Genomic DNA, 455,649 nt, shown 5'->3' with positions numbered 1-455,649 from the left:
GCAAAGGGCGGGCCAGCTACCTCGGGGAGCGCAGCGTGGGCCATCAGGATCCCGGGGCGGCGAGCGTGGCGCTGCTGCTCGAAGCTGCAGCCGATGCGGCCTCCTGAGCCGGCCCGCCATCGAACACTCACGTTCAGCACGAGCAGCAGCGGAGGGCAGTACCAATGACCGAGGGCACATCCGCCAACCCGCCCGCAACAGACACCGAGTGCCGTGTCGGCCTGGTCGTGGTCTCCCACAGCCGCGCGCTCGCCCTAGCGGCCGTGGCGCTGGCCGGGGAGATGCTCCATGGCCGCCCGGTGAAGATCGAAGTGGCGGCCGGCCTTGATGGAACGACCTTCGGCACCGACGCGGTCAGCATCATGCAGGCGATCGAACGGGCGGACGGCCCAGGCGGCGTCGTGGTCCTGATGGACCTCGGCAGCGCGGTACTCAGTGCCGAGCTGGCGCTCGACCTCCTTCAGGACACCTCCATCCGCGATCGTGTGACGCTGTCGCCGGCCCCCTTGGTCGAAGGCCTCATCGTTGCCGCTGTCGCCGCAGCGGGAGGCGCCAGCAGGGCGGAGGTCGCGGCTGAGGCGCGAAACGCGGTGATGGGTAAGGCAGCGCACCTGTCGCCCCCAGAGCCCGGGATCACGCCGGAACCCGGCGACGAGGCTGGAGCAGCCGTCGTCGGAGTGTTTCCAGTGGCCAACCCCCACGGCCTGCACGCCCGACCGGCCGCCCGACTCGTCAGCGAGGTGCGCGCCCTCGATGCGTCCGTCCAGCTGCGCAACCTCACCACCGGCGCCGGGCCTGTTCCTGCCGCCAGCCTGAGCCGAGTCGCAACGCTCACGGCGCTGCAGGGGCACGACGTCGAGGTTCGTGCCACCGGGCCGCAGGCCCAGGAGGCCGTCGAGCACGTCCTCGCGCTCGCCAGGCGACGGTTCGACGAACCCCCCGAACAGGTCCCAGCACGACTCGCTCTGCCCCGACCCACCCCCCGTCGCAGCGGACCGCTGCCAGCCTCCCCAGGAATCGCCATCGGGCCGGTCCGCCGCCTTGCCGCAGCGCCCGTCGACCTGGACCAGCAACCCGCCGGGGAGCCGGCCGCGGAATGGCGGCGGGTCCTGGAGTCTGTGGCGGCCGTACGCCGCGAGATCGAGCACGTCCGGGTTCTCACCGAACGCGAAGTCGGGCCTGACCAGGCCAGCATCTTCGACGCGCACCTGTCCCTTCTCACCGACACCGAACTGCTCGGCGACGTCAAGGCCCGCATTCGTCCCGGCACTGGCGCGGTTGCCGCCTGGGCCGGCGCACTTGCCGACATCGAACGACAGTGGGCCGAGCTTCCCGACCCCTACCTCCGGGAGCGAGCAGCCGACGTCCACGCGGTGGGCGAACAGGTGCTGCAGGCTCTGACCGGCCAACCAGCACGCCAGATGACGGGACAGGGTGTTCTGGTTGCCAGCGACCTCACGCCCGCCGAGACCGCAGGCTTGGACCTCGCTCAGGTGACCGGAGTGGTCCTCGCCCAGGGGAGTGCCACCTCGCACGCGGCCATCCTGGCGCGGGCCCGCGACATCCCGGTCGTCGTCGCGGCCGGCCCCGAGGTACTGGGCATCCCCGAAGGCACGACGATCCTCCTGGACGGCGGGACCGGCGCGCTGCACCTCGATCCCGCGCCCGAGCTGATCGACGAGTACCAGCGCCGGGCCGCCGAGGCCGCGCAGCAACGTGTTCGGCAGGTTGCCCTTGCCGACCAGCCCGCGGTATCCCGTGACGGCACGCGCATCCTCGTCGCTGCCAACCTCGGATCCCTGAGCGACGCGCGGGCCGCGCTCTCGGCCGGGGCGGACGGCGCCGGCCTGGTGCGCACGGAGTTCCTCTTCCTCGACCGGACCGCCGCTCCCGACATCAACGAACAGCAGAACCAGTACGACTCCATCGCCGAGGCCATGGAGGGTCGGCGCATCACCCTGCGAACCCTCGACGTCGGCGGAGACAAGCCACTGCCATACCTGCCCATGCCACAGGAGGCCAACCCGTTCCTCGGCCAGCGCGGCATACGGCTGAGCCTGACGCACCGGGACCTGCTGCGCGATCAGATGGCCGCCATCTGCCACACGGCGCGGCACTCCCCGACCAGCATCATGCTCCCCATGGTCTCGACCCCCGACGAGATGATCGAGGCGAGACAGGTCCTCATCGAAGCTGCCGGACCATTGGGCCTGCCTTCCGGTCTGCACATCGGCACGATGATCGAGGTCCCCGCCGCTGCGCTCAAGATCGAGGCCATCCTGCCGTACGTCGACTTCGTCAGCATCGGCACCAACGACCTGACCCAGTACACGCTCGCGGCAGAGCGCGGGAACGGCGCCGTCGCCGCCCTCTCAGACGCCCTCGACCCGGGCGTGCTCCGCCTGATCGACCACGTCTGTCGAGCAGCGAAGGGTCGAATCGACGTTGCTGTCTGTGGCGAGGCGGCTTCCGACGAACTAGCCATTCCGGTCCTGGTCGGACTCGGCGTTCGAGAGCTCAGCGTCTCGCCTCCCGCGGTTCCCAGGGTCAAGGCGGCCATCCGTCAGCTCGACGTCGAGCAGTGCGCATCCCTGGCGCGGCAGGCACTGACGTTGCCGGGCGCCAACGAGGTCCGCAAGCTCGTCCTCGCCACCATGGCGGAGACGCAGGGCGACCCGGAAAGCGCAGATCCTGGCGCGATGTAGGGCTTCACTCATGAACCAGAACCGGGAAGGCCAAGGTTGAGCGGCATCCCGAAGCGACGGATGGTCAGGCGAGAGGGATCCAGCTCGGAGCGGGCACACCATTGCCGGTGAGGTTGTCGCACTTGACGAACTGGCTCCCCACCCGGGCGAGTGCGCAGGGGCGGTCGTCGGGAATGATCTGGACGACCTTCGGGGCCGGGTCCTGGCGGGCGCTGGCGGGGAGGGTTCCGGCGCCGAGGAGGCTGGTCATGACGATGGAGGTGGCGATCGTTGTGGCGATGGTGCGGCGAGTGGTGAACATGATCGGTTCCTTTGAGACTCGAGGGCGGTCGACCTGGGTGCCGGACCTCCCGTGGTCAGACCGTTCTGACACGAGGTGGTTCCAGCCCGGTGCTGGGGCGGTATCAGCGGGGTATCAGCACGATTGACCGCGGTCTCAGGCCGGAGGACTGTGAGGCGCATGGACATTGGCGTCCTCGGGCCACTCGTGGTGACCGGAGCGCTCGAAAACCTCCCTCGTGGCCTGCCGCCACGAGACAGGGTCGTGCTGGAAGCCCTGGCGGTGTGGCCGGGCGAGGAGCTGAGCCTGGAGGTGCTGGCCGACGCGCTGTGGGGTGACGCGCCACCGGAGTCATGGCCCAAGGTCGTGCAGGGGTGTGTGATGCGGCTGCGCAAGGCGTTGGGGGCCGAGGTCATCGAGACGACGCCACACGGATACCGTCTCGTCGTTCACGCTGACGGCCTCGATCACCGTCGCTTCGAGCGGCTGGTGGCACTCGCCGGGGAACACCTGGCCCGTGGTGAGCCGGAGCGGGTGGCCTTCCTCGCGGGTGAGGCGTTGGACCTCTGGCGCGGCCGACCACTGGCGGACCTCGAGGAGTGGGCACCTGGCCGCGCCTTCGCCGAGCGGCTGTCCGAGCTGCGCCTCGACGCAGAAGACCTGCAGACAGAGGCCGCCCTCCGGGTCGGGCGCCAGCGGGAGGTGCTCCAGAGCGCTCAGGCGCGGGTCGTCGATGCGCCGATGCGGGAACGCCGGTGGGCGCTCCTCGCGCTGGCGCAGTACCAGTCAGGGCGGCAGGGCGACGCACTGCAGACCCTGCGGCGTGCCCGGTCGATGCTCGGCACGGAGCTGGGGCTGGACCCGGGCCCCGAGCTGGTGCAGCTCGAGCAGGCCATCCTGCGGCAGGACCCCTCCCTGGTAGCGGCGACAGCCATGCCCGAGGCGAGCGTCACGTGTCCCTATCCCGGCCTCCTGCCCTACGAGCTGTGGGACAGCGAGGTGTTCTTCGGTCGGGACACCGACGTGACCTCCTGCCTGGCACGGCTGGACGCGGCGGGCGTCCTGGCTGTGGTGGGCCCGTCCGGATCCGGGAAGTCGTCCCTCGTGCGCGCCGGGGTGGGGGCTGCGCTCCAGCGCGACGGCCGACGGGTGGTGGTGGTCACCCCTGGCGCCCATCCGCTCGACGCCCTCAGCGCGCTGCGGTCCAAGCGGGCCGTCCTCGTGGTGGACCAGTGCGAGGAGGCGCTCGCCTCAGACGGCGACGCCACGGAGCAGTCGGCGTTCTTCGAAGCGCTGGTGCAGCACTGTGAGACGGGCGCCCTGGTCGTCGCCTTCAGAGCGGACCGGCTGGGCGGGCTATCTGAGCACCTCGAGCTGGCACGGCTCGTCGAGCGCGGCCTCTATGTGTTGGGAGGAATGGGAGTCGAGGACCTGCACAGCGCTGTCGAAGGCCCCGCCCGGCGGGCCGGCCTTCGGCTCGAACCCGGACTCGTGGACCTCGTGGTGCGGGAGGTCGAGGGCGAGCCGGGCGCGCTGCCCCTGCTGTCGCACGTGCTCCGCCAGACCTGGGAGCGCCGCGAGGGCAGCACGCTGACCGTGGCCGGCTACACGGCCTCTGGTGGGGTGCGCGAGGCGGTGGCGCAGTCCGCGGAGGCGGTCTACGAGCAGGTCGAGCCGGACCAGCGAGGCATGCTGCGAGATCTCATGCTCCGCCTGGTTTCCCCGAATCCTGACGGCGACCCGGTCAGGACGCGGATGGCCCGGCACCAGCTCGCCATCGACGAGCAGCACGAAGCGATCATCGAGCAGCTGGTGCGCGCCCGTCTGGTCAGCAGCGACGACGGTTCCCTCGAGATCGCGCATGAGGCGCTGGCGCGGGTGTGGCCACGGCTGCGCGCTTGGCTGGACGACGACGTCGAGGGCCAGCGGATTCTGCGTCACCTCGTCGTGACGGCGGAGACCTGGTCGTCGATGGGCAGACCCGATAGCGAGCTCTACCGAGGGGTCCGCCTCGACAGGGCGGTGGAGTGGCGCCGGGCCGCGGCACCCGACCTCACGGCGGCCGAACAGGAGTTCCTCGACTCATCGGAACGGACGGCCGAGCAAGAACGCAGGAACGCCGAAGAACAGATCCGGCTCGAGCGCCGCACGAACCGTCGCCTGCGGACGCTGCTTGCCGGTGTGGCCGCCCTCCTGGCGGTGGCCATCGTCGCCGGCTCCATAGCCGTGACATCAGCGCAACGCGCCGACACCCAGGCCCTGGCCGCCGATGCCAGACGCGTCGGCGCCCAGGCCTTGGCCTCCGGGGAGGCAGACACCTCGCTCATGCTCGCGATGGCCGGCGTCGCGGCGTACGACTCCGTTGACACGCGCAGCAACCTCCTGGCCGAGGTCGACAGGCTGCCCGGCCTGCTGAGATCCGTGCACGCCGACGTCGGGGCGATCTTCACCGTCTCGACCAGTGCCGTGCACGGGCGCGTCGCCGTGGGGGCCCTTGACGCGGGAGTGGTCGTCTTCGACGGGACGACCCTGCGCGAGCTTGGTCGCAACCGGGTGGGGGGTGCCCTGGCCGCCGAGTACAGCCCGGACGGCACGCTGCTCGCGGTCTCCGCGGGCGACCTGACCAGCCAGCAACAGGGTGAGGGTCGCACCAACCCACTACCGGTTCGCCTGCTCGACGTGCAGGGGCGGCTGGCGCCGCGCCAGCCACGCGGCATACCGGCGGGTTTCTTCGCCTACGACCGGGCCAGCTTCAGCCCCGACGGACGCTGGCTGGCAGTCGCGCTCCGCAAGGACGAGCGGTGGCTCGTGGCGGTGTGGGACGCGCGCGCCCCCGACACGCCGGCAGCCCTCCTGACCATGCCCACATGGGTCAGGTTCGTCGGTGTCAGCAAGGACGGCAGGACGCTCTACACCGAGGGCACCGACTTCCGGATGTGGGACCTGCCCGCCGGGACGCTGCGCCACGCCGTGACCTTTGAGGAGCTCGGCTTCGCCGGACTCCCCGAAGACTTCAGGCTCAGCCCGGACGGCCGAACCATCGCCATCCCCCTGGGCATTGACGTGGCGCTCCTCGACACCGCCACGCTGCGGGTGCGCCAACGCGCTGTCACCAAGGGTCGCCCGGGCAATGTGAGCTTCTCCGCCGACGGCACCCGGCTGGCCAGCAGCGACGACGGATATGTCGTCTGGGACCTGAGCGGCCCTGAGCCCGCCGAGATGTTCCGCACCGACCGGTGGGGCACGATGGCACCGGCCCTGAGCCCTGACGGGCGGACGCTGTACACGGCCGGGATCAACGGCCGCGTCCTGGCGTGGGACGTCGAAGGCAGCCGGCGATTCCTGCCCGTGAGGCCGGGCCCTCCGCGGGACGAGCCGGACGGCCCCGCACGCGTGTCGGACGACGGCCAGGCGATCGCCTACTGGGGTGGCCAAAAGCTCCAGGCGCGCGACGTGGCGACCGGAAAGGTCGGCCCGCTGATCCGCCCGGGAACGACCGGGGGGCGGTGGGCGGACCTCGCCTGGTCACCCGACCACCAGCGCCTGGTGGGGGTCTATGGCGATGACCTCGTGCAGGTGTGGGATCCATGGACCGGCCGCAGGATCGCCAGGGCGAGCGTCGCCCCCGATGCCGTCAGCACCGCAGGCTTCACCAGGGACGGCAGGCTCCTCCTCGTCGGCACCGCAGGCGGGATGATCCACGTGTTGGACGCATCCACCCTGAAGCTGATCCGGTCGGCCGTCCCCGTGGGAGTCGGCGCGATCGTCTCCCTCGACGCCAGCCCGGACGGGCACACCGTCCTGGTCAACGGGAGGGACGGCCCCCGTTTCGTGGACTTCCGCTCCGGACGGGTGGATCCCACTCCACCACCCGCGTCCGGGATCTACTCACCGGACGGCCAGCGGATCGGCGCGACCAAGGGCGACCAGATCGGGTTGCTCGACGCGGAGTCTCGTGACTGGATCGCGCGACCGAGCGCCGCCCAGCCGTATGGCGGTCCGTACAGCGCCTTCTCCAGCGACGGAAGTGCGTTCGCCACCAGTGACCTCAAGAAGGTGGCCGTCTGGAACGGCCGCACCGGCGAGTTCATCGGTGCAGTTGCTGTTGCCGAGGCGGCCATGGGGTTCCTGAACCCGTCAACCCTGGTCATCGCAGGCGCCGACGGCTCGGTCAGGACGTGGGACCTCCGTGCCGAAACGTGGACAGCGAAGACGTGCCAGATGGCAGGACGCGGTCTCACGAAGGACGAATGGAACATCTTCCTCCCCGACCGTGCCTACCGGGACCCATGCCGAGCCAGGCGATGATGAGATTGCCTGCCGTTTCGAACGGGAAGGTGACATGACCGTTGAGCCGTCGAGAGACGCCGCACGCCACGTCCGGCGTGCTGCTCTCCTCCTTGCCCTGGCGAGCCTTCCGTCTGTGGTGGCAACAGCCCTAGAGCGTGGCTGGGTCCCGGAGTCCGGTATGACCCGATGGATGTTTGACAGCGACTTCGTCCTGCTCGGGATCTGCCTCACGCTTGGGCTGGCCATTGCCGCCTGGCGCTCTTCGCTGGCCGCCATGAATGCTCGCCCGGCCGGGAGCGTCGCTTCCCCGATGTCGTCAGTCGTGTTTCTCCTCTCGGTCCTGGTCACCATCGCCACGGCGCTCGTGGCCATCGGGTTACTCCTCCTGAACTAGGACCGGGGCCGCGGCGCCGGTCACACTTGCTGGGCCAAACCGACGACATGACCCTGAGGGTCGGCGATCAGCGCGAATGACACGCCGGGAACGCTGACCGGCTCCTGGACGACACGTCCGCCGAGGCGAGTCGCGTCGGCGATGGCGCTGGCCATGTCCTCGACGCCGACGAAGAACGTGACCAGGTCGCCGTCGCCCTGCAGCGGGCTGATCGCGGTGTACAGGGCGTCGGGCACGCCTGTCTCGACGAAGGTGTAGCCGGGGAAGGCGCCTTCGGTGGGGTAGGTCCACCCGAACAGCTCCCCGAAGAATGCTCGTGTTGCGTCGGGGTCGCTCGAACGGATCTCGGCGTGCACGATCGAATGACTCATGATGACCTCCGGCTCTGCCGGGCCACCGGGCGTGGCCTCCAACCAGATGACGTTCGAGCCCGGCCCGAATCGACAGTGGTCAGCGACCAGTTGCCCGAGCGACTGCGACGATTCCCGCTGCAGGCAATCGGCTCAGCGGGTGCCGGGCGGCGGCGTGAGGTCGTAGCGGGCGATCACGTCGTCCAGCCACGGCGCGCCCCCCATCTCAAGGCCGTGTCTCCGCGCGAGAGCTGCGATGACCTCGGGGTCTGGTGGGCCGTCGGCCGCGGCCTCGCCGACTCCCCAGAAGAAGTGCTCGAAGCCAGCCGGGCTGATCACCTCGATCATGCGAGCCGGGACCTTGCCCGCGTTCCACATCGTGTGGGTCTCGCCCCGGGGCTTCGTGATGTAGCCGCCCGGACCCAGGACCACCTCCCGGTCCCCAGAACGGAAGCCGATCTCGCCTTCGGTCACGATGGAGTACTCGTCCTCCTTGGTGTGCAGATGCGGCGGAACGCAGGCGCCGACGGGGAACGGGTGCTCGACGATCGACACGAGCCCGTTGGTCTGCTCGCCGAACAGCTTGAAGACCACCCCGATCGTGCCGAGGAAGGTCTCCTGTCCCTCGCCTGGCTGAAGGATCGTCAGTTCCGGTGCCTCGATGCTCATGCGCGGGCTCCTCATCATTACCGCGTACAGTGGTGTACTACGAAATCGTCGCGCTCACGAGAGTTGGTGTCAAGACTTTGACTGAACACACTAGTTCGGCGAAACAACGTGCGTATCGCAAGGTGAAGCGCGCCGAAGACGAGCAGCGAACTCGGGCCCGCATCGTCGACGCCGCCGAAGCCCTTCATGCCGAGGTGGGGCCGGCTCGTACCACCATCTCCGCGATCGCCGAGCGGGCCGACGTCACCCGGGCCACCGTGTACCGGCACTTCCCCGACGACGAGTCCCTGTTCCTGGCCTGTTCGGGGCAGTGGCTCTCTCGCCAGACGCTCCCAGACCCCGACGCGTGGGAAGTCGGTGGCGACCCCTTTGCCGTGCTGCACTCCGGCCTCACCGACATCTACCGCTACTTCCGCGACGGCGAGTCGATGCTCACCTCGGTCCACCGGGACGCGGCCGTCGTGCCAGCCAGGATCAAAGCGGCCCGGCTTGCCCGGGAAAGCGAATGGCTGGCGCGGCTGACCCGTGGGCTGCCCATGCGGCGGCGCAAGAGCGTGCAGGCGGCGGTCGCGCACGCCCTGTCGTTCGGCACCTGGCGATCGCTCTGCGTGGATCTAGGGCTGTCGAACGCCGCAGCGATCGACCTGATGGTCGCGATGACGGCTGCAGCAGCCAGTCCAGCTGATCAGGTGCGTGGCCGAATGGCGCGAGCCTGACGAGTACTCGCGCGCCCGAGACGACCCTGACCGATTCTTCGCCCAGAGCCGACCTACCGCGTCCCGTGATCGGGTGGTCAGGTCGCTCGCGACAGGGCGGTGGCGATCACCGCGGCTGTCTGTTGCGGCGCCTCGTCGGGGATGAGGAACACCGAACCCGGGATCGTCACCAGGGTCACCTGGGCAGCCGCCTGGAGGGTGGCGCGCTCCGCCTCGGTGAGCCCCCCATCCCCTTTCTCGGCGTGGACGACCCACGCCGGTGTGTCCGATGCAGCCAGGCGGGTGGCGTAGTCGGTGTCCGCGGCGATGTAGTCCAGGTAGTCGCGGCATACACGGACCGAGTCCCGTGCGTTGTTCTGCCTGAGGTCCTCGACCAGCTCGCGACGGTGCTGCTCAGGCAGCTTGGCGGACCGGGCCATGAGGGGCAGGAGGCGAAGCATGCCAGCCAGCGGCCAGCGGCCGACCCGCTGTGATGCCCGCACCACTGCGCGGAAGAACCACGCCTCGTCCTCAGTCGTCAGGCTGATGCCGAGCAAGACGACCGGACCGCGGAAGTGACCCGACAGCAGCGCCTCCAGCGCGACCGTGGCGCCCTGCGAGAAACCCACGAGGACATCGCAACGGTGCAGCTCCGCCAGCTCGCCGACCCGACGGGCCATGCCGGGGACGGATGCATCCTCGCCCAGCGGCGCGCCAGCCATGCCCGGAAGGGTCGTGGCCACCAGGCGCACCCGCGACAGCGCCGGCTCAGCCATCACCAGGTCGAACGAGCGGGCCGCGTTCGCCCCGCCCGGCAGGAGCAGCACGGACTGGACCGCATCCTCGGGTCCCGAGGTCACGAGCTCCCAGGCTTCCCTCATCGCGCCTCCGCAACGATCGGCTCGCTCGCCAGACCGGTGTGCCGGCGGCGGTCCTTGTCCCTGTTGCTCAGGCGATCCCTGCGGTCGTCCTGTCCAGCGTATGCCGTGCGGCGGGCGGGCGCGTCGGGCAAAGTGGCTACGACCCGGGGACGAGCGCCGGGGCGTAGCGACACCGAGCCGCGGCGCGTCCTGGGGAGGGTCAGGGTGCGACGCGCCAGATGCTGGGGGCGGCCCCGTGGTCGCGCTTGAAGGCGCGGCTGAAGGCCTCCTCCGACTCGTACCCGACCCGCGGCGCGATCGCGGCGACCGGCATCGTCGTCGTGCGCAGGAGGTCCTCGGCCACGTGCATCCGCCAGCCGGTGAGGTAGCGGATCGGCGCCAGTCCGAGCGCTGCCCGGAATCGTTCGTCGAGGACGCTCGACGACGTGGTCGCCGCGCGGGCGAGGTCTGTCAGGGTCCACTTGCGGCCTGGGTCGCCGTGGATGGCGGCGAGCGCCGGTGCGACCACGGGGTCGCGTAGCGCGGCGAGCCAACCGGTGTCTGTGGCCGGCGCGTTGGCCAGGTGCAGCTTGAGCACCTCACGAAGCAGGAGCTGCGGTATGTCGGTCGGTGCCGCGATGCGGTCGTCGGCGACCTGGCTCGTCTGCTGGAGGACCAGGTCGCTGCTGGCCTTGACCCACGAGCGGATCGGTCCCTCCGGCGGGGTCACGACGAACACGGGCGGGAAGACGCCCAAGCTCGGGTCGAACAACCGGTCGTCACAGGCGAGGAAGCCGCACACGAGCTCGCTGCGTGCCCCTCCGAGGCCGTGGACTATGTGCGGCAAGGCATTCCACGGCGGCGGGTCGATGAGCTGCATGACCGGGACGATCTCAGCCGTCTCCTGGCCACCCATCCGGTGCTGGTCGTTGTAGGGCAGCACGATCACGTCGCCCTCGTGGGCCCAGACCATGTGGGACCCGGCCTCGATCCAGCAGCTGCCGGAGACGACGACGTGGAAGATCACGATCTGCGCGGCGTCGGGGGCCAACACGGCGGCCAGGTCCTGCGACGCCATCGACTCGTAGGCCCAGGCCTCGGTGTACTCGCTGTGCAGGAAGATCGCGCCGGACAGCTTGACCCGTGCCAAGGCAGTCGCCAGGGCGGTGGATCGATCAGCTGCCGCGGCATCCCGGTCATGGTGGGGCCCAGCGCTCCTCATGAGACTGAGTCTGTCAGCAGGAAGCACGTGGAGACAGGAGACAGCGATGGCGCTCAACCCGGGGTGCGGGGCTCTGATGGCCAGGGCCGATCGGTTCAACGCAACCGCATTCTCGCACTGGGTCAACGGGCCGAGTGGCCGGGCGTTCCGGATGGCAGCCGGCGCGGCCTGGCTCCTCTTCGCCTTGGTCGCCCGCGATCACTGGTGGGGGATCCTGGCGGGAGCGTGGGGTCTCTTCCCCCTCACCGCAGGACTTTTCGACATCTGCTGGATCAGTTTGTTCCTCGGCGGGCCGCTGCAGGGGAGGGCCATCCGCGCCGGGCAAGCGGCGATCCGCGAGGGTCAGACAGTAGGGACCTCCTAACCGGCGACGTGCTGGAAGCCGAGCGACACCAGGACATCGGTTGACGGTTTCGGTCCGGGCAGCGTGTGGGCGGTGACGTGGTCGACCTCGCCGGTGGAGACGGCCCACTCGACCAGCGCGCGAGCAGCGGCCACGCCGAACCCCCGGCCCCGGAACTCGGGCGCCACCTCGTAGCCGATCTCGACAGCGCGCTCGGCGGGTGGGGCGGCGAGCCCGGCCCACGCAGTGTGGGCAGGCAAGAACCCTTGACAAGAATATTTGTCAAGGGGCACCATCGACACCATGCACGACGTCGAAGTCATCGAGAGCGCGGATGCAGCCGCGGCCGCGCTGGACCCGGTCCGGGCCCGGCTGCTCGGCGAGCTGGCCACCCCGGCCTCCGCCGCCGGCCTCGCCGCGAAGGTCGGCATCACCCGCCAGAAGGTCAACTACCACCTCAAGGCCCTCGAAGGGCACGGCTTGGTGACGCTGTCCGAGGAGCGCCACCACGGGGGCATCACCGAGCGCGTGTTGCAGGCTTCCGCAGCCTCGTATGTCGTGTCGCCGGCTGCCGTGTCGGCGTCAGCGGCCGACCCCGACGCCAACGACGACCACCTCTCGGCGGCATACCTCGTCGCGTTGGCCGGTCGGCTGGTGCGTGAGGTCGGCGCGCTGTCCCGCCGCGCGGGCGCCACCGGCAAGCGCCTGCCCACCCTCACGATCGACACGCAGATCGATTTCCGGTCGGCCGCCGACCGCGCCGCGTTCGCCGACGACCTGACCGCCGCGGTGCTCGACCTGGCCGCCCGCTACCACCATGAAGACGGGCGTCCGCACCGGCTCGTCGTCGCCGCCCACCCACTTCCCGAGGAGAGCTGATGAGCACCACCCCGAACGTCCCGTACCGCCTGGAGTTCAGCGTCGAGGTGCCAGGCACCCCGGAGCAGGTCTGGCAGGCCATCGCCACGGCGAAGGGCATGAGCGCCTGGTTCCTGCCGACCGAGCTGGAGGAGCGCGAGGGAGGCGCCCTGCACTTCGAGATGGGTCCCGAGATGGGCTCGGACGGTCACGTCACCGAGTGGGACCCGCCGCGCCGCATCGTCTACGAAGAGGACTGGGCCGCCCTCATGGGGCAGGACCCCGATGCCCTGAGCCCGCTGACCTCGGAGTTCCTCGTCGAGGCGCAGTCGGGTGGCACCTGCGTCGTGCGGGTCACCAGCAGCGGCTTCGGGACCGGCGCCGACTGGGAGGCGGAGTTCTGGGACGACATGGGCACCAGCTGGATGCCGTTCTTCGACAACCTGCGCCTCTACCTCTCGCACTTCCCCGGACAGGAGGCCACCCAGCTCGAGGTCAGCGCCTCCCACCCCGGCGATGCAGAGTCGGTCTGGTCGACCCTGCGCGAGGCGCTCGGGCTGGGCGCCGAGGGGTCGGCCGTGGAGGTGCGGGGAACCACCGGCACGGTCGAGCGCGTCGGCCAGCGGCAGGCGCTGGTCCGGCTCACCGGACCCGTGCCGGGGATGCTCACCGCCTTCGCGCACGGTGCGGGCGAAGGGACCTCGACTGCGGGCGTGCGCGCCTACCTGTTCTCTGCGGACGCGGCCGACTACGTGCAGCGAGAGCAGCTCGGCTGGCAGGCCTTCCTGCAAGGACTGTCCGTCCCGGCCTGACAGCTCCAGGGGAGGGTCCGCCAGCCGGTGAACCGTCGACGGCGGTCAAGGCGAACAAGGAGGGATAGGCCTCCGCCTCGCTCTGACGAACGAGGCGGAGGCGCCGGAGTCCAGGTCTACGTCTGTCTCGGGTTTACGTCCGTCTCGGGTTTACGGCTCCCCGCCGCCGCCGGCCAGGAAGCCGGTGTGACCGTTGCAGGAGTCGCCGGGCTGGAAGCCGGACGCCTTCAGGTCCTGCACGGTGGCGCCGTTGGCACGCTCGACCTGCTGGACGTGACCCCAGTTCTGGGGCGGTGCTCCGCCGGGTCCGGGGAAGCCGGCGCCGTCGCCGTCCTCCAGTCCGGAGAAGGCACAGATGGAGTTGGCGTGGGCCGACCCGAGGCCCTCGCCGCCAGGTGGCTTGCCGTTGCCGGTGATCTCACCGGCACTTGCGGCGGACATGCCGAGAAGTACGAGCGCACCGGCTGCCGCCGGGACGATGACCAGACGAGTGAGGCGCATGGTGCTCCTTCATAGACGGACGACCACCCTGCCCAGCGCAGGGCGTCACTCGACGCTAGAACCGGCCAGCCGCAGACCGCCTCCACCGGCACGGTGACTCCGCCTAGAACATCTGCGGTGATCGATGATCCAAATCGGGGCAATCGGACGCGGTCGGCGCATATTCGCTTGCCTGCGGGCGATCGGCGTTGGACCCTCGGCGCATGACCACCCCTGCGTTCGACCCGCCCTACGACCAGCTGCTCGCCACCGCCGAACGGGTGGCAGCGGAGCGCCCGGAGGTCGACCTCGACATGGCGCGGGAGGTGTTCGAGGAGGCGGCGACCCTGCTGTACAACGGCCTTGCCCTCGAAGGCCTGGACGACCACGACGCCCACCTGGTCGTCGCGGGCCTGTGTGACGACCTCGTGTCCGGCGACCCCAGCGCAGCCGTGCGTCGGCGTCCGCAGGCGGTGCTGGCCGACCCCGGTGAGGTGCACGACCCGAGGAGCGTCGCCGCGGCATACGAGATCAGCGCACGGATCCTGCAGCTCTAGGCGACTCGCGCGCCACGCCCACCCAGGCGCTGGGGCGGGCTAGCGACGGGCGAGGGCGCCGGCGAAGGACGCGGCGGGCTCCAGCGACGGCAGCAGCGCGGCCTGGTAGGCGTGGTAGACGTCTGGCTTGCCGGACCAGACCGTCGCTGCGGGTCGGTTCGACGGGTCCAGCTCGTGCCGCCAGGAGCCGGCCTCGCGGTCGATGAAGTACCGCTCCGCCTGACCCCACCACGCGGCATACCAGTCGTCGTAGGACGGGTCATCCACGGCGCGCCCCAGGGCCCAGGCCGCGCCGATCCCCTCGGCGAGCACCCAGTGCAGGCGGTTGCGCACGACCGGCTGCGCGTCGAAGTCGGTGGTGTAGACGAACCCGTCCTCGCCGTCGGCGTGCCACCCGATGCCGACCGCGGTGTCGAACAGTGACACCGCGTCGTCGAGCAGCCACGGGGGAGCGGCGACCCCGAGGGCGGTGCGCAGGTGCAGCGCCAGGCGCGACCACTCGAGCAGGTGGCCGATGGTGACGCCGTAGGGCCGGAACTGGTCGGCCGGGTGGTCGCGGTTGTAGTCGGGCAGCGGCAGCCAGTCGGCGGTGAAGTGCTCGGGGAGCCGCCAGTCGTTGGCGCGCGCGAACCCGTGCACGACGTGCTCGACGATCCGGGCGGCCTGGTCTCGCGGCACGGGGTCACCGGTCACCTCGTGGACGGCCAGCAGCGCCTCGACCGTGTGCATGTTGGCGTTGGCGCCCCGGTAGTCCTCCGGGGTGCGCCACTCACGGTCCCAGCTCTCGACGGCCAGTCCGTCGGTCTCGCTCCAGAAGTGCGTCGCGAAGACGTCGCGGGCGTCGTCGAGCAGCGCCTGGCCGTCCGGGTGCCCCGCGGCCGTGGCGCTCGCCGCGGCCAGCAGCACGAAGGCGTGGGCGTAGCACTCCTTGGAGCCCGAGACCGGCTCGTGCGTCGCTGGGTCGACGGCGCTGAACCAGCCGCCGTGCTCGGTGTCGCGCAGCACCTCGCGCAGCGCGCGAACCCCATGGTCGAGCGCCGCCTGGGCCTCGGTGTTGCCCTGCAGCACCTCGAGCGCGGCGACATGGGTCATCCGGCAGGTGAGCCAGGCGTGCACCGGCCGGTCGAGGTCTGGCGTGCCGTGGTCGTCGAGCCACGCGAAGCCGCCCGCCGGGTGCACCGACCCGCGCGCGAAGCTCCACAGCCGCTGGCGCTCACCCGCCAGCCAGGTCTCGTCGGGCGTGAACGGCGAGGGCACGGACGACATGCGTGGATCGTATGCCGCGTGGCGGCGGCCCTGCCCGGTGCCGGGTCGGTGCGGCTGCACGCACTAGGGTTTGGGGCGTGCTGAGGACGACGGCGGCGGTGGTCGCAGGCAAGGCGGCGAGGGCTGCCTCGCGGCTGCGCGGGGGCGGCTCCGCGCTCCCCGGACTGGTCGCCGAGCGCGTGGATCCCGGGTTCCTCGCCCACGCCCTGGCCGATGTGCCGGGCGGGATCGTGGTCGTCACGGGCACGAACGGCAAGACCACGACCACGAAGATGCTGGTGGCGGTGCTGCGGGCGCACGGACGGACGGTCTTCACCAACCCGACCGGCTCCAACTTCACCCGCGGGGTGATCTCGTCGATGCTGGGCGAGCTGCCCCTGCGCGGTCGCCTCACGGCCGACCTGGCGGTGCTCGAGCTCGATGAGGCGCACGCGCTCAAGTTCGCCGCAGCGGTCCGGCCCACGCATGCCCTGCTGCTCAACGTCGCCCGCGACCAGCTCGACCGGTTCGCCGAGATCGACCACACCGCCCAGCTGCTCGCCTCGCTCGCCGAGCAGGCGACGACGGGCGTGGTGCTCAACCTCGACGACTCCTTCGTCTCCCGGATCCGCGACCGGGTCGGCGCTGGCGTGGAGGTCCGCTACTTCGGTGTCGACGCGTCGATCGCCGACCGGCTGCCTGAGCTCCAGGAGCAGGACGTGCGGTTTGACGACGACTTCGTCGCGCCGGTCGCAGGACCCCAGGACGGCCTGCTCAAGCCCAGCGACGAGCGCACCTTCGAGGTGCTGTTCGGTGGCGGCGACGGCGACGGCGACGGTGACGGCGACGCGGGCTCCGGCACGGTCGGCCCGTTGGAGCTCCAACAGCGCGGGCTGGCCGCGATGATCAACGCCACCGCGGCGACTGCCACGGCCCGGATGCTGCTCGGTGACGCGTTCGACCCGAAGGCAGCGACGAGCGCCCTACGGGCCGTGACGCCGCCGTTCGGGCGCGGCGAGGTGGTCATGGTCGACGGCCAGCCGCTGGAGCTCGTTCTCGTCAAGAACCCCGCCGGGTTCACGGTGGCCCTCGGCACCTACGGCACGACCCCCGTCGCCACGATGATCGCCATCAACGACAACTACGCGGACGGGCGAGACGTGTCGTGGCTCTACGACGTCAGCTTCGACTCCCTGCGCGAGCGCGGCGTCACGACGACGAGTGGGGTCCGGGGCTACGACATGGCGCTGCGGCTCCAGTACGACGACGTCCCGGTGGCGGGGGTGCAGCCCGACCTCGACCAGGCCCTCGACGCCTTCCTCGCCCAGCACCCCGACGAGCCCAAGCGGATCTTCTGCACCTACACCGCGATGATGGCGCTGCGACGCACGCTCGCCGCCCGCTACGACCTGCCCGACATCGGCGAGGAGGCGTCATGAGCCAGCCCGGCGGCATACCCGACGTCGCGATCCCCGGCGAGCCCGCAGGATCGGCGGTCGTCCCTGACGCCGACCGCGCCGGCAAGGGGGTCATCCACGTGGTGCACCTCTACCCGCGTGAGATGAGCATCTACGGGGACCTCGGCAACACCCGCACCCTCGCGGCCCGGATCCGCCGCCACGGCTACAGCCCCGTCGTCCACCAGCACCACCCCGGCGGTGAGTTCCCCGAGCAGGCCCACCTCGTCGTCGGTGGCGGCGGCCAGGACTCCGGCCAGGTGCGGGTCGAGGCCGACCTCGAGCAGATCGCCGACCGGCTGCGCGCCCTGGCTGACGGCGGCACGCCGATGCTGATGATCTGCGGGATGTACCAGCTGCTCGGCAACGCGTTCATCACCGTCGACGGCAAGCGGCTGCCGGGTCTTGGCATCCTCGATGTGACCACCCAGGGCAACGCCAAGCGGATGATCGGGCCGGTGGTGCTCTCGACCGACTTCGGCGACGTCGTGGGCTACGAGAACCACTCCGGCTCGACCACGCTCGGTGACGGGCAGGCGCCGTTCGGGCGGGTGCGGTCGGGATTCGGCAACAACGGCACCGACGGCACGGAGGGCGCCCGCACGGGCAACGTCTTCGGGTCCTACCTGCACGGCCCGATCCTGCCGGCCAACCCCCGCCTCGCCGACGCGCTGATCGGGCTCGCGGCAGAGCAGGCCACCGGTAGGCCGTTCGAGCCCGCCCCCCAGGACGACGCCATCGCCGACGAGGCCCGTTCGCGCCAGGTCCGCCGCCTCGTCAGGCGCTGAGCAGCAGCGCCGCGTAGCGACTCTCCAGCGCGCTGGAGGTGGGCCCCGCACGGACCCGCGAAGGCAGCACGGGTGGAGCCGACGAGTCGTAACAGTGACCGGTGGGTGTCGTCGTGCGCACCGTGTGCCCGGGTCCGGCCCGGACCGTTCGAGCCCGCCAGCCGGGCGCCTCCTTGGCGTAGTTGCAGGCCTCGCAGAGGCCCTGCCCGTTGGCCGTGGTCGTGGCACCGTCGGCGCGGCTGGCGATGACGTGGTCGATGTGCCTGATGGGCGCGTCGCACCAGGGCGTACGGCAGGTCTGGTCCCGCAGCAGGATGAAGCGCCGCATCGGGCCCGTGAACCGTCGACCTGGTGCGCTGACGGCGGTGCCCGGGAGGTCGGGCGCACTCGGCTGGCCCAGCTGGCCGACGAGGCCGGCGCCGGCACCACGGTCCGGAAAGGGCTCTGGGCGTGGCGAGATGCGCTCCAGGTCGGCCCCGTCGGCGGTGGCGAGGGCCCTGCGCATCGTCACGCGGGCACCGTCGCGCCTGGCGTGGGACACGAGGTCGCGTGCCGTCTGCGCCGGCAGCACGTGCCCGCCCAGCAGAGCCGGCTCGTTGCCGGCTGAGGCAGGCATCACCAGCTGGACCTCGATGGGGACCGCGGCCGCAGTCGCCTGGCCCGTGACGCGCTCGACGAGGGTGTCGGCCATCACTTGGCCACGACCGCGTGCGTCACCCTCGGCTCGGGCGGATCCGGCGGCCCGCTCCAACGCGGCGAGGACCGCGACGCCCTGGGCGACGGGCAGCAGTGCGGTGAGGTGGGTCATCGTGTCTGGAGCCGGGCGCAGGCTGACGCGACGCTCGCTGTGTGCCCGGCCGGCCCGCTCGGCCATCGCCGCCGCGTCGAGCTGACACGCGAGCGCCTTGGCCCTGGCCTCGACCTGACGGTCGCCGAGACGCGGCAGGTCGGCGGCAAGGGCCGCGTCGACGGTGGCGCGGTCCGCGGGACTCAGGCACGCGGTCTCGCGGCAGACGATGGTGGCCCGCCACTCACTGACCGATCCCGCCTCGAGGTGCCTCATGGTGTGCGGAAGCTCGCGGACCAAGGCCTCGGCAAGGCCGAGGTGCCGGGAGCCACGAGCCGGAGAGTCCTTGCGCGCCAACGCAACCTGCGCCCCGATGCCTCTGCCGCGCTCGCGAGCCGGCAGGCCCGAGACCGCCTGCGACTCGCGCTGGGCCGCGGCGAACGCCGCTGTCACCCGCGCCTGGGCGCCCGCCGCGGCAGCCTTGATCGACTCCAACAGGCCGATCTGGTCGATGCGCTCCGCGTCGTCCACGGCGGTGTCGAGGAAGGGCAGGCGCGCCAGGACCTCGCGCAGGTCGTGGGTGGTCAGGGCAGACGGCCCCGCTCGCCGGTCAGCCACCAACGCTGTCATTGCACGCCCCCCGACGTCTCTCGATCCCCTGCGAGCACCCTCTTCGGAGTGCTGTGCCAATCATCGCAGGAGGGTCTGACAGCCGAAGGCCTCAGGTGAAGGTGGGGCCGGCGTCGAGCCGGAGGTTCAGCAGGGCGTCGAGCGCGATCGACTCGCCGTCCCGTGCGCCGGCGCCGACCTGGAGCGGGGGAGGGCTCGGCTCGAGCGCCACGGTGCGCCAGCGCCCGAGTCGTTGCGGTGCGGTGACGAGCACGTAGTAGCCGCCGTCGGTCCCCACGCCGATCGAGAGGTCTCGCCGCAGGTACCAGCCCTGCACCCCGGTGCGGTAGCGCCCGCTCCCGGACCACGGCTTGGCGGTCAGCTCCTCGGTGGGAAAGCCCGCCTCGCGGGCGCTCGCCACGAACGCGTCGACCAGGACCTGGGCCTTGGCCGACTCACGTTCGCGCCGCTTGCGGTCCGCGTCGACGTGGTATGCCGCGCGCTCGGCACGCTCGGCCTTCTCCCGTTCGACGTCCTCCGGGTCAGCCATCGAGGGGCTCCTCTACCGGCGCCGCGGTCTGCTCGACCGGCGCCTTCTTGGGGCTCATCGACCACGCCAGCCAGCCGAGTGCGCCGAGGGGGATCTCCATGAAGTGCGTGAAGAGGGAGAACAACACGACGGTAGCGGCGGCCTCGGCGCTAGCGGCACCCCACCCGACCAGCGCCACGGTCGTCGCGGCCTCGGTGACGCCCAGTCCGCCGGGGGTCACCCCGACCGCGGTGAGCAGCCGGCCGATCGCGTAGGCCGCGAACAGCTGGCCGTAGGGCAGGTCGACTCCGGTGGTGTGCGCACAGAGCAGGAAGAGCAGGTAGTAGACCCCGAAGAAGCCGAGCAGTCCCAAGGTCATGCTGAGCCAGCCGGTGCGGACGACGTCGTTGATGCGGGCGCGCAGGTCGACGACGAGGCTGCGCACGCCCATGCTGCGTCGCTTCCACAGGCGCCCGATGACCTTGTCGATGCCCTGACCGATCGCCACGGCAGCCCGCTCCGACGCGAGGATGGAGACGAAGACGATGAGGATGACCGACCCGCTGATCGCCCCCGCGACAGCGAGGTCCTCCAGCTTGGTGGGGACGTCCTGGTCGTTGCCGGCGAGCAGCCCGAGGATGGCCAGCACTGGGAGAGCGATCCGGGCCAGGACGTTCCAGACGCCGGTGACGATCGCCGAGGTCGAGATGTCGCGCCGCGAGAAACCCCACGAGCGGCAGATCGTGTAGGTCGCGGCCAGCCCGGCGGCCCCACCACCGGGCAGGAGGTTGCCGACCGACGACCCCGCGACGTTGACGATCAGCGCCTGCCAGTGCCGCAGCCCCTTCATCGACCCGGTGAGGGTGAACGTGTAGCAGTAGAGCCCCACGACGACCCCGCCGAGCAGCAGCACCGCTGTGCCGGTGGGGACCTGGGTGAGGACGTCCCAGATCTTCGACCACGAGGTCTTGGCGAAGTGCGGCACACCCCAGCCCAGCAGGAAGGCCGCCAGGCCGAGCCCCAAGACCCCCTGCACGACGGTCCGCACTCGAGAGCGCGGCGGGCGGGTGCCGGGACCGTCCGCGGGGCCGTCGGTGGCCTCGATGGTGCTCACGACAACCCCTCGAAGACGTCGTGCGAGACCTGAAGGCCCGCCGGACGCGCGCGGTCCACGAACCACTCGCGCCCGAACACCAGGTCGTAGAGCGGCCTGGGGATCCTCAGGAACGCCGCGAGCGTGCGGTCGGCCCCGTCCTCCGCACTCGCCTGGGAGGCGTGCGCGCGCATGGAAGCCCGCTTCGCGGCGGCATACCGACGCACGTCGATGCGGTGGGTGATCTCGGACCGCGCGCTGAACGCCCGGCTGAACGCCTCGCGGTCGAACTCGGGCGGGAAGCGGTAGACCTTCGCGGCCAGGTCCACGGCGCGCGCGATGGTGTCGCGCGGGACCGTTGCCTCCAGCACGCGCGGCGTCCCCGCGAGGTATGCCGCCCGCGCACCGACCTCGTGCACGCGGACGTGGTCGCGGTGTCCGTAGCCGCCGTTGCGGTCGTAGCTGAGCAGGACGTCGGCGCCCTCTTCGCGCAGGACCTCGGCCAGCCGCTGGGCCGCCTCGTCGAGAGGGGCGCGCACGAAGCGGAGGCGGTCCGGGGGGTCGGGGAAGAGCTCGGGGCCCAGGCCGCTGTCGGCGTAGCCGAGGTAGACGACGCGGTCCACGCCCAGGGCCGAGGCCGAGCGCCGCAGCTCCTCGAGCCGGCGCGCGCCGAGCCCGCCGTCGGCCGCGAAGGCGTCGGAGGCGAGCCCGAGGGCGCCGTCGGTGGCCACCACCACGACCACGCGATGGCCCTCGGCGGCTGCACGCGCCAGCGTGCCCGAGGTCAGCAGGGCCTCGTCGTCGGGGTGGGCGTGGAAGGCCACGAGCGTGTGGGTCATCACCGGCCATCCTGTCGCATGGCAGGCTCTTGCCTGTGAAGGTGGCCCTGCTGACGGACTGTTACCTGCCCAGGCTGGGCGGGATCGAGGTCCAGACGCATGACCTCGCGGCCCAGTTGCAGGCGCGCGGCCACGAGGTCGAGGTCTTCACCGCCACGCTCGGGGAGCGTGGGGAGCGGCACGGTTTCGTCGAGGACGTCGACGGAGTCCCGGTCCACCGGATGGCCATCCAGCTCCCGTGGCAGCTGCCCGTCAACCCGTTCGCGCCACCTGAGGTGCGGCGACGGCTCACGGCCGGTGGGTTCGACGTGGCGCACGTGCACATGGGCGTCGTGAGTCCCTTCGCCACCGACCTGGCGGGCGTCGCCCTCGGGCTCGGGCTGCCCACGGCGATCACCTGGCACTGCCTCATGGAGCGCTCACAGCCCGTCTTCCGAGCGCTCGGCCACGCGCGTCGGTGGGGTGCCCGGGGCGCTGCGCTGTCGGCCGTGTCCGGGGTGGCGGCGACCTCGGTGCAGTCGGTCGTCGGGCGCGGCACCGAGGTGCGGGTCTTCCCCAACGGCATCGACACCTCGCTCTGGCGACCGCCGCCGCGAGCGGCACGGGAGCAGCGCGCCCCGGTCGAGGTCGTGGCCGCCATGCGCTTCGCCGCCCGCAAACGCCCCCTGGCGGTGCTGGAGGTCGCCGCGCGGGCGCGCGACCTCGCCGGTGGCGACCGGCCGATGCGGCTCACGGTGTTCGGGGAGGGCCCGGAGCGGAGCAGGCTCGAGCGGTTCGCCGAGCGGCACGACATGACCGACTGGGTGTCGCTGCCGGGACGCGTCGGGCGCGACGCGCTGCGGGAGCGCTACTGGGACAGCGACATCTACCTCACCCCTGCCCGGCTCGAGGCGTTCGGGATCGCCGCACTGGAGGCTCGCACGGCTGGACTGTCGGTCATCGCCCGGCTCGACACCGGGGTGGGGGACTTCGTCGTCGACGGCGTCAACGGCCTCCTCGGCGCGGACGACGAGGCGCTCGCGCAGGGGCTGGCTCGACTCGTCACCGACCCCCCGCTGCGGCTGGCCATCGCCGGGCACAACCGCGACGTCGGCCCCGCCCAGGACTGGCCCTCGGTCGCGGCGCTGGCGGAGGACGAGTACCGCAGAGCGGGCGCGTCGTGACTGAATCCGTTGGCCCCCAGAATTCCCTTGAACCACAAGGCGATCCGATCGTCGTGCGTGCTGACGCAGCCCCCGGGCGGCGGGTGGCCGAGTTCGTCCTCGCCCACGGCGCCGATCCCGTGCGCGAGCTGGCGCGGCTCGGGTGGTCGCGTCCGCACCTCGGCGACGCGCACCGCGCCGAGGACGGCTCCTTGGTCCTGCACTACACCGTGGCGCCGGCGTCCGCGGTCGTGACGACGCAGGCGCCCGTGCCCACCGACCCCGGTCTCGTGCTCGCACCCGGGGAGGAGGCGAGCCCCTACCAGCGCACCGCGGCATACGGCGTCGTCACGAGCGCACGCGGCGTGCTGCTCACCGAGCTGTCCGAGCTGACCTCCGCCCCCGGTCGGTGGACCCTTCCCGGTGGTGGGCTGGACCCGGGTGAGGAACCGGTGGCCGGCTTGCACCGCGAGGTCTGGGAGGAGAGTGGTCAGCTGGTCGAGTCGGTCCGCCTGCTCGAGGCGCACACCTCGCACTGGATCGGGCGGGCGCCCAGCGGTCGCCTCGAGGACTTCCACGCCGTCCGGATCGTGTATGCCGCGTGGTGCCCTGAGCCGTCCGAGCCGGTCGTCCACGACGTGGGCGGCTCCACCGCCGCCGTGCGTTGGGTGGCTCGCGACGAGCTGGAGCGGTACCACCTCAGCCGGTCCTTCGCCCCGCACATGCGACGCTGGCTCGGAGCCTGAGCGGCTCCGAGCCAGTGACGACGGGCGCGGGTCAGCTGGTCTTGCTGGTGCGGCGCGAGGTGAGCAGGCCGGCCAGGCCGAAGAGCACCAGCACGGCGCCGGTGAGGATGATGCCGAGGGGGCCGACGTTGCCCCAGTCGACGGTGAGCTGGCCCAGCTCCTGGGCCAGGATGATCCCGGCCACGGCCAGGCAGACCAGTCCCAGCACGATGGCCGGGGCGTGCGGTCCGCTCGGCCGTTCCGGGAGGACCGGAGTGGTGGCGGGCTCCTCGACCCCGATAGCGCGGGTGCCGGACGTCTCGGGCGTGGCCGTCGCGTCGAGCTGCTCGGTCCGGTCGAACTGCTCCGTGGTGTCGCTGTGCACGGTCTGCTCCAACTGTTTCGTGTCGTCGGCGGTCGTCTCGTCGGCGGTGTCTTCCGCCGTGGTGGCGAACGTCGTGTCGTCCTGCGGGTCGTTGCGCTCGTCGTCGTTGCGGGGTGCGTCGGGGTTGGTCATGGGACTCACTCCTTGCCGATCAGGATCTGGCCGAGGCCGACGTGGGCGTCGACGACGACGTCGGGCGTGCCGGTGCCGAAGGTCTCGACCGTGCTGATGTTGCGGCCGTCGCGGCCGTCGAGCTGGATCGGGTCGCCGTCACCATCGACCCCGAACGGGGCGACGGGGCCGAGGTCGGCCGTGCCGATCCGCGAGATGTCGCCGGCGCCGACCGAGCTGCGCACCTCGACCGTGAGGTTCTCCGGGATGTAGATCCTGAGCTCACCGATCCCGACGCGGGCCTCGATCTCCCGGGCCGTGCCCGGGTTGTCGGGGGCGTTGGCGAGGTCCAGCTCGGCCGACCCGATGCTGAGCCGGTAGCGCTCGGTGGTGTCGGTGGAGGACGGACGCCAGGTGCGCTCGCCGATCCCTCCGCCGAAGGTCACGTCGGGCACGACGGACGCGGTCCAGGTGACCAGGGCCAGCACGATCGCCAGGAAGCCGGTGAACCCGGCGCGCCGACCGAGCAGGCCGAGCACGAGGGTGCCGAGGCCGAGGACGCCGAGGGCCGCGGCCAGCGCCACCGTCTCGTCACTGCCCGGCCAGTTGGCCGCGTCGTGGATCGAGAGCGTCGCGCCATAGGCCGCCAGGGCCAGGCCGCCGACGAGCAGGGTGGCGACGAAGCCTCCCCTGCGGCGACGGGGGACCTTCGGGGGCCTGGGCCGAGGCGCGACCGGGGTGGGTGGCGGGCCGTAGACCCCGCCCGGGGGTGTGGCCACGGGAGCTGTGGCTCCGGGGGCGGGGGCGTACGTGGTGGTGGACACGGCGGCATACTCCTGCGTCGGGGAGTCGGTGGACTCGGGAACGGGGCTCGTCTGTCCGGGGTGGGCGGGCGAGGCGGCGGGTGCGGTGACACCGGGCTGCGCGGCATACGGAGCTGGTGCGGCGGCGTAGGGAGCGGGTGGGGCGTACGGCGACGCGTACGAGGCCGGCGGGGGACCGTAGGCGCTCTGGCCGGCCCGGGCCTTGCGACCGTCGCGGTTGCGCGTGACCAGCCACACCACGAGGCCGACGGGGACGACCACCCACCAGATCCAGCCGATCCCGGACGCGTCGCCCGTCAGGCCGTTGGCGCCGATGAGCGACAGCCCGATCACGACGAGCAGGATGATGCCGAGCACGTCACCGTCGCGCAGCGCCTTCTCGGCGATGATCTCCTCGCGGTTGTTGGGCAGGAACGCCCACGCGATGAGGTAGACGGTGATGCCGACGCCGCCGAGCACGACCAGGAGCACCAGGACCGCGCGGATCACGATCGGGTCGACACCCAGGCGGGTGGCGATGCCGGAGCACACGCCTGCGAGCCACTTGTCGTCGCCGTCGCGGCGCAGGTCCACGGAGCGGATCCAGCCGAAGAAGCGGTCGAGCCCGTTGACGTGGCCGTCGGCGTTGGTCTGGTTGGTCGGGCCTGCGGTCGGCCCAGGGTTCTGCGTCATGTCATCCATGGTGTCCGTGGCGGGAGGTCGCTGCCATGAGGGTCGACCCTGAACCGACCCTGAAGGGTGCCGAGTCCACCCTGAATACGTTCGGTATCCACGCGTTCGTGCGTCAGGATGAGGTCATGCCGACTCCCTACGAGCGGCCCGTCCCCCCAGCGGAGGCGAGGGCCGCAGAACGCCGCGCCGCGCGTCCGCAGCTGACCCGCCCCGCCGAGGGCAAGGTGATCGCGGGGGTCGCGATCGGGCTGGCCCACCACCTGGGCTGGCCGGTGCGGTGGATCCGGTTGGCGTTCGTGCTGATCTCGATCCCCACCGGTGCGGGCCTGGTCGCCTACGTCTTCCTCTGGGCGCTCACGCCGCAGTCGCGCGGCGGGGTGGTCGGTCGGGGTCGTCGCGCGGTCGACCCGGCCGATCCCGACGCCGTGGCCAAGGCCGGGGTCATGGCCGAGCCGGTCACCGGCGCCGGCGAGCGCGACGCGACCCGGGTGCTGCTGGTCGGTGGGCTGATGCTCGGCATCGGGCTCGTCGTCGTCGCCCAGAACGCCGGGCTGAACGCGCGCCTCGGCATCCTCGTGCCCCTCCTGGTCGTGGCTGCCGGCGCGGTCCTCGCGTGGTCTCAGCTCGACGACTCCCAACGTGGTCGCTGGCTCGGATCCGAAACAGGCACAAGGCGATTCAGCGTGGCGCGCCTTGCCTTCGGTGGCGTGCTGGCGCTCACGGGCCTGGTCATCATGGCCACCCGCGGTCGGTCGCTCGCCGCGATCTGGGACATCGGCGCTGCCGTGCTCGCCGTCCTCGCGGGCGTCGCCCTGATCGCCGCCCCGTGGGCGCTGCGCTTCTGGTCGGACCTGCGTCACGAGCAGGCCGAGCTGGCCAGGGCGACCGAGCGCGCCGACATCGCCGCCCACCTGCACGACTCGGTGCTGCAGACGCTGGCCCTGATCCAGCGCAAGGCCGGCGACGCGGGTGCCGTGACCCAGCTGGCCCGCGCCCAGGAGCGCGAGCTGCGCTCGTGGCTGTATGCCGGCCCCGCCGACTCCGACGCGACGCTCGCCACCGCGGTGGTCGAGGCGGCGCACGAGGTCGAGGACCTGCACGGCACCCCCATCGAGGTGGTGTCGACGGGTGACCGTCCGCTCGACGACGGTGGACAGGCCCTCGTGCGGGCCGTGCGGGAGTCCCTGCTCAACGCCGTCCGCCACGGCGCCCCGCCGGTGTCGCTCTACCTCGAGGTCGGCCCGTCGGGGGTCGAGGCCTTCGTGCGCGACCACGGTCCGGGCTTCGAGGTCGGCGAGATCCCGGAGGACCGGCTCGGCGTCCGCCAGTCGATCCTGGGCCGGATGGAGCGCCACGGCGGTGCTGCCAAGGTCCGTCGGCTCGAGCACGGCACCGAGGTCAGCCTCACCCTGCCCCCCGACCTGCGCCCGGCTCAACCCGTGCCTGACACCGACCAGCCGACGAACGTCCAGCCTGCAGTGGAGGAAACCCGTGAACACGCCTGAGAAGAAGCCCGTCGAGGTCGTCCTCGTCGATGACCACCGCATGTTCCGGTCGGGGGTCAGGGCCGAGCTCGGGCAGGCGGTGACGATCGTCGGCGAGGCACCCGACGTCGACGCGGCGATCGCCGTGATCCGGCAGGTCAAGCCGCCGGTCGTGCTGCTCGACGTCCACCTGCCCGGGGGCAACGGGAACGGTGGCATCGACGTCATCCACGGCTGCAAGGGCCTGGAGACCGCAGACGGCCAGCCCGTGCGGTTCCTGGCGCTGTCGGTCTCGGACGCCGCGGAGGACGTCATCGCCGTCATCCGCGCCGGTGCCCGGGGCTACGTCACCAAGACCATCAGCGCCACCGACCTGACGCGGGCCATCCAGCGGGTGGCCGACGGCGACGCGGTGTTCTCCCCGCGCCTGGCCGGGTTCGTCCTCGACGCGTTCGGCGCCGCCGCCGGTGAGGTCGCCCAGGTCGACGAGGAGCTCGACCGGCTCTCGGCCCGCGAGCGCGAGGTGATGCGGCTGATCGCCCGCGGCTACCAGTACAAGGAAGTCGCCAAGGAGCTGTTCATCTCGGTCAAGACCGTCGAGACCCACGTGTCGTCGGTGCTGCGCAAGCTCCAGCTGTCGTCCCGTCACGAGCTGACCGCCTGGGCGATGGGGCGACGCCTCCTCTGACGTGGGGCTACGGGGTGACGTCGTCGGTGCCGCCACCGGTGCCGGCGGCCCGGGCGCTGGGACCACCGCGTCCGGTCGTGCGGGGGTCGACGTAGCCACCTGCGGGCGGCACCATCTCGGCCCGCACGCCCAGCAGCCGGATCGGCCGGTCGTCGTCGAGGGCCGCGAGCAGGTCGAGCGCGGTCTGGGCGATGACCTCGGCGTCAAAGGTGGGCTCGGCCAGCTTGCGCACCCGGTTCGTGGTGAAGAACGGCGCGAACCGCACCTTGAGGAACACCCGCTGGCAGGCCCGCCCCTCGCGGCGGATGTCCTCGACCACCTGGGCTGCGAGCAGGCGCACTGCGTCAGCGACCTCGGCAGGCTCGACGAGGTTGGTCTGGTAGGTGGTCTCCCGACCGTGCGCCCGCGCGATCCACGGGGTGTCGTCGACCGTCGCCGAGCTCACGCCCCGCCCGAGCCGGCCGTAGTGCGGGCCCATCGACGGGCCGAACTCCGCCACCAGGGTCGCCTCGTCGGCCTCGGCCAGGTCGCGCACCGTCTCGTAACCGTGGGCGGCCAGCCGTTGCGAGATCTTCGACCCCACGCCCCACAGGGCGATCGTCGGCCGGGCGCCCATCACCTCGAACCAGTTGTCCCGGGTGAGGACGTAGACCCCACGGGGCTTGCCGAAGTCGGTGGCGATCTTGGCGCGCACCTTGGTGTCGCCCACCCCCACCGAGCAGTGCAGGTCGGTCGCCTCCAGCACGGCCGCCCGGATCGCCTGGGCGTAGGCGACCGGGTCGTCGGTCGTGACGCCCACGAACGCCTCGTCCCAGCCGAGCACCTCGACGACCGCACCCGGCATCCCGCGGAGCGTCTCCATCACGCGTGCGGACGCCTCCTCGTAGGCCGGCCCGTCGACCGGGAGGAAGACCGCCTCCGGGCAGCGCCGCACCGCCACCTTGAGCGGCATACCGGAACGGATCCCGAACTCCCGCGCCTCGTAGGACGCCGTCGACACCACGGCGCGCTCGGTCGGGTCGCCGCGGCCACCGACGACGAGGGGCACCCCGGCCAGCTCGGGGTGGCGCAGGATCTCGACAGCGGCGATGAACTGGTCCATGTCGACGTGCAGCACCCACGGCCGGGCCACGGGTTCGGCGCGCTCGGTCGGCTCCGTCGTCACATCACCATCCTGCCCTGAGCGGGTGACAGCGTGCCGGTGTCAGGGCACGAGCAGCAGCTTGCCGGTGGTCCGCCGGGCTTCGAGGTCGTCGTATGCCGCAGCGGCGTCAGCGAGCGGGTAGCGGCCGCCCACCTCGACGACGAGCCGTCCGGCCGCGATGTCGCCCAGCACTGAGGCGCCGCGCTCGAGCAGCTCCTCTCGGGTCGCGGTGTAGCTGCCGAGGGTGGGGCGGGTGAGGAACAGCGACCCGGCGGCGTTGAGCCGCTGGATGTCGAAGGGCGGCACCTGTCCACTGGCGGCCCCGAACAGCACCAGCATCCCGCGCGGCCGGAGCGACGACAGCGACGCGTCGAAGGTCGCCTTGCCGACACCGTCGTACGCGACATCGACGCCGGCCCCGCCGTTGGCCTCGCGCACCTGGCCGGCCAGGTCGTCGGCCTCGCGGTAGTTGATCACGGCGTCAGCGCCGAGCCCGCGGGCGATCTCGAGCTTGTCGGGCGAACCCGCCGTCGCGATCACCCGACCGCCCTTGGCCTTGACCATCTGGACGAGCAGCTGGCCGACCCCGCCCGCCGCCGCGTGGACCAGCGCCGTGGTGCCCGGCCCCACGGCATACGTGGAGTTGACGAGGTAGTGCGCGGTCATGCCCTGCAACATCGCCGCCGCCGCGACGTCGAGCTCGACGCCGTCGGGCACCGGCACCAGGCTGTCGGCCGCCCGGTTGGCCACGGAGGCGCCCGCGCCGAGGCCTGAGCCCCACGCGACCCGGTCGCCGACGGCGACGTCACTGACAGCGGACCCGACGGCCAGGACGGTGCCGGCGCCCTCGGAGCAGGACACGAACGGCGTCGAGAGGGGGTAGACACCCTGACGCTGGTAGACGTCGACGAAGTTGACGCCGACAGCCGCGACCTCGACCTGTACCTCGCCCGCTCCAGGGGGTGCGACCTCCACGTTGCGGACCTCGAGGACCGAGGAGTCGCCCGTGCGGGGGACGACGAGGGCGCGGGCAGAAGCGTCGGCAGGGGTCGCGTCAGAAGCCATGCTCCGACCCTACGTCCTGCCTCCCGGCCGAGGCCGGGAGGCAGGACGAGGCGGACGAGCAGCCGTCTAGGAGAGCGACTTCTGGTAGGCGACCATGGCCTTGAGCGGAGGCTTCACCGCGTAGGCCTGGGCCAGCTGCGCGGAGTCGACGAACCACAGGTGGGTCATCGCCCCGGACGTCCGCAGCGTCGTCCCGGCGGCGCAGGCGCCGTTGACCGGCTTGAGCTTCGCCAGACCGCCGCCGGTGCAGGCCTCGTGGGTGTGCCAGCGGACGTAGGGCTGGTAGCTCGTCGGCGGAGCCTTCTTCTCCGCCGTGAACATCACCCCGACGAGGGTGAACTTCCCGTCCGCGTTGCGACGGTAGATGAGGGTTTCCGGGGCGCTCGGGTCGAGGACCTTGCCGTCGGTGCGGTTGGCGGGGTTGGGCACGTGCACGGCGCCCTTGTCGCGGGCCTCCTTGCCGAGGGCGGCGAGCTTCTTCTGCTTGCGGTTCCAGGCAGCCTGCACGTCGAACCCGGCCTTGGTCGCGGCGGCTGGGTCCCGGTAGGCCGTCGTCGCCGCGATGGTCCTCGCCAGGAGGTCCTTGGCGGCCGCCGTCTGGGCCGGCGTGGCCGACGCGGTGTCGGGCAGGTTCGGCACGTCGGAGTGGTCGTGGGCGGCGCTCGCGGCGTCCGTGTCGCCGTGGTCGTGGCCCGGCGCTGCGATCGCCGCGCCGCTCGCGACCAGCGTGAGGGCGGCGACGGCGCCCGTGAGTGCGGCCGCCCTGCGCGGTGTCGACGGAGTCGTGAGGCGGGCCGGTGCCCAGGCGGTGGCGGCGACGGCAGCCAGCCCCGCGCTGAGCACCTCCAGTGCGACGCAGACGGTGTCCGCGACGCCCACTGGCTCGGCGACGCCGGCTCCGGGCCCGAACGGCAGGCCGCTGGTGCGCGACACCGCCCAGACCAGCACCAGCGCCACCGAGCCCCCGGCCCCCCCCAGGAGGACGCGTCGGGACGACGCGCGCGACCAGCACCACAGCGCCCACCCGAGCTGGGCAGCAGCCGAGACGAGGAAGAACAGGCCCGCGGCCCACCACTCCTGGAAGTGGTCGGCGCTGACCCCGACATGGATGAGCGCGGCGCCCACGGTGAGCAGCGCTGCGCAGCGGATGAGGAGGGTTCGTGTGTCCATGGGGCCGACCATGGCCTGCCGATGTGCGAGCGGCGTGACCGCAGTGTTCGGGGAGTGTTCGGGTTCGGCCACGACCGGGCACCGATTGCCCGGTATGCCGCGGGGCTGCTTGCCGTCGCACCCTCGCGTCGGCGACGGTTGCGCCATGACCACAGCCTCGTCGGGTGCGACCCCGGGGACCTCACGCGTGCTCCTCGTCGAGGACGAGCCCGCCCTCGCCGAGCTCGCCCGCCTCTACCTGGAGCGCGACGGGCACCGCGTGGACGTCGTGGGCGACTCCGACGCGGCGCTCGCCGCGCTGGAGCGCCGCGACCACGACCTGGTGCTGCTCGACATCGGCCTGCCCGGCAGTGTCGACGGGATCGAGGTCTGCCGCCGCATGCGGGCCGGCGACGACTGGACACCGGTCATCTTCGTGACCGCCCGGGACGACGAGGTCGACCGGATCATCGGCCTCGAGCTCGGCGCGGACGACTACGTCACCAAGCCCTACTCGCCGCGAGAGCTCGCCTCCCGCGTGCGCGCCCTGCTGCGCCGACAACAGCGCGCTGCGCAGTCGGCGGGCGAGCGCCCGCGGTCGCTCGCGGTCGGCCCGCTGGTCCTCGAGACCGACACCCGGCGTGGGCGTCTCAATGACCGCCCGTTGCCTTTGACGACGACGGAGTTCGACCTGCTCGCCCACCTCATGGCCAGGCCCGGCCGGGTCTACACACGGGGCGAGCTGCTGATGGCGGTGTGGGACTACCCGGCCGATGACCCGACCCGCACGGTCGACGTCCACATCGCCCAGCTGCGCGCCAAGCTCGGTGACGACAGCCCGATCCGCACCGTGCGCGGCGTCGGCTACAGCGTCGAGCGACCGTGACCGGCAGGGGCTCGCTGGAGCGGCGCACCACCGCCCTGATGGCGGTCGTCGTCACCATCGCCGTCGTCGTGGCCGGTCTGGTGACGGTCGGCCTGGTCCGTGGGGCAGCGCAGGACGAGGCGCGAAAAGCATTGCGCAGCAAGGCCGATCTCGTGAGTGCAGTCCTCGAGGCGAGTCGCCCCGTCGACATCGCACCCGCCCTGCGGGTCGTCCGCCAGCAGGACACCCCTGTCGCCTGGGAAGGCCCCGGCGGGCGGCTGGCTGGCGACGCGCTGGCCCGCGCGGCATACACCCAGCTGCCGCAGGCGCAGCGGACGCTCAGCGGGTCGCACACCCTGCGCATCGACAGCCGGCAGGTGCTCGTGGAGGTGCGGCCGTTGTCCACCGGCGCGACGGTGGTGTTCGCCCAACGGGCCAGCCTCGCCACGGGCCAGAGCCTCCAGCTGCTCAACCGCGTGCTGCTGGCGCTGGTGATCGGGCTGGTGCTCGCGGTCCTGGCGTCGGTCCTCTTCGCACGGCGGCTGGCCGCCCCGCTGCGCAGCACTGCGGCTGCGGCCCACCGCATGGCGTCCGGGGAACGGTCGGTGCGCGTGGTGCCTGAAGGGCCCGCCGAGGTCGCCGAGACCGGGGAGTCGCTGAACGCGCTCGCCGAAGCCCTCGAACACAGCGAACGCCGGCAGCGCGAGTTCCTCCTGTCGGTCTCGCACGAGCTGCGCACGCCGCTGGGGGCGGTCAAGGGGTTCGCCGAGGGACTGCAGGACGGCGTCATCACCGGTGCCGCCGTGCCCGCCGCAGGTCGCACGATCGTGGCCGAGTCGGCCCGGCTGGAGCGGCTCGTGGCCGACCTGCTCGACCTCGCGAGGCTGGGGGCGGACGACTTCCGGTTCGACGCGGTGCCACTCGACCTGCGCGACGTCGTCGACCAGGCCGCCGAGGTGTGGGACGAGCGCTGTCGTCGCGAGGGCGTCCGGTTCGTCCTCGAGCGCCCGACTGGTCCCGTGCCGGTCCGCACCGACCCGGTGCGGGTCCGCCAGGTGATCGACGGGCTGGCCGAGAACGCCCTGCGGGTGACCGAGACCGGGGCGCCGCTGGTGATCGCGCTGCGGACCGAGGGAGACCGCGCCGTGCTCGAGGTGCGCGACGGAGGTCCGGGGCTGACGGCTGACGACATGGCGGTCGCCTTCGAGCGGTCCGCGCTCTACCAGCGCTATCGCGGGGTGCGCCGCGTCGGCACCGGTCTCGGGCTCGCCCTCGTCAAGGCACTCGTCGACGGGCTCGGTGGCACGGTCGCGGTGCAGGAAGCGGCGGCCGAGGGCGGCACCTGCTTCCGGGTCGAGCTGCCGCTCGGGTGAGCCGGTGTCGGCGGGACGGGGTCTCTCGTCCTGACGGGTCAGGCCCCGGTGGTGATCCAGTAGCGCCGCTTGCCGCGCAGCTCCCCCTCGAACTCCCCGCCGTTCGCTTCGATGGTTCGTGCTGACGCCACGTTGTCGAGGTCGCAGGTCACCAGCAACCTCGGTATGCCGCGTGCGGCGGCCAGCGGGATGACCTGCCGCAGCGCGTCGCCGGCGAAACCCCGGCGACGGGCGCTGGGGCGAACGCCGTAGCCGATGTGCCCTCCCACGCTCGCGAGCATCGGGTGGTCGATGCTGTGGCGCAGCGAGATCGCACCGACGAACTCGTCCGGCTGGTGCGGGTCCGCCATCCACCAGTGCGTGGCAGGGGTCCAGCCCGGCGGACGCTGGCCGCTCTCCTCGGCGTCGCCGACCCGGTTGGCGACCAGGCGGGGGAACTCCGCGGAGTCCTCCAAGCCTTCGCGGGTGAAGACCACCCCCGGGAAGTCGCCTTCGGCCGGCCAGTTCACGATGCCGTCGTGCACCTCCTGGCCGGCGGCCCGGAACTCGTCGGCCGCGGCGAGGAAGGACCGGTGGAACCGCACGTGCGGAGTGGCCAGCAGCACCACGCTCAGTCCTGACCCAGCCGCGCGACAGCGGTGTCGAGCATCGCCTCGGTGAGCTTGCCGGTGAAGGTGTTCTGCTGGCTGACGTGGTAGCTGCCGACGAGCCGGACCGTGCGTCCCTCAGGAGTGGTCAGCACGGCCTCCGCTGCATGCCCGAACCGGGGCTTGGGCCGCGGGACGTCCCAGCCGAGCCGTCGCGCGCTGCCGAGGGCTGCGTCCCAGGCGATCGACCCGAGCGCCAGCATCGACCGCAACCGTGGTGCCGCGAGCTCGAGGTCGCGGTCGAGCCAGTGCGCGCAGGTGGCCTTCTCGACGGTCGTGGGTTTGTTGGCGGGTGGCGCGCAGCGGACCGCCGCGATGATCCGCATCCCTCGGAGCGTCAGTCCGTCGCCGCTGGCGATGGACTGCGGCTGGCTGGCGTACCCGGCACGGTGCAACGCGGCATACAGCCAGTCACCCGAGCGGTCGCCGGTGAACATGCGGCCGGTGCGGTTGGTGCCGTTGGCGGCCGGCGCGAGCCCGACAACGAGCACCTCCGCCTCGGGGTCGCCGAAGCCCGGGCCCGGCCTGCCCCAGTAGGGCTGGTCGGCAAAGGCAGCCCGGCGCCCTTGTGTCGCAACGGTTTCGCGCCACTCGACGAGGCGCGGACACGCGCGGCAGACGGTGATCCGTGCATCGAGCTCGGCGGTGTCGGGTGCCGTGCAGGCCAGCGCATCGACCTGAGCGGCGGTGCGGGCCATCGGGGTGGCCGCCGATGCCGGGTCGCCCGGCCAGCCGCTCCCCGGCGGCACGGGCGACTCGAACCGCTCACCGGTGACGGGGTGCGGGTCGACGTCCGACATCAGCGCGGCACGACGGTCTCAGGCGTTCTCGGTCTTGGGCGCGGCGGCGAGGGCGGCGTTGAGCGCGTCGGCCTGACCGCGGAGCATCAGGCCGAAGGTCAGGGCGAGCCCGTCTCCCTCGACCGGCCAGATGGTGAGGGTCGACATGACGCCGCGCTTGTAGTCCACGCGGTCGATGTCCTGGCGCGAGATCGCCGCGGTCACGGTGGACGTGGGTCGCATCGCCTTGTTCTTGCCGAGGCACAGGAAGCGGTCGGACGTCAGGACCGCGAAGCCCTCGGACCGGGCGGCGGCGCGGGCGTTGACCCGCTGGTTCAGCTCCCGGGCTGCTCCGGCGATCCGCCCCTGCTCGGCCGGGACCCCCGTGATGATGGCCTGGACGGCGAGCTGGATCTGCTCGCCCTCGCCCAGCGTGCTCCCGATGGCGTCCTCGACTCGTGCGACCTGCTTGTCACGCATGACACTCCCCTTTGACTGCTTCGATTGTGGCGGGTCAGCGGGGCTCGGCCCCGGTGATCCCGGCAGAGGGTATCGGGACAACACCCCGAAAAGGGGCGAAACGCCACGTCCGGACCTCGGTGGGGGCCAGCTCAGGTCGGCACCCAGTAGCGCCGCGTGCCGTTGCGGGAGTCCTCGTACACGCCGCCGTTGGACTCGATGGCCCGACGGGACCCTTCGTTGGACTCGAGGCAGGTCACCAGGACGCGGTCGAGCCCGAGGTCCTGCCGCGCCACGGGGAGGGCCAGCCGCAACGCCGCGGTGGCGTGGCCGCGCCGTCGCGCAGACGGGCGGATGCTGTAGCCGATGTGGCCGCCCTCGCGCAGCAGGAACGGGGTCAGCTCGTGGCGCAGGGCCAGCGAGCCGACGTAGCCGTCCTCGTCGTCGACGACCCAGAAGAAGTGGCACGCCGTCCACGCCGACCGCCGGGGTGTGTCCTCGTCGCGGGCTGCGACCCGCTGCGCCACGAACCTGGCGAACTCGGCGGGGTCGGCCAGGCCCGCGCGGGTGAACGCGTAGCCGGCGTATCCCGGCTCGGCCGGCTGGGCGAGGTCGCCATCACCGTCGCGCTGCTCCCCGGACCGGGCCCACTCGTCCGACGCGGCCAGGTAGCCGGCCTGGTAGCGGACGTGGGGGTCGACGAGCCGGGTCATTGCCCTGACGCTAGCCCGGGTGCCCACCGCCCTCCACGGGATATGGGGCTGTCGCCCGCGGCACGTAGGCTGGGACCAAATGAGCACGCTCTTCGACGACCTTGCGCCCTTCGACAAGCACCGTCCCTCTGATCCGAGTTCCGGCCCACGGCCGAGCGCTGCGGCGGCTCGCGCGACCGCCGTCGACGACCGTGGGGTGCCCACGTGGGCCCAGGCGGCAGCGGAGGGGCGCGGCCCCGATGACGGCGACTCGCACAGGGCCGACCCGGATACCCTGCTCGAGGGACTCAACCCGCAGCAGCGCGAGGCGGTCCTGCACGAAGGCGGCCCGCTCCTCATCGTCGCCGGAGCCGGCTCGGGCAAGACCCGCGTCCTCACCAACCGGATCGCCTACCTGCTGGCCGCCCGGGGGGTCCAGCCCGGCCAGGTGCTGGCCATCACCTTCACCAACAAGGCCGCGGCCGAGATGCGCGAGCGCGTCGCCGCCCTCGTGGGGCCGCGGGCCAAGGCGATGTGGGTCATGACGTTCCACTCGGCGTGCGTGCGCATCCTGCGCCGAGAGGCCGCCAAGGTCGGGCTCAAGTCGACCTTCTCGATCTACGACGCCGCCGACAGCCAGCGGCTCATGGCGATGGTCATGCGTGACCTCGACCTCGACCCGAAGCGCTACCCGCCCCGCTCGTTCAGCCACCAGGTCTCCAACCTCAAGAACGAGCTGGTCGACGAGGAGACCTTCGCCTCGCGGGTCGGGGAGGGCACCCACCAGGAGCGGATGCTCGCCGAGGCCTACACCGGCTACCAGCGCCGGCTGCGCCAGGCCAACGCCCTCGACTTCGACGACCTCATCATGACGACGGTCAACATCCTCCAGGCCTTCCCCGACGTCGCCGAGCACTACCGGCGACGGTTCCGCCACGTACTGGTCGACGAGTACCAGGACACCAACCACGCCCAGTACCAGCTCGTGCGCGAGCTGGTGGGTGGTGTCGCGGGCAGCCCCGGTATGCCGGTCGGCGACGGACCCGCGGTCGAGCCGGCCGAGCTCGTGGTGGTCGGCGACGCCGACCAGTCGATCTATGCCTTCCGTGGCGCGACGATCCGCAACATCGTGGAGTTCGAGGAGGACTACCCGACGGCGCGGACCATCCTGCTCGAGCAGAACTACCGCTCCACCCAGACCATCCTGCAGGCCGCGAACGCGGTCATCGCCAAGAACCCCGAGCGCCGCAAGAAGAACCTCTGGACCGACAGCGGCAACGGCGCGGCGATCATCGGCTACGTCGGCGACAACGAGCACGATGAGGCCGCCTTCGTCGCCAAGACGATCGACGAGCTCGGTGACTCCGCCGGGGTGAAGCCCAAGGACGTCGCGGTGTTCTACCGCACCAACGCCCAGTCGCGCGCGCTCGAAGAGGTCTTCGTGCGGGTCGGCCTGCCCTACAAGGTGGTCGGCGGCACGCGGTTCTACGAGCGCCGTGAGGTCAAGGACGCGCTCGCCTACCTGCGCGTCATCTCCAACCCCACCGACACGGTCAACCTGCGGCGCATCCTCAACACGCCCAAGCGCGGCATCGGCGACCGCGCCGAGGCCTGCGTGGCGGCCCTCGCCGAGCGGGAGCGCATCCCGTTCATCGCGGCCCTCGGTCGACCCGAGGACGCGCCCGGCATCGCCTCCCGTTCGGTCGCGGCGATCAAGGGCTTCACCGGGCTGCTCGAGCAGCTGGGCCAGATCCACGCCGACGACGAGCAGGGAGTCGGTGCACTGCTCGAGGCCGTGATCGACAAGTCGGGCTACCTCGCCGAGCTGCGGGCCAGCCACGACCCGCAGGACGAGACCCGCGTCGAGAACCTCGCCGAGCTCGTCGCCGTGGCCCAGGAGTTCGACGAGACCCGCGCCTCCACGGGCGAGGTGGCCTCGCTCGAGGACTTCCTCGAGCAGGTCTCACTCGTGGCCGACGCCGACGAGATCCCCGACTCCGAGGAGGCCGAGGACCTCGGAGTGGTCACCCTGATGACCCTCCACACCGCCAAGGGCCTGGAGTTCCCCGTCGTCTTCCTCACCGGCATGGAGGACGGCACGTTCCCGCACCTGCGCGCGCTGGGCGACCCCAAGGAGCTCGAGGAGGAGCGTCGGCTCGCCTACGTCGGGATCACCCGCGCCCGCGAGCGGCTCCACCTGTCGCGGGCCGCGGTCCGTTCGGCGTGGGGTGCCCCGCAGTACAACCCCGCCAGCCGCTTCCTCGACGAGATCCCGCCCGAGCTGGTCGAGTGGCAGCGGGCCGAGGCGGCCACCACCACGCGCCGCCCCGGACTGCCCGCGGTCGCGACCCTGGCGGCGCGTCCCGGGGTGCGTTCACCCGGCAACCGCCCGCTGATCGCGCTCCACCCGGGCGACAAGGTCACCCACGACAGCTACGGCATGGGCACCGTCGTGAAGACCGAGGGCGAGGGCGACAAGACGCAGGCCCACGTCGACTTCGGTGGCGACACCGGCGTCAAGCGGTTCCTGCTCCGCTACGCCCCGCTCGAGAAGCTCTGACGCGGCATACCGAAAGGCGCCCCGGAGGGCGCCTGGTGTGGAGCGGGTTGGTGTGGTGGTGCGGGTCGGCTACTGCAGGCCGTGGTTGTGCAGCCACGGGGCGGGGTCGATTGCCGCGCCGCCGTCGGGGTGGATCTCGAGGTGCAGGTGGGGCCCGGTCGAGTGGCCGGTGTTGCCGGAGAGCCCGACCAGGTCGCCGGGGGCCAGCTCCTGGCCGACCACGGCATCGATCTGGCTCATGTGGCCGTACACGGAGACCGTGCCGTCCCAGTACTCGATCTCGACCTTGTTGCCGTAGCCGCCCTCGACGCCGGCGAAGATCACCGTGCCGGTCGACATCGACCCGATGCGGGTGCCGACGGGGGTGGCGAAGTCGTTGCCCTCGTGCATACGGCCCCAGCGCCACCCGAAGCCGGAGGTGAAGGTCGCGCCCTTGATCGGGAGCAGCCACTTCTCGCGGGCCTTGCGGTCGGCCTCGGCCTTCTTGAGCGCTGCGGCCAGCGCACGCTTCTTCGCAACCGTCTTGCGCTCGGCGGTGCGGGCGATGCGGGCCGCCTCCAGGACGCGAGCCTGTGCGGCGGTGGCCTGCACCTCGCGCTGCTGGGACGCCTCGATCCGCTCGTACCGTGCGTTCGCCGCGTCGGTCGCCTTCGCCTTGGCCGTGGCCCCCGTGAGGTCGAAGTACGCCGGTGACGACTCTGCGACGGTTGCCCCCGTGGCCGTCACGACCAGTGCCGCCGCGGCAGCGCTCGGAAGGAGGTAGCCGCTCTTGGCGAAGCGGACACCTCTTCGAGGCGCACGGTGACGGCCCGGGGCGCGGTGACGGCCCGAGTAGGAAGCGTTGCTCACAGAATGAAAACCTTGCGTGCGGGGGGACACGGAAGCACAGAGGTTAGCGTGATCACTTCGTTATCCAAAATCGTTCCGGTGATTTTGCTGCGCGTTTCGCGCCGAAAGGCCCGAACGGCTGACCTCACGGCGTCCGTCGCCGCAGCTCGGTGACGCCCGGCGTCAGGGTGTGGCCCTCGGAGTCGAGGTGGGCCAGCGTGCTGGAGATGCCGTGCACGACGCTGCCGATGATGGGCAGCGACATGTGCCCCACGCCGTGCAGGTCGATGTTGCGGGCCTGGAGGTCAGGGTGGGTGAGCGCGGCGTTGCGTTGCGGGAACACCATCTGGTCGAGGTCGGACCAGTAGACGACGAACCGGGTGCGGCAGTCCGGCACCGGCTGGTCGAGCTCGCGCATCAGCCCGCTGCCGGGCCGCAGCTGACGGGTCAGCTGGTTGTGCCACCCGTATGCCGTGTAGGTGCCCTGGTGGGGCGTGCCCAGCGTCACCAGGGTGTGGACCCGCTCGTCACCACCGAGCCGGGTCACGTAGTAGCGCGCGATCAGCCCACCCATCGAGTGGCCCACGACGTGGATCCGCTCGTAGCCGGTCTCGGCGACGAGGGCCTCGACCTCCTCGGCGAGCTGGGCGGCGGCGACCCGGACGTCCGCCGTGAAGGGCGAGTAGTTCATGCTCGTGACGCGACCGAAGCCGCGTCGGCGCAGGCCCAGGCGCAGCAGCGTGAAGATCGACCGGTTGTCGACCATGCCGTGCACCAGCAGGATCGGCGTGCCCGCGGCCTCGACGTCGGAGATCAGGAGCCCGCGCTGGATGGGCGGCAGGTGCTCGACGCGGAAGCCGAGCTGGCTGTCGCTGCCGTGCCGGCCGATCAGGCCCCACGGGTAGAGCGCGAGGTGCGTGGTCACCCAGGCTGCCTCGACGGCTGCCCCGACGGCCCCGGTCGGGGTGGCCAGCGCCTTGGCGGCCCCGCCGACGATGTCGCCGGCCAGGACGGTCGCCGTCCGCACCCCGCGAGTGGCTCGGGCGAGGGGGCCCGGGCGTGCCTCGTCACCCGACGGGCGCCGCTTCGCTGCGGCAGGTCGGCGAGGGCGCGGGACGCTCTGCGACATCCCACTGAACCTAGTGGGTGAAACGACCACTTTCGAGCGTTGTGGCGCAACTGACACGCGTGTCCGGGTGGTGTGCGCCACCCGGAGAACCTGACTGACCTCCGGAGTGGCTAGTCTGCGGCCATGACTGACTCTCCTCTGCGCGTCGTCGTGGCCAAGCCCGGACTCGACGGCCATGATCGTGGCGCGAAGGTGGTGGCCCGGGCCCTGCGTGACGCAGGCATGGAGGTCGTCTACACCGGCCTGCACCAGACGCCCGAGCAGATCGTGGAGGCCGCGATCCAGGAGGACGCCGACCTCGTCGGGCTGTCGGTGCTGTCCGGCGCGCACATGACGCTCTTCGCCAAGGTGATGGAGCTGCTGAAGGAGCGGGACGCCACCGACATCGTGGTCTTCGGCGGCGGGATCATCCCCGAGGCCGACATCCCGGAGCTGGAGAAGATCGGGGTGGCCAAGGTCTTCACGCCCGGAGCCACGACCACCGACATCGTCGCCTGGGTGCGCGGCGCCGTCCGACCGGAGTAGCTCCGCCCCGCGGGGCGGACCCAGCGCGACGAGGAGAGGGACCGGGCWGCTGCCCGGTCCCTCTCCTCGTCCTGTCGTCGTGGCTACCGCAGGGCTCCGTACTTCCGGACGATCGCGCTGCGCGCCCACTTCTGTCCCAGTCCCCAGGTGTCTCCGGCGAGCACGAGGGCCAGGACCACGACGCTGACAGCGCCGATGACGTGGTCGTCGATGACCGGGTTGTTCTCCAGCGGCAGCGACGCCGCCCACATCAGCGCGTACATCAGGGCGCCCGCGGCTGCGGCGATCCGCATCCCGATGCCCAGGGTCAGGGCGGCTCCGATTCCGAGCAGGCCGGCCATGAACAGCCAGTCCGCCACGGGTGAGCCGGCCATGCCGTTGAAGAAGCCCTTGAACGGGTTGTCGGCGGGGACGCCGAACTTCAGGAAGCCGGTCGTGGGGCTGCCGCCGTTGATCCAGGCAGCTGGCCCGAAGCGGTCCGCAACACCGGTCTCATCGTTCATCCCGGTGTGGAAGCCCAGGGCGAACAACTTGTCGACGAAGGCCCACAGGAAGGTGAGGCCGAAGGCGACCCGCAGCACCGCAAGCGCCCGGCGGGCCATGGAGTGGGTCACCACGTCATGCTCTACGAGCACGTCGAGCTGGGGGTGGCGCTGGATCGTGGTCATGGCAGTTGCCTCCTTGAGTGGGCCGGTCGGCCCGGTTGTCTGCACCTCCATGCTCGATCCCTCGTGGTGGCCGTGACAGGGCCCTTGGTCCTGCCGTTATGCCGTCGGCGAACCCGCCTTCCTCCGGTGCCGAGACGCGCCTAGCGTGAGCCCATGAGCACCGCGCCGACCCTGCGACTGGTGTCCCACCCGAGCCCCGACCCGACTCCTGCCGACGCGCGCCATACCGAAGTCCTTCACCCAGAACCGCTGTGGCGTGAGGTCGTGGGGGCGCGACTGCGGCACCTGAGGCGCCGGCGTGGTCTGACCCTGGTCGAGGCCGCTGCCCTCGCCGGGATCTCACCGCAGTACCTCTCCGAGGTCGAGCGCGGCCGCAAGGACCCGTCGTCCGAGGTGCTCGCGGCGATCACCGGCGCCCTCGGCGAGCCGCTCGTCGAGGTCACCCACCTCGCCACGCTCGACCTGCGCCGCCAGCACAGTGGGCTGGCGGCGCCCCCTCCCGGCGAGATCCGGCTCTCGGCCTAGGCCTCGACCGGCGACCGGTAGGACACCAGCCGGTCGACCAGTCCGTACTCCACCGCCGCCTCGGGCGTGAAGATCCGGTCCCGGTCGGTGTCACGGCGCAGCGTCTCCAGCGGTTGCCCGGTGTGGTGGGAGAGCACCCGCTCCGCCTCCGCGCGCAACCTGATCACCTCGTCCGCCTCGAGGATGAGGTCGGGTATGGCGCCCTGGCTGCGGGCCGAGGGCTGGTGCAGCAACACGCGTGCGTGGGGCAGGATGCTGCGCTTTCCCGGGGCTCCGGCGGCGAGCAGGATCGCGGCGGTGGAGCAGGCCTGGCCGATGCAGGTCGTGGCGATCGGCGCCCGGACGAACTCCATCGCGTCGTAGACCGCGAAGGTCGCCGTGAGGGAACCACCGGGGGAGTTGATGTAGAGGTCGATGGGCTGTTCGGCGTCCTCGGACTCGAGGTGCAGGATCTGGGCGATCAGCGCGTTGGACACCCCGTCGTCGATCTCGGTGCCGAGGTAGACGATCCGCTCACTGAGCAGGTGGCTGTAGACGTCCATCACCCGGTCACCCCGGGGATGGGTGCGGATGACGTTCGGGATCGTGTAGGTGCTCACTGCGCGCTCCCGAGTCCGGTGCGGGCGACCCGTCTGGGTCGGATGCTGTCGAGCGAGTCGAGGATGCCGTCGACGAAGCCGTAGTCCAGCGCCTGCTCTGCGGAGTACCAGCGGTCGCGCGCGGAGTCCTCGCGGATCCGCTCGATCGGCTGGCCGGTGTACTCGGCGATCAGGCCGAGCACGGTCTCGACGGTGTGGCGCAGGTCGTCGGCCTGCAGCTCGATGTCGACGGCCGTGCCGCCGATGCCGGCCGACCCCTGGTGCATGAGGATGCGGGAGTGCCGCAGGGCGTAGCGCTTGCCGTGCGTCCCCGCCGTGAGGAGGAACTGGCCAGCGCTGCACGCGAGGCCCAGCGCGAGGGTCGACACGTCGTTGGGGATCAGCCGGATCGCGTCGTGGATCGCGAGCATGGCCGGCACGGAGCCACCGGGGGAGTTGATCCAGAGGCTGATGTCGGCCCGCGGGTCCTCGGCGGACAGCAGGAAGAGCTGCGAGCAGAGGCGCGTGCCGCCGTGGTCGTCGAGCTCGCCGTCGAGGACGATGATGCGCTGCTCGAGCAGCCGGGTGGTGAGGTGGTCGGACGGGGCGAGTGGGGAGCTGGTGGATTCGCGCATGGAGCCACCGTGGGACCGGCGGTCCCACGGTGGCCAGCGCTTGCTGCTGTGAGCAGAACCCCCACGGCACGGACCCCCTGCGCGCCTACGGCACGACCGGAATGCTGAGGGTTGCCGGCGCAGTGGGTGACGCGCGGACGGTGACGGGCTGCACGGCATACGCGTTCTTGTAGGCGGCGTCGGTGCTGGCGAGGACGAGCCGCAGGCGGTGCCCGGCCTCGACCCGGTGCACGATGGCCGGGAGCTCGATGTGCACCGGTTGGGTGACGTCGGCGACGCGCACCGGGCTGATCAGCTTGTGCACCAAGGTGATCGAGCCGTCAGGCGCCACGTCGTACAGCTTCGCGAAGACCTGGAGCTGACCACTGGGACCCGCAGACTGGGTCAGCGCAACAGTGGGCGACTCGAACCGGACGTCGAGCGTAGGGGCCCCCACGACGGTGAGCGGCTTGGTCAGCGCGGGTGTCGACCAGGCCCCGAACGTGCCGGGGCTGTCGAACGGGACGGTCAGGCCGTCGGGAAGGGCCACCTGCCCCTCGAGCCCGGACACCTCGGTGTAGGACGCGGGCGCTCCCAGTCCGGGGTTGGCCCAGGACGTCGACCCGGGCAGGACCGCCGACCGCGACGAGACGAGCTGGTCGGCTGCGGACAGGTACCAGCTGGCGCGGGTGCCGACGGGGTAGCTGCCGGCGCTGGCGTAGGCCGGGGCAGCGGTGCCGGTGTAGGGGACCCAGTCGCGGAAGTACGAGAAGCCGGGGCCGGTGCCGACCGACGACCCCTTGAGGTAGTGGTCGAACCAGTTCTTGATGCGCAGGCCGAGGTAGGTGTCCTCGATGTGCTCGCCGGTCAGGTCGAGCTCGCCGGGGGCCGCGCCGCTGTTGGCGCCGGTCCCTCCGGAGTGCCCCCACGACTGCCATGCCATCGTCACCGGGACGCCACGAGCCTTGAGCGACCGGTAGGTGGCGGTGGCCTCCTGGAGGTTGAACAACGTGTCGTTCTCGCCCTGGATGAGGAAGGTCGGCACCTTCACCCTGTCGATGTAGTGGCCCACGGACACGCGGTCGGTCAGCGCGGTGGTCGACGCCGTCGGGTAGCCGAGCGTGTCGAGCGTTGCCTTCGCGCGACAGGCCTCCAGCACGAAGTCGGGGCAACCGACGTTGCGGGCCGGGTCGATGGCTGCGCCCTGGAGGCCGTCGAGGATGCCGACGCCGAAGAACAGCCCGGCCCACCCGATCTTCTCCGTGCCGGGGTTGGAGCCCGCGTAGGTGACGCCACTCGTGAAGCTGGTGTTGTTGGGCGCAAGTGAGTAGCGCAGGTCGTTCCAGGTGATCAGGGGGACGAGCGTGTCGACTCGGGGATCCGTTGCGGCAGTGGCGAACTGGATCTGGCCACCGTACGAGCCGCCGATCATCCCCAGGCGCGGGTCGTGCGTCGCGGCGTTGTCGAGGACCGTGAAGTCGACCGCCACCGTCCCGGCTCCACCGGTCTGCCCGCCCACCGTCGAGGAGGTGTATGCCGCGGAGCCGGCTCCGCCGAGGAAGCTCACCAAGGAGGTCGCGGCCACACCGTCGACGCCCGGGTCGTCGAGCGAGATCTTGCACCCGCTGTCGGGGAAGCCGAGGCCGGTGTAGGACAGCACTGCATAGCCGCGCTTGGCGAACGCTGCGCCCAGCCCGGCCTGGTCGGCCTTGCTGCCGCCGAAGCCGTTGGTCGTGAGGATCGCCGGCACCCTGGCGGCGCGGCTCGCCGAGTGCGGCTTGTAGAGGTCGGCGTCGATGGTGCAGGTCTGCGGCTGGCCGAGGTCGTTCTTGCCGGCCGGCACCGTGAAGGTCAAGCCGGAGTAGGTGTCCACGCTGTCGAGCGGAGCGGCTGCCGTCAGCCTGGCCGGCGTTGCTGACGCGGCGGACGCCTCGGTGGCGACGAGTGGCAGGGCCAGGGCGGCGACCGCGAGGGCGGCGACGGGCCAGTGCTGGGACGAGGTGCGGCGCGACATCGAGCCTCCACGGTGGCGGGCGGGCCGGGGTGGCGCCGCTGCAGTGGGCTGACAACGACGGGGGAGGCCCTGCGGTTACGGTCGGCGACGGTGTCCGAATGGTGAGTTCTTGGGTCCAGCGGCTGGACGGACAGGAGAGCGCGGCGGCGCGGCGATGACGCGATCTTGGGCAACAGCAGAAGAAAGACCGGTGTGGAACGTGACATTTCGCAGGTTCCCACGCATTTGGTCAAGTCTTCGCAAGAAACATTGACCCGCGCTTCGAGCGACAGGTTAGGTCAGCACGGCGCGAAGCCCACGGCAACCCTGTGCCGCCCCTGGAGGGGGATCCCGCCGCCCCTCGTGCAGGAAACCAAACCTGCGCATGTCCGAGAAGAGGATTTCGTGATCCGACTGTCTACCGGCGCCGCACTGGGCGTCGCAGTCGCCGCGGCCGTGGCCACTCCACTGTCAGCTGCCTCAGCCTCCCCCCAGTCTGCGCCGACCCAGGCCTCGACCAGCGTCTCCGCCGCACAGGCGAATGCCGACAAGGACCATGCGGCGCTCGGCCTGTCCAAGGACGAAAAGCTGGTGGTGCGCAACGTCCTCACCGACGCCGACGGCACGCAGCACGTCCGCTACAACCGCACCTTCAAGGGCCTGCGCGTCGTGGGTGGCGACCTCGTCGTCGAGAAGTCCAAGGCGGGAGCGACCAAGGAGGTCCTCTACAACGCCAGTGGCAAGGTCGCTGTCACGTCGACCACTCCGTCGGTGACGAAGGCCAAGGCCCTGTCCGAGGGCAAGTCCGCCGGCAAGCAGACGCAGTCCCCGACCGGCGAGCTGGTCGTCTGGGCCGGTGGCGCGAAGCCCGTCCTGGCCTACGACGTGCTGGTGAAGAGCGTGCGGGCCGACCAGGTGCCCTCGCGGCTGCACACCCTCGTCGACGCCACGTCGGGTGCCACGCTGATCAGCTACGACGAGGTGCAGACCGGCACTGGCGACGGCATCTTCTACAACGCCACGCTCGAGACCAAGGCGCACACCGGCGGTGGCTACGAGCTCACTGACACCCATGGCAACAACACTCGCGACGCCCACAACCAGGGCGACCCCAACACCGGAGTCGGCCCGGCCGGTGACCTCTTCCTCGACTCGGACGACATCTGGGGCAACGGCGCCGTCTCGGACCGCGCTTCAGCCGCCGTGGACGCCCACTACGGGGCCACCACGACCTTCAACTACTACAAGAACATCCTGGGCCGCAACGGGATCTGGAACGACGGCCGCGGCGCCCCGTCCCGGGTCCACTTCGCCAACGCGATGGAGAACGCCTTCTGGGACGGCACGCAGATGTCCTACGGCGACGGGGCCGGCAACGCAGCCCCGCTGACCGAGATCGACGTGGCCGGCCACGAGATGTCCCACGGCGTCACCGAGAACACCGCCGGACTCGTCTACAGCGGCGACGCAGGCGGCCTCAACGAAGCGACGTCGGACATCTTCGGCACCGCCGTCGAGTTCTACGCCAACAACCCGAGCGACCCCGGCGACTACAACATCGGTGAGGAGATCGACATCAACGGCAACGGGACGCCGTTGCGCTACATGGACAAGCCCAGCAAGGACGGCGCGTCCAAGGACTGCTGGTCCTCGACCCTCGGTCAGCTCAACCCGCACTACTCCTCGGGACCGCTCAACCACTGGTTCTACCTCGCCTCCGAGGGCAGCGGCGCCAAGACCATCAACGGCGTCAGCTACAACAGCCCGGTCTGCGGCACCGCCGCAGCCGTGACGGGCGCGGGTCGCGCCAACATCGAGAAGGTCTGGTACCGCACGCTCTCGACCAAGCTCACCAGCAACAGCAACTACGCCGCCGCGCGCAACGGGGCGATCAACTCCGCCATCGAGCTCTACGGGGCGACCAGCCAGACCTGCAAGTCGGTCGAGGCGGCCTTCACCGCCATCGCCGTCCCGGCTGGCTCGGCCACCTGTGGCATCACCCCTCCGCCCACCGGCAACCTGCTGCTCAACCCGGGCTTCGAGTCCGGTGCGGTGAGCTGGACCGGCACCGCGGGTCCGATCACCAACAACACCGGCCGCCCGGCTCGTACCGGCAGCTGGAAGGCCTGGCTCGGTGGCAACGGCACGACCTCGACCGAGACGGTGCAGCAGAGCGTGGCGATCCCGTCGACCGTCACCGCCGCGACCCTGTCGTTCTGGCTCCGCACCGACACCGCTGAGTCCGGCAGCACGGCATACGACACGATGAAGGTGCAGGTGGTGGACGGCGCGACGACGACCACCCTGGCCACCTACTCCAACGTGGGCACCAACGCGACGTACACGCAGAAGTCGTTCAACGTCACGGCCTACAAGGGCAAGACGATCACGGTGAAGTTCCTCATGAACGAGGACTCCTCCCTGCAGACGTCGTTCGTCGTCGACGACACCGCCCTGGCGACGAGCTAGTCCCCGGCCGAACCGGGCCGGCGCTCCCCCTGAGCGCCGGCCCGGTTCCTTCGCTGCGGCCCCTCAACGGGTGGCGGTGGGTCCGGCACCTCCAGGCCTGCACCCGCCGCCACCACTGCAGGACAGCACCGCCCCCGCGCTGCCTCCCCCGGCGCAGGTCCGCACCATGCACGTCCCACGAAGGAGATCACGTGAAGAAGCTCTCAGCAGGTTTCGCATTCGGCATCGCGGTGGCCACCGCCGTCGCCGCCCCGCTCGCCGTGGCCCAAGCCGCTCCGGCTGCCGACGCACACCGGTCGCCGGCCGTGACGGCCGAGCAGTCGAAGGTGGCCGACGCCGCCCGCGCGCTCGGACTGGGGTCCGGCCAGCGGTTGCAGGTCAAGAGCGTGGTGACGGATGCCGATGGCACCAGGCACGTGCGCTACGAACGCACCTTCCAGGGCCTCAAGGTCATCGGTGGCGACCTGGTCGTCGAGCGCAGTCCTGCCGGGTCGACGAAGTCGGTCCGCTGGAACGCCACGAAGGTCATCGAGGTCTCTACGTCGCCGAAGCTCACGGTGGGGCAGGCGCGCACTGCGGCGAAGGCCGACAGCCGTGCAGCGTCGGGCCTGGTCGTCTACGCGGGTGAGACCGGCCCACGCCTGGCCTACGACGTCCTCACCGTGGGGACGAAGGCAGACCAGACCCCCAGCCGGCTGCACACCGTGGTCGACGCGTCGACCGGCTCCACGCTCGACTCGTGGGACGAGGTCGTCGAGGGCACCGGCGACTCGATGTACTCCGGCACCGTGACGATCGGGACGACGCTGTCCTCCGGCAGCTACCAGCTCAAGGACACGGTCGGGAACTTCACCACTGACCTCCTCGGCGCCACCTCGGGCAACGGCACCCTGTTCACGGATGCCGACGACCAGTGGGGCAGTGGCACCATCAGCTCGCGCCAGACCGCCGGGGTCGACGCGCAGTACGGCGCGGAGAAGACCTTCGACTACTACCAGAACGTGCAGGGGCGCAACGGTATCTGGGACACCGGGGTGGGTGCCCGCAGTCGCGTCCACTACGGCAACGCCTACAACAACGCCTTCTGGGACGGCACCCAGATGACCTACGGTGACGGCGCCAACAACGCCAAGCCGCTCACGGCCATCGACGTGGCGGGTCACGAGATGAGCCACGGCGTCACCGAGAACACCGCCGGTCTCGCGTACCGCGGAGACGCCGGTGGGCTCAACGAGGCGACCTCGGACATCTTCGGCACCGCGGTGGAGTTCTACGCCGGCTCGGCCGCCGACCCGGGTGACTACCTGATCGGCGAGAAGATCGACATCCGTGGCAACGGCACCCCGCTGCGCTACATGGACCAGCCGAGCAAGGACGGTGCCTCCAGGGACTGCTGGAGCAGCACCCTGAAGAACCTGGACCCGCACTACTCGTCGGGCCCGCTCAACCACTGGTTCTTCCTCGCCTCCGAGGGCAGTGGAGCCCGCACGGTCGGCGGTGTCACCTACATCAGCCCGACCTGCAACGGCACGACGATGAACGGTGCCGGACGGCAGAACATCGAAAAGGTCTGGTACCGCACGCTGTCCACCAAGCTCACCTCGCGCAGCGACTACAAGGCCGCTCGCGAAGGGGCCATCACCTCCGCCAAGGAGCTGTATGGCGCCGGGTCGCCGACGTGCATCGCGGTCAAGAGCGCGTTCGACGCGATCGCGGTGCCGGCGGGTTCGGCCACCTGCTGATCGCGTCCCTCAGGTGCAGAGCTTGCGGTTGGCGGCCGCTCCCGTCACGTCGGCCAGGACCTGGTTGACGACCGGCTCCGCCGTGGCGATGCGGGCGTCGGTGACGGAGAGCAGTCCGGTGCCGGCCCCGAACACCACGGCCATCGAGTCGGACTGGTTGCTGGGTGGCGCAGTCGGCTGGTCGGTGTCGTGGACCTGGAGCGCCGCCTCGTTGAGGAGGGCGAGGCTCGCCTGGTCGAGGTCGCAGCTGACCTGACCCTGCTTGGTCGCGGCCAGCACGTGCCCGTCGGCGTCGATCGAGATGGTGTCGCGGAAGCCGGCGATGCCACCTGTCCGCTGGATGGTGAGCGGGAAGCTGGCCTGCTTCGTCATGGTCGTCGAAGGAGCCTGCGGGATCGAAGGATCCGTTGTGCCGCAAGCCGACAGCGTTCCCACGACGAGAACGGCGAGCAGTGGCGACAGTGCGGTTCTGGACATACCGCCCATCCTGCCGTGCCTGCCGGTCACGTGCAGATCTGGCACCGTGGGAGGTGGTGGCCCCGTCCCTCGCGCTGACGTCCTCCCCTCCGTCCCACTCCCTCAGGCAGACTGCAGGGCATGTCGTTCACGCGTGCCCAGCTCGATGCCGCGACGTCCGTCGTGCGTCGCCACTTCCCGGCCACGCCACAGCTCGAGTGGCCCTTGCTCAGCGAGAACGTCGGCGCGCAGGTGTGGGTGAAGCACGAGAACCACACGCCCACCGGGGCGTTCAAGGTGCGGGGTGGCCTGGTCTACGCCGACCGGGCCAGCCGTGAACGACCCGAGGTCAAGGGCTTCGTGTCCGCCACCCGCGGCAACCACGGACAGTCCCTGGCGTATGCCGGCCGGGCGGCCGGGCTGCGCGTCGTCATCGTCGTGCCGGAGGGCAACAGCCCCGACAAGAACGCCGCGATGCAGGGCTTCGGCGCGGAGCTGGTGGTGCACGGTCGCGACTACCAGGAGGCCCGCGAGCACGCCATGGGTCTGGAGGCCGAGCTCGGGCTCGAGGCCGTGCCGCCGTACCACCCCGACCTGGTCGTCGGCGTCGGCACCTACGCCCTCGAGCTGTTCGACGCGGCCGGGCCACTCGACACGGTCTACGTGCCGGTCGGGATGGGTTCGGGGATCTGCGGGCTGATCGGGGTGCGCGACCTGCTCGGGTTGTCGACCGAGGTGGTGGGCGTCGTGTCCGACCGGGCGCCCGCCACCGCCCTGTCCTTCGAGGCGGGAGCCGTCGTCACGACGCCCACTGCTGACACGTTCGTCGACGGGGTGGCCTGTCGCGCGCCCGTGCCGGAGGCGGTGGCCGAGATCGTCCGCGGTGCCGCCCGCGTCGTCACGGTCGCGGAGGACGACACCGCCGAGGCGATGCGGGTGCTCCTGCGCACCACCCACCAGCTGCCCGAGCCGGCCGGCGCCATCGCGCTCGCCGGGCTGCTGTCCGAGCGCGAGCGCCACCGTGGCGGACGCGTCGGTGTGGTCATGAGTGGCGGCAACTGCGACGCCGACCTCCTCGCGTCGGTCCTGGCCGGGCACACTCCGCGCGTCTGATCCGGCGCGTCGGGCGTCGGCACGACGGTTGCCGAGTCGGCGACTCGTATCCTCGAGGCCGTGCCCCGCCACACCGCCACGCCTGTCCTCGCCGCCCTGGTCGTGCTCTCCCTCGGCCTCGCGGCCTGTTCGGGAGACAAGCCGTCGGCCGCGCCCACGACGACCGCGACCCCGTCGACCACGACCACCACGGCCGCGCCGACCCCGGCCGGACCCGAGCCCCTCGTCGGCGGCCCGGTGCTCGCCGTCAAGATCGACAACACCCCGGCTGCTCGCCCGCGGATCGGGCTCGACGTCGCCGACGTGGTCTACGTCGAACCGGTCGAGGGCGGTCTCACCCGGTTGCTGGCGGTGTTCAGCCGCACCCAGGCGCCCCAGGTGGGTCCGGTCCGCAGCGGTCGGGAGTCGGATGTCGACCTCGTGGCCAACTACGGGAAGGTCGCGCTGGCCTTCTCCGGCTCGTCCAGCTACACCAAGCGCATCCTCGACCGGGGAAAGCAGGTCAACCTCAGCTTCGACCAGAACGGTCGCGGCTACCACCGCGACCACTCCAGGCCGGCCCCCTACAACGTGATCGGCAACCCCAAGGAGCTGCTCGCCAGGGCGGGCGGCAGCGTCAAGCCCGCCGACATCGGGTTCCGCTACGGACCTGCCCCCACCGGCGGCAAGACGGCCACCTCGGTCGCCGCCCGGTGGCCGTCGTCGCGGGTCACGCTCACCTGGAACGCCACGCGCAAGCAGTACCTCGTCACCACCGATGGTCGTCCCGACGTCAGCCCGAGCGGTCGGCAGTACGGCGCGGGCACCGTCGTGGTCCAGTACGTCGCGACCCACAAGTCCGGGAACCGCGACGTGAACGGCCAGCCCACCCCGGTCGTGGACGTGGTCGGCAGCGGCAAGACGGTCGTCCTCCGCGACGGCAAGTCGTGGCAGGGCCGGTGGTCCCGCAAGGGGGTCACCGCCCCCACCAGCTTCACCGTCGGCGCGCAGCCCCTGACGTTCAACCCCAAGGGCCCGGTGTGGGTCCTCCTCGTCGCGCCCGGACAGAGCCTCACCGTCCGCTGACCCGCACCGCTGGTGGTGAGATTGGTCCCATTGGGCCCACGGGCCCGCACCCGAGGGGGCCGCACGCTCCTGACAGGGCTAGTCTCGGCGTCGAACCACACCCATCCGTAGACGAGGACGTCAGACGTGGATCTGTTCGAATACCAGGCCCGAGACATGTTCGAGAAGCACGGCGTGCCCGTGCTCGCCGGCGCCATCGCGACCACCCCGGAGCAGGCCCGCGCGGCCGCCGAGGAGATCGGTCCCAAGAGTGGCGGCGTGACCGTCGTGAAGGCCCAGGTCAAGACCGGTGGCCGAGGCAAGGCCGGCGGCGTGAAGGTCGCCAAGACCGCTGACGAGGCGCAGCAGCACGCCGAGGCGATCCTCGGCATGGACATCAAGGGCCACACCGTGGGCACCGTGATGATCGCCCAGGGCGCGCAGATCGCCGAGGAGTACTACTTCTCGGTGCTGCTCGACCGGGCGAACCGCACCTACCTCGCGATGTGCAGCAAGGAAGGCGGGATGGAGATCGAGCAGCTCGCCGTCGAGCGCCCCGAGGCCCTCGCCCGCATCGAGGTCGACCCCAACGTCGGCATCGACGAGGCCAAGGCGCAGGAGATCGTGTCCGCGGCCGGCTTCGACGACGAGACCGGCGCCAAGATCGTGCCGGTCCTGCAGTCCCTGTGGACCGTCTACCGCGACGAGGACGCCACGTTGGTGGAGGTCAACCCGCTGGTCAAGACCGAGGCCGGCGACATCGTCGCGCTGGACGGCAAGGTGACGCTCGACGAGAACGCCGGCTTCCGCCACCCCGACCACGAGGCGCTCGAGGACAAGGCCGCGGCCGACCCGCTCGAGGCCGCCGCCAAGGAGAAGGACCTCAACTACGTCAAGCTCGACGGCTCCGTCGGCATCATCGGCAACGGCGCGGGGCTGGTCATGTCCACGCTCGACGTCGTCGCCTACGCCGGTGAGGAGTTCCCGGGCCAGCCGAAGCCGGCCAACTTCCTCGACATCGGCGGCGGCGCCTCGGCTGAGGTCATGAGCAACGGCCTGCACATCATCCTCGGTGACGAGCAGGTGAAGTCGGTGTTCGTGAACGTGTTCGGCGGCATCACCGCCTGTGACGCGGTCGCCAACGGCATCGTCGGCGCGCTCAACAACCTCGGCGACGAGGCCACGAAGCCGCTCGTCGTCCGGCTGGACGGCAACAACGTGGAGGAGGGCCGGCGCATCCTCGCCGAGGCCAACCACCCGCTGGTGACCATCGAAGAGACCATGGACGGCGCGGCCCGCAAGGCCGCCGAGCTGGCTTCGGCCGCGACGAACTGACCGAAGGAACGGCATACCAATGGCTATTTTTCTCGACGAGAACTCCAAGGTCATCGTCCAGGGCATGACCGGCTCCGAGGGCATGAAGCACACGCAGCGCATGCTCGCGTCCGGCACCGCCATCGTCGGTGGCGTGAACCCCCGCAAGGCGGGCACGACGGTCGACTTCGACGGCGGCGTCTCCGTGCCGGTCTACGGCACGGTGGCCGAGGCCATCGAGGCGACCGGCGCCAACGTGTCGGTCATCTTCGTGCCGCCGGCGTTCGCGAAGTCCGCCGTGGTCGAGGCGATCGACGCCCAGATCGCGCTCGCGGTCGTCATCACCGAGGGCATCGCGGTCAAGGACTCCGCTGAGTTCTTCAACTACAGCAAGGGCAAGGCCACCCGCATCGTCGGGCCGAACTGCCCCGGCCTGATCAGCCCCGGGAAGTCGAACGCCGGCATCATCCCCGCCAACATCGCGGGCGCCGGTCGGATCGGCCTGGTCTCCAAGTCGGGCACCCTGACCTACCAGATGATGTACGAGCTGCGGGACTTCGGCTTCTCCTCCGCCGTCGGCATCGGTGGCGACCCCATCATCGGCACCACCCACATCGACTGCCTCGAGGCGTTCGAGAAGGACCCGGACACCGACGCGATCGTCATGATCGGTGAGATCGGTGGCGACGCCGAGGAGCGTGCCGCGGCCTACATCAAGGACCACGTGACCAAGCCGGTCGTCGGCTACGTCGCGGGCTTCACCGCTCCCGAGGGCAAGACCATGGGCCACGCCGGCGCCATCGTGTCCGGCTCCGCGGGCACGGCCGCCGCCAAGCAGGAGGCCCTCGAGGCCGCCGGCGTCAAGGTCGGCAAGACGCCGTCCGCGACCGCCGACCTGATGCGCGAGGTCATGCGGGGCCTGCAGAAGTAGCTTCTGCCGCAACGCAGTTCACGACGGCCGTCACCCTGGTGGGTGGCGGCCGTCGCGTCGTTCGCGGCCCAGAGTCGATCTCGTGGGCCGTGGGGAGCTGTCGGGGTCGACCGCGGAGGTCTACTTCTGGCGGGCCAGGGCAAGCAGCCGGTCGAGCTCGGCGAAGCCTTGGGCGGGGTCCTTCGTCGCGGTGATGACCACCGTGCTGACGGCTCCTGGAGTGCGCTGCGCCGTGACGCCGACCCACTCCGAGAGGGTGGGGGACCCGTCGTTGAAGACCGTGTCGAGGCGGAACGTCCCGTCCGTCGGCCCCGGTGACGACTTCACCGTGTAGTTGGCCCCGTCGCAGCCCTTGGCGTACAGCGTCTTGGCCTCCGACAGCCGGGCGCTGACGTAGGCCTTCAGGACCGCGGCGTCGGTGGCGTCGTCGAGCTGGACCCGCTGGCGGCCGAGGTAGCCGGCCGTAGCGGTGCCGGTGCGGACCGACACCACGCCGACCTGACCACCGATGCCGGACTGTTGCTCGTCGGTCTCGCAGCTGACCACCGCGGTCGACCCCTCGAGCGCGCCCGGACCGGCATTCGTCGTCACGCCACCGGTCAGGGCGTCCGAGGCCCACTGCGAGGCGGCGACGAAGAGGGTGGACGACGGCACCGGGTCGGGCCCGGTGACGGTCATCTTCTCGTTGATCGCCTTCGGCCCGCTCGACGTCGAAGGGGGCGTGGACGGGGTCGCGCTCGTGCCGTAACGGGCCAACCGCTCCTTCGCGACCTCGGCCAGGGCGGTCGCCTGGGCGACGGTGAACTGCGACGTCGTCGGGGCGGGGTCGGTGATCTGGAGGACCGCGACGTCGTGCGGCCCCTGGATGACCATCAGCCAGCCGGTGCCGGCGTCGCCCGCCGTGTAGGAGTAGAGCGCCCCGGCGTTCGTGTCATCGAGGGCTTTGACCCGGAAGCCGGGCCCGGCCTGGCAGTCGGAGATGTCGTTGGCGACGCCAGCGGCCGCGGTCTCGGGGTCGGTGCCCTTGCCCAGGGAGAACCGCACCTGTCCGCCGGACGGGCCACCGGCGTCGAGGGTGATGCCTTCCTGCTGCACCTTGGTGCCGGGCTCGGCATCGAGGCACTCCACCGCCTCGAACGGCTTGACCGGGGTGAGGCGCGCGTCGCCCTTGAGGTCGAGGGTCGTGGTCCACTCCTGCAGCAGGGGCAGTGCACCCGGCTGGTCGAGCGAGGACGTCGTGGTGGGCGAGGGCGCGGCGGTCGTGGTGCTGCTGCGGTCGGCCGGGATGGGCTTGAGCACGGGATCGCCCCCGAGCTGCGTGTAGCCCACGGTGCCGGCCACGACGACCGCCGCAGCAGCCGCCGCACCTACCGTGAGAAACCTGCGGCGACGACGCGCCATACCCCTTGCCTTGACGAAGCGGACGTCGGGCAGGGGAGTGGCCTCGACGTCGGCGCGCAGCGACGACAGGGCAGCGCGAAGGCGAGCGTCCTCCGCTGCGGTCCATTCGTCGTGCTCAGCCATGGGGGTTCTCCTGGTGCTGCAGGGCCTGCGCGAGCTGCGCCCGGCCCCGGTGCAGGCGCGCCTTGACGGTGCCTGCCGGGGTGTTGGTCTCGTGGGCGATCTGCTCGATGCTCAGGTCGCCGATGTAGTGCATGGTCACGGCCTCGCGGACCGGCTCGGGCAGGGTGCGCAACGCTGCGACCACCGCCACCCGGTCCTCCGTCGGTGGGCCCGTCGTGTCGTGGGCGCCGTGCCGTTCGTAGGCGCGGTCCTGGCTGGTCTTCCTGCGCCAGCCCGAGATCGCGACCCGTCGGGCCACCGTGCGGACCCAGGCGAGCGGGTCGTCATGGGTGCGCACGCTGGACCACTGCTGCCACGCCCGCGCGTAGGCCTCCTGGGTCGAGTCCTGCGCGACGGTGAGGTCACCGGTGAACGCGTACACCAGGTGGACGACGCGGCGGGAGGTGTCGCGGTAGAACGCGTCGAACTCCGCCTCAGCGGACTGCGCGTCCATCCTCACCTCCTGCGTCGGCGCTGTCGCGCCCGTCGGAACCACCATGGCCATCACACCGCAGCAGACGCGCTCGCGCGAGGTTGGGTTGCGGCGCGTTCGGACATTTCTCGGCTGCCCTCGGCGTTGCACGCCGGCTCAGGCTGGGGTGTCGGCGACGATGGGGCAGCGATGACTGTGATGGAAATGCTGAGGGCGGGCACCTCGTCGACCGGTGACGGGCCGGGCTCCGCCGTGCACCGGCGAGCACTGGTGGCCGGGGCCCTGGCCGCTGCCGGGTCGGCCACCGTGTTCGTGCTGCCGGCCCTGCTCGTGTGGGTCGCCGCCTCCGAGAGCACGGTCTCCTGGACCAGCTCCCTGGGCATCGGGGCCAGCCTGTGGCTGCTGGCCGGCGGCGCGCACCTCACCGTCGGCGCCACCCACATCACGGTCGTCCCGCTGCTGGCCTTCGCGCTGAGCGTGGCCATCGGAGCGTGGTCCGCCACGCGCGCCGCGCGCGAGGCCGCCGACGCGCGCACCATCCGCCTCGCCCGCGACACCCTCCACCGCCCCCTCGCCGCCGACCTCCTCGCCTGGGCCCTCGGGTATGCCGCGTGCGCGCTCCTGTGGGTCGCGGTCGCCTTCCTCGCCGGTCCCCACCCGGTGGTCTGGACCCTTGTGCTCCCTGTGCTGGTGGTGCCGGCGGCCTCGGCCACGCTGGCCCTGGCCCGGCTGCTCAAGGGCCGGCCCGAGCTCGCCGGCCCGGCCCTGCGCCGCCCGGCCTGGCTGCCGGAGTCGGTGCGGCGGGCGCTGCGACCCGGGCTCGAGGGTGCCACGGTCCTCGTCGGCGCCGGCATCGTGATCTGCCTGGTGCTGCTCGCGGTCCGGTTCGGCGACGTGCGTCACCTGCAGGGCGAGCTGGCGCCCGGAGTGGTCGGGGGAGTGGCGCTGACCCTCGCCCAGGTGTCCGTGCTGCCCAACCTCGCGCTGTGGGCGGTGTCGTTCGTCGCCGGCACCGGCTTCTCTGCGGTGGAGGGGGCCTCGGCCACCTGGACCGGCAGCCGCACCTCGCTGCTGCCGATGGTGCCGGCGTTCGGGGCGCTGCCGCAGCCGGGGGCGTTCCCCGGCCTCCTGCCGCTCATCGTGCTGCTGCCCGTGGCGGTCGGGGCCCTCGTGGGCTGGCGCTCGCTGCGCGCCGTGGCCCGGCTGTCGACCGTGCGCACCAAGCTCACGGTCGTCGGCACCGCCGTCGTGGTTGCAGCCGGGGCGATCGGCCTCCTGGACGTGCTCGGTGGAGGCTCGCTCGGGGTGGCCCGACTGAAGGACATCGGCGCTCCGGCCGGGGCGATGACGCTCGCCCTGCTCGTCGAGCTCGGGCTCGGCGCCGCGCTGGTGCTGGCCTGGGACCGCTGGAAGCTGCGTCGCTGATCCCTCGATTTCTCCACCCGGGTGTCGCTACCTCATGCAAAAGGCGAGTTAGCGCCGCACGAGACCGGCGCTAACTCGCCTTTTGCATGAGAAGGCGACGGGAGTCGGGGTTCTGGGGCACCTGGTGGACGCGGCTGCCGCCACGTGACGGCGGCTCGGTATCGTCTCCCGGGTGACTGCCCCTGAGCCGACCGGGATCGTCGTGCTCGTCTCCGGATCGGGCACCAACCTCCAGGCTCTCATCGACGCCACCGCAGACCCGGCCTACGGCGTGCGGATCCTCGCCGTCGGTGGCGACCGCGCCGGCATCGCAGGACTCCACCGCGCAGCGGCGGCCGGCATCACCGTGTTCGTCTGCCGGGTCGAGGACTTCGACACCCGGGCGGAGTGGGACGCCGCCCTGGCGGAGCGGATCGGCGACCACCGGCCCGCCTTCGTGGTCTCCGCGGGGTTCATGAAGCTCCTCGGGGCCGAGGTCCTCCGGCGATGGACCGTCCTCAACACCCACCCTGCCCTGCTGCCGTCCTTCCCCGGCGCCCATGCAGTCCGTGACGCCCTCGCGGCCGGCGCGCACCAGACCGGCTGCACCGTGCACGTCGTCGACGCGGGCATCGACACCGGGCCGGTCCTGGCCCAGGCCACCGTCGACGTCGAGGCCGACGACACCGAGGACACGCTCCACGAGCGCATCAAAGCTGTCGAGCACCCGCTGCTCGTCGAGATCGTGGGCCGCGCGGCCCGCGAAGGAATCACCGTTTCCGATGGGAAGGCCACCATTCCGTGACCGAGCAGTCTGCCTCCGCACCCACTCCCGAGACCGTGGACCAGGCCGGCCGTCGGCCGATCCGCAGGGCGCTGGTCTCGGTCTACGACAAGACGGGGCTCGAGGAGCTGGCGCGTGGCCTCCACGACGCCGGGGTCGCCCTGGTGTCGACGGGTGGGTCCGCCGCCCTCATCGACGGCCTGGGGCTGCCGGTCACCAAGGTCGAGGACCTCACCGGGTTCCCCGAGTGCCTGGAGGGCCGGGTCAAGACGCTGCACCCGCGGGTCCACGCCGGGATCCTCGCCGACACCCGCAAGGCCGACCACGTCGCCCAGCTGGCCGACCTCGGCGTCGAGCCGTTCGAGCTCGTCGTCGTGAACCTGTACCCGTTCCGCGAGACGGTGGCCTCCGGCGCCGGCCCCGACGAGGTCATCGAGCAGATCGACATCGGCGGACCGTCCATGGTGCGGGCGGCGGCCAAGAACCACCCGAGCGTTGCGGTCGTCACCGACACCGCGGCATACCCGGCAGTGCTCGCAGCCGTCGCCGACGGAGGGTTCACGCTCACCGAGCGCAAGCGGCTGGCAGCGCAGGCCTTCGTGCACACCGCTGACTACGACAACGCGGTCGCGAACTGGATGGGCAACGTCTACACCGACACCAGTGACGGCACCGGCTTCCCGGCCTGGACCGGTGCGACCTTCCAGCGCGCCAACGTGCTCCGCTACGGCGAGAACCCGCACCAGCCGGCCGCCCTCTACACGCACTGGCGTCCGGGCGTCGCCTCCGCGGAGCAGCTCCACGGCAAGGACATGTCCTACAACAACTACATCGACACCGACGCCGCGGTGCGTGCCGCGTACGACCACGGCGACCAGCCGACCGTGGCGATCATCAAGCACGCCAACCCCTGCGGCATCGCCGTGGGCGCCACCGTGGAGCAGGCGTATGCCGCGGCTCATGCGTGTGACCCCGTGTCCGCCTACGGCGGCATCATCGCCACCAACAGGCCGGTGACCAAGGCCATGGCGCTCGCTGCCAACGAGACCTTCAGTGAGGTCATCGCCGCCCCCTCGTTCGATGCCGACGCGCTGGAGGTGTTGCGGGAGAAGAAGAACCGTCGCCTGCTCCAGCTCCCCGCCGACCTGGCGGCACACCGCGACCCCATCGAGACGCGACCGATCAGCGGGGGCCTGCTCGTGCAGGTGCCCGACCGGATCGACGCCGTGGTCGAGGGCGAGACCCCGGGAGGGGACGACGCGTCCCGCTGGCGGCTGGTCGCCGGTGCGGCTGCGGACGGGTCGACGCTCGCCGACCTGCAGTTCGCGTGGCGGGCGGTGCGCGCGGTGAAGTCCAACGCCATCCTGCTCGCCAGTGGCGGCGGTTCGGTGGGCATCGGCATGGGACAGGTCAACCGGGTCGACTCCTGCCACCTGGCGGTCTCACGGGCCAACGCCGACGGCGCCGACCGGGCCAAGGGTGCGGTCGCGGCGTCCGACGCGTTCTTCCCGTTCGCCGACGGCCTGCAGGTGCTGCTCGACGCGGGAGTGCGAGCCGTGGTCGCGCCTGGTGGGTCCGTGCGGGACGAAGAGGTGGTGGCCGCGGCCGAGGCGGCCGGCATCACGATGTACTTCACCGGCACCCGCCACTTCGCCCACTGACTCGCTCGCCCCACCGAGTGGGGGATTCCGCGGGCGTCCGGCGTGTGGGACCGTTGGCCTCATCCGGACCCGGTCCGCCTGGCAGAGGGGAGTCAGCGATGTTCTGGATCGTCGTCGGAGCAGTGGTGTTCGTCGTGCTGGTGCTGGCCTGGGTGGTGGACCGCAAGTGGGACGGTATCGATCCCACGCCGCGGCATACGCAGGGCAGGGCACAGGCCGAGTCGGACCAGGCTTGGACCGCCTACCAGTCAGGCAGCGGCGACAGCTTCTAGGCCGACACCGCCTGACTCGGCGACTGCCACCACGTCGGGGCAGGCGCAGTCAGTCGGGAGTCGGGGCGCGGTAGCCGGTCGGCTCGCCGGACCCGAGGTCGACGATGGCCGCGACCGGGCCGCCGCCGTCGGGGCCCTGGTGGGCTGCCGAGACCGAGACGAACACGGCCGGGTCGCCGGTCACGGAGGCGGTGACGCCGCCAACCGCGGACTTGATCTGGCGGTGCCAGTGCACGTCCGAGTCGTCGAGCATGGCGTTGCGGCGCCCCCGGACCTCGCCGGTCTGGCTGACCTCACACTTGAGGAAGACGTTGACGAGCCGGCCCTGCAGGTCTGACGAGTGCGGGCGCTCGGGCAGGTCGAGCCCGGCGTCCTTGATGGCCGACCACACCCCGTCGGCGTCGAGGGCGTCCCGCATGACCGAGTGGCCGATGCGGTAGCGGCCGCCGATTCCCTTGGTGTTGCCGACCACCACGACCTGCGCCTGGTCGAGCTCGACACCGGAGGAGCAGGAGGCCACCGCCGAGAACAGCGACCGGTTGTTCATCACGTCGGCGTCGGTCGGCATCTCGATCTCGCCGAGGGCGACGGCGATCCCGAGACCGGTCGTCCCGTTGGACAGGTCCATCGACTCGTGGGTGTGGTGGGTCCAGACCGACTTGCCGCGCGACTCCGCGTCGCGGATGGTGTGGATGGTCAGCAGTGGGGTCTTGGTCTGCACGTAGTGCACGTCAGCCGGGTCGGTGATGCCCGCGCGCTCCATGGCGACCCGCACGGCGTCGGCGACCTTGCTGATCATCCCGGTGTAGCCGATCTCCTCGGGCAGGATCGGCTCGCTCATCGCGAACCCGACCGTCAGCCTCAGCTCGTCGGACTGCTCGGCCTGGTCGGCGGGCACCGTCGCGAAGATCGTGGCGTGCGGGCTGATGATCCCGTCGGTGCCACCGGACCACACGATCGGCACCTGCTTCACCTGGTCGGCCGGCGCCCCCTTGGCGACCAGGACCTCGCGGAAGGCGCGGTCGGCGATGATCCGCGTGTAGTCGTTGACGCCACCGTTGCCCTCGGTCTTGCCGATGATGGCGACCACCCGGCTGGCGTCCATCACGCCGTCGTCGATGAGCTTGGCCAGCTCGCTCGCGTCGGACACGCTGTGGATCGGGACCTTGCGGACCTCGATGGGCTCGGGCATGGCGGTCACCTCTCTGTTGGTCTGACAGCTGGTGGTGAGTCGTCGGTTGATGTGACGACCTCTTGTTCGGCGTCGAGTTCGGTTGGTACTGAAGGGTTTCCGATCACCGTGCCGACGTCGCCATGTAGGGCCTCAGCGATGCGGTCGAGTGCGGTGATCACGCTGCGGCGGCCGCCGTGGCGGACGAACCGCATGGCGGCCTCGACCTTCGGGCCCATCGAGCCCGACGCGAACTGGCCGTCCGCGGCATACGCCTCCATGTCGGCGAGCCGCACCCGTCCGACGGGTTGCGCGCCGGGGGTGCCGTAGTCAAGGACGGCGTTCTCGACATCGGTGGCGATGATGAGCACGTCGGCGCCGATGGCGCTGGCGAGCACTGCTGCGGTGAGGTCCTTGTCGATCACGGCCTCGACGCCGTGCACGGTGCCGTCGGCTTCGCGCACCACGGGTATGCCGCCGCCACCGGCCGCGACGACGACGTAGCCCGCGCCGAGCAGGGTGCGGAGCGTGTGGGTCTCGAGCACCTCGAGCGGCTCGGGGGAGGCGACCACGCGGCGCCAGCCCTGGTGGCCGCGGTCCTCCCAGGTCTCGCCGTGCTCGATCAGGGGGCGCGCGTAGTCGTGGGCGAGAAACCGCCCGATCGGCTTGGTGGGCTTGGCGAAGCCCGGGTCGTCTGCTGCCACGAGCGTGCGCGTGACGATGGCGGCGACCCGCTGGTCCACCCCCTGGGCCGCGAGGGCGGCCTCGAGCGTGTCGAGGATCGTGAACCCGATGGTTCCCTGCGTCTGGGCGCCGCACCAGTCGAGGGGGACCGGTGGGACGACGTGGGCCGCGAGCTCGTTCTTGACGAGCAGGTTGCCGACCTGGGGACCGTTGCCGTGGGTGAGGACCACCTCGTGCCCGGCCGCGATGACGGTGGCGACGTGCTCCATCGCCTGCGCGATGGCCTCCCGCTGGGCCTGCGGGGTGGCGCTGCCGTCGGGACCGGTCATGGCGTTGCCGCCGAGCGCGATCAGGACCCGCATGCCACCTCCGTTCGTCGTCCGTGCGGCGAGCCTAGGGATGCCCGGCGCCGCGTGACGTTGTCAGGACCTGCCCAATGGCGTGGGTCGACTTGGCACATCTGCGACAGCGGACTGGGGGCGTGGGTGCGGCATCGGCCGGTCAGGTCGAGGCCGTGGCCGGCACGGGGGTCTGGGCGACCCCCAGCGCGATGACGAGGTCGGCGACCCGGCGCGGGTCGTCGAGGGCGTCGCCGAACAGCTCACGCAGCTGGCCGACGCGGTAGCGGACGGTCTGCGGGTGGACGAACAGCGCCTCGGCGACGGGCTCGCGGCGGCCGCGGTGCAGCAGCCAGAGCCGCAGGGTCTCCTCGAGGCGCTCGCGGCTGGCCGGCGTGGAGTCGTCGAGCGGAGCGAGGGCCTGGGCGCGGAGGTCGGCGAGCGCGATGGGGTCGGCGCTCAGCACGATCTCGGCCAGGTGGGCGTCGGTGTCGTATGCCGTCCGCTCCCCGGTGCGCGTCGCCCGCCCTCGCAGGGCTCGCTGGTGGGACGTGGCCGCCTCGCGCCAGGGGCGGGTCGGTCCGAGCACCACGTCGTGGCCCTCGAGGGCCTGGACCAGGCGGCGCCGGGCCGTCGGGGTCAGCCGGGGGACGATGAGTGCCGCGACGTCGTCGCGGGCGTCGACACCGGGCACGTCCTCGGTGAGGACGAGCGATCGCCCGTCGACCAGCGACCGGATGTGGTGCAGCTCGGAGTCGGGCGCCAGGAGCACGGTCACCGACCTGGGCAGGTCCCAGCCGGCGCGTTCGGCCCGGCGCGTGACCAGCTCGTCGGAGGCGCCGCGGAGCATCTCGAGGGCGAGCCGCTCGACCTGGCGCTGCTGGACCCGCTCGGCGGTGGCGAGCTCGTCGGCATGGCCGGCCACGCTGGCTGCGGAGAGCTCGTCGATGTAGGCGAAGACCAGCTCGGCGAAGCGCGCCAGCAGCTCGGCGCTCATGCCGGCCCGGACGCTCTCCTCCGACAGGCCTCGCCACGAGACGCGGGCCCCGATCCGGTAGGCCGACAGCAGGGCGTCCATGCTGCGGCCGCTCCGGGCCTCGCCGCGACCGAGGTTGTAGGACGCCTCCCGGGCCGGGCCGAGCGGCGAGCTGGGGTCGTCGGCCCGGGCCGCGATCGACAGGAACGTGCCGAGGGCGACCTGCACGGCTGTCTCGATGTTGCCCACGAGGTAGTCGCGGGCGCTCGCGTAGCTCGGCACCTCCTCGATGATCGCCTCGACCGCGTGGCTCGCCACGGCTGGCAGGGCACCCTTGAGGCGGGCGAGCACCTCCGGTGACATGGTGAGACCGGCAGCGCGCTCGGTGGCGGAGGCGACCGGGGTGGCCGGGGTGCTCGGTGGGACGGAGGTGGCCGGGGTAGCCGGTGGGGCGGCAGTGACCGAGGTGGCTGCTGCGGCGGCGGTGGCCGCTGCGTCGGGCGAAGGGGACTTGAGGGGCGGTTCGGTGCTCATATTGTTCCTAGCGAACAAAACACTGACGAAAACTCACTCGGGCAGGTCAGGAAATTAGCCTACCTGTTCGCTCATAGTAGAACCATGACCGCAGTTCTCCCACTTCGCACGACGTCCGGGTCCACGAGACCCCTGCCGTCCCTGCGTACGGTCCTCCGTCGAGTCGCCGAAGCAGTCGCCACCCCCGTGCTGCCCGACGACTACCTCGACCTCATCGCGCCGATGCGGGCCGGCGCCGACCTGCGTGGCCGGGTCGTCTCGGTGACGCCCGAGACCCGCGACGCCGTCACCGTGCACATCCGGCCCGGCCGGTCCTGGGCCGGGCACGTGCCCGGCCAGTACATCCGCATCGGCGTCGACGTCGACGGTGTCCGCAACTGGCGCGCCTACTCGCTGACCTCCCCGGTCGCGTCACCCGACGGGCTGATCTCGATCACGGTCAAGGCGATCCCGGACGGCAAGGTCAGCAACCACGTCGTGCGGGCGCTGCAGCCCGGCACCCTGATCCACCTCGACCAGGCGACCGGTGAGTTCGTCCTCCCGACGCCTCATCCGGCGCGGGCCCTGTTCGTCACCGCCGGCTCGGGTGTCACGCCCGTGATGGGCATGCTGCGCAACCACCTCGACGAGCTGCAGGACGTCGTCGTCATCCACTCCGCGCCCACCGAGGCCGACGTCATCTTCGCCGCCGAGCTGCGCGAGTGGGCCGACGCCGGACGCATCCGCCTCGTCGAGCGGCACACCGACACCGAGGGCATGGTCGGCACCGACTCCCTCGACGAGCTCGTGCCCGACTGGCGCTTCCGCGAGACCTGGGCCTGTGGGCCCACCGGCATGCTCGACGCCTTCGAGGCGGCCTGGGCCGACGCCGAGATCACCGACCGACTCCACACCGAGCGCTTCCGCCCGGTCATCATCGCCGAAGGCGAGGGTGGCACCGTCACCTTCGGCGGCCAGCGCATCACCGTCGATGCCGACGGCTCGACCCCGATCCTCGACGCCGGCGAAGCCGCCGGTGTCCTGATGCCCTCCGGCTGCCGGATGGGCATCTGCTTCGGCTGTGTCGTGCCCCTGAAGGAAGGTGCCGTCCGCGACCTGCGCAACGGCGACCTGACCATTGCCGCCAAGGGCGACGGCATCCGCATCCAGACGTGTGTGTCGGCTGCTGCCGGCCACTGCGAGATCGACCTCTAAGGAGACCTCATGACTGCCACTGCAGAGACCTATGACCTCACCATCGACGGCTCGGCCGCCTCGACCCCCAAGGCTCCCGGCACCCCGTCCCCGCGCTCCACGAACAGCCGCCTGTCGACCGCCATCGCCGAGCGCCGCCACGTGCCCAAGCGCTCCGGCAAGGCCGACCCCACCGCGCACCTGACCGCCGAGGACGTCGAGGCGCTCGCCATGGAGCTCGACGCGCTGCGCCAGGAAGTCCTGGAGTCGCGCGGAGCCAGCGACGCGGCATACATCCGCAAGGTGATCGACGTGCAGCGCAAGATCGAGCTGGCCTCGCGCGCCGTGCTGCTCTTCTCGATCTTCCCGCCGGCCTGGATCGTCGGCACCGCCGGCCTGTCCGTCGCCAAGATCCTCGACAACATGGAGGTCGGCCACAACATCCTCCACGGCCAGTGGGACTGGATGCGCGACCCCAAGATCCACTCGACGACCTGGGAGTGGGACAGCGCCACCCCGGCAGCCCTGTGGAAGCACAGCCACAACGAGCTGCACCACACGTTCACCAACGTGATCGGCAAGGACAACGACCTCGGCTACGGCATCATGCGCGTCGACGAGGACCAGCGCTGGACGCCGGCCTACCTCGGCCAGCCGATCTACAACTTCCTCAACATGTGCTTCTTCCAGTACGGCATCGCTGCCTACGACCTCGAGATCGGCAAGCAGCTCGCCGGCCGGGGTGACAAGGAGGAGTTCAAGCGCAACGGGAAGATGGTGCTGCGCAAGGTCGGCCGCCAGGCGCGCAAGGACTACCTCATCCACCCGCTGCTCTCGGGCCCGTCGTTCTTCCACACCATCGCGGCCAACGCGACGGCGAACTTCGTCCGCAACGTCTGGACGCACTCGATCATCATGTGCGGACACTTCCCGACCGGGGTCGAGACGTTCGCCCGCGCGTCCATCGAGGGCGAGACCCGGGGCGAGTGGTACCTGCGCCAGATGCTCGGCTCGGCCAACATCTCGGGCAGCAAGGCCCTGCACATCATGTCGGGCAACCTGAGCCACCAGATCGAGCACCACCTCTTCCCCGACCTGCCGAGCAACCGCTACGGCGAGCTGGCGCCCAAGGTGCAGGAGATCTGCGAGCGCTACGGCCTGACCTACACGACCGGGCCGCTGCCCAAGCAGGTCGCGTCCGCGTGGAGCCAGGTCATCTCGCTGGCCCTCCCGAACCCCGAGCCCGGCCGCAACCGCCTCGGCATCGCCGCGGAGGCGATCGGCAAGCAGGTGCGCCGCAAGCTGCGCAACCGCAAGCCCCTGCGGGCGGTCTGACCTTCACCCGCACCGGGTGGTTCAGGACAGGACGCGGTGCAGCACGAGCTCGTCGCGCAGGGGTATGCCGTGCTGTCCGGTCGCCCAGCCGCGCCTGCTGGCGGCCCCCGACCTGAGCGTCGAGGAGTTCCTCGACGACCGCGAGGTCCCTGGTCGCCAACGGACGCAGCACGGGGCCGGTCACGACCAGCCCGCCCGCCCGCCTGCGCCGTCGTCGAGCCAGGCCCGGATGCTCGCGCCGTGCTGGTCGAGTGTCGGTGGCGCGTCGTGCTCGCTGCGCCCACCGGCATACGGGTTGTCGTCGAAGCGGATCGGTGGGCCGGGCAGCTCGATGTGGCCGAGCACGGGGTGGTCGACGTCGAGCACCAGGCCCTGCGAACGGGTCTGGTCCCAGTCGTAGACGCGGTCGATGGTGCGGACCTCGCCCGCCGGGATGCCCAGCGAGGCGAGGCGGGGGAGCAGCTCGGCGAGGGGGTGGGTGGCGAAGGCGGCGTTGAGGGCTGCCGTCACCTGATCGCGGTTGACGGTGCGCTCGCGGTTGGTGGCCATGCCAGGGGTGTCCGGGTCGAGGTCGAACGCCTCGGCGAGCTTGCGCCACAGCGACTCGCTGCCGCAGGCCACCTGGATGTCGCCGTCCTGGCAGTGGAACAGGCCGTACGGCGACAGGGACGGGTGGTGGTTGCCCTGCGCCCGACCGACGTGGCCGGCCACCGTGTAGGCGGTGCCCTGGAACGCGTGGGCGCCGACGAGGGCGGCCAGCAGGCTGGTCCGCACCACGCGGCCGACGCCGGTGGTGTGGCGCTCGTGGAGGGCGGTCACCACGCCGTACGCGCCGTACATGCCCGCCAGCAGGTCGCCGATCGGCACCCCGACGCGTTGCGGGGTGTCGGCGTCGGGACCGGTCACCGACATCAGCCCGGCCTCGCCCTGGGCGATCTGGTCGTAGCCGGCTCGGCCGCCCTGCGGCCCGTCGTGGCCGAACCCGCTGATGCTCAGCAGCACCAGTCTCGGGTTGAGCTCGTGCAGCCGCTCCGCCGAGAACCCCAGCCGGTCGAGGACGCCCGGGCGGAAGTTCTCGACGAGCACGTCGCCGCGTTGCACGAGCTTGGTGAGGACGTCGCGGCCGTCGTCCGACTTGAGGTCGAGGGTGATCGACTCCTTGTTCCGGTTGGCCGCGAGGAAGTAGGTGGAGATGGGCTCGTCGTCGGGTCCGACGAACGGCGGCCCCCAGCCACGGGTGTCGTCGCCAGTGCCCGGCGACTCGACCTTGATGACGCGAGCGCCCATGTCTCCCAACATCATTGCCGCGTGCGGCCCAGCCAGGGCTCGCGACAGGTCGATGACGACGATGTCTTCCAGTGGTGCGGTCACCGCCTCATCCTGTCAGGGCGCCGACGCCTCGTGGGAGAGGCCGTCCGCAGCACGGTGGCAGGCCTGCCCGGGTCAGCTGCCGCGGTCGGCGCCCTTGATCGCAGCCTGGAGGGGTCCTCGGATGTACGGCGCGAGCGTTCGCACCATCGTCTGGGTGAGGTGGTGGCGGTCGTAGTACGTGATCACCCCGCCGACCACCCCGTAGCACGTCGCCTCGTCACAGAGCTTGTCGGTCAGGTCCACGACCGAGACATGGGGGCTGTCCATGCTCTCCGCGGCTGCGGCCAGCGGGTCCTGGGGGACCCAGGACGCCCTGCTGCCGCTGCACTTCCTGAGGTCGGTCGGGTGGGTCGCCACGCAATCCGGCACGGGACCGACGCCTGGGGGCGCCCGCGGGGTGTCACGGATCACCAGCACCTGGACCCCGGCTGCGTCCCAACGCCGGAGCTCGTCCAGGTGTCCCTTCCGGGCCAGGGGGAAGCGCTGGGGGTAGTCGTCCTGAGCAGCCTCCGGCGCCCGCGTCTGGATGGCGGAGGTCACGACGACGTCGAAGGACCCGTCCGTCGTGGCCTTCATGACCTTCTCACCCCAGGCAAGGCAACCGGTCCCCCAGGACCAGGGGTCGTAGTGGAGGCGGGCCGTCGTGACGTTGCAGCCGTCGGCCACGAAGGAGGTGACTCTGAAGTGCTCGGTGCCCATCAGCTCCTGCAGGGCGGTGAACCACATCCCGGCGTGCGAGTTGCCGACCAGCGCGACCGAGATCTCGGCGTTGGGGTCACCGTAGGTGCACCTGCGCACGGTGTCGAAGGGTGGTTCCACGAAGCACGAGCGGTCATAGAGGGCGGACCGGTCCTGCTGTGCCTGAGCCGGAGCCGGGATCGGGTCCTTGCCCCGGTCAGGGCACCTCGTCGGCCCCAACGCCAGCGTGCCCGCCCCCAGGCACGGCCCCGCTGCCCGCAGCTCGGCGGCCGCCTGGGCGCGTTGGTCGGCGACCCGGCGGTCCATGACCTGTGTCACGGCGGTGCTGCCGATCAGCATCACCAGCATCCCGACCAGCGCGAACCGGAACGGCGCGCGGCCCACCCAGGTGATCCCAGGACGGCGGAAGCGGTCCTCGATGGTCACCTTGGTCAACCACGCCAACCCGATGCTCGCCGCGAGGACGGCGACCTTGTCCAGCCGGCCGAGGGACCCGGAGACGAAGGGTAGGAGCACGATCAGCGGCCAGTGCCAGAGGTAGATCGAGTACGAGATGTCACCGATGAACGGCAGCGGCTGCAGGCTGAGCAGCCGGTCGGCCGCGCCCCGCCGACCCCAGCACCCGGCCGCGAGCACGAGGACGGCACCCCCGACCGGGAGGGCGGCCTTCCATCCGGGGAACGGCGTGCTGTCGGAGAACGTCACGGAGGCGACGACGATGGCCAGCAGCCCGAGAAGCCCGAGCACGGGCCAGAGGGCGCGTCGAGCCTCCCACCGCACCGACGACGCAGCAGCGACCGCGAGCAGGCCTCCTGCGGCCAGCTCCCAGAGGCGCACGGGGGTGGAGAAGTAGGCGACGGACGGGTTGGTCGACGTCTCGTACACGGAGAACGCGAAGGACGAGGCGGCAGCCCCCGTCACGGCGAACGCGACCGTGCGGCCCACTGCCCAGCCCCTGGCCCGCGCCAGCCTGGTGACCAGCAGGAGCATGATCGGCCAGACGAGGTAGAACTGCTCCTCGACCGACAGCGACCAGTAGTGCTGCACGGGCGTGGGTTGGTTCTCGGCCTTCAGGTAGCTCGTCGAGTCGGCCGCGAGCCGCCAGTTCTCGACATAGAGCCCGGAGGCCAGGACGTGCTTGGCCGTCTCGAGCCATCGACCGTCGGGCGCGAGGACCACGGTGGCGACGAGCGTGCACCCCAGGACCACCAGCGCAGCGGGGAGCAGGCGTCGGATCCGTCGCCCCCAGAACTCGACGAGGTCGCGACCGGCCTCCAGTCGCGACTGGAGCAGGTGGCTCGTGATCAGGAACCCGGAGATGACGAAGAACACGTCGACGCCGACGTACCCGCCGGTGAGCCTGGAGGGGGAGAGGTGGTACGCCACCACCACGAGGACCGCGACCGCGCGCAGGCCCTGGATGTCCAGACGCTGCCCACCGGACCGTGCCGCGCGCCCCGTCGGGGGTGGCGTCGGCCGGCTCACGCGGGAGAGCTGGCTCCCGATGACCTCGGGTGCCGGCTGGCTTCGCAGCACGTGCGTCCTCCCTGCGCCTCGGGGCCGAGGGACTGTCCTGCCCGGCCGGTGTCCCTCCTGGCCTGCCGCCGGGGACAGGGCACGACGGCCCCGGGGCGACAGGTTACCTGCCCGGGCCACTTTGACCGCATTCCGCAGCGGGGCCGGTCCTGGCCGGCAGGCGCCCCAGTCACGAAGCCACCCTCGGGGAAGCCGACTACAGCCAGTCGACGTCGGCGGCGGCCTTGCCGTCGGCGAGCCGAGCGTAACCGGGGCCGCGGTCGAAGAACGGCGCCGACTCGGGCCGGGCGTCGCGCAGCTGCTGGCGCAGCGCGTCGCTCGCGTCCGTGTCGATGACGGGTTCGTCCTTGCTGCCCGACGCGACCACCCCGTATGCCGTGCGCGCACCCTCGAAGGACACCTTGCCCCAGCGCAGGTCGCGTTCGACGTCCTCATAGGGGCGCTCGAGCGGGTCGCCCCAGCCACCGCCTCCGGTGGTGCGGATCCGGATCACCTGACCGGCCTTGACCGGCTCGGCGTCGGCCAGGGCGTCGACCTCGCGCTCGTCGGGACCACCGACGTCGATCGTGACGCTGAACGAGCTGCCGGCCTTGCCACCCTTGACGCCCCAGCACGCGAGGATCGAGCGGTCGGCGATCGACATGAAGTGGGCGTCCTTGAGCATGCGGATCTGCTTCTCGTAGCCCAGCCCGCCGCGGTAGCGCCCCGCACCGCCGGAGTCGACGGCGAGCCCGAGGCGCTCGACGATGAACGGGAACCGGCTCTCGGTGAACTCGGTCGGCAGGTTGCGCGAGTCCGGCACGACATGGATGGTGTCCTCGCCGTCGGCGTAGTAGCGGCCGCCCGAACCGCCGCCCAGCACCTCGCGCATGAGGTAGTCGTTGCCGTCGCGGTCCTTGCCGTAGACCCCGGTGTAGCGGATGGTCTCCTGGTCGGCGGGCATCTTGCCGTCGACGGCCTTGGCGACCACGCCGGCCAGCACCCCGAGCAGCCTCAGGATGACGAAGGTCCGGGCGTTCGTCGGGGCCGGGAAGATCGGCGTGAGCAGGGTGCCCTTGTCGGGGAAGCGCATCTCGATCAGCGGCACGACGCCTTCGTTGACGTCGAGCTCGGCCATTCGCTCCGGGCTGTCCGCCAGGTTGCGCAGGATCGGGGCCAGCCACTTCTTGAGGAAGTTGCCCCCGACGTAGTCGCCGCAGTGGTTGATCGGGCCCTTGGCCTGCGGCGCGGTGCCGGTGAAGTCGATGACCAGCCGCGGGCCGCCGTCGCCGGGGCCGGGGCCGCCGGTGGGTTCCTTGGTCAGGGTGATCCGCTGGGTGTGCAGCCGTGGGTCGTCGACGCCGTCGTGCTCGGCGTAGTCCTCCCAGACGTAGGTGCCGTCGGGGATCTTCGACAGGATCTCGCGCCGGTAGGTCTCGGTCGTCTGGTCGAGGATCGTGTCGAAGGTCGCCTCGATGGTGTCGCGGCCATAGCGCTCGAACAGCTCGGACAGCCGTCGGGCGCCCATCAGGCAGGCCGAGCACTCGGCGTCGAGGTCGGCCGCCAGCGAGTCGGGCATCCGGCTGTTGCGGGTCATGATCCGCAGCGCCGCCTTATTGGGCACTCCCTTGTCCCACAGCTTGATCGGCGGGACCGCGAGGCCCTCCTCGAAGACACTGGAGGCGTTGCTCGGCATCGACCCGGGCACGGCTCCGCCGATGTCGTCGTGGTGGCCGAAGGCCTGGACGAAGGCCACCACCTCGCCACCGCTGAACACCGGCACCGTCACACACAGGTCGGGGAGGTGCCCGATCCCGCCCTCGGACTCGTAGACGTCGTTGTGGAAGAAGACATCGCCCTCGGCCATCTCGGACAGGGGGAAGTCGCGGGCGATCGGGTGGACGAGCGCGCTGTAGGACCGGCCGGTCAGCTTGCGCAGCTGCCGGTCGTGGATGCCCGCCCGGAAGTCGTGCGCGTCGCGGATCATCGGCGAGCGGCTGGTGCGGGCGATGGCCGTCTCGACCTCCATCTCCACGCTCGCCAGGGTGCCTTGGACGATCTCCACGAGGATCGGGTCGACCTCGGTGCCCAGCGGGGTCAGCCGGTTGCCGTGCTCGTACGCCGTGGGCAGGCCAGCGGTGTTCATCGGGCACCCTCCTTGGTGATGACCAGGTTGCCGATCGAGTCCACCGTGACGGTGAAGCCGGGGTGGACCGGCACGGTCGAGCCGAACTCCTCGACGATGGCGGGCCCGTCGAACGTGTCTCCCGCTCGCAGATCGGGACGCCAGAACACCGGTGTGTCCCGGTAACCCTCGTCCGCGTCGAAGCAGACCGCCCGCCGGCTGCGTTGGTTCGGAAGATCCGCCGGGTCCTGACCAGGCGGATCTTCCGAAGAAACGGCGCGGGTCTCGAGCTCACGCAGCTCCGGTCGGGTGATCGGACCGATCCCGGTGACGCGCAGGTTCACCCACTCGACCTGCTGGCTCGGGTCGGCCGAGAAGTCGTACCCGTAGAGGGCGCGGTGCGCCTCGTGGAACGACTCGGCGACGTGCGCGGCATACGCCTCGTCGACGGGGCCGTCGGGGGCGGTGACGCGCACCTCGAAGGCCTGTCCGAAGTAGCGCAGGTCGACGGTGCGCGTGTAGCGGTGGGCGTCGCGGGGGAAGCCTTCGCCGTCAAGGGCTTTCGCGGCCCGGTCGGTCAGGTGGTCGAAGGTCTTCTGGACGGCCGCGTGGTCGAGCGCCGTGTGCTTGGCGACCATGGTCTGGACGTAGTCGTTCTTGACGTCGACGGTGAGCAGCCCGAAGGCGCTGACGTTGCCGGGGTTCTGCGGGACGACGACCCCAGCCAGGTCGAGGATGTCGACGAGCCGGCAGGCGAGCAGCGAACCGGACCCACCGAACGTGGTGAGCATGAAGTCGCGGACGTCGAGGCCGCGCTTCACCGAGACCTGCCGCAGCGCGTTGGCCTGGTTCCAGGCCGAGATCTCGAGGATGCCGGTCGCGCAGCGGGTGGGGTCGATGCCCAGCCGCGCCGCCAGCGCGTCGATGCCGGTGCGGGCGGCCTCGACGTCGAGCGGGATCTCGCCGCCGAGCAGGTGGGGAGGGATCCGTCCGAGGACGACATGGGCGTCGGTGATGGTCGGCTCGGTGCCGCCCTTGGCGTAGCAGAGCGGACCCGGGTCGGCACCGGCCGAGTGGGGCCCGACCTTGAGGGTGCCCTCGGGGGAGACCCACGCGACCGAGCCGCCGCCCGCGCCGACCGTGACGACGTCGATCATCGGGATCTTGCTGGGGTAGGCGCCGACCGTGCCCTCGGTGGTCAGGGTCGGCTCGCCGTCGAGCACCACCGAGACGTCGGTCGAGGTGCCGCCGCCGTCGCAGGTGAGGACCTTGGGGAAGCCGGCCCGCTTCGCGATGAGCCCCGCCCCGAGCGCGCCGGCCGCCGGGCCTGACAACACCGTGGTGATCGGCTGGTTGACGACCTCGTCGGCGGACAGCACGCCGCCGTTGGACTTCATGATCGAGAAGGCGGCGTCGGGGGCGATCTGCGCCAGCCGCTGCTGGATGTTGGTGACGTAGCGGCTGACGTTCGGCTTCACGGCGGCGTCGACGAGGGTGGTCATCGAGCGCTCGTACTCGCGGTACTCGCGGAGCACCTCGCTGCTGATCGACACGATCGCCTCGGGGTGCTCGCGCCGCAGCACCTCACGCATGGCCAGCTCGTGGGAGTCATCGGCGTACGAGTGCAGGAAGCAGACGCCGAGCGTGGTGATGCCGTGGTCGCGGAACCAGTGCGCCGCGGCGACGGCCGACGCCTCGTCGAACGGCTGGATCTCGTTGCCCTGGAAGTCCATCCGTCCGCCGACGGTCCTGACCGCGTCGGCGGGCACGATGCGCGGGGGCTTGACCCAGAAGTAGGAGTTGCCGTAGCCGTCGGGGACCGCCTGGCGGGCGATCTCGAGCATGAACTCGTAGCCCTCGCTGGTGACGAACCCCAGCCGCTCGACCTTGCCCTCGAGGAGCTTGTTCGTGGCGACGGTGGTGCCGTGGGCGACAGCGGTGACGTCCCGGCCGGTGGCCCCCATCAGGTCGAGGACCTTGGTCACGCCGTTGATGAACCCGTCAGCGGGGTTGCTCGGCGTCGACGGTGTCTTCGTCGTGACGAGCTCCCCGGTGCCCTCCTCGAACGCGACGACGTCGGTGAACGTGCCTCCGGTGTCGATCCCGATCCTGATCCGTCGCTGCGCCATGCGTGAGATTCAACCGGTCGCGCGGCTGCCTCGCCTTGGCACAAGTTGCCAACAGCCCTCGTCAGGCCTGTGTCGTCAGTGGGCCCGCACCAGTCGGTAGGCGCGCAGGGCCGGGAGGAGCCCGGTGAGGAGGCCGACCAGCACGGTCACCGTCCCGGTGCGGAGGTAGACCCCCAGGGGTGGCTGGAACTGCGGCAGCTCGACCGCGTCGATGTGGTTGAGCAGGTCGGGGTCGAGGCGAGCCAGCGCCAGGCCCGCCGCCATCGAGAGGATGCCGACGACGACGGCGACGACGAGCCCTTCGAGCAGGGCGGCCGCGAAGAGGGTCGACCGCGTGGCTCCCAGCGTGCGCAGGGTCACCAGCTCCGGTGTGCGCACCTCCACCATCGCCGTGGCCACGACGGCGACCGCGATGGCGCCGAGGCCGAGCGCCACCCACGCGAACAAGGCTCCCTGCTCGCGTTGTTGGCGCAGGACTGGCGTGAGCACGTCGTGCGAGTCGACCCGATAGCCCGCGGCCAGGCTCAGCCCGGCGGTGCGAGCGATGGTCGCGGCGATGCTGGCGACATCGCCGCACTCGGGAGACGCGCAGCGCCAGTAGAGCGAGGCGCTCTCGGGTGCCGCACCGATCAGGTGCAGGAGGCTGCGACTGGCCAGCACGTCGTTGACCAGGGCCTTGTTCCGCTCAGCCGGCCCGCGGTGCGCCGGGATGTCGGGCACGGCGAGCGGGCTCTGCGCCCAGCCGTCGGCACCGACCCCGGACCCCGATGTCGAGGAGTCCCCGGCGCTCGACAAGTCCTCTGCTCCGGGATCGGGCGGTGGGGCGCCTGCGACCGTCACCGTGACCAGCGTCGTGGTGGCCACCCCCAATCGGTCGGCCGTCTGCCCGCTGATCACCAGTCGCGGCAGCGCGGTCGGCCCCTTCACCTCGGCGAAGCTCGTCGACCCCGCCGTCGTGGCGCTGATCTCGGCCCACGGTCCGTGGAAGGAGGTGAGCGAGGCGGCCGTCTCCGGGCCCCCGACCGGTGCCGCGGTGGAGGTCAGCCGGGCGCTCAGGTTGGCCTGCAGCACCACCACGGCCCCGGGGTGCGCGACGGTCTCGCTGTCGAGGGTCGCGTCCATCGTCTGCAGCTGGGCCAACGACGGCGGAGTCTCGAGGTCGGCCCGAAAGGTCTGCTCGTAGCCGAAGACCGCTGCACCATAGGTCGTCACCGCCTCCTCACTCGCCGCAGCCGCGAGCGACGTGAACAGCTGGGTGCCGATGGCGCCGAGCAGGATCACGCCCTTGACGAGGTTGCGACGCCAGTTGCCCCTGACCTCCTGCCTGGCCAACGTGATGGCGCGCCTCATGCGGTGGAGCCCACGACGAAGCCCTCGGTAGCGCCCACCTCGTCGTCCTCGAGCAGGGGCACCAGCTGTCCGGCGTGCAGGCGAAGCTGCCGATCGCAGGCCCTGGCGACCACTGGGTCATGGGTGACGACCACCAGGGCTGCCGCGCTGACGGCCACCGCATCGCGCAGGATCTCGAGCACCGCAGCGGCGGTGGTGTCGTCGAGGGCGCCGGTGGGCTCGTCGGCCAGGATCAGCGACGGACGCTTGACCAGGGCCCTCGCCAGGGCCACTCGTTGCTGCTCCCCGCCAGACAGGGTGCGCGGACTGGCCCGGAGGCGGTGCGACAGGCCCACCAGCTCGAGGGCGCGATGCGCCTCCCGACGCCGCGTCCCGGCCGGCAGGCCGGCGATGGCCGCTGCCGTCTCGACGTTCCCCGTCGCCGTGAGGTGGGGGAGCAGCCGGAACTCCTGGAAGACGAACCCGATGTGCCGCGCCCGCAAGGCCGAGCAGGCCCGGTCGGACAGTCCTGCAACATCGGAGCCCAGGAGTCGGTAGCTGCCCGCGTCGAACGGCTGGAACAAGCCGAGGGCTCGCAGCAGCGTGCTCTTGCCCACCCCCGACCGACCCATCACTGCGACGGTCGTCCACGGCGCCACCTGCAGGGACGCGTCGGACAAGAGCTCGGTCACGCCGCCACCGCGGGCGCGGAACGACTTGGACAGGCCTGCGGCGTCGATGACCAGCCCACCGTGGCTGTCGCCCGCGAGCGTCGTCATTGCACCGTCATGGCGTCGTCATGGCGTCGTGAGGAAGTCGGAGGCCAGGGGGAAGCGCAGCACTCGGGCCGCGGCCGGCAGGCCCGTCACCTCGACCCGACTCCCGTCGTGCTGGCCGAGCTCGACTCGCGTCACCTCGGTGCGACCGCCGTCGACCACGATCACCTGGCCCGCGCCCGTCGTGCCCTGGACCGCCGTCATCGGCAGGGTGGGGACGTCCGTGCGCCGACTCACGACGAAGGCCGTGGAGGTGCGCAGCCCTTCCACCACGGTGATGTCATCGGGCACGGCGAGGACGAGGACCACTGACCCGTCGGCGGCGTGGTAGGTGCGGCGTTCGAACCGCACGGTGAACCCGGCCGGCCCGCCCAGGATCCGGGTCTTGGCGGTCCGCGGTGGTCGCATCAGGTCGTACAGCGCGGCCGGGTCGGTGACCGTGGCCAGGATGACATAGCCGGGCGGCCGGATCCGGAGGACCTCGGCTCCGTCGGCGACCTCTGCGCCGGTCAAGGCCGTGATGGTGCCAGCGACCGAGGCCCGCACGACGTGCCACTCGACGAGACACGCGGGGGTCGGGGCTGCGGGGTCGATGCCCGTCGTGGCCCCGGACTGCGCGCCGGCGGTCGAGTCGCCGCTCACCTCGGGCGTGGTCGGTGAGGGCGTCGCGCAGGTGCGGATGGCACCCACCCGCGCTCCCTTGCTCACCACACTGCCCTTGCGTATGCCGCGTGCCTGCGTGAAGGTGCCCGTCCAGGACGAGCGCACCGTCCATTCCGGACGGCGCTCGACCACGCCCGGGACCTCACGGGCCCGGTAGAGGTCGGCCTTCTCGACGCCGACCGTCTCGGGCGGGCTCGTCGAGGCCCGCGCCACAGCCGTCTCCTCCACCGACGAGCGGTCTGACGCCGAGCACGCAGCGGACCCAGCGACCGCCAGGCACAGGGTGAGGCGTGCGACCACCAGCCGCAGTCGCGACGGTGGCATCGGTCCGCGTGATCCCGACGCTAGCTGGAGTCGTCGTCGCACTTGTTGGCCGTGACGAACTTCTGGGTCTTGTCAATGTTGCCCAGGACCAGCTCGTCGGCCATCGCCTGGGAGAACGCTTCCCCGCCTGGCATGAGCTTCTGCGACTGCAGGAGGCCCTTGCGGACCTCGGCCGTGTCCTTGGACGCCTTGACCGTGTCGATGGCGGTCAACGCCCACGCGCAGAGGTTGTCGAACCCGACGTCACCTTGGGCGACGGTGTCATCGAGGACGAGCTGGCCGGCATTGGGCGCGATCGCCTCCCACATCTCTTCCGGGGTGACGTCCCGGCCTGGCGGCCACACCACCTGGTCGTGGTACTTGCGCAGCAACGGAACGAACTGCTCACGCTTGTCGGCGGAGGCAGACTGCGGAGCCGTGGCGTCGGCGCTCTGCTTCTGCTCGATCGTCAGGGCGGGCTCATCCGTGCTGCTGCACGCGCCCAGGGACGCGAGTGCCAACAGTGCTGTCGCCGCACGCAGGGCCACGCCCGTGCCGCGCCCGGTCCTGCCGTGGTCACGCAAAGTTGTAGTTCCAGTGCTGCGTGGACGAGAAGGTCCCGGTGGTCGAGTAGCCGCGGTACTGGACGCGCACGCAACTGCCTTCGAGGAAGTTGGTGCCCAGCACGCGCCGCCCCTCCGCAACGGTGATGTCGTACTTGGTGGCGCCGGTGCCGCCGCTGATGCTGCAGCTGGCCCACCGCGCGTCAATGCCGATCCCGCCGACCACGTCCAGCCCGAAGTCGTCGTTGGTGTGGCCTTGGTAGTAGTACGTGCCACCGAGCTTCCACTCGATGATCGACCCGGTCGACGAGGTCGAGGTCTTGGTGTCGGCGCTTGCGCTCGCCGTCGTCGCGACGGCCAGGCCGATCGAGACCAGCGTGGCGATCGCGGCCCGACGGATTGATGTCCGCATTGTTCCCCCTCTGGGTTCAGGTCCCCATGTTCATGGTCAGTTCTATAGGGGTATGAACGACAGTGTCAAGGAAAGGTGCGCGTGTTTGGCCCTGGCTGGGTGCGCTCGGGCCGGTTTGCCTCCGGATGTCAGTCCTGACGGGGCAGGGCCGACCCGCGCACGGCCAGGTCCAGTGGGTCCGCGCCGTACAGCGGCACCTCACGCCAGCCGAGGTGCACGGTTCCGTCGGTCCGCGTCCGCAGGCGCAGGGTGTGTGGCGTCTCGATCAGGCGCACGTCCGCGCTGAAGCAGCCCTCCGCATCCCAGCCGCCAGCGGCCATCACCGGCAGCTCGACGCCGCCCACGGCGAAGGTCGAGAACACCCACTCGCCGTCGCCCACGGCCAGGCGCACCTGGGTGTCGTGGCAGTCCAGGACCACCTCGTATGCCGCGCCGCCGGGCGCGAGGCTCAGCGCGGCATACGCCTCGGGCAGGGTGCTGTCGTCGGCACGCACCCACCGCGCGGCCTCGGGTCCGGGGCCGGACGAGGTCGGGGTCGGCACGGCCAGCATGTCGAGYCGCTCCTCGAGGGCGGCGTCGGCGAGCTCGTCGCCGACCTCGTCCACGCCCCCGACCGCTGGCAGCAGGTGGTCCCAGACCAGGTCGAGGACGGCCTGCATGTCGATCGTCTCGCTGGTGATCGCGATGGCGATGTCCTGCTCGGGCAGCACGATGGCGTACTGCCCGTAGGCGCCGTCGCCGCGGTAGCCGTGCCGGGCCATCCAGAACGAGCAGCCATAGCCCTCGCGCCAGTCGGGGTTGGGGTCGGGCTCGCGGTTGGGCAGCCCCGTCGACGTCGTCGCGGTGTCGACCCACTCGGGCGACAGCAGCGCCGACCCGGCCCACCGGCCGCGGTCGAGGTGGAGCTGGGCGAGACCGAGGATCGCGTCGGTGCCGATGTGGATCCCGGAGAAGCCGAGCTCGCGGCCCGTGGCAGTGCGGTGCCACACCACGTCCGCCCCACCGGAGGGGTCCACCAGGGGGAGGACCCGCGCGCGCAGGAGGTCGAGCACCGACGAGCCGGTCGCCCCGCGGACCGCACCTGCGGCGAGGTAGGTCGCGATCTGGTTGTAGGCCCACGCGGTGCCGGGCTCGTGCTCCTGTGGCGTGGCCAGGATCGCGGCCAACACCGGGTCGGCGTGGTCGTCGTCGCCAGTGGCCTCGTGGGCCGCGCGGAGGACCTCGGGACCCCACCCCTCCGCGTCGTGACCGGTCGCCATCGTCAGGCAGTGACCGAGGGTGAGCCGTCGGTAGCGGTCCGGGACCTCCACCCCGTCCGGCAGGTCGCCAGGAGGCAGGAGGTCGAGGACCGGCTGGTCGAGGGACAGCCGACCCTCGTCGACCAGGAGCCCGACCGCCGTGGCGGTGAACGACTTGCTCAGCGAGTAGACGAGCTGGACGCGCTCAGGGGCGTAGGGGGCCCACCACCCGCGGGCGATCACGTGGCCGTGCCGGGCGACCAGCAGGCTGTGCGGGTCGTGGCCGCCCGACTCGAGGGCGTCGACGAGGGCGAGGATGCCGAGGGCATCGACACCCTGGGCGGAGGGCGTGCTGGTCGGCAGGGGCATCGGGCCAGTCTGGTCGGCGGAGGGCATTCGTGCCAGCAGCGCCACGGAGGTGCGCCAGGGGCGGGCGGGGACGTCGAACCGGGCCGCCCACGCCACCGATCGCCCGCGCGTCAGTGGGGAAAGGACGTCTCCGCCGGGCGCTCGAGCTCGTCGCGGTGGCCGCGGATCAGGTCGAGGTTGCGGTCGCGCAGGTGGTCGAACCCCTGCCCGATGTTGGAGCCGGGGGTGAGCGAGGACAGGGCAGTGGCCGGGTCGAGCACGGCCGAGACCCACCCCTCGTGGGAGGAGGCCTTCGCCGCGATGTGCGCGTTGGGCGTGACGATGTGGGAGTTGCCGAAGTAGAGCACCCCAGCAGGGTCGGTGCCCGTGGCGTTGGCCCCGACGATGAAGACGTGGTTGTCGTAGGCGCGCGCCCGCGAGGTCAGCTCCCAGATGTCGGCCGACCGCAGCAGCGCGCTCGGGCGGCAGATCACCTCGGCCCCCTGCACGGCCTGGATGCGGGAGAGCTCGGGGTAGTCACCGTCGAAGCAGATGATCATGCCGATCCGACCGAGGTCGGTGTCGCAGACCGTGACCGTGCTGCCGGGGGTCACCCAGCCGCCGCCGTCGACGTGCTCGGTGCAGAACGGGTGGGTCTTGCGGTAGACGCCGAGCACCTCGCCGTCGCGCCCGATCAGCACCGACGAGTTGTAGATGACGCCCCGCTCTGGGCCACGCTCGTAGGTGCCCAGCACGGCATACACACCAAGGTCTTTCGCGACCTGTTGCACCGGCTCGGTGACGGGTCCGGGGATCTCGGACACGAGGTCCCACAGCTCCTCGACCGGGCAGTCGGGGGTGAACCCCGTCGTGGCCGACTCGGGCAGCACGACCAGCTCGGCACCGGTCGCGTCGACGCAGCGCCGGGTGTAGTCGACGCACTTGTCGAGGTTCTTGCGCACCGACTCCGGCGACAAGGGTCCCGGCACCGGTGCGAGCTGGATGGCAGCCGCGGTGAATGCGCGCATCATCGTCCTCCGATCGCCCATCCCACGATAACCCCGGCCAAGGCGACCAAGCCCCCGGTGGCCACTCCCCAGGCGTACGGCTTGCCACCGAAGGCGGCCGTGGACGTGCCGACCCCCTGGATGGGCCGCGCGCCGCCGGGCACCTCCTCGACATGGACCCCGGGGCTGACCGCCTTGGTCTTCTTCTCCTTGCGCACGCCGGCGATGTCGTCGTCGACGGCCTCGAAGAACTGGCCGGCCATCTTACGGGTCACGCCCGAGAGCATCCGCTGGCCGACGCCGCCGATCATGCCCCCGACCGCCGCGTCCGCGTCGTAGGACAGGTCGGTGCCCCCGGCCGCGGACGGGGCCAGGTGGACGACGACGTCGGCGTCGACGGTGCCGGGTCCGCCCGCTCCCTGCGCCTTCATCGTGAACCGCTCGGGGTGCTGTGGGTCGAGCAGGGCGACCTTGCCGTCGTAGGTGCCCTTGATCGCGGCGACCCCGGCGGTCACGGTCATGGCGTACTCGTCGGGCCCGACCTCGGTGAGCGACTCACAGCCGGGCAGGCAGCGGGCGAGCACCTCGGGGTCGTGGAAGGCGTCCCACACCTGCTGCGGTGTCGCCTTGAGGGCGGCGGTGCCGGAGATCTTCATGGTGCCTCCTGGGCGGGCGGTGCAGGCGCGGGGTCGGACGACGTGGTCGGGGCAGGTGCAGGGGTATGCCGCGAGCTCGCCAGCGAGGGGATCTCGCCACGGGCGTGGCGCTGGCGCAGCTCCCACAGCTCGACCGGCGAGATCGGCATCGAGGTGATCGCGAACCCCTCGGCGTCGGAGATCGCCGACGCGATGACCGCGGTGACCGGGATGCACCCTGCCTCGCCGGCGCCCTTGATCCCCAACGGGTTCAGCGGCGACGGCGTCTCGAGGTGGTCGGTCTCGATGTGCGGGATCTCCGAGGCGTAGGGCATCAGGAAGTCCATGAAGCTGGCGTTGAGCAGCTGGCCCGAGTCGTCGTACGCCATCCGCTCGTAGAGCGCACCGCCCACGCCCTGGGCCACGCCTCCGTGCACCTGGCCCTCGACGATCATCGGGTTGATCATCGTGCCGCAGTCGTGGATGACGCAGTAGCGCAGGATCTTGACCTCCGCGGTGACCGGGTCGGTCTCGACGATCGCCGCGTGCATGCCGTTGGCGAAGGTCGCCTGGGTGGGGGAGTAGAAGTCCTTGCCCTCCAGCCCGGGCTCGTCGTCGTCGGCCACCGGCGGCTTGGAGTGGTCGGCGGTGCCGGCGAACTGCGTGGCCGCCTTGGCTGCCTCGTCGAACGCGTAGCGCAGCGGGTTGGACATCACCGACACGGTGCCGAGCGACATGTGGGTGTCGGGGGCGCCCTTCACCCGGATGTCACCGTCGACGATCTCGAGGTCCTCGGCCGACACCTCGAGCGCGTCGGCCGCGATCCGGAGGGCCTTGGCCCGCACGTTGCGGGCGGCGAGGGCGATCGCGTTGCCGCTCATGACCGCCGCGCGCGAGGCGAACGTGCCCACGGCGTAAGGCATGCGGCGGGTGTCGCCCGTCGTGACGAAGACGTCGTCGATCGGCACCCCGAGCTCCTGCGCCACGATCTGCGCGAACGACGTCTCGTGCCCCTGCCCCTGCGAGGTGAGACCGGTCGACACGTTGACCCGGCCGCTGGTCTCGATCTGGATGTGGCCGCCCTCGTAGGGTCCGACGCCGGTGCCCTCGACGTAGCACCCGATGCCGAGGCCGACCCTGCGGCCGTCCGCCTCGGCCTGCTCGCGGTAGGCCGCGAAGTCGTCCCAGCCGACCAGCGCCTTGAGCTTGGCGAGGCTGGCCGGGAAGTCACCGGAGTCATACTTCAGCGGGCGGCCGTCCTGGAAGAGCAGCCCGTGGTCGTAGGGCATCTCGCTCGGGAGGATGAAGTTCCGCGAGCGGACCTCGGCCCGGTCGAGGCCGAGCCGGTCGGCGATGGCGTCCATGGTGCGCTCCATGGCGAAGCACCCCTGCGGCCGTCCGGCACCGCGGTAGGGCGTCACGAGGACGGTGTTGGTGTAGAGCGACCAGAACTCGCAGCGGTAGGCGCCGGGCTTGTAGGGCCCGAGCAGCTGGGTCGACGTGATGATCGGGACGATGATGCCGTAGGGCGTGTAGGCGCCGTTGTCGTGCCAGAACTTCACGTCGAGCCCGAGCACCCGCCCGTCGTCGTCGAAGCCGACCCGGATCTGCTGGAGCTGGCCGCGCTCGTGGGCGCTGGAGATGAAGTGCTCGCGCCGGTCCTCGGTCCACTTCACCTCTCGGTCGAGAAGCCTTGCGGCCCAAGGGATCAGGACCTCCTCCGGCCAGGGGTGGTTGATCTTCACGCCGAAGCCACCACCCACGTCGGGCGCGATGCACTCGACCTTCGCCAGCGGCAGGTCGAGCTTGGCTGCGACGGCCGCGCGGACACCGGTCGAGGTCTGGGTCGAGGAGAAGATGCGCAGCTCGCCCTTGTCGGAGTCCCACCGCGCCAGCACCCCCTTGCCCTCCATCGGCATGCAGGCGCTGCGCTCGATGTCGAGGTCGAGCTCGAGGGTGTGCGGTGCTGCGGCAATGGCGGCGTCGACGTCACCGACCTCCTGGAGCATCCGGCAGGCGACGTTGCCCGGCACGTCGTCGTGGACCAGGGCCGCGCCGTCCCGGGCGTTCGCGATGCCCACGACCGGGGTGAGCAGCTCGTAGTCGACCCGGATCCGCTGGCAGATGTCCTCGGCGACGTAGCGGTCGCGCGCGACGACCATGACGATGGCCTCGCCCACGTAGTTGACCTCGTCGCGGGCGAGCGCGAACTGCGTGCGGCCGTGGGTGAGGGTCGGGTGGGGGATCAGCAGTGGCAGTGGCTCGCCCACCCGACCGGGAAGGTCCTCGTGGGTCCAGATGCCGACCAGCCCGTCGACGTCGAGCGCGTCGGTGACGTCGATGTCGACGATGCGCGCGTGGGCGTGCGGGCTGCGCACGAACGCCGCCGCGAGGGCGCTGTGGCCGAGGTCGTCGAGGTAGCGCCCGCCGCCGGTCACCAGACGTGGGTCCTCGCGACGGGTGATCGGTGCCCCGAACATCTGGCTGGTCACGGCGCCTCGCCCCCGTCGGCGTCCCTATGCCGGGTGGCCGGCGTCGCGGCATACCCGCCCCCGTCGGCGACGGTATGCCGCGTGGCCGGCGCCGCGGCATACCCGTCGCCTGCGCGCTCGGCGCGGAGCTCGGCGGCCCGGAGGACCGACTTCACGATGTTCTGGTAGCCGGTGCAGCGGCAGAGGTTGCCCGAGATCGCCTCGCGGGCCTCGTCGGCGGTGGGGTGCGGGTGGTCCTCGAGGTAGGCCGTGATGGTCGTGAGGAAGCCCGGGGTGCAGAACCCGCACTGGAGGCCGTGGCACTCGATGAAGGCCTGCTGGACCGGTCCCATCGAGTCGATCGCCCCGAGGCCCTCGACCGTGGTGACCTCGTGTGCCTGGGCCGTCACGGCGAACATCAGGCACGACCGCATCGGCTGTCCGTCGACGAGCACCGTGCAGGCGCCGCACACCCCGTGCTCGCAGCCCACGTGGGTGCCGGTCAGCCGCAGGTCGTGGCGCAGGAAGTCGGACAGCAGCCGACGCGCCGGGGCCTTGGCGTGCCGCGGCACGCCGTTGACCACGACGGTGAGGTCGAGGAGCTCCTCGGCTCCGCCATCGGTCAAGGAATCGGCGATGCGCTCGGTCATGCGACACCTCCCGGAGCAGACCCATGCAAAAGGCGAGTTAGCGCCGCGTCGTGCGGCGCTAACTCGCCTTTTGCATGGGATAGCGACGCGACGGAGCGGGCCGCAGCGGACGCCAGGCTGAGCCGGGCCAGCTCGGCCGCCAGCATGGCGCGGTAGGCCGCGGTCGCGTGGATGTCGCCGTCTGGCTCGATCGCGCCGTCGACGAGGTCGGCAGCCGCGGACCAGTCGACGGCGCCGGGCTCCTGGCCGGCGAAGACGGGGGTGACGTCGAGGGTCCGGGGCACGTCCGTGACGGACACGAACGAGAGCCGGGCGTCGGCGACGACTCCGTCCTCGACGCGCACGACCGCCGCGACCCCGGCCATGGCGTAGTCGCCGTGCCGACGGGCCCGCTCCATGAATGCCGTGCCCGTGCCGTCCGCGAAGCGGCGGAACCGCACACCCACCACCAGCTCGTCGGCGGCGAGGGAGGTCTCGAGCGCGCCCTGGAAGAAGTCGGCCACCGCGATCTCGCGGGAGCCGCGGGCAGACACTGCCTCGACGACGCCGTCGGTCAGGGCCAGCACGGCCGGCATCTCACCGGCGGCGTCGGCATGCGCGATCGAGCCGACGGTGGTGCCGCGGTTGCGGATGACGGGGTGGGCGACGTTGACGAGCGCCTGGCGCAGCAGCGGCAACGCGGCATACGCCTCGTCGTGGTGCTCGAGCTGCGCGTGGCGCACGAGCGCACCGATCCGCACCTCGGTGTCGGTGACGACCACGTCGGCGAGTCCGGTGACCTGGTTGATGTCGACGAGGTGGGCTGGCGAGGCCAGTCGCATGTTGAGGATCGGGATCAGGCTCTGCCCGCCCGCGAGCACCTTGCCGTCGTGGCCGACCTGCCCCAGCACCTCGACCGCCTCGGCGACGGAGCGTGGTGCGTGGTGCACGAAGAGGGCTGGCTTCACGGACTGATCCTGCCGTCTGGAGTCAATGGGGGCTAGGGCCGGGGCCGACCCGCCGGGGGAATGGTGCGGGCCCCCGACCTCGATCGGGGGCCCGCACCCTGGGTCGGATCGCCGATCAGCGGCGGTCGTCACCCTGGTAGAGGTCGTCGATCCCGTCGCTGTCGCCGTAGGTGTCCGTGCCTCCGACGGTGAGCACCGTCCCGCCGGGTCCGCCCGCGGCGGCACGCTCGCGCAGCTCGCGCGGGGCGAGGGCCTTGGCGAGGTGGTAGCCGCCGACGGCGACGATGGTGCCGAGGGCGATGCCGGTGAGCGAGAAGTTGTCGGTGATCTTCAGCTTCACGTCACCGACGCCCATGATGATCCCGGCCGCGATCGGCACGAGGTTGATCGGGTTGCCGAAGTCGACGCCGTTCTCCTTCCAGATCTTGGCGCCGAGCAGGCCGATCATGCCGTAGAGGACGACCGTGATCCCGCCGAGCACGCCGCCCGGCACCGACGCCACGAGCGCGCCGAACTTGGGCGAGAAGCCGAAGAGGATCGCCACGACCGCCGCCACGTAGTACGCGGCCGTCGAGTAGACGCGGGTCGCCGCCATGACGCCGATGTTCTCGGCGTAGGTGGTGGTGGGGGAGCCGCCGACCGCCGAGGCGAGGACGGTGCCCACGCCGTCGGCCGCGATGGCTCGACCCATCACCGGGTCGAGGTCGTGGCCGGTCATCTCGGCCACCGCCTTGACGTGGCCGGTGTTCTCGGCGATCAACGCGATCACGGCGGGGAGCACCAGCAGGATGGCCGCCATCGAGAAGCTCGGCGTGTGCCAGCCCACGACCTCCTTGCCGTCGGCCGCGATCGTGGTCTGGGACGGGAAGCCGAACAGCGCCGCGTCCTTGACGCCCGCGAAGTTCGTGCGGAAGTGGCTGGTCGCCTCGGTGGCGCCACCCAGCACGGACGTGATCTCACCGGCGGTCTTGTCGAGGACCCACGAGAGGGCCGTGCCGAAGATCAGCGCGAGGAAGATCGCGATGCGCGAGATGAAGCCCCTGAAGGCCACGGCGCAGACGATGGTGAAGACCATCACCGCGAACGCCACCCACTGGTCCTGGGGCCAGTAGATGTTGGCCACGACCGGGGCGAGGTTGAAGCCGATCAGCATGACGACCGCGCCGGTGACCACCGGCGGCAGCACCGTGTGCAGCACACCGGAGCCCAGCACGTGGATCAGCAGACCGACGAGCGCGAGCACCAGGCCGGCGACCAGGATCGCCCCGGTGACCTCCTTGGAGTCGCCACCCTGCGCGCGGATCGCGGTGACGCCGCCGACGAACGAGGCAGAGGTGCCCAGGTAGCTCGGCACCTTGCCCTGCACGATGAGCAGGAACGCGATCGTCGCGATGCCGCTCATCATGATCGCGAGCTGGGGGTTGAGCCCCATGATCAGCGGGAAGACGAACGTCGCCCCGAACATCGCGACGACGTGCTGCGCGCCCAGCCCGACGGTCTTGCCCCACCCGAGGCGCTCATCCGGGGCGACGACGTCGTCCGGTCCGGAGAGGTTGCCGTCTCCGTGCAGTTTCCAACCCAGGCCCAGTGACATGCGGACTCCTTCTCCACGGCGTGGCCACCCAGCCGGCGCGGCCCACGGTCCCTTCCGGGATAGGCGAAAACTAGCGGCCCCACCGCCCGCTGCATTGGGCAATTGTTGCTATCGGGGGCGGCGCGCCTTTCGGCAGAGTATGCGGAGTGGCGCGCTCGCATTCCGCGCCGGGCAGGAGTGCAATGGGCTGTGCCGCGTCCCTCCCGCCAGAGGGCGCGGCACCCTGATGCCCCCGCGGCATACCGGCGGTTGTGCGGTCAGATGCCGCGCATCTGGTGCACCTTGAGCGCGAGGGCGAGCTTGAGCCGCAGCTGCGGGTCGGTCGTGAAGGGGCCGAGCATCTTCTCCAGCTTCACGATGCGGTAGCGCAGCGTGTTGTAGTGGAAGAACAGCTGGCGCGCGGTCTCGGCGACGTTCATGTTGGTGTCGATGAGGATCGACAGGGTCCGGCGCAGGTCGGCGTTCTCGGCGGAGTCGTCGGTGGACAGCGGCCCGAGCGCCTCGTCCACGAACCGGCGCAGGTCAGCGCTGTCGGGGATCAGGGCGAGCAGCCGGAACACCCCGAGGCCGTCGAAGTGCGTGACGGCGGAGTCGCCGTGCAGCTGGCGTCCGACGCTGACCGCCGAGAGGGCCTCCTCGTAGGCCTGGGGCAGGTCGGCCACGGACTCGACGGGACGTGAGACGCCGGTCGAGAAGGTGCGCCGACCGCCGCCGCCGATGCCGCTGATCACGCGCACGATCTCGGTGACGGTGCGCATGATCGACTCCGTGTCGGCCCCTTGGGGCACCCCGCAGAGGGCGACCACCTCCTGGCTGAACCCCATCACCGGCGCGCGCGGGTCGCGGACGGCCAGGGCCTGGTTCCATGCGCGGGCGAAGCGTTCCTGCAGGACCCCCACCTCCTCGGGCGAGCGGGAGGAGTGCGCGTCGTCCTCGTCGGTCTCCGCCACCACGACCACGAGGCGGCGGTCGATGTCCCACCCGAGCGAGGCCGCGTGCGCGACCGCCTCGGCAGGCGCGCCGGCTCGACCGGCCAGGGCGTCGCGCAGGAACTCCGCGCGGTACTTGCTCTCCACCGCCGAGACGGCCTGCTCCTTGGTGATGGCCAGTGCCGCGACGGTGGCGGCGCGCTCGAGGAGGTGGACGTCGTCGGCGGTGAGCGACCGGTCTCCCACGAACGCCGCCAGCAGGCCGTGGTTGAGGTTGCCGGCCACGATCCGCACCATCGCGCGCCGCGCCTCGGTGCCGTGGCTCGGGCGGATGCCCACCGGCTCGTGCTCGGTGATCAGCCGGCCGGTGCGGTCGAAGCAGTCAAGCGCCAGCGCGGCACCGAGATCGGCATCGCTCCCGGCCTGCGCGATCACGCGGCCGTCGCTGCTGGTCACCATCGCGGCACCGCCGAGGAACCCGGCCAGCCGTTGGCACAGGTCCTCGAGACCGCCCCCGGCCAGCACGACACCGACGAGGATCTGGTGGGCCTCCTCGACGCGCTGGAGGATGCCCGACTGCTGGTCGAGGACCGCCCCGAGGACCTCGGTGACGATGCGTTCGGCCCGGACCGTGGGCGGGGCCAGCACGAGCGGGACCCCGACCGCGGTCGCGCGGGCCCGCCACCGACGGACCTGCTCCACGGAGCCCCCGGCGATGGCCAGGGCCGCCGCGCCGTCGAGGGCGCTCTGTTCGAGGGGGTCCTGGCCGGCCGCCTCCCAGGCCTCGACGGTCTCGGCGTCGCTGCAGACGAGGTGGTGCCGGGGGGTGGGGGTCGCGCCGAGCAGGGATGCCCGAAGGACGCCGCGGAGCAGCTGGTCGGCCCCGTGCACGAGCTCGGTGCCGGCCAGCGAGGGCAGGGTCAGGAGGCCCACGAGGCTGACGCCGCCCACGAGGTCGCGGCTGGGGGCAGGGGCACCGGCCGATGGCAACTCCGCGTCAACCAGGCCGCCATCCTTGGCAACATTCACCATGAGGTGACTGTAATGGCACTCGATAGCGTCGCTGCGTCACTCCGGCGAATCGCGACCGGACGAGCAAGGCAACGAGCACGCGGGAGGAGGTCGGCGATGACCGCGTCAGCGACCTGGCCGGCCGCGGTCTCCGAGCGGTCCGCCCAGCTGGTCCACGGAGCACCTCGCCGCGCCACCGTCCTGGCGGCCTTCCCGACGGCTCTCTACCTGCACGTGGGTGGGCACGCCGACGTCCTGCCCGTGGTGACGCGCGACGGGTTCCGGCTCCCCACGGCGCTCGCCGTCGCGACCGCCCTCGCGACCGTGGGATGGGGAGCCCAGCCGGGCGACGAGGTGGTGGTCGGTGACGGTGGCGTGCGGCTGCCCGGCGTCATGATCCACGCGGTGCGCACCTGGCGCCCCCAGCTGGTCTCCCGCGCCACCACGCCCGTGGTCGTCGGGCACCTCGCGACGCTGCCCCTGCCGTGGCGTGCGCCTGCTCGCGCCCTCACCGAGCTGCTCCTCGGCGGCGAGCACACGCCATACCCCTTGGCCGACCGGGTGGGCGCGCTCGTGGGGGCGGGGCCGGGACTCACCCCGAGCGGCGACGACGTGCTGTGCGGCGTGCTGCTGGGGCTGCGACTGCACCCGCGCGGCTCGGCCCCGCTCGTCGACGAGCTCTGGCGGGCGGTCGAACCCCGCCTCACCGCGACGACGAGCCTGTCGGCGTCGCTCCTGCGCGAGGCCGCCGGCGGGTATGCCGCCGAGCCGGTCACGCAGCTGCTGCAGCGCCTCGCGTCGGCTGGCTCCACCAGCTCGTCCGGCTCCAGTGCGCGGGCCACAGTCACCGACGCCGTGCGCAGGGTGCTCGCGATCGGCCACACCTCGGGCGCCGACCTCCTCGGCGGCCTGGCCGGCTGCCTCGACGCCCTCGCACCAGCCGCCCCCGCACCAGCCGCTCTCGCACCAGCCGCCCTCGCACCAGCCGCCCTCGCACCAGCCGCCCTCGCGGGGACCGCATCGACCGCGAACTCCCTGTCCGCCACCCCGAGGAGCCTGCCGTGACCGACCACCTCGAGCTGCGCAGTGGCGCCTACCACGACTCGGTGAGCCTCATGCAGGTCTCGCGGCAGGTGGCCGGCGCGAGCGGTGTCTCGGCCGCGCAGGTCGCGATGGCCACCGAGCTCAACCTCGAGGTGATCGCCGCCATGGGGTTCACGGTGCCGCAGGGCGTCCGGCCCAACGAGCTCGTGGTCGCCATCCGGGCCGACGACACCGAGGGGGTCGGCGCCGGGCTGGCCGCCCTGGACGCTGCCCTCGCCGGTCTGCGGTCGGCCGGGTCGGGCGCGGGTGGCTTCGGGGAGGCTCCACCGCCGCGCACCCTCGGTCGTGCGGTCCGCGCCGGTGACGCCACCCTCGCGCTCGTCTCGGTGCCCGGCCAGCACGCCACCGTGGAGGCCTTCGACGCCATCTCCCAAGGAGTCTCGGTGATGGTGTTCTCCGACAACGTCCCCGTCGAGGACGAGGTCCGGCTCAAGGACGCTGCCGCCGCGCGGGATGTCCTCGTCATGGGCCCCGACTGCGGCACGGCCGTGGTGGGCGGGGTCGCGCTCGGCTTCGCCAACGTCGTCGAGCGGGGCCCGGTCGGGATCGTGGCGGCCTCCGGCACGGGTGCGCAGCAGGTGATGGCGCTGCTCGACGCTGCAGGGGTGGGGGTCAGCCACTGCCTCGGCGTCGGTGGTCGCGACCTGTCGTCAGCCGTGGGTGGCCGGTCGACCCGCCAGGCGCTCGCCGCGCTCGCGGCTGACGAGGCGACCGAGTCGATCCTCGTGGTCTCCAAGCCGCCGGCCGCCGAGGTGCTCGCCGAGCTGGAGGGGTATGCCGCGGGGCTCGGCAAGCCGGTCCACTGGGCGACGCTGGGCGCCGGGCGACCCGACCTCACGGCCGCCGTCGAGACGTTCCTCGGCTCGCTCGGCCGCGAGGTCCCATCCTGGCCGTCGTGGGGGCCGCTCCAGGTCGCTTCTTCGGAAGATCCGCAGGGTCAGGACCCGGGCGATCTTCCGAACAACGGGAGGTGGCTGCGGGGCCTGTTCTGCGGCGGCACCCTGGCGGACGAGGCGATGCTGGTCGCCGGCGAGGTGCTCGGCGGCATCCGGTCCAACATCCCGTTGTCGCCCGACCTGGCCCTCGACGCCGAACTGCGGGCCGACACCCACCTGGTCATCGACTTCGGCGACGACGAGCTGACCCGCGGGCGGGCGCACCCCATGATCGACCCGACCTTGCGGCTGGAGCGGATCGCCGCCGAGGGAGCCGACCCGGGCTGCGGTGTGCTGCTGCTCGACCTGGTCCTCGGCCACGGCGCACACCCCGACCCCGCGCCCGAGCTGGCCGATGCGATCCGCGGCGCCCGGGCCGTGGCCATGGCCGCCGGGCGTGAGCTCCCGGTGGTCGTCTCGCTCACGGGCACGCGGGGCGACCCCCAGGGACTCGACCGGAGCGGCGCCCAGCTGTCGGCGGCCGGCGCGGCCGTCCACCTCTCCAACGCCGAGGCGACGAGGCAGGCGCTCGCCCTCCTCGGCGCCGACCAGGACGGAGCGACCCGATGAGCACCCCCCTGCGCGGGCTCCTGCAGACCGACCCGGTGGTCGCCACGGCGGGCGCCTCGATGTTCGCCGATGCGCTGCGTGACCAGGCCGTCGAGGTCACCGAGACCGACTGGCAGCCGCCGCTCGACGGCACCGCCCCCCACCTCGCCCGTGTCGCCGCAGACCCCCGCCGAGGCGAGGCGAACGAGCTCGCGTGGCACCGGATGACCGCGGCCGGCGCGGACTTCGTCGACGTGCGGCCGGCCAGCGAGGCGCTCGGGCTGGAGCGCGGGACCTTCCTGCACGCGGGCCCACCGATCGAGTGGGAGCGCGCCTCGGGCCCGCTGCGCGGAGCCCTCATCGGCGCGATGCTCTTCGAGGGCATGGCCGACACCGCCGAGGCCGCCGAGACTGCCCTCGCCCGTGGTGACGTCGAGCTCGAGCCGTGCCACCACCGCGACGCGGTCGGCCCGATGGCCGGCGTCGTCTCCCCGTCGATGTGGGTCTACGAGCTCCGTGACGAGGTGCACGACCACACGTCGTGGTGCTCGCTCAACGAGGGACTCGGCAAGGTGCTGCGTTACGGCGCCTACGGCCCCGAGGTCATCGACCGGCTGCACTGGATGAACTCGGTGCTCGGACCGTTGCTGCAGCAGGCGATTCGCGCTGCCGGCCCGATCGACGTCAAGTCGATCATCAGCCAGATGCTCCAGATGGGCGACGAGGGCCACAACCGCAACCGCGCCGGCTCCCTGATGCTGCTGCGCGAGCTGCTGCCCACCCTCATCACCGCAGACGGGTCGTCGAGCGACATCGCCGAGGCGGTGCGCTTCTCCGGCGCGAACGAGCACTTCTTCCTCAACCTCGGGATGCCGGCGTGCAAGCTCTCGACGCTGGCAGCGGAGGGCATCCCCGGGTCGACGGTCGTCACGACGATGGCCCGCAACGGCACCGACTTCGGGATCCGGACCGCGGGCACCGGTGACCAGTGGTTCACCGGGCCGGCCAACACCCCTGAAGGACTGTTCCTCGGCTCCTACGGACCCGACGACGCCAACCCTGACATCGGCGACTCGGCGATCACCGAGACGGCCGGCATCGGTGGCTTCGCGATGGCGGCGGCGCCGGCCATCGTGAAGTTCGTGGGCGGCGACGTCCCGCTGGCGCTGCGGGCCACGCGCACGATGTACGAGATCACGGTCGGCGAGCACACGGCATACCAGGTGCCCATCCTCGAGTTCCGCGGGACGCCGACCGGCATCGACGTCTCCGCGGTGGCGCGGACCGGCATCCTGCCGCAGATCAACACCGGCATGGCCGGACGGGTCGCCGGCACCGGTCAGGTGGGGGCTGGGCTCGTCACGCCGCCTGCCGAGTGCTTCACCCAGGCGATCGCCGCGCTCGCGGCGGCGGTGCCCGGGGACGGGTGACCGCACGCCCGTGCGGACCGGCCCCCGCGGCGTGGCAGGATGGGCGACCGTGACGGCACGCATCCTCGACGGCAAAGCGGTCCTGGCGACCATCAAGGACGAGCTCCGCGGGCGGGTGGACGTGTTGCGCGAGCACGGCGTGGTCCCAGGGCTCGGCACGGTGCTGGTGGGGGAGGACCCCGGAAGCCAGTGGTACGTCAACGCCAAGCACAAGGACTGCGCGGAGATCGGCATCACGAGCATCCGCCGTGACCTCCCGTCGACCGCGACCCAGACCGAGGTCGAGGACGTCATCGACGAGCTCAACGCCGACCCCGAGTGCACCGGGTTCCTCGTGCAGCAGCCGACCGGTCTCGACGAGTTCGCGCTGCTCTCGCGGGTCGACCCGACCAAGGACGTCGACGGCCTGCACCCCACGAACCTCGGCTGGCTGGTCCTCGGCAAGGCGGCACCGCTGCCGTGCACCCCGGCCGGCTGCATCGAGCTGCTCCGCCGCTTCGACGTGCCGATCGCCGGTGCCCGCGTGGCGCTGGTCGGTCGTGGCATCACCGTCGGCCGTCCGCTTGGGCTGATGCTCACCCGGCGCAGCGAGAACGCCACCGTGGTGCTGTGCCACACCGGGACCCGCGACCTCGCCGCCGAGGTGCGGCAGGCCGACATCGTCATCGCCGCAGCGGGCCAGCCCGGCCTCATCACGGCTGACATGGTCAAGCCAGGTGCGGCCGTGCTCGACGTCGGCGTGAGCCGGATCGTCGCCGAGGACGGCACGTCCAAGGTGGCCGGTGACGTCGCCGACGACGTCGCCGAGGTGGCCGGCTGGGTCAGCCCGAACCCGGGCGGCGTCGGCCCGATGACCCGCGCGATGCTGCTGTCCAACATCGTGGCGGCCGCCGAGCGTCAGCTCGCCGAGACCTCGGCCTGACCCGGTGACCGCGCCGCGCCTGGGCTGGTGGTGGTTCGCCGCCCCGGTGCTCGTGGCCGGAGTCGTCCTGTTCCTCTTCGACGAGGTGCGCCCGGCCGGCTACACGATCGCGGCGGGTCTGGGGCTGGCGGCCTTGCTACGCCTGGTGCTCCCGACCGCCCGCAGCGGTGGGCTCGCAGTCCGCTCGCGAGGCGTCGACGTGGCCACCATGGCGGTCCTCGGGGTGGCCCTCGCGTTCATCACCTCCGTCCTCGACCTGACGCCGCGCGGCTGACCCTGCACGCGCGAAAGCGGCCGCCCCCCGGTGGGGGACGGCCGCTTCGAGGTATGCCGTGCGGCTGGGTCAGCCGAGCAGCCCCAGACCGCGGACGGCGTCGCGCTCCTCCTCGAGCTCCTTGACGGAGGCGTCGATGCGGGCGCGGGAGAAGTCGTTGATCTCCAGGCCCTGGACGATCTGCCAGTCGCCGTTGCTCGTGGTGACGGGGAACGACGAGATGAGGCCCTCGGGCACGCCGTAGGAGCCGTCCGAGCGCACCGACATCGAGACCCAGTCGCCCTCGGCCGTGCCGAGCGCCCAGTCGCGGGCGTGGTCGACGGTGGCCGAGGCCGCGGAGGCCGCTGACGAGGCGCCGCGGGCGTCGATGATCGCCGCGCCGCGCTTGGCCACGGTCGGGATGTAGGTGTCTGCCAGCCACGCCTCGTCGTTGACCAGCTCGGCGGCGTTGCGGCCACCGACCTCGGCGTGGAACAGGTCGGGGTACTGGGTGGCGGAGTGGTTGCCCCAGATCGTCATGTGCGTGATCTCGGTGACCGCGGCGCCGGTCCTGGCCGCGAGCTGGCTGATCGCGCGGTTGTGGTCGAGGCGGGTCAGCGCGGAGAAGCGCTCCTGCGGGATGTCGGGGGCGTTGCTCATCGCGATGAGGGCGTTGGTGTTGGCCGGGTTGCCGGTCACCGTCACGCGGATGTCGTCGGCGGCCACGGAGTTCAGCGCCTTGCCCTGGGGGGCGAAGATGCCGCCGTTGGCCTCGAGCAGGTCACCACGCTCCATACCGGGGCCGCGCGGACGCGCGCCGACGAGGAGGGCGTGGTTGACGCCGTCGAACACCTTCTCGGCGTTGTCACCGATCTCGACCTTGGCCAGCGTCGGGAACGCGCAGTCGTCGAGCTCCATGACGACACCCTCGAGCGCCTTGAGGGCCGGGGTGATCTCGAGGAGCCGCAGCTCGACGGGGGTGTCCGGGCCGAAGAGCGAACCGCTCGCGATCCGGAAGAGGAGGCTGTAGCCGATCTGGCCGGCGGCGCCGGTGACGGCGACCTTGACGGGGGTAGTGCTCACGGTGGGCCCTTCGCGTCTTTGAGAGTGATGGCGGGACTGGTGCGACTGGTGGCCAGGGACCGCTGGTGACGATGCTGCGGTCCCTGTGGAACCGACGCTAGCAGGGCTGCAGCGACCGTATCCGAGGTGGTTAGGGTCGAGGCATGCCGACGCCCGACTTCGTCCTGGCCCTGCGTGAACGGCTGGGTCACGACCTGCTGTGGATGGCCGGGGTCACTGCCGTCGTGCGCGACGAACGCGGGCACGTGTTGCTCGGCCGGCGCGCCGACAACGGTCGCTGGGGTCTGGTCAGCGGCATCCTCGAGCCCGGTGAGCAGCCGGCCGACGGGCTCCTGCGTGAGATCGAGGAGGAGACCGGCGTCGTCGCCCGGATCGAGGCGCTCGCCGGGGTCTGGACGCAGCCCGAGCTGACCTACCCCAACGGCGACCGCGCGCAGTACCTCGACCTCTGCTTCCTCGCGCGACACGTCTCCGGGGAGGCGCGCGTCAACGACGACGAGTCGACCGAGGTCGGCTGGTTCCCCGTCGACGCCCTGCCTGAGGGGCTGGCCCCCAACTCCCGGCGCAAGCTCGCCACAGCACTCGCCTTCGACGGCAGGACGCGGTTTGAGGGTGACAGCGTGGGGGGCAGCGAGGGGGACGAGCGAGGGGACGGCCTTGGAGCTGGGTATGCCGCCGTGCCCGACGAGGGCGCTCCCGTGGCCGCGGCTGGGCCGCCGCTGGCAGTGCTGGATCCTGGTGACGTGGTGCTCCGCCGGGCCACGGCGGACGACGTGCGCGCGGTCGTCGGCCTGATCGCCGACGACCAGCTCGGGGCGACCCGCGACGACCCGCGTGACCTCGCGGCATACCTGCGGGCCTTTGCGGCGATCGACGCGGACCCGGCGCAGCTCCTCGTGGTGCTCGACGACGGCGGCAGGGTCGTGGGCACGATGCAGCTGAGCTTCCTCCCGGGGCTGTCCCGTGGCGGCGCGACTCGCGGCCAGGTGGAGGCGGTGCGGGTGGCGGCGAGCCACCGCGGCCGGCGCCTCGGCGAGCAGATGGTCCGCTGGGCCGTGGACGAGTCGGCCCGCAGGGGCTGCGCGCTCGTCCAGCTCACCACCGACAAGAGCCGCGCCGATGCCCACCGGTTCTACGAGCGGTTGGGTTTCACGGCGTCGCACGAGGGGTTCAAGATGTCCTTGGACGTGGCCCGCTGAGCTCAGGGCGCCGGCAGGTGGGGGTCAGGCGACCTCGCGCAGGCGCAGGACGGGCATGGTCCGGCTGGTCTTCGTCTCGTAGTCACCGAAACCAGGTCGGGCCGCGACGATCTCGGGCCACTTCGCGGCGCGCTCGGCGGGGCTCAGCTCGCTCGCCTCGACGGTGAAGGTCCGGGTGCCGACCTCGACCTCGAATCGCGGATGGGCTCGCAGGTTGTGGTACCAGTCGGGGTTGGTCGGGGCCCCGCCCTTGGAGGCCACGACGAGCATCGAGCCGTCGTCCTGCGGGAAGTAGACCACCGGGTTCACCCGGACCGTTCCGCTCCTGGCTCCGATGTGGTGCAGCAGGATCATCGGCGCGCCCTTGAAGTAACCGCCGACGCGACCCTCGTTGGCACGAAACTCCGCAATGACTCCGTCGTTCCAGTCGCTCATGCAGGTGGCAACCCCGCCGAAGTGCGTCCCATTCCGGGTGGTTCGTTCCGTCCCACGGACGGGTATGCCGCGCGGTCACCCAGGGTGACCACGCGGCATACCCGCGGGTCGTGTCAGCGCAGGGCGGCCAGGGCCTTGTTGAAGGTCGCGGACGGACGCATCACCGCGGCCGTCTTGTCCTCGTCGGGGCGGTAGTAGCCCCCGATGTCGGCGGGATGCCCCTGGACGGCCAGCAGCTCGTCGGTGATCGTCGCCTCCTGCGCGGCGAGGGTCTCGGCCACCGTGGCGAACGACGCGGCGAGCTCGGCATCCTCGGTCTGGGTCGCGAGCTCGTGGGCCCAGAACAGCGCGAGGTAGAAGTGGCTGCCGCGGTTGTCGATCTGGCCGACCTTGCGGGCCGGGCCCTTGTTCTCGTTGAGCAGCCGCTCGGTCGCGCGGTCGAGGGCCTCTCCGAGCAGCTCGGCACGGGCGTTGTCGGTGGTGGTGGCCATGTGGCGCAGGCTCTCCGCCAGGGCGAGGAACTCGCCGAGGCTGTCCCAGCGCAGGTAGTTCTCCTGCACCAGCTGCTGGACGTGCTTGGGGGCCGAGCCGCCGGCCCCGGTCTCGAACAGCCCGCCGCCGTTCATCAGCGGCACGACGGACAGCATCTTGGCGCTGGTGCCGAGCTCGAGGATCGGGAAGAGGTCGGTGTTGTAGTCGCGCAGCACGTTGCCGGTGACCGAGATGGTGTCCTCACCCTTGCGGATCCGCTCGACCGAGAACGTCGCGGCGTCGACCGGCGACATGACCTGGAGGTCGAGGCCCTCGGTGTCGTGCTCCGGGAGGTAGGCGTTGACCTTCTCGATGAGGTTGCGGTCGTGGGCGCGCGACTCGTCGAGCCAGAAGACCGCCGGGGTCCTGGAGGCCCGGGCGCGGGTGACGGCCAGCTTGACCCAGTCCCGGATCGGGGCGTCCTTGGTCTGGCAGGCGCGCCAGATGTCACCGGGCTGGACGTCGTGGGACATCAGGACGTCGCCGGCCGCGTTGACCACCTGGACGGTGCCCGCCTCGACGATCTCGAAGGTCTTGTCGTGGCTGCCGTACTCCTCGGCCTTCTGGGCCATCAGGCCGACGTTGGGGACCGAGCCCATCGTGGTCGGGTCGTAGGCGCCATGGGTGCGGCAGTCGTCGATGACGGCCTGGTAGATCCCGGCGTAGGAGCTGTCGGGGATGACGGCGAGGGTGTCGGCCTCCGCGCCGTCCGGGCCCCACATGTGGCCGGACGTGCGGATCATGGCCGGCATCGACGCGTCGACGATGACGTCGCTCGGGACGTGCAGGTTGGTGATCCCCTTGTCGGAGTTCACCATCGCGAGCCGCGGCCCGTCGGCGAGGCCCCGGTCGATGGCAGCCTTGATCTCCGCGCCCTTGTCGCCGAGGGCGGCGAGGCCGTCGATGATCGAGCCGAGGCCGTTGTTGGGGGACAGGCCCGCCGCGGCGAGTTCGGCGCCGTACTCGGCGAACACGTCGGGGAGGAAGGCCCGCACGACGTGGCCGAAGATGATCGGGTCCGAGACCTTCATCATCGTGGCCTTGAGGTGCACCGAGAAGAGCACGTCCTCGCTCTTGGCGCGGGCGATCTGCTCGGCCAGGAAGGCGTCGAGCGCAGCGGCCCGCATGACGGTCGCGTCGACGACCTCGCCCTCGAGGACGGTCAGGCCGTCCAGGAGGACGGTCGGGCCGGCGTCGGTCACGAGCTGGATGGTGAGGGTGTCGGCGGAGGGGATCACGACGGACTGCTCGTTGGACCGGAAGTCGTTCTCGCCCATGGTCGCCACGTTGGTCTTCGAGTCGGCGCTCCAGGCGCCCATCGAGTGGGGGTGCTTGCGCGCGTAGTTCTTGACGGCGGCGGGAGCGCGTCGGTCGGAGTTTCCCTCGCGCAGCACGGGGTTCACGGCGCTGCCCTTGACGCGGTCGTACCGGGCCCGCGCGTCGCGCTGCTCGTCGGTGCTCGCCTCGTCGGGGTAGTCGGGCAGGGCGTAGCCCTTGGCCTGCAGCTCCGCGATGGCCGCCTTGAGCTGGGGAAGGGAGGCTGAGACGTTGGGCAGCTTGATGATGTTGGCCTCGGGGGTGGTGGCCAGCTCGCCGAGCTCGGCGAGGGCGTCACCGATCCGCTGGTCCTCGGGCAGCACGTCGTCGAAGGCGGCGATGATCCGGCCCGACAGGGAGATGTCGCGGGTCTCGACGTCGACCCCTGCGGTGCCGGCGAAGGCCTCGATCACCGGGAGGAAGGAGTAGGTCGCCAGCATGGGCGCCTCGTCGGTCAGCGTGTAGATGATCTTGGCCATGGAGGCGACTCTCTCCTGAGGTGGGGTCCGGGGTGTCGGGCGGCGGGGACGGTGTTCAGGCTATCGGCCCGATGGGTCGCCGTCCCGGCGCTGGCACCACAGTATCTTGATATCAAGATACCTGTGCAACCGCCCACCGGCGCTACGGCCAGGGCGGCGCTAACTCGCCTTTTGTATGAGTAAGCGACGGCCAGGGCGGCGCTAACTCGCCTTTTGCATGAGTAAGCGACGGCCAGGGCGGCGCTAACTCGCCTTTTGCATGGGTCGGCGACGGAGAGGAGGGAGGGCTCAGGTGGTGGGCTTGAGGTCCTCGGGGTCGACGACACCGGTGATGTCCTCGTCGCGGCGGTCGACGCCGGTCACGAGGTGGTACGTCGCCCCGGCGATCACGGCACCGATGATCGGCGCGACCCAGAACGCCCACAGCTGGGCCGGTGCGCCGTTGCCGTTGAAGAACGCGACCGCCGTGGAGCGGGCCGGGTTCACCGACGTGTTGCTGATCGGGATCGAGATCAGGTGGACGAGGGTCAGGGCGAGGCCGATCGCAATGGGGGCGAAGCCGGTCGGGGCCCGGTCGTCGGTCGCGCCGAGGATGACGTAGAGGAAGAACGCGGTGAGGATCGCCTCGGCGCAGAGCACTGCGACCAGCGTGTAGCCGCCGGGGGAGTGGTCGCCGTAGCCGTTGGCGGCGAGGTTGCCGGTCGCGTCGAAGCCCGAGACTCCGCGGGCGATGCCCCAGAGCGCGAGGCCGGCGAGGAGGCCACCGAGGACCTGGGCGACGAGGTAGGCCGGGACGTCCTTCCAGGGGAAGCGCTTGGCCACGGCGATCCCGATGGTGACCGCGGGGTTGAAGTGCGCCCCGGAGACGTGCCCCACGGCATACGCCATCGTCAGCACGGTGAGGCCGAAGGCGAGGGCGACACCGAGGAAGCCGATGCCGAGGTGGACCGCCTGCCCGGTCACGACGTTGGGGGCCAGGTACTTCGCCGAGAAGATGGCGCTTCCGCACCCGCCGAAGACGAGCCAGAAGGTGCCGAGCGCCTCAGCGCCCAGTCGTGAGGTCAGTGCAGGTGTGCGCATGCGCAGCTCTCCTTGGGAAAGAAAGGGCCCACCCGGCCCATGCCGTGACCACTCTCCCGCACTCACGCGCTTTGCACACGTCCGACACCCTGAGCGCCCCGGCGCGCCGACCCTCCGCCGAAGGGACGAGGTCGGCCTCGTCGGATCCGTCCGAAGGCGGGCCGCAGACCGGACGCATGCCGCGAAACGGACACCGGGTTCTGGCGATCTGCCGAGGCGCCCGGCGGTGGTCACCTACCTTCAGGGCAAGGGTCACGGCTGGCCGGGTGCAGGGGCGGCCGCCGTGGTCCGAAAAGCCCGATCGGACAGACAGACGCACCGCCCCCACGGAACAACGACGTCGCGGTCTACTTCGGCAGCAGGGATGCCGAAGTCGGCGGCGGTCGCCGGACCCGATCACCCCCACCAGGACCCCGACGGCGTCGACGACGATGCCCTACAGACTCCTCGTCAGCGGTCACGAGACCTCTCGCCACCGGACCTTTCAACAAACGACGCCAGGTCCTTGGACTGTTGGAGCCGGCTGGGCTCGTGGACGTACATCATGTGGCCGGCCTCGTAGTAGGCGTGCTCGATGTTGCCGCGCAACGACTCCGCGACCTCCAGGTGCGCCACGACGTCCTGCGCCCCGTAGTAGGGCGTCGCCCCGTCGTGGTAGCCGTAGGCGATGTGGACCTTGAGGTGGGGGTTGGCGCGCATCGCCCGGGCGAGCTGGGCACTGACGTCGACCGGCTTGCCCTCGAACTCCTTGAACGACCAGTCGGTCGAGGCCAGCTCGGACAGCTGGGTGTAGGGCAGGTCGTTGCGGTAGTCGAGCTCGTCCCGCACGTAGTGGTTCCACGCGGCCGCATAGGGACCGCTGATCGCGTCCATCGACGGGTCGGCGTCCCACGTCTCGGCGTTGCCACGGGCCAGGGGCCCGGTGAAGCGCGAGTCGAGGCGACCGACGGCCAGGCCCTGGTCGCGCAGCAGCTCGGTGAAGAAGCGGACGTGCTCGATCCGCAGGTTGGCCCGGTCCACGTACTCCTCCGACAGGCCGGTCAGGGCCGCGAGGCGGGTCACGTGCTCGGCTCGCTCCGCGGCGGTCAGCCGGGACCCCCGCGACAGCGCCCACGGGTAGTCGCGCGCGGCATACTCCTCCGCCTCGGCGAGCACCGTCTTGAGTGACTTGCGTCCGTGCTTGCCGTGGTAGTGGGCGGTGGCGGCGTAGGTCGGCAGGTAGTCGACGTGGGCGCGGTCGTTGCGGAACTCGAAGTCGACGGTGGCCAGGTCGAGCACCGAGCTGATCAGCATGATGCCGTTGACGTAGAGCCCGTGGCGGGTCTGCAGGTGCTCGGCGAGCGCCGCCGCGCGGATCGTGCCGTAGGACTCACCGGCGATGAACTTCGGTGACAGCCAACGGTTGTGGCGTGTGGTCCAGAGGCGGATGAGCTCGCCCACGCTCTCGATGTCGGCCTTGAAACCGTGGTACTCCTTCGGCTTCCCACCCTCGACTGCGCGGGAGTAGCCGGTCGAGACGGGGTCGATGAAGACGAGGTCCGAGACGGCGAGCAGGGACTCGGTGTTGTCCACCAGGTCGTAGGGCGGGGGCGTGAGCCGGCCGACGTCGCCGGAATCGACCCGTCGTGGTCCGAGCAGTCCCAGGTGGAGCCAGACCGAGCTGGAGCCCGGACCGCCGTTGAACGCGAACGTCACGGGGCGACGGGAGCTCGCCGGCGCGTCGAGGACGTAGGAGGTGACGCTGAGCTCGGCCTTGGCCTTGTGCCCCTTGAAGACGCCGTGGTCGAACACCTCCGACCGCAGGACGATGCGCCCCGCCGTGGCGGTGTAGCGCAGGGTGCGCCGACCGACCTTGAGGGTATGCCGCGTGGTCACCAGGTCGTCCTTCGGCGGCACGGGCGGTGGCTCGGCGTTCGGCTTGGCCCCGGTCGCGCCGCCCGCCTGCAGCGGGGAGGACTCGGCTGGGGTCGTGGGCGCAGGGGAGGACTGCGGGGTCTCGTCGGCCATGGTCGGCACCCTAGTGCGGGTCGTCGGGCTCCGGCACCGACAATGTGGGGGTGCGCCTGATCTCCGCGAACGTCAACGGCATTCGTGCCGCCACCCGCCGTGGCGGGATGACCTGGCTGGCGGACCAGCGGCCGGACGTGCTGTGCCTGCAGGAGGTGCGGGCCACGGACGACCAGCTCCGCGAGTGCCTGGACGTGGGTGGCTTCGGCACCTGGCACGTCGCCCACACCGAGGCGGAGTCGAAGGGGCGCGCGGGCGTGGCCGTGGTCAGCCGCCAGCCGCAGTCCCGGGTGCAGGTGGCGGTCGGACCTGTCGAGTTCGACGGCGCCGGGCGCTGGGTCGAGGCCGACCTCGAGACCCGCGCCGGGACGGTCACCGTCGCCTCCACGTACGTCCACACGGGAGATGCCGGTACCCCCCGCCAGGAGCAGAAGCTGCGGTTCCTCGATGCCATCGGGTCCCGCCTCGACGCCTGGACCTCCGCCGGGTCGCTGGCGGTCGTCACCGGCGACCTCAACGTCGCCCACCGTGAGGACGACCTCAAGAACTGGAAGGGCAACCTGCGCAAGTCGGGGTTCCTCCCCGAGGAGCGCGACCGCTTCGACCGCTGGTTCGAGGCCGGGCTCTGGGTCGACGTGCACCGGGCTGCGCACGGCCCTGGCCCGGGCCCCTACACCTGGTGGTCCTGGCGGGGCCAGGCGTTCGACAACGACTCGGGCTGGCGGATCGACTACCAGCTGGCCAGCCGCCCGCTCGCGGCGCGGGCGGCCACGGCGTCGGTGGGCCGCGCGGCGGCATACGACCTGCGCTGGTCCGACCACGCGGCGGTCGTGGTCGACTACGACCTGGACTGACGGCAGGCTCTCCCGAAGAGGGTCTGGCGCCGGGTCGGGTCGCGGGGGTCAGTGGTCGCGAGTGGCCGAGCCGGAGGCAGCGACCACGAAGCAGTCCGGCGCCCCGAAGCCCCGGTCGGAGAAGGCCTGCTCCACGGCTGCGACGGTCGCCTCTGCCGCGTCGGCACGGATCAGCGCGATGGCCGACCCTCCGAACCCTCCGCCGGTCATCCGTGCCCCCAGCGCTCCTGCGCCGAGAGCAGTCTCGACGGCCGTGTCGAGCTCGGCCACCGAGATCTCGAAGTCGTCGCGCATCGAGGCGTGGGAGGCGACGAAGAGATGGCCCACCGTCTGGAAGTCGTTGTGGCGCAATGCCTCCACCGTCTCGCGCACTCGCTCGATCTCGGTGACGATGTGTCGCGCCCGTCGTCGGAGCAGGTCCGAGGAGAGCGTGGTGAGGCGGTCGGACAGGTCGTCGACGGAGACCTCGCGGAGGCTGGTCACGTCCAGCTCCCGGGCGGCCTGCTCGCACGAGTCGCGGCGTTCGGCGTACTGGCCGTCGACGAGCGCGTGCTCGGCCCGGGTGTCCATGACGAGCAGGGCCAGCCCGTGTGCGGCGAGGTCGAACGGCACCTGCTCGGTGCTGTGGTCGCGGCAGTCGAGGAGCAGCGCCTGGCCCGCCTCGGCGAGCAGGGCGGCGGACTGGTCCATGCCGCCGGTGGGGGCCTGGGCGACCGTGTTCTCGGCCTCCACACAGACGGCGGCGAGTGCCGAACGCCCCGACGGCGTCGCCAGCAACCGGAGGTCGTGGAGGTCGGAGACGCCGGCGGCCACGGCACACTCGAGGGCGGCCGAGCTGGACAGCCCGGCGCCCAGCGGCACGTGGCCGTCGACGGCCACGTCGAGCCCGCCCACGGCATACCCGGCACTGCGCAGGGACCACGGCACCCCGGCGACGTACGCGGCCCAGCCGGACGGGTGCCCGGCGCCGACGTCTCCCAGCTCCACCTCGACGACGCCGTCACCCTGTGCGGAGACGATCCGCACGAGGTCGTCGTCGCGACGGCGCACGGCCGCGAAGGTGCGCTGCGGGAGTGCGATCGGCAGGCAGAGCCCGCTGTTGTAGTCGGTGTGCTCCCCGATGAGGTTGACCCGGCCGGGCGCCGACCACACACCAGTGGGCTCAGCGCCGAAGGTGGAGCGGAAGAGCCGGGCGGCGCTGTCAGCGCTCACCGGGCCACGTCCCGCAGGCGCTCCGCGATCTGCTCCGGTGGCACGTCGTTGACCCAGCCGCCCACCCCGGACTCCGACCCGGCGAGGTACTTGAGCTTCTTCGGGGAGCGCAGGACCGACATCACCTGCAGGTGCAGTCGCGACACCTCGCGGCCTCGGCTGCTGGGGGCCTGGTGCCAGCCGGAGATGTAGGGCAACCGGATCGGGCTGCCGTCCTTGGCCACGTAGTAGCGGTCGAGACGCTGCAGCAGGTCGAGGTAGACGGTCGCCAGGTCGTCGCGTTCGGACGGCGTGAGGGAGGGCAGGTCGGGCACGTCGCGCCGCGGCGCCAGGTGCACCTCGACCGGCCAGCGGGCTGCGAAGGGCACGTAGGCCACCCAGTGCTCGCTCTCAGCGACGATGCGGACCTTGGCCTCGAGCTCGGCGGCGAGGATGTCCGCTCCGAGCAGCCGTCCGGTGCGCACGTGGTGCTCGGTCGCCTGCGCCAGGATGGCCGCGGAGCGTTGCGGCACATAGGGATACGCGTAGATCTGGCCGTGGGGGTGGTGCAGCGTGACACCGACCTGCTGACCGCGGTTCTCGAAGCAGAAGACCTGTTCCACCTCGGGGAGGTCGCCCAGCTCGGCCGTGCGGTCGGCCCAGGCGTCGATCACGGTGCGGGCCCGGCTGGGGGACAGGTCGGCGAAGGTCGAGTCGTGGTCGCTGGTGAAGCAGACCACCTCGCAGCGCCCCAGGGCGGGGGCGGTGCGGTCCAGGTCGTCGGTCGGCTCGTCGTCCGGGTGGTGGTCCGAGACCGGCGCGTAGGAGGGGAAGCGGTTCTCGAACACCACGACGTCGTAGACCGCCTCGGGCACCTCCGAGGGCACGCTCCCGGTGCCCGTCGGGCACAGGGGGCACTCGTCCTTGGGGGGCAGGAAGGTCCGGTTCAACCGGTGACCGGCGACGGCGACCCAGTCGCCCACGAGGGCGTCGTGCCGGACCTCGCCCGAGCGGGCGCGCTCCCCGAGGGGGCGCTGGTCCTCGGCGGTGCGCACCGGTGCGTCGAAGCTGTCGTCGAAGTAGATGATCTCCCGACCGTCCGCGAGCCGACGGCTGGTGCGGGTCAGGCTCATGGGGTTCCTCGTCGGCGTCGGTCGAACCGGGTACGGGGCTGCGTGGCGATCGTGACCTTGGCGCCGGCCTCGGTGAGGGCGGTGCGGGCGCGCGACCCGAGTCCTTCGTCGGAGACCACGAGGTCGACCGACGAGAGCGGGATGATCGTGCTGAGGCCGACGGTGCCCCACTTGGTGTGGTCGGCCAGGACGCAGACCTGTCGGGCGGTCTCGACCATGGCGCGGTTGGTCTCGGCCTCGACCAGGTTGGGGGTGGTGAGACCGGCCTGCGCGTCCATGCCGTGCACGCCGAGGAAGAGGCGGTCGACGTGGAGCATCCGCAGCGCCGTGACGGCCACCGGTCCCACGAGCGCGTCCGAGGGGGTCCGCACGCCACCGGTCAGGACGACCGTCTGCCCGGGTGCGCCGGACTCGTGCAGCAGCTGGGCGACGGGCACCGAGTTGGTGACGACGGTGAGGTCGGGGACCGCACACACGGCGCGGGCGAACTCGAAGGTGGTCGTGCCCGCGGAGATCCCGATCGCGGCACCGGGTTCGACGAGCTGGGCGGCCGCCTCGGCGATGGCGATCTTCTGCGCCTGCATGAGCCCTGACTTCGCCGTGAAGCCGGGCTCCTCGCTGCTGCGGGTGCCGACGGCGAGGGCTCCACCGTGCACCCGCTGCACCAGACCCTCGCCGGCCAGCTGCTCGATGTCGCGCCGCACGGTCATGTCGGAGACGCCGAGCTGCTCGACCAGCTCGGACACCCGAACCCCGCCAGTCTCCTCGACGAGCCCGAGGATGGTGGTGCGACGCTGGCTCGCGAGCATCTCGATCAGTCCTCCCTGACGACGGCGACGCCACCCGGCGGGAGGGTGACGGTCGGGCCCACGGGGCCATCAGCCACCACATCATGGCCGGTCGCCGGCACCTCTTGGTGCTGGTGGGTGTCGTTGACCAGGAACAGCCACGAACCCTCGGCGCCCCGGCGACGGGTGGCCTCGACGCCCGGTGGGACGTCGGCGACCGGGGAGACCCCGCCCGCCCGGGTGACCTGGGCGAGGACCGCCCCCAGCGACGAGTCGTCCGGGAGCGTGCTGAGGTACCACGCGGCGCCCTCCCCGGTGACGCGTCGGGTGAGGCTCGGTCGCCCGGTGAGGGGGCCGGCGGCATACCGGTCGAGCACCTCGCTGTCGACGGCGGTGACGTCCTCGCTCCAGAGTCGCCCGGCGCCGCCCTCGGCGAGCGCGACCGTCTCACCGGGCATGAGGGGGAAGAACTCCTCGACGCGGACGCCGAGCAGGTCGCGGAACGCGCCGGGGTAGCCGCCGAGCCGCACGTGGTCGTCCTCGGTGGCGATGCCGGAGAAGAAGGTGACGAGCACCTGGGCGCCGGCCTCGGCGGCATTGGCGATGGCCGCCGCGTACTCGTCGGTCACCAGGTAGAGGGTGGGGACCACCACGACCCGGTATGCCGTGAGGTCGGCACTCGGGTGCACCACGTCGGCGGTGATGCCCTGGTCGCGCAGCACGCGGTGGATGGCGTGCGCCGTCGTGGGGTAGCGCAGCTCACTGGACGGCATGGCCGGACCGTGGGCGGCCCACTGGGCCTGGTAGTCCCACAGGATCGCGACGTCGGCCTCGACCCGCGAGCCCTTGAGTGCCCCGAGCCGCCCGGCCAGCGCGCCGAGCTCGCAGACCTCGCGGAACCGCGCGCTGTCGCGCCCCGCATGGGGGACCAGTGCGGAGTGGAACTTCTCGCTGCCCGACCGGGACTGCCGCCACTGGAAGAAGCCGATCGTGTCGGCGCCCCTCGCCACGTGGGCGATACTGTCGCGCACGGTCTGGCCGGGGTCCTTCGCCGGGTTGACCGGCTGCCAGTTCACCGCGCTCGTCGAGTGCTCCATCAGCAGCCAGGGGGCACCGCCGGCGAGGCCGCGGGTCAGGTCGCCACTGAAGGCGAGCTCCGCCCGGGGGTGCTCGAGGGTGGCCACGACGTAGTGGTCGGTGCTCACGACGTCCTGGTCCGGCGCCCACTGGTGGTAGTCGAGGTGGTCGAAGTGTGCGAGCGTCATGAAGTTCGTCGTCACCGGCACGCCGGGGGAGAGGTCGCTGAGGACCGCCTTCTCGCTGCGGTGGAAGTCGAGCAGGGTGTCGGACTGGAAGCGCTTGTAGTCGAGCTCGTGGGTGGGGTTGGCAAAAGTCGTCGTGAGCCGCGGGGGCAGGACCTGCTCCCAGTCGGTGTAGCGCTGGCTCCAGAAGGCGGTGCCCCAGGCGTCGTTCAGGTGGTCGAGCTCGGTGTAGCGGCGCTCCAGCCAGACCCGGAACCCGGCGGCACAGGTGTCGCAGTAGCAGGGGATGTTGTGGCAGGCGTACTCGTTCGAGACGTGCCACAGGGCCAGCGCGGGGTGGTCGTGGTAGCGCTGCGCCAGCTGGGCGGTGAGGGCGAGCGCGTGGTCGCGGTAGATGCGCGAGCTCGGGCACCAGGCCTGCCGGCTGCCCGGCCACAGGGTCCGACCCTCGTGGTCGACGGGCAGGATCTCGGGGTGCGCCGCCGACAGCCACGGGGGAGGGGTGGCGGTCGCGGTCGCGAGGTCGACCGCGATGTCGTTCTCGTGGAGCAGACCCATGATGTCGTCGAGCCAGCCGAAGTCGTACTCGCCCTTGGCGGGCTCGAGCCACGACCACGAGAAGACGCCGAGCGTCACGAACGAGACTCCGGACTCCCGCATGAGCTCCATGTCCTCGGCCCACACCTCGCGGGGCCACTGCTCGGGGTTGTAGTCGCCGCCGAAGGCGATCCGATCTGTCGGCCACTGACGCATGGGCGACAGTGTTGCGCCGCTCAGGAAGTCATGTCAACAAAAATCAACATGTTGACGTCGAGATATTGGGAACCACTCCAAGAACGCGCGTCGGCAAGCGGATGCCGTTGCCGTTGAGCGGATCCAGTGAAGGATCACGATGGGAGACCGTTCCCGGGAAATGCTTGACAGCAGTCGGCCCGGCGGTCATCCTCGTTTCTTGTTGGTGGTTTTTGATCGAATCTGTCGATCTGATCGACCTCACCACGCCGGTGCAAATAGCGTTCAAAGGAGACCGCATGTCCCGCCCCGCCTCTGAGGCCGAGTACCTCGCCAGCCTCGTCCCTGCCTCCGTCCGCGGTGTGAGCCGCCGGACCCTGCTTCGCGGCGCCCTCGGCGCCGGCACCCTCCTAGCCGCCCCGACGTTGCTGGCCGCCTGTGGTGGCGGTGGCTCCGGTGGTGGCGCAGCCACGGGCACCGTGACGGTCGGCTCGAACCAGTCGGACGCCGTCCCGAAGGCTGCGATCCAGGCCGTCATGGACGCCTTCCAGAAGGCCAACGCCGGCCTGACGGCCAAGGTCAACACGATCGACCACAACTCCTTCCAGGAGAACATCAACAACTACCTCCAGGGCTCGCCCGACGACGTGTGGATGTGGTTCGCGGGCTACCGGATGCGGTTCTTCGCCTCCAAGGGCCTCGCGGGCGACGTCTCGGACATCTGGAAGGACCTGTCCAGCGCCGGGATGTCCGACGCGCTCAAGAAGGCCTCGACGGGCGACGACGGCAAGCAGTACTTCGTGCCGTCGACCTACTACCCGTGGGCGATGTTCTACCGCAAGAGCGTCTTCGAGCAGCACGGCTACACCGAGCCCAAGACGCTCGACGAGTTCAAGACCCTCGGCACCCAGATGAAGAAGGACGGCTTGGTCCCGATCGCCTTCGGCGACAAGGACGGCTGGCCCGCCATGGGCACCTTCGACCAGCTCAACCTGCGGGTCAACGGCTATGACTTCCACGTCAACCTGATGGCCGGCAAGGAAGCCTGGAACAGCGACAAGGTCAAGGCCGTCTTCGACACCTGGGCCGGACTGCTCGACTACCACCAGCCCGACTCGCTCGGACGCACCTGGCAGGAGGCCGCCCAGACGCTCCAGCAGAAGAAGGCCGGCACCTACCTGCTCGGGTCCTTCGTCGCCCAGCAGTTCGCGAAGGGGGCGGAGCAGGAGGACCTCACGTTCTTCAACTTCCCCGAGGTCGACTCCACCATCGGCGCGGACGCCATCGAGGCGCCCATCGACGGCTACATGATGGCCAAGCGGCCCAAGAACGAGGCGGGCGCCAAGAAGCTGCTCGGCTACGTGGGCTCCGCCGCGGCGCAGAACATCGTCGTCAAGGCCGACCCGAGCGTCATCGCGACGAACGACCAGGCCGACAAGGCGGCCTACACGTCGCTGCAGAAGAAGTCGGTGGAGTTCGTGTCGCAGGCCAAGTCGATCGCCCAGTTCATGGACCGCGACACCAGGCCGGACTTCGCCTCGACGGTGATGATCCCTGCCATCCAGTCCTTCCTCAAGAACCCGAAGGACATCGACGGACTCGTCAACAGCATCGAGAAGCAGAAGAAGAGCATCTTCGCGAGCTGACCACCCGCGACGACGCCTCGAGGAGTCACCGTGTCGACAACCACCACGCCCGATCGCAGCACGCCGAGGCCCGCCAAGCCGAAGCGCTCGAAGTACCGCGGCATCGACCACCTGTCCCCAGTGGACCGGGTCGTCGTCTCCGTGATGATCGGCGTCCCGACGCTGCTCGTGCTGTGGCTCGTCGTCGTCCCGGCGGTCGGGTCGGTCCTGCTCTCCTTCACCAACTGGGACGGGATCGGCCCGATCTCCTCGGCCAAGGTCGTGGGGCTCCAGAACTACAAGGACGTCCTGACGATCTACCCGCCGTTCATCCCGGCACTCCAGCACAACCTGATCTGGCTGGCCGTGATGTTCTTCATCGCCACCCCGATCGGCATGTTCCTCGCCATCCTGCTCGACCGGGAGGTGCGCGGTTCGCGGGTCTACCAGACCGCGATCTACCTCCCGGTCGTGCTGTCCCTGGCCCTCGTCGGGTTCATCTGGCAGCTCATCTACAGCCGCGACCAGGGCTTCATCAACCAGATCACCGGTGGCTCGATCGACTGGTACGGCGACACGCGCTACAACCTCTGGGCAGCCCTGCTCGCGTCGAGCTGGCGACACGTCGGCTACATCATGTTGCTCTACCTGGCCGGCCTGAAGGGCGTCGACCCGACGCTGCGCGAGGCGGCCAAGGTCGACGGGGCCAACGAGCGGACGACGTTCTTCAAGGTCGTCTTCCCCGTGATGTTCCCGATCAACATCATCGTGCTCGTCGTCACCGTCATCGAGTCGCTGCGAGCCTTCGACCTGGTCTGGGTCATCAACAAGGGCCGCAACGGCCTCGAGCTGATCTCGACCCTCGTGACGAGCAACATCGTGGGAGAGGCCAGCCGCATCGGCTTCGGGTCGGCGCTGGCCACCTTCATGCTCGTCATCTCCTCGATCTTCATCGTCCTCTACCTACGGATCGTCATGAGGGAGCAGCGATGACTGCCAGCAGCGAGGCGCCGCAGGTGGCGGCGCCCAGGAGCCGGAACCCGTTGAGCACCAAGCGTCCCCAGGGCGTCGGGTCCAAGAAGGGCAACCGCGGCATCCAGGTGTTCCTGGCCATCGTGGCGCTCGTCTGGATCTTCCCCGTCGCCTACGCCGTCCTCAACAGCTTCCGCGACTACGCCTACACGTCGCAGCACGGCTACCTGTCGTTCGGCGGGTTCACCCTGGCCAACTACAAGAACGCCTGGGAGCAGGCGAACTTCTCCCACACGATGCTCAACTCGGCCTACATCACGGTCCCGGCCGTGGTGTTGACGCTCTTCCTGTCGGCCTGCGTCGCCTTCGTGGTCGCGCGGTTCTCGTTCAAGTTCAACCTGGCCCTGCTCGGGTTGTTCACGGCGGCAAACCTCTTGCCGCCCCAGGCCCTGCTCATCCCGGTCTACCGGATGTTCCGCGCCATCGAGGTGCCGTTCTGGTTCAGCGACTCGGGCACGCTGCTCAACTCCTACTGGGGCCTGATCCTCGTCAACGTGGCCTTCCAGACCGGCTTCTGCACCTTCGTGCTGTCCAACTACATGAAGACGCTGCCGCGCGAGCTCTACGAGTCGGCCGTCGTCGACGGGGCCGGCGTGCTCCGCCAGTTCTTCCAGCTCACCCTCCCGCTGTGCCGTCCCCCGCTCGCCGCGCTGGCTACCCTCGAGGTGACCTGGATCTACAACGAGTTCTTCTGGGCGACGGTGCTGCTCCAGTCGGGCGACAAGTACCCCGTGACGAGCTCGATCAACAACCTGCGCGGCCAGTTCTTCACCGACAACAACCTCGTGGCGGCCGGCTCGGTGGTCATCGCGCTGCCCACCCTGATCGTCTTCTTCCTCCTGCAGAAGCAGTTCGTCGCAGGCCTGACCCTGGGAGCAACCAAGGGATGACGTCGCCGACCGCAACCCTCCGGTCCGCTGGTACCTGTCTCGTCCTCGACACCTCGGGGGGAGGGCTCCCGAGGGTGCTGCACTGGGGCGCCGACCTCCCTGACGCCGTGGTCGCCGAGCTGGCCGGCATCGTCGTCGGGCCGGTGCCCCAGAACGGCCTCGACGAGCCGTGGCCCCTCACCGTGTTGCCCACCACCGGCGACGGCTGGCTGGGCACCCCCGGGTATGCCGCGCACCGAGCCGGTGGCGCGGCCGCCCCCCGGTGGGACGTCACCGCCGAGCTGGACGGCGAGCGCGCGCTGGTCACCACCGCGAGCGACGGTGCCGTCCAGGTCGTGCTGCGGCACTCCCTCGACGAGCACGGCGTGCTCCGGGTGTCGAGCTCGGTGACGAACACCGGCGGCGACGCCGAGAGAGCACCCCTCGACGTCGGCGCGCTGCGGGCGCTGCTCCCGCTCCCGTCGCGGGCCACCGAGGTGCTCGACCTGACCGGCCGGTGGTGCCGCGAGCGGTCGCCGCAGCGCTCCGTCCTCCAGGACGGCACCCACCTGCGCGCCTCCCGTCGGGGGCGCACCGGCCACGACGCCACCCTGCTGCTGAACGTCGGCACCGCCGGCTTCGGCTTCCGCACCGGTGAGGTCTGGTCCGTCCACGTCGCGTGGAGCGGCAACCACGAGCACCTCACCGAACGCCTCCCCGAGGGCGCCGGCATCCACGCCGCCGTGCTCGGCGGTGGCGAGCTGCTCGAGCCGGGCGAGATCCGGCTCGCGCCGGGTGAGACCTACACGTCGCCCGACGTCGTGTTCGTCCACGCCACCGACGGCCTCGACGGGCTGTCGCGTCGGCTGCACCGCAGCCAGCGCACCGCCGCGGCCCACAGCAACGACCCGCGGCCCCTCGTGCTGAACACCTGGGAGGCGGTCTACTTCGACCACGACCTCGACCGGCTGAAGCAGCTCGCCGACACGGCGGCCGGGATCGGCGTCGAGCGGTTCGTCCTCGACGACGGGTGGTTCGGCAGCCGCCGCGACGACCGCAGCGGGCTGGGTGACTGGGTCGTGTCCGCCGACGCGTGGCCCCAGGGGCTCGGAGCCCTCGTCGAGCACGTCAAGGGACGCGGCATGGAGTTCGGGCTGTGGTTCGAGCCCGAGATGGTCAACCTCGACTCAGACCTGGTGCGGGCCCACCCCGACTGGGTCATCGGACCCAAGGCGGGACGCCCGCGTCCGTCCCGGCACCAGCACGTCCTCGACCTCGCCAACCCCGACGCGTCAGCCCACGTCGAGCAGCAGATCAGCGCATTGGTCGCCGAGCTCGGCATCGACTTCATCAAGTGGGACCACAACCGCGACCTGCACGAGGCGGTGCGCACCGGCCCCGACGGGGTCGACCGGCCGGCCGTGCACGCCCAGACGACCGCCTTCTACGCCCTCCTCGACCGGCTCCGGGCGGCCCACCCCGCCCTCGAGATCGAGTCGTGCTCCAGCGGGGGCGCCCGGGTCGACCTCGGCGTCCTGGCCCGCACCGACCGGATCTGGACCAGCGACTGCAACGACGCGCTCGAGCGCGCGCAGATCCAGCGCTGGACCTCGCTGCTGGTGCCGGCTGAGCTGATGGGCACGCACATCGGCCCGGCGACGGCTCACACCACCCACCGCACCCTCGACCTGTCCTTCCGGATGCTGCTGGCGCTCCAGGGCCACGCCGGCCTGGAGTGGGACATCACCGGGTGCACCCCCGACGAGCTGACCGCCCTGACCGCCTGGTCCGGGCTCTACCGCGAGCTGCGCCCCCTGGTGCACACGGGTGACCTCGTGCGCGCCGACCTCCCCGAGGAGCAGGGGCTGCTCGTGACCGGCACCGTCGCACCGGGGGGCGAGCAGGCGGCATACACGGTCCTGCGGACCCACACGGGTCCGTCGGTGGCGCCCGGCCTCCTCACCCTCCCCGGGCTCGACCCGGAGCGGACCTACACGGTCCGGGTCCGCCCGGAGGCGGGCCTGCCTGCGGTGACCCAGGCGCGCGGACCGGGCTGGTGGGACGAGGCCGTCGACGCCGGCATCCGGGTCAGCGGGGCCGCGCTTGGACAGGTCGGGCTCGCGCTGCCGGTGCTGGCCCCCGCCCAAGGTTTCCTTCTGCACCTGACCTGACAGAATGACGGGCATGCCTGAGACGTCCGCTCCCGCTGCGCTGCCCCGGACCCTGTCCGGGATGCAGCCGACCAGCGACTCCCTGCACCTCGGCAACTACCTCGGGGCACTGGTCAACTGGGTGAAGCTGCAGGACGAGTTCGACGCCTTCTACTTCGTGGCCGACCTGCACGCACTGACGGTGCCGACAGAGCCGGCGGTGCTGCGCCAGCGCACCCGCGCGACGGCGGCCCAGTTCATCGCGGGCGGGGTCGACCCCAAGACCTCCGCGGTGTTCTGCCAAAGCCACGTCACCGAGCACGCCGAGCTGGGCTGGGTGATGAACTGCCTGACCGGTGACGGCGAGGCGCGGCGGATGACCCAGTTCAAGGACAAGGTCGCCAAGGGCCAGAACGCCAACGTCGGGCTGCTCACCTACCCGATGCTCATGGCCGCCGACATCCTCATGTACGACGCCGCCTTCGTGCCGGTCGGCGAGGACCAGCGCCAGCACCTGGAGATCACCCGCGACCTGGCGGAGCGGTTCAACACCCGCTTCGGCGAGACGCTCGTGGTCCCGGACGCCTACATCGTCAAGGGCTCGGCCAAGATCATGGACCTCCAGGACCCCACGTCGAAGATGAGCAAGACGGGGTCCTCGCCCAAGGGCCTGATCGACCTGATGCAGGACCCGGCCACGATCGCCAAGAACATCCGCTCGGCCGTCACCGACACCGACGGCGAGGTGCGCTACGACCCCGAGCACAAGCCGGGCATCTCCAACCTGCTCGTCATCCACTCGGTGCTGTCCGGCACTCCCGTCGAGGAGGTCGCGGCGTCCTTCGCGGGTCGTGGCTATGGCGACCTCAAGAAGGAGGTGGCCGACGTCGTGGTCGAACGCCTCACGCCGTTCCAGGAGCGGATGACCGAGCTGCTCGACGACCCGGCCGAGCTCGACCGGATCCTCGCCGACGGCGCCGACCGCGCGCGCGAGGTCGCCCAGGCCACGATGGCTCGCGTGCGCGCGGCCGCGGGACTGCTGCCCAGTGCCCGCTGACATGACACTGCTCCCACAGAGCTTCTCCGAGAACGGCGTTGGGTAGGGTCGCCGTCGTGCCCACCATCGGTGTGTCCATCGCCATCCCGTCACCCCACGCGGAGATGCTCCAGGCCAAGCGTGCCTCCTTCGGCGACCCCTTGGCCGACTCGATCCCCACCCACGTCACCCTGCTGCCGCCGACCGAGGTCGAGGGCGATGAGCTGTCCGACGTGGTCGAGCACCTGGCAGACGTTGCCACCCAAGGCCATTCGTTCCCCATGGTGTTGCGGGGCACGGGCACGTTCCGGCCCATCTCCCCGGTGGTCTTCGTCCAGGTCTCCGGTGGGCTGGCCGACTGCGAGCTGCTCGAGAAGTCGGTGCGGCGCGGGCCGCTCAAGCGCAAGCTCGACTTCTACTACCACCCGCACGTCACGGTGGCCCACCACGTCTCCGACGACAACCTCGACCGCGCCTTCCGCGACCTGGCCGACTTCGAGTGCACCTTCGAGGTGACCGACTTCCACCTCTACGAGCACGGCGCCGACGGCGTGTGGCGCCCGGTCCGGTCGTTCGAGCTGGACGGGGCCTGAGGGTGCGGACCCTCAAGGCCTGGTGGGCGCGGTTCCGGGCGACCTCCGTCTGGCGGGCGTGGAAGCGCTACGGCGACCACCGCGGCAACCTCATCGCGGGTGGGGTCGGCTACTTCGCCTTCTTCTCGGTCTTCCCTGCGGTGCTGCTGGCCTTCACGGTGTTCGGGATCGTGCTCCGCAGCCAACCCCAGCTGCTCGCCGACACCAAGGACGCCATCAACAACCTGCTGCCCGGCTTCGTCAAGACGCCGACGCAGCCCAACGGGGTCATCGACGTGAGCGCACCGACCGGAGCGGCCCTGTCGGTGCAGGGCGTGGTCTCGGTCGTCGGCCTCGTGCTCGCCGGCACCGGCTGGCTGGGCGCGCTGCGCGACGGCATCCGCGCGATCTTCGGCGTGGAGGGCCAGCCGGGCAACGTCGTGGTCGCCAAGCTCCGTGACCTCGGGGTGCTGCTGCTGCTGGGCGTGGCGATCGTGCTCTCGGCGGCAGTCGGGGCCGTCGCCGGCTCCACGGCCTCGTGGGTGGCCGACCTCGTCGGGCTCGGCGGTCAGCAGTGGGTCCTCGCCATCGTCGCCTTCGTCGTCGGTGTCGCCCTCGACGGCGCGATCGTGGCGGTGATGCTGCGCATCCTGTCGGGCATCCCGCTGCGCTGGCAGGCCGTGCGCCACGGTGCGATCTTCGGTGGGGTCGGGCTGACCGTGCTGAAGACGTTCGGCGCGCTGCTCATCTCGAGCACCACCGCGAACCCGCTCTACCTCGGGTTCGCGCTCGTCGTCGGCCTGCTCGTCTGGCTCAACTTCATGTCGCGGGTCATCCTCATCTCCGCCGCCTGGGCCGCCAACGACCTCGAGACCGGCGCTGCAGCCCCCGGCCTGAGCGCTGGCCAGGTCGACAAGCTCGTCGAGGGCCCGGCCCCCGAGGCGCTCGGCACGATCCGCGAGCGCACCGATGCGGGCCTGCCCACGTTCGGGCAGCGCGCCGCGGACCGGACCAGCGTCGCCGCGGGAGCGGTGCTCGGCGCGGTCGGTGCGATCGCGCTCGGCACGATCGGCCGCGGCCTCCGGAGCCTCGTCCGCCGTCGGTGACGCTCCGCCCCGCACGACCCGTTGAGGCCGGGGCTCGGCGGTGGCTCAGCCGTGTGGCTCAGCGGTGCCGCGCGCCGCGACGGGCCCGGACGACCCGCCGTCGGGCTCGGACCACCAGGGTGAGGGCCAGGAGCGCCACAGCCGTGCCGGCCAGGCCCACGGTGCCTCGCCAGCTGCTCGGCCACCGCGGACCAGCCTCCGGGACAGCGGCAGCCCTGGCCGCCGCACCGGTCGCTGCCGGGGCGGTGGGCGCCAGTGTGGGGGAGCCGCTGGGCAGCGGGTTCGGTGGTGTGGTGACGGTGCCGGGCGCGACGAGCTCGCCGACCGCCCCGGCGCGGTCGCCGTACGCGAAGGCCCAGTCGTACATCGCCGCCTGCGGCCGCCACGACGAGTCCAGCCCGTACATCTCGCTGAGCAGGTAGGTCTTCCCGCCGCGCCGGACGGCCGAGATGAAGGTGCGGTTGGCCTTCTCGGTGTAGCCGTTCTTGATCCCGATGGTGCCCTCGTAGTTGTAGAGGAGCTTGTTGTGGTTCTGGATCTTGAACGTGGCGCGCTTCTTGGTCTTGGGGTCCACCCGACCGGGGAAGTCGACCTGCTTCGTCGTGACGTAGGTGCGGAAGTCCTTCAGCTCCAACGCCGCTCGCCCGATCAGGGCCAGGTCATAGGCGCTCGACGTCTGCCCGGGCACGTCCAGCCCCGACGGGTCCTTCGCGACCGTGTCGTGCGCCCCGAGGTATGCCGCGTGCTCGTTCATCGCGGTCAGCGTCGCCTCGCGTCCGCCGCCGGCCTCGGCCAGCGCGTAGGCCGCATCGTTGCCCGACGACATCAACAGCCCCTGGAAGAGCTGGCGTCCCGTGTAGGGGAGCCCGGGGACCATGCCGACCCGCGTGCCGTCCGCGTTCGCGTCCGCCTGGGTCGCGACGATCGTGCGGGTAGCCGGGACCTCCGGGATCAGGGTGAGGGCGGTGAGCGTCTTCAGGGTGCTCGCCGGCAACAGGCGGGCGTGGGCCGCCTTGGCCGCGACCACCTTCCCCGAGCCGAGGTCGGCCAGCACCCACGAGACGTCCTTGAGCTGCGGCGGGGTGGGCACTCCGGCGGGCAGGTCCGTGACGACCCCCATCGAGGCGAGCTGTGCCCCCCCGACCGACAACAGCGGCTCCACCGTCGCCCGCGGCACCGGCAGCGTCGTGGTCGTCACCGTCGGCGTCGGCTTCGGGGTGGTCGCCGCGTCGGCTCCACCCGGCGCGAGCGCGACCGCCGCGACGGAGAGGGCGACGAGCGCGCGTGACGACGCTGTCACGAGTGCCAAGGTCAGAAGCGACTGGTCAGGAGGGCGCGCTTCACTTCCTGGATCGCCTTCGTCACCTCGATGCCACGAGGGCACGCGTCGGTGCAGTTGAAGGTGGTGCGGCAGCGCCACACGCCTTCCTTGTCGTTGAGGATCTCCAGGCGCTGCGTGCCGCCGTCGTCGCGGCTGTCGAAGATGAACCGGTGGGCGTTGACGATGGCCGCCGGACCGAAGTACTGGCCGTCGTTCCAGAAGACCGGGCAGCTGGTCGTGCAGGCCGCGCACAGGATGCACTTGGTCGTGTCGTCGAACCGGTCGCGGTCGGCCTGGCTCTGGATCCGCTCCCGCGTGGGCTCGTTGCCCTCGGTGATGAGGAAGGGCATGACCTCGCGGTAGGCGTCGAAGAACGGCTCCATGTCGACGATGAGGTCCTTCTCGACGGGAAGGCCCTTGATCGGCTCGACGGTGATCGGCTTGTCGGGGTTGACGTCCTTGATCAGCGTCTTGCAGGCGAGCCGGTTCTTGCCGTTGATCCGCATGGCGTCCGACCCGCAGACGCCGTGGGCGCAGGACCGGCGGAACGACAGCGAGCCGTCCTGGTCCCACTTGATCTGGTGCAGCGCGTCGAGCACGCGGTCGGTGGCGTGCGCGGTGACCTCGTAGGTCTCCCAGTGCTGCTCGCTGTCGGTCTCGGGGTCGAACCGCGAGATCTTGAGCGTGACGGTGAAGGACGGGACCGCCCCGGCCTTGGGGGCGTCCTGGCCGCCGGTCGCGGCGGTCTTCTCAGCAGTCGCGGTCATCAGTACTTGCGCTCCATCGGCTGGTAGCGGGTGACGGTCACGGGCTTGTAGTCGAGGCGGACCTCGTCCGCGAACTTCGGGCCCTGCTCGACATCGGTGACGGGCGCACGGTAGGCCATCGTGTGACGCATGAAGTTCACGTCGTCGCGGGCCTCGTAGTCCTCACGGAAGTGGCCGCCGCGGGACTCCTTGCGCGCGAGTGCACCGAGCGTGATCACCTCGGCCAGCTCGATCAGGAAGCCGAGCTCGACGGCCTCGAGCAGGTCGGTGTTGTAGCGCTTGCCCTTGTCCTGGACGACGACGGCCGCGTAGCGCTCCTTGAGCTCGTCGATGACGCCGAGGGCCTCCTTCATCGAGGCCTCGGTGCGGAACACCTGGACGTTGCGGTCCATGGTCTCCTGCAGGGCGCGGCGCAGGTCGGCGACGCGCTCGCCGCTGTCGCGGGTGCGGATGGTCTCGACCATGCCCTCGACCAGCCCGGCCGGGTTGGCGGGCAGGTCCACGAACGGTGCGTTCGCGGCATACTCCGCGGCGGCGATGCCGGCCCGGCGCCCGAAGACGTTGATGTCCAGGAGGCTGTTGGTGCCGAGGCGGTTGGACCCGTGCACGGACACGCAGGCGACCTCGCCGGCGGCGAACAGGCCGGGGACGATGTCGGTGTTGTTGCGCAGCACCTCGGTCTCGACGTTGGTCGGCACGCCACCCATCGCGTAGTGCGCGGTCGGGTAGACCGGCACCGGCTCGGTGTAGGGCTCGACGCCGAGATAGGTCCGTGCGAACTCGGTGATGTCGGGGAGCTTGGCGTCGATGTGGGCCGGCTCGAGGTGGGTCAGGTCGAGCAGCACGTAGTCCTTGTTGGGACCGGCGCCGCGTCCCTCGCGGACCTCGTTGGCCATCGACCGCGCGACGATGTCGCGGGGTGCCAGGTCCTTGATGGTGGGGGCGTAGCGCTCCATGAAGCGCTCGCCGTCGGCGTTGCGCAGGATGCCGCCCTCACCGCGGGCCGCCTCGGAGAGCAGGATGCCGAGCCCGGCCAGACCGGTCGGGTGGAACTGGAAGAACTCCATGTCCTCCAACGGGATCCCGCGTCGGAAGGCCACCCCCATGCCGTCACCGGTGAGGGTGTGGGCGTTCGAGGTCGTCTTGAAGACCTTGCCCGTGCCACCGGTCGCGAAGACGACCGACTTGGCCTGGAACACGTGCAGCTCGCCGGTGGCCAGCTCGTAGGCCACGACGCCCGCGGTGTGCTCGACACCGTCGGGGCCGGTGTTCATCAGCAGGTCGAGGACGTAGAACTCGTTGTAGAACTCCACGCCCTGCTTCACGCAGTTCTGGTAGAGCGTCTGCAGGATCATGTGACCCGTGCGGTCGGCCGCGAAGCACGACCGGCGGACAGCGGCCTCACCGTGGTTGCGGGTGTGGCCACCGAAGCGGCGCTGGTCGATCTTGCCCTCGGGCGTGCGGTTGAACGGCAGGCCCATCTTCTCGAGGTCGATGACCGCGTCGATGGCCTCGCGGCACATGATCTCGGCAGCGTCCTGGTCGACGAGGTAGTCGCCACCCTTGACCGTGTCGAAGGTGTGCCACTCCCAGTTGTCCTCCTCGACGTTGGCGAGGGCGGCACACATGCCGCCCTGCGCCGCGCCGGTGTGGGAGCGGGTCGGGTAGAGCTTGGTCAGCACCGCCGTGCGGGTGCGGGTGCTCGACTCGAGCGCGGCGCGCATGCCTGCGCCGCCGGCCCCGACGATGACGACGTCGTACTTGTGCGTCTGCATCTAGTTGCTACTTCCTTGAATGGCGCCGGCTTGAGTCACGCCGGCTCGGCTCGCGCTGGTGGCCCGGGTCACCGTGCGCACACGGAGAGAGTGGAGGACGGGTCGAGGCACGGGTCGAAGGTGAAGATCACCAAGGTGCCGAGCACCATGACGAGCAGCGCGCTCGCCACCAGCAGGCCCTTGAGGATCCACCGCGTGCGGTCCTTCTCGGTGTAGTCGTTGATGATCGTGCGGACGCCGTTGAACCCGTGCAGCTCGGCGAGCCAGAGCATCAGCATGTCCCAGGTCTGCCAGAACGGGCTGCTCCACTTGCCGGCGACGAAGGCGAAGTCGATGCCGTGGATGCCCTCGCCCAGCATGAGGTTGACGAACAGGTGGCCGAAGACGAGGACGAGCAGCAGCACGCCGCTGGCCCGCATGAACACCCACGACCACAGCTCGAAGTTGCCCCGGCCCTTGGAGACCCGGCGGTAACGGGACTTCTTGGCGGAGACGGCGTCGGGGCCGGCGTGGTAGTTGGTCTCGGTGGTGGCGCTCATGAGTTCCCCCGGCCTCTCAGTGCGTGAACACGATGGTCAGGTGCCGGATCGCGAAGGGCGCGAAGAGCACGACGAAACCGATGACGACCGCCCAGAAGAGCTGTCGCTGGTACTTCGGGCCCTTGGACCAGAAGTCGACGGCGATGATGCGCAGGCCGTTGAGCGCGTGGAAGATCACCGCAGCGACGAGCCCGGCCTCACCGAGCCCGACGATGGGGTTCTTGTAGGCGTCCATCACCTCGTTGTAGGCGTCGGGGGAGACCCGCACCAGCGCCGTGTCGAGCACGTGCGCGAAGAGGAAGAGGAAGAGGAGTACGCCGCTGATGCGGTGGGCCACCCACGACCACATGCCTTCGCGGCCGCGGTAGAGGGTCCCGTTGGCTGCCTGCGCCACTGCGCGTCCCTTTCGAAGCAGATGTCACGGCAGTCGTCGTCCAGCGTCGAGGGCCGTAGTACGCCCGTCAGGTTATCGGCCCGGCAGCGTGGACCGTGAACGCCCCTGCTGTGAGAAACCAGACAGGTCGGGTTACCAGTCGGTATGCCGCGTGGCCGGCCCGCCGACGAGCGCCCGAGAACGCCGGGCGCCGTCGTAGTGCCCGAGCAGCTGCTCGGTGAGGGTGGCCCAGGACCGGCTGGCCACCCGCACCCGCCCGGCCGCACCCATCGCCTCGCGCTTGACCCGGTCGCCGGCGAGGTGGGCCACCGCGTCGCGCAACGCCGTCGGGTGGTCGGGGTCGAAGAGCAACCCGGTGCGGGAGTGGTCGACGAGGTCGAGCGGGCCACCGCGCGCGGGCGCCACGACGGGGAGGCCGGTCGCGGCGGCCTCCTGCAAGGTCTGGCCGAAGGTCTCGCGGGTGCCGGTGTGCACGAAGAGGTCGAACGCGGCGTACGCCCGGGCGAGGTCGTCGCCCTCGCGCCGACCGAGGAAGACGGCGTCGACCCCGGCGGCGGCGAGGGCGGCGCCGTCCTGGGCGCGGGTGGGCCCGTCGCCGACCAGCACCACGCGGAGCCCGGGCAGTCCCGCGAGGGTGGTGAGTCGCAGCAGCTCCTTCTCGGGGGCCAGTCGGCCGACGTAGCCGACGAGGACCTGACCGTCGGGGGCGAGCGAGCGCCGCAGCGCGGCCGTCCCGGCGTCGAGCCGCCAGCCCGGATGGAACTGGACGGCGTCGACCCCTCTCGCCCAGAGGGTGGTGCGGGGGATGTCGTGGGCGCGGAGCTCGGCCAGCGTCGCGGAGGACGGGGCCAGCGTGAGGTCGGCCAGCTCGTGCATGCGCCGGATCCACCGCCACGCAGCCCGCGCTGCCCCGCGACCCACCGCTCCGGGACCGTGCTGGCGGATGTAGCTCGGCATGTCGGTCTGGTAGACCGCGACCGTGGGGAACCCGAGCCGGTCCGCGGCCGACAGGGCACTGGCGCCGAGGACGAACGGTGAGGCCACGTGCACCACGTCCGGGGCGAAGCCGCGAAGCAACGTCTCCACCTCGCCACCCAGCGGGAGGCCGACCGGGAACTGACGCACCGGCACGGACGCGAGGCCGTGCACGGCATACCCGGCGTAGCTCGTGGGGGCGGGCCGCGGGGCGACGACGACCACCTCGTGGCCACCGTCGCGCAGGCACTCGACCACCCGGCAGACGCTGGTCGTCACGCCGTTGAGGTAGGGGAGGAAGGACTCCGTCACGATGGCGACTCGCACGACTCCAGCGTCCGCACCCACGATGAGGGGACGGCCACGGGCAGGGGTGTGTCAGGTGAGCGGCAGGTGACCGGCTGGTGGGTGGGCTAGCGTTCCGGCCATGTCATCGGCAGCGGCGCATGAGGCTGCACCCACGAACGAGCACTTCTGGGCGGTCATCCCGGCGGGTGGAGCGGGGACGAGGCTGTGGCCCCTGTCGCGGGCCACCTCACCGAAGTTCCTCCGTGACCTCACCGGCACCGGGCGCTCGCTGCTCCAGTCGACCTGGGACCGGTTGACCCCGTTGACGGGGTCACGGGTGCTGGTCGTGACCGGCGTCGCCCACCGGGCGGCCGTGGCGGACCAGCTGCCGGGGCTGCCCGCCGACCAGCTGCTCGCCGAGCCGGCGCCCCGCGACTCGATGGCCGCGATCGGCTGGGCCGCGGCGGTGCTCGAGGCGCGCGACCCGTCGGCCGTGCTCGGGTCGTTCGCGGCCGACCACGTCATCGCGGACGAGGACGCGTTCCGCGCCTGCGTGCGGGAGGCGGTGGCCGCCGCCGAGCAGGGGTACGTCGTGACGATCGGCCTCGAGCCGACCCACCCCGCGACCGGCTTCGGCTACATCGAGCTGGGCGAGCCGCTCGGGTCGGGCTCGGTGCTGGCGTCAGGATCGGTGCACGCGGTGACCCAGTTCGTGGAGAAGCCGGACCGCGCGCGGGCGGAGGAGTACCTCGCGACCGGTCGGTTCCGCTGGAACGCCGGGATGTTCGTCGTCCGCGCGACCGTGCTGCTCGACCTCCTGGCGCAGTGGCACCCCGAGCTCGCGGCCGGGTTGCGGGCGCTCGCCGCCGATCCGTCGCGGCTGTCCGACGTGTGGCCCGGCCTGGAGAAGATCGCGATCGACCACGCGGTCGCCGAGCCGGCGGCTGCCGAGGGCCGCGTCGCCGTGGTGCCGGGTGGGTTCGGCTGGGACGACGTGGGCGACTTCAGCTCGCTGGGCGCCCTGCTCCCCGACGCCGACGGTATGCCGGGCGTGCGGGTGCTCGGCGACGCCTCCGCCGTGCGGGTGGTCGACGCCACTGGAGTCGTCGTCCCAGCGAGTGGCCGGGTGGTGGCGGTCGTCGGCCTCGATGACGTGGTGGTGGTCGACACCCCGGACGCGCTCCTGGTGATGTCGCGCGAACGCGCCCAGGACGTGAAGGCAGTCGTCGACGCCCTCCGCGCCGAAGGCCGCACCGACCTCCTCTGACCCGGCCCCCGCCGCGCCCGCCCGCAGAAGTTGGCTGAGTGGGTGCCGGGGGAAGCTTCAGGTGGCGAGGTCGCGCCGTCGGAACGCGGTGGCGCCGACTGCTGTCACGAGGGCGGCCACCACCAGCAGCCCCCCGAGCCCGGCTGCGTTCGGCGCCCCGCCGGGCAGGCTGCCGAGGTGGTCGAACGGCGACAGCCCCAGGGCCCATCCCGGCAACGACAGCAGCGCGCCGAACTCGCCGAGCACCACGAACACCGCGAGCGCCGCCCAGGCCGCTGTCGAGAGCTGCGGGAGCACCCCGAACAGCAGCACCGTGAGGCCCACACAGACCAGGACTGCCGGTGCGGTGGCAAGCGCCGCAGGCAGCAGGTCGGCGACCCCGGTGCTGCTCACCGATCCGGCGGCGAGCCCCGCGGCCACCCCCACGACGGCGAGCAGCCACACCGACCCGGCGGCGGCGATCACCAGGTGGCTGGCGAGCCAGCGCCAGCGGCTGACCGGGGTGGCGAGGACGACCTCGGCGCGCGCGGCGTTCTCCTCCGACCGCAGTCGCAGCGCCGTCGCGATGCCGTAGGCCGCGGCCCCCACCGCGAGGAAGCGCAGCTCGGTGCCGAAGAAGGCGTCGAGCAGGGAGCCCTGCCCCCCGCTCATCTTGCGGAGCATGTCCTCGACGGCGGGGCTGTCGGCGATCTGGTCCACGGACGAGGCGATGTTGCCGATGACCAGGCCGAGCACGGCATACCCGATGGTCCACCCGAGCAGCGAGCCGCGCTGGAGGCGCCACGCGAGCCCGAACGGCGTGCCCAGCCCGGCTGCGGCTCGCGCCGGCCCCGGCCGGGCGGCCCACAACCCCGAGCCCAGGTCGCGTCGGTGCAGCAACGCGTCGGCGACGGCGAGCAGCAGGGCCGTGGCGACCACCGCCGGGGCCACGAGCCAGAGCCGGTTGTCGCCGTAGGGGCTGACCTTCTCGGCCCAGCCCAGGAACGACAGCCACGCGAGGTCCTGGCCGGCGCCGGTGGAGGTGTCGGCGGTGGCCCGGATGACGAAGGCCACCCCCAGCACGCCGATCGCGATGCCGCCGGCGCCACGCGTCGTCGAGGTGAGCTGGACGGCGAGCGCCGTGACGCCGGTCATGACCAGGCCCGCGACGACCTCGACCGCGCCGAGGGCGAACGACCCCACCGGGTCGACGCCGGTGGCGAGCAGGCTCACGGCGGACAGCAGTCCGGTGGCGAGGACGGTCAGGGTCGCGAGGGCGACGGCTGCGGCCAGGGGAGCGCGTCGACCGACGACCCCGGCCGCGAGGAGCTCGAGCCGGCCGTCCTCCTCCTCGCTGCGGGTGTGCCGTCGGACGAGGGCGAAGGCCAGGAACGCGGTGGCCAGGCTGCCCATCATCACGGTCTTGAGCACGCCGATCCCGGCCGCGGTCGCTGAGGGGAGCGGTCCGTAGAGCGCGGTCAGCGAGGGGTTGTCGACCATCGCCGCCGCGCCACCCGCGGCGGCGGCGTCGGTCGGGTAGAGGTCGAGGGTGGCGGCCATCGAGCCGTAGGCAGTGGCGACGAGGGCGAGCACGCTGGCCACGACGATCCACCGGTCGCGCCGCCAGGCCAGCCCCAGGAGGATGCCGGTGCCGGTGAGGCTGTCGCCGACGCCGACGCCGACGCTGTCCCTCGCCCGGAGGCTGTCGCTCATGCCGGCACCTCCTCCTTGACGCCGGGGCCGGACCCGGTCAGGGCGTCGCGGTACTGCGACAGGAACAGCTCCTCCAGGGTCGGCGGCTGGCAGGTCAGCGCCTCGATGCCATGGGCGCCCAGGCGCTGGAGCACGTCGCCGACCGCGCTGGTCTCGACGGACAGCACGATCCGGTCGCGGTCCTCGCGGGCGGAGTCGACCCCCGGCCAGCCGCTCGCCTCCGACTCCGCGACCGGCCGCGCGAGGGAGGCGGTGATGCTCGTGCGGGTGAGGTGCCGCAGGTCGGTGAGCGTGCCCGAGTCGACGATCCGCCCCGCGCGCACGATGCTCACCCGGTCGGCGGCGGTCTCCACCTCCGACAGGATGTGGCTCGAGAGGAGGACCGTGCGACCCTCGGCGCGCACCCGGGCGAGGTGCTCCTGGAACACCTTCTCCATCAACGGGTCGAGGCCTGACGTGGGCTCGTCGAGGACGAGCAGCGGCACGTCGGAGGCGAACGCCGCGACGAGTGCGACCTTCTGCCGGTTGCCCTTGGAGTAGGAGCGCCCCTTCTTCGTGGGGTCGAGCTCGAAGGCGTCGAGCAGCTCCGCGCGACGGCCCTCGTCGATGCCTCCGCGCAGCCGGCCGAGCAGGTCGATGACCTCGCCGCCGGTGAGGTTCGGCCAGAGCACGACGTCGCCGGGGACATAGGCGAGCTGGCGGTGCAGCTCGGTGGCGTCCTTCCAGGGGTCGCGGCCGAGCAGGGTCACCCGGCCGCCGTCGGAGCGCAGCAGGCCGAGCAGGACCCGGATGGTGGTGGACTTCCCCGCGCCGTTGGGTCCGAGGAAGCCGTGGACCTCGCCCTCGTGCACGGTCAGGTCGAGACCGTCGAGGGCGGTCGTGGTGCCGAACTTCTTGGTGAGGCCGACGGCCTCGATGACAGGAGCCATGGCTCCGACCATACACTGTTTTCAGAAAACTCTGAATGATCTAAACTCTGCTCATGACGCCCCCTCCTGCCGCCGCAGACCCCTCGCGCTTCGTCGAGCGCTTCGGGTCCGCCCTGACCGCGGCCGGGATGCAGCGACTGCCCTCGCGGGTCTTCGCCGCGCTGCTGGCCGACGACGACGGGCGGATGACTGCGGCCGAGATCGGGGAGGTGCTTGCGGTCAGCCCGGCGTCGGTGTCGGGTGCCGTGCGCTCGCTGCAGCAGATGCGGATGATCCACCGCGAGCGCGAACAGGGCAGCCGGCGCGACGTCTACGTGGTCGCCGACGACGCCTGGCACGACGTGATGATGAACTCCGCCAACATCTACGCCCCGCTCACCCAGTCGCTGCGCGAGGGCGTCGACCAGGTCGGGGGTCGGGGCACGACGGCCGGCGACCGGCTGGCCCTCAGCGTGGCGTTCCTGGAGTTCGTGACCGAGGAGATGCAGCAGCTCTCCGACCGCTGGGACAAGCGCCGGGCCGAGCTCGGCCACTGACCCGCCGCCCCCTTTATCGGGTTGAGGGATTTTGTTGCGCTTCACCAGAGAACGCTTCCGGGGTGAAGCGCAACCTTCCTGCTAAACCCGATAAAGGGGGGCGGGGTGACCGAGCCCACGGTGAGGTGGGACACGAGCGGTGACCACACGGCATACCGGCTCACTATCGTGGGCGGCATGGCCGCCGACGTCCCCGAAGACCGCTTGCAGACCCGCACCGAGTCCGACCTGCCGATCAAGGCCGTGTATGCCGCGGGCGACCTCGACGGCTTCGACGCCGACTCCCAGCTCGGTGCGCCGGGGCAGTTCCCCTACACGCGTGGCGTCTACCCGAACATGTACACGGGGCGCCCGTGGACGATGCGGCAGTACGCCGGGTTCGGCACCGCCAAGGAGTCCAACGAGCGCTACCACGAGCTGGTGGCCAACGGCACCGGCGGCCTGTCCGTCGCCTTCGACCTCCCGACCCAGATGGGCTACGACTCCGACGAGGCCATCGCCCACGGCGAGGTCGGCAAGGTCGGGGTCGCCATCGACTCGATCGACGACATGCGGACCCTCTTCGGTGGGCTGCCGCTCGGTGACCTGTCGACCTCCATGACGATCAACGCGCCGGCCGCGACGCTGCTGCTGATGTACCAGCTGGTCGCCGAGGAGAACGGCGCCGACCCGTCGCGGCTCGCAGGCACGATCCAGAACGACGTGCTCAAGGAGTACATCGCTCGCGGCACCTACATCTATCCGCCGAAGGAGTCGCTGCGGCTGATCAGCGACATCTTCGCCTACTGCCACAAGGAGCTTCCGCGCTGGAACACCATCTCCATCAGCGGCTACCACATGGCCGAGGCCGGGGCGACGCCCGCGCAGGAGATCGCGTTCACCCTCGCCAACGCCAAGGAGTACGTGCGCGCCGCGCAGGCCGCGGGCCTCGACGTCGACGACTTCGCCCCGCGGCTGTCGTTCTTCTTCGTCGCCCGCACCACGCTCCTGGAGGAGGTCGCCAAGTTCCGGGCGGCCCGCCGGATCTGGGCGCGGATCATGCGTGACGAGTTCGGGGCCAAGAACCCCAAGAGCCAGATGCTGCGGTTCCACACCCAGACCGCCGGGGTGCAGCTGACCGCCCAGCAGCCCGAGGTCAACCTCGTGCGCGTCGCCCTCCAGGGCCTCGGCGCGGTGTTCGGTGGCACCCAGTCGCTGCACACCAACTCGTTCGACGAGGCGATCGCCCTCCCGACGCAGAAGGCTGCCCGCCTCGCCCTGCGCACGCAGCAGGTGATCGCCTACGAGACCGACGTGACCAAGACCGTCGACCCGTTCGCAGGCTCCTACGTCGTCGAGTCGATGACCGACGACGTCGAGGTCGCCGCCCTCGACCTCATCCAGGCCGTCGAGGACCGTGGGGGAGCGGTCGCCGCGATCGAGCAGGGCTTCCAGAAGTCCGAGATCGAGCGCTCGGCCTACCGCATCGCGCTCGAGATCGACAGCAAGGAGCGCACCGTCGTCGGCCTCAACCGGTTCGCCCTCGACGAGGAGGAGCCCTACGAGCCCCTGCGGGTCGATCCGCAGATCGAGCACGACCAGCGCGAACGGCTCGCCGCGCTGCGGGCCGAGCGCGACAACGCCGCCGTCGAGGCGGCCCTCGAGGCAGTCCGTGAGGCGGCTCGCGGCACCGACAACCTGCTCTACCCGATGCGCGAGGCACTGAGGTTGCGGGCCACCGGGGGCGAGGTCAGCCACGCGCTGCGCGACGTCTGGGGTCTCTACGTCCCCCGAGAGACGTTCTAGCCCGGCCGGAGCGTGAGCGGCCTGGCCCGGCCGGAGCGTGAGCGGCCTGGCCCGGCCGGAGCGCGGGCGGCCGAGCCTGGCCGGAGCGTGGGCGGCGCGCGAGTAGAGTGCGCGCTGACATGACCGACAACCTCCTCATGGCGCTGTGCGCCAGCATCGACGCGCTCGCCCCGGAGCTTCTCGACCTCCAGCACGACGTGCACGCCCACCCTGAGCTGTCCCGGGGGGAGGCCCGCACGACGGCGAAGGTCGCCGGCCGGCTGGCCGCGGCCGGGATCGCCCACCGCACCCTGCCGGTCAGCGGACTGGTCGCGGACCTCGGGGCCGAGCAGCCGGCCTACCGGGTGGCGCTGCGCGCCGACCTCGACGCCCTCCCGGTGGGGGAGCGCACCGGCCTGCCGTGGGCCTCGACCACCGAAGGTATCTGCCACGCCTGCGGTCACGACGTCCACGTGGCCGCCATGCTCGGCGCGGGGCTCGCCCTCAAGGAACACGAGGAGGCCCTGCGCGAGCGTGGCATCGGCGTGCGACTCCTGTTCCAGCCGGCCGAGGAGGTCATCCCCGGCGGCGCCGTCGACCTGCTGGCCGAAGGGGCGCTCGACGGGGTCGACGCCATCTTCGCCGTGCACTGCGACCCGAGCCTCGACGTGGGCAGCGTCGGCCTGCGTGAGGGTGCCATCACCGCGGCGGCCGACCGGGTCAGCGTCCACCTGAGTGGCCGCGGAGGCCACACCTCGCGCCCTCACCTCACTGAGGACCTCACGTTCGCGCTGGCCAAGGTGGTGACCGAGCTCCCCGCGGTGCTCTCCCGACGGCTCGACCCCCGCACTGCGTTCGCGCTGGTCTGGGGCGAGGTGCACGCCGGCCAGGCGGCCAACGTCATCCCGTCCAGCGGCGCCATCGCCGGCACCCTGCGGATGCTCGACGCGAAGGCCTGGACCACGATCGGACCCCTCCTCGCGGAGGCGGTCGAGCACGTGGTCGCCCCGTATGCCGTGACAGCAGTCCTCGAACACGTCCAGGGAGTGCCGCCCGTGGTCAACGACCCCGAGGCCATCGAGGTCTTCCGGGCCGCGGCCGAGGGTGCAGGGCTGGTGGCCGTCGGCACGCCCCAGTCCTTGGGCGGGGAGGACTTCGCCTGGTACCTGCGCAAGGTGCCCGGGGCGATGGCGCGACTCGGCACACGCACGCCGGGCGGGACCACCTACGACCTGCACCAGGGCGACCTCGTGGTCGACGAGGGCTCGGTCGTGCAGGGCGCGCGGTTGCTTGCCGGTGCGGTGGTGGCCGGCATGGTCAAGGCGCCACGTCTGCCAGTGACCGCCTAGGACCCCCGCCCGCGCACTAGTTCTGTCCAGCGGTCGCGGATCGATAACACTTGCTGCCACTTCGCCCGAGCCACTGAGTTCTTGCGCGTTTCTGGTCTACAGTCCCTTGCCAGATGGGCCGATGACGTCGTCGGCTCCGATGGACTTAAGGAGAGCGCGTTGCGTTCAAAGACAATGCTCAATGCCGTGGCCGCGGTTGGAATGGTCGCCGTGGTCGCTGCCTGTGGCGGTTCGACCGGCAACACCTCCAGCTCGGGCTCCAACACCTCCGCGAGCGGTGACTGCTCAAGCAAGGACGTGTTCTGCGTCGGCCTGGTCACTGACGTCGGCAAGGTCGACGACAAGGGCTTCAACCAGGCGGCCTGGGAGGGTGTCGAGCAGGTCAAGGGCGAGCTGGGGGCCCAGACGAAGTACGTCGAGACCACCGACCCCAAGGACTACGCGAAGAACATCAAGCAGTTCACGGATGCCAAGTACGACGTCATCGTGACGGTCGGCTTCCTCATGGGCGATGCGACGGTTGCCGCGGGCAAGCAGTACCCCGACACCAAGTTCATCGGGTTCGACCAGTTCCAGGCTGCCGAGACCCCCAACGTCACCGGGCTCATCTTCCACGAGGACCAGGCGGGCTACGCCGCCGGCACCCTCGCTGGCCTGATGACCAAGACCAAGAAGATCGGTGTCGTGCTCGGCCAGGAGATCCCCCCGACGCAGGCCTACGCGGCCGGCTACGAGAACGGCGCCAAGGCCGTGGACCCGGCCATCAAGGTCTCGAAGGTCTACCACCCGGCCGGCAGCACCGCCTTCAACGACCCCGTGTGGGGTGCCGGCGAGGCCAAGAAGATGCTCGCGCAGGGCGCGGACTTCATCTTCGGCGCCGGTGGCAACACCGGCAACGGCGCGCTCCAGGAGACCGCGAAGACCAGTGGCGCAGGCGACAAGGTCTTCTGCGTCGGTGTCGACCTCGACCAGTGGGACACGCTCCCCGCTGCCCACCCGTGCCTGATCACCTCGGCTGAGAAGCACGAGAAGGATGGCATCGGCACGCTGCTCAAGGCGATCAAGGACGGGTCGATCAAGCCGGGCAACTTCTACGGAACGGCTGGCATCTCCGGGTTCCACGACTTCGACTCGAAGGTCCCCGCGGACGTCAAGACCAAGGTCGCGGACGTCGTGAAGAAGCTCGAGGACGGATCGCAGGCGACGGGTTACAAGCCCTGACGCTGAGGGCTGACACGCGGCCACCGAGGCCGACTACAGTCGCGTCATGACGAAACGGGCGGGCGCTCTATCCAGGGGCGCCCGTCCGTCGTCTCTCCAGACGCCCCCCGACGCACGCGAGGAGTAGCGAGGTCCGACATGGCAGACGATTCAGGCAACCAGGCCACCGCAGGGCCGTCGGAGGCGCCGGAGCCGCCAGTGCCGGTGCGCCCAGAGCGTGGAGCGCCGCCTCCGCCGACCGGGGTGCTCGGACTCCTCGTCCGAGAACAGTCGATCGTCGTCCCGCTCGTGGCCGTGGTCGCCTCGTTCGCCATCGGCGCCGTCCTGATCCGCGCCCAGGGGGTCAACCCGACCTTCGCGTACCGAAGCCTCTTCTCCTACTCGTTCGGCACCGGCGACGGTCTGCGTGGGACGTTCGAGAAGATGATCCCGCTCATCCTGTGCGGCCTCGCCGTCGTGATCCCCCTGCGGGTGGGCCTGTTCAACATCGGCGCCCAGGGACAGCTCATGGCGGGTGCCATCGCCGCCGCGGCGGCCGCCTACGCCGTCCGGTCGGCCCCCGGTGTCGTCATCGCCCTCGTCGCGATGGTCGCCGCCATCCTGGCCGGCGCCATGTGGGCATCCATCGCCGGCTTCCTCAAGTCCAGTCGTGGCGTGCACGAGGTCATCTCGACGATCATGCTGAACTCGATCGCGGCCGGACTCATCGACTGGCTCGTCAACGGTCCGCTCAAGGACCCGTCGCAGGCCTATCCCTCATCGCACTCCGCACCCGAGGCCGCTCGACTCGGCGTCTTGGGCATCTTTCCCATCGGTCTGCCCATCGCCGTGGTCCTCGCCCTGCTCACCGCCTGGATGCTGCGCCGCACGACCCTCGGCTTCGAGTTCGAGACGGTGGGACGCAACAGGCACGCTGCCTCGTACGCCGGCATCAAGCTCGGCAGCACCGTCGTGCTGGCCATGGCCATGGCGGGTGGACTGGCCGGCCTCTCGGGCTCGATCGAGTACCTCGGCATCGATCCGTACCGGTACCAGGACGGCATCGCCGGGAGCCTCGGCTTCGACGGCATCACCATTGCCCTGCTTGCTCGTTCGAACCCGCTTGGCACCATCCCCGCGGCGCTCCTGGTCGGTGCGATGCGCTCGGGGTCGACCCGGCTGATGTTCGACACCGGGATCCAGCCGGAGATCGTCGACATGCTCCTCGCGATCACCCTCCTGCTCGTGTCCCTTCCCGTCGTCGCCAAGCTCATCTACCGGCGCCACGCGGCCAAGTCCTCGACCCTCGCCACGAGCTGGGGTTCCTGAGATGACGACCTTGCGGGAAAACCGACTGGTGGCAGCAGCCATTGCCGCGGTCGTCGTCGCCTCCTTCGTGTTCTACTTCGTCAACCAGAACGTCGCGACGTCGATGTTCAAGGGCGCGTGGTTCTTCGCCGTGCCACTGGTGCTCGGCGCCCTGACGGGTGTGGTGGGTGAGCGCTCTGGCGTCGTCAACATCGGCATCGAGGGGCAGATGCTCGTCGCTGCCTTCACGGCGTTCTTCACCGCGGCGGCCACCCAGTCCCTCGTCATCGGAGTCGTCGCGGGCATGCTCGCCGGCATCGCGATGGGCGCCTTCCTCGCCCTGACGACGGTCAAGGCCCTGATGGACCAGATCATCGCCGGTGTCGTCATCAACATCGTGGCCACCGGGCTGACGTCGTTCTTCTACCGGCCGGGCAAGGTCCTGACGGCCAACATGCCCCAGTGGGACATCCCCTTGCTGTCGAAGATCCCCCTCATCGGTGACGTGTTCTTCCAGACCGGCCCCATCGCCCTGTTCGCGCTGCTCAGCGTCCCCGTCATGCACTACGCACTCTTCAGCACCCGCTGGGGACTGCGCACCCGCGCCATCGGTGAGTACCCCTCCGCCGCCGACACCGCCGGGATCGACGTCATCAGGATGCGGCTCGTCAACGTCGCCCTCGGCGGGATCTTCGCGGGCGCTGCCGGGGCCTTCCTGTCCATGGAGGCCACGGCGGGCTTCGAGCGGGGGATGACCGCAGGCCGCGGCTTCCTGGCCCTGGCGATCCTCATCTTCGGCGGCTGGCGGCCCTTGCGCGTCTTCGCCGCGGCCCTGTTCTTTGGCTTCACCAACGCACTCGCCTCCCAGCTCCAGGGAGTCGTGCACATCCCCCAGCAGTTCATCACCCTGCTGCCCTATGTGCTGACACTCATCGTGCTGGCTGTCGCCGCCGGTCGTGTTCGAGCGCCCGGTGCCGTCGGCCAGCCGTTCGTGAAGGGAGTGGAATCGTGACTCAGCCATCCGGTGAGCGTCTGCTGGAGATCTCGGGACTGTCCAAGTCCTACGGCACGGTCCGAGCCAACCGTGACATCAGCCTGCACGTGGAGCGGGGCGAGATCGTGGCCCTGCTCGGGGAGAACGGTGCTGGCAAGTCGACGCTGGTCAAGCAGATCTTCGGCCTGGTCAAGCCCGACGAGGGGACGATCACGATCAAGGGTGACTCGAGTCCGATCAAGGATCCCAAGGACGCCATTCGCCGGGGCATCGGCATGGTCCACCAGCACTTCCAGCTCGTGCCGGTCATGACCGTGGCCGAGAACATGATCCTCGGCCACGAGACGACGAGCGGCGGCAGGCTCGACCTCGATGGGGCTCGCGCCATGGTCAAGGAGCTGTCGAAGAAGCACAAGCTCGAGGTCGACCCGGATGCCGAGGTGGAGGACCTGCCGGTCGGCACGCAGCAGCGGGTCGAGATCCTCAAGGCGCTCTCGCGCAAGGTGGACCTGCTCATCCTCGACGAGCCGACGGCAGTGCTCACGCCCCAGGAGACCGACGAGCTGCTCGGCGTCATGAGGGAGCTCGCCGCCGCCGGGACCTCGATCGTGTTCATCACCCACAAGCTGCGCGAGGTGGTCGCGGCAGCCGACCGCGTCTACGTGCTCCGTCAGGGCCAGGTGGTCGGTGAGGTGGAGACCGCCGCGACCGATGCCCGCGGCCTGGCCACGATGATGGTCGGGCGCGAGGTGGTGCTCCGGGTCGACAAGGGAGCCGCCAAGCCGGCCGACGACGTGCTGTCGATCAGCGACCTGGTCGTCCTCGATGACCGCCACCTGCGAGCTGTCGACGGGTTCACCCTCGACGTGCGGGCAGGGGAGATCGTCGGCGTCGCGGGAGTCGAGGGCAACGGCCAGCGCGAGCTCGTCGAGGCCATCGCGGGGATGCGTCCACCTCAGTCCGGTGAGATCTCGCTCTTGGGCAAGGACATCACGAAGGCCAACCCACGCGACACCCATCTCGCGGGCATCGGACACGTCCCGGAGGACCGCGAACGTCACGGTCTCGTGGCGTCGTACTCCCTGGCCGACAACCTGGTGCTCAACCGCTTCTCCGAGAAGCCGTTTGCCAACGGCTTCGTCCGCGACTTCGACGAGGTGCGCAAGAACGCCGAAGGGCTCTTCAAGCAGTTCGACATCCGGGCCGCGAGCGTCGCGGCGCTGGCCGGCTCACTGTCCGGCGGGAACAAGCAGAAGGTCGTCGTCGCCCGTGAGATGAGCTTCGGTCCGAAGCTCCTCCTGGCTGCACAGCCGACCCGCGGCGTGGACGTCGGCTCGATCGAGTTCATCCACCGGCGCATCGTGGCGGCACGGGACGAGGGCGCCGCAGTCCTCCTGGTGTCGGCCGAGCTCGACGAGGTCCTGGCTCTCGCCGACCGTATCGCCGTGATCCACCGCGGCAAGGTGGTCGCCGAGATGCCCGGCGACAAGGCCGATCGCACCGAGATCGGCCGACTCATGGCGGGCGACCACTAGCGTGTCCGTCCATCCTGGAGAGGGCTCGCAGGAGGGGTATGCCGCGGAGCTGGCTGCGCGGCATACCGCACCGCCTGCCCCGGAGGACGTGGACTGGGACGCCTTGCGCGCCAAGGCGATCGAGATCATGGGCAAGGCCTACGCGCCCTACTCGAACTTCCCTGTCGGTGTCGCCGGCATCGTCGAGGACGGCCGCGTCGTGGCGGGGTGCAATGTCGAGAACGCGGCCTACGGCGTGGGGCTGTGCGCCGAGTGCGGCATGGTCTCCGAGCTGCACGCGACCGGTGGTGGCAAGCTCGTCGCGGTCTCGTGCGTGGGTGGCGACGGCGAGCCGCTGATGCCGTGCGGACGCTGCCGCCAGCTGCTCTGGGAGAACGGCGGACCCGAGTGCCTGCTGCTCACCCCCGAGGGAGTGCTGCCGATGCGTGAGGTGCTGCCCCAGGCCTTCGGCCCTGACAACCTCACCGCGGCCCGTCACCCGGCCTGACTCACCCCGACAACCTGCCGTGTTGATGGGTGTCGGCGCGTGGTCTGCGCCGCGCGTCGTCTGACACGATGGCCCCATGAGTGAAGCCTTCGATGCCGTCGACGTCATCATCGCCAAGCGGGGCAAGGGCGAGCTGTCCGATGCCCAGATCGACTGGGTCATCGACGCCTACACGCGTGGTGCCGTGGCCGACGAACAGATGTCGAGCCTGGCGATGGCGATCCTGCTCAACGGCATGAACCGGCGCGAGATCTCCCGCTGGACCGGCGCGATGATCGCCAGCGGCGAGCGGATGGACTTCTCCGGTCTTTCGCGCCCGACCGCCGACAAGCACTCCACCGGCGGGGTGGGCGACAAGATCACCCTGCCGCTGGCGCCCCTCGTCGCGGCCTGCGGCGTCGCCGTGCCGCAGCTGTCAGGGCGCGGCCTCGGCCACACCGGTGGCACCCTCGACAAGCTCGAGTCGATCCCCGGCTGGCGGGCGGCGATGAGCAACGAGGCGATGATGCAGCAGCTCGAGGACGTCGGTGCGGTCATCTGCGCGGCGGGTGACGGCCTGGCCCCGGCTGACAAGAAGCTCTACGCCCTGCGTGACGTGACCGGCACCGTCGAGGCGATCCCGCTGATCGCGTCGTCGATCATGAGCAAGAAGATCGCCGAGGGCACCGGCGCGCTGGTGCTCGACGTCAAGGTGGGCAGCGGGGCGTTCATGAAGAACGTCGACGACGCCCGCGAGCTGGCCCGCACGATGGTCGACCTCGGCACCGACGCGGGCGTGAAGACCGTGGCGATGCTGACCAACATGCAGGTGCCGCTCGGCCTCACGGCGGGCAACGCGATCGAGGTGCGCGAGTCGGTCGAGGTGCTCGCCGGCGGCGGCCCTGAAGACGTCGTCGAGCTGACCTTGGCCCTGGCCCGCGAGATGCTCGCCTGCGCCGGTCGTGGGGACGTCGACCCCGCTGATGCCCTGAAGGACGGCCGGGCCATGGACGCCTGGAAGGCGATGATCCGCGCCCAGGGCGGAGACCCCGACGCGACCCTCCCGGTGGCCAGGGAGAGCCAGGACATCCTCGCTCCGGCCGATGGCGTGCTCACCCAGCTCGACGCCCTCAAGGTCGGCGTCGCCGCGTGGCGTCTCGGGGCCGGCCGGGCCCGCAAGGAGGACCCGGTGCAGGCCGGGGCCGGCGTGGAGATGCACTACAAGCCGGGGGCCACGGTCCGCGCCGGCGAGAAGCTGCTGACCCTGCACACCGACACCCCGGAGCGGTTCGACCGGGCGATGGAGTCCCTGGAGGGCGCGTTCACCATCGCCCCCGAGGGCTCGCGTCCCGACCTGCTGCCGTTGGTCATCGAGAAGATCGCCTGACGCGTTCGGCGGCTGCGGCCGCGAAGGACGCCACCCGCTCGACGACCTCGGGGCTCCACAGCACCCGGCGGTGACCGCGACCCTCGGTGGCCATCAGCCGGGCGTCGTGCCAGGCGTCCGTGATGCGCACGCCGGCGGCGAACGGTGCCTCCTGGTCGCTGTGGTCATGGACGACGAGCAGGTGCGGCAAGGACGGCTGCCGGGCGGCCATGGTGAGCAGGTCGAGCTCGGCCACGGGGATGCCCACCCGACGCTCGGCGCGGCGCACCATCGCCTGCTGGGACCGGGGGCCGACCCCGAGTGCCGCCGAGAAGACCGGCAGCATCGCCTCGACGCCGTCCGGTGGGGCGACGAGCACGAGCGAGTCGGGCTGCACCCCCAGCCCCAGGGCGTGCACCGCGGCGAGGCTTCCAGCGGAGTGCGCCACGACCAGCGTCGGACGGCCGAACTCGGCGACGACCGCCGTCAGGCCCTCGGCCATCTCGAGGAACGTCGTCGAGCGACCGCCGTGCACGCCCGGCCCGGAGTCGCCGTGGCTCGGGGCGTCGAACGCCACGACGCACAGGCCGCGGTCCAGGAGCGGCTGGACGTGGGCGCCGAGCTGCTGCCACCAGCCGCCCCACCCGTGCACGAGGTATGCCGTGGGGTTGCCCCAGTCGCCGTAGACCCGGCCGCGCACGGTGCCGTGGGCCCACCGCACGGCGAAGGCCTCGCCGCCGGGCGGCGTCCGGGCCGCGCGCACCGCTGCGGCCGGACTCGCCGGCAGCCGGAACCACAGGCGCTCGGCCAGCAGCCCACCGAGGGCCGGGGACCGACGCTCGAGCTGCGCGAACACCGTCCGCAGGGCCGGCGAGCCCGGGAGGCCGGTGGCCGGAACCGCGGCCTCGGTGGACGGCGAGGACGCCCGCGCTGCCGGGAGGGAGGCGACCACCGGCGAGCGCGGTGGACGGTAGAAACGATCGATCGTGCTTTTTTCAACGGACATGACTGAACCTCTCTGTGGGTGGGTGGTCTGGGGTGGGTGGTCTGGGGTGGGTGGTCTGGGATGGGTGGTCAGCTGCGGATGTGGTCGAGCAGGCGGTCGAAGGCGTCCTGGGCCCGACGCGGGGCGGCCGGGTCGTGGAGGAGCCGGGCCGAGAAGTTGTAGCCGAGGACGATGGCGAGCAGGTCGTGGGCGAAGGCCGCCGCGTCGGTGGTCTCGCGGAACTGGCCCTCGGTCATGCCGCCGCGGACGATGGTCTCGATGGTGTCGAGCAGGTCCCTCTCGATCTGCACGACCTTGGTGCGGACCGGACCATCGGGCTCGTCGTCGTACTCGCTCGCGACCGAGATGAAGATGCACCCGCCGGGCAGGGCGTAGTCGGCGTACCCGCCCCAGCCCAGCCACCGGTCGAAGAGCGTGCGCAGGCGCGGCTCACCGCGGGGCGCCTTGAGGGCGGGGCGGATGACGAGCTGGGTGAAGGCCTCGGCGGCGTAGTCCATGACGGCGGACTGCAGCCCCTCCTTCGACCCGAAGTGCGCGAAGAGGCCGCTCTTGGACATCTCCATGGCCTCGGCGAGGCCGCCGATGGTGATGCCGCGCAGGCCCACCTGGCTCGACTGCGCCAGCGCCACGCGAAGCACCGAGTCGCGGGTCTCGTCTCCCTTGCTCACCCGACAATAAAAGCACGATCGTTCGCATCGGTCAACCAGGTAACCCGGGTCCGCACGACGGCCGCCCGGCCCGGCCAGAGGCTCAGCACTAGGCTGACCTCGTGCCTGAGCTCATTGCGACCCCCACGACCATTCCCGTCCCCGGCGGCAAGATCATCGACGAGCACGTCGGCCGGGTGAACACCGGCAGCGAGGCCGTCTCGGTGGCCCACATGAAGGCGCCGGCCGACTGGACCGAGCCGTTCCAGGCGCCGGACTTCGACGAGATCACCCTCGTGATCTCGGGCGCCGTCCTGGTCGACCACGACGGTGGCCAGCTGCGCGTCGAGGCCGGCCAGAGCGTCGTCACCCGCGCCGGCGAGCGGATCCGCTACTCCACCGGGTCCGAGGGAGCCGAGTACGTCGCCGTGTGCCTCCCGGCCTTCAGCCCCGAGTCCGTCAACCGTGACGAGGAGGAGGGCGCGTGATCTTCGGTCGCAAGGGATCCAAGGACGACGCCGCCTCGGATCTGGAGGGCCAGGTCCTTCGCGCCCCGAAGGCGCTGCTGCACGACCACCTCGACGGTGGGCTGCGCCCCCAGACGATCATCGAGATCGCCGACCAGGTCGGGTATGCCGGGTTGCCGGCCTCCGATGCCGACGGCCTCGGCGCGTGGTTCCGGGACAGTGCGGACTCCGGCTCGTTGGTCCGCTACCTCGAGACCTTCGACCACACCCTCGCGGTCATGCAGACCACCGAGGGCCTGCGCCGGGTCGCTCGCGAGTGCGTGCTCGACCTCGCCGCTGACGGCGTCGTCTACGCCGAGAGCCGTTATGCCCCCGAGCAGCACATCTCCCAGGGCCTGGCGCTCGAGGACGTCGTCGAGGCCGTCAACGCCGGGTTCCGTGAGGGCGAGGAGCAGGCCGCCAAGGCGGGCACCCCCATCCGGGTGACCGCGCTGCTGACCGCCATGCGGCACGCCGCCAAGAGCACCGAGATCGCCGAGCTGGCGGTCCGCTACCGCGACCAGGGCGTCGCCGGGTTCGACATCGCCGGGGCCGAGGCGGGGTTCCCTCCCACCCGACACCTCGACGCGTTCGAGTACCTCCGTCGCGAGAACGCCCACTTCACGATCCACGCGGGTGAGGCGTTCGGGCTGCCGAGCATCTGGGAGGCGATCCAGTGGTGCGGCGCCGACCGGCTCGGCCACGGTGTCCGGATCGTCGACGACCTCACGGTCGGGGACAAGGCCTTCGGCGACGACGTCGCGGCGTCGGCCGCCGCCGACCCGGACGACGTGCACCTGGGCCGCCTCGCGGCATACGTGCGGGACACCCGCATCCCGCTCGAGATGTGCCCGAGCAGCAACGTCCAGACGGGAGCCGCGGAATCCGTTGCGCTGCACCCGATCTCGTTGCTCAAGCGACTGCGCTTCAGGGTCACGGTCAACACCGACAACCGGCTGATGAGCGGCACCTCGATGTCGCGGGAGATGGGCCTGCTCGTCCAGGACGCCGGGTGGACGATGGAGGACCTGCGCTGGGTGACCATCAACGCCATGAAGTCGGCGTTCATCCCGTTCGACGAGCGCCTCGCCATCATCGAGGGGGTCGTCAAGCCCGGCTACGCAGCCCTCGCGGCGCCGGTCCAGCAGGACTGACTGCTGCTGCGTCAGGGCGCGAACTGGTCTGGCGGCAGGAGCCGCGCGAGGCGCTGGTCCTCGCGGGCCAGCCGCGCGGCGTCGCGGCGACGACGGTCGGCGATGACGGCGGCCAGCACGTGCTCGGCGTGGAAGCCGACCGGCGGCGGGGGCGAGACGTGGGGTAGCACCGAGCGCAGCAGGGCCTGACCGAGTTCGTGTCGCGAGGCCGGGTTCAGCCCCTGAGCGCGCCCCAGGAACTGGCGCACGGCGATCGCCAGGCCCGGCGGCAGGGCGGCCAGGTCGGCACCAGCCGCCCACTGGGCCAGGGGTGGCGGCATGACCGGCGGCGGGAGCAGTCGCAGCGACGCCCGCTGCGACACGACGTAGGTGCCGGCCGCCATGTCACCGAGGCGCTTGGCCCGCGGGCTGACCAGGGCTGAGACCAGCGCGCCGGAGCCCAGGAGCAGGTAGATCTCGGGCCAGCCGACCAGGGCGCGGGTGATCGCGTGGCGGGCGGTGATGGGTCCGCCGTCGTCGCGCACGACGCGCAGGCCGAGGGCCAGCTTGCCCAGGGTGCGCCCGCGGGTGACGGTCTCCACGACGGCGGGGAGGGCGACGGTGACCCCGACGACCAGCAGGATCGACACCGTGCGGCCCACCGCCGACGAGGTGCCGCCGAAGACGATGCCGACGAGGATCGCGCCCACCACGAGGACGACGGCCGCGACGAGCAGGTCGATGACCCCGGAGGCCGCCCGGGAGGGGACCCCGGCGATGGGCAGCTCGACTGCGACCCCCTCGCCGGTCACCATGTCGTCGCCCGCGTAGCTGCGGTAACCGGCCCCCGTGCTCATGGCCGAAGCATAGAGTGGCGCCGTGGACCTGGATGCGTATGTCGCCGCACGCAGCCGGTACTGGGGGCGTCTGGAGGAGCTGGCCACTCGACGTCGGCTGACCGGCGCGGAGGGCGACGAGCTGCTCGACCTCTACCAGCGGGTCTCGACCGACCTGTCGGTGGTGCGGTCGGCCACCCCGGACCCCTCGGTGGTTGCCTACCTGTCGATGCTGCTGACCCGCGCACGGGTCACCATGGTGGCCACGAAGACCACCACGTGGTCCGACCTCCTCGGTTTCTTCACCCGCACCTTCCCGGCGGCCCTCTACCGCACGCGGTGGTGGTGGGTGACGACGGCGCTGTCCAGCGTGCTGGTGATCGCCCTGGTCGCGGCCTGGACGCTCCAGCACCCCGAGGTCTACACCAGCCAGCTCACCCCGGCCGAGATCAACGCCTATGTCGGCACCGACTTCGAGCACTACTACAGCGAGTTCCCGCACCACGAGTTCGCCACCCTCGTGTGGGTCAACAACGCCTGGGTCGCGGCCCAGTGCATCGCGCTCGGCGTGTTGGGCCTGCCCGTGCTCTACGTGCTGTTCAGCAACGTGCAGAGCGTCGGGGTGATCGCCGCCCTGATGATGGCCAACGACCGCACCAGCCTGTTCTTCGGGCTGATCCTGCCGCACGGCCTGCTCGAGCTCACCGCCGTGTTCGTCGCCGCCGCGGTGGGTCTGCGGCTGTTCTGGTCGTGGGTCGAGCCCGGTCCGCGGACCCGGCTGCAGGCCTTCGCCGCCGAAGGGCGCACTGCGGTCGCGATCGCCATGGGGCTGGTGGCCGTCCTGCTGGTCAGCGGCACGATCGAGGGTTTCGTCACGCCGTCCGGCCTGCCGACCTGGGCCCGGATCGGGATCGGCGTGGTGGCCGAGTCGACCTTCCTCGCCTATGTGTTCGTGGTGGGGCGTCGGGCCCACCAGGCCGGCGTGACCGGGGACCTCGAGGCCCGCGACGTGGGCGACCTGGAGATCGTCGCCGCCTGACCCTGCGACCGACGGGCCTGCGCCGTCGGCCCGGTCACCGGCTCAGAGCAGCCCCTGTCGCTTGAGCATGAGGTAGTGGTCGGCGAGCCGCACCGGCAGGAGCTCCGGCGGCTCGTCGAGCACGTCGACCCCCAGGTTGGCGAGGGCCGCGGCGGTGCGGCGGCGCAACGCCGTCGTCCGCTCTGCAGCGGCGGCGTCGTAGACCTCGGCCACGGTCGAGCGAGCGGTGCGCATCCGTCCGACCGCCGGGTCGGCGACCGAGGCGACGACCACGCGGTGGTGGGCGCTGAGGGAGGGCAGGACCGGCACCAGCCCCCGCTCGACGGCCGAGGACTCGAGCGGGGTGAGCAGCACGACGAGGGCGCGCTGCGTGCCGAGCCGCTGGATCTCGGTCGCCAACAGCCCCCAGTCGGCCTCGATCAGCCTGGCCTCGACCGGTGCGAGCGTGCTGATCGTGTCGTGCAGCAGCTTCGCCCGGTCGGCACCGGCGACCCGCGCCTGCACCACCCGGTCACCGGCGAGCACCTGCACCCGGTCGCGGGCGTGGCCGGCCAGCGCGGTCAGGAGGAGGGCGGCGTCCATGGCGGCGTCGAGCCGCGGGGCGTCGTCGACCCGACCGGCAGACGTGCGCGACGTGTCGACGACGATGACGATCCGCCGGTGCTGCTCCGGCTGCCACGTGCGCACCACGAGGTGCTGACGGCGAGCGGTGGCGCGCCAGTCGATGCTCCGGACGTCGTCGCCCTCGACGTAGTCACGCAGGCTGTCGAACTCGGTGCCCTGTCCACGGGTGCGCAGGGCCGCCCGGCCGTCGAGCTGGCGCAGCACGGCCAGCCTGCTGGGCAGGTGCTTGCGCGCCGGGAACGGATGCAGGGTCCGCAGCTGTCCGGGCACCTCGAAGGAGCGCTGTCGGGCCGCCAGCCCCAGCGGACCGGTCGAGCGGACCGTCACCCGGTGGGCGGCACGGTCACCCCGGCGGGTGGGGTGCATGGCGGTCGTGATCCTGGTGCGCTCGCCCGCGGCGAGGTCGAGGGTGTGCCGGGTGGCGTCGGCCCCGGCCGACGGCGGCCACGCGTCGCGGATCGCCCCACGCACCCTGCGGCGGCCGCTGTTGGTGACCAGCACCGAGGTGGCGGTGTCCTCACCGAGGCGCACCTGACCGGGCCCCTCGCGGGTCAGGATCAGGCCGCGCGGCGAGGACGCGAGCAGGACGTCGAGCCCGATGAGCAGCAGCATGACGACCCACCACCACCGCACCGTGTCGCCGTGCGGCCACACGGCGACCGGCGCCAGCCCCAGCAGGGCCAGCGCGACGGCGCGGTAGGTCAGGGCCATCAGCGCGGAACCGGCACCGCTCCGAGTGCGCTCTCGAGCACGGCAGTCACGCTGACGCCCTCGAGCTCGGCCTCCGGCCGCAGCGACAGCCGGTGCGCGAGCGTGGCGTGGGCGAGCGCCTTGACGTCGTCAGGGGTCACGAACCCACGACCGTTGATCCACGCCCACGCGCGGGACGTCGCCATCAGCGCGGTCGCCCCACGGGGGCTCACCCCGAGGGCGAGCGACGGTGAGTGCCGGGTCGCCCGGGCGATGTCGACGATGTATGCCGTGACCTCGTCGGAGATCTCGACGGTGCGGACGGCCGCGGCGCCGGCTGCGAGGTCGGCGGCCGAGGCCACCGGACGAAGACCGGCCGAGTGCAGGTCGCGCGGGTCGAAGCCGGTGGCGTGCCGACGCAGGACGGCGATCTCGTCGTCGCGCGGCGGCAGGGGGAGGGTGACCTTGAGCAGGAACCGGTCGAGCTGCGCCTCGGGCAGCGGGTAGGTGCCTTCGTACTCGACGGGGTTCTGCGTGGCGGCGACCATGAACGGCTGTGGGAGCGGGTGGGCCCGGCCGTCGACGCTGACCTGGCGCTCCTCCATCGCCTCCAGCAGGGCGGACTGCGTCTTGGGAGGCGTGCGGTTGATCTCGTCGGCCAGCAGCAGGTTGGTGAAGACGGGGCCCGGCCGGAAGGTGAAGTCACTGTTGGCGGCGTCGTAGACCAGCGAGCCGGTGAGGTCGCCGGGCATCAGGTCGGGGGTGAACTGCACCCGCTTGGTCTCGACGTCGAGGGCCGCCGCGATGCTGCGCACGAGCAGGGTCTTCGCCACGCCGGGCACTCCCTCGAGCAGGATGTGCCCCTGCGCCAGGAGGGCGACCAGCAGGCCCGCGACGGCCGCGTCCTGCCCGACGACCGCCTTGGCCACCTCGGCGCGCACGGCCAGCAGGGCGGCCCGCGCATCGGGGGCGGCGGCGGGGGGACCAGCTGCCGCCGACGGGGGCGTGACGGCGGGTGCTGGTGGCCCGCCCGCGGCGGGTGGGTCGAGGGGCTCGTGGCCCTGGGCCGGCGAGGGGAACTGGTGCTGGTCGGTCATGACGTACGGACTCTCTCCTCGAGGTCGGCCAAGGCGTTGGCCAGGGTGTGCAGCTCGACATCAGTGGTGGGCGGCGGCCCGGTGAGCAGCGCCGCGACGTGCGTCGGCGGCATACCGGAGGCTGCTGCGGCAGCAGCCTGGACCGCCGCCACGGCGTGGGGTGACAGCGCGAGCCGTCGGGCCAGCCGCTCGGTGCTGCCCAGTCGGAGCACCGCCGCGGCGCGTCCGCGGTCACGGGCTCGGCGGTAGATCCGACCGCGGCTCTCGGTGGTCTCGACCGCCCGCACGACGACCGGCAGTGGCTCGGTGACCAGGGCCCCCATGCGGCGTCCGCGCACGAACGCGAGCACGACCACGGCGGTGCCGAGGATGACGGCCGCAGGGGTGAGCCACTCGGGCCAGGCCGACGGGCCGGTGCCGCCCACGCTCGCGAGGTCGCCGATGCCCGGCTGGTACCAGACGAGGCGCGGCGAGTGACCCAGGGCCCGGACGGCCAGACCGGCGTGCGACTCCTCGCCCACGAACCGGTTGGTGAAACCACTGCCGACGCCGACGGCCACCACCTCGGGGTGTGCGGCGTCAGCGGGCACCGTGGCGAAGGCTGCCCCGAACCCGAAGTCGGTGGGCGCGGCCGCATCGTCGCCGCGGGGGTTGGGCAAGGCGAAACAGAGGGTGGCCGCAGGACCGCCACCCCGGCCGAGGGGCACGAAGCGGGTGTCGACCACCGACGCCGTGTCGTCGGGGCGCGCGACCGTGGAGCGGCAGCCGGCCGTGACGGTCACCTGCGTGCCGAGGTCGCTGGAGGTGAGGGGCAGGTCGAGCGTGGCCAGCTGCTCGGCCGTCGGGGAGACCAGGACGAGCCGGTCGGCCCCGGAGGTCGCCTCGCCCAGGAGCTCGGTGCTGTCGCTGCCGAGGTAGGCGGGGTTGCCCACGACCACCGTCGTGCCAGGGCCCGGGTCGGCGTCCAGGAGCTCGTCGGCGGTGCGGACGACCTGGACCTCCACCCCGTGGTCGCGCAGCACCTCGACGAGGACGCGGCCGCCCAGGGGGCCGGCGTCGTCGGGGTCGAGGACCTGGTCGGGCGCACTGGTGGACAGGGCCATGGCCACCAGCGCCGCCACGCCGATCGCGACCACGAGGGCCCAGACCGCGCGGCGGCGCACCCGCGTGGCGAGGCCGGCGCGCGCGGGCGGCTCGGTCACCGGGTCGGTCACCGGGTCGGTCACCGGGTCGGTCACCGGGTCAGTCATGGGGGCAGCGGGGGCGGTCACGGGCCGACCAGCTGGCCGAGGGTCGGTCGGACCGCGCGGAGCGTGGTGTCGAGGTCGGCGGCGGCCATGGCCCGGGCCTGCGTGGTGCGCCGGTGGCCGTAGCGGACGGCGTCGAACTCCGTCGCGCTCGCGGCGAGGGACTCCGCGTGCGCGGGAAAGACCGGCGCGAGCGCGAGGGCGACCTCATGGGCGGTGCGTCCGGGCAGGTCGGTCAGCAGGGCGCGTTCCACCGCGGCGGCAGCCAGGGCGCGGTAGCTGTCGAGCAGGACGGCGTCCCAGTCGCCGCGGGCACTCGCCTCCCCGGCGCGGGCGCGGTAGTCGGCGGCGCTGAGCCCTTCGTCGTCGACCACTGTCGTGCGAGCGCGGCCGGCGCGGGTCGACGGCTCAGTCCTGAGCAGCCGCGCCACGACCAGGGCGACGACCGCCAGGACCACTGCCACGACGAGGGCAGCACCCCAGGCGGGGATCAGCCCGGCTCCCGGCTGGCCGCTGAGGAGGTGCTGCAGCCACTCGACGAACCGCTGCCACGCCGAGGGCTCGGTCGTGTACCGACCCTTCGCCAGCTCGTCGAGCACCCACTGCCGGGCCTCGGGGGAGCTCGGGTCGAGCGGTGGCCCGTCGAACACGGAGGTGGGACTCGTCATCTCGCGGCGTTGGCTCCCCGCGCCTGGCTGGCGGCGTCGGCCTGGGCGGCGGTGATCAGCTGCACGTCGAAGCCCTCGCGCCGGATGCGCTGGTCGACGTAGAGCAGCGCATCGACGCCGGCCGTGAACGGGGTGGTCAGGGCGCCGGTGATCAGTCCCGTGACGCCGGCCACGATGGCCTGGAAGACGTAGAGGTTCTGCGGGTCTCCCGTCGCGATGATGCCCAGCCCACCCATGAGCCCCAGCGGGAAGGCCACGATCTGGGCGGCGAGGCCCACGATGAAGCTGGTGAGGAGCCGGATGCCGAAGACCCGCCAGAACTGGCTCCCGGACGTGAGTCGCCACGACCGCGCGACGCCCTGTCCCACGCCGACCTTCTCGAGGACCACGGCGACCCCGACGAAGGCCAGCCGGGTGGAGAGGAAGAGCACGAGGAGGATGGCCACGAGACCGGCGAGGACGGCGAAGAGGATCGCGCCGACGAGCCCGGAGTCGTCGTAGGACGTCGCCGCACTGATGACCGCGATCACCGGCAGCACGAGAATGACGGCGAGGACCAGCAGGATGGCCAGACCGGTGACGACGGTTGCCCCCACGAGGGGAAGCAGCCGACTGCGCGTGCCCTCCCAGGTCTGGCCGGCGGTGACCTTGCGCCCCATCACGGCCTGGCTGATGACGAACGCCACGAACCCCGTCAGCAGAACCGCCGACGCCGACGTGCCCAGGGACGGGACCAGTGACCCGAGCGTGCCGGCGAGCGGGAGCGGGTCTGCCGTCGACTGGGGGCCGATGTCGATGTCGAGGGACTCCTGCGACGCCAGCCAGGCGCCGAACGCGGTGGTCGGCACGAGGAAGATCAGCGTCGTGACGAAGGCCAGTCCCATGGTGGCGGCGACGTTGCCCCGGATCGCCTTGATGACGGCACCGTAGAGGTCGCCGAGGTTGAGTGGGCGCAGCGGGATGATCCCGGGCCGGAACTCCATCGCGGGGTGCGCGCCCCAGGGCTGCTGCCCCGGCGGACCCAGCGGTCTTCCAGCGGGAGGCTGGGGCGCGGGCAGGTGTGGGTATGCCGGGTGCTCACCCGGCGGGGTGGCCTGCGGTTCCGCGGGTCCACCGGTGCCGGGAGCCACCCACTGCGGGTCGGTCATGTGCGTACTTCCCCCTCGCTGACGTGCTGGCACCCTAACCGACGGAGGTGTCATCCGGGCGCCGAGCCACGAGATTGGGCGAGGCTCGGACGGGCCGCGGGCCCGCGGCATACCGGGTCGTGGAGGACCCCGGAGCGAAGGTCAGCGGGCGAGGGCCGACAGCAGGGGTTCGAGGTCCTTGGCCCGCGCGGAGACGGCTCCCAGGGACTCCTGCCGGGCCACGACGCGGGGCTCGGCACGCATCAGCGCGAGGCCACGGCGCACGAGGGTCCACGGCGGCTTGCGGTGCTCGGACAGGTCGCGCAGCAGCCGCCAGACGAACGTCACGACCCGGTGGTGGTGTACGCAGTAGGCGCCCGCGAGCAGTCCGCGCTCGCGCAGGTCGCCGATGATCTCGGCGGCGAAGATGCCCTCGGCGAGGACCAGGTCGTGGGGGTCGGCCCGCACGATCGCGGTGTCGACCGCCCTGCTGAGGGAGATGTCGTAGACCGGGGTCTGCACCTCGCCCGTCGCGACCAGGGTGCTCAGCGCCTCGACGGCCGCGTCCCGGTTCCACGAGTCGGGGTGGTCCCAGTCGACGATGCCCAGCTCCTCGCTGCGGGGCATCGCCGGGTCGTCCTCGTCGCGGTAGAAGTCGTCGAGGCGCACGATCGGCCAGCCGTGCGCTCCCTGGAGCCGGGCCGCGAGCCGGGACTTTCCGGCGCCGCTGGGACCGGCCAGGACGACCACCCGGGCGGTGGTGGTCGCGTCCGGTGAGGAGGAGGTCAAGGGTCAGCGACCCTTGGGGTGCCAGACCGTCTTGGTCTCGAGGAACGAGGTGATCCGGCCCAGGTCGGGAGTGCGCGACCAGTCGGGCTCGATCGCGTCGGACCCCTCACCCTCTGGACGGACGACGCGCTTGAGGTTCTCGGCGGCGGCCAGCTCGAGGTCGCCCCAGCTCACGCCGTCCGCGTCGGCGGCACCGGTGAGGTCGATGGCGTTGACGTCGCGGTGCGACGCGAGCCACGGCGCCACCTCAGCGGTGCGCCCGGTGATGAGGTTGATGACCCCGCCCGGGACGTCGGAGGTGGCGAGCGCCTCGGACAGCGTGATGGCCGGCAGCGGCCGCAGCTCGCTGGTGAGGACGACCGCGGTGTTGCCGGAGCAGACGACGGGAGCCAGCACCGACACGAGGCCGAGCAGCGAGGAGCGCTGCGGGGCCAGGACGGCGACGACACCGGTCGGCTCGGGTGCGGAGATGTCGAAGTACGGGCCTGCGACCGGGTTCAACCCGCCGAGGACCTGAGCGAGCTTGTCGGTCCACCCGGCATACCAGACCCAGCGGTCGATGGCCTGCGAGACGATCGTCTCGGCACGACGCTCGGCCACGCCCTCGCTGGCGCGCACCTCCGCGACGAACTGGGCCCGACGGCCCTCCATCACCTCGGCGACGCGATAGAGGACCTGACCGCGGTTGTATGCCGTGGCGCCGGCCCAGCCGGCGAAGGCACCTCGGGCGGCGACGACCGCGTCACGGGCGTCCTTGCGCGAGCCCTGGGCGGCGTTGGCGAGGAACCTGCCCCGGCCGTCGACGACCTCGTAGGAGCGGCCCGACTCGGAGCGGGGGAACTTGCCGCCGATGTAGAGCTTGTAGGTCTTGCGCACGTCGACGCGTGCATCGCTGCTCGTCGACCTCGTGGCGGTGGGGCTCACTTGCTGTCTCCCGTCGTGACGTAGGCGGCGAGGCCGTGGCGGCCACCTTCGCGGCCGTAGCCGGACTCCTTGTAGCCACCGAAGGGGCTGGTCGGGTCGAACTTGTTGAAGGTGTTGGCCCACACGACACCGGCGCGGAGCTGGTCGGCCATCCAGAGGATCCGCGAACCCTTCTCGGTCCAGATGCCCGCGGACAGCCCGTAGGGCGTGTTGTTGGCCTTGGCGACGGCCTCGTGCGGGGTCCGGAAGGTCAGCACCGACAGGACCGGTCCGAAGATCTCCTCCTGCGCGATCCGGTGGGTCTGGCTGACGCCGGTGAAGACCGTCGGCCGGAACCAGAAGCCCTTGCTCGGCAGCTCGCAGCCGTTGTCCCAGCGCTCGGCACCCTCGGCCTCGCCGGCAGCGGTGAGGTCGACGATGCGCTGCAGCTGGGCCTTGGAGTTGATCGCGCCCACGTCGGTGTTCTTGTCGAGCGGGTCGCCCACGCGCAGCGTCTCGAGGCGGCGCTTGAGCCGCTTCTCGACGTCGGCCGCGATGTTCTCCTGGACCAGCAGGCGCGACCCGGCGCAGCAGACGTGGCCCTGGTTGAAGAAGATGCCGTTGACGATGCCCTCGACGGCCTGGTCGAGCGGCGCGTCGTCGAACACGATGTTGGCGGCCTTGCCCCCGAGCTCGAGGGTGGCCTTCTTGCGGGTGCCGGCGATCGAGCGGGCGATCATCTTGCCGACGCCGGTCGAGCCGGTGAAGGCCAGCTTGTCGATGTCGGGGTGGTCGACGATCGCCTGTCCGGTGGCGCCGGCGCCGGTGATGATGTTGACGACGCCGGGCGGCAGGTCGGCCTGCTGCACGACCTCCGCGAACAGGAGCGCGGTCAGCGGCGTGGTCTCGGCCGGCTTGATGACGACGGTGTTGCCGGTGGCCAGTGCGGGCGCGATCTTCCACGCCAGCATGAGGATCGGGAAGTTCCAGGGGATGACCTGGCCCACGACCCCGTGGGGCCGGGGGTTGGTGCCGAGGCCCGCGTAGTCGAGCTTGTCGGCCCAGCCCGCGTGGTAGAAGAAGTGCGCGGCGGCCAGGGGCACGTCGACGTCGCGGCTCTCCTTGATCGGCTTGCCGTTGTCGAGGCTCTCCAGGACAGCGAACTCGCGGGCGCGCTCCTGGAGGATGCGGGCGATGCGGAAGAGGTACTTGCCGCGGTCGGCGCCGGACATCCGGCCCCAGGCGCCGTTGTGGGCCCGGCGGGCGGCGGCCACGGCGCGGTCGACGTCGGCTTCGCTGGCCGAGGTCACCTCGGCGAGGACCTCCTCGGTGGCGGGGCTGATCGTCTTGAAGGCGGAACCACCCTGCGACTCGGTGAACTCACCGTTGATGAACAACCCGTAGGAGGGCTTGATGTCGACGACGGCGCGGGACTCCGGCGCCGGTGCGTACTCGAACTTGGCCATGGCTTGGGGTTCCTCAGGATCCGTCGGGTGCGGGGGGCTGCTGGAGGGTGGGGGCTCGCACGGTCAGTACAGGCTGGGCGAGTCGTCGGTGACGTAGTCGGCGCCGGAGTAGGCGCCGATCGCCATCCGCTGGCGTTGCAGGAGGAGGTCGTTGAGCAGGCTGGAGGCGCCGAAGCGGAACCAGTAGGGGTCGAGCCAGTCGTCGCCGGCGATCTCGCTGACCGTGACCAGGAACTTGAGGGCGTCCTTGCTCGTGCGGATGCCGCCGGCCGGCTTGACGCCCACCATCTCGCCGGTGAGGTCGCGCCAGTCGCGGACCGCCTCGAGCATGACCAGCGTGACCGGCAGGGTGGCCGCAGGGGAGATCTTGCCGGTGGAGGTCTTGATGAAGTCGCCGCCGGCCAGCATCGAGAGCCACGACGCGCGTCGGACGTTGTCGTAGGTGACCAGCTCGCCGGTCTCCATGATGACCTTCAGCCGGGCGCGGGAGCCGTCCGTGCGGACACAGGTCTCGGCGACCTCGGCGATCTCGCGGAACACCGTGAGGTAGTCGCCGGAGAGGAACGCGCCGCGGTCGATGACCATGTCGATCTCGTCGGCCCCGGCAGCCACGGCGTCACGGGTGTCGGCCAGCTTGATCGGCATGAGCGCCCGACCGCTCGGGAAGGCGGTGGCGACCGCGGCGACCTTGACGCCGCTCTGCCCCAGGGCCTCCTTGGCGGTGGGGACCATGTCGCCGTAGACGCAGATCGCGGCGGGACGAGGCGTCGCCAGATCGGTCGGGTCGGGGGTGATGGCCTTCGCGCACAGGCCGCGCACCTTGCCCGGGGTGTCGGCGCCCTCGAGCGTCGTGAGGTCGATCATCGAGATCGCGAGGTCGATGCCCCACGCCTTCGACGTGGTCTTGATCGACCGCGTGCCCAGCCCGGCAGCACGCGCCTCGCACCCCACCTGGTCGACGCCCGGGAGGCCGTGCAACCAGCTCGTCAGGGCCGCGTTGGTGAGGCGGGAGACGCCGAGAAGGTCGCGCGCCCTGGTCGTCGCGTCGACGGAGGGGGCCGCAGCTGTGGGGGTGCTCACCGACCAATCCTAGCCGTGTCTCACCCTGTGGTCAGATCGCGCCGGTTCGAGGTGACCCCCACCTCCTCCGGCTGGTGACGCACCTCCAACGGACGACCGCGGGTCAGTGCACGGCGCTCAGTCAGCCGGGCCGGACCCCAGCGTGACGGTCGCGGTGTGGTCGGCTCCCGAGGCGTCGGTCCAGGCGACCAAGACGCGGCCGCCGGGGTCGTGGGTGGCCAGCGCTGCGGTCAGGTCGGACGGGCTGGCGACCGCGTCGCCGCCCACCGCGGTGATGGTCGAACCGGCCGTGATGCCGGCCTTCGCGGCGGCCGACCCGGCGACGACTCCGCTGACGGGGGCCCCCGCGAAGGTGCTTCCTGGCGTGCTTCCGGGCCCGCCCAAGCCGGTGCTCGGCTGGCCGAAGCCGTTCGTGGGATCCTGCGCGGTCTGGATGCCCAGGAAGGCCGGCAGGCCCTGGTGGATCGTCTCGTTGTCGACCCCGGACGTGATCTGCTCGGCCACCGCCAGGGCCGTGTCGACGGGGATGGCGTAGCCGGCCACGGTCGGTCCGCTGCCCCCACTGGTCTGCGCGGCGGTGTCGATGCCGACCACCTGGCCCTGTGCGTCGTAGAGGGGACCGCCCGAGTCGCCGGCCTCGATGGCTGCGCTCGTGACGATGAGCCCGGTGAGCTCCTCGCTGTCGGTCCCGGAACCGTCGCTCGCGGTGATGTCCCGGTCGAGGGCCGTCACCTCACCGGTGGCCGCCGACGTCCCTGTCTCGTTGCCGGCGTTCCCGACCCCGGTGACGGCGTCGCCGACCTGCAGCGACGAGGAGTCGCCGAGGTCGACCGTGGCCAGCCCGCTCGCACCCGTCAGCTCCAGGACGGCGACGTCGTTCGTCGGGCTCGTGCCGACGACCGTCGCCGCATAGGTGCGGCCGGTCGACAGGACGGTGACCTCGATGCTGGTCGCACCGTCGACGACGTGGTTGTTGGTCAGCACCTCACCCGACGAGGTCAGGACCATGCCCGTCCCGGCGGCTTCGCCCTGGTCGTAGTTCACCGTCGTGACGATGTCGACCACGCCGACGAGCTGGCTCGCGGTGGCTTCCGTGGTCGTGCCGGTGGTGGTCCCGTCCGTGGTGGAGGGAGTGGCGCCTGACGAGTCGGTCGAGCCGGTGTCTCCCGAGTCGGGGACCAGCTCCCAGGTGCGGCCGCCCCGCGTGCCGTACGCACCGGCATACGGGGTGGTCACCTGGGCGACGTTGGTGCTGGCCGACGAGCCGGCCGCAGTGTCGCCGGCCGAGATCTGGGCGCCGCCGATGGCGATCGCGGCGGCGGAGGCGATGCCCGCAACTCCGAGGAGGAGGGGGAGCGGTCGTCGGGTCGGTTTCATGGGGCTCACCTTCGAGGTGCTGTCGGTCGTGGGTTGTGGCCATGGCGTGGTCGCGGTGTCACTGCTCACGACACGCCCTCGAGGTGGTGACGCGCTGTGTCACGCCTCGGTGTTTCCTGTGGACGTCGGGGACGGGACGTCTCGCCTGTGGACAGCGGGTGCCGTATCGACGCCGCATCTGCGCCCCTCACGAGAAATCGAATCAGACTGTGCTGCAACGGTTTTCGGTGTCGTGGGGTTGTCAGACGCGGCCGGTAGGTTCGTTGGCATGGATCGGGGGAGCACGTTCGAGCAGCGCCGCGCAGCGGTGCAGGCCGCGTGCGCCGCCCTGACCGGCATCGACGAAGCCTTGTGGGCCGCTCCCGGTGGCGCGCTGGGCGACCTCGCGGCACTGTTGGACGAGGTGGCTCTGCGGGTGGACGCGGCCCGGGTCGAGGTGCTGCGGGAGGCGACCGACCGCGGTGAGGCCGGGGCCGGCCGGGCCGGTGCGCACGCGTGGCTGCTCGACCACAGTCCGGCGCTGCGGGCCGGTGGGTCGGCGCGGGTCGTGAAGGTGGCGGAGGTGGGGTGCGATGACCGGTATGCCGCGCTCGTGGCCGCGGTGCGTGACGCGCGGGTGCCGCTGGTGACGGCCGCGACCGTGGTCGAGGAGCTCGACCGGCTCGCCCCGCGCCTGGCCGAGGGCGCAGAGGGCCCGGTGCTGGCCGGGCTGGTGCAGGTCGCGTCGTGGGGGCGGCCGAAGGACGTGCGCGGCATCCGGGAGCGCCTCGTGGCGAAGTACGGGGCGGTGGGGGAGTTCCAGGTCGAGCAGGACCGGTTGCGTGAGCTGCGGTCGCTGTCGCAGCCGTTCGCCGACGGGGCCGGGCTGTTCGAGTACACGATGCTCCTCGACGCCGAAGCCAAGACCGTGATCGAGGCCGCCGTCCAGGCCCTGTCCGCGCCGAGGCCGGCGCGGGGGGAGCCGGACCGGCGCCCGTCCGGGCAACGGCGGATGGACGCCCTGCTCGAGGTCGTCCGCCGGTGCGTCGCCTCCGCTGACGGGGTGGCCACCACCCCCAAGGCCGAGCTGTTCGTCACCGTCTCCCTCGACGACCTGGTCGCCCGGGCGAACGCGGCGACCGTGGTCGGGTCCAGCGAAGCCGGGACCCTGCTCGCCCCGGAGACCGCCCGGCGGGTCGCGTGCGATGCCGGGATCATCCCGGTCGTGCTCGGCAAGGACGGGCAGGTCCTCGACCTCGGCCGACGGTTCCGACTGTTCACCTCCGCCCAGCTCCGGGCGTTGTGGCTGCGCGACGGCGGGTGCACCTTCCCCGACTGTTCGGTGCCGGCAGCCTGGTGCGACGGACACCACCTGTGGCACTGGGTCGACGGCGGCCCCACCGACCTGACCAACGCCGCTCTGTTGTGCGGGCGGCACCACACGATCGTCCACAAGAAGGGCTACCACGCCGAGCTCACCGACGGCCACGTCTCGTGGGACCTGACCCCCGGCGCCTACGACCACTGGCTCACCCGCCACCCCGGCCCACGCCCAGGCACCGACACTGGTTCGGACCCACGCGAGGGGTCCGGCTTCGGGACGCCGCCGCCGACCAGGACCTACCACGTGTGGGGCGAGCTCGAGACCGGTGCCGCAGGTTCGGCGCCCGTTCCGTCCTGGCCGCCCTGATCCAGCTGGCGGCCCACGGCCCCACGGCCGCACGCGCGGCCAGCCGGCCGGGCGGCTCTGGTGGTCGGTGGGTCGAGCGGATCCTTCCCGCTCAGCCGCCGGCGATCAGTGGGGGGTGACGTCCTTGGTGGTCAGCGCCCGGACCCGGCTGACCAGCTCGCGGCCCCGAAACGGCTTGACCATGTAGTCATCGGCTCCGGCGGTGAAGGCCTGGTCGATGTCGCCCTCCTGGGCTTTGGACGTGAGCATCAGCACGGCGATGTCCTTCGCCCGAGGGTCCGCTCGCATGCCCCGGCACACGTCGACCCCGCTCAGGCCCGGCATCATCCAGTCCAGGATCACCAGGTCAAACTCCTGGGACACGGCGGCGGTCAGTCCAGCATCGCCGTTGTCCTCGACGACGACGTCGTAGCCGACCCGACTCAGCAGGGCGACCACGAGGTCCTGGATGTCGACGTCGTCCTCGACCACGAGAACCTTCATCGGTGATCCCTCCCGAGCGGAGCGTCGCGGCCGCAGGTGATCTGTCGGCACGTTTCACCCCGCACCCTACGGTGAGCTCACTCGAACGACGAGCCCCCGCGCGGGGTGGTGGGAGGCGCGCGGCGCGGCCCCGGATTGCCGATTCGACTCGCGTGGGACAGTCTCACCCGCATGGACCGCGTGGAATTCGTGCAGCTCAGGGAGGCGACGACGGCCAACCTCCCGCCGGCCTCCGGCGCGCTGACCGCCGATGCTGCGTCCAAGCTGCGACAACGCCTGGCGTCGAGCGTCATGTTCGCCCAGGTCGAGGTCGAGGTGACGGACGATCCCGACCGCCTGCTGATCGCCATGGTCCGCTTCCGGCCGGGCACGCCGGAGCGTCAGGTGTCCAGCTTCCTCGAGGCGGTGTGGATCACCGAGCTGCGCCTCTCCGGTCTGGACGTCTTCAACTTCCTCGTCGAGGACGGACACGTCGAGTTCGAGGCGGTCACGGGGGACCAGGACTCCGGCTACTTCCTCAGCCTGCAGCTGATCGCGATCGAGGGTCAGGCCCAGGACTTCGAGGGCCGCCCAGACCCGCCGACCCCACCTCCTGTCGACACCGACGCCCCGCGCACCACGAAGCGGTTCTGGAGGAAGTAGTCCGCCCGGCTGGGCTTCCATCCAGCCAGTCCACCCAGTCAGACCTGGGTGAGTGCCTCCATGGCAGTGCGGATCCCGGCGAGCCTCGTGGCGGCGGTCTTCCGGGCGGTCTTCAGGTCGGCCGACACCGGTTCGATGACCTCGAGGTAGACCTTGAGCTTGGGCTCGGTGCCTGACGGTCGCACGATGATTCGTGAGTTGTCGGCCAGGAAGTAGCGCAGCCCGTCGGTGGGCGGCAGTGCCTCGGTTCCTTCAGCCAGGTCGTCGGTGCGCACGACCGCTGTGCCGGCCACTTCCTGCGGCGGGTGCTGGCGAAGTCGCGCCATCACCGTGCCGATGAGCGAGAGGTCAGCCACGCGCACGGACAGGGCATCGGTTGCGTGGACGCCGTGCTCGACGGCGAGGTCGTCGAGCAGGTCGGTGAGCGAACGCCCTTCGGCCTTGAGGCTCGCCGTCATCTCCGCGACCACCAGGGCGGCGCTGACGCCGTCCTTGTCGCGCACGTGCGGTGGGTCGACGCAGTAGCCGAGCGCCTCCTCGTAGCCGTACCGCAGGCCCTTGACGCGGGAGATCCACTTGAATCCGGTCAGGGTCTCCTCGTGCGGGACGCCGGCGGCCTTCGCCATCGCCGCGAGCAAGCGGGACGACACGATCGAGTTGGCGAAGACGTCGCCGTTGCCCACGCCGCGAGCGAGGATGTGCGCGCCCAGTAGGGCCCCCACCTCGTCGCCGCGGAGCATCCGCCATCCACCGGGGCCGGGCACCGCGACAGCGCAGCGGTCGGCATCGGGGTCGTTGGCGATGACCACGTCGGGCCCGGTCTGCTCGGCCAGCTCGAGGGCGGCGTCCATCGCCCCGGGCTCCTCGGGGTTGGGGAAGTGCACGGTCGGGAACGCCGGGTCGGGCTGGGCCTGGCTCTCGACCGGGATCGGCGCGGCATACCCCGCGCGGACGAACGCCTTGGCCACGGTCTCGGAGCCCACCCCGTGCAGGGCGGTGTGGACCACCGTCACCTCGCGCGGGGTGTCCTTGGCCACGACGGTGACGGCGTCGTCGAGGTACGCCTCGAGCACGTCGTCACCGAGCGTCTCCCAGCCGTCGTCGGCGAGCGGCACGTCGGCCACGGCCGCGACCCGCGCGATCTGCGTCGCGATGTCGGCGTCGGACGGCGGCACGATCTGCGAGCCGTCGCCGAGGTAGACCTTGTAGCCGTTGTCCTCAGGCGGGTTGTGGCTCGCGGTCACCATCACGCCGGCGTCGGCGCCGAGGTAGCGGATCGCATACGCGAGCACGGGAGTCGGCAGCGGCGACGGCAGGATCGCGGCTCGACCGCCAGCACCCACCACGACCGCCGCGGTGTCCCGGGCGAATACGTCGGAGTTGCGCCGCGCGTCGAAGCCCACCACCACGAACGGCTCGGGCTTGCTCGCCTGCAGGTATGCCGTGAGGCCGGCCGCCGCTCGGATCACGACCGAGCGGTTCATCCGGTTGGGACCCGCGCCGATGGCGCCGCGCAGGCCGGCGGTTCCGAACTCGAGCATCCCCGAGAACCGGTCAGCGAGGTCGCCGATGGCAGCTTGGTCGCCGGTCTTGGCCTTCGCGAGCAGGTCGCCGAGCTCCACCCGGGTCTCGTGGTCGGGGTCGTCGTCCACCCAGGCCTGAGCGGCATCGACCAGCTCCTGGGCGTGGTGGGCGGCCCACGCCTCCGTGCTGGCAGGCGAGTCGGCTCCGCGGCCGTGCCGCGCGGCATACGTCATGGCTGGGCTCCTGTCAGATGGTGGCGACGACCGCGGCGAGGAGCTTCCCGCACCGTTCGGCGGCCGCTTGGCCGGCCTCGATGACCTCCTCGTGGGAGAGCGGCTGGTCGCTGATCCCGGCGGCGAGGTTGGTGACGAGCGAGATGCCGAGGACCTCGAGGCCGGCCTGACGGGCCGCGATCGCCTCGAGCGTGGTCGACATGCCCACGAGGTCACCACCGAGCACCTTGGCCATCCGCACCTCGGCGGGAGTCTCGTAGTGGGGCCCGCGGAACTGCACGTAGACCCCCTCGTCGAGACCGGGGTCGACCTGCCTGGCCAGGTCGCGCAGCCGCGGGGAGTAGAGGTCGGTGAGGTCGACGAAGTTGGCGCCCTCGATGGGGGAGGCAGCCGTGAGGTTGAGGTGGTCGCTGATCAGCACCGGGGTGCCGGGGCTCCACGCGGGGTTGAGGCCGCCGCAGCCGTTGGTGAGCACGATGGTCTTGCAGCCCGCTGCGGCGGCGGTGCGCACGGCGTGGACGACCGCCCGGACGCCCTTGCCCTCGTAGAAGTGGGTGCGGGTGCCGTAGACGAGGGCCCGACGGCCGGTGTCGGCGATCGCCACGGAGCGCATCGTGCCGCTGTGTCCGGCGACGGCAGCCTTCGCGAAGCCGGGGACGTCCGCGTTGTCGATCGTGGCCAGCGTCTCGCCGATGAGGTCGCCGGTCTGGCCCCACCCGGAGCCGAGCACCAGGGCCACGTCGTGCCGGTCGGCGCCACTGCGGTCGGCGATCACCGCTGCGGCGGCCTTGGCCACCTCGAACGGGTCGGTCGCGGGGTCGGACAGGTCGGGGACGCCCGGGGACGGGCTGCTCTGCTCGCTCACTCCCGAAGACTACCGAGGCCCGGACCGAGCGGCGACGGCGACGGAGCGGACGGTCCCGATCGTCGGGATCATCCCCTCTGTGCTGCGCGCGACCGCCGACTCAGTCGCGCGCGGACACGGCCAGGGCCGGTTCGCCGGTGGGGCGAACGGTCACCGGCGAGCCGGGGGAGTAGCCGCCGACGGAGCTGCTGGGCACCTGGACGATGGCCTGACCGCCGTCGGCGAGGGCGACCACGACCCGACCGTGCGCCCCCAGGAAGCTCACGCTCGTCACCGTGTGCGCACCGCTCGGGTCGGCCTGGACGGCAAGGTGTTCGGGACGCACGAGCACCGTGACGGCTCCCGAGGTCGCCGAGCCGTCGAGCAGCGGCACGGGGTGGCCGAGGACCGTCGCCGACGTCGAACCTGCCTCTCCCGCAAGGCGATTGGTGACCCCGACGAAGTCCGCCACGAAATCGTTGACGGGTCGCGAGTAGAGCTCCTCGGGGGCCGCGATCTGCTCGAGGCGACCGCTGCGCATGACGCCGACCCGGTCGGCGACGGCCAGCGCCTCCTCCTGGTCGTGGGTGACGAAGAGGGTCGTGGTGCCGACCTCCAGCTGGATGCGGCGGATCTCGTCGCGCAGCTGCACCCGGACCTTCGCGTCGAGGGCGGACAGCGGCTCGTCGAGGAGGAGCACCTGTGGCTCGATGGCCAGCGCGCGGGCCAGGGCGACGCGCTGCTGCTGGCCTCCGGACATCTGGTGCGCGAACCGGTCTGCCTGCGTGGACAGCCCGACGAGGTCGAGCATCTCGGCGGCCCGGGTCCGCCGCTGCTGGCCGGACTGGCGGCGCAGCTGCAGGCCGAACTCGACGTTCTGCCGGGCCGTCATGTGCGGGAAGAGGCTGTAGGCCTGGAAGACCATCCCCAGGTCGCGCTTGTTGGTGGGCACCCGGGTCAGGTCCTTGCCGTCGACCTCGATCCGCCCCTCGTCGGGGTCTTCCAGGCCGGCGAGACAACGCAGCGCCGTGGTCTTGCCGCAGCCCGAGGGGCCGAGCAGGGCCACCAGCTCGCCGGGCGCCAGCCGCAGGGTGAGGTCGTCGAGGGCCTGCACGGGGCCGTAGCTGCGCTTCAGGCCGGTCAGCTCGACGGCTACGCCTCGGGGGCCACTGGCGGCGGTCGAGCTGACGGTCGTGGGGGCGGCGGTCATGTGGGCTCCTTGCGGTGACGGCGCAGTCGGGCCAGCGGGGACGTCGCGCTCCGGGCGCCGCCGACGAAGGACATCGCGAACAGGATCAGGAAGGCGAACACGAGGGAGGCCAGACCGACCGCGATCGAGATCTGCGAGTCGGACTTGCCGATGAGGTACATCGCCACCTGGAGGTTGGTGCGGCTGAACAGGTTGGCGATGGTGAACTCACCCAGGGTCAACGCCACGGCGAGGAACGACGCCGAGAGGACCGCGGTGCGCAGGTTGGGCAGGATCACCCGGAGCATGACGGTGGTCCAGCTGGCCCCCAGGGATCGGGCGGCCTCGCTGAGCGTCCTGACGTCGATGGCCCGCAGCCCGGCGTCGAGCGCGCGGTAGGCGTAGGGCAGGACCAGCACGACGTAGGCGAACGCCAGCCAGATCGCATTGCCGCCGAGGAAGTAGGTGACCCACGCGTAGACCGGGGTCAGGCCGACCACGAGCACGATGGCGGGGACCGTCAGGGGCAGCAGGCAGAGGAACTCGACGGTGCGCCCGAGACCCGGCAGCCGCAGCCGCACCCACGTCATCGTCGGCACGAGCAGGAGCAGCATGATCACCACGGTGAGGACGGCCAGCCCCATCGAGGCGATGAACCCGGCCCGCAGGTCGGGATAGCGGGTCGAGATCGCCCCCACGTCGAGCAGCTGGGACCAGGTCGCCCCGGTGCGCTGGCCCGTCACGTCGCGGGTCGTGAACTCGAGCATGGCGAACAACGGCAGGCCGAAGAACATCAGGGTCAGCGTGACCACCACCCAGCGGAACACGTTCTGCCGGCGCCGCATCGCGGCGCGCTGGCCGCTCATCGGACCAGCCACTTCGACGCGCGACGGTCCAGCACGGCATACCCGGTCATGACGATGGCGACCACGACCACCATGGCGAGCGCCATCGCCTTGCCGACGCCTTCCTGACCCAGCACGACCTCGGAGGTGAACGTGCCACCGATCTGCAGCGGCAGCAGGGGCGCGCCCTGCGAGACCAGGGCGGCCGCGGTGGCGTAGGCGGAGAACGCGTTGGTGAAGAGCAGCAGGAGCGCGCCGATGAAGGACGGCATGAGGATCGGACCGGCGACCTTGCGCCAGTAGAGGAACGTGCTGCCGCCGAGGGTCTCGGTCGCCTCGCGCCACTGGGGCCGCAGCCCTTCGACGGCGGGCAGGAAGACGATGAGCATGAGGGGCACCTGGAAGTACAGGTAGACCAGCATCAGGCCCTTGTCCCACTCGTACAGCCATAGACCGCTGCTCGTGCCGAGGACCCTGGTGAGGAAGCCCTGTGCGGAGAAGGTCGCGAGGAACGCGAAGGCGAGCGCCACCCCGCCGAACTGCGCCAGCACGCCGCACAGCGAGGTGACGAACCGCTTGAGCACGCCGTTCGGCGAGGCCGTCGACACGGCATACGCGAGCACGGCGCCGAGCACGGCACCCGCGACCGCGGTCACGGCCGACAGCACCACCGAGTGCCACAGGGCCGAGGTGACCGCGGGCTCGCCCAGCGCGCGCAGGTTGCCCAGGGTCGGTCGACCACCGCTGAAGAACGCCCCGATCACGACGACCAGGGCCGGGATGACGAGGAAGACCGTGACGTAGGCGAAGAACGGGACGACGCCGAGCAGGGCGCCCGATGGCCGGAAGCCACCGGGCGCCCTGACGCGGCGGGCGCCGGGCACCGAGGTGTCAGCTGCCGTTCCGCCGGCTGCAGCGGCGTCAGCCAACGGCGTTGGCCCATTCCTTGGCGAGGTAGGCCGTGGCGGTGTCGGCGTCGGCCTTGCTCGGGACGACCGGCGTGCCGGTCACGGCGGGCAGGGCTGCGGAGGCCGTGGCGTCGAGCGTGCCGGCCTTCTTCATGTCGTCGAACCGGACCGGGCGGGCCCCACCCTTGAGCCAGAGGTTCTGACCCTCGTCGGAGTAGAGGAACTCCTGCCAGAGGCGCGCGGCGGCCGGGTGCGGGGCGTCCTTGTTGATCGCCTGGACGTAGTAGCCGGCCACGACCGCGTTGTCGGGGACGAAGACCTTCCAGGTCGGGACCTTCGCGGTCTGCGCGGCGTTGAGGTAGTCCCAGTCGATGACGACGGGGGTCTGGCCCGATGCGATGGTCGCAGGGGTGGGGTCGACCGGGATGAAGTTCCCGGCGGCCTTGAGCTGCTTGAAGAAGGCGACACCCTTGGTCACGTCGCCGGCGGTGCCACCGTTGGCGAGCGAGGCCATCTGGACTCCGGCGAACGCCGCTCCGGCCTTGGTCGGGTCACCGTTGAGGGCGACCTTGCCCTTGTAGGCCGGCTTGAGCAGGTCGGCCAGCGACGTGGGGGCCGGGACCTTGGAGGAGTCGTAGCCCACGGACATGTAGCCGCCGTAGTCGTTGACCCAGGTGCCGTTCGCGTCCTTGAGGTCGGCCGGGACCGAGTCGAAGGTGGCGACCTTGTAGGGAGCGAACATCGTGGTGTTCGCGGCCGCGACCGCGGCCCCGACGTCGAAGACGTCGGGGGCGCTGCCCTGGCCCTTGAGCCGGTTGGCCGCCGAGATCTCGTCGGCGCTGCTCGCGTCGGGCTGGGCGCTGGTGACCTTGATGCCGTACTTCGTGCCGAAGGCGCTGATGATCGCGCCGTAGTTCGCCCAGTCCGGGGGCAGCGCGATGACGTTGAGGGTGCCTTCCTTCTTCGCTGCCGCAACGAGGGCGTCCATGCCCCCGAGGTCGGCGGCCGAGGTGGCGGTCTTGGCCTTGTCGGCTCCGCTGCCCGAGCTTCCGGTGTCGTTGTCGGCGGGTGGCGAGCAGGCGGCGACCGCGAGGGAGGTGGCTGCTGCGACGACGGCGAGGAGGGCCGTGTGGCGGGGACGAACTGTCATGTGTTCCATCCTGACTGTGAGCCCGTCCAGCGGGCGGCGAGGTGCTCTGTGCATAGTGGTGCCGTCGCGGAACGTAGTGTCTGTCCTTGGACCATAGGGCCCACAGCGCCTGTCGGGAAGGCGAAGAGCACGTGGCGAGTGGGCGTCGACCTCGGGGTGGTTGGATGGTCGGGTGAATGCGTCCCAGTCGTCAGTGGTGATCCTCGGTGGCGGTCCAGGGGGCTACGAGGCCGCCCTGGTGGCCGCCCACCTGGGTGCCAGCGTGACGGTGGTCGACCGTGACGGAGTCGGTGGAGCGGCGGTGCTGACCGACTGCGTGCCGTCCAAGACGCTGATCTCGACGGCCGACTTCATGAGCCAGTTCGAGACAGCGTCCGACCTCGGCGTGCACCTCGAGGACCACGAGGGCGACGAGGTGTCCGACTCGGTCGCCGAGCTCACGGCGGTGAACCGCCGCATCCTGGCGCTCGCCGCGGCGCAGTCCCGCGACATCGGCGCCCGGCTGGCGGCCGACGGCGTGCAGGTGCTGGCCGGCACCGGTCGGCTGCTCACCCCCGGGACCGTCGAGGCGACCCTCGCCGACGGCACCACCCAGACCCTCCCCGCCGACGTCGTCCTCATCGCCACCGGCGCCACGCCCCGGGTCGTGCCGACCGCCCAGCCCGATGGTGAGCGCATCCTCACCTGGCAGCAGATCTACTCCCTCGCCGAGCTCCCCGAGCACCTGGTCGTCGTCGGCTCGGGTGTCACGGGTGCCGAGCTGGCACAGGCCTACCTCGGTCTCGGCTCCCGCGTGACGCTCGTGTCGTCGCGTGACCGTGTGCTCCCCGGCGAGGACGCCGACGCCGCCACGGTCATCGAGGACGTCTTCCGCAAGCGCGGCATGGATGTGCTCGGGCGCTCGCGGATGGCCTCGGTGTCACGCACCGAGTCGGGCGTCGTGGTCCGGCTCGAGGACGGTCGCGAGGTCGAGGGCAGTCACGCGCTCCTCGCCGTCGGCTCCGTCCCCCAGACCTCGGGCATCGGCCTCGAGGACATCGGGGTGGCCGTGAGCGAGTCCGGGCACATCGTCGTCGACAAGGTCTCGCGCACCTCCGTGCGCGGTGTGTATGCCGCGGGCGACTGCACCGGCGTCCTTCCCCTCGCGTCCGTGGCCGCGATGCAGGGGCGGATCGCGATGGCGCACTCCCTGGGCGACGCCGTGGCCCCGCTCAACCTGAGGGCCGTCTCGGCCAACATCTTCACCGACCCCGAGATCGCGACGGTCGGGTTCTCCCAGAAGGACCTCGACGAGGGCACGGTCGACGCGACCTCGGTGATGTTGCCGCTGTCCACCAACCCGCGCGCCAAGATGCAGGGCATCACCGACGGGTTCGTGAAGCTGTTCGCGCGCAAGGGTGGTGGCACCGTCGTCGGCGGGGTCGTCGTGGCGCCGCGGGCTTCCGAGCTGATCTACCCGGTGACGTTGGCGGTGCAGCATGCACTCACCGTCGACCAGCTCGCCGGGACCTTCACGGTCTACCCCTCCCTCTCCGGCTCGGTGGCCGAGGCCGCCCGCCAGCTCCACCAGCGCGACTGACCTGTCGTAGGGCGGTCCGCCGGTATTTCCCCCGGGTTGGTGGGTAATGTCCACAGTGAGCGTGCTGTGGCGCGGACTCCGATTCCCGAGAAGGTTCCCTAGGAAGGGCAAATCAAATGGCTGGCTCCTGGCTGGACAAGGTGAAGGACTACGTCAAGGGCAACCCGCAGCAAGCGGACTCGGCTCTCGACAAGGTCGAGGACGTCATCGACAAGCAGACCGGGGGCAAGTACTCCGAGCAGATCGACCAGGGCGCCGACGCCCTCCGCGACAAGCTGGGTCTGCCCGAAGAGCAGCCAACACCTGCGCCGGCCCCTGAGCCTGCTCCCGAGCCCGAGCCCGAGCCTGCCCCGGCTCCTGAGCCCGAGCCTGCCCCGGCACCAGCCCCCCAGCCTGCCCCGACCCCTGAGCCCGAGCCAGACCCTGCCCCGGCACCTGAGCCCGAACCCGCTCCCGAGCCTGCACCGGCACCAGCCCCCGCCCCCGAGCCCTTCCCGGCCCCGGGTGACCCGGTGCCGTCCGACCCCACCCCAGACCCCGTGCCCTCCGAGCCGGCCCCCGACCGCCCGAGCTGGGACGAGCCGGCCCCCACGACGCCCGAGCCCACCCCGGCCCCCAACCCCTCGCCGTCGACCGGAGACCCCCAGCCGGGCTCCTCAGACGGGCCGCTCACCCCGGGTGAGCCCCAGCAGCCCGGTCAGCCGGGCGGGCCGCTCGACCCTGCCCAGCGGCCCGACGCGGGGGCCGAGGCGGAGCCCGGCGACGAGGGGACCAAGGAGCTGCCCCCGTTCGGTCGCTGAGCGCCAGGCACACGGCATACGTCCGCGGCGTCGTCTCCCGGCTGGGAGGCGGCGCCGTCGGCGTGTCCGGTGAGGGTGCGCAGGGCAGGCCCGGGTGACGTAGGCACTTTGTCGGTGGGCAGCGACCCGGCTCGGCGTGACGATCGGTTCAGCAGGGATCACATCCACCAGCCGCACCTGGGAGGTCCCATGTTCCGCCACCTCACGTCAACCCACACCGTGGTCCGTCCACTGCTCGCAGCACTCAGCGCGGTGGCGCTGAGCGTCATGCTCGCGCCGTTCGCCGCAGCCTCCAGCAACGTGGTCTTCCGGTCGCACGAGACGTTGAAGGACACCCACATCGAGCAGGAGGAGCACGACGACTTCTGTGACGTCCCGTTCCTCGTCCGCTGGGAGGGCAGGGTCACCATCACCGAGACGGGCATCGCCCGCGGAGGTGGGGACCTCGAGTACTTCTCGATCCACGTCTCGGCGGAGGACACCTTCTCCAACGTGGAGACTGGCGCCTCGTTCCGGTCCGTCGACACCTTCAACGGCCGTGACCAGAAGCTGACCCTGAACGCCGACGGCACCCTCACCGTCGAGTTCATGGACCGGTTCTCGTCGAAGCTGTTCGGGAGCGACGGCAAGCTGGTCGGCCTCGACGCCGGCACCGTCGCGGGCACCCTGGTCATCGACCTCAACGACCCCCAGGATCCGGAGGACGACACCGTCCTCAGCGAGACGATCACCAGGGACCACGGGACCCGCACCTTCGGCGAGCGGGACTTCTGCCAGGACGTCCTCGACTTCCTCGGCTGACCCACCGCCCACCGGGCTGGCTCCACGGAGCTGACCTTCCACACCACGGCGCCGCCTCCCGGCTGGGAGGCGGCGCCCGTCATGCTCGGCGTGGTGCAGGGGATGACGTGGTGCGAGGTATGCCGCGCGCGTCAGTCCTTGATCTCGGCGATCACGGCGCCGTTGGTCACGGTCTGGCCCACCTCGGCCACGAGTCCGGTGATGGTCCCGGCCTTGTGGGCGTTGATCGGCTGCTCCATCTTCATCGCCTCGAGGACGACGACCAGCTCGCCGGGGGCGACCTCCTGGCCTTCCTCGACGGCAATCTTGACGATGGTGCCCTGCATCGGGGCGGTGAGGGAGTCGCCCGAGGCGGCCGCACCGGCCTTGGAGCCACCGGAGCGTCGCGGCGCCTTCTTCTTCGCGGCGCTGGAGCCACCACCGAGCGACAGCCCGCCGGGGAGCACGACCTCGAGGCGCTTGCCGCCGACCTCGACGACCACGCTCTGGCGTTCGCCGGTCTCCTCGGGCGCCTCGGCCACGACACCCGAGTAGGGCGCGATCTGGTTGTCGAACTCGGTCTCGATCCAGCGGGTGTGCACCGAGAAGGGCTTGTCGCCCTCGGGCGCGAAGGCGGGGTCGGCCACGATGACGCGGTGGAACGGCAGGACGGTCGGCATGCCGTCGACGGTGAACTCGGCCAGCGCGCGCCGCGAGCGCTCGAGCGCCTGGTGCCGGTCGCTGCCGGTGACGATGAGCTTGGCGAGCATCGAGTCGAACGCGCCACCGATGACGTCGCCGGCGACGACACCGGAGTCGAGGCGGACCCCCGGACCGGACGGCGGCTCGAACACGGCGACGACACCGGGGGCGGGCAGGAAGCCGCGGCCGGCGTCCTCGCCGTTGATGCGGAACTCGAAGGAGTGGCCGACCGGGGCGGGGTCGTCGTAGCCGAGGGCCTCGCCGTTGGCGATGCGGAACTGCTCGCGCACCAGGTCGATGCCGGTGACCTCCTCGGTGACCGGGTGCTCGACCTGGAGGCGGGTGTTGACCTCGAGGAACGAGATCGTGCCGTCCTGGCCCACGAGGAACTCACACGTCCCGGCACCGGTGTAGCCGGCCTCGGTGAGGATCGCCTTGGACGCCCGGCGCAGCTCGGCGTTCTGCTCGTCGGACAGGAACGGTGCGGGGGCCTCCTCGACCAGCTTCTGGTGGCGACGCTGCAGCGAGCAGTCCCGGGTGGAGACGACGACGACGGTGCCGTGGGTGTCGGCCAGGCACTGGGTCTCGACGTGGCGCGGCTGGTCGAGGTAGCGCTCGACGAAGCACTCGCCGCGACCGAAGGCGGCGACCGCCTCACGGGTGGCCGAGTCGAACAGCTCGGGGATCTCCTCGATGGTGCGCGCGACCTTGAGGCCGCGACCGCCGCCACCGAAGGCCGCCTTGATCGCCACGGGCAGCCCGTGCTCCTCGGCGAACGCGATGATCTCGTCGGCGTCGGCCACCGGGTCGGCGGTGCCGGGCACCAGGGGGGCGTTGGCGCGGGCGGCGATGTGGCGGGCCTTGACCTTGTCGCCGAGGGAGTCGATGGCGTCGGGGGAGGGGCCGATCCAGGTGAGTCCGGCGTCGAGGACCGCTTGGGCGAAGGAGGCGTTCTCGGCGAGGAAGCCGTAGCCGGGGTGGACCGCGTCGGCCCCGGACTTGCGGGCGACCTCGAGCAGCTTCTCCTGCACCAGGTAGGAGTCGCCGGGGGTCGCGCCACCGAGCGCGTAGGCCTCGTCGGCGACCTTGACGTGCAGGGCGTCGCGGTCGGGATCGGCATACACGGCAACGGAGCCGATGCCGCTGTCCGCGCACGCCCGCGCGATGCGGACGGCGATCTCGCCCCGGTTGGCAATGAGGACCTTGGAGATCGGCTTCGTCGTCGTCTCGGAGATGGGCGCCATGCGCCGGAGCCTAGCCCGTTTCCGTGACGTCACCCCCACCCACCCGGTGTGGCCTCGGTGACACTCGGACGGCCCGGGTGGTACCTCCCCGTCCTGACCGGTGACCCGTCAGGAAACCGTTGCGGGCGCGGCATACAGTCGAGTCCATGACCTCAGTCCCGAACCTCCAGCTCTCCACCGGCGCCGACCCGATCGACATCCCCCAGCTGGGGTTCGGGGTGTGGCAGGTGCCGGACGCCGAGGTCGAAGCGGCCATCGCGACCGCTCTCGAGGTCGGCTACCGCAGCATCGACACCGCGCGGCTCTACGGCAACGAGGAAGGTGTCGGGCGGGCCATCGAGCGGGCCATCGAGGCAACCGAGCTGTCCCGCGACGACCTGTTCGTCACCACCAAGGTGTGGAATGACGACCACGGGTTCGAGCCCACGCTCGCGGCCTTCGACGCCTCACTCGGTCGTCTCGGCCTCGACGTCCTCGACCTCTACCTCATCCACTGGCCCACGCCGGCCAAGGACAACTACGTCGACACCTGGAAGGCGCTGCTCAAGCTCCGTGACGACGACCGGGTCCGGGCCGTCGGGGTCTGCAACTTCGAGATCGACCACCTGCAGCGGCTCGCCGACGAGACCGGCGAGCTCCCCGCCATCAACCAGGTGGAGCTGCACCCCTACCTCCAGCAGGCGGCCCTGCGCGAGTTCCACGCGGACCACGGGATCCTCACCGAGGCGTGGAGCCCGCTCGCGTCCGGCGGCTCCGTCCTCGACGACCGGGTGGTCCGTGACATCGCGCAAAAGCACGGGGTGACGCCGGCGCAGGCGATCCTGCGCTGGCACCTGCAGATCGGCAACGTCGTCATCCCCAAGTCCGTCACCCCGAGCCGGATCGCCGAGAACTTCGACGTCTTCGGGTTCGAGCTCGACGACGAGGACCTGGCCGCGTTCACCCCCCTGGACCGTACGGAGCGCACCGGCCCGGACCCGGTCGCCTTCAACTGAGACAGACACCGCCGTATGCCGCGTGGGCGCCCTCCGACCGGGGCGCCCCACGGCCGGTGGTGACCAGGTCCGGGCGGCCCCGGCCCGGGCCCTAGGGTGGGCGCCATGAGCGGTGACGACGCGCGGTCGGTGCGAGAGATCGAAGAGGGCGTGCAGCGGGACTTCTCCGCGGCGATGTCCTACGGCGACTACCTGGGGCTGGACCAGCTGCTGTCGGCACAGCACCCGCGCAGCCAGCCCGCGCAGCACGACGAGCTGCTGTTCATCATCCAGCACCAGACCTCCGAGCTCTGGCTCAAGCTGATGCTGCACGAGCTGCGGTCGGCCCGGGCGCTGCTCACCACCGACGAGCTCGCCCCGGCGCTGAAGCGGCTGGCGCGGGTCAAGCGGATCCAGGAGGTCCTCACCGACCAGTGGTCGGTGCTCGCGACCCTCACCCCGAGTGAGTACGCGGAGATCCGGCCCTTCCTCGCGACCAGCTCGGGCTTCCAGTCCTGGCAGTACCGCGCCGTGGAGTTCCTGCTCGGCAACAAGAACGCCGACATGGTGAAGGTCTTCGAGCACGACGAGGCGGCCCGCTCGATGCTCGCCCAGCTGCTCGAGGAGCCCAGCCTCTACGACGAGTTCCTGCACTATCTCTCCCGTCGCGGCTACGCGATCCCGGCCGAGCTGCTGGAGCGCGACGTCACGCAGCCCTACCGGGAGAACGACGCGCTGGTCGACACCTTCGCGGCCGTCTACGCCCGCCCGACCGAGCACTGGGGCGTCTACGAGACCTGCGAGGAGCTCGTCGACCTCGAGGACAACTTCCAGCAGTGGCGGTTCCGTCACCTGCAGGTCGTCACCCGCACCATCGGGCACAAGAAGGGGACCGGCGGCTCGTCCGGCGTCGACTTCCTGCGCCGGGCCCTCGACCTGACCTTCTTCCCCGAGCTCTACACGGTGCGCACCCGCGTCTGATGGTGCGACCCTGAGGACGGCAGCGCGCCCCGCGCGTGGGTGCCCGTCCGCCGGTCACCGGTGGTCGCACGACTGAACCTGACGGCTTCCTCGCGGCGTTGAGGGGGTAGAGGGTCCACTCAGCTGGTCCTTCCTCGAGGAGGGGTGATGCGGCAGAGCGACGAGGACCGGTTCGCCGACTTCGTGCGCGTGCACAGCGCGACGTTGTTCCGCACCGCGTACCTGATGACCGGTGACCACCAGCGCTCCGAGGACCTCATGCAGACGACCCTCGTGCGGGTCTACCAGCGGTGGCCGAAGGTCGACGCCATGGAGCGCCCGGTGGCCTACGCACGCAAGGTCCTGGTCAACCAGGCCGTCTCCTGGTGGCGGCTGCGCTCGTCCCGCGAGGCGCTCCTGGTGTCCGTGGCCGAGCCCTCGTGGGGTGACCGCGTGGACGAGCTGGCTGAGCACGATCGGGTCTGGCGCGCCGTGCTGAGCCTGCCACCTCGCCAGCGGGCGGTGATGGTGCTCCGCTACTACGAGGACCTGACCGAGGCCGACATCGCCGAGACGCTCGCGATGGCACCCGGCACGGTGAAGAGCCACAGCCACGCCGCAGCGAGGAGGCTGGCCGAGCTGCTGGCCGAGCCCGTCGGCCACCGCGCCCTACCCGCCACGGAGGCAACGTCATGAGCATCGACCAGCGGCTGGCCCGGGCGATGCGTCGTGTCGCGGACGAGGTGCTCGTGCCACAGGTCGACCTGACCGCGGTGCGCTCGGCCGCCCGCGCGCACCGGATCCGCAGGGCATCCGTGGTCGCCACGGCCGCCGCCGCGGTGGTGCTGGTGGCCGCGACCTCCCTGGTGGGTGGACGCGGCACCAGCGCGCCGCAGCCGGCCACGACCCCCGACCCGCAGTCGTCCACATCGTCGTCCAGGCAGCCGTCCCTCCTGACCTACCGGTCGAGTCAGTACGACCTCACCCTCCAGTACCCCAAGGACTGGACACCGAACGCGGCGATCCGCGCCTGGAGCTGGACCACCGACGTCAAGGACTGGCGGAGCCCTGCGCACGACTGGTTCAAGGCGCCCGAGGACTCTCCCACCGGCGACGTCAGGGTCAGTGTCTGGAACGCCCCGCTCGACCCGGACACGCGCCAGGAGACCTACGCCTACCTCCTGGCGTGGGTCGAGGACTACTGCGTGAAGTCGGGCGACTCCCCCTGCACGGGGATCGACAACCGAGCGATCCAGCTGTGCCTCGAGCCGAGGGACTGCCACCCAGGCCTGCTGGTGCCGTTCGACCATGACGTTCTGGCGTTCTTCGGCGGAGGTGACTCGCAGCGTGATGCCATGACCATCGTCGCGGTATGGCGCCCCGAGTGGGACGACTCCGTGCGGCCCTATGGCGGCGCTCGAAAGCTCCTCGAGGCGTTCCTCGCGACCATGGACGTCCGCCCGAACACCCGACCGTCGTGACGGCCTACGGCGTGAGCCAGCCCTCAGGCCCGTCGGACCCGGCGGCATACGTCTCCAACGGCACCCGCCCGTCGGCCCACGCCTTGATGACCGGCTCCATCACCCGCCAGCACTCCTCGGCGGCGTCGCCGCGAACAGTCAGCAGCTGGCTGCCGTCGAAGATCTGCGCCAACACCTCGCCGTAGGGCTGCATGCGGGGAGCCGCCAGCAGGGCCGTGAGGGTCTTCTGCTCGAGGTCGACGGGGTCGCCCTCGGCGTTCATCGTCAGCGTGAGCGACACCGCCCCCGGCTTGAGGTCGATGGTGAGCCGGTCGCCGTCCGACCCGCCGACGAAGCCGGTCGGCAGGTGCGGCACGTCGCGGAAGTGGGCCACGATCTGCTTGCGCGGCGCACCCAGGGCCTTGCCGCTGCGGACGACGAACGGCACCCCCGCCCAGCGGCTGTTGGCCACCTCCAGGGTGACCTGGGCGAGCGTCTCGGTGGACCGCTGCGGGTCGACCCCCTGCTCCTTCGCGTAGTCCGGCACCTTCCGCAAACCGATCGTGCCGGCCGTGTAGCGGGCCCGCCGCGACGACCGCTTGGGGGAGCCGCCCCAGACCTTCGTGGCCCGGAGCACCTGCGCCTTCTGGTCCTGCAGCTCGCGGGCGTCGAGGGTGGCGATCGACTCCATCGCGAACAGCGCGAGCACCTGGAGCAGGTGGCTCTGCAGCATGTCCTTGAGCGCCCCGGCCCCGTCGTAGTAGCCGGCCCGTCCCTCCAGCGCGAGGTCCTCGTCGTAGACGATCTCGACGCGCTCGATGTGCTCCGCGCTCCAGATCGGGGCCAGCATGCGGTTGGCGAACCGAAGGCCCACGAGGTTGAAAACCGTTGCCACGCCAAGGAAGTGGTCGATGCGGAAGATGTCCTCCTCAGCCACCACCTTGTGCAGCAGGGCGTTGAACGCGACCGCCGATGCGTGGTCGGTGCCGAACGGCTTCTCCAGTGCGAGCCGGGTCGTGTCCGGCAGGTCGACGTGCTGGAGCAGGTCGCAGACCTTCATGGTCACCTGCGGCGGCAGGGCGAAGAAGATCACGAGGGGCCCGTCGCCGCACCCCGCGACGAGCGCGCGCAGAGCCTCCTCGTCGAGCAGGTCAGTGCGGAGGTATGCCGTGTGCCGAGTCACCGCGGCAGTCACCTTCGCGGCCGGCTTGGCCGCGGCGAACGAGTCCTTGACGCGCGCCTTCCAGTCCGCGGTCGAGAGGTCGACCCGGTCGGCACCCACGACGCGGACCGACCGCGCCGGCTCGACGGCGAGCAGGCTGGCCAGCCCCGGCAGCAGCAGCCGGTGGGTGAGGTCACCTCCCGCGCCGAGGATCAGCAGGGTGGTCTCGGGAGGGGTCGCCATGTCTGGCAGCATTACACGGCCACCCGGGCGGCGCGTGGGCAGCGTGGTCGGTGACCACGCGGCATACTCCCTCAGCATGACCACGCACGAGCGGCAGTCGCGCGGCCCCCGAGTCATCCACACCGCGCAGGCGCTGGTCGACGAGGTGGTGGAGGTCGACGCGCTGCCGGTGCGTGGGGGCAACGCCGTCGCGCAGTCCTACGCGCGGTACGCCGGCGGCGCGGTGAACATCCTCGTCGCGGCTGCCCGGTCGGGCGCGGACGCGGTCCTCGCGGGGGCCGTCGGCACCGGCGCGAACGGCGACCTGGTGCGTGCCGCCCTGGCCGCCGAGGGGGTGTCCGTGAGCAGCCCGCCGGTTCCTGACCTCGACACCGGTATCTGCTTCGTGATGATCGAGCCCAGCGCCGAGCGCACCTTCGTGACGACCCAGGGTGCCGAGCGACGGATCACCGTGGAGTCGCTCGCCACTGCGGCTCCGGTGGGGGGCGACCTCGTGTGCGTCAGTGGTTTCTCGCTCGTCGGGCTGACCCGCGACCCGCTGCTGGCCTGGCTCGACGGGCTGGACCGCGGGGTGGTGGTGGTCCTCGACCCCGGCGCGGCCTTCGCCGACCTCACCGACGACCTGCGGGAGCGGGTGCTGGCCCGCACCGGGGTGTGGACCAGCAACGCCGACGAGGCGGCTGCGCTGACCGGGCGGTCCGACCCGGCCGCAGCGACCGAGGCCGTGGCCGACCGGCTGCCGGCCGGTGCGGTGGCCATCGTCCGCGATGGTCCCAAGGGCTGCTGGGTGCGCGAGGTCGAGGTCGTGGGCGAGCCGACCCACCTGCCGGGCTTCCCGCAGGAGCCGGTCGACACCAACGGCGCGGGCGACACCCACACCGGCGTGCTCGTCGCGTGCCGGGCGGCGGGTGCCGACTGGGAGACCGCGGCTCGGCGGGCCAACGCGGCCGGCGCGATCAAGGTGACCCGGCGTGGCCCGGCGACCGCGCCGACGGCGACCGAGATCGACTTGTTCCTCCACCAGCAGGGCCTCGACGAACAGGGACTCGCGCTGTCGAACGCTTAGGGCGGCGGCGCTACCCCCAGGCGACGGCGAGCTGGAGGGCGGCAAGGACGGTGGCGACGGCGCAGACGACGACGAAGCTGGCGTTCCAGACCACCCGTGGCACGTGCGTGAGGGAGGCGAGCACGCCCGGGTCGCTGCCCGCGGTGCGTGACGCCATGGCCGCACCGAGGTGCCGCCAACCCCCGACGATGAGCACGATCCCGGTTGCGACCAGCACCTGCGCCTGCAGACCGTCGTCGCGCCACCACCACACCGCCGCGGTCGCGGCCAGGGCGACCACCATGACCGCCGCGGTGAGCAGCGACCGCACCCGCACCAGGGCGAGCAGGCAGATCCCGAGCACCACGGTGAGCACCGGTGCCGCCCACCCGCGACCGGCCGCCCAGACCAGGGCGGCGCCGACGACCGCCGGCGCCGGGTAGCCGGCCCAGGTCGAGACCACCCGGCCAACACCACGCGCGGGGCCGACGGTGACGGCGTGGCCGGACATGTCGCCGCGCAGCACGAACCCGGTGAAGCGGCGACCCACGGCCAGGCCCACGAGCGCGTGGCCGAGCTCGTGGACGAGGGTCACGACGAGCCGCAGCACCTGCCAGACCGGTGGCACCGCGACCACGAGGAGCGCGGCGACCACCGCCACCGTCAGGGCAGGGGCGCCCATCGCCACGTCGCCGGAGGCGGTGACGATCCGGGTGCGCAGCTCGTCCCAGTCCACGGCGGCGAACCTAGCCGACATCGCTGTGACCTGCATGAACGGCTCGCTGAGGCCGGGGGGCGATCAGACCCGGTGCGCGGCGATGAGCCGGTCGTAGAGCGCGTCGAGGTCGGCGTCCACGACCCGTCGGGCCGAGTCGGCGTCGTGCCAGTCGACGATCTCCTGCGCTCCCTGGCGGAAGGGCACGACCGCCTGCCAGCCGGGGACCAGACCCTTGATCTTGCTGTTGTCGAAGACCATCGTGTGGGCCTTGTCGCCCAGGAGGCTCGCCCCGAACTCCTCGTCGACCGCGGCCACCGCGTCCGACGGCACGTGCACCAGCCGGGGCTCGACGCCCGCGGCCTCGGCGATGTCGGTGTAGATGCGGTTCCAGCTCGGGGCCTCGTCGCCGGTGATGTGGAAGGCCTCGCCGATCGCCTCACCATGCCCGAGCAGGCCGACGAAGGCCCGCGCGAAGTCGGTGTGGTGGGTGATCGTCCACAGGGAGGTGCCGTCGCCGTGGACCAGCACCTCCTTGCCCTGACGCATCCGCTCGATGGTGGTCCAGCGCCCCTCGAAGGGCGGCAGCGTGTGGTCGTAGGTGTGCGAGGGGCGCACGATCGTCATGGGGAGCTCGTCGTCCCGGTAGGCCCGGACGAGCAGGTCCTCGCAGGCGATCTTGTCGCGGGAGTACTGCCAGAACGGGTTGCGCAGGGGCGTCGACTCGGTGACCGGCAGACGCGTTGGGGGAGTCTGGTAGGCCGAGGCCGAGCTGATGAAGACGTACTGCCCCGTGTGGGTGGCGAACTGGTCGAGCTGCTGCTGCACCTGGTCGGGCGTGAACGACAGGAAGTCCACGACGACGTCGAACTCGCGCTCGCCGACGGCGTCGCGCACAGCCACCGCATCACGCACGTCAGCCGTGAGCGCCTCGGCGTCGGGATGGGCAGGGTGCGTGGTGCTGGTGCCTCGGTTGAGGATCGCGACGTCCCAGCCCTTGGCGACCGACTCGGCGACGCACGCCGAGCTGATCACGCCGGTGCCGCCGATGAACAGAACGCTCTGACTGGCCATGTCGCGAGCCTAGGACCACGGATGCGGGCCTGCCCCTCGCGTCCGTGGTCCTGGGCTCGCATCGCGGCGACACTGCCGGGGTGCGTCGCCACCGCGACGCTGGCTGTGGCTATGCACTGCCCCCGGATGTGGGGCAGTGCATAGCGTCTCGCTCGCGTCCACCGGCGGTGCGGCAGGAACGCCGGGCAGCGGTGACCGGACGGTCAGGCGGTCGACCTCGAGGGCGTCAGACGGCCCCGAGCGGTGAGCGCGGCTGCCCCGACGAGCCACAGGGCCAGACCGGCCTGCAGGGGGAACAACCCCGCCACGCCGACGTCGTGCGTGAGGTTGATCAACGGTCCGGCGACGGCATACCCGAGGCCGCCCACCACGGCGGGAACGGCGAGCACCCAGGCGGACCGGGTGCGGACGGCCAGGGCCACGACCACCGCGAGTGCGGCGCCGGTCAGCCCGAGCAGGGGAGTCGCGCCGACCTGGAGCATGGCGTGCAGGTCGAGCACCGGGGTCTCGTGGTGGTGCGTGAGCCCGTCCAGGTCGCGGTCGGCGAGCAGGTGCGGGACGCCCTCCAGGCCGCCGAGGACCCACCCGGCGGCGGCGATCCGGGCCCACCGGCGGACCGCGGCGGAGGCCGCGTTGCGGGACAGCACCAGGAACGCCACCGCGGCCAGCAGTGTGCCGGCCAGCAGGAGGAGGTGCGCGATCGGCCAGGTCGGGGCGCCGAGCATGGAGGCCAGGTAGTCGTCGACGGTCTCGCCGTGGCCGTGCGGGTGCAGGTTGCCCCCGGCGCCGAGCAGCACACCGGCGGCGCCGAGCAGGGCGGCCGTGCGCCAGCGGGAGCGCGGGGCGACTGATGGCGTGGCGATGCCGGACGGGGCCGCCGTCGCGGTGCCGGACGGGGTTGCTGTGGCGGCGGACGGGGTTGCTGTCGCGGCGGACGGGCTGGTCGCGGTCACCATGTCAGCGCCCGATCAGGGTGTTGTGGGTGGCCGCGACGCTCCAGCCGCCGTCGGGGTCGCGGACCACGACGCTGGTGGACATCGCCTGGTGGGTGCCGGCCAGCGGTCCGGCCGGGACTCGGAGGGTGTTGCGCGAGACCGCGAGGACGACTCCGTCGGCGAGCTCGCGGGCGGAGACGAGCTCCATGCTGTTGACGCTCCCGGCGTAGATGGTGGCGAAGATCCCGGCGTGCCCGCCCCCGATCGCCTCCGCGTCCTGGGCGTGCTGGCCCTGGACGGTCACGAAGGACGCGTCGGGACGGTAGACCGCGCCGAAGGCGGCGCCGTCGGCGGCGTTCCAGGCGCCCTCGAGCCGGCGCAGCACCTCGGTGGCGATGTCGTCGGGGGTGCGGTCGGTGGCGGAGCCGGTGACTGAGCCGGTGACGCGGGCGGTGGTGATGGTGGTCATGTGATCGTCCTTTGGTTGAGTGTCTGCCTATTGATTAGAGCATTGCTCAGTGAATATAGACCTGCTCAGTCAACCTGTACAGTGGTCTGCGTGACCAGTTCCAGGACGTACCGTTCCGAGCTGCGTGAGCAGCAGGCCGAGCGCACCCGCCTGCTGATCGCCCGCTCGGCCCGCGAGCGCTTCCTGGAAAAGGGGTGGTCGGGCACGAGCGTCCGATCGGTGGCCAGCGGCGCCGGCGTCTCCGAGGCGACCGTCTACCACGTCTACGGCAGCAAGGCCGGACTCGCGGCGTCCCTGATCGATGCAGCCGAGGAGAGCGCCGACGTCGCACGCGTGGTTGCCGAGATGGCCTCGTTCGTGGGGGACCCGTCCGCCCAGCTGCGCGCCTTCGTGGGCTTCGACCGGCGCCTGTTCGAGCGCGGCGGTGACGTCCTGCGCGTCGTCGCGGAGGCCCGCCGCCAGGAGTCCGACCTCGCCGCTGCGTACGAGGTGGGGCGCGGACGGGGAGAGGCGCAGCGTCGTCGGCTCTTCGAGTCGTGGCCGGCCAAGGCCTGGGCCAAGGGCGTCGACGTGCAGACCGCCCTCGACACCTACGCGATGGTGGTCTCGCTCGAGGCCTACGACATCGCGGTGCGCGAACGCGGCTGGAGCCCCGACGCGGTCGAGCAGTGGTGGCACCGCCTGCTCGCCGAGCTCCTCCTGCGCTGAGGCGCGGCGCCCCGGGTCAGCCCAGCCGGTCGAGGTCGGCCCGGCAGCGGCGCTCGAACTCGGCGAGCTCGGTCAGCGCGTCCTCGAGGTCTCGCCGGCGCTGCTCGAGGTCGGTGCGGCGTTCGTCGATCTGCCCGAGCACGTACTCGAGCTGGCTGGCCTTGCCGCGCGGCCGGTCGTAGAGGTCGATGATCGTGCGGATCTCCTCGAGCGGGAACCCGAGCCGCTTGCCCCGCAGGATCAGGGCCAGGCGGGTGCGGTCGCGGCGGTGGTAGACCCGGGTGGTGCCGCGCCGCTCGGGGGTGATCAGACCGAGCTCCTCGTAGTGCCGCACCGTGCGGTGGGTCACCGCGAACTCGTCCGCGATCTCCCGGATCGTCCACGACCGGTCGGCCGAGTGGTCGACCTTCTCGACGACCGTCTCGACGACCGTCTCGTCGACCTCGGTGGCGGCTGGGGCTGGCATACCCGTGAGTATTGCTTTACGTTTACGTCAACGTCAAGCACATCACCCCCGTCAAGCACCACCACACCCACGGTATGCCGCGTGGCCGGGAGCGGGTCTTCGATCAAGTCCGTCCCGGCGCGCACCACGAAGGAGAACCGATGTTCGAGCTGAGCAAGGAGCACGAGGACTTCCGCAAGGTCGTCCGGGAGTTCGCCGAGGCCGAGGTCGAGCCCCACATCGCCAAGTGGGACAAGGACCACCACTTCCCGAGCGACCTGGTGCCGAAGATGGGCGAGCTGGGCCTGTTCGGCCTCGTGGTGCCCGAGGAGTTCGGCGGGATGGGCGACGACGGCGACTTCACCTCGCTCTGCGTCGCCATCGAGGAGCTCGGTCGGGTCGACCAGTCCATCGGCATCACGCTGTCGGCCGGGGTGGGCCTGGGCATCAACCCGATCCTGACCTACGGCTCGCAGGAGCAGAAGGAGCGCTTCCTGCCCGACCTGGTGGCCGGTCGCGCGCTCGCCGGGTTCGGCCTGACCGAGCCCGACGCCGGCTCGGACGCCGGTGCCACGCGCACCAAGGCGGTCCGCGACGGCGACGAGTGGGTCGTCAACGGCTCCAAGGCGTTCATCACCAACTCCGGCACCGACATCACCTCCGTTGTCACCGTCACGGCCCGGACGGGCACAAACGACGACGGCTCGGCCCAGCTCAGCGCGATCATGATCCCTTCCGGCACACCGGGATTCACCGTCGAGCCAGCCTACGACAAGCTCGGCTGGCACGCCTCCGACACCCACGGGCTGACCTTCGAGGACTGCCGCGTCCCGGCCGGGAACCTCCTCGGCAACGAGGGCGAGGGCTTCAAGCAGTTCCTCAAGACCCTCGACGACGGTCGCATCGCGATCTCGGCGCTCGCCGTCGGCATGAGCCAGCGGATGCTCGAGGAGACCACCGAGTACGCCAAGACCCGCAAGGCGTTCGGCAAGCCGATCGGCGTCAACCAGGGCGTCTCGTTCCAGATCGCCGACCTCGCCGTGATGGTCGAGGCGTCCCGCCAGCTGACCTACAAGGCCGCCTGGCTCAAGGACGAGCTGGAGCACGGTCGCCGCTCGGTCAAGGAGGTCAAGCAGGCCGCCGCGATCTGCAAGCTCTACTCCACCGAGGCCGCCGTCACCGCGACCCGCATCGCCACCCAGGTCTTCGGCGGCAACGGCTTCATGGAGGAGTACCCCGTGGCCCGCTTCTACCGCGACGCCAAGATCCTCGAGATCGGCGAGGGCACCTCCGAGGTGCAGCGCATGGTCATCGCCCGCCACCTCGGCCTGCCGACCGCCTGATCCCGTGGCAACCGTCCCAGACGCAGCAACTCACGAGGCAGTGCGACAGGGTATGCCGGTGACCTCCACCCCCGCGTCCGTCCCGTCAGAGCCCGCCGGCCAGCCCCCGTTCGCCGTCGGCGGCGACAGTGGGTCCGACCCCAAGGTGACCGACGTCCGCGAGCGGCTCGCCGCGGCATACCTCGCCTCCGCGACTGCGCCGGCGAAGGCGCAGGCGAAGCTCGACGACCAGGGCAAGCTCTATGTGCGCGACCGGATCGCGCTGCTCTTCGACGAGGGGAGCTTCGTCGAGGACGCGCGCTACGCGAACGCCACGGCGACCGGCCTCCCGGCGGACGGCGTGGTCACCGGACGGGGGACCGTCGACGGCCGGCCCGCGATCGTCATCGCCAACGACCCCACTGTCAAGGCCGGGTCGTGGGGTGCGCGCACGGTCGAGAAGATCGTGCGGGCCACCGAGATGGCGCTGCGTGAGGAGCTGCCGGTCTTCTGGTTCGTCGACTCCGCGGGTGCCCGCATCACCGACCAGGTCGAGATGTTCCCGGGCCGACGCGGCGCGGGGCGCATCTTCCACAACCAGGTCGCGCTGTCGGGCAAGGTCCCGCAGATCTGCTGCCTGTTCGGTCCGAGCGCTGCGGGCGGGGCGTACATCCCGTCGTTCACCGACCTGATCATCATGGTCGAGGGCAACGCCTCGATGTACCTCGGCAGCCCGCGCATGGCGGAGATGGTGGTGGGTGAGAAGGTCTCGCTCGAGGACATGGGCGGTGCACGGATGCACTGCACCGTCTCCGGCGTCGGCGACCTGCTCGTCGGCGACGACACCGAGGCCATCGAGATGGCGCGCCTCTACTTCTCCTACCTGCCGTCCAGCTGGCGCACCGACCTGCCGAGCTACGCGCCGGAGGAGCCGTCGGTGCCGCTGACCCGACACACGGTGCCCGAGCGCGAGAGCCAGCCGTTCGACATCCACGAGGTCATCGACGGCCTCGTCGACGACGAGTCGTTCTTCGAGATCAAGCCGCTCTTCGCGCCCGAGCTCGTCATCGGGTTCGGGCGGATGTCCGGCGAGACGGTCGGCATCGTGGCCAACAACTCGATGGTCAAGGGCGGCGTGCTCTTCACCGACAGCGCCGACAAGGCGGCCCGGTTCATCTGGTTGTGCGACGCCTACTCGATCCCGCTCATCTACCTCGCCGACGTGCCGGGCTTCATGATCGGCTCCGAGGTCGAGCGCGGCGGCATCATCCGCCACGGCGCCAAGATGGTCTCGGCCGTCTCCTCGGCCACCGTGCCGCAGTTCTGCGTGATCGTGCGCAAGGCCTACGGCGCCGGGCTCTACGCGATGGGTGGGCCGGGCTTCGGTCCCGACGCGACGATCGCCCTGCCGACCGCCCGCATCGCGGTGATGGGGCCGGAGGCCGCCGTCAACGCGGTCTACGCCAACAAGATCGCGGCGATCGAGGACCCCGCCGAGCGAGAGCAGTTCGTGCAGGACATGCGGCGGGAGTACGAGGAGGACGTCGACCTCGAGCGGCTCGCCGCCGACCTGGTGCTCGACCAGATCATCGAGGCCGACGCGCTCCGGGCCGAGCTGCTGCTGCGGCTGCGCTACGCCAAGACGCGCGAGCGTCACTTCGCGACCAAGCGCCGCGACATCCCGCCCGTCTGACCGGGCCCGGCCCGGTCAGGGGCTCAGCCGCGCTCGCCCTGGGCGCCGCGGTGTGCGGAGCTGAGCAGCTCGTGCCATGGGAGCCCCAGCTCGAGGAGGAGCTCGCGCAGCAGCGGCAACGACAGACCCACGACGTTGCTGGGGTCGCCCTCGATGCCGGTGACGAAGGGACCGCCGAGCCCGTCGATCGTGAAGGCCCCGGCGACCCGGAGCGGCTCGCCGGTGGCGACGTAGGCCTCGATCTCGTCGTCGGTGAGCTTGGCGAAGTGCACGGTGGTCGAGGCGGTCGCGCCGAGCGTGGCGCCGGTGCCGCCGTCGGCCTCATCGCGGGTGTCGACCACCCAGTGACCGGTGTGCAGGATGCCGGAGCGGCCCCGCATCTGGCGCCACCGCGCGATGGCCACGGCGGGTGACGAGGGCTTGCCGTGGATCTCGCCGTCGAGGTCGAGCACGGAGTCGCACCCGATGACGACCGCGTCGTCGATCTGGTCGGCGACGTCCTCGGCCTTGGCCCGGGCGAGCACCAGGGCGACGTCCTCGGCGACGAGCTCGCCGTAGGTCTCCCGGGCCGCCGCCGTGACGGCGTCCTCGTCGACCGAGCTCACGACGATGCTGGGCTCGAGTCCGGCGGCGGCGAGCAGCTTGCGGCGGGCGGGGGAGGCGGAGGCGAGGACGAGGGTGGTCACGAGGTGAGGCTACCGACCCCCGGGCATGGACTCAGCCGAGCTGGTCGTCGACGAAGCACCAGCGCCAGGACTCCCCGGGCTCGAAGCTGCGCATGACCGGGTGCTCGGTCTCGCGGAAGTGGGCGGACGCGTGCTTGTGGGGTGAGGAGTCGCAGCAGCCGACGTGACCGCAGTCGAGGCACAGCCGCAGGTGCACCCAGGTCGTGCCGTCGCGCAGGCACTCCTCGCACCCGTGCGGGCTGGTCGGCGCCACGAAGCGGTCGTGGTGGGCGGCCAGGTGCTCGCACTCGTCCTCGGCCCGCTCCGGCGGCAGCAACGGGTCCTCGCGCAGCTCGTCGGAGCGCTCCTCGATCCGGTCGAGCATCGACTCCTCGATGTCGAGCTGGGCGAAGACGTGGCCGAGGACCTCCTGGTCGACGGTGCCACCGTCGCGGATCCGCAGGAGCTCGGCGCGTTCGGCGTCGAGCATGATCATCCGCACCCGGCGGTAGGTCGCGCTCGGCGTCTCCACCGCGTCGGCCCGCCCCTGGCCGAGCCGCTCCCACACGATGTTGGTGCGGGTCTCGGCGCGTCCGCGGAGGGTCTCGATGATGTCGCCGTCGACGTCGTCGTGCTCCTCCAGCGCCTTGAGGCCGGCGGCCACCGACGACTGCAGGATCGTCGCCTCCTGGAGGGCGTCCTCGCGGGGGTCCGGACCCCGCACGCCGAGGGCCTTGGCCAGCCAGGGGAGCGAGAGTCCTTGCAGGAGCAGGGTCGCGACCGTGACGGCCATGGCGGCCAGCACCAGCGTCGAGCGCTGCGGGGTGTTGGGTGGCAGGGCGAACGCGGCGGCGAGCGTGACCACGCCGCGCATGCCGGCCCACGAGATGACGGCGGCGGCCTTGGGGTGGAACTTGCCCTCACCCTCCATGAACTTGTGCTGCACCCACTTGAACGGGAAGACCCAGATCGGCCGGATGATGATCACGGTCGCCAGCACGGCCAGGCAGGTCGCCACGATCGTCCCCCACCCGGGGCCGGTGTCGTTCGCGTCGGAGACCAGCCGCCGCATCTGCATGCCGAGCATGAGGAAGACGACGTTCTCGAGGATGAACTGGATCGTGGACCAGTTGATCCGTTCGCTGACCCGCGACGACGCGTTCTGCACGATGGGCGACTTGTGCCCGAGCAACAGCCCCGCGACGACCACCGCGAGCACGCCGGACCCGTGCAGCTGCTCGGCCGGGAGGTAGGCGAGGTAGGGGACGATGAACGAGATCGAGGTGTCGATGGCCGACTCGGTGACCTTGCGTCGCACGTACGCGATCACGACGCCGACCAGCACCCCGAAGCCCACCCCGAGCACCACGGCACGGGTGAAGTCGAACGCCACCGACCCTGTCGAGACCTCCGAGGCGTGCTCGCCCGCGACGGCGGCAGCGAGGGGGAACGCCGCGATGGCGGTGCGCAGCGACACCAGGGCGGTGGCGTCGTTGACCAGCGACTCGCCCTCGAGGATCGTCACGATCCGCCTGGGCAGGCCGATCCGCCGGGCCACGGCGGTGGCCGCGACGGCGTCTGGTGGCGCGACGATCGCGCCGAGGGCGAACGCCACCGCGAAGGGCACGCCCAGGAGCCAGTACACGACCAACCCGACCCCCGCCGCCGTGAACAGCACCAGGCCCACGGACAGCCCGAGGATCGGGGCCCAGTTGGCGCGGAAGTCCACGAGCGACGTGCGGATCGCCGCGGCATACAGCAGGGGCGGGAGGAGGCCGACGAGGACGACCTCTGAGCTCAGCTCGGGCTCGGGGATGAACGGCACGTAGCTGACCGCCACCCCCACCACGAGCAGCACGAGGGGCGCGGCCACCCGCAGCCGCTGGGCGAACCCGGCGACGAGGATGACGGTGCCGATGATGGCGACGATCGCGCCGGCGGTTCTCACCCGCTCATCCTTGCAGGCGGGCCGTCGGTCAGGTCAGCTCGCCCAGCACCGCCTCGCGCAGGGTGTCGAGCCCCACGCCACCGAGGTCGAGCGTGCGACGGTGGAAGTCCTTGAGGGAGAAGGAGTCTCCCTCGCGCTCGGCGACCTGGTCGCGCAGCTGCATCCAGAGCCGCTCGCCGATCTTGTAGGACGGAGCCTGCCCCGGCCAGCCGAGGTAGCGGTCGAGCTCGAACCGCAGCCACGCCTCGCCCTGGTTGGCGTGGTCGTTGAGGTACTGCCACGCCTTGTCGTAGGTCCACTCGCCGCCACCGACCTCCGCCGGCGCCTCGAACCCGCAGTGCACGCCGATGTCGATGACGACGCGGGCGGCCCGCAGGGACTGGCTGTCGAGCAACCCCATCTTGTTGCCGGGGTCGTCCATGAAGCCGAGCTCCTCCATGAGCCGCTCGGCATACAGGGCCCAGCCCTCGCCGTGACCGGAGGTCCAGGCCGACATCCGGCGCCACTTGTTGAGCCGCTCGGAGCGGAACACGGTCTGCGCGACCTGGAGGTGATGGCCCGGGACGCCCTCGTGGTAGACGGTGGTGAGCTCCTTCCAGGTGCCGAACTCGGTCACGCCCTTCGGCACCGACCACCACATCCGACCCGGCCGGGAGAAGTCCTCGGACGGGCCCGTGTAGTAGATGCCGCCGGTGTGGGTCGGGGCGATCAGGCACTCGATGGTGCGCACCGGGTCGGGGATGTCGAAGTGGGTGCCGGCCAGCTCGGCGATGGCCTCGTCGGCGCGCTTCTGCATCCACGCCCGCAGCTCGTCGGTGCCGTGCAGCTGGTAGGCCGGGTCGGCGTCGAGGGCGGCGATCGCCTCCTTGACCGTGCTCCCGGGCTTGATCTGCTCCGCGACCTGCTCCATCTCGGCCGTGATCCGCGCGACCTCCTGCTGGCCCCAGGCGTAGGTCTCGGCGAGGTCGACCTTGGCGCCGAGGAAGTAACGGGACAGCAGGGCGTAGCGCTCCTCGCCGCAGGCGTCCTCGAGGGGCGCATCGTCGAGCAGGTGGTCCTTGAGCCAGGTGCCGAGCTCGGCGTAGGCCGCCGACGCGCTCTCGGCGGCGCTGGTCAGGGACCCCTTCGTGGAGTCGGCGAGCTCGCCGGGGCCGGCGCCCCGGCTCAGGCGGGCGTCGGCCACGAGCGTGGCGAAGTAGCCGTCGTCGGCGACCAGGTCGGCACACTGCTGGATGCACGCCTCGACCTGCCGGCGCGGGGAGATGTTGCCCTTCGCCGAGGCGCTGAGCAGGCTCACCCGCCAGCCGGCGAGGGCGTCCGGGACGGCTTCGAGGCGGCGGCTGATGACGCCCCAGTCCTCGTCGGTGGCGGTAGGCATGAGGTCGAAGCAGCCCCGGATCGACTGCAGCGGCGAGGCGAGGACGTTGAGCGCCATCTCCTCGAGCCCCCCGCGGTGGATCTCCTCGGCCAGCCCGAGGCGCTCGCGCAGCGCGGCGAGGGTGACGCGGTCGACGTCGTCGACGGGGGTGGCCCGGTCGAGCTCGGCAAGGATCTCGGCCCGCAGCGCGGCGTGCGCCTCGTGGCCCGCCGGGGAGTAGTCGTCGAGCTCCTCGTCGTGACCGGCGATGCCGAGGAAGGTCGCGGTGATGGGGCTGAGCTGCACCTCCCGCGCCAGGTAGTTGTCGGCGATGCGGTCGATGTCTGTCGCGGGGCGCGCCGTGGAGGTCGTCTCAGTGCTCACGCGAGCGAACGTACCCCAGCGTCCTGACGGCGGCCCGCCAACATCCCGTCGCCGGGATCGGTCCCCGACGCCGGGCTGCGGCGCGGTTCTGCGAGAGATATCCCGTTGCCGGCGTCCCTAGGCTGGTCCCATGGCTGCCCACCTCCTGTCCCTCAACGTCGGCCGCTCCGAGCCCAGCACCGCCAAGAACGTCGGGGTGACCGGCATCGCCAAGCGTCCGGTGGACTCGGCCGTGCTGCGTGCCCCGGGGCCCAAGCACGGGGGCCTCGGCAGCGGGGTCGAGGGCGACTTCCTGGGCGACACCCGCCACCACGGGGGCGACTACCAAGCCGTCTACGCGTTCGCGCGGGAGGAGCTCGACTGGTGGGGTGACCAGCTGGGTCGCGAACTCCCGCACGGCATGTTCGGCGAGAACCTCACGACCAGCGGGCTCGACGTCGACGGGGCGCTGGTGGGTGAGCGCTGGGCGGTCGGCGACGAGGTGGTGCTCGAGGTCTGTGGCCCGCGCATCCCGTGTGCCACGTTCGCGGCCCGGATGGGGGAGCGGGCCTGGGTCAAGCGGTTCAGCGACGTGGGGCGCACCGGCGCCTACCTCTCCGTCGTGACCGGTGGCACGGTGCGACCGGGTGACGCCATCGAGGTGGTGTCCCGGCCCACCCACGACATCACCGTGCCCGACACCTTCCGCGCGTTCATGGGTGACCTCGACACGGCGGAGCGGGTGCTGGCGGCCGACTGCCTGGTCGAGGTCGAGGCGGCCGAGCTGCGCGAGACCATCGCGCGGCGCCGCAGCTCCGGTGCCGAGCTCGCCTGAGCGTCGCTACCTCATGCAAAAGGCGAGTTAGCGCCGCCCGGTCCGCATTGCTGTGGATAAGGGGCGGGCAGCGGCTCGGTGCGAGGGCACAGTGACGAGGATGCACACGCCACTCGACACCTCCCAACCGTTCACCCACGCGGAGGCGCGCGCCGCGGCGATCAGCGACCGCGCCCTGCGCGGACCGGCATACCGAAGGATCTTTCCCAACGTCTACGTGGCCTCGACGATCCCGGACACGCTCGTGGTCACCTGCCGCGCCGCGCTGCGGATCTTGCCTTCGGATGCCGTGTTCAGCCACCACACCGCTGCCAGGCTGTGGGGAGGTGCCGTCCCCGACGATCCCAACGTCCACGTCGCCTTCACGCGCGCTGTCTCGTGCACGCTGCCGGGGATCAAGGTGCATCGCTTCATCCACGAGTTCGCGAAGGATGCGCGGAGGCACGGTTTGCCTGTCACCACTCCCGAGCAGACGGTGCTTCACCTCGCCCGTCCCCTCGACCTCGTGGAGCTCACCGCGTGCGCAGACCAGCTGCTCCGTCGGCGGGTTACCACCCAGCCAGATCTCGTCACCGCGGCGAGTCGCTACCCCGGTCAAGGTCGCCGACTCGCACGGCATGCGGGAATGCTGTGCCGGGAGAGGGTGGACTCGAGCCCCGAGACCCGAGTGCGGCTACTCCTCGTGCTCGCGGGTTTGCCGGAGCCCGTGGTGAACCATGCCCTGCTTCGACCGGACGGCACGGTGGAGTACCAGCTCGACCTCTCATTCCCTGATCAGAAGCTGGCCATCGAGTACGACGGGCGATGGCACGACCGTCCGGAGCAGCGGATTCTCGACGAAGCCCGGCGGGCAGACCTCGTCAGTCGAGGATGGACGGTGGTGGTCCTCCGCGCCGAGGACCTTTTCGAGACACCCGACCAAACCCTGACGATGGTCTACGAGGAGTTGACGTCGCACGGCGTAGCAGTGCCGGCTGTCCTCGACGACACGTGGCGGCGTCACTTCCCCCAGCGCGGACTCGTGGCTTGAGTGGATCGGTCGCGAAGCCGGGGGCGGGGCGGCGCTAACTCGCCTTTTGCATGGGTCAGCGACGGGTGTCGGGTCAGGACGTGCAGCTGAGGCGGCGCTAACTCGCCTTTTGCATGGGTCAGCGACGGGTGTCGGGTCGGGACGTGCAGTTGAGGCGGCGCTAACTCGCCTTTTGCATGGGTGAGCGACGGGTGTCGGGTCGGGACGTGCAGTTGAGGCGGCGCTAACTCGCCTTTTGCATCGGTTAGCGCCAGGCCGAGGCGCGCCAGGCGCCTGGTCCGGGGGCCAGGGGCTGCCTGTGCGCCTGCGCGCGCGACGCCCACCGCGAGGTATGCCGCGGGGCCGGCTCGGGTGCCTCCACGGACACCCCGGACACCGCGGACAGCACGGCCATGACGGCGGCGACCTCTTCGGGCGTCGCCTCGCCGCGGACCAGCCGCAGCGGCGGTCGGTCGCGGTCCCCGTCGGTGGGGTCGGTCGGGTCGGCCATCAGAGGGCCGGGCCCCGTGAGCCGTGAGCCTGCACTGTGCCGGTCTTTGGGGTGGTCATAGGGGAATGTTCCCGTGCTTCTTGGGCGGCAGCGTCTCGCGCTTGGTGCGCAGCGCTCGGAGCGCCTTGGTGACGTTCATCCGGGTGTTGCTCGGCGTGATGACGGTGTCGATGTAGCCGCGCTCGGCCGCGATGTAGGGGTTGGCGAGGGTGTCCTCGTACTCGGCGATGAACCGGGCGCGGGTCTCGTCGACGTTCTCCCCGGCCTCGGCCGCCGCGGCGAGCTGCTTGCGGTAGAGGATGTTGACCGCACCCTGCGCGCCCATCACGGCGATCTGCGCGGTGGGCCAGGCGAGGTTGATGTCGGCACCAAGGTGCTTGGACCCCATCACGTCGTACGCCCCGCCGTACGCCTTGCGGGTGATCACGGTGACCAGCGGCACGGTCGCCTCGGCATACGCGTAGATGAGCTTGGCGCCACGGCGGATGATGCCGTCCCACTCCTGGTCGGTGCCGGGCAGGAAGCCGGGCACGTCGACGAAGGTGAGCACGGGGACGTTGAACGCGTCGCAGGTGCGGACGAACCGGGCGGCCTTCTCGGAGGCGTCGATGTCGAGGGTGCCGGCGAACTGCATCGGCTGGTTGGCCACGACCCCGACCGAGCGGCCCTCGATGCGGCCGTAGCCGACGAGGATGTTGGGCGCGAACAGCGGCTGCACTTCCAGGAAGTCAGCCTCGCCGTCGGCTGTGGTGTCAACGACGTGCTCGATGACGACCTTCATGTCGTAGGGCTGGTTCGCGCTGTCGGGGATCAGCGTGTCGAGCTCGCGGTCCTCGTCGGTCACCTCGAGCGACGGCAGGTCACCGTCGTCGGCGAACGACGGCGGCTCCTCGAGGTTGTTCGACGGCAGGTACGAGAGCAGCTCCTTGACGTACTCGATCGCGTCCTCCTCGTCGGTGCCCATGTAGTGCGCGACACCCGACTTGGTGTTGTGCGCCCGGGCGCCGCCGAGGTCCTCGAACGAGACATCCTCACCAGTCACGGTCTTGATGACCTCGGGGCCGGTGATGAACATGTGCGAGGTCTGGTCGACCATGACGGTGAAGTCGGTGACCGCGGGGGAGTAGACCGCCCCGCCGGCACACGGCCCCATGATCAGCGAGATCTGCGGGATGACCCCCGACGCGTGCACGTTGCGGCGGAAGATCTCGCCGTAGAGCCCGAGCGAGACCACGCCCTCCTGGATGCGGGCGCCACCGGAGTCGTTGAGACCCACGACCGGGCAGCCGACCTTCATCGCGAAGTCCATGACCTTGCAGATCTTCTCGCCGAACACCTCGCCCAGGGACCCACCGAACACGGTGAAGTCCTGCGCGAAGACCGCCACGGTGCGACCGTCGACCGTGCCGTAGCCAGTGACCACCCCGTCGCCGTACGGACGGTTGGCCTCCTGGCCGAACGCGACCGAGCGGTGGCGGGCGTACTTGTCCATCTCGATGAACGACCCCTCGTCGAGCAGCAGCTCGAGGCGCTCGCGGGCGGTCTTCTTGCCCCGCGCATGCTGCTTCTCGATGGCGCGCTCGGACCCGGCGTGCGCGACCTCGGCGACCCGACGCTTGAGGTCGGCCAGCTTGCCCGCGGTGGAATGGATGTCGATGCCCGACTCGGGGTCGGGGACGTCGGTGCCACCCACGGAGAGCGGATCAGCGACGGAATCGGTGGTCTGCGCCATGTCGGCGAGCCTAGCCTTGCCTGCATGCGCGAATCGCTCGACCGTGAGGCATTGCACGAGGCGTTGGTCACGCCGGGTCAGCCGTGGACGGGGGTCGACGTCCACCCGGAGCTCGGCTCCACCAACCTCGAGGCCGCCCGCCTCGCCGAACCGTGGCGGGTGGTCGTGACCGACCACCAGGTGGCCGGGCGGGGCCGGCTCGGTCGGGCCTGGGACACCCCCGCCCGCACCTCGGTCACGCTCTCGGTGCTGGTGCCCGCGCCGGAGCAGGGCCGGGGCTGGGTGCCCCTCGCGACCGGGCTGGCGGTGCGCGACGCCCTGGGGGAGCTCGCGGGCCTCAACGGCGGGCTCAAGTGGCCCAACGACGTGCTGCTGGCCGCCGACGGGGAGCGCAAGGTCTGCGGGATCCTGTGCGAGCTGCAGCCGGCGGGGATCGTGGTGGGGCTCGGGATCAACGTCGACCAGGACCGCGCGGAGCTGCCCGTCGACACGGCCACCTCACTGCGGCTGGCCGGCGCCACCGACGTGAGCCGCGAGAGCCTGGTGGTGTCGGTGCTCACCCACCTCGCCCGCTGGCACGGCGCCCTCAGCGGCGGAGCGCAGGAGCGCGCCGGCGTGCACACGGCATACCGGAAGGCCTGTCTGACGATCGGCCGCGAGGTGGAGCTGCACGTGGCCGACGGCGAGGTGCGCAGGGTGCGCGCCGTCGGCGTGGACGACGAGGGACGGCTCGTGGTCGCCAGCGCCGGCACGGAGTATGCCGTGGCCGCCGGTGACGTGGTCCACGTGCGTTCCGGCGCTGCCGACACGCCCTAGGGTGACGGCATGACCGAGGTTGGCCGGCACCGGGTGGTGCGCCCGGAGGACTTCGCGGCGCTGCGCCCGGACGACCTCGAGGCCCGCCTGCTCGGCAAGCCGGCCACCATGGCTCGGCGCGACGTCTCCCGAGGCGCCGAGGTCTCGCTGCTGTCGGCCCGGAAGTTCTGGCACGCCCTGGGTTTCCCGAACGTCGAGGACGACGACGCGATGTTCACCGAGGCCGACCAGATGGCCCTGATGGCCGTCGCCCGCCTCGTGCGCGAGCAGGAGCTCGACGAGACGACGGCGCTCGCGATGACCCGGGCGTTCGCCCGCACCACCGACCGGCTCGCCGTCTGGCAGACGCAGCTGATGGCCGAGGCGCTGGCGGCGCCCGGTCTGGAGGCCGCCCTCGACGAGGCCGACGCGCGGGCCGTGCCCGACCTCGCCGCCGCGGAGGCCGCTGCCCGCAAGCTGACCGACATGGCAGACGAGCTCGAGCCGCTCCTCATCTACGCCTGGCGGCGCCACCTCACCGCCGCGATCTCGCGCATGCTCGCGGATGCCGACCCGGAGCAGTCTGACCAAGGGGTGCGACGGGTGGTCGGGTTCGCCGACCTCGTCAACTTCACCTCGCTCGTGCGCCGGATGACGGAGCGACAGCTCGCCGTGATGGTGCAACGGTTCGAGGCGCTCGCGACCGACATCGTCACCGCCCACGGCGGCCGGGTGATCAAGACCGTGGGCGACGAGATCCTCTTCGTCACGATCGGCGCCGCTCCCGCCGCTGCGGTGGCCCTCGACCTCGTCGAGACGATGGCCGAGGACGACCTGCTCCCCGATGTGCGGGTCGGCATGGCCGTCGGTCCGGTGCTGTCGCGGCTCGGTGACGTGTTCGGCACGACGGTCAACCGGGCCTCGCGGCTCACCAGCGTCGCGCCCGCGGGAGGGGTGCTCGTCGACGACGCGCTCGCGACGTCACTGGCCGCGTTGTCCGGTTTCGAGACGACCGCGCTGCGCCGCCGCACGCTGCGTGGCATCGGGCAGGTCACCCCGAGCGAGCTCCGCCGCTCCGCCGGTGGTCGCAAAGCCATCCCCGACAGAAGGGCCTCCTCATGAGCTCAGACCTCGTCCGCATCGAGCGCCACGGGGAGGGTGGGCACGTCGCCGAGCTGGTGCTCGACCGGCCCGAGGCCATGAACGCCGTCTCCACGGACCTGGCGCGGGCGCTGGCCGCCGCCACGACCGAGCTCGCGCAGGACGCTGAGGTCCGGGCCGTGGTGGTCTCGTCAAGCCACCCGAAGGCGTTCTGCGTCGGGGCCGACCTCAAGGAGCGCAACTCCTTCACCGACGACGACCTGCGCGCCCAGCGCCCCCTGGCGCAGGCGGCATACCGCGGCGTCCTGGACCTCCCGGTGCCCGCCATCGCCGCCGTCGACGGCTTCGCCCTGGGCGGCGGCTTCGAGATCGCGCTGTCGTGCGACCTCGTGATCTGTGGCGAGGACGCCCTCGTCGGGCTCCCGGAGGTGAGCGTGGGCGTCATCCCTGGCGGCGGCGGCACCCAGCTGCTCACCCGGCGGGTGGGCTGGTCGCGGGCGGCCCAGATGATCTTCACCGCCCAGCGCTACACCGCGGAGGACGCCTGTCGACTCGGTGCGGTCGACGAGGTGGTGCCGGCCGGGTCCGCCCGGGACCGGGCCCTCGAGCTGGCGACCACGATCGCCGGTCATTCCCCGGTCGGCGTGCGCAACGCGAAGGCCGCGATGCGGCAGGGTTTCGACACCGATCTGGCCTCGGGACTGCGCATCGAGGACGACCACTGGGCCGCCACGGCCTTCTCCGCGGACCGCGCGGAGGGCGTCGCCGCGTTCAACGAAAAACGCCGACCGGTGTGGCCCGGTCGCTAGTCGGGCTCCAAAGTACATAGCATCACCCCCATGACCCGTGTGCTCCTCGCTGAGGACGACCCTGCCATCTCCGAGCCGCTGGCCCGCGCACTGCGGCGTGAGGGGTACGACGTCGACGTGCGCGCCGACGGGCGGGCGGCTCTCGAGGCGTCTGCGGAGAACCCCGACCTGGTCGTCCTCGACCTCGGTCTCCCCTATGTCGACGGGCTCGAGGTGTGTCGCCGGATCCGCGCCGAGGGCCGCACCGTGCCCGTGCTGATCCTGACCGCCCGCGCCGACGAGGTGGACACCGTCGTCGGCCTCGACGCCGGCGCCGACGACTACGTCACCAAGCCGTTCCGGCTGGCCGAGCTGCTGGCGCGGGTGCGGGCGCTGCTGCGCCGCAACCCCACCGACGCCCCGTCCGCCCACGAGCTCGTGCGCATCGACCCCGAGGGGCGTCGCGCGTGGTTCAAGGAGGAGGAGCTGCAGCTCACCGCCAAGGAGTTCGACCTCCTGCGGGTGCTGGTGCGCGAGCAGGGCAAGGTCGTCTCGCGCGAGCAGCTGATGCGGGAGATCTGGGAGACCGCGTGGTTCGGGTCGACCAAGACGCTCGACATGCACATCTCCGTCCTGCGCCGGAAGCTCGGCGACGACGCCGCGCAGCCGCGCTACATCGCCACCGTCCGTGGGGTCGGGTTCCGGTTCGAGCGCGGCGACGAGATCTGACCGCTGACCATGCGGCAACAGCTGATCCGCTCCACCGTGCTCGCGGTGGGTCTGGCCATCGTGATCACGATGGCCCCAGTGGTGTTCGCGATCTGGAACTCCAGCGTCAAGGGCCGGGGTGTGGTCGCCGACTGGATCGACGAGGGCACGCCGACCGCCACGACCCTCCGGTTGTTCCTCATCGTGGTCGGGCTGGCCGTGCTGGCTCTCGCCGCGGGGGTCTTCGTGGCGACCCGGCAGGCGCGGCGGATGGCTCTCCCCATGACCCAGCTCGCCGACCGGGCCGAGCGCCTCGGCGCGGGTGAGTCCCGGATCCAGCCCCTGCACTCCGGCATCGCCGAGCTCGACCAGGTGTCGGAGGTGCTGGCGCGCAGCGCCCAGCGGTTGACCAAGTCACTCGCCTCCGAGCGCGACTTCGCCGCCGACGCGTCCCACCAGCTCCGCACCCCACTGACCGCCCTGCTGATGCGGTTGGAGGAGATCGCCGCCACCGACGAGCTCGAGGTCGCTCAGGAGGAGGCCAGCATCGCCATGGACCAGGTCGAGCGGCTGACCAAGGTGGTCGACGACCTGATGTCCCGCACCCGCCGGGGTGGCGACGAGTCCAAGGCGACCGTGTCGCTCGACTCCGTCATCGCCGCCCTCCAGCGCGAGTGGCAGCCGGCCTTCGAGCAGGCCCGACGCAGCGTGCGCGTGCACGGTGAGCGGGGGCTGGTCGTCCAGGCCAAGCCGGTCGACCTCTCCCAGGTCCTCTCGACCCTCCTCGAGAACGCGCTCGCCCACGGCCGTGGCACGGTCGACGTCCACGCCCGACGCAGCGGCCCCTCCGTGGTCGTCGAGGTCAGCGACCAGGGCGAAGGCGTGCCCGCCTCCATCGCCCCCCACATCTTCGAGCGGTCGGTGACCACGACCGGGACCGGACTCGGACTGGCCCTGGCCCGCGACCTGGCCGAGTCCAACGGTGGGCGGCTCGAGCTGATCCAGGCCCAGCCGGCGATCTTCGCGCTCTTCCTCAGCGAGTCCGACGGCTGACTCTGCGGCTCGTCGCACCTTTATCGGGTGACCCGATAAAGGTGTGCTTGACCCGGAAACGGTTCCCGGGTGAAGGCCACCCTTGTCGGGTGAGGCCCGCCCGACTGGGGGTCAGCGCTGGGTCTCGGCGAGGGGCGAGGTGTCGGTCAGGGGCTCGTGGCTGAAGACGAACCTGCGGTAGGCCCAGAAGCGGAACAACGTGCCGAGGCCGATGCCGACGAGCTTGGCGACGTTCTCGGCCACGAGGCTCTCCTGCCCGAGGAAGTGGTGCGAGAACCCGACGCAGCCGGCCTGGATGAGCAGGGCCACGCCGTTGGTGAGGGCGAACAGCAGCGCCTCGTGGTGCACGGGACGGTTGCGCCGGTGCCGGAAGGTCCACGCCCGGTTGCCGACCCACGCCACGCAGGTGGCCACGGCCGCGGAGATGATCGTCGCGATGACCGCGCGCGACAGGGGACCGTTGCCGTACCCCGACAGCACGGTGGCCCTCAGGATGTTGAACAGGCCGAGGTCGATCACGAAGGCGACCGCGCCGACGATGCCGAACTTGATCATCTCGCGGTAGAGGACGTCGACGGTGCCACGCAGGCGGGCGACGAGGGAGGGGCTGTCGGACACCCGAGGAGCCTATCTGCGGCTGCCGTGGGACGCGGGCGAACCGGTGCGTAGCTCTCTGGGAGAGCCGGAGCCGGAGTCGGAGCCGGAGTCGGAGCCGGAGTCGGAGCCGGAGCCGGAGCCGGCGGCCGGGCGGTGCGGCGGACGCGCGGGTCCGGTCCGAGGACGTGGCCGATATCCTCGCCGCGTGACGTCACCGCAGCGCGCCCCCGGAGGCTTCCCGGTCGTCGGCATCGTCGGGGGAGGACAGCTCGCCCGGATGTGTGCCGCGCCGGCCGCCGAGCTCGCGATCACGCTGAGCGTCCTGGCCGAGGCGCCGGACGCCGCCGCCGCCCAGGTCATCCCCTCGGCGCCGGTGGGGGACCACACCGACGTCGCGACCGTGCTGGCCTTCGCCCGGGAGTGTGACGTCGTCACCTTCGACCACGAGCACGTGCCCGCGAAGGTGCTGGAAGCCCTTGTGGCGGAAGGCATCCCGGTGCACCCGACGCCCGAGGCGCTGCGGTTCGCGCAGGACAAGCTGGCGATGCGCGAGCGGCTCACCGAGATCGGCGTGGCCTGCCCGGCATGGGCGAGGGCTCGCACCGCCGACGACGTCGAGGCCTTCGCGGCGCGGGTCGGTTGGCCGATCGTGGCCAAGACGCCTCGTGGCGGCTACGACGGCAAGGGGGTCCGCGTCATCCACGCGACCGACGAGGTGCGCGACTGGCTCGAGGCCGTGGGCAGCGAGGGCGCGCTGGTCGACGGGGTCCTGCTCGAGGAGAAGGTCGAGTTCGTCCGCGAGCTCGCCGTCCTGATCGCCCGCAGCCCCTCCAACCAGGCGGCGGCCTGGCCGGTGGTCGAGACCGTCCAGACCGACAGCATCTGCACCGAGGTCCTGGCGCCCGCGCCCGACCTCGACCCCACCCTGGCCGCGGTCGCCACCGAGGCCGGGCTGCGGATCGCCGAGCAGCTCGGCGTCACGGGGGTGTTCGCCGTCGAGATGTTCGAGGTGCGTGACCCGGGGACCGGCGCCGCGGCATACGTCGTCAACGAGCTGGCCATGCGCCCGCACAACAGTGGGCACTGGTCGATGGACGGCGCGGTCACCGGCCAGTTCGAGCAGCACCTGCGTGCGGTGCTCGACCTGCCGCTGGGAGCCCCCACGCCTCGCGAGCCGCACACCGTCATGGCCAACGTCCTCGGCGGCGACTACCCCGAGCTCTACCCCGCCTACCGGCACATCATGGCGCGCGACCCCGGTCTCAAGGTGCACCTCTACGGCAAGGGCGTCCGCCCCGGCCGCAAGATCGGCCACGTCAACGTCTCCGGCACCGACCTCGCGCAGCTGCGTGAGCGCGCCGGTCACGCAGCCGAATACCTCGCAGGAGTGATCACCGAATGAGCGACCAGCAACCCCTCGTCGGGCTCGTGATGGGCAGCGACAGCGACTGGCCCGTCATGGAGCTGGCCGCGCAGGCCCTGGACGAGTTCGGCATCCCCTACGAGGCCGATGTCGTCTCCGCCCACCGGATGCCGGAGGAGATGATCGCCTACGGGCAGAACGCTTCTGGCCGCGGACTGCGGGTGCTCGTCGCCGGGGCCGGCGGTGCCGCGCACCTGCCCGGGATGCTCGCGTCGGTGACGCCGCTGCCGGTCATCGGGGTGCCGGTGCCCCTCGCGTACCTCGACGGCATGGACTCGCTGCTCTCGATCGTCCAGATGCCCGCCGGGGTGCCGGTCGCCACCGTCTCGATCGGCGGGGCCAGGAACGCCGGCCTGCTCGCCGCCCGCATCCTCGCCGCGGGCGAAGGTCAGTATGCCGCGGGGCTGCGTGAGCGGATGACCGCCTTCCAGGCGGACCTGAGGGACCAGGCCCACGCCAAGGGCGCAGCGCTGCGCGAGCGACGCGGCGACCGGGCCAAACCCCCAGCGGGCTAACTCCCAGCGGGTCAACTCCCAGCGGGCCTAACCCCTAGCGGGCCTAACCCCTAGCGGGCCATCCCCGCCGAGCGGACGCCGCGCCACTCGATGCGCGGACAGGTGTCCATGACGACGTCGAGCCCGACCGCACGGGCCCGGTCGCCCGCTGCCTCGTCGACCACGCCCAGCTGCATCCAGATGGCGTCGATCTGGAGCCGGTCCTTGTTGGCGATGGCTTCGTCGACCACCGCGCCGACGTGCTCGGAGTTGACGAAGCAGTCGACGACCTTGATGTCGGTGCCGTCGGGGATGTCCGACAGCGTTGCGTAGCCCTGCTCCCCGTGCACCGTCTCCGCCTTGGGGTGCACCGGGATCAGTCCCTTGCCGAGCTCGACCTTGAGCCAGCGGGAGACGCCGAACGCCTCCCGATCCTGGTTGTTCGAGAGGCCGACGACGACCCAGATGCCCGGGTCGATGAGGAGCTCGCGAATGAGGTCGGGATCGTTCTGGTGACGAAAGCTCATGGCCTCAGCATCACACGCATCGGCTGCCTTGGGCAGAGGCAGTAACGTCGGCGACATGAAGTTCGGACTCTTCGTGCCACAGGGTTGGCGCATGGACCTCGTCGGGATCGACCCCAGCCAGCACTGGGGGGTGATGGCTGGCCTCGCGCGCCGCGCCGACGCCAACGAGGACTGGTCCTCGATCTGGGTGTTCGACCACTTCCACACCGTGCCGATCCCCAGCGAGGAGGCGACGCACGAGGCGTGGACGCTGATGGCAGCGTTCGCCGCGGTGACGGGACGCGTGCGGCTGGGCCAGATGTGCACCTGCATGGCCTACCGCAACCCGGCCTACCTGGCCAAGGTCGCGGCGACGGTCGACATCATCTCCGAGGGTCGGGTCGAGATGGGCATCGGCGCCGGCTGGTACGAGCACGAGTGGCGGGCCTACGGCTACGGCTTCCCCCGGGCGGGTGAGCGCCTGAGCGCGCTCGACGAGGGAGTGCAGATCTTCCGGCAGATGTGGACCACCGGCTCGGCAACCCTGGAGGGCAAGCACTTCCAGGTCGATGGCGCCCGCTGCTACCCGCAGCCCCTTCAGGGCACGGCCGTCCCCGGGTCCAAGCACAACGGCATACCGATGTGGATCGCCGGCGGCGGCGAGAAGAAGACCCTGCGCATCGCCGCGAAGTATGCCGACTACACCAACTTCGACCCGACGCCGGCGGTGTTCGCGGCCAAGAGCGAGATCCTCAAGGGCCACTGCGACGACGTGGGTCGCGACTTCGGCGAGATCGTGCGCAGCAGCAACCTCAACGTCTTCATCGGCAGCACCGAGCGGGAGGTCGAGGACCGCTTCGCCACGCTGCGCGACCGGCTGCTGTCGGTGGGCTCACCCGAGGCGCGGGTCGACCACCTGTTCGCCGACTACCGCAAGCAGGCCACGGTGGGCACCCCCGAGCAGGTCGTCGAGAAGCTCAAGGCCCTCGAAGGGCTCGGCATGACCTACGCGATCCTCAACTTCCCCGAAGGGGCCTACGACACGACCGGCATGGCGCTGTTCGAGCGCGACGTGATGCCTGAGCTCCTCGACCGCGAGGAGCACGGCCACCTCTGGCACCTCCCGCGCCGCCGCTGACCCGCGGGGGAGCAACGGGCCCGGGAGACGCAGCGAGCGCGAGGACGGGCGGTGTGCAGCGTGGTGACCACGCTGCACACCCCCGTCGGTGTCTCGGTTCTCGCTGTCCGGGTTGTCGGTGTCCGGGTTGTCGGTGTGCCCGGGTTGTCGGTGTGCCCGGGTTCAGGACGTGAACGAGTACGGACCCCAGCCGGTGCCGGCCAGGTAGACCTCGGTGCCGTCGAACCGGCCGTCACCCACGACGAGGTAGGCGAGCAGCTTGCCGTCGCCGGTCTTGGCGTAGACGAACGGGTTCGTGCCCAGGAGCTCCGGACCGGCGATCCCCTTGAAGGTGTTCCAGCCACTGCCCACCAGGCGCCGGGCGCTGAAGCCGCCGGTGCCGTTGCCCGGGTAGAGCCAGAGCTTGGACGTCGAGGCCTCGCGGGCGACGAGGTCCGCATCGTTGTCGAGGTCGAAGTCCCCGACGCCGACGATGCTGTTCATGCCCTGCCAGCCGGTCCCGAGCCGGGTCCGGGTCGCGAAGGTGCCGAGCCCGGTGCCCGGGTAGAGCCAGAGCTCACCGGTGTACGACCGCGCGATGAGGTCGGCCCGGCCGTCGCCGTTGAAGTCGCCCGGGGCGAGGGGGAGGTAGCCGCCCCAGCCCGCGCCGACCTGGACGCGACCAGCGACCTTGCCGGCGCCCTTGCCGTCGTAGCGCCAGAGCTTGCCGCTCGTGTCCCGCGCCAGGATGTCGGCCCGGTTGTCGCCGTTGAGGTCACCGGCGGCGAGGAACGCGTTGTAGATGTTCCAGCCGCTGCCGATCTTGACCCGCGTGCCGGCGATCTTGTCGGGGGTGCTCGGGTAGGCCCAGAGGTTGCCGCTGGCGTCACGGGCCAGGATGTCCGGGCCCGCGTTGCCGACGAAGTCGGACGTGCCCTTGGACTTCGGCTGGCGCACGTCGTAGCCGAAGAACCCGTCGGGGCCGTCCGTCCGGCGCGCGCCGATGGCGGTCGGCTCCGGGGTGCCCGTCCCGTTCGTCGACGACATCACGGTGAACTCGTTGTCGGTCGGGTCGTTGAGGACCTTGAGGTCGACGTCGAGGTAGAACAGCGTGCCGTCGGGCGAGACCCGCGGGCGCTCGAAGTTGTGGGTGGTGCTGGTCTGCAGCGGGGTGATCGCGCCGGTGGTGGAGAGCACCTTCAGCGCGAAGGTGGTGCCGTCGCCGGTCGCGAAGTAGGTCTTGCCGTTCGGCGCGACCTCCGGGAACCCGGCGTTGGAGGTCCCCGCCACGGGGGCCTTCGTCCCGCCGGCTGCGGCGAGGGTGAACAGGCCCTCGCCCGCGGCACCGCCCGCCGCGATGAGGGTGGTGGCGGACCGCCAGTCGGCCTGGACGAGTCCGGTCGACCCGCTCACCGCGGTGTCGACCCCGCTGGCCACGTCGATCATCCGCAGCTGCGAGCCGGTGACGTCGCCGGTGACTGCGTCGACGGTGTAGCGCGTGTAGACCACGCGCCGGCCGTCAGGTGACCAGGCGGGCTCGGCGGCAAGGGTCCCCGCGGGCTGGCTGTTGCTGCGGTAGTCGCCCTCGATCCCCCTGGGGCTGACCTCGCTGAGCTCGAGGGTCCAGCTGGTCCCGTTGGTGCTCTCCGCGGCGGCCAGCAGCCGGCCGTCCGGGGAGTACGCGGGGTCCATCCCGATCATCGTGCTGGGCATGGCGTAGGAGTAGGTGTCCTGCATCAGGAGGGCGCCCGTGGCGTCGCCGGCGCCCACGGTGCCGAAGACGGCATCCGGCACGCCCCAGCCGTCGTTGGTCGCCATGGTCACCCACGCGCCGAGGTCACAGCTGAGGTTGTCGGCCTCGAGCCGGTAGGTCGACAGCCCGCGCGGGTTGACGGTCCGGTCGACGAACGAGCTCTGGCCGGCTCCCACGGAGGCGAGCTGCTTCCAGGCGCCCCCGTCGCGCTGGCGCAGGATGGTGTAGCTGGACAGGCCGAGGTCCTTCCAGTGGATCCAGACCCGGTCGTTGGTCGGGGTCCAGTCGAGCTGGAGGTCGTCGCAGGTGGCCGCGGCGGCGACGTCGTCGGGCGCCGCCAGGGTCCGGGTGGCCGGCAGCTGGGGGTCGGGCGCCTGGTCGACGGCGGCGGCCTTGCGGGCCGCCGAGGAGGCGACCAGCCGGCTGGTGTCGCCGGACGCCGTGGCGCGGCGGGCGGAGACCGCGTGGACCATCGCGTTGACGGCGCGGACCTTGAAGGCATCGCCGTCCCGCGTGGCCGACGAGCTGGCGGCCTGGGTGGCCGGGACTGCGCTGACGGCGAGGGCCGTGGTCAGGGCAACGGTGAGTCCCGCGCGGACGCGGGCAGGGCTGGTCATGTGGTGGGTCCCCCCGAGGAAGTGGGCTGACCGGGCCCGGAGCGTGGGTCGGGAGTTTCCTATCAGTTCGCGGGGACGGTGGCGGAGCGACCGACCGAACCGGGTCCGATCTGTCGGCGATCCGCAGGTGTCGGCAAGCCCACACGCGCGGCCCCTCACAGACGGCATACCAGCGGGTAACCTGAGGGACTGTGAGCACTGGTAACCCCGCCTTCGACCTGTTCAAGATCTCCGAGGACCACGAGGCCCTCCGTGGGGCGGTGCGTGCCGTCGCCGAGGACAAGATCGCCCCGTATGCCGCGGCCGTGGACGAGGAGGCGCGCTACCCCCAGGAGGCGCACGACGCCCTGGTCGCCTCGGACTTCTTCGCCCCGCACATCCCCGAGGAGTACGGCGGTGTTGGTGCTGAGGCGCTCGCCACGTGCATCGTCATCGAGGAGGTCGCCCGGGTCGACGCCTCCGCCTCGCTGATCCCGGCGGTCAACAAGCTCGGCACCATGCCGCTGATCCTCGCGGCGAACGACGACGTGAAGAAGCGCTACCTCACCCCGCTGGCGGAGGGGCGGACGACGTTCTCCTACGGCCTGTCCGAGCGCGAGGCCGGGTCCGACACCGCAGCCATGAAGACGCGCGCCACGCGCGACGGCGACGACTGGGTCGTCAACGGCCAGAAGTCGTGGATCACCAACGCCGGCATCTCGGAGTACTACACCGTCCTCGCGGTCACCGACCCCGACGGCAAGCGCGGCAGCAACGTCACCGCCTTCGTCCTCGAGAAGTCCGACGAGGGCTTCACCTTCGGGGAGAAGGAACGCAAGCTCGGCATCAAGGGCTCGCCGACCCGCGAGCTGCACTTCGACCACGTGCGCATCCCCGGCGACCGGGTCGTCGGGGAGGTCGGCGACGGCCTCAAGATCGCGCTGCGCACCCTCGACCACACCCGCGTCACCATCGGGGCGCAGGCCGTCGGGATCGCCCAGGGGGCGCTCGACTTCGCCGTGTCGTACGTCAAGGAGCGCAAGCAGTTCGGCAAGGCAGTGGCCGAGTTCCAGGGCATCCAGTTCATGCTCGCCGACATGGCCATGGCCGTCGAGGCCGCGCGGCAGATGGTCTACGTCGCCGCGGCCAAGTCCGAGCGGGGCGACAAGGACCTGCCGTTCTTCGGCGCCGCCGCCAAGTGCTACGCCTCCGACGTCGCGATGCAGGTGACCACCGACGCCGTGCAGCTGCTCGGTGGCGCGGGCTATGTCCGCGACTTCCCGGTCGAGCGGATGATGCGCGACGCGAAGATCACCCAGATCTACGAAGGCACCAACCAGATCCAGCGCATGGTGATGGGCCGTCACCTCCTCGCCGGCACGGCGCGCAAGTAGCCAGGCCGTCAGACTCGGTGGTGGGAGGCGAGGTATGCCGCGTGGACGGCATACCTCGCTGGAGAAAGGTGCGCTTCACCCGAGAACGGTTCCAGGGTGAAGCGCACCTTTGTCCCTACACCCGATAATGGTGAGGTCAGTTGCCGGAGGGCTTGCCGTCGGTGCCCTCGGGGGGCGCCTCGAGCGGGGTGTCGTTGCGCAGCAACGTGAACAGCGCCTTCGCGCGGGCGGTGTCCCACTTCACCGAGCTGCCGGCGCTGGTCTGGTAGTTCAGGCTGGACAGCGGCACGACCAGGCTCAGGCCCTTGTCGTTGGAGACCGCCCGCATCGCGAGCAGGACGCGGCTGGCGTCGCGCATCGAGGTGTCCTCGCCGACGATGAGGCCCCGGGCCGACGCGTGGGAGAACGACCAGTAGCGCGTCGGGATCAGCACCGTCGAGGGGGTCAGGGCCTTCTTCATGATCGCGGCGAGGAACTGGCGCTGGCGCTCCGCCCGACCGATGTCGCCCCGCGGGTCGGAGTAGCGGGCGCGGACGTAGCCGAGGGCGTTCTTGCCGTCGAGGAGCTGGCAGCCCTTCTTGAGGTTGATGCCGGCCTTCTTGTCGTTCATGGCGAAGGGGACGCAGATGTTCACGCCGCCGACGCTGTTGACGACGGAGGCGAAGCCGGCGAACCCGATCTCGACGTAGCCGTCGACGTGCAGGTCGGTCACCTGCTCGACGGTCTGGACGAGGAGGTTGGGGCCGCCGAAGGCGAACGCGGCGTTGATCTTGTTGCTGCCGTGGCCCGGGATCGGGACGTAGGAGTCGCGCGGCAGCGAGATGAGGGCGGGCTTGCCACCGTTCGCGGGGACGTGGACCAGGATGATCGAGTCGGTGCGCCGACCGGCCGCGTTGCCGGTGGCGTACTCCTTGCGCTGGGCCTTGGTCAGCCCCTCGCGGCTGTCCGACCCGACGAGCAGGTAGTTGTAGCCCTTGGAGTCAGCCGGGCGGGTGCCGCCGGGGGTGGCGTCGACCTTGGTCACGGAGTTCCAGGCGTGCAGCGGCGTGAAGATCATGAACGCCACCCACGCGACGATGAGCAGCAGCACGATGCGACCCGCGGGGAACCGGCGCCGCCGCCGGGGCCCGTCGTCGTACCCGTGGTCATAACCGTCGTCGTAGCCACCGGAGTCGACCGGCGGCGGGGTGGCCCGGCGCGGCCGGTCGGACGCGGCCGGACGGGTGGCGCCGACCGGCATGGCCCGGGTCGACGACTCGTCACCCGAGCGAGGCCGACGGCGGCCTCGGACGTCGACGGTGTAGACACCCTCGGCGCCCTCCCCCGAGCCGTCGCCAGGTCCCGACGCGTCGTCGCCGGACCCCCTCTGCGGGATGGCTCGGGCGTCGTCGGGGCCACTGCGGCGTCCAGTCATGTCGTCCAGTGTCCAGTGCGCTCCTGTGGACTGGCAAAAGGCCGCACGGACTCGGCGGGTGGCCCCTGAGCCGCCCAAAGCCCCGCAGAACGGGACGAACCCGACCGTGGCAGACAGAATGCGGCGACACTCGGGAAATCACACGCGTCACAGGAATCACACTGGTGCTGCCTGATACTGGTCCACCATGAGGGCCTCCCATGCCGCGCACGCGGGCGCTGACACCGGGGTCTACCTGTCCCGCCGGTCGGGCGGTGGGCTCGGTGACGCCGACTCGCTGACCCCGCGGATGCGCCGTCGGCGCGCCTTCACGCTGGTCCTCCTGACGCTCCTGGTCCCGGGCAGCGCCCAGCTCGTGGCCGGTCGCCGCGGTCTCGGCAGGTTCGCCCTGCGGGTCTGGGCCTCGCTGGCGGCACTGGCCGTCGTGCTCGCCGTCGTGTTCATGCTCAGCCAGTCGCTGGCCATCGGCGTGCTCGGGCGGGGGTGGGTGCTCACCGTGCTCCAGTGGCTGCTGGCCGGCTTTGCCCTCCTCTGGGCGGTCCTCTTCGTCGACGCGTGGCGACTGGGTCGCCCGGCGACCCTCCTGCTCACGACCCGGCGCTGGCTCACCGGCGTGACCGCCGCGCTGCTCGTCGTGACCTCCGGTGGCCTCGTGTATGCCGCGAGCTCGGTGGGCGCCGGACGGGACGCCATGAGCGCGCTGTTCCAGGGCCACGAGGCGGTGGGCGCCGTCAACGGCCGCTACAACATCCTGATGCTCGGGGCGGACTCCGGACGGGACCGGGTCGGCACGCGCCCCGACAGCATCCAGCTCGTCAGCATCGACGCCGACACCGGCAGCGCGGTGACCTTCGGCTTCTCGCGCGACACCGAGAACATCAACTTCCGGCCGGGCTCCACGATGGCGCGGCTGATGCCCGAGGGCTGGAACTGCGGCGACGAGTGTCTTCTCAACGGCCTCTACACCTGGGCCCAGAACAACGCCGCCAAGTTCCCGCCCGGCACCGCCAACCCCGGGGTGCTCGCCACCCGCGAGGCGGTCGAGGCGCTCAGCGGCATGGACATCCAGTACTACGTGATGATCGACCTGCGCGGCTTCAAGAAGATGGTGGACGCGGTCGGCGGGCTGGACATCAACGTCAAGTACCGCACCCCGATCGGCGGCGGAACGTCGCCCATCGTCGGGTGGATCGAGCCGGGGGAGCAGCACCTCGACGGCTTCCACGCGCTCTGGTACGCCCGGTCCCGTCAGGGGTCCACCAACTACGAGCGGATGGCCCGGCAGCGCTGTGTCATGACCGCGATGGCCGACCAGCTCGACCCGCAGACCGTGCTGGTCCGGTTCCAGAAGATCGCGGGCGCCAGCTCCGGGCTCATCCAGACCGACCTGCCCCAGTCCGAGCTCGGCCGGTTCGCGGACCTCGCCATGAAGACGCGGCAGCACCCCATCCGTGGCGTCAACTTCGTGCCCCCGCTCATGAAGCCCTGGGACTACGACCCCACCCTGATCACCTCGACGGTCCAGAAGACCATCAAGGCTTCCGAGCGGGCCGCGGCAGCCAAGGGGAAGGGCTCCAGCACCAAGTCCACGACCGGCAGGACCGCGGGCAGCAAGCCCAAGGTCAGCACGAAGAAGCCCGCCGCTCAGCCCGGCACCGCGGTGCAGGACCCGAACAAGGCAGCAGGCAACGCGGCGGAGAACGACCTCTCCTCCGTATGCTCAGCAGCCTCATGACGACCCAGCACCACGACGAAACCCCCCAGCCAGCCGAGACCGCGTCCACCGCCGCGGCCCCCACCACGGCGCCGGCAGTGGGCGTCATCATGCCGATCCTCAACGAGGAGCGGCACCTGCGCGAAGCCGTCGACGCCGTGCTCGGCCAGGACTACGCGGGCGACCTCCACCTCGTGCTCGCGCTCGGGCCCAGCTCCGACGCCACCGACCAGATCGCCGCGCAGCTCTGCGCCGAGCACCCTGCCGTCCGCAGCGTCGCCAACCCGTCGGGGCGGACCCCGGAGGCGCTCAACGCTGCCATCGCCGCACTGGGGGACACCGAGGTGGTCGTCCGCGTCGACGGGCACGGGGTGCTGGACCGCGACTACGTGCGCACGGCGGTCGAGCTGCTCGACGAGACCGGTGCGGCCAACGTCGGCGGCCTGATGGACGCAGAAGGCGTCACCTCCTTCGAGCGCGCGGTCGCAGCCGCCATGACCTCCCGGTTGGGCGTCGGGGCCTCGCGCTTCCACACCGGCGGCGAGGCCGGACCCGCCGACACCGTCTACCTCGGGGTCTTCCGACGGCAGTGGCTCACCCGGCTCGGGGGCTACGACCCGCGGTTCGTCCGGGCGCAGGACTGGGAGCTCAACCACCGGATCCGCGAGGCCGGTGGGCTCGTCTGGTTCTCGCCCCGGCTGCGCGTGGCCTACCGCCCCCGACCGACCCTGGCCGCGCTGGCGCGGCAGTACCGCGACTACGGGCGCTGGCGTCGCGTCGTGGCCCGCACCCACGCCGGCACCATCAACGCGCGCTACCTCGCCCCGCCGGTCGCGCTGGTGGGCGTGGTCGCCGGGCTGGCCGGCGGCTTCCTGTGGTGGCCCCTCTGGCTGCTGCCCGCGGCATACCTCGTGCTCACGACTGCGGGTGGACTCAGCGTCCGCGACCCGCGGCTGGAGCCGCGCGACCGGGTCTGGCTACCCGTGATCTTGCCCACGATGCACCTCGCGTGGGGCTGGGGGTTCCTCACCAGCCGCGTGCGGATCGAGCAGGCCTGACGCGTCCGCCGCGTCGCCTGAGGCCGCCCTGAACGGCCAGCCGCCGATGGGGGCCGGGGGTCCCTCCTGCGTTTAGCATGGCCTGAACCCGACTGACCCCCACCGACTGACCCCCACGGAAAGGGACTCACTCCTCCATGCCTTCGCTGAGCGTCGTCGTGCCCATCTACAACGTGAGCGACTACCTCGTGGCCTGCCTGGACTCCCTCGTGGCCCAGACGCTGGATGACCTCGAGGTCATCCTCGTGGACGACGGCTCGACGGACGGCTCGGGTGAGCTGGCCGACGCCTTCGCCAAGGACCGCGCGCACTGGCAGGTCCTGCACGTCGAGAACGGCGGCCTCGGACGGGCCCGCAACATCGGCATGGACCACTCGAGCTCGGACTTCGTCGCGTTCGTCGACTCCGACGACCTCATCCCGCGCGACGCCTACGAGCTGATGCTCCACGCCGTCTCCGAGAGCGGCTCCGACATCGTCTGCGGTGGCGTGCTGCGCTTCGACGGCGCCAAGACCTTCAACTCCCCGCTGCACCGCAGGGCGATCATGCGCAACCAGATGCGCACCCACATCCGCGAGACGCCCTCGCTCATCTTCGACACCACGGCCTGGAACAAGGTCTACCGACGCGCCTTCCTCACCGAGCACGACCTGCGCTTCCCCGAGGGCGTCTACTACGAGGACATCCCGCTGACCCTCCCGGCGCATTTCCTGGCCCGGTCGGTCGACGTCCTGGTCGACCCGGTCTACCTGTGGCGCGAGCGCCAGACCGCCGTGCAGTCGATCACCCAGCGCCGGGCCGAGACCAAGAACCTCGTCGACCGCCTCGCCGCGGTGGCTGCAGTGGACGACTTCCTCGTCGCGCGAGATGACAAGCAGGGCAAGGCGATCCACGACGCGAAGGTGCTGTCGATCGACATCCCGCTGTTCATCGACGTCCTCCACGAGGGCACTGACGAGTTCCGCGAGCGGGTCGTCGAGCTCGTCGGCAGCTACCTCGAGCGCATCCCGGCCGCTGCGGTCGCGAAGCTCGCGCCGATCCGGCGTCTGCAGTACCACCTGATCTCGAAGGGCATGCTGCCCGAGCTGCTCGAGGTGCAGGACTACTACCGAGTGCCCGCGAACCGCGGCAACTTCGTCCGGTCGGGCGTGCGCCTCTATGCCGACCTCCCCTTCCGGACCGACGCCAGCAAGGGGATCCCGGCGTCGGTCTACGAGACGACCCGGTCCCAGCCGCTGCGGACCGGTGTCCGCGACGTGCAGTGGGACGGCGACTCCCTCGTCGTCGAGGGCCACGCCTTCATCCACCGGGTCCCTGAGGCCACCTCGGTGTCCTCGGTGCGCCGGTTCCAGCTGCGCCGCGTGGGTGCTCCGGCCACCGAGCGCACGTCCGTCCGCGCGCGCCGGGTGCGCCGTCCGGACCTCACCGCCAACACCACGGGCACGGCGGTCTCCTACGACGCGGGCGGCTTCAGCGCCCGCATCCCGAGCAGCCGGCTCCACCTGCCCCCCGGCCAGCAGGAGGCCAGCTACGAGCTGCTGGTGCAGCTCGCCACCCCTTCCGCGCGCCGCGGCTCCAGCGTGGGCAACCCCGAGCTCGGGGCGGGCCGCCACCCCCGACGCCGACTCATCGCCCCGGACCAGCTCGCGGTGCCGGGCTACGACGGGCGCAAGCTCACCGTCACGGTCTACCGGACCGAGGCCCTCCTGGAGTCGGTGAGCGCCGAGGGCGAGAACCTCCGCTTCACGCTGCGCCGGACCGTCGGCGACTGGGACGACACCGCCCTCTACCTGCGCCGCACGGATGCCCTCCGGGGGCTCAGCGTCCCACTCGCGATCGACGGCCACACCGCCACGGCCGTGGTCAGCGCCGACCAGCTCGAGGTGCGGGCGGCGTCCTTCGCCGCGCGTGAGTGGGTCCTCGGCCTCGCCGACCCGGACCAGCCACTGGACGCGCCGCCACGCACCCTGCTGCACCTCGCGCCGGAGATGGAGGACGCCTTCGTCACGGTCCGCAACCGCTCGGTCGTCGTCCGCGAGGGTGCCGACGGCGGTGCCCGCCTGTGGGATGCGCGCCCCGGACCGGTCCTCACGTCGTTCCGCTGGACCGACGAGGGGCTCCACCTCGAGGGCGACGCGAGCGGTTCGCGGGTGGACGCGCTCTCCCTGACCACCGGCAGCGGCGCCAGCCACCAGATCCCGGTGACCGCCGACGGGACGCGCTGGCAGGCCACCATCCCGGCGCGCGGCGAGCCCGGTTCCGCGGTGCTGCGCTGGCTCGAGGACGGCCGCTGGTTCGTCAACCTCCTGACCGACGACGACGGCCAGCGCGAGCGCAGCGTGCGGACGGCCAGCACCGCCGAGGCGCTCCTCGGCAGCGTCGGGGCGGTCGACGGCCTGACCTACCAGCTGCGCTCGGACTCCGCCCACGAGCTGTCGCTGGTGGTCGACGCGTCGGGTGACTACAAGGACCGCGGGGCGTTGCACCGGATGCGCAACCGCAAGTACTACTACCGGCTCCAGCGCCGCCGGCCCCTCGAGGACACCGTCTTCTTCGAGGCCTGGAAGGGCCGGCAGTACTCCGACAACCCGCGGGCCATCTTCGAGGAGCTGCAGCGCCGGGGCGACCCGCGCAGCTGCGTGTGGGCCGTGCAGGACCACGCCGTGGAGGTGCCCGACGGCGTCACGCGCGTCATCACCGGCAGCCGGGAGTACTACCGCCGGCTCGGCACCGCCCGCTGGGTCGTGAGCAACGACTCGATGCCGGTGCACTACGTCAAGCGCGAGGGCAGCACCTATGCCCAGACCTGGCACGGCACGCCGCTCAAGCGGATCGGGTTCGACATCGAGTCGATCCAGATGTCCAACAAGAACTACCTCACCCAGTTCGCGCGCGACGTCGCGAAGTGGGACGCCCTGGTCTCACCCAACGAGTTCTCGACCGCGATCCTCAGCAAGGCCTTCCAGTTCGCGGGCGAGGTCCTCGAGATCGGGTACCCCCGCAACGACATCTTCCACCGGCCCGAGCTCGCCCAGGAGCAGGCCGACGCCACCCGGCGGCGGCTCGACCTCCCCGAGGGCAAGCGCGTGATCCTCTACGCCCCGACCTGGCGCGACAACGACTACGACGCCAGCGGTCGCTACCAGTTCACGATGAAGCTCGACCTCGAGGCGCTCTACCGCGCCTACGGCCACGACAGCGTCCTGCTGATCCGCGGCCACCAGCTCGTGGCATCCGAGATCGACGCCGCCATGTTCGGGGGCTTCGTCCGCAACGTCTCGAGCTACCCCGACATCCGCGACCTCTACCTCGTGTCGGACGTCCTCATCACGGACTACTCCTCGGTGATGTTCGACTTCGTCAACACCGGTCGGCCCATCCTCTTCTTCACCTGGGACCTGGCCGACTACCGCGACAACCTGCGTGGCTTCTACTTCGACTTCGAGCAGGACGCGCCCGGACCGTTGCTCACCGAGTCCGTGGCCGTCATCGACGCCCTCGGGCGCCTCGACGAGGTGACGACCGAGTATGCCGCGCGGTACGAAGCGTTCCGCGAGCGCTTCACCGGGCTCGAGGACGGCGGTGCCTCCGCGAGGTTCATCGACCGGGTGCTCGGCTGAGTGGCGTGACCGGACTGGCACACACAGCCGATACCCTTGGCCCCACCCCGCGCGACCTTCCGGAGGACCCCTTGACCCACATCGAGAACTCCAGGCGCGAGCGCGCCCGGGCGTCCCGAGAGGTGGTCGACGACCCCGAGCGGACCGAGACGGCTGAGCCGGCCGAGACGGCCGAGCCGCGTCGCGACTGGCTCGCAGGCACGGCGTGGTCGCGCGCCGACGTCCTCGTCGCGGTGCTCGTCGGGGTGGCCGTGATGGTCCTGGCCTACGTCTTCCGGTCGATCATCGTGCCCACCGACCCCTGGCACTACGTGCGGGCGGCGATGCACTTCCCGGAGGACACCTGGGTCCCGCTCGGCTACACGCGCTACGGCATCATCCTGGCGTCGATGCCCCCGGCCTTCGTCTTCCGCAACGCCCAGGCCACCTACTACTTCTGGCCGCTGCTGTCGGCAGGGGTGCTCTCGGGTGCGGTCTACCTGCTGGGCCGCCGGTGGTGGGGTCGACTGGCCGGGCTGGTCGCGGTCGTGCTCGTCGTGTCCAACACCGTCGTCTTCTACAACCTGTCGCGTGGCTACCCCGACATCATGTCGATGGCCATCTTCACGCTCGCGATCGTGGTCGCCCTCATGGCTCGGGACCGCGAGTCCTGGGACCGGTGGACCATCGCCCTGGTCGTCGTCGTGGGCTTCCTGCTCGGCTGGGGGTTCGAGACCCGCGAGACCTCGATGCTGGCCTGGCCGCTCATCGCCGTCATCCTCTGGCGTCGTGGCCGGCTCGTCCGCACGGCGGTCTTCCTGCTGCTCCCGCTGGCGTTCTGGGCCGCGCTCGACATCGGCATCAGCGCCATCGCCTACGGCGACCCGCTGCTCAAGCTGCACGTCCTGAGCGGCACGGACATCAGCGCGACCAAGACGGCGGACGGCGAGCTGGCCAACGGCAACCTCGTCAACCAGCCCCGCCTGACCTACTTCACCTTCATCCCCAAGATGGCGTGGGCGATGGCCGGCGGGCACGCCATGGTCGTCATCGGCGTGATCGCGGCGCTCGGCGTCTTCGTGCGCAACGGCGGCATCCGCCTGATGGCCTGGTGGTTCCTGGGCGTCTACACCCTCACCGTCCTGGCCGCCGGAGGACTGGACCCGGCCCACCCTCGAGGCCGGCTCGACATCGCCCGCTACTGGATCCCGTTCGTTCCCGCCGAGTCGCTGGTCGTGGCCGGGATCGCCGCCCTGGCGACGGCCTGGGTGGTCCGACGACTCGCATCGGCCGGCGCGCCGCGGGTGGTCGCGAGCGTCCTTCCCGCGCTCGTGGCAGTGCTCGTCCTCGCCGTCCCCGTCTTCGAGGGTGCCCGTTACGCGACGACCGGGCCCGCCAGCACGGCCTTCGCGGCCAACGGCGGTGACGCCCTCGAGGAGCTGCGTGACCACCTCGACCAGGAGGACTTCAAGACCACCACGGTCTGGACCGACTGGGAGACCGCCCGCATCCTGCCGGCCTACCAGCGCGAGTTCTTCGGTGGCGACAAGGTCTGGGAGGGCAAGGCCGAGTCGATCACCGGCCAGGATGCCAAGCCGGTCAGCGGTGACTACGTCCTGCTGTTCCAGCCCGGCTCGCGCACGTGTGGCTTCTGCCTCACGGCACTGACCCCCTGGACGATCAAGAACCCCTCCGGGCCGCCGTCCACCTGGGAGCCCGTCTTCGAGTCCGATGCGCGCAACCTGACCCTCTACCGGGTGCGGTGACCGCGCCCTCGGGCCGGCCGCCCCTGCTCAGCGTCGTCGTGGCGGTCTACGACGTCGAGCGCTGGGTCCGTGAGTGCCTCGAGTCGGTGGCGCAGGTCGTCCCGCGTGACACCGAGGTCATCGTCATCGACGACGGCTCCACCGACTCCAGCCCCGCCATCTGCGACGCGATCGCCGCCGGCCGTCCGGGCTGGCGGGTCGTGCACCAGTCCAACGCCGGGCTCGGCGCCGCGCGCAACGTCGGCATCGACCTCGCCACGGGGGAGTACGTCGGCTTCGTGGACGGCGACGACGTGCTGCTGCCTGCGTACGCCGAGCTGGTCCGTCGTGCCGTCGCCGACGGGGTCCACGTCGCGACGGGTGCGGTGAACCGCACCGACGGCGAGCGCGACTGGCCGAGCGCCCTGCACGCCCGGGCCCTGCAGGGCGTGGGCGACCACGGCGTGCTGGTCGACGACCCGTCGCTGATCTTCGACACGACGGCCTGGAACAAGGTCTACCGACGATCCTTCCTGCTCGAGCACGGTCTGCGGTTCCCCGAGGGCGTCCTCTACGAGGACCTGCCCGTCACCGTGCGGGCCCTGCACTTCTCGGGCCGGGTGGCCGTCGTGCACGAGCCGGTGTACCGCTGGCGCAGCCGGCTGGGCGAGCGCTCGATCACCCAGCGGCGCAACGAGCTCGGCAACCTCACCGACCGGTTCGCGGCCGTGCGCGACGTCGACCAGTTCCTCGAGGCGCAGCAGCTCCACGGCCTGCGCGAGCACCACGACGTCAAGGTGCTCCAGCTCGACCTCCCGCTCTACACCGCGGCACTGCCGGAGTCGGACGGCGCCTACCGCGCGGCATACCTCACGTTCTTCCGGCACGTCGTGTCGGGGCTGCCGCAGCGCCTCCTGGACGCGCAGCCGCCCACCCTGCGGCTCTATGTCGCGCTGGCCGACGCGGGCCGGATGGACGACCTCGTCAAGGTGGTCCGCGCCCGGCGCGGCCGCAAGGCCTGGGCCGACGACGACCGGGGCCGGCTGGAGCGGGCCCGCGACAACCTCGCCAGCTTCGCCATCGAGCGCGAGGTGGGCCCCGCGACGACGGTGCAGCTCGTCCGCCGGGCCACGACCAGCACGCTCAAGGCACTCCTTCCCGAGCGCGCCAAGCAGCAGGTCGACGCGCTGCTGCGCGTCCGCGGCCAGGGCGGCTGAGCGGTGCGGATCAGTGCAGTGACGGGTATGCCGTGTGGCGTACGCTGCGTCGGCGGGTTCGCCGCGAGAAGATGGCCTCCGATGGAACCGCCGCGCGCGCGGCACACGACAGGCAAGGACGAATGAGACTCATCTCCCGGACGCAGGCCATCGCGGCCAAGCGGAGTGTGCTCTGGACCCTCATCGTGCGCGACCTCCGGGTCCGCTACTCGCGCAGCGTGCTCGGCTACGTCTGGACGGTCCTCGACCCGCTGCTGATGTCGCTCATCTACTTCCTCGTCTTCGTCTACATCTTCAAGCGCGGCGACATCGGCCACAAGCCGTACTTCCTGTTCCTCGTGATCGGGCTGCTGTCCTGGCAGTGGTTCTCCGGCTGCCTCACGGACACCTCGCGGGCCCTGATCCAGGAGGCGAAGCTGGTCCGGTCGACGAACCTCCCGCGCGAGATCTGGGTGCTACGGGTGGTGTTCTCCAAGGGCATCGAGTACCTGCTGTCGCTCCCGGTCCTGCTGGCCTTCACCGCCATCTACTTCGTCAAGCACGACACCCACCTCAACTGGTGGCTGCTGATGTTCCCGTTCGCGATCGTGGTGCAGGCGGTCGCGCTCACCGGACTCGGGCTCCTGCTGGCACCGGTGACGGCGCTGGTCACTGACATGCAGCGGGTGATCCGCATCTTCATGCGGATGCTCTTCTACGCGACCCCCGTCATCTACGCCAGCCACGTCGTCCCCAAGCCCTACGACAAGGTGACCTGGCTCAACCCGATGACCGGCATCCTCGAGATGATGCGAGCCGGGTTCTTCTCCCACGAGGGGAAACAGGCGATCTCGTGGGGTGCCATCAGCACGTCGCTGGTCGTGACGGTCTTGCTGCTGCTCATCGGCAACGTCGTCTTCGGCCGCCTCGAGCGCGCCGTCCTGAAGGAGATCTGATGGCCGATCCCGTCATCTCCGTGCACGACCTCGGGGTGGAGTTCTACCGCTCGCGTCGTCGTCGGATGCAGCTGCGCGAGCTGCTGTTCCACGGCCGCAACAGCGCACCCAAGGAGTCCTTCTGGGCGCTGCGCAACATCAGCTTCGACATCCACGCCGGCGAGGCGGTCGGCCTGGTCGGCGGCAACGGCGGCGGCAAGAGCACGCTGCTCAAGATGATCGCGGGCGTCCTCCTGCCCGACGAGGGCTCGGTCGACGTGACCGGGGGTGTTGCCCCGCTGATCGAGCTGACCGGCGGCTTCGTCGGCGAGCTCTCGGCCCGCGACAACATCTACCTCACGGCCGGTCTGCACGGCCTGAGCAAGGAGAAGATCGAGGCGCGCTTCGACGAGATCGTCGACTTCGCGGGGCCAGAGGTCCGGGCCGGGCTGGACACGCCCTATCGGCACTTCTCCTCGGGCATGAAGGTGCGACTCGGCTTCGCCGTGGTCACCACGCTCGACGAGCCGATCGTGCTGGTCGACGAGGTGCTCGCCGTGGGTGACCGGGCGTTCCGCGAGAAGTGCTACAAGCGGATGGAGGCAATGCTCGCCGACGGCCGCACGCTCTTCCTCGTGTCCCACTCCGAGAGCGACCTCAAGCGCTTCAGCACCCGGGGTCTCTACCTGCGGAAGGGACACCTCGAGATGGACGGCCCGATCACCGACGTGCTGGACCGCTACAACCACGACCTGGATGCCGGGGCGTGAGGCTCGACGAGCAGCCCTTCGTCGGCAGCGAGGCCGCCCGCGCCGTGCACGGACACTCTGCGGGCGGGTCGGTCGCCTTCCTCGGCGCGGACGAGCCGTCTGCCGACCTGCGCGAGTCGCTCGACCCCTTCGGCTTCTCCCTGGCGGGTCCGTGGGGTCCCGACCGCCCCGACTGGCTGGCGTCACTCGCCTCGCTCGCCGAGGGCGACGACGTCGCGCCACTGGTGCTGGTGGCCGCCGACCTGACCATCAGCCCGGTGGCCCTCCTCGACCTGCTCGACCGCCCCGGCGACCCCACCGCCGCCATCACCGTCGAGCTGCCTGCGCTCCGGACCCCCGGCGCCGACCTGACCCTCCTGCGGGTGCACCCCGAGCAGAAGCTCGTGCACTCGGTGGGCACCACCCGGCACACCGTCACGGCTCCCACGCACGTGGGTCTCGGCGTCGTGCGGCTCTCCGGTGCCGTCCGCGCGCAGGCCGCACAGGTGTGGCGGGCGGCCTCCTCGACGCCGGCTGCGGCAGACCCGGCGGTCGACCCGTTCGACCTGGCGCTGCTCGTGCTCGTCCGCGGCGGGGTCGCCGTCGGCTCGTCCCCCCTGGGGCCGTTCGCCTTCCGGCGGGGCAGCGACGAAGCAGTGGGCGCCCCGGGTTCGGCCTGGCAGCAACGACTTCGCGGCGCCTCCCGCGGCGGCGACGGCTACTTCTCGACCCGCGTCATCCGCCCCATGTCCCGCCGCGTCACGGCGGTCGGCCTGCGTCAGAACTGGACCCCCAACGCGGTCACCGTGACCAGCCTCGGGGTCGGGCTCGTGGCGTCGGGCCTCGCCGCGGTCGACAACCGCTGGGCCTGGGTGGCGGCGGCCGTCCTCCTCCAGGTGGCGATCGTCATCGACTGCGTCGACGGCGAGATCGCCCGGTTCACCCGCAGGTTCAGCGCGCTAGGGGCCTGGCTGGACGCGGTCGGCGACCGGATCAAGGAGTACTCGCTCCTCGCCGCCGTGGCCGTCGTGGCAGAGCGGCGGGGGACCGACCTCTGGGTGCTGGCGATCCTTGCGATGGTGCTCATCACGGCCCGTCACCTCGAGGACTACGCCTACGTCCACCGCAGCCGCGTCGCCAAGGCGCACGAGACGCCCGACCTGGTGCCGGTCGACGCACCCCGCGACAGCGGGCCGGAGGGTGCTCGGCTGACGATCCCCCCGGCGCGCCGAGGGCTCGCCGAGGCGGTGTTCTGGACCAAGAAGGTGCTCCACCTGCCGATCGCCGAGCGCTATCTCCTGCTGTCCGTCGGCCTCCTCACCTTCCACCCCCAGTGGCTCCTGTGGGCCATCACCCTCGCCGTCGCCTTCGCGCTCGTCTGGACCCAGGGCGGCCGCACGGTCAAGGCGGTGCTCGGCCTCGACGACCACCGTGCCGACGACGCGCTGTCCGCGGAGCACTGGGGTCACCTCGACCACCAGGCCGACCTCGGGCCGGTGGCTCGACTGGCCGGCCGTGTCCTGCCGGCGCCCCTGGCCGTGGCTCTCCTCGGGGTGCTCGTCCTGCTGGGCGCCGCGCTGGTGGCCTGGCGCACGGACCAGCCCTGGGTGGCGGTGGCGCTGGTCGCGGTCGGCGTGCTCCTCGTCGGCGCGGGCTCACACCCCCCGCTGCAGAGCCGGTTGGCCTGGCAGCTGCCCACCTTCCTCTGGGCCAGCGAGTCGGTCCTGGTCATCGCCCTGCTCGTGGCCGCCCCCGACGTCCACCGCTGGACGGGCTTCGCCTACCTCGCCGCCGTCGCCTGGCACCGGTACGACGTGGTCTACCGGCTGCGCGACACCGGGTCGCCCGCGAGCGCGTGGGTCACCCTGGTGACCCTCGGGGTCGACGGCCGGATGCTGCTCCTCGTCCTCGTGTGGGCCGCGGGCGGACCCGTGCAGGCCGTCCTCGCGTGGGGTGCCCTGGCCCTCATCGCCGTGTATGCCGTGGAGTCCGCCCTCGGCTGGCGGGCCTGGGCGCGCACGGAGGCCGGCCCGGTCACCTCGGGTGAGGAGGTGATGGTGTGAACCACGACCCCTCGGACAACCACCCGTCGCTCGCCGAGCTGCGCGCCGTGGCGCAGCCGCCGGAGCACATCGCGCGCTACAACGCCGAGCACTGGGCCGGCGCCCTCTACATCCGACACCTGTCCGTCTACGCGACGCGTGCCCTGCTCCCGACCCGGATCTCGCCCAACGGCGTCACCTGGCTGATGATCCTCGTCGGCGTGGTCGGGGCGCTGCTGCTCCCGCTCCCCGGCGTCGTCGGCCCACTGCTGTGCGTGCTGGCCATGCAGCTGCAGATCCTGCTCGACTGCAGCGACGGCGAGGTCGCCCGGTGGCGACAGAGGTTCTCACCCGCAGGCATCTACCTCGACCGGATCGGCCACTACGCCACCGAAGCCGCCATCCCGGCCGCGCTGGGGCTGCGGGCCGACGGGTGGTCGCTCTCCGAACCGGGCGACGTCGGCGGCTGGACCGTGCTCGGGCTGCTGGTCGCGCTGGTCGTCCTGCTCAACAAGGCGTTCACCGACCTGGTCCACGTGGCGCGGGCGAAGACCGGGCGTCCGGTCCTCGAGGACGTGGCCGCCACGACCCGCTCCAAGGTGTCCGGCCTCGCCGCGGTCCGTCGCGCGATGGGCTACCTCCCGATCTTCCGCGCCTTCGTCGCCGTCGAGGCGTCCCTGCTCGCACTGGCGGCAGGCATCGTCGACGTGGCGCGGGGTGACCTGCTCGGCACGCAGGTGCTGGTCGCCGTGATGGTCCCGCTGGCCCTCGTCACCGCGGGCGGGCACCTCGTCGGCGTCCTCACCAGCTCGCGGCTGGACTGATGGCCGGCGCCAGCGCACCCCACCGGTCGGCCCGCGTCCTCCAGTGGGCGCAGGAGCACGGCGAGGTGGGGGGCGTGCACGCCAGCCACCGCCAGCTGACGCAGGCGCTGCGCGCCGAGGGGTATGCCGTGGCCTACGTCGACACCGGGTCCGCCGCGCGGGCGGCCCGCTCGGTCCCCGGCTGGTGGGGTCGCCGCACCCTGCACCTGTTCCACATCACGCGGCTCTGGCGCGCGGTGGTGCTGGCACCGCTGTTCGCAGTGCTGCCCGGGCGCACCGTCGTCGTGCTCCACTCGGGCTCGACGCAACAGCAGGTCCGGCGCCTGGGTGGTGCTGGCACGACCGTGCTCCGCCTGGCCCTGCACGCCTACGACGAGATCTGGGCCGTCAACGACGAGATCCGTGGGGTGCTGCCCGACTCGCTCCAGGAGCGGGTGCGGGTCGTCACGCCGTTCGTGCCCACCCCGGCCGACCCGACGGTCGAGGCTCCCCGGCGTGACCCGCACGCCGTCTCCGTGGCGACCAACGCCGGCCTCGCGCACTACCGCGCCGAGCTCGCCGTCGAGGCGGTGCGCATCCTCCGTGCGGCCGACTGGCCCGATGCCACGCTGCGCGTGCTGGCCTACGGCCACGACGGTGAGCACCTGGGACGACTGCGCGCGGCCGTGGCCCCCCTCGACTGGGTGACCCTGACCTTCGACTCGCCCGCCGAGGAGGTCCGTGCGGTCCTGGCATCGTCCGGCGTCTTCCTGCGGCCGACGGACTGGGACGGCGACTCGGTCATCGTGCGCGAGGCGCTCGACGCCGGCGCGCGCGTCATCGCCAGCGACACCGCACCCCGGCCGCTCGGGGTCGAGCTGTCCGCCCTCGACGCCGCCGCCCTCGCCGTGGCCCTCGAGCGCGGTGGCCGCCCGAGCGACGGCACCGGGCTGGCCGTGGACACCCTGCTGGTGGCTGCCGAGGCGGCCCTGGCGACGCTCGAGGCCTGAGCTCAGGCCTGGTCGGTCGCGGGCGGGGAGTCCGCCCCGTCCTCGTCGGCGACGGGCTTGGCTGCCGGCCTCGAGGTCGCGTTGGCGCGAACCTCGTCGAGGGCGAGCCTGCGCGCGAGGCGGGTGTAGCGGGCCTCGAAGTCCCGGAACCGCAGGTAGGTGGTCACCGTGAAGCTGAGGAACGCCACCACGAGGGCGTAGAGGACCAGGTCGGTGCCGCGCCGGACGCCGGCGACGGTGGCCATCCGGTTCCACAGGTTCGGGAAGAGGATCGAGACGACGGCGAAGGCCGCGAACATGAGGAGTCCGAGCCGGCGCACCGCCTGCGAGCGGGCCCCGCGCGACCGGAACAGCCGGGCGGCCACCGCCACCACGACGACGATCAGCAGGACCTGGATCAGCACGATGTTCATCTCAGCGCACTCCTGCGGTCGGCCGGCTCATCGCAGGATCAGCTCGGCCAGGATGTTGACGGCGTTCCAGAGGGACTGGCCCTTGGCCTTGGAGTAGTCGGTGTAGAGGATGTGGACCGGGCTCTCGGCGTAGCGGATGTCGAGCGCGCCGATCTGCTGCACCAGCTCCGATGCGTGGGCCATCCGGTTCTGGGTGATCTCGAGCCGCTCGACGACCTCCCGCGAGATGAGCCGCAACCCGTTGTGGGCGTCGGTCAGCTTGGTGTGCGTGGTCAGGTTGGTGTAGCCGACGGCCATCCGCAGGACGAGCTTCTTGAGCAGGCCGGCATCGGTGCGGTCGTCGAGGAAGCGCGACCCGAACACGACCGCGAGGTCCTCGGCGCGGGCCTTCTCGAGCATCGCCAGGACGTCCGAGGTCTGGTGCTGACCGTCGGCGTCGAAGGTCACGACCCACTTCATGTCGGGCCGGGTGAGTGCGTACTCGAACCCGGTCTGCAGCGCGGCTCCCTGCCCCAGGTTGACGGGGTGCTGGACCACCACCGCACCGGCCGCGGCCGCAGCGGCCGCGCCGCCATCGCTGGAACCGTCGTCGACGCACACCACGTGGGGGAACGTCTCGCGGGCCTGGGCGACCACATCGCCGATCACTGCGGCCTCGTTGTAGAGAGGCACCACGAGCCAGACGTCGTCGTTCATCGCGCCCAGCCTAGTGGTCGCCGCCGGTGGGGAGCCGCAACCACCCCGATAGCCTTCCGGCATGGAGTCGCAGAACCATTTCTACGGGCACAGCGCCGCCTTCGCGGTGTATGCCGGTCGGCCGAGACCTCGTCACATCCACGGCCTGGTGCAACACGGCTGGACCGCCGTCTCCCCGGTGCAGACCCACTTCCGCGACTTCCCCAAGGTCGGGCTCGACGCCAAGAGCCAGCGGCGCCTGCTGGTCTGGTCGCACGAGTCGCGGGCCTGGGACCCGCAGGCGGAGCGGCACACGACGACGCCGGTCGGTGCGCAGTTCGCCTACCTCGCCCGCGCGGCGGGCCCGACGCCGCAGCCGCGGGACGAGCGCGACGAGGTCGTCCTCATGCCGGTGCACGGCATCCAGACCCAGCGGGTGCGCGGCGACCACGCCGGGCTGGCCCAGCTGTGGCGTGAGCAGGAGGGGCCGGCCACCGCCTGCCTGTATGCCGCGGACGCCGCCGACCCGGCGATCCTCGGGGCCTACACCGGGGCCGGTCACCGCGTCGTGGTGCTGGGGGAGCGGATGGACGCGGAGTTCCTCTGGCGGCTGTGGACGATGCTGGGCCGCGCCCGGCGGGTGGTCTCCAACCGGCTCTCGACCCCGGTCCTCTACGGCGGTCACCTCGGCGCCGACCTCGGCGTCTACGGCGACGCCCTGCGCATCGACGGCGAGAGCGACGCGATGAACGAACGTGTCCGCCAGACCTGGCCCGAGCTGCACGGCCAGCACCTCGACCCCGCCACTGCCCGCCCAGTGGTGGACCGCGAGCTGGGCGTGCAGCACCTCCTGGAGCCGGGCGAGCTCGAGCGCCTGCTGGGCTGGCGAGGGCTGGGCCCGGCCATCCCGGCCACCGAGTTCTGGACCACCTCGGTCGTGTCGAGGGCGGTCATCAACCTGCGTCGTCGCGCGGACGCGCCGGCCGCACCCCCTACCGCCACGGAGGGGGAGGCGCCCACCGGCCTCGCCTTCGGGCCGTGGCTGCGGGCGGCGATGTCCTACCTGCCGCGGCCGCTGCCGCGGAGCCTGCCCGCGGCTGGGCAGCTCGTCGAGCCGATCGAGGTGCCCCCCACGGCGTCGGTCGGCTGACCCCCGTCAGCGGGTGAGGACGCGGCGCAGCATGGCGAGGCTGGCCAGGAAGACGACCGCCGCCACGGCGATCCGCACCACGGTCCACGACCCGTCCACCGGCAGGGCGGCACCCAGCGCGCAGAGCACGAACCCCAGCCCGAGGGCCGGGAGGAGAGCACGCTCGTGCCAGCGGGTCGGGCTGACCCTGCGGGCGAGACGCGCGACGCCCAGCGCCATCGCGGCATACGTGATGGTCATGCCGACGCCCACGGCGGCGACGCCGAAGAAGTGGCCCGCCAGCCACGCCCCGGCCGTTCCCAGCACCAGCGACAGCGGCGTGACCAGGGCGAGGCCCTCACTGCGCCCGGAGGCGAAGACGAGGTGGACGTTGCAGAGGTAGAGCACGGACAGCACCGTGCCGGCCGCGACCAGGCCGACCGCCGGGGTCATCTCGCCGGGGCTGTAGGAGGCCGGTGCCACGATCCGCAGCAGCACCGGCGCGGCCGCTGCGACGAAGCCGGCCGCCAGTGCGGTGAGCACGGCGATGTCGCGACCAGTGTGCTCGAGCACCTCGGCGCGGTCGTGCTCGGGGGTGCGGTAGACGATCGGCGCCCAGGCGTTGTTGAGGCTGGAGGTGAGCACCCCCGGGGCCGACCCGATGAGCACCGCGAGCTGCAGGCGACCGGCTTCCGCGGACCCGAACAGCCAGCCGGCGACCAGCACGAGGATGCCACTGGCCAGGAAGATGGCTACCTGGTGGGGCACCGTCGGCACCCCGACGCGCAGGGCCCGACGGGTGTCGCCGCGGTGGTGCTCGACCCCGCGCACGACCATCGCGAGGCCACACAGGGCGGCGGCGAGGTAGCCGATGGCCAGACCGCCGAGGTAGCGGGCGGCGGTCGGCTCACCGGTGACGAGCAGGAGCATGCCGAGCACCGGTCCGCCCAGGGCACTGCCGAGGGACAGCAGGACGAACGGCAGGGGACGGTCGAGCACCCGGAGGTAGGACTGGACGTTGACGACCATCGAGAAGCCGGCTGCCGAGGCGAGGGCGAGGACCAGCGCGAGGGGCTCGCGGATCCCCAGCCAACCGGCGCTCCAGCCCGCGGTCAGCGCGCCGAGGGCGGTGAGGACCACGGCAGCGGCCGCGCCCCTCAGCACCAGGCTCCGGGCGCCCGAGACGCCGGAGCTCTCGAGGATGCCGTGGCGCGTGATGGCGGCGGCCAGGCCGAGACCGGCCACGATCATGCCGACCTGGACGACCACCAGCCCGGTCGCCACGGAGCCGTACTCGGTGCTGCCCAGCTGGCGGGTGACGAACGGGGTGACGACCGCGTTGCTGAGCACCGGGGCGGCCGTGCCCATCGTGTAGAGGAGCCCACGGCCGAGGACGGCCTTGCTCGCGGTGCTGCCGGTGGAGCCGGCCGCGAGCCCGGGGTCGGACGGGAGCGGCTCAGCCACCCAGGACTCGGCCACTCAAGAACCTGCGGACCAGCTCGATGACCCGGTCGACGTCGGAGTCCAGCAGGTCGGGGAACAGCGGCAGGGAGATCTCCTGCTCGTAGTACTCCTCGGCCGCGGGGCACATGCCGCGCTGGTAGCCCTGCGCGGCATACAGGGGGTGCCAGTAGACCGGGATGTAGTTGACCTGCACCCCGATCCCGTTGTCGCGCAGGTGGTCGAACAGCGCGCGGCGACGTCCGTCCCGGATCCGCAGCGAGTAGAGGTGCCACGTGGGGTCGGCGCCGGCGCGGGTCGGGGGCAGCACCAGCTCCTCGAGCCCGGCCAGGCCCTCGGTGTAGCGCGCGTGCAGCTCGGTGCGACGGTCCTTGAAGTGGCCCAGCCGGGTGAGCTGGTTGGACCCGAGGGCGGCCAGGACGTCGGGGAGGCGGTAGTTGACCCCGACGTCGTGGACCTCGTACCACCAGGCGCCCTCGTCGGTGCGCTGCAGGCGCTCGGGGTCCTTGACCATGCCGATGTTGCGGAATGTCGCGGCGCGGAGCAGCACCTCGGCGTCGGTGGCGACGACCGCACCGCCCTCAGCAGTCGTGAGGTTCTTGGTGGGGAAGAACGAGAAGGTCGTGACGTCGGCCAGCGACCCGACCGGGGTGCCGTCGAGGCTGCCGCCGATCGAGTGGGCGGCATCCTCGAGGAGGAGCACGTCGCGCCCGTCGATCGCCGCGCGCAGGCCGGGCGCGTCGATCGGGTGGCCGCCGTAGTCGACCCCCGCCACGACGCGGGTGCGGTCGGTGAGCGCGGCCGAGACCGACGCGGCGTCGAGGTTGCCGGTGTCGGGCGTGACGTCGGCGAAGACGACCGTGGCGCCGAGCATGGTGGCGGTGCTCGCCGTGGCCACGAAGGTCAGTGGGGTGGTGACCACCTCGTCGCCGGGGCCCACCCCGATGGCCGCGTATGCCGTGTGCAGGGCTGCCGTGCCCGAGGTCACCGTGACCGCGCCCTGGGTGCCGGCGAGGGCAGCGAGCTCGGACTCGAAGGAACGCACCCACGGCCCGGTGGTCAGCCAGTCACTGGTGAGGACCTTCGAGACCGCGGCGACGTCGCTGTCGTCGACCGACTGGCGACCGTAGGGGAGCACGCTCAGACGTCCGTCTCGAGCAGTGCGGTGAAGTCCTCCCTGGTGAACCACTCGGTGTTGTTGTCCGAGGTGTAGTGGAAGCCGTCCGGGACGGACTCGCCGTGCTCCGGAGCGGTGTAGCCCCAGGACGCGAGGTCGGGCTGGAGGACGAAGCGGTCACCGAGGCGCAGCGCCCGGCGGCCTTCCTCGGGGCTGATCATCTCCTCGTGGAGCTTCTCACCGGGGCGCAGGCCGATCTCGTGCATCTCCGCACCGGGGGCGACCGCCTGGGCGAGGTCGGTGATCTTCATCGACGGGATCTTGGGCACGTAGAGCTCGCCGCCCTGCATGATCTCGAACGAGTCGGTCACGAACTTGACCGCCTGGGGCAGGGTGATGAAGAAGCGGGTCATCCGCAGGTCCGTGATGGGCAGCGACTTCCCGTCGGCCGCGAGCTTGCGGAAGAACGGGATCACCGAGCCGCGGCTGCCCATGACGTTGCCGTAGCGGACCACGGAGAAGCGGGTGGGGTAGGCGGCGGCGTAGTGGTTGCCGGTGATGAAGAGCTTGTCGGCGGTGAGCTTGGTCGCGCCGTAGAGGTTGATCGGGGAGGAGGCCTTGTCGGTGGACAGGGCCACGACACGCTTGACGCCCGCGTCGATGCAGGCCTCGATGACGTTCTGCGAGCCGACGATGTTCGTCTGCACGAACTCCCACGGGTTGTACTCCGCGGTGTCGACCTGCTTGAGCGCGGCAGCGTGGACGACGTAGTCGACTCCGTGCATGGCGCGGTTGAGGCGGTGGCGGTCGCGGATGTCGCCGATGAACCAGCGCAGTCGCGGGTCGTCGCCGAACAGCTGGCGGCACTCGTACTGCTTCAGCTCGTCGCGGCTGAAGATCACGATCCGCTTGGGGTCGTGGTTCTTCAGGGCCTCGGTGATGAACGCCTTGCCGAACGAGCCGGTGCCTCCGGTGACGAGGATCGAGGAGCCGGAGAGAACGGACGAGGGTGCAGGGGTGTCGTCAGGCATGGGCGCAATAATGGCACGTCACCCCACCCCCCGTAGGAGCCGCATGCGCGTCATCGTCGTCGTCCAGGCCCGGATGGGATCCACCCGGCTGCCGGGCAAGGTCCTCGAGGACCTCGGGGGCCTTCCCGTGCTCACGTGGGTGGTCCGCGCCTGTCGGGCCGCGCGGCTCGTCGATGACGTCGTCGTGGCCACCAGCGCCCTTCCCGGCGACGACCCCGTGGCCGACCTCGCGCGCGAGCTCGGCGCACCCGTGGTGCGGGGGAGCGAGGACGACGTGCTGTCCCGCTACCTGCAGGCGCTCGACGAGCAGCCGGCCGACGCCTTGGTGCGGATCACGGCCGACTGCCCGTTCACCGACCCTGCGATCATCGACACGGTGGTCGGCGCCTGGCTGGCAGACACCACCCTCGACTACGTCTCGACGGTGGTGGTGCGCACGCTGCCGCACGGTCTCGACGTCGAGCTGGTGACGGCCGAGGCGCTGCGACGGGTCGACGCGACGGCCACCGACCACCACCGCATCCACGTGACGTCGGGGATCTACACCGCGCCAGACGACTTCGCGGTGATGGGCCTGTGCTTCGCCCCTGACACCACCGACCTGCGGATCACCCTCGACACGCCACAGGACCTCGAGGCCCTGCGGGCGATCGTGGCCGAGCGGGGCACCGACATCGCCGAGCGGCGCGAGATCGTCGCGCTGCTGAGGGCCCGGCCCGACCTGGCCGCGATCAACGCCGACATCGCCCAGAAGTCGCTGGAAGCCGGCTGATGCGGCTGCTCCTGCGGTGCGACGGAGGGCCGGACATCGGGGTGGGCCACGTCGTGCGCAGCCTCGCGCTGGCCGAGGAGGCCACGGCGCGCGGCCACGAGGTGGCGCTGCTGGGCCGGGTCGAGGGACCGTTCCTGACCGCGCTGGCCGCCGCGGTCGGTCCCGGCCTGACCCTGCTCGGACCGTCGCCCTCTGACCTGCCGGAGGACCTGGCGCGGGCGGCGGCCGGGTTCGACGTCCTCCACGTGGACCACTACGAGCTCCCCGAGGGTCTGCTCGAAGCGCTTCGATCCGACGGTGCCGGGTCGCCCACCCCGGTGCTGTCGACGACGGCCGACGGCCCCTTCGGGGCCCGCGCGGCCGACCTCGTCATCGACCCCACCGTCGACGCGCAGTGGTCCGACCCGCCGGCGCCGGCCCGGTGGTACCTGGGCGGTGCACGGTTCGTGGCGCTGCGGCGGTCGGTCACCTCCCTGCGCGCCGGGGACGATGACTCGCTGGGCCCTGACGGTCCTGACGGTCCTGGCGGTCTTGGCGGTCCTGGCGCCGCGCACGCGCCCGGCCCGCAGGCCTCGCGGGCGGCCGCCCCTGCCCTGCGGGTCCTCGTGGTGATGGGAGGAGTCGACCCCACCGGCGCTGCGCCGCGGGTGGTCGATGCCCTCGCGGCCACGGGCCTCGAGCTCGACGTCGTCGTGGTGGCCAATGCGCAGACCGGGCCGCAGCTGTCCGCCCGCGCCGACGACTGGCGGCACGGCACCCTCACGGTCACCGACCCGGTCCCTGACCTGCCGACCGAGATGGCGTCCGCCGACCTGGTCGTCACCGCGGCCGGCACCTCGGTGTGGGAGCTCTGTGCGATGGCCCGCCCGATGGCCGTCCTGGCCGTGGTCGACAACCAGGTCCCCGGCTACCTCGCGCTGCTGCGGGCCGGGGCGGCAGTCGGCCTGGGCACCCCGTCCGCGGTCGCGGACGTCCCGTCGATGGCCGCGGCGCTGACAGCGGTGCTCGCCGACGACACCGCACGGCACGACCTCGCGTCGGCGGCCGGCCGCATGGTCGACGGGCTCGGCGCCTGGCGCCTGGTCTCGTCGCTCGAGGACGTGGTCGGTGGTGCCAGGTCGTCACGCGGACCCGGCGAGGTCGAGGTGCGCGCGGCCACCCTGGCCGACGCCGAGCTGCTCTGGCACTGGCGCAACGACCCCGCCACCCGCGAGAACTCGCGCTCGCACGAGCCGGTCCCGCTCGAGTCCCACCTCGCCTGGCTGGAAACCAGCCTGGCCCGCGCCGACCGGCGCCTGCTCGTGGGCGAGGTCGCCGGTCGTCCGGTCGGCACCGTCCGCTGGGACCACGAGGCCGCGGGGGAGTGGGAGGTGTCGATCACGGTCGCGCCCGACAGCCGTGGTCGCGGCGTCGCGGCAGGCCTGCTCGCCGCCGGCGAGGCCTGGCTGGCCCGCGAAGCCACGCCGATGGACCCGCCAGCCAGCCCAGGTGGGCCGGGCGACCGAGCCGGCGTCGCGGCATACCTCGCGGCGGTGCACACCGCGAACGCCGCGTCGAGGCGGCTGTTCCTCGGGAGCGGCTACCTGCCCGACCTGCCGGCCGACGCCGACGGCTTCGAGCGGTTCGTGAAGACGGCCTAGATCAGGTCCCAGGTGAGGGGCGTGCCGCGCTCCACGCCGGTGGTGAAGGTGCGACCGAGCACCTTCTCGATCTCGTCGGTCGCGAGGCCACCCGCGGGACGGATCGACCGGATGTTGTCGCGGGTGACGGGGTCGCCGGCGGCCACGTCGGTCACGACGTAGAGGGAGCGACGCAGCGCCAGGGTGTCCATCTCCGACTCGGTCGGCCCGAACCGCGGGGGCTGCACGGCCTTGCGTGCCGCGGCGGACTCGCGGACCAGCGCGGTCAGCTCGTGCGGCTCGAGGGAGAAGTCGGAGTCGACACCGCCGTCGGCCCGCGCGAGGGTGACGTGCTTCTCGAGGGCGACGGCGCCGAGCGCCACGGCTGCCACCGAGACACCGATGCCCTCGGTGTGGTCGGACAGCCCGATCGGGATGCCGAAGGCCTCCTGGAGCGTCGGGATCGACAGGAGTCGGGCGTCCTCGGGTGCAGCGGGGTAGGACGCCGTGCAGGCGAGCAGGACCATCTGGGTGCAGCCGCCGTCGCGCGCTGCAGAGAGGGCACGGTCGATCTCGCCGAGCGTGGCCATGCCGCTCGAGATGATCATCGGCTTGCCGGTGGAGGCGACCTCGCGGATGAGCGGCAGGTCGACCACCTCGGCGGAGGCGATCTTGTACGCCGGGGCGTCGAGCGACTCCAACAGCTCGATCGCCGTGGGGTCGAACGGGCTGGAGAACGGCGTCAGGCCGCGCTCACGGGCGCGCTCGAACATCGGGGCGTGCCACTCCCAGGGGGTGTGCGCCTCCTGGTAGAGGTCGTGGAGGGTGCGGCCACCCCACAGGCCGTGGTCGGCCCGGATCTGGAACTGCGGGCCCTTGGCGTCGATCGTGATCGTGTCGGCCGTGTAGGTCTGGAACTTGACCGCCTGCGCGCCCGACTCGGCGATCGCCTCGATGATCTCCAGGGCCCGCTCGAGCGAGCCGTTGTGGTTGCCGGAGACCTCCGCGATGACGAACGGGGTCTGTCCCGGCCCCACCTGGTGGCCGTCGATCTCAATGGGTGCAGGGCTGGTCATGGGACCAGCCTAGGCGACGGTCCCGCGAAGCCCCGACTCGTGGTCCGGGCGGCCGGTCCGGTCGCGGATCGGTAACAAATCCCTGTGTCTGCTGTGAAAATTGGGAACTTGTGCTGCTTATGCACCGGTTGTGGGGCATCGTGTCGGGTAACTCGCGCTTGCTGCTCCATGCCCACCGCACCCGACTCCTGCGAGATCTCTCATGTCTGCGTCCCCACTGATCTGGTCCGCCCTGCTGCACCGGACCGCTGCCCCCTCGCTCGGTCTGAGCCTGGCCCTGGTCGCCGCCTCGGTCGTCACCGTCGGGCCGCTCCCCGGCAGCGCCGCCGCGGCGCAGACCCACCCGGTGCGGTCGAGCCGGGTGCAGGTGACCGCCACTGCGAAGGCCGTCGACCAGCTCGGCGGGGCCCGGCCGTCGTCGACCCGGTCGGGGGCGGTCACCGCGGCCCAGGCGGTGCACCGCGACCTCGCGGTCGTCGGCGCGACCTGGGTCAAGGGACAGCTCGGGGCCGGCGACGTCATCCAGGTGCGCATCCACAAGGACGGCGTCTGGGACGCGTGGCAGACCATGGACCGCGACGACGACCACGCCCCGGACGTCGACGGGCCGGGGGGCGCCGAGGGACGCCGCGTCACGCGCGAGGGCACCAGCCCCTACGTCGTGGACGGCGACCAGACCCAGGTGCGGGTGCTCAGCCCCAAGGCTGTGGCGCCGACCGTGCAGGTGTCGGTCGTCGACCCCGGCAGCTCGGACGCGGACGGCGCCGCGGGCGCCGCCACCCCGGGGGCAGCCACGGCTGCTGCGGCGCGGCCGACCATCCACACGCGCAAGGAATGGGGTGCCGACGAGTCGATGCGGAAGGGGAGCGTCGGCTACGGGCAGGCGCACATCGCCTTCGTCCACCACACCGCCGGCACCAACACCTACTCGAGCGCCCAGGTGCCGGCGATCATCCGCGGCATCTACGACTACCACGTGAACGGCCAGGGCTGGAACGACATCGGCTACAACTTCCTCGTCGACCGGTTCGGCCGGACCTGGGAAGGGCGCTACGGCGGAGTCGACAAGGCCGTCATCGGCGCGCACACGGCCAATTACAACTCGTGGTCCTTCGGCGTCGCCGCGATGGGGGACTTCACCTCGGCCACCCCGCCAGCCGCGATGCTGACGGCGATCGAGCGCACCATCGCCTGGAAGTTCACCCTGCACGGCAACCCCGCCACGGGCACCGTGTTCGCCCGCGACAAGACCTTCAACCGCATCTCGGGGCACCGCGACGGCGTCTCGACCAGCTGTCCCGGGCAGGCGATGTACAACCGCCTGCCCACGATCCGCAGTGCCGTGGCGTCGATGATCGGCTCGCTGCAGCGGTCGGGCATCTCGCGGTCGCTCGACAGTGGCCCGACCCCCGACCTGCTCACCTACCCGGGCACGCTCAACCCGCCGGCGATGAGTGGGACCGTCCAGCGGCTCACCAGCGCCTCCCCGCAGCCGGTGACCTCGTCGCGGATCATCGGCAGGGGGTGGAACGCCCTCGACGACATCATCCTCACCCCGGACTTCACTGGTGACGGTCGGGCCGACATCATCGCCCGCGACCCCGGTCGCAACGCCGTGCTCGTCTACCCGGGGAACGGCCGCGGCGGCTTCGGCACGATGGCCGTGAAGGGTGGTGGCTGGAACGTCATGAGTCGACTGGTCGCCGCAGGCGACCGCACCGGCGACGGTCGCGCCGACCTCCTGGCCGTGCGCAACGACGGTGCCCTGCTCCTGTATGCCGGTGACGGCCGCGGGTGGGTGACCTCCGGTGTGGTCATCGGGTCCGGGTTCGGCGGCGTCCGGACGCTCACGAGTGCCGGTGACCTGACCGGCGACGGTCACCCCGACCTGCTGGGCATCCGCACCTCCGACAACCAGCTCGTGCTCTATCCCGGCACGGCGTCGGGAGGCCTCGGTGCGGCCCGCACCTGGGGGAGCGGCTGGAGCTCGCTCGACAGCATCACGGCGGGCCCGGACCTCGACGGTGACGGCCACGCCGGTGACCTCGTCGTCCGCCAGCGCGACGGCGTGATGCGCACCTACTACGCGGATGCCGCGGGCAGGCTGGCCCGCTACAACTTCTGGGGCGGGGGCTGGTCCTCGCTCGACCACGTCACGAGTGGGGCCGACTGGGACGGTGACGGCCACGCCGACGTGATCGCTCGCGTGCCGGGTGACTCGACCCTTCGCCTCTACAGCGGCACGGGTCAACGGGACTTCGGCTCCGCGCCCGCGTCGGCCGGTGTGCAGGTGGCCGGGATGGACCTCGTGCGCGTCGTCGGGGACCTCGACGGCGACGGTCGCACGGACGCCGTCGCGAGGGACGCCGCCAACGGCGACCTCTTCCTCCTGCGCGGCCAGAGTGGCGGAGGCTTCGCGACCTCCAGCACCCCGATCGGCAAGGGCTGGCAGGTCTTCGACCTCGTGGAGGCCGCCGGTGACCTGAGCAACGACGGGGTGCCCGACCTCCTCGCCCGGACCGCGGGAGGCGAGCTGCGGATGTACACGATGACCCGCAGCGGGACCTTCGCGTGGTCGATGCAGCTGGGGCTCGGGTGGCAGGTGATGAGCAGCGTCACCGCTGCCGGAGCCGTCAACGGCGACTTCAACGGTGACGTCGTGGCCCTGCGCAAGAGCGACGGGGCAGTCCTGCTCTACCGCGGTAGTGGTCCCGGCACGCTGAACGACTACGTGGTGGCCATTTCCGGGCAAACCGACCTACGTCGCGTGATGGGGGTGGGAGACTTGAACGGAGACCGCAAGAACGACCTACTGGCAGAGGACAACGGTGGAAAGCTCTGGCTCTACGCTGGCGACGGCACGAAGGGGTTCAGCTCCATTCGCCAGCCCGTCACCGCTCCTGCAGGTGCTGCGAATGTCCTGGGCTAGGTCGGGCCCGCTGCGGTCGCTGACCGCCGCCGGGGTGGCCGTGGCCGTCGGCCTCGTCGTGTCCGCGGGCCCGGCGGGTGCCGCCGAGGTGTACCCCCGACCCGCCGACGGCACCCTGACCATCACGGGTCACGGCAACGGCCACGGGCACGGCATGTCCCAGTACGGCGCCCTCGGGGCGGCGGAAGCGGGCCTCACCTGGCAGCAGATCGTGGGCTTCTACTACCCCGGCACCACCGTCGGCTCGATGGGCAACCCCACGATCCGGGTGCGGGTGGCCTCCCTCGGCACGACCGTGCAGGCCGTGCCGGCCACCGGGCTGCGCGTGACCTGGAACCTCACCGACTCCTCGCCCCTGCCGACCGAGCGGGGCGGCCAGACCATCACCCGGTGGCGGCTCATCCCCGCGCCCAAGGTCTCGGGCACCCCGACGAAGTTCCGGCTCGAGTACCTCCCCACCGGCTCGGCGACCTGGCTGCTGTACGCCAACGCCAGCGTGCCGTCGACCGGCGCCTTCCTCAACAGCACGTCCGGGATCGTCACGACCTACCGCGGGACCACCCAGGTGCAGTACCGCGGGCAGGTCAGGGGGATCCTCAGCGGCAGCCCCGGCGCCGAGTCCCTCGTGCCGGTCGTGGCGCTCCCGATGGAGAGCTACCTGCGGACCGTGGTGCCGAGCGAGGTCTTCGCCTCCTGGCCGGCCGCCACCCTGCGGGCCCAGACCGCGGCGGCCCGGTCGTTCGCCGAGTGGCACCGCACCAATGCGCCGGTCTCGCCCCCCTGGTACGACGTCTACGACGACACCCGCAGCCAGGTCTTCAAGCCGACCAAGACCGGCAGCACCTCGAACGAGTTCACGTCGACCAACGACGCCATCACCGCCACGGCCCAGATGGCGGTGCTCTACACCGGCAAGGCCGCCTTCACCCAGTTCAGCGCGTCGGACGGGGGCTGGTCCTCCGACGGTGGCAAGCCCTACCTCGTGGCCAAGCGCGACGACTACGACGCGACGCCCTCGAACCCGTACCACACGTGGACGCACACGATGTCGACCTCGACGATCGAGGGCAGCTACCCCACCATCGGGTCGTTCAAGTCGATGACGATCACCCAGCGCAACGGGCTCGGCGACCAGGGTGGCCGGGTCCTCGCCGCCACGATCGCCGGATCCAAGGGGTCGGTCAGCCCGAGCGTCTCGTCCCTGCGCAGCGTCTTCGGCAACACCTGGAGCGACTGGTTCGCGCCTCGGCTCGAGTCCGCCTCGTCGTTCCCGCGCGACGTCACCGGCGACGCGAAGATGGACGTCCTCGCGGTCCATGCCAGCAGTGGCGCGTTGCGGGTCTACTCCGGCAACGGCACGGGTGGGTGGAGCTCCAGCACGGTGGCCGAGCCCAGCGGCTGGAACGCCTACGCCAAGGCCCTGACGGCCGGCACGTGGGACGCCGACACCACCAGCGACGTCATCGTGCAGGACACCGCCGGCAACCTGTTCCTGCGCAGCGGCACCGGCAGCGGCACCTTCGCGGCCCCCAAGAAGATCGGCGCCGGCTGGACCATCCACAACCTGGTCCTGCCCGTCGGTGACTTCGACGGCGACGGCCTGACCGACCTGATCGCGCGCCGGGCGAGCGACGGCGCGCTCTGGCTCTACTCCGGCAACGGAACCGGCGGCTTCAAGAGCCACACCACGATCGGTGGTGGCTGGAACATCTTCACCTCGATCCTCAGCCCCGGGGACTTCACCGGTGACGGCCACCCCGACGTGCTGGCGCGGACGGCCGACGGCACCTTGTACCTCTACGCCGGCGACGGCTCGGGTGGGTGGCAGCCGACGGTCAAGGTCGGCAGCGGCTGGAACACCTTCACCGCCCTCACGAGTGGTGGGGACTTCAACGGCGACGGCAAGGCCGACGTCCTCGCCCGCACCTCGTCAGGTCTGCTCTACCTCTACCCGGGCAACGGCACCGGTGGGTGGAAGCCCCGCGTGGTCGTGGGCAACGGCTGGCAGATCTTCTCGAACATCCTGCGCTGAACCGACGACAGAGCCGGCCTGACCCGTGGGTCCGGCCGGCTCTGTCGTGGCTGCTGCCTGACGCGGTCGCCCTACGCGGTGAGGTCGACGGTGAAGTCGGGCTCGGTCTTGTCCCGGACCTCGTCCTCGGTGACGCCCTCGGCGAGCTCGCGCAGCACCAGGCCCGAGTCGGTGACGTCGAAGACGCACAGGTCGGTGATGATCCGCTGCACCACACCGCGTCCGGTGTAGGGCAGGGAGCACTCGTCGACGATCTTGTAGGAGCCGTCCTTGGCGTTGTGCTCCATGAGGACGATGACCTTCTTGGCGCCGTGGACCAGGTCCATCGCACCGCCCATGCCCTTGACCATCTTGCCGGGGATCATCCAGTTGGCGATGTCGCCCTTGGCCGAGACCTGCATGGCGCCGAGGATCGCGGCGTCGACCTTGCCGCCGCGGATCATCCCGAACGACGTGGCCGAGTCGAAGAACGACGAGCCACGACGCAGCGTGACCGTCTCCTTGCCGGCGTTGATGAGGTCCGGGTCCTCTTCACCGTCAACGGGATACGCACCGACGCCGAGGATGCCGTTCTCGGACTGCAGGACGATCTCGACGTCGTCGGGGACATAGTTGGGGACCAGCGTCGGCAGGCCGATGCCGAGGTTGACGTAGGAGCCGTCGGACAGCTCCGAGGCCGCGCGGGCGGCCATCTGCTCACGGGTCAGTGCCATCTCAGGCCTCCTGCGCGGTCGTCTGGTTGGTCTCGTCCGTGGTGGTGACAGGGGGGCGGGGGCGCACGGTGCGGCGCTCGATCCGCTTCTCCCTGGCCTGGTCGGCGGTCAGCGGCAGCACCCGGTGCACGTAGATGCCGGGCAGGTGCACCTGGTCGGGGTCGAGCTCGCCGGGCTCGACCAGCTCCTCGACCTCCGCGACCGTGACCCGGCCGGCCATCGCGGCCAGCGGGTTGAAGTTGCGGGCGCTCTGGTTGAAGACGAGGTTGCCGTGCCGGTCGCCCTTCCAGGCCCGGACCAGCCCGAAGTCGGCGACGATCGCGCGCTCGAGGACGAACTCCTTGTCCTGCCCGTCCACCTCGAAGACCTTGGTCTCCTTGGCCGGTGACGCCTTCGCGACGGTGCCGTCCGCGGCATACAGCCAGGGCAACCCGCCCTCGGCCACCTGGGTGCCGGCGCCCGTCACGGTGTAGAACGCGGGGATGCCGCTGCCGCCGGCGCGCAGCCGCTCGGCCAGCGTGCCCTGCGGCGTCAGCTCCACCTCGAGCTCGCCCGAGAGGTACTGGCGCTCGAACTCCTTGTTCTCCCCGACGTACGACGAGACCATCCGGCGGATCCGCTTGTCCTTGAGCAGGATGCCCAGGCCCCAGTCGTCGACGCCACAGTTGTTGCTGATCGCCTCGAGGTCCTTCACCCCCGCATCGTGGATCGCCGCGATGAGCACGCTCGGGATGCCACAGAGCCCGAACCCGCCCACCGAGAGGGAGGAGCCGTCGACGATCCCGTCGATGGCTTCGGCCGCGGTGGAGACGACTTTGTCCATGGCGTGGACTCTAGCCGGACCCCTCCGGCCTCTTTGCGTGGTCCCTCCCCACAGTCCGCGGTATGCCGCGTGCGCGCCGCACATGGCGGCCGTCGGGTGGGTGGCTGGGCCGTTCGGGGGAGGCGGGAGCGAATTCCGTGGTTGTAGTTCGCTCGAACCTCTTGTGACGGGTGAGTACTGGTGGGACAAATGTCCTGCCTGCTCCGCACGTGACGCGTGGGGCGGGTGTTTCATTCGTCCGTGCGGCTCGGGATCCGGGTCGCCCTTCCCCGTGGAGTTCTCGTGTCGCGTGTCGTGCGTGCCTTCGGCGTCCTGGCCATCCCTGTGCTCACCGTCCCCGTCGGGATGGCGACCGCGGATGCGGCCACCCTGCCCAAGCCCCCGACCAAGAGCCTGCCGTCCGCCCTCGACGTGGCCCCGCCCTACCAGGCGCAGCGGCTCTGCGACCCGCAGGCCAAGCCGGGCGTCGTGGCCTTCGCCAAGCTGATGTCGAGCCACTACAAGGTCGGCACCTCGGAGTGGGGCATCACGCGGAACTGCAACAGCGGCCTCACCGAGCACTCCGAAGGTCGTGCCTGGGACTGGATGCTGAGCGTCAACAAGCCCGACGAGAAGGCCATCGCCGACTCGGTGACCCAGTGGCTGTCGGCGCCTGACGCGCAGGGTCGTCCCGGTGCCATGGCCCGCCGGTTCGGGATCATGTACATCATCTGGAACCACAAGATGTGGCGCGCCTACGACCCGGCGCGCGGCTGGGCTCCCTACACCGGCCCGGTGCCGCACACGGACCACATCCACTTCTCCTTCTCGTGGGACGGGGCCTACGCCCGCACCTCCTGGTGGACCGGCAAGGCCCTCACGACGGTCAGCCCCGGGCCCGCCTCGGCACCCAAGCCGACGACGCCACCGCAGACTCCCTCGGCCGTCTACTCCTTGCTCATCCAGGGCGCGACCGGTCCAGACGTGGTGCTGGCGCAGAAGGTCATCGGCGTCACGGCCGACGGCGTCTTCGGTCCGAAGACCGCCGCCGCCCTCAAGACCTGGCAGGCCGCCCACGGCGTCAAGGTGACCGGCCAGCTCGACCCCGCGACCTGGGCGAAGATGGTGGCGCTCAAGCTGATCCCGCCCCGCGGCACGGCGACGACGCCCCCCACCCCGGCCAAGCCCCCGGTCACCCCGGCCAAGCCCCCCGTCACCCCGGCCAAGCCGCCGGTCACGACCCCCGCGAAGCCGCCGGTGACGACTCCCGCCAGCCCGCTCGCGGCCTACGCCAAGCTGACCTTGACGAAGGGCTCCTCGGGGGCCGCGGTCGTCGCCCTCCAGAAGGCCCTCGGGATCACGGCCGACGGTGCCTTCGGTCCCCAGACCGAGGCTGCCGTGAAGGCGTTCCAGGCCCGCCGCAACCTCCCTGCCACCGGCATCGTCGGCCCGAGCACGTGGGCCGCGCTGATGGGCGGCACCGGCAGCACCGACTCGGCCTCCCGGAGCACCACGCGCGTCGCCACGCCGTACACCGCGCTGAAGTCCACCGTCCTCAAGGCCGGCTCGCGCGGCACCGCCGTCAAGACCCTCCAGCGGGCCCTCGGCGGCCTGGCCGTCGACGGTGCCTTCGGTGCGCGCACGACCGCCGCGGTCAAGGCCTTCCAGAAGTCCCACCAGCTGGCCCAGACCGGTGTGGTCGACAGCCGGGTCTGGCAGGCCCTCGAGAACCGCGACTACCCGCTGCGCGCCTACTACGGCACCGTCCTCAAGCCGGGCTCGCACGGGACGGCCGTCACGGCGCTGCAGAAGGCTTTGGGCACCAAGGCCGATGGCACCTTCGGGCCGGCCACCACCACCGCGGTCAAGGCGCTCCAGGGCCGCGCCAAGCTCGCCCGGACCGGGGTGGTCGCCACCCTCACCTGGCAGGCCCTCGAGGCGGAGCTGCGCCGCCGCTAGGTGCGGTGGCTCCAGGTGCGGTGGCGCTGGGTGTTGCGGCGCTAGGCCTCGACGGTCACGCCTTCGGAGGACAGCCGAGCGGAACGGCCACCGTCGGGCTCCGGACCGCGGGACAGCACGAGCGAGCCGTCCACCGACCACGCGCCGAGGGCCGTCGACAGCACGCTCGCGAGTGAGTCGTCCGCGGTGTGCACGCGGCTGCCCTCGGCCCAATTCGCTGGTGGGACAACGGATTCGTATGCCGCGTCGGCGCCGGCGCCGGTCACGGCAAGGTCGCTGGGAGCCGGCTCCTCCCACGGGCTGAACTGGTCGGCATACGTCGCCAGCTCCTTGGCCTCGTCCATCACCCCCGCGGGGACGGGCGCCGCCGCGCCGCGGGTCAGGGCGGCGAGCGTCACGAGCACGGACGGCGTCGGGGCCGGGGTGGCCCTCGCAGGGTCATCGGTGACGACGAGGTCGGCGTCACCGTCGTCGAGGACGACCGTCGCGCCGACCGACCAGACGGCCAGCGCCCAGTAGAGCGAACGCCAGTGCGGGGGCAGCGCGAGCCGCACCCGCGACCCGGGGGCGAGGTCCCACTCCTCCTGGAGGGCGTTGGCGGCCTTGCTGACCCAGTTGGCGAGCACCTTGGCGCTCAGCTCGATGCGCTCACCGCGGGTGGCGCCGGGGGTGTCCTCGTAGAAGGTCACCCGGGGGCGGCCGGGGTCGGACCGCAGCATCGCCGCGAGGACCTCGGCGGGGGTGGCGGGCATCAGGCGGTGTTGGCGATGTGTTCGATGAGCTCGGTCGTCGACACGGACGGGGTGCGCGGGAAGTAGACGACCTCGCACAGGTCGGACACGAAGTCGAAGCGGCCCTTCCAGTCGTCGCCCATCGCCAGGACGTCGGCCCGGTGCTCCACGATGTAGTCCCGCTTGAGCTCGAGGCTCTCCTCGACGAAGACGTCGTCGACGAACTTCAGGCTGCCGATGATCTCGAGCCGCTCGTCCTGGGAGAAGACCGGGGCGCGGCCCTTCTTGGCCTCGTTGAGCGCATCGGCCGAGACGCCGACGACGAGGCGGTCGCCCAGGGAGGCCGCGCGCTTGAGGATCCGGATGTGCCCGACGTGCAGCACGTCGAAGGTCCCGAAGGTGATGACGGTGCGCGGAGTGGTCGGGTCCGCGGACTGCGTGGTGTCGTCAGGCATGGCCGTGAGGTTATCGCGAGGGTGCGCACCGGTGCGCGGCCGAGGCCCTCCCGCGCAGTAGCGTTGCCGTCTGTGAGCAGCCGCGAGTCCCGCCGCTACCCCTATGCCCCCGACCCCGGCGACCTCCCGCTGCTGAAGGGCGAGGCCTGGGGCGGCTGGCTGGTGACCCGCACGGTGGTGTGGGCCGCCCTGTGGCTCGTCCTCGGCTCGGTCGCCGCGGCGCTCCTGTCGCTCGGCGGGCTCTGGAGCCCCTGGGTCGCCGGGCCGGTGTTGCTGGTGCTGGCGGTGGTGGCCGGGTTCGGCGCGGCGCTCGTGCCCGTGCGGCCGCTCCCGGTCTGGTCGGCCGGCCTGCTGGTGCTGCTCTCCGTGGGAGCCGTCGTCTGGGCGGGCGCGACCCACTCCGAGCAGGTGCTGCCGCGGCGTGACTCCGGCTCCTACCTCCAGTCCGCGATCCAGCTGGCAGCCGGCCACTCCCGCCCGATCGCGGTGGGCCCCGACTCGGTCGGCGGACCTGACGTGCTGGCCATCGACGGCATCACGCTGGCCAGCCCGGCCTTCTACGCGACCGGCACCCCATCGCACCCGAGCATCCAGCCGCAGTTCCCGGTGGGGGCGTCGGCCTGGTACTCCGTGGCGTGGTGGGTCGCCGGTCCAGCAGGCACGGCCTGGGCGCCCGCCATCCTGTTCGGCCTCACGGTCCTGGGCGTGGGGCTGCTCGCTGCCACGGTCGTCGGCCCGCGGTGGGGACCGCTCGCCGCGCTGGGCACGGGCCTGCTCTTCCCGCTGCTCCACGTCGCCCGCTCGACCTACTCCGAGCCCGTGTCCCTCCCGGTGCTGGCCGCTGGGCTCCTGGCCCTCGTCCTGGCGGCCCGCAGCGCGGCGTTCCCGGACGTCGTGTCGGCCCGCCGTGCCGCCGTCGTGGCGGGGGTGTTGATGGGCGGCGCGATCGCCATCCGCGTCGACGCGCTGCGCGAGGTCGTCCTGGTCGTCCCGGTCGTGGTGCTGGCTGCGCTCCAACGCCAGACGCACGCCAGGGCCCTCGCCGTCTCGACCGCCCTGTCGACCGCGATCGCCTTCGGCGCCACCTGGCTGACCTCGAGCGAGTACCTCGGCAGCATCGCCGGCTCGCTCCTCCCGCTCGTCGCCATGGGCGTCGCTGCCTGCCTGCTCGGCGTCGTCCTGCTGTGGGGTTCGGCGCGCGGCTGGGCGTTGCCGACCATCGTCCAGGCGTGGCTGCCGCGGGTCCTCGCCGTGGGGTTCGTCCTCGGGGGCCTGGTGCTCGCGAGCCGCCCCCTGTGGCAGGTCGTGCGCCAGTCGGCCGCCGATCCCGGGGCACGGGTGGTGGCCGGGCTGCAGGCGCGCCAGGGGCTGACCGTCGACGGGGGCCGCACCTACGCCGAGCACACGCTGGTCTGGATGTCGTGGTGGGTCGGGCCCGCGGCCCTCGCGCTCGCCCTGGTCGCCACCGCCGCGCTGGCCCATCGCGCCGCCTCGGCCTGGGTCGACGGTCGCGCGCTGCCGGGCTGGACCGCGCCGGCGATCGTCGCGATCGGCTCCACCCTGCTCACCCTCTACCGTCCGGGCATCACGCCCGACCACCCGTGGGCCGACCGCCGGCTCGTCATCGCCCTGCCCACCGTCGTGGTCCTCACCGTGGCGTGCGCGGCGGTGGTGTCGCGGTGGTCCACCAGGCGCCTCCCGTATGCCGTGAACGTCGCCGTCAGCGTGGGGATCGCGGCCGCCCTGCTCGTGCCCACCGCGCTGGCCACCCGTCCGCACGCCGACGAGCGGGTCGAGCTGGGGGAGTGGGCGGCGGTCGACACGGTCTGCGCCGCCATGCACCCGGGCGACGTCGCCGTGATGGTGGACTCGAGGGCCGCCAACGAGTGGCCCCAGGTGCTGCGCGGCTACTGCGGCGTCAGCGCCCTCTCGACGACGTCGGCCCTGCGCAACGACCCGGCTCGGTTGGGGGCCGCCGTCCAACAGGTCCAGCGGGCCGTCGAGGCCCGGGGAGGGCGGGTGGTGCTGGTCGCCGCCGACTCGGCCGGGGGGCTGCAGCGGCTCGGGCTCAAGGGCTTCGTCGTGGGCGCGGATGCGCGGGTCCAGGAGGACGACCGGCTGCTCGAGCAGCGCCCCGACTCCTTGGTGGAGCTGCCGATCCGGGTCTACCTCGGCCGGCTCGGCTGACCCTTCGTCTCCGCCTCAGGTCTGCGCTGACCAGGTGGGGGTCCAGGTGGTGGTCCTGCCGTCGGGGCCGACCAGGGACCCTGCGGCCAGTGCCGAGCGGATGAGCTCTCGCACCTCCTGCTCGTCCTCGGGGTCGGCGTCGAAGCACACCGTGACCACCACGGCGCCACCGTCCACCTCCGGGCGGGTGACGTGCTCCCACCGGCACGGACCCTCGTGCTCCCAGTGGCCGCAGAGCGCCACCGTCACCGCGCCACCCAGTGCGGCGGGGTCGCCCGCAAGGGCGTCCACGCGGCATACCTCGGTGTGGGCCCACGTCCTCGACGTCATGGGGCGAGGGTACGGCGAGTGCTCGTCAGCTGCGCTTTGCGAAGGCGTCGGCCGCGTGGCGACGCACCGCGGCATACGTCCCGCGGTCGGCAGCCACGATGATGCCCGGCGTGAGTTCCGTTGGTGAGTATGGCGTTCCGTCGGCGAAGCCGGTGAAGCCGCCGGCCTCGGTGACCATCAGCGTGCCGGGGGAGTGGTCCCAGGGGCTGTTGCGCGCATAGAGGATGTAGTCGGCGGCACCCTCCATCAGCCGGGGGTAGTCGACGCCGCAGCAGACCCAGGACCCGACCAGGGCGGGCATCGACCCCAGCGAGTGCCCGCGCAACGGCCAGATCGACGTGACACCCCGTGGGGGGACCCCGTCGGCGACCGGCTCCCGGACGATGCGCTCGCTGTTGCGGTAGACGCCGGCGCCCTTCTCGGCGACCCACGCGACCTCGTGCTCGGGCTGCCAGATCCACGCCCGGACGGTCTCGCCGCGGACGACCTCGCTCACCATGACGGCGTGGTCGGGGGAGCCGTGGACGAAGTTCTTGGTGCCGTCGACCGGGTCGACCGTGAACGCGTGCTCGGCCTCGACGAAGCGGTCGAGGGTGGTCGGGTCGACTGAGGTCAGCTCCTCGCCGAGGACGAACGCACCGGGGAAGGCTGCCGACAGCTCGCGCGTGAGGATCGCCTCCGACTCCTGGTCGGCGATCGTGACGAGGTCACCCGGGTTCTTCTCCATCACCTCGCCGTCGGCCAGCGAACGGAACCGCGGCGTGATGACCTCGGCGGCGACGGACTTCATCAGCTCAAGCACCTGTTGGGTGTCCACGACCCCACCGTTCCACACCCGAGCCGACGGTCGTCACCCGGTCCGCTGCTGGGACCTGGACCTCCGTCCCCGAACTACGGGGCTCGGCGAGGGTGGGCACGGGGGAGTGGGGCGACGGGTAGGCTCCTCGCGAGATGAGCGAGCACCCCAGCACCGGCCCAGCCGCCCCCGTCACGGAGCGCATTCCCGTCGACCCCGCACAGGTGTCGAACCCCGCGACCGAGGTGATCGGCACCGGCGGACCAGCAAGCAGCGCACCGGCCACCCCGGCCACAGCGGCCACCCCGGCAGCGCAGGCGCCGATGCACCCGGCCGACGCGGCATACCTCCCGGCGGTCGCACCCACCGCGGCCCCGCTGCCGGGCGAACCGGGCCACGGCAAGCCGTACGTCACGATCGTCCTGCCCTGCTTCAACGAGGGTCAGCACGTGCTCAAGGAGATCGACCGGATCACCGCGGCGATGAACTCCAGCGAGTTCACCTACGAGGTGCTCTGCATCGACGACGCGTCGACCGACAACACCCTCGAGGTGCTCGAGCAGGCGAGCCGCGACTACGCCAACATCCGGGTGATGCCGTTCCGCCGCAACGGGGGCAGTGGCACCGCGCGCCGCATCGGCACCCAGCAGGCGCACGGCGAGATCGTCGTCTGGACCGACGCCGACATGACCTACGAGAACGAGCGGATCCCCGAGCTGGTCCGGATCCTGCGCGACGACCCGAGCTACGACCAGGTTGTCGGCGCACGCACCACCGAGGAGGGCACCCACAAGTGGGCGCGCGTCCCGGCGAAGTGGCTGATCCGCAAGATCGCGGAGAAGCTCACCAACCAGACCATCCCCGACCTCAACTCGGGCCTGCGGGCGTTCCGGCGCGAGGTCTCGTTGCCCTACCTGCGGCTCCTGCCCCCCGGCTTCAGCTGCGTCACGACGATCACGCTGGCGTTCCTGTCCAACCAGCACGACGTCAAGTACGTCCCGACGAGCTACGCCAAGCGCGCCGGGGTGAGCAAGTTCCACTTCGTCCGCGACGCCTACCGCTACATCCTCCAGGTGCTGCGCATGGTGATGTACTTCGACCCGCTCAAGGTGCTCATGCCGCCGGCCCTGTGGCTGATCGTCATCGGCGTGCTCAAGGCCGTGGTCGACATGGTGCGCCACCCGTTCTACTTCCCGGCGAGCACGGTGCTCCTCATCGTCAGCGGCATCATGATCGGCTCGCTGGCGTTGCTGTCCGACCTCGTCGTGCGTTCGCGGACCGGCGTGTGAGCACGACCCGGTATGCCGGGTGGCCGGCTCGCGTGGCGACGCGCGGTCGGCGGTCCGGGGGCGTCCGATGAGCCCCAGCGCGGCCCTCAAGGTGGCGGTCGTCGGCCCCACCCACCCCTACAAGGGTGGCGTGGCCGCGCACACCACGAGCCTCGCGCACGAGCTGGCCGAGGCCGGCCACGACGTGACGCTGGTGTCGTGGTCACACCTCTACCCCTCGAAGCTCTACCCGGGTGAGCAGGCCGTGCCCGGTGGGACCCCTGACGTGGAGCCGTTCCCGCGCACCGTGCGGGCGCTGAGCTGGGCCCGACCCGACACGTGGGTGCGCACCGGGCGCCGGCTGCGCGGCTTCGACGTCGTCGTGGTCGTCCACGTCATCCCCGCCGTCGTGCCCGCCCACCTCGCGCTGCTGCGCGCGGCCGGAGTGGGCCGCCGGTCGGTCCAGCGCACGACCCGACACCCGGGCCCGCGCACGGTGGTGATCGCCCACAACGTCCTGCCGCACGAGACGCACCCGGGTGACCGTGAGCTCATGCGGCAGTTCCTCGAACGGGTGGACGCCGTCCTCGTGCACAGCGACGAGCAGGCCCGGCTCGCCTACGAGCTGGGGGCGCCGCGCGTCTCCGTGACCGACCTGCCACCACACCTGCCGGGTGGCGCACCGGTGGACCGCGTCGAGCACGATGGACCACCGCGGCTGCTCGCCATCGGCATGGTCCGCGACTACAAGGGCGTCGACCTCCTCATGGAGGCGCTCGCCGACGTGCCCGGCCCGACACTGACCGTGGCCGGCGAGATGTGGGGCTCCAGCGGCGAGCGCGTCAAGGAGCTGGCCCAGGACCCTCGGCTGCGCGACCGGGTCGAGGTGCACGGCGGCTACGTACCCGCCGACCGGCTGGCGCCGTTGTTCGCCGCTCACGACGTCCTCACCCTGACCTATCGCAGCGCGACCGCCTCCCAGAACGCCCTGCTCGGCCAGCAGCACGGGCTGCCGGTCCTCGCCTCCGACGTCGGCACCTTCGGCGGACAGGTCCGCGACGGCGTCGACGGCCTCCTCGTGCCGCCGGGCGACAAGGCGGCGCTGGTGGCCGCCCTGCAGCGGCTGGCCCAACCGGGCGTCGCCGACCAGCTCCGGGCCCAGGTGCGCCCGCCCGACCTGTCGGGGCCCTGGGCTCGCTACGTCGGGACGATCGAGGCGCTCGCGGCCGTGGAGACGGCCACCGAGCCGGACGACGACGACGTGGCCGAGGGCCCTACCGGCGCAGCCGCCGTCGCGGGTCACCTGCGGCACCGGATCTCCAGCACGGTCCGCGCCGTGGTCGCCGCGTCCCGGCCGGAGGTCGAGCTCTCCCGTGCGGACCTGCCCGACTGGGTGCGCGCCTCCGACGTCCTCGCCGACGGCCACGACGCAGACGACGCGAAGGCCCTCGCGCGGAGCCTCGGGCTGCCGCGGTGCGGCGACGGGATCGCCGCCTGGGCGGCCCTCGGTGCCCTCGCCGCGATCGTCAGGGTCCGCGACGACGGCCGCCGCAGCGCCGTGATCGTCGACGAGTCGGGGAGCCGGTCGCCGCTGTCCCGGTGGGCGCGAGCGATCGGGTTCGCGCCGGTCGAGCTCGAGCTCACCGGCCACCGGTCGAGCGTCGAGGTGCTCGACGTCGACACCGCCTCGCTCGACGTCATCGTGCGGCTGCACCCCGGCGGCTGCGACGCCGACGACATCGACGAGGCGATGAGCCAGGCCTCCTGGGCGCTGAAGTCCGGCGGCCTGCTCTGCGTCACGCTCCCGATCGGCCACCCCGGGGCCGAGGGCGCCCTCGGGCCGGCGGACGTGCGCGCCGTGCTGGCCCGCTCCCACGACTTCGGGTTCGTGCTCGTCGGCGACCTCGACGGCGACATCACCGGGCGGATGCGGTCGGCTTCCGACACGTCCACCCGCACCGACGCGGCATACGGGCTGCTCCGGCTCACCCTGCGGAGGCGCTGACATGGCCCCGGGCCCCACCACCACGCCCACCACGAACCGCGCTCGCCTGTTCAGCGGGCTGCGGATCCTGTTGGCCCTGTTGGTCGTCACGGCGGTGACCGTCGCGGTGGCCAAGAACTGGCGCGAGGTGTCCGCCGACATCGGGCGCATCGACGCCGGGACGTTCGCACTGGCCGCGGTGCTCGTCTGCCTGCCCCCGGTCTTCACCGTGCTGGGGTGGCGGGTCCTCATGGCCGACCTCGGGTCGCCCCTGCACGTCGCGCCGGCCGGCGGCATCTTCTTCGTCGGCCAGCTGGGCAAGTACGTGCCCGGAGCGGTCTGGAGCATCGTCGCGCAGGCCGAGATCGGCGCCCGGCTGCACATCCCGCGCAAGCGCTCGGCGGTGGTCGCGTTCGTCTCGGTGGCGATGGCGGCCATCTGCGGGCTGATCGTGGGCGCGCCCGCCCTGCCCCTGCTCATCACCCGTGACGACTCGGCGGCGCGCACCGGCTGGGCACTGCTCCTCGCGGTGCCGCTGCTGGCCGTCGTGCTCTGGCCGCCGCTGCTCAACTGGGGGATCGCCACCGTCCTGCGGGTGCTCCGCCGAGAGCAGCTCGAGCACCGGCTCTCCGGGCGGGCCGTCCTCACCGCGACCCTCTTCTTCATCGGCGCGTGGATCTCCTCCGGCCTGCACGTCCTCGTCCTGGCCCGGGCGATCGGCGCCGACACGGGCACGGGTCAGCTGGTGCTCGCGAGCCTGTCCGGCTTCGCGCTCGCGTCGTCGATCGCGATGTTCAGCGTGGTCCTGCCAGCCGGCGTCGGGGTCCGCGAGGGCGTCCTCGTGCTGATCCTCGCCCCGGTGACCTCCACCTCCGCCGCCACCGCCGTCGTCGTCATCTCGCGCTTCCTCACCGTGGCCGCCGACGTCGTGTTCGCCTTCGGCGGCTGGCTCTACGCGCGCTCACACCACCTGGTCACCTCTCCTGAGGAGCGCGAGCACGACCACATCGAGGTCGACCCCGACGTGACTGCCGAGGAGTCCCGCTCGTGACGTCCGACGGGTCCGCCCGCGAGGAGCAGCTCGCCTACTCCGAGCTGATGGGCGCGATGCTCGACGAGCGCAAGCGGCGGCAGAAGGCCCAGAAGATCCTGGCCGTCGTGCGGCACGCGCTCGGGCGGGACGACCTGGCTGGCCTGCGCGCCCTCGACGTGGGCTGCTCGGCCGGCTTCATCGCCGACGAGCTGGCCCTGGCCGGTGCGCGCACGACCGGCGTCGACATCGACGAGCCCGGGCTGGTCGCGGCGCGGGAGCGGTTCGGGGAACGCGTGGAGTTCAGCCTGGCCCGGGGCGAGGCGCTGCCGTTCGAGGACGGGTCGATGGACGTCGTCGTCTTCAACCACATCTACGAGCACGTGGTCGACCCCGAGTCGGTCGTCGCCGACATCCACCGCGTGCTGAGCCCCACCGGCGTGCTCTACCTCGGCATCGGCCACCGCCACCAGGTCGTCGAGCCGCACTACAAGCTGCCGTTCCTCTCCTGGCTGCCGCAGGGTGCCGCGGACCGCTACCTGCGGCTGACCGGCCGCGGCGAGCACTACTACGAGCACTACTACTCCCGGGCCGGGCTGCGCCGGCTCTTCGGCGCCTTCGACGTCTGGGACTACACGCTGCCGGTGCTCGCGGACAGCGCGGCCTTCGCCGGCACCGACCAGATCCCGGCCTGGGTGTCCCGCGTCCCCGGCCGCGTCCTCGAGGCGGCTGCACCGATGGCCCCGACGTACATCTGGGCGGCCTTCAAGGATGCCGCCCCCGCGGGCCCCGCGCTCCGCGTCAGCCCCGTCCACCTCTGACACGGGTATGCCGCCCGCTCAGGCGAGCGGGCGGCATACCTCGTGGCGTGGTCGGGTCCGAAGACCCGGGGGTCAGGCGGCGCCCGGCTCCTGGGTGTCGTCCTTCGGGTACTTCTTCACGAAGTCGATGATGACCTGTCCGGAGAGGTCGCCGCAGAGCTGGCGGTGACCGGCGTCCTTGGCCCAGTGCGAGAGCGCGTAGGGCTTGTCGGCCGGGAAGGCGCCACGGCTGGGGTCCCACTCGACGACCTTGAACTTGCCGCTGGTCTCGGCGACCTTGTTGGCCTGGTCGGCGACGTCCTTGAGCAGCGTGGTGTCCTTCACCTTGGTGCCGTCGTACCAGAGGATCGTGTAGCCGTGCTCGAGGTTGTGGACCAGCGTCTCGAGGACCGGGCGGTCGGTGGCGGTGTAGAAGTCACGGCCGCTGACGTCGGGGCTGACGAAGTGGGCGCCGTTGCTCGGCGGGATCGTCGAGTACTGCACCGAGGTCTGGTCGGGCTTCTGCGTGCCCGGCCCGACGTGCTCGCCCGAACCGGTCGCGGCGTCGGTGGTGACGGGGTCGCACTTGGCGGCCGCCACGGAGACACCGAGGGCCGGCAGCTGCTTGCCCTTCGCGTCGTTGATCGCGTAGAGCACGACCCCCGTGAGACCGGCCAGCAGCACGAGACAACCGACGACGATGCCGGCGACGACCTTGCGCTCCTTGGCTTTCTGCTGGTTCTGGATCTCGGCCAGTCGGGCCTTGCGGTCCTGGCTCGCGCGCTTGTTTGCCACAGGTTCCTCGGGGTCGTTCGGGGGCGGGTCGCGCAGAGTCTACGTGGCCCGCCTGCGGACTCTGTCACCCCAACGCGCAACACTGGCGTCATGTCCCCGACCGCCGAGACCACCCGTGTGTGGCGTCCCGGCAGGGCCACTGCGGTGGGGCTGGTGATCTCGGCGTTCCGTCGCGGGGGAGGCGATCCGACCTTCCAGTCCGACCGGGGCGACGGCTGGTGGCTCGGGCTGCCGACCCCCACCGGGGCGGCAACGCTGCGGCTCGTCCAGCGTCGCGACGCCGGTGAAGTCGTGGCGACCGCCTGGGGTGATGGAGCGCAGTGGGCCCTCGACCAGGTGCCGGCGCTGCTCGGCGACGGAGACGACGACAGTGACTTCGTGGCGCACCATCCGCAGGTCGCCACGGCGTGGAAGCGGTATGCCGCGTGGCACGTGCCGCGGTCCGGCCTGGTCATGCACGCGCTGGTCCCGGGGGTGATCGAGCAGAAGGTCACCGGCAAGGAGGCGTTCGGTGGATACCGGGCGCTGGTCCACCGGTTCGGCTCGCGCGCCCCTGGCCCCGGTGAGCAGCGTCGGCTGTGGGTCGCCCCGACGGCGCAGGAGTGGGCGGCCATCCCGTCCTGGGACTGGCTGGCGGCGTCGGTGGACGGCGCGCGGTCAGGGACGGTGATGAGGGCGGCCGCGGTGGCGGGCCGGCTGGAGGAGTGCGCCACCCTGCCCCTCGACGCGGCCCACCGACGGCTGCGGTCGGTGCCGGGCATCGGCGTCTGGACGGCGGCCGAGGTCGCCCAACGCGCGCTGGGTGACCCCGACTCCGTGAGCTTCGGCGACTACCACGTGGCCAAGAACCTCACCTGGGCGCTGTTGGGCGAGGCCCGCGACGACGACGTCCTCGCCGAGCTGCTCGAGCCCTACCGGGGCCACCGCTACCGCGTGCAGCACCTGCTCGAGCTGTCCGGGGCGGCTCGTCCGCGGCGGGGTCCCCGGATGGCCCCGAGGACCCACCTCCCGACGCGCCGCTGACGAAGTCCGCCCGCAGGTGTTGGGTTCCGGTGGTCACCAGGCCGCCGTGACCCGCGTTCGGTGACGAACAGGTCGCCACAGGGCGCGGTGCGACGGGGTGGCCTCAGCGGTCGGTGACCGTCACGCGGACCCGGGCCTCGCCGTCCGGGCCGAGGAAGTCCGCACCGTCGAGGGCGGAGTCGATGCCCTCGCCCCACAGCGCGACCTGAAGACGGGCGGCCACCACACCCACCTGGAACGGCGTTTTTGCCGAGAGCTCGACGAAGGCCTCCCCGCTGGTGTCGGCACCGCTGCCGAACGGGAGGTGGGCGGCTGCGACCGAGCACGCTCGCTCGACGCGCACGGCGAGGGGTTCCGGTGCGACAGAAGCGATTCCGAGCTGTGCGGCGCCCGAGCTGCCGGGCTCGAGGCCGAGGGCGGCCCGGACGGCCTCGGCGCGGCCGTAGTCGAACCAGTCGTCGCGTCCTGCGCGGATGAGCGCGCGGGCGCCGCGGCCGCGGTCGGCCAGGACCCACTCGGTGCCGCGGACCACGGCGGCGGGGATCGCGTCGGCCTTGCCCTTGACCAGGTCTGCGGCAGCCGCGAGCTCGTCGCCGACCGCGCGGGCGGTGACCGACAGCGGCCGACCGTCGGCGTCGACACCGCCGCGCAGGTCGTCGACGACGTCGATGCCTGCGGCACCCAGCGCGAAGTCGGTCTGCCCGAACCGCCACGGTCGCCCAGCGGTGTCGCTCAGCACCACACCCAGGCGCCTGAGGCCGGTCGCGGCCAGCAGCGCCACCCGCAGGTGCTCCGCCTCCGCATCGGGGTCGGCCGGCAGGAGCAGCACGGCATCTCGCCCGCCGGTGTTGGAGGCGTCCACCCCGGCCGCGGCCAGGATCGGACCGGCCGTCGACCGGACGATCTGTGTCACCTTGTCGCCGCTCAGGCGCTCGGCCACCACACGGACTGTCTGGCTGACGACGGCCGCGCTCTTGATCGTCGAATCTGCCCACAGGCCAAGGGATTTCGAGACGATCTTGCTCGAGACCACGAGCACGTCGCCATCCACCAGGGTCAGGCCCGCCGCTGCGGCGGCGTCGAGCAGCAGGACGACCAGCTCGTCGCCGGGTCGCACCTCGGGCATGCCCGTCAGTGGCACGATCGAGAGCGTCGGCACGGTCAGGCGCCCTTGGTCTGGGTGGTCAGCTCGAGCGCCAGGTCGAGGGCGGCACCCGCGATCTCGGCTGCCGCGTCCGTGTCGGTCATCAGCAGCGGTCGGCCGCGCACCGCCGCCCGGGGCAGTCGCACCGACGACTCGTCCTCGGGGGAGACGAGCCACCCGTCGAGGAAGTCCTCGTAGAGTCCCGCGACGGCGGCGGTCGTGGAGTCCACGCCGATCGCCCGCAGGCACGCGTCGGCGTGGCCACGCACCGGCATACCTCCGATGAGTGGTGACACGCCGACCACCGGAGCAGCGGTGCCGCGCAAGGCATCTCGCACGCCCGGAACCCCGAGGATGATCCCGATGGACACGACCGGGTTGCTCGGCGGCAGGAGCACCACGTCGGCGCCACGGATCGCGTCGAGGACGCCGGGAGCGGGGGTGGCGCGGTCCATGCCGACGGCCTGGAAGCGCTGTGCCGGGATCGACGCCTGGTGGCGGACCCACCACTCCTGGAAGTGGATCGCCCGCTGTCCCTGCTCGTCCTCGACGACCACGTGGGTCTCGACGGGCGAGTCGCTCATGGGCAGCAGCGTGATGCGCTGGTCGGGCAGCCCCCACCGGGCCGCGAGACGGGCGGTCACCTCGGACAGGGACACGCCCTGGCCCAGCCACTGCGAGCGCACGACGTGGGTGCCGAAGTCGAGGTCGCCGAGGGCGAACCACTGGGGCACGGCACCGTAGGCCGCGAGCTCCCCGAGCACCCGGTGGCTCTCGTCGGCGCGCCCCCAGCCCTGGCCCTCGTGGATGCCGCCGCCGAGGGTGTAGATCAACGTGTCGAGGTCGGGACAGACCCGCAGTCCGAAGAGGGTGATGTCGTCACCGGTGTTGCCGATGATGGTGAGCTCGGTGCCTGCGAGGTCGGGGGAGCGGTCGAGGTGGGTGCGGAGGCCACGCAGGAAGCGGGCACCTCCGACGCCGCCGGCCAGTGCCGTGATGCGCATGTCCCGCAGTCTTGCAGCCCCGCCCTGCGAGGCGACCGGTGGCTCCCGCAGGATGGACGCCCGTGGCCGCCGGACCTACGCCGGGCACGTGCACCGCACTTCTACCGCACCTCTAGCGTCCGGGGAAGAGGCGTTATCAAGGTTCGTCCGATCGGGCAAATATCAGACTTCCGCTTGACGAACCACGTATGACACGCGTGTAATTCCATTGTTGTGATCGCGCTTGATCACACACATGGCGGCGCACCGGGTCGAGGAGGAAGCCGTGCAAGAGCTTCAGTTGGTCACCTTTGAAGGTGGCGAAGAGGTACAGATGTCGTGGCAGGAGCGGTCGCTCTGCGCCCAGACGGACCCCGAGGCGTTCTTCCCTGAGAAGGGCGGGTCGACGCGGGAGGCCAAGAAGGTCTGCGTCGGGTGCGAGGTCCGGGCCGAGTGCCTGGAGTACGCCCTGGCCCACGACGAGCGGTTCGGCATCTGGGGCGGGCTGTCCGAGCGTGAGCGCCGCAAGCTCAAGAAGCGTGCGGTCTAGTCGCCGGCGCGGCGACTCCCTCGTGACCAGCGCATGACGCTTGCCCCGCCCCATGATGTGACGGACCCCGCAGGACCTCCTGCGGCGGTCGCGACCGTGACGGCGGTTCTGGTGCTCCGGGGCCCCGCCTCGGCGCTCCCGGAGACCCTCGACTCCCTCGCGCGCCAGACGCGCAGCCCCGAACGCCTCGTGGTGGTCGACCCCGGGGTGGACGGCAACGCCGTCGAGACCGTGCGGGCCCACGATGGCGTCGCGGACTCCATCCCCTCGATCAGCTTCGTCACCGTCCCCGGCGCCGCCTCCCTCGCGTATGCCGTGCGCTCGGCCCTCGCCCAGGACGCTCTCGCCCAGGACGCCCCCGCGCAGGATCACGCGTCCCGTGGTGACGAGCGCGACCCGGCCACCCACGTGTGGGTGCTGACCTCCGACAGCGCCGCCGCGCCCATGACCCTGGCCCGCCTGCTCGACGCGGTGCGTCGCAGCCCGTCGGTCGGGGCGGCCGGTCCCAAGCTGCTCGACTGGACCCGCGCCGGCGCGCTGCGCTCCGTGGGCCTCCAGCTGACCCGCAGCGGACGACTCATCCCGTCCCCGGCCGCCGGTGAGCCCGACCAGGGTCAGTACGACCGCCGCACCGACGTCCTCGCCATCCCCGCGACCGGCATGCTCGTCGAGCGGGACCTGTTCGAGCAGCTGGGTGGTCCGGAGCGCAGGTTCGGCGACTTCGGTGCCGACATCGACTTCTCGTGGCGGGCCCAGCAGTCCGGCCGTCGGGTGGTCGTGGTGCCCCGCGCCACTCTGCGGACGGGGGCCGAGGCGGCCCCGGACGACGTCGTGCCGCGCGACTCGGCGACCCGCCTGCGTCGACAGGCGCGCCGCGTGGCGCTGTCGCGCTGCGCCTGGTGGACGCTGCCGTTCCTGACCGCGTGGATCGTCCTCTCGAGCACGCTCGCGGCCGTCGCCCTCCTGCTCGCGAAGCGCCCGCGCGCCGCCTGGGCGGAGTTCTCCGACATCGGTGCCGTGCTCACGCCCGGCCGCGTGCTGGGCGCCCGCTGGCGGTCGCGCGGCACGCGCCAGGTGCGTCGCCGCGACCTGCAGGGACTGTTCGTCCCGTCGCGCACCGTCCTGCGCCACACCACTGACCTCATCCGTGACGGAGTGGCCCTCGAGCCGGGCCAGGTCGACTCCGCCCGCGCCTCCGCGATCGAGTCGGGTCCCGTCGCCGACGAGGCGCAGGACCTCAACGTGCTCGGTGCCACCTGGGCATCCCGCGCCGCCCGCAACCCCGGCCTCCTCGTGGTCCTCGCGGTGACGGTGGTGTCGGTGCTGGCGACCAGGCGGCTCGGTGGCAGTTTCGGCGACCGCCTCGACAACGGACTCACCGGCGGCGAGACCGTCGGGGTCCGGGCCGGTGCGGGCACGCTCTGGCACACCTGGCTCGACGGCTGGCACGGCGCGGGCCTCGGGTCCGGCGCCGAGCAGGGGCCCCACCTCGTGGTACTGGCCGGGCTCTCGTGGCTGGCCGCCCACCTCCCCCTCCTCAGCGCTCCCGCCTCGCCCGCCGGTGCGGTCGTCACCGTGCTCGTGACGTTCGCGCTCCCGCTGGCCGCGCTCACCGCATACCTCGGCGCCCGGGTCGTGACCCACTCGCGCCTGCCCCGTGCCCTCGCGGCCCTGGCGTGGTCCACGACTGCGGTGCTGGCCACCGCGGTCGGCTCCGGCCGGCTCGGAGCCGTCGTCGCCGCGGTCGTGCTGCCGCTCGTCGCGGCGGGCGTGGCGCTGGCCGGTCGCCGGACCGGCACGGCCACCGCCACGGCGGCCACCGTCCTCGCGGCCGCCGTCCTCGGGGCGTTCGCTCCCGCCCTCCTGGCCCTGGTGGTCGTCGCCGGCGTCGCGGTGGTCGTCGCCGGGCACGGCTGGGCCCGCGTGCGGGGCCTGGCGATCGTGCTCGGTCCTGTGCTGCTGCTCGGACCCTGGGTGGCCACGCTGGTCGCGCGCCCGGCGCTGGTGTTCACCGGTCCCGGCCTCTCCGTCTGGGGCACCGGTCAGGCGCAGCCCTGGCAGATCGCGCTGCTCCACCCGGGTGGAGCCGGCTCCTACCCCGTCCTGCTGTCGGCACCGCTCGTCCTCGCGGGGCTGCTCGGCCTGCTCAGGGCGGGTCGCCGTGGTCCGGCCGCGAGCGTCCTTGCCGTCGTCGCCATCATCGGGCTCGGCTATGCCGTCCTCGCTCCCCGGATCACCCTCGGGGTCGTCCCGCAGGGACTTCCGGAGGCAGGCCGGCCGATCACCGCCTGGGCCGGCACCGGCCTGCTGGTGTGCGCCCTTGCCCTCGTCGCGGCTGCCCTGCTGGGGGCCGAAGGCCTCGCGGTGAGTCGGTCCCGCGGGGGCTGGGAGGCGCTGGCCCGATGGCCCGTCGCCGCAGCCCTGATCGCCTCTGTGCTGCTCAGCGGTGCCTGGCTGACCTGGCGCACGGTGGGCAGCGAGCTGCGCGCCTGGCAGGACCCGCGGCCCGCGGTGGCTGTCGACCAGGCCGAGAGCGGCATCGGCAACCGCATGCTCCTGCTCGCCCCGGAAGGGGAGGGGCTGACCTACCAGCTGCTCGGCCGCGAGGTCAGCGACGTGGCGCGCTCGTTGCCGACCCCCGCCGCCGATCGCGCCCCACGCGCCGACAGCGCGGCCCTGGCGACCTCGGTCGGTGCGCTCTTCGAGCAGGGCGCTGCCCCCGGGGCGCTCACCCCGGCGGCAGACCTGTCCGACCAGGCCGTGGGTTTCGTCGGCCTGCGCACCGAGGCCACCGACCCGCGGATCCGCGCGCTCGACGCGACGGCCGGGCTCAGCCGCCTGGGCGAACACGACGGCGTGACCTTCTGGCGCGTGCTCCCCGGAGGCGGTGGCACGGCCGACGACGCGGTCGCACCGTCGCGGGTCCGACTGGTCACCAAGACCTCCGAGCAGGCCCTGCCGGTGAGTGGCTCACACGCCCGTGTCGAGGTGAAGTCCGTGGTGCCGCAAGGCGCTTCGCTCGTCCTCGCCGAGCCCGACTCCTGGGTGCGCCACGCCAGGGTGACCGTCGACGGCCGGATCCTCGCGCCCAGCGGCGACGGCGCGGCATACCCACTGCCCGCCGGTCCGGCGACGATCTCCGTGGAGGTGCTCCCCACCAGCGCCACCTGGCGCTCCGCGCAGGGCATCCTCCTGCTGCTGGTCGTCTTCCTCGCCGTGCCGTTCGGCAACCGCTCCTCGAGGAGGAGGCGCCCGTGAACGTGTCAGCCAGCGGACTGGTCCGCACGTCCCTCGTGGCCCTCGCGGGTGTGGGCATCGTCGTCGCCGCCACGCACGGCCAGGGTGCGCTGGCCGTCGGGTCCGACGTCGGCGCCGACCAGGCCAGCAGCGCAGTCACGAGCCCGGTGCGCAGCTCCTCGCTCGTGTGCCCCGGCCCCGAGCTCAAGGGGATCCAGGGCGTCGACGACGCCGACGTGCCGGTGCGGGTCGCCGCGGCCGCGGCGCCGCCTCGTGCCCTCACCGGCAGCCAACCCGCCACGGCCGCAGGCACGCTCAGCGTCGCCCGTATGCCGAGTGGTGCCCTCGGCGCCCCCGTCACCGCTCGTGGGGCCAACCTCTCGGCCGACCAGGCCACGGCCGCTGGCGTGCTCGTGTCCGGGACCGAGTCGATGGCGGCCGGAGTGGCGGCGGTCCAGAGCTGGCTGGTGCCCTCGGGCGACCTGCGCTCCCTCGGAGGGGCGCCGTGCAGCCAGCCGGGTGCCGAGTTCTGGATCCTCGCCGGTGGAGGCGACCCCGGTCGCCAGGAGCGGCTCGTGCTCACCAACCCGGGTGGCAACCCGGTCACCGTGGACGCGACGCTGCACGGGGCCGACGGGCCGGTCTCCTCTCCCAACGGCAAGGACCTCGTCGTGCCGGCCCACGGTCGCACCTCCTTCCTGCTCGACTCGATCTCGGGTGACCTCGCCAACCCCGTCGTGCACGTCGTCGCCCAAGGTGGCGTCGTCGGCGCCGTCGTCAACGACACCTGGCTGGACGGGACGAGGGCGGGAGGGTCGGACGACGCGGTGCCGGCCGCCATGCCCTCGCGCGACCAGGTCATCCCGGCGGTCGCCGTGACCGGCAGGTCGGTGCTGCGCGTCGCGGTGCCCGGCGGCTCAGAGGCCGTGGTCCAGGCGAGGGTGCTCACCGCCCAGGGCGCCCGGGCCCTGCCGGGGGGAGGCGTCATCCGCATCAACGGCGGCGCCGTGCGCGACATCGACCTCTCGACGCTCCCGCCCTCCACCGTGGGGATCCAGGTCCGGGCCGACGTGCCCGTCGTGGCCGCCGCGATGGTGACCCGTGCCGACCCCGCCAAGCCCGGCGACCTGGCCTGGGCCTCGTCGACCCCACCGATCACGGGGGTGGCCGGGATGCCGCTCGTCGCTCCCGGCGCGGCCACCGGTGTCCAGCGCCTGCTGTCGCTGACGTCGTCGGGTGACACCGCCGGGGTGGAGGTGGTGACCGTCGACGCCCACGGGGTCGAGACCTCGCGCAGGCCGCAGGTCGGCGTCGACGCCACCTCGTCGATCGACGTCACCGGTGCCGCCTCCGTGTGGGTGCACCGCGTGTCCGGCAACGGTCAGCTGCGAGCCGGCGTCATCTCCCTGCTGGAGGACGACCAAGGGCAGCTCATCTCGGTCACGCCGCTCAGGGACACCGTCCTGCGGACGACCTCGGTCGGCCTGCGCGAAGTCACCCAGTAGCGGTCCGTCCGGGCAGTCCCGGCAGTCCCGGCAGGGTGTTCAGGGCAGGGCGGTCAGGCGCCGTCGTCGTAGCGCGGGTCGAGGTCGCCCGGAGGCAGGTTGAACAGTCCGGCCACCTGCTCGACCACGACGTCCTGCACGATCGCGGTGAGGTCCCGCTGGCTCTCGGCGCGGGCCTCGATCGGCCTGCGGTAGATGACGATCCGGGCAGGCTGCCGTCCGTGGGCGGGAAAGGCCCGGCCGAGCGGGGCGCCCTCGCGCTCCCACGGCGCAGGGTCGGTGGGCGGGACGTCCTCCACCGCGAACTCCAGCTGCTCGAAGCGCGGCCCGAGCCGACCTTCGAGGCGGGCCGCGCTGTCCAGCACGAGGTCGTCGAACTGCTGGCGCCGCGTGGTCATGGCCGGCACGGACGGCCACGCCAGCGGACCGCGCACGCCACGGCCGCGGCGGTCCCGCCGACCGGGCCCGGAGGAGCGCTGGGGAGAGCCGGCCGAAGTCACTCCCGCAGCCTACGGCGTGCCGACCCGGCGGCCCCGCCGTGCTGGCATAGAGTCCGCGACGTGAGTCTGTCCAGGAGGTGCTCCCGCACCGCGTGCTCCAAGCCCGCCATCGCGACGCTCACCTACGTCTACGGCGACCAGACCGCGGTGGTCGGCCCGCTCGCGACCTTCGCCGAACCGCACAGCTACGACCTGTGCGCCACCCACGCCGAGGGCCTGACCGCCCCGCGGGGCTGGGAGATCGTGCGCCTGTCGGGCGAGTACGTCGAGCCCGAGCCGTCGCACGACGACCTCCTGGCCCTGGCGAACGCCGTGCGCGAGGCTGGCCGTCCCCGGCTCGGCGAGGCCGCCGTGCAGGCGCGCCGCCAGCCCGCCGACGAGGATGCGTCGGGCGCGATCGAGACCGGTCGCCGAGGACACCTGCGCGTGCTGCGCGACTCCTGAGACCGCTAGGGTTTCGGGCGTGCCGAAACCCGTGCTGTCCGACTTCGTCAAGGCCTATGACGTCCGTGGCCTGGTCCCCGACCAGCTCAACGTGGACGTGGCCTGGGCGCTCGGAGCTGCGTTCGCGCAGACCGTCATCGCCCCTGAGGGCGCGTCGGGCGTGGTGATCGGCCACGACATGCGCCCATCGTCACCGGAGCTCTCGCGCGCCTTCGCGGCAGGTGTCACGGCCCAGGGCCTCGACGCCACCCTGATCGGGCTGTGCAGCACCGACGGCCTCTACTACGCCAGTGGCGCCCTCGACCTCCCCGGCGCGATGTTCACGGCGTCGCACAACCCGGCCCAGTACAACGGCATCAAGCTCTGCCGCGCGGGCGCCCGTCCCGTCGGCCAGGACTCCGGCCTGGCCGACGTCAGCGCCTTGGCCCAGCAGCTCCTCGACACCGGCACCAGCGCCGGACCCGTCGACGGTCCGGTGGGCGAGGTGGTCGAGCGCGACCTGCTCACCGACTACGCGGTGTTCCTGCGGGGCCTCGTGGACCTCTCCGCCGGACGCCCGCTCAAGGTCGTCGTCGACGCCGGGAACGGCATGGGCGGCCACACGGTGCCGGCGGTCCTCGGCACGGCCGCAGGCCTGCCCGAGCTCCCGCTCGAGGTCGTGCCGCTCTACTTCGAGCTGGACGGCACCTTCCCCAACCACGAGGCCAACCCGCTCGAGCCCGAGAACCTGCGCGACCTGCAGGCTGCGGTCGTCGAGCACGGCGCCGACCTCGGGCTCGCCTTCGACGGCGACGCTGACCGCTGCTTCGTCATCGACGAGCGCGGCGAGCCGGTCAGCCCGAGTGCCGTGACCGCGCTGGTGGCCACCCGCGAGGTCGCCAAGCGGGTCGCTGCGGGCACCGCCGCGGCCGACGTCGCCGTGGTCTACAACGTCATCTCGTCGGCAGCGGTCCCCGAGATCATCGCCGAGCAGGGTGCGCGCGGCGTCCGCACTCGCGTGGGGCACTCGTTCATCAAGGCCGAGATGGCCCGTGAGGACGCCGTCTTCGGCGGCGAGCACAGCGCGCACTACTACTTCCGCGACTTCTGGTTCGCCGACACCGGCATGCTCGCCGCGATGCACGTCCTCGCCGCCCTCGGCGAGCAGGCCGAGCCGCTCAGCCGGCTCACCGCGGCATACAGCCGGTATGCCGCGTCCGGCGAGATCAACTCGACCGTCACCGACGCGCCGGCCGCGACCGCGCGGGTGCGGGAGTGGGCGGCCGACCGGGGTGCGGAGTTCGACGAGCTCGACGGGCTGACGGCGACCCACGCGGCGACGCAGGACTCCCCGATGTGGTGGCTCAACCTGCGCGCCTCCAACACCGAACCGCTGCTGCGACTCAACGTCGAGGCTGCCGACCGAGACACGATGAGCCAGGTGCGAGACGATGTGCTCGCACTGGTGAGAGGAGAACGCTGATGTCGCAAGGACAGGACGTCCGGATCGAGCCGTGGCTGCGGGAGATCCTGAGGTGCCCGGCCTGCCGGTCCGAGCTCACCGACGCCACCGTGGAGGGCAAGCCCGAGCTGCACTGCACCAACGCCGAGTGCGGACTGCAGTACCGCATCGACGACGGCGTGCCGGTGCTGCTGGTCGACGAAGCCCGCAAGCCGGTCTGACGGACTGCCGGCGCGACGATGGCCTCCTTCTTCGACGAGTCGCGCGTCGACAGTGACGAAGCGCTGACGGCCCTCGACTCGCACCAGACGCTGCGGGCCCTCGCCACGTCCGGTGCCCAGGTCCGCGAGGCCGTCTCCCTGTCCGCAGAGGCGGGGATCGAACGGGTCGGAGGGGGTGAGCGGCCGCGCTCGGTGCTCGTCGCGTCGCTGGGCGGGTCCGCCGTCGTGTGCGACGTCCTCGAGCTCCTGGCCGAGCCGGGGTCGCCGGTGCCGGTGAGCGTGCGGAGGAACGTGCCGCTCCCCGGCTGGGTGGGCCCCCTCGACCTCGTCATCGCGGTGTCCCTGTCGGGCCGCGCTCCGGGTCCGCTCGCGCTGGCCGCCGAGGCCGCCCGCAGGGGCGCCTCGCTGCTGACCGTCGGCGCCGTGGACTCGCCGCTGGCCGACGTGGCCGCACAGGCCAGGGGCGTGCACATCGGCATCGGCCGTGGCCGGACGACGTCCCGGACCGCCCTGTGGTCCCTGCTCGCACCGGTGCTGCTCGGGGCCGGCCACCTGGGCATCGTCGACGTCGATGCCCGCGTGCTCACCCAGACCGCCGACCGCCTCGACGAGCTGGCCGAGACCTGCCGGCCGTCGTCGGAGTCGTTCGTCAACCCGGCGAAGGTCCTCGCCGCCGACCTCGCCGAAGGGGTGCCGGTCGTCCTCGGCGACGGCCCCCTCAACGGGGTCGCCGCGGGCCGCGCCACGTCGATGCTGGCCCGGACCGCCCGCGTGCCGGCCACCTCGGGCGAGCTGCCCGACGACGCGGCCCAGGTCGTGGCGTGCTTCGACGGACCGTTCACGGCGGCCTACTCCGGTGGGGCACCGGCACTGGCGACGGGTCAGGACCGCGGCGACGACATCTTCGCCGACCCGTTCCTCGACGGTCCGGCAGCCCCCCGCCTGTCGCTGCTCATGCTCCGCGACGTCCTGCCCGACCCGCTGACCCGTGCGGCCGACGAGGCGCGGATCCTGGCCGAGGCCGTGACGACCGCTGCCCGCGAGGCGGGCGTGCGGGTCAGCGAGGTGACCGCCGAGCCGGGGCACCCCCTGACCCGGCTCGCCGGCCAGATCGCCACGACCGACTTCGCCGCGACCTACCTCGCGCTCGGGCTGGGGCTCGACCCGGCGGTCTCACCCCACGTGGCCGACCTGCGCGGGCGCACCGGCGGCTGAACGTCAGGGACGGAGCGAGCGGATCAGCTCTACCGCGTCGCCCACGACGCCCCGCATGCCGGGCAGGCGGCTCAGCCGCACCAGCTTGTCGACCAGGGGGACGACCTGGCGCACGAGGGCCCGCGTGCGCGTCTGGCCGGCGCTCGAGTCGTGCACCCAGAACAGCACGACCCCCATCTGGAGCAGCCACAGCAGCTCGGGCAGCTCGGCCCGGATCGGTGCCGGCACCTTGAGGTCCGACCCGTCGACCACTCTCCGGAACAGGTCGATGCTGGCCTCGCGGGCGCCCCGCGACTCGCTGCTGAACGGCGACAGGGGACTGGTGGGCTCGGCGGCGACCTTGAAGAACTTGCCCGCGAACCCGTGGAACGGCTCGGCGACGTCGACCCACGTCGTCAGCACGCCGCGCAGGCGGTCGGCGAACTTCTCGGTGCGCTCGAGCGAGTCGTGCGCCGCGGCCGCGTGCTCGACCTGGATCTGGTCGTAGAAGGCCTGGACCAGGTGCTCCTTCGATGCGAAGTAGTAGTAGGCGTTGCCGATGCTGACGCCGGCCCGGTCGGCGACGGCGCGCATGGTGGTCTTGTCGTAGCCACGCTCGAGGAAGAGCTCCTGGGCGGCCGCCGCGATCGCGGCCCGGGTCTGCTCGCCGCGGTCGGACCGGTTGGCTGGGTCAGACCGGTTGGCAGAGTCCGTCACAGTCGTCAGCGTAGCCACCCCCTCCGGAGGGGGTGGGCACGCCCAACTCAGCTGCGTGCGTCGTGGTGAGGGAGGCGCGCAGCCCTGCGGCGGCATACGCCATCGCCCTGGCGACGGGCAGGCCGAGGGGGGTGGACAACCGGAGGGCGAGGTCGCGGTGCTCGACGGTGGCCCACAGGCAGGTGACCCACGCGCTGGCGCCGGTCCACACCGCGCCGGTGTCGGCCACGACGGTGATCTCGCGGAGGGTGGCGGCGTGGTCGAGGCGGGGGAGCAGCTCACGGGCGGCGGCGGAGCCGGCAGGGACCGCGGTGACCGGCACGAGGTGCGGCTGCCCGACGAGCCAGGACCGGAACCGCGAGCACATCGGGCAGCCGGCGTCGTAGAGGACGACCAGCTGGTTCACGGCCCGGCCTCGACGCCGTGGGCGTGGTCGCCCCGGGTGCGGCGGCCCCGGGTGCGGCGGTCCCGGGTGCGGTCTGGGGTGCGGTCGGCGAGGACGGCAACCCCCAGGCCAGCCACGGCGGGGGCCACGAACACCCCGACGCTGAGGAGGCTGAGGACGGTCAGGACGCCCAGCAGCGCCACGACCACCAAGGCGGCCACCTGGGCCCCTCGCCCGCCCGGCCCGAGCAGCAAGGCCCCGACGACCAAGCAGGCGGCCAGCGGGATGCCAGCCACGACCACCCCCCACCAGCCGTTCTCCCCGACGAGGGTGGCCGAGGTCGAGGTGGTGCTGACCGCGCCGGTCGAGTCCGTGCCGCCCGTCTCCCCGGCGTAGACCGGCACGGTGAGGGCTGCCACGACGAGCGCGAGGCTCCAGAGGGTGGCGCCGGCGAGCGCGATCCGGGCCGTCGGCACGGCGGTCAGCCCATCGGGGCGGGGAAGGGCTGGGTCCAGCCCTGCGGCGGGACCGGGGGAGCGGCCATGGCGTCGAGGCGACCCCGACGACGGATCTTGGTGAAGACGTAGACGTTGGTCAGGTGCACGACGCCGAGCATCAGCAGGACGACTCCCATCTTCACGCTGAGCACCTCGACGATGGCGCGGGCGTTGGCCAGGGTGTCGCCGACCCGCAGGTAGAGGGCCACGACGCCGAGGTTGAGCAGGTAGAAGCCGACGACGAGCAGCTTGTTGACCGCCTCGGCGAGGTCGTCGTTGCCGTCGAACACGTCGACGAGGAACACCCGGCCGTTGCGCGACAGGGTCGACCCGACCCAGATGGTGAGGGGGACGGCGATGAGCAGGTAGAGCAGGTAGGCAATGACGGCGTTGTCCATGGCACTCCTTCAGGAGACGTTGTTGAACGTGTTCAAGTTGATGGAGGTGACGGTAGCAGACGATGTTGAACATGTTCAAGTGTCGTGGTCCGTCCCCTGTCCCGAACCCAGCCGCTAGGGTCACCGCTCGTGGCCACGAACCGACCCGCGCCCGCGTGGCTGCTGCCCACCGGCATCGGCGTGGTGGCGGTCGTCCTCGCGTGGCTGCGCTGGATCGACCCGTCGACCTGGAACCTGGTCGACCTCGACGTCTTCCTCCAGGGCGGGGAGGCCGTGCTGCACGGTGGCGACCCCTATCGCGCCCCGGCCGACGCGCTCGAGTTCACCTACCCGCCCTTCGCGGCGGTCGTCTTCGTCCCGCTGGCGCTGCTCGGAGGTGCCGCGGCGTGGGTGCTGACGGCGCTGTCGCTCGTGGCGCTGGTGGTCGTGGCGCGGCTCTCCCTGCAGGAGGGGCGACCAGCACCCACCCGGCCGGCCCCGCTGGGCTGGCTCGTGGTCCTGGTCCTCGTGGCCTGGGTGCTCGAACCGGTGCAGCGCACCTTCCTCTTCGGTCAGGTCAACCTCGTCCTGTGCGCGCTGGTGATGCTCGACGTCTTCGTGGTCCCACCGCGCTTCCGTGGCTACCTGACCGGCCTGGCGGCGGGCCTCAAGCTGACCCCGGCGTTCTTCGTCGTCTACTTCGCGGTGCGGCGCGACTGGCCCGCGGTGGCCCGCAGCGCCGCGGCCGGCCTCCTCTCGGTGCTCGTCGGGTGGGTGGTGCTGCCCACCGAGTCCGCGCGCTACTGGCTCGACGACCTGACGACGATGGGCAAGTTCGGTGGCTACGCGCAGGAGCCGACCAACCAGTCGCTGCGGGCGCTGTGGGTCCGGCTGCTGGGTGGCGACCCCGGCCCGTGGTACCTGCTCAGCGCGGCGCTCGTCGTGGTCCTCGTCGGGTGGGCGGCCACCCGGCTCACCCGCGCCGGTGACCCGTTGGCCGCGCTCGCGGCGGTCGCGGCCGGATCGCTGCTGGTCTCACCGATCTCCTGGACCCACCACTGGGTCTGGGTGGTGCCCGCCCTGGTCGTGCTGGCCCGGAGGGGTTGGCGGCTGGCCACCGTCGTGGTCGCCCTCCTGATGTACCTGCCCCCGATGTGGGCCGCCGACGGCGACCCGCTCCGGCTGTCGCCGGCCGAGCAGCTCGTGGCGTCGACCTACGTCGGGCTGGCGCTGGCCTTCCTCTTCGCGCTCGCCGTGCTTCCGGAGCGGTCCTCAGCGAGCCGGCGCGGATCCGTCACTGCGCGAGACTGATCACCTCGGCGGTCGGCAGGGCCACGAGGTCCGCGCTCTCCACGAGCACCTTGCTGGCGCGGATGCCGCTGCCGATCACCACGCGGCCGGCGGCGACGACGGCTTGGTCGACGAGGACCGGCCAGTCGGCCGGGAGCCCGATCGGCGTGATGCCGCCGTACTCCATCAGGGTCAGCTCGACCGCCTGGTCCATCGGGGCGAAGCTGATCTTGCGCACGTCGAGGTGCCGGCGCACCGCCCCGTTGATGTCGGCGCGCATCGAGGCCAGCACCAGCACCGCGGCATACCGCACCTCACCGCCCCGCTTGCCGGCGACGACGACGCAGTTGGCCGAGTGCTCCATGGCGACGTCGTAGGCCTCGCAGAAGGCCGCCGTGTCGGCGAGGGTCGGGTCGATCGGCGCGACCCGGGCGGAGGCGACGGTGCCGATCGCGTCGGCGACCGGAGCCGCCAGCAGCGAGGTATGCCGGGTCGCCGGCTCCCAGCCCAGGGTGCCTTCAGCGCTGCTCACCACCGCAGACTATCCGAGCAAATGCCGACCAAACGGGCGATGCATCCCCCTCGGCGCTTGGGCATTCTGGAGGCGCCGACCCCCGCCCGAAGGACCTCCCTGCCATGCCTCGCCCGACGCGACTCGAGCTCTTCACCCGCGCCCTGTGGCTCGCCATGGTCCCCGGCGCCGTGCTGTTCTGCGCCATGCAGGTCGCGGTCCACATCAGCCACGGCATGGTCGGTGCGGACTCCCACGCCTACTGGGTCGCCGCGGGCTCCCCGCAGACCTGGTACACGACCCCGCCCGACCACGTCGACGCCTACCTCTACTCGCCCGCCTTCGCACAGCTGCTCTGGCCGCTGGGCTTCCTCCCGTGGCCGGTGTTCCAGGGCGTGTGGTTCGCCGCCCAGGCGGCCGTGCTCGCCTGGCTGCTGAAGCCGCTCGGCTGGCGCAGGGGTTTGACCGTGGCCCCCTTCTTCGTCGCCGAGCTGTTGCTGGGCAACGTCTACCTGTTCCTCGCCGCCGCCCTCGTCCTCGCGGTCAGGGGCCGGCCGGGTGCGCTCGTGCTACCCTTGCTGACCAAGGTGACCCCGGCCGTCGTCGGACTCTGGTTCGTCCTGCGAGGCGACTGGCGGGCGGTGCGCTCTGCTGCGGTCGCCCTGGCCGTCGTGGTGGGGGTGTCGGTGGCCCTGGACCCGCAGGCCTGGCCGCGGTGGGTCGAGTTCCTCGCGTCCAACGCGGGCGCCGGGGGACCGTGGTTCCTCGTCCGGTTCGCGGTCGCCATCGCCCTGGTGGTCTGGGCCGCGCGCACCGGGCGCGCGTGGCTGCTGGCGCCCGCCCTGCTGCTCGCCTGTCCGGTCTTCAGTGCCTTCAGCCCCTACACCGTGCTCGGCGCGGTGCCCCGCTTGCGCCTCTGGGAGCGGTCGCAGGCCGAGGAGCTAGGGACGGAGCAGCAGGAAGCCGTCGTCGCGGGCCGCGACCGTCCAGCCACGCTCCCGCTGTAGGGCCGTCGCCAGGGGCACGTCCGCCCGCACCAGGGCCGCGGCCGGCTGGTGCTGGTCGAACCCTGCCTGCCACCCCGGTTCGGCGCCCATGACGCGCAGGTAGGTCCTGGCCTGGGCCGGACCGTAGAGCTCGGCCCGGGTGTCCGCGGTCTGGCGCAGCGAGGGGAAGGTCCACATGACCCAGCCACCCAGCGAGTCGTCGTTGTAGACCACGGACCCGGCGGGAAGGGCCCGCAGCGCGGCAGTGGTCCCATCGGGGACCGACACCGGCTGCTCGGGCCCGGTGGCGGCGAGCAGGCCGCAGACCATCGTGACGGTGAGGACGAGTCCCGCGACGACGATGGGCTCGCGCCCCCGGGCCGGTCGGGCCCGGCCGAGGACGGCGTCGAGCGCCTTCGCGGCGAGGGGGGCGATGATGATGGCGCCGACGGCGACCGTGCGGGAGTAGGTGAGGCCCCAGCCCACGCCCACGACGAGGATCCCGCCGGCGCCCCAGCTGACGAGCGAGTGGCGACGCGCCCAGCCGAGGGTCACGAGGAGCACGAGCACCAGCAGGCCGATGGTGGAGGGGTCGGTCAGCTCGGGGCGCCGCCACTCCTGGATGTAGGGGCTGACGGCGCGCACCGGCCCGAAGGCGGTGAGGATCCCGAGACCCAGGGGCGTCAGCAGCGCCGCTCCCGCGCTGGCCACCGGGACGAGGGCCAGGTGCACGGCCTGCCGCACGGAGACCTTGCGGTCCAGCACGAGGCCCGCGGTAGTGACGAGACCGAGCATGATCCCGACGACCCAGGTGCCGTGGCTCGAGGCCCACACCCAGGTGACGGGGACGAGCCACCAGGGAGCGCGCTGGTCGCTGAGCACGCGTACCCAGGCGCTCGCCGTGACGGCCAGCAGGGCGAAGCCCACCAGCTGCGGCCGGGGACTGAGGCTGGCGGCGGTGGCCAGGACCGTGATGCCGGTGATGAGCGTGGCGGCCAGCGGCCCGCTGGTGCGGCGGCAGGCGACGTAGACGGCGACGCACACGGCCAGTCGCCCGAGGTGGGCCAGGAAGGCCACGGCCGGCAGGCCGCCCCACTGGTTGGCCAGTGAGAGGGCCAGCTCGGGTAGCCACTGGGTGAGCACCCAGGGCTGGCTGGTGAACGACGACAGCGGGTCCGGGCCGCTGAACTGCCAGGTGTCTCGCAGGTGGTCGCCAGCCAGCACGTGCCACAGGGTGTCGGGGTCGGCGATCCCGGTGCCGACGTTCCGCGACAGGACCAGCAGGAGGAGGCCGAAGGCGACCACCGGAGCCCAGCGCAGGATGCCCTCGGGGGCCGGCAGGGGCGTCGCGTCGGCGGATCGAGGGGACGGCTGCTCCGCGTCGGTCACAGAAGGGCTCACCACGGCGCTGACCCTAACGGCCCGACGGCGGCGAGTCGGCCGCGAATCGTTGGCCGGTGGAGACATTGGCCGTGCCGGACAGGTCGGTGGCCTGGACGTTCGAGATGCGCAGCGCTGCGAACCCGCCGTCCCCGCCGGGGATGCGACTGATCGCAGCGGTGCTCGTGAGGCTGACGAGCGTCAGTCCGGGTGCAGCGGCCACCTCGAGGACGACCGGACTGACCCCCGCGGTGAGCGTGATGGTCTGCGCCGCGACCCCGGCACCGCTCACCTCGACGGTGCCCGGCTGGTCGTCCAGCGCTTCGATGCCGAAGCTGATGCGGAGGCGCCGGGGCGCGGCCCCCAGGTTGGCGACCTGGAGCGTGGCCGTCGGGCCGGTCCACTGGCTGGGGGTGCGGTCCTCGCCCACCTCGACGAGGGACCCCGGGAGCGTGACCAGGGAGGGTCGCAGGACGTCGGCGCGCCGGGTGGACTGCTCAGCCGTGGGAAGCGCCCGGATCGCGTCGCGCAGCCGGGCGAGGGAGTATGCCGTGAGGCTGCCGTCGCGGGTCTGGGCGGCGGCCGGGCCGAGGGCCTTGCCGAGGTCGCCCGTGGGGTCGGTGCCGGTCGCGTAGCCGGCCCGGTCGACCTCGACGGCGCAGAAGCCTGCGGCAGCGAGGTCGTCGAGCAGGCGCGGGGTGTCCGAGACCGGCAGGGCGAGCTGCCAGTCGGCCCGCGACGTGCCGCGCATGGCGCCGTAGCTCCAGGTGAGCCCGGTGGTCGGGGCGAGTGCCGGGAGGAAGTGCTCGTAGTCGCCCATCGACCCGGCCGGCGGCTCCTCCGGGTAGCGGGTGACCGGGAGCTGGAACACCGCGCACCCGGGCCCGGTGGCCTGGCGCAGGGTGGACGTGAAGCGGTCGAGGTCCTGCTGGGTGGCTCGGAGCGACTGGTAGTCGGGGGCCACGCCGGGGTTCGTCTGGTCGAGGACCCCGAGGAGGATGAGCCCTGCTGCGAGTGGCCAGGCGAAACGACGACCGCGATCTGCTCGCGAGGCCCAGAGGCCGACGGCCAACAGGCCGAACAGCGCGATGAGGACGACCAGTCGCGACCAGGTGCGGATCTGCGGGGTGACGAAGAGCGCGAAGACCGAGCCGAGTCCGCCCTTGGTGTAGAAGGCGAGCGACACCAGCAGGAGGGCCGTCAGCGTGCCGAGGGTGGCGGGCACCCGGTGACCGCTGGCGAGGTTGCGGACCGTGAGCCACAGCAGGCCCACCACACCGGCCAGGGCGACGATCCCCAGGGCCGGGTGCTCGACGCTGGGTGGAGCGACGTACCCGTAGGCGGTGGTGAGGAACGCGAACGGCTCGAAGCGGTGCTCGTGCCACGGCAGCACCAGGTCGATCAGCTTGCCCGAGTAGCGCTCCGCCTCCCCGATGGTGCGCTCGGCCGGCAGGTCCGAGGTGACGAGGTCGACTCCACGCCCACGGACGGTGACGCCCAGGCTGAGTGCGCAGGGGACGGCCACGAGGAGGGCGCTCGCGACGCCGGGAAGCAGCCCGACGGCTCGACGGGTGCGGGCCAGCTGGACCAGCAGCGCCACGGCGAGCAGGACGAGGGTGAAGGCGACGTAGTAGACGTCGGAGAGACCCACCGCCAGGGCGATCAGCACGGTGCGCAGCCCCAGGAGGGCAGCCGGGCGTCGTTGCGGTCCGGGCCTCGTCAGGTCGTGCACGGGTGGCCAGAGCGGGTGTCCCTGCATGGTCCGCAGGGCGAGCCACACTCCCAGCGGCACCACCCAGTAGGCCGCCAGCCAGAGGTGGCTGAACCACTCCTGATGTCCTGGCAGGACGGCGAAGAGCGTGCCCACCATCACGGCGTGGGGGCGGTGGATCCCGAGCTGTCTGGCCAGCCAGTACGCGGTGAAACCGGCTGCGGGGAAGCCCGCCACGAAGAAGATGACCGCGGCTGTGACGGGGTCGCCGGTCAGGTGGCCGAGGACGCGGACGGTCAGGAAGTTCAGCTGGTCCGCGGTCGCGAACCAGCTGCCGTTGAGGCCGAACGGCGCGCCCACGAGGTTCGACGACTGGTACTGCGAACCCTCGACGATCGCGCGCACCTGCAGGAGCAGCTGCGGGGTGTCGCCCGCGAGGCTGAGCGGGATCCCCGGTCGCCAGCTCCACAGCTGGAGGGCCTGCACCGCCGCCAGCAGCGACAGCACCGCGGCAAGGACGGGCCCCGCACACCGGGTCGCCAACGAGAGCGCGCTGTCCCGGCGGCCCGCGGGCGCGACCGAGGGCGCGACGCTCTCCCGCGTTGCCTGCGTGGTGCTCATCCCCACGAGTATGGAGCCGTCCCTGCGCCGAGCTCGTGCTGACCGGCCCACTTCGGCCAAAGGGACGAGGCGCCCGCCCATCAGGCAGGGTGACCGCACGTGGTGCCACCTGCGCGTCAACCGGGCGCCCGAGATCAGTCCTGGTGTGACGCACCAGTGGCAGCAGCGGGGCGAGCTGGCGCGGCAAGGCCGACCGGCCCCTGTGGCCCGCGGGTGGCGGCGCCCCTCAGGCGGCGCCGTAGCCCGAGCGCGGGTTTCTCGACGCAGATCCAGGAGGCGTATGCGGCCGGGACCGCGATGGCGAAGGTCACTGCGGTGTATGCCGCCCAGCCAAGCCGGGCGGCCCCCACGAGGTAGAGCGTGGTCTGGATCGGCCAGCTGAGGATGTACAGCCCGTAGGAGAGGTCCAGCTCGCGCGTGAATCCCGGCCGAGCGACGCAGCCGGCGGCCAGGACGAGGTACGCCAGGGGCAGCGGCGCGAGCTCGTTGGTGGCGTGGGCCAGGCCGGCGACGCACAGTGCGGCCAGGGAGACCGCTGCAAGGGGAGCGCGAACGGTGATGCGGTCTCGCAGCGTCCACGCGAGAGCCCCTGCGGTGAAGAAGCCCAACAGGTGCAGGAAGTCCAGCAGACCGCCGGCCGACAGTCGATGCGCCGCCTCGAGAAGGTGCGGCGTCACCGTGACGGCCACGAGTGCAGCCGAGCTGAACAGCACGGCGCGGCGTCGCACGACCGCCGAGGTCAGGGCCAGACCGGCGACCGTGTAGCAGAGCATCTCGGGGCTCAACGTCCAGAGGGGAGCGTTCCAGGCCTCAGGGTGGGCCGCTCGGGTGAGGGCGTCGCCGAAGCCGAACTGCAGCGGGGCCACGAGGTTGACCAGGACGAACGACAGGGCTGCCGAACCGTCGAACCGGGTGCCGGTGCTGAAGGCAGCGACGGGGGCGAACACCCCAGCCACCGCCACGAGCGACAGCCAGTAGCCGGGATAGATGCGCAGCATCCGCGAGACGACGAACGTTTTCGCGCCAAGCCGGTCCCGGGACGCACAGATGAGATAGCCCGAGATCGCGAAGAAGCCCGCGACCGCCCATGACCCCAGCCCGCGTCCGCCGATCATCGGGTCAGGCCCGAAACCACCGACCGGCCTGGTGTGCGACAGGACCACGGTGCCGGCGAGCAGCAGCCGCACCAGGTTCAGCGCGTTGTCTCGCCCGCGCAGGCCTTCCCCCAAGGTCATCCGGCAGAACCTACTGATACCGGGCAAAGCGCAGCACGAAGTCGTGAGCAAACCGACCGAACGGCTGAGGAGGAAGGTCCCGGAACTGGGGTCAGGCCTCGGGGGAGGCGTCGCCGCCGCGGACGGCGTGGACCACGTGCATGACGGCCACGACGACCGCGCCCACGATGAGACCGAGGATCGCGGAGCCGACCGTGTTGGTGAGCCAGCCGAACACGCCACCGAGCGCACCGGTCGCCTCGTGGACCGACTCCTCGGCGTGGTGCACCCATGAGTACGGCGCGTGCAGCCCCAGGTCGTCGAGCCCGACCAGGATGATGTGGCCGCCAACCCAGATCATCGCCGCGACGCCGACGACCGAAAGGGTCGTGAGCAGCCGCGGCATGGCGGCCACGAGTCCCCGGCCGATGGTGCGGGTGAAGCCGGACTCGCGACCCGAGAGGTGGAGCCCGACGTCGTCCATCTTCACGATCAGGGCCACGACGCCGTAGACGAGGATCGTGATCGCGAAGGCGACGACGACGAGGATGATCGCCCGGCTGAGGAACGGCTCGTCGGCGACCTCGTTGAGCGAGATGACCATGATCTCGGCCGACAGGATGAAGTCCGTGCGGATCGCCCCGCTGGTGATGTCGTCCTCGCTGGCGACCTCGCCGCGCTCGTGCGCCGCATCGGCCTCGGTCTCACCGTGGCCGGCCAACCGCTCCCAGATCTTCTCGACCCCCTCGTAGCAGAGGAAGGTGCCGCCGATCATGAGCAGCGGCGTGAGGGCCACCGGGAAGAACTGGCTGAGCAGCATCGCCGCGGGCAGGATGAACAGCAGCTTGTTGCGCAGCGAGCCGATCGCGATCTTCTTGATGATCGGCAGCTCGCGGGTGGGGGACAGGCCCTCGACGTAGCGCGGGGTCACGGCGGTGTCGTCGACGATCACGCCGGCCGCCTTGACGCTGGCCCGGCTCGCCGCGGCACCCACGTCGTCGACGGAGGCTGCTGCCGCCTTCGCCAGCACCGCGATGTCGTCGAGCAGCGCGAACAGCCCGCCACTCATCGCCGCGACCTGGGTGGTCGTGCGGGCAGGGCGGAAGGTATGGGTGCGGCCACCCGGGGAGCCTACCGGCGGCCGACCTCAGGCGCGGTCGTCGTCCGGCCCGTCGTCCGCCTCGTCGTTCTCATCGTCGTTCTCATCGTCGTTCTCATCGTCGTCTGCCAGGGTCACGTCCGCCTGGTCCATGCTGTTGGGCACCGGCTGACCACCGGGGTCGACCTGGTAGTCGCCCTTGACCTCGTCCCAGGCCTCGACCTTCTCCTCGTCGACCTCGAGCTCGACGGTGTCGGGCTCGTCCGTCGTGGGCTGCTCGACGTCCGCGTCGGCGATCTCTCCGGGGACCCCGCTGCTGGGCTCGCTCATGGTGCTCCGTCCGTCGTTGGTGCCTCCTTCCTAGTGCCCGACCGGGGCACGCGCACCCTGAGTCCCAGGAGCACCTCGAGCCACGCTGAGGGGCCTCGGCGCCCGACTCCGGTAGAGTGGGCCCCCGCCGGCGTGGGTGATACCCCGCTCCAACGATGTGCGCCCAGATGGGCTACGCCGGGTCCGCAAACCAGCAAGTCAACTTCAGGAGTATTTCCATGTCCTTTGACTACAAGGTTGCCGACCTGAGCCTCGCCGAGGCTGGCCGTCACCAGATCCGCCTGGCCGAGCACGAGATGCCCGGCCTGATGAGCCTGCGCGAGGAGTTCGGGGCGGCCCAGCCGCTCAAGGGCGCCCGCATCGCCGGTTCGCTGCACATGACCGTGCAGACCGCCGTGCTCATCGAGACGCTGACCGCGCTCGGTGCCGAGGTCCGCTGGGCCTCCTGCAACATCTACTCGACCCAGGACGAGGCCGCTGCCGCGGTCGTCGTCGGGCTGCACGGTTCTCCCGAGGACCCGCAGGGTGTCCCCGTGTTCGCCTGGAAGGGCGAGACGCTCACCGAGTACTGGGACTGCACCGAGCAGATCCTCACCTGGCCCGGTGGCCAGGGCGCCAACATGATCCTCGACGACGGTGGCGACGCCACGATGCTCGTCCACAACGGTCGCGCCTGGGAGCAGGCCGGTCAGGTGCCCCCCACCGACGAGGCCGACTCCGAGGAGGTCGGGGTCTTCAAGGAGCTCGTCCGCAAGACCCTCAAGGCCGACCCCACCAAGTGGACCAAGGTCTCCGAGGAGATCAAGGGCGTCACCGAGGAGACCACGACCGGCGTCCACCGCCTCTACGAGCTCGCCACCACCGGTGACCTGCTCTTCCCGGCGATCAACGTCAACGACTCGGTCACCAAGTCCAAGTTCGACAACAAGTACGGCTGCCGCCACTCGGTGCTCGACGGCCTCAACCGCGCCACCGACGTCCTCATCGGCGGCAAGGTCGCCGTCGTCGCCGGCTTCGGCGACGTGGGCAAGGGCTGCGCCTCGGCGCTGGCCGGCCAGGGCGCTCGCGTGATCGTCACCGAGATCGACCCGATCTGCGCGCTGCAGGCGGCGATGGAGGGCTACCAGGTCGCCCGCCTCGAGGACGTCGTCGGCAGCGCCGACATCTTCGTCACCACCACCGGCAACTTCAACATCATCACCGCCGAGCACATGACGCAGATGAAGAACAAGGCGATCGTGTCCAACATCGGTCACTTCGACAACGAGATCGACATGGCCGGCCTGGCCAAGGTCGCCGTCACCAAGACCGAGATCAAGCCGCAGGTCCACGAGTGGACCTTCGAGAGCGGCAACTCGATCATCGTGCTCTCCGAGGGTCGCCTGATGAACCTCGGCAACGCCACCGGCCACCCGAGCTTCGTGATGTCGAACTCCTTCGCGAACCAGACGATCGCCCAGATCGAGCTGTTCACGAAGAACGACGACTACGACAAGCAGGTCTACRTGCTGCCGAAGCACCTCGACGAGAAGGTCGCCCGGCTGCACCTCGACGCCCTCGGCGCCGAGCTCACCGAGCTGACCAAGGAGCAGGCCGCCTACATCGGCGTCGACGTGGCCGGCCCGTACAAGCCGGAGCACTACCGCTACTGAGGCGCCGACCTCACCGGCGCCTCGGCGCCACCACGCACCAGCTGGTATGCCGTCCGCTCACCGTGAGCGGGCGGCATACCCGTCTCCGGGGGCGCCGGCACGACGTCCTCCGCACGGCTCCAGGCGGCCAGGAGGAGGGCGCCGGCGCACACGAGGTAGTAGTTGAGGAACGCCTGCTTGGACAGCAGGAAGGTCACCCCGAGGCAGAGGCCGAGGGCGAGGCTGAACGTGGCGACCCCCGGCCGCAGGGTCTTCGCGAGGACCACGGCCACGGCGCAGCCCATGACGAGGGACACCGGGCCGGCCCACGTGGGGTCCGTCCAGCCGAACACCTCCGCCAGCTCGGCGACGATGCTCGTGGAGTCGGGTCTGAACGGCTGCTGGAACTGCAGTGCCACGACGCTGCTCCACCACGCCGCGGGACCCCAGGCGATGAAGGGCAGGGTCACCGCGGCACCGGCTCCGACACAAGCCAATACCCGGGCTCGCGTGGCATACGGCCGCAGGAGCCACAGGCAGGGGAGGGCGACGAGGAAGTACTGCTTCGAGACGAGGAGCAGCCCCAGGGCGACCGCGGCCACCATCCAGCGCCCGCGCGTCCCGGCCAGCACGACCACGGTCAGCAGGGCCACGACGACGGGCTCGACCCAGGCGCCGGCGTAGAGGCTCGGGAGGCCCGGGAGGCACAGGAGCAGCACGGCAGCCCGGCGACCGCTCGTGGAGCGCGACCGCCACAACAGCCACCCGCCCACGGCGGTCACGGCGATGATCGACGAGAACCGCACGTCACCCAGCAGGTAGCCAGGCAGCGCCGTGAGGAGCACCAGCGGGGGATAGGGAAAGCCGAACGCCAAGCGCCCCTCCTGCACGATGCCGGGGCCGTAGACCAGGGCGGTGTCCCGTGGGCTGTAGATGTTGGGGAAGTCGATGGAGTAGGGGTTGGTGCCGTGCAGGAGCGCATGGGCTCCGTCGGTGAGGAAGATGTGGACGTCGATGTGGGGCTCGTCCTGGGCGACCAACCACACCGCCAGCCCCGCGACCAGCACAGGGAGGACGACCCCGGCTGTGCGGGCGACGACAAACCGGTGGGGCAGCGTGGCGAGCACGGCCACCGCGACGAACGCCGGTGTCAGCAGGGAGAGTCCGACCGTGGACAGCAGCTGGGCCCCCGCGAGGGCGGACGCCGCGATCAGGCCGAGCGGGAACCATGCGTCAGAGCTCTCCGGGCGGCTCGGGTCGCGCAGGCTGGCGTAGGCCAGGCCGATACCTCCGAGGACGGCCAGCAGGGCGACGACCCGCAAGCCCGCGAAGGGCGTGCTGACGAAGACCGCGAACAGCACCAGCGCCGCGGCCCCCTGGCCCTGGCTGCTCCCGAGACGTGACTTCAGGTCACGCACTGAGCTGGGCGGAGAGGGCCGTCGTCGTGGCGAGCCGGTGCTGCGCGTGCGGGCGGCTCGTCGCCGTGACCAGGATCTGGTAGGAGAACAGCCGGGGCGCCACCCGGATCAGCGCGCTGTTCACGCGCGTGAGCAGGGAAGCCAGCGGTCCGTGGCCGATCGCCTTGGCGTAGGGAGCCGGGATGCCGACCATCTCCTGCACGTCCCAGCCGGCGTGGTGCAGCGCCGTGCGGATCGTGCGGAAGGTGAACAGGCGGGTGTGGGTGCGGTCGAGGATGCCGGTCTCGCCGTAGTTGAACTGACCCATCGCGAGCATCAGGCGGGACACCGCAAAGGCGATGTTCGGGGTCGTCAGGACGAGCTCGCGCCGCCGGCTGCCGAGCGAGAACCGCAGGTCCTCGAGGAACCGCTCGGGGTCGGCGAGGTGCTCGATGACGTCGAGCAGGAGCACCTGGTCGTAGTCGTCGAGCGGCAGCTCGAGGGGCTGGTTGAGGTCGACCACGTGGGTGGCCACCCGGGGGTCGATGACGGTGGAGCGGTGCAGGTCGGCAGTGGTCACCTCGGCACCCTTGTCCGCCAGGGCGCTCGCGAACGCGCCGGGACCGGCGCCCAGGTCGATCACCCTGCTGCCCGGGTTGACGCGGGCCAGGACCTCGGTGTGGCTGCTGCGCTCGTGGAGCTTGACGTCGTAGCGGTCGATGGAGCCGGCATCGACGGGGGAGAGGTCCCGGCGATGCATGAGGCCCATCCGGTGGAACAGCGCCGTCACGCTGGCGCGGGTGACCTGGCCCGCGTAGCGGATCCCGTCGACCCGGCAGATCTCGTCGCCGTAGTAGGTCGGGATGGGCAGCTCCACGACCGTCGCGTCGGCCCCCAGCAGCTGGAGGATGATCTTGGTGTCGAAGCTGAAGTCGTCGGGGTTGGTCTCGAACCGCAGCCGACGCAGGATGTCCACCCTGTAGAGCCGGAAGCCGCTGTGCCACTCGGAGAGGTCGGCGCCGGCGAGGCGGTTCTGGACGGTCGTGAGGATGCGGTTGCCCACGAACTTGTAGAGCGGCATACCGCCCTTGCGGGCCGCGCCGGGCGTCAGCATGCGGCTGCCCATCACGGCGTCGGCCGCGCCGTCGCGCAGTGGCGCGAGGAGGCGGGGCAGCTCCTCGGGGGCGTACTGGCCGTCGCCGTGCACGAGGGCCACGAGGTCGAAGCCGTGGGTCATCGCGTAGAAGTAGCCGAGCTTCTGGTTGCCGCCGTAGCCCTGGTTCTCCGCGTTGCGGAGCACGGTGAGGGGCAGGTCCGGACGGCTCTGGCGGTAGGCCAGGCCGGTCGAGAACGTCTCGTCGGACGAGGCGTCGTCGATGACCAGCACCTCGCAGTCGTAGTCGTCGAGGACCGTCTGCGGGATGCGGTCGAGCACGGACCGCAGGGTGGTCTCGGCGTTGTAGGCGACGATGAGGATCAGCGTGCGGGGGCGGGTGACCTGCATGCGACTACTGACTACCTGGTGAGCTTGACGCCGCGGGCGCCCCAGTCGCACGACGTGTCGCCGATGGCGCACTGCGGGGTGCCGCTGCCGCCGGAGACCTGCAACCGAACCGCGCGCAGCAGGAGGTAGTTGTCCTGGTTGCCGCCGGTGGCTGCCGTCAGGTTGCTGGGGTTGTAGAGACCACCACACTCGCCGTCCATCGGGATCGCGGCGCTGTTCTGGTTGTTGTTGGTGCCGAAGTGGTAACCGCAGACGATGACGCCGACGAGCGCCTGCACGGGGTAGATGGCGTTGTTGCCGCCGGCGTTGACGACAGCCGCCTGGTCGCACGGGCTGGGAGTGCCACAGAAGACGGGGAGCAGGATCCGCCGGCGGTCCTGGACGAGGGAGGTCCAGGCGTTGAGGATCGGTGTGCCCCCGAGGTTTCCGGTGTTGGCGCCGAGGCAGCTGCTCGACTTCACCGGGCAGCTGTTGTTGAGGTAGGTGCGCAGCGCCGAGCCGGTGCGGGGGGCCTGGTTGGGCACGATGTTGATCGGCGAGGTGCAGCCGTTCAGTGTCGCCTCGCCGAGGTAGGTGTTGCTGTTGCTCGGAGCCTCCGGGCAGTCGACCGACCACCAGTTGCCGCTCGAGGATGCCCCCGGGCACAGCGAGTTGCCGGTCGACGGCAGGTCCATCTGGAACACCGGGGAGGGGAAGGTGGTGACGGACGGCAGGATCGACCCGCACAGGGCGTAGGGGCGCACGCCGATCCCATCCGGTGGCACGAAGACCTCTGCCGTGGCGCTCTTCGCGGTGTCGTAGTCGTTGCCCTGGCCGAAGATTCCGCCGAGCGCCCGCGCCGTCGACCCGGCCGAGCTGTAGGTGACCTCGATGCCATAGCCGTCGGCGGCGCAGGCGACCGCGGTGATCGAGCCGGTGCTGCCGGCCCGGTTTTGCGTGCGGTAGGCAGCCACGTCAGCCTGGATCTGGGCGCGCGCCGCGGTGTCCGCGGAGATCGTCGAGCAGTTGCCGTTGAGCTGCCCGAACTTGGCGGCGGCGGCGAGGGCGGCGGAGTCTGAGGCCGTCTGGAGCTGGCGCGTGCTGACGTAGGACATCCCGAAGTCGACGGTGAAGGCGCCGATGCCGACGAGCACCACCATGAGGAGGGCCACGGTCACGGCGACGGCGCCGCGCTCCTCGCCGCTCCCGTCGCCGCGCAGGGAACGTGCGCGAGTCACTGGGTTTCGCATCGGAAGGCCCCAATCGATGAAAGGTTGAAGGATGGCTGGAAGAAGGGCAGCGACAACGTGGAGGTGTAGCGCACCCGGACATAGGCGTTGTCGCCGGTGCTGCTGAGGTTGCAGACGCGCGAGGTCACGCCGCTGTCACCGGTGCAGGTCCCGGTCCAGTCCGTCGCGAAGACGTTAGCGGGGGTGGTGGTCCCCTTCTTGATCTCCACGCGGACGTTGTTGGTGGTCACGAAGAGGGTGTTGGAGTTGAGCTTCGCCTCCTGGATGAGCGACGTCCCGGCGTTGCCGGTCCCTCCGCCCGTGCCGCAGTAGGCCAGGTCGACGACGGCGTTGCGGGCCGTCTGACGGGCGGCGTTGCCGAGGGCCATCTGCTGGGCGAGGACGACGCCGAAACCCACGATCGAGCTGATGAGGAGCACGAGGATCGGCATCACGAGGGCGAACTCGACAGCCGCAGCCCCGCCCTCAGGCCGGCCGCTGCGGATGGGTCGCTTCAGTGCCATGCGTGCTGCTCTCCCTGCTCGTCACACACCCCACCGGCGTGCTGCCATGCACATCCTCGGGGGAGCGCCCACTGTCCTGAATCGTCCAAACGGCTGAGTCCACGCTGGTGGGATGCTCCCAGCGCGCGGCGGGCGGGCAGGTCCGGACGTTCGGACGGGTCGTACCCTGACCGAACGGCTGATGACACCGCTTCCCCGTGCGGGGCGCACCCGTGTGTGATGATTCAGGAGGGAACTTCACTCACTGCAGAAAGAGGGTAGGCGCAGGTGAACGGTCGCGTGCTCATCGTCGACGACGATCTGGCGCTGGCGGAGATGCTCGGCATCGTCCTGCGCAACGAAGGACTCGAGGTCGCGCACGTCGCCGACGGCGCGGGGGCGCTCGGCGCGTTCCGCGACCACCGTCCCGACCTGGTCCTCCTCGACGTCATGCTGCCCGGCCTCGACGGCATGGAGGTGTGCCGGCGGATCAGGGCCGAGTCCGGCGTGCCGATCGTCATGCTCACCGCCCGCACCGACACGGTCGACGTCGTCGTCGGCCTCGAGTCCGGTGCGGACGACTACGTCGTCAAGCCGTTCAAGCCGCAGGAGCTCATCGCCCGCATCCGCGCCCGGCTCCGTCGGGGTGACGAGCCCGAGCCGGAGCGCCTGGAGATCGGCGACCTCGTCATCGACGTCGCCGGCCACTCGGTCAAGCGCGAGGGCGACTCCCTGTCGCTGACCCCACTGGAGTTCGACCTCCTGGTCGCACTGGCCCGCAAGCCGTGGCAGGTGTTCACCCGCGAGGTGCTGCTCGAGCAGGTCTGGGGCTACCGCCACGCGGGCGACACCCGACTGGTCAACGTTCACGTCCAGCGGCTGCGTTCGAAGATCGAGCACGACCCCGAGCACCCCGAGATCGTCGTCACGGTCCGCGGCGTCGGTTACAAGGCGGGCCCGAGCTAGCCATGTCCGAGTCGGCCGGTCCGAGGCCTGGTCGGACGCCGACGCCGCGGTTCTCCGACCACCGCGCCCAGGGCGCGCGTGCCGTCCGGTCGTTCCTCGGCCGGGCTCGTCGGTATGCCGCGCGGTGGGCCCGCAAGGCTGCCCACGTCTGGAGGGCCTCGCTGCAGTTCCGCGTGGTGACGACGACCATGCTGCTGGGGCTGGTCGTCGTCCTGATGCTCGGCTCCTACCTGTTCTCCTCGATCTCTGACGGGCTCGAGCAGGATCGCATCGAGTCGGCGCAGACCGAGACCTCCCGGTTGACGACCGAGGTGCAGGCCACCTTCGACGAGAGCGACCGCACCAGCAGCGAGGCCGACCTCAACGTGCTGGCCAGGCTCGCCATCAAGAGCGCCGCTTCGGCCGGTGGCGACAACGAGCGCTATCTCGTGCTGACCCGGGGCCTCGAGAACACCTCGAACACCACCATCGGGACCACCACCAGTGGCGAGATCGGCCTGACCGTCGTACCCCTCGCCCTGCGTGAGGCGGTCCGGGACGATCCCCGACGCCAGCAGGTGATGCTGATCGGCATCACCGACCCGCAGACGGACAACACCGTCCCTGCGGTCATCGTGGGCTCCCAGGTCGAGCCGCCGCTGGCCGGCCGCTACGACATGTATGTCGTGTTCCCGATGCAGCGGGAGCAGGCGACCCTCGACCTCATCACCCGCACCTTCCTCATCGGTGGCCTGGCCCTCGTCTTCCTCGTCGGGGTGATCGCCTGGGTGGTGACCCGTCAGGTCGTCAGCCCGGTGCGCCGCGCCGCGGTCGTCGCCGAGCGGCTCGCCTCCGGACGGCTCAACGAACGCATGCGGGCCCGCGGCGAGGACGACCTGGCCCGGCTGGCCAAGTCGTTCAACGAGATGGCCGACAGCCTCCAGGCCCAGATCCGCCAGCTCGAGGGGCTCTCGCGCGTCCAGCAGCGCTTCGTGTCCGACGTGTCCCACGAGCTGCGCACCCCCCTGACGACCATCCGGATGGCCGCCGACCTGATCCACGACTCGCGGACCGGCTTCGACCCCGCGGTGTCCCGGTCGGCCGAGCTGCTCCACAACGAGCTCGACCGGTTCGAGGAGCTGCTCGCCGACCTGCTCGAGATCAGTCGCTTCGACGCCGGCGCCGCCGCGCTGGACTCGGAGGTCACCGACCTGCGGGCCACGGTGGCCCGCGCCGTGCACTCCGCCCAGCCGATCGCCGACCGCTGGGGCAGCACCGTCACGGTGACCTCGGACGGACCGTGCGACGCCGAGATGGACGCCCGCCGCGTCGAGCGCATCCTGCGCAACCTCGTGGTCAACGCGCTCGAGCACGGTGAGGGCCGCCCCGTCGAGATCGCCATCGCCGTCAACGAGACGGCCGCGGCCGTCACCGTGCGCGACCACGGCGTCGGGCTGCGACCGGGCGAGGGCGCCCTGGTGTTCAACCGGTTCTGGCGGGCCGACCCGGCCAGGGCCCGCACCACCGGTGGCACCGGCCTGGGCCTCGCGATCTCCCTGGAGGACGCTCGACTGCATGACGGCTGGCTGCAGGCGTGGGGCGAGCCCGGCGAAGGCTCGTGCTTCCGACTGACCCTGCCGCGCCGAGCCGGCGTGCCGATCGTCGAGGCGCCGCTCCCGCTGCGCCCCGAGGACCTCGCCGCACCCGTCGCAGCGCCTCGCGTCCTCGCGAGCCCCGCCGTCCAGAACGGTGCCGCGCACGAGGCGGCGAGCACGCGGCATACCCCCACCGCTCCGGGGCGTCCCCGATGAGGCGCCGGTATGCCGCGGCGCTGGCCGCGGGCGCCGTCCTCGCCGTCACCGCGTGTGGCGGGCTGTCCACCAGCTCGGCGATCCAGCCCGGCCTCGAGGTCGGGTCGGTGCAGGAGAACGAGGTGCGGGTGGAGGTCAACCCCGTGGCGCCGGGCTCCTCGCCGCAGCAGGTGGTGCAGGGCTTCATCCGCGCCGCAGCGGCCAGTGACGACTCGTACCAGGTGGCCCGGTCGTATCTCGCGAGCGGACCGCAGAGCAGCTGGCGGCCCGACTCCTCGGTGGTCGTCTTCGGGTCCGACTCGGAGGTGACCTACAAGCCCAGCAACGACGACACCGTGACCGCCGTCGCCAAGGCCACCGCCCGCATCGACGGCGCCGGGCGATACCAGGAGCTGCCGCCGCGGTCGACCGTGCAGGTGACGTTCCGGCTCGAGCGCGCCGGTGGCGAGTGGCGGATCAGCCAGCTGCCCGACAACTTCGGCACGTGGCTCAGCCAGGCCGACCTCGACCGGCTCTACGACCCGTTCCGGATCTACTACGTGTCGGCCGGCGACCACCGGCTCGTCCCTGACATCCGCTGGCTGCCCCTCGGCACCGGCTTGGCGACCCGGCTGGCGCGCTCGCTGCTGGCGGGGGTGCCCGACTACCTCCAGGGAGCGGTGCGCACCGACATCCCGGCCGGCACCCGGCTCGCGGTCGACGCCGTCACCGTCGCCTCGGGCACGGCCAAGGTGGACCTCTCGGCCACCAAGCTCGGCAACGACCCCGGCCAGCGGCAGAACCTCGGCGCCCAGTTCCTCGCCACCGTCACCCAGGCCCCGGGCGTGGAACGGGTGGCCCTCCAGCTCGAGGGTGCCGACCTGCAGATGCCGAACGGCGACAGCACGGTCGACAGCCTGTCCCTCCTCGGGTTCGCCACGCCGTCGGACCCCGTGGTCAAGCCGGTGCTGCGGGTGGGCAGCGCGCTGGTGGCAGTCGACCCGGACGACGTCGGCGACAACGGGCAGCGCGTCCCACCACCCCAGGCCGCGGCCTTCCCGACCGTGCAACCGGGGTGGGCCTACCTCGCGATGTCGCGCACCGGCCGGGAGATCGCAGCGGTGGGGGGCGACCGCGCCCAGCTGATCCGCTGGCGGGGGGCCACCCAGGTCCAGCTCACCGCTCCCGGCACCATGCTGACCCACCCGACCTACGACCGCGAGGACGTCCTGTGGGTGGCGGGTCGGAGCAACGGCGCCACCAGGATCTGGGCCGTGAGCGCGGCGGCCGACCCGGGCGACGCGGCCAAGTCCACCCCGCAGACGGTCTCGGCCCCCTGGTTGAGCGGGCGCACCGTGGTCAGCCTGCGGCTCTCGCCCGACGGGCAGCGGATCGCGGTCGTGACCACCGACCGCGACGGCACCAGCCCGCGGGTCGACGTCGCGGGGGTCGTGCGGCAGCCCAACGGTCTCCCGGCCTCGCTGTCCTCTCCGCTCCGGCTGGCCCCGACCCTGACGCTGGCCCGCGACCTGGTCTGGGTCGACGACGCCACCGTCGCCGTCCTCGCCCGGCTGACGGCCAGCCAGGTGATCCGGCCCTGGCTGGTGCCGCTGGGCGGACCGATCGCGGCCGGGCCGGAGATCGCCGGAGCGCGGACGATCACGACGGTCAACGGGGAGCGCGGACTCGTCGTGACGACCGACGACCACGAGGTGCTGATCCGCGCTGGCAGCCGCTGGCAGCGCGTGGGCGAGGGGACCGACCTGCTGGTCGCCGCCCGCTGAGCCCGACCCAGGGCTCGTCCGCTGGGCTCGTCCGCTGGGCTCGTCCGCCCTGGGGTCAGCCCGAACTGGCGGGCGCGCGCAGCAGCGTGTACTCGCCACCGGTCGCGACGGTCGCCCAGCCCAATCGGTCCTGCAGGGCCGCACCCAGGGCCGAGTCCGTACGCAGCACGGCGTAGGACGCCCGGGTCGTCGTCAGCAGGTCTTGCCAGCCCGGCTCGACCCGTTCGGTCCGGCGGTAGGCGGCGAGGTGCTCGGGCGAGTACAGCTCGACCCGCAGGTCGACGACCGGTGTGAGTGCGGGGTGCCGCCACAGGAGCCACCCGCTCAGGCCGAAGTCGTCCAGCACCACCGTGCCGGCCGGTAGCTCGGCCAGTGCCGCGTCGACCGCGCCCACCTTGCCGGGGAACTGTTGTGCGGTGGCGCCCGCTGACCCCGCCGCCAGTGCGGTGGCGAGGGCCAGCGCACCTGCCCACGACGACAGCACGGCACGGCGTTCTCGCCTCGACCATCCTTCGCGGGCCCGACCGACCAGGGGCTGGAGCGCTGCCGCGAGCAGGGGTGCCGCCAGGATGGCGCCGAGGGGCACCAGACGCCACATGACGAGGGTGAGGGCCAGTGACAACGTCAGCTGGGCCGTCTCCCACCCGCGCGGGCGGTGTCGGGTCAGCAGCCAGGCGAGCGCCGTGGCGACCCCCATGCCCAACGCCGCCAGGGCGAAGATGTTGTTGACCGGCGTCGCCCGCCACTCCTCGGCCAACCCGGCAGCGTTGGCTGCCACGTCGAACGGGGTCAGCAGCAGGGCCGGGCCCAGTGGCGTCAGCGCCACCGCCGCCGCGCAGGCGGCCACCAGGCCGGCCAGCTGGAGGGAACGGCGACGGTCGGGTCGCGTCGTGGCGTCGAGGACGATGGCACCCACGAACACCCCACTCACGAGGAGGCCGAAGGTCCACAGCCCGTGGCTGCACCCCCAGAGCCAGAACACCGGGATCAGCCACCAGCGCGGACGGCCGTCGCGCACCGTCCGTGACCAGGCGAGCACGACCACGGCGAAGCAGATGAAGCTCACCAGCTGGGGACGTGGGTTGAGCCCGGCCCCGCAGCCCAGTACACCGACTGCCGCGGCAGCGGAGGAGGCGAGCCGCCCCGCCGACTGACGGGCCGTGACGTAGAGCAGCACGACCAGCGAGAGGCTGGCCAGGGACCGCAGCCAGACCACCGCCCCCATCCCGGTGAGGTCCACGAGCCACGCGGCGACGGCCTCCGGCAGCCACTGGGTGGCGGTGTACGGGTGCGCGGCGAACGCCGCCCACGGGTCGGTGCCGCGGAGCTGGTGGGTGTCGAGGACGTGCTGGCCGACGCGAAGGTGCCACCAGGTGTCCACCTCGGCGAACCGGCCGGTGCCGAACCCGAAGCCGATGAGGAGGGCCACGGCATACCCGACCATGCCCAGGGTGCGGGAGAACGACCGGGTCACGGCGCCACCAACAGGACGAAGCCCCGGTCACTGGCGCGCTCGGTCCAGTCGGACTCCTCCAGCAGCGCGCCGGTCAGGGGAGAGGACTCGAGCAGGAGGGCAGCCCGCGGTTGCGTCTTCGCGACGAAGGACTTCCAGCCGGGCTCGGCCGCCCGTGCGTCGATGTAGTCACGCACGTGCTCGGGGGAGTACGACTCGATCCGCAGGTCGAACACCGGTCGTAGCTGGGGCGCCGTGTAGAGCATCCAGCCGGTCACGTCGCCCTCGGCGATGACGCGGGTGCCCGCCGGCAGCGCGTCGAGCGACGCCTGCAGGCCCGTGGGCACGTAGGCCGGCTGATGGCGTGCCGCGCTCGCGGACAGGGGTAGGGCGAGCAGCGCGGCCACCACCACCCCCGCCAGCAGGGTCCAACGCTCACTGCGGGGCGTGGGCCGTTCGCGGTCGAGCGAACCCCAGCGCACTGTGCCGGCGGCGGCCACCATCGGCGCGAGGACCAGGGCCGCAACGGGGACCGTGCGCTGCATCGAGAGCGTCAACGCGATCGACAGCAGGAGAAGAAGGACCTCCCAGGGCGAGGGACGATCGGGCTGGAACAGCCAGAGAGCCGTCAGCACCGCGCCGAGCCCCAGGGCGACGGCCACGTGGGGATCGCGCGCCGAGGACGGCAGCCACTCCTCGACGAACTGTCGTCCGTTCGATCCGGCCGCGAACGGCGTCACCATGATCCTGGGGCCCAGGGGAGTGAGGGCCGTGGCAGCCAGGCTCGCCACCCACACGCCCACCATCCGCCGGTGTCCCGCCCGCGCCCAGGGCGAGGCGATCACGCACACCGCACCCACGGCGAGACCGAGCGACCAGATCCCGTGGGTACAGGCCAGCAACCAGCTCAGGGGCACCAGGGACCACCGGGCTCGCCCGTCGCGCGCACTGGCCTGCCACAGCGCCACGACGGGGGCCAGGAGGACGAACCCGAGCAGCTGGGGGCGCTCGGTCAGCGCAGGCCAGGCGGCCACCATCACCGCCGCGGTGACGACCAGCGAGATCCGCAGGTCCGCCAGTGCCCGGACGGCGAGGTAGACCACGGCGAACACCGCGACGATGCCGAGGTCCCTCGCCCAGACCACTGCTCCGATCCCGAAGCGGTCGGTCAGGTCGGAGACCACGACGGAGGGCAGCCACTGGGTGGGCACATAGGCATGTGTGGCGAAGGGCCCCCACGGGTCGGGGAGCCCGAAGTGGCCGCCCTGTCGCAGGAACTGCCCCACCCGCAGGTGCAACCAGGGGCTGGGGTCGCCGACCGGGCGGGTCAACGCGAGGGGGGCCAGGGCCACGGCCACCGCAGGCAGCAGGTACGCCCAGCCGCGGAGAAGCTGGGTTCGCCTGGGCATGGCCTCATTCTTCGCAGGTTGCCCATAGTGGTGCACGCAGGCGCACCGGTATCGGCTGTACGGGGGAGCCGGTCCAGTCGAAAGTGCCGGTCGGGTTTGTCGGGTCGGGTGATTAACGCGGCCCGCACCGAATGAGACCGTTGCCTAACGCAACCGTCTCGGGTTGCCCGACACGTCGAAAGGGCTCGCCATGCACAACTTCGTCGCCAAGCTGAACACCACGCTCGTCTCCCGTGAGAAGGGTGCGACCGCCGTCGAGTACGGCCTCATGGTCGCCCTGATCGCCATCGTCATCATCGTCGCCGTGGCGCTCCTCGGCACCAACCTCAGCACCCTGTTCAACAACACCGCGACCAGCATCTGACTCCTCGGCGCGACCGCCCGCACCGGTCGCCCAGCCGAGCACGTGATCGGTCGCCTCCAACGGGACCAGGACGCACCCAGCGTGTGTCCCCACAGGAGGCGGCCGATTCTCATGTCCCGGCCCCGCTAGGTCCCTGGACCAGCTGATTCACGCCCGCAGCAGGCCGGTCCGTGCTCAGCGGCCCAGTGCCCTACGCGAGTGTCCCCGTGTCAGGTATCGGCCGTTCGGGGGAGAGGGTGGAGTCGAAGGTGCCGGTTGGGGATGGCACGACGGACGATTACCCGCCGTCCTCGAAACTGCGAGTCTTCTCACCGCGGGGCACACGGCCACCGCGCCCGTTGGTCTCGAAAGGACTACTCAAATGCACAAGTTCGTCGCCAAGCTGAACACCAAGCTCGTCTCCTCCGAGAAGGGTGCAACCGCCGTGGAGTACGGCCTCATGGTTGCCCTCATCGCCATCGTCATCATCGTCGCCGTTGCGCTGCTCGGCACGAACCTCAGCACGCTGTTCCACAACACCGCTACCAGCATCTGACGCACTACCCCAAGAAACCGACGGGCCACATTTCAGCCCGCCGAACCCAGGAGGAAGCATGACTGCACGACTCGCTCGTATCGCGCCCTTCGGCCGGTCCGCCGCGGGAGTGCGGCTGCGCTCCTCCGACAGCTGGCTGAACCGTGGTCGCCCCGGAGTCCACCGGGGCGACCACGGAGCCACCGCTGTCGAGTACGGCCTGATGGTTGGACTCATCGCCATCGTGATCGTGGTCTCCGTCGTGGCCTTCGGGCACAACGTGAGTGACCTTTACAACGTGCCGTCGAGCATCTTCAACCCGTAGGACGCGCCCCCAGCCGGCGCGTCCTCCATCGTCTGACCTCAAGCAAGGGAATCACATCGTGGGACGCAGAATCGTCGCCATCTTCGCGGCCGCCGTCGTGGCACTGCTCGGCGTGGTCGCCGTGCTGATGTATGCCAAGGGTGCAGACGACAGGGCCATCGCCGCGCAGGACCCCTCGTCCGTGTATGTGGTCAAGTCCGTCGTCCCCGCCGGGACGACCCTGAAGGACTCGGTCCAGAGCGGACTGATCATCAAGACCTCGGTCGCCTCGAAGGGCGTCCCCCTCGGCGCACTCCAGGGCGTGACCGGTTCGAATGGTGGGCTCTACGCCCTCTCGGACATCCAGCCCGGCGAGTACGTGCTCTCAGACCGCTTCGGCACCAAGCCGGTCGGCCAGAAGGCCATCGACGTGCCGGCCGGTCAGGTCGCGGTGTCCATCGCCCTGGCGGACCCCGCCCGCGTCGGCACCTTCCTCACCCCCGGGTCGAAGGTCGTCCTGTTCGACACCTACACCCCCACCGAGTCGGCCGTGAAGAGCGGCGCTGACTCCACCAAGCTGAGCCAGCAGACCCGCGTCCTCCTGGACGACGTCCTCGTGATCGCCATGGGCGAGGTCTCGCTCACGCCGACCCAGGCCCCCACCAGCGGGGAGGACTCGGCTGACTCCGCCCCGGTCCGGGGTGCGCTCATGACCGTCGCGGTGTCGCCGGCCGATGCGACTCGCCTGGTGCACGGCATCCAGACCGGCAACCTGTATGCCGCGCTGCGTGGCACGGACCCCAAGATCGACCTCGGCAAGGTCATCTCCGAAGCCACCCTCTTCTCCGCCAAGTAGGAGTGCGTCATGACCCTCCTGTGGGACGCCGACCCGGGCGCCACCGAGCGCTATGACTTCGCTGTAGGTGCCATCAGTCGCTTCGAGACCCAGGCCACCATGGTCCGGGCGCTCGAGGACAACCCGACCGAGACGCTGGTCCTCATCGGTCCGGACGTCGACATGGATGCCGCCTGCCAGTTCGCCGAGCTCTGCCGCGTGGAGCGCCCCGAGCTCGGGGTGATCCTCCTGCGCCGGCGCATCGACGTGGCCGTGCTGGGTCAGTCCCTTCGTGCCGGCATCCGGGAGGTCATCACCTCTGATGACGTGACCGGTCTGGCCGATGCGGCGCGACGCAGCCGCGACCTCTCGACCCGGGTGCACGGGCACTCCGGAGAGTCCGCCGGCGCCAAGACCGCCCGTGTCGTCACGGTGTTCTCGGCCAAGGGCGGCGTGGGCAAGACGACCTTCGCGACGAACCTCAGTGCCTACCTGGCGTCGACCGGTTCGCGGGTGCTGCTGATCGACCTCGACCTCGCCTTCGGCGACGTCGGCATCAGCCTGCAGATGCTTCCCCAGAACTCGATCATCGACCTGGTGAGCATGGCCGGCAACATCGACGAGCAGGCCATCAAGGCCGTCGTCACCAAGCACGACAGCGGTCTCGAGGCGATCAGCGCTCCGGCCGAGCCGAGTGACGCGGACCGGGTGCCCGGCACCACCGTCGCCGAGCTCGTCCGGGTGGCCAAGCGCCACTACGACTACGTCATCCTCGACACCCCGCCGGCCTTCACCTCGCACGTCCTGGCGGCCTTCGACGACAGCGACCTGCTGATCCTCATCGCCACCCTCGACATCCCCGCGGTGAAGAACCTGCGCCTCACGCTCGACACCCTCGACCTGCTCGGCAACAAGAAGGAGTCACGCCTTGTCGTGCTCAACCGCTCCGACGCGAAGGTCGGACTCCGACCGGAGGACGTCGTCGCGGCCATCAAGCAGGACATCGCCGTGATGGTGCCGAACAGCACCGCCGTGCCGGCCTCGGTCAACCGGGGCGTGCCGATCATCCTCGACGAGCCCAAGCACGCGGTGAGCGTGGCCCTGCGCGACCTCGCCGACCGCTTCATCCGTGTCTCGGACACCCCGTCGGGTGCGTCCGACGCGCCTGCGTCGTCACAGCAGTCCCCCAAGGCCAGCCGCTGGTCCCTGTCGCGTGGAGGTAACCGATGAGCCTGGCCGACCGGCTCGAAAGCGTTCGTCGCAGCCAGGCGTCGGCGGTCGAGGCCAGCAGCGCCGCGCCTTCGGCCAACGAGCGGCCGCGCCTGATCGACCCCTTCGCCACCGTGAAGGCGAGTGTCCACCAGGCGCTGATGGACTCGCTGGGTCCGCAGCTCTACGACCCCCACCTCGACCAGAACGAGCTCGAGCAGAAGGTGCGCCACACCCTGCAGGAGGTCATCGACCACGAGGACACGCCCCTCTCGCTCGCCGACCGCACGCGGATCTCCCAGGAGGTCTCGGACGAGATCCTCGGTCACGGCCCGCTGGAGCCCCTGCTCCGCGACAGTGAGATCACCGAGATCATGGTGAACGGGCCTGACCAGATCTACGTCGAGCGCGCCGGCAAGCTGTACTCCGTCGACACCCACTTCGCCTCGGACGCCCACCTCCGTCGCACGATCGACAAGATCGTGGGTCGCGTGGGCCGGCGCGTGGACGAGGCGAGCCCGCTCGTGGACGCCCGTCTCCCTGACGGATCGCGTGTCAACGCGGTCATCCCGCCGATCGCCCTCGACGGGTCGCTGCTCACCATCCGTAAGTTCGCGACCGACCCGTTCACGGACAAGGACCTCATCGCCTTCGGCACCTTCACCCCGCAGGTCCGCGACTTCCTGTCGGCCTGCGTCCGTGGTCGCCGCAACATCATCATCTCCGGTGGTACCGGTTCGGGTAAGACGACCCTGCTCAACGTGGTGTCGTCCTTCATCCCCGCTGACGAGCGCATCGTCACGATCGAGGACGCCGCGGAGCTCCAGCTCCACCAGGACCACGTGCTGCGGCTGGAGTCACGCCCCTCCAACATCGAGGGTCGTGGCGAGATCGCCATTCGTGAGCTCGTGAAGAACTCCCTGCGTATGCGCCCCGACCGCATCGTCGTCGGTGAGTGCCGTGACGGCGCCGCCCTCGACATGCTCCAGGCCATGAACACCGGCCACGACGGCTCGCTCACGACCGTGCACGCCAACAGCCCGCGCGACAGCCTGTCCCGTCTCGAGACCATGGTGCTCATGGCCGGCGTGGACCTGCCCGTGCGAGCCATCCGCGAGCAGGTTGCCGGCGCCGTCGACATGGTCATCCAGCAGGCCCGCATGAAGGACGGCTCGCGTCGCGTCACCGCGATCAGCGAGGTGATCGGCATGGAGGGCGAGATCATCACCATGCAGGACCTGTTCACCTTCGACTACAGCGCCGGTCGTGACGAGCAGGGTCGCTTCCGCGGCGCGCTCAAGAGCAACGGGCTCCGTCCCAAGTTCGCCGACGACCTGCACGACCAGGGCATCGAGCTGCCGGCGGACCTCTTCATCAAGGGGTTCTGATGGTGCGTGGTACTCCGCGCGCCCTCCGCGCGCTCCTCACCGCGGGACTGGTCGGGCTCCTCGCCGCAGTCCCCGCGGTGGCCGCGGACGGCTCGGTCACGGTGACCGGGATCGAGGTCAAGTCCGGCAACCTGATCGGCCTCATCTCCTCGACGTCCGGGTCGGACATCGACCCCTCGCTCGACGTGACGGTGGCCGGCAAGACCTACCCGGTCGACGCGATCACCAGCGGCTCCGGCTCGCCGGTGGCACGGACGGCGATCATCGTCGTCGACACCAGCGGCTCCATGGGGGCGTCGGGGATGGCCACCGTGCGCTCGGCCGTCGCGGCGTTCCTCAAGAGCGTCCCGGAGGACGTGCGCATCGGTGTCGTCTCGTTCTCCGGCAAGGCCACGCTCAACCTGGCGCCGACGAGTGAGCAGGGCAAGGTGCAGACGGCCGTCAACGGCCTGACCGCCAGCGGTGAGACCGCGCTGTACGACGGGGTCAACCTTGCCGTCAAGACGCTCGGCACCAAGGGCGAGCGCAGCCTCCTGGTGCTCAGCGACGGTGGTGACACCGCGAGCAGCGCCACCCAGGCTTCCACCGTGGCGGCCCTGAAGAGTGCGAAGGTCCGCGCCGAAGCCGTCTCGTTCAAGTCCACCGACAGCAACGTGAGCGTCCTCCAGAGCTTCGCCAAGGCGGGCGGCGGCAGCGTCGTCTCCGCGGCCAACGCGGGCAGCGTGCAGAACGCCTTCACCTCGGCCGCCAAGACCCTCGCCTCACAGCTCAGCTTCTCCATGCCCCTCCCGGTCGGTGTCGGTGGCGCCCAGAACATCAAGATCTCCGGCAAGTCCAACGGCCAGCCGTTCGCGACGACCGCCCTGGTGGACTTCGGCGCGGGCGTGGCGGCACCGACGAAGGCGGGTTCCGACAACCGCCCGGTCGTCGGCCCCACCGAGGACCTCGTCAAGGCGGCACCCACGGCCACGGTCCTGCCGATCCTGGGCGTCTCCCCGATCCTGGGCGTCGCGATCGGCGCGGTCTTCCTGGCCCTGATGGTGCTGGTCATCTCGTTGGCGAGCTCGTCCTTCAAGTCCGGCCGCCGCACCCGGGTCGAGAACATCGACCGCTACGTCGCGGCCGGCACCGCTGCACTCGGCAAGGCCAAGTCGCGTCCGAACGTCATGTCCGAGAACCTCGTGTTCCTCGGCGAGCGGATGATGGAGGGCCGCAGCTCGACCAGCAAGACGATGGCCCACATCCAGCGTGCCGACCTGCCCCTGCGGGCGGGTGAGTGGTGGGTGCTGCGCATCGTGGCCGTGGTCGGCACGGTGGCCGCCTCGATGGTCTTCTTCCGTGGCGGACTCCTGGTGACCCTAGCGGCCGCGGTCGGCGGACTCGTCGTGGGCGTCTTCGGGCCGGCCTTCGTCCTGCGCTTCCTCTCCAACCGTCGGGGCAAGAAGTTCGACGGCCAGCTGCCCGACGTGCTCACCCTGGTGGCCAGCAGCCTGAGCACCGGCTTCTCGCTGCCCCAGGCCCTCGACGCGGTGGCCAAGGACGCCGCGGACCCGTCGGCCAAGGAGTTCGCCCGGGCGCTGGCCGAGACCCGCATCGGCTCGGACATCGCCGACTCACTGGAGCGGATGTCCGACCGCATGGACAGTGACAACATGCGGTGGACCTCGATGGCCATCCGGATCCAGCGGGAGGTCGGTGGCAACCTGGCCGAGACGCTGCGCACGACGGCCAAGACGCTCCGTGAGCGCGAGGAGCTCCGTCGGCACGTCAGGGCGCTGTCCGCGGAGGGCAGGCTCTCCGCCTACATCCTCGTGGCCCTCCCGATCGGCATCTTCTTCTACACGATGAAGACCAACCGGTCCTACATCGAGCTCCTCTGGACTCGACCGCTCGGCATCGGCATGATCATCGGCGGTCTCATTTCGCTCGGCATCGGCATGGCCTGGATGCGCAAAGTCGTGGATGTGAAGGTCTAATGGGAACAATTCTGCTGGTCATCGCGCTGGTCGCCATCGGCGGAGCCCTGGGCACCCTGGTGCTCGCCACGGGGCTCGGCGCTGGTCAGGCGACCGGGGTCGCCCGGTCGCTCGACCTCATCGAGCGGACCATCGACAAGCGGGAGGTGGGCAAGTCCGACCTCCCCGCCATGGAGCGCATCGTCGCCCCCATGCTCAACCAGACGCGGGCCCTCGCGCAGCGCCTGTCGCCCACCGGGGCCAACGACCGCATCGTGCGTCGGCTCAACCTGGCAGGCAACCCCGGCGCCTGGACGGTCGAGCGGGTGATGGGTGCCAAGGGCGTCGGTCTCCTCGTGGGCGCGGTCCTCGGGTTCACGCTGGGTGGCCAGGTCAGCGTGCGCGGCCTCGTCATCTGCGCCGCCGCTGCAGGGGCAGGGTTCTTCCTGCCCGACCTGCTGCTCATGAACACCGGCCAGAAGCGCCAGGAAGAGCTCCAGCGCGGTCTCGCCGACGCCCTCGACATGCTCACCGTCTGTGTCGAGGCCGGTCAGGGCTTCGACGCCGCGCTGCTGCAGGTCGCCCGCTCCACCACCGGGCCGATCTCGGGTGAGTTCGCCCGTGTGCTGTCGGAGATCCAGATCGGCAAGACCCGAGGGGCGGCCTTCTCCTCTCTGGCCGCCCGCACCACGGTCTCCGAGGCCAAGACCTTCGTGAGCGCCCTGGTCCAGGCCGACCGGCTCGGTCTGCCCATCGGCAACGTGCTGCGCGAGCAGTCCAACCAGATGCGTCTGGTGCGCCGTCAGCGCGCCGAGGAGAAGGCGATGAAGGTGCCGGTGAAGATCCTCTTCCCGATGCTCCTGTTCATCTTCCCCGCCCTGTTCATCGTCATCATCGGACCCGGCGCGATCCGCATCGCCGACACCTTCGGCAACATGTGAGCTGACGCCACCAGCCCGGACGACAGAAGGACCCCGCCGATCGGCGGGGTCCTTCTGTGTGCGGTGCGGCCACGGCATACCGCGGTCGCGTGGGTATGCCGCGTGGTCCGGTCAGTGGCGGGCGTGGCCCACCGACTCGGCCTTCACGAGCCCGAGGCGCAGGGCCGACATCACGGCGGAGGCGCGGTTGTGGGCGCCGAGCTTCTCGTAGACCTTGGAGACATGGGTCTTCACGGTCGACTCGCTCATGTAGAGCTTCTTGGCGACGGCCGCGATGGAGTCACCCGCGACGAGGCGGTCGAGCACCTCGGCCTCACGGGGGGTGAGCCGGGGCTTGTCGCTCGAGTCACGGCGACGCAGTGCCTCGGCGAGCCCGGTCGCCATGAAGGCGTCGGGCGCGACGGCGGCCCGACGGACCGCCGCGATGACCTCGTCGGAGGGGGCCGACTTCAGGACCAGGGCCGACGCGCCCAGGTCGAGCGCCTCCAGCAGGGTCTCGTCGTCGTTGTGCATGGTCAGGACCACGATGCCGAGCCGGGGCGAGGCCTCGCGTGCGGCGCGGGCCAGCACGAGGCCGGAGCCGTCAGGCATCGACACGTCGACGACGAGCACGTGGATGAGGTTCTGGGCGAGGACGGTGCGCCCTTCGGCGATCCCGCCGGCCTGGCCGACGACGGCGAGGTCGGGCTCGCTGTCGATCATGCGGCAGACGGCTTCGCGGACGAGGGTGTGGTCGTCGATCACCACGACGTTGATGGTCATGAGGGCTGGGGGATCCTTTCGTTGGACAGCGTTGCTGAGGGAGCGGCGCCACGGGCACGCATGCGCATGCGAAGGGCGACGCCTTCAACGCCGAAGGGTTCGATGGTGATCTCCCCGCCGAGACCGAGCAGGGGGTGGTCGCCGAAGTCGCGTTCGGTGAGGGCGCTGGTGCCGTCGTGGGCCATCCACAGCTCCACCCTCGGGGCTGCGACGTTGAGGCGCACCTCGACGGTCTCGGCGTTCAGGGAGTGCCGGGCGTCGGCGAGCATTCGCAGGAACAGTCGGTAGATCAGGACCTCGGTGTGGGCCGGCAGCCGGAACCCGGTCTCGCTGAGGTGCATGCGGGTGGTCACCCCGGACGAGGAACCGAAGTTCTGGAGCCGGGCGCCGATCATCGCGCCGAGCCCGGTGTCGGGGCGCACGGCGATCCGCAGATCGGCGATGTGCAGCCGCAGGTCACCCAGGACCCGCGACACGTCGACGCGCAGGGCGTCCAGCTCGTCGGCGATGGGGGAGTCGGCGCCACGGGCCTTGCGCCGCACGGCGTCGATGCCGAAGCCGAGCGCGACCATCTCCTGGGCGATCCCGTCGTGCATCTCCCGGGCCAGCCGCTCACGCTCCTCGAGCCCGGCGCGCTCGCGCAGGCCGGCGAAGAGCACGGAGAGGTCGATGTTGGCGGCGTGTCGGTCGGCCACGCCCTGGGCCGCCACGAGGTCCTCCTCGCGGAACGGCGTGACCAGGGGCCGGTCGGCGACGAGGAGGCCGAGGCGGTCGCCCTTGTCGTCGTTGAGGGGCACGACGATCACCGAGCGGGCGACGAGGTCGTCCTTCCACTCCGCGAGCGTCGCCTCGCCGCGGCGCCAGGTCCACGCGAGGACCGAGTCCTGCTCCATGGGGTCGGGCCAGGGCGTGCGGTCGGCGCCACGGATCGCGAGCGGCACCGCCGGGTTGTCGCCGTAGCCGACGAGGATCGCGCTGCGCGCCGAGCGCATCTGGTTGCTGAGGTCCTGGAGCGCCATCTCGGCCGACCCGGGCGCGTCGAAGCCGGTGTCGAGGGTGTCGGCGAGCTCGTGCAGCCGACGCAGCAGCAGGCTCGCCTCGGCGGCCACGTTGGCGTCGGGGACGACCTCCTCCGGCTCGAGCTCACGAGACCAGGCCCCGAGCAGCCCGAAGAGCACGGCCAACAGTGACGCGAGGGTGATCAGCTGGGACTCCGGCGGCGTCAACCGGTTGAGCCACCACGAGGTGGCGAGGGCGACGACCAGGCCCACCAGCGGGGCGGAGAAGGCTCCGGTGCGGGCGAACCGCGATCCTGCGTGGTAGGCCGGGATGAGGATGAGGAGCTTGGACCAGGAGCCCTCGCTGCCCATGCCGATCCCTGCGGAGACGACGCCCACGACCAGCAGCGCGATGAGCTGGGTGTGGCGGAACGCGCCCTGGATGACGGTGAGGTAGCCGAGGCTCGCCGCGGCGAGGTCGAGCGTCACCACGAGCAGGATCCACGGCAGGGCCGTGACGAAGCTGTGGTCGATGTAGGCGAACATCGCCGCCACGGCGGCCATCGACAGGCGGAGACGGGTGGACACGGCAAGATGGGGCAGCCAACGCATACACGCCTCCCGTCTCACGTCCCCGGCGCCCAGCAGTTGTCCACAGGCCGAAGCCCAGACTAGTCGTGTCCACACGCTTGTGCTGCCCAATCAGCGGCAACACACCGTCGAGCCCACGATGTGGCCATGCCGCTCGAGACCCCGTGGTCCGGCCCGGTCGGAGCCRTCCGTGCCCTCCGCGCCCTGACCGACCTCGCGCTCCCCGTCGGCTGCGCCGCGTGCGGGCGGCCGGACCACGTCGTGTGTCCCGCCTGCGAGGCCGACGTCGCAGCCTCGTTGTGGCCGGGCGGCCCCAGGGCCGTGCGGCCGCGACCGGTGCCGGCGGGCCTCCCGCCCGTGCACAGTGCAGGCCGGTATGCCGGGTCGCTGGCCGCCTTCGTCGCCGCCTACAAGGACGACGGCCGCCGCGACTGCCTCGGTCTGCTGGGAGCGCTGCTCGCCCGCTCGCTGGACGCGGCGGTCGCGGGGTGTCCGGAGCTCCTCGCGCGGTGGCGACGGGGTGACGGCCCGGTGCTCGTCGTGCCGGTCCCGTCCTCGGCCGCCGCTCGTCGCCGGCGCGGCGACGCACCGCTGCGGGCCCTGGTCGACCGCGCCGTCACCGGCTTCGGCCCGACCGAGGCGCTCCTCGCCGACGCCCTCGGGGCCCGGCGTCGGGTGGCCGACCAGGCCGGCCTCGGCGCGCGGGAGCGAGCCGTCAACCTCGAGCACGCCCTGGCGGTCCGACCACACTGGGAGTCCGTGGTCGCGGGCGCGGCATGTGTCGTGGCCGACGACGTCCTGACCACCGGATCGACTCTGGTCGAGGCCGCCCGGGCGCTGCGGGCGGCGGGCGCGACCGTGGTCGTGGGCGCCACGATCTGTGCCACCCAGCGGCGTTCCGGAGGCCGGACGGGGTCGCCGTCCCACGGGTTGGACTGGCGCCCGAGCGCCGGTTTCGCTGCGTCCCGAAGCCCGTGAGCACGGCATACAGGTGGCGCACCAGAGACTCCGGGCAAACGTTGAACCAATCCTTGTGTCGCAAACCTCCGGCGTGGTCTACCGTCGGTACATGGCCCCCCTGGCCCCCGTGCACGTCACGCGAACAGGGCGCCTCGGACGCGGTCCGAAGGGCGCTCTGCGGCAGGGAGCGGAGCCGCCGGACACGCCGACCACAGGGTGCTTCCGCACGCCGGCGGGGAGGTGCTGCCGCGGCTGACCACCGGGCCGCGCAGCCCGACCCACACTCCCGCCGAACCCATGGAGGAACACCGTGGAGATTGTCGTCACCGGACGCCACATGCAGGTCTCAGACCGATTCCGTGACCACCTCGACGAAAAGCTCGCCAAGATCCCGCAGCTCGCCCCCCGGGTGCAGCGCGTGGATGTCATCGTGAGCCATGAGCCCAACAAGCGGCAGGCGAAGTCCTGCGAACGGGTCGAGATCACCTGTCACGTGAAGGGCCCGATCGTGCGGGCCGAGGCATGTCTTGACGACAAGTACGCGGCGCTCGACCTGGCGCTGGACAAGCTGATGGAACGCCTCAGGCGGGCCCAGGACCGCAAGCGGGTGCACCGCGGGAGGCACGCACCCGAGTCGGTGGCCGCTGCGACGGCGCGGATCCGGGAGCCCGGTGAGCAGGCCGGCGAGGACCACGTCCACGACGGCCTCGACGGTGACGGTGACCGGTTCGGCACGCAGGGCAACTCGCCGGTCGAGATCCGCGAGAAGATCCACGCGACCGTGCCGATGGCGCTCGACCAGGCGGTCCGCGAGATGGAGCTCGTCGGCCACGACTTCTACCTCTACCACGACGAGGACACCGGTCAGCCGAGCGTCGTCTACCGCCGCAGGGGCTGGTCCTACGGCGTGATCCACCTCGACGTCACCGAGGACGAGGGCGCTGAGCGCAAGGTCTCCTGACCTGAGACGACGACGACACCGGGCGGACCCGACAGGGCATTTCGTCCGGTGTCGTCCTCGTGCATGACAGTATGTGCTCCGTGACGAATGGGGACGGTGGTCAGAGCGGTGTCGACCCGATCAGGGTCGTCATCGCGGACGACCACGTCCTCTACCGCCGGGGCCTGCAGATGGTGGTGTCGCAGGACCACGACATCGAGATCGTCGGCGAGGCCGGCGACGGCAAGGAAGCCGTCGACCGCACGGTCGAGCTGCTGCCCGACGTCGTGCTGATGGACGTTCGGATGCCCCACACCTCGGGCATCCAGGCCTGCCAGACCATCAAGGCGCTCGTGCCGTCGACCAAGATCATCATGCTGACGATGTCCGACGAGGAGTCCGACCTCTACGAGGCGGTCAAGGCCGGCGCCAACGGCTACCTGCTCAAGGACGTGCCGGGTGAGGAGATCGCCGACGGCGTGCGCGCGGTCTTCAACGGCGACTCCCTGCTCTCGCCCTCGATGGCCTCCAAGCTGCTCGCCGAGTTCGCCCACATGAGCAAGCGCCAGGGTGAGCGTCCCAGCGGCGTCGGCGCCCCGCGGCTGACCGACCGCGAGCTCGAGGTGCTGCGGCTCGTAGCCCGGGGCCTGGCCAACAAGGAGATCGCCCACCAGCTCTTCATCTCCGAGAACACCGTGAAGAACCACGTGCGCAACATCCTCGAGAAGCTGCAGCTCCACTCGCGGATGGAGGCGGCCATGTACGCCGTCCGCGAGAACCTCCTCGAACCCGGCGAGTGACCAGCGACGCACCGGTAGTGACGACCCCCTCCCCGGTGCGCCTGACGCGCGCCCAAGCGCGACGGATCGCCCTGGCCGCCCAGGGCTTCGCCGAGCCGCGCCCCGCGCCCGGCGCCGTCACGATGCGGCACGTCCAGCGCGTCATCGACCGCGTGCAGGTCATCCAGATCGACAGCGTCAACGTCCTCACCCGCAGCCAGTACCTGCCCTTCTTCTCGCGGCTCGGCCCCTACGACACCGCCCTGCTCGACCGGGCGCGCGACCGCGCCCCCCGGCGGCTGGTGGAGTACTGGGCCCACGAGGCCAGCCTGATCCCGCCCGCGACGTGGCCACTCCTCGACTTCCGGATGCGGCGCGCCCTGGAGGACTCGTGGGGCGGGATGCAGCACGTCGCGCGCGAGCACCCCGAGCTGGTCGCCGCGGTGCTGGCCGAGGTCGGCGCTCGGGGTCCGATCACGTCGCGGGGCCTGGAGGCCGCGCTCGAGCACGACCTCCCGCGCCAGCGTGACGAGTGGGGCTGGAACTGGTCGCTGGTCAAGAACGCCCTCGAACACCTCTTCTGGGCCGGCCAGATCACCAGCGCCGGCCGCACCAGCCAGTTCGAGCGACGGTATGCCGCGCTCGGCCGCGTCCTGCCCGGTCACCTCGCCGCCGAGGTCGCCGACCCCGCCGCCAGGCCCCCGCACGATGTCGCCTTCCGGGAGCTCATCCTGATCGCGGCCCGGGCCCACGGGGTGGGCACGGAGCAGTGCCTGCGCGACTACTTCCGACTCAAGCCGGAGCAGGCCAGGCCCGCCCTCGACTCCCTCGTCGCCGAGGGGGCCCTCGTGCCGGCCACGATCGAGGGGTGGAAGCGACCGGCCTACCTGCACCCGGAGGCGCGCCGGCCACGGAAGGTGCAGGCCCAGGCGCTGCTCAGCCCGTTCGACTCGCTCATCTGGCAGCGGGACCGCACCGCCGCGATCTTCGGCATGGACTTCCGGCTCGAGATCTACGTGCCCGCCCACCTGCGGGTGCACGGCTACTATGTGCTGCCGTTCCTGTTCGGCGACGCCCTGGTGGCCCGCTGTGACCTCAAGGCCGACCGGGCGGCCGGGGTGCTTCGGGTGCAGGCCGTCCACTGGGAGGCGGGCGCCACGGACGCTGCCCGGGCCGCCCTCGACGACGAGCTCGCGCTGATGGCCGGCTGGCTGGGCCTGGCAGCCGTCGCCTGACCCGTCGCTACCCCATGCAAAAGGCGAGTTAGCGCCGGATGGGCGGCGCTAACTCGCCTTTTGCATTGAATAGCGGCGGGGTGGTGGTGGCGGGATCCGGGTGGGGGTTGTCCGGAATGCGCTGTCGACTGGCAGCAGATGGCAGATAGCATGCGACAGTGACGATTCCTGCCGCCACCCAGGCGACGACCCCGACCCGACGGCCACGCGTTCACCGGGCCTGGTGGGTGGCTGCGGTGATCCTCGGCGCCCTCGTGGCCGCCGCCGGCTTCCGCTCCTCCACCGGGGCCCTGCTCGAGCCGCTCGAGTCCGAGTTCGGCTGGTCGCGGGCCACCACGTCGGGTGCGGTGACGGCCAACTTGGTGATCTACGGGCTGACCGCGCCGTTCGCGGCGGCCCTGATGGAGCGGTTCGGCCTGCGCAGGGTGGTCTGCCTCGCGCTCGTCCTCGTGGCCCTGGGCAGCGGGCTCACCACCGTGATGACCGACCCGTGGCAGCTCTGGCTGCTCTGGGGGGTGTTCGTCGGCGTCGGGGCGGGCGCGATGGCACTCGTGCTGGGGGCGATCGTCGCGAACCGGTGGTTCGTGGAGTCGCGCCGCGGCCTGGTCACCGGGGTGTTCTCCGCGGCCGGCGCGGCCGGCCAGCTGGTCTTCCTGCCGGGCATCGCTGCCCTGGCCGCCGGGCCGGGCTGGCGCTGGTCGGCGCTCGTGGTCACCGGCGCGGCCCTGCTGCTGGTGCCGCTGGTGCTGCTCGTCGTCCGCGACCGGCCCGCGGATCTCGGCCTGCGGCCCCTGGGGGCGCGCCCGGGTGAGGCGCTCGACGAGCCCGCCACGCGGCATACCGGGTCGCAGGTGGGGCCGGCCAGGCTCGCGGTATGGACGCTGCGCGAGAGCACGCGTTCGCGCACGTTCTGGATCCTCGTCGGCACCTTCTGGATCTGCGGCTGGTCCACGAACGGGCTGATCGGCACGCACTTCATCCCCGCGGCCCACGACCACGGCATGCCCGAGACCACGGCGGCCGGGCTGCTCGCCCTGATCGGCGTCTTCGACCTGGTCGGCACGATCGCCTCCGGCTGGCTCACCGACAAGGTGGACCCGCGGCTGCTGCTCTGCGGCTACTACGGGTTCCGCGGGCTCGCCCTGCTCTTCGTACCCGCCCTGCTCGGTCCGGACATCCACCCGAACCTGTTCATCTTCATCATCTTCTACGGGCTCGACTGGGTGGCCACGGTGCCGCCCACGATCGCCCTGTGCCGCCGGCACTTCGGGGTCGCGCGCTCGGGGGTCGTGTTCGGCTGGGTCTTCGCCTCCCACATGGTCGGGGCCGGGGTCGCGGCGAGCTATGCCGGCTGGGTGCGGCAGAGCACGGGCGACTACTTCACCGCCTGGCTGACGGCCGGGGGCCTCTGCCTGTTCGCAGCGCTCGCCTGCCTGGCGATCTCGCGGTCACCCGAGCGCGGCTCGTGGAGCTCCGAGGGGGAGGACGCCGAGGTGGGTGCGGTCGCCTGAGGGTCGCCGACGGGCTGCGTTGACAGTCGTGCTTGGCTTGGCGCATGACGGACCCTGGAACCTCGGACATCGTGGTCACCGACAACCCGGCCGAGCACCGCTACGAGGCCCGCGTCGACGGCGCGCTCGCGGGGTTCTCGGCCTACCGGTTCAAGGGCGCGCACATCGTCTTCACGCACACCGAGGTGGACGACGCCTTCGCCGGAGAGGGCGTCGGTGGGGTGCTGGCCAGGGGTGCGCTCGACGACGTCCGGGCCCGGGCCGAGCACGACGTCGTCGCACTGTGCCCCTTCATCTCCGCGTGGATCGCCCGGCACCCCGACTACCAGGACCTCGTCGCCCCGTAGCGTCCTCGTCGGAACCGCGAACGGGCCCGGCACGTTCGCCCGTGGGGAGCGTTCCCCGCCCGCGCGTCCACGTCGTCGCGTCGACTCGACTAGCCTAGGTCGGGCCGTTGCCACCCGGATGACCACGGCTGCGAACTTCCGGGCGTAGCAGGAGATCAAAAACTTCCGGGCGTAGCAGGAGATCAGAAACTTCAGGAGATGTTGCGTGTCCAAGATCGTCGAAAAGCTGCTGCGTGCCGGTGAGGGACGCATCCTCAAGAAGCTCCACGGGATCGCCGCCCAGGTGAACTCGATCGAGGAGGACTTCGCCGCGCTCACCGATGCCGAGCTGCGGGCCGAGACCGATGTCTTCCGCAAGCGCCTCGCTGACGGCGAGACCCTGGACGACCTGCTCCCGGAGGCGTTCGCGGCGGTCCGCGAGGCGTCCAAGCGGACCCTCGGCAAGCGTCACTTCGACGTGCAGCTCATGGGTGGTGCCGCGCTCCACCTCGGCAACGTCGCCGAGATGAAGACCGGTGAGGGCAAGACCCTCGTCGCGACCCTGCCGTCCTACCTCAACGCCCTGGAGGGCAAGGGCGTCCACGTGGTCACGGTCAACGACTACCTCGCCGAGTATCAGTCCGAGCTGATGGGCCGCGTGCACCGCATGCTGGGCCTCGAGACCGGGGTCATCCTCGCGTCGATGACGCCGGAGGAGCGTCGCGCCGAGTACGCCAAGGACATCACCTACGGCACGAACAACGAGTTCGGCTTCGACTACCTGCGCGACAACATGGCCTGGTCGGTCGACGAGCTCGTCCAGCGCGGCCACAACTTCGCGATCGTCGACGAGGTCGACTCCATCCTCATCGACGAGGCGCGCACGCCGCTCATCATCAGCGGTCCCGCCGACGCGGCCACCAAGTGGTACACCGAGTTCTCCAAGATCGTCGACCGGCTGACCCGGGGCGAGCTCGAGTCCGGTGAGGGCGACTACGAGGTCGACGAGAAGAAGAAGACCGTCGGCGTCCTCGAGGCCGGCATCGCCAAGGTCGAGGACTACCTCGGCATCGACAACCTCTACGAGTCCGTCAACACCCCGCTGATCGGCTACCTCAACAACGCCATCAAGGCGAAGGAGCTGTTCAAGCGCGACAAGGACTACGTCAACATGAACGGCGAGATCCTCATCGTCGACGAGCACACCGGCCGCATGCTCGCCGGCCGTCGCTACAACGAGGGGATGCACCAGGCGATCGAGGCGAAGGAGGGCGTCGAGATCCAGAACGAGAACCAGACGCTCGCCACGATCACCCTGCAGAACTACTTCCGCATGTACGACACCCTCTCGGGCATGACCGGTACGGCCCAGACCGAGGCCGCCGAGCTCAACTCGATCTACAAGCTGGGCGTCGTCCCGATCCCGACCAACCGCCCCATGGTGCGCAAGGACCAGGCCGACCTCGTCTACCGCACCGAGGAGGCGAAGTTCAACGCCGTCGTCGACGACATCGCGCAGCGGTATGCCGAGGGGCAGCCCGTGCTCGTCGGTACCGTCTCGGTCGAGAAGAGCGAGTACCTCTCGGACCAGCTGCGCCGCAAGGGTGTCCCGCACGAGGTCCTCAACGCCAAGCAGCACGAGCGGGAGGCCGCGATCGTGGCGCAGGCCGGTCGCAAGGGCGCTGTCACGGTGGCGACCAACATGGCCGGTCGAGGCACCGACATCATGCTCGGTGGCAACCCCGAGTTCATGGCGGTCGCGACGCTCAAGCAGCAGGGCCTCGACCCGGTGGAGACGCCGGAGGAGTACGAAGCCGCCTGGGACGCCGCGCTCGTCAAGGCCGAGGAGGCCGTGCAGGCCGAGCACGACGAGGTGACCGATCTCGGTGGCCTCTACGTGCTGGGCACCGAGCGCCACGAGTCGCGCCGCATCGACAACCAGCTGCGTGGACGCTCCGGTCGCCAGGGTGACCCGGGTGAGTCGCGCTTCTACCTCTCGCTCCAGGACGACCTCATGCGGCTGTTCAACGCCGCGATGGTCGACCGGTTCATGACCACGGCCAAGATGGAGGACGAGGTCCCGATCGAGTCCAAGATGGTCAGCCGCTCGATCCAGAGCGCGCAGGGGCAGGTCGAGGGTCGCAACTTCGAGATCCGCAAGAACGTCCTGAAGTACGACGACGTCCTCAACCGCCAGCGCACGGTGATCTACGACGAGCGCCGCCGCGTCCTCGAGGGCGAGGACCTGCACGAGCAGATCCGGCACTTCATCAACGACGTCGTGGGCGGCTACGTCGACGCCGAGACCGCCGACGGGTTCGCGGACGACTGGGACCTCGATCGCCTCTGGACCGCGCTCAAGACCCTGTACCCCGTGTCGGTGACGCCCCAGGACGTCCTGGAGGCGGCCGACGGGTCGCTGACCCGCGACAGCCTGCGGGAGGTCATCACCTCTGACGCGCACCACGCCTATGACGAGCGCGAGGCGCTGCTCGGCGCCGAGGTCATGCGTGAGGTCGAGCGCCGGGTCGTGCTGTCCGTGCTGGACCGCAAGTGGCGCGAGCACCTCTACGAGATGGACTACCTCCAGGAGGGCATCGGCCTGCGGGCGATGGCCCAGCGCGACCCGCTGGTCGAGTACCAGCGCGAGGGCTTCCAGCTGTTCGAGGCGATGAACGAGTCCATCAAGGAGGAGTCGGTCGGCTACCTCTTCAACGTGCAGGTCGATGTCGACCAGCCCGAGGAGCAGGCTCCCGCGCTCCAGCCGGTCAGCGTCTCCGACATGCTCGCCGGGTCGGGGCTGTCGTCCGCCGCCGAGGTCGACGAGCCCGTGGACACCTCGGCCATCTCGAGCAACGGTGGTCAGGCCGCGGAGGCAGACCTGGTGCCCGCCGAGTCCGCCGCCGCGACGGCCGACAAGCACCCGACCTTCCGGGCCAAGGGACTCGAGCAGCCGGAGCGTCGTCCGCAGCAGCTGCAGTACTCCGCGCCGAGCGAGACCGGCGACGTGGAGCACCGGGCGGTGGGCTCCGCCAACGACACGCTCAGCGAGGACCAGCTCAAGGGCGCGTCCCGCAACGGCCCGTGCCCCTGCGGTTCGGGCAAGAAGTTCAAGATGTGCCACGGGAAGCCGTGACGCCGACGTCCTGACCTCAGCCGACCTGGAGGGCCTCGACCCGCCAGCGCCCGTCGATGCCCACGAGCCGGAAGGCCAGCGCGCGGACCCGTCCGCCGTCGACCACGACGGCGCTGGCCTCCGCCACCCCGTCAGCCGGCTCGCAGACGCGGACACCACGCACCACCGTGCGCCGCGCCGACCCGGCACCACGCCGGGCTGACACGGCCGCGCGGCGGGCGACGGCGGCATACACCTCCGGGGTGGTCCAGCGGAGCACCTGTGGCGCGGGACGCGCTCCGGCCATCACCTCGACGAGTCCCTGGGCGATGTGGCCGGCCCACGGTCGGGGGTCGGGGAGGTCGTCGCGCCGGGTCGGGCGTTCGCCGAAGAGCTGTTCGTCGGTCATCGAGTCGAAGTCGACGGCGAGCGCGTCCTGCACGTAGCGCGACGTCCTGCCGTCCTCGGGCACCCAGGACTCGAGCTCGCTGAGCACGGGTGGCCGGGTGCGGGGAGCCGGGACGATCCGCAACGGCGTCAGCCGTCCGGGCGCCGTCGTGGGGTCCTCGGCGCGCGGCGCGGGGCTCACGGGTGGGCCCCCGCGGGCGCGCGGAGCACCTGTCCGGGCCGGAGGATGCCGGGGTCGGGACCGATGACGTCGCGGTTGGCTGCGTACCAGCGCGGCCACGCGGCGGCGACCTCCGTGTCGGTGGCGCCGGGGCCGAGATGCCTGCGGGCGATGGTCCACAGCGAATCACCCCGGTGGACGACGACCTCGGCCGAGGGCGGTGCGCCCGCCCCGGTCACGAGGCGGGCCACGGTGACGGGGGTGTCCACCGGCCGCGATGGTGTCCACCCCGGCTCGGGGACGGAAGGCACGGACGCGGGCGGCTCGGGGCTGGACGATGTGGGGCTGAACGGTGTGGCCGCCGGCACCGAGGGCGCGGGCGCGGGGAGCGTGACGGCAAACCCGGGAGAGCGTTCCGGAGGGGTGCCGTGCCCGCCCGAGCCGCCCACCGAGCCGCCCACCGAGCCGCCCACCGAGCCGCCGCCGACTGAGCCGGCAGCGGTGCCCGGCGCCAGGGTGGCGCCCAGGGCCGCACCGACCAGGAGGGCGGCGACCCGTCTCGTCGCCGCTGGCGCCAGGGTGCGCGACCACCGTCGAGCCGGGTCCCCGAGCCGGCCCGGGAGGTGGGCCGCGCAGGCGACGGTGGTGCTGACCACGAGCCACCCACCGAGCAGCACGCAGGCGGTCAGCACGACCAGCACGACGGCCTCGTCGAGGCTCGCGGGTCCGGGGGCGCGCACCACCCGCCACGCGCTCCTCGCGGCCCCCAGGGCGAGCAACTCCAGCACGACCAGCGCACCGATCACGGCGACCGGTCTCAGGCCGGCGCCGATCCTGCGGCGCCGGCTCCCGAACTCGTTGAGCACCATCCACACCCCCAGTGGTGACTTGCCTTTTGTTGTTTACCTGTGTTTGCGTGTGGTTGACACAGTTTGAAGGTAACAACGTGAGCCGGCCGTGGCAAGGCCTGCGCGGGATCGTCTGACCCATCGGGACGGGCGGACGGCCCCACGGGCAGGACGGAGCAAGGGAGGGCCGATGCGCTGGGACGACCTGTTCGCCGACCTGGGGGCGCAGTGGGACGCGGAGGCGCGGCGCGAGCTGGATGGTGAGGTGGCCGACCGCACGCGGCGCGAGCGGGCGCTGGTGGGCCTGCCCGACCGGTTGGCGGCGGCCCTCGGCGAGCGGGTGGCGCTGACGGTGCGCGTGGTCGGCTCGCTCCCCGGGCGGGTCCTCGAGGTGGGCGACGGGTGGCTGTTGCTGGCCACCGAAGCCGGCGGCCTGGCGCTCGTGCCGTTCACCGCGGTGACGGGGGTGGCCGGCCTCCCGCTACGGGTCGTCGGCACCAGTCAAGGGCGCCGGTTCGGCCTCGGTTACGCGCTCCGGGGGCTGAGCCGAGACCGCGCCACCGTGCTCGTGACCGACCTCGACGGGGTGGTGGTGAGCGGCACCATCGATGCGGTGGGTCGCGACGTGCTCGAGCTGAGCGAACATGCCCCGGACCTGCCCCGCAGGGCGGAGAACGTCACCGGGCGTCGCCTCGTGCCGTTCTCCGCGGTGGTGCTGGTGCGCCCGGCCCGATCGGCCGGGGCGCACCAGGGTCAGTCCTGACCCTGGCCGAACGGGTGGGCGGCGACGAAGGTCTTGGTCTCGCTGTACATCCGCTGGATGTACCCCTCGAGCTCGGCCACCTCGACGCGCCACTGTCCGCGCCCGCCGACCTTGATCGCCGGCAGCTCGCCGGACCGGACGAGTGCGTATGCCTGAGCTGACGAGATGTCGAGAACTTCCGAGACCTCGGAAAGCTGAATGAATCGCTTTGCCACGTTCTTCCCCTCTTCTTCCGCCAGTCGCCTTGACTGGGAGCAGACCTTCCCTTGACCGAATTTTTACCATGTTCTTGTGGCTGCGTCTGTTCGTTGGACAGATTCTGGCATCTATAGCCGTTTGGGGGAGTTGGCCTCCCGACCTTGTGGATGACCCACGAACCTGTGGACTGACCGGGGCTGGGTCGCTCGCGACGCGCCATGATGACCGCTCCGGTGCGCATGTTTGCCCCGGTCAGCAGCCGACGAGCACGTGTTGATGAAGGGGGACCTCGCCATGACTGACCTCGCTGTGCCTAAGGCGGTTCGGCTCCAGCGACCGCGGTGGCGCGACGCGCGCCTTCTGGTGGGGGTGTTGTTGGTGCTGTCCTCGGTCGCCCTCGGCGCGTTCGTCGTGGCCCAGGTCGACGACCGGACCGCCGTGTATGCCGCCCGCGGACCGTTGGTGCCCGGCCAGCGGCTCACCGACGACGACCTCAGCCGGGTCGACGTCCAGCTCGGGGCGGAGCTGCCCGCCTACCTCTCGGCCACCGGTGGCCTGGCGCCCGACCGCTTCGTCCTGCGGCCGGTGCCGTCCGGCGAGCTCGTCCCCGCCGCCGCGGTGGGCGGTCGGAGCGAGGTCGGGGTGCAGCCCCTGGTCCTCACCGTCGATGCGGGGTCCGCGGCGGCCCTCCAGGTGGGGTCCATCGTTGACGTCTACGTCAACCGGGTCGACCCGGCGGGGGGCACCGGTTCGGCGGGCGGCTTCGTCGGCCCGGAGCTCGCCCTGGCGGCCGTCTCCGTGTCGAGCCTGCCCCGCGGCACGGGCGGGCTGGGAGGGGGCTCGGCGGGCGACCGCGCGGTGCAGGTGATGGCCCCGACTCCGCGCATCAAGGAGATCATCGCCTCGGTCGACCTCGGGGCGCGCGTGACGCTGGTGCCGGTAGCCGGCTCGGCCCTGCGGGTGGAGCAGTGACCCGTCGGGTCCTCGCTGCGCTCGACGCGGCCTGGGAGGCGGAGCTGGTCGCGGCCGTCGAGGCCACCGTCGGCTACACCGTCGCGCGGCGGTGCGCCGACCTGGCCGACCTGCTGGCTGCCGCCGCAGCGGGCCACGGCGAGATGGCCCTGGTCTCGGCCGACCTGCGCGCGCTCGACCGGCCGGCCCTGCACGAGCTGGCCAACCACGGGGTGGAGGTGGCCGGGGTCGTGGGGCCCGGTGACGAGCCGGGCGAGCGCCGGCTGCGCCAGCTCGGCGTGGACGTCGTCCTGCGCGCCGACCTGGCCAGTCACGAGATCGACGACGCCCTCGACGCGCTCGAGGCGGTCCGCGACGGCCAGCTCGGGCGCGGCCTCGGTCCGGTGGACGCTCATGACCTCGACGAGGGCCCGGCAGCGCCGACTCCAGCGACCGTCATCGCGGTCTGGGGGCCGACCGGAGCACCGGGTCGCACGACCGTCGCGGTCAACCTGGCCGCAGAGCTCGCCCTCCGCGAGTCGACCCTCCTGGTCGACCTCGACACCTACGGCTCGTCCATCGCCCAGGCGCTCGGACTCCTCGACGAGGCCCCGGGAATCGCGGCGGCGGCCCGTGCCGCAGACCAGGGCGGGCTCGACCTTGCCGGCCTGGCGCGAGTGGCTCCTGAGGTGAGCCCCGGGCTGCGGGTGCTGACCGGCATACCGCGGGCCGGGCGGTGGACCGAGCTCCGGGCGCCGTCGGTGGCCCACGTCCTGGCCACCGGGCGGGGACTGGCCCGCTTCGTCGTCGTGGACTGCGGCTTTGCCATCGAGGACGACGAGGAGCTGTCCTACGACACGCTGGCGCCCCGGCGCAACGCCGCCACCCTCACCGCGCTCGAGGAGGCGGACGAGCTCATCGTGGTGGGCACGGCTGACCCCATCGGGCTGCAGCGGCTGGTCCGGGCGGTCCAGGACCTCGCCGCGGTGCCGTCGCCCACGGCGCGGGTGGTGGTCAACCGCGTCCGGGCCACCTCGGTGGGGGCGCGACCCGAGCAGCGGATCGCCGAGGCGCTGGCCCGCTTCGCCGGGATGGACGACCTCGCCTTCCTGCCGCTCGACCAGCCGACCCTCGATGCGGCGCTGTTCGCGGGGACGACGCTGGCCGAGTCCGCGCCCCAGTCCGAGCTGCGCAGCGCGGTCGCCTCGCTCGCCGACGTGTATGCCGCCCCGACGCGCGTCCGTCGTCGTCGCGTCAGGAGCTGAACAGCAGGGTGAGTCCGCCCACGGTGTAGCCGACCATGAGCACGAGCAGCGGCACCTGGCCGAGCACCGCGGCTCGACGCGGGAACAGCGTGATCGCGCGTTCATGGGCGGCGACCACGCCGAGGACGTGACCGGTGATGATGGCCACGACCTGGATGCCGGCCACGAGGCCGGGGGCGATCAGCGCCGCCGAGGGCGACACGCCCGCGGTGCCGAGCCAGTTGGCCCCGGTCCCCAAGGGGTCGCTCATCTTGGCGAGGCCGTTCGTGCCCTCCCAGACCCACAGCGACCAGTAGTGCGCGACGAGGTAGCCCGCGGCGATCGGGATGAGCGACGGCGCGAAGGCGGTGGCGATGCCTCGCACGCTGACGCCGGCGAGCCGCGCTGACAGCACGGCCGCGGCATACAGGGAGGCGGCGACCACGAGGCTGAACGTGACCAGGGCCCCGGTCTCCCACAGGCGGGCGGGGAGGCTGGACGACTGGACGAAGGTGTACCAACGGGTCTCGCCGGAGAAGCCGTCGTAGGCCGTGGTGCCCAGCATCACGGACGTGACGGCGAGCAGCCCCGGTGCCGCATCGAGCTGGAGTGGTCCGTGCAGGGGGGTCCGCAGCACCCACCGACCGTCGGCCCGCCGGCCGAGCGGGCTGAGCGTGCCATAGAGCGACGACCAGGAGGTGAAGGGATCGCCCCGGCGCAGGTAGGGGATCCCGAAGGTCAGGGCCAGGACGATGCTCACGATGAGGTAGCCGAGCACCGCGATGCGCAGCACCGGCTGGTCGGCATTGTCGGGGGCGATCAGCTCGAGCCACGCGAAGGCGAGCAGGCCCGTCGCGGCCGGCCAGTGGCCGAGGCGGTAGTCCAGGAGCGCGAAGTCGTCCTCGATGCGAGCCGCCCGCAGGATGCCGGCGCGGATCCAGCGCACCGGGTTGAGCAGCCTCCAGATGCCGCCGAAGACCATGGACAGGAAGGCGAGGCCGACCCACAGCCACACGTAGACGACGGAGGGCACCGGGTTGTTGGCGTTGTCCTGGCCGAACACCAGGGCCAGCAGGGTCCAGGCCGTGACGGCGAGCGACACGATGACGAAGAGTCCCCGGACGGCAGCGCTGTCGAGGGCGAGGGCGACGGGCATCGGCAGCAGGCGCCCGTCGCGCGGGTCGAGGCGCGGCTGCCTCCAGAGCAGCCCCAGCGCCACGAACGACACCACGAGGGCCAGCCCCGCGCCGACGAGCAGGAGCGTGAAGGGGAGCGGGAGGTCCTCGCGCGACCCCACGCCGTGGGCGGGCACGAGACCCGGCGCGAGACCCGGCACGAGACCCGGCGCGAGACCCGGCACGAGACCCGGCGCGAGACCCGGCATGAGGTCCGGCCGGGCCGTGGCTGCGGGAAGGGCGGCGAAGGCGCCGGGCGTCACCGGACCGCGATCTTCATCAGCCGCAGCTCCGGGTGGTGGGTCTCCACCTCGTAGACGCCGGGCTGGGCGCCCGTGACGGTGACGCTCAGCGGTGTGCCCGCGACCAGGTCCTGCTCGATCTCGAACCCGTGGATGTGGAGCTGGTCGGCGTGGTCGCTGGTCACGGTGAGGGTCAGCTTCTCGCCGACCGCGAGGTCGACCGTGGCCGGGGCCGGGGTCACCGTCGAACCCGTCACGGTGATCTCGATGGTGCGGCCAGCCGCGCTCGAGCTGCTGGACGAGCTGGAGCTGCTCGAAGAGCTCGAGGAGCTCGTCGAGGAGGTGGTGGAGCCGTCGGTCCCGGGGTCGTCGCCGGAGCTCCCACACGCGCCGAGGCCAAGGGTGAGGGGGACGGCCAGAGCCAGCCCGGCGGCATACCTCGTCGGCGCTCGCAGCGTCATCTTCGTCACGAACCCGAGTCTAAACAGCGCTTTCTGACACGATGAGCGGGTGCCTGACCGCCTGAGCTCCCTCGACGCGTCGTTCCTCTACCTCGAAGAGGCGACGACGCCGATGCACGTCGGTTCGGTCATGGTCTTCGACCCTCCGAGCGACGGGTTCGACTACGACCGGCTCGTCCAGCTCATCTCCACCCGCATCGCCTTCGTGCCCCGCTACCGCCAGCGGATCCGGCAGATCCCCGGCCGGCTGGCGAACCCGGTCTGGGTCGACGACGAGAACTTCGACGTGACCTACCACGTCCGCCGCTCCGCCCTCCCGCGCCCGGGCAGCGACGAGCAGCTGCAGGAGTTCGTCGCCCGGATCCAGCCGCGCGCCCTCGACCGCCACCGCCCCCTGTGGGAGGTGTACCTCGTCGAAGGGCTGGACGAGGGCCGCTTCGCGATCGTGACGAAGTCCCACCAGGCGCTGGTCGACGGCATCAACGCCGTCGACATCGCCCATGTGATCGTCGACGGCGACCCTGCGGCCGAGGGGCTGGTCACCGACACTTGGCGGCCCTCCCGCGAGCCGAGCGACATCGAGCTGCTCACCGGCGCGCTCGTCGACGCGGTCCGGCGGCCCAGCGAGGTGGTCGAGAACATCCGCGGCGGCATGGTCGACGTGAAGGCCGTCGGCACGCGCGCCCTGACGGCCGCCGGCGATGTGGTGTCGACGCTGGCCCGCACGGCGGCGCGCCCCGCTCCGCACTCGCCGCTCAACGCCCCGGTGGGGGAGGCCCGCCGCTACGTCATGATCGGCACCGACCTCGAGGACTACCGCAAGGTCCGCAGCAGGCTCGCCCGGGGCAACTACGCCGACGACGTGTCGATCAACGACGTCGTGCTCGCGACCATCTCGGGCGCCTTCCGCACCTGGCTGCTGACCCGCGGTGAGTCCGTCCACTCCGGAACGACCGTGCGCGCGATGGTGCCGGTGAGCGTCTACGACGAGGACGCGCGACACGTCGGCAGCCGGCTCACCGCCTGCTTCGTGGACCTGCCCGTCGGCGAGCCCGGCCCGTCGATGCGCCTGCACCAGATCGCCTTCGCCATGCGCCAGCAGATGGAGGGCGGCCAAGCCGTCGGCGCGGAATCCCTTGCAGGACTGGCCGGATTCGCGCCCCCGACCCTCCACTCCCTCGGCGCCCGCCTCGGGAGTGCGGTGTCACGGCGACTGTTCAACGTGGTCATCACCAACGTGCCCGGCCCCCAGCACACCCTGTATGCCGGTGACGCGCGGATGCTGTCCACCTACCCAGTGATGCCGCTCGCCAAGGGGCAGGCCCTGTCGATCGGGCTGACGTCCTACGACGGCGGTGTCTACTATGGCCTCAACGCCGACCGCGACTCGATGCCCGACATCGACGTCCTCGGCCAGAGCATCGTCGACTCCCTCGGTGAGCTGCTCGACAGCCACCGGTCCAAGGCGCGATGACCCCGGCTCCAGCGCCCGGCGCGGCGCGCCGTGGTGGTGGCCCGCGGCGTGGCCTCGTACTCGGTGGCGGCGGGGTGCTGGGCGCTGCGTGGATGGTCGGTGCGCTCACGGCCCTCGAGGCCGAGCTCGGGGTGGATCTGCGCGAGTTCGACGAGTTCGTCGGCACCTCGGCCGGATCCGTCCTCGCCGGGCTGCTCGGGGCCGGTGTCCCGGTCGCCGACCTCCTCATCCACCAGCTGGACGGCGCGATCGATGTCGGGCCGCTGGCCGGCTACGCCTGGGACTACGAGAAGGACACCGGTGGCGACCGGCCGGGACTCCCCAAGGTCGGGTTCGGGTCGCGAGAGCTGTTGCGGCGCAACGCACTCCACCTCCGCCACCTCCCGCCGACGGCCGTGTTGTCAGCGATCCTGCCGGAGGGGCGCGGAAGCATCGAGGCCGTCGGCGCCATGGTCGGCCACGTCGTCCCGGAGGGTTGGCCGCCCCGAAGTGGCATCACCGTCGTGGCCCTCGACTACGACACCGGTGAGCGGGTGGCATTCGGTCGCGGGGGTGCCCCGGTCGTCGACCTTCCAGCAGCGGTGATGGCCTCCTGCGCGATCCCCGGCTGGTACCAACCGGTGCGCATCGGTGCGCACCGCTACATCGACGGCGGCGCCTGGTCGTCCACCAACCTCGACCTGATGGCCGGCCTCGGACTCGACGAGGTCTACGTGCTCGCTCCGCAGGTGAGCTTCGTCCGGGACGCACCCACGCACTGGCGCACCCGGGTGGAGCGCCAGTGGCGCAACCGCGTGACCCTCCGGGTGCTGCGGGAGCTGGGCAAGGTGCACGACGACGGCGCCGAGGTGACGGTGCTCGGCCCCGGGGAGGAGGACCTCGAGGCGTTCGGCGCCAACCTCATGGACGTCAGCCGGCGACCCGCGGTCATCGCCACCTCCCTGCGCACCTCCGCGATCGCCCTGCACGACCCCGCACCGCTGCCCGACCGGTCGGCCTTCCAGGACGTGGGAATCAGTGAGGATGTGGGATGACCCGATGACCCAGACGAGGATCTACGTTCCCCTGCTGCCCGAGGCCGTGCGCCGGCTGGCCGCGGACCGCGAGATCGGGCCGGCACCGGTGGCCGCCTTCGGCGTCACCGAACGCATCGAGCGCGCCGACCCGACCGGCCTCGAGGAGGAGTGGGAGTATGCCGCGCTGACCGAGGCCGCGGACGCCGCAGCGCTGCTCCAGGGCACCACGGTGGCCAAGCGGGTCGTCGCCGCTGCGGACGTCGACCCCGGCACGGTGTCATCGGACGGCACCCGGGAGTCGCTCGCCGCGGTGACGGTCTCGAGTCCCATCCCCCTCCGACAGGTGGTGTCCTTCCACGTCGACGAGGAGGCCGGTGACCAGGGCGTGGAGGACCTGCTCTGGTACGACGCGACCGAGCTCGACGAGCTCCTCCGACTGCTCTGACCAGGCGGCCGGCTGCCCCGCTGCTCCTACGGAAAACGCTGGTTCCGCGCCCGACTGCCCGCCCTGATGCTCGGGAGCGCAGGAGTCGGGAGGCGGTGTGGTCGGCGACTCGGAACGGCAGGCCGGGCTGGCGGACGCCGTGCGCGCCAACGGTGCGGGGTCGACGACGCCGCACGTCGTGGTGGTGCTCCCGGCCTTCAGCCTCGCCGACAGCCTGCTGGCGCACTATGCGACGCGGCTCGGCGCCTACGAGCACCGCTACCTGCTCAGCGCCCTCATGCTCCCGCGGATCCCGGGGTGCCAGCTGGTCTTCGTCACCTGCCAGACGCCTGAGCCCGAGGTGCTCGACTACTACGACCGGCTGGCGTCGCCCGGCCGCCGCGGTGGCCTGCTCGACCGGTTGCACGTCGTCACCGTGGACGACGCGTCACCTCGGTCGGTGTCGGCCAAGCTGCTCGACCGGCCCGACCTCGTGGCGCGGCTGCGGAGCCTGACCGAGGGACGGCTCACGCTCATCGAGCCGTGGAACGTCACGGCCACCGAGGTCGAGGTGGCGCGGGCACTCGGGGCTCCGCTCAACGGCACGGACCCCGCGCTGTGGCCGCTGGGCTTCAAGAGCGCGGGTCGACGGCTGTTCCGCGAGGTCGGCGTCCCGACTCCCGTCGGCATCGAGGACGTCCGCGACGTCTCGGGTGTCGGTGAGGCGGTGGCCCGCATCCGTCGCACCCGACCGCGACTCGCGGGAGTGGTGGTCAAGCACGACAACAGCGGCGCCGGCGACGGCAACGTCGTGGTCGTCGTGCGGGACCCGGACGGCCGCCGGATCCGGCAGGCGGACCTCGTGGCGAACCTGCAGGGTTCGTTGCCGCCCTGGTACGTCACCGACCTCGGGGCAGGTGCTGTGGTGGAGGAGCTGATGGCGGGCCGTGACGTGCGCAGCCCCAGCGCCCAGGTGGACATCCTCCCCGACGGCTCGGTCCGCGTGCTGTCGACCCACGAGCAGATCCTCGGGGGCGACAACGGGCAGGTGTACTCGGGCTGCCGCTTCCCCGCCGACCCTGCGTATGCCGGGCGGCTGGGTGAGCATGCCGCTGCTGTTGGTCGGTGGCTGGCCGACCGTGGCGCCCGCGGGCGCCTCGGCGTCGACTTCCTCGCGCTGCGGCGGCGGGGGGAGTGGGACGTGCGTGCGCTCGAGGTGAACCTGCGCAAGGGCGGCACGACGCATCCGTTCTCCGCCCTGCGCCACCTGGCGCCGGGGAGCTACCACGTCGCCACCGGCCGCTACGACCTCGACGACCGGAGCGGCAGCCGGTGCTACCGGTCCTCGGACGGGCTGATGGACCCGTCGTGGAAGTCCCTCGCACCCCAGCGGGTCATCGACGCGGTCGCTGAGGCTGGGCTGGAGTTCGATCCCGGCCGCAGGACGGGGGTGGTGCTCCACATGCTCAGCTGCCTGCGGGTCGATGGAAGGCTCGGGGTGACGGCGATCGGACGCGACCACGACGAGGTGGAGCGGCTCTACGCCGGCGCCGAGCGCGTCGTGGCGACGCTGGTGTCGTAGGGGTCAGGCGTGCTCGGCCAGCCACGGGTCGACGAGGGCATGGAACGCCTCCGTGCGGTCCCGCCGCACACAGTGCCCCGCCCCCTCGACCACCCTGATGTCGACGCGCGGGTTGGCGATCTCCGCGGCGCGGGCGCGGACGGGCGGGGTCACCGGGCCGCCCCGCTCGGCGAGCAGCACCAGCGCCGGAGTGGCGATGGCGGTGACGATGTCGTCCCACGGCTCGAGCAGGTTGGCGATGCCGAGGTCGAGGAAGTCGAGGTCGACCTGGGCCTTGGACTCCGCCCACGGCGCGAGCTCGACCTCGGGCCAGGTCGGGTTGTCGGCCCGCCCCTTCTCGAGCTGCCCGCCGGGGTCTTCGGCGAACGCCCGGCACTCCGCGACCCGTTCCCGGACGATTCCGCGAGGCTGCACCCGCTCGGCGGGATCCCGCCAGGCGGGGTCCTCGAGCACGACGGCCGAGACGAGGTCGGGCCGCCGCGCAGCCAGCGCCCCCGCGATGCCGCCACCCATCGAGTGGCCCACGACGAGGACCGGCCCGCCGTGCGCGGCGGCGACGCGCGAGACGGTGGCCTCGGCCGCGGCATACATCGCCTCCATGGGGTCGGGGGAGGCCAGTTGGTCCGTCGTGAAGCGGGGGGAGCGACCGTGGCCGAGCAGGTCGACGCCGATCACGCGGTAGTCCGTCGACCAACGGCGCACCGCGTCCGGCCAGCAGTCCCCGGAGTCGCCCAGCCCGTGCAGCAGCACGACGGTGGGGGAGCCCGGGTCGGCCGGGCCGGACCAGCGGTAGGCGAGCTCGGGGGCGTCGAGGGCAGGCGGCATACGTGACACCATAGGTGCGCGCTGCGCTGCCCCAGAGCTGTGGGGCAGCCGCGCCCGAGCCACCGAAGCGACCCCGAGGAGCCAGCCCACATGGATGCCGTCACCCAGGTGCCCGTCCCCGTCAACGAGACCGTCCTGGACTACGCGCCGGGCAGCCCCGAACGCGCCTCCCTCGAGGTGGCGCTCGCCGAGCTGGGCAGCGCGAGCATCGACCTACCCCACACCATCGCGGGCAAGCGGGTGATGGGCACGGGCAAGAAGATCGAGGTCCGGCAGCCGCACGCCCGCCGCAAGGTGCTGGGCACGATGCGCAACGCGACCCTCGGCGACGCCCAGGCGGCGGTCGACGCGGCCAAGGCGGCGGCGCCCCAGTGGCGCGAGACGTCGTTCGACGACCGCGCTGCGATCCTGCTCAAGGCCGCCGAGCTGCTCTCCGGTCCCTGGCGCGCCCACCTGAACGCGGCCACCATGCTCGGCCAGTCGAAGACGGCCTACCAGGCCGAGATCGACGCCGCCTGCGAGCTCATCGACTTCTGGCGGATCAACGTCCACTTCGCGCGCCAGATCCTCGCCGAGCAGCCGCCGCTCAACGCCAAGGGCATCTGGAACCGCACCGACCACCGCCCGCTCGAGGGCTTCGTCTACGCGATCACCCCGTTCAACTTCACCGCGATCGCCGGCAACCTGCCGACCGCCCCGGCGCTGATGGGCAACACCGTGGTGTGGAAGCCCAGCCCGACCCAGCAGTTCGCGGCGCAGCTGACCATGTCGCTGCTCGAGGAGGCCGGCCTGCCGCCCGGCGTCATCAACCTGGTGACCGGCGACGGCCTCAACGTCTCGAAGGTCGCCCTCGCCGACCCCGACCTCGCCGGCATCCACTTCACCGGCTCGACGCCGACCTTCCAGCACCTGTGGCAGGAGGTGGGTGCGAACCTGCCGAGCTACCGCACCTACCCGCGCCTGGTCGGCGAGACCGGCGGCAAGGACTTCATCCTCGCCCACCCCTCCGCAGACCCGGATGTGTTGCGCACAGCCATGATTCGAGGTGCCTTCGAGTTCCAGGGACAGAAGTGCTCGGCCGCCTCCCGCGCCTACGTGCCGCGCTCGCTGTGGAAGAAGATCAAGGCCGACCTGGTCTCGATCACCAACGGCCTCAGCCAGGGCGACGTCACCGACCTGTCCAACTTCATGGGTGCCGTCATCGACGAGCGGGCCTACGCCAAGCACACGGCCGCCATCGACCGCGCCCATGCCACGCCGGGTGTCGACGTCGTGGCCGGCGGCACCTATGACGACAGCGAGGGCTGGTTCATCCGCCCGACCGTCCTCGAGATCGACGACCCGACCGACGAGTCCTTCCGCACCGAGTACTTCGGCCCGATCCTCTCGGTGCACGTCTACCCGGACCGCCAGTACGACAAGGTGCTCGACCAGATGGAGTCGTTCGCGCCCTTCGGCCTGACGGGCTCGATCATCGCCCAGGACCGCTACGTCATCGCCGACGCGACGTCGCGGCTGCGGTTCGCGGCCGGCAACTTCTACATCAACGACAAGCCGACCGGCGCGGTCGTGGGCCAGCAGCCGTTCGGTGGTGGCCGGGCCTCAGGCACCAACGACAAGGCCGGTGCCGCCCAGAACCTCCTGCGCTGGACCAGCGCCCGCTCCATCAAGGAGACCTTCGACCCGCCGAAGGCGCACGCCTACCCGCACATGGGCTGACGGTGGCGTGGTGAGGCGAGGTGGCGCGCGCCGCCTCACCTCGCCACGTCTCAGGTCAGCGCCTGAGCCACTTCGCGGCGGTCTCGGCCTCGATGTCGATGGCCTCCTCGATCGGCGGCGCGGCAGCCTTCTCGATCTTGCCGCCGATGAGCGGCACCTTGGCCTTGAGCTCGGCGTCCAGCGTCTCGACGGTCCCGCCTGCACCGGGCGCGAGCATCAGGGTGCCCTTGAGCACGATGGGTGCGCCGGCGACCGCCATCTCGACCGTGCCACGCCGGCCGCCACCTCCGGAGGCCGGGCCCCAGTCCTGGGTCTCGGTCACCTTGAGGGTGTCGCCGACCATCGACTTGGCGAAGTCGGGCAGCCCGTCGCTGGGCAGGATGCGCTCGGTGGTGATGACGGTGTGGTCGCCGACGGTCGTGACGTCCGCCGAGTGCTTGATGGCCGCGGTGGCCGCGCACTTCGCCTCCTGGAACTTTACGTCCGACAGGACGGCGAAGACCTCCTCGGGGGTGGCGGCGTACTCGATCGACTTGGCGATCTTCATGCGTCTTCTCCTGTCACCGGGATGCTGCCCACCAGCTGGTGGCGGACGTCGGCTCAGCTGTGGCGGACGTCGCCTCGCCAGCGTAGCCATCGGGGCTCAGCGCCGCGACGAGGCAGTCCGGAACCGCACCGCTTGGCCCGGCACCAGCTGGGCGGCGAGGTCGGCGGAGCGCTCGGTGAGTACCGCGACGACGGGGTAGCCGCCGGTGACCGGGTGGTCGGCGAGGAACACCACGGGACACCCGTCGGCAGGGACCTGCACGGCGCCCCTGACCACGCCCTCGCTGGGGAGCTCGCGGTCCTCGAACTGCGGCGACCTCGTCAGGGCGGCACCGTCGAGGCGCAGCCCGACGCGGTCACTGGCCGGGTCGACGGACCACGGCGACGAGGTCAGCTCCGAGACGTCGGCCAGCCAGTCGCGGCGGGGGCCGGGCAGCAGCTCGAGCGTCACGGTGCCGGTCGAAGGAGTCGGCACGGGGGCGACGTCGACCGTGGGCTGGCCCGCCGCGATGCCGATCGGCAGCAGGTCGCCCCGACGCAGCGGCGCAGGACCGATTGCGGAAAGTGTGTCGTACGAACGCGATCCGAGCACGAGGCCGACCTCGATGCCGCCGCGGACGCTGACATAGGTGCGCAGGCCGCTCGTGGGGCGGCCCAGGTCGAGGACCGCGCCGTCGCCCACGGTGAACGGAGCGGCATGGCCGACCCTCCTGCCGTCGACGGTCGCGGTCGTGGGTGCACCGGTGAGCACCACCGTGACGGCGCCGTGGGCGCGCAGGGCCAGGCCGCCGTGGTGGACCTCGATGGCGGCGCGGTCGGTGTCCTGCCCGAGGAGCCGGGCACCGAGCGCGTGGGCCCCACGGTCCGCGGCCCCCGACGGGCCGACGCCCAGCTCCGAGAGGCCGGGGCGCCCGCGGTCCTGGACGAGGGCCAGCGGCCCGGTCTCGAGCACCTCCAGCCGTGGGTATGCCGCGGGGCCGGCCTTCGTGGCTCGCTCGCCAGTCATGGGGTGCCGTCCGCGTCGACACCGTCCGCATCCACAAACTGCACCCACAGCCCCGGCCGGAGCAGGGCAGGTGGCTCGCGGTCGAGGTCCCAGAGGACCTGCTCCGTGCGGCCGATCAGCTGCCAGCCGCCGGGGGAGGAGCGCGGGTAGATGCCGCTGAACTCCCCGGCCAGCCCGACCGACCCTGCAGGCACGCGGGTCCGGGGTGTGGAGCGTCGCGGGACGTCGAGACGAGGGTCCCCGCCCACGAGGTAGGCGAAGCCCGGGGCGAAGCCGCTGAAGCCCACGCGCCACACCCGGCCGGTGTGCGCCGCGACGACCTCCTCCGGCGACAGGCCGGTCAGCTCCGCGACGCCGGCCAGGTCCGGGCCGTCGTAGTGGACGGTGATCTCGACGTCGGTGGCGTCTGCCCGCTCCGGCGCCCGGGCCGGGGCGCCAGCCGAGCCCGACAGCTCGCGGAGCGCCGTCTCGGCCGCCGACCGGACCGGGCCCAGGGCGGCGGCCGAGCCGACGACCAGCAGGAGCGTGCGGGCACCGGTCACGGCGTCGAGCAGGCCCGGCGCGCGGTCGTCGACCCACAGGCGCCGATGCAGCTCGAGCACCTCCTCGAGGGTGTCGGCCTCGACGAGGACGGCCCGCTCGCCGCTGGGCAACAGCCGACCGGTCACGACGGCCTAGGCGTCGGCCGCGACGAACGGCCGGATGGTGACCCCGGCCGCCTCGAGGCCGGCGCGTACGGCGGTGGCCATCGACACCGCGCCCGGGCTGTCGCCGTGGACGCACAGGGACCGCGCGCCGACCGTGATCGCCGATCCGTCGGACGCCTCGACCTGGCCGGTGACCACCAGGCGCACGGCCCGGGCGGCCACGGAGGTGGGGTCGTGCAGCACGGCGCCTTCCTCGCTGCGGGGGACCAGCCCGCCCTGAGGCGTGTAGGCGCGGTCGGCGAAGGCCTCGGTGACGGTCGGCAGCCCTGCGGCCTGCGCGACGGCCAGCACCACCGAGCCGGGGAGGCCGAGCACGGCCAAGGTCGGGTCGACCCGGCGCACCGCCTCGACCACCGCGGCTGCCTGGGCTTCGTGGTGGACGACCGCGTTGTAGAGCGCGCCGTGCGGCTTCACGTACCGGACCTTCGCGCCGACGGCCGCGCAGATGCCCTGGAGGGCGCCGAGCTGGTAGACCACGTCGGCCAGCAGGTCAGCCGGGTCGAGGTCGATGAACCGGCGGCCGAAACCTGCGAGGTCGCGGTAGCCGACCTGCGCGCCGATGACGACACCGCGCTCGGCGGCCTGCCCGCACACCCGCAACAGGCCTCGGGGGTCGCCGGCGTGGAAGCCACAGGCGACGTTGGCGCTCGTGACGACGTCGAGCATCGCCTCGTCGTCGCCCAGGGTCCACCGCCCGAACGACTCGCCCAGGTCGGCGTTGAGGTCGACGGACGTCACCGCCGCAGCGCTTCCGCGTGCGTGGCCAGCACCTGCTGCGACTCGCGCAGCGTCACGGCCAAGCGGTGCCGGCGCTGGGCCACGAGGGCGCTGACGGCGTCGAGCTCGGCCTGGATGCGGGCGGCGGCCGCGAGCTGGTGGGCACTGGCCTCGCCGTCGGCGACCCCGGTGACACCCCAGGCCGTGGCGACCTCGCCGCCGGCACCCACGCGGAGCCCCGCCTGGGTGGCGCGGGCGGCGATCCGACGGCTGTCGGCGACCGCCTCGGACAGGTCGGCGGAGTGGGCTTGCAGAGCCGAGCCGACCCGGTCGACCTCGCGAGCAGCGGCAGTCGTTGCGGCGTCGAGCGCGTCGACGCGCCGGCGGGCCTGCAGGAGCACCGGGCCGGGTCGAGCGAGGTCACCGTCGTCGAAGGCGTCGCGGGCTGCTCGGCCGGTGGTGCGCAGTCGGGTGGCCAGGTGGCGCAGGGTGCCCCCCAGGCGCGAGCAGGAGGCCGGGTCGCCGGCGACGACGGTCACGACCGCACTCGCTCGGCGCGTCCCGCAGGGTCAGCGAGTCCGGCAGGCTCGGCGAGCGAGGCGACGTGCAGCCGACCGGCGAGGTCGGTGGTGGTCGCGTCGATCTCGCGCAGGAGGTCGGCCACCTGGTCGACCCACCCGTCGAGGACGGTCTGGGTCTCCCGGTCACCCACCTCGGGGAACTGCTCGAGGACCTCCGCGGCGCCGTCCCGCGCGCACTCGCGCAGCGGCCCGAGAGCCGCAGCGAGCAAGCGGAGACGGTCGGGGTCGACCCGGGCGGGCGGCATACCTCTCACTGTAGTGAGGTCATGGCAACGGCCCCCGGAGATACCCACATGGGGCACTCCGAGGGCCGTTCGTCACGAACCAGGCCCGATCAGTACCAGTGCTTCCTGCCACCGATGGCGCGACCGGTGCCACCCAGGATGGCCAGGACGAGCCCGACCACGATGAGGATGGCGCCGATGGTCACCAGGATCTTGAGGCTGCTCACGAGCAGGCCGAGAATCAGCAAGATGATGCCGAGGACGATCACGTGGAACTCCTTTTGCTTCGGGGGGTGCAAACACTCCACCTCACCACACATTGCGCAAAAACACACGTTGACCTGCGTAAACGTTCCGCCAATGTGACCTGAGGGGCGGGGTGTGCCGCCTGCGACTCGTGAGCGATAGTCTCGGCTGGGTCGCACAGCGTGGTGCGGCGGCCGTGCACGACCCGCACAGCCCGAAGACCGAGTGAGGATGAAGTCGACAGCCATGTCTGCGTCGCTGGAGCAGTCCCGTCAGCAACTCCTGCACACCGCCGCCGAGCGCGCGGACCACGCCGGTGGTGAGGCGGTCGAAGAGTTCCTGCGCACCTACTACCGCCACGTGGCCACCGAGGATCTCCTGGCCCGAGCGCCCGAGGACCTGCTCGGCGCGGCCATGGCCCAGCGCGACCTCGCCAAGGACCGTCCCGTCGGCACCGCGAAGGTCGAGGTCTTCAACCCCGAGATCGAGGAGCAGGGCTGGGCCAGCGGGCACACCGTCGTCCAGATCGTCACCGACGACATGCCCTTCCTCGTCGACTCGGTGAGTGCCGAGCTCCAGCGCATGGAGCGTGCGGTCTACCTCGTCGTGCACCCGACGATGCGGGTCCGACGCAACGCCGCGGGACAGCTGGAGGAGGTGGTCCTCGACGCCGGCGCCACCACGGGGCAGTCCGCGTCCGACGACGGGTTCGGCCTCGTGCGCGAGTCCTGGATGCACCTGGAGATCGACCGCGACAGCAGCGCCTCCGAGCGCGCCAGCATCGCCGAGGGGCTGCGCGGCATCCTCGGCAACGTGCGTGAGGCCGTCGAGGACTGGCCCAAGATGAAGGCCACCTGCTCGCAGCTGGCGCGCGACCTCGTCGACGCGCCACCGACCGGACTTCCGGAGGAGGAGGTGGAGCAGGCGCGCGGTCTCCTGGAGTGGCTGGCGGACAACCACTTCACGTTCCTCGGCTACCGCGAGTACGCGCTCCACCGCGGGCCGGACGCCGACATGCTCGAAGCCGTCCAGGGCACGGGGCTCGGGCTCCTGCGCTACGACCGCACGGGTGACGGTGTGCTGCTGAGCGAGCAGGCCAAGGCCGTGGCGCGGGCCCGCGAGCTGCTCATCATCACCAAGGCCAACTCGCGGGCGACGGTGCACCGCAACACCTACCTCGACTACGTCAGCGTCAAGCAGTTCGACGACGCGGGCGAGGTGACGGGGGAGAAGCGCTTCCTCGGGCTGTTCACCTCCAGCGCCTACACCGAGTCCGTGACCCGGGTGCCGGTGCTGCGTGACAAGGTCGCCGCGATCTTCCAGCGCACCGGTTTCCTGCCCGACTCGCACTCGGGCAAGGACCTGCTCGAGGTGCTCGAGAACTACCCGCGTGACGAGCTCTTCCAGGCCGAGGAGGAGTCGCTCTACGACAACGCGACGGCGGTGCTCCACCTGCAGGAGCGGCGCAAGACCAAGCTGTTCCTTCGGCGCGACCGGTTCGGCCGGTTCGTGTCGTGCCTCGTCTACATCCCCCGCGACCGCTACAACACGGGCGTCCGGCTCAAGATGGAATCCATTCTCCGGCAAGCTTTTCCGGGTGCCACGGTCGACTTCACGACTCGAGTCTCGGAGTCCGTGCTGGCCCGCCTGCACTTCGTCGTCCGCGTCCCGGCGGGTGAGTCGATCCCCTCGATCGACGAGGCCGTGCTCGAGCGCCAGCTCGTCGACGCGACGCGCACCTGGGACGAGGACCTCGGCGAGGCGGCCCGGGCGGAGCACGGTGAGGAGGCTGCCGCGCGGCTGGTCGGCCTCTACGGACGGGCCTTCCCCGAGGCCTACAAGGAGGACTTCACCTCGCGCATCGGCGTCGCCGACATCCGTCACATGGACGCGCTGGAGAGCGATGACGCCACCGGCCTGAACATGTACCAGGAGCCCGGCGCCCCCGCGAACGAGCGTCGCTTCAAGCTCTACCGCCGCAGCCCGCTGTCCCTGACGCAGGTGCTGCCGATGTTCACCCACATGGGCGTCGAGGTCGTCGACGAGCGGCCCTACGAGATCTCGCGGGGCGACGGCGTCGGCCTCTGGGTCTACGACTTCGGCCTGCGGGTGCGCGACGACAAGGTGTGGACCGGCGACGGCGGCCGGGACCGGCTCCGTGAGTTGTTCCAGGACGCGGTCGGGGCGGTGTGGCGTGGTGAGGCCGAGTCCGACGGGTTCAACGCTCTCGTCCTCGGTGCCGGGCTGACCTGGCGACAGGTCGTCATCCTGCGCACCGTCGCGAAGTACCTGCGCCAGACCGGGTCCACGTTCTCCCAGGACTACGTCGAGTCGGCGCTGGTCTCCAACCTGCGGCTCGCCGCCAAGCTGGTGGCCCTCTTCGAGGCCCGGTTCGACCCGAGTCGGTATGCCGGTGCGGCCGGCCCCGAGCGCGAGGCGGCGCAGGGCGCGTTGTGCGACCAGATCACCAAGGACCTCGACGAGGTCAAGAGCCTCGACCACGACCGGATCATCCGGGCGTTCCTCGGGGTCATCACGGCGACGCTGCGGACGAACTTCTACCAGGCCGACTCCGCGGGAGCCGCCAAGACCTACGTCTCGATCAAGCTCAACCCGAAGAAGGTGCCCGACCTGCCGGCCCCGCGGCCGCAGTTCGAGATCTTCGTCTACTCGCCGCGCGTCGAGGGCGTGCACCTGCGCTTCGGGCCGGTGGCCCGTGGCGGGCTGCGGTGGTCCGACCGGCGGGAGGACTTCCGCACCGAGGTGCTCGGCCTGGTCAAGGCCCAGATGGTCAAGAACGCCGTCATCGTGCCGACCGGCTCCAAGGGTGGGTTCTACGCCAAGCAGCTGCCCGACCCGACGGTCGACCGTGACGCCTGGCTCGCCGAGGGCATCGGCTCCTACAAGGTCTTCATCTCCGGGCTGCTCGACCTCACCGACAACCGCGACGGGTCGCAGATCGTGCCCCCCGCCTCGGTGGTGCGCCACGACCCCGACGACTCCTACCTCGTCGTGGCGGCCGACAAGGGCACGGCGACCTTCTCCGACATCGCCAACGGGGTCGCCCAGTCCTACGGCTTCTGGCTCGACGACGGGTTCGCCTCGGGTGGCTCGGCCGGCTACGACCACAAGGCCATGGGCATCACCGCCCGTGGCGCGTGGGAGTCGGTCAAGCGGCACTTCCGCGAGATGGGTCACGACACCCAGACCCAGGACTTCACGGCGGTCGGCATCGGCGACATGTCCGGCGACGTCTTCGGCAACGGCATGCTGCTGTCCGAGCACATCCGGCTGGTGGCGGCGTTCGACCACCGCCACATCTTCCTCGACCCGAATCCCGTTGCGGCGACGAGCTTCCCTGAGCGCCAGCGGTTGTTCGACCTGCCGCGCTCCTCGTGGGCCGACTACGACACCTCGCTCATCTCGAGCGGCGGTGGAATCTTCGACCGCTCGCTGAAGTCAATCGCCATCACCCCTGAGATGACCGCGGCGCTCGGCTTGCCCAAGAACGCCACGTCGATGACCCCGGCCGAGCTGATGAAGGCGATCCTGCAGGCGCCGGTCGACCTGCTCTGGAACGGTGGCATCGGCACCTACGTGAAGTCGGCCGGCGAGAGCAGCACCGACATCGGCGACCGCGCCAACGACGCGATCCGCGTCGACGGGGGACAGCTGCGCTGCAAGGTGGTCGGAGAGGGTGGCAACCTCGGCCTCAGCCAGCTCGGCCGCATCGAGGCGGCGCTGCACGGCGTGCGGGTCAACACCGACGCCATCGACAACTCCGCGGGCGTCGACACGTCCGACCACGAGGTCAACATCAAGATCCTGCTCACCTCCCTGGTCAAGGCCGGTGACATGACGCTCAAGCAGCGCAACACGCTGCTGGCGTCGATGACCGACGACGTCGCCGCCCAGGTGCTGCGCGACAACTACGAGCAGAACGTCCTGCTGGGCAACGCCCGCGCCCAGGAGCACCCGATGCTCCCCGTCCACCAGCGGCTGATCCACTGGCTGGAGGAGCGCGGCGACCTCGACCGGGCGCTGGAGTTCCTGCCGACCGACACCGAGATCGACCGGCGCTTCGCCGACGGCCTCGGCCTGAAGTCACCGGAGTTCTCGGTGCTGGTGGCTTACGCCAAGCTCGCCCTCAAGGAGGACCTGCTGCCGTCGGAGCTGCCCGACGACCCGTGGTTCCAGGCGACCCTGACCGACTACTTCCCGGCGGCGCTGCGCGAGCAGTTCGCCGGCGAGCTGGCCGAGCACCCGCTGCGTCGCGAGATCATCACCAACTCGGTGGTCAACTCGATGGTCAACCGGGGCGGCATCACGTTCGCCTTCCGCGCGATGGAGGAGACCGGCGCGACCCCGGAGCAGATCGCCCGTGCCTTCGTGGTCTGCCGCGAGATCTTCGACCTGCCGAGCTTCGTCCACGAGGTCGAGGCGCTCGACAACGTCGTGTCCACCGACGTGCAGAGCCAGCTCTACCTCGAGTTCCGGCGGCTGATCGACCGCTCGATGCGCTGGTTCCTCACCTCGCGCCCGTCGCGACTCGACGTCGCCAACGAGGTGAAGCGGTTCGAAGCGGTGGTCCGCGAGTTCGCTCCCCAGATCACCGAACTGCTCAAGGGTGCGGAGCTGAAGCGCCTGCAGCACAACGCCGCCGGACTGGAGAAGCTCGGTGTGCCCGACGACCTCGCGCTGCGCTCCGCGAGCCTGCTCGACCAGTTCTCACTGCTCGACATCGTCGACATCGCCACCGACACGGGGGAGTCGCCCACCGACGTGGCGCCCCTCTACTTCGTGCTCTCCGAGCGGTTCGGGATCGACGCCATGCTCACGCGGGTCACCAACCTGCCGCGTGACGACCGGTGGGACGCGCTGGCTCGTGGTGCCCTCCGCGATGACCTGTATGCCGTGCTGGAGAGCCTCGTGCGCTCCGTCATCGACGCGTCCACCTCGGGTGCTGCGCCGCTGGCGCGCTACGACGAGTGGGCCAAGGCGAACGCCGAGAGCCTGGCCCGGGCCAAGACGGCGCTCAGCGGGATCGAGCGCCTCGACAAGCCGAACATCGCGGCCCTGTCGGTCGCCCTGCGCACGCTGCGCTCGGTGATCCGCTCGGGCGCCGCGACGTCGTAGCGCGCCCGGCGGCCCGCGCTCACCGGCCCGCTCGGTGGTCTGCGGTCTGTGCTCAGCGACCGCCGAGCGCGGCCGCGACGACACTCAGGACCACGACGAACGCGACCGCGGCCAGGCCGATCCACAGGCAGCCCATCCCGGGACGGGGCTGCTTGGTGAAGCCGATGTTGCCGCGCGCGAACTGGTGCACCGGCGAGGCGTACCAGACCTCGACGACCTGCCCGGGCGCCACGGTGGTGTCGATGCCGGCCTGGCCGTAGGTGCGCATCCACTGCGCGTCGACGTCGATGTGGTTGGGCCCGGCGTGGACGGGCAGGTCCTGCACCCCGTAGCGCGACGGCACCGGGTAGCCGTTGATCCGCACCCGCGGGGTGATGGCGTTGGCCGTCATCACCGATCCCTGGATGGTCAGCCGGATCGTGCCCACCACGGGCTGGGCCGGTGTCGTCGGCTGGGGCGGCTCGGTGGGCGGCACGGGCGGCACGGGTGGCTGCGACGGTGGCACGGTCATGGTCGCCGAGGGTAGGCCGAAACGGTCCGGAGTGGGGCGAAACCGCGCGGATACAGTGGGCGCGTGGCCGACGAGACGACGCATCCCCTAGTCCTGCTCGTGACCCGCTACCCGGTGAAGTCGATGGGTGGGGAAGCCCTCGCCTCGGTCGAGGTCGGGCCGACCGGCGTGGTCGGCGACCGCGAGTGGGCGGTCTACGCGGCGGACGGCAAGCTGGCCAGCGGCAAGCACTCCCGGCGCTTCCGCAGGATGGACCCGGTGTTCGAGCTGGTCGCGGCGAAGCGCGCCGCCGACACGGTGGTGACCCTGCCGGACGGCTCGGAGGTCGCGCTCGGACGGGACGGCGCGGACTCCATCGTCTCGCGCCACTTCGGTGAGCCGGTCACCGTGCGGAGGGAGGGCGACGTCCAGCACCAGGACGCCGCGACCTTCTCCATCGTCGGGAGCGCGACGCTCGCCGAGCTCGGCCGGCACGAGGGCGACGGGCGCCCGCTCGACCCGCGCCACCTCCGCGTCAACGTCGTGGTCCGCACCGACCAGCCGTATGCCGAGGAGTCGTGGATCGGGCGCGACGTCACCATCGGCACGGTGCGGCTGCGCGTGACCGAGGCCATCGAGCGATGTCGGATGGTCGGGGTCGCCCAGGTCGGGCTACCGGAGCGGCCCAGGATGCTCCAGGCCATCAGCGACCACCACGACCTCCATGCCGGGATCTACGCGACCGTCGAGCAGCCGGGCACCATCGCCGTCGGCGACCTCGTCCGCTTCCCCTGACTGCCGTCTCACCGGGCGCCGCGTCCAGCCGGTGACACCGGGGGCGCGCCCCTGGCCGTTGGTCCGCGAGGATCACGTCATGCGGATCCTCGTCGTGTCGGACCTGCACTACCGGCTGCCCCACTACGACTGGCTCGTGGAGGCGGCCTCCGATGTGGACGTCGTCGCTGTGGTCGGTGACCTCGCCGACGTCGTCAGCCCGGTGCCGCACGCCGTGCAGACCGTCGTCCTGACGAGGTACCTCGCGCTCCTCGCGGCACGCGGCACGGTCCTCGTCGCGTCCGGGAACCACGACCTCGACGGGCCCGGCGCGCACGGCGAGCAGGTGGCCGCCTGGCTGCGCCTTCCCCAACCCGAGTCGGTGCACGTCGACGGCACGAGCGTGGACATCGGTGACACCCGCTTCACCGTGTGCCCCTGGTGGGACGGTCCGGTCACCCGCGACGAGGTGGCAGCGCAGCTCGCTGCCGCCGCGGTCGACCGCCCGGCTCGCTGGGTGTGGCTCTACCACGCCCCGCCTGCGGGGACCGCCCTGTGCTTCGACGGCCGCCGGACCTTCCCCGACGAGGAGCTGGCCGCCTGGATCGCGCTGCACGGCCCCGACGTCGTGCTCTGCGGTCACATCCACCAGGCGCCGTGGGCCAAGGGCGGCTCGTGGCACGCGCGCCTCGGCGACACGTGGGTCTTCAACGCGGGCAAGCAGATCGGCAAGGTGCCGGCGCACATCACCCTCGACACCGACGCCGCCACGGCGACGTGGTTCGGCGTCTTCGACTCAGAGCAGCTCAGCCTCGCCTGACGGGTGCTCGGGGCCCCCGTCGTGGCCACCCTCGTCGTCACCACCCTCGTCGTCACCGTGGTGGTCGCCCTCGGGGTCCCGCGCCGAGCCGGTGCGCGGGGCCGGGCCCTGGTGGTGGACCAGCACGTCGAGGATCTGGTCGACGAGCCCGAGGTGCCCGGCCTGGTCGGCGAACTGCCTCTTCACGTCGACGAGGTAGTGCGTCATCCCGTCGAGGCGCGACGCCGTCGTGCGCAGGACGGCGAGCGCGGCTCCCGGTTGCTCCGACAGGAAGTCGAGCGGGTCCTCGACGACGTGCACCACGACGTCCTCGACCGCGCGGACGGTCGCAGTCGCGGGACGGTCCAGCACGGCGGACATCTCCCCGAAGACCGCGCCGGGGGAGTCGATGCGGGCGAACGGCACCCCGTCGTGCTCGATGACGACCGACCCGGACACGAGCACCAACATCCGTCCCGCGGGCGCGCCCTCGGTGATCAGCACCTCGCCGGCGCCGACGGTCTCCGACGGCAGGTCGGCGGCGAAGGGGAGCAGGTCGGTCACCGGGCCAGTGTCGTGCAGGATCGTCGGCGCAGACAGGGGCCGCCCACCCGTCGAACACCGCCCTCCCGACGCGCGATTAGGCTTCCCGCGTGCCCACCCTCAACGAGGTGCTCCAGTCCGCCACCGACCTCGCCCCCGCTGAGGTCGAGTGGCTCCAGCTGCTCGTCGGTGACTGGCAGCTGATCTCGGACCTCTCCTTCGGCGACCTCGTGCTCTGGGTGCCGGGTGGCCTCGAGGGCTGGCTGGCGGTGGCGCACGTGCGACCGACGACCGGCCAGATGGTGTTCTTCGAGGACGTGGTCGGGCGGCGCACCCATCGGGGCCGCCAGTCGCTGCTCGACCAGGCCTACCTCGACCAGCGGATCGTCCGCGAGAAGGACCCGATCTTCCGCGACGACATGCCGGTCCGCGAGGAGGCCATCCCCGTCGTGCGGGAGGGCCGCGCGCTCGCGGTGATCACGCGGCATACCAATCTTGCGGCGATGCGGACGCCGAGCCGGCTGGAGCTGACCTATCAGGCGCTCGCCGACGCGTTGGCGCGGATGATCGCAGCGGGGGAGTTCCCGAACAGCTCCGCCCCCACCGGCCAACGGCGCGGTGCGCCGCGCGTCGGTGACGGCGTGATCCGGCTCGACGTCAACGGGATCGTGTCCTACGCCAGCCCCAACGCTCTCTCTGCCGTGCACCGGCTCGGCCACGTCGGCGACGTCATCGGCGAGCTGTTGGCCAAGGTGGTGGCCGACCTCCTGCGCGACGAGTCGCCGGTCGACGAGTCGCTGGCGCTGGTGGTCACCGGTCGGGCGCCGTGGCGCACCGAGGTCACCTCACGTGGCGCGAGCGTGTCGATGCGCGCCATCCCGATCACCGAGGGTGGCAACCGGGTCGGGGCGCTGCTGCTCCTGCGCGACGTCTCCGAGCTGCGTCGTCGTGAGCTCGAGCTGCTCACCAAGGACGCGACGATCCGCGAGATCCACCACCGCGTGAAGAACAACCTCCAGACGGTCGCGGCGTTGCTGCGGCTGCAGGCCCGGCGGCTCCCCGAGGGCGAGGCGGGCCGGGCGGCGCTGGAGGAGGCGGTGCGGCGCGTCGGCGTGATCGCGCTGGTGCACGAGACGCTGAGCCAGGGTTTCGACGAGACGGTGGACTTCGACGACATCGCGGTGCGTGGCCTGCAGGCGATCACCGAGGTCGCCAAGATCGAGCACCCGATCACCTCCCAGGTGCGGGGGTCGTTCGGCACGTTGCGCGCTGAGGACGCGACGGCGCTCGCGATGGTGCTCTCCGAGCTGGTGCAGAACGCCGTCGAGCACGGACTCGCCGAGACCGGTGGCGGCACCGTCGACGTCGAGGCGCAGCGCTCGGCCGACGACCGCGGCGACGAGCTGCTCACGGTGACGATCACCGACGACGGAGTTGGCCTGCCGGCCGACTTCACGCCGGGTGGCTCGGGGCTCGGCACCCAGATCGTGCAGTCGCTGGTGCAGGACCTGCGGGGCAGGATCGCCTGGGACGCAGCAAAGCCGCGCGGGACGCGGGTGCGTTTCATCGCGCGGCTTCGGCCACTGGGGAGGGACGGCGCCTGAGGGCGGGTCCCGGTCGTCTGGAGTTGTGGTCGTACAGGGGGTCCGCCGACGCGTCGGCGGCGAAGCGGGCTCGGTCAGCCGGCGCGGCGGGCGCGAGCGTTGCGGCGCTTGAGGGCGCGGCGCTCGTCCTCGGACATGCCGCCCCAGACTCCGGCGTCCTGACCGGACTCGATGGCCCACTTCAGGCAGACGTCGACGACGGTGCAGCGCCGGCAGACGGCCTTGGCCTCCTCGATCTGGAGGATGGCCGGGCCGGTGTTCCCAATCGGGAAGAACAGCTCGGGGTCCTCGTCGAGGCAGGCAGCGCGATCGCGCCAATCCATGAAGGGTGCTCCTTGTAGTGCAGGGGGGTTCGCATCCGCGCGGTGTGGCCCTGGGGTGCGGACCTCACAGCACGGACGCGTCATTGCGGGGGTGTGCAGGGGGTCGTGCGCCTGAGCAGGTCAGGGCCGAACGGCAAACACTAGCCGACCCATTTCCGCACAGGGTGAAACGCGTGCGCACCTCAGTTTGGAGGGGTGGACGCACTTCTGCCAACGGGTTGCCGCGGCTTTCTGTTCCAGCCTGACGCATCCGGACCTGAATAGACACCCTGAGCACGAGATTTCGACCCGGTGACAGTGAGGTGTTGGTCACATGTCGGACGTGTCGCGTCACGTCCGCCCATTTCCGGCTCACCCGCGGACCGCGGTATGCCGCGTGCGCGCCGTCCGCGCCCGGGCCTAGCCTGAGTGCCGTGACCAGTCCGGCCCCCGCCCCGTCCCGCCCGCGCGACCCGTTCCGTACCGTCGCCGCCGGCATCTGCGCCCTGCAGGCGTTGGCGCTGCTGGGGTTCGTCGGGTTCTACCTGTGGGAGCTGACCCAGGACTCCTCTGACGACGCGACGCGGGTCGTGATGTCGGCCCTGCTGATCCTGGTCTTCGCGGTGGGCATCGCGGCGCTGGCCCGTGGCTGGGTGCGCGGCGACAACTGGCCCAGCACCCCGACCGCCGTCTGGAACGCCCTGCTGCTCCCGGTCGGCTGGAGCCTGGTGCAGAGCGACCGTGCGCTGGTTGGCGCCCTGGTCATCGTCATCGCCCTGGTCGGCATCCTCGCCGCGATCCGCGCCGACACGAGGGACCAGGATTCGGCAGACACCGCTGAGCGGTGAGCGGTGAGCCGGGTCAGGCAGCTTCGTCCGCTGCCGTGATGCGCAGCATCACCCGCTGAGGTGCGCCGCGGCGGATCAGCCGCTCGATCCCCATGACGAGGCGGTACTCGAGCGGGTACTTGGCTCCCATCACCGAGTCGAGCCGGTACATCGCCTCCCGGCCCTCGACGACCTCGGCCACGCCGGCGACCGGCGGCACCGAGGTGTCGGCCTTCCCCCGCCGGCTCGACGGCCGCAGGGCGATGCGCTCGTCGTTGCGCAGGCGCTTGACCTTGCCGCTGCCGCTCGGCGTCGTCACGATCAGCGATTCGCCGTCGCGCCCGATCCACACCGTGGTCTCCACGGCGGCGCCGGACTTGCGGAACGTGGTGAGGGAGACGAACTTCTCGTCACCGAGGGCGGCCAGGTCAGGGGGGAGGGTCACCTCCTGACACTAGTCGAGGCAACCTGGATCGGTAGTGCAGCCCCCGACCGCACCAGGTAGCCACGCCCCGGCGGTGCCAGCCGGTCCACCGGGACCCGCGTGCCGAGCAGGTCAGCCGCCGTCGCGCTGGACGGTCCGAGCAGGATGCCCGTGCGGTGTTTCGCCACGCTGACCGCCAACCCGCGGTACTGCACGGACACGGCGTCGGCCTTCGCTCCGACCACGACGAGTCCCCCGTCGCGGTCGACCGAGGCGGCGATCTCACGCACGGCCGCGTCGAGCGGTGTGTCGAGGAGCTGGTCGGCGTCGTCGACCACCACGACGAGGTCGGGTGCCCGCCGTCTCAGGGCGACCAGCCCCTCGACGCGGCCGGGGTCGTCGCACCACAGGATGCGGGAGTTCCCGCGGAGTACCGCCCAGGGCGCGGAAGGGGTCGCGACCACACAGAGCTGACGACCCTTCGTCGCCAGCCCCGATGCGACAGTCGCGAGAGTCGTGCTGACACCGGACCCGCTCCCGCCGATGACGGCCCACCGACGCGGGTCGCGAGAGGGACTCAGCCCTCGGGGTGCGAGCACGTCGCCGCCGATCCCCACCAGGATGACGTCGTCCGCATCGGTCGGCTGCGGCAGCGAGCGCGTGGACACGCGGGTTGGCAGGGCATCGACACGCCATGGACGTCGTTGCGCGCTGTCGACGGCGCCGTTGACGGACGTCCCGGTCGGCCCGCGCGGCGGTGCGCACCGCGGGGGCACGGCGATCTGGACCTCGGTGCCGTCAAGGAGCAGGCCCCGGCCGGGAGGCTGCTCGGTAGGGACCGATCGCGGCGACAGCCCCGCGAGGAGCAGGTCGGTGGGGTCGTTCATCCGGAGCAGGACCCGGTGGGCCAGGGCCGCGGCGGCCCGCCCGACGAGGAGAGCCCGGTCGCCGGCCAGCGCACCGGTCAGGCCGAGTCCGGCACCCTCGCGCAGCAGGCCCAGCAGCTTCGTGACCACCTGGCCGCCATCGTGGTCGTCGGCCCGCTGCGCGAGCAGGTCCCAGTCGTCGACCAGGAGCACGACCGGAGCGGGGGCAGTCTTCGGGTCCGCCCGGCGCCAGTGCGCCATGGACGGGCGACCGGTGGTGGCGAGCCGCTCGCGCCGATCGGCCAAGTCCTCCGACAACCCGGCTACCAGTCGCGTGAGACGGGGCAGGTCGTCGATCGAAACGTGCGCTCCGCAATGGGGCAGTGACTGGACCGCCGACAGCGAACCGCCGCTGACGGCATACACATGGAGGTCGCTCGGACCGTGCGTGCGGGTCGCCGAGCCGACCACCGCGAGCAGGGCCGTGGTGCGCCCGCTCCCCGGGCCGCCGACGAAACCCCAGTGACCGGGCTCGTCGAGGGCCACCTCGAGCGGCCGCTGCCGTTGATGGGCAGGTTCGTCGACGAGCCCGATCGGGAGTCGCATGGCGTCCTCGGGCCTCGGAAGTGACTGCGCCTCAATCCGCTCGGGGAGAGGTGCGAGCCATGGACTTGCGGCTCGACGCGCCCCGGTCTGGGCGACCGCGGCTGACACGGCAGCAACCACGGCCGACAGGTCCGTGGAGGTGTCGGTGTGCGGAGTCGTGGACTCCGGCCACGGCGCCGGCGCTGCACCCCACGGCAGTCGCCTCACCCGTATCCGGTCGGGCGGTCCCTGCGTGACCACGGACCTGGCCCCGGCGAACGCCGTCTGGAAGGCAGTGATGGGTCCGTCTGCCACCCGCGCGAGCGCCCGCCCGGGTGCCCCCGGATCCAGGGCCGCGGCGTCCGGGGCGTCGATGACGTCGACCGAGTCGGACCGGTCGCGCAGTCGCAGTCCGATCCGTAGGTTCATGTTCGTCCTGATGTCCGCCGTGACCACGCCGGCGGGTCGTTGGGTCGCGAGGACCAGGTGGATGCCCAGGGACCGCCCGAGTGCCGCCACGGCCACCATGCCGTCGATGAACTGGGGCAGCTCCTCCGCGAGAGCGCGGAACTCGTCGATGACGACGACCAGCCGGGGCAGGGGAGACGAGACGGAGGCAGATGAGGACTGGTACGAAAGGAAGTCCGCGACCTCGGCATCGGCGAGCAGCTGCTCCCGACGCTTGAGCTCGGCCCGGAGGGAGGTGAGGGCTCGGGCAGCGAGGTGCTCGTCGAGGTCGGTGACCACGGCAGCGACGTGGGGGAGCGGGGAGCACTCGCGGAAGGCGGCGCCGCCCTTGTAGTCGACGAGCACGAGCGACAGGTGCTCCGGGCGGTGCTGCACCACGAGGGAGGCCACGAGGGTGCGCAGGAGCTCGGACTTGCCGGCGCCCGTGGTGCCGGCTACCAGCACATGCGGGCCGTCGGACGCGAGGTCGACACGGAAGGCGGCTTCTCCGGTGTGACCGATGGGCACCGAGGTGCTCTCCGGACCCCGCGACCAGGTGCGCGCGATGGTCGCGGGCATCGACTCGGTGTCGTGGAGTCCGAGCAGCTCGCGGAGCCCGAGCCCGGCCGGAGGCGAACCGGCCGCGGTCGCGGGCGTGGCGTCGCGCAGCGGTGCGAGGCCACGGCTCAGCCGGTCCGCCCACCACGGCCCGACCCGGTCCACCACGAGGCGGGTGGGTGCGCTGCCGGGCACGTGCAGCACGGGTGTGGGGAGGTCGAGGTCGAGGACCGCTCGGCACTCCGAGGGCAGTCGGGGCCGCTCGTCGGCCACGGCCAGGACACAGATCCCCACGGAAGGACCGTGCTCGAGCACGACCGCGAGGTCGGGAAGCGCAGCCTGCGCGGCGGCCCCGTCGAGCACGACGAGGGTCCGTGCTCCCGACCAGGCTTCGGCCAGGCCGTCGCGTTGGGCGACCCGTTGGCGGACCACGGCCGCGAGTGGTGCGACGCCGGCCCGTGCGGCGTCGGCCAGTGCGTCGTGGGGGTGCTCGAAGGCCAGCAGACACTCTGGACGCGGGTGCCCGTCGGCGGTGCGGACGTGCGGCAGCCGCCCGAGCCAGGACCAGGAAGGGTCTGCGCGCCCAGGCCCCGTGACGAGCACCAGCTCGAGGTCGCGGGGGGAGTGCAGGGTGACGAGCTGGCCCAGGAGGGCTCGCAGCACACCCATCACGGCAGTGCGCTCACCACAGATGCCCGTGACCCCCAGCTCGGCGAGGGGGATGGCGCACGGAACCCATTGCAGCAGAGGGGCTTCCGGGGTGTCGGCGCCCATCCCGCTGAGCACTCGCACCGAGGCAGGCTGGTTGCACCACCCGACGCTCGCGGTCAGCGCGTCGGGGTCGGTGCGCCGTCGTTGCCAGACCTGCACCGTCGGGGTCGTGGCGGCCACCAGGGTCTGCGCCGGATCCGGGAAGGCCCGGGACAGCAGGTCGGCCTCAGCGCGGCAGGCGGCCTGCACCCGCTCCTCGGCCTCTCGGTGGCGACGCAGGTAAGCCGCGTGCTCCGCGGCATACCTGCGCTTGGTTGTCAGCCGGTCGCCGATGACGTTGCCCGCTATGAGAACTGGGCTCATGACGGCGAAGGCGAGCATCATCGGACCGAAGAGCAGCGCCATCACGCCCGCGATCGGAAACGGCAGCAGCATGGGTAGCCACGGCACGCGATTGGCGTGGGGTGCGACGGGCGGAGCCGGCAGCGAGATCGACGGAGCAGTGGGTGCTCCAAGGAGACGCGGTCGCCGGTTGACTCCCATCGTGCCGTCATCACGGGCAGCCACGGCAGCCGGCACCCCGCCTCCGGCTCGCAGCGCGACCAGGGTGTCCCCGACCCGGATGGTGGCTCCGATGCGGGCAGGGTGGGGAACGGCACCGACCGGCGCTCCGTCGAGCTCGGTGCCGTTCGTCGACCCGGTGTCGGCGACCGTGATCGAGTCGGCGTCGACGGTGATCACGGCGTGGACTCGGGAGATCCGGGCGTCATCGATCACGATCGTTGCCTCCGATCCGCGCCCGAGGGTGTGCACGCCGGGGGGAAGCTCGAGCGTGCGCCCGGCGTCCGGGCCGTGCGTGATCGCCGCCGTGACGGGGGTCCGTGGGTCCATGGGAGACGGCAGCTGGAGCGGAGCGGGCCCCGGAGCGAGGGTGACGGCAGCGCCGTCGACCAAGGGTGCCCTGCCCACCTCGGCCGCCGCTTCGACGACGGTGCCCGCCACCGAGAGGGTCGGCTCAGCGGCTCCGTCGGCGTCGGAGAGCGCGCAGACGAGGGCGCTGGCCAGCTGAGCGGCCGTGGCTCCGGGAGCTGCCTCCACCTCCACCTCGGCAGGCGCGGTCGGAGGTTCGCCGCCGGCTGCCGACAGCAGCACGGTGAGCTGGAGACGCATTCAGCCGACGCTAGGGAAGCGCGAAGGGCCGATGGCTGCATCGTCCACAGCTGTGGACAACTGAGCTCACCGAACCTTCAGTGTCCCTATCATTCCGCAAACGTAGTCAAACCAAGGTCAACAGATGATTCGAGCCAGCGTGAAGGGGGCGGCATGGATGCGCTCGTGACCGTGGAGTCCGAGGTCCGGGAGCTCATCCGCCGCTCCGGGCTCGACCCGGCGCGCGATGTCGGGCAGCTCGATCGCCTGGTCCGTGACGCGGTCGCCGACTACGACGAGCGGTCGCTGCACGGCAGTCTCCCGGCGCTGCCCAGCGTCGACGACGCGGTCAAGTCGGTGAAGGACGCCGTGGCCGGCTTCGGTCCGTTGCAGCAGTACTTCGACGACCCAGACGTCGAGGAGATCTGGATCAACGAGCCGTCGAAGGTGTTCGTGGCTCGTGGTGGTGTCGCCGAGCTCACCACGACAATGCTCACGGCAGACGGCGTGCGCGACCTCGTCGAGCGGATGCTCAAGACCAGCGGTCGCCGGGTCGACCTGTCGAGCCCCTTCGTCGACGCCGTCCTGTCGGACGGTTCGCGGTTGCACGTCGTCATCCCCGACATCACGAGGAAGCACTGGTCGGTCAACGTCCGGAAGTTCGTGGTCCGTGCAGCCCACCTGGACGATCTCGTGGGCCTGGGGAGCCTGACCGCCCACGCGGCCCGATTCCTCGGCGCAGCAGTCGCATCCGGCCTGAACATCCTCGTCGCCGGAGGCACCCAGGCCGGCAAGACCACCCTGCTCAACTGCCTGAGCGCTGCCATCCCACCCCGGGAGCGCGTGGTGACCTGTGAGGAGGTCTTCGAGCTGAAGATCCCCTTGCGTGACGTCGCGTCCATGCAGTGTCGACAGCCCAGCCTCGAGGGGACGGGTGAGATCCCGCTGCGGCGGCTGGTGAAGGAAGCGCTGCGGATGCGCCCGTCGCGGATCATCGTCGGCGAGGTCCGACAAGGAGAGAGCCTTGACCTCCTCATCGCGCTCAACAGTGGGTTGCCCGGCATGTGCACCATCCATGCGAACAGCGCCCGCGAAGCCATCACGAAGATGTGCACGTTGCCACTGCTCGCAGGCGAGAACGTCGGTAGCCGGTTCGTCGTCCCCACGGTGGCAGGGTCGATCGACCTCGTCGTCCACGCGGCCCTCGAGCACGACGGCGTCCGCCGGGTCCGCGAGGTCGTGGCGGTCCCCGGCCGGGTCGAGGGAGACGTGGTCGAGACCGCTGACATCTTCACCCAGCGTGAGGGCGTCCTCCGCCGCGCCGACGGCTTCCCTCCGCACGCCGAGCGCTTTCGGCGGGCCGGCTACGACGTCGCGGCCCTCCTGGCCGCGGAGTGATCGCGATGAGTGGGATCGTCCTGGGCCTGCTGCTGGGGTGCGGACTGTTCTGCCTGTGGTGGGCCTGCTGGGTGCCCGATGCCACGCCCAGGGCCGCCCGGCGGGTCTCGATGGTGGGCCGCGTGCGTGACCAGCTCGCCCAGGCCGGCTACGAGACGCTGGGTCCGCGTGGGCTGGTGGCCGCCTGCCTGGTGGCGTTCGGCCTCGTCGGCCTGCTCGTGTATGCCGCGACCCGAGTTGCGCCCGTTGCGCTCTCCTTCGCGGCCATGGCCGGCTATGCGCCGGTCGCCCTCGTGAGGATCCGTGCCCGCCGCCGTCGGGCCAACCTGCGCGAGCTGTGGCCGGATGCCGTCGACAACATCACCTCGGGGGTGAGAGCAGGGCTGGCGTTGCCAGAGGCGTTGAGCCAGCTCGCGATTCGCGGACCCGAGGAGTTGCGGCCGGCCTTCCGCGTCTTTGCCGAGGACTACCGATCCAGTGGGCGGTTCCACGAGTGCCTCGACCGTCTCAAGGCGAGCCTGAGCGACCCGGTCGGTGACCGGCTGATCGAGTCCCTGCGCATCGCGAGGGAGGTGGGCGGGAGCGACCTCGGCACGCTCCTGCGCACGTTGTCGACCTTCCTGCGCGAGGACAGCCGCACCCGATCCGAGCTGGAGGCGCGTCAGGGCTGGACGGTGAACGCGGCCAGGCTCGCGGTGGCCGCCCCCTGGGTGGTGCTCGGCATGCTGTGCACTCGTCCGGAGTCCATCCAGGCGTACGCGAGCTCGACGGGCACGCTGGTCCTGGTGGTGGGCGCGATCGCCTCCGTCGCGGCATACCGGATCATGCTCTTCGTGGGGCGGCTGCCCGAGGACGAGCGGGTGCTGCGATGAACCCGCCGCTGGCCGGCGCGCTCCTGGGGCTGGCCCTCGGGGTCGGGTTGGTCCTGGTCTGGGTGCGGCTCCCGGCCCACCGCCGCGCCACACTCGACGACCGGCTGCTCCCGTACCTGCGCGATGCCCCTCGGCCCTCGCGGCTCCTGGCCGCGAGGCGGGTGGGCGGTCCCGGCGCCCTCGACGTCCTGGCCCGACCGGTGGTCACGGACCTGGCGCGCCGCGTCGAGTCGGCGCTCGGCGGGTCGTCCTCGGTCGCGAGGCGGTTGCTCCGCGCCGGCAAGGCACCGGATGTAGACCGGTTCCGGGCTGAGCAGGTGGTGTGGGGTGCGGCGGGCATGGGCGTCGGCCTCGCCCTCGGAAGCATGGTCTGGCTCGGCCAGGGTGGCTCGGTGGTCCGCCCACTCCTCATCGTCTTCTGCGGGATGGGGGCCGGGGTGGTGGCACGGGACCAGTGGCTCAGCCACGAGGCCACCGTCCGCGAGCGACGGATGCTCAGCGAGTTCCCCACCATCGCCGAGCTCCTGGCCCTCGCGGTCGGCGCGGGCGAGGGCGCGGTGGGAGCCCTGGAGCGGGTGTGTCGACTGTCCCAGGGTGAGCTGTCCACTGAGCTCAGGCGGTGTCTCGCCGACGCGCGGGCGGGAGCTCCGCTGCCGACCGCCCTGCAAGGCCTCGGCGACCGGACCGGGCTGGTGAGCCTCTCGAGGTTCGTGGACGGCATGGTGATCGCGGTCGAGCGCGGCACCCCCCTCGCGGAGGTCCTGCGCGCGCAAGCCCAGGACGTGCGGGAGGACGGACGGCGAGCGGTGATGGAGGCCGGGGGCAAGAAGGAGATCGCGATGATGGTGCCGGTCGTCTTCCTCGTGCTCCCGATCACCGTCCTCTTCGCAGTCTTCCCGGGTTTCGCCTTTCTGCGGTTCCAGATCTGACCCCCGATGACCCCCGATGACCCCCGATGACCCCCGATGACCCTTGTGCAGCACCCGAGAGGAACACCATGACCCAGCTCCACCGAACCCTGGTGCGGTCCCAGCTCGCGCTGGCCCGAGCCGCCCGTCAGGCCAACGCCCGAGGCGAACGCGGTGACGTCCCCGGATGGGTGCTGATCACCCTGATGACCGCTGGTCTGGTGGCGGCGCTGTGGGCGGTGGCCGAGGACCAGCTCAAGGCGCTCTTCACCGACGCCCTGGACAGCGTCCGCCGCTGACCGTCGAGATGCATCCTCTGCGACCGCGCGCCGAGGCGGGGTCAGCAGTGGCCGACTTCGTCCTCGTCTCGGCCTTGGTGTCAGTCCTGTTCGTCGCGGTCCTCCAGGTGGGGCTGACCCTCCATGTGCGGAACACCTTGATCTCGTGTGCATCCGAAGGTGCCCGCCTTGGCGCGCGTGCGGGGTCCAGCCCGAAGGAAGGGGCTCGCCGGGCCGGTGAGCTCATCTCGGCATCGCTGTCGTCGCGGTTCGCCGACGACGTGTCCGCCGAGGTGACGGTCGATGGTGGCGTGCAGGTGGTGACGGTACGGGTCCGGGCGCCGTTGCCCATCTTCGGGCTTCTCGGTCCCGACGACGGCTTCGACCTCGTCGGTCGTGCCTTCCTGGAGACGCAGTGAGGGCCGTGATGCGGGGCAGGGTCTCCGGGGCCTGCGGGCCGACCGAGCGCGGCAGTGCCGTGGTCGAGTTCGTCTTCCTCACCGTGCTGGTGCTGGTGCCGTTGTTCTACCTCGTGATGACCGTGTCGAGGGTCCAGGCCGGCTCGTATGCCGCGTCGACCGCGGCGCGTGAAGCCGGGCGCGCGTATGTGACTGCCCATGACGAGGCCTCGGCGGGGGAGCGGGCCCACGCTGCAGCACGGGTGGCGTTCGGGGACCAGGGATTCGGTGCCGACGACCTGCGCCTGGCGATGGTCTGCGACGGGACCCCCTGCCTGCGACCGGAAGGACGGGTGGAGGTGACCACGACGGTCGTGGTCCCGCTGCCGCTCGTCCCGTCGTTCGCCCGCCGGGTGGTGCCGCTCGAGGTGCCGATCACCGCGAGCCATGTCGCGGTGGTCGACCGCTTTCGGGACGAGCCGTGAGGTGGGGAGCCGCCGCTCGACCGTGGCGGACCGGTCCAGCCCTCCGGTGCCGTGCAGCGAGATCCGAGTGCGGCCAGGTGTCCCTGCTCGTCCTGGGGTTCAGCGTCGTCGCGATCTTGCTCATCGTGGGGACGGTGGCGGTGACCTCCGTCCAGCTGTCGCGGATGCGTCTCCTCGATGCGGCCGACGGGGCGGCCCTCGATGCCGCCGACTCGCTCGACGTGGGCGCCTACCACCAGGGCCTCAGCGGGGCGGTCGCGCTCAGCGACACCACTGTTCGCCGCACCGCCGTCGACTACCTCGCGCAGAGACCGCGACCCGAGAGCCTGCTCCGCTGGCAGGTGGTTGGCGGCACGGGGAGCCCTGACGGGGAGACCGCCGTGGTGCGGATCTCGGGTGAGGCCAGGGTGCCGCTGGTCGGAGGGCTGCTCGAGTCAGTGGGCGGCTCGGTCACCATCACCGTGGAGTCGCGGGCGCGAGCCGACCTCGGCTAGCCGGGTGCTTTGCGCGCGGGGCCTCAGTCGTGCGAGGCGCCGCCGAGGACGCGCCAGGAGCCACCGCGGAGCAGCTGGATGAGCTCCGCGCGCTCGACCTCTGAGAGGGTCCGGGCGTCGTCGTTCTGGTGGCTGGGGTTGCGCATGCAGGAAGATTAACGGCGCCAGAAGGCGACACGCGTCACCCCGCTGCCGGACACCGAAAGTCCACCAAAAAGCTGAGAGGCGCGGGACGAAAGGCCGACGGACCGTATCGGGACACAACGTCAGATGTCGGGCACTAGCGGCGAAGACCGTTGCGCGGTGACGATTTTCGACACCTGCTGGCCGCGCCGCAGTGGTGCCGTGATTGTCGAGGTTTGCGTCGTCGGGGATGGCGGCTCTGTGACAGGTCGTTGACCGTCGCGTCTCGCCACTGGTTACCTGCATAGAGCATCACTGGCTTGCATTCGCTTGGAGTGGCTACGAGGGGACCCGCAGCCAGCTTCGCACCGGGCGGCACCCGCGCGTGCCGTCCTCCTGAGGTTCGCGCCGCCCCCGGGGAGGTGTGCTGTGTCGCTGTGGACCGACCTGCCGGCCAGCGCGCAGAACTCCGGTGCCCTCGACCAGGTGCGGCCCCTCCTGCAGGGCCTGACCGGCACCGACGACGGCCTGCAGGCCGACGAGGACGGCACCTGGCACGTCTACACGGCCACCGGCACCTGGCCGACCCCGATCACCCTCGACCCGGGCTCGGGTGGCTTCGGCAACGGCGGCACCACCTCGACGACCCCCATCGAGTTCCCCGACCCGAGCGTCAGCGTGCAGCTCGGGCTCCACCAGACCGGCGGGGTCGGTGACGGCGGCTGGCGGGTCACGCTGACCGTGCCGATCGTGCTGGTGCGGCTGCCGTTCCTGCGCGGCGCCGACCTCGACGGCCAGGGCCAGCTGCGTGCCAACGGCCTCCCCGTCACGTTCACGCTGCCGTCACTGAGGATCCGCGCCAAGCAGCTCGCCGGTCAGTCCGTCGGCGTCGAGCTGCTGTCGGCCGAGACCGGTGGCACCCCGGTCGACCACATCTACGAGTTCATCTCGATGAACCCGCCCTACGCACTCGTCGGCCCCTCTGACGTCGTCGGCTTCGCCTTCCGCACCGCCGTCCTCGACCTGTCGGGCACGGCTGGCCCCAACGTCCCTGCCGTCCCGGCCGAAGCCCGCTCGATGCCCGCCGACTGGCAGGGTTTCTACCTCCCGGAGGCGCGGCTCTTCGTCGCCCCGACCGGCCTCACGGGCCTTGCGGTCAGCGCGGGCGTGCGCAGCCTCTGGATCGGCCTCGGGGTCCACGCGGGCGTCACCGGCATCTTCGAGGCCGAGGTGGTCAACCGAGGCTCGGCGCCGGTCATCACGGTGAGCTTCCGGACCGCCTCGGGGGAGTGGATCGGCGACCCCGGCACCGGCGCGGCCGAGCTGCCGGAGCACGCGACCCTCTTCGTGGACACGGCCGGTGGGCTGGCGCCCATCACGATCAGCATCACCGTCAACGGCGTCGTCACGGCGGACGACCGGGTCGAGCTCACCGTCCCGTCGAGCGGCAACCTCAGCATCACCGTCACCGCCACCCCGGGCACGGGCCCCCCGACCACCCGCACCTTCACCGTGGTCCGCCGCAGCGCGCTCGGGGCGACCGGCGCAGGCTCGTCGACCGTCACGGTCACGCCGACGAACAGCCGGCCACACGCCATACGCAGGGTGTCGGAGACCGCCACCCATGTGAAGCTCACGACCGACCCACCGGTGGCCGCGAACTGGACCTGGGCCGGTGGAGGGGCCGGCCCATCGGTGGAGGCGGACGTGCCGGTCGCCGCGGGGGCGCGGGTCGACGTCACGGCCACCCTGCCGCCCACCCAGCCGCAGGCGGTCGACGCCTTCTTCCGGTTCGCGAAGCCGGACCCGTTCAACACCAGCACGGGTGCCCCCAACAACTGCGCCGTCTGTGGCCGCCCGGCCACGCCGGTGCACCTCTTCGCCACCAACTCCGACAACGTCGGCACCGCGCGCGCACCGGCCCAGGGCGCCGCGCCCACTGGGGGCGCCCTCCTCGCCGCGATCACCCCGCAGGTCGTGACCGAGATCGGCGCGGCGACCGCGCTGACCGTCAAGGGATATGCCTCGTGGGAGGGGCCGCAGCACGACTCCTCGAGCGACGCGACCTACAACCGACTGCTCAGCGAGCGCCGCCGTGACGTGCTCGTCGAGCTGTTGCTGCACCAGGGATTCACCAACGTCACGGCGGGTGCGGCCGACGGCTTCACCCAGGCCAAGGCCCAGACGACTTCGGCGGAGGGAACCACCCCGCCACCAGCCGCCGGCAGCGGCGCCTGGTGGCGGGCTCGCGCGACCACTGCCGGCAACGGCCAGGAGACCATCACCGCCCGAGTGGAGAGAGTCGTGCGGCCACCGGCCCGCGAGGTGGACCGTACGCCGCCGACCGGTGGCCGCCCCAACTGCTTCCGCAAGATCGGGGTGCGGGTCGAGCTGCTCCGGAGCACCTTCATCAGGGCAGAGGTCTACGGCGAGTTCGACATCGAGACGGCGGCCGAGACCGCCCTGCGCCAACACTCCCAACCCGCGCTGCGCACCGGCCCCCGCAACCCCTCCGACGGCATCTGCACCTTCCTCGTGCGACTGCGGATCGCCGAGGACCGCGAGTCGTGGCTGGTGAGTGCGGAGTTCCGCGCAGCCGAGGCCGACCTCGACGGGCTCGCCCAGATGGACCTGGCGCACTCCAACCCCAACGCCCTCAACGTGCTCGGGGCGCTGAGCGTCCTCGCGCCGCTCAGCTCCGCTGCGGCCGAGCTGTCACCCGCGGCCGGGGCGCTGGTCTCGATCGGCAGCATCGCCCTCGGCGCGAGCAGCCTGATCAACACCCAGAAGCTGATCCTGCGCGGGGGCGAGCTCGTCGTCAGCCAGGGCATCATCGCCCCCGACGGCTCGGCCACCGTCGACCCGCGTGGCACCTCGGTGAGCGTGCTGCTCGACATCGAGGTCACGTTCACCTTCGACCTCGGTATCGTCAAGGTGAACCCGGCGCACCCAGTCACCACGCGGTACAAGGCGATCGGGGTGCGGTCGTCGTGGAACACCGCGCCCGATCCGGCGCACCCCGGCCACCTCGACTACCTGCCGATCCCGGTCTTCGACCCCAGCAAGGGATACAGCCTCGACATCCCGGCCGGTGCCCTCAGCGCCAGCCCACCGCTTGACGAGCTGCTGCGGGTGCTGGGCTTCCGGGTCAGCCGCGACAACCCCACCTACATGGAGGTCGAGGTCGGCCTCGGGCTCGACCTGGGCATCGTCACCGTCGACACCGTCCGCGTCAGGGCCCGGCTCGACGGGCCGTTCGAGATCACCCTCACCAAGCTGGCCGCCTCGCTGGAGGTGCCGGGCGTCCTGCACGGCAACGGGTCGCTGGAGTTCACGCCGTTCGGGTTCAAGGGCTACTTCGACCTCACCGTCACGCCGATCAACCTGCGCGCCAGTGCGGTGCTCGCGGTCGAGACCAAGAACGGCGTGACCGGCGTGCTCATCGGGGCCGAGGTCGAGCTGCCCGTGCCGCTCCTGCTCGGCAACTCCGGGCTGGGCATCTACGGATTCCTGGGCGGCGTCGGCATCAACTACGCGCGTGACGAGTCACCTTACGCCTCAAGGCCCGTCCCCTCCCTTGACTGGCTCCAGGCGCAGCTCCAGCGCGGTCACGTCATGCACCCCGACGGGTGGACCCACACGGCTGGCTCGTACGCCTTCGCTGCGGGCATGCTGCTCGGCACCGTCGACGGCGGGTTCGTGGTCCACCTCAAGGGCATCATCCTCATCGAGGTGCCCGGTCCGCGGCTCCTGCTGGTGATGAAGGCCGACGTCCTCAAGCTGCCCCCGGTGCTCAAGGACGCCAGCCAGAGCGCGACCTTCCTCGCCGTCCTCGACATCGACTTCGGCCGGGGCACGATCACGCTCGGCATCGTCGCGGCATACGAGATCCAGAAGCTGCTGAAGATCCGGGTGCCGGTCACCGCGTTCTTCGACACCCGCAACCCCCAGAACTGGCTGGTCGACCTGGGGTCCTACGACGACCGGGTGACCATCGAGGTGCTCGACGTCATCAAGGGCAGTGGCTACCTCATGGTGCACGGCAACGGCATCACCATCCCCGTGCTCCCACCGGTCACCGGCGGCATGGCCATCGCCACCGGCTTCCACATCAGCTGCGTGCTCATGGGCAGCAAGAGCATCGGGCTCTACCTCGAGGTCGCCGGTGGCTTCGACGCGATCCTCGGCTTCGACCCGTTCTTCCTGGCCGGCAAGATCTACGTGCGCGGCGAGCTGCGGCTCTTCATCATCAGCATCGGGGCCAGCGCCGAGCTCGACGTCCTCGTCGGTCGGACGACGCCGAGCAGCCCCGACATCACCTACGTCCACGGCGAGGTCTGTGGCGAGGTCGACTTCTTCTTCTTCTCAGTCAAGGGTTGTGTCTCGCTCACGATCGGCAACCAGCCCTCGGAGACCCTCACCCCTCCGCCCCTCGTCGCCGGCGTCAGCCTGGTGTCGCGCTCGCCGGCCCTCGTCGAGGGCACCGGGGCCGAGCGCGCCATCGACGGCAAGCTCGCCGACGCCCTGCGGACCGGCGCCAGCGGCACACCCCCCTCGGTGCCGCTGGACGCCATCCCCGTCGTGCTCTTCAACGCCGCCCCCCACGTCCGCGGCCAGGTCATGGGCGGCACCCCACTCGGCAACAGCGGGGCACGGCCGTGGGTCCGCCTCGGCGACCGCTGGTGGACCTACGAGATCACCGCGGTGACTCTCACCGGCGACCTCCAGCCCGCGCCCCCGGCCGGCAAGACCCCGAGCTCGTGGTGGAAGCAGACCTCACCCGCCGACCCGTCGTCCGGCCCCGCGCTCGCCCTCCTCAACTGGCTGCCCACGCCGTTCAGCCGCGCGCTGCCCTACGGCGAGGCCCTCACCACCAGCGTCACCGACCGCTGGGGGACGGTCTGCAACCCGGCCGCTCCGCCCGCGCCGGTGCTCTGGACGTTCGACGGCAAGCCACCCGGGCCGAGCAGCGTCGGCTGGGACCTCGACGGCATCCCGTGGCCAGACCCGCCCGACACCCTGCGCACCCGGCCGGTTCACGGCGAGTGCGACGTCACCGAGGCATGGCGCTCCGGCGACCCGGCCATCGACATCCTCCAGGGGACGACGCCCGCCGTGGTGCTCGGCGACTCGGTCCGCTGCTGCACGCCCCGCCGTGGGCGCGACGTGCCCAACCCCCTCAAGGCGTGGGTCGCCACGGCCGGCTCGGCCTGGTCGACCCGCGCCACGGGGAACGACGACAGCGCGCTGGGCGAAGTCGCACAGGCGCTGGCGAGCGGGGCCAGCCTCGGCGACGTGCAGGCGGTGCGGCTCGCGCAGGGCTGGGACCCGCAGCTCAACCACGCGGCGACCGCGGCCAGCGCGGTCCTCGCCGTCACGCCTGCGGCCGCGTCGACCGGCCTCGGCTGCGAAGGTCGCATCCTCCGCTCGCCGGTGCGCGACTCCGACCAACCGGCACCGATGGGCACCGAGGAGGACATGGATCGCGTCAAGCGCGCCTGGGACCGCCTCAAGTTCACGCCGAGCGACCTGCGCGACACCGTGCGGATACGCCCCGACGGCGGCGCGGGCGACCTCACGATGCTGCTGCTCGTGCCCGAGGAAGTCTTCATGCAGCGGCTCGTCGTGCGGTGGCTCGACGAGAAGGGCAACGTCCTCGACCAGCGTGCCCTCGACTCCGACGACCGCCTCGACGGGGACAACCCGCTGCCCGCCGCGTGGGTCGACGGGGACGGTCCGTGGTTCGACCCGGTATGCCGCGCCGGCCAGGCCGCCGCGCGCGTCGCCTCCCGTGCCACCTGGCCCCACACCCTGCTGTTGGTGCACTCCCGGGATCTCCAAGATGTCGCGACGGTCGAAATCGGCTGGGACGCAACGCGTTTCCCGAAGGACCAACAGCCACCGGCGTTCTACCTCGTCGCCATGACCGGCATCCTCACCAGCGAAGCCACCCGCTGGTCGTGGGACACCTCGGTCGTCACCAGTGAGCAGGAGGCCATCTCCACCGCCCTCACCCAGGACCCCGACGACCACGCGTTGCTCGTCCCGGGCCGCGCCTACACGGTGGCCGTCAACTGGCGGGCTGCCTCGGTCAAGCAGGACGCCGAGCCGACCTCCGCACCGTCGTGGGACGGCGGGCACACCGACAGCTACCGGTTCACCGCCGACGGTGCCGACAAGTCGCCGAAGGACCTGTCGCCGTGGCTGCTCGCGTCCGCGCCCGGCATGGACGACGTCGGTGTCCTGTGTGCCGAGCCGATCCGGATCGCCCTCGCCACGCAGAACGTCGCCGCCCTCTTCGACGCCTACGACAAGGAGCTGCGGGTCATCGTCCTGGCTGCGTCGGGCAAGCACCCCGCGCCTCCCGGTGGTGGGGCCCCCGGCACCGGCTTCACCGTGCCGCTGGTGGCCGACGGCATCCACCTCAAGAAGCTCAAGGGCCTGGCCGTCTCGACGCCGTGGGAGGAAGCGGTGCTCGAGGTCCTCGGCGACGGCCAGCGCTGCATCGACATCAGCGGCGAGCGGGTGCGGCACGACGTGCTCGAGCTGCCCTACGACTTCGAACCGCTCACCGACTACCTCATCGACATCCATGCGGTGCCGAAGGGCTCGGCCGCCAGTGCCCGTGGCCTCGTGCACCGGATCGGCTTCACCACCAGTGCTTTCGGCACCGTCGCGCAGCTGGCGAGCCTGCTCCGCGAGGCGCGCTGGCGGCATACCGTCGTGCCGGCCATCGGACCGCTCGCGGCGCTGCCTGACGCGCCCACCGGTGACCAGCTCGACGCGGCCTTCCAGGCCGCCGGCCTCACCACGCCGCAGACGCCCGGGGCGCCGATGGTGCAGGTGCTCTGGTCGACCGACGCCACGCCCACACCCCTGGCACTGGTCGTCGAGTGCAGCGAGACGTTGTGGCGGTCGCGGCTCATGCCCACTCAGGTGCAGGGCCCGATCGACTCCGTCGACCCGACGCACCACTGGTGGGCCGCGCGGATGACCGACTGGCTGTCGCTCAAGCCCAGCACGGGCCCGGCGCCTGCCGGCTCGCTCCCGGCCGCCGGGATCACTCGAATCATCCGCGGGCCCGGCCTGGGACGCGCGGTCGTCCTCCTCGCCCCCGGAGCTCGCGGCACCCGCGCCGCCCTCGACCTCGTCGTCGCCGCCGACGCCCTCGCGGGGAGCGCCGAGTCGCGGGCCGTGGCCGTGGACGTCCCCCTGCAGCGCGCACCCTGGGAGGAGGAGCTCTGATGGCACGCAGGTCAGACTCGTCGCGGTTCCGCGCCAAGGCCGTCCGGCTGCCCTGGGCCACCCTCGCCGCGCGCCAGCGGGAGCTGCTTCGCCAGTTCGACATCGGGGTGGCGGACGCAGGCGCGTTCGGGACGCATGCCCTCACCCACGTCGCGCCGCGCGCTGCCCTCGCACCCGTCTTCGACGACCGCCAGCTCAAGCTGCGCTCGCTCGACATCCACCTCAGCTGGGCGTGTGGCCCGGCGCTCGGGGTGCCGCGCGGGCCGTTCACGGTCTGGACCCGCAGTCCGAAGGACTCACCCAAGCGGGCGCGGGTCTCGGTCTCCGGCGACAGCATCCCGTTCGTCACCTGGGGTCCGGTCGAGGCCGGGTGCGTGCGGGTCACGTGTCGGCCGCTGGACCCCTCGTCGCCCGTGGCGGTCTACCTCTTCCGCACCGGGGAGGACGCCGACTACGCGGTCGCGGCCGGGTCGGTCCAGCCGGTCAACGCCGACCCGCTGAGCATCACCGTCCGGACCTCGGGCGCGACCTACGCCAAGGTCTGGAACGGCACCGACATCAGCGTCGCGATCCAGCCGCTGGCCGACATCGTCGACGACCCGAACTGGAAGCCGCTCGAGGTCGTGGGCCTGCCCGTCGACCAGCCGGCGGCGGGGTTCGAGTACGACACCAGCGACCAGGGGCCGGTCGCGACCCCGATGTCGCCGGTCGACGCCGCGGTGCACCGCCTCCTGCGTGGTGGGCCGCCGATCGGTTGGGGGCCGGTCACCCAGGCCGGCCGGATCGCCCCGCCGTGGGCCGCGCCCGACCCCAAGCTGCTCGTCGCGGAGGTGCGGCGCGACCTGTTCCCCGAGCTGCCGCCGATGTACGACCTGTCGGTGCGCGAGTACCAGCAGTTCGCCGTCACCAGCCCGCGCGCGGTCGACCCGCCGCAGCAGGACGGCAAGATGTCGTCGCTCACCACCCAGGCCGACACCGGACCGTGGCCGATGCTCATGCTCCCGGCGCTGAGCGACCCGTTCCTCAACCTCGCCACCGGGTTCGGGGCGTCGTACACGATGGAGCGCCTCGACGACCTCCAGGTCGCCGTGGGTCACTGCGACTTCCTCGTCACCGGGAAGTACTCGCGACTCGCGCCTCCGGACCGCGGGGGTGCCGAGTTCGCGGCCTACGCCCCGGCACCGGAGCCGCACCTCGTGGTGCCGACGCCGACGGCTCTGCTGTCCGAGCGGGCCGGTCTGGTCGGCCCCATCACCCCCGACGCGCCCTGGCGCGAGTCGATCCGGCTCACCTGGGACCGCGTGCCCAAGAACGCCGCCGCCTCCCCGGTCACCGAGTCGGCCCTGGCGCGGTACGAGCTCGGGACCGCCGGTCCCGCCCAGTCGCTGCTGCCCAAGCGGGACGCCGGGGGAGACCGACCCCTGCTGATCAGCCCTGACGGCTCCGAGGGCAACACCGGGTTCAACCGCGTGGCGCTCGTCGACGGCGGCCAGGAGATCGTGATCGGCAGCGCCGGGCGGCATGTCGGCTATGCAGTCGCGGTGAGCGACGTGCACGGCATCTGGTCGCCGTGGCAGGACGTGCCGTGGGACGGCACCGAGCCGGCGCCCCAGCCCACCCGCCTCATCTCGGTCGCCCTCGACACCCACTACGCCGGGAGCCCCACCTGCCCGGGCACCCTCAAGGCCGAGGTCGCGGTCGAGTGGCTCGAGCGCACCCCCACCCAGGTCGACATCGTCGCGTTGTACTTCCCGATGGCAGCGGCGACCGACGTGCCGCCGGTCGGGATGTCACCCGCCGCTCCGACCCCGTCCGGCTGCTTCCGTCGCGACCTCGGCTTCACCTTCGCCGGGGACACGCCCGTCCCGAGCGGGTGCACCGTGCAACCCCTCAGCCCCGACGGCACCGAGGTGGTCACGCCCGGTCCGGGCCAGGGCGACGGCGGACGCCGGTATGCCGTGGTGGCAGACGTCCCGTCCCTCGACTTCGGGAGCACCGCCCGGTGGGGCGTCCAGGTGTGGGCGCGGCGGCACCTGCTCGTCGGGTCGAGCCCCACCCCGTGGTCGCCGGTGGACCCGAACCCCGCGCGCACCAGCGCCGCGAGCCCCGTGCCGGTCCTCCCGCTCCCGCCGCCGCCGCTTCCCGGCGTGCCGCTCGGGAGCACGGTCGACGCCCAGGGGTGCAGCCACGTGCGGGTGGCGTGGTCGCTGCCCGGCGGAGCCGATGTGCGCACCTGCATCATCTGGGAGGTCAACGAGACGTCCCTGCGCCAGCGGGCCGGACTGGCGGCCCGTCCACCCGACTCGACCCTGCCGGGTCAGCGGCTCGTCGACCTGCGCACCGCGTACGACGCGATGACCCCCACGCAACGCCGGGCGTCGTTCCGCCGGCTCGTCGAGGTCGACGGGGCGGTGCGCTCGCACGACGTCACGCTGCCGAAGGGGTCCAACGACATCCACCTCTTCATCGTCACCACGATGACGAAGACCGGCATCGAGAGCCCCTGGCCGTCGAGCGGCACCCCCCACGAGCACTTCCAGGCGGTCATGGCACCGCGGCTGCGCCGCCCTGCGCCTCCTCTGGCTCGACCGTCCATCGCTGTCGACGGCACCGTCACCATCACCCTGTATGCCGCGAGCGCCATTGCGGTGCAACGCTTCCGGATCTACCGGACCACCTCCGAGGAGGCCGCCCGCGAGGTCTCGACGATGGGCCCGGCCTTCGCCGACGCCGTCGTGACCACGGTGCCGTCGCCGACCGACATCGACCCGGTGCTCGGTCAGCCGATCTACTCCGCGACCTGGACCGGCACCCTGCCGGGACGCTGGGACCAGTGGCTGCTGCGGGCCGTCGCGGTGCCCGTCGACGTCGTCCCGCAGAAGGGTGAGCGCGGGCTCCCCTCGGCTGCCTCAGACGTGGTCGGCCTGCTCGTACCGCCCGGACCTCCCGAGCTCGAACCGCTCGCCGCCGACGTCTGGGGCGGCGACCACCACGGCGTGGTCGTGCGGACCGCCACGACGGCTCCACCCCGCGTGCTGCCGGCTGGGGTCCACCGACTCGACGGCGACGCGGGTGCCCAGCCCATCGCGTCGGTCGAGCTCCAGGCCGTGCCCACGACGCCGCTCACGAGTGCCCCCGCGGCCGCCGCGACCACACCGGTGCTCGAGCAGGGGACCAGGGTGACGGGCCGCTCACCGTTGGCGTTGTGGTTCACCCGACCGGTCGCCGGCGACCCGGTGGCCGTGCGGGTGCGGCTCGTCGACCCCTTCGGGCGAGAGGTGGTCCGCGAGCTGACCGTGCCCGGCTGGGTCCCCCCGCCACCGGACGTGACGGTCTCGATCGTCGACGTCTTCGCGATCGCCGGTCGAGGCGTCCACGTGGGCATCATCACCGACGCGAGCTACCGTCGTCGGCCGCCCTACGTGATGGAGATCGTCGCCCAGCAGCGGCTGCTCGGCCCGCTTCCGCTGCCCATCGCGCCGGTGGCGCCGATCGGTCCGGGCGGACCCGGTCCGATCCTGCCCGGCGGAGTCGAACCCGGACCGATCCCGCCCGGCCCGATCCTGCCCGCGCGGTCGCCCGGGCGAGTCCCCGCCGACGGGGTCCGGCCCGGCGGACCGTTCCTGCCGCGGGAACCTTTCCGGCCGCCGATCGGCCCCGCGCTGAGGCCGCGCACCCTCAGTGGGTCGTTCCCCCTCGACGAGATCCCGTTGGCGTCCGTCGGGTTCCCCCGCACCACCGAGATCGTCGTGGTCCGCAACCGGCTGCGCCGTGGGCTCAACCCGCCGCCGCCCTATGAAGCCTTCATCCCGCTCGCGGGGCCACTGCGGATCAGCGTCTCGATCATCTCGCCGGACGGCCAGCGGGTCACGGCCGTCCACACCGACTGACGCCGAACGTTCGACCCGCGGGCGTCAGGCGGCGAGGGCCAGCTGCCGTTCGAGGTGGCGTTCGAGTGCTGAGGGCCAGGGCGTCGGGTCGCTCGGTGATGACGCGGCCCGGACGGCTGGACCGTGGTCCGTGCTGTCATCAGCGTGGCCACCGTGGTGGAGGCCAGCCCAGTCGGCCGGGGCCGGCGGAGTGGTCGGGCTCTCCGGCGGGTCGTCGGGAAGGCAGCGTTCGGCACTGAGGAGGTCGGCCGGCGTCATGCCCACCGGCAGTCCCGGCAACCACCCACGACGCAAGTCGTGCAGCCGTTCGGGATGCAGGCGGTCGGTCAGGTGGAGGTCCTCGCGGATGCCGTGGGGCCGAGGCTCGGTGACCCAGCTGCGGCCGTCGGGCGCTCGCCAGGTTGCCTTACCATCACGGGCCAGACCCAGGGTCCAGCCGCCGTGGTGCTTGAACCCGTGGTGGGCGCGGCACAGGCAGACCAGGTTGGCCGGGTCGGTTGGCCCGTGCGGAAACGCGATGACATGGTCGAGGTCGGTGTTGCGCGCAGGAGTGTGGCATCCGGGAAAGCGGCACCCGCCATCCCTCGACCTGACTCGACGCCGGACGGAGGCGCTCGGTCGGTAGGTGGTCGGGTCCTGCACGATCGAGCCGTCCGGGTCGAGGCGGGCGAGCCGCAGCGTGACGTCGGGATCGCTCAGGAGTCGTGCGACGACGTCGGGAGCGAGCGCGCCGTGGCGAGGGTCGTCGACGACTCCGGGGATGACCCAGCGGACGCCCTGACCCTGCTCTGCGCCACGACCCTCGTCCGAGCTTGCCGCCTCGTCAGCGGACTGCGACGCGACCAGGGCTGCGGTGGCCGGGAGGGCCGGGACCAGCAGCTCGACCACCGTCGACACGTCGGCGCTCGAGAGCACCAGGTCGGTGAGGGCATCGGCCCGCGCAGCGTCGATCGGGGTGCCGGGGTTGGCCCTGGCGTACTCACCGGCCAGCGCGTCGACGGCCGCAGCCATCCGCTGGCTGGAGTCGGTGGGCAACGTCACCACCCAGCGAGCCATGCCCGGGTTGCCGCGGGCGGGCTGGATGACCACCCGACGTGCATCCCGGGCCCGGTCGGCGGAAGCCTCCTCGCTCGTCGGGTCGAGCTCGCGGGCGACCTTGGTCGCCCTGCTCGTCAGCTCGGACCGCGACAGCTCGCGCACCCGGTCGGACACGACGACGTACTCGCCCGTGACCTGGTCGACCGAGGACTCCAGGACCAACGCTTCGAAAGCCCCGCGCAGCTGGACCGGCAGTGAAAGCCCCGCCTCGACCACGACCTCGGTGCGGCGACGCTCGAGGTCGCCGTCCCAGGCCGCGTCGAACGTCGCGCCGAACTCGCAGGCCAGCCACCGAGCTGCGATGAGCCGTCGCTGCACCGTGCGCGTCGCGCAGTGCAGGGCGGGGGAGAGCGTGGAGGCGACGAGGCCGTGGGTGTCGCACGCGACCGGCCTGACCGGGAGCGCTGGCTCCATCCGACGACGGTGCTGGTCGTCCTCGACGCGGTCGGCCATGGTGTCCATGGCGAGCGACTGGCGCGCCTCGAGGGCGGCCGTGACCCGCTCGCACGCGATGACGTAGGCCTCCGCCTCGACCCGGTCGAGTGCAGCGACGTCGGACTTCGAGAGCGCGAACACCGCGGCAGCCAGGGCGACCGGGTCGGCATCGCGCACCAGGGCCGCCGTGAGGAGGCCGGAGCCGAACGAGGGCGTCGCGGACGGGCGGGCAGGCACCCAGTCTCCACTCCCGGCGACACTCGCCACAGCCATCACCCCCTGGTCGGCTCAATGGGCCCCATAGTCGAACGTATGTTCGAATCCTACCGAAGGGCCATGACAGCGTCAAGCGCAGATACCAACCAATTCGATTGTCCCGACAGGGAATTCGCGCGACGCGCCCAGCACGCTGCGCCGGAGGTGCTTCAGCCTTGGGTCCCGCCGTGAGGGTGAGACCAGTGCTTGAGGAGCTCCACACGGCATACCCGAGTGTGGCCAGCACCACCAGCCCGGGCGGACCCGGGCGCGGTCCGCCGCATTAGAGTGAAGGCAGGTAATCCCCAATGGCGCTGGAGGCCTCCAACCATGTCTGACCGTCCCGTTTCCGTCATCGTCGCGGGTGCCCGCACGCCGATGGGCCGCCTGCTCGGCTCGCTCAAGGACTTCTCGGGCGCAGACCTCGGCGGCTTCGCCATCAAGGGCGCCCTGGAGAAGGCCGGGGTCAGCCCCGACCAGGTCGACTACGTGATCATGGGCCAGGTGCTGCAGGCCGGCGCGGGCCAGATCCCCGCGCGCCAGGCCGCCGCCAAGGCCGGCATCCCGATGACCGTCCCCGCGCTGACCATCAACAAGGTCTGCCTGTCGGGCATCAATGCCATCGCGATGGCCGACCAGCTGATCCGCGCCGGTGAGTTCGACGTCGTGGTCGCCGGCGGTCAGGAGTCGATGACCAACGCTCCCCACCTGCTCGAGAAGTCCCGTGAGGGCTTCAAGTACGGCGACGTCACGATGCGCGACCACATGGCCTTCGACGGCCTCTGGGACGCCTTCACCGACCAGGCCATGGGGCTGCTCACCGAGCAGGCGAACACTGGCGACCAGGAGTTCACCCGGGAGCAGCAGGACGAGTTCAGCGCCCGCAGCCACCAGCTCGCCGCGCGCGCCTGGAAGGACGGCCTCTTCGACGACGAGGTCGTCACGGTCTCCATCCCGCAGCGCAAGGGTGACCCGCTCGAGTTCAAGACCGACGAGGGCATCCGGGCCGACACGACCACCGAGACGCTCGGCAAGCTGCGCCCCGCCTTCTCCAAGGACGGCACCATCACGGCCGGCTCGGCGAGCCAGATCAGCGACGGCGCCGCCGCGGTCGTGGTCATGAGCAAGGCGAAGGCCGAGGAGCTCGGGCTCACCTGGATCGCCGAGATCGGCGCCCACGGAGTCGTCGCCGGCCCGGACTCCACGCTCCAGCAGCAACCCGCCCGCGCCATCGCGAAGGCGTGCGAGCGCGAGGGAATCACGCCCGCCGACCTCGACCTCGTGGAGATCAACGAGGCGTTCGCCGCCGTCGGCCTGGCCTCCGCCAAGGAGCTCGGCATCGACGTCGAGAAGGTCAACGTCAACGGTGGCGCGATCGCCCTCGGCCACCCGATCGGCATGTCCGGCGCCCGCATCGCCCTCCACCTCGCGCTCGAGCTGGGGCGACGGGGCGGCGGCCTCGGCGCGGCTGCGCTCTGTGGCGGCGGCGGCCAAGGGGATGCGCTGATCGTGCGCGTCCCGCGCGTCTCCTCCGACAGCGCCTGACGTTTGGCTCCCCGCACCGTCGACGTCCCTGCCCTGGTCGAGTCGGCCAGGGCAGGGTCGCCTCGCGCCGTCGCGCGGTTGATCTCCCTCGTCGAGGACGGTCACCCCGCCCTGCGCGAGGTGATGGCAGCGCTCGCGCCCCACTCCGGGCAGGCGCACATCATCGGCATCACCGGCAGTCCCGGCGTCGGGAAGTCCACGTCGACCAACGCGCTCGTCGGCGCCTTTCGTCAGCAGGGCAAGCGAATCGGCATCCTCGCGGTCGACCCGTCGTCGCCCTTCTCGGGTGGCGCACTGCTCGGTGACCGGGTGCGGATGCAGGACCACGCCCTCGACCCCGACGTGTACATCCGCTCGATGGCCAGCCGTGGACACCTCGGCGGCCTGTCGTGGACGACACCCCAGGCCCTGCGGGTGCTCGACGCCGCCGGGTGCGAGGTGATCCTCGTCGAGACGGTGGGCGTGGGTCAGTCGGAGGTCGAGGTCGCCGGCCTGGCCGACACCACGATCGTCCTGCTGGCGCCCGGCATGGGGGACGGCATCCAGGCGGCGAAGGCCGGCATCCTCGAGATCGGCGACGTCTTCGTCGTCAACAAGGCGGATCGCGACGGCGCCGACGCGACCGTGCGCGACATCCGCCACATGATCTCCCTGGGTGACCGCACCGAGCCCGGCCTCTGGCGCCCGCCGGTCATCAAGACCGTGGCGCAGCAGGGCCAGGGGATCGACGAGGTGATGGAGGCGATCGAGAAGCACCGGTCGTGGATGGACGAGTCAGGCGCGCTCCGCGAGCGCAGGATCCGCCGGGCCGGCGACGAGATCGAGTCCATCGCCCTGCAGGCGCTGCGCGCCAAGATGGGTGACCTCCGCCACGGCAACGGGGTCGACGAGCTCGCCGCCGCTGTCGTGGACGGCACGACCGACCCGTATGCCGCGGCCGACCAGGTCGTCGCCGCCCTCGCCTGACCCTCCTCCCGCCGTTGTTCGGAAGATCCGCCGAGCCTGGGCACGGCGGATCTTCCGAACAACGGAGGTCGTGCAGGCGCGGCATCGTGGAGTGTCAAGGATCAGCCGCGGCGAATAGGGTGATCGTCGGACCCCATCGAAAGGACCCCAGTGCAGCCCCAGGTCATCGCCGGACGCTACGAGGTGGTCCGTCCCATCGGCAGTGGTGGGATGGGCACGGTGTGGCTGTGTCTCGACACCGTGCTCGGTCGCGAGGTCGCGGTGAAGCAGATCGGGGCGCTGCCGGGGGAGCCTGCTGCAGCCGCGCGGGCCATGCGGGAGGCGCGGATCGCCGCGTCGCTCAATGACGCCCACGCCGTCGGGGTGTTCGACGTCGTCGACGAGAACGACTCGCACTGGCTGGTGATGGAGTACGTCGAGGGCCAGAGCCTCGCCGAGCTGATCCGTGAGGTCGGCGCGCTGCCCCCCACCCGGGTCGCCGAGATCGGGTCAGCGGTCGCGAGCGCGCTCGCCCGCGCCCACGAGCGGGGCATCGTGCACCGCGACATCAAGCCCGGGAACATCCTCATCGACCTCGCGGGCACGCCCAAGATCAGCGACTTCGGGATCGCCCGGGCCCACACCGACGACCAGCTGACGCAGACCGGGTTCATGACCGGCACGCCCGGCTACCTCTCGCCCGAGCTCGCCCGTGGCGGCGACCCCACCGCGGCGTCCGACGTCTGGGCCCTGGGCGCGACGCTCTACTACGCCGTCGAGGGACAGCCGCCCTACGAGTCCCAGGCCAACCCGCTCGCCACCCTGCAGGCCATCGCCCGGGGCGACGCCCGACCCGTGGAGAAGGCCGGCCCGATGGGTGGCGCCATCGCCGCGATGATGGACCAGGACCCCGAACGCCGCTGGGACATGGCCACCGCCTCCGCACGGCTGGACCGGATCGCCCACGGCGACGCCACCATGGCGCTGCCGGCGGGAACGGCCCTGGGTGGCGCGGGCGCCGCTGCCGCCGCGACCGAGGTGCTCGGCGCGACCGAGGTGCTCGGCACGCCGCTCGAGACCACCCAGCGGCTCGAGACGACTCCGCTGCCCCCTCCGCCGGGGGCTCCGCGGGACCGGGCCCACGACGAGCGCCGTGACGACGGGCGCTCGCGGTCGGTCGGCTGGATCGTGGCCCTGGTCGTCCTGGGGCTGCTCGCCCTCGGGATCGCCTATGCGCTGACCGACGGCTTCGGCACCAACAAGCCGACCCCCGGCCAGACCACCACGGTCACCTCCACGAAGACGCAGACCCAGACCCCCTCGAAGACGTCGTCGAGCAGCTCGTCGAGCTCGTCGTCGTCCACCACGACGACGACCACCACTGCGAACACGGCCCAGGACGACGCGAAGCTGACCCGCTTCGTCGAGTCCTACTACCGCGACGTCACGAAGGCGAACAAGCGCGACGCCACGTTCGCCCAGCTGACTCCCACGATGCAGGCGGACTCCGGTGGGCGAGACGGCTACGAGAGCTTCTGGAGCACCATCGACTCGGTGGACGTCGGAAAGGTCGAGGCTGACTCCGCCAACGACAAGGCGACCGTCGAGCTGACCTTCAAGCCCAAGGACGGGGAGAAGAGCGACGAGACCCACACGCTGACCTTCGTCCGGGACGGCGACTCGTGGCTCATCGACAGCGACAAGCAGCAGTGACGCGAAGGCCATGACCACCGCGGCACGCGTCCGTCCGGCGATCGTCCTCGTGGTCGCGGCCGAGCACATCCCGGTGGTCGACAGCGAGTTCGCACGCTACGCAAGGGATTACGACGTCCTCTGCGCCGACGACGCCGACGGTGGGCGCGAGCTCGTGCGCCAGGCGCTCGCCGACGGGCAACCCGTGGCGCTGCTCGGTGTCGGGTGGACCCTGCCTGGAGTGGAGGTGGGCCTCGACCTGCTCGACGAGCTGCACACCCTGCTGCCGGCTGCCCGACGGATCTGCCTCACCACCCGGGGCGACTACAACCTCTCGCTGGCCAAGCTCCGGGAAGCGTTGGGGCGTGGGCGGATCGACACCTACCTGCTGATTCCCCAGGGGCCTCGCGACGAGGAGTTCCACACCGCCGTCACCGAGTACCTCTCCGACTGGGGCTGGACCGCCTCGACCCCCGAGGTCGAGGGCGTGCAGATCATCGAAGGTGGGTCGCGGGCCGAGGTCGCCCGCATCCGTGACTTCCTCGACCGCATGGGCCTCCCGCACCGGGTCTACTCGCCCGACAGCGAGGTCGCCCGGCGGGTGCTGTCGGAGCTGCCCTCGGTGCAGAGCGGCGCCTCACCCGCGTTCCCCGTCGTGGCGTCCGGGGTCATCGGACGGGTGATCGAGGGTGCGACGGCACGCATGGTGGCGCGCGAGGTCTACGGCTCGCCCCAGACCATGGATGCCGACGACCTGATCGACCTCGTCGTCATCGGCTCCGGACCGGCCGGTCTCGCGGCCGCGGTCTACGGCGCGTCCGAGGGCCTGGACACCGTGGTCATCGAGTCTGACGCCGTCGGGGGACAGGCGGGCACCAGCTCGATGATCCGCAACTACCTCGGCTTCCCTCGGGGGATCTCCGGCATGCGGCTGGCCCAGCGGGCACGCTTCCAGGCGACCCGGTTCGGGGCGCGCATCTACACCGGGGTGGCCGCCGAGGGCATCGTCCCCGCGGCTCAACCGGGCGACCCCCACGTGGTGCGCACGGAGGGTGGTGAGCTGCAGGCGCGAGCCGTGCTGGTCGCCACCGGCGTGACGTACCGGCGCCTCGGCATCGACGCGCTCGAGGAGCTGGTCGGGCTCGGCGTCTACTACGGCGCCGCGACCAGCGCCGCGCGGGAGATGGAGGGGCGCGACGTCTTCGTCGTCGGCGGTGGCAACTCCGCGGGACAGGCGGCGGTCTACCTCGCCCGGTATGCCGCGAGCGTCACCCTCTGCGTGCGGCGTCCCGACCTCGCGGCGACCATGTCCGACTACCTGATCCGGGAGATCGCCTCGACGTCCCGGATCAGGGTCCGGCCCTCCACCCAGGTCGTCGACGGTGGGGGCGACCCGTCGCTCCAGTGGCTCCAGCTGAAGGGGCCGGACGGCTCGGAGCGCGTCGACGCGGGTGGGCTCTTCCTGCTGCTCGGGGCCGACCCCTGCGGCGACTGGCTGCCCGAGGAGGTCGTGCGCGACGAGCGTGGCTTCGTCTACACCGGTCGGGAGGTGCCGATGGAGCACTGGTCCGACGGCCGTCCACCCGCTGCCCTCGAGACCACGGTGCCCGGCATCTTCGCCGCCGGCGACCTGCGGGCCGGCTCGATGAAGCGGGTCGCCTCCGCCAGCGGTGAGGGCGCCGCGACGGTGGCCCTCGTCCACACCTACCTCGCCCCGTGACCGGAAAGGTACTCATGCACGCGTACGTGTCGCTCGAACAGGACGAGGACGGTTACCCGCCGTTCGACAGCGAGGAGATCGACGTCGAGCTGCGGCACGACGGCGCCTGCACGGTCGTGGGCGTGCCCGTCTTCACCAACGGGATCGCGGTCGACGACATCGTGTCGGTCGTCCAGACCGAGGACGACGACCGGTGGTGGGTCACGTCCGTGATGCTGGCGTCCGGGCACGGGACCGTCCGCGTGGTGCCGTTCGCCGACACGACCTTCGAGGAGGTCGCCGCCGAGCTGGGCGCCATCGGTTGCGTGTCCCACGGCACCGAGCACGGGCTGGTCGCCGTCGACGTGCCGGCCGAGGTGGACCCCGACGCGCTCGACCTGGTCCTCGAAGCCGGTCGGTCCTCGGGCCGGTGGGACTACGACATCGGTGTCCCCGTGGCCGCCGGGTAAAACCCGTTGTCGCGGAACGGTCCAGGTCGGACACTCGAGGCATGAAGACGACGACTGACTCACCCGTGACCCAGCGCGACGACGTGGCGCAGGGCGTCGTCGTCCGCCTGCTCGACATCCACGACGACGCGGAGGTCGCGGCGGCCCACCAGGCGACTGACGCCTCCAAGAAGTACCAGCGCCCGTGGGGCAAGACGTGGTCGCTGCGCGAGATGACCGTCATGCTCCGGTCGGAGAGCACGGTAGAGCGGCTCGAGCCGATCGTCGCCCTGGTGGACGGGCGGGTCGCCGGCCTCGTGCTGCTGTGGTTCCCGCTGCTCGACAACACCCAGTTCACCTGGGCCGAGCTCGACATCGACCCCGAGCTGCGCCACCGCGGAGCCGGCAGCGCCCTGATCGAGCGCGCGATCGAGCGGACCCGTGCAGAGGGGCGCCGCACGGTCCTCGTCGAGACGAACGTGCCCGACGACGCCCGGGAGGGTCACCCCTACGCGCGCTTCGCCGAGCGCCACGGCTTCGCCTACGCCAACACCGAGATCCGCCGCATCCTCGACCTGCCGCTCGACCCGGGACGGCTGGCCGAGCTGGCTGCCGGCGCGGCATCGCACCACGAGGGATACCGCATCGAGTTCCACCGTGGCTCGCTGCCGGAGGAGCTGCAGGCGTCCTACTGCGAGTGCTGGAACCAGCTGGCCGTCGACGCCCCGACCGGCGAGGTGGACTTCGAGGAGGAGGCCCTCAGCCCCGCGACCTATCTCGAGGAGCTGGGTCGGCTCGGGGCCCAGGGCCGCACGATGCTGCACACCGTGGCGATCGCTCCGTCGGGCGAGGTCGTGGCCTACAACGACCTGGTGGTGTCGGCCGACGACCCCGACGAGGTCATGCAGTGGGGCACGCTCGTGCGCAAGGACCACCGGGGCCACCGGCTCGGCATGGCGGTCAAGGCGCGCGGACTGCAGGGTCTGGCCGAGGTGGCTCCCGAGGCGAAGCGGGTGCAGACCTGCAACGCCGAGCAGAACGCCCACATGGTCGGCGTCAACGTCGAGCTCGGCTTCCGGCGCGTCGAGGCCCTGCTGGCCTACCAGCGTCACCTCGACGGCTGACGCAGCACGGGGGGCCAGCCCCGTCGCACCGGGGGGTGCGGCGGGGCGCAGGCGCGCGGCATACGGTGGGCTCATGCTCGTTGCCTTCTCCGTCGCCCCGTCCACGCCAGCAGACTCGACCGGTTCGGTGAGTGAGGCGGTCGCCGCCGCCGTCACCGTCGTGCGCGAGTCCGGGCTGCCGCACCACACGTCGTCCATGTTCACCGAGGTCGAGGGGGAGTGGGACGAGGTGATGGCCGTCGTCAAGGGCGCGGTCGACGCCGTGGCCCGGTTCGGTCCGCGCGTCAGCCTCGTGCTCAAGGCCGACATCCGCGACGGGTATGCCGGTGAGCTCACTGCCAAGCTCGACCGCCTCGAGGCGGCCATCGACGCGCAGGAGTAGCCCACCGCAACACCTGCGCCGTCGTGAGCCCGCGACCGTGAATCGTTGCCGGAATGTGGCCCCCTCCCGGACGAATCCGCCTTAGGGTCGACCGGGTACGGGACGGCCCGAGGGGGTTTCTTCCGCCGGACACACGGAGGCACTGACGGCATGTGGGCTGCGATCAGATATCGCCGAGCCCAGGCGGTCGTGCTCGTCCTGCTCGCGGCGCTGGTCGCCACCTGCGCGGTCTTCGCACCCCTCTACCAGCGGGCCCTCGAGCAGTCGCTGCTGCGTTCCAGCATCAGCTCGGCCAGCGTCGCCGACATCGCGCTCGTGGTGCGCGCCGGGCGTGGCACCGCCAACCCGACGTTCGGGCCCTCGGCGCTCAGCGGGAACGTGCCAGGATCGGTGCGCGTCCTCTACGGCGCACCGGTGGGGCAGCTGGCCGACTCGATCACCATCGTGCCGCGGCCAGGGCTGAAGCCGTCGCCCGGTGACCTCGTGGCCCGCGACCAGGTGTGTGAGCACCTGACGATCACGACGGGCACGTGCCCGGCGGCCGCGGGGGAGATCCTCGTGTCGGCCAAGGACCTGGCGGCGTGGAAGTGGCCAGTCGGCACGACCTTCAAGACCCCGGTGCCGAGCATCAGCCAGACCGAGCGACCCACCGCGACCCTCAAGGTCGTCGGAGCCTACGAGGTCGTCCCGGACGAGGCGTACTGGCAGCGCACCCAGCTGGACGGCAAGTCGGGCACGCTCATCACCGCGGGCCTGGAACCGGTGCCCGCCATCGACGACTTCGTCACCACCGAGGCCACCTTCACCCGCGACTGGAGCGTGGCGCAGGCGACCCTGACCTTCCCCCTCGAGCGAGACCTGTTCACGCTCGGCAACCTGCAGCAGATCTCCGACGTGCTCGCGGCGAAGGGCGACAACCGCGCCGCCGGTGGCGGCATCGACGGTGCCCTCGTCGAGACCCAGCTGCCGACGATCATCGACGGCATCAGGGTCGGTCAGCACCAGCTGCGGGTCATCGTCCCGTTGCTCATGGCCCAGCTCGGGTTGCTCGCCGCCGCGATCCTCCTGCTGGTCGCGCAGGCCGCGGTGGAGCAGCGCCGACCCGAGGTGGCGCTGGCCCGGCTCCGCGGTCGCAGCCGGGAGGGGGCCGGCCGCATCGTCATGGGCGAGCTGGCCGCGACCGTGGCGATCGGGTTGCCCATCGGGTTCGGCCTCGCGCTGCTGCTGACGACGCTGGTGCGGTGGTTCCTCCTCCCCGACGGAGTGCCGTTCGAGGTGCCTTGGTACTCCGTGGTCGCGCTGGCTGCCTCGGCTGTCGTGTGCGCCGTGGCGATCTGGCTCGCTGCGCGACCGGTCCAGCGGCTGACGGTGTCGGCGCTGCTGCGCAGGGTGTCGAGAGCGCGCGCGCGGGCCTTCGGGATCGTCGACATCCTGGCCGTGGCGCTGGCGGCGTTCGGCCTGATCGGGCTCGCGACCGGGTCGCTCGAGGGTCCGCTCGCGCTCGTCACCCCCACCCTGGTCGCGCTGGCGGCCGGGCTCGTGGCCTCCCGGCTGGCGGTCCCGATCGCCGGTGCCAGTGGCCGCGCGAACCTGCGTCGCGGGCGGATCGGTCCTGCCCTCACCGCCTTCGGGCTGGAGCGCCGACCGACGCTGCGCAAGGTCGTCACGGTGGTCAGCGTCGCGGTGGCCCTCACCGTCTTCGCCGCGAACGCCCTCGTCGTCGGTGACCGCAACTGGCAGGCCCGCGCAGAGGTCCAGACCGGTGCGCCCGCCGTGATCGACACCGACAGCCGCAACCCGACGAGCCTGCTCGCCACCGTCCGGACCATCGACCCGACCGGCACCCTGGCCAGCCCGGTCGCGATCGTGCGGCAGACCGACCGGAGCTCGACGGCCACCATGGCGGTCGTCACCAAGGACTTCGAGGAGACGTCGTTCGCTCCTCCGGGGGAGCCCTACCGGCTCGGGGCGCTCGCCCCTCCCGACATCGCGCCGGTGCAGCTCTCCGGCACCAGGGTGACCGGCCGGCTCGCCTGGGACCTCACCATCCCCGGTGACGAGTCGACGCCTCGACCCCCCGGACAGTCCGGCGCACCGGTGTCGCCCACGGTCGGCCCCGGCTCCGAGGCGCCGAACGAGCTGCGCGTCTCGGTGACCACCCCGACCGGCCAACGGCTCACCCGGCTCATCGCGCAGGTGCCGTTGCACGGCAAGGGATCCACCGAGCTCAACGGTCTCCTGCTCTGCCCCGACGGCTGCCGGCTCGACGGCCTCGAGTTCCGCAAGACCGACGAGCAGGTCAGCCAGGTGAGCGGGAGGCTGAGCATCACCGGCCTCGGGATCGACGGCAGGTCGCTCGGCATCGCCGCCGCCAACCAGTGGAACCCCTTCGTCGCCCCGCCGACGAGCACCAGCGACAAGCTCGAGCAGGTGGCCGCCGGCGCCGACACCTTGGCGCTCGCGCTGAACAGCACCGGGTTCGCCCTCGAGCTGTCCCACGCAGACGTGCCGGCCGTCCTGCCGGGACTGCTCGCCGGACCGGTCCCGCCGGGCGGCACGGCGCAGGGGTTCGACGCCATCGGCCTCAACGGGACGCCGATGGTCGCCGCCGCGCAGCAGACCGTCGACACCCTCCCGGTGCTGGGCAGCCAGGGCGTCCTCGTGGACTACGAGACGCTGGCGCGCCTCGGTGGCCGCCTGCCCGACGCCGGGACACTGTCCGTGTGGGTCGCCGACCCGGCCAAGGCCGACGCGGTGGCCACCCGCCTGCAGTCGCAGGGCGTGGGGGTGCTCGCCCGGCACAGCACTGCCGCCGCCAAGGACCGCCTCGACGAGTCGGCGTCGGCGTGGGGCCTGCGGCTGGCCGTCTTCACCGGCGGCATGGGCGTGCTCCTCGCCGCCCTCGTCGTCCTGGTGATGACCGTGACCGGCTGGCGCGTGGTGGCCCGCGACCTCGCCGCGCTCCACATGTCCGGCGTCCCACTCAAGGAGCTGCGTCGGTCGCTCGTGCGCGAGCAGGTCGTGCTCGTGCTCGTCGGCACGGTCGTGGGCGTCGTCTGCGGTGCCGTGAGCTCGTGGGTGGCCATGTCGCTGGTCCCGTTGTTCGACAGCGCCGCCGATCCGGTGCCCGCCCTCGAGCTGGCGCCGGACGTCCTGGCCGTCGTCGGCTCGGCCGTCGGGGCCGCCGTGGTGCTCGTCGCCGTCGGCTGGCTGGCCGCGGTCGGGGCGGGCCGACGGATCACCTTGCGCCGGATCAGGGAGTCGCTGTGAGCAGCGACAGCCTCGTGACGCACGGCACGCCTGCGGGCGGGCTGCGGGTGAGCACCCGTGGCCTGGTCCACATCTACCGCGCCGAGGGCCACGACGTGGCCGCCCTGTCCGGAGTCGACCTCACCGTCCACCCCGGCGAGGTGGTCGGCCTGCTCGGCCCGTCGGGTGCCGGGAAGTCGACCCTGCTCACGTTGTTCGGCGGCCTCATGCGACCCAGCGCAGGCCGGGTGCTGGTGGGCGAGCACGAGCTCTCGACGATGACCGAGGCCGACCTCGACCGGTTCCGGGCCGCCGAGGTGGGCCTGGTCCTCCAGGGGGCGGCGCGCAACCTGTTGCCCTACCTCACGGCTCGCCAGAACGTCGAGTTCGCCCAGCGGTCCGCCCGCCGTGCCGGCCGCGAGGTGCCGCCTCCGGGCGAGGTCCTCGAGCTCGTGGGGCTCGACCACGCGGCCACCGCACCCCTCGACTCGCTACCCCCGGGACAGCTCCAGCTCGCCGCGCTCGCGGTCGCCCTGGCCAGCCGGCCCGGGCTCCTCCTCGGCGACGAACCCACCTCGCAGCTGCACCACTCGTCCCGCGACCTCGTGCTCGACACCCTCCACCGGGTCAACCGTGAGTGGGGGACCACCGTCGTCGTCGTCACCCACGACCCCGAGGTGGCCGCGCGACTGCCGCGCACGGTCACGATCCGCGACGGCCGCGTCGGTGGCGAGGGCCGTTCCGGCGAGGCGTATGCCGTGGTGTCAGCCGACGGGTCCCTTCCCCTCCCGCCCGCAGCGGTGGATGCGTTCCCGCCCGGTGCGCTGGTGCGGGTCGCGGAGGTCGACGGCGTGTGGACGCTGATCCCGCAGGGGAGGGGTGAGTCCGGTGAGTGACAGGACGATGCGGGCGGACGGCCCGGAGCTGCTCGAGGACGTCGAGTCGCCGCCGCTGCGCGTGGAGGGGGTGACCGTCCGCTACGGCTCGACGGTCGCGGTCTCCGAGGCGACCTTCGATGCCTACCCGGGCGAGTTCATCGCCGTGACCGGCCACAGCGGCGCCGGCAAGTCGTCGCTGTTGTGGGCCATCGGTGGCGCCGTCGCCTTCGACGGGGTGGTGCGCCTCGGCGACGACGACGTCCGTGACCGCGCCCAGGCGGCCCGTCTCGGGATCGAGGTGATCCCGCAGGGCAGCGCCCTGGCCGTCCTGCTCTCCGCCCACGAGAACGTCTCGCTGCCCCTGCTCGCCCGCGGGGTGCGACCCGATCACGCCCAGCGCCGGGCGAGATCCGCGCTGGAGTCGGTGGGCCTGCACGAGTCGGGCAGCCACCTGGCCGAGGAGCTGAGCGGCGGCCAGCAGCAGCGGGTCGCCGTCGCCCGCGGCCTGGCCCTGCGCGGACACGTGCTGCTCGCCGACGAGCCCACCTCCGAGCTCGACCACGACAACCGCGAGCGCGTGCTCGCCCTCCTGCGGGCCGAGGCGCGCCGCGGTGCCATCGTCATCATGGCGACGCACGACCCCGAGGCGGCCGAGGAGGCCGACGGCGAGATCCGTCTCGATGATGGACAGCTCGAGACGATCCGCACCCCGCAGGGCTAGCCTGCTGCGCGTGCCGAAGCCGATCCGCCTGCCGTTCGACCCCATCACGCGTGCGGCGCAGCTGTGGACCCGCCGGTGGGGGCGCACCTCGCAGCCCCTGGCGATGGCCAGCGCGACGTCGATCATGCGCGTCCAGCAGCTGCTCATCACCGACTACGACGCGATCGTCGGCCGGCACGGCCTCACCTTCGCCCGCTACGAGGCGCTGGTGCTGCTCGCCTTCAGCCGGGACGGCCGGTTGGGGATGAGCAAGATCGGGCAGCGCCTGATGGTGCACCCGACCAGCGCCACGAACATCGTCCAGCGGCTCGACGCCCAGGGCTTCGTCGAGCGGGTCCCGAACCCCGACGACGGGCGCGGCACCCTGGCCATCATCACGCCGGCCGGACGCGACGCGATGGAGGCCGCCACGGCCGACCTGGTGCAGCGCAAGTTCGGTCTGGGCATGCTGTCCGCAGCCGAGCACGAGCAGCTGTTCGAGCTCCTGCGCAAGGTGCGCGTGGGCGCCGCCGACTTCGACGCCTGACCCTGCCACGCGGCATACCTCCCCTTTATCGGGTCTAAGGAGAAAGTTGCGCTTCACCCGACAATCGTTCTCGGGTGAAGCGCAACCTTCCTGCTAAACCCGATAATGCTGGCCCCGGCGTGACATTTACTAGGACGTCCTAGTAAATTGGCGCGCATGGCCGAGAACCCCGCACCCACCACCCCCGCGACGAGCGACGGCGCCGCCCGCTGGCAGGCCCGCTACGACGCGGCCCAGGCCAAGGGGCAGGTGCGGGACGCCGACTTCACCACGCTCTCGCAGATGGAGGTCGAGCCGGTCTACGGGCCGGCCGACGGCTCCGAGGTGCCCGAGCGGATCGGCTGGCCGGGGGAGTACCCGTTCACCCGCGGTCTCTACCCGACCGGATACCGCGGCCGCACCTGGACGATCCGGCAGTTCGCCGGCTTCGGCAACGCCGTGCAGACCAACGAGCGCTACAAGATGATCCTCGAGCGTGGGGGCGGCGGACTGTCGGTCGCCTTCGACATGCCCACCCTGATGGGCCGCGACTCCGACGACCCGATGAGCCTCGGCGAGGTGGGTCACTGCGGGGTGGCCATCGACTCGGCCAAGGACATGGAGGTGCTGTTCGACGAGCTGCCGCTCGAGGACATCACCACGTCGATGACGATCAGCGGCCCTGCGGTCCCGGTCTTCTGCATGTACCTCGTCGCCGCGGAACGCCAGGGTGTCGACCTCGGGGTCCTCAACGGGACGCTGCAGACCGACATCTTCAAGGAGTACATCGCGCAGAAGGAGTGGCTGTTCGCCCCCGAGCCGCACCTGCGCCTGATCGGCGACCTGATGGAGTACTGCGCCGAGAACATCCCTGACTACAAGCCGCTGTCGGTCTCCGGCTACCACATCCGCGAGGCCGGGTCGACGGCCGCGCAGGAGCTCGCGTTCACCCTGGCCGACGGCTTCGGCTATGTCGAGCTCGGGCTGTCGCGGGGCCTCGACATCGAGACGTTCGCGCCCGGCCTGTCGTTCTTCTTCGACAGCCACCTGGACTTCTTCGAGGAGATCGCCAAGTTCCGCGCCGCCCGCCGCATCTGGGCGCGCTGGCTCCGCGACGTCTACGGCGCCAAGACCGACAAGGCCCAGTGGCTGCGGTTCCACACCCAGACCGCCGGAGTCTCCCTCACCGCGCAGCAGCCCTACAACAACGTCGTCCGTACCGCCGTCGAGGCGCTCGCGGCGGTGCTCGGTGGCACGAACTCGTTGCACACCAACGCCCTCGACGAGACGCTGGCCCTCCCCAGCGAGCAGGCGGCCGAGATCGCGCTGCGCACCCAGCAGGTGATCATGGAGGAGACGGGCGTCGTCAACGTCGCCGACCCGCTCGGTGGCAGCTACTACGTCGAGGCCCTGACCGACAAGATCGAGGCCGAGGCCGAGGCGATCTTCGACAAGATCAAGGCCATGGGCGAGCTCGGCAAGCCGCTCAACTCCGAGGGGGGCGTCGACCACGCCGTCGGCCCGATGACCTCCGGCATCCTGCGCGGCATCGAGGACGGGTGGTTCATGTCCGAGATCGCCGAGGCCGCCTTCCAGTACCAGGTGTCGCTGGAGAAGGGTGACAAGAAGGTGGTCGGCGTCAACTGCCACACCGCCTCGGTCACGCACGAGCTGGAGATCCTGCGGGTCAGCCACGAGGTCGAGCGCGAGCAGGTCGCGACCCTCAAGACCCGCAAGACCGACCGCGACGAGGACGCTGTGCGCGCCGCCGTCCAGCACATGGTCGACGTCGCCCGCACCGACGACAACATGGTGCCGGCGATGCTGGATGCGGTCCGCGTCGAGGCGACGTTGGGCGAGATCTGCGACGCGCTGCGCGACGAGTGGGGCGTCTACCGCGAGCCGGCCCGCTTCTAGGAGCAGGGGTATGCCGCGTGGCAGCCAGCTGCAACGCGTCGCCCAGTCACACAAAAGGCGAGTTAGCGCCGGGGGTGGCGGTGCTAACTCGCCTTTTGTATGAGATGGCGCCGGGTCAGTCGTTCTCGCCGCCCTCGCGCTGCTCGCGGCGCAGCCGGGCGTAGGCGACGTCGGCCAGCAGGGCGATGAGCCCGTCGACGAACGCCTCGTCCGGCTCGCCGGTGGCCAGCGCCCGGTGCATCACCGACCCGACGACCACGTCCGCGAGCAGGTCCACGTCGATCATGTCGCGGCGGATCTCGCCCCGGTCGATGGCCCGCTCGACGGAGAGCGCGACCAGGGCGTGCAGGCGCGTCGACAGCGACTCGCGCACGCGCTGGCCGACCCCGTCGGGGTCACGGGCCGACTCGGCCAGCAACGCGGCATACGCACCGCCGGTCGAGGGGTCACGCAGCAGGCGGGCTGCCTCGCCGATGCCCGCGCGCATGTCGGCCTCCAGCGAGCCGTGGTCGGTGATCTCGATCTCGTCGAAGGTGGCCGCGACCGCGTGCACGGCGAGCTCGATCTTGGACGGCCACCGTCGGTAGAGCGTGCTCTTGGCCACACCGGCCTTCGCCGCGACGTGCTCCATGGACATCCGGGCCACGCCCTTGTCCGCGAGCACCTGGCGTGCTGCTGCGGTGATCGCCTGTTCGGTCGCCTCCTCGCGGGGGCGTCCCGGGCGGCGACTTCGGTCGTGCCGTGAGCGTGTGGTCATCACGCGCGATCATGCCACCGAAGCCGGGAAATGCCCGCTGATGCGGGTGGTGAGGGTGGGGTCGGGGATTTGTCGTCGTGGGGGAGACTGAGTCATGGTGGTGTGAATGCCGGCTGCGGGGAACGCCCGTTGGCCGGCCCGCTCACGTAAGGATTTCTACTGTGTCGATGGTCGCCAAACGCGTGCTGTCCGCAGCGCTGACGGTGATCGGACTCGTCCTCGTGTCCGTCGGTGCTTGGTTCACCGTGCACCTCGGTTCGTCCGGCAGCGCCACGCTGCGGACCACCCCTGACCACGGGGCGCTGGTCGTCGTCGAGCCGTCCGTGCTCAACCGGGTCGACGCGCCGGCCACCGTGACGGCGGTCGCCGCACCGGGCACCACGATCTGGATGGGTCGGACCACGCCCACCGACGCCGACGCGATCGTGGGTGGCGCTGACCGCACGTCGGTCACCGGTGCCCACCTCCGGGACTGGAGCCTCAGGGCTTCGCGGGCCGGGGCGGGAAAGGCTCCCGACCTGGCTAGCGCGGACGTCTGGCGCCAGACCGCGACCGGAGAGGGCCGGGTGCACCTCAGCGTCGAGCAGACCGGCGCTCCCGAGTCCATCGTCATCGCCGCGCCGGACGGCAGCCCCGTCGACCTGACCTCCCTGACCGTGACCGTCGAGCGGCGCACGTGGTTCTTCCAGGCGCTGCTCGTGACGCTCGTGGGGCTGCTCGCGGCCGTCAGCGGCGGTGCCTCCCTCTGGCAGACCCGACCGCGGCGCCCGCGCCGGGCCGAGGCACCACCGCAGCCCGACGCGGCCAAGCAGCCCGATGCCGCGAAGCAGCCGGACGCGGCGAAGCAGCCCGAGGCGGCGAAGCAGCCGGACACGGCGAAGCAGCCCGAGGCCCCCACGCAGACCGACGTACCCACCCCGGAGGTGACCGCATGAGCCGCAGCACCACCCAGCTGGCCGTCGTGGCCGCCCTCAGCCTCGCCCTCGCCGGGTGTGGTGTCGGCACCGGACTGGTCGGGGTGCACGACGCACCGGCCCAGGTGACGACCACCGCGCCGATCTCTCCCGACACGGCCGAGACCATCGCCGCCCGAGTCCTCGCGAAGGCCGCCGAGGCCGCGGCGGCCAAGCCCGCCGACGCACAGAAGCTGCGCACCGAGGCGCTCACCGGCAGCGCGCTCGCCGTCGCCAACGCTGCGAGCCGGCTCGAGTCGGGCGCGGCCGCCGCACCAGCTCCGCTCACCCGCACGGAGCCGCCGAAGGTCCTCGCGGTGTCCCGCGGCACGGACTGGCCCCGGCTCATCCTCGTGCAGACCGCGACCGCCGAGGGCGGCGCGGTGCTCAACCTGCTGGTCTCGCCGGACGCCAGGACGCCGTTCCGGCTCAGCGCCGCCGCCCCGATGCAACCGGGTGCGAGCGTTGCCGCCCTCGACTCGCTCAACGCCGGGTCACCGGTGGTGACCACGGGCAGCAACCTCCCCGTGCAGCCCGCCGCCCTGCTGACGGAGTATGCCGCGAGCCTGGCCTACCCCAAGCGCGCCGCGGCGAAGGACGTCGACCCGGCCGACCCCTTCTCCGCGGCCATCCGGGCCCATGCGGGGGAGCAGGCCAAGGCGTTCGGCAAGCTGGCCGCCCTCAAGCAGGTGCACACGGTCGAGCCGGACAGCACCGTCGCCATCGCCCTGCGCGGCGGAGGAGCGCTGGTCTTCGGCCTCCTCGAGCGCACCGACACGATCACCCTGCGCAAGGGAGGGAAGTCGCTCACGCCGAGCACCGGCTTCCAGCGCCTGGTGCGCAAGAAGACGCTCACGAAGAGCGCCACGCTGAGGACCTACGAGACCGTGGTCTTCACCGTGCCCGCCGAGGGCCAGGCCACTGTCGTCGCCGTCGACGAGGTGCTGTTCTCCGCCAAGGGCTCGTGAGGGAGAATCACCGCCATGACTGACCAGCCGTTGACCTCCGGTGGCCTGCGTGGCGCCGTCGACCTGACCGCCCTGCGCAACCAGCCCCCTGCAGGAAGCCCTGCAGGAGCTGCTGCAGGAGGCGCTGCGGGCGGCGCTGGAGCCCAGGCGGGGGACTCGGCTCCCGCCGCCGGGCCGTCAGCGAGCGGTGTCGCCGGTCGCAGCGGTGTCGTCGTCGAGGGCAGCGACACCAACTTCCAGGAGATCGCGAACGCCTCGGTGGGCGTGCCGATGCTGGTCATCCTGTGGGCCGCCCAGATCCCCGAGTCGCGCGACTACCTCGACACGGTGGTGGCGGTGGCCGGGACCTACGAGGGCCGCTTCCAGGTCGTCAGCGTCGACGTCGAGCAGAACCCCACCCTCCTGCGCGCCTTCCAGGTGCAGAGCGTCCCGATGACGATGGGGTTGATCCAGGGCCAGCCGGTGCCGATGTTCGCAGGCATCCAGCCCGAGTCGGCGCTGCGGCCGGTGCTCGACGAGTTCCTCGCGCTGGCCGTGCAGCACGGCGTGGCCGGTCGCGTGGAGGTCGCCGCCGCCGAGCCGGCCGCCGAGGGTGAAGAGGTCGTGGAGCAGCTCCCGCCGCTGCACCAGGAGGCCTACGACGCCATCGAGCGCGGCGACCTCGACGGTGCCGCCGCGGCATACCAGCAGGCGCTCAAGCAGAACCCCGCGGACGCCGACGCCGAGCTCGGCCTGGCTCAGGTGGGCCTCATGCAGCGCACCGACGGTGCCGACCTGCAGCAGGCGCGTGCGGCGGCGGCGGACCACCCCACCGATGTCGCGGCCCAGGGGCTGGTCGCCGACCTCGACGTGCTCGGCGGGCACGTGGAGGACGCCTTCCTGCGGCTCATCGACCTCGTGCGAGCGACCTCCGGTGACGAGCGCGAACAGGCCAGGAACCACCTGCTGCAGCTGTTCGCGGTGGTCGGGTCGCACGACGAGCGGGTGCGCAAGGCGCGGACCGCGCTGATGAGCGCCCTGTTCTGACGGCTTCATCGATCGAGCAGCCCTGAGGGGTCGCGGCCGGACTCCTGAGCCGACAGGATGGGTCGCATGGCGAAGACTCAGGAACACCTCATCGGACTGTTGCTGGGCGCGGAGGGTGACTGGCCGCGCGCGTTCGAGACCCTCGCGGGCAGACTAGGAGTCCTGACCGGACCCGACGGCGCGAGCCACCAGGTCAACACCGAGCGCGTGACCATCGAGCCGTTCAACCTGCGCGACAAACCACGGCACGACCTGGTCATCGACCGGTTGGCGTACTGGTACTACCACCCGCGCGAGTGGCTCAAGAAGGTCGCGCTGATGGACGACGTCTACCTGCTCAACAGCCCGTTCACGTTCCAGTCCATGGAGAAGCACTCCGCGTACTGCGCCCTGCTGCGGCTCGGCATGCACGTCCCCGAGACCGTCCTGGTGCCCTACAAGAACCCGCTCGACAACGTCCGCTGGGCCTACACCGCCGAGCGCTACAACAAGTCCTTCGACCTCGACCAGATCGCCGAGGAGATCGGCTACCCGCTGTTCATGAAGCCGTTCGACGGTGGCGGCTGGCGCGGGGTCTCGCAGGTCAAGAACGTCGACGACCTGCACAGCGCGTACGACGACTCGGGCGAGATGCTCATGCACCTGCAGGCCTCGGTGAAGGACTTCGAGGTCTTCGCGCGAGCGCTGACCATCGGCCCCGAGACGATGGTGATGAAGTTCCAGCCGGACGAGCCCATGCACAACCGGTATGCCGTGGAGCACGGCTTCCTGTCCGAAGGCGTCGGCACCGAGGCGGTCACCATCGCGCAGACGGTGAACGCGTTCTTCCGGTGGGAGTTCAACTCCTGCGAGATGCTCGTCAAGGACGGCGTGGTCTACCCGATCGACTACGCCAACGCCTGCCCCGACGTCGCGGTCACCTCGCTGCACTACTACTTCCCCTGGGCGATGAAGGCGCTGATCAAGTGGTCGGTGTTCTGTGTGGCCACCGGACGCAAGGCGCGCACCCAGGTCGACACCGACCCGTGGTTCAGCGTGGCCGACGATGCCGACCTCGACTACGGCGGCAAGCTGTCGGCCTACCAGGGGCTCGCCGACGCGCACTTCGACACCGACCGCTACCGCGAGTTCTGCGACGCGGCGCTGCCGCACATCGACGAGATGGTGCTGGAGTGGGTCGACTCGGACGACTTCCGCAGCCTGCTCAGCGACACGATCCAGACGACCTACCCGAAGCACGAGTGGGACAAGTTCGAGGGACACTTCGGCGGGCTCACCCGGATGTGGGTCAAGGACGAGCAGTCGCGGCTCGGCGCAGGCAGCTCGGCTGTCGACGAGACCGTCGTCAGCGGCCCCGCACCGGCGGTGACGACCGACTGAGCCCCGACGCACGAACGGGCCCCGCCAGCTGGCGGGGCCCGTTCGGGTCAGGGCGGGTTGTGCGGGAGCGCGGACTCAACAGGCCCGACACTCCTGCTCGATCTGGTGTCGGCGGGCCTCCGGCTGCATCAGCCGGGGGCGACGCAGGCCGCGGAGCTGGTCGAGGGTGGCGAGGTTGGGGCGGGAGCTGCCCGTGCGTGGCAAGGTGCGCGGCCCGGACGTCTGGGTGGTGTTCGTGGGCGTCATGTCCGGTCCAACGGAGCGTGCCTCCGGTTTGTTCCGGAGGATGCCTCCGAATTTCCGGCCACGGGGTCGGTGTCCCCCGAGACCGGTAACCCGCCGGCCAGCGCATTCAAGGCGCTATGCGATGCCCACGCTGAGGGGCAGGTGCGACGACAGGTGCGACGACAGGTGCGACGACAGGTGCGACGACAGGTGCGACGGATCGTGCCACGCCGTGCCGAACCCTCGGTGACGGCCATAGGCGATGCCCCACCCTCAGGGGCAGGTGCGCCGGATCGGGCAACGCCAGGCGGGGCTCCACTTTCGGTGCTCCACTTTCGGTGCTCCACTTTCGGTGCTCCACTTCGGTGCGCCCACTGCGACCTGAGCCAGGGAAGGAGCCACGCGGAGGTCTGCCCCACCCTGAGGGGCACGGCATAGCGTCCGCGAACGGCCCGCAGGCGTCCGCTCCCGCGCCGCCGGGTCGTGCCGCGCGTGGGGTCAAGGGCGCGTGCTGCGGCCTCAGCCGCCGAGGGCGGCGCCCACGACCTCCTTGGCCTCGGCCTGCACCTGCGCGAGGTGCTCGGGGCCCTGGAAGGACTCGGCGTAGATCTTGTACACGTCCTCGGTGCCGGAGGGTCGTGCCGCGAACCAGGCGCTCTCCGTCGTCACCTTGAGGCCGCCGATGGCCGCGCCGTTGCCGGGGGCCTCGGTGAGCTTGGCCTTGATCGGCTCCCCAGCCAAGCTGTCCGCCGCGACGTCGCCGGGGGACAGTGCCGCGAGCTTGGCCTTCTCCTCGCGGGTGGCCGCGGCGTCGATGCGGGCGTAGGCCGGGTCGCCGTGCCGCGTCGTGAGCTCGCGGTAGTGCTGGCTCGGGCTCTGGCCGGTCGCGGCGAGGATCTCGGAGGCCAGCAGCGCCAGGAGGATGCCGTCCTTGTCGGTGGTCCAGGCCCGGCCGTCGCGGCGCAGGAACGAGGCGCCGGCGGACTCCTCGCCGCCGAAGCCGAAGCTGCCGTCGATGAGCCCGGGCACGAACCACTTGAAGCCGACCGGCACCTCGACGAGGCGACCGCCCACGTCGGCCGCGACTCGGTCGATCATCGAGGACGACACCAGCGTCTTGCCGATCGCGGCATCCTTCGGCCAGTCGGGGCGCGCGCCGCCGAAGAGGTACTGGATGGCGACCGCGAGGAAGTGGTTGGGGTTCATCAGGCCGCCGTCGGGGGTGACGATCCCGTGCCGGTCCGAGTCCGCGTCGTTGCCGGTGGCGATGTCGTACTCGTCCTTGCGGGCGATCAGCGACGCCATCGCCGACGGCGACGAGCAGTCCATCCGGATCTTGCCGTCCCAGTCGAGGGTCATGAACCGCCACGTCGGGTCGACCAGCGGGTTGACCACGGTGAGGTCGATCCCGTGGCGGTCGGCGATCTCGCCCCAGTAGTGGACCGCGGCGCCGCCGAGGGGGTCGGCACCGATCCGGACCCCAGCATCCTTGATCCGCTGCAGGTCGACGACGTTCGGCAGGTCGTCGACGTAGGTGCCCAGGAAGTCGTAGGGCTGCGCGTGCGCGCGGGCTCGGCTGAACGGCATACGGCGGACGCCCTCGAGGCCACCGGCGATCAGCTTGTTGGCGCGGGCGGCGATGACCTTCGTGGCGTCGCTGTCGGCGGGCCCACCGTGCGGCGGGTTGTACTTGAAGCCACCGTCGGACGGCGGGTTGTGCGACGGGGTGACGACGATGCCGTCGGCGAGCACCGAACCGGTGGTGCGGCCCTCGTTGGCGCGGATGATGGCGTGGCTGACCGCCGGGGTGGGGGTGTAGCCGTCGCGGTCGTCGACGAGCACGATGACGTCGTTGGCGGTCAGCACCTCCAGCGCCGTGGCCCACGCCGGCTCGGACAGCCCGTGGGTGTCCCGGCCGATGAACAGCGGGCCGTCGTAGCCCTGCGACTTCCGGTAGTCGCAGATCGCCTGCGTGGTTGCGAGGATGTGTGCCTCGTTGAACGCCGTCCTCAGGCTCGAGCCCCGGTGCCCGGAGGTGCCGAACGCGACCTGTTGGTCGAGGTCGTCGGGGTCGGGGGAGAGCGTGTAGTAAGCGGTCACCAGGTGGGCGACGTCGACCAGGTCGGAGGGCTCGGCGAGCTGTCCAGCGCGCGGGTCGCTCATCGGTCAGTGCCTTCCACGAGCTTGTCGCCCTCCACGGGTGCGAGGTAGACGGCGGACAGGGCGGCGACGCGGACCTCGACCGACCAGGGCTGGCCGTTCGCCCCGTGCTCTTGTGCGGTCACCACCACCTCGGCCTGGCTGGGGGTCCCGAACTCGTCGTAGCCGCTGGTGTCGAGGATGACCTTCCAGTCGCCGGGTCGGGGCACCCCGATGCGCAACGGGTCGCGGGCCAGGCCGCCGAAGTTGACCGCCACCGCGACGACCGCACCCTGCCGGTCCTGGGTGCCGAAACGCAGGTAGGAGTAGGTGTTCCAGGCGTTGTCGTCGGCGTTGAGCCACTCGAACCCGGAAGGGTCGGAGTCCAGCGCCCAGAGCGCGGGGTTCTCCCGGTAGACGCGGTTGAGCTCCTTGACCAGGTTGTGCACCCGGTAGTGCGCTGGGTGGTCGAGCAGCCACCAGTCGAGCTGTCGTCCGTCGGCCCACTCGGCCTCCTGGGCGAACTCGCTGCCCATGAAGATCAGCTGCTTGCCGGGGTGGCTCCAGATGTACGCGAGGAAAGCGCGCACCGTCGCGAGCTGGTCGTAGCGGCTGCCGGGGGCCTTGCGCAGCAGCGAACCCTTGCCGTGCACGACCTCGTCGTGGCTGATCGGCAGCAGGTAGTTCTCGCTGTAGGCGTACATCAGCGAGAAGGTCAGCAGGTGGTGGTGGTACTGCCGGTGGATCGGGTCCTCCTTGAGGTACTTCAAGGAGTCGTTCATCCAGCCCATGTTCCACTTCAGCCCGAACCCGAGGCCACCAGAGCTGGTGGGCTTCGTGACGCCCGGCCAGGACGTGGACTCCTCGGCGATGGTGACGATCCCGGGCACCCGCTTGTATGCCGTGGCGTTGGCCTCCTGGAGCAGGCCCACCGCCTCGAGGTTCTCGCGACCGCCGTGGATGTTGGGCACCCACTCGCCGTCCTTGCGGGCGTAGTCGAGGTAGAGCATCGAGGCGACGCCGTCGACGCGCAGGCCATCGACGTGGAACTCCTCCATCCAGTACACCGCGTTGGCGACGAGGAAGTTGCGCACCTGCATCCGGCCGAAGTCGAAGATGTAGGAGCCCCACTCCGGGTGCCAGCCCTTGCGCGGGTCAGCGTGCTCGTAGAGGGGGAGTCCGTCGAACCGCGCCAGGGCCCAGGGGTCGGTGGCGAAGTGTCCCGGCACCCAGTCGAGGATCACACCGATCGCGGCCTGGTGCAGGCGGTCGACGAGGTAGCGGAAGTCGTCGGGCCGGCCGAACCGCGCGCTCGGGGCGTAGTAGCTCGTGACGTGGTAGCCCCACGACGGCGGATAGGGGTGCTCCATGACGGGCATGAACTCGACGTGCGTGAACCCGAGGTCGGCGACGTAGTTGACCAGGTGCTCGGCGAGGTCGCGGTAGCCGTGACCGCTGCGCCACGAGCCCAGGTGCACCTCGTAGACGCTCATCGGCGCCTTGTGGGCGTCGCTGCCCGCCCGTTGCTCCATCCAGGCGTCGTCGCTCCAGCCGTAGCGGGACTGGACGACCGAAGACGCGCGACCGGGCGGGAGCTCGGTCGCCTGGGCCATCGGGTCGGCCTTCTCGCGGACCTTGCCGTCGGCACCCCGCACGAGGAACTTGTAGAGCGTGCCGTCGCCGACGCCGGGCACGAACAGCTCCCAGACGCCGGACTCGCCGAGGAGTCGCATCGAGTGGCTGCGGGTGTCCCAGCCGTTGAAGTCGCCGGCCACGTGGACGGCCTGGGCCCGGGGGGCCCACACGGCGAACGACGTGCCGACGACCGTGCCCATCGGCCCGGGGTACTCGCGGACGTGGGCGCCGAGGACCGTCCACAGCTCCTCGTGCCGGCCCTCGCCGATGAGGTGCAGGTCGATCGGTCCCAGGGTCGGGGCGAACCGGTAGGGGTCGTCCATCTCGTGCTCGATGCCGTCGGCGTAGGCGACGACCACGCGGTAGTCCTGGGTCTGGGTGGCTCCGACCCGCATGCCGCCCCAGACCCCGTCGGACTCGTGCAGCAGCTCGATCCGCTCGCCGTCCTCGAACCGCACGCCGACCGACGAGGCGAACGGCTTGTAGGTGCGGACCAGCAGCCCTTCCTCCTCGAGGTGGTGCCCGAGCAGGTCGTGCGGCTGCTGGTGGCGGCCGTCGGCGAGCGCGCGGATCGCTTCTTCCGGGGTCGACGGCGTGGGGACCGGCTCGGGGACGCGCTCGACCGGGGGCTCGACCGGTGGTTCGACAGCCCGTCGAGCGGCCGAGCGGCTGGTCGGCGTCTCGGCCGGCGGCCCGGCGGGGACCTCGGCGGTCACGGTGGCATCGTCGGTGGACGCGTCGCCGGCCGTGGGAGCATCGGCTGCGGGCGCAGCGTCGGCGTCGGGAGCATCGGCTGCGGGCGCAGCGTCGGCGTCGGGAGCATCGGCTGCGGGCGCAGCGTCGGTGGATGCGTCGGCCGCGGGCGCGTCGTCGGAGTCGGGGAGACCGAACCACGTGCGGGCCGGCGGGGCCTCGGCCTCGGGCTCATCCGCCGTGTTCGGAGGATCCGCCGGATCAGGACCCGGTGCATCTTCCGAAGACTCGGGGGTGACCGGAGACTCGGTCGCCTCGGTGGTCGCGCCGATCTCGTCGGAGCCGGGCTTCTGCTTCTTCTTGCCGAACCGTGGACTCACGTCAGGTCCTTCCTCGCGTCGTCGAGCAGTCGGACCACGGCAGCCGTGGGGATGGTCAGCCAGGTGGGCCGGTTGCGGGCTTCGTACACGACCTCGTAGAGCGCCTTGTCGAGCTGGAAGGCGATGAGCAGCGCGGCATCCGCGCGCGGGTCGCGGCCACACTCCGCGGCATACCCGTCGAGGAAGGCGCGCTGCGCGCTCTCGGCCCAGTCGCGGGCACTGCCGCCGGGGTGGGACTGCTCCCACGAGCCCGCGGCGTAGTCGAACGAGCGGAGCATGCCGGCGATGTCGCGCACCGCGAGGTCGGGCAGCATGCGTTCGGAGAGCGGGCGCAACGGCTCGCCCTCGAAGTCGAGCAGCACCCAGCCACGGCCGTCCACCTTGAGCACCTGGCCCAGGTGGTAGTCGCCGTGGATCCGTTGCAGGACAGGCCAGCTCGCGTTGACGGCGCGGTCGACGACATCGGCGATGCGGTGTTCGTAGGCGGCCAGGGCTGGCACCTCCGAGGCAGCCGCGACGTAGCGGGCCCGCATGCCGGCCGCGACCGTGGCGATCACCTCGGCCGACACTGCCTCGGTGGGCAGGATCTCCGCCAGGCGCGCGTGCACCTCTGCGGTCGCGGCGCCGAGCTGGCGGGCCGACTCGTCGAAGTCCTCGTGCGAGCCGACGGCCCGCAGGGCGACCCGCCAGGCGTCCTCGGTGCCGGGGAAGAACTCCTGGGCGAAGGCCAGGTGGCCGCGGGAGGGCTCGTCGCCGTCGGTGAGCGCAGGCCAGGCGGCGCTCACGGTGCCGACCATGGTGGGGACCCTGGTCGAGCCGGCCTCGGAGAGTGCGCCCTGCACCGTGACGTCGGGGTTCTCACCCGACTGGAGCATGCGGAAAACCTTGCAGATCAACGGTTTCGGATCACCGTCGGCATCGGTGCAGTCGAACACGATGGAGGTGTTCGACTGCTCACCCGAGAGCACCTTCGACGAGCGAAAGGCCGTCTCGGTCTGCCACGACGGATGCCGTCGAGGCACGACGTCGGGCTCCACGGTGTCGGACTCGCTGCCGGCCTGGGGGACGGCCTGCTCCAGCACGAGGGCGAGGAGCTGCGCGGCGTAGACCGGGTCGTGGGGTCCGTCGTAGACCCACCTCGGCCCGAGGACGCTGTGCTCCATCGTCCCGACGAGAGCCTGCTGACCGCCCTCCAGCGGTGCGCCACGGTAGGTGAGGGGCACCTGGTAGACGACCGGCTCGGGGCCGCCCTCGTCGACGACGACGAAAGTCTCGATGCCCACCTGTCCGGCGGGGTCGTCGAGCCGCCACGACCAGAGCTTGCGCAGCACCGGCAGCCGCCCCTTCGCGGCATACCAGCGCTGGCGCGCCATCCAGGGCCCCACGAGCTCGAGCTTCGTGGGGGAGATCGTGGCGTCGTGGATCTCAGCCATGCGCCGCACCCGGCACGAGGCGGAGCCAGAAGAAGTCGCGCGAGCCGAGGGTCAGGGTGATGGTGCCGTCGTCGGAGATCTTGGGGAAGCCCTGGCCGCCGAAGAGGTCCTCGAGGTGAGCGCCCCTGAACTCGTCGGGCACGCGCACGGTCGTCGCCTGCGGACGGCTCGCGAGGTTGTTGACGCAGAGCACCGCCTCGGAGTTGCTGTTGCCGTCGTGGTCCCACGTGACACGCAGGAACGAGAGCACCGCCTCGTTGTCCGACGGGCAGACCTCGAAGTCGCCGAGCCCGAAGACGGGGTGGCGCTTGCGGATCTCGAGCATCGCCCGCACCCAGTGCAGCAGCGAGGAGCTGCTCGCCATCTGGGCTTCGACGTTGACGTTGTTGTAGTGGTAGACGAGCGATGACACGACCGGCAGGTAGAGCTTGCCGGGGTCGGCCGACGAGAAGCCCGAGTTGCGGTCGGGCGTCCACTGCATCGGGGTGCGCACGGCATCACGGTCGTTGAGCCAGATGTTGTCGCCCATGCCGATCTCGTCGCCGTAGTAGAGGCACGGTGACCCCGGTAGCGAGAGCAGCAGCGCGTGGATCAGCTCGATCTCGGCTCGACTGTTGTCCAGCAACGGTGACAGCCGTCGCCGGATGCCGACGTTGGCGCGCATCCGGGGGTCCGGTGCGTACCAGCCGTACATCGCGGTGCGCTGCTCCGGCGTGACCATCTCGAGGGTGAGCTCGTCGTGGTTGCGCAGGAACGTGCCCCACTGGGTGCCGGCCGGCTTGTCGGGGGTGTCGGCCATGACGTCGACGATCGGCGCGGCCTTCTCCTCGCGCAGCGAGTAGTAGAGCATCGGCATGACCGGGAAGTGGAAGCACATCTGGCACTCCGGCTCCTCCTCGGTGCCGAAGTAGTCCACGACGTCGGCCGGGGGCTGGTTCGCCTCGGCGAGCAGGATCCGGCCGGGGTACTCGGTGTCGACCATCTTGCGGAGCTTGGCCAGGAACTGGTGCGTCTTCGGGTGGTTCTCGCAGTTGTGGCCCTCCTCCTCGTAGAGGTAGGGGACCGCGTCCAGCCGGAACCCGTCGATCCCCATGTCCATCCAGAACCGGACGACGTCGAACATCGCCTCGTGGACGGCCGGGTTCTCGAAGTTGAGGTCGGGCTGGTGGGAGAAGAACCGGTGCCAGAAGAACTGGCGCCGGATCGGGTCGAAGGTCCAGTTCGACACCTCGGTGTCGATGAAGATGATGCGCGCGTCCGAGTAGGGCTCGTCGGTGTCGGACCACACGTAGAAGTCGCCGAACGGGCCCTCGGGGTCGGACCGCGAGGCCTGGAACCACGGGTGCGCGTCGCTGGTGTGGTTCATGACGAAGTCGGTGATGACGCGGATGCCGCGGGCGTGCGCCTGGGACACCAGCTCCTGGAAGTCGGGCAGCGTGCCGAACTCGGGCAGCACGGCGGTGTAGTCGGCGATGTCGTAGCCACCGTCGCGCAGCGGCGAGGCGTAGAAGGGCGGCAGCCACAGGCAGTCGACCCCGAGCCAGGCGAGGTAGTCGAGCCGGGCCATCAGCCCGGTGAAGTCACCGGAGCCCGAGCCCTTGGAGTCACCGAACCCGCGGACGAGCACCTCGTAGAAGACGGCGGTCTTGAACCACTCGGGGTCGTTCTTCAGCCCGGGCTGGGCGAGGTTGAGACCCTGCATCAGAACCTCCGGATAGCGACGATGTGGACGGGCTCGGTCTCGGGCCCGAGTCTGACGTAGACGTGCTCGCCCCAGTGCCACGAGGCCCCGGTGAGGAGGTCCTGCGCGGCGATCCCGTCGTGGTAGTCGAGGCCCAGGGCGGGCATGTCGAGGTGCACGGTGGACTCGCGGGTGCTGTGCGGGTCGAGGTTCGCGACCACCACGAGGGTGTCCTCCGTGCCGTCGGGCAGCACGCGTCGCTTGGAGAACGCCATGATGTTCTCGTCGTCGACGTGGTGGAACGTGATGTTGCGCAGCCAGTGCAGGGAGGGGTGCTCGCGCCGGATCTCGTTGAGGCGAGTGAGGTAGCCGGCCAGCGACTGGCCCTCCTTCACCCCGCCGGGCTCGTAGTCCTCCCAGTGGCGGTTCTTGTACTGGTACTTCTCGTTGTCGATCTGCTCCTCGGCGCCGGGCCGGGCGACGTGCTCGATCAGCTCGTAGCCGGCATAGATGCCGTAGGTCGGGACCAGGGTGGCGGCGAGCGCGGCCCGCAGCTTCCACGCGGCCGGACCACCGAACTGCATGTAGGGCGTGAGGATGTCGTGCGTCGTCGGCCAGAACGACGGCCGCATGTAGGACGCCGCGTCACCGGCGAGCTCGGTGACGTACTCCTCCAGCTCCCACTTCTGGTTGCGCCAGGCGTAGTAGGTGTAGGACTGCTGGAACCCCGTCTTGCCCAAGGTGTGCATCATCGCCGGCTTGGTGAACGCCTCGGCCAGCCAGATCACCTCGGGGTGGTCGCGCGCCACGTCGTCGATCAGCCACTGCCAGAACTCGACCGGCTTGGTGTGGGGGTTGTCGACGCGGAAGATCTTGACCCCGTGGTCGATCCACACCTGGATCACCCGGCGCATCTCGGCGTAGGACCCGGCCGGGTCGTTGTCGAAGTAGAGCGGGTAGATGTCCTGGTACTTCTTCGGCGGGTTCTCCGCGTAGGCGATCGTGCCGTCCGCGCGGTGCTTGAACCACTCGGGGTGGGTCGTCACGTAGGGGTGGTCGGGGGAGGCCTGGAGCGCGATGTCCATCGCCACCTCGAGCCCCTGCTCGGCCGCCTGCGCGACGAAGAAGTCGAAGTCGTCGAACGTCCCCAGGTCGGGGTGGATGGCGTCGTGCCCGCCATCGGGGGAGCCGATCGCGTAGGGGCTGCCCGGGTCGTCGGGACCGGCGTCGAGGGTGTTGTTGGGTCCCTTGCGCTCCGTCGTGCCGATCGGGTGGATCGGGGTCAGGTAGACGACGTCGAAGCCCATCCGGGCGATGGCGGGCAGCCGCTTGGCCGCCGTGCGCAGGGTGCCGGAGGTCCACTTCCCGGTCTCGGGGTCCTGCACGGCACCTTCGGAGCGGGGGAAGATCTCGTACCACGCGCCATACAGGGCCCGCTCGCGCTCCACGAGCAACGGGTATGCCGCGGACGGACTCACGTGGTCGCGCAGCGGGCGGGCGGCCAGCTCGGCGCGCACGGACGGGTCGGTGCCCGCGTGCAGGCGCGCCAGGGGCGGGCGCCGCGTGTCGCGCAGGGCGGTGACCGCGTCGGCCAGGACGGCCTTCTGCTTCTTGCTGCGCTCCACCTCGGCCAGGGCGCGCTCGAGCATGCGGGCGCCCTCCTCGAGCATCAGCTCGGCGTCGACGTCGGCGGTGACCTTGATCGTCGCGTCGTGGTCCCACGTGCCGTAGGGGTCGGACCACCCCTCGACGCGGTAGGACCACCAGCCCACGGTGTCGGGCTCGACCACGGCGGCCCAGGTGTTGAGACCTGGGTTCACGGGGGTCATGGCGGTGACCCGCTCCGACCCGTCGGGCGCCACGAGGACGACGGAGGCGTTGACGGCGTCGTGGCCCTCGCGGAAGACCGTGGCGCCGATGGTGAACTGCTCGCCGACGACCGCCTTGGCGGGCCGGGCGCCGTTGTCGACGACGGGGCTGATCCCCTGGACCGGGATCCGGCCGATGGGGACCTGGGGGTGCGAGGTCTTCGGTGCCTTGGTCACCGCGGGTCTCTGGCCGGGGCTGCCGGCACTGGGTGCGTCAGGAGGGCTGGGCATGGCTGCCGGTGGCTTCGCTGTCACGCGCCCGACGCTACTCGGTCGGCACCCCGCGCACCTCCCCACGTGCAGAGATGGACGCGCGGCTGAAATTTCTTGAAAGTTCTGCAAGAACGCGTCATTGACTTTGCTCCGGAGGCCTTAGGATGCCCCACGTGAAGGCGATCCGACGCTTCAGCGTCCGTACTGTCCTGCCCGCGCCCATTGCCGCGCTCGGCGACCTGGCAAGCAACCTGCGGTGGTCCTGGCACCCACCCACGCGCGACCTCTTCCAGCGGATCGACCCGCAGCGCTGGGACAAGGTGCGCAAGGACCCCGTCCGGCTGCTGTCGGCGCTGTCCCCGCAGGAGCTGACCGACCTCGCCGGCGACGCCGAGTTCGTCGGGGCCGTCGCCGCGGCGAAGGCCGACCTCGACACCTACCTGACCGAGCCCCGGTGGTTCCAGGCCTGGGCCGACGAGGTCGAAGGCGGCGCCCCGAAGGCGATCGGCTACTTCAGCCCCGAGTTCGGCATCACCGAGGTGCTGCCGCAGTACTCCGGCGGCCTGGGCATCCTCGCGGGTGACCACCTGAAGACGGCCTCCGACCTCGGCGTCCCGATCGTCGGCGTGGGCCTGTTCTACAAGACCGGCTACTTCAAGCAGAGCCTCAACCGCGACGGCTGGCAGCAGGAGACCTATCCGGTGCTCGACCCGGACGGCCTGCCGCTGAGCCTCCTCCGCGAGGAGGACGGCACCCCCTGCGTCATCACCCTCGACCTGCCCGGTGGCCGCGAGCTGCACGCCCACGTCCTCAAGGCGCAGGTCGGCCGCGTGCCGCTGCTCCTCCTCGACTCTGACGTCCCCGACAACGACGAGGCCGCCCGCAACATCACCAACCGTCTCTACGGCGGCGGTGGCGAGCAGCGCCTGCAGCAGGAGATGCTCCTCGGCATCGGCGGCGTCCGCGCCCTGCGCCTGTGGTCGCGACTGACCGGCGCCCCGACCCCGGACGTCTACCACACCAACGAGGGCCACGCCGGCTTCCTCGGCGTCGAGCGGATCCACGAGCTGACGAAGTCGGCCGGGCTGACCTTCGACGAGGCCCTCGAGGCCGTCCGCGCCGCCACGGTCTTCACCACGCACACCCCCGTGCCGGCCGGCATCGACCGGTTCGAGGCAGACCTCATCACCCGTCACTTCGGTGGCGAGCGCGCCGTCGAGGGCGTCCCCGTGGAGCGGCTCCTCGCCCTCGGCGCGGAGGACTACCCGGGTGGCCAGGCGGGCATGTTCAACATGGCCGTCATGGGCCTGCGGCTCGGCCAGCGCGCCAACGGCGTCTCCCAGCTGCACGGTGTCGTCAGCCGCGGGATGTTCGACGGACTGTGGCCGGGCTTCGACGACGACGAGGTCCCGATCTCCAGTGTCACCAACGGTGTCCACGCCGGCACCTGGGTGGACCGCAAGGTCTACGAGGTCGCTGCCAAGCACCTCGGCACCACCGACATCGAGCGTGACAACGCCTGGGACCGGATCGGTGACGTGCCCCGCGACGCGATCTGGGCGACCAAGCGCGAGATGCGCGAGCAGCTCGTCAAGGAGGCCCGCCGCCGCACCCGCTCCTCGTGGAAGAAGCGCGGTGCCAGCCCGGCCGAGCTCGGCTGGGTCGACGACATCCTCGACCCCGACGTGCTGACCATCGGGTTCGCCCGACGGGTGCCGACCTACAAGCGGCTCACGCTCATGCTGCGCGACCCCGACCGGCTCAAGCGCCTCCTGCTCGACGAGAAGCGCCCGATCCAGCTCGTCATCGCCGGCAAGTCGCACCCCGCCGACGAGACCGGCAAGCAGCTCATCCAGCAGATGGTGCGCTTCGCCGACGACCCGGAGATCCGTCACCGCATCGTGTTCCTCCCGAACTACGACATCGCGATGGCGCAGTACCTCTACCCGGGCTGCGACGTCTGGCTGAACAACCCGCTGCGCCCGTTCGAGGCGTGTGGCACCTCCGGCATGAAGGCCGCGCTCAACGGTGGCCTCAACCTGTCGATCCTCGACGGCTGGTGGGACGAGTGGTTCGACGGCGAGAACGGCTGGGCGATCCCGACCGCTGACGGGGTCGAGGACGCCGAGCGTCGCGACGACATCGAGGCCTCGGCGCTCTACGACCTCATCGAGAACTCGGTGGCGCCGCGCTTCTACGACGTCGACGCCGAGGGCCTCCCGCAGAACTGGATCTCGATGATCACGCACACGCTCGCGACGCTGGGCCCGAAGGTCCTGGCCAGCCGGATGGTGCGCGACTACACGACCCAGCTCTACGGGCCCGCTGCCCGCGCCGGCTGGGCGCTCAACGGTGCGACCTTCGAGGGCGCCCGCGACCTGGCCGCCTACAAGGCCAAGGTCAAGGCTGCGTGGCCGAACGTCCGCGTCGACCACGTCGAGTCCTCGGGCGTCGGTGACAGCCCCGAGATCGGCGAGACGTTGCACGTCAACGCCTACGTCTCCCTCGGTGGGCTCGACCCCGACGAGGTCGACGTCCAGGTCGTGCACGGCACCGCTCGTGACTCCGACGAGCTGCGCGACGTGGTCAGTGAGTCGCTCCAGTTCGTGGAGTCCTACGAGGGTGGTCGCCACCACTTCGCCGGAGACCTCGCGCTGGCCCGCACCGGCTCGTTCGGCTACACCGTCCGGGTGCTGCCCAAGCACGCCGGTCTGGCCAGCACCAGCGAGCTGGGCCTGGTCGCCAACGCCTGACCCGAGCACGGCTCGGAGGTATGCCGCGTGCGGACGCCCGCACGCGGCATACCTGTGTCCGGGCCCGGGCTGGCGGCGTCGGGGCGAGCGCACCGGGATTGGCCCATTCGGCGGATTCGGAGGCCACCCGAGGCCCGTCACACTTGCGCGCATGACACGAGGGGGACGGCTGGGCTACCGGCCAGCACTCGACGGGCTGCGCGGAGTCGCCGTCCTGCTCGTCCTGGCCCAGCACGCGGGCCTCCCGCTCTTCCCGCAGGGGGGCACCGTCGGGGTGACGCTGTTCTTCGTCCTGTCGGGGTTCCTCATCACCTCGATCCTCCGTGCGGAGCATGACGCGACCGGTCGGATCGACTTCCGCGGCTTCTACCTGCGACGCGCTCGCCGTCTGCTACCCGCTCTGGCGCTGCTCCTCATCGGCGTCAGTGCGTACCTGCTGGTGTCTCACCAGTCGCTGCTGGACGTCGTGCTCACGGCCGGTTACGCGTCGAACCTCGCGGGCGCCGCCGGTCACAACCTGGGCAACCTCGTGCACACCTGGACCCTCTCCCTCGAGGAGCAGTTCTACCTCCTCTGGCCGCTCCTGCTCCCGGTGGTGGCCAGACGCCGCAGACCTGCTGTCATCCTGGCTGTCGTGGTCGCGCTGGTCGTCGCCTGGCGCGTGGTCCTGTCGTTGAGCGGAGCCCCCGTCGAGCGGATCTACTTCGGGCCGGACACCCGTGCCGACGCCATCGTGATCGGCTGCGCGCTGGCGTTCGCCCTCGCACGGACCTCCGTGCGTTTCCTGAGACCGGCCGCGGTGGGGAGTGCGCTCCTGTTGGCGGGCATGTGTGCCGCGCCACCGCAGTCCAGCCTCGCCTGGCTGTTGCCCCCCATCACCGTGGCATCACTGGTGCTCGTCGCCTTCGCAGCGCAGAGCACGCCGAGACTGCTCACCTGGCGGCCCTTGGTGGCGACCGGGCGGATCAGCTACGGCCTCTACCTGTGGAGCTTCCCGGTGGCCCTGAGTGTCGAGTCGCGGGACCTGCCGCTGTGGGCCAGCGCCACCACGGTCACGGTCGTCAGCGTCGCCCTGGCGCTGGCCTCGTGGTTCGTCGTCGAGCGACCCTTCCAGCGCCGGCCCGTGAAGGACGCTACCGACACGAGCGAGCTCGTGGCCCTGGCGGGCGACGCCCTTCCCGCTCGGTGAGACAGGCCCATGGAGTTCAGGGCCGGAGACCATGACGTGACCAACGACGTCCCATGACGAACGCCTGGGGCTGGCATGATCGACGGCGAGCTGAGCGAGCTGAGCATCCGGATGACGTGAGCGAGGGGAGCCGCATGGGTGGCGTGGGCCAGTCGGTCGACGTGACGATCGTCGGCGCCGGACCGACAGGTCTGATGGTGGCGGGGGAGCTGGCGCTGGCCGGCGTGCAGGTCGTCGTCCTCGAACGCCGTCCCACCCCTGACCTGGTGGGCACCCGCGCCCGCGGCTTCCACTCGCGGACGATCGAGGTCTTCGACCAGCGCGGCATCGCCGACCGCTTCCTGTCCGAGGGCCAGACCTTCCAGGCGATGAGCTTCGCCGGGGTCCCGTTGGACGTGGCCGGCCTTCCCTCGCGCCATCCGTACACGCTCGGACTCTCGCAGGGCCACGTCGAGCGCATCCTGCGCGGCTGGGTCGACGAGCTCGGGGTGCCGATCCGCTTCGGCGTGGAGGTCACCGGACTCCGCCAGGACGACAGTGGGGTCGACCTCCTCCTCGCAGACGGCGCCCAGCTGGGGGCCGGCTACGTCGTCGGGGCCGACGGCGGTCGCAGTGTCGTCCGCAAGGCGGTCGGCATCGAGCTCGTCGGTGCCCGGGCCACCCGCAGCCACCTCATCGCCGAGGCGGAGCTCGCTGAGGAGCCGCCCACCGGGATCCGACACGACGACGTGGGGATCCACGGCATCAACCTCGTCGACGGCACCACCTTCGGCATGGTCGTGACCGAGCGTGCGCTGGGCGACGCCACCGAGCCCACCCTCGCCGACCTCAGCGCAGCCCTCACCGAGGTCTACGGCACGGACTTCGGGATCCACGACCCCTCGTGGATCTCGCGGTTCACCGATGCCGCGCTCCAGGCCACCGACTACCGGCGTGGGCGGGTGCTGGTCGCCGGGGACGCCGCGCACATCCACCCACCGACCGGCGGCCAGGGCATCGGCCTCGGGGTGCAGGACGCAGTCAACCTCGGCTGGAAGCTGGCCCGGGTCGCCCAGGGCGCAGCACCAGAGACGCTGCTGGACACCTACTTCACCGAGCGCCACCCCGCCACGGCTCGCGTCCTGAGGAACGTCGTGACCCAGGCGCTGTTGCAGCGCGGCGACGCGCGGACCGAGGCCGTCCGCGCGACGTTCGCCGACGTGCTGGGCGCGGACGAGCCCAGGACGCAGGTCGCCGCGCTCCTGGCCGGGCTCGACGTGGTCTACGACCTCGGCGGGGGACACCCCTTGGTGGGACGTCGCATGCCCGACCTCGACCTCGCCACGGCCAACGGCCCGCGCCGGGTCTTCGAGCTGCTCCACGACGCCCGGCCCCTCCTGCTCAACCTCGGCGAGCTGGGCATCCTCGACCCCTTCTCGGTGGACGGGCGCGTCACGCTGGTGGACGCCGAGAGCCCGGGCCCCTGGGTGCTGCCCGTCGTCGGGACGGTCACGGCCCCGACTGCCGTGCTGGTCCGGCCCGACGGCCACGTGGCCTGGGTGGGCGAGGGGACGGCGGCCGGGCTCGACGAGGCGCTCACGACCTGGTTCGGCGCACCCGCAGGCTGAGCGCGGTCAGGTCGCGTCGCTCGCCCGGTAGACCCGGATGCAGGTGGGTCCGACCTCGACCGGCCCGGGCGGCGTCGAGTCGCCGAGCGGGCCCGGGCGCTCGTCGCTCGAGTCCCACAGCAGCTGGTATGCCGTGAGGCCGGGGACGGCGGGCAGGGTCACCTTCCCGACCTCGGGTGAGCCGTGCAGCACGACCAGCAGGGAGGCGTGGCCGATCCAGGCGCCGTTGAGCAGCATCTGCAGGGTGCGGGTCAACGGGTCCTCCCACCGGCCGTTCTCCATCGTCTCGCCCTCGATGTCGAACCACGCGAGGTCGGTCGAGCCGTCCTCGTGGACCTCGCGACCGGTGAAGAAGGTGCGCTGGCGCAGGACCGGGTGGTCGGCGCGCAGGCGGGTGAGGAACCGGGTCGTGGCGAGGAGGTCCTGCTGCCAGGGTTCAAGGCTCCAGGTGAACCAGGACGTCGGGTTGTCCTGGCAGTAGGGGTTGTTGTTGCCGCCCTGGCTGCGGCCGAACTCGTCGCCCGCGTTGAGCATCGGCACCCCCGTGGCGAGCAGGGTTGACCCGAGGAGGTTGCGCACCGAGCGACGCCGGACCTCCTCGACCTCTGGATCCGCGAGCCCGGTGTCGGGGCCCTCCACGCCGTGGTTCCACGAGCGGTTGTTGTCGGTGCCGTCGCGGTTGCCCTCGCCGTTGGGGCCGTTGTGCTTGGCGTTGTAGCGGGTCAGGTCGCTGGTGGTGAAACCGTCGTGCGCCGCGACGAAGTTCACCGAGGCGACGGGGCCGCGGTCGCGGGACCCGAAGAGGTCCTGCGACCCGGCCATCCGGGTGGCGAGCTCACGCACCCCGTGGCCCTGGTGGTGACCGGCGGTCTGGGCCTTGAGGTCGTCGAGCCAGAAGGTGCGCACCGAGTCGCGGAACCGGTCGTTCCACTCGGCGAACGGGGGAGGGAACTGACCGGTCCGCCAGCCGTGGATGCCGACGTCCCAGGGCTCCGCGATGAGCTTGACCCGGGACAGGACGGGATCGGTGCGCAGGGCGACGAGGAAGGGGTGGTTGGGGTCGTAGTCGTCGTTCTGGCCACGTCCGAGCGCGACGGCGAGGTCGAAGCGGAAGCCGTCGACGTGGCACTCGTTCACCCAGTACCGCAAGGAGTCGAGCACCATCTTGCAGACCATCGCGTGCCGCAGGTCGAGGGTGTTGCCGCAGCCGGTGACGTCGATGTCCTGGCCGCGTTCGTCCAGGCGGTAGTAGGCCCGGTTGTCCAGTCCCCGCCACGACAGCGAGGCGCCGACGCGCCCGGACTGCTCGGCGGTGTGGTTGTAGACGACGTCGAGGAGCACCTCGATGCCCTCGGCGTGGAGCAGCCGCACCATGCCCTTGAACTCGTCGAGGGCCCCCTGCGGGTCGGTCGTGGAGGCGTACATCCCGTGGGGGGCGAAGAAGCCGAGGGTGTTGTAGCCCCAGTGGTTGGTCAGGCCGCGCTGGACCACTTCGGGCTCGGACGTGAACGCCTGCACCGGGAGCAGCTCGACCGCGGTGGCGCCCAGCGCCTTGAGGTGCGCGATGACCGACGGGTGGCACAGGCCGGCATACGTGCCCCGCAGGTGCTCGGGCACCTCGGGGTGCTGGATCGTGAGGCTGCGGACGTGGGCCTCGTAGACCACGGTGTCGGCCAACGGGGTGTGCGGCGGCGCGTCAGCGCCCCAGTCGAAGGCCTCGTCGACCACCACGCAGCGGGGGACCGACCCCACGCTGTCGGTGGGGCTGCGCACCAGGTCATCGCCCTTGAGCCGCTCGTCGACCCGGTGGGCGAACACCTCGGGAGTCCAGGACACGTCGCCCTCGATGGCGCGGGCGTAGGGGTCGAGCAGCACCTTCGCCGGGTTGTAGCGCAGGCCCTCGGCCGGGCGCCACGGACCGTCGGCCCGCAGGCCGTACCGCTGGCCCGGGCCAACCCCCGGGAGGAAGCCGAACCAGATGCCGTGGGTGCGCTCGGTGAGGGGCAGCCGACGCTCCGAGCTGCCGTCCGCGTCGTCCGTGTCGTAGAGGCAGACCTCCACCGAATCGGCGTGACCTGCATAGACGGCGAACTCGGCTCCACCCTCGACCAGGGTCATGCCGAGGGTGGGAGGAAGGTCACGCGGGCGCGTGGCGGGCGACATGGCCCTCAGCCTAGGCAGTGGTTACGGTTGGGCACATGACGGATCCGACTTCCCTGCCCAACTTCCCCCCGCCCGCGAACGAACACCCCCTGCGCGGACGGGTCCTGGACGCCCTGATCGACCAGTCACTGGCGCCCAACGTGGACAACGACGGCGACGTCGCCTTCACGGTGCAGGACCAGCAGCTGTTCGTGCGCTGCACCGAGGGCGACTTCCAGATCATGCGCGTCTTCGGCCAGTGGGCGATCAGCGACGCGGTCCCGAGCGACCCGCTGACCCGCCTGGCCACCTGCAACGAGATCACCCTGCAGATGAACGTCGTGAAGGCCGGACTCGCCAACGACACCCTGGTCGTGACGAGCGAGCACATCGTCGACCAGAACAGCGACGTCCCCGCGCTGGTCAACGTGTCCATCCAGCTCGTCCTCGCGGGCGTGCAGATGTGGCACGAGCGGATCATGGGCGGCGGCGAGGACACCGGTCCCGGCGCGGGCCAGCCGGCACCCGGGGGCGGCCCCGCATGAGCGACAGCTCCTCCACGGGCGTGGTCTCCCTCGAGGTCGAGGGTGGGATCGCCACGATCCGCCTCAACCGCCCCCCGATGAACGCGCTCAACGCCGAGGTCCAGGCCGGCCTGTCGGCGGCGGCGATCGAGGCCGGGCAGCGACGTGACGTCGCCGGGGTCGTCCTCTACGGCGGCGAGAAGGTCTTCGCCGCCGGGGCGGACATCAAGGAGATGGAGCGGATGTCCTACACGGACATGGCCGACTACTCCGGGGTGCTCCAGGACTTCACCCGCACCCTTGCGCGCATCCCCAAGCCGACCGTGGCCGCGATCACCGGCTACGCGTTGGGCGGGGGCTGCGAGGTGGCCCTGGCCTGCGACTTCCGGGTCGCCGCCAAGAACGCCAAGCTCGGCCAGCCCGAGATCTTGCTCGGCATCATCCCCGGCGCCGGCGGCACCCAGCGGCTGGCCCGGCTCGTGGGCCCGGCCAAGGCCAAGGACATCGTGTTCTCCGGACGCTTCGTCTCCGCGGACGAGGCGCTCGCGATCGGGCTCGTCGACGAGGTGGTCGAGGCCGAGGACGTGTATGCCGCCGCGAAGGCGCGCCTCGCGCCGTACGTCGGAGGTCCCGCCTACGCGATCCGCGCCGCCAAGGAAGCCATCGACCGCGGCCTGGAGACCGACCTCGAGACCGGGCTGGAGATCGAACGCATGCTGTTCAGCGGCCTGTTCGCCACGAAGGACCGCGAGATCGGCATGAAGTCGTTCGTCGAGAACGGTCCCGGCAAGGCGAAGTTCGAGGGCGCCTGACCCATGTCGTCCACCCCGACGAGCGCGGCAGCTCCCGTCAGCGCGGCCACGGCCGAGCAGGTCGCCGCCGCGTACGCCGACAACAAGCTGGCCCAGGTGCTCTACCACGACTGGGAGGCGCAGACCTACGACGACAAGTGGTCGATCTCGTTCGATGAGCGCTGCATCGACTACGCCCGTGACCGCTTCCACGCCATCACCGGCACGCCCGACCCGCTGCCCTACGGGATGGCCCTCGAGCTCGGCGCCGGCACCGGCTTCTTCTCGCTCAACCTCAAGCAGGCCGGGATCCTCGACGAGGTCCACGTCACCGACCTGTCGCCCGGGATGGTCGAGGCCGCCAAGGCGAACGCCGAGTCGCTCGGCTTCCGGGTGCAGGGCAGGGTCGCCGATGCCGAGCGAATTCCGTATGACGACAACACTTTTGACGTCGTCGTCGGTCACGCGGTGATCCACCACATCCCCGACGTCGAGGCGGCCTTCCGCGAGGTCCTGCGGGTGCTCAAGCCCGGTGGAAGGTTCGTCATCGCGGGGGAGCCCACCAGGGTGGGCGACTGGTACGCCCGCCAGCTCGGCCGGGTGACCTGGAAGGCGACCAAGGCGGTCACCCAGCTGCCGGCCCTGCGCGACACATGGGCGAAGGACCAGGACGCGCTCGACGAGTCGTCGCGCGCCGCGGCCCTGGAGGCGGTCGTCGACCTGCACACCTTCGACCCCGACGAGCTGGCCCGGATGGCCCTGCGCGCGGGCGCCGTCGGCGTCCGTACCCAGACCGAGGAGCTCACGGCGGCCTTGCTGGGGTGGCCGATGCGCACGTTCGAGGCAGCGGTCAAGCCCGGCGTGCTGGGCTGGGGCTGGGCGATGTTCGCCTACGGCTCGTGGAAGCGGCTCTCGGCCGTCGACCGCGTCCTGGCCAAGGCGGTGCCGGCGCGGCTCTTCTACAACGTCGGCATCACCGGCGTGAAGCCCGGCTGACCGCCGACCGAGACACAGGCGAACACCCGTGACCTCTGCAGCGAATGCGGACATGTCGCCGGCCGACCACGGCGAGCGCGGTCCCTCCGGCCTGCCCCGGCCGCTGGCCTGGGTCCGCTGGGTGGTCTGGGCGATGACCAACCGGGCGTTCACCCGGCACCACCTGCTGAGCTACCTGCGGATGGCGCGAGCGAGCGCGCGCTACCCGTCGCTGCGGTTCGAAGGCCCCTGCTTCATCGGACCGGACGTGCGGTTCGAGGTCCGGGAGGGCTACGGCCGCCTCGTGGTCGGCCCCTACACCCACTTCGGTGCGCACGCCCGCGTCCGGGCCCACGAGGGCACGCTGCGGATCGGTCCCAAGTCGGTCATCGGCATCCGCAACACGATCAACTGCTGGATCGACATCTCGATCGGTCAGGCGTGTCTGTTCGGCGACGACGTCTACGTGTGCGACTTCGACCACGTGACGACATCGCTCGACGTGCCGATCAAGGACCAGGGCATCGTCAAGTCGCCGGTGCGCATCGGCGACGACGTCTGGCTCGGCACCAAGGTCGTCGTCACGCGCGGCACCGACATCGGCGACCAGAGCGTGGTCGCAGCCTCGGCCGTCGCCCGGGGTGACTACCCGCCGCGGTCGGTCGTGGCCGGCATACCGGGAAGGGTCGTCAGGACGCGCGAGTGACCCGCGGACGGACGCCCCGCTCCGGCGCGAGGCGCGCGCCCGCTGCGCTCACCGGAGTGAGAGGACGCCCGTCACGACCCCCGTGCCGGTGCCCGACTCGAAGTCCTGCGCGCCGATGTCGACCCCGTGGCCGCTGAGCTTCTCGTAGCGTCCGGTGCCCCCCATCAGGCTCACCGGCCCGGTGTTGGTGAGCCCCGTCTCGCCGAACACGATGAAGACGTGCTTCTGTGCGTAGAACTGGCCGCTGCCGTCCGCGCAGGTGTAGACCGTGCGGATCAGCAGCGCTGCCTTGGGCATCACCGGGTTGCCGGCGAAGACCGGCACGTCGTCCGACAGGGTGCCGGACGGGCACAGTCCTCCGGTTGCGGTGAAGGTGGGGTCACCCGCGACGGACGCGTCGAAGGTCTCCGTGATGGTGAACGGCGTCGGCTCGACCGCCGAGGCCGCGCTCACCCCGAGCCCGATGGTTCCGAGTGCCATGGCTGCCCCTGCAGCGGCCACGCGGTGGTAAGTCATCATGACCAGGCCTCTCTCGATGGACGTGGTGACCGGCGGGCGCCGACCCCCCTCCATTGCAGGGCATCCGGCGGGCCGTCACATCACGGAAACCACCTATGTCCACGGGTCGGCGGCGCGCGCCCCCACGTGCTCCGGAGGTCACCCGAGGCGGGCGTCCAGCGCGGGAAAGGCGTTGTCCTGCAAGCCTTGTCGTCTGGCCTCGTCGAGCGCCTGGTCACGTCGTCCGTCGTGGATGAGCTGGGCCAGGAGGTGGAAGTCGCGGCGGTGCTCCTCGGCCCGGCGTCGCGCGTAGTCGACCGACTGCCCCCGCGTGACGAGGAACGCCCAGTCGCTCGACAGGGCGTGCCACAACGTCTGCAGCAGCTGGTCGAGGTCGGGTCGCCGGTTCTGGAGCCGGCCAGCCAGGCGCTCGCGACCGAGCACGTCGAGCCAGCGCCGTTGCAGCCACTCGTTCTCGTGCGCGATCTGGCGCACCGCCGGGCCGTCCCACACCGAGTAGTCCTTGCCCGCGCCCCAGGAACCCGGTGCCAGGTCGAGGTCGCCGGCGACGTGACCCTGCGCGAGCGCCTTCTCGACGGTGGTCACCGTGACCCCGGCGCGCCGCAGCGCGCGGATCGCCGTGCCGAGGAACACCGGACCCTCGTGCCACCAGTGCCCGAACAGCTCGGTGTCGTATGCCGCGACGACCAGTCCCGGCTCACCGCGCACCTCGTGGGCGTGCAGCAGCTGGTCGCGGACCGCGTCGACGAAGTGCGCCACGTCGTGGTCCACCTGGCCGCGGGCCTCGTCGGGGTCGTAGGGCCGTTTCCGGCCGACATCCACGTCGGGCTCGGTGATCGCCCAAAGCCTGATGCCGGTGAGCTCCTCGCGGGCATGGAAGTCGCGGTAGACGGGTGAGGCCGGGTACCCGCTGCGCGAGGACCAGATGAGGTTGGTGACCTCCAGGTTGCGGGGCACGGCCACGACGTCGGTCCCGGCCACCCGCCACGCGGCATGGGGGTGTCCGCCTGAGTCGCGCACGGTCTGCTCGTCGACGACGAAGTGGCCGACGCCGGCCTCGGTGAACTGCTGCGCGAGGGCCGGGTGCCAGCCGCACTCGGGCGACCAGATCCCACGCGGTCGTTCGCCGAGTCGCCACGCGCTGTCGGCCAGACCTGTGTGCAGCGCGAGGGCGGCGACCTCCGGTAGGAGCAGCGGGAGGAACGGGTGCGCGCTCGGCCCGCCGAGCAGCTCGACCACGCCCTGGTCGCGCAGCCCGCGCAGGACCGGCGACCCACCCGCGCGCCACCGTGTCTCGAGCAGCCGCGCGGCCCCGGACGCGCCGGCATACTCCCGCTCGGCCGTCGACCGGCGGTGCGGGTCGGGGTCGAAGCCCAGCTCGCGGGCCCGCAGGCCCCACAGTCCGGCCCAGGTCGCGGCGTCGCGGCGCATGCGGGGGTGGTCGAGCTGGGCGGCGAGCACGGGGGTGACGCCGAGGGTCAGGATGTCGCGATGCCCTTCGGCCGCAAGGGAGTCCAGCTCCGCGACGAGAGGCACGTAGGACTCCACCCAGGCCTGGAACAGCCACTCCTCGCCGAGGGGCCAGACCCCGTGCCCGGGCAGCCAGGGCAGGTGGGAGTGCAGGACGAGGCAGAAGGCGCCCGGCACGGGTGGAGTCACAAGCCACCAGTCTGCCGCAGTGGGTGCGGATACTCATGTGTGGCCGCCCCCGGGCGTCCAGACTGTCGCCATGTCGACCCGGCGCCCACCCCGCGCGCTCCTCGCACCCCTCGTCCTCTCCGTGACGGCCGGCGTGCTGATGTCGGGATGCGGTGCGTCGTTCCGACCCGACGGCGACGAGGCGGTCGCGGCCCGGTCAGCTGGTGATGCCGCGGCCGAGCGCCTGCTCGACGAGGTGACCGAAGGTGCGCAGCCGGTCGGGTCCGCGGTGTTCGACCAGTGCACGGAGGGGCAGCACAACTGGAAACGCCACGACGACTACGACCACGAGTGCGACCTCGCGCACTCGCGGGTGGTCCCCGGTGCCGCGACGACCCCGGAGGTCGACGCGTCCCTGCGCGCGATGCATCGGCGTGCCCTCGGCGCGGGCTGCACCCTCCTCTACGGCGGCTCGGGCCTGGAGGGCGTGGCCGACGTGTACTGGCCGTCGCGCCAGAGGATGGCCAACCCTTCTCCCGGCATGCTGCCCTCGGGCCGGTACACCTGTGCCACCGGCGACGGACCACCCGTCGAGCTCGAGGTGGAGCCCTACGCGGCGGGTCGTGACGAGCGCTACGACCTGAGGCCTGACGTCATGCTCACTCCGTACATCGCGACTCGCACCCAGCGCTCCGAGCCCTTTCCCGACTCGACGGAGTCCGCAGTCGCTGAATCCAAGCTCGCGATGCACTACGTCGTCACCGCGAAGGTCGCCTACCTGGTCGTCTGACGGTCAGCCATCGGGTCGCGTGACGAGCCGGGCGAGCTTCTTCGGGGCCATCAGGCAGTAGCTGTCGGCCAGCAGCTCGGCCACCTCGGCCCAGTCGGTGGCGGCGTCGATGACCATGCCGATGACGTGGGGGCTCCAGTCCGGCTTGTAGAACGGCAGCCCCGAGTGGACCAGGGCCTCGAGCTCCGCACCGGTCGAACGGAACGTGACCACGTCGGCGGGACTGCCCAGTCGCGCGGCCAGCCCGAACACCGAGCCGCCGCGCGGGTCGACGTGGGCGAGGTGGGCGAACGTGCGCTGCCGGACCCGCCACCGCACGCCGATCCAGGCGTCCTGCTCGTGGGTCTCGGGCAGCGCGAGGCAGATCGCGGCGACCCGGGCCACCAGGGCCGGGTCGAGGTCGTCGTCGACGTCTCCCACGGCCGCGACCCTAGTCCGGCGCACCGACAGCCCGTGCCCCGATCGACCCCGCGCGGCTGCCCTGCCAAGCCACGGCTCTGCCAAGCCACGGCTCAGCTGCGCCCCTGCTCGCCTGCGGCCCTGCCCTGCTGCGCGAGGGCCTTTGCTGCGGAAACCCGGTTGCCCGATCCGGAGGCCCGTGACACGGTGCGGGCATGTCTTGCACCTTGGTGGCCGTCGACTTCGACGCACGCCGTCCGGCCGAGCTGGCCGGCTTCTGGGGCTCGGTGCTCGACCGGCCGGTGGAGGAGCTCGGCGGGGGTCTGCTCCTGGCGGGGGACGCGACCCAGGTGGGTCTGCGGTTCGTCGCGAGCCCCGCGGAGAAGGTCGGCCCCAACCGGATCCACCTGCACCTCACGAGCACCGACGAGGGGGACATGCAGCGCGTCGTGGCCGAGGCGGTCGGCCTCGGGGCACGCCACCTCGACGTCGGCCAGCTGCCCGAGGAGGGGCACGTGGTCCTGGCGGACCCCGAGGGCAACGAGCTCTGCGTCATCCCGCCGGACAGTTCCTTCCTCGCGGGCTGCGGCTTCCTCGGCGAGCTGGCCTGCGACGGGACGCGCGACGTGGGGGTCTTCTGGAGCGAGGTGCTCGGCTGGCCGCTCGTGTGGGACCAGGACGAGGAGACGGCCATCCAGTCCCCGGAGGGTGGGACGAAGGTCGCCTGGGGAGGTCCCCCGCTCGCCCCCAAGCCCACGAGGAACCGCCAGCGCCTGCTGCTGGCCGCCACCGACGACCACGACGCGGAGGTCGACCGCCTCCTCTCGCTCGGGGCGACTCGGGTGGACGACTGGGACCAGCTCGGCCGGGAGGGCGCTGGCACGACCCTGGCCGACCCCGACGGCAACGAGCTGCGCCTCCTGCCGTGATCGCGGCTCCAGGCGGCAGGCCGCAACCCGGGGCGCCGTTGCGCCTGCCCGCGGGTCCGGGGCTGCGCCACGGCATGGTCATCGACGCCGGTGAGCTGGTCGAGCGCTTCTCCCGCTCCTCCGGGCCCGGGGGACAGGGCGTCAACACGACGGACAGCCGCGTGGAGCTCGACTTCGACCCGTCGACGTCGCGCGCGGTCGCCGAGCTGCCCGAGGCCACCCGCGAGCGGCTCCTGGAGCGGTTGGCGCCGAAGCTCGTGGGTGGGCGGCTGCTCGTCGTGGCGTCTGAGCACCGCTCGCAGCGCCAGAACCGCGTGGTCGCGCGGCAGCGGCTGGTCATGATGCTGCGCGAGGCGGCCGCGCCAGACCCGCCAGCCCGGCGGCCCACCCGGCCGACCAAGGGTTCGCAGCGGCGCCGGGTCGATGCCAAGAAGCGCCGGGGTCAGCTCAAGTCCGGCCGCCGGACCGTCGACGACGGCTGACTCGCCACCCACGGCGACGGGCTACGTCAGCCGCGCCACGGCGAACAGGTCGAGGCTCGAGTCGTCTGCGTCGCCGATCACGAAGTCCCGCGCGGTGACCGACTCGACGGTCGCGCGCAGGTCGACGTCCCACGCCTCGGGGTCGCAGTCCTGCTGGGCCGCGACGACCGAACCGCGCGCCGACTCCCAGCGAGCCAACCGCTCGCCGTGGCCGAGCCCCACCACGGCCACCGTGGCGCCGGGCAGCCAGCGGCGTACCTCGTCGCCCAGCTCGGCCGCGTCGTACTCGCGGCAGTGGTAGAGGTTCGCCGGCTTCTCCCGGCGACCCAGCCCGGGGGAGAAGGTGAGGCGGTTCGGGGTGGAGACCACCACCACCCCGCCGGCGCGCGTCACCCGGGCCAGCTCGCGCACGTAGTCGCCGGGCGTCCAGATGTGCTCGAGCACCTGGAGCGAGACCGCCAGGTCGACGGCGCCGTCGGCCAGGGGGAGCGCCGTCAGCGCACCCCCGAGGTATGCCGCCCGCTCACCTCCGTGGACGCGCGCGGCGTGGGCGGTGGTCGCCGCGTCGTAGTCCACGCCGACGACGCGCACTCCGGGCCAGGCCGTGTCGAGGAGGCCCGCGGCATACCCCTCGCCGCAGCCGGCGTCCAGGACGACGCTCGGGGTCGACGACACCCAGCCGGGCACGGCGGCATACCCGGCCTCATGACGCCGGAACCAGTAGTTCTCGGCGGCCACCCCCGGCACCGTGCGCTCGCCGGTGATCGTCAGCGGTGTGGGCACCGTCACCTCCTCCGGGCGCGCAGAGCGCTTGCCGTGCCGGGCTCGTGGTGAGCGTCACGCACTGGCGGCGTGTGGATTACGGGCAGGGGCTGTAAGGATGGCACCTGACCAAGTCTCGACAAACCACTGTCGATCCCAGCGGCAACCATTGTGAAGAAGGGGACGAGTCGCACATGAACATCGTCGTCTGCGTGAAGTACGTGCCGGACGCACAGTCCGACCGCACGTTCAACGATTCCGACAACACCACCGACCGGGTGGGCGTCGACGGACTGCTGTCCGAGCTCGACGAGTACGCCGTCGAGGAGGCCCTCAAGCTGGTCGAAGCCGGTGAGGGTGAGGTGACCGTGGTCACCGTCGGCCCCGACCAGGCCGCCGATGCGCTCAAGAAGGCGCTGCAGATGGGGGCCGACAAGGCCGTCCACGTGAAGGACGACGCGATCCACGGCTCCGACGCCGTGGCCACCTCGCTGGTCCTCGCCGAGGCGGTCAAGAAGATCGGCAGCCCTGACCTCGTGATCACCGGCATGGCCTCCACCGACGGCACCATGAGCGTCGTCCCGGCCATGCTCGCCGAGCGCCTCGGGCTGCCGCAGGTGACCTTCGCCTCCGAGCTGACCGTCGACGGGTCCACCGTGACGATCCGCCGTGACGGCGACGCCGCATCGGAGACCATCGTCGCCACCCTGCCCGCGCTCGTCTCGGTCACCGACCAGATCAACGAGCCGCGCTACCCCTCGTTCAAGGGGATCATGGCCGCGAAGAAGAAGCCGGTCGAGGAGTGGGCCCTGGCTGACCTCGGCATCGACGCGTCGCAGGTCGGCCTCGACGCCGCCTGGACCAAGGTCGAGTCGTTCACCAAGCGCCCCCCGCGCGAGCAGGGCCAGATCGTCACCGACGACGGCGACGGCGGCACCAAGCTCGCAGAGTTCCTGACCGCGCAGAAGTTCGTCTGAGCCGGCCAGAGACAAGGAAAGGAACACCCCCATGGCTGAAGTACTTGTTCTGGTCGACCACGCGAACGGCACCGTCCGCAAGACCACCTCAGAGCTGTTGACCATCGCCCGTCGCCTCGGCGAGCCCAGCGCCGTCTTCGTCGGCGACGGGTTCGACGCGGCGAAGGAGACCCTCGCCAGGTTCGGCGCGGAGAAGGTCTACCGCGTCGAGAGCGCCGACGTCACCGACTACCTGGTGGCCCCGCAGGCCGAGCTGCTCGCGCAGCTGGTCGAGAAGACCTCCGCCGCCGCGGTGCTCATCCCGAGCAACTCGGCCGGCAAGGAGATCGCGGCCCGGCTGGCGATCAAGACCGACTCCGGCCTGATCACCGACGCCGTCGACGTGCAGGCGGGGGAGGGCGGCAGCGTCACCACGACCCAGTCCGTCTTCGCCGGGTCCTACAGCGTCAAGGCCACCGTCACCAAGGGCACGCCGATCATCACGGTCAAGCCCAACTCGGCGACGCCGGAGGAGGCCGCCGGTGCGGCCGCCGACGAGGCGTTCGAGCCGACCATCTCCGACGCCGCCAAGGGCGCGAAGGTGACCGAGTCCAAGCCCAAGGAGGCCACTGGCCGCCCGGAGCTGACCGAGGCCGCGATCGTGGTCTCCGGTGGTCGTGGCACCGGCGGCGACTTCTCGCCCGTCGAGAGCTTTGCCGACTCCCTCGGTGCCGCCGTCGGTGCGTCCCGCGCCGCCGTCGACGCCGGCTGGTACCCGCACACCTCGCAGGTCGGCCAGACCGGCAAGCAGGTGTCGCCGCAGCTCTACGTCGCCTGTGGCATCTCCGGTGCCATCCAGCACCGCGCGGGCATGCAGACGTCCAAGACGATCATCGCGATCAACAAGGACGAGGAAGCCCCGATCTTCGAGCTCGTCGACTTCGGTGTCGTGGGTGACCTCTTCACGGTCCTCCCGCAGGCCACCGAGGCAGTCAACGCTGCCAAGGGCTGACCTCGCCGGCTGACGCTCGACGTCGGCCACGCGGCATACCGACGAAGCGCCCCGGACCACCCGGTCCGGGGCGCTTCGGCACCCAGCACAGGAACCTCGTTGGTGGACAGGGTGCCACCTGTCCACCAACCAGTTTCGTGCGCTAGCAAMGGTTGCTGGGCGGGGGTGCTGGCGGGGGGCGGGACAGGTGAACGCCCCGGACAGGGGGGTCCGGGGCGTTCGCGCTGCCTGCGTGCGGGGTTGGGTCGCGTGCCGGCTGCGGTGTCGGCGTCTTCGGAGTCCCCCTCACGGGACTCCGAAGACGCCGCGCTGTTGCGCTGGGCTGTCAGCGAACAGCGTTGGCGGCGGCTACGACGTCGACCAGGCCGTGACCCTTGTCGAAGCTCGTCGTGCCGTTGGTGCCCGACTCGTACGGGGCACCGTCCGTGTACTTGTAGGCCGTGGACTCCAGGGCCGCCTCGACCTGCGCCGGGGTGGCGTTCGGGTTGGCCTGGAACAGCTGCGCGACGATGCCCGAGATGTGGGGCGTGGCCATCGAGGTGCCGCTGATGGTGTTGTAGTCGCCGCCGTCCTTGGGATCGAGTCCCGAGGAGCAGATCGGCAGGTAGACGCGGCACGAGCTGGTGATGTCCTCACCCGGCGCCGAGATGTCCGGGTAGGTCGACTGGTCGCCGGCCTTGCCGCGGCTGGAGAAGTCCGACACGGTGCCGTTGCGGGTGCCGGTGTTCTGGTCGAAGAACGAGGCGACCGAGAGGATGCCGGGCGTCGGGTCCTTGCCGGGCGGGTTGGACAGGTCCTCGGACCCGTCGCCACCGTCGTTGCCGTTGGCCCAGACCGACACGACACCTTCCTTGACGAGCTCACGCTGGATCTTGACCGTCGCGGAGTTCGGGTCGAACGCGCCACCGCCGGTGGGGCCGTAGGAGTTCGACGTCACCTTGATCGGCGGGCAGGTGCTGGCCGGGACACCGGCGCCACAGGGAGCGTCGTGGTTCTCGAGCACCCAGTTGAGCGCCGCGTCGGCGCCGATGATGAACAGCACGGCACCGGTGCTGATGCTGACCAGGCTCGCGCCGGGGGCGGCTCCGTGCATCGTGGTGCCGTCGGACAGGGTGACGTCGCGACCGGCGACGATTCCGTTGACGTGCATCCCGTGACCGCCACCGGACAGGAGGTCGGTGTTGAGCGACCCGGCGTCGACCGGGGCACAGGTGCCCTCGGTCAGCGGGTCACACAGCATCTTGAGGTTCTTGACGACGGCGGAGGTGCCGTCGGCGTTCGTGAGGAACGGGTGGGTGGGGTCGACACCCGAGTCGATGACCGCGACGGAAACGCCCTTGCCGTCGAGGGCGGAGCCGTTGGCGCCGGTCAGGGTGCTGCGGGCCTCGGAGCCGCGGGTGGCGGTGTTGGAGGTCGACAGCAGCATCTCGATGGGCTGGTTGCCCTCGACGTAGGTCACGCCGGGCTGCGAACGCACGGCCTGTACCTGGGCGGGCAGACCGGTGGCCACGACGACGCCGACCTTGTCGAACGTGGTCACCCTGCGCAGACCGGCCGCCTGGACGGCCTTGGTGGCGGCGGCGGTGTCCGTGCCGTGCACGAGGACGGTGGTCGGGGTGGCGGCCTTGAGCACACCCAGCTGGGAGGCCAGCCAGGGCTGGACCGGCGCGAGCGCCTTGCCGGAAGACAGCAGACCTGCGGAGGCAGGGGTGGCGAGGGCCATGGCGGCGAGGGCGGCCGTGGCCACAGTCGCGACGACTGCCCGGGTTCTCTTCACGGTGTGCATTGATTTCCCTTCGTGACTGACCAGGGTGACTGACCAGGGTGACTGACCAGGGCGACTGACCAGCAGCGGCGATGGTCGGTATGCCGTGTCAACGAGGGTGTGTGACCGGGGTTACGTGCCGGTAGGTAAAGGATTGGTCAGGTGGACGCCGGGCGGCCGGAGGGACGATTGACGCGTAAACTTTCGCCAGTGACCGCCTACCTCGACCATGCCGCCACCACGCCGATGCTGCCATCGGCCATCGCGGCGATGGCCGACCAGCTGGCCACGACCGGCAACGCGTCGTCGCTGCACACCTCGGGCCGGATGGCCCGTCGCGTCGTGGAGGAGTCGCGCGAGCGGCTGGCGAAGGCCTTGGGTGCCCGCCCGTCGGAGGTCGTCTTCACGTCCGGGGGCACCGAGTCCGACAACCTGGCGGTGGCGGGGACCTTCGAGGCCCGGCGGGAGTCGGACCCGGCCCGCATCCGCATCGTCTGCAGCTCGATCGAGCACCACGCCGTTCTCGACTGCGTCGAGCACCTGGTCACGCACGAGGGCGCGAAGGTGACCTGGGTCGACCCCGACCCGGCCGGCTTCATCACGACCACGGCCGTCCGCGCGGCCATCGAGGAGGACCCCGACTCCGTCGCGCTGGTCACCGTGATGTGGGCGAACAACGAGGTGGGCACGGTGCAGCCGGTGGCCGACCTCGCGGCGCTGGCCCACGAGTACGGCGTGCCGTTCCACACCGACGCCGTCCAGGCGGCCGGGCACCTCCCGGTCGACTTCACCGCGTCCGGGGCCGACCTGATGACCGTCACCGGGCACAAGGTCGGCGGCCCCCTCGGGGTCGGCGCCCTGCTGGTGCGCCGGGACGCGGTCGTCGTGCCGCAGAGCTTCGGCGGGGGACAGGAGCGGCAGATCCGCAGCGGCACCCTCGACGTCCCGGCCATCCGTGCCTTCGCGGTGGCCATGGAGGACTCGGTGCAGTCGGTGCCCACGGAGACCCCTCGGCTGGTGGCCCTGCGCGACCGGCTGGTCCACGAGGCGATGGGCCTGGGCTACGACGTGACGGTCACCGGCGCGTGGGAGGCCGGCGACGGCATCCGCCGCCTGCCGGGCAACGCCCACCTGCTCGTCCCCGGCTGCGAAGGCGACTCGCTGCTCTACCTCCTCGACGCCGCAGGCGTGGAGTGCTCCACGGGTTCGGCCTGCCAGGCCGGCGTGCCGCAGCCGTCGCACGTGTTGCTGGCCATGGGGATTCCCGAGGAGTCCGCCAAGGGCGCCCTGCGCCTGACCTTGGGCCACACCTCGACGGACGCCGATGTCGACGCCGTGCTGGCTGCCCTGCCGGCGGCCATCGACCGGGCGCGCCGGGCCAGCGGGTGGGCCGGCTGATGCGGGTCGTTGCCGCGATGTCGGGAGGGGTCGACTCCGCCGTCGCCGCGGGGCGCATGCTCGATGCCGGGCACGAGGTCGTCGGCGTGCACCTCGCCCTGTCGCAGAGTGCCGCCACGCTGCGCGAGTCCGCGCGCGGCTGCTGCACGATCGAGGACGCGGGCGACGCCCGACGGGTCGCCGACATGCTCGGGATCCCGTTCTACGTCTGGGACATGGCCGCGCGCTTCAAGCGCGACGTCATGGAGGACTTCGTCGCCGAGTACTCCGCAGGACGCACCCCCAACCCGTGCCTGCGCTGCAACGAGAAGATCAAGTTCTCGGCGCTGCTCGACAAGGCCATCGCGCTCGGCTTCGACGCCGTGGCCACCGGCCACTACGCGCAGGTCGTCGAGCGACCCGACGGTGGGCGGGAGCTGCACCGCGCGGTGGACATGGCGAAGGACCAGTCCTACGTGCTCGGCGTCCTCGACGCCGACCAGCTGGCCCGGGCGTTCTTCCCGCTCGGCGACACCGCCAAGCCGGAGATCAGGGCCGAGGCGAAGGAGCGCGGCTTCTACGTCGCGAGCAAGCCCGACTCCCATGACATCTGCTTCATCGCCGACGGTGACACGCGCGGATGGCTCACCGCCCGACTGGGCGAGCAGCCCGGCGAGATCGTCGACGCCGAGTCGGGTGAGGTCGTCGGGGCGCACCAGGGTGCGTACGCCTACACCGTGGGGCAGCGGCGGGGGCTGGGCCTCGACCGGTCCGCTCTCGACGGTGACCCGCGCTACGTCGTGCAGGTCGATGCCGCAACCAACCGCGTGCTGATCGGCACGTCAGACCTGTTGGGGGTCAACGCGATTCGCGGTGACCACGCCCGCTGGTGCGGGCCGCCGCCCGAGGGCGTGGTCGAGGTCGGGGCCCAGGTGCGAGCGCATGGGGAGGAAGTGCCGGCGCAGGCGTGGGCCGATGGTGACGACGTCGAGGTGCGGCTGTCCGGCCGACTTCGCGGGGTCGCGCCGGGACAGTCCGTCGTCCTCTACGAGGGGACGCGCGTGGTGGGTTCGGCGACGATCGCGGCGACCTGGCTGGAGCGCTAGGTATGCCGCTGCGCAGCGAGATCCGGGACGGGTCACCGCTCGCGCGGGTGCGGTCGCTGTGCCTGGCCCTCCCGGGGACCGAGCAGCGGGAGTCGCACGGTGAGCCGTGCTGGTTCGCCGGAGGGAAGAAGACCTTCGTGATGGCCGCGCAGGAGCACCACGACGACCGGACCGCCGTCTGGCTGGCCGCGCCGGACGGGGTGCAGGCAGCCCTGGTTGCCGCCGAGCCCGAGCGCTACTTCCGGCCGCCGTACGTCGGGCACCGCGGCTGGGTGGGGGTCTACCTGGACGTCGACGACATCGACTGGCCGCACGTCGAGGCGCTGGTCGAGGACGGCTGGCGCTGCGTGGCACCGAAGCGGTTGCTCGCGGAGCTCGACGCCACCTGAGATCAGACGCGGGGGCGCCTATCCCACCCGTCGCTCGACGCTGACAGCCTTGAGCCGCTGGGGCTGGAGCATCCGCTCCTGATCGGCCATCACCGAGCGCGCGTTCTCGGCCACCGCCGGGCTCACCCTCGCGAGCTCGGCATACGCCTCCCGCACGCGCTCGAGCTGCTGTCGCGCCACCTCGGCGAGCGGGTCGAACCGCTTGAGCGGGTCCCCGGGGTCCGGCGGCCCGATCCGCTCCCGCGGCACCGGGTGGGTGATGCGGTACCAGAAGTCCATGAACCGGTCCCAGTCCGAGCCCCACCCGCTGGTCCGAGCCCGGACCGAGTAGGCGCTCGTGGCGAAGACCTCGCCGGCCCCGTCAGCCGCGGACGCGCGGGCGACGACGGGAACGTCGATGTCACCGTCCGCCGGGTGGTTGCGCAGGGTCAGGACCCGGGTGGTTGCGTGGAGGGTGGTCTCGAGCGTCACGACCCGTCCGTCCGGCAGCGTCAGGGGGATCGACGAGCTGGGGCCGAAGACCTGCGTCCCGCCGACGAACCAGCTCACGACCACGCTGGACTCCGCGTCGATCGGTGACGTCCCACCGATGCCGACCGTCACCGGGGTGTACGTCGTCACGCGCACGGTCTCGCGCGTCTCCCAGGTGAAGTCGCCGGCCCACTCCCAACCCGGGTGCGGACGGCGTTCGGTCCGGATGACGTCGGTCGTGTCCGCACTGGTCGTGCGGACGGTCAGCGACGGCGCGCTGTGCCGCCGCACCCGCACCCGCACGAAGCCGGGCCGCGTCGCCTGGCCGAACTCCTGGGTCACGCCCACGTGCACCTGCCCGAGGGGTGTGTCGACCGCGACGTCGGTGTCGGGGGTCGGGAAGACGATGCGGCCGGCGTACCAGACGACCGGACCCGGCGTGACGCCCGGCTGGTCGACGATCGTGTGCACGATGACGCCGCACCGGTCCCGTGCACCGGGCTCGTTCGTGTCTGCGAGCCCCTCGTCCCAGCGGGAGTAGGCGTTGTGGTCGAAGGGCTGGCGGTACTCGACGTAGACACGTCCGTGTCCCGCGCCGTCCTCGCCCGTCGGGTGGAACACGACGAGCTCGGGCTTGCCGTCGGTCGCCGTACCGACCGGGTAGAGGGTGGTGGCGACGTCCTGCGACTCGTTGACGTGGACGACGCGCCCCTTGTCCTCGAGCGCTGCCGGCTTCTGGTGGTGGAGCAGGGCCCGGGCGATGTGCGGCGGCGCGGAGCCCCACGACGGATGCGCGGTGGGCACGTCGGCCGCCGGTCGCGTGGTCGTCGGGTCGGCGGCGCCGAAGGTGGCGGAGGACATCAGGTCGTACGGGTCGCCGTACACCGGGAAGTAGTCGGGCTGGTTGTTGTCGATCCAGTCCGCCCCGGTGGTGAAGATGCCGTAGCTGTGGTCCAGGCCCAGGACGTGGCCCAGCTCGTGGCAGAAGAAGGTGAAGTCGGCCGTCGTCGGCAGGAACGCCGAGGAGCCGTAGGCGCCCGCGTCGTACCCGGTGCCGGGAAAGGCGAAGACCACCGTGCCGTCGTACGGGCTGAGGTCGACCCCTGCCCCGGCCGCGGCATTGCGCGCCGCCTCGATCCCCACGTCCCGGCTGCTGGGGGCCATCGGCAGGGTCACGTCGTACGACCCGAAGAAGTCGAGCCTGGCGAACTGGAAGAAGTCCTCGGCGCTCTCCCTGAAGTACCGCGCGATCGAGCTGGGGCTGAACAGCACCAGGTCCATGACCTCGGCCATGTTCGGCTGTGGTGTCGACGAGTCGTTGCGCACGACGATGACGGCAAGGCGACGCTGCTCGGACATGGTCGCTCCTCTCAGGTGGTCCCTGGTGGGAGGAGGAGCGACCCGTCGCCCGTGATACACCGCCGGTCAGGGCACCTTCTTGTCCAGGTCGTCCCCGGCGATGACCGTCGTCATGAACTTGTAGCCGTGGTTGGCCATGAACCGCGGGTCGCCCTCGAGCAGGGCCATGAACTTCTTGTGCTCGTCGTCGTTCTGGCCGACCAGGCACCCGGCGCTGGACTTCCCGATGTTCGAAGGGGACTGGCCGAGACCGGAGTGCTGGTTGATGGCCGTCCCGGGGCCGACGATGAACTCCTTGTCCCCGGGCCGGATCCCGTCCTTGTTCTTGTCACGGAAGATGTGGATCTTGTCGGCCTGGACGAGTGCCTTGTGCTTTCGCGGTGGACTGGCCTCGGCGTGGTGGGTGCCGATGGTCCACGACTTGTACTGGCCGAAGGCGATTCGCGCCGCACCCTTGGGGTCGAGCGGCTTGTTGGTGAAGAACTGGCCGGGCTCGGTGGTGCACAGCGCGTTGAGGGCCATGACCGGCTTGCCGGTCTTGTCGAAGTGGAAGACCGTCCTGCGGTCGTTGAAGACGTTGGGGCTGTCGACGTTGTGCCGGCCGCTCTGGTCGGCCCCTTCGACGTAGACGATGTTGAGGTACCCGGGCAGCCGCGCGACGAAGAATCCCTTGGCCTGCATGTAGCGGACCATCCGGCTGGCGAAGTCGTTCCCGAGCCGCAGCGGCAGGATCGTGTCGGCCTTGTCGGTCAGCAGCCCCTTGGCGACCTGCGGGGTGATGGCGTTCGTGAAGGCGAAGCCGCGCAGCTTGGCGTAGCGCGCCAGGGTGAGCTGGCTGGTCGACCCGAAGTCGCCGTTCGCGGGCGGGTCGAGGCAGCCCAGGAGCCGGAGCCGGGTCTGGACCTCCTTGGCGAGGGTGGCGTTCTGGCCCAGCTGGGTGACCGGGACGGAGGCAGTACCAGCGGCGATGGTGGACAAGGGCATGGCTTCGCTCCCCTGGGCGAAGGGACGGGACGATCGGAGCACCCCGTTCCCGGGCCTGCTCCGGTGGGGCCCTCGGGCCCGGTCACCCTGCGTCGCGCCTGTCCCTCACGAACTGGGACCCACCAAGGCTAACGACCGCGAATCGTGGACACCCCAGTCAAATGACGCAGTTCCCCTGCCGGCCACGGTGGTGTCGGAGGGGCTGGCTACGCTCAGGGCGTGGCTCGCGCAACTGGCATCGGATCCCTTCCCGGCACCGACGTCAGCGAGGCACTCCGGGGCGTGCGCGAGATCCTCGGCGACGGCCACCTGCCCTATCTCCCCGAGCTCCCCGCGCGTGGCCCCGGCGCCGACATGGTCGGCCGCACCGCAGCCCTCCTGGTCGACCTGCACGTCGACCTGCAGCCCGGTGGCTGGCGGTTCGTCGACCGGCCGGGGCGTGACTCGTCGCGCGCTGCCTCGCTCTGGCACCAAGACCTCGACGAGCTCGCCGAGGTGTTCGACGGCTACGTCGGCGACCTCAAGCTCCAGGTCACGGGGCCGTGGACCCTGGCCGCCGGCATCGAGCTCAACCGCGGCGAGAAGTCCCTGGCCGACCGGGGTGCCCTGCGCGACCTCGTCGGGTCGCTGGCCGAGGGGGTCCGCCAGCACGTCGCCGAGGTGCAGCGGCTGGTCCCGGGCGCCACCGTCGTCGTCCAGGTGGACGAGCCGTCGCTGCCCGCGGTCCTCGCGGGTCGGCTGCCGACGATCTCCGGCTACGGCCACCTGCGTGCCGTCGACCCCCAGACCGCCATGACCGGTCTGCGCGACGTCCTCGCGGCGGTGCCCGCGGGCACGGCGACGGTCGTGCACTGCTGCGACCCCGGCATACCGCTGCCTTTGCTGCGCGCCACCGGCGTCGGCGCCGTGGCGCTCGACGTCACCGCGCTCTCACCCGCGCGGTGGGAGTCCATCGCCGCCACGGTCGAGGACGGCGTCGCCCTGTATGCCGGGTGCCTCCCGACCGATGGCACCGGCACCGTGCGCAGTGCGTCCGACCTCGTCGTGCGCGGCTGGAGCGACGCTGGCCTGGCCCCGCGGGGCCTCGACGCCCTGACCGCCACCCCCGCCTGCGGCCTCCCCGGACTCACACCGGAGGGGGCCTGGCGCGTTCAACGCGCAGCGGTCGACGTGGCCGCGGAATGGTCCGAACGAGCCGAGAGTTGACCCGCCCATGAGTGCCAGAGTTGCCGCCAGCCCATCCGACGCCACCGTCGTCCCCGGCGTCGCGTCGTCGACGCGCGTGCCCTGGCAGGCCAAGTACCTCCTGCTCGCCCTGATCTGGGGCTCCAGCTTCCTGCTCATGAAGGTGGGGCTGCGCACGATGGCGCCGCTGCAGATCTCCGGGCTGCGGATCTTCGCCGGCACCGCGACCCTGCTCGCCCTGCTGGCCGTCACCGGTGGTCGGCTGCCCCGGGAGCGTCGCGTCTGGGGCCACCTCGCGGTGTCAGGTGTCTTCCTCACGGCCCTGCCGTTCAGCCTGTTCGCCGCGGGCGAGGTCCGCGTCTCGTCGGCGCTGGCGGGGATCGGCAACGCGACGACGCCCCTTGCTGCCGTCTTCTTCGCCCTCATCTTCCTGCCGAGCGACCGGCTCTCGCCGCGCAAGCTGGCCGCCGTCGTCATCGGCTTCGTCGGGGTGGTGGTCATCATGCAGCCCTGGGAGTCGACCGGGCGGCCCGACCTGCTGGGCTTCGGGATGACCCTCGTCGCCGGCGCGTGCTACGGCCTCGGCTGGACCTACAACCGCCGCTTCCTCGGGGGCGCAGACCTCGGCGGGCTCTCGATGCCGACCGCCCTCCTGCTCGTGGGCTCGGCCCTGATGGTGCCGGTGCTCCTCGTCTGGTGGCTGGTGTCGCGCGACAGCTACGCCGCTCCGTGGTCCGGCCACGTCGACGTCGAGGGCGGGGGAGCGCTGCTGCCCCTGCTGTGCGTGGTGGCCCTGGGTGTCGTCGGCACCGGCCTGGCCTACATGCTGCAGTTCGACGTCGTCCGCGGGGCCGGGGCCACCGTCAGCACGACGGTCACCTACCTCATCCCGGTGGTCTCGGTGCTGCTCGGCGTGGTCGTCCTCGACGAGCACCTGGCCTGGCCGCAGCTGCTGGGCGCCGCGATCGTGCTCGTCTCGGCCGTCACCATCGGCCTGCCGGCCAGGCGACCCAAGGCCGCCTGAGCCACCGCCGGACGGGACCCCGTCCGGCGGTGGTCCGGCGTGTCAAGGCCAGCCGGGTCCGGTCAGGCGGGTCCGGTCAGGCGTCGGCCGGCTTGTGGACCTCGCGGCGCAGGATCTTGCCGGTCGGGCCCTTGGGGAGCTCGTCGACCTGCCACAGGTGGCGGGGGTACTTGTAGGCCGCGATCTTCTCCTTGACGAACGCCTGCACCTCGTCGAGCGTCGCCGTGGCCCCGGGGCGCAGCGCCACCGCGGCGCCGACGTCCTCGCCCAGCAGGTCGTCGGGCACTGCGACCACCGCGGCCTCAAGGACGTCGGGGTGGGTGTACAGCACCTCCTCGACCTCACGCGGGTACACGTTCATCCCGCCGCGCAGGATCATGTCCTTCTTGCGGTCGACGATCGTGTAGTAGCCCTCGTCGTCGACCGTGGCGAGGTCGCCGGTGCGGAACCAGCCGTCGGGGATCGCCTCGGCGGTCGCCTCGGGGTTCTGCCAGTAGCCCTTCATGACGTTGTCGCCGCGGATCGCGATCTCCCCGACGCCGTCGCCCGGCGGGACGTCGTTGCCGTCGAGGTCGACGAGCTTCATCTCGCAGCCGGGGATGGCCACCCCGATCGTGCCGGGCTTGCGCTCCATGGTCGGCATGTTGAACGACGCGACCGGTGAGGTCTCGGAGAGCCCGTAGCCCTCGAGGATCATGCAGCCGAACTTTGCCTCGAACGCCTTCATGACCTCCAGCGGCATGGCCGACCCACCCGAGCAGCAGGTGCGCAGCGACGTCGCGTCGAGGGCGTCGGAGTCGGGGTGGTTGAGGATCGCGGCATACATCGTCGGCACCCCCATGAAGATGGTGACCTTCTCGTTGCCGATGACCTTGATCGCCTCGGCGGGGTCGAACCGGGGGATGAGCGCCAACGCCGCGCCCGCGATGACGGCGGCGTTGAGCCCCACCACCAGCCCGAACACGTGGAACAGCGGCAGGCAGCCCATCACGACGTCGTCGGGCGTGGTGGCCTGGATCTCGACGGCGCTGCGGTGGGCGTTGAGGTGGACGTTGCGGTGGGTGAGCTCGGCGCCCTTGGGGCGGCCGGTGGTGCCCGAGGTGTAGAGCACGATGGCGGTGTCCTCGTCGTCGCGCTCGACGGGCTCGGCGATCGGCTCGCCGCCCTCGAGGGCGCCCTCGACTGGACCCATCGGCCCGCAGGTGATGATCCGGGTGCCCGAGCTCCTGGCCCCCTCGGTCGCCTCCGCCACGAAGTCCGGCCAGACGAACGCGACCTTGGCGCCGGAGTTGGTGAAGAAGAAGTCGATCTCGCCGGACTTCAGCAACGGGTTCATCGGGACGACGATCGCCCCGGCGAGCAGGGAGCCGAAGAAGACCACGGGGAAGGCCGGCACGTTCGGGAGGATGATCGCCACCCGGTCGCCGGGCTCGATGCCCGCCGCCTTGAGCGACCCCGCCACCTGAGCAGCCATGCCGTGGATCTGGGCGTAGCTGAGGTCGTTGCCCATGAACTTGATGGCGGCCTGGTCGGGCCGCTCCTGGGCGGTGGTGACCAGGTTGGTGGCGAGATTGGTCATGACGCAGGCTCCTCGACGCTGGGGGGTCCGGTTCCAGCCATCCTCTCCGGTGGGTGGGCGGTTTGGCTACGGGTTCGGGTATGCCGCGTGCCTGCGTCCCGCGGCGCCGCGACCGGGGAGCGCGGGGTGCGTCGTCTGGGGTGTGCGGCAGGATGGGCACCGTGAGTGAGAACGACTCGACGACCGCATCCGGGACAGCCGCCGGCGACGACTCCCGCCCTGCCCCGAGCCACGCCCCCGAGGCCGCCCGGCACGAGTGGGCCGACCTGGCCGAGAAGGCGACGGCAGCCCAGTTCGCCTACCACGTGAAGGATGCGCCGACGATCAGCGACGGCGACTACGACCGGTTGATCCGGCGGCTCAACGAGCTGGAGGAGGAGTTCCCCGAGCTGCGCACGCCCGAGAGCCCCACCCAGCAGGTGGGCGGCGCGGTGTTCTCGACCGACTTCACCGCGGTGGACCACCTCGAGCGGATGCTGTCCCTCGACAACTGCTTCTCGCCCGAAGAGCTCGCCGCCTGGGCGGCGCGGGTCGCCCGCGACGCCGGCTCGTCCGGCTACCACTACCTGTGCGAGCTCAAGATCGACGGGCTCGCGGTCAACCTCCTCTACGAGAAGGGCCGGCTGGTGCGGGCCCTGACCCGCGGCGACGGCCGGACCGGGGAGGACGTCACCAACAACGTCAAGACGATCGACGGCATCCCGCACCAGCTCGCGGGGTCCGACCACCCGGCGCGCGTCGAGATCCGGGGCGAGGTCTACTTCCCGGTCGAGGCGTTCGGCGACCTCAATGCCAGCCTGGTCGAGGCCGGCAAGGCTCCCTACGCGAACCCCCGCAACACGGCCGCGGGGTCGTTGCGGCAGAAGGATCCCCGCGTCACCGCCAGTCGTGGCCTGCGCATGCTGGTGCACGGCATCGGGCTGCGTGAGGGCTTCGAGCTGACGCGGCAGTCCGAGGCCTACGACCTGTTCCGCGAGTGGGGGCTGCCGATCTCGACCCACTACCGCGTCCTCGACTCGATCGAGGGCGTGCAGAAGTTCATCGACCAGTACGGCGAGGAGCGGCACAGCGTCGAGCACGAGCTCGACGGCATCGTCATCAAGGTCGACGAGATCTCCATCCAGCGCCGGCTGGGCTCGACCTCGCGGGCGCCGCGCTGGGCGATCGCCTTCAAGTACCCGCCGGAGGAGGTCAACACCAAGCTCCTCGACATCCTCGTCAACGTCGGGCGCACCGGCCGCGTGACCCCGTTCGGCGTGATGGAGCCGGTCGTCGTGGCGGGTTCGACGGTCGAGCGGGCGACGCTCCACAACGCCGACGAGGTGCACCGCAAGGGGGTCCTGATCGGCGACACGGTGGTGCTGCGCAAGGCCGGCGACGTCATCCCCGAGATCCTCGGGCCGGTGGTCGACCTGCGCGACGGCAGCGAGCGTGCGTTCGTCATGCCGACCGAGTGCCCCTCGTGCGGCACGCCGTTGGCCCCCGAAAAGGAAGGCGACAAGGACATCCGCTGCCCCAACTCCCGGACCTGCCCGTCGCAGCTGAGGGAGCGGCTGGCCGGGCTGGCCGGGCGTGGGGCGTTCGACATCGAGGCGCTGGGCTGGGAGGGCGCCGGGGCGCTGCTCGACTCGGGGGTTCTGGAGGACGAGAGCGGGCTCTTCGGGCTGGCCGGCGAGGCGGGGCGCGCCCGACTCGCGACGGTGCCGCTGTTCACCCGAGCGGCCAAGAAGACCGACCCGGAGGAGTCGGTGGTCGACGGCAAGGTGTTGTCCGCCAACGGGATCCGCCTCTCCGAGAACCTCGAGCAGGCCAAGCAGCAGCCGCTCTGGCGGGTCCTGGTCGCTCTGTCGATCCGCCACGTCGGGCCCACGGCAGCGCGGGCGCTGGCGCAGCACTTCGCCACCATGGCCGCGCTCCGTGAGGCGGCCAAGGAGCGTCCCGAGGAGCTGGCCGGGGTGGAGGGTGTCGGCGGGGTGATCGCCGACGCCGTGGCCGCGTGGTTCGCGGTCGACTGGCACGACGAGATCGTCACCCAGTGGCAGGCCGACGGGGTGGTGATGGCCGACGAGCGTGACGAGTCCGTGGAGCAGACCCTGGCGGGGATGACGGTGGTCGTCACCGGCTCGCTCGAGGGCTTCTCGCGCGACTCGGCCAAGGAGGCGATCCTGTCGCGGGGCGGCAAGGCGTCGGGCTCGGTGTCGAAGAAGACCGACTACGTCGTGGTCGGTGAGAACGCCGGCACCAAGGAGGACAAGGCGCGTGAGCTGGGGCGCCCGATCCTCGACGAGGAGGGGTTCCGCCGGCTGCTCGAGACCGGTCAGCCGTGAGTGACCCGGAGGCGCAGCCGTGATCGACAAGGACACCTACCTGCGGTTCTGCGACGAGGCCTTCGTGGCGATGCGCGACATCGTTGTCGAGCTGGGCGACGACCTGGCCAACCAGCGACCCGACCTGCCCGGCGCGAACAGCCCGTTCGCGATCCTGACCCACTGCCTCGGCGTCACGGCGCGGTGGGCGTCGACGGTCAACCTCGGCGAGGTGGTGCCGCGCGACCGAGACGCCGAGTTCACCGCGACGGGAGCCGTCGCCACGCTGGCCGCCGACACGGACCACATGCGGGAGTCGTTGCGGCAGTGGGTCGCCCGCACCGACCCGACGGCCCCGCCGGCCAACCCCACCATCCCGCGGCAGGACTGGTATGCCGCGACCTGCGGCGGGGTGCTGTTGCACGTCTACGAGGAGCTGGCCCAGCACCGCGGCCAGCTCGAGCTGACCCGCGACGTCCTGCGCCACCCGGTCGGCTAGGGGCCGGTGTAGCCGCCCCCCATGCTGGCGCCACCGACCCACCGGGTGCCGGCACCGTAGTCCTTCTCCTTGAGGCACTTGGCACAGCGGATGTACCGCTCACCATCGCGGGTGTGAGCCCACTCCCACCGGTGGTGGAGGTTGGTCCGGCAGAGCCAGGGCTTGGTCGGGGTGGTCATGACTGCCTCCAGGGGAGTGACCTGGGTGCCTCGGACCGCCGAGCGCAGCGCCAGCGAATGGGTCAGGATCCCCGCCGCGTGGCGGGTCTGGTGCGGTCCGGGTACGGCCGCGAGCTCGGCGAGGAGCTCCAACCGGTACCGGTCACGCACCGTGCCGGCCGGAAGGGCGTGCGTCGCGAGGCGCACGATGCGGGAGGGCCAGGGCAGCGCGAGCGTCCACCGCGTGTCCGGCGGTCTGCGCGTGGGCATCATGCCGCCCTCCCCAGTCTCAGTTGATGCTGCCGTAGTTGGCGATGACGTTGGAGGCCACCGACCGGTCGTTGCCCAGCCCGGTCCACTTCTCCTTGAGGCACTTGGCGCACCGGATGTACTCCTCCCCGTCGCTGGTCTCGGCGAGCTCCCAGCGGTGCCGCAGGTTGGTGCGGCAGAGGAACGGCTTGGTGGTGCTCACGATGTCCTCCAGGGGTGGCGCGGAGGCCACATCAGTGTCCGCTTGGGGCGGGCCGAAGCGAAGCGGTGGCTCGACGACGCGGCACCCGGGCGAGTGCGGCCCGGGCCGAGTCGGCTCCGGCGGCGCTGAGCCGGTAGTAGCGCCGGGCGGGCCGGCCCTCGACGCGGGGGTCGATGTCCTCCCACTCGGACTCCACCCAGCCGAGGGCCTCGAGCCGGGCGAGGATCGGGTGGATGGTCCCGCTCGGCAGTCCCGCTTCCGAGCTCAGCTCGAGGCCGTAGTGGTCGCTCGACGGATCGGCCAGGAGCGCACCCAGGACCAGCTGGGTCGCCAACGTCATCCGTGGCTCACGAGGTGAAGTCATGGTCGTACTCTACCTAGCCCCTAGGTAGAGTACAAGGTAGTCAAGTACGAGTTAGTCACGAGAGGATGTCGTCCGGTCCGGCCTGTATGCCGCCTTCCCGACCGCTTGCGGCCGGGGACCTCGTCAACACCTGCGACCTGTGAGGGGAGGGGAGTGGGCCGTCCCCTAGCTGCGGTGGCCCGATCCCTTGGTCTCGCGCACGGCGGCGCTCGCCTCGTCGATGATCGCCGCCATGGCGGCGCTCGCGGCCAAGCCGTCGCCCGAACCGATCGCCTGCGCGACATCGCCGTGCAGGCGGATGGCCGCGGGGTTGGGCGTCCGTGGCATCAGGTCGTGGTGGGTGCGCCCGGCGAGCACCTCGGCCACCACGGTGGAGAGGGCCGCCAGCATCTCGTTGCCCGAGGCCTCGAGCATGGTGCGGTGGAAGTCCTTGTCGGCCTCGAGGTAGGCGACCAGGTCGCCCGACTTCGCGTGCACGGTCATCTGCATGACCGCCGCCGCCATCGCCCCGCACTGGTCGGGCGTGGCGCGGTCGGCGGCCAGCTCGGCGGCCACCGGTTCGAAGCCGCGGCGCAGCTCACCGAGGGAGACCAGCTGGTCCTCCCGGTCGGGCCCGTCCAGGCGCCAGCGGATCACCCGGGGGTCGAACACGTTCCACTGCACGGACGGGAGCACCCGCACGCCGAGCCGGCGCCGCGTCTCGACCAGCCCCATCGAGGACAGCACCCGCACGGCCTCGCGGACGACCGACCGGGAGACCCCGAACCGCTCGTCGAGCTGGTCGATCCGGACCACCGAGTCGACGGGCAGGGTCCCCGACACGATCTCCTGGCCCAGCCGGTCGAGGACGCCGGCGTGCAGACCCGGCTCATGACCGGTGGGGGAGGCGTCCACGGAGTCGGTCATGGGTCCAGCGTGCCAGACATGCCGCGAACTCGTGGGTAGGAATTTAAATACTATTTATTTGTCTCAAAGTCTTGATAAAGCCGTTCTGATGGGTCACTCTGGTCGACAGGTCCTCGATGACGAGCCCGAGCCGACACAGGAGTCAGCCCATGCCTGAAGCACCGGAACACCCCGCACCGCCCCTTGTCGTGATGATGGGGGTGTCCGGGTCAGGCAAGACGACCGTCGGCGCGGCCCTCGCCCAGCGGCTGCGCGTCCCCTTCGCGGACGCCGACGACTTCCACCCCGAGGCCAACATCGCCAAGATGTCCGCGGGGATCCCGCTCGACGACGACGACCGCGGGCCCTGGCTCGAGGCCATCGCCGCGTGGCTGCGTGAACACAGTGCGACGGGCGGTGTCGCCAGCTGCTCCGCCCTCAAGCGCGCCTACCGGGACGTGCTCAGCGCGGCGGCTCCCCAGGCCGTCTACCTGCACCTGCACGGCGACCGCGACGTCCTCGCGGCGCGGGTCGCCGGCCGGCCCGGTCACTTCATGCCGGCCGCCCTCATCGACTCGCAGTTCGCGACGCTCGAGGTGCTCCAGCCCGACGAGCTCGGCGCCACCCTCGACGTGGCCCAGCCGGTCGACACGCTCGTCGACGAGTCCCTCGCCATCCTCACCGCCCCCTCCGGCCTCACCTCCCCCTCCGGCCTCACCTCCCCGGCCAGCCACCCCCTCGAAAGGCGTGACCCCGCATGACCAGCGACGTCCTCTCCCTGTTGCACCCCCTCCTGACCGCGGCCGACGCGGCCGAGGTCCCGGACATCCCGGCGGCCCGGCTGATCCCGGCGGCGCTGCTCGGCATCGCCGTGATCGTCGTACTCATCACCCGCTTCAAGCTCCACCCGTTCCTCGGCCTGACCCTCGGCTCGCTGACGGTGGGGGCGGTGGCCGGCGTCGCGATGTCCGACACCATCGACAGCTTCACCAAGGGCTTCGGCTCCACCGCGGCCGGGGTCGGCACCCTGATCGCGCTCGGCGCGATGTTCGGCAAGCTGCTGGCCGACTCCGGTGGCGCCGACGAGATCGTCGACACCATCGTCGGCCGTTCCTCGCCGCGCACCCTCCCGTGGGCGATGGCCGGCGTCGGCGCCCTGATCGGCCTGCCGATGTTCTTCGAGATCGGCCTCGTCCTGCTGATGCCGGTCATCTTCCTGGTGGCCCGACGCTCCCAGCTGTCCATCGTCAAGGTCGGCATCCCCGCCCTGGCCGGTCTGTCCGCCATGCACGGCCTGGTCCCGCCACACCCCGGTCCGCTGGTGGCGATCGACGCGCTCAAGGCCAACCTCGGCATCACCCTCGCCTTCGGCGTGCTCGTCGCCCTGCCCACCATCGCGATCGCCGGTCCGCTCTTCGCCCGGTTCGCCGGTCGCTGGGTCGACGTCCCGGCCCCGGAGTTCTTCGGCACGGGGGAGGACCACGAGGCCCGGGTGCAGCGCCCCACCTTCGCGGTGACGCTGTTCGCCGTCCTGACCCCCGTGGTCCTCATGATGGGCAAGGCGCTCGCCGACATCTTCGCCGAGGAGGGCAACGCGGTCCGCACGGTGCTCGACTTCCTCGGCACGCCGATCATCGCGCTGCTCATCGCCGTCATCGTGGGCATGTTCACCCTCGGCCGCGGCGCCGGCATGGGCACCAAGGAGCTGGCCTCCTCGCTCGAGAAGTCGCTGCCGCCCATCGCCGGCATCCTGCTCATCGTCGCCGCCGGTGGCGGGTTCAAGCAGACGCTGGTCGACACCGGCATCGGGCAGCTCGTCGCCGACTGGGTGCAGGGCAGCGGCGTGAGCATCCTCCTGCTCGCCTGGGTCGTGGCCGTCCTGATCCGCCTCGCCACCGGGTCCGCCACCGTCGCGACGGTCACGGCGTCCGGCATCCTCGCGCCCCTCGCCGCCGGCATGAGCACCTCCGAGGTGTCCCTGCTGGTCCTCGCGATCGGCGCCGGCTCGGTGTTCTTCTCCCACGTCAACGACGCCGGCTTCTGGCTGGTCAAGGAGTACTTCGGCCTCTCGGTCGGCCAGACCATCAAGTCCTGGTCCCTCATGGAGACCCTGCTCTCCGTCTCCGGCCTGGTCTTCGTCCTCATCCTCGGCCTCGTCGTCTGACGCCCAGCAGGTGAGGTGGGTATGCCGCGTGGCCCGGGCCACGCGGCATACCCATGTCCCCGCCCGGCCCACGGAGGTCGGGGGCGTGCGCGAGGTGCCATAGAGTTGGGTCTCGTGGCCGTTGACTTCCAGCAAGAGATCAAGAACCTCCGCAACACCATGGACTCGGTGCGTGAGGTGACCGACCTGGCCTCCGTCCAGGCCCAGATCACCGAGCTCGAGGCCAAGGCGTCGGCCCCCGACCTGTGGGACGACCCGGACGCCGCCCAGCAGGTCACCTCCGCCCTCTCCCGCGCGAACTCCGAGTACGAGCGCGTCACCGGCATGGACCAGCGGATCGACGACCTCGAGACCCTCGTCGAGATGGGCACGGAGGACGGTGGCGACGCCGAGACGATGGTCGAGGCCGAGAAGGAGCTCGTGTCCCTCCAGAAGGCGGTCGGCGAGCTCGAGGTCCGCACCCTGCTGTCGGGGGAGTACGACGAGCGGGCCGCGGTCATCACGATCCGCGCCGGCGCCGGTGGCGTCGACGCCGCCGACTTCGCCGAGATGCTGATGCGGATGTACCTGCGCTGGGCCGAGCGGCACAACTACCCGGCCCAGGTCATGGACACCTCCTACGCGGAGGAGGCCGGGCTCAAGTCCGCCACCTTCGAGATCAACGTGCCCTACGCGTTCGGCAACCTCTCGGTCGAGGCCGGCACGCACCGCCTCGTGCGGATCAGCCCGTTCGACAACCAGGGGCGGCGGCAGACCAGCTTCGCGGCGGTCGAGGTCATCCCGCTGATCGAGCAGACCGACTCGATCGAGATCCCCGAGAACGAGATCAAGGTCGACGTCTTCCGCTCCAGCGGTCCCGGCGGCCAGAGCGTCAACACCACCGACTCCGCGGTCCGGATGACGCACATCCCCACCGGCATCGTCGTCTCCATGCAGAACGAGAAGTCGCAGATCCAGAACCGGGCGGCCGCGCTCCGTGTGCTGCAGTCCCGGCTGCTGCTCCAGCGCCAGGCCGAGGAGGCCGCCGAGCGCAAGGAGATGGCCGGAGACGTCAAGGCGTCGTGGGGCGACCAGATGCGGTCCTACGTCCTCCAGCCCTACCAGATGGTCAAGGACCTGCGCACCGAGTACGAGGTGGGCAACCCCTCGGCCGTCTTCGACGGCGACATCGACGGCTTCATCGAGGCCGGCGTCCGGTGGCGCAAGGAGCAGCAGAAGCTGGACGGCTGACGGGGAGGCGGGCCGGTAGCCGCAACGCCGAGGAGGTGGGGCTGCGCGGCATACCAAGGTTGGCGACCTATCCTCGGGTGGTCGTGCGCTGCTGGCGCACGGATGCCGTTTCCGTCCCGTTCCGCCCGTATCTCCCCGTGAGGCTCACCCAGCGCGCATGATCCGTTTCGAGAACGTCAGCAAGGTCTATCCCCGGTCGACCCGACCGGCGCTGAGCGACATCAACCTCGAGGTCGAGCGCGGTGAGTTCGTCTTCGTGGTGGGCGCCTCCGGTTCGGGCAAGTCCACCCTGCTGCGCCTGGTCCTCAAGGAGGAGGGCGTCACGCAGGGGACCGTCCTGGTCGCGGGTCAGGAGGTCGGGAGCCTCCCGGCCCGCAAGGTGCCGCGCCTGCGCCGCGAGATCGGCACGGTGTTCCAGGACTTCCGCCTGCTGCCCAACAAGAACGTCTACCAGAACGTCGCGTTCGCGCTCCAGGTCCTGGGTCGCTCGGGCCACGCGATCCGCCAGGTCGTCCCCGAGACCCTGGAGATGGTCGGCCTGGAGGGCAAGGAGAAGCGCCTCCCGCACGAGCTCTCCGGTGGCGAGCAGCAGCGCGTCGCCATCGCGCGCGCGTTCGTCAACAAGCCGCCGATCCTGCTGTGCGACGAACCGACCGGCAACCTCGACCCGACCACCAGCCTCGACATCGTGCGGCTGCTCGACCGGATCAACCGCACCGGCACGACGATCGTGATGGCCACCCACGACGACGACATCGTCGACCAGCTGCGCAAGCGCGTCGTCGAGCTGCGCAACGGCCACATCATCCGCGACGAGAACAAGGGCGTCTACGGCAGCGGCAGCTGACCGCCGCCGACCGCCCACCCCGACCTGTCCCTGCACGCACGGCCGGCAGCGCCCCGAACAGAACCCACTGGAGACCCACCCCCATGCGACTGCAGTTCATGCTCAGCGAGATCTGGATCGGCTTGCGCCGCAACCTGTCCATCGCCATCTCGGTGATGCTGGTGACGATGGTGTCGGTCTACCTCATGGGCATCGGCTTCCTCGCCCAGGGACAGGTCGACACCCTCAAGGGCTACTGGTACGACCGCATCCAGGTCTCGATCTTCATGTGCGGCAAGGACTCGCTCGACGTCAACTGTGACGGCAAGGCGGTCACCGACGAGCAGCGCGACGCCCTGCGCTCCCAGCTCGACGAGATGAAGCCGCTGGTCAAGAACGTCTACTACGAGTCCGAGCAGCAGGCCTTCGACCGGTTCAAGCAGCAGTACCGCAACTCGCCGCTGTCGGACTACCTGCAGGTCGGCGACATCCCGCAGAACTTCCGCGTCCAGCTGTCCGACCCCAAGAAGTACGAGGTCGTGGTGAGCGCCTTCGACGGCGCCCCGGGGGTCGGTCGGGTCCAGGACCAGCAGAAGACCCTCGACAAGCTGTTCAAGGTGATGAACGTCGTCACCATCGGTTCGCTGTTCCTCGCCGGGCTGATGGTGCTCTGCTCGATCCTGCTGATGGCCACGACGATCCGCCAGGCCGCGTTCAGCAGACGACGCGAGACCGGGATCATGAAGCTCGTCGGTGCCTCGAACTTCACCATCCGGCTGCCCTTCGTCATGGAGACGGTCCTGGCCGCCCTGACCGGCACCGGTCTGGCCATCGCCGGCCTGTGGGTGACGGCGGACTCGCTGATCCCACGCGTCTCCGCGGTGCTGCAGGACGCCCCGCTCGTCGGTGCCCACGACATCTGGTTCGTGGCGCCGTGGCTGGTCGGTTTCATGCTCGTGGTCTCGGTGCTCACCTCCTGGGCCACGCTGCGCCGCTACCTGCGCGTCTGACCGCTGCCCCGCGCACCCCTAGTTCCACGAAACCTTGCTGGCACAGGAAACTGGTTCGTGGACAGGCTGCAACCTGTCCTCGACCAAGCAACCTTTGCTAGCAAAGGTTGCTTGGGGGATCGGGAGACTGGGCAGATCGGCCATTTCACAGGCGCCAATCCCCGGATACGGGTGTGGTGTGTGTTACCAATGAGGCCTATGAGCGCAATCCCCCCGCCTTCTCGCGCCCACCACCGTGTCGGACGCGGGTCTCGCCGCGTCCGCCTGCTCGCCCTCGGGCTGGCCGTCGCCTGCTCGGTGGGGGTCGCGACCCCGTCGCTGGCCGCCGCGCCGGTCCTCGGGTCCACGGTCGGGACCGCGCCGGGCGCCGGCGACCCGGGCAAGGCGAAGAAGCAGGTCGACAAGGAGATCGAGTCCCTCAAGGACGAGCTCGAGGACACCTCGGCCAGCCTGAGGAACGCCTACATCGCGCTGCGCCGCACGCAGGCCGCGCTGCCGGGGGCCCAGGCCGCCCTCGACCAGGCCACCGCCGCCGTGTCCAGGGCCGACGCCTACAACGACGAGATGGCGGTGCGGCTCGACGTCGCCCGCGCCAACGAGGCCCGCGCGGTCGACGAGCTGGCGGCCACCCGCGCGCAGCTGGCCGCGACCCGCACCCGCGTGGCCCGGTTCGCGGCACAGCTCTACCAGGACCAGGGCATGGGCCAGCTGTCCGTGGCCCTGAGCGCGACCACGCCCGACGACTTCGCCAACCGCATCGCGATGAACGACACCGTGATGGACGTGCAGAACCAGTCGCTCACCCGGCTGGCCACCGCCCGTGCGGCCGCGACCGCCCAGGAAGCGCACATCAAGGCGCTCAAGGTGCAGGTCGAGGCGGCCAAGAAGCAGGCCGAGGCCGCGCTGGCCAAGGCGCAGAAGGCCCGCGCCGCCGCGGCGGCAGCGAAGGCCAGGCTCGACGCCCTCGCCGCCCAGCAGACCGCCCAGTCGAACGCGCTCGAGGCCCAGAAGAAGGCCGAGAAGACCAAGCTCGACGCAGCGCAGAAGGAGCAGGCGCGGCTGCAACGCGTCCTCGTCGCCCGGGCCAAGGCCGCGAAGCTTGCGGCGGCCCGTCGCGCCGCGTGGCTGCGCAAGCACCACAGGCCGGTGCCGCCGCCGGTCTCGTCCTCCGGCGGCTACCTGTCGCGTCCCTCCGAGGGCTGGATCTCCTCCGAGTTCGGCATGCGCTACCACCCGATCCTGCACTACTGGCGCCTGCACGCCGGGCGCGACTTCGCGGCCAACTGCGGCACCCCGATCAGGGCGGCTGCGTCCGGCCACATCATCTCCCGCGGCTGGGGCGGCGGCTACGGCAACCGGATCATGATCGACCACGGCATCGTCCGTGGGGTCGACCTCGTGACCACCTACAACCACATGGAGCGGTACGCCGTGGGTGGCGGCAACGTCTCCCGCGGCGAGATCATCGGCTACGTGGGGACCACGGGCTCGTCGACCGGCTGCCACCTGCACTTCGAGACCTATGAGGACGGCATCCCGAGGGACCCGCGGCGCTGGCTCTGAGGTCTGCAGTCGTCGGCTCCCGGGTCGTCCGGCGCGCCGCGCGGAAACCGACTGGCCGGCATACCCGGTCCTGCAGGTAGCGTTGCCTCGCCGGGTCGGCTGTCGACCCGGACGGCGACCCAGCGATGACCGCTGAGACAACCAAGACGAGGGCGTGGACGGGCAGTGGCCAAGGAACAAGGTCGCAAGGTGGTGGCGAGCAACAAGAAGGCGCGCCACGACTACCTCATCGAGGACACCTTCGAGGCCGGGCTCGTCCTGATGGGCACCGAGGTCAAGTCGCTGCGGATGGGGCGCGCCTCGCTCATCGACGGCTACGCCACGTGGCGCGGCGACGAGCTGTGGCTCGAGGGCGTGCACATCCCCGAGTACGTCAACGGCAACTGGACCAACCACACCCCGCGGCGCCGCCGCAAGCTGCTCCTGCACCGTGCGGAGCTGGCCAAGATCATGAAGAAGTCGACCGAGAGCGGGCACACCATCGTCCCGCTCCAGCTCTACTTCAAGGACGGCCGGGCGAAGGTCGAGATCGCCATCGCCAAGGGCAAGAAGCAGTACGACAAGCGGCACGCGCTGCGCGAGCGCCAGGACACCCGTGACACGCAGCGCGCACTCAGCCAGGCCCGGCGGGCCTCGGGCGAGGGACGCTAGGGCCATGCGCGTGCGCGGGGGCGGACGACGGTATGCCGCGGGGGCCGGGCTCGCGCTGTTGTTCGCCTCCGCAGCGCTCGTCCTCGGCGCCTCGAGTGCCGTCGCCGCCGCGCCGGACGACCTGGCCACCCGGTTCCACGTCGACATCACCGCCAACCAGGACGGCTCGCTCGACGTCGTCGAGAACATCACGTGGCACTTTCCGCAGGGCGAGGACCGGCACGGCATCGAGCGCTTCGTCACGGTGCGGGTCGGCTACCAGGACCGCGCCGACACCTATCGCGAGTACCCGCTGTCCCACGTATCGGCCACTTCGCCCTCGGGGGCGCCGGCCGACGTGTCGGTGACCGACGCCACCGACGGCTCGGCGATGCGCATCCGGGTGGGCCGGGCCGACGAGACGGTGAGCGGCACGCAGACCTACGTGGTGCGCTACCACCTGGACGCCTACGTCAACGGCTTCACCGACCACGCGGAGGTCTACTACAACCTGGTCGACGCCTCCGACGACAACGTCTACGAGGACGTCAGCGCCACCGTAACCGGACCGGGGGCCAGCGACCGGGCCGAGTGCTTCATCGGGGAGTTCGGCTCGACGCAGCGCTGCACTGCCACGCCGGGCGCCAGCGCCCAGTTCAGCGCGCCCAAGGCGGGGGCCGGCCAGGGTGTCTCCATCCTGGCGTCGCTGCCGATCGACGGGTTCGGCTCGCTCGACCCCGTGCTCCACGAGGGGCAGGTGTCGGACGACGGCCAGATCGTCACCTCGACCACGTCCAAGGCACTCGGCGCCCTGGCGGCGGGAGCGGGAGTCACGATCCCGCTGCTGGCTGCCGCTCTGATGGGCGTGCTCGTCTACACCCGTGGCCGCGACGAGCAGTACGCCGGGCTCACGCCCGGGCTCAGCCCGGTCGTGGGTGAGGACGGCCAGGTCGTCCAGGGTCGCAGGGGTCCGATCGCGGTGCGGTTCACCCCGCCGGACGGCGTGCAGCCGGGACTCGTGGGCACGGTCATCGACGAGACCGCCAACACGATCGACGTCTCCGCCACGATCATCGACCTCGCCGCCCGTGGACACCTCACCATCGCCGAGGAGGAGGGTGGCTTCCTCCAGGGGAAGGACTGGCGGCTGACCCGCACCACCCCCACGGCCGAGCAGTCCCGCACCGCGCTGCTGCCCTACGAGGAGGCGCTCCTCGTGGGGCTCTTCGAGAACGGCCCCACGCGCACCCTGTCCAGCCTCAAGAACCACTTCAAGCCGACGCTGGACCGGGTCGAGGAGCTGATGTACGACGAGGTCGTGCGACGGGGCTGGTTCCGCCGCTCGCCCGAGGCGCAGCGGACGACCTGGACGGGGCTCGCCGCCGTCCTGGTCGTCGGCTCGTTCTTCGGTTTCGTCTGGCTGGGCGGCCCGCTGTCCGACCTCGGGGCCGGCGCCGGCCTGCCCATCCCGCCGGCATTCATCCTGCTCGGGGGCCTGGTGGTGGCCGGTGCCATCGTCGGCATCCTCGGGCAGCGGATGGCCGCCCGGACCGCCGAGGGCAGCGCGGTCACGGCCCAGTCCGAGGGCTTCAAGAAGTACCTCGTGACGGCCGAGGCATCCCAGATCAAGTGGGAGGAGGCGCAGGACATCTTCAGCCGCTACCTCCCCTATGCGATCGTCTTCGGCGTGGCCTCGCAGTGGGCCGGCACCTTCCGCCAGGTCGCAGAGTCCGCGGCCGCTGCAGGACACTCGCTCACCCCGCCGCTCTGGTACGTCGGCTCGGGTGCGTTCGACTACGACGGGGTCGCCCGCGACATGGACTCGTTCGCGACGACCGCGGGGGGCACCTTCACGAGCACGCCCGGCAGCTCCGGCGGGTCGGGCTTCTCCGGAGGCGGTGGCTTTTCCGGGGGCGGCGGGGGTGGCAGCTCGGGCGGTTCCTGGTAGCCGCGCCGGCGCCGGCGCTACCGGGACGCCGGCCCCAGGCACAGGTATGCCGGCCCCAGGCACAGGTATGCCGCGTGCGGACGTCCGCACGCGGCATACCTGTGGCTGGGCTCAGTTCTTGAACGCGTCCTTGACCTTCTCGCCGGCCTGCTTGAGGTCGGCCTCGGTCTGGTCGGCCTTGCCCTCGGCCTCGAGGCGCTCGTTGTCGGTCACCTTGCCGGTGGCCTCCTTGGCCTCGCCGGTGGCCTTGTCCTTGGCGTTGTCGAGCTTGTCATTCAGTCCCATGTGGGGCCTCCTCTGTCGGATGCGAACGGATGAGTCGTGCTTCGCGACAGCAGCCGCTTCTTGACCGCCTGCCCTTCGACCGTAACCCGAAAACGACATTTCCGCAGGTCAGGGGTCCGGTGAATCGTGAATCCGGCCCACCCGAGGCTGAGCTGTCCGAGGCTGAGCTGTCCGAGGCTGAGCTACCCGAGAACGAGGATGAGGTCGCCGCCCTCGACCTGCTGCTGCGTGCCGATGGCCAGCCGCTGCACCGACCCGGCGACGGGAGCGGTGATGTTGGCCTCCATCTTCATCGCCTCGATGGTGGCCACCACGGCGCCGGCCTCGACGGTGGCGCCCTCCTCGACCGCAAGGCTGACGACCCCGGCGAACGGTGCCGCGACCTGGCCCTTGGCCGACGGGTCGGCCTTCTCGGCGGCCTTGACGTCCACCGCGATCCGCTCGTCGCGCACCTGCACCGGGCGCAGCTGGCCGCCCATCGTGAACATCACGGTGCGCATGCCGCGGTCGTCGGCGTCCGACACCGACTGGAGGCCGAGCAGCAGGCGCTTGCCGGGCTCGAGGTCGATCTCGTGCTCGAACCCGACCTCGAGCCCGTGCAGGAACTCCCGGGTGCCGAGGACGGCCAGGTCGGAGTAGGCGTCCCGCGACTTCTCGAACTCGGTCGTCGGACCGGGGAAGAGCAGCCGGTTGAGGGTGTGCCGGGGGTCGGCCTGGAGGGCAGCCCGGTCGTCGTCGCCGAGCTCGGTGACGCGCGGCTTGGGGGTGCGCCCCTCGAGGGCCTTGGTGCGGAACGGCTCGGGCCAGCCGCCGGGCGGGTCACCGAGCTCGCCCGAGAGGAAGCCGATCACGGAGTCGGGGATGTCGTACTTCGTCGGGTTGGCCTCGAAGTCGGCCGGGTCGGCCTTGGCTCCGACCAGGGCCAGCGCGAGGTCACCCACGACCTTGCTGCTGGGTGTCACCTTGACGATGTTGCCGAGGATGCGGTTGGCCGCGGCATACATGTCCTCGACCTCCTCGAAGTGGTCGCCGAGACCCAGCGCGATGGCCTGCTGGCGCAGGTTGGAGAGCTGGCCGCCGGGGATCTCGTGTGTGTAGACGCGACCGGTGGGGGAGGGCAGGCCGGACTCGAACGGGAAGTAGAGCTGCCGCACGGCCTCCCAGTAGGGCTCGAGGTCGTTGACCGCCCTGAGGTCCAGCCCCGTGGCGCGGGGGGTGCCGTCGGTGGCCGCGACGAGGCTCGACATGGGTGGCTGGGACGTGGTGCCCGCCATCGCGGCGCTCGCGACGTCGACGGCGTCGACCCCCGCCTCGATGGCGGCCAGCAGGGTGGCCAGCTGGCCACCGGCGGTGTCGTGGGTGTGCAGGTGGACCGGCTGGTCGAACCGCTCGCGCAGGGCCGTGACGAGGGTGCGGGCCGCGGGGGCGCGCAGCAGCCCGGCCATGTCCTTGATGGCGATGACGTGCGCCCCGGCCTCGGCGATCTGCTCGGCCAGGTGGAGGTAGTAGTCGAGGGTGTAGAGCTTCTCGTCGGGGCTGGTGAGGTCGCCGGTGTAGCAGAGCGCGACCTCCGCGACGGCCGTGCCCGTGGCCCGCACCGCCTCGATCGCCGGGCGCATCTGGTCGACGTCGTTGAGGGCGTCGAAGATGCGGAAGATGTCGATGCCGGTGCTGGCCGCCTCGGTGACGAAGGCGTCGGTGACCTCGGTCGGGTAGGGCGTGTAGCCCACCGTGTTGCGTCCGCGCAGGAGCATCTGGAGCGGGAGGTTGGGCATCGCCTCGCGCAGGGCCGCGAGCCGGTCCCAGGGGTCCTCCGCGAGGAACCGCAGCGCGACGTCGTAGGTCGCCCCGCCCCAGGCCTCGACCGACCACAGCTGGGGCGTGAGCCGGGCGACATGCGGGGCCACGTGCATGAGGTCGCGGGTGCGCACCCGGGTGGCCAGCAGCGACTGGTGGGCGTCGCGGAAGGTGGTCTCGGTGACGGCGACCGCCTCCTGCGCCCGCAGCTCCTCCGCGAAGCCCTGTGGGCCGAGGCGGAGCAGCCGGTCGCGCGCGCCGGGGGGCGGGGGAGTCGACCGGTCGATGGCCGGCAGCTTGGCGCGCGGCGAGACCCGCGTGCGGCCCGGACCGTGCGGTTGGTTGACGGTGACGTCGGCGAGGTAGGTGAGCAGCTTGGTCCCGCGGTCGGCCGGGATCCGCGCGGTGCGCAGGTCGGGGCGCTCGTCGATGAACGAGGTCGAGAGCCGGCCGGCCTGGAAGTCGGGCTCCTCGAGCAGGGCCTGGAGGAAGGGGATGTTGGTCGAGACCCCGCGGATCCGGAACTCGGCCAGGGCGCGGCGGGCCCGCCGGACCGCCGTCGGGAAGTCACGGCCGCGGCAGGTGAGCTTGACCAGCATCGAGTCGAAGTGCGCGCCGATCTCGGCCCCCACGAAGACGGTGCCACCGTCGAGCCGGACGCCGGCCCCACCGGCGGAGCGGTAGGTGGTGATGCGACCGGTGTCGGGGCGGAACTCGTTGGCCGGGTCCTCGGTGGTGATGCGGCACTGGAGGGCGGCGCCGCGGATCTGCAGGGTGTCCTGTGAGAGCCCGAGGTCGGCCAGGGTCTCGCCGCTGGCGATCCGCAGCTGGGAGCTCACGAGGTCGACGTCGGTGATCTCCTCGGTCACGGTGTGCTCGACCTGGATGCGCGGGTTCATCTCGATGAAGACGTAGCGGCCGTCGGGGGAGAGCAGGAACTCGACGGTGCCCGCGTTGACGTAGCCGATCTCCTTGGCGAAGGCGACGGCGTGGGCGCACATCCGCTCGCGCAGCTCGGGGTCGAGGTTCGGGGCCGGGGCGATCTCGACGACCTTCTGGTGGCGCCGCTGGACCGAGCAGTCCCGCTCGAACAGGTGGATGACGTTGCCCTCGCCGTCGGCGAGGATCTGCACCTCGATGTGGCGGGGCTTGACCACGGCCTGCTCGAGGAAGACGGTCGGGTCGCCGAAGGCCGACTCGGCCTCACGCATGCAGGCCTCGAGCGCCTCCCGCAGGTCCTCGCGTCGCTCGACCCGCCGCATGCCTCGGCCCCCGCCGCCCGCGACGGCCTTGGCGAAGATCGGGAAGCCGATCTCCTCGGCCGCGGCGACGAGGGTGTCGACGTCGGTGCTGGGCTCGGCGCTCTCCAGCGTGGGGAGCCCCGCCTTCTTGGCCGCCGCAATGGCCCGGGCCTTGTTGCCGGTGAGGTGCAGGACCGAGGCCGGCGGGCCGACGAAGGTGACGCCGGCGTTGGCGCAGGCCTCGGCGAGGTCGGGGTTCTCGGACAGGAAGCCGTAGCCGGGGTAGATCGCGTCGGCCCCGGCCTCGACGGCCGTCCGCACGATCGCCTCGGGGTCGAGGTAGGCGCGGACCGGGTGGCCCTGCTCGCCGATGCGGTAGGCCTCGTCCGCCTTCAGCACGTGCTCGGACTTGCGGTCCTCGTAGGGGAACACGGCGACCGTCTTGGCGCTGAGCTCGGTGGCGGCGCGGAACGCGCGGACCGCGATCTCACCCCGGTTCGCGACGAGGACCTTGCTGAACACTTGACCTCCAGGTGGTCGGCACCCGGGAGGTGGTGGGAGCCGGCGAAGTTCGAGGAGCACGGGGGACGGGCAGGGTGCCCCGATCCTAGTGAGGTCCCGACAAGTGAGACGGCCCGCCCGCGATGCGGACGGGCCGACCCAGGGGTATGCCGCGGGAGTCAGTTCGCGACGGTGAACCGCTCGCCGCGGTGGCGCGGCTGCTCGAGCTCGTCGACCAGGGCCACCGCGTAGTCCTCGGCGCTGATGGAGTCGCCGGCCGGGGAGTCCAGGGCGACGAGGTAGCTGCCGGTGCGCTCGCCGGGCGCGATCACCGGGGCCGGCGACACGAAGGTCCAGTCCAGGTCCTCCGGAGCCGCCCGGAAGAGCTCCAGGGCGGCTGCGCCCGAGGTGGCCTCGGCGGCATACTCCGGCGGGAAGCCGGGGGTGTCGAGCAGGCGGGTGCCCTCGGGGGTGAGCAGCGAGCCGGCGCCACCCACGAAGAGCACCCGGGCCCCGACGGCGTGGTCCACGAGGTTCCGGACGGAGTCGAGCCACGGCTCGTGGCTCTCGCCGGTCCGGCTCGGGCCGGTCGCGGAGAGGACGACGTCGTGGCTCGTCGCGGCTTCCTTGACCGTGGTCTCGTCGGCGAGGTCGCCGGTGGCGGCCGTGACGCCGGACGGCAGCTCGCCGCCGCGGCGGGTGTAGCCGGTGACCGCGTGGCCGCGCGCGACGGCCTCGGCGGCGATCCGGGAGCCGACCATGCCGCTGGCGCCGAACAGGGCGATCTTCAGCTGGGGGGTCTTCGTCATGGTGATGCCTTTCATCGGACTGGGGGTTGCTGGGTCGGCTCGACAGTAACTATTGGTAACTGAGCACTTCAACGTGCTATAAGTACCTCATGGTTACCAAGCGTGCAGTCTTCGAGCGGGGCGACGCCTTCGACCCCGACTGCCCCACGCGGGTGGTGCTCGACCGGATCGGTGACAAGTGGACGGTCCTGGTGATCGGCGCCCTCGTCGACGGTCCGCTGCGGTTCACCGCAGTGCGCCAGCGCGTCGGTGGGGTGGCGCCCAAGGTGCTCACCCAGACCCTGCGCGCGATGGAGCGCGACGGGCTGCTCACCCGGACGGTGTTCGCGCAGGTGCCACCGCGGGTGGACTACGCGCTCACCGATCTGGGGGTCTCGCTGGGTGGACCCATCGCCGTGCTCACGGACTGGGCCGAGGCCCACGTCGGCCAGATCGTGGCCGCCAGGGACGATTTCGAGGCGCAAGGAGCGTAGGTTGGGCGACCGGTCGCGCCTGCAGCCGCCGCCCCCACGCTCCCCGCTCGAGGAGATCCCCCGTGACCGGCATCGCACGACGCCTGGCCCATCGCCCCGCCCGCCGTGCCGCAGCCCTGGCTGCAGTGGCCCTGGCCCTGACAACGCTGACCGGCTGCACCGACGGGGCGGACCGAGCGGGAGGTCCGACCGGGGCCGGGTCCACCACGAGCTCGGCGGCCACGACCTCGACGGCCCTGCCGACCACGAGCACCACGACCACCCGTCCGACCACCACCACCCGGACGGCTCGTCCGTCGGCGTCGCGGACGAAGCCGGCCACGAGCACACCGCGGGCCACCCCGAAGCCCGCTCCGACGCCCACGCCGGAGCCCGCTCCGAAGCCGGCACCCAAGCCGGCACCCAAGCCACCGTCCGGTGGGGGTGTCGCGGGGCAGGTCCTGTCGCTGGTGAACTCCGAGCGGTCGAAGGCGGGCTGCGGTGCGGTCCGGGCGAACTCCGCGCTCCAGAGCGCCGCGCAGCGACACAGCGCCGACATGGCCGCAAAGGACTACTTCTCCCACACCAGCAAGGACGGGCGCACCTTCGCCGACCGCATCCGGGCGGCGGGCTACCGGGGCAGCACGATCGGCGAGAACATCGCCGCGGGGCATACCACCGCGTCTGCCGTGATGAAGTCGTGGATGGCCAGCTCCGGACACCGGGCGAACATCCTCAACTGCTCGTTCACGGCCCTCGGGGTCGGCCATGCCACCGGCGGTTCGTACGGCCACTACTGGACCCAGGACTTCGGGGGCTGACGGCGGTTGCCTGAGCCGCGTGGTTGACCGAGCCGTGGTTGACCGAGCCGCGGTTGACCGAGCCGCGGTTGACCGAGCCGCGGGTGCCCGCTGTACGCCCGCGACCCGGTCGGTTGCTCCGCTCAGAGGTCGAGCGGTCGCAGCACCTCGGAGATGCCGTGGGCGATCTGGGCGTTGCCCTTGTTGAGGTTGGCCCGCACGACCAAGGGGTTGCGGTCGCTGGGGTCGGCGTCCACGAGCGTGACGACGCACCGGCCGACCACGTCGACCTGGACGGTGCCACCGGACGCCGTGGTGAGGGTCGCGCCGTCGGCAGCCAGCGCCTGGCGGTAGGTGACCGTCGCCCCGGGGACGACGTGGTAGAGCAGCACCGCCTCGACGGTGTCGATGCCCAGGGAGGCGACGTCGGCGAAGACCGCTGTCTCCGAGCTGTAGTGCTTGCCGGTGAGGTCGGACGCGAGGTGGCGGAAGGCCCGGTCGGTGGGCAGGAACGCCGTGAGGGCGACCGTCCCGTCGGCCAGGACCCCGACGGCCGAGCCCGGCTTGGCAGTCAGTACTGCCGTGACCGCGTTGTCGACGATGTCGAAGTCGTTCCAGTTGCGGTCGAAGCCGGATCCGTCCCGGGCGAGCAGCGCGGCCAGGCTGCGTGTGCCCGTGGCGGAATGGTCCCACCCGTGTGCCGAGGCGGATGGTGCTCCGGCCAGGGCGGCCGTGCCGGCGAGGCCGAGGGCCGCCACCGCTGTCATGAAGCGTCGAGCGAACATGCTTGTCCTCCAGAAATCCACTGCGGTGTGGTGGTCCCGGACGCACGGTCACCGCTGGCCGCACCTCCGGACCCTGCGCCGGGGATTCGGCACCACCGGGGGCCTGGATTGGACAAACCTTGGACAAGGCTGGCCGGGAAATGCGTGCGGGCCCGTCGGCGTTGGACGGTAGGCTGTGAGAGCAGCACCAACTGAACAGTGGACGTGTGAACACCCCTGCACTCGCAGGAGCACGGGGGTGATCGGTTTCGACATTGGTCGGCATTTCAGGGGAAGCGGGTCGAGGATGCCCGGTTATCTCGTTAACGATCCTGGCAAACCAATAGGTGCCGATTCCAAGCGCACCGACTTCGCCCTCGCCGCCTGAGCGAGCTCCGAAGTCCGTCAGCCTGAGCTAGTTCTCGACTCAGTGTCTGGCGTCAGCTAGAGAACTTGCTGCGCAGTCATGTCGGGGGACTGCGCGGGACTCTTACTCGACTGGGCCTGTCAGTGGACGTGTGCGTGCGAGCACTGGGGCCGAGAAAATCCACAGCGCACTGCACCCGGAGAAGTCCTGGATTCCCGTCAGTGGACGCGGGTTCAATTCCCGCCACCTCCACCACCGCGGTGTTCACCCGTCAGTTCAGCCCCGGAGCCCGGTCGTTCGCGACCGGGCTCTCGTGGTGCCCGGGGCGCGGTCACGCGCGGTCGCCGACCCCGCGGCATACTGGCATCGCCGCAGGCCAGTGGGTATGCCGCCGGGCCGGCTTTGCGAGGATGGGCTCATGCTGCGCGACGACACCCCCGCCGAGGAGCGGATCGGCTCCCGCGACCTGACCGACTGGCGCACCCCGGCGGGTCGTCGCCTCGCGGACTGGGTCGTCGGGCACGCGGTCGACCTCGCACGGTGGAGCGCCGCGCACCTCGTCCTCGTCGTGACGGCCCTGGTCGGGGGAGCCGTCGCGGTCGCACTCACCGCGGTGGCGGCCGAGGTCTACGACGCGGTCACCGAGGCCGACGGCATCGCGGGGCTGGACCAGCCCGTCCTCGACCAGGCCATCGCCTGGCGGTCGCCCGGGCTGGCCCACGCGGTCACGCTGTACACCGACGTCGGTGGCCCGGTGGGGATGCCGATCGTGGCCACCGTGCTGACGCTCCTGATGGTCTGGCGGTGGCGCTCGCGCACCCCGCTGGTGCTCGTGCTGATCGCGGCCGCGGGCTCGCTGGCCATGACGACGACCGGCAAGGCGCTGATCGGGCGGGCCCGTCCGCCCTTGGCACAGGCCGTGCCGCCCTACGAGACCTCACCGAGCTTCCCGAGCGGCCACACCCTCAACGCGACGGTCCTCACCGCGGTCCTCGTCTACCTGCTGCTGCGACGGCTCGACTCGGCGTGGGCGCGCACCACCGCGGTCGCCGTCGGGGCGGTCTTCGTCCTGACGATGGGACTGTCCCGCGTCTTCCTCGGGCACCACTGGCTGACCGACGTGGTGGCGGGTTGGGCGCTCGGGCTCGGGTGGGCGGCTGCGGTGGTCACGGCGCACCGGTTGTTCCTGACGGTGCGCCGCGTGGCGCCGCGGGAGAGCGTCGAGCCGGCGCCGGTCGGCTGAGGTCGGGTCAGGCGAGGTCGGCGACCCAGTGGTCGCCTTCCTCCCGGAATCCCAGCCGGGCGTAGTAGGGGTTGACCATGCCCGGGGGCGTGACGATCTGGCGGATCCCCTTGCCGCGGAACAGTCCGCTGCTCCGATAGACGAACTCGCCGGGGGAGAAGTCGCGGAAGCGCGGCGTCACGTAGTCGAGCTCCACCTGGGCCACGCCGTCCCCGGCGTCGCGGACGACGACGGCGCCGACCGTCTCGTTGCCGCGCTCGACGAGGTACGCGCTGCGGCCCGCGCCCAGGGCCCCGGCGTCGAACTGCGGGAAGTACTTGCGGATGTCGGCACCCTGCACCTTGAGGAAGTGCTGGAGGTACGACTCGTCCGGTCCGACCGCGACGACCTCGTAGACCGACTCGTCGCCCCGCTCACGCAGCAGCTTGGTGATCATCCAGATGTTGATGCCCGCGGTGACGGTGTTCATGGCGACCATCGGCCACACGTGCAGCAACGCGTTGAACACGATGAGCGTGCAGCTCGCCGTCAGGTTGAGGATCCGGAAGCGCAGCACGCGCTGCTGGAGGAGGGAGAAGATGAGCAGGGCGGAGCCTGCCCATCCCAAGGCCTGGATGGACCACGACGTCATGGGTGCAGTCTGCCAGCGCCCCTGCCCGCGTGGTTCACCCGTGCAGCAGGTCGGGCGGCGCGGGCGGCGCGGGCTGCCTGAGCAGCTTGGTCGCGAGGTAGCGACCGTTGGCATCGGACCGGTGCACGGCAGTCGGCACCCTCTCGACCACGTCGACCCCGAGCCCTTCGAGCTGGGCGACCTTGTCGGCGTTGTTGGTCAGCAGCGCCACCCGGGTCACGCCGAGCGCCCTGAGCATCTGGGCGGCGGCGGTGTAGTCGCGCGCGTCCTCCTCGTAACCGAGGGCGAGGTTCGCCTCGAAGGTGTCGAGCCCCTCGTCCTGGAGGACGTAGGCGTCGAGCTTGGCGTAGAGGCCGATGTCGCGTCCCTCCTGCCGGAGGTAGAGCAACAGCCCGCCCTCCTCGGCCAGGCGGTGGAGGGCCTCGTCGAGCTGGGGGCCGCAGTCGCAGCGTCGGCTGCCCAGGACGTCACCGGTGAGGCACTCGCTGTGCACCCGGGTGAGTGGAGGCCGCTCGAGCGTGGACTCGGCCACCGGCCGATGCGCCCAGCCACCCAGCCCGAGGGCGAGGTGCTCGCGACCGTCGTGCAGGCCGGTGAAGGTGAAGGCCCGCGCGGTCGTGTGGAGGCCGTCGGCGAGGGTGAGGGGGATGCTCACCTGCGCACGGATCGTGGCGTCACGAAGACCCATGGCGTCCACCCGTCCGGCGCTGGTCGAAGCGCGGTGAGAGGGCGTAGCGCAGCAGCGCCACGTCGCCGATGTGGCGCACCTCCACGAGGTCTGCCCGACGGCCGGGCGACCAAGGAAACTGGGCGTCGCCGACGAACCGGCGGGCGCGGGAGTCGCCCACGAACAGGGGCGCGACCGCGAGCTGGAGCTCGTCGGCGAGGTCCTCGCTGAGCAGCTGCGTGAGTACCGAACCACCGCCTTCCACCATGAGCCGCCCCACCCCCCGCCGCGCCAGGTCCTCACCGACCCAGCGCAGCGTCACGGGGTCGCCGGCGTCGACGACGGTCGCCGCACCGTCGAGGCGGGCACGGGCGTCGTCCACCGCGCTCGTGTGGCAGTAGACCAGCTTCTCGACCTCGCCAGGGGCGAAGAACTCGGCCCCGGGGTCCAGGTCGGCACCGTTCGTCACGGTGACCTTCACCGGTGACGGCGGGCAGCCCCTGGCGACGCGGTCCGCTCGCCGCTCTGCTGAGCGGACCAGCAGGCGGGGGTTGTCATTGCGGATCGTGGCGGCCCCGACGAGGATCGCGTCGCACCGGGCCCGCTCGGCGTCGACCCGGTCGAAGTCGGCCGCGTTGGAGAGCTCCAGCCGGCCGGGTGTGGCGCTGTCGAGGTATCCGTCCATCGACATGCTGCAGCTGAGCAGGGTGTAGGGACGGTCAGCCACGGGCGACCTCCTCGGCGACGCGACCGACAGCCGGACGTGGCCGCGCTCGCCCGCGGGCCACCACCAGCACGGCCGCACCGGGAAGGCTCGCGACGAGGACGAGCACGCCGTACACGACGGCCGTGGACAGGCCGGCTCCTGCGCCCAGTCCCGCAGCTCCGAAGACCCACGCCGCAACTCCCTCCCGCGGACCCCACCCGGCGATGTTCACCGGGATCCCCATCGCGATGAGCACGACGAACGCCAAGGGCACGAGCCGGGTCGCCGAGGCGGTCGACCCGGCCGTGCGTGCCGCCACGAGGAAGGTGAGCACGTGACCCGCGACGGCCAGCGCCGACGCGAGGGCAACGAGCGGCCCGGTGCGACGGGCGAGCACACCGCGGCGGACTTCGCCCATCCACGCGGACCCGAGCCCGTCCCGGCCGCGCCGCCGACCCGACCGTCCTGCGAGGCCCACGCAGAGGGCGATGACGACGACGGCCGCCCACGCCCAGGCGACGGAGGACCGCACCGGCGAGGGCAGCACCGACAGGGCCACGAGGGCCATGCCGGCCTGCACCACCTGACCGGCGGACCGCTCCATGAGCACGGACCTGAGGCCCCTCGCGGCACTGCCCGTGCGGCGACCGTGGCGCACACCCCGGTGCACGTCGCCGAGGACGCCACCCGGGGTTGCCGTGTTGAGGAACTGCGAGCGGTAGCACGCGGCCACCGCCGTTCGAAGCGGGACCTGCGCACCGAGGGCGGCGGCCACGAGGCTCCACCGCCAGGCACAGCAGAAGGTGGTCAGGGCGGTGAGGACGAGCGCCGCAGCCAGCGCCCGTGCGTCGATGGCGCCGACCGCGCGCACTGACTGCTCGACCCCCAGCCGCCACACCAGGAAGCCGAGGACGGCCCCGCCGCCGAGCCGTCGCGCCAGTGGGGAGCGGGCCAGTCGGCGCGCCGTCGTCGCCAGCCCGTCCGCGGCGCGCGCCGGGTCGCCGGAGCGTTCGGTCAGCGTCATGGCGCGCCCCTCGAGATCAGGTGGAGTTCGGTGTGGCCCTGCACCCAGACCTACGTATGCCGCGTGGCTGCGGTTCACCGGAGCGCCCCGTCCACGGGGTGGGGCGTCTCGTCCCGGCCGACCGCGCCCTGGGGCGAGCGCCCTCCCGCGACCTCGGACAGCACGTCGGAGACGCGACGTGCAGTGGCCGACCACGGCTCCAGGGTGGTGCTGCGCTCGCGTGCTGCCGTGCGCAACCGGTCCCGCAGGGTCGCGTCGTCGAGCCAGGACCGCAGGGCCGTCCCGAGGCCGTCGCCTGCGGGGTCGACCAGGAGTCCCGGGCGACCGGTGCCGGGGACGGTACCCATGGCCTCCGCGACGCCGCCGACCGCGGTCGACAGCACAGGCAGCCCTCGCGCCAGCGCCTCTGTCACGACGAGACCGTACGTCTCGATCCGTGACGCCACGACGACGAGGTCGGCGGCGGCATACTCGCGATCCAGCGCTGCGCCGGCCAAGGGGCCGGCGAAGGTGACGCGGTCGGTGAGGCCCGCCTCCCTGCATTTCTCGCGGAGGTGAGCGACGTGGTCGGGGGCGAGGTCGAGGGCGCCGGCGATCACGAGCCGCCACGAGCGGTCGCCCAACGACGCGAGGGCCTCGAGCAGCTCGGTGTGGCCCTTGGCCGGCACCACTGCCGCGACGCTGAGCAGCGCGCTGCCCGACGAGGTGCCCGTCGCGGGGTGGGTCCGGTCGGCTCCCGGTCTCGCCACGTGCAGCCGGTTGCGGTCGAGGTCGTAGGAGGCCAGGAGCCAGTGCGTCGTCCAGCGGCTCGTGGTCAGGACCGCTGCGGCAGCCTGGAGGACCAGCCGTTCGCCCTCGGCCGCCGCAGACTTCGCCTCACCCGGGCTCCGGCCGGCCGCCTCGACCGCGAGGGGGTGTCCGAGCGGGAGGTGCACGAGCACGACGAGCCGCAGCCGCCGTGCCGCTGGCAGGAGGACGGCGGGGTTCCCCGAGGCGACCAGTCCGTCGAGGAGGACCACGGCCCCCAGCGGCAGGGACGCCAGGGTGCGGGTGAGGCCGGCCAGGCTGCTCGCGTCCGGATGGGGCCAGCGCCCCGGGAGCGGGTGCAGGCGCACCGCCCACCCGAGGTCCTGCAGGCCCGCGCAGACGCGGCGGTCGTAGGTGTTGCCGCCGCTCGGACGGGCTGGGTCGTCGACAGAGTCCGGGACGACGACGTGCACCGTCCTCACGGCAGCGCGCTCACAGTCCGCGCTCGTAGCTCGCCCAGGCCACGGGCGACTCGGCCAGGGTCACCGTGATCGCGCTGATCCCGGAGGCCGTGGCACCCAGGTCGCCGGCGTGGACGCGGGCGGCGAGGCGGTCGGCGACCAGCCTGGCCAGGGCCTCGGTGGTCGTGTTGCCGGCGGTCAGGGTGGGGTCCTCGTCGAGGTTGCGGTAGTTGAGGTCGGCCAGGACCGCCCGGAGCTGTTCACCGGCGCGGCCGATGTCCACCACGATGCCGTCGTCGTCCAGGTCGGCGCGGTGGAAGGTCGCGTCGACGACATAGGTGGCGCCGTGCAGCGACTGCGCCGGACCGAAGACCTCGCCGCGGAAGCTGTGGGCGATCATGATGTGGTCCCGCACGGTCACTCTGAACACGGTGCCTACCCCTGGTGGTCGGTGCTGTCGTCGGTGTGGTGGTCGGTGCTGTCGTACGTGATGAGGTGGCAGATCGCCGGAAGGCTCCCGTCCGAGAGACGGGCCATGGCGGCCGGGAGTTCATCGAAGGCCGACCGCCCGGTGACGAGGGCGTCGAAGGCGGGGTCCTTCAACAGGTCCAGGGCGAGCGAGAGCCGGTCCGTGGTGGTGCGGCGGGAGCGCCGGGCCGGGGACACCGCGCCCACCTGGCTGGCCCGGATGGTGAGCCGCCCCGAGTGGAACGACCCGCCGAGGCCGACGCTGACCTCGCGGTCGCCGTACCAGCTGAGCTCGACCACCTGGCCCTCGGTGGCGAGGAGGGCCAGGGACAGCCCAAGACCCTCGGAGGTGGCGCTGGTGTGCACGACGAGGTCGTGAGCGCCGGCCCCGGGCGCCGACCCGGCCCCGGGCACCGACCCGGCGTCGGGGGCCAGCGCGAAGTCGACACCGAGGGCAGCCGCCACCCCGGCCCGGGAGGGGTCGATGTCGACGAGCGTCGTGCGGACGCCGGGGATGCCGGACAACAGGCGCGCGACACAGCACCCGACCATGCCTGCCCCGACCACCGCGACCCGGTCACCCACCAGTGGCGCAGCGTCCCACAGGGCGTTGACCGCTGTCTCGACGGTGCCCGCCAGGACGGCCCGTTCGGGAGGCACGCCCTCGGGCACCACCACGACGGCGTCGGCCGGCACGACAAACCTCGTCTGGTGGGGGTGGAGGCAGAAGACCAGCCGGCCACGCAGGTGCGCGGGCCCCTGCTCGACGATGCCGACGGTGAGGTACCCGTACTTCACCGGTCCGGGGAAGTCCCCTTCCTGGAAGGGTGCCCGCATCGTGGCGTACTGGCTCTCGGGGACCCGGCCCTCGAAGACGAGAGTCTCGGTGCCTCGGCTGACCGCGGAGTTGACGGTCCGGACGAGGACCTCGTCCGGACGGGGTGAGGGCACCGTCACCGGCCGGAGCTCGCCCACCCCCGGTGCGGTCAGCCAGTACGCGAGTGCAGACCCGGACACGGCCCCACCCTAGCGATCGGCCGGTATGCCGCCCGGGTGAACTGGCGGGTCGGCTGTGCCGTCCTAGGGTCAGGCTGGAGAGACTGGAGGTGTGGTGGGCAGGAGTGCAGTCCCGGTGATGCCGATGGCCGCGCAGTCGGCGCTGCTCGGCGTCCTTCTGTTGGCGCTGGCACCCGGACCGACGGGGTCGGCAGGGTTGGCCGCAGCCGCAGGGGTGCTCGTCGCCGTCGCGTGTGCTGGGGTCGGCTGGGTCGTCCTGGTGCGGGCGCTGGCCCGCCGCGGTCGGCGGGGCCTCGGACCCGCCGACCACGTCACGGTCACGCGCGGCACGCTCGCCTGCGTCGTGGCGGCGCTGACCACGAGCTCGGTCCTCGACCGTGCGCTGACCGGCCCGTCCGCCCACCCCGCGCGGACCTCCTTGGTGCTGCTCGCGTCCGTGGCCCTCTCGCTCGACGCCCTCGACGGCTGGGTCGCCCGACGCACCGGGACGGCGTCGGCGCTCGGCGCCAGGCTCGACATGGAGGTCGACGCCTGGCTGATCCTGGTCCTGAGCGTCGCCGCCTCGCTGGTGCTCGGCTGGTGGGTGGTGGCCATCGGCCTCTTCCGCTACCTGCTCGTGGGGGCCACCTGGGCTGCGCCGTGGCTCGGCGGCGAGGTCCCACCGCGCTACTGGCGCAAGGCAGTTGCGGCGATGCAGGGGATCGTGCTCACCCTGGCCACCGCCGGGGTCCTGCCCCGCCCGGCGCTCGTCGGTCTCGCCGTGCTGGCGCTCGTCCTGCTCGCGTGGTCGTTCGGTACCCAGGGCGCAGAGCTGTGGCGGGCGCGGGCGACCCGATCGACCCGTGCAGGTGAGCGCCCCGTGGAGGTGCTGCCAAGCGTCGTCGTGGTGGAGGTCGGTGCCGGGCCGCGGGTCCAGGCCACTCCGTGAGCTCGACCGGCGCCATCGACAAGGCGAGCCGGGGGAGTCGACTCCGCAGCCGCGGCGCGCTGGCGGTCGCGCTGTTGCCCCTCCTCGCCGTGTGGGTGGTGCTCGTGGCACCGGACGACCCGACCGACGAACCGCTCACCTGGCTGCTCCGGCTGCCGGTCGACCCGATCCTCCTGGTGCTGTTGCTCCTCGTGGTCCGGGGGTCGTGGCGCCGTCGGGCGGCGCTGGTCGTCGGGGCCCTGCTCGGTGTCGTGACCCTCGTGAAGCTCCTCGACATCGGCTTCACCACGGCGCTGCGCCGCCCGTTCGACCTCGTGGCCGACTGGACCTACCTGCGGTCCGCGCGCGACCTGCTCGGTGACTCGGTGGGCCCGTCCGGCGCGACGGCGGCGCTCGTCGGGTCCGTGGCCATCGTCATCCTGCTGCTCGCGGTCGTGCCCTGGTCGACCGGCGCCCTGGTGCGCCGGCTCGAGCCACACCTCGACCGGCATCCGCGCGGATGGGCTCGCGCGCTCGTCGTCATGGGCGCGGTGTGGCTGGTGGCGGCCGTGACCCAGGTCCAGGTCGCGCCGGGACTGCCGCTCGCCTCCACCTCGTCCGTGGGGCTCGTCGGCGACCACGTGACCAGGGTGCGCGCGGCGCTGCGTGACGGGGCGACCTTCGACCGCGCCGTGGCCACGGATCCGTTCGCGCGGGCGCCCGCGGCGGACCTGCTGACCGGGCTGCGCGGCCAGGACGTGCTCTTCGTCTTCGTCGAGAGCTATGGCGAGGTCGCCGTCACGGGCCGGCCGGCACCGGCTGGGGTCGCACCCGCGCTCGACCGGGCCACGAGCGCGCTCGGAGCGGCCGGCTACTCCACCCGGAGCGCCTGGCTGGACTCGCCCACCTTCGGGGGCACCAGCTGGCTGGCCCACTCCACCCTGCAGTCGGGGGTCTGGGTCGACAGCCAGCGGCGGTACGACCAGCTCATGGCGAGCGACCGGCTCACCCTGAGTGGGGCCTTCGGCCGGGCCGGGTGGCGCACGGTGGTGGATGTCCCGTCGAACCGGGAGGACTGGCCCGAGGCGCGGTCGTTCTACCACTACGACCAGGTCTACGACGCCCGCAACGTCGGGTACGCGGGGCCGCGGTTCGGCTACGCCACCATGCCGGACCAGTACACCCTCAAGGCCTTCGCCGACCGTGAGCTGACTGGCCGTCCGCGCGCCCCCGTGATGGCCGAGATCGACCTCGTGACCAGCCATGTCCCGTGGGCACCGCTGCCGCGGCTCGTCGACTGGGACTCCCTCGGCGACGGGTCGGTGTTCGGGCCGATCCGTGACCAGGCCGCCACCAGGGCGCAGGTGTGGCGCGACCCGGCCTCGGTGCGGGCGGCCTACGCCGACTCGGTCGCCTACTCGATCGCCAGCCTCGTGCAGCTCGTGCAACGGGCCCACGACCCGAACCTCGTGCTGGTGCTGCTCGGCGACCACCAGCCCTCGACCGTCGTCTCGGGCCCCCGGGCGAGCCACCGGGTGCCCGTCACCCTCGTCGCCCACGACGCCGCGGTGACCCAGCGCATCGCAGGGTGGGGATGGCAGGCAGGCATGCGCCCCACTGCGGCGGCGCCGGTCTGGCGGATGGATGGGTTCCGCGACCGGGTGCTCACCGCCTTCGGCCCGACCCCCGGCACACCGGTCGCTGCACCACGCTGAACCCCGGCGCGGGCTGGCCCGTCATCAAGGGTGGAGGCCGGCACCAGGCTCGGCCGGCAAGGGAGGTCACATGAAGTGGCATGCACTGGGAGCGGTCGCGCTGGTCGTGTCGGCCGCGGTCCACCTCAAGCTCTGGTTCGGTGGGGTGCGGGACCAGTCCGTCGGCCCAGCGTTCCTCGTCAACGTCGTGGCCGGGGTCGTCATCGCGATCCTGCTGCTGACGTGGCAGCACTGGGTGCCCGCCTTCCTCACGCTCGGCTTCGGCCTGTCGACGCTGGGGGCGTTCGTCATCTCGACGACCGTGGGCCTGATGGGCGTGCACTCCCACTGGGAGGGCTTCGCCGTGTACGCAGCAGCCGTCTCCGAGGTGGTGTGCATCGCCGTCGGCGCCAGCCTGCTCGTCGCGGCTCGGGCGCACCGGCCCGTGGTCGGGAGTCGAGCGGCCTAGCCTGCGGTCGTTACGACTGGGTGGCCTTCTGCGACTCGATGTCGGCGCGCACGGCGTCCATGTCGAGCGCCTTGACCTGCGTGATGACGTCCTCGAGCGCGGTCGCGGGGAGCGCGCCGGCCTGCGCGAAGACGAGGATGCCGTCGCGGAAACCCATCAGCATGGGGATCGAGGTGATGTTGGCGGCGGCCGCGAGGGCCTGCTCGGCCTCGGTGTCGACCTTGCCGAACACGACGTCGGCGTGCTGCTCGGACGCGCTCTCGAAGACCGGTCCGAACCGCTTGCACGGCCCACACCACTCGGCCCAGAAGTCCACGAAGACGGTGCCGCCCTCGAGGATCGTCTTCTCGAAGTTCTCCGCCGTCAGCGTCGTGCTAGCCATCTCTACGTCCACTCCCATCGGACCACGACGGTCGCGGTCACCGAGTTCTCGCCCAGCTCGACGGACAGGTCTGCTGCCTTGCCGGCCGCCATCATGGCGAACCGGGGCTGGGCTCCACCACGCTCAACGTCGGACAACCGCTCAACCTTCCCGAGCGTGCGACCGGCCAGCGCGGCATACTGCTGCGCCTTGCCCAGTGCGTCGGTGAACGCCGCCTCCCGCGCCTGCGCGAGCACGGGGGCGGAGTCCGCCAGCTCGAGCCCGAGGTGGTCGATCGTCAGGGCGTTGCCGGCGGCGCCGGCGAAGGCCTCGACGAGGCTCCCGACCAGGGCCGGGTCGCGGACCGTCACCGACAGGCTCTGGTATGCCGTGTAACCGACGACGGTGACCCCCTCGCGGTCGTGGCGGGGGTGGACCCCGGTGCCCGTGGTGCGCAGGTCGGCGTCCGCGACCCCGTGGTCGCGCGCCGCCTGGGCGAGGGACTGGGCGCGGCTCCCCGCGTCGGCCAGGGCTGACGTGACGTCGTCGGCCTCGCACCGCACCCCGACGCGCACCCGGACGACGTCGGGGGCGGCCGACGCGGTCCCGGAACCGGTGACCTCGACGTGGGCAGCGCCACCCCCCGACCCGCTGTGTCCTGTCATGGGACCAGCCTAGGGTGGAGCAGATGAGCACCGAACAGACCAGCACCGGAGCGGTCACCGCCGCCCGGCCGAGCGCGGACGGCACGAGCGCCGACGGCACGACCACCGAGGAGATCCGCCGCTACTGGGACGACTTCGCGGCGGAGTACGACAGCTACCCCGACCACGGCCTGCTCGACTCCGACATCCGGTCGGCGTGGAAGGACCTGCTGCGCACCTGGCTGCCCACGACCCCCTCGCTGGTGGCCGACCTCGCCTGTGGCACGGGCACCATGAGCGCGCTGATGGCCGAGCTGGGTCACCAGGTCCGCGGGGTCGACCTGTCGGCCGAGATGGTGCGCCGGGCGCAGGCGAAGGCCGCGCCGTTCGGTGCCGCGATCGAGGTCGAGCAGGGCGATGCGGGCGACCCGCCCTTCGAGCCAGGGTCCGTCGACGTGGTCTTCGCGCGGCACATCCTCTGGACGCTGCCTGACCCGACCGAGGCGCTGCGTCGCTGGGCCGCCCTGCTGCGCCCGGGTGGCCGGATGGTGCTGGTGGAGGGGCGTTGGGGGCTCGAGGCGGCGGCCGACAAGCCGGCCCTGCCCTGGAGCGCCGGGGTGCCGTCGGAGGAGCTGGCAGCCGTCGTGGGCGAGCTGGTGGGGGAGTGCACCGTCGTGCAGCTGACCGACTCGGTGTTCTGGGGCAAGGACATCGAGCACGAGCGCTACCTGCTGCGCGCCGTGGCGCGGGCGGCGACGCCCTGATGCGCGCGCGGGCGCGACGCGTGACGGTGGCGGGCTGGACGCTCGCCGCACTGGCCGCCCTCATGGTGCCGTGGACGGCATACCTGTTCGTCGTGCTGCCGCGCACCGCGCCCGCCGCGCACTTCGACCTGGCGTGGGGTGGCTTCGACCTGGCCCTCCTGGTGATGCTCGCCCTGACCGGTTGGGCCGCGGTGCGGCGACGGCGGTGGCTCGCAGCGGTGGCGGGGGCCAGCGCCGCGCTGCTCGCCGCCGACGCGTGGTTCGACGTGGTCACCGCGCCCACGCACGGGGAGCGGTGGGTCGCGCTGGCGATGGCGGTGCTGGTCGAGCTCCCGCTGGCCGCCGTGTGCGGCTGGCTGGCCGTGAGCGGGCAGGACCTCGTCGACCGCCGGCTGGCGAGGGCTCGGCCGGGGAGTCCCGTCGTGGACCCGGTTCGGCATACCGCGCGGTAATCGGGAGAATGCCGGACATGACCGCAGCCCCCTCCGTGTCCAACTCCATCACCGTCCGGCTGACGCTCCCGGCCCGCGCCACCGCGGTCTCCGAGCTCACCGGGGTCATCGAGAAGGGGGGCGGCCTGGTCACGGGGCTCGACGTGACCGCGTCGGGTTCCGACCGGCTCCGCGTCGACGTGACCGCCGCGGCTCGCGACACCGACCATGCCGACGAGCTCGTCGCGGCGATGCGCGGCGTGCACGGCGTCGAGATCGGCAAGGTGTCCGACCGCACCTTCCTCGCCCACCTGGGCGGCAAGCTCAAGATCGAGTCGAAGGTGCCGATCCGCAACCGCGACGACCTGTCCCTCATCTACACCCCGGGGGTCGCCCGGGTCTGCATGGCCATCGCGGAGAACCCCGCCGACGCCCGGCGGCTCACCATCAAGCGCAACACGGTGGCCGTGGTGACGGACGGCTCGGCGGTCCTCGGGCTGGGCAACATCGGCCCCCTGGCGGCGCTGCCGGTGATGGAGGGCAAGGCTGCCCTCTTCAAGCGGTTCGCCGACATCGACGCGTTCCCGATCTGCCTCGACACCCAGGACACCGAGGAGATCATCCGCGCCGTCAAGGCGATCAGCCCGGTCTTCGCCGGCATCAACCTCGAGGACATCTCGGCTCCCCGGTGCTTCGAGATCGAGCGGCGGCTGCGTGACGAGCTCGACATCCCCGTCTTCCACGACGACCAGCACGGCACGGCCATCGTCACCCTCGCCGCCCTGCGCAACGCGCTGCGGGTGGTCGGCAAGGAGCTGAGCGAATGCCGCGTGGTCATGTCCGGAGCGGGCGCGGCAGGCACGGCGATCCTCAAGCTGCTGCTCAAGGCCGGCGCCACCGACGTGGTCGTGGCCGACCAGTTCGGCGTGCTGCACCGTGATCGCGACGACATCGCCTCAGGGGAGCACCCGGCACTGGCCTGGTCGGCCGAGCACACCAACCACCGCGGTGTCACCGGCACCCTCAAGGAGGCGATCGCGGGCGCCGACGTGTTCGTCGGGGTCTCGGCCCCGGGCATCCTCACCGGTGACGACATCGCGACCATGAACGAGGGCGCGATCGTCTTCGCCATGGCCAACCCCGAGCCCGAGGTCGACCCGATCGCCGCCGCCCAGTACGCAGCCGTCGTGGCCACGGGTCGCTCCGACTTCGCGAACCAGATCAACAACGTGCTGGTCTTCCCGGGCGTCTTCCGCGGTCTGCTCGACGCGGCCTCGACCTCGATCGACGAGGACGTCATGCTCGCCGCCGCCAAGGCACTCTCGGAGGTCGTCCACCCGGAGGAGCTCAACGCCGCCTACATCATCCCCAGCGTGTTCCACCCCGACGTGTCGAAGGTGGTCGCGGCCGCGGTCAAGGCGGCCGTGCTCGGCACCACACCGGAGCAGGTTCCCACGCGTCGGATGGCCGAAGAGCCCGAGTTCATTGGCTAGCTCGTCGGCCGGCGACCAGACTTCCGCGGGCTCGACCCGCGCCGTGCTCAGTGCCGACCCGGGAGAGGCGACCGTGGTCGTCGGCCCACCGCACCGGACCGCCGCGGTGGTCTTTGCGGTGCTGCTCGTCGCCCACCTCGCCGCGCTCTACTGGCCACGGGTCGACATCCAGGGCCCGGTCACGTGGAGCGACAAGGTCGCCCACGTCCTGCTCTTCCTCGCGCCCACGGTGGCGGGCCTGCTCGCCGGCGTGCGCCCGGCATACCTCGTCGCGCTGCTGGCCCTGCACGCCCCGGTCAGCGAGCTGCTCCAGCACTACCTGCTCCCGCACCGGTCGGGCGACGCCTGGGACGCCGTGGCGGACCTCTCCGGCGTGGTGCTCGGGGTCACGTCCGTCGTGGTCGGGAGGGCGCTGCGGCGCTGATAGACTGCTCGGGCTCAGTTCGGCGGCGCTCGGCAGCGCCATCAGGTGGCACAGGCGCCACAGACGCATTCCCTACTCCGACTGCAGACCACCGGATGACAACTGTTGATCCGGTCCAACGGGCCCTCGCGGCCTGAGGCTCGTCTTCTTCGTTGCCCTCGCCAGGTGGCTCGAGACGTGTCTACCTCGAGTACCTGAAGTGAGTTGAACATCTGTGCCCAAGAACCTGCGATCCGGCGCGCCCAAAAAGGCCCGTTGGACCCCAGACCAGAAGGCTGCCGCGAAGAAGGGCCCCAAGAAGGCCCACCGCGGCCAGTCCTCCGCACCCACCGGTGGCACCGCGTATGCCGCGCGGCCGGCTCGCGACGTTGACCGTCGCCCCGAGCGCTCGGACCGTCCGGCCCGCAGTTACGACCGCAGTGACCGTCCGGCCCGCTCGTCCAGCCGTGACGACCGTGCGCCGCGCAGCTTCGACCGCAGCGACCGCAGCGACCGTCCGGCCCGCTCGTTCAGCCGTGACGACCGTGCGCCGCGCAGCTTCGACCGCAGCGACCGTCCGGCCCGCTCGTTCAGCCGTGACGACCGTGCGCCGCGCAGCTTCGACCGCAGCGACCGCACCGACCGTCCGGCCCGCTCGTTCAGCCGTGATGACCGTGCGCCGCGCAGCTACGACCGCAGCGACCGCCCCGCCCGCAGCTTCGACCGTGACGACCGTCCGGCTCGCACCTTCAACCGTGACGACCGGCCCCAGCGCCGCGAGTCCACCCGTGACGACCGCCCGGCTCGTCGCAATGACCGTGATGCCAGTGACCGTCGTGAGAGCCGTGGTCCCCGTCAGTACAACCGTGAGGACCGCCCTGTGACCAGCTACAACCGTGACGACCGTCCGGCCCGCAGCACCGATCGCCCCGCCCGCAGCACCGACCGCAGCGAGCGCCCCGCGCGCAGCTTCGACCGCACGGACCGTCCGGCCCGCAGCTTCGACCGCAGCGACCGTCCGGCCCGCAGCTTCGACCGCAGCGACCGCCCGGCCCGCAGCTTCGACCGCAGCGACCGTCCGGCCCGTGGCTTCGACAGCCAGGTCGACCCCGAGACCGAGCGCATGGAGGCCGACACCTGGGTCAAGGCCACCCGCAAGACCGTCGACGGTCCCGTCACCGTGGACTCCGACAACGGCTTCGCCGGCCTGGGCCTGACCGAGCGCCTCGTCGAGCGGCTCGCCCGTGACGGCATCACCACGCCGTTCCCGATCCAGTCCGCGACCATCCCGGACGCGCTGGCCGGCAAGGACATCCTCGGCCGTGGCCAGACCGGCTCCGGCAAGACGCTGGCCTTCGGGCTGCCGATGCTGTCCCGTCTCGCCGACGGCGAGCGGGCCCGTCCGCGCCGTCCCCGTGCCCTCGTGCTGGTCCCGACCCGCGAGCTCGCCATGCAGGTGTCCGACGCGCTCGAGCCCCTCGTGCACGTCCTCGGCCTGAAGCACAAGCTCGTCGCCGGTGGCCTGTCCTACACGACGCAGATCAGCGCGCTGAACCGTGGCGTCGACCTGCTCATCGCCACGCCGGGTCGCCTCAAGGACCTCATCGAGCGGGACGCCGTGCAGCTGCGCGACATCCAGATCGCCGTCCTCGACGAGGCCGACCACATGGCTGACATGGGCTTCATGCCCGAGGTCACCGCGATCCTCGACCAGATGCCTGCCGGTGGCCAGCGGATGCTGTTCTCGGCCACCCTGGACAAGGGCGTCGACAAGCTCGTCGAGGGCTACCTCACCGACCCCAAGACGCACTCCACCGACGACGCCAAGGCCTCGGTCACCACGATGGAGCACCACGTGCTGCTCATCGACCCGATGCACAAGAAGACGATCACCGCCGAGGTCGCCAACCGGGCGGGCCGCACCGTCGTCTTCGTGCGGACCAAGCTCGGCGCCGACCGCGTGGCCCTCCAGCTGCGCGAGCAGGGCGTCTTCGCTGCCGCGCTGCACGGTGGCTTGAACCAGGGCGCGCGCAACCGTGTCCTCGGGGCCTTCCGGGACGGCAGCCTGCCGGTCCTGGTGGCCACCGACGTCGCCGCCCGCGGCATCCACGTCGACGACGTCTCGGTCGTCCTCCAGGTCGACCCGCCGGCCGACCACAAGGACTACCTGCACCGCTCGGGCCGCACGGCCCGCGCCGGCGACAAGGGCACGGTCGTGACCCTGGCGCTCCCGCACCAGCGGCGCACCATGGAGCGGATGGCCCGCGAGGCCGGCATCGACGCGATGCCGACCAAGGCCGTCCCCGGCGACGACCGCCTCGCGGCGACCGGCGCCGTCACCCCCAGCGGCATCCCGGTCCCCGAGGACCAGGTCCGTCGGGTGCTCGACGGCCCGAAGCGCAGCGGCGGTCGCCCGTCCGGTGGTCCCCGTGGCGGTGGCCCCCGTGGTCCGCGCCAGGGTGGCAACCGCTCCTACCGTGACGACCGTTCCGGCGGCTCGCGGGGCGAGCGCGGCAGCTACTCGCGCGCTGCCCGCGGCTGATCGGTCTCCCGAACGCGCAGCACCTGAACGACGCACCACCCGAACGACGCATCATCTGAACGGCCAGAGCCCCGGTCCCCGCGACCGGGGCTCTGGCGTCGGCAGGCAGAATGGACCCGTGGAGATGACGGACCTGTCGGGCAGCCTGCTCGTCGCGACCCCCCAGATCGAGGAGGGCGTGTTCTGCCGCAGTGTCGTCCTGATCCTCCACCACGACGACGAGGGCGCCCAGGGTGTCGTGCTCAACCGTCCGATGGATGCCCGCGTCGATGCGGTGCTGCCGGACTGGCAGGCCCACGCGACCGCACCGTCGGTGCTCTTCGAGGGGGGCCCGGTCGGTCTCGACAGTGCCCTCGGTCTGGTCACGGTCCCGGGCGACGTCGAGCCGCTCGGGGTGAAGCGGCTGTTCAGGGGGCTCGGTCTCGTCGACCTCGACACCCCACCCGCGATCGTGGTCCCCGAGGTGGCCGGCCTGCGGATCTTCGCCGGGTATGCCGGGTGGTCGTCGGGGCAGCTCGAGGACGAGGTGCGTGCGGGGAGCTGGTACGTCGTGGAGTCCGAGGGGCGCGACGCGTTCGACGCCGACCCGGAGCAGCTGTGGGCGCGGGTGCTGCGGCGCCAGCGCGACCACCTCGCCTTCGTGGCGACCTTCCCGACCGACCCCGAGATGAACTGAGCGCCTGGAAACGGCGCCGGGCACGCGGCATACAATCGCTGGATGAGCGAGCCCCAGATCCCCCTGGACGACCCGCTGGCCCCCGAGGCCCAGCCCTCCCGGCCCTCCACGACGACCGCCGTGCTCGAGCGCGAGCAGGTCGAGGAGCAGCTGCAGGAGCCGGGCGACCACGAGCGGTTCTCGCACTACGTGCGCAAGGAGAAGATCCTCGAGAGCGCCTTGTCGGGTGACCCGGTCGTCGCGCTCTGCGGCAAGGTGTGGGTGCCCGGACGCGATCCGAAGAAGTTCCCGGTCTGCCCCACGTGCAAGGAGATCTACGAAGGTCTGCGGGCGCCGCAGGACGGCGGCGAGTGACCTGAGTCGGCAGGTGGGGGTCACCGACGTCCGCCGCGGCACAGGGGTTCCCACCCACCGAAAGCCTGAACGAGTCTTTACCTGCGCCTGCCTCCCCTGACCCGGGGACAGGGCATCGGGCTCCTAGCGTGCGAGGTCGAGCCACCCACCGAACCCGGAGGGAGGCACCTCGAAAGGACGCCCATGAAGCTTCGCTCTCGAATCGCACTCTCCTCCCTCATGCTGGGAGCCGTCGCCCTCGGACTCGGCCAGGGCAGCGCCGTCGCCCAGCCGATGGCCGGGGAGGCCACGGTCGCCGCGGACTGCGCGACCCACACCGACGCCGTCAACACCGCGCGCTCCGCCAAGGGCGGCAACCGCGTCGACCCGCACGAGTTCAGCCAGGCCCAGGTCGACCGCATGGAGGCCGCCTACCGCAGCGCCGCTGCCGCCAAGGGCCTGGCGCCCACGGCCAGCGGCAAGCTGGGCCACACCAGCACCAGGAAGCCGGGGCCGACCACGCCCGCCTTCGCCGCGACCACGGTCAGCGTCTACTGGCACGTGATCACCAACGGCACGAGCGGCAAGCTCACGACGACGCAGATCCAGAGCCAGCTGAACGTCCTCAACAACGCCTATGCCTCGTCGAGCTTCTCGTTCACCCTCGCCGGCACGGAGACCACGACGAACAGCGACTGGTACAGCATCGCCTTCCCCGCCAGCGGCCAGGAGCCGAGTGACGCCAAGGCGATGAAGACGGCCCTCCACAAGGGCACCAAGGCCGCGCTGAACATCTACTCGACGACGTTCTCCGACGGCACGCTGGGCTACGCGCAGTTCCCGTCCACGAACAACACCACCCTCGACGGTGTGGTGCTCGACTACCGCAGCATCCCCGGCGGCAGCCTCGCGCCGTACAACCAGGGCGACACGGCGACCCACGAGGTCGGCCACTGGGTCGGGCTCTACCACACCTTCCAGGGCGGCTGCTCGGGCGGCGACTCCGTGAGCGACACCCCGGCCGAGGCCTCCCCGGCGTTCGGGTGCCCGACCGGTCGTGACACCTGCGCGGCCACCGGCCTGGACCCGATCAAGAACTTCATGGACTACACGGACGACGCGTGCATGAACACCTTCACGCCTGGTCAGACCACCCGCATGCAGAACCAGTGGCTGACCTACCGCGGCTGACCTCCCGCGGCTGACCTCCCGCGGCTGAGCAGCCCACCCGTGCCCTGGACGTGACCCCCACGGCCTAGCACACCACCGAGGCCCCGGCGGAGACGCCGGGGCCTCGGCATGTCGTTTTGCGACAACGGATAACGTGGCCGGTCCCATGAGTACCGCAGCCGCTTCGCACCTGTCACCAGCCTTCCCGGAGCGGGCGGCGTGGGGCACGGCCGACAAGCTGCGCGCCTGGCAGCAGGCTGCGCTCACGGCATACCTGCGCGCTGACCCACGGGACTTCCTCGCGGTCGCGACCCCAGGCGCCGGCAAGACGACCTATGCCCTGCGCCTGGCCACCGAGCTGCTCGGCCGCGGCACCATCTCGGCCGTGACGATCGTCGCGCCCACCGAGCACCTCAAGACCCAGTGGGCCGAGGCGGCCGCGCGGGTCGGCATCCACATCGACCCGCGGTTCTCCAACTCCTCGGCCCGGCACTCCAGCGAGTACGACGGCGTGGCGCTGACCTACGCGCAGGTGGCGAGCAAGCCCGCGCTGCACCGCACGCGCACCGAGGCGGCGCCGACCCTGGTGATCCTCGACGAGATCCACCACGGCGGCGACGCCCTGTCGTGGGGCGACGCGATCCGTGAGGCGTTCGAGCCCGCCACCCGCCGGCTCGCGCTCACCGGCACCCCGTTCCGCTCCGACACCTCACCCATCCCGTTCGTCACCTACGCGGAGGATGCCGACGGCATCCGCCGCTCGTCGGCCGACTACACCTACGGGTATGCCGAGGCGTTGCGTGACGGTGTCGTCCGACCGGTGCTCTTCCTCGCCTACGGAGGCGCCATGCGGTGGCGCACCAAGGCCGGCGACGAGATCGCGGCCCGCCTCGGGGAGATGCTGACCAAGGACTCCATGGCGCAGGCCTGGCGGACCGCGCTGGACCCCAAGGGCGAGTGGGTCCCGTCGGTGCTCGCCGCGGCGGACAAGCGCCTGACCGAGGTCCGTCGGGGCGTGCCCGATGCCGGGGGCCTCGTGATCGCCTCCAACCAGACGGCGGCCCGCGCCTACGCCAAGATCCTCGAGTCCATCACCGGGGAGAGCCCCACGCTGGTGCTCTCCGACGATGCCGGCTCGTCGGCCCGGATCGAGCAGTACGCCTCGAGCGAGTCGCGGTGGATGGTCGCGGTGCGGATGGTCTCCGAGGGGGTCGACGTGCCCCGGCTCTGCGTCGGCGTCTACGCCACCTCGACCTCGACGCCGCTGTTCTTCGCCCAGGCGGTGGGGCGCTTCGTGCGCGCGCGCCGTCGCGGCGAGACCGCCTCGGTCTTCCTGCCGTCGGTGCCGGTCATCCTCGAGCACGCGGCCCGGCTCGAGGACGAGCGCGACCACGCCCTCGACCGGGTGGCCAAGGACGACAGTGCTGCGTCGATGTGGGCCGAGGAGGACGCCCTCGTCGACGCCGCCAACCGCACGGCGCGCACCCCGGACGTCGACCAGATGGCCTTCGAGGCGCTGGAGTCCGACGCCGAGTTCGACCACGTGCTGTTCGACGCGAAGCAGTTCGGGCTCAACGCGGTCACCGGGTCGGAGGAGGAGCAGGAGTACCTCGGTCTGCCGGGGCTGCTCGAGCCGGACCAGATGGCGGTGCTGCTCCAGGAGCGGCAGACCGCCCAGAGCACCCGCCGCCCGCGCAAGGTGGAGGCGCCGGTGTCGGCGCACCGGGCGCTCGCGGCCCAGCGCCAGGAGCTCAACAAGCTGGTCGCGGCCTACGCCCGCAAGAAGGGCACCCCGCACGGGGTGGTCCACCACGAGCTGCGCCGGGCCTGTGGTGGCCCTGCTCTCGACGAGGCCACCTCGGAGCAGGTCGTCGCACGGGTCGAGAAGATCCGGGCCTGGTTCGTCGGCCGCCGCTGACCGGTCCCGGCTTCGACGCGACGTCCAGGAGCGGGTGTTCTGCGGGACGTCAGCGGGAACAGGTGACATGCTGCGGTCATGGACGAGCTGGCTGACACCATCTGGAACCGCGCTGCACTGGAGGCCGGCGGCTCGACCCCCGGCGAGGGGGACAAGGCGCTCGCCGCTGCGCTGCGACTGCACAGCTCGGCGATGTCGGATGGTGTCCTCGACGCGGTCCAGAGCATGACCGACGAGGAGCTGGATGCCGCTGAGGCCGGCTACCGCTGGCTGCACGTGCCGGCCGCCTCCGAGGCCATCGCCGCGGTGCGGCGCGCGATCGCCGAGGGCGCCCTCGACGACCCCGACCGGGCGAGCGCGCTCGACCTGTCGTCGGATGACCACTACGACGCGGCCATCGAGGACGACGCCGCCCTCGACAACGCGTTCCGCGCGCGGTTGAGCACCGACCCCGACGCGTTCGCCGCGGTCTAGGCAGGGTCGCCGTCTGGCCGGGTGTCGCGCACGGGACTAGCGTGACGGCAACGGCGCCGCCCGGCCGCCGAGGACGGAGCAGGCCATGGCCAACCACGTGTACTCCATCTCCGAGGTCGTCGGCACCTCGCCCGACGGCATCGAGGCGGCCGTCGGCAACGCCGTCACCCAGGCTGCCAAGACGGTGCGCAACCTCGACTGGTTCGAGGTACAGAGCGTCCGTGGACAGATCGCCGACGGAGCAGTCGCGCACTGGCAGG

The 455,649-nt window shown here is 71.5% G+C and carries 404 protein-coding genes, 1 other RNA gene and 2 pseudogenes (2 of these 407 cut by a window edge); 217 read left to right on the top strand and 190 right to left on the bottom strand.

What is annotated here, in order from left to right; all coding sequences use genetic code 11:
- Window positions 1–107: the 3' portion of a dihydroxyacetone kinase subunit DhaL gene (dhaL, locus tag ACXJKD_RS02320; protein WP_457252716.1), read on the top strand. Its footprint begins 532 nt before the window's first position; only the last 107 of its 639 coding nucleotides appear in the window; its start codon lies off the left edge, out of view; the stop codon is at window positions 105–107.
- A 57-nt stretch (window positions 108–164) separates the two neighbouring features.
- Complete coding sequence (gene ptsP / locus ACXJKD_RS02315; RefSeq protein ID WP_457252715.1) at window positions 165–2,705, top strand: phosphoenolpyruvate--protein phosphotransferase; 2,541 nt, start codon at window positions 165–167, stop codon at window positions 2,703–2,705.
- Between the two features lie 64 nt (window positions 2,706–2,769).
- On the opposite strand, the gene ACXJKD_RS02310 is transcribed toward ptsP, so the two are convergent.
- Window positions 2,770–3,006 (bottom strand): hypothetical protein, encoded by a 237-nt coding sequence (locus ACXJKD_RS02310; RefSeq protein ID WP_457252714.1) that lies wholly within the window; start codon window positions 3,004–3,006, stop codon window positions 2,770–2,772.
- 159 nt (window positions 3,007–3,165) lie between these two features.
- On the opposite strand from ACXJKD_RS02310, the gene ACXJKD_RS02305 reads away from it, so the two are divergent.
- Entirely contained in the window at window positions 3,166–7,293 is a 4,128-nt protein-coding gene (locus ACXJKD_RS02305; protein WP_457252713.1) for an nSTAND1 domain-containing NTPase, read from the top strand.
- A gap of 34 nt (window positions 7,294–7,327) precedes the next feature.
- Entirely contained in the window at window positions 7,328–7,669 is a 342-nt protein-coding gene (locus ACXJKD_RS02300; RefSeq protein ID WP_457252712.1) for a hypothetical protein, read from the top strand.
- A 20-nt stretch (window positions 7,670–7,689) separates the two neighbouring features.
- Here ACXJKD_RS02300 and ACXJKD_RS02295 read toward each other — a convergent pair whose 3' ends face one another.
- Both ACXJKD_RS02295 and ACXJKD_RS02290 read right to left on the bottom strand, forming a co-directional pair.
- Window positions 7,690–8,040 carry a VOC family protein gene (locus ACXJKD_RS02295; RefSeq protein WP_457252711.1) on the bottom strand — a complete coding sequence of 117 codons (351 nt, stop codon included), beginning with the start codon at window positions 8,038–8,040 and terminating at the stop codon, window positions 7,690–7,692.
- Window positions 8,041–8,172: 132 nt separating this feature from the next.
- The gene (locus tag ACXJKD_RS02290; protein ID WP_457252710.1) at window positions 8,173–8,688 is read right to left on the bottom strand and encodes a cupin domain-containing protein; all 516 of its coding nucleotides are present in this window, start codon (window positions 8,686–8,688) and stop codon (window positions 8,173–8,175) included.
- A gap of 32 nt (window positions 8,689–8,720) precedes the next feature.
- Here ACXJKD_RS02290 and ACXJKD_RS02285 point away from each other — a divergent pair, with 32 nt between their 5' ends.
- Window positions 8,721–9,404: a TetR/AcrR family transcriptional regulator gene (locus ACXJKD_RS02285; protein ID WP_457252709.1), complete on the top strand. Its 684-nt coding sequence runs from the start codon at window positions 8,721–8,723 to the stop codon at window positions 9,402–9,404.
- Between the two features lie 77 nt (window positions 9,405–9,481).
- On the opposite strand, the gene ACXJKD_RS02280 is transcribed toward ACXJKD_RS02285, so the two are convergent.
- Both ACXJKD_RS02280 and ACXJKD_RS02275 read right to left on the bottom strand, forming a co-directional pair.
- A complete protein-coding gene (locus ACXJKD_RS02280) occupies window positions 9,482–10,243 on the bottom strand; it encodes an alpha/beta fold hydrolase (RefSeq protein WP_457252708.1) in 762 nt (253 codons plus the stop codon).
- Between the two features lie 220 nt (window positions 10,244–10,463).
- Entirely contained in the window at window positions 10,464–11,465 is a 1,002-nt protein-coding gene (locus ACXJKD_RS02275; RefSeq protein WP_457252707.1) for an AraC family transcriptional regulator, read from the bottom strand.
- A gap of 46 nt (window positions 11,466–11,511) precedes the next feature.
- Here ACXJKD_RS02275 and ACXJKD_RS02270 point away from each other — a divergent pair, with 46 nt between their 5' ends.
- A complete protein-coding gene (locus tag ACXJKD_RS02270) occupies window positions 11,512–11,829 on the top strand; it encodes a YgaP family membrane protein (protein ID WP_457252706.1) in 318 nt (105 codons plus the stop codon).
- Here the strand turns inward: ACXJKD_RS02270 and ACXJKD_RS02265 are convergent.
- Window positions 11,826–12,068: a GNAT family N-acetyltransferase gene (locus ACXJKD_RS02265; protein ID WP_457252705.1), complete on the bottom strand. Its 243-nt coding sequence runs from the start codon at window positions 12,066–12,068 to the stop codon at window positions 11,826–11,828. The two genes, ACXJKD_RS02270 and ACXJKD_RS02265, sit on opposite strands and share 4 nt — an antisense overlap.
- A 43-nt stretch (window positions 12,069–12,111) precedes the next feature.
- Between ACXJKD_RS02265 and ACXJKD_RS02260 the strand changes: the two genes are divergently transcribed.
- Together ACXJKD_RS02260 and ACXJKD_RS02255 are read left to right on the top strand one after the other, a co-directional pair.
- Window positions 12,112–12,687, top strand: coding sequence for an ArsR/SmtB family transcription factor (locus tag ACXJKD_RS02260; RefSeq protein ID WP_457252704.1), 576 nt, complete (start codon window positions 12,112–12,114; stop codon window positions 12,685–12,687).
- Window positions 12,687–13,478, top strand: coding sequence for an SRPBCC family protein (locus tag ACXJKD_RS02255; protein ID WP_457252703.1), 792 nt, complete (start codon window positions 12,687–12,689; stop codon window positions 13,476–13,478). The genes ACXJKD_RS02260 and ACXJKD_RS02255 overlap by 1 nt, the downstream gene beginning before the upstream one ends.
- Window positions 13,479–13,628: 150 nt before the next feature.
- Here ACXJKD_RS02255 and ACXJKD_RS02250 read toward each other — a convergent pair whose 3' ends face one another.
- Window positions 13,629–13,979, bottom strand: a complete 351-nt coding sequence (locus ACXJKD_RS02250; RefSeq protein ID WP_457252702.1) for a hypothetical protein — start codon at window positions 13,977–13,979, stop codon at window positions 13,629–13,631.
- 203 nt (window positions 13,980–14,182) lie between these two features.
- Between ACXJKD_RS02250 and ACXJKD_RS02245 the strand changes: the two genes are divergently transcribed.
- Window positions 14,183–14,515, top strand: coding sequence for a hypothetical protein (locus ACXJKD_RS02245; protein ID WP_457252701.1), 333 nt, complete (start codon window positions 14,183–14,185; stop codon window positions 14,513–14,515).
- 39 nt (window positions 14,516–14,554) lie between these two features.
- Here the strand turns inward: ACXJKD_RS02245 and ACXJKD_RS02240 are convergent, their stop codons facing one another.
- A complete protein-coding gene (locus tag ACXJKD_RS02240; protein ID WP_457252700.1) occupies window positions 14,555–15,781 on the bottom strand; it encodes an AGE family epimerase/isomerase in 1,227 nt (408 codons plus the stop codon).
- 77 nt (window positions 15,782–15,858) lie between these two features.
- On the opposite strand from ACXJKD_RS02240, the gene ACXJKD_RS02235 reads away from it, so the two are divergent.
- Together ACXJKD_RS02235 and ACXJKD_RS02230 are read left to right on the top strand one after the other, a co-directional pair.
- Entirely contained in the window at window positions 15,859–17,199 is a 1,341-nt protein-coding gene (locus tag ACXJKD_RS02235) for a MurT ligase domain-containing protein (protein ID WP_457252699.1), read from the top strand.
- The gene (locus ACXJKD_RS02230; RefSeq protein ID WP_457252698.1) at window positions 17,196–18,005 is read left to right on the top strand and encodes a type 1 glutamine amidotransferase; all 810 of its coding nucleotides are present in this window, start codon (window positions 17,196–17,198) and stop codon (window positions 18,003–18,005) included. Before ACXJKD_RS02235 ends, ACXJKD_RS02230 begins: the two co-directional genes overlap by 4 nt.
- Here the strand turns inward: ACXJKD_RS02230 and ACXJKD_RS02225 are convergent.
- The 4 genes from ACXJKD_RS02225 to ACXJKD_RS02210 all read right to left on the bottom strand — a co-directional run bounded on the left by ACXJKD_RS02225 (window position 17,995) and on the right by ACXJKD_RS02210 (window position 21,862).
- Window positions 17,995–19,410 (bottom strand): DUF222 domain-containing protein, encoded by a 1,416-nt coding sequence (locus ACXJKD_RS02225; RefSeq protein WP_457252697.1) that lies wholly within the window; start codon window positions 19,408–19,410, stop codon window positions 17,995–17,997. The two genes, ACXJKD_RS02230 and ACXJKD_RS02225, sit on opposite strands and share 11 nt — an antisense overlap.
- Window positions 19,411–19,513: 103 nt before the next feature.
- Window positions 19,514–19,951, bottom strand: coding sequence for a hypothetical protein (locus ACXJKD_RS02220; RefSeq protein ID WP_457252696.1), 438 nt, complete (start codon window positions 19,949–19,951; stop codon window positions 19,514–19,516).
- A complete protein-coding gene (locus ACXJKD_RS02215; protein ID WP_457252695.1) occupies window positions 19,944–21,044 on the bottom strand; it encodes a lysylphosphatidylglycerol synthase transmembrane domain-containing protein in 1,101 nt (366 codons plus the stop codon). The genes ACXJKD_RS02220 and ACXJKD_RS02215 overlap by 8 nt, the downstream gene beginning before the upstream one ends.
- On the bottom strand, window positions 21,041–21,862 hold the full coding sequence (locus ACXJKD_RS02210; RefSeq protein ID WP_457252694.1) for a PIG-L deacetylase family protein: 822 nt from the start codon (window positions 21,860–21,862) through the stop codon (window positions 21,041–21,043). Before ACXJKD_RS02210 ends, ACXJKD_RS02215 begins: the two co-directional genes overlap by 4 nt.
- Before the next feature lie 35 nt (window positions 21,863–21,897).
- On the opposite strand from ACXJKD_RS02210, the gene ACXJKD_RS02205 reads away from it, so the two are divergent.
- Together ACXJKD_RS02205 and ACXJKD_RS02200 are read left to right on the top strand one after the other, a co-directional pair.
- The gene (locus tag ACXJKD_RS02205) at window positions 21,898–23,025 is read left to right on the top strand and encodes a glycosyltransferase family 4 protein (RefSeq protein WP_457252693.1); all 1,128 of its coding nucleotides are present in this window, start codon (window positions 21,898–21,900) and stop codon (window positions 23,023–23,025) included.
- A 53-nt stretch (window positions 23,026–23,078) separates the two neighbouring features.
- Window positions 23,079–23,750 carry an NUDIX hydrolase gene (locus ACXJKD_RS02200; protein WP_457252692.1) on the top strand — a complete coding sequence of 224 codons (672 nt, stop codon included), beginning with the start codon at window positions 23,079–23,081 and terminating at the stop codon, window positions 23,748–23,750.
- Between the two features lie 31 nt (window positions 23,751–23,781).
- Here ACXJKD_RS02200 and ACXJKD_RS02195 read toward each other — a convergent pair whose 3' ends face one another.
- Window positions 23,782–24,246 (bottom strand): hypothetical protein, encoded by a 465-nt coding sequence (locus tag ACXJKD_RS02195; protein ID WP_457252691.1) that lies wholly within the window; start codon window positions 24,244–24,246, stop codon window positions 23,782–23,784.
- Window positions 24,247–24,251: 5 nt separating this feature from the next.
- Window positions 24,252–25,721: a PspC domain-containing protein gene (locus ACXJKD_RS02190; protein ID WP_457252690.1), complete on the bottom strand. Its 1,470-nt coding sequence runs from the start codon at window positions 25,719–25,721 to the stop codon at window positions 24,252–24,254.
- Between the two features lie 125 nt (window positions 25,722–25,846).
- Here ACXJKD_RS02190 and ACXJKD_RS02185 point away from each other — a divergent pair, with 125 nt between their 5' ends.
- The gene (locus ACXJKD_RS02185; protein ID WP_457252689.1) at window positions 25,847–27,226 is read left to right on the top strand and encodes an ATP-binding protein; all 1,380 of its coding nucleotides are present in this window, start codon (window positions 25,847–25,849) and stop codon (window positions 27,224–27,226) included.
- The gene (locus ACXJKD_RS02180) at window positions 27,213–27,893 is read left to right on the top strand and encodes a LuxR C-terminal-related transcriptional regulator (protein WP_457252688.1); all 681 of its coding nucleotides are present in this window, start codon (window positions 27,213–27,215) and stop codon (window positions 27,891–27,893) included. Before ACXJKD_RS02185 ends, ACXJKD_RS02180 begins: the two co-directional genes overlap by 14 nt.
- 7 nt (window positions 27,894–27,900) lie before the next feature.
- Here ACXJKD_RS02180 and ACXJKD_RS02175 read toward each other — a convergent pair whose 3' ends face one another.
- From ACXJKD_RS02175 to ACXJKD_RS02165, 3 genes are all read right to left on the bottom strand, one after another.
- Complete coding sequence (locus tag ACXJKD_RS02175; protein ID WP_457252824.1) at window positions 27,901–28,995, bottom strand: DNA polymerase IV; 1,095 nt, start codon at window positions 28,993–28,995, stop codon at window positions 27,901–27,903.
- Window positions 28,996–29,097: 102 nt separating this feature from the next.
- Window positions 29,098–30,102, bottom strand: a complete 1,005-nt coding sequence (locus ACXJKD_RS02170) for a quinone oxidoreductase family protein (RefSeq protein ID WP_457252687.1) — start codon at window positions 30,100–30,102, stop codon at window positions 29,098–29,100.
- 66 nt (window positions 30,103–30,168) lie between these two features.
- Complete coding sequence (locus ACXJKD_RS02165) at window positions 30,169–31,272, bottom strand: hypothetical protein (protein WP_457252686.1); 1,104 nt, start codon at window positions 31,270–31,272, stop codon at window positions 30,169–30,171.
- Window positions 31,273–31,417: 145 nt separating this feature from the next.
- On the opposite strand from ACXJKD_RS02165, the gene ACXJKD_RS02160 reads away from it, so the two are divergent.
- Both ACXJKD_RS02160 and ACXJKD_RS02155 read left to right on the top strand, forming a co-directional pair.
- Complete coding sequence (locus tag ACXJKD_RS02160) at window positions 31,418–32,137, top strand: response regulator (RefSeq protein WP_457252685.1); 720 nt, start codon at window positions 31,418–31,420, stop codon at window positions 32,135–32,137.
- Entirely contained in the window at window positions 32,134–33,489 is a 1,356-nt protein-coding gene (locus ACXJKD_RS02155; RefSeq protein ID WP_457252684.1) for a HAMP domain-containing sensor histidine kinase, read from the top strand. Before ACXJKD_RS02160 ends, ACXJKD_RS02155 begins: the two co-directional genes overlap by 4 nt.
- A 38-nt stretch (window positions 33,490–33,527) precedes the next feature.
- Here the strand turns inward: ACXJKD_RS02155 and ACXJKD_RS02150 are convergent, their stop codons facing one another.
- The 4 genes from ACXJKD_RS02150 to ACXJKD_RS02135 form a co-directional block, all read right to left on the bottom strand.
- A complete protein-coding gene (locus ACXJKD_RS02150; protein WP_457252683.1) occupies window positions 33,528–34,097 on the bottom strand; it encodes a GNAT family N-acetyltransferase in 570 nt (189 codons plus the stop codon).
- A gap of 2 nt (window positions 34,098–34,099) precedes the next feature.
- A complete protein-coding gene (locus ACXJKD_RS02145) occupies window positions 34,100–34,936 on the bottom strand; it encodes a uracil-DNA glycosylase (protein WP_457252682.1) in 837 nt (278 codons plus the stop codon).
- A gap of 18 nt (window positions 34,937–34,954) precedes the next feature.
- Window positions 34,955–35,395, bottom strand: coding sequence for a hypothetical protein (locus ACXJKD_RS02140; RefSeq protein ID WP_457252681.1), 441 nt, complete (start codon window positions 35,393–35,395; stop codon window positions 34,955–34,957).
- A 131-nt stretch (window positions 35,396–35,526) separates the two neighbouring features.
- Complete coding sequence (locus ACXJKD_RS02135) at window positions 35,527–36,087, bottom strand: GNAT family N-acetyltransferase (RefSeq protein ID WP_457252680.1); 561 nt, start codon at window positions 36,085–36,087, stop codon at window positions 35,527–35,529.
- Window positions 36,088–36,166: 79 nt separating this feature from the next.
- Here ACXJKD_RS02135 and pcrA point away from each other — a divergent pair, with 79 nt between their 5' ends.
- Window positions 36,167–38,626 carry a DNA helicase PcrA gene (pcrA, locus tag ACXJKD_RS02130; RefSeq protein WP_457252679.1) on the top strand — a complete coding sequence of 820 codons (2,460 nt, stop codon included), beginning with the start codon at window positions 36,167–36,169 and terminating at the stop codon, window positions 38,624–38,626.
- Window positions 38,627–38,695: 69 nt separating this feature from the next.
- Here the strand turns inward: pcrA and ACXJKD_RS02125 are convergent, their stop codons facing one another.
- Window positions 38,696–39,475, bottom strand: coding sequence for a M23 family metallopeptidase (locus ACXJKD_RS02125; protein ID WP_457252678.1), 780 nt, complete (start codon window positions 39,473–39,475; stop codon window positions 38,696–38,698).
- A 124-nt stretch (window positions 39,476–39,599) separates the two neighbouring features.
- Window positions 39,600–40,583 (bottom strand): lipase family alpha/beta hydrolase, encoded by a 984-nt coding sequence (locus ACXJKD_RS02120; RefSeq protein ID WP_457252677.1) that lies wholly within the window; start codon window positions 40,581–40,583, stop codon window positions 39,600–39,602.
- A gap of 123 nt (window positions 40,584–40,706) precedes the next feature.
- On the opposite strand from ACXJKD_RS02120, the gene ACXJKD_RS02115 reads away from it, so the two are divergent.
- A complete protein-coding gene (locus ACXJKD_RS02115; protein ID WP_457252676.1) occupies window positions 40,707–41,108 on the top strand; it encodes a cobalamin B12-binding domain-containing protein in 402 nt (133 codons plus the stop codon).
- Between the two features lie 83 nt (window positions 41,109–41,191).
- Here the strand turns inward: ACXJKD_RS02115 and ACXJKD_RS02110 are convergent, their stop codons facing one another.
- Window positions 41,192–41,776, bottom strand: coding sequence for a hypothetical protein (locus ACXJKD_RS02110; RefSeq protein WP_457252675.1), 585 nt, complete (start codon window positions 41,774–41,776; stop codon window positions 41,192–41,194).
- Window positions 41,777–41,929: 153 nt separating this feature from the next.
- Here ACXJKD_RS02110 and ACXJKD_RS02105 point away from each other — a divergent pair, with 153 nt between their 5' ends.
- Entirely contained in the window at window positions 41,930–42,301 is a 372-nt protein-coding gene (locus tag ACXJKD_RS02105; protein ID WP_457252674.1) for a helix-turn-helix domain-containing protein, read from the top strand.
- Here ACXJKD_RS02105 and ACXJKD_RS02100 read toward each other — a convergent pair.
- From ACXJKD_RS02100 to ACXJKD_RS02090, 3 genes are all read right to left on the bottom strand, one after another.
- Window positions 42,298–42,900 (bottom strand): ClpP family protease, encoded by a 603-nt coding sequence (locus ACXJKD_RS02100; RefSeq protein ID WP_457252673.1) that lies wholly within the window; start codon window positions 42,898–42,900, stop codon window positions 42,298–42,300. The two genes, ACXJKD_RS02105 and ACXJKD_RS02100, sit on opposite strands and share 4 nt — an antisense overlap.
- Window positions 42,897–43,514, bottom strand: a complete 618-nt coding sequence (locus tag ACXJKD_RS02095) for a ClpP family protease (protein ID WP_457252672.1) — start codon at window positions 43,512–43,514, stop codon at window positions 42,897–42,899. Before ACXJKD_RS02095 ends, ACXJKD_RS02100 begins: the two co-directional genes overlap by 4 nt.
- 85 nt (window positions 43,515–43,599) lie before the next feature.
- Entirely contained in the window at window positions 43,600–45,507 is a 1,908-nt protein-coding gene (locus ACXJKD_RS02090; protein WP_457252671.1) for a CocE/NonD family hydrolase, read from the bottom strand.
- 384 nt (window positions 45,508–45,891) lie between these two features.
- On the opposite strand from ACXJKD_RS02090, the gene ACXJKD_RS02085 reads away from it, so the two are divergent.
- Both ACXJKD_RS02085 and ACXJKD_RS02080 read left to right on the top strand, forming a co-directional pair.
- Window positions 45,892–47,955 carry a M4 family metallopeptidase gene (locus ACXJKD_RS02085; RefSeq protein WP_457252670.1) on the top strand — a complete coding sequence of 688 codons (2,064 nt, stop codon included), beginning with the start codon at window positions 45,892–45,894 and terminating at the stop codon, window positions 47,953–47,955.
- 191 nt (window positions 47,956–48,146) lie between these two features.
- Window positions 48,147–49,697: a M4 family metallopeptidase gene (locus ACXJKD_RS02080; RefSeq protein WP_457252669.1), complete on the top strand. Its 1,551-nt coding sequence runs from the start codon at window positions 48,147–48,149 to the stop codon at window positions 49,695–49,697.
- A 9-nt stretch (window positions 49,698–49,706) separates the two neighbouring features.
- On the opposite strand, the gene ACXJKD_RS02075 is transcribed toward ACXJKD_RS02080, so the two are convergent.
- Window positions 49,707–50,069, bottom strand: coding sequence for a hypothetical protein (locus tag ACXJKD_RS02075; protein WP_457252668.1), 363 nt, complete (start codon window positions 50,067–50,069; stop codon window positions 49,707–49,709).
- Between the two features lie 225 nt (window positions 50,070–50,294).
- Between ACXJKD_RS02075 and ACXJKD_RS02070 the strand changes: the two genes are divergently transcribed.
- The 4 genes from ACXJKD_RS02070 to sucD all read left to right on the top strand — a co-directional run bounded on the left by ACXJKD_RS02070 (window position 50,295) and on the right by sucD (window position 54,555).
- Complete coding sequence (locus ACXJKD_RS02070) at window positions 50,295–51,266, top strand: threonine dehydratase (RefSeq protein ID WP_457252667.1); 972 nt, start codon at window positions 50,295–50,297, stop codon at window positions 51,264–51,266.
- Between the two features lie 60 nt (window positions 51,267–51,326).
- A complete protein-coding gene (locus ACXJKD_RS02065) occupies window positions 51,327–52,331 on the top strand; it encodes a DUF3048 domain-containing protein (protein WP_457252666.1) in 1,005 nt (334 codons plus the stop codon).
- A 126-nt stretch (window positions 52,332–52,457) separates the two neighbouring features.
- Window positions 52,458–53,645 (top strand): ADP-forming succinate--CoA ligase subunit beta, encoded by a 1,188-nt coding sequence (gene sucC / locus ACXJKD_RS02060; RefSeq protein ID WP_457252665.1) that lies wholly within the window; start codon window positions 52,458–52,460, stop codon window positions 53,643–53,645.
- A 19-nt stretch (window positions 53,646–53,664) separates the two neighbouring features.
- Entirely contained in the window at window positions 53,665–54,555 is an 891-nt protein-coding gene (gene sucD / locus ACXJKD_RS02055; RefSeq protein WP_457252664.1) for a succinate--CoA ligase subunit alpha, read from the top strand.
- A 120-nt stretch (window positions 54,556–54,675) separates the two neighbouring features.
- On the opposite strand, the gene ACXJKD_RS02050 is transcribed toward sucD, so the two are convergent.
- Both ACXJKD_RS02050 and ACXJKD_RS02045 read right to left on the bottom strand, forming a co-directional pair.
- Window positions 54,676–56,079 (bottom strand): hypothetical protein, encoded by a 1,404-nt coding sequence (locus tag ACXJKD_RS02050; protein ID WP_457252663.1) that lies wholly within the window; start codon window positions 56,077–56,079, stop codon window positions 54,676–54,678.
- A complete protein-coding gene (locus ACXJKD_RS02045; protein ID WP_457252662.1) occupies window positions 56,072–56,572 on the bottom strand; it encodes a SigE family RNA polymerase sigma factor in 501 nt (166 codons plus the stop codon). The genes ACXJKD_RS02050 and ACXJKD_RS02045 overlap by 8 nt, the downstream gene beginning before the upstream one ends.
- Before the next feature lie 168 nt (window positions 56,573–56,740).
- Here ACXJKD_RS02045 and ACXJKD_RS02040 point away from each other — a divergent pair, with 168 nt between their 5' ends.
- From ACXJKD_RS02040 to ACXJKD_RS02025, 4 genes are all read left to right on the top strand, one after another.
- Window positions 56,741–57,976, top strand: a complete 1,236-nt coding sequence (locus ACXJKD_RS02040) for a cell division protein PerM (protein ID WP_457252661.1) — start codon at window positions 56,741–56,743, stop codon at window positions 57,974–57,976.
- A 172-nt stretch (window positions 57,977–58,148) separates the two neighbouring features.
- Window positions 58,149–58,760 (top strand): phosphoribosylglycinamide formyltransferase, encoded by a 612-nt coding sequence (gene purN, locus ACXJKD_RS02035; RefSeq protein WP_457252660.1) that lies wholly within the window; start codon window positions 58,149–58,151, stop codon window positions 58,758–58,760.
- Window positions 58,757–60,400 carry a bifunctional phosphoribosylaminoimidazolecarboxamide formyltransferase/IMP cyclohydrolase gene (gene purH, locus ACXJKD_RS02030; RefSeq protein WP_457252659.1) on the top strand — a complete coding sequence of 548 codons (1,644 nt, stop codon included), beginning with the start codon at window positions 58,757–58,759 and terminating at the stop codon, window positions 60,398–60,400. The genes purN and purH overlap by 4 nt, the downstream gene beginning before the upstream one ends.
- Before the next feature lie 98 nt (window positions 60,401–60,498).
- Window positions 60,499–60,672 (top strand): hypothetical protein, encoded by a 174-nt coding sequence (locus ACXJKD_RS02025; RefSeq protein WP_457252658.1) that lies wholly within the window; start codon window positions 60,499–60,501, stop codon window positions 60,670–60,672.
- Window positions 60,673–60,721: 49 nt separating this feature from the next.
- Here ACXJKD_RS02025 and bar read toward each other — a convergent pair whose 3' ends face one another.
- From bar to ACXJKD_RS02010, 3 genes are all read right to left on the bottom strand, one after another.
- Entirely contained in the window at window positions 60,722–61,864 is a 1,143-nt protein-coding gene (bar, locus tag ACXJKD_RS02020) for a barbiturase (protein ID WP_457252657.1), read from the bottom strand.
- A gap of 5 nt (window positions 61,865–61,869) precedes the next feature.
- Window positions 61,870–62,889: a carbamate kinase gene (locus tag ACXJKD_RS02015; protein WP_457252656.1), complete on the bottom strand. Its 1,020-nt coding sequence runs from the start codon at window positions 62,887–62,889 to the stop codon at window positions 61,870–61,872.
- A 139-nt stretch (window positions 62,890–63,028) separates the two neighbouring features.
- Window positions 63,029–64,375 carry a PucR family transcriptional regulator gene (locus tag ACXJKD_RS02010; RefSeq protein WP_457252655.1) on the bottom strand — a complete coding sequence of 449 codons (1,347 nt, stop codon included), beginning with the start codon at window positions 64,373–64,375 and terminating at the stop codon, window positions 63,029–63,031.
- A gap of 84 nt (window positions 64,376–64,459) precedes the next feature.
- On the opposite strand from ACXJKD_RS02010, the gene ACXJKD_RS02005 reads away from it, so the two are divergent.
- Both ACXJKD_RS02005 and ACXJKD_RS02000 read left to right on the top strand, forming a co-directional pair.
- Complete coding sequence (locus tag ACXJKD_RS02005; protein ID WP_457252654.1) at window positions 64,460–65,569, top strand: ferredoxin reductase; 1,110 nt, start codon at window positions 64,460–64,462, stop codon at window positions 65,567–65,569.
- Between the two features lie 9 nt (window positions 65,570–65,578).
- Window positions 65,579–66,883 carry a fatty acid desaturase family protein gene (locus ACXJKD_RS02000; protein ID WP_457252653.1) on the top strand — a complete coding sequence of 435 codons (1,305 nt, stop codon included), beginning with the start codon at window positions 65,579–65,581 and terminating at the stop codon, window positions 66,881–66,883.
- A 180-nt stretch (window positions 66,884–67,063) separates the two neighbouring features.
- On the opposite strand, the gene ACXJKD_RS01995 is transcribed toward ACXJKD_RS02000, so the two are convergent.
- The 17 genes from ACXJKD_RS01995 to ACXJKD_RS01915 form a co-directional block, all read right to left on the bottom strand.
- Complete coding sequence (locus ACXJKD_RS01995; RefSeq protein WP_457252652.1) at window positions 67,064–68,254, bottom strand: CaiB/BaiF CoA transferase family protein; 1,191 nt, start codon at window positions 68,252–68,254, stop codon at window positions 67,064–67,066.
- A 72-nt stretch (window positions 68,255–68,326) separates the two neighbouring features.
- Window positions 68,327–70,489, bottom strand: a complete 2,163-nt coding sequence (locus tag ACXJKD_RS01990) for an acyltransferase family protein (RefSeq protein ID WP_457252651.1) — start codon at window positions 70,487–70,489, stop codon at window positions 68,327–68,329.
- A 196-nt stretch (window positions 70,490–70,685) separates the two neighbouring features.
- Window positions 70,686–72,614 (bottom strand): hydantoinase B/oxoprolinase family protein, encoded by a 1,929-nt coding sequence (locus ACXJKD_RS01985; protein WP_457252650.1) that lies wholly within the window; start codon window positions 72,612–72,614, stop codon window positions 70,686–70,688.
- A complete protein-coding gene (locus tag ACXJKD_RS01980) occupies window positions 72,611–74,722 on the bottom strand; it encodes a hydantoinase/oxoprolinase family protein (protein WP_457252649.1) in 2,112 nt (703 codons plus the stop codon). The genes ACXJKD_RS01985 and ACXJKD_RS01980 overlap by 4 nt, the downstream gene beginning before the upstream one ends.
- A 75-nt stretch (window positions 74,723–74,797) precedes the next feature.
- Window positions 74,798–76,072, bottom strand: coding sequence for an FtsX-like permease family protein (locus ACXJKD_RS01975; RefSeq protein WP_457252648.1), 1,275 nt, complete (start codon window positions 76,070–76,072; stop codon window positions 74,798–74,800).
- Window positions 76,069–76,830, bottom strand: coding sequence for an ABC transporter ATP-binding protein (locus tag ACXJKD_RS01970; RefSeq protein ID WP_457252647.1), 762 nt, complete (start codon window positions 76,828–76,830; stop codon window positions 76,069–76,071). The genes ACXJKD_RS01975 and ACXJKD_RS01970 overlap by 4 nt, the downstream gene beginning before the upstream one ends.
- A gap of 18 nt (window positions 76,831–76,848) precedes the next feature.
- The gene (locus tag ACXJKD_RS01965; protein ID WP_457252646.1) at window positions 76,849–77,703 is read right to left on the bottom strand and encodes a hypothetical protein; all 855 of its coding nucleotides are present in this window, start codon (window positions 77,701–77,703) and stop codon (window positions 76,849–76,851) included.
- Window positions 77,704–77,834: 131 nt separating this feature from the next.
- A complete protein-coding gene (locus ACXJKD_RS01960; protein ID WP_457252645.1) occupies window positions 77,835–78,314 on the bottom strand; it encodes a hypothetical protein in 480 nt (159 codons plus the stop codon).
- Between the two features lie 55 nt (window positions 78,315–78,369).
- On the bottom strand, window positions 78,370–78,768 hold the full coding sequence (locus ACXJKD_RS01955) for a hypothetical protein (RefSeq protein WP_457252644.1): 399 nt from the start codon (window positions 78,766–78,768) through the stop codon (window positions 78,370–78,372).
- A gap of 128 nt (window positions 78,769–78,896) precedes the next feature.
- The gene (locus ACXJKD_RS01950; RefSeq protein ID WP_457252643.1) at window positions 78,897–80,375 is read right to left on the bottom strand and encodes a serine hydrolase domain-containing protein; all 1,479 of its coding nucleotides are present in this window, start codon (window positions 80,373–80,375) and stop codon (window positions 78,897–78,899) included.
- Window positions 80,376–80,485: 110 nt separating this feature from the next.
- The gene (locus tag ACXJKD_RS01945; protein ID WP_457252642.1) at window positions 80,486–81,382 is read right to left on the bottom strand and encodes a carbon-nitrogen hydrolase family protein; all 897 of its coding nucleotides are present in this window, start codon (window positions 81,380–81,382) and stop codon (window positions 80,486–80,488) included.
- The gene (locus tag ACXJKD_RS01940; protein ID WP_457252641.1) at window positions 81,382–82,017 is read right to left on the bottom strand and encodes an SRPBCC family protein; all 636 of its coding nucleotides are present in this window, start codon (window positions 82,015–82,017) and stop codon (window positions 81,382–81,384) included. Before ACXJKD_RS01940 ends, ACXJKD_RS01945 begins: the two co-directional genes overlap by 1 nt.
- A complete protein-coding gene (gene cutA / locus ACXJKD_RS01935; RefSeq protein ID WP_457252640.1) occupies window positions 82,014–84,488 on the bottom strand; it encodes an aerobic carbon-monoxide dehydrogenase large subunit in 2,475 nt (824 codons plus the stop codon). Before cutA ends, ACXJKD_RS01940 begins: the two co-directional genes overlap by 4 nt.
- Entirely contained in the window at window positions 84,485–85,117 is a 633-nt protein-coding gene (locus ACXJKD_RS01930) for a (2Fe-2S)-binding protein (protein ID WP_457252639.1), read from the bottom strand. Before ACXJKD_RS01930 ends, cutA begins: the two co-directional genes overlap by 4 nt.
- Window positions 85,114–86,064 carry an FAD binding domain-containing protein gene (locus ACXJKD_RS01925; protein ID WP_457252638.1) on the bottom strand — a complete coding sequence of 317 codons (951 nt, stop codon included), beginning with the start codon at window positions 86,062–86,064 and terminating at the stop codon, window positions 85,114–85,116. Before ACXJKD_RS01925 ends, ACXJKD_RS01930 begins: the two co-directional genes overlap by 4 nt.
- 115 nt (window positions 86,065–86,179) lie before the next feature.
- Window positions 86,180–87,658, bottom strand: a complete 1,479-nt coding sequence (locus ACXJKD_RS01920; RefSeq protein ID WP_457252637.1) for a uracil-xanthine permease family protein — start codon at window positions 87,656–87,658, stop codon at window positions 86,180–86,182.
- Window positions 87,659–87,915: 257 nt separating this feature from the next.
- Entirely contained in the window at window positions 87,916–89,619 is a 1,704-nt protein-coding gene (locus tag ACXJKD_RS01915; RefSeq protein ID WP_457252636.1) for a PucR family transcriptional regulator, read from the bottom strand.
- Between the two features lie 96 nt (window positions 89,620–89,715).
- Here ACXJKD_RS01915 and ACXJKD_RS01910 point away from each other — a divergent pair, with 96 nt between their 5' ends.
- The 5 genes from ACXJKD_RS01910 to ACXJKD_RS01890 are packed head-to-tail and all read left to right on the top strand — an operon-like array spanning window position 89,716 to window position 94,812.
- The gene (locus ACXJKD_RS01910) at window positions 89,716–90,663 is read left to right on the top strand and encodes a DUF2877 domain-containing protein (protein WP_457252635.1); all 948 of its coding nucleotides are present in this window, start codon (window positions 89,716–89,718) and stop codon (window positions 90,661–90,663) included.
- On the top strand, window positions 90,660–92,207 hold the full coding sequence (locus ACXJKD_RS01905; protein ID WP_457252634.1) for an FdrA family protein: 1,548 nt from the start codon (window positions 90,660–90,662) through the stop codon (window positions 92,205–92,207). The genes ACXJKD_RS01910 and ACXJKD_RS01905 overlap by 4 nt, the downstream gene beginning before the upstream one ends.
- Complete coding sequence (locus ACXJKD_RS01900) at window positions 92,204–93,616, top strand: DUF1116 domain-containing protein (protein ID WP_457252633.1); 1,413 nt, start codon at window positions 92,204–92,206, stop codon at window positions 93,614–93,616. Before ACXJKD_RS01905 ends, ACXJKD_RS01900 begins: the two co-directional genes overlap by 4 nt.
- 49 nt (window positions 93,617–93,665) lie before the next feature.
- A complete protein-coding gene (locus ACXJKD_RS01895; RefSeq protein ID WP_457252632.1) occupies window positions 93,666–94,538 on the top strand; it encodes a bifunctional methylenetetrahydrofolate dehydrogenase/methenyltetrahydrofolate cyclohydrolase in 873 nt (290 codons plus the stop codon).
- Between the two features lie 4 nt (window positions 94,539–94,542).
- On the top strand, window positions 94,543–94,812 hold the full coding sequence (locus ACXJKD_RS01890; RefSeq protein ID WP_457252631.1) for a DUF3017 domain-containing protein: 270 nt from the start codon (window positions 94,543–94,545) through the stop codon (window positions 94,810–94,812).
- A gap of 69 nt (window positions 94,813–94,881) precedes the next feature.
- On the opposite strand, the gene ACXJKD_RS01885 is transcribed toward ACXJKD_RS01890, so the two are convergent.
- On the bottom strand, window positions 94,882–95,874 hold the full coding sequence (locus ACXJKD_RS01885; RefSeq protein ID WP_457252630.1) for a malate dehydrogenase: 993 nt from the start codon (window positions 95,872–95,874) through the stop codon (window positions 94,882–94,884).
- A gap of 143 nt (window positions 95,875–96,017) precedes the next feature.
- On the opposite strand from ACXJKD_RS01885, the gene ACXJKD_RS01880 reads away from it, so the two are divergent.
- Entirely contained in the window at window positions 96,018–97,073 is a 1,056-nt protein-coding gene (locus ACXJKD_RS01880; protein ID WP_457252629.1) for a GNAT family N-acetyltransferase, read from the top strand.
- A gap of 24 nt (window positions 97,074–97,097) precedes the next feature.
- Here the strand turns inward: ACXJKD_RS01880 and ACXJKD_RS01875 are convergent, their stop codons facing one another.
- From ACXJKD_RS01875 to ACXJKD_RS01860, 4 genes are all read right to left on the bottom strand, one after another.
- Window positions 97,098–97,508, bottom strand: coding sequence for a nitroreductase family deazaflavin-dependent oxidoreductase (locus ACXJKD_RS01875; protein ID WP_457252628.1), 411 nt, complete (start codon window positions 97,506–97,508; stop codon window positions 97,098–97,100).
- Window positions 97,509–97,621: 113 nt separating this feature from the next.
- Entirely contained in the window at window positions 97,622–99,835 is a 2,214-nt protein-coding gene (locus ACXJKD_RS01870; protein WP_457252627.1) for an NADP-dependent isocitrate dehydrogenase, read from the bottom strand.
- A 288-nt stretch (window positions 99,836–100,123) separates the two neighbouring features.
- Complete coding sequence (gene aqpZ, locus ACXJKD_RS01865; RefSeq protein WP_457252626.1) at window positions 100,124–100,915, bottom strand: aquaporin Z; 792 nt, start codon at window positions 100,913–100,915, stop codon at window positions 100,124–100,126.
- Between the two features lie 450 nt (window positions 100,916–101,365).
- Window positions 101,366–102,922: a S10 family peptidase gene (locus tag ACXJKD_RS01860; RefSeq protein ID WP_457252625.1), complete on the bottom strand. Its 1,557-nt coding sequence runs from the start codon at window positions 102,920–102,922 to the stop codon at window positions 101,366–101,368.
- Between the two features lie 50 nt (window positions 102,923–102,972).
- Here ACXJKD_RS01860 and ACXJKD_RS01855 point away from each other — a divergent pair, with 50 nt between their 5' ends.
- Complete coding sequence (locus tag ACXJKD_RS01855; RefSeq protein WP_457252624.1) at window positions 102,973–103,776, top strand: exodeoxyribonuclease III; 804 nt, start codon at window positions 102,973–102,975, stop codon at window positions 103,774–103,776.
- A gap of 48 nt (window positions 103,777–103,824) precedes the next feature.
- Here ACXJKD_RS01855 and galK read toward each other — a convergent pair whose 3' ends face one another.
- From galK to ACXJKD_RS01835, 4 genes are read right to left on the bottom strand one after another with little or no spacing between them, the layout of a single operon-like run.
- Window positions 103,825–104,988: a galactokinase gene (gene galK, locus ACXJKD_RS01850; RefSeq protein ID WP_457252623.1), complete on the bottom strand. Its 1,164-nt coding sequence runs from the start codon at window positions 104,986–104,988 to the stop codon at window positions 103,825–103,827.
- Window positions 104,985–106,100 (bottom strand): galactose-1-phosphate uridylyltransferase, encoded by a 1,116-nt coding sequence (galT, locus tag ACXJKD_RS01845; RefSeq protein ID WP_457252622.1) that lies wholly within the window; start codon window positions 106,098–106,100, stop codon window positions 104,985–104,987. The genes galK and galT overlap by 4 nt, the downstream gene beginning before the upstream one ends.
- The gene (locus ACXJKD_RS01840; RefSeq protein ID WP_457252621.1) at window positions 106,097–106,909 is read right to left on the bottom strand and encodes a DeoR/GlpR family DNA-binding transcription regulator; all 813 of its coding nucleotides are present in this window, start codon (window positions 106,907–106,909) and stop codon (window positions 106,097–106,099) included. The genes galT and ACXJKD_RS01840 overlap by 4 nt, the downstream gene beginning before the upstream one ends.
- Window positions 106,910–106,914: 5 nt before the next feature.
- Window positions 106,915–108,903 (bottom strand): beta-galactosidase, encoded by a 1,989-nt coding sequence (locus tag ACXJKD_RS01835; RefSeq protein WP_457252620.1) that lies wholly within the window; start codon window positions 108,901–108,903, stop codon window positions 106,915–106,917.
- A 278-nt stretch (window positions 108,904–109,181) separates the two neighbouring features.
- On the opposite strand from ACXJKD_RS01835, the gene ACXJKD_RS01830 reads away from it, so the two are divergent.
- Genes ACXJKD_RS01830 through ACXJKD_RS01800 form a run of 7 tightly spaced genes read left to right on the top strand, consistent with a single transcriptional unit; the run spans window position 109,182 to window position 117,272 of the window.
- Window positions 109,182–110,528, top strand: a complete 1,347-nt coding sequence (locus ACXJKD_RS01830) for an ABC transporter substrate-binding protein (RefSeq protein WP_457252619.1) — start codon at window positions 109,182–109,184, stop codon at window positions 110,526–110,528.
- A gap of 30 nt (window positions 110,529–110,558) precedes the next feature.
- Window positions 110,559–111,500 carry a carbohydrate ABC transporter permease gene (locus ACXJKD_RS01825; protein ID WP_457252618.1) on the top strand — a complete coding sequence of 314 codons (942 nt, stop codon included), beginning with the start codon at window positions 110,559–110,561 and terminating at the stop codon, window positions 111,498–111,500.
- On the top strand, window positions 111,497–112,429 hold the full coding sequence (locus ACXJKD_RS01820; protein WP_457252617.1) for a carbohydrate ABC transporter permease: 933 nt from the start codon (window positions 111,497–111,499) through the stop codon (window positions 112,427–112,429). The genes ACXJKD_RS01825 and ACXJKD_RS01820 overlap by 4 nt, the downstream gene beginning before the upstream one ends.
- Window positions 112,426–114,579: an alpha-galactosidase gene (locus ACXJKD_RS01815; RefSeq protein ID WP_457252616.1), complete on the top strand. Its 2,154-nt coding sequence runs from the start codon at window positions 112,426–112,428 to the stop codon at window positions 114,577–114,579. Before ACXJKD_RS01820 ends, ACXJKD_RS01815 begins: the two co-directional genes overlap by 4 nt.
- 4 nt (window positions 114,580–114,583) lie before the next feature.
- Window positions 114,584–115,615: a tryptophan--tRNA ligase gene (trpS, locus tag ACXJKD_RS01810; RefSeq protein WP_457252615.1), complete on the top strand. Its 1,032-nt coding sequence runs from the start codon at window positions 114,584–114,586 to the stop codon at window positions 115,613–115,615.
- A gap of 56 nt (window positions 115,616–115,671) precedes the next feature.
- Window positions 115,672–116,187: a 2'-5' RNA ligase family protein gene (locus ACXJKD_RS01805; protein WP_457252614.1), complete on the top strand. Its 516-nt coding sequence runs from the start codon at window positions 115,672–115,674 to the stop codon at window positions 116,185–116,187.
- A gap of 2 nt (window positions 116,188–116,189) precedes the next feature.
- The gene (locus tag ACXJKD_RS01800; protein WP_457252613.1) at window positions 116,190–117,272 is read left to right on the top strand and encodes a YihY/virulence factor BrkB family protein; all 1,083 of its coding nucleotides are present in this window, start codon (window positions 116,190–116,192) and stop codon (window positions 117,270–117,272) included.
- 58 nt (window positions 117,273–117,330) lie between these two features.
- Here the strand turns inward: ACXJKD_RS01800 and ACXJKD_RS01795 are convergent, their stop codons facing one another.
- The 6 genes from ACXJKD_RS01795 to ACXJKD_RS01770 form a co-directional block, all read right to left on the bottom strand.
- Window positions 117,331–118,572: a D-alanyl-D-alanine carboxypeptidase family protein gene (locus ACXJKD_RS01795; protein WP_457252612.1), complete on the bottom strand. Its 1,242-nt coding sequence runs from the start codon at window positions 118,570–118,572 to the stop codon at window positions 117,331–117,333.
- A gap of 11 nt (window positions 118,573–118,583) precedes the next feature.
- A complete protein-coding gene (locus tag ACXJKD_RS01790; protein ID WP_457252611.1) occupies window positions 118,584–119,360 on the bottom strand; it encodes a succinate dehydrogenase iron-sulfur subunit in 777 nt (258 codons plus the stop codon).
- Window positions 119,360–121,135: a succinate dehydrogenase flavoprotein subunit gene (gene sdhA, locus ACXJKD_RS01785; RefSeq protein WP_457252610.1), complete on the bottom strand. Its 1,776-nt coding sequence runs from the start codon at window positions 121,133–121,135 to the stop codon at window positions 119,360–119,362. Before sdhA ends, ACXJKD_RS01790 begins: the two co-directional genes overlap by 1 nt.
- Window positions 121,136–121,203: 68 nt before the next feature.
- The gene (locus ACXJKD_RS01780) at window positions 121,204–121,674 is read right to left on the bottom strand and encodes a succinate dehydrogenase hydrophobic membrane anchor subunit (protein ID WP_457252609.1); all 471 of its coding nucleotides are present in this window, start codon (window positions 121,672–121,674) and stop codon (window positions 121,204–121,206) included.
- A gap of 16 nt (window positions 121,675–121,690) precedes the next feature.
- Window positions 121,691–122,068, bottom strand: a complete 378-nt coding sequence (gene sdhC / locus ACXJKD_RS01775; RefSeq protein ID WP_457252608.1) for a succinate dehydrogenase, cytochrome b556 subunit — start codon at window positions 122,066–122,068, stop codon at window positions 121,691–121,693.
- Between the two features lie 132 nt (window positions 122,069–122,200).
- Entirely contained in the window at window positions 122,201–123,370 is a 1,170-nt protein-coding gene (locus tag ACXJKD_RS01770) for a glycosyltransferase family 4 protein (RefSeq protein WP_457252607.1), read from the bottom strand.
- Window positions 123,371–123,470: 100 nt separating this feature from the next.
- On the opposite strand from ACXJKD_RS01770, the gene ACXJKD_RS01765 reads away from it, so the two are divergent.
- Complete coding sequence (locus ACXJKD_RS01765; RefSeq protein WP_457252606.1) at window positions 123,471–124,598, top strand: mannose-1-phosphate guanylyltransferase; 1,128 nt, start codon at window positions 123,471–123,473, stop codon at window positions 124,596–124,598.
- Window positions 124,599–124,655: 57 nt separating this feature from the next.
- Here the strand turns inward: ACXJKD_RS01765 and ACXJKD_RS01760 are convergent, their stop codons facing one another.
- Window positions 124,656–126,290 carry an ABC transporter permease gene (locus ACXJKD_RS01760; protein WP_457252605.1) on the bottom strand — a complete coding sequence of 545 codons (1,635 nt, stop codon included), beginning with the start codon at window positions 126,288–126,290 and terminating at the stop codon, window positions 124,656–124,658.
- Window positions 126,287–127,219 carry an ATP-binding cassette domain-containing protein gene (locus tag ACXJKD_RS01755; RefSeq protein ID WP_457252604.1) on the bottom strand — a complete coding sequence of 311 codons (933 nt, stop codon included), beginning with the start codon at window positions 127,217–127,219 and terminating at the stop codon, window positions 126,287–126,289. The genes ACXJKD_RS01760 and ACXJKD_RS01755 overlap by 4 nt, the downstream gene beginning before the upstream one ends.
- Window positions 127,220–127,272: 53 nt before the next feature.
- On the opposite strand from ACXJKD_RS01755, the gene ACXJKD_RS01750 reads away from it, so the two are divergent.
- The 9 genes from ACXJKD_RS01750 (at window position 127,273) to ACXJKD_RS01710 (ending at window position 137,758) form a co-directional block, all read left to right on the top strand.
- Window positions 127,273–127,755, top strand: a complete 483-nt coding sequence (locus tag ACXJKD_RS01750) for a GbsR/MarR family transcriptional regulator (protein WP_457252603.1) — start codon at window positions 127,273–127,275, stop codon at window positions 127,753–127,755.
- A gap of 105 nt (window positions 127,756–127,860) precedes the next feature.
- A complete protein-coding gene (locus ACXJKD_RS01745) occupies window positions 127,861–129,540 on the top strand; it encodes an acyl-CoA mutase large subunit family protein (RefSeq protein WP_457252602.1) in 1,680 nt (559 codons plus the stop codon).
- Between the two features lie 119 nt (window positions 129,541–129,659).
- On the top strand, window positions 129,660–130,868 hold the full coding sequence (locus ACXJKD_RS01740; RefSeq protein WP_457252601.1) for an amidohydrolase: 1,209 nt from the start codon (window positions 129,660–129,662) through the stop codon (window positions 130,866–130,868).
- A 186-nt stretch (window positions 130,869–131,054) separates the two neighbouring features.
- Window positions 131,055–132,089, top strand: a complete 1,035-nt coding sequence (locus ACXJKD_RS01735; RefSeq protein WP_457252600.1) for a BMP family ABC transporter substrate-binding protein — start codon at window positions 131,055–131,057, stop codon at window positions 132,087–132,089.
- 138 nt (window positions 132,090–132,227) lie between these two features.
- A complete protein-coding gene (locus tag ACXJKD_RS01730; RefSeq protein WP_457252599.1) occupies window positions 132,228–133,397 on the top strand; it encodes an ABC transporter permease in 1,170 nt (389 codons plus the stop codon).
- 1 nt (window position 133,398) lies between these two features.
- Window positions 133,399–134,388 carry an ABC transporter permease gene (locus ACXJKD_RS01725; RefSeq protein WP_457252598.1) on the top strand — a complete coding sequence of 330 codons (990 nt, stop codon included), beginning with the start codon at window positions 133,399–133,401 and terminating at the stop codon, window positions 134,386–134,388.
- A complete protein-coding gene (locus ACXJKD_RS01720) occupies window positions 134,385–135,905 on the top strand; it encodes an ABC transporter ATP-binding protein (RefSeq protein ID WP_457252597.1) in 1,521 nt (506 codons plus the stop codon). The genes ACXJKD_RS01725 and ACXJKD_RS01720 overlap by 4 nt, the downstream gene beginning before the upstream one ends.
- Window positions 135,906–135,993: 88 nt before the next feature.
- Window positions 135,994–136,392, top strand: coding sequence for a cytidine deaminase (locus tag ACXJKD_RS01715; RefSeq protein ID WP_457252823.1), 399 nt, complete (start codon window positions 135,994–135,996; stop codon window positions 136,390–136,392).
- Between the two features lie 76 nt (window positions 136,393–136,468).
- Entirely contained in the window at window positions 136,469–137,758 is a 1,290-nt protein-coding gene (locus tag ACXJKD_RS01710; RefSeq protein WP_457252596.1) for a thymidine phosphorylase, read from the top strand.
- Here the strand turns inward: ACXJKD_RS01710 and ACXJKD_RS01705 are convergent.
- Complete coding sequence (locus ACXJKD_RS01705) at window positions 137,739–138,743, bottom strand: alpha/beta hydrolase (RefSeq protein ID WP_457252595.1); 1,005 nt, start codon at window positions 138,741–138,743, stop codon at window positions 137,739–137,741. The genes ACXJKD_RS01710 and ACXJKD_RS01705 overlap by 20 nt on opposite strands.
- A 68-nt stretch (window positions 138,744–138,811) precedes the next feature.
- On the bottom strand, window positions 138,812–139,411 hold the full coding sequence (locus ACXJKD_RS01700) for a TetR/AcrR family transcriptional regulator (RefSeq protein ID WP_457252594.1): 600 nt from the start codon (window positions 139,409–139,411) through the stop codon (window positions 138,812–138,814).
- 101 nt (window positions 139,412–139,512) lie between these two features.
- On the opposite strand from ACXJKD_RS01700, the gene ACXJKD_RS01695 reads away from it, so the two are divergent.
- Both ACXJKD_RS01695 and ACXJKD_RS01690 read left to right on the top strand, forming a co-directional pair.
- Complete coding sequence (locus ACXJKD_RS01695; RefSeq protein WP_457252593.1) at window positions 139,513–139,878, top strand: cupin domain-containing protein; 366 nt, start codon at window positions 139,513–139,515, stop codon at window positions 139,876–139,878.
- Complete coding sequence (locus tag ACXJKD_RS01690) at window positions 139,878–141,050, top strand: adenosine deaminase (RefSeq protein ID WP_457252822.1); 1,173 nt, start codon at window positions 139,878–139,880, stop codon at window positions 141,048–141,050. The genes ACXJKD_RS01695 and ACXJKD_RS01690 overlap by 1 nt, the downstream gene beginning before the upstream one ends.
- 11 nt (window positions 141,051–141,061) lie before the next feature.
- On the opposite strand, the gene ACXJKD_RS01685 is transcribed toward ACXJKD_RS01690, so the two are convergent.
- Window positions 141,062–141,886 carry an RDD family protein gene (locus tag ACXJKD_RS01685; RefSeq protein WP_457252592.1) on the bottom strand — a complete coding sequence of 275 codons (825 nt, stop codon included), beginning with the start codon at window positions 141,884–141,886 and terminating at the stop codon, window positions 141,062–141,064.
- A gap of 22 nt (window positions 141,887–141,908) precedes the next feature.
- Between ACXJKD_RS01685 and ACXJKD_RS01680 the strand changes: the two genes are divergently transcribed.
- Complete coding sequence (locus tag ACXJKD_RS01680; protein WP_457252591.1) at window positions 141,909–142,904, top strand: stage II sporulation protein M; 996 nt, start codon at window positions 141,909–141,911, stop codon at window positions 142,902–142,904.
- Window positions 142,905–142,946: 42 nt separating this feature from the next.
- Here the strand turns inward: ACXJKD_RS01680 and ACXJKD_RS01675 are convergent, their stop codons facing one another.
- The 10 genes from ACXJKD_RS01675 to ACXJKD_RS01630 form a co-directional block, all read right to left on the bottom strand.
- Entirely contained in the window at window positions 142,947–144,239 is a 1,293-nt protein-coding gene (locus tag ACXJKD_RS01675; protein ID WP_457252590.1) for a DUF58 domain-containing protein, read from the bottom strand.
- Entirely contained in the window at window positions 144,239–145,315 is a 1,077-nt protein-coding gene (locus ACXJKD_RS01670; RefSeq protein ID WP_457252589.1) for an AAA family ATPase, read from the bottom strand. Before ACXJKD_RS01670 ends, ACXJKD_RS01675 begins: the two co-directional genes overlap by 1 nt.
- Window positions 145,312–146,565: a DUF4350 domain-containing protein gene (locus ACXJKD_RS01665; protein ID WP_457252588.1), complete on the bottom strand. Its 1,254-nt coding sequence runs from the start codon at window positions 146,563–146,565 to the stop codon at window positions 145,312–145,314. Before ACXJKD_RS01665 ends, ACXJKD_RS01670 begins: the two co-directional genes overlap by 4 nt.
- Window positions 146,566–146,582: 17 nt before the next feature.
- Window positions 146,583–147,230 carry a DUF4129 domain-containing protein gene (locus ACXJKD_RS01660; RefSeq protein ID WP_457252587.1) on the bottom strand — a complete coding sequence of 216 codons (648 nt, stop codon included), beginning with the start codon at window positions 147,228–147,230 and terminating at the stop codon, window positions 146,583–146,585.
- Window positions 147,227–148,378, bottom strand: a complete 1,152-nt coding sequence (locus ACXJKD_RS01655; protein ID WP_457252586.1) for a hypothetical protein — start codon at window positions 148,376–148,378, stop codon at window positions 147,227–147,229. The genes ACXJKD_RS01660 and ACXJKD_RS01655 overlap by 4 nt, the downstream gene beginning before the upstream one ends.
- A gap of 141 nt (window positions 148,379–148,519) precedes the next feature.
- Window positions 148,520–149,146, bottom strand: a complete 627-nt coding sequence (locus ACXJKD_RS01650) for a uridine kinase family protein (protein ID WP_457252585.1) — start codon at window positions 149,144–149,146, stop codon at window positions 148,520–148,522.
- Between the two features lie 3 nt (window positions 149,147–149,149).
- Window positions 149,150–150,070, bottom strand: coding sequence for an aldehyde dehydrogenase family protein (locus ACXJKD_RS01645; RefSeq protein ID WP_457252584.1), 921 nt, complete (start codon window positions 150,068–150,070; stop codon window positions 149,150–149,152).
- The gene (locus tag ACXJKD_RS01640; RefSeq protein WP_457252583.1) at window positions 150,067–151,515 is read right to left on the bottom strand and encodes an aldehyde dehydrogenase family protein; all 1,449 of its coding nucleotides are present in this window, start codon (window positions 151,513–151,515) and stop codon (window positions 150,067–150,069) included. Before ACXJKD_RS01640 ends, ACXJKD_RS01645 begins: the two co-directional genes overlap by 4 nt.
- A 63-nt stretch (window positions 151,516–151,578) precedes the next feature.
- Window positions 151,579–152,595 (bottom strand): deoxyribose-phosphate aldolase, encoded by a 1,017-nt coding sequence (deoC, locus tag ACXJKD_RS01635; protein WP_457252582.1) that lies wholly within the window; start codon window positions 152,593–152,595, stop codon window positions 151,579–151,581.
- Window positions 152,596–152,712: 117 nt separating this feature from the next.
- Window positions 152,713–153,972, bottom strand: coding sequence for a S1C family serine protease (locus ACXJKD_RS01630; RefSeq protein WP_457252581.1), 1,260 nt, complete (start codon window positions 153,970–153,972; stop codon window positions 152,713–152,715).
- A gap of 268 nt (window positions 153,973–154,240) precedes the next feature.
- Here ACXJKD_RS01630 and ACXJKD_RS01625 point away from each other — a divergent pair, with 268 nt between their 5' ends.
- Window positions 154,241–155,641 (top strand): HNH endonuclease signature motif containing protein, encoded by a 1,401-nt coding sequence (locus ACXJKD_RS01625; protein WP_457252580.1) that lies wholly within the window; start codon window positions 154,241–154,243, stop codon window positions 155,639–155,641.
- Between the two features lie 105 nt (window positions 155,642–155,746).
- Here ACXJKD_RS01625 and ACXJKD_RS01620 read toward each other — a convergent pair whose 3' ends face one another.
- On the bottom strand, window positions 155,747–156,124 hold the full coding sequence (locus tag ACXJKD_RS01620) for a response regulator transcription factor (protein WP_457252579.1): 378 nt from the start codon (window positions 156,122–156,124) through the stop codon (window positions 155,747–155,749).
- Window positions 156,125–156,295: 171 nt separating this feature from the next.
- On the opposite strand from ACXJKD_RS01620, the gene ACXJKD_RS01615 reads away from it, so the two are divergent.
- Window positions 156,296–156,766 carry a hypothetical protein gene (locus ACXJKD_RS01615; protein ID WP_457252578.1) on the top strand — a complete coding sequence of 157 codons (471 nt, stop codon included), beginning with the start codon at window positions 156,296–156,298 and terminating at the stop codon, window positions 156,764–156,766.
- 38 nt (window positions 156,767–156,804) lie between these two features.
- On the opposite strand, the gene ACXJKD_RS01610 is transcribed toward ACXJKD_RS01615, so the two are convergent.
- From ACXJKD_RS01610 to ACXJKD_RS01585, 6 genes are all read right to left on the bottom strand, one after another.
- A complete protein-coding gene (locus ACXJKD_RS01610) occupies window positions 156,805–158,523 on the bottom strand; it encodes a phospho-sugar mutase (RefSeq protein ID WP_457252577.1) in 1,719 nt (572 codons plus the stop codon).
- 13 nt (window positions 158,524–158,536) lie between these two features.
- The gene (locus tag ACXJKD_RS01605) at window positions 158,537–159,388 is read right to left on the bottom strand and encodes a purine-nucleoside phosphorylase (protein WP_457252576.1); all 852 of its coding nucleotides are present in this window, start codon (window positions 159,386–159,388) and stop codon (window positions 158,537–158,539) included.
- A 100-nt stretch (window positions 159,389–159,488) separates the two neighbouring features.
- Window positions 159,489–160,577 carry an ABC transporter ATP-binding protein gene (locus tag ACXJKD_RS01600; RefSeq protein WP_457252575.1) on the bottom strand — a complete coding sequence of 363 codons (1,089 nt, stop codon included), beginning with the start codon at window positions 160,575–160,577 and terminating at the stop codon, window positions 159,489–159,491.
- Window positions 160,574–161,422 carry an ABC transporter permease gene (locus tag ACXJKD_RS01595; protein WP_457252574.1) on the bottom strand — a complete coding sequence of 283 codons (849 nt, stop codon included), beginning with the start codon at window positions 161,420–161,422 and terminating at the stop codon, window positions 160,574–160,576. Before ACXJKD_RS01595 ends, ACXJKD_RS01600 begins: the two co-directional genes overlap by 4 nt.
- Window positions 161,419–162,330 (bottom strand): ABC transporter permease, encoded by a 912-nt coding sequence (locus tag ACXJKD_RS01590; protein WP_457252573.1) that lies wholly within the window; start codon window positions 162,328–162,330, stop codon window positions 161,419–161,421. The genes ACXJKD_RS01595 and ACXJKD_RS01590 overlap by 4 nt, the downstream gene beginning before the upstream one ends.
- Window positions 162,323–163,459 carry an ABC transporter substrate-binding protein gene (locus tag ACXJKD_RS01585; protein ID WP_457252572.1) on the bottom strand — a complete coding sequence of 379 codons (1,137 nt, stop codon included), beginning with the start codon at window positions 163,457–163,459 and terminating at the stop codon, window positions 162,323–162,325. The genes ACXJKD_RS01590 and ACXJKD_RS01585 overlap by 8 nt, the downstream gene beginning before the upstream one ends.
- A 172-nt stretch (window positions 163,460–163,631) precedes the next feature.
- Between ACXJKD_RS01585 and ACXJKD_RS01580 the strand changes: the two genes are divergently transcribed.
- The 3 genes from ACXJKD_RS01580 (at window position 163,632) to ACXJKD_RS01570 (ending at window position 166,639) form a co-directional block, all read left to right on the top strand.
- On the top strand, window positions 163,632–165,038 hold the full coding sequence (locus tag ACXJKD_RS01580) for an NAD(P)H-quinone dehydrogenase (protein WP_457252571.1): 1,407 nt from the start codon (window positions 163,632–163,634) through the stop codon (window positions 165,036–165,038).
- Between the two features lie 116 nt (window positions 165,039–165,154).
- Window positions 165,155–165,838: an antitoxin gene (locus ACXJKD_RS01575; protein WP_457252570.1), complete on the top strand. Its 684-nt coding sequence runs from the start codon at window positions 165,155–165,157 to the stop codon at window positions 165,836–165,838.
- Between the two features lie 189 nt (window positions 165,839–166,027).
- Window positions 166,028–166,639 (top strand): hypothetical protein, encoded by a 612-nt coding sequence (locus ACXJKD_RS01570; RefSeq protein WP_457252569.1) that lies wholly within the window; start codon window positions 166,028–166,030, stop codon window positions 166,637–166,639.
- 131 nt (window positions 166,640–166,770) lie between these two features.
- On the opposite strand, the gene ACXJKD_RS01565 is transcribed toward ACXJKD_RS01570, so the two are convergent.
- Window positions 166,771–168,564, bottom strand: a complete 1,794-nt coding sequence (locus tag ACXJKD_RS01565) for an acetyl/propionyl/methylcrotonyl-CoA carboxylase subunit alpha (RefSeq protein WP_457252568.1) — start codon at window positions 168,562–168,564, stop codon at window positions 166,771–166,773.
- Window positions 168,565–168,710: 146 nt separating this feature from the next.
- On the opposite strand from ACXJKD_RS01565, the gene ACXJKD_RS01560 reads away from it, so the two are divergent.
- The 4 genes from ACXJKD_RS01560 to ACXJKD_RS01545 all read left to right on the top strand — a co-directional run bounded on the left by ACXJKD_RS01560 (window position 168,711) and on the right by ACXJKD_RS01545 (window position 171,979).
- Window positions 168,711–169,559 carry an aldo/keto reductase gene (locus tag ACXJKD_RS01560; RefSeq protein WP_457252567.1) on the top strand — a complete coding sequence of 283 codons (849 nt, stop codon included), beginning with the start codon at window positions 168,711–168,713 and terminating at the stop codon, window positions 169,557–169,559.
- Window positions 169,560–169,664: 105 nt separating this feature from the next.
- Window positions 169,665–170,519 carry a tryptophan 2,3-dioxygenase gene (kynA, locus tag ACXJKD_RS01555; protein WP_457252566.1) on the top strand — a complete coding sequence of 285 codons (855 nt, stop codon included), beginning with the start codon at window positions 169,665–169,667 and terminating at the stop codon, window positions 170,517–170,519.
- 147 nt (window positions 170,520–170,666) lie between these two features.
- Window positions 170,667–171,194, top strand: coding sequence for a SigE family RNA polymerase sigma factor (locus ACXJKD_RS01550; RefSeq protein WP_457252565.1), 528 nt, complete (start codon window positions 170,667–170,669; stop codon window positions 171,192–171,194).
- On the top strand, window positions 171,191–171,979 hold the full coding sequence (locus ACXJKD_RS01545) for a hypothetical protein (protein WP_457252564.1): 789 nt from the start codon (window positions 171,191–171,193) through the stop codon (window positions 171,977–171,979). Before ACXJKD_RS01550 ends, ACXJKD_RS01545 begins: the two co-directional genes overlap by 4 nt.
- A 4-nt stretch (window positions 171,980–171,983) precedes the next feature.
- Here the strand turns inward: ACXJKD_RS01545 and ACXJKD_RS01540 are convergent, their stop codons facing one another.
- Window positions 171,984–173,363 (bottom strand): glucose-6-phosphate dehydrogenase, encoded by a 1,380-nt coding sequence (locus tag ACXJKD_RS01540; protein WP_457252563.1) that lies wholly within the window; start codon window positions 173,361–173,363, stop codon window positions 171,984–171,986.
- A 76-nt stretch (window positions 173,364–173,439) separates the two neighbouring features.
- Here ACXJKD_RS01540 and ACXJKD_RS01535 point away from each other — a divergent pair, with 76 nt between their 5' ends.
- Complete coding sequence (locus ACXJKD_RS01535) at window positions 173,440–174,429, top strand: PfkB family carbohydrate kinase (protein WP_457252562.1); 990 nt, start codon at window positions 173,440–173,442, stop codon at window positions 174,427–174,429.
- Between the two features lie 10 nt (window positions 174,430–174,439).
- Here the strand turns inward: ACXJKD_RS01535 and ACXJKD_RS01530 are convergent, their stop codons facing one another.
- From ACXJKD_RS01530 to ACXJKD_RS01515, 4 genes are all read right to left on the bottom strand, one after another.
- Entirely contained in the window at window positions 174,440–175,165 is a 726-nt protein-coding gene (locus ACXJKD_RS01530; RefSeq protein WP_457252561.1) for a M50 family metallopeptidase, read from the bottom strand.
- A 42-nt stretch (window positions 175,166–175,207) separates the two neighbouring features.
- Window positions 175,208–176,197 carry an SDR family oxidoreductase gene (locus tag ACXJKD_RS01525; protein WP_457252560.1) on the bottom strand — a complete coding sequence of 330 codons (990 nt, stop codon included), beginning with the start codon at window positions 176,195–176,197 and terminating at the stop codon, window positions 175,208–175,210.
- A 203-nt stretch (window positions 176,198–176,400) separates the two neighbouring features.
- Entirely contained in the window at window positions 176,401–177,153 is a 753-nt protein-coding gene (locus tag ACXJKD_RS01520) for a hypothetical protein (protein WP_457252559.1), read from the bottom strand.
- A 1-nt stretch (window position 177,154) separates the two neighbouring features.
- Window positions 177,155–177,601 (bottom strand): SgcJ/EcaC family oxidoreductase, encoded by a 447-nt coding sequence (locus ACXJKD_RS01515; protein WP_457252558.1) that lies wholly within the window; start codon window positions 177,599–177,601, stop codon window positions 177,155–177,157.
- 90 nt (window positions 177,602–177,691) lie between these two features.
- Here ACXJKD_RS01515 and ACXJKD_RS01510 point away from each other — a divergent pair, with 90 nt between their 5' ends.
- A complete protein-coding gene (locus tag ACXJKD_RS01510; protein ID WP_457252557.1) occupies window positions 177,692–178,309 on the top strand; it encodes a TetR/AcrR family transcriptional regulator in 618 nt (205 codons plus the stop codon).
- A 16-nt stretch (window positions 178,310–178,325) separates the two neighbouring features.
- On the opposite strand, the gene ACXJKD_RS01505 is transcribed toward ACXJKD_RS01510, so the two are convergent.
- Window positions 178,326–178,775, bottom strand: a complete 450-nt coding sequence (locus ACXJKD_RS01505; RefSeq protein WP_457252556.1) for a MerR family transcriptional regulator — start codon at window positions 178,773–178,775, stop codon at window positions 178,326–178,328.
- A 140-nt stretch (window positions 178,776–178,915) separates the two neighbouring features.
- Here ACXJKD_RS01505 and ACXJKD_RS01500 point away from each other — a divergent pair, with 140 nt between their 5' ends.
- Together ACXJKD_RS01500 and ACXJKD_RS01495 are read left to right on the top strand one after the other, a co-directional pair.
- Entirely contained in the window at window positions 178,916–180,097 is a 1,182-nt protein-coding gene (locus ACXJKD_RS01500; RefSeq protein ID WP_457252555.1) for an acyl-CoA dehydrogenase family protein, read from the top strand.
- A 58-nt stretch (window positions 180,098–180,155) separates the two neighbouring features.
- Entirely contained in the window at window positions 180,156–181,769 is a 1,614-nt protein-coding gene (locus ACXJKD_RS01495; protein ID WP_457252554.1) for an acyl-CoA carboxylase subunit beta, read from the top strand.
- A 23-nt stretch (window positions 181,770–181,792) separates the two neighbouring features.
- Here ACXJKD_RS01495 and ACXJKD_RS01490 read toward each other — a convergent pair whose 3' ends face one another.
- From ACXJKD_RS01490 to ACXJKD_RS01480, 3 genes are read right to left on the bottom strand one after another with little or no spacing between them, the layout of a single operon-like run.
- Window positions 181,793–182,455 (bottom strand): Maf family protein, encoded by a 663-nt coding sequence (locus ACXJKD_RS01490; protein ID WP_457252553.1) that lies wholly within the window; start codon window positions 182,453–182,455, stop codon window positions 181,793–181,795.
- Between the two features lie 31 nt (window positions 182,456–182,486).
- On the bottom strand, window positions 182,487–184,382 hold the full coding sequence (locus tag ACXJKD_RS01485) for a Na+/H+ antiporter (RefSeq protein WP_457252552.1): 1,896 nt from the start codon (window positions 184,380–184,382) through the stop codon (window positions 182,487–182,489).
- A 28-nt stretch (window positions 184,383–184,410) separates the two neighbouring features.
- Window positions 184,411–186,123 (bottom strand): DUF885 domain-containing protein, encoded by a 1,713-nt coding sequence (locus tag ACXJKD_RS01480; RefSeq protein ID WP_457252551.1) that lies wholly within the window; start codon window positions 186,121–186,123, stop codon window positions 184,411–184,413.
- 130 nt (window positions 186,124–186,253) lie between these two features.
- On the opposite strand from ACXJKD_RS01480, the gene ACXJKD_RS01475 reads away from it, so the two are divergent.
- Window positions 186,254–186,937, top strand: coding sequence for an MOSC domain-containing protein (locus tag ACXJKD_RS01475; RefSeq protein WP_457252550.1), 684 nt, complete (start codon window positions 186,254–186,256; stop codon window positions 186,935–186,937).
- 100 nt (window positions 186,938–187,037) lie between these two features.
- Window positions 187,038–187,967 (top strand): DUF559 domain-containing protein, encoded by a 930-nt coding sequence (locus tag ACXJKD_RS01470; RefSeq protein WP_457252549.1) that lies wholly within the window; start codon window positions 187,038–187,040, stop codon window positions 187,965–187,967.
- Between the two features lie 244 nt (window positions 187,968–188,211).
- Here the strand turns inward: ACXJKD_RS01470 and ACXJKD_RS01465 are convergent, their stop codons facing one another.
- Complete coding sequence (locus tag ACXJKD_RS01465; protein WP_457252548.1) at window positions 188,212–188,457, bottom strand: acyl-CoA carboxylase subunit epsilon; 246 nt, start codon at window positions 188,455–188,457, stop codon at window positions 188,212–188,214.
- Window positions 188,458–188,512: 55 nt separating this feature from the next.
- Window positions 188,513–190,189, bottom strand: a complete 1,677-nt coding sequence (locus ACXJKD_RS01460) for an acyl-CoA carboxylase subunit beta (RefSeq protein ID WP_457252547.1) — start codon at window positions 190,187–190,189, stop codon at window positions 188,513–188,515.
- 24 nt (window positions 190,190–190,213) lie between these two features.
- Here ACXJKD_RS01460 and ACXJKD_RS01455 point away from each other — a divergent pair, with 24 nt between their 5' ends.
- From ACXJKD_RS01455 to ACXJKD_RS01435, 5 genes are read left to right on the top strand one after another with little or no spacing between them, the layout of a single operon-like run.
- The gene (locus tag ACXJKD_RS01455) at window positions 190,214–191,005 is read left to right on the top strand and encodes a biotin--[acetyl-CoA-carboxylase] ligase (protein WP_457252546.1); all 792 of its coding nucleotides are present in this window, start codon (window positions 190,214–190,216) and stop codon (window positions 191,003–191,005) included.
- Window positions 191,006–191,014: 9 nt separating this feature from the next.
- Window positions 191,015–192,106, top strand: coding sequence for an adenylate/guanylate cyclase domain-containing protein (locus tag ACXJKD_RS01450; protein ID WP_457252545.1), 1,092 nt, complete (start codon window positions 191,015–191,017; stop codon window positions 192,104–192,106).
- Window positions 192,103–192,894, top strand: a complete 792-nt coding sequence (locus ACXJKD_RS01445) for an enoyl-CoA hydratase/isomerase family protein (protein WP_457252544.1) — start codon at window positions 192,103–192,105, stop codon at window positions 192,892–192,894. Before ACXJKD_RS01450 ends, ACXJKD_RS01445 begins: the two co-directional genes overlap by 4 nt.
- 30 nt (window positions 192,895–192,924) lie before the next feature.
- The gene (locus tag ACXJKD_RS01440) at window positions 192,925–193,602 is read left to right on the top strand and encodes a response regulator transcription factor (protein ID WP_056922896.1); all 678 of its coding nucleotides are present in this window, start codon (window positions 192,925–192,927) and stop codon (window positions 193,600–193,602) included.
- Between the two features lie 9 nt (window positions 193,603–193,611).
- On the top strand, window positions 193,612–194,634 hold the full coding sequence (locus tag ACXJKD_RS01435; protein WP_457252543.1) for a sensor histidine kinase: 1,023 nt from the start codon (window positions 193,612–193,614) through the stop codon (window positions 194,632–194,634).
- 111 nt (window positions 194,635–194,745) lie between these two features.
- On the opposite strand, the gene ACXJKD_RS01430 is transcribed toward ACXJKD_RS01435, so the two are convergent.
- Window positions 194,746–195,252 (bottom strand): GtrA family protein, encoded by a 507-nt coding sequence (locus tag ACXJKD_RS01430; RefSeq protein WP_457252542.1) that lies wholly within the window; start codon window positions 195,250–195,252, stop codon window positions 194,746–194,748.
- Window positions 195,253–195,436: 184 nt separating this feature from the next.
- Here ACXJKD_RS01430 and ACXJKD_RS01425 point away from each other — a divergent pair, with 184 nt between their 5' ends.
- On the top strand, window positions 195,437–196,633 hold the full coding sequence (locus tag ACXJKD_RS01425) for a 5-(carboxyamino)imidazole ribonucleotide synthase (protein ID WP_457252541.1): 1,197 nt from the start codon (window positions 195,437–195,439) through the stop codon (window positions 196,631–196,633).
- Complete coding sequence (gene purE / locus ACXJKD_RS01420; RefSeq protein ID WP_457252540.1) at window positions 196,630–197,169, top strand: 5-(carboxyamino)imidazole ribonucleotide mutase; 540 nt, start codon at window positions 196,630–196,632, stop codon at window positions 197,167–197,169. Before ACXJKD_RS01425 ends, purE begins: the two co-directional genes overlap by 4 nt.
- Before the next feature lie 50 nt (window positions 197,170–197,219).
- Here purE and ACXJKD_RS01415 read toward each other — a convergent pair whose 3' ends face one another.
- Window positions 197,220–197,675, bottom strand: a complete 456-nt coding sequence (locus ACXJKD_RS01415) for a CoA-binding protein (protein ID WP_457252539.1) — start codon at window positions 197,673–197,675, stop codon at window positions 197,220–197,222.
- A 55-nt stretch (window positions 197,676–197,730) separates the two neighbouring features.
- Here ACXJKD_RS01415 and ACXJKD_RS01410 point away from each other — a divergent pair, with 55 nt between their 5' ends.
- Window positions 197,731–198,792 (top strand): LLM class F420-dependent oxidoreductase, encoded by a 1,062-nt coding sequence (locus ACXJKD_RS01410; protein ID WP_457252538.1) that lies wholly within the window; start codon window positions 197,731–197,733, stop codon window positions 198,790–198,792.
- A 162-nt stretch (window positions 198,793–198,954) separates the two neighbouring features.
- On the opposite strand, the gene ACXJKD_RS01405 is transcribed toward ACXJKD_RS01410, so the two are convergent.
- Window positions 198,955–201,141 (bottom strand): FG-GAP-like repeat-containing protein, encoded by a 2,187-nt coding sequence (locus ACXJKD_RS01405; protein ID WP_457252537.1) that lies wholly within the window; start codon window positions 201,139–201,141, stop codon window positions 198,955–198,957.
- 191 nt (window positions 201,142–201,332) lie between these two features.
- Here ACXJKD_RS01405 and ACXJKD_RS01400 point away from each other — a divergent pair, with 191 nt between their 5' ends.
- Window positions 201,333–202,514, top strand: coding sequence for an acyl-CoA dehydrogenase family protein (locus ACXJKD_RS01400; RefSeq protein WP_457252536.1), 1,182 nt, complete (start codon window positions 201,333–201,335; stop codon window positions 202,512–202,514).
- Window positions 202,515–202,650: 136 nt separating this feature from the next.
- Here the strand turns inward: ACXJKD_RS01400 and ACXJKD_RS01395 are convergent, their stop codons facing one another.
- On the bottom strand, window positions 202,651–203,928 hold the full coding sequence (locus ACXJKD_RS01395; protein WP_457252535.1) for an LCP family protein: 1,278 nt from the start codon (window positions 203,926–203,928) through the stop codon (window positions 202,651–202,653).
- A 187-nt stretch (window positions 203,929–204,115) separates the two neighbouring features.
- Here ACXJKD_RS01395 and ACXJKD_RS01390 point away from each other — a divergent pair, with 187 nt between their 5' ends.
- From ACXJKD_RS01390 to ACXJKD_RS01345, 10 genes are all read left to right on the top strand, one after another.
- Entirely contained in the window at window positions 204,116–205,663 is a 1,548-nt protein-coding gene (locus tag ACXJKD_RS01390) for an LCP family protein (protein ID WP_457252534.1), read from the top strand.
- Window positions 205,660–206,700 (top strand): glycosyltransferase family 2 protein, encoded by a 1,041-nt coding sequence (locus ACXJKD_RS01385; protein ID WP_457252533.1) that lies wholly within the window; start codon window positions 205,660–205,662, stop codon window positions 206,698–206,700. The genes ACXJKD_RS01390 and ACXJKD_RS01385 overlap by 4 nt, the downstream gene beginning before the upstream one ends.
- A 137-nt stretch (window positions 206,701–206,837) precedes the next feature.
- Window positions 206,838–210,320 (top strand): bifunctional glycosyltransferase/CDP-glycerol:glycerophosphate glycerophosphotransferase, encoded by a 3,483-nt coding sequence (locus ACXJKD_RS01380; protein WP_457252532.1) that lies wholly within the window; start codon window positions 206,838–206,840, stop codon window positions 210,318–210,320.
- Between the two features lie 71 nt (window positions 210,321–210,391).
- Complete coding sequence (locus ACXJKD_RS01375) at window positions 210,392–212,065, top strand: glycosyltransferase family 39 protein (RefSeq protein ID WP_457252531.1); 1,674 nt, start codon at window positions 210,392–210,394, stop codon at window positions 212,063–212,065.
- Entirely contained in the window at window positions 212,062–213,261 is a 1,200-nt protein-coding gene (locus ACXJKD_RS01370; RefSeq protein ID WP_457252530.1) for a glycosyltransferase family 2 protein, read from the top strand. The genes ACXJKD_RS01375 and ACXJKD_RS01370 overlap by 4 nt, the downstream gene beginning before the upstream one ends.
- A 122-nt stretch (window positions 213,262–213,383) precedes the next feature.
- Window positions 213,384–214,196: an ABC transporter permease gene (locus tag ACXJKD_RS01365; RefSeq protein WP_457252529.1), complete on the top strand. Its 813-nt coding sequence runs from the start codon at window positions 213,384–213,386 to the stop codon at window positions 214,194–214,196.
- Window positions 214,196–214,945: an ABC transporter ATP-binding protein gene (locus tag ACXJKD_RS01360; protein ID WP_457252528.1), complete on the top strand. Its 750-nt coding sequence runs from the start codon at window positions 214,196–214,198 to the stop codon at window positions 214,943–214,945. The genes ACXJKD_RS01365 and ACXJKD_RS01360 overlap by 1 nt, the downstream gene beginning before the upstream one ends.
- Window positions 214,942–216,987 carry a DUF5941 domain-containing protein gene (locus ACXJKD_RS01355; protein WP_457252527.1) on the top strand — a complete coding sequence of 682 codons (2,046 nt, stop codon included), beginning with the start codon at window positions 214,942–214,944 and terminating at the stop codon, window positions 216,985–216,987. The genes ACXJKD_RS01360 and ACXJKD_RS01355 overlap by 4 nt, the downstream gene beginning before the upstream one ends.
- Window positions 216,984–217,790 carry a CDP-alcohol phosphatidyltransferase family protein gene (locus ACXJKD_RS01350; RefSeq protein WP_457252526.1) on the top strand — a complete coding sequence of 269 codons (807 nt, stop codon included), beginning with the start codon at window positions 216,984–216,986 and terminating at the stop codon, window positions 217,788–217,790. The genes ACXJKD_RS01355 and ACXJKD_RS01350 overlap by 4 nt, the downstream gene beginning before the upstream one ends.
- Window positions 217,790–218,779 (top strand): hypothetical protein, encoded by a 990-nt coding sequence (locus ACXJKD_RS01345; protein ID WP_457252525.1) that lies wholly within the window; start codon window positions 217,790–217,792, stop codon window positions 218,777–218,779. Before ACXJKD_RS01350 ends, ACXJKD_RS01345 begins: the two co-directional genes overlap by 1 nt.
- Window positions 218,780–218,781: 2 nt before the next feature.
- On the opposite strand, the gene ACXJKD_RS01340 is transcribed toward ACXJKD_RS01345, so the two are convergent.
- Entirely contained in the window at window positions 218,782–219,192 is a 411-nt protein-coding gene (locus ACXJKD_RS01340) for a DUF2304 domain-containing protein (RefSeq protein WP_457252524.1), read from the bottom strand.
- Between the two features lie 27 nt (window positions 219,193–219,219).
- Window positions 219,220–219,888 (bottom strand): glycosyltransferase family 2 protein, encoded by a 669-nt coding sequence (locus ACXJKD_RS01335; RefSeq protein WP_457252523.1) that lies wholly within the window; start codon window positions 219,886–219,888, stop codon window positions 219,220–219,222.
- Between the two features lie 61 nt (window positions 219,889–219,949).
- Between ACXJKD_RS01335 and ACXJKD_RS01330 the strand changes: the two genes are divergently transcribed.
- Entirely contained in the window at window positions 219,950–221,017 is a 1,068-nt protein-coding gene (locus ACXJKD_RS01330) for a hypothetical protein (RefSeq protein ID WP_457252522.1), read from the top strand.
- 6 nt (window positions 221,018–221,023) lie between these two features.
- On the opposite strand, the gene ACXJKD_RS01325 is transcribed toward ACXJKD_RS01330, so the two are convergent.
- The 3 genes from ACXJKD_RS01325 to pseB are packed head-to-tail and all read right to left on the bottom strand — an operon-like array spanning window position 221,024 to window position 224,605.
- Window positions 221,024–222,475: a lipopolysaccharide biosynthesis protein gene (locus tag ACXJKD_RS01325; RefSeq protein WP_457252521.1), complete on the bottom strand. Its 1,452-nt coding sequence runs from the start codon at window positions 222,473–222,475 to the stop codon at window positions 221,024–221,026.
- A complete protein-coding gene (locus tag ACXJKD_RS01320; RefSeq protein WP_457252520.1) occupies window positions 222,453–223,595 on the bottom strand; it encodes a DegT/DnrJ/EryC1/StrS family aminotransferase in 1,143 nt (380 codons plus the stop codon). Before ACXJKD_RS01320 ends, ACXJKD_RS01325 begins: the two co-directional genes overlap by 23 nt.
- 2 nt (window positions 223,596–223,597) lie before the next feature.
- On the bottom strand, window positions 223,598–224,605 hold the full coding sequence (gene pseB, locus ACXJKD_RS01315) for a UDP-N-acetylglucosamine 4,6-dehydratase (inverting) (protein WP_457252519.1): 1,008 nt from the start codon (window positions 224,603–224,605) through the stop codon (window positions 223,598–223,600).
- A 43-nt stretch (window positions 224,606–224,648) separates the two neighbouring features.
- Here pseB and ACXJKD_RS01310 point away from each other — a divergent pair, with 43 nt between their 5' ends.
- Both ACXJKD_RS01310 and ACXJKD_RS01305 read left to right on the top strand, forming a co-directional pair.
- The gene (locus ACXJKD_RS01310) at window positions 224,649–225,377 is read left to right on the top strand and encodes a cytidylyltransferase domain-containing protein (protein ID WP_457252518.1); all 729 of its coding nucleotides are present in this window, start codon (window positions 224,649–224,651) and stop codon (window positions 225,375–225,377) included.
- Window positions 225,377–227,017: a GNAT family N-acetyltransferase gene (locus ACXJKD_RS01305; protein WP_457252517.1), complete on the top strand. Its 1,641-nt coding sequence runs from the start codon at window positions 225,377–225,379 to the stop codon at window positions 227,015–227,017. Before ACXJKD_RS01310 ends, ACXJKD_RS01305 begins: the two co-directional genes overlap by 1 nt.
- Here the strand turns inward: ACXJKD_RS01305 and pseI are convergent.
- Entirely contained in the window at window positions 227,014–228,072 is a 1,059-nt protein-coding gene (gene pseI / locus ACXJKD_RS01300) for a pseudaminic acid synthase (protein ID WP_457252516.1), read from the bottom strand. The two genes, ACXJKD_RS01305 and pseI, sit on opposite strands and share 4 nt — an antisense overlap.
- A gap of 202 nt (window positions 228,073–228,274) precedes the next feature.
- On the opposite strand from pseI, the gene ACXJKD_RS01295 reads away from it, so the two are divergent.
- Together ACXJKD_RS01295 and ACXJKD_RS01290 are read left to right on the top strand one after the other, a co-directional pair.
- Entirely contained in the window at window positions 228,275–231,001 is a 2,727-nt protein-coding gene (locus ACXJKD_RS01295; protein WP_457252515.1) for an FG-GAP-like repeat-containing protein, read from the top strand.
- Window positions 230,988–233,033 carry an FG-GAP-like repeat-containing protein gene (locus ACXJKD_RS01290; protein ID WP_457252514.1) on the top strand — a complete coding sequence of 682 codons (2,046 nt, stop codon included), beginning with the start codon at window positions 230,988–230,990 and terminating at the stop codon, window positions 233,031–233,033. Before ACXJKD_RS01295 ends, ACXJKD_RS01290 begins: the two co-directional genes overlap by 14 nt.
- Before the next feature lie 71 nt (window positions 233,034–233,104).
- Here the strand turns inward: ACXJKD_RS01290 and ACXJKD_RS01285 are convergent, their stop codons facing one another.
- Both ACXJKD_RS01285 and ACXJKD_RS01280 read right to left on the bottom strand, forming a co-directional pair.
- Window positions 233,105–233,746, bottom strand: coding sequence for a CoA transferase subunit B (locus ACXJKD_RS01285; protein WP_457252513.1), 642 nt, complete (start codon window positions 233,744–233,746; stop codon window positions 233,105–233,107).
- A 1-nt stretch (window position 233,747) separates the two neighbouring features.
- A complete protein-coding gene (locus ACXJKD_RS01280) occupies window positions 233,748–234,569 on the bottom strand; it encodes a CoA transferase subunit A (RefSeq protein ID WP_457252512.1) in 822 nt (273 codons plus the stop codon).
- Between the two features lie 282 nt (window positions 234,570–234,851).
- Between ACXJKD_RS01280 and ACXJKD_RS01275 the strand changes: the two genes are divergently transcribed.
- Complete coding sequence (locus ACXJKD_RS01275) at window positions 234,852–236,507, top strand: peptidoglycan-binding domain-containing protein (protein WP_457252511.1); 1,656 nt, start codon at window positions 234,852–234,854, stop codon at window positions 236,505–236,507.
- Window positions 236,508–236,548: 41 nt separating this feature from the next.
- Here ACXJKD_RS01275 and ACXJKD_RS01270 read toward each other — a convergent pair whose 3' ends face one another.
- Both ACXJKD_RS01270 and ACXJKD_RS01265 read right to left on the bottom strand, forming a co-directional pair.
- Window positions 236,549–237,259, bottom strand: a complete 711-nt coding sequence (locus tag ACXJKD_RS01270; protein ID WP_457252510.1) for a TIGR03089 family protein — start codon at window positions 237,257–237,259, stop codon at window positions 236,549–236,551.
- Window positions 237,259–237,693 carry an adenylyltransferase/cytidyltransferase family protein gene (locus tag ACXJKD_RS01265; protein WP_457252509.1) on the bottom strand — a complete coding sequence of 145 codons (435 nt, stop codon included), beginning with the start codon at window positions 237,691–237,693 and terminating at the stop codon, window positions 237,259–237,261. Before ACXJKD_RS01265 ends, ACXJKD_RS01270 begins: the two co-directional genes overlap by 1 nt.
- A gap of 72 nt (window positions 237,694–237,765) precedes the next feature.
- On the opposite strand from ACXJKD_RS01265, the gene ACXJKD_RS01260 reads away from it, so the two are divergent.
- Complete coding sequence (locus ACXJKD_RS01260) at window positions 237,766–239,880, top strand: hypothetical protein (protein ID WP_457252508.1); 2,115 nt, start codon at window positions 237,766–237,768, stop codon at window positions 239,878–239,880.
- A gap of 15 nt (window positions 239,881–239,895) precedes the next feature.
- Here the strand turns inward: ACXJKD_RS01260 and ACXJKD_RS01255 are convergent, their stop codons facing one another.
- Together ACXJKD_RS01255 and ACXJKD_RS01250 are read right to left on the bottom strand one after the other, a co-directional pair.
- Window positions 239,896–240,210, bottom strand: coding sequence for a hypothetical protein (locus tag ACXJKD_RS01255; RefSeq protein WP_457252507.1), 315 nt, complete (start codon window positions 240,208–240,210; stop codon window positions 239,896–239,898).
- 25 nt (window positions 240,211–240,235) lie between these two features.
- Window positions 240,236–241,027, bottom strand: coding sequence for an inositol monophosphatase family protein (locus tag ACXJKD_RS01250; RefSeq protein WP_457252506.1), 792 nt, complete (start codon window positions 241,025–241,027; stop codon window positions 240,236–240,238).
- 134 nt (window positions 241,028–241,161) lie between these two features.
- Between ACXJKD_RS01250 and ACXJKD_RS01245 the strand changes: the two genes are divergently transcribed.
- From ACXJKD_RS01245 to ACXJKD_RS01230, 4 genes are all read left to right on the top strand, one after another.
- Entirely contained in the window at window positions 241,162–242,295 is a 1,134-nt protein-coding gene (locus ACXJKD_RS01245; RefSeq protein ID WP_457252505.1) for a glycosyltransferase family 2 protein, read from the top strand.
- Window positions 242,296–242,362: 67 nt separating this feature from the next.
- Window positions 242,363–244,279: a glycosyltransferase gene (locus ACXJKD_RS01240; protein WP_457252504.1), complete on the top strand. Its 1,917-nt coding sequence runs from the start codon at window positions 242,363–242,365 to the stop codon at window positions 244,277–244,279.
- A gap of 1 nt (window position 244,280) precedes the next feature.
- A complete protein-coding gene (locus tag ACXJKD_RS01235; RefSeq protein ID WP_457252503.1) occupies window positions 244,281–245,309 on the top strand; it encodes a lysylphosphatidylglycerol synthase domain-containing protein in 1,029 nt (342 codons plus the stop codon).
- The gene (locus tag ACXJKD_RS01230) at window positions 245,306–246,109 is read left to right on the top strand and encodes a methyltransferase domain-containing protein (protein WP_457252502.1); all 804 of its coding nucleotides are present in this window, start codon (window positions 245,306–245,308) and stop codon (window positions 246,107–246,109) included. Before ACXJKD_RS01235 ends, ACXJKD_RS01230 begins: the two co-directional genes overlap by 4 nt.
- A gap of 72 nt (window positions 246,110–246,181) precedes the next feature.
- On the opposite strand, the gene ACXJKD_RS01225 is transcribed toward ACXJKD_RS01230, so the two are convergent.
- Complete coding sequence (locus ACXJKD_RS01225; RefSeq protein WP_457252501.1) at window positions 246,182–246,883, bottom strand: DUF3105 domain-containing protein; 702 nt, start codon at window positions 246,881–246,883, stop codon at window positions 246,182–246,184.
- Window positions 246,884–246,973: 90 nt separating this feature from the next.
- Here ACXJKD_RS01225 and ACXJKD_RS01220 point away from each other — a divergent pair, with 90 nt between their 5' ends.
- Window positions 246,974–247,906, top strand: coding sequence for a DNA-3-methyladenine glycosylase family protein (locus tag ACXJKD_RS01220; RefSeq protein ID WP_457252500.1), 933 nt, complete (start codon window positions 246,974–246,976; stop codon window positions 247,904–247,906).
- A 103-nt stretch (window positions 247,907–248,009) separates the two neighbouring features.
- On the opposite strand, the gene ACXJKD_RS01215 is transcribed toward ACXJKD_RS01220, so the two are convergent.
- Together ACXJKD_RS01215 and cofD are read right to left on the bottom strand one after the other, a co-directional pair.
- Entirely contained in the window at window positions 248,010–249,065 is a 1,056-nt protein-coding gene (locus ACXJKD_RS01215) for a coenzyme F420-0:L-glutamate ligase (protein ID WP_457252499.1), read from the bottom strand.
- Window positions 249,066–249,067: 2 nt separating this feature from the next.
- Window positions 249,068–250,054, bottom strand: coding sequence for a 2-phospho-L-lactate transferase (cofD, locus tag ACXJKD_RS01210; RefSeq protein WP_457252498.1), 987 nt, complete (start codon window positions 250,052–250,054; stop codon window positions 249,068–249,070).
- A gap of 313 nt (window positions 250,055–250,367) precedes the next feature.
- Between cofD and ACXJKD_RS01205 the strand changes: the two genes are divergently transcribed.
- The 3 genes from ACXJKD_RS01205 to ACXJKD_RS01195 all read left to right on the top strand — a co-directional run bounded on the left by ACXJKD_RS01205 (window position 250,368) and on the right by ACXJKD_RS01195 (window position 255,325).
- Window positions 250,368–250,583, top strand: a complete 216-nt coding sequence (locus tag ACXJKD_RS01205) for a WhiB family transcriptional regulator (RefSeq protein ID WP_153269213.1) — start codon at window positions 250,368–250,370, stop codon at window positions 250,581–250,583.
- A gap of 96 nt (window positions 250,584–250,679) precedes the next feature.
- A complete protein-coding gene (locus ACXJKD_RS01200; protein ID WP_457252497.1) occupies window positions 250,680–253,841 on the top strand; it encodes a glycosyltransferase in 3,162 nt (1,053 codons plus the stop codon).
- Entirely contained in the window at window positions 253,838–255,325 is a 1,488-nt protein-coding gene (locus ACXJKD_RS01195; protein ID WP_457252496.1) for a DUF5719 family protein, read from the top strand. Before ACXJKD_RS01200 ends, ACXJKD_RS01195 begins: the two co-directional genes overlap by 4 nt.
- Window positions 255,326–255,378: 53 nt before the next feature.
- On the opposite strand, the gene ACXJKD_RS01190 is transcribed toward ACXJKD_RS01195, so the two are convergent.
- A complete protein-coding gene (locus tag ACXJKD_RS01190; protein WP_457252495.1) occupies window positions 255,379–255,825 on the bottom strand; it encodes a metallopeptidase family protein in 447 nt (148 codons plus the stop codon).
- Between the two features lie 60 nt (window positions 255,826–255,885).
- Between ACXJKD_RS01190 and ACXJKD_RS01185 the strand changes: the two genes are divergently transcribed.
- The 4 genes from ACXJKD_RS01185 to ACXJKD_RS01170 are packed head-to-tail and all read left to right on the top strand — an operon-like array spanning window position 255,886 to window position 259,146.
- Window positions 255,886–256,269 (top strand): DUF3499 domain-containing protein, encoded by a 384-nt coding sequence (locus ACXJKD_RS01185; protein WP_457252494.1) that lies wholly within the window; start codon window positions 255,886–255,888, stop codon window positions 256,267–256,269.
- Window positions 256,270–256,288: 19 nt separating this feature from the next.
- A complete protein-coding gene (locus tag ACXJKD_RS01180; protein WP_457252493.1) occupies window positions 256,289–257,731 on the top strand; it encodes a phosphomannomutase/phosphoglucomutase in 1,443 nt (480 codons plus the stop codon).
- Complete coding sequence (locus ACXJKD_RS01175) at window positions 257,731–257,931, top strand: Trm112 family protein (RefSeq protein ID WP_457252492.1); 201 nt, start codon at window positions 257,731–257,733, stop codon at window positions 257,929–257,931. Before ACXJKD_RS01180 ends, ACXJKD_RS01175 begins: the two co-directional genes overlap by 1 nt.
- An 18-nt stretch (window positions 257,932–257,949) precedes the next feature.
- Window positions 257,950–259,146: an SIS domain-containing protein gene (locus ACXJKD_RS01170; RefSeq protein ID WP_457252491.1), complete on the top strand. Its 1,197-nt coding sequence runs from the start codon at window positions 257,950–257,952 to the stop codon at window positions 259,144–259,146.
- Window positions 259,147–259,149: 3 nt separating this feature from the next.
- On the opposite strand, the gene ACXJKD_RS01165 is transcribed toward ACXJKD_RS01170, so the two are convergent.
- Genes ACXJKD_RS01165 through ACXJKD_RS01150 form a run of 4 tightly spaced genes read right to left on the bottom strand, consistent with a single transcriptional unit; the run spans window position 259,150 to window position 261,122 of the window.
- Window positions 259,150–259,842 (bottom strand): TetR family transcriptional regulator, encoded by a 693-nt coding sequence (locus ACXJKD_RS01165; RefSeq protein ID WP_457252490.1) that lies wholly within the window; start codon window positions 259,840–259,842, stop codon window positions 259,150–259,152.
- Window positions 259,817–260,248 carry a DCC1-like thiol-disulfide oxidoreductase family protein gene (locus ACXJKD_RS01160; RefSeq protein WP_457252489.1) on the bottom strand — a complete coding sequence of 144 codons (432 nt, stop codon included), beginning with the start codon at window positions 260,246–260,248 and terminating at the stop codon, window positions 259,817–259,819. Before ACXJKD_RS01160 ends, ACXJKD_RS01165 begins: the two co-directional genes overlap by 26 nt.
- Window positions 260,245–260,703 carry a hypothetical protein gene (locus ACXJKD_RS01155; RefSeq protein ID WP_457252488.1) on the bottom strand — a complete coding sequence of 153 codons (459 nt, stop codon included), beginning with the start codon at window positions 260,701–260,703 and terminating at the stop codon, window positions 260,245–260,247. The genes ACXJKD_RS01160 and ACXJKD_RS01155 overlap by 4 nt, the downstream gene beginning before the upstream one ends.
- A 5-nt stretch (window positions 260,704–260,708) precedes the next feature.
- Complete coding sequence (locus ACXJKD_RS01150) at window positions 260,709–261,122, bottom strand: hypothetical protein (RefSeq protein WP_457252487.1); 414 nt, start codon at window positions 261,120–261,122, stop codon at window positions 260,709–260,711.
- A 129-nt stretch (window positions 261,123–261,251) separates the two neighbouring features.
- Between ACXJKD_RS01150 and ACXJKD_RS01145 the strand changes: the two genes are divergently transcribed.
- Window positions 261,252–262,412, top strand: coding sequence for a glycosyltransferase 87 family protein (locus tag ACXJKD_RS01145; protein ID WP_457252486.1), 1,161 nt, complete (start codon window positions 261,252–261,254; stop codon window positions 262,410–262,412).
- Here the strand turns inward: ACXJKD_RS01145 and ACXJKD_RS01140 are convergent.
- Entirely contained in the window at window positions 262,396–262,923 is a 528-nt protein-coding gene (locus ACXJKD_RS01140; RefSeq protein ID WP_457252485.1) for a YbaK/EbsC family protein, read from the bottom strand. The genes ACXJKD_RS01145 and ACXJKD_RS01140 overlap by 17 nt on opposite strands.
- A gap of 104 nt (window positions 262,924–263,027) precedes the next feature.
- Here ACXJKD_RS01140 and ACXJKD_RS01135 point away from each other — a divergent pair, with 104 nt between their 5' ends.
- Window positions 263,028–263,909 carry a glycosyltransferase 87 family protein gene (locus ACXJKD_RS01135; RefSeq protein WP_457252484.1) on the top strand — a complete coding sequence of 294 codons (882 nt, stop codon included), beginning with the start codon at window positions 263,028–263,030 and terminating at the stop codon, window positions 263,907–263,909.
- On the opposite strand, the gene ACXJKD_RS01130 is transcribed toward ACXJKD_RS01135, so the two are convergent.
- From ACXJKD_RS01130 to ACXJKD_RS01110, 5 genes are all read right to left on the bottom strand, one after another.
- A complete protein-coding gene (locus ACXJKD_RS01130) occupies window positions 263,844–265,292 on the bottom strand; it encodes a hypothetical protein (RefSeq protein ID WP_457252483.1) in 1,449 nt (482 codons plus the stop codon). The two genes, ACXJKD_RS01135 and ACXJKD_RS01130, sit on opposite strands and share 66 nt — an antisense overlap.
- Before the next feature lie 10 nt (window positions 265,293–265,302).
- Window positions 265,303–267,600 (bottom strand): hypothetical protein, encoded by a 2,298-nt coding sequence (locus ACXJKD_RS01125; RefSeq protein WP_457252482.1) that lies wholly within the window; start codon window positions 267,598–267,600, stop codon window positions 265,303–265,305.
- Window positions 267,601–267,734: 134 nt separating this feature from the next.
- Complete coding sequence (locus tag ACXJKD_RS01120) at window positions 267,735–268,835, bottom strand: acyltransferase family protein (RefSeq protein ID WP_457252481.1); 1,101 nt, start codon at window positions 268,833–268,835, stop codon at window positions 267,735–267,737.
- Between the two features lie 91 nt (window positions 268,836–268,926).
- Entirely contained in the window at window positions 268,927–269,883 is a 957-nt protein-coding gene (locus tag ACXJKD_RS01115; protein ID WP_457252480.1) for a DUF808 domain-containing protein, read from the bottom strand.
- Window positions 269,884–269,961: 78 nt separating this feature from the next.
- On the bottom strand, window positions 269,962–270,243 hold the full coding sequence (locus tag ACXJKD_RS01110) for a hypothetical protein (RefSeq protein ID WP_457252479.1): 282 nt from the start codon (window positions 270,241–270,243) through the stop codon (window positions 269,962–269,964).
- Between the two features lie 218 nt (window positions 270,244–270,461).
- Here ACXJKD_RS01110 and ahcY point away from each other — a divergent pair, with 218 nt between their 5' ends.
- Entirely contained in the window at window positions 270,462–271,895 is a 1,434-nt protein-coding gene (gene ahcY, locus ACXJKD_RS01105) for an adenosylhomocysteinase (RefSeq protein ID WP_457252478.1), read from the top strand.
- Here ahcY and ACXJKD_RS01100 read toward each other — a convergent pair.
- The 4 genes from ACXJKD_RS01100 to ACXJKD_RS01085 are packed head-to-tail and all read right to left on the bottom strand — an operon-like array spanning window position 271,889 to window position 276,507.
- Entirely contained in the window at window positions 271,889–273,292 is a 1,404-nt protein-coding gene (locus ACXJKD_RS01100) for a hypothetical protein (RefSeq protein ID WP_457252477.1), read from the bottom strand. The two genes, ahcY and ACXJKD_RS01100, sit on opposite strands and share 7 nt — an antisense overlap.
- Window positions 273,285–274,775: a glycosyltransferase gene (locus ACXJKD_RS01095; RefSeq protein ID WP_457252476.1), complete on the bottom strand. Its 1,491-nt coding sequence runs from the start codon at window positions 274,773–274,775 to the stop codon at window positions 273,285–273,287. The genes ACXJKD_RS01100 and ACXJKD_RS01095 overlap by 8 nt, the downstream gene beginning before the upstream one ends.
- Before the next feature lie 11 nt (window positions 274,776–274,786).
- Window positions 274,787–275,992 carry a pilus assembly protein TadG-related protein gene (locus ACXJKD_RS01090; protein WP_457252475.1) on the bottom strand — a complete coding sequence of 402 codons (1,206 nt, stop codon included), beginning with the start codon at window positions 275,990–275,992 and terminating at the stop codon, window positions 274,787–274,789.
- Window positions 275,989–276,507 (bottom strand): TadE/TadG family type IV pilus assembly protein, encoded by a 519-nt coding sequence (locus tag ACXJKD_RS01085; RefSeq protein WP_457252474.1) that lies wholly within the window; start codon window positions 276,505–276,507, stop codon window positions 275,989–275,991. The genes ACXJKD_RS01090 and ACXJKD_RS01085 overlap by 4 nt, the downstream gene beginning before the upstream one ends.
- A 267-nt stretch (window positions 276,508–276,774) precedes the next feature.
- On the opposite strand from ACXJKD_RS01085, the gene mtrA reads away from it, so the two are divergent.
- The 3 genes from mtrA to ACXJKD_RS01070 are packed head-to-tail and all read left to right on the top strand — an operon-like array spanning window position 276,775 to window position 281,005.
- Entirely contained in the window at window positions 276,775–277,452 is a 678-nt protein-coding gene (gene mtrA, locus ACXJKD_RS01080) for an MtrAB system response regulator MtrA (protein WP_457252473.1), read from the top strand.
- Window positions 277,453–277,454: 2 nt separating this feature from the next.
- The gene (gene mtrB / locus ACXJKD_RS01075; protein ID WP_457252472.1) at window positions 277,455–279,242 is read left to right on the top strand and encodes an MtrAB system histidine kinase MtrB; all 1,788 of its coding nucleotides are present in this window, start codon (window positions 277,455–277,457) and stop codon (window positions 279,240–279,242) included.
- The gene (locus ACXJKD_RS01070; RefSeq protein ID WP_457252471.1) at window positions 279,239–281,005 is read left to right on the top strand and encodes an LpqB family beta-propeller domain-containing protein; all 1,767 of its coding nucleotides are present in this window, start codon (window positions 279,239–279,241) and stop codon (window positions 281,003–281,005) included. The genes mtrB and ACXJKD_RS01070 overlap by 4 nt, the downstream gene beginning before the upstream one ends.
- Window positions 281,006–281,060: 55 nt before the next feature.
- Here ACXJKD_RS01070 and ACXJKD_RS01065 read toward each other — a convergent pair whose 3' ends face one another.
- Both ACXJKD_RS01065 and ACXJKD_RS01060 read right to left on the bottom strand, forming a co-directional pair.
- Window positions 281,061–282,479: a hypothetical protein gene (locus ACXJKD_RS01065; protein WP_457252470.1), complete on the bottom strand. Its 1,419-nt coding sequence runs from the start codon at window positions 282,477–282,479 to the stop codon at window positions 281,061–281,063.
- Entirely contained in the window at window positions 282,476–283,867 is a 1,392-nt protein-coding gene (locus tag ACXJKD_RS01060) for a hypothetical protein (protein WP_457252469.1), read from the bottom strand. Before ACXJKD_RS01060 ends, ACXJKD_RS01065 begins: the two co-directional genes overlap by 4 nt.
- A 190-nt stretch (window positions 283,868–284,057) precedes the next feature.
- Here ACXJKD_RS01060 and ACXJKD_RS01055 point away from each other — a divergent pair, with 190 nt between their 5' ends.
- The 8 genes from ACXJKD_RS01055 to ACXJKD_RS01020 all read left to right on the top strand — a co-directional run bounded on the left by ACXJKD_RS01055 (window position 284,058) and on the right by ACXJKD_RS01020 (window position 291,377).
- Entirely contained in the window at window positions 284,058–284,231 is a 174-nt protein-coding gene (locus ACXJKD_RS01055) for a Flp family type IVb pilin (protein WP_457252468.1), read from the top strand.
- Window positions 284,232–284,592: 361 nt separating this feature from the next.
- The gene (locus ACXJKD_RS01050) at window positions 284,593–284,766 is read left to right on the top strand and encodes a Flp family type IVb pilin (protein WP_457252467.1); all 174 of its coding nucleotides are present in this window, start codon (window positions 284,593–284,595) and stop codon (window positions 284,764–284,766) included.
- Between the two features lie 58 nt (window positions 284,767–284,824).
- Window positions 284,825–285,070: a Flp family type IVb pilin gene (locus ACXJKD_RS01045; RefSeq protein ID WP_056922830.1), complete on the top strand. Its 246-nt coding sequence runs from the start codon at window positions 284,825–284,827 to the stop codon at window positions 285,068–285,070.
- A 58-nt stretch (window positions 285,071–285,128) separates the two neighbouring features.
- On the top strand, window positions 285,129–285,905 hold the full coding sequence (locus tag ACXJKD_RS01040; RefSeq protein WP_457252466.1) for an RcpC/CpaB family pilus assembly protein: 777 nt from the start codon (window positions 285,129–285,131) through the stop codon (window positions 285,903–285,905).
- Between the two features lie 9 nt (window positions 285,906–285,914).
- A complete protein-coding gene (locus tag ACXJKD_RS01035) occupies window positions 285,915–287,114 on the top strand; it encodes an AAA family ATPase (protein ID WP_457252465.1) in 1,200 nt (399 codons plus the stop codon).
- A complete protein-coding gene (locus tag ACXJKD_RS01030) occupies window positions 287,111–288,481 on the top strand; it encodes a CpaF family protein (RefSeq protein ID WP_457252464.1) in 1,371 nt (456 codons plus the stop codon). The genes ACXJKD_RS01035 and ACXJKD_RS01030 overlap by 4 nt, the downstream gene beginning before the upstream one ends.
- On the top strand, window positions 288,481–290,457 hold the full coding sequence (locus tag ACXJKD_RS01025; RefSeq protein WP_457252463.1) for a type II secretion system F family protein: 1,977 nt from the start codon (window positions 288,481–288,483) through the stop codon (window positions 290,455–290,457). Before ACXJKD_RS01030 ends, ACXJKD_RS01025 begins: the two co-directional genes overlap by 1 nt.
- Window positions 290,457–291,377 carry a type II secretion system F family protein gene (locus ACXJKD_RS01020; RefSeq protein WP_457252462.1) on the top strand — a complete coding sequence of 307 codons (921 nt, stop codon included), beginning with the start codon at window positions 290,457–290,459 and terminating at the stop codon, window positions 291,375–291,377. The genes ACXJKD_RS01025 and ACXJKD_RS01020 overlap by 1 nt, the downstream gene beginning before the upstream one ends.
- Before the next feature lie 111 nt (window positions 291,378–291,488).
- On the opposite strand, the gene ACXJKD_RS01015 is transcribed toward ACXJKD_RS01020, so the two are convergent.
- Together ACXJKD_RS01015 and ACXJKD_RS01010 are read right to left on the bottom strand one after the other, a co-directional pair.
- Window positions 291,489–292,139, bottom strand: a complete 651-nt coding sequence (locus ACXJKD_RS01015; RefSeq protein ID WP_056922824.1) for a response regulator transcription factor — start codon at window positions 292,137–292,139, stop codon at window positions 291,489–291,491.
- On the bottom strand, window positions 292,136–293,725 hold the full coding sequence (locus tag ACXJKD_RS01010) for a sensor histidine kinase (RefSeq protein ID WP_457252461.1): 1,590 nt from the start codon (window positions 293,723–293,725) through the stop codon (window positions 292,136–292,138). The genes ACXJKD_RS01015 and ACXJKD_RS01010 overlap by 4 nt, the downstream gene beginning before the upstream one ends.
- Window positions 293,726–293,875: 150 nt before the next feature.
- Here ACXJKD_RS01010 and ACXJKD_RS01005 point away from each other — a divergent pair, with 150 nt between their 5' ends.
- The 8 genes and pseudogenes from ACXJKD_RS01005 to ACXJKD_RS00970 all read left to right on the top strand — a co-directional run bounded on the left by ACXJKD_RS01005 (window position 293,876) and on the right by ACXJKD_RS00970 (window position 302,615).
- Entirely contained in the window at window positions 293,876–294,706 is an 831-nt protein-coding gene (locus ACXJKD_RS01005; RefSeq protein WP_457252460.1) for a ComF family protein, read from the top strand.
- Between the two features lie 292 nt (window positions 294,707–294,998).
- Window positions 294,999–295,649, top strand: a complete 651-nt coding sequence (gene hpf / locus ACXJKD_RS01000) for a ribosome hibernation-promoting factor, HPF/YfiA family (RefSeq protein ID WP_457252459.1) — start codon at window positions 294,999–295,001, stop codon at window positions 295,647–295,649.
- 80 nt (window positions 295,650–295,729) lie between these two features.
- Window positions 295,730–296,428, top strand: coding sequence for a response regulator (locus ACXJKD_RS00995; RefSeq protein WP_457252458.1), 699 nt, complete (start codon window positions 295,730–295,732; stop codon window positions 296,426–296,428).
- Between the two features lie 17 nt (window positions 296,429–296,445).
- The gene (locus tag ACXJKD_RS00990; RefSeq protein ID WP_457252457.1) at window positions 296,446–297,642 is read left to right on the top strand and encodes a winged helix-turn-helix domain-containing protein; all 1,197 of its coding nucleotides are present in this window, start codon (window positions 296,446–296,448) and stop codon (window positions 297,640–297,642) included.
- 158 nt (window positions 297,643–297,800) lie between these two features.
- A complete protein-coding gene (locus ACXJKD_RS00985; protein WP_457252456.1) occupies window positions 297,801–299,153 on the top strand; it encodes an MFS transporter in 1,353 nt (450 codons plus the stop codon).
- Window positions 299,154–299,197: 44 nt separating this feature from the next.
- Window positions 299,198–299,500: a GNAT family N-acetyltransferase gene (locus tag ACXJKD_RS00980; protein WP_457252455.1), complete on the top strand. Its 303-nt coding sequence runs from the start codon at window positions 299,198–299,200 to the stop codon at window positions 299,498–299,500.
- 205 nt (window positions 299,501–299,705) lie between these two features.
- Window positions 299,706–302,207: pseudogene (secA, locus tag ACXJKD_RS00975) on the top strand (preprotein translocase subunit SecA); the annotation flags it as partial.
- Between the two features lie 54 nt (window positions 302,208–302,261).
- Window positions 302,262–302,615, top strand: coding sequence for an SEC-C metal-binding domain-containing protein (locus ACXJKD_RS00970; RefSeq protein WP_457252821.1), 354 nt, complete (start codon window positions 302,262–302,264; stop codon window positions 302,613–302,615).
- Between the two features lie 16 nt (window positions 302,616–302,631).
- Here ACXJKD_RS00970 and ACXJKD_RS00965 read toward each other — a convergent pair whose 3' ends face one another.
- Window positions 302,632–303,183, bottom strand: a complete 552-nt coding sequence (locus ACXJKD_RS00965; protein WP_457252454.1) for an Rv3235 family protein — start codon at window positions 303,181–303,183, stop codon at window positions 302,632–302,634.
- Window positions 303,180–304,031: a LysM peptidoglycan-binding domain-containing protein gene (locus ACXJKD_RS00960; RefSeq protein WP_457252453.1), complete on the bottom strand. Its 852-nt coding sequence runs from the start codon at window positions 304,029–304,031 to the stop codon at window positions 303,180–303,182. The genes ACXJKD_RS00965 and ACXJKD_RS00960 overlap by 4 nt, the downstream gene beginning before the upstream one ends.
- A 169-nt stretch (window positions 304,032–304,200) precedes the next feature.
- Here ACXJKD_RS00960 and ACXJKD_RS00955 point away from each other — a divergent pair, with 169 nt between their 5' ends.
- Window positions 304,201–304,773: a hypothetical protein gene (locus ACXJKD_RS00955; protein WP_457252452.1), complete on the top strand. Its 573-nt coding sequence runs from the start codon at window positions 304,201–304,203 to the stop codon at window positions 304,771–304,773.
- On the opposite strand, the gene ACXJKD_RS00950 is transcribed toward ACXJKD_RS00955, so the two are convergent.
- Window positions 304,764–304,988, bottom strand: coding sequence for a helix-turn-helix domain-containing protein (locus tag ACXJKD_RS00950; protein WP_056922813.1), 225 nt, complete (start codon window positions 304,986–304,988; stop codon window positions 304,764–304,766). The two genes, ACXJKD_RS00955 and ACXJKD_RS00950, sit on opposite strands and share 10 nt — an antisense overlap.
- 277 nt (window positions 304,989–305,265) lie before the next feature.
- Between ACXJKD_RS00950 and ACXJKD_RS00945 the strand changes: the two genes are divergently transcribed.
- Window positions 305,266–305,943 carry a hypothetical protein gene (locus ACXJKD_RS00945; protein WP_457252451.1) on the top strand — a complete coding sequence of 226 codons (678 nt, stop codon included), beginning with the start codon at window positions 305,266–305,268 and terminating at the stop codon, window positions 305,941–305,943.
- Window positions 305,940–307,187 (top strand): AAA family ATPase, encoded by a 1,248-nt coding sequence (locus tag ACXJKD_RS00940; RefSeq protein WP_457252450.1) that lies wholly within the window; start codon window positions 305,940–305,942, stop codon window positions 307,185–307,187. Before ACXJKD_RS00945 ends, ACXJKD_RS00940 begins: the two co-directional genes overlap by 4 nt.
- Here ACXJKD_RS00940 and ACXJKD_RS00935 read toward each other — a convergent pair.
- The gene (locus tag ACXJKD_RS00935; protein ID WP_457252449.1) at window positions 307,177–308,604 is read right to left on the bottom strand and encodes a hypothetical protein; all 1,428 of its coding nucleotides are present in this window, start codon (window positions 308,602–308,604) and stop codon (window positions 307,177–307,179) included. The genes ACXJKD_RS00940 and ACXJKD_RS00935 overlap by 11 nt on opposite strands.
- A complete protein-coding gene (locus ACXJKD_RS00930) occupies window positions 308,601–309,044 on the bottom strand; it encodes a cupredoxin domain-containing protein (protein WP_457252820.1) in 444 nt (147 codons plus the stop codon). The genes ACXJKD_RS00935 and ACXJKD_RS00930 overlap by 4 nt, the downstream gene beginning before the upstream one ends.
- 49 nt (window positions 309,045–309,093) lie before the next feature.
- Here ACXJKD_RS00930 and ACXJKD_RS00925 point away from each other — a divergent pair, with 49 nt between their 5' ends.
- The 4 genes from ACXJKD_RS00925 (at window position 309,094) to ACXJKD_RS00910 (ending at window position 313,540) form a co-directional block, all read left to right on the top strand.
- Window positions 309,094–310,518 (top strand): WS/DGAT/MGAT family O-acyltransferase, encoded by a 1,425-nt coding sequence (locus ACXJKD_RS00925; RefSeq protein ID WP_457252448.1) that lies wholly within the window; start codon window positions 309,094–309,096, stop codon window positions 310,516–310,518.
- Window positions 310,515–311,552 (top strand): patatin-like phospholipase family protein, encoded by a 1,038-nt coding sequence (locus ACXJKD_RS00920; RefSeq protein WP_457252447.1) that lies wholly within the window; start codon window positions 310,515–310,517, stop codon window positions 311,550–311,552. The genes ACXJKD_RS00925 and ACXJKD_RS00920 overlap by 4 nt, the downstream gene beginning before the upstream one ends.
- A gap of 4 nt (window positions 311,553–311,556) precedes the next feature.
- Window positions 311,557–311,979, top strand: coding sequence for a DUF6912 family protein (locus tag ACXJKD_RS00915; protein WP_457252446.1), 423 nt, complete (start codon window positions 311,557–311,559; stop codon window positions 311,977–311,979).
- Between the two features lie 97 nt (window positions 311,980–312,076).
- The gene (locus tag ACXJKD_RS00910; RefSeq protein ID WP_457252445.1) at window positions 312,077–313,540 is read left to right on the top strand and encodes a peptide ligase PGM1-related protein; all 1,464 of its coding nucleotides are present in this window, start codon (window positions 312,077–312,079) and stop codon (window positions 313,538–313,540) included.
- A gap of 3 nt (window positions 313,541–313,543) precedes the next feature.
- On the opposite strand, the gene ACXJKD_RS00905 is transcribed toward ACXJKD_RS00910, so the two are convergent.
- Window positions 313,544–314,365, bottom strand: coding sequence for an alpha/beta fold hydrolase (locus ACXJKD_RS00905; RefSeq protein ID WP_457252444.1), 822 nt, complete (start codon window positions 314,363–314,365; stop codon window positions 313,544–313,546).
- Between the two features lie 90 nt (window positions 314,366–314,455).
- Here ACXJKD_RS00905 and pruA point away from each other — a divergent pair, with 90 nt between their 5' ends.
- A complete protein-coding gene (gene pruA / locus ACXJKD_RS00900; protein ID WP_457252443.1) occupies window positions 314,456–316,084 on the top strand; it encodes an L-glutamate gamma-semialdehyde dehydrogenase in 1,629 nt (542 codons plus the stop codon).
- Between the two features lie 55 nt (window positions 316,085–316,139).
- Here pruA and ACXJKD_RS00895 read toward each other — a convergent pair whose 3' ends face one another.
- From ACXJKD_RS00895 to ACXJKD_RS00865, 7 genes are all read right to left on the bottom strand, one after another.
- A complete protein-coding gene (locus ACXJKD_RS00895; RefSeq protein WP_457252442.1) occupies window positions 316,140–316,631 on the bottom strand; it encodes a DUF2505 domain-containing protein in 492 nt (163 codons plus the stop codon).
- Window positions 316,632–316,727: 96 nt separating this feature from the next.
- A complete protein-coding gene (locus ACXJKD_RS00890) occupies window positions 316,728–317,636 on the bottom strand; it encodes a 5-oxoprolinase subunit C family protein (RefSeq protein ID WP_457252441.1) in 909 nt (302 codons plus the stop codon).
- Complete coding sequence (locus ACXJKD_RS00885) at window positions 317,633–318,304, bottom strand: 5-oxoprolinase subunit B family protein (RefSeq protein WP_457252440.1); 672 nt, start codon at window positions 318,302–318,304, stop codon at window positions 317,633–317,635. Before ACXJKD_RS00885 ends, ACXJKD_RS00890 begins: the two co-directional genes overlap by 4 nt.
- A gap of 6 nt (window positions 318,305–318,310) precedes the next feature.
- Window positions 318,311–319,081, bottom strand: a complete 771-nt coding sequence (locus ACXJKD_RS00880; protein WP_457252439.1) for a LamB/YcsF family protein — start codon at window positions 319,079–319,081, stop codon at window positions 318,311–318,313.
- Window positions 319,078–319,599: a hypothetical protein gene (locus tag ACXJKD_RS00875; protein WP_457252438.1), complete on the bottom strand. Its 522-nt coding sequence runs from the start codon at window positions 319,597–319,599 to the stop codon at window positions 319,078–319,080. The genes ACXJKD_RS00880 and ACXJKD_RS00875 overlap by 4 nt, the downstream gene beginning before the upstream one ends.
- The gene (locus ACXJKD_RS00870; RefSeq protein WP_457252437.1) at window positions 319,596–319,886 is read right to left on the bottom strand and encodes a hypothetical protein; all 291 of its coding nucleotides are present in this window, start codon (window positions 319,884–319,886) and stop codon (window positions 319,596–319,598) included. The genes ACXJKD_RS00875 and ACXJKD_RS00870 overlap by 4 nt, the downstream gene beginning before the upstream one ends.
- Window positions 319,887–319,975: 89 nt before the next feature.
- A complete protein-coding gene (locus tag ACXJKD_RS00865; protein ID WP_091784347.1) occupies window positions 319,976–320,134 on the bottom strand; it encodes a DUF6131 family protein in 159 nt (52 codons plus the stop codon).
- A 223-nt stretch (window positions 320,135–320,357) separates the two neighbouring features.
- On the opposite strand from ACXJKD_RS00865, the gene ACXJKD_RS00860 reads away from it, so the two are divergent.
- Entirely contained in the window at window positions 320,358–325,247 is a 4,890-nt protein-coding gene (locus ACXJKD_RS00860) for an NAD-glutamate dehydrogenase (RefSeq protein WP_457252436.1), read from the top strand.
- Between the two features lie 52 nt (window positions 325,248–325,299).
- Here the strand turns inward: ACXJKD_RS00860 and ACXJKD_RS00855 are convergent, their stop codons facing one another.
- Window positions 325,300–325,758: a hypothetical protein gene (locus tag ACXJKD_RS00855; protein ID WP_457252435.1), complete on the bottom strand. Its 459-nt coding sequence runs from the start codon at window positions 325,756–325,758 to the stop codon at window positions 325,300–325,302.
- A 63-nt stretch (window positions 325,759–325,821) separates the two neighbouring features.
- Here ACXJKD_RS00855 and ACXJKD_RS00850 point away from each other — a divergent pair, with 63 nt between their 5' ends.
- The gene (locus ACXJKD_RS00850) at window positions 325,822–326,532 is read left to right on the top strand and encodes an MOSC domain-containing protein (protein ID WP_457252434.1); all 711 of its coding nucleotides are present in this window, start codon (window positions 325,822–325,824) and stop codon (window positions 326,530–326,532) included.
- A gap of 79 nt (window positions 326,533–326,611) precedes the next feature.
- Window positions 326,612–327,331, top strand: a complete 720-nt coding sequence (locus ACXJKD_RS00845) for a metallophosphoesterase family protein (RefSeq protein ID WP_457252433.1) — start codon at window positions 326,612–326,614, stop codon at window positions 327,329–327,331.
- Here the strand turns inward: ACXJKD_RS00845 and ACXJKD_RS00840 are convergent.
- Window positions 327,308–327,874, bottom strand: coding sequence for a cyclic nucleotide-binding domain-containing protein (locus ACXJKD_RS00840; protein ID WP_457252432.1), 567 nt, complete (start codon window positions 327,872–327,874; stop codon window positions 327,308–327,310). The two genes, ACXJKD_RS00845 and ACXJKD_RS00840, sit on opposite strands and share 24 nt — an antisense overlap.
- 89 nt (window positions 327,875–327,963) lie before the next feature.
- Here ACXJKD_RS00840 and ACXJKD_RS00835 point away from each other — a divergent pair, with 89 nt between their 5' ends.
- Window positions 327,964–329,457, top strand: a complete 1,494-nt coding sequence (locus ACXJKD_RS00835; RefSeq protein ID WP_457252431.1) for a sensor histidine kinase — start codon at window positions 327,964–327,966, stop codon at window positions 329,455–329,457.
- Between the two features lie 74 nt (window positions 329,458–329,531).
- Here the strand turns inward: ACXJKD_RS00835 and ACXJKD_RS00830 are convergent, their stop codons facing one another.
- Window positions 329,532–329,780, bottom strand: coding sequence for a WhiB family transcriptional regulator (locus ACXJKD_RS00830; protein ID WP_056922793.1), 249 nt, complete (start codon window positions 329,778–329,780; stop codon window positions 329,532–329,534).
- Between the two features lie 413 nt (window positions 329,781–330,193).
- On the opposite strand from ACXJKD_RS00830, the gene ACXJKD_RS00825 reads away from it, so the two are divergent.
- Complete coding sequence (locus tag ACXJKD_RS00825) at window positions 330,194–330,607, top strand: hypothetical protein (protein WP_457252430.1); 414 nt, start codon at window positions 330,194–330,196, stop codon at window positions 330,605–330,607.
- Window positions 330,608–330,620: 13 nt separating this feature from the next.
- Here ACXJKD_RS00825 and ACXJKD_RS00820 read toward each other — a convergent pair whose 3' ends face one another.
- Window positions 330,621–331,031: a PPOX class F420-dependent oxidoreductase gene (locus tag ACXJKD_RS00820; RefSeq protein ID WP_457252429.1), complete on the bottom strand. Its 411-nt coding sequence runs from the start codon at window positions 331,029–331,031 to the stop codon at window positions 330,621–330,623.
- Window positions 331,028–335,347 carry an FtsK/SpoIIIE domain-containing protein gene (locus tag ACXJKD_RS00815; RefSeq protein ID WP_457252428.1) on the bottom strand — a complete coding sequence of 1,440 codons (4,320 nt, stop codon included), beginning with the start codon at window positions 335,345–335,347 and terminating at the stop codon, window positions 331,028–331,030. Before ACXJKD_RS00815 ends, ACXJKD_RS00820 begins: the two co-directional genes overlap by 4 nt.
- 153 nt (window positions 335,348–335,500) lie before the next feature.
- Here ACXJKD_RS00815 and ACXJKD_RS00810 point away from each other — a divergent pair, with 153 nt between their 5' ends.
- The 7 genes from ACXJKD_RS00810 (at window position 335,501) to ACXJKD_RS00780 (ending at window position 340,159) form a co-directional block, all read left to right on the top strand.
- Window positions 335,501–336,724, top strand: coding sequence for a CpaF family protein (locus ACXJKD_RS00810; protein ID WP_457252427.1), 1,224 nt, complete (start codon window positions 335,501–335,503; stop codon window positions 336,722–336,724).
- A gap of 5 nt (window positions 336,725–336,729) precedes the next feature.
- Window positions 336,730–337,596 (top strand): type II secretion system F family protein, encoded by an 867-nt coding sequence (locus ACXJKD_RS00805; RefSeq protein ID WP_457252426.1) that lies wholly within the window; start codon window positions 336,730–336,732, stop codon window positions 337,594–337,596.
- Entirely contained in the window at window positions 337,593–338,525 is a 933-nt protein-coding gene (locus ACXJKD_RS00800; protein ID WP_457252425.1) for a type II secretion system F family protein, read from the top strand. Before ACXJKD_RS00805 ends, ACXJKD_RS00800 begins: the two co-directional genes overlap by 4 nt.
- Window positions 338,526–338,593: 68 nt before the next feature.
- Window positions 338,594–338,803 (top strand): hypothetical protein, encoded by a 210-nt coding sequence (locus tag ACXJKD_RS00795; protein ID WP_457252424.1) that lies wholly within the window; start codon window positions 338,594–338,596, stop codon window positions 338,801–338,803.
- 47 nt (window positions 338,804–338,850) lie between these two features.
- Window positions 338,851–339,201, top strand: a complete 351-nt coding sequence (locus ACXJKD_RS00790; RefSeq protein ID WP_457252423.1) for a TadE family protein — start codon at window positions 338,851–338,853, stop codon at window positions 339,199–339,201.
- 8 nt (window positions 339,202–339,209) lie between these two features.
- Window positions 339,210–339,665, top strand: a complete 456-nt coding sequence (locus ACXJKD_RS00785) for a pilus assembly protein (protein ID WP_457252819.1) — start codon at window positions 339,210–339,212, stop codon at window positions 339,663–339,665.
- 77 nt (window positions 339,666–339,742) lie between these two features.
- Complete coding sequence (locus tag ACXJKD_RS00780) at window positions 339,743–340,159, top strand: pilus assembly protein TadG-related protein (protein ID WP_457252422.1); 417 nt, start codon at window positions 339,743–339,745, stop codon at window positions 340,157–340,159.
- Between the two features lie 23 nt (window positions 340,160–340,182).
- On the opposite strand, the gene ACXJKD_RS00775 is transcribed toward ACXJKD_RS00780, so the two are convergent.
- Entirely contained in the window at window positions 340,183–340,305 is a 123-nt protein-coding gene (locus ACXJKD_RS00775; RefSeq protein ID WP_457252421.1) for a hypothetical protein, read from the bottom strand.
- A 406-nt stretch (window positions 340,306–340,711) separates the two neighbouring features.
- Between ACXJKD_RS00775 and ACXJKD_RS00770 the strand changes: the two genes are divergently transcribed.
- Both ACXJKD_RS00770 and ACXJKD_RS00765 read left to right on the top strand, forming a co-directional pair.
- Entirely contained in the window at window positions 340,712–347,527 is a 6,816-nt protein-coding gene (locus tag ACXJKD_RS00770; RefSeq protein WP_457252420.1) for a hypothetical protein, read from the top strand.
- Window positions 347,527–351,417: a hypothetical protein gene (locus ACXJKD_RS00765; RefSeq protein ID WP_457252419.1), complete on the top strand. Its 3,891-nt coding sequence runs from the start codon at window positions 347,527–347,529 to the stop codon at window positions 351,415–351,417. The genes ACXJKD_RS00770 and ACXJKD_RS00765 overlap by 1 nt, the downstream gene beginning before the upstream one ends.
- 24 nt (window positions 351,418–351,441) lie before the next feature.
- On the opposite strand, the gene ACXJKD_RS00760 is transcribed toward ACXJKD_RS00765, so the two are convergent.
- A complete protein-coding gene (locus tag ACXJKD_RS00760) occupies window positions 351,442–353,187 on the bottom strand; it encodes a hypothetical protein (RefSeq protein ID WP_457252418.1) in 1,746 nt (581 codons plus the stop codon).
- 348 nt (window positions 353,188–353,535) lie between these two features.
- On the opposite strand from ACXJKD_RS00760, the gene ACXJKD_RS00755 reads away from it, so the two are divergent.
- From ACXJKD_RS00755 to ACXJKD_RS00700, 12 genes are all read left to right on the top strand, one after another.
- Window positions 353,536–354,750: an acetyl-CoA C-acetyltransferase gene (locus ACXJKD_RS00755; RefSeq protein WP_457252417.1), complete on the top strand. Its 1,215-nt coding sequence runs from the start codon at window positions 353,536–353,538 to the stop codon at window positions 354,748–354,750.
- Window positions 354,751–354,753: 3 nt separating this feature from the next.
- Window positions 354,754–355,716, top strand: a complete 963-nt coding sequence (gene meaB / locus ACXJKD_RS00750) for a methylmalonyl Co-A mutase-associated GTPase MeaB (protein ID WP_457252416.1) — start codon at window positions 354,754–354,756, stop codon at window positions 355,714–355,716.
- Between the two features lie 150 nt (window positions 355,717–355,866).
- Window positions 355,867–357,408 (top strand): serine/threonine-protein kinase, encoded by a 1,542-nt coding sequence (locus ACXJKD_RS00745; RefSeq protein WP_457252415.1) that lies wholly within the window; start codon window positions 355,867–355,869, stop codon window positions 357,406–357,408.
- Window positions 357,409–357,418: 10 nt separating this feature from the next.
- A complete protein-coding gene (locus tag ACXJKD_RS00740) occupies window positions 357,419–359,107 on the top strand; it encodes an FAD-dependent oxidoreductase (RefSeq protein WP_457252414.1) in 1,689 nt (562 codons plus the stop codon).
- Window positions 359,108–359,133: 26 nt separating this feature from the next.
- Complete coding sequence (locus ACXJKD_RS00735) at window positions 359,134–359,556, top strand: DUF4265 domain-containing protein (RefSeq protein WP_457252413.1); 423 nt, start codon at window positions 359,134–359,136, stop codon at window positions 359,554–359,556.
- A 41-nt stretch (window positions 359,557–359,597) separates the two neighbouring features.
- Window positions 359,598–360,659, top strand: a complete 1,062-nt coding sequence (locus tag ACXJKD_RS00730; RefSeq protein ID WP_457252412.1) for a GNAT family N-acetyltransferase — start codon at window positions 359,598–359,600, stop codon at window positions 360,657–360,659.
- A gap of 73 nt (window positions 360,660–360,732) precedes the next feature.
- Window positions 360,733–361,041, top strand: a complete 309-nt coding sequence (locus tag ACXJKD_RS00725) for a thiamine-binding protein (protein WP_457252411.1) — start codon at window positions 360,733–360,735, stop codon at window positions 361,039–361,041.
- 150 nt (window positions 361,042–361,191) lie between these two features.
- Complete coding sequence (locus ACXJKD_RS00720; protein ID WP_457252410.1) at window positions 361,192–364,311, top strand: FtsX-like permease family protein; 3,120 nt, start codon at window positions 361,192–361,194, stop codon at window positions 364,309–364,311.
- Entirely contained in the window at window positions 364,308–365,186 is an 879-nt protein-coding gene (locus ACXJKD_RS00715; protein ID WP_457252409.1) for an ABC transporter ATP-binding protein, read from the top strand. The genes ACXJKD_RS00720 and ACXJKD_RS00715 overlap by 4 nt, the downstream gene beginning before the upstream one ends.
- Entirely contained in the window at window positions 365,179–365,889 is a 711-nt protein-coding gene (locus ACXJKD_RS00710; RefSeq protein WP_457252408.1) for an ABC transporter ATP-binding protein, read from the top strand. The genes ACXJKD_RS00715 and ACXJKD_RS00710 overlap by 8 nt, the downstream gene beginning before the upstream one ends.
- A gap of 10 nt (window positions 365,890–365,899) precedes the next feature.
- The gene (locus ACXJKD_RS00705; protein ID WP_457252407.1) at window positions 365,900–366,415 is read left to right on the top strand and encodes a MarR family winged helix-turn-helix transcriptional regulator; all 516 of its coding nucleotides are present in this window, start codon (window positions 365,900–365,902) and stop codon (window positions 366,413–366,415) included.
- 156 nt (window positions 366,416–366,571) lie between these two features.
- On the top strand, window positions 366,572–368,311 hold the full coding sequence (locus tag ACXJKD_RS00700) for an acyl-CoA mutase large subunit family protein (RefSeq protein WP_457252406.1): 1,740 nt from the start codon (window positions 366,572–366,574) through the stop codon (window positions 368,309–368,311).
- 115 nt (window positions 368,312–368,426) lie between these two features.
- On the opposite strand, the gene ACXJKD_RS00695 is transcribed toward ACXJKD_RS00700, so the two are convergent.
- The gene (locus tag ACXJKD_RS00695; RefSeq protein WP_457252405.1) at window positions 368,427–369,068 is read right to left on the bottom strand and encodes a TetR/AcrR family transcriptional regulator; all 642 of its coding nucleotides are present in this window, start codon (window positions 369,066–369,068) and stop codon (window positions 368,427–368,429) included.
- Window positions 369,069–369,235: 167 nt separating this feature from the next.
- On the opposite strand from ACXJKD_RS00695, the gene ACXJKD_RS00690 reads away from it, so the two are divergent.
- The 4 genes from ACXJKD_RS00690 (at window position 369,236) to ACXJKD_RS00675 (ending at window position 373,395) form a co-directional block, all read left to right on the top strand.
- Window positions 369,236–370,003 carry a hypothetical protein gene (locus ACXJKD_RS00690; RefSeq protein WP_457252404.1) on the top strand — a complete coding sequence of 256 codons (768 nt, stop codon included), beginning with the start codon at window positions 369,236–369,238 and terminating at the stop codon, window positions 370,001–370,003.
- Window positions 370,000–370,989: a hypothetical protein gene (locus ACXJKD_RS00685; RefSeq protein WP_457252403.1), complete on the top strand. Its 990-nt coding sequence runs from the start codon at window positions 370,000–370,002 to the stop codon at window positions 370,987–370,989. Before ACXJKD_RS00690 ends, ACXJKD_RS00685 begins: the two co-directional genes overlap by 4 nt.
- Window positions 370,990–371,004: 15 nt before the next feature.
- Window positions 371,005–372,015, top strand: a complete 1,011-nt coding sequence (locus ACXJKD_RS00680; protein WP_457252402.1) for a tetratricopeptide repeat protein — start codon at window positions 371,005–371,007, stop codon at window positions 372,013–372,015.
- A gap of 66 nt (window positions 372,016–372,081) precedes the next feature.
- On the top strand, window positions 372,082–373,395 hold the full coding sequence (locus ACXJKD_RS00675; RefSeq protein WP_457252401.1) for an ATP-grasp domain-containing protein: 1,314 nt from the start codon (window positions 372,082–372,084) through the stop codon (window positions 373,393–373,395).
- A 75-nt stretch (window positions 373,396–373,470) separates the two neighbouring features.
- Here the strand turns inward: ACXJKD_RS00675 and ACXJKD_RS00670 are convergent, their stop codons facing one another.
- The 6 genes and pseudogenes from ACXJKD_RS00670 to ACXJKD_RS00645 form a co-directional block, all read right to left on the bottom strand.
- A complete protein-coding gene (locus ACXJKD_RS00670) occupies window positions 373,471–373,641 on the bottom strand; it encodes a hypothetical protein (RefSeq protein ID WP_457252400.1) in 171 nt (56 codons plus the stop codon).
- A 498-nt stretch (window positions 373,642–374,139) separates the two neighbouring features.
- The gene (gene pgm, locus ACXJKD_RS00665; RefSeq protein ID WP_457252399.1) at window positions 374,140–375,783 is read right to left on the bottom strand and encodes a phosphoglucomutase (alpha-D-glucose-1,6-bisphosphate-dependent); all 1,644 of its coding nucleotides are present in this window, start codon (window positions 375,781–375,783) and stop codon (window positions 374,140–374,142) included.
- Window positions 375,780–377,993: pseudogene (glgB, locus tag ACXJKD_RS00660) on the bottom strand (1,4-alpha-glucan branching protein GlgB); the annotation flags it as partial. The pseudogene glgB and the gene pgm, both read right to left, overlap by 4 nt.
- Before the next feature lie 470 nt (window positions 377,994–378,463).
- A complete protein-coding gene (locus ACXJKD_RS00655; protein WP_457252398.1) occupies window positions 378,464–379,900 on the bottom strand; it encodes a maltokinase N-terminal cap-like domain-containing protein in 1,437 nt (478 codons plus the stop codon).
- Window positions 379,893–381,602, bottom strand: coding sequence for a maltose alpha-D-glucosyltransferase (gene treS, locus ACXJKD_RS00650; RefSeq protein ID WP_457252397.1), 1,710 nt, complete (start codon window positions 381,600–381,602; stop codon window positions 379,893–379,895). Before treS ends, ACXJKD_RS00655 begins: the two co-directional genes overlap by 8 nt.
- On the bottom strand, window positions 381,602–383,680 hold the full coding sequence (locus ACXJKD_RS00645; protein WP_457252818.1) for an alpha-1,4-glucan--maltose-1-phosphate maltosyltransferase: 2,079 nt from the start codon (window positions 383,678–383,680) through the stop codon (window positions 381,602–381,604). The genes treS and ACXJKD_RS00645 overlap by 1 nt, the downstream gene beginning before the upstream one ends.
- 155 nt (window positions 383,681–383,835) lie before the next feature.
- On the opposite strand from ACXJKD_RS00645, the gene glgP reads away from it, so the two are divergent.
- The 3 genes from glgP (at window position 383,836) to ACXJKD_RS00630 (ending at window position 389,211) form a co-directional block, all read left to right on the top strand.
- Window positions 383,836–386,415, top strand: a complete 2,580-nt coding sequence (gene glgP / locus ACXJKD_RS00640) for an alpha-glucan family phosphorylase (protein WP_457252396.1) — start codon at window positions 383,836–383,838, stop codon at window positions 386,413–386,415.
- Window positions 386,416–386,566: 151 nt separating this feature from the next.
- On the top strand, window positions 386,567–387,604 hold the full coding sequence (locus ACXJKD_RS00635) for an acyltransferase family protein (RefSeq protein WP_457252395.1): 1,038 nt from the start codon (window positions 386,567–386,569) through the stop codon (window positions 387,602–387,604).
- A gap of 116 nt (window positions 387,605–387,720) precedes the next feature.
- Window positions 387,721–389,211: an FAD-dependent monooxygenase gene (locus tag ACXJKD_RS00630; protein WP_457252394.1), complete on the top strand. Its 1,491-nt coding sequence runs from the start codon at window positions 387,721–387,723 to the stop codon at window positions 389,209–389,211.
- 6 nt (window positions 389,212–389,217) lie between these two features.
- Here the strand turns inward: ACXJKD_RS00630 and glgX are convergent, their stop codons facing one another.
- Window positions 389,218–391,374 (bottom strand): glycogen debranching protein GlgX, encoded by a 2,157-nt coding sequence (glgX, locus tag ACXJKD_RS00625; RefSeq protein WP_457252393.1) that lies wholly within the window; start codon window positions 391,372–391,374, stop codon window positions 389,218–389,220.
- A 35-nt stretch (window positions 391,375–391,409) separates the two neighbouring features.
- On the opposite strand from glgX, the gene ACXJKD_RS00620 reads away from it, so the two are divergent.
- The 4 genes from ACXJKD_RS00620 to ACXJKD_RS00605 are packed head-to-tail and all read left to right on the top strand — an operon-like array spanning window position 391,410 to window position 394,349.
- On the top strand, window positions 391,410–391,898 hold the full coding sequence (locus tag ACXJKD_RS00620; protein ID WP_056922757.1) for a T3SS (YopN, CesT) and YbjN peptide-binding chaperone 1: 489 nt from the start codon (window positions 391,410–391,412) through the stop codon (window positions 391,896–391,898).
- Window positions 391,895–392,689 (top strand): enoyl-CoA hydratase/isomerase family protein, encoded by a 795-nt coding sequence (locus tag ACXJKD_RS00615; RefSeq protein ID WP_457252392.1) that lies wholly within the window; start codon window positions 391,895–391,897, stop codon window positions 392,687–392,689. Before ACXJKD_RS00620 ends, ACXJKD_RS00615 begins: the two co-directional genes overlap by 4 nt.
- Window positions 392,690–392,692: 3 nt before the next feature.
- On the top strand, window positions 392,693–393,664 hold the full coding sequence (locus tag ACXJKD_RS00610; RefSeq protein ID WP_457252391.1) for a class I SAM-dependent methyltransferase: 972 nt from the start codon (window positions 392,693–392,695) through the stop codon (window positions 393,662–393,664).
- Window positions 393,665–393,692: 28 nt separating this feature from the next.
- Complete coding sequence (locus ACXJKD_RS00605; protein WP_457252390.1) at window positions 393,693–394,349, top strand: acyltransferase; 657 nt, start codon at window positions 393,693–393,695, stop codon at window positions 394,347–394,349.
- 48 nt (window positions 394,350–394,397) lie between these two features.
- Here the strand turns inward: ACXJKD_RS00605 and ACXJKD_RS00600 are convergent, their stop codons facing one another.
- Together ACXJKD_RS00600 and ACXJKD_RS00595 are read right to left on the bottom strand one after the other, a co-directional pair.
- Entirely contained in the window at window positions 394,398–394,829 is a 432-nt protein-coding gene (locus tag ACXJKD_RS00600; protein ID WP_457252389.1) for a hypothetical protein, read from the bottom strand.
- A gap of 177 nt (window positions 394,830–395,006) precedes the next feature.
- Window positions 395,007–396,527: a 1,4-alpha-glucan branching protein domain-containing protein gene (locus ACXJKD_RS00595; protein WP_457252388.1), complete on the bottom strand. Its 1,521-nt coding sequence runs from the start codon at window positions 396,525–396,527 to the stop codon at window positions 395,007–395,009.
- 70 nt (window positions 396,528–396,597) lie between these two features.
- Here ACXJKD_RS00595 and ACXJKD_RS00590 point away from each other — a divergent pair, with 70 nt between their 5' ends.
- Window positions 396,598–397,296: a hypothetical protein gene (locus ACXJKD_RS00590; RefSeq protein WP_457252387.1), complete on the top strand. Its 699-nt coding sequence runs from the start codon at window positions 396,598–396,600 to the stop codon at window positions 397,294–397,296.
- Between the two features lie 3 nt (window positions 397,297–397,299).
- Here ACXJKD_RS00590 and ACXJKD_RS00585 read toward each other — a convergent pair whose 3' ends face one another.
- Window positions 397,300–397,716, bottom strand: a complete 417-nt coding sequence (locus tag ACXJKD_RS00585) for an MmcQ/YjbR family DNA-binding protein (protein ID WP_457252386.1) — start codon at window positions 397,714–397,716, stop codon at window positions 397,300–397,302.
- A 194-nt stretch (window positions 397,717–397,910) separates the two neighbouring features.
- On the opposite strand from ACXJKD_RS00585, the gene ACXJKD_RS00580 reads away from it, so the two are divergent.
- Together ACXJKD_RS00580 and arfB are read left to right on the top strand one after the other, a co-directional pair.
- Window positions 397,911–398,624 (top strand): VOC family protein, encoded by a 714-nt coding sequence (locus ACXJKD_RS00580; RefSeq protein WP_457252385.1) that lies wholly within the window; start codon window positions 397,911–397,913, stop codon window positions 398,622–398,624.
- 74 nt (window positions 398,625–398,698) lie between these two features.
- Window positions 398,699–399,106 carry an alternative ribosome rescue aminoacyl-tRNA hydrolase ArfB gene (arfB, locus tag ACXJKD_RS00575; RefSeq protein ID WP_457252817.1) on the top strand — a complete coding sequence of 136 codons (408 nt, stop codon included), beginning with the start codon at window positions 398,699–398,701 and terminating at the stop codon, window positions 399,104–399,106.
- 21 nt (window positions 399,107–399,127) lie between these two features.
- On the opposite strand, the gene ACXJKD_RS00570 is transcribed toward arfB, so the two are convergent.
- A complete protein-coding gene (locus ACXJKD_RS00570) occupies window positions 399,128–399,889 on the bottom strand; it encodes a class I SAM-dependent methyltransferase (protein WP_457252384.1) in 762 nt (253 codons plus the stop codon).
- A 173-nt stretch (window positions 399,890–400,062) separates the two neighbouring features.
- On the opposite strand from ACXJKD_RS00570, the gene ACXJKD_RS00565 reads away from it, so the two are divergent.
- Together ACXJKD_RS00565 and ACXJKD_RS00560 are read left to right on the top strand one after the other, a co-directional pair.
- Window positions 400,063–400,845, top strand: a complete 783-nt coding sequence (locus ACXJKD_RS00565) for an electron transfer flavoprotein subunit beta/FixA family protein (RefSeq protein WP_457252383.1) — start codon at window positions 400,063–400,065, stop codon at window positions 400,843–400,845.
- A 31-nt stretch (window positions 400,846–400,876) separates the two neighbouring features.
- Window positions 400,877–401,836 (top strand): electron transfer flavoprotein subunit alpha/FixB family protein, encoded by a 960-nt coding sequence (locus ACXJKD_RS00560; RefSeq protein ID WP_457252382.1) that lies wholly within the window; start codon window positions 400,877–400,879, stop codon window positions 401,834–401,836.
- Window positions 401,837–402,161: 325 nt separating this feature from the next.
- Here ACXJKD_RS00560 and ACXJKD_RS00555 read toward each other — a convergent pair whose 3' ends face one another.
- Window positions 402,162–403,613 (bottom strand): S8 family serine peptidase, encoded by a 1,452-nt coding sequence (locus ACXJKD_RS00555; protein WP_457252381.1) that lies wholly within the window; start codon window positions 403,611–403,613, stop codon window positions 402,162–402,164.
- Between the two features lie 198 nt (window positions 403,614–403,811).
- Between ACXJKD_RS00555 and ACXJKD_RS00550 the strand changes: the two genes are divergently transcribed.
- From ACXJKD_RS00550 to ACXJKD_RS00540, 3 genes are read left to right on the top strand one after another with little or no spacing between them, the layout of a single operon-like run.
- Window positions 403,812–404,999, top strand: coding sequence for a cysteine desulfurase family protein (locus tag ACXJKD_RS00550; protein WP_457252380.1), 1,188 nt, complete (start codon window positions 403,812–403,814; stop codon window positions 404,997–404,999).
- Window positions 404,999–406,084 (top strand): tRNA 2-thiouridine(34) synthase MnmA, encoded by a 1,086-nt coding sequence (gene mnmA, locus ACXJKD_RS00545; RefSeq protein ID WP_457252379.1) that lies wholly within the window; start codon window positions 404,999–405,001, stop codon window positions 406,082–406,084. Before ACXJKD_RS00550 ends, mnmA begins: the two co-directional genes overlap by 1 nt.
- 2 nt (window positions 406,085–406,086) lie before the next feature.
- Window positions 406,087–406,473 carry an MmcQ/YjbR family DNA-binding protein gene (locus ACXJKD_RS00540; RefSeq protein ID WP_457252378.1) on the top strand — a complete coding sequence of 129 codons (387 nt, stop codon included), beginning with the start codon at window positions 406,087–406,089 and terminating at the stop codon, window positions 406,471–406,473.
- An 18-nt stretch (window positions 406,474–406,491) separates the two neighbouring features.
- Here ACXJKD_RS00540 and ACXJKD_RS00535 read toward each other — a convergent pair whose 3' ends face one another.
- Both ACXJKD_RS00535 and ACXJKD_RS00530 read right to left on the bottom strand, forming a co-directional pair.
- Window positions 406,492–408,303, bottom strand: a complete 1,812-nt coding sequence (locus tag ACXJKD_RS00535; RefSeq protein ID WP_457252377.1) for a hypothetical protein — start codon at window positions 408,301–408,303, stop codon at window positions 406,492–406,494.
- A 66-nt stretch (window positions 408,304–408,369) separates the two neighbouring features.
- Window positions 408,370–409,287 (bottom strand): hypothetical protein, encoded by a 918-nt coding sequence (locus tag ACXJKD_RS00530; RefSeq protein WP_457252376.1) that lies wholly within the window; start codon window positions 409,285–409,287, stop codon window positions 408,370–408,372.
- A 219-nt stretch (window positions 409,288–409,506) separates the two neighbouring features.
- Between ACXJKD_RS00530 and ACXJKD_RS00525 the strand changes: the two genes are divergently transcribed.
- Window positions 409,507–410,493, top strand: coding sequence for a methionine synthase (locus ACXJKD_RS00525; RefSeq protein ID WP_457252375.1), 987 nt, complete (start codon window positions 409,507–409,509; stop codon window positions 410,491–410,493).
- 7 nt (window positions 410,494–410,500) lie between these two features.
- A complete protein-coding gene (locus ACXJKD_RS00520) occupies window positions 410,501–411,496 on the top strand; it encodes a DMT family transporter (protein ID WP_457252374.1) in 996 nt (331 codons plus the stop codon).
- Window positions 411,497–411,572: 76 nt separating this feature from the next.
- Here the strand turns inward: ACXJKD_RS00520 and ACXJKD_RS00515 are convergent, their stop codons facing one another.
- Window positions 411,573–413,075 carry a long-chain-fatty-acid--CoA ligase gene (locus ACXJKD_RS00515; RefSeq protein WP_457252373.1) on the bottom strand — a complete coding sequence of 501 codons (1,503 nt, stop codon included), beginning with the start codon at window positions 413,073–413,075 and terminating at the stop codon, window positions 411,573–411,575.
- A 152-nt stretch (window positions 413,076–413,227) separates the two neighbouring features.
- Here ACXJKD_RS00515 and ligA point away from each other — a divergent pair, with 152 nt between their 5' ends.
- Window positions 413,228–415,402 (top strand): NAD-dependent DNA ligase LigA, encoded by a 2,175-nt coding sequence (gene ligA / locus ACXJKD_RS00510; RefSeq protein WP_457252372.1) that lies wholly within the window; start codon window positions 413,228–413,230, stop codon window positions 415,400–415,402.
- 19 nt (window positions 415,403–415,421) lie between these two features.
- Entirely contained in the window at window positions 415,422–415,880 is a 459-nt protein-coding gene (locus ACXJKD_RS00505; RefSeq protein ID WP_457252371.1) for a mycothiol transferase, read from the top strand.
- Here the strand turns inward: ACXJKD_RS00505 and ACXJKD_RS00500 are convergent.
- The 4 genes from ACXJKD_RS00500 to ACXJKD_RS00485 all read right to left on the bottom strand — a co-directional run bounded on the left by ACXJKD_RS00500 (window position 415,877) and on the right by ACXJKD_RS00485 (window position 417,780).
- Window positions 415,877–416,311, bottom strand: coding sequence for a hypothetical protein (locus tag ACXJKD_RS00500; RefSeq protein WP_457252370.1), 435 nt, complete (start codon window positions 416,309–416,311; stop codon window positions 415,877–415,879). The two genes, ACXJKD_RS00505 and ACXJKD_RS00500, sit on opposite strands and share 4 nt — an antisense overlap.
- Window positions 416,312–416,327: 16 nt before the next feature.
- Window positions 416,328–416,510: a hypothetical protein gene (locus ACXJKD_RS00495; protein WP_457252369.1), complete on the bottom strand. Its 183-nt coding sequence runs from the start codon at window positions 416,508–416,510 to the stop codon at window positions 416,328–416,330.
- A gap of 31 nt (window positions 416,511–416,541) precedes the next feature.
- Window positions 416,542–416,874, bottom strand: a complete 333-nt coding sequence (locus ACXJKD_RS00490; protein ID WP_457252368.1) for a PadR family transcriptional regulator — start codon at window positions 416,872–416,874, stop codon at window positions 416,542–416,544.
- Window positions 416,875–417,039: 165 nt separating this feature from the next.
- Window positions 417,040–417,780, bottom strand: coding sequence for a FadR/GntR family transcriptional regulator (locus ACXJKD_RS00485; RefSeq protein ID WP_457252367.1), 741 nt, complete (start codon window positions 417,778–417,780; stop codon window positions 417,040–417,042).
- Between the two features lie 149 nt (window positions 417,781–417,929).
- On the opposite strand from ACXJKD_RS00485, the gene ACXJKD_RS00480 reads away from it, so the two are divergent.
- The 8 genes from ACXJKD_RS00480 to ACXJKD_RS00445 all read left to right on the top strand — a co-directional run bounded on the left by ACXJKD_RS00480 (window position 417,930) and on the right by ACXJKD_RS00445 (window position 427,130).
- Window positions 417,930–418,520: a gluconokinase gene (locus ACXJKD_RS00480; protein ID WP_457252366.1), complete on the top strand. Its 591-nt coding sequence runs from the start codon at window positions 417,930–417,932 to the stop codon at window positions 418,518–418,520.
- Window positions 418,517–419,923 carry a GntP family permease gene (locus ACXJKD_RS00475; protein ID WP_457252365.1) on the top strand — a complete coding sequence of 469 codons (1,407 nt, stop codon included), beginning with the start codon at window positions 418,517–418,519 and terminating at the stop codon, window positions 419,921–419,923. The genes ACXJKD_RS00480 and ACXJKD_RS00475 overlap by 4 nt, the downstream gene beginning before the upstream one ends.
- Window positions 419,924–420,037: 114 nt before the next feature.
- Window positions 420,038–421,153: a peptide chain release factor 2 gene (prfB, locus tag ACXJKD_RS00470; protein ID WP_457252364.1), complete on the top strand. Its 1,116-nt coding sequence runs from the start codon at window positions 420,038–420,040 to the stop codon at window positions 421,151–421,153.
- Between the two features lie 157 nt (window positions 421,154–421,310).
- Window positions 421,311–422,000: a cell division ATP-binding protein FtsE gene (gene ftsE / locus ACXJKD_RS00465; RefSeq protein WP_457252363.1), complete on the top strand. Its 690-nt coding sequence runs from the start codon at window positions 421,311–421,313 to the stop codon at window positions 421,998–422,000.
- An 83-nt stretch (window positions 422,001–422,083) separates the two neighbouring features.
- A complete protein-coding gene (gene ftsX / locus ACXJKD_RS00460; protein WP_457252362.1) occupies window positions 422,084–422,989 on the top strand; it encodes a permease-like cell division protein FtsX in 906 nt (301 codons plus the stop codon).
- 198 nt (window positions 422,990–423,187) lie between these two features.
- Window positions 423,188–424,552, top strand: a complete 1,365-nt coding sequence (locus tag ACXJKD_RS00455; protein ID WP_457252361.1) for a peptidoglycan DD-metalloendopeptidase family protein — start codon at window positions 423,188–423,190, stop codon at window positions 424,550–424,552.
- A 165-nt stretch (window positions 424,553–424,717) separates the two neighbouring features.
- The gene (smpB, locus tag ACXJKD_RS00450; protein ID WP_200961977.1) at window positions 424,718–425,203 is read left to right on the top strand and encodes an SsrA-binding protein SmpB; all 486 of its coding nucleotides are present in this window, start codon (window positions 424,718–424,720) and stop codon (window positions 425,201–425,203) included.
- A 4-nt stretch (window positions 425,204–425,207) separates the two neighbouring features.
- Window positions 425,208–427,130 carry a DUF2207 domain-containing protein gene (locus ACXJKD_RS00445; RefSeq protein ID WP_457252360.1) on the top strand — a complete coding sequence of 641 codons (1,923 nt, stop codon included), beginning with the start codon at window positions 425,208–425,210 and terminating at the stop codon, window positions 427,128–427,130.
- A 111-nt stretch (window positions 427,131–427,241) separates the two neighbouring features.
- Here the strand turns inward: ACXJKD_RS00445 and ACXJKD_RS00440 are convergent, their stop codons facing one another.
- The 3 genes from ACXJKD_RS00440 to ACXJKD_RS00430 form a co-directional block, all read right to left on the bottom strand.
- On the bottom strand, window positions 427,242–427,415 hold the full coding sequence (locus ACXJKD_RS00440; protein WP_457252359.1) for a CsbD family protein: 174 nt from the start codon (window positions 427,413–427,415) through the stop codon (window positions 427,242–427,244).
- Between the two features lie 182 nt (window positions 427,416–427,597).
- Window positions 427,598–430,975, bottom strand: coding sequence for a pyruvate carboxylase (locus tag ACXJKD_RS00435; protein WP_457252358.1), 3,378 nt, complete (start codon window positions 430,973–430,975; stop codon window positions 427,598–427,600).
- A gap of 158 nt (window positions 430,976–431,133) precedes the next feature.
- On the bottom strand, window positions 431,134–431,763 hold the full coding sequence (locus ACXJKD_RS00430) for an NAD(P)-dependent oxidoreductase (protein WP_457252357.1): 630 nt from the start codon (window positions 431,761–431,763) through the stop codon (window positions 431,134–431,136).
- An 89-nt stretch (window positions 431,764–431,852) separates the two neighbouring features.
- Between ACXJKD_RS00430 and ACXJKD_RS00425 the strand changes: the two genes are divergently transcribed.
- A complete protein-coding gene (locus ACXJKD_RS00425; protein WP_457252356.1) occupies window positions 431,853–432,236 on the top strand; it encodes a winged helix-turn-helix transcriptional regulator in 384 nt (127 codons plus the stop codon).
- 62 nt (window positions 432,237–432,298) lie between these two features.
- Window positions 432,299–433,036, top strand: a complete 738-nt coding sequence (locus tag ACXJKD_RS00420; RefSeq protein ID WP_457252355.1) for a CAP domain-containing protein — start codon at window positions 432,299–432,301, stop codon at window positions 433,034–433,036.
- 122 nt (window positions 433,037–433,158) lie between these two features.
- On the opposite strand, the gene ACXJKD_RS00415 is transcribed toward ACXJKD_RS00420, so the two are convergent.
- Window positions 433,159–433,800, bottom strand: coding sequence for a fasciclin domain-containing protein (locus ACXJKD_RS00415; protein WP_457252354.1), 642 nt, complete (start codon window positions 433,798–433,800; stop codon window positions 433,159–433,161).
- A gap of 234 nt (window positions 433,801–434,034) precedes the next feature.
- Between ACXJKD_RS00415 and ssrA the strand changes: the two genes are divergently transcribed.
- Window positions 434,035–434,401: a transfer-messenger RNA gene (gene ssrA, locus ACXJKD_RS00410) on the top strand.
- Window positions 434,402–434,564: 163 nt separating this feature from the next.
- Window positions 434,565–435,389, top strand: a complete 825-nt coding sequence (locus tag ACXJKD_RS00405) for a phosphatase PAP2 family protein (RefSeq protein ID WP_457252353.1) — start codon at window positions 434,565–434,567, stop codon at window positions 435,387–435,389.
- A 7-nt stretch (window positions 435,390–435,396) separates the two neighbouring features.
- On the opposite strand, the gene ACXJKD_RS00400 is transcribed toward ACXJKD_RS00405, so the two are convergent.
- From ACXJKD_RS00400 to ACXJKD_RS00370, 7 genes are all read right to left on the bottom strand, one after another.
- The gene (locus ACXJKD_RS00400; RefSeq protein WP_457252352.1) at window positions 435,397–436,020 is read right to left on the bottom strand and encodes a hypothetical protein; all 624 of its coding nucleotides are present in this window, start codon (window positions 436,018–436,020) and stop codon (window positions 435,397–435,399) included.
- Window positions 436,021–436,054: 34 nt separating this feature from the next.
- Entirely contained in the window at window positions 436,055–436,708 is a 654-nt protein-coding gene (locus tag ACXJKD_RS00395; protein ID WP_457252351.1) for a GTP cyclohydrolase II, read from the bottom strand.
- Window positions 436,695–437,414 carry a RibD family protein gene (locus ACXJKD_RS00390; RefSeq protein ID WP_457252350.1) on the bottom strand — a complete coding sequence of 240 codons (720 nt, stop codon included), beginning with the start codon at window positions 437,412–437,414 and terminating at the stop codon, window positions 436,695–436,697. Before ACXJKD_RS00390 ends, ACXJKD_RS00395 begins: the two co-directional genes overlap by 14 nt.
- Window positions 437,407–438,417, bottom strand: a complete 1,011-nt coding sequence (locus ACXJKD_RS00385; protein WP_457252349.1) for a lysylphosphatidylglycerol synthase transmembrane domain-containing protein — start codon at window positions 438,415–438,417, stop codon at window positions 437,407–437,409. Before ACXJKD_RS00385 ends, ACXJKD_RS00390 begins: the two co-directional genes overlap by 8 nt.
- A 74-nt stretch (window positions 438,418–438,491) precedes the next feature.
- On the bottom strand, window positions 438,492–439,646 hold the full coding sequence (locus tag ACXJKD_RS00380; RefSeq protein WP_457252348.1) for a glycosyltransferase family 4 protein: 1,155 nt from the start codon (window positions 439,644–439,646) through the stop codon (window positions 438,492–438,494).
- A gap of 10 nt (window positions 439,647–439,656) precedes the next feature.
- Window positions 439,657–440,055 (bottom strand): 6-pyruvoyl trahydropterin synthase family protein, encoded by a 399-nt coding sequence (locus ACXJKD_RS00375; protein ID WP_457252347.1) that lies wholly within the window; start codon window positions 440,053–440,055, stop codon window positions 439,657–439,659.
- Between the two features lie 5 nt (window positions 440,056–440,060).
- Window positions 440,061–441,110, bottom strand: coding sequence for a zinc-dependent alcohol dehydrogenase (locus tag ACXJKD_RS00370; protein ID WP_457252346.1), 1,050 nt, complete (start codon window positions 441,108–441,110; stop codon window positions 440,061–440,063).
- 91 nt (window positions 441,111–441,201) lie between these two features.
- On the opposite strand from ACXJKD_RS00370, the gene ACXJKD_RS00365 reads away from it, so the two are divergent.
- The 3 genes from ACXJKD_RS00365 (at window position 441,202) to ACXJKD_RS00355 (ending at window position 444,180) form a co-directional block, all read left to right on the top strand.
- The gene (locus ACXJKD_RS00365) at window positions 441,202–442,038 is read left to right on the top strand and encodes a CDP-alcohol phosphatidyltransferase family protein (protein WP_457252345.1); all 837 of its coding nucleotides are present in this window, start codon (window positions 441,202–441,204) and stop codon (window positions 442,036–442,038) included.
- Window positions 442,035–443,732 carry a CDP-alcohol phosphatidyltransferase gene (locus ACXJKD_RS00360; RefSeq protein WP_457252344.1) on the top strand — a complete coding sequence of 566 codons (1,698 nt, stop codon included), beginning with the start codon at window positions 442,035–442,037 and terminating at the stop codon, window positions 443,730–443,732. The genes ACXJKD_RS00365 and ACXJKD_RS00360 overlap by 4 nt, the downstream gene beginning before the upstream one ends.
- 70 nt (window positions 443,733–443,802) lie before the next feature.
- Entirely contained in the window at window positions 443,803–444,180 is a 378-nt protein-coding gene (locus tag ACXJKD_RS00355; protein ID WP_457252343.1) for a hypothetical protein, read from the top strand.
- 10 nt (window positions 444,181–444,190) lie between these two features.
- Here the strand turns inward: ACXJKD_RS00355 and trxA are convergent, their stop codons facing one another.
- Window positions 444,191–444,562: a thioredoxin gene (gene trxA / locus ACXJKD_RS00350; RefSeq protein ID WP_457252342.1), complete on the bottom strand. Its 372-nt coding sequence runs from the start codon at window positions 444,560–444,562 to the stop codon at window positions 444,191–444,193.
- A gap of 2 nt (window positions 444,563–444,564) precedes the next feature.
- Window positions 444,565–445,206, bottom strand: coding sequence for an SIMPL domain-containing protein (locus ACXJKD_RS00345; protein ID WP_457252341.1), 642 nt, complete (start codon window positions 445,204–445,206; stop codon window positions 444,565–444,567).
- Window positions 445,207–445,229: 23 nt separating this feature from the next.
- On the opposite strand from ACXJKD_RS00345, the gene ACXJKD_RS00340 reads away from it, so the two are divergent.
- The 11 genes from ACXJKD_RS00340 to ACXJKD_RS00290 all read left to right on the top strand — a co-directional run.
- A complete protein-coding gene (locus ACXJKD_RS00340; protein WP_457252340.1) occupies window positions 445,230–445,949 on the top strand; it encodes a class I SAM-dependent methyltransferase in 720 nt (239 codons plus the stop codon).
- The gene (locus tag ACXJKD_RS00335) at window positions 445,949–446,401 is read left to right on the top strand and encodes a hypothetical protein (RefSeq protein WP_457252339.1); all 453 of its coding nucleotides are present in this window, start codon (window positions 445,949–445,951) and stop codon (window positions 446,399–446,401) included. The genes ACXJKD_RS00340 and ACXJKD_RS00335 overlap by 1 nt, the downstream gene beginning before the upstream one ends.
- A 17-nt stretch (window positions 446,402–446,418) precedes the next feature.
- On the top strand, window positions 446,419–447,873 hold the full coding sequence (locus ACXJKD_RS00330) for a malic enzyme-like NAD(P)-binding protein (protein WP_457252338.1): 1,455 nt from the start codon (window positions 446,419–446,421) through the stop codon (window positions 447,871–447,873).
- A complete protein-coding gene (locus ACXJKD_RS00325) occupies window positions 447,866–448,297 on the top strand; it encodes a VanZ family protein (protein WP_457252337.1) in 432 nt (143 codons plus the stop codon). Before ACXJKD_RS00330 ends, ACXJKD_RS00325 begins: the two co-directional genes overlap by 8 nt.
- Window positions 448,298–448,511: 214 nt before the next feature.
- Window positions 448,512–450,818: a DEAD/DEAH box helicase gene (locus ACXJKD_RS00320; RefSeq protein WP_457252336.1), complete on the top strand. Its 2,307-nt coding sequence runs from the start codon at window positions 448,512–448,514 to the stop codon at window positions 450,816–450,818.
- Between the two features lie 124 nt (window positions 450,819–450,942).
- A complete protein-coding gene (locus tag ACXJKD_RS00315; protein WP_457252816.1) occupies window positions 450,943–451,494 on the top strand; it encodes a YqgE/AlgH family protein in 552 nt (183 codons plus the stop codon).
- A 42-nt stretch (window positions 451,495–451,536) separates the two neighbouring features.
- Window positions 451,537–451,848: a DUF3039 domain-containing protein gene (locus ACXJKD_RS00310; RefSeq protein WP_457252335.1), complete on the top strand. Its 312-nt coding sequence runs from the start codon at window positions 451,537–451,539 to the stop codon at window positions 451,846–451,848.
- 183 nt (window positions 451,849–452,031) lie between these two features.
- A complete protein-coding gene (locus ACXJKD_RS00305; protein WP_457252334.1) occupies window positions 452,032–453,018 on the top strand; it encodes a zinc metalloprotease in 987 nt (328 codons plus the stop codon).
- A 145-nt stretch (window positions 453,019–453,163) separates the two neighbouring features.
- Complete coding sequence (locus tag ACXJKD_RS00300; protein ID WP_457252333.1) at window positions 453,164–454,915, top strand: DEAD/DEAH box helicase; 1,752 nt, start codon at window positions 453,164–453,166, stop codon at window positions 454,913–454,915.
- Between the two features lie 78 nt (window positions 454,916–454,993).
- Window positions 454,994–455,389 (top strand): hypothetical protein, encoded by a 396-nt coding sequence (locus tag ACXJKD_RS00295; protein WP_457252332.1) that lies wholly within the window; start codon window positions 454,994–454,996, stop codon window positions 455,387–455,389.
- An 85-nt stretch (window positions 455,390–455,474) separates the two neighbouring features.
- On the top strand, window positions 455,475–455,649 hold the 5' portion of the coding sequence (locus tag ACXJKD_RS00290) for a dodecin (protein WP_056923837.1). Its footprint extends 35 nt past the window's final position; the window shows 175 of its 210 coding nt (coding positions 1–175); its start codon is at window positions 455,475–455,477; the stop codon falls past the right edge of the window.

The sequence above is a fragment of the Pedococcus sp. P5_B7 genome (assembly GCF_054049895.1).
The sequence above is the reverse complement of the archived record's forward strand: the minus strand, read 5'-3'. Positions and strand labels throughout refer to the sequence as shown.

What these genes read in the sequence shown, in the direction of transcription:
- ptsP (WP_457252715.1), top strand. Translation starts at nt 165, where the DNA reads ATGACCGAGGGCACATCCGCCAACCCGCCCGCAACAGACACCGAGTGC.
- ACXJKD_RS02310 (WP_457252714.1), bottom strand. Translation starts at nt 3,006, where the DNA reads ATGTTCACCACTCGCCGCACCATCGCCACAACGATCGCCACCTCCATC.
- ACXJKD_RS02305 (WP_457252713.1), top strand. Translation starts at nt 3,166, where the DNA reads ATGGACATTGGCGTCCTCGGGCCACTCGTGGTGACCGGAGCGCTCGAA.
- ACXJKD_RS02300 (WP_457252712.1), top strand. Translation starts at nt 7,328, where the DNA reads ATGACCGTTGAGCCGTCGAGAGACGCCGCACGCCACGTCCGGCGTGCT.
- ACXJKD_RS02295 (WP_457252711.1), bottom strand. Translation starts at nt 8,040, where the DNA reads ATGAGTCATTCGATCGTGCACGCCGAGATCCGTTCGAGCGACCCCGAC.
- ACXJKD_RS02290 (WP_457252710.1), bottom strand. Translation starts at nt 8,688, where the DNA reads ATGAGCATCGAGGCACCGGAACTGACGATCCTTCAGCCAGGCGAGGGA.
- ACXJKD_RS02275 (WP_457252707.1), bottom strand. Translation starts at nt 11,465, where the DNA reads ATGAGGAGCGCTGGGCCCCACCATGACCGGGATGCCGCGGCAGCTGAT.
- ACXJKD_RS02270 (WP_457252706.1), top strand. Translation starts at nt 11,512, where the DNA reads ATGGCGCTCAACCCGGGGTGCGGGGCTCTGATGGCCAGGGCCGATCGG.
- ACXJKD_RS02260 (WP_457252704.1), top strand. Translation starts at nt 12,112, where the DNA reads ATGCACGACGTCGAAGTCATCGAGAGCGCGGATGCAGCCGCGGCCGCG.
- ACXJKD_RS02255 (WP_457252703.1), top strand. Translation starts at nt 12,687, where the DNA reads ATGAGCACCACCCCGAACGTCCCGTACCGCCTGGAGTTCAGCGTCGAG.
- ACXJKD_RS02250 (WP_457252702.1), bottom strand. Translation starts at nt 13,979, where the DNA reads ATGCGCCTCACTCGTCTGGTCATCGTCCCGGCGGCAGCCGGTGCGCTC.
- ACXJKD_RS02245 (WP_457252701.1), top strand. Translation starts at nt 14,183, where the DNA reads ATGACCACCCCTGCGTTCGACCCGCCCTACGACCAGCTGCTCGCCACC.
- ACXJKD_RS02240 (WP_457252700.1), bottom strand. Translation starts at nt 15,781, where the DNA reads ATGTCGTCCGTGCCCTCGCCGTTCACGCCCGACGAGACCTGGCTGGCG.
- ACXJKD_RS02230 (WP_457252698.1), top strand. Translation starts at nt 17,196, where the DNA reads ATGAGCCAGCCCGGCGGCATACCCGACGTCGCGATCCCCGGCGAGCCC.
- ACXJKD_RS02220 (WP_457252696.1), bottom strand. Translation starts at nt 19,951, where the DNA reads ATGGCTGACCCGGAGGACGTCGAACGGGAGAAGGCCGAGCGTGCCGAG.
- ACXJKD_RS02210 (WP_457252694.1), bottom strand. Translation starts at nt 21,862, where the DNA reads ATGACCCACACGCTCGTGGCCTTCCACGCCCACCCCGACGACGAGGCC.
- ACXJKD_RS02195 (WP_457252691.1), bottom strand. Translation starts at nt 24,246, where the DNA reads ATGACCAACCCCGACGCACCCCGCAACGACGACGAGCGCAACGACCCG.
- ACXJKD_RS02190 (WP_457252690.1), bottom strand. Translation starts at nt 25,721, where the DNA reads ATGACGCAGAACCCTGGGCCGACCGCAGGCCCGACCAACCAGACCAAC.
- ACXJKD_RS02185 (WP_457252689.1), top strand. Translation starts at nt 25,847, where the DNA reads ATGCCGACTCCCTACGAGCGGCCCGTCCCCCCAGCGGAGGCGAGGGCC.
- ACXJKD_RS02175 (WP_457252824.1), bottom strand. Translation starts at nt 28,995, where the DNA reads ATGGACCAGTTCATCGCCGCTGTCGAGATCCTGCGCCACCCCGAGCTG.
- ACXJKD_RS02170 (WP_457252687.1), bottom strand. Translation starts at nt 30,102, where the DNA reads ATGGCTTCTGACGCGACCCCTGCCGACGCTTCTGCCCGCGCCCTCGTC.
- ACXJKD_RS02165 (WP_457252686.1), bottom strand. Translation starts at nt 31,272, where the DNA reads ATGGACACACGAACCCTCCTCATCCGCTGCGCAGCGCTGCTCACCGTG.
- ACXJKD_RS02160 (WP_457252685.1), top strand. Translation starts at nt 31,418, where the DNA reads ATGACCACAGCCTCGTCGGGTGCGACCCCGGGGACCTCACGCGTGCTC.
- ACXJKD_RS02145 (WP_457252682.1), bottom strand. Translation starts at nt 34,936, where the DNA reads ATGTCGGACGTCGACCCGCACCCCGTCACCGGTGAGCGGTTCGAGTCG.
- ACXJKD_RS02140 (WP_457252681.1), bottom strand. Translation starts at nt 35,395, where the DNA reads ATGCGTGACAAGCAGGTCGCACGAGTCGAGGACGCCATCGGGAGCACG.
- ACXJKD_RS02135 (WP_457252680.1), bottom strand. Translation starts at nt 36,087, where the DNA reads ATGACCCGGCTCGTCGACCCCCACGTCCGCTACCAGGCCGGCTACCTG.
- pcrA (WP_457252679.1), top strand. Translation starts at nt 36,167, where the DNA reads ATGAGCACGCTCTTCGACGACCTTGCGCCCTTCGACAAGCACCGTCCC.
- ACXJKD_RS02120 (WP_457252677.1), bottom strand. Translation starts at nt 40,583, where the DNA reads ATGTCGCAGAGCGTCCCGCGCCCTCGCCGACCTGCCGCAGCGAAGCGG.
- ACXJKD_RS02115 (WP_457252676.1), top strand. Translation starts at nt 40,707, where the DNA reads ATGACTGACTCTCCTCTGCGCGTCGTCGTGGCCAAGCCCGGACTCGAC.
- ACXJKD_RS02110 (WP_457252675.1), bottom strand. Translation starts at nt 41,776, where the DNA reads ATGACCACGATCCAGCGCCACCCCCAGCTCGACGTGCTCGTAGAGCAT.
- ACXJKD_RS02105 (WP_457252674.1), top strand. Translation starts at nt 41,930, where the DNA reads ATGAGCACCGCGCCGACCCTGCGACTGGTGTCCCACCCGAGCCCCGAC.
- ACXJKD_RS02095 (WP_457252672.1), bottom strand. Translation starts at nt 43,514, where the DNA reads ATGCGCGAATCCACCAGCTCCCCACTCGCCCCGTCCGACCACCTCACC.
- ACXJKD_RS02090 (WP_457252671.1), bottom strand. Translation starts at nt 45,507, where the DNA reads ATGTCGCGCCGCACCTCGTCCCAGCACTGGCCCGTCGCCGCCCTCGCG.
- ACXJKD_RS02075 (WP_457252668.1), bottom strand. Translation starts at nt 50,069, where the DNA reads ATGACGAAGCAGGCCAGCTTCCCGCTCACCATCCAGCGGACAGGTGGC.
- ACXJKD_RS02070 (WP_457252667.1), top strand. Translation starts at nt 50,295, where the DNA reads ATGTCGTTCACGCGTGCCCAGCTCGATGCCGCGACGTCCGTCGTGCGT.
- sucD (WP_457252664.1), top strand. Translation starts at nt 53,665, where the DNA reads ATGGCTATTTTTCTCGACGAGAACTCCAAGGTCATCGTCCAGGGCATG.
- ACXJKD_RS02050 (WP_457252663.1), bottom strand. Translation starts at nt 56,079, where the DNA reads ATGGCTGAGCACGACGAATGGACCGCAGCGGAGGACGCTCGCCTTCGC.
- ACXJKD_RS02045 (WP_457252662.1), bottom strand. Translation starts at nt 56,572, where the DNA reads ATGGACGCGCAGTCCGCTGAGGCGGAGTTCGACGCGTTCTACCGCGAC.
- ACXJKD_RS02040 (WP_457252661.1), top strand. Translation starts at nt 56,741, where the DNA reads ATGACTGTGATGGAAATGCTGAGGGCGGGCACCTCGTCGACCGGTGAC.
- ACXJKD_RS02025 (WP_457252658.1), top strand. Translation starts at nt 60,499, where the DNA reads ATGTTCTGGATCGTCGTCGGAGCAGTGGTGTTCGTCGTGCTGGTGCTG.
- bar (WP_457252657.1), bottom strand. Translation starts at nt 61,864, where the DNA reads ATGCCCGAGCCCATCGAGGTCCGCAAGGTCCCGATCCACAGCGTGTCC.
- ACXJKD_RS02015 (WP_457252656.1), bottom strand. Translation starts at nt 62,889, where the DNA reads ATGCGGGTCCTGATCGCGCTCGGCGGCAACGCCATGACCGGTCCCGAC.
- ACXJKD_RS02010 (WP_457252655.1), bottom strand. Translation starts at nt 64,375, where the DNA reads ATGAGCACCGAACCGCCCCTCAAGTCCCCTTCGCCCGACGCAGCGGCC.
- ACXJKD_RS02005 (WP_457252654.1), top strand. Translation starts at nt 64,460, where the DNA reads ATGACCGCAGTTCTCCCACTTCGCACGACGTCCGGGTCCACGAGACCC.
- ACXJKD_RS02000 (WP_457252653.1), top strand. Translation starts at nt 65,579, where the DNA reads ATGACTGCCACTGCAGAGACCTATGACCTCACCATCGACGGCTCGGCC.
- ACXJKD_RS01985 (WP_457252650.1), bottom strand. Translation starts at nt 72,614, where the DNA reads ATGAACACCGCTGGCCTGCCCACGGCGTACGAGCACGGCAACCGGCTG.
- ACXJKD_RS01980 (WP_457252649.1), bottom strand. Translation starts at nt 74,722, where the DNA reads ATGGCGCAGCGACGGATCAGGATCGGGATCGACACCGGAGGCACGTTC.
- ACXJKD_RS01975 (WP_457252648.1), bottom strand. Translation starts at nt 76,072, where the DNA reads ATGAGGCGCGCCATCACGTTGGCCAGGCAGGAGGTCAGGGGCAACTGG.
- ACXJKD_RS01970 (WP_457252647.1), bottom strand. Translation starts at nt 76,830, where the DNA reads ATGACGACGCTCGCGGGCGACAGCCACGGTGGGCTGGTCATCGACGCC.
- ACXJKD_RS01955 (WP_457252644.1), bottom strand. Translation starts at nt 78,768, where the DNA reads ATGCGGACATCAATCCGTCGGGCCGCGATCGCCACGCTGGTCTCGATC.
- ACXJKD_RS01945 (WP_457252642.1), bottom strand. Translation starts at nt 81,382, where the DNA reads ATGCGCGCATTCACCGCGGCTGCCATCCAGCTCGCACCGGTGCCGGGA.
- ACXJKD_RS01940 (WP_457252641.1), bottom strand. Translation starts at nt 82,017, where the DNA reads ATGAAGATCTCCGGCACCGCCGCCCTCAAGGCGACACCGCAGCAGGTG.
- ACXJKD_RS01930 (WP_457252639.1), bottom strand. Translation starts at nt 85,117, where the DNA reads ATGACCGAGCGCATCGCCGATTCCTTGACCGATGGCGGAGCCGAGGAG.
- ACXJKD_RS01920 (WP_457252637.1), bottom strand. Translation starts at nt 87,658, where the DNA reads ATGTCACTGGGCCTGGGTTGGAAACTGCACGGAGACGGCAACCTCTCC.
- ACXJKD_RS01915 (WP_457252636.1), bottom strand. Translation starts at nt 89,619, where the DNA reads ATGGTGAATGTTGCCAAGGATGGCGGCCTGGTTGACGCGGAGTTGCCA.
- ACXJKD_RS01910 (WP_457252635.1), top strand. Translation starts at nt 89,716, where the DNA reads ATGACCGCGTCAGCGACCTGGCCGGCCGCGGTCTCCGAGCGGTCCGCC.
- ACXJKD_RS01900 (WP_457252633.1), top strand. Translation starts at nt 92,204, where the DNA reads ATGAGCACCCCCCTGCGCGGGCTCCTGCAGACCGACCCGGTGGTCGCC.
- ACXJKD_RS01880 (WP_457252629.1), top strand. Translation starts at nt 96,018, where the DNA reads ATGCCGACGCCCGACTTCGTCCTGGCCCTGCGTGAACGGCTGGGTCAC.
- ACXJKD_RS01875 (WP_457252628.1), bottom strand. Translation starts at nt 97,508, where the DNA reads ATGAGCGACTGGAACGACGGAGTCATTGCGGAGTTTCGTGCCAACGAG.
- ACXJKD_RS01870 (WP_457252627.1), bottom strand. Translation starts at nt 99,835, where the DNA reads ATGGCCAAGATCATCTACACGCTGACCGACGAGGCGCCCATGCTGGCG.
- aqpZ (WP_457252626.1), bottom strand. Translation starts at nt 100,915, where the DNA reads ATGCGCACACCTGCACTGACCTCACGACTGGGCGCTGAGGCGCTCGGC.
- ACXJKD_RS01860 (WP_457252625.1), bottom strand. Translation starts at nt 102,922, where the DNA reads ATGGCCGACGAGACCCCGCAGTCCTCCCCTGCGCCCACGACCCCAGCC.
- galT (WP_457252622.1), bottom strand. Translation starts at nt 106,100, where the DNA reads ATGAGCCTGACCCGCACCAGCCGTCGGCTCGCGGACGGTCGGGAGATC.
- ACXJKD_RS01840 (WP_457252621.1), bottom strand. Translation starts at nt 106,909, where the DNA reads ATGCTCGCGAGCCAGCGTCGCACCACCATCCTCGGGCTCGTCGAGGAG.
- ACXJKD_RS01835 (WP_457252620.1), bottom strand. Translation starts at nt 108,903, where the DNA reads ATGCGTCAGTGGCCGACAGATCGGATCGCCTTCGGCGGCGACTACAAC.
- ACXJKD_RS01830 (WP_457252619.1), top strand. Translation starts at nt 109,182, where the DNA reads ATGTCCCGCCCCGCCTCTGAGGCCGAGTACCTCGCCAGCCTCGTCCCT.
- ACXJKD_RS01820 (WP_457252617.1), top strand. Translation starts at nt 111,497, where the DNA reads ATGACTGCCAGCAGCGAGGCGCCGCAGGTGGCGGCGCCCAGGAGCCGG.
- ACXJKD_RS01815 (WP_457252616.1), top strand. Translation starts at nt 112,426, where the DNA reads ATGACGTCGCCGACCGCAACCCTCCGGTCCGCTGGTACCTGTCTCGTC.
- trpS (WP_457252615.1), top strand. Translation starts at nt 114,584, where the DNA reads ATGACGGGCATGCCTGAGACGTCCGCTCCCGCTGCGCTGCCCCGGACC.
- ACXJKD_RS01790 (WP_457252611.1), bottom strand. Translation starts at nt 119,360, where the DNA reads ATGACCGCGACTGCTGAGAAGACCGCCGCGACCGGCGGCCAGGACGCC.
- sdhA (WP_457252610.1), bottom strand. Translation starts at nt 121,135, where the DNA reads ATGCAGACGCACAAGTACGACGTCGTCATCGTCGGGGCCGGCGGCGCA.
- ACXJKD_RS01780 (WP_457252609.1), bottom strand. Translation starts at nt 121,674, where the DNA reads ATGAGCGCCACCACCGAGACCAACTACCACGCCGGCCCCGACGCCGTC.
- ACXJKD_RS01765 (WP_457252606.1), top strand. Translation starts at nt 123,471, where the DNA reads ATGTCATCGGCAGCGGCGCATGAGGCTGCACCCACGAACGAGCACTTC.
- ACXJKD_RS01760 (WP_457252605.1), bottom strand. Translation starts at nt 126,290, where the DNA reads ATGAGCGACAGCCTCCGGGCGAGGGACAGCGTCGGCGTCGGCGTCGGC.
- ACXJKD_RS01755 (WP_457252604.1), bottom strand. Translation starts at nt 127,219, where the DNA reads ATGGCTCCTGTCATCGAGGCCGTCGGCCTCACCAAGAAGTTCGGCACC.
- ACXJKD_RS01750 (WP_457252603.1), top strand. Translation starts at nt 127,273, where the DNA reads ATGACGCCCCCTCCTGCCGCCGCAGACCCCTCGCGCTTCGTCGAGCGC.
- ACXJKD_RS01740 (WP_457252601.1), top strand. Translation starts at nt 129,660, where the DNA reads ATGACCGACAACCTCCTCATGGCGCTGTGCGCCAGCATCGACGCGCTC.
- ACXJKD_RS01730 (WP_457252599.1), top strand. Translation starts at nt 132,228, where the DNA reads ATGGCAGACGATTCAGGCAACCAGGCCACCGCAGGGCCGTCGGAGGCG.
- ACXJKD_RS01725 (WP_457252598.1), top strand. Translation starts at nt 133,399, where the DNA reads ATGACGACCTTGCGGGAAAACCGACTGGTGGCAGCAGCCATTGCCGCG.
- ACXJKD_RS01710 (WP_457252596.1), top strand. Translation starts at nt 136,469, where the DNA reads ATGAGTGAAGCCTTCGATGCCGTCGACGTCATCATCGCCAAGCGGGGC.
- ACXJKD_RS01705 (WP_457252595.1), bottom strand. Translation starts at nt 138,743, where the DNA reads ATGTCCGTTGAAAAAAGCACGATCGATCGTTTCTACCGTCCACCGCGC.
- ACXJKD_RS01685 (WP_457252592.1), bottom strand. Translation starts at nt 141,886, where the DNA reads ATGAGCACGGGGGCCGGTTACCGCAGCTACGCGGGCGACGACATGGTG.
- ACXJKD_RS01675 (WP_457252590.1), bottom strand. Translation starts at nt 144,239, where the DNA reads ATGGCCCTGACCTACCGCGCCGTCGCGCTGGCCCTGCTGGGGCTGGCG.
- ACXJKD_RS01670 (WP_457252589.1), bottom strand. Translation starts at nt 145,315, where the DNA reads ATGACCGACCAGCACCAGTTCCCCTCGCCGGCCCAGGGCCACGAGCCC.
- ACXJKD_RS01665 (WP_457252588.1), bottom strand. Translation starts at nt 146,565, where the DNA reads ATGACTGACCCGGTGACCGACCCGGTGACCGACCCGGTGACCGACCCG.
- ACXJKD_RS01660 (WP_457252587.1), bottom strand. Translation starts at nt 147,230, where the DNA reads ATGACGAGTCCCACCTCCGTGTTCGACGGGCCACCGCTCGACCCGAGC.
- ACXJKD_RS01655 (WP_457252586.1), bottom strand. Translation starts at nt 148,378, where the DNA reads ATGACCGACCCGCAGTGGGTGGCTCCCGGCACCGGTGGACCCGCGGAA.
- ACXJKD_RS01640 (WP_457252583.1), bottom strand. Translation starts at nt 151,515, where the DNA reads ATGGCCAAGTTCGAGTACGCACCGGCGCCGGAGTCCCGCGCCGTCGTC.
- ACXJKD_RS01630 (WP_457252581.1), bottom strand. Translation starts at nt 153,972, where the DNA reads ATGAAACCGACCCGACGACCGCTCCCCCTCCTCCTCGGAGTTGCGGGC.
- ACXJKD_RS01625 (WP_457252580.1), top strand. Translation starts at nt 154,241, where the DNA reads ATGGATCGGGGGAGCACGTTCGAGCAGCGCCGCGCAGCGGTGCAGGCC.
- ACXJKD_RS01620 (WP_457252579.1), bottom strand. Translation starts at nt 156,124, where the DNA reads ATGAAGGTTCTCGTGGTCGAGGACGACGTCGACATCCAGGACCTCGTG.
- ACXJKD_RS01615 (WP_457252578.1), top strand. Translation starts at nt 156,296, where the DNA reads ATGGACCGCGTGGAATTCGTGCAGCTCAGGGAGGCGACGACGGCCAAC.
- ACXJKD_RS01610 (WP_457252577.1), bottom strand. Translation starts at nt 158,523, where the DNA reads ATGACGTATGCCGCGCGGCACGGCCGCGGAGCCGACTCGCCTGCCAGC.
- ACXJKD_RS01600 (WP_457252575.1), bottom strand. Translation starts at nt 160,577, where the DNA reads ATGACCGCCGCCCCCACGACCGTCAGCTCGACCGCCGCCAGTGGCCCC.
- ACXJKD_RS01595 (WP_457252574.1), bottom strand. Translation starts at nt 161,422, where the DNA reads ATGAGCGGCCAGCGCGCCGCGATGCGGCGCCGGCAGAACGTGTTCCGC.
- ACXJKD_RS01585 (WP_457252572.1), bottom strand. Translation starts at nt 163,459, where the DNA reads ATGACAGTTCGTCCCCGCCACACGGCCCTCCTCGCCGTCGTCGCAGCA.
- ACXJKD_RS01575 (WP_457252570.1), top strand. Translation starts at nt 165,155, where the DNA reads ATGGCTGGCTCCTGGCTGGACAAGGTGAAGGACTACGTCAAGGGCAAC.
- ACXJKD_RS01570 (WP_457252569.1), top strand. Translation starts at nt 166,028, where the DNA reads ATGTTCCGCCACCTCACGTCAACCCACACCGTGGTCCGTCCACTGCTC.
- ACXJKD_RS01565 (WP_457252568.1), bottom strand. Translation starts at nt 168,564, where the DNA reads ATGGCGCCCATCTCCGAGACGACGACGAAGCCGATCTCCAAGGTCCTC.
- ACXJKD_RS01560 (WP_457252567.1), top strand. Translation starts at nt 168,711, where the DNA reads ATGACCTCAGTCCCGAACCTCCAGCTCTCCACCGGCGCCGACCCGATC.
- kynA (WP_457252566.1), top strand. Translation starts at nt 169,665, where the DNA reads ATGAGCGGTGACGACGCGCGGTCGGTGCGAGAGATCGAAGAGGGCGTG.
- ACXJKD_RS01550 (WP_457252565.1), top strand. Translation starts at nt 170,667, where the DNA reads ATGCGGCAGAGCGACGAGGACCGGTTCGCCGACTTCGTGCGCGTGCAC.
- ACXJKD_RS01545 (WP_457252564.1), top strand. Translation starts at nt 171,191, where the DNA reads ATGAGCATCGACCAGCGGCTGGCCCGGGCGATGCGTCGTGTCGCGGAC.
- ACXJKD_RS01540 (WP_457252563.1), bottom strand. Translation starts at nt 173,363, where the DNA reads ATGGCGACCCCTCCCGAGACCACCCTGCTGATCCTCGGCGCGGGAGGT.
- ACXJKD_RS01535 (WP_457252562.1), top strand. Translation starts at nt 173,440, where the DNA reads ATGACCACGCACGAGCGGCAGTCGCGCGGCCCCCGAGTCATCCACACC.
- ACXJKD_RS01530 (WP_457252561.1), bottom strand. Translation starts at nt 175,165, where the DNA reads ATGTCGGCTAGGTTCGCCGCCGTGGACTGGGACGAGCTGCGCACCCGG.
- ACXJKD_RS01525 (WP_457252560.1), bottom strand. Translation starts at nt 176,197, where the DNA reads ATGGCCAGTCAGAGCGTTCTGTTCATCGGCGGCACCGGCGTGATCAGC.
- ACXJKD_RS01520 (WP_457252559.1), bottom strand. Translation starts at nt 177,153, where the DNA reads ATGGTGACCGCGACCAGCCCGTCCGCCGCGACAGCAACCCCGTCCGCC.
- ACXJKD_RS01515 (WP_457252558.1), bottom strand. Translation starts at nt 177,601, where the DNA reads ATGACCACCATCACCACCGCCCGCGTCACCGGCTCAGTCACCGGCTCC.
- ACXJKD_RS01505 (WP_457252556.1), bottom strand. Translation starts at nt 178,775, where the DNA reads ATGCCAGCCCCAGCCGCCACCGAGGTCGACGAGACGGTCGTCGAGACG.
- ACXJKD_RS01500 (WP_457252555.1), top strand. Translation starts at nt 178,916, where the DNA reads ATGTTCGAGCTGAGCAAGGAGCACGAGGACTTCCGCAAGGTCGTCCGG.
- ACXJKD_RS01475 (WP_457252550.1), top strand. Translation starts at nt 186,254, where the DNA reads ATGGCTGCCCACCTCCTGTCCCTCAACGTCGGCCGCTCCGAGCCCAGC.
- ACXJKD_RS01470 (WP_457252549.1), top strand. Translation starts at nt 187,038, where the DNA reads ATGCACACGCCACTCGACACCTCCCAACCGTTCACCCACGCGGAGGCG.
- ACXJKD_RS01465 (WP_457252548.1), bottom strand. Translation starts at nt 188,457, where the DNA reads ATGGCCGACCCGACCGACCCCACCGACGGGGACCGCGACCGACCGCCG.
- ACXJKD_RS01460 (WP_457252547.1), bottom strand. Translation starts at nt 190,189, where the DNA reads ATGGCGCAGACCACCGATTCCGTCGCTGATCCGCTCTCCGTGGGTGGC.
- ACXJKD_RS01455 (WP_457252546.1), top strand. Translation starts at nt 190,214, where the DNA reads ATGCGCGAATCGCTCGACCGTGAGGCATTGCACGAGGCGTTGGTCACG.
- ACXJKD_RS01450 (WP_457252545.1), top strand. Translation starts at nt 191,015, where the DNA reads ATGACCGAGGTTGGCCGGCACCGGGTGGTGCGCCCGGAGGACTTCGCG.
- ACXJKD_RS01445 (WP_457252544.1), top strand. Translation starts at nt 192,103, where the DNA reads ATGAGCTCAGACCTCGTCCGCATCGAGCGCCACGGGGAGGGTGGGCAC.
- ACXJKD_RS01440 (WP_056922896.1), top strand. Translation starts at nt 192,925, where the DNA reads ATGACCCGTGTGCTCCTCGCTGAGGACGACCCTGCCATCTCCGAGCCG.
- ACXJKD_RS01435 (WP_457252543.1), top strand. Translation starts at nt 193,612, where the DNA reads ATGCGGCAACAGCTGATCCGCTCCACCGTGCTCGCGGTGGGTCTGGCC.
- purE (WP_457252540.1), top strand. Translation starts at nt 196,630, where the DNA reads ATGAGCGACCAGCAACCCCTCGTCGGGCTCGTGATGGGCAGCGACAGC.
- ACXJKD_RS01415 (WP_457252539.1), bottom strand. Translation starts at nt 197,675, where the DNA reads ATGAGCTTTCGTCACCAGAACGATCCCGACCTCATTCGCGAGCTCCTC.
- ACXJKD_RS01410 (WP_457252538.1), top strand. Translation starts at nt 197,731, where the DNA reads ATGAAGTTCGGACTCTTCGTGCCACAGGGTTGGCGCATGGACCTCGTC.
- ACXJKD_RS01405 (WP_457252537.1), bottom strand. Translation starts at nt 201,141, where the DNA reads ATGACCAGCCCTGCCCGCGTCCGCGCGGGACTCACCGTTGCCCTGACC.
- ACXJKD_RS01395 (WP_457252535.1), bottom strand. Translation starts at nt 203,928, where the DNA reads ATGACTGGACGCCGCAGTGGCCCCGACGACGCCCGAGCCATCCCGCAG.
- ACXJKD_RS01390 (WP_457252534.1), top strand. Translation starts at nt 204,116, where the DNA reads ATGAGGGCCTCCCATGCCGCGCACGCGGGCGCTGACACCGGGGTCTAC.
- ACXJKD_RS01385 (WP_457252533.1), top strand. Translation starts at nt 205,660, where the DNA reads ATGACGACCCAGCACCACGACGAAACCCCCCAGCCAGCCGAGACCGCG.
- ACXJKD_RS01380 (WP_457252532.1), top strand. Translation starts at nt 206,838, where the DNA reads ATGCCTTCGCTGAGCGTCGTCGTGCCCATCTACAACGTGAGCGACTAC.
- ACXJKD_RS01365 (WP_457252529.1), top strand. Translation starts at nt 213,384, where the DNA reads ATGAGACTCATCTCCCGGACGCAGGCCATCGCGGCCAAGCGGAGTGTG.
- ACXJKD_RS01360 (WP_457252528.1), top strand. Translation starts at nt 214,196, where the DNA reads ATGGCCGATCCCGTCATCTCCGTGCACGACCTCGGGGTGGAGTTCTAC.
- ACXJKD_RS01345 (WP_457252525.1), top strand. Translation starts at nt 217,790, where the DNA reads ATGGCCGGCGCCAGCGCACCCCACCGGTCGGCCCGCGTCCTCCAGTGG.
- ACXJKD_RS01340 (WP_457252524.1), bottom strand. Translation starts at nt 219,192, where the DNA reads ATGAACATCGTGCTGATCCAGGTCCTGCTGATCGTCGTCGTGGTGGCG.
- ACXJKD_RS01335 (WP_457252523.1), bottom strand. Translation starts at nt 219,888, where the DNA reads ATGAACGACGACGTCTGGCTCGTGGTGCCTCTCTACAACGAGGCCGCA.
- ACXJKD_RS01330 (WP_457252522.1), top strand. Translation starts at nt 219,950, where the DNA reads ATGGAGTCGCAGAACCATTTCTACGGGCACAGCGCCGCCTTCGCGGTG.
- pseB (WP_457252519.1), bottom strand. Translation starts at nt 224,605, where the DNA reads ATGCCTGACGACACCCCTGCACCCTCGTCCGTTCTCTCCGGCTCCTCG.
- ACXJKD_RS01310 (WP_457252518.1), top strand. Translation starts at nt 224,649, where the DNA reads ATGCGCGTCATCGTCGTCGTCCAGGCCCGGATGGGATCCACCCGGCTG.
- ACXJKD_RS01305 (WP_457252517.1), top strand. Translation starts at nt 225,377, where the DNA reads ATGCGGCTGCTCCTGCGGTGCGACGGAGGGCCGGACATCGGGGTGGGC.
- pseI (WP_457252516.1), bottom strand. Translation starts at nt 228,072, where the DNA reads ATGACCAGCCCTGCACCCATTGAGATCGACGGCCACCAGGTGGGGCCG.
- ACXJKD_RS01295 (WP_457252515.1), top strand. Translation starts at nt 228,275, where the DNA reads ATGTCTGCGTCCCCACTGATCTGGTCCGCCCTGCTGCACCGGACCGCT.
- ACXJKD_RS01290 (WP_457252514.1), top strand. Translation starts at nt 230,988, where the DNA reads ATGTCCTGGGCTAGGTCGGGCCCGCTGCGGTCGCTGACCGCCGCCGGG.
- ACXJKD_RS01285 (WP_457252513.1), bottom strand. Translation starts at nt 233,746, where the DNA reads ATGGCACTGACCCGTGAGCAGATGGCCGCCCGCGCGGCCTCGGAGCTG.
- ACXJKD_RS01280 (WP_457252512.1), bottom strand. Translation starts at nt 234,569, where the DNA reads ATGGACAAAGTCGTCTCCACCGCGGCCGAAGCCATCGACGGGATCGTC.
- ACXJKD_RS01270 (WP_457252510.1), bottom strand. Translation starts at nt 237,259, where the DNA reads ATGCCCGCCACCCCCGCCGAGGTCCTCGCGGCGATGCTGCGGTCCGAC.
- ACXJKD_RS01265 (WP_457252509.1), bottom strand. Translation starts at nt 237,693, where the DNA reads ATGCCTGACGACACCACGCAGTCCGCGGACCCGACCACTCCGCGCACC.
- ACXJKD_RS01255 (WP_457252507.1), bottom strand. Translation starts at nt 240,210, where the DNA reads ATGACGTCGAGGACGTGGGCCCACACCGAGGTATGCCGCGTGGACGCC.
- ACXJKD_RS01245 (WP_457252505.1), top strand. Translation starts at nt 241,162, where the DNA reads ATGAGCGAGCACCCCAGCACCGGCCCAGCCGCCCCCGTCACGGAGCGC.
- ACXJKD_RS01240 (WP_457252504.1), top strand. Translation starts at nt 242,363, where the DNA reads ATGAGCCCCAGCGCGGCCCTCAAGGTGGCGGTCGTCGGCCCCACCCAC.
- ACXJKD_RS01235 (WP_457252503.1), top strand. Translation starts at nt 244,281, where the DNA reads ATGGCCCCGGGCCCCACCACCACGCCCACCACGAACCGCGCTCGCCTG.
- ACXJKD_RS01220 (WP_457252500.1), top strand. Translation starts at nt 246,974, where the DNA reads ATGTCCCCGACCGCCGAGACCACCCGTGTGTGGCGTCCCGGCAGGGCC.
- cofD (WP_457252498.1), bottom strand. Translation starts at nt 250,054, where the DNA reads ATGCGCATCACGGCACTGGCCGGCGGCGTCGGAGGTGCCCGCTTCCTG.
- ACXJKD_RS01205 (WP_153269213.1), top strand. Translation starts at nt 250,368, where the DNA reads ATGTCGTGGCAGGAGCGGTCGCTCTGCGCCCAGACGGACCCCGAGGCG.
- ACXJKD_RS01175 (WP_457252492.1), top strand. Translation starts at nt 257,731, where the DNA reads ATGTCGCAAGGACAGGACGTCCGGATCGAGCCGTGGCTGCGGGAGATC.
- ACXJKD_RS01170 (WP_457252491.1), top strand. Translation starts at nt 257,950, where the DNA reads ATGGCCTCCTTCTTCGACGAGTCGCGCGTCGACAGTGACGAAGCGCTG.
- ACXJKD_RS01150 (WP_457252487.1), bottom strand. Translation starts at nt 261,122, where the DNA reads ATGGACAACGCCGTCATTGCCTACCTGCTCTACCTGCTCATCGCCGTC.
- ACXJKD_RS01135 (WP_457252484.1), top strand. Translation starts at nt 263,028, where the DNA reads ATGCCTCGCCCGACGCGACTCGAGCTCTTCACCCGCGCCCTGTGGCTC.
- ACXJKD_RS01125 (WP_457252482.1), bottom strand. Translation starts at nt 267,600, where the DNA reads ATGAGCACCACGCAGGCAACGCGGGAGAGCGTCGCGCCCTCGGTCGCG.
- ACXJKD_RS01120 (WP_457252481.1), bottom strand. Translation starts at nt 268,835, where the DNA reads ATGACCTTGGGGGAAGGCCTGCGCGGGCGAGACAACGCGCTGAACCTG.
- ACXJKD_RS01115 (WP_457252480.1), bottom strand. Translation starts at nt 269,883, where the DNA reads ATGAGTGGCGGGCTGTTCGCGCTGCTCGACGACATCGCGGTGCTGGCG.
- ACXJKD_RS01110 (WP_457252479.1), bottom strand. Translation starts at nt 270,243, where the DNA reads ATGAGCGAGCCCAGCAGCGGGGTCCCCGGAGAGATCGCCGACGCGGAC.
- ACXJKD_RS01095 (WP_457252476.1), bottom strand. Translation starts at nt 274,775, where the DNA reads ATGCAGGTCACCCGCCCCCGCACGCTGATCCTCATCGTCGCCTACAAC.
- ACXJKD_RS01085 (WP_457252474.1), bottom strand. Translation starts at nt 276,507, where the DNA reads ATGGCACTGAAGCGACCCATCCGCAGCGGCCGGCCTGAGGGCGGGGCT.
- mtrB (WP_457252472.1), top strand. Translation starts at nt 277,455, where the DNA reads ATGTCCGAGTCGGCCGGTCCGAGGCCTGGTCGGACGCCGACGCCGCGG.
- ACXJKD_RS01070 (WP_457252471.1), top strand. Translation starts at nt 279,239, where the DNA reads ATGAGGCGCCGGTATGCCGCGGCGCTGGCCGCGGGCGCCGTCCTCGCC.
- ACXJKD_RS01060 (WP_457252469.1), bottom strand. Translation starts at nt 283,867, where the DNA reads ATGCCCAGGCGAACCCAGCTTCTCCGCGGCTGGGCGTACCTGCTGCCT.
- ACXJKD_RS01055 (WP_457252468.1), top strand. Translation starts at nt 284,058, where the DNA reads ATGCACAACTTCGTCGCCAAGCTGAACACCACGCTCGTCTCCCGTGAG.
- ACXJKD_RS01050 (WP_457252467.1), top strand. Translation starts at nt 284,593, where the DNA reads ATGCACAAGTTCGTCGCCAAGCTGAACACCAAGCTCGTCTCCTCCGAG.
- ACXJKD_RS01045 (WP_056922830.1), top strand. Translation starts at nt 284,825, where the DNA reads ATGACTGCACGACTCGCTCGTATCGCGCCCTTCGGCCGGTCCGCCGCG.
- ACXJKD_RS01035 (WP_457252465.1), top strand. Translation starts at nt 285,915, where the DNA reads ATGACCCTCCTGTGGGACGCCGACCCGGGCGCCACCGAGCGCTATGAC.
- ACXJKD_RS01030 (WP_457252464.1), top strand. Translation starts at nt 287,111, where the DNA reads ATGAGCCTGGCCGACCGGCTCGAAAGCGTTCGTCGCAGCCAGGCGTCG.
- ACXJKD_RS01025 (WP_457252463.1), top strand. Translation starts at nt 288,481, where the DNA reads ATGGTGCGTGGTACTCCGCGCGCCCTCCGCGCGCTCCTCACCGCGGGA.
- ACXJKD_RS01020 (WP_457252462.1), top strand. Translation starts at nt 290,457, where the DNA reads ATGGGAACAATTCTGCTGGTCATCGCGCTGGTCGCCATCGGCGGAGCC.
- ACXJKD_RS01015 (WP_056922824.1), bottom strand. Translation starts at nt 292,139, where the DNA reads ATGACCATCAACGTCGTGGTGATCGACGACCACACCCTCGTCCGCGAA.
- ACXJKD_RS00980 (WP_457252455.1), top strand. Translation starts at nt 299,198, where the DNA reads ATGACGGACCCTGGAACCTCGGACATCGTGGTCACCGACAACCCGGCC.
- ACXJKD_RS00970 (WP_457252821.1), top strand. Translation starts at nt 302,262, where the DNA reads ATGCTCGCCGGGTCGGGGCTGTCGTCCGCCGCCGAGGTCGACGAGCCC.
- ACXJKD_RS00960 (WP_457252453.1), bottom strand. Translation starts at nt 304,031, where the DNA reads ATGGTGCTCAACGAGTTCGGGAGCCGGCGCCGCAGGATCGGCGCCGGC.
- ACXJKD_RS00955 (WP_457252452.1), top strand. Translation starts at nt 304,201, where the DNA reads ATGCGCTGGGACGACCTGTTCGCCGACCTGGGGGCGCAGTGGGACGCG.
- ACXJKD_RS00945 (WP_457252451.1), top strand. Translation starts at nt 305,266, where the DNA reads ATGACTGACCTCGCTGTGCCTAAGGCGGTTCGGCTCCAGCGACCGCGG.
- ACXJKD_RS00930 (WP_457252820.1), bottom strand. Translation starts at nt 309,044, where the DNA reads ATGACGCTGCGAGCGCCGACGAGGTATGCCGCCGGGCTGGCTCTGGCC.
- ACXJKD_RS00920 (WP_457252447.1), top strand. Translation starts at nt 310,515, where the DNA reads ATGACCCCGGCTCCAGCGCCCGGCGCGGCGCGCCGTGGTGGTGGCCCG.
- ACXJKD_RS00915 (WP_457252446.1), top strand. Translation starts at nt 311,557, where the DNA reads ATGACCCAGACGAGGATCTACGTTCCCCTGCTGCCCGAGGCCGTGCGC.
- ACXJKD_RS00905 (WP_457252444.1), bottom strand. Translation starts at nt 314,365, where the DNA reads ATGCCGCCTGCCCTCGACGCCCCCGAGCTCGCCTACCGCTGGTCCGGC.
- pruA (WP_457252443.1), top strand. Translation starts at nt 314,456, where the DNA reads ATGGATGCCGTCACCCAGGTGCCCGTCCCCGTCAACGAGACCGTCCTG.
- ACXJKD_RS00895 (WP_457252442.1), bottom strand. Translation starts at nt 316,631, where the DNA reads ATGAAGATCGCCAAGTCGATCGAGTACGCCGCCACCCCCGAGGAGGTC.
- ACXJKD_RS00890 (WP_457252441.1), bottom strand. Translation starts at nt 317,636, where the DNA reads ATGACTGGCGAGCGAGCCACGAAGGCCGGCCCCGCGGCATACCCACGG.
- ACXJKD_RS00870 (WP_457252437.1), bottom strand. Translation starts at nt 319,886, where the DNA reads ATGCCGCCCGCCCGGGTCGACCCCGACCGTCTCCGCTTGCTCGCTGCG.
- ACXJKD_RS00860 (WP_457252436.1), top strand. Translation starts at nt 320,358, where the DNA reads ATGTCTGCGTCGCTGGAGCAGTCCCGTCAGCAACTCCTGCACACCGCC.
- ACXJKD_RS00855 (WP_457252435.1), bottom strand. Translation starts at nt 325,758, where the DNA reads ATGACCGTGCCACCGTCGCAGCCACCCGTGCCGCCCGTGCCGCCCACC.
- ACXJKD_RS00845 (WP_457252433.1), top strand. Translation starts at nt 326,612, where the DNA reads ATGCGGATCCTCGTCGTGTCGGACCTGCACTACCGGCTGCCCCACTAC.
- ACXJKD_RS00830 (WP_056922793.1), bottom strand. Translation starts at nt 329,780, where the DNA reads ATGGATTGGCGCGATCGCGCTGCCTGCCTCGACGAGGACCCCGAGCTG.
- ACXJKD_RS00815 (WP_457252428.1), bottom strand. Translation starts at nt 335,347, where the DNA reads ATGCGTCTCCAGCTCACCGTGCTGCTGTCGGCAGCCGGCGGCGAACCT.
- ACXJKD_RS00810 (WP_457252427.1), top strand. Translation starts at nt 335,501, where the DNA reads ATGGATGCGCTCGTGACCGTGGAGTCCGAGGTCCGGGAGCTCATCCGC.
- ACXJKD_RS00805 (WP_457252426.1), top strand. Translation starts at nt 336,730, where the DNA reads ATGAGTGGGATCGTCCTGGGCCTGCTGCTGGGGTGCGGACTGTTCTGC.
- ACXJKD_RS00800 (WP_457252425.1), top strand. Translation starts at nt 337,593, where the DNA reads ATGAACCCGCCGCTGGCCGGCGCGCTCCTGGGGCTGGCCCTCGGGGTC.
- ACXJKD_RS00795 (WP_457252424.1), top strand. Translation starts at nt 338,594, where the DNA reads ATGACCCAGCTCCACCGAACCCTGGTGCGGTCCCAGCTCGCGCTGGCC.
- ACXJKD_RS00785 (WP_457252819.1), top strand. Translation starts at nt 339,210, where the DNA reads ATGCGGGGCAGGGTCTCCGGGGCCTGCGGGCCGACCGAGCGCGGCAGT.
- ACXJKD_RS00775 (WP_457252421.1), bottom strand. Translation starts at nt 340,305, where the DNA reads ATGCGCAACCCCAGCCACCAGAACGACGACGCCCGGACCCTCTCAGAG.
- ACXJKD_RS00765 (WP_457252419.1), top strand. Translation starts at nt 347,527, where the DNA reads ATGGCACGCAGGTCAGACTCGTCGCGGTTCCGCGCCAAGGCCGTCCGG.
- ACXJKD_RS00755 (WP_457252417.1), top strand. Translation starts at nt 353,536, where the DNA reads ATGTCTGACCGTCCCGTTTCCGTCATCGTCGCGGGTGCCCGCACGCCG.
- ACXJKD_RS00740 (WP_457252414.1), top strand. Translation starts at nt 357,419, where the DNA reads ATGACCACCGCGGCACGCGTCCGTCCGGCGATCGTCCTCGTGGTCGCG.
- ACXJKD_RS00730 (WP_457252412.1), top strand. Translation starts at nt 359,598, where the DNA reads ATGAAGACGACGACTGACTCACCCGTGACCCAGCGCGACGACGTGGCG.
- ACXJKD_RS00725 (WP_457252411.1), top strand. Translation starts at nt 360,733, where the DNA reads ATGCTCGTTGCCTTCTCCGTCGCCCCGTCCACGCCAGCAGACTCGACC.
- ACXJKD_RS00720 (WP_457252410.1), top strand. Translation starts at nt 361,192, where the DNA reads ATGTGGGCTGCGATCAGATATCGCCGAGCCCAGGCGGTCGTGCTCGTC.
- ACXJKD_RS00700 (WP_457252406.1), top strand. Translation starts at nt 366,572, where the DNA reads ATGGCCGAGAACCCCGCACCCACCACCCCCGCGACGAGCGACGGCGCC.
- ACXJKD_RS00695 (WP_457252405.1), bottom strand. Translation starts at nt 369,068, where the DNA reads ATGACCACACGCTCACGGCACGACCGAAGTCGCCGCCCGGGACGCCCC.
- ACXJKD_RS00690 (WP_457252404.1), top strand. Translation starts at nt 369,236, where the DNA reads ATGGTCGCCAAACGCGTGCTGTCCGCAGCGCTGACGGTGATCGGACTC.
- ACXJKD_RS00685 (WP_457252403.1), top strand. Translation starts at nt 370,000, where the DNA reads ATGAGCCGCAGCACCACCCAGCTGGCCGTCGTGGCCGCCCTCAGCCTC.
- ACXJKD_RS00680 (WP_457252402.1), top strand. Translation starts at nt 371,005, where the DNA reads ATGACTGACCAGCCGTTGACCTCCGGTGGCCTGCGTGGCGCCGTCGAC.
- ACXJKD_RS00675 (WP_457252401.1), top strand. Translation starts at nt 372,082, where the DNA reads ATGGCGAAGACTCAGGAACACCTCATCGGACTGTTGCTGGGCGCGGAG.
- ACXJKD_RS00670 (WP_457252400.1), bottom strand. Translation starts at nt 373,641, where the DNA reads ATGACGCCCACGAACACCACCCAGACGTCCGGGCCGCGCACCTTGCCA.
- pgm (WP_457252399.1), bottom strand. Translation starts at nt 375,783, where the DNA reads ATGAGCGACCCGCGCGCTGGACAGCTCGCCGAGCCCTCCGACCTGGTC.
- ACXJKD_RS00655 (WP_457252398.1), bottom strand. Translation starts at nt 379,900, where the DNA reads ATGGCTGAGATCCACGACGCCACGATCTCCCCCACGAAGCTCGAGCTC.
- treS (WP_457252397.1), bottom strand. Translation starts at nt 381,602, where the DNA reads ATGCAGGGTCTCAACCTCGCCCAGCCCGGGCTGAAGAACGACCCCGAG.
- ACXJKD_RS00645 (WP_457252818.1), bottom strand. Translation starts at nt 383,680, where the DNA reads ATGCCCAGCCCTCCTGACGCACCCAGTGCCGGCAGCCCCGGCCAGAGA.
- ACXJKD_RS00635 (WP_457252395.1), top strand. Translation starts at nt 386,567, where the DNA reads ATGACACGAGGGGGACGGCTGGGCTACCGGCCAGCACTCGACGGGCTG.
- glgX (WP_457252393.1), bottom strand. Translation starts at nt 391,374, where the DNA reads ATGTCGCCCGCCACGCGCCCGCGTGACCTTCCTCCCACCCTCGGCATG.
- ACXJKD_RS00620 (WP_056922757.1), top strand. Translation starts at nt 391,410, where the DNA reads ATGACGGATCCGACTTCCCTGCCCAACTTCCCCCCGCCCGCGAACGAA.
- ACXJKD_RS00615 (WP_457252392.1), top strand. Translation starts at nt 391,895, where the DNA reads ATGAGCGACAGCTCCTCCACGGGCGTGGTCTCCCTCGAGGTCGAGGGT.
- ACXJKD_RS00610 (WP_457252391.1), top strand. Translation starts at nt 392,693, where the DNA reads ATGTCGTCCACCCCGACGAGCGCGGCAGCTCCCGTCAGCGCGGCCACG.
- ACXJKD_RS00600 (WP_457252389.1), bottom strand. Translation starts at nt 394,829, where the DNA reads ATGGCACTCGGAACCATCGGGCTCGGGGTGAGCGCGGCCTCGGCGGTC.
- ACXJKD_RS00590 (WP_457252387.1), top strand. Translation starts at nt 396,598, where the DNA reads ATGTCGACCCGGCGCCCACCCCGCGCGCTCCTCGCACCCCTCGTCCTC.
- ACXJKD_RS00580 (WP_457252385.1), top strand. Translation starts at nt 397,911, where the DNA reads ATGTCTTGCACCTTGGTGGCCGTCGACTTCGACGCACGCCGTCCGGCC.
- arfB (WP_457252817.1), top strand. Translation starts at nt 398,699, where the DNA reads ATGGTCATCGACGCCGGTGAGCTGGTCGAGCGCTTCTCCCGCTCCTCC.
- ACXJKD_RS00565 (WP_457252383.1), top strand. Translation starts at nt 400,063, where the DNA reads ATGAACATCGTCGTCTGCGTGAAGTACGTGCCGGACGCACAGTCCGAC.
- ACXJKD_RS00560 (WP_457252382.1), top strand. Translation starts at nt 400,877, where the DNA reads ATGGCTGAAGTACTTGTTCTGGTCGACCACGCGAACGGCACCGTCCGC.
- mnmA (WP_457252379.1), top strand. Translation starts at nt 404,999, where the DNA reads ATGCGGGTCGTTGCCGCGATGTCGGGAGGGGTCGACTCCGCCGTCGCC.
- ACXJKD_RS00540 (WP_457252378.1), top strand. Translation starts at nt 406,087, where the DNA reads ATGCCGCTGCGCAGCGAGATCCGGGACGGGTCACCGCTCGCGCGGGTG.
- ACXJKD_RS00535 (WP_457252377.1), bottom strand. Translation starts at nt 408,303, where the DNA reads ATGTCCGAGCAGCGTCGCCTTGCCGTCATCGTCGTGCGCAACGACTCG.
- ACXJKD_RS00530 (WP_457252376.1), bottom strand. Translation starts at nt 409,287, where the DNA reads ATGCCCTTGTCCACCATCGCCGCTGGTACTGCCTCCGTCCCGGTCACC.
- ACXJKD_RS00520 (WP_457252374.1), top strand. Translation starts at nt 410,501, where the DNA reads ATGAGTGCCAGAGTTGCCGCCAGCCCATCCGACGCCACCGTCGTCCCC.
- ACXJKD_RS00515 (WP_457252373.1), bottom strand. Translation starts at nt 413,075, where the DNA reads ATGACCAATCTCGCCACCAACCTGGTCACCACCGCCCAGGAGCGGCCC.
- ligA (WP_457252372.1), top strand. Translation starts at nt 413,228, where the DNA reads ATGGGCACCGTGAGTGAGAACGACTCGACGACCGCATCCGGGACAGCC.
- ACXJKD_RS00500 (WP_457252370.1), bottom strand. Translation starts at nt 416,311, where the DNA reads ATGATGCCCACGCGCAGACCGCCGGACACGCGGTGGACGCTCGCGCTG.
- ACXJKD_RS00490 (WP_457252368.1), bottom strand. Translation starts at nt 416,874, where the DNA reads ATGACTTCACCTCGTGAGCCACGGATGACGTTGGCGACCCAGCTGGTC.
- ACXJKD_RS00485 (WP_457252367.1), bottom strand. Translation starts at nt 417,780, where the DNA reads ATGACCGACTCCGTGGACGCCTCCCCCACCGGTCATGAGCCGGGTCTG.
- ACXJKD_RS00480 (WP_457252366.1), top strand. Translation starts at nt 417,930, where the DNA reads ATGCCTGAAGCACCGGAACACCCCGCACCGCCCCTTGTCGTGATGATG.
- ACXJKD_RS00475 (WP_457252365.1), top strand. Translation starts at nt 418,517, where the DNA reads ATGACCAGCGACGTCCTCTCCCTGTTGCACCCCCTCCTGACCGCGGCC.
- ftsE (WP_457252363.1), top strand. Translation starts at nt 421,311, where the DNA reads ATGATCCGTTTCGAGAACGTCAGCAAGGTCTATCCCCGGTCGACCCGA.
- ftsX (WP_457252362.1), top strand. Translation starts at nt 422,084, where the DNA reads ATGCGACTGCAGTTCATGCTCAGCGAGATCTGGATCGGCTTGCGCCGC.
- ACXJKD_RS00455 (WP_457252361.1), top strand. Translation starts at nt 423,188, where the DNA reads ATGAGCGCAATCCCCCCGCCTTCTCGCGCCCACCACCGTGTCGGACGC.
- ACXJKD_RS00445 (WP_457252360.1), top strand. Translation starts at nt 425,208, where the DNA reads ATGCGCGTGCGCGGGGGCGGACGACGGTATGCCGCGGGGGCCGGGCTC.
- ACXJKD_RS00440 (WP_457252359.1), bottom strand. Translation starts at nt 427,415, where the DNA reads ATGGGACTGAATGACAAGCTCGACAACGCCAAGGACAAGGCCACCGGC.
- ACXJKD_RS00430 (WP_457252357.1), bottom strand. Translation starts at nt 431,763, where the DNA reads ATGACGAAGACCCCCCAGCTGAAGATCGCCCTGTTCGGCGCCAGCGGC.
- ACXJKD_RS00425 (WP_457252356.1), top strand. Translation starts at nt 431,853, where the DNA reads ATGGTTACCAAGCGTGCAGTCTTCGAGCGGGGCGACGCCTTCGACCCC.
- ACXJKD_RS00415 (WP_457252354.1), bottom strand. Translation starts at nt 433,800, where the DNA reads ATGTTCGCTCGACGCTTCATGACAGCGGTGGCGGCCCTCGGCCTCGCC.
- ACXJKD_RS00405 (WP_457252353.1), top strand. Translation starts at nt 434,565, where the DNA reads ATGCTGCGCGACGACACCCCCGCCGAGGAGCGGATCGGCTCCCGCGAC.
- ACXJKD_RS00400 (WP_457252352.1), bottom strand. Translation starts at nt 436,020, where the DNA reads ATGACGTCGTGGTCCATCCAGGCCTTGGGATGGGCAGGCTCCGCCCTG.
- ACXJKD_RS00395 (WP_457252351.1), bottom strand. Translation starts at nt 436,708, where the DNA reads ATGGGTCTTCGTGACGCCACGATCCGTGCGCAGGTGAGCATCCCCCTC.
- ACXJKD_RS00385 (WP_457252349.1), bottom strand. Translation starts at nt 438,417, where the DNA reads ATGACGCTGACCGAACGCTCCGGCGACCCGGCGCGCGCCGCGGACGGG.
- ACXJKD_RS00355 (WP_457252343.1), top strand. Translation starts at nt 443,803, where the DNA reads ATGAAGTGGCATGCACTGGGAGCGGTCGCGCTGGTCGTGTCGGCCGCG.
- trxA (WP_457252342.1), bottom strand. Translation starts at nt 444,562, where the DNA reads ATGGCTAGCACGACGCTGACGGCGGAGAACTTCGAGAAGACGATCCTC.
- ACXJKD_RS00345 (WP_457252341.1), bottom strand. Translation starts at nt 445,206, where the DNA reads ATGACAGGACACAGCGGGTCGGGGGGTGGCGCTGCCCACGTCGAGGTC.
- ACXJKD_RS00340 (WP_457252340.1), top strand. Translation starts at nt 445,230, where the DNA reads ATGAGCACCGAACAGACCAGCACCGGAGCGGTCACCGCCGCCCGGCCG.
- ACXJKD_RS00335 (WP_457252339.1), top strand. Translation starts at nt 445,949, where the DNA reads ATGCGCGCGCGGGCGCGACGCGTGACGGTGGCGGGCTGGACGCTCGCC.
- ACXJKD_RS00330 (WP_457252338.1), top strand. Translation starts at nt 446,419, where the DNA reads ATGACCGCAGCCCCCTCCGTGTCCAACTCCATCACCGTCCGGCTGACG.
- ACXJKD_RS00315 (WP_457252816.1), top strand. Translation starts at nt 450,943, where the DNA reads ATGACGGACCTGTCGGGCAGCCTGCTCGTCGCGACCCCCCAGATCGAG.
- ACXJKD_RS00310 (WP_457252335.1), top strand. Translation starts at nt 451,537, where the DNA reads ATGAGCGAGCCCCAGATCCCCCTGGACGACCCGCTGGCCCCCGAGGCC.
- ACXJKD_RS00305 (WP_457252334.1), top strand. Translation starts at nt 452,032, where the DNA reads ATGAAGCTTCGCTCTCGAATCGCACTCTCCTCCCTCATGCTGGGAGCC.
- ACXJKD_RS00300 (WP_457252333.1), top strand. Translation starts at nt 453,164, where the DNA reads ATGAGTACCGCAGCCGCTTCGCACCTGTCACCAGCCTTCCCGGAGCGG.
- ACXJKD_RS00295 (WP_457252332.1), top strand. Translation starts at nt 454,994, where the DNA reads ATGGACGAGCTGGCTGACACCATCTGGAACCGCGCTGCACTGGAGGCC.